Here is a 461,373-nt window from a genome sequence, read left to right as displayed (position 1 = left end):
GCTGTTTGGGCATACCCATGAAATTGGATGTGAAGTTCGGGCAAATGTTCTTTATTTGAATCCTGGAAGTATTAGCTTGCCTAGAGGGCCAATTCAATTGAAATCCTATGCGATTATCGAAAGTACTTCAGAACAATTCATTGTTCAATATTACGGTCGAAATCATCAAAAGTACAAAGAGTTACATTTTGTTTTTAACAAAAAATAATTTTGACTAGCTATTTCTAGAAAAATCGTGATAAAAGGCTACAGTGTATCTTATTTTTTATGTTTTTTAGATAATTTCCGAATGATTCTGACATTCTATTAACATTTATTCAGGTTTTTAGAAAGTGAAGGAAATAGGGTCAAATCTTAATTTTTTTTAAGAGTTATGAAAAAAGTTTGAATTTCAAGACATTTGCATCCGTTTTCTGTACAATGTTAATTGTGGCAAAGAAAATGAAATGGAGGCACTCCAATGATTGGAACTGCTATAAAAGAATTATTATTAGAAAAACAAGAAACCTTTTTGATACCAGCGGAAAATGTTGCAAACGTAATGTGTTTGAATCCGCTAAGTCACGCTTTATTAGTTTTATCTCAAGTAAAATATTCAAAAATCCCTGTTTTAGATAAAGGGGATCGTTTTGTGGGATTGATTAGTTTATCAGATGTAGTGGATAAAATGTTTGATATCACATCAGTCGATTTTGATAAATTACAAGATTTTACTGTGGCAGATGTCATGGAAGTCAATGTTCCTTTGATTGGCGAACAATGGGAACTTGAAGATATACTTCATTTGTTAGTTGATGCAGCATTTCTGCCTGTAGTAGATGACAATCAATGTTTTAAAGGAATCATCACACGCAAAGAATTGCTGAAGGCAATCAATCATATGGCTCATGAACTGGAACGAAAGAATATCATTTTACCAAAATCTGATGGTGAATCTATAGAAATGAAAGTGATTTGATTTTTTTAAATCAATTATTCACTTTTTCCTATTTTTTTGATAAGCTAGATACTTAAACGTGGCGAGTTTTTTGAAATGCTTTATTAAGCTGTATTATGAAGGGAGTTATTTTGATGGACGCATATGAAATTATTAATTATATTGGGAATGCTGAAAAAAAAACACCAGTAAAAGTTACTTTGAAAGGAAAACTCAAAGAAGTAACCTTTCCGGATGAAATTCAAGCATTTACTAATTGTAAAACAGGTACTTTGTTTGGTGAATGGAATGTAATCAAAGAATTTTTGGAAACAAATAAAGAAAATATCGTAGATCATGTGATTGAAAATGATACTCGTAATTCTGCGATTCCAATGCTAGACATCAAAGAGATCAATGCTCGTATCGAACCAGGGACAACTATCAGAGATCAGGTTGAAATCGGGGATAATGCTGTAATCATGATGGGCGCTGTTATAAATATCGGTGCTGTAATCGGTGAAGGAACTATGATCGATATGGGCGCGATTTTAGGTGGACGCGCAACAGTCGGGAAAAACTGTCATATTGGTGCGGGAACTGTTTTGGCAGGTGTGATCGAGCCGCCTAGTGCAGATCCTGTGGTCATTGAAGACAATGTTTTGATTGGTGCAAATGCAGTTGTTCTAGAAGGAATTAGAGTAGGTGAAGGAGCCGTTGTTGCAGCTGGAGCAATTGTTGTTGATGACGTTGCACCCTACACTGTAGTTGCAGGCGTACCAGCTAAAAAGATAAAAAATATTGATGAAAAAACTAAAAGCAAGACAAATATGATGGACGAGCTACGAAAATTGTAATGCTTCTATCACACATTCATTAAAAGCGCAAAAAAGATTAAAACTACACGTTAGTTTTAGTCTTTTTTGCGCTTTTAAACTTTCAAATCTGTGACGCTGGATCCGAAAAAAAGGTGAAATATCATGAATAAAGAAGAGGGGTTGTTTTTATTCCTACCGTTTATTCAGGCATAAACAAAAGTAGTTAAATTATTTATTTTGAAGTTGATTATCCAACACTAAAATAGCTTCTGATAAAAAGTGCGTAATCAATTGCAATTCTTTTTCCGAATATGTTCTTCCTAATTTTTTCATGGCAATATCTAATGGCTGGTAGGCTTGTTTTATTTCCTCTTTATCTTCATATGTTGGTACAATAATGACGCGCCTACGATCATGGGGATCTTTTTCCCGACGAGCGTAACCGATTTTTTCTAGACGATCAATCAAGGCGGTGATTGTTCCCGTAGATAAGCCTGTCTTGTCTGCTAATTCTCCAGCTGTAAGTGGTCCTAATTCGTTTAATAAATCGATTGAAATATAGTCATTCGAAGGAATGCCTAAAGAGTGAACGATAGTTTGTTGATGTAAGATAGAACGTGAGCCGAAGCCTCGTAATAAAGAGGTGAGCTTTTCTAGAGATGGGTTTGTATTTGAATCTTGATGTATTGACAAATTTTCTTCCTCGCTTTATGCTTAATATATCTCGTTTAACGAGATTCTTTTCCGCCGAAATATAAATTGATAAAACTATCATAACAAGCATACTCTTATCTGTAAAGTAAAGAAAGAATCGGGGGTAAAACGAATGAAATTATTGATCTTATATGGAACAAAATCTGGTGCGTCCAAAGAATGTGCTAAACTGTTAGGTGAAAAATTCAGTAATGCTACAATTATCGATATTAATCACGAAAAACCTAATTTAGATGGATTTACTCATATCATTGTGGGGGCAGGTGTTCGTAATGATAAAATGTATAAACCAATCAGAGATTTTTTAAAAAAGAATCAAACAGATCTATTAACTAAAATAATAGCTTGTTACTTGTGTAATTCAAAGCCAAAGACAACGGATGATGTGATTGCAGCAAGTATTCCAGAAGCAATCAGGGAGCATGCTCTTGAAATTATGTCATTTGGAGGCTATAAACCTTCGTGGGTTCCAGTAAGTGAGGAAAAAAAACTTAAAGGAATTGATTTGGATAAAATTGACATGTTTGCTCAAAACTATTTAAAGTCTGTATAAAAATCGTTGATTGTTTTTAATGAAGGATTGACAGAAAACTCTTTTTATTCAACAATAAGATATAGAGAAATAGAAAAGAGGCAGATCAACAATGATTCAAGGACAGTTAATTGAGATTCGTAGACAGTTGCACCAAATACCAGAAATCGGGTTAGAAGAAGAAAAAACACAAAAATACTTGCTAGAAATAATCCAATCAATAAAAAAAGATTTTATAGAATATAAGATATGGCGAACAGGAATTTTGGTTTTCGTTCATGGAAAAAATCCAAAAAAAACGATTGGCTGGCGTGCTGATATCGATGGTTTACCAATAACCGAAGAAATTAATTCTGATTTTCAGTCTATCCATAAAGGGTATATGCATGCATGTGGACATGATTTTCATATGACGATTGGGTTAGGATTATTGGCACAAATGACATTAGAACAGCCTGAAAATAATTATTTATTTCTCTTTCAACCAGCAGAAGAAAATGAAGCTGGTGGTATGTTGATGTATGAAGATGGAGCATTTGGTGCTTGGCTTCCTGATGAATTTTATGGACTGCATGTGAATCCGGAGTTACCAGTAGGAAAAATCACAACAAAAGTCGGTACTCTTTTCGCTGCAACGTGTGAAGTTCAGATTACTTTGGTAGGGAAAGGTGGGCATGCGGCGTTTCCTCATGCTTCAAATGATATGATCGTAGCTGGAATGAGTCTCATCCAACAAGCACAAACAATCGTTAGTCGAAATGTGAATCCAGTTGAAGGTGCGGTAGTCACATTTGGTACATTCAATGCTGGCACTGCAACAAATGTTATCGCAGGGGAAGCGACGATTTCAGGTACGATCCGAACTTTAACAGAAGAGATGAATCAATTGACTCAGATTAGAATCAAGGAAATTGGTGAGGGGATTGCAAAATCATTTAATTGCGAAGTAGACGTATTTTTGGATCAAAAAGGGTATCTTCCAGTGATCAATAATAAAAAAACAACTGAAAACTTTATGACGTTTATGGAACAAGAATCAGGTGTTTTATTTGAAAAAGCTGAAGTTGCGATGACAGGTGAAGATTTTGGTTTTTTGTTATCTAAAGTACCAGGGACAATGTTTTGGTTAGGTGTAGATAGTGCATATGGTCTGCATTCTGCTAAATTTGAACCCAAAGAAGAAGCGATCCCATTTGCTGTGGAACATATCAGCAACTTTTTGAAATCATTAGATAAATAACAAAACGATGGCTGTGGAACGAAAGGGATAACCCATTTTCGTTTCCTTGCCATCGTTTTGCTATTTTAGTGTAATCGGTGTATTTGGAATAGTAAAGTTTGCATCAGATAATTTTTTTACGTATTGAGCTAAAAATTCTTCTTTGATTGGCGCCTGTTTGCCATTCAATACATACATTGTTGTGCGAATGGCAAAATTTGCATTTCCCAGATCCACCATCCCAAAAATCGTTGGACCTGTTTGAATACTTTCTGAATACTTTTCCTTTAACTCCATATTGACTTGTTCAATGATTGCGATAATCTTATCATAGCCTTCGTCAGGTACGATCCGAACATCGATCAAAACTTGCATGTTAGAACGAGAGAGGTTACTTATTATAGTGATATTTCTGTTAGGAATAAAGTGAACAGTACCATCTAGAGCTTTCATCTGTATAGTTCTAAGACCTACAGCTGTGACAGTTCCTTCAATGTTTAAAGCAGATAACCGAATATAATCACCAACGTCCATTTGCTGTTCTAAAATGATAAAAAAACCGGTAATAATGTCATTCATGAACCCTTGTGCACCCAAACCAATTGCTACACCAGCAATCCCGGCACCAGCAAGGAGAGACCCGACAGGAACCCCCGCAACGGTCAATAAGGAATAGATGAAAAAGAAAAATAAGGTGTATTGAAAGGCATTATTGACTAATGTGTGAATTGTCTTTAGGCGACTTTCATTGAATGTTTGTTTTTTATTATAGTTCCTATATGCTTTGTCAATAAGTATTTTACCGATACGATTTAGGAGTATAAAAAAAAGAATAAGAAATAGAAGATAAATTGCTTTCTCAATCAAAATGGCAATTATTTTGTCCCAATTAATTCCATTCCAAAAACGTTCAAGAGCATTGACTTTCTTTTCAGCAGCAGTTTTTATATCAATTGCAGAATCCATTGTACTTTCAACTGTTTTACTGGATATTGATTGTCCAAGAATAAACAAGGATATCCCAACTTTCTTTTTTTATCTGTGATTACTTTATCATTATACTTGAATTTGAAAAAAGATGTCATTATTTAACAAAAAGCTTAACAAATTAATTGAAAATGTGTTACAATATTCTGAAAATAAGGAGTGATCGTATGACAATTGATTGGGATAATTTAGGTTTTGATTATATAAAAACACCATTTAGATACATTTCAAATTGGAAAGATGGTCAATGGGACGATGGCAAATTAACAGAAGATAATACACTGCATATCCACGAAGGATCAGCCGCATTGCATTATGGACAACAATGTTTTGAAGGGTTAAAAGCTTATCGCTGTAAGGACGGTTCGATCAATCTATTTAGAGTGGATGAGAATTCTAAACGAATGAATCGTAGCGCAAAACGATTGTTGATGGCAGAGGTACCAGAGGATAAATTTATTCATGCAGTAGAGGAAGTAGTAAAAGCTAATGAAGCATTTATTCCACCTTATGGCAGTGGTGGGACATTATATATTCGTCCACTTCTGATCGGTGTTGGAGAAGGAATTGGTGTACATTCAGCACCAGAGTTTATTTTTACTGTTTTTTGTATGCCTGTAGGCGCCTATTTCAAGGGTGGATTAACGCCGACGAACTTTGTGTTTTCTGATTATGATCGTGCAGCTCCTCAAGGAACGGGTGCAATCAAGGTTGGTGGGAATTATGCGGCTAGCTTATTGCCAGGGGAAGAAGCAAAAGAAAGAAGCTTTTCAGATTGTATTTACTTAGATCCTGCAACTCATACGAAAATCGAAGAAGTCGGTTCTGCTAATTTCTTTGGCATCACGAAAGATGATCGTTTTATCACCCCATTATCACCTTCAATATTACCAAGTATAACGAAGTATTCATTACTTTATTTAGCGGAACATAAACTTGGAATGGAAGCGGTAGAAGAGGATGTTTACATTGATTCTTTAGAGGAATTTAAAGAAGCTGGAGCTTGTGGAACAGCTGCTGTCATTTCGCCAATTGGCGGTATTCAAACATACGATGATTTCCATGTCTTTTATAGTGAAACAGAAGTTGGGCCCGTAACCCAAAAATTATATGACGAATTAACAGGCATTCAATTTGGAGACATTCCGGCTCCAGATGGTTGGATTAGAAATATAAAAATATAAAAATGCACAAAGGAGCCCGAAACAAAACTGATTTTTAGTTTTGTTTCGGGCTTTAAATCTGGATAAATGGTTATAAAAACAGCCTATTTGGAGCTAGATGTTTCTGTCTCAGCATTTTTTTGTAGTAAATATTTCTGACTATTAAAACTTAACTTAGTTACAGAAGATATAAGCTTTGAAAGCAATAGGAGAAAATGGAAGATGACGGACGGCTCTTGTTGTTGTTTTTATTTTGGATTAAATAAAAAATAATTTGTTTTTGCTAAATTTTAATCAAAAACTTAAGGAAATGCGTATTACTACTTTAAGATGACAGATTAAGAATAGGAGATTCATATGAAGAAATTATTTTTTGTGGTATTAATCTTAAATACCTTGTTATTACCAAGCATAGCAAGTGCTGTATCTTTGAAAGATATAAGAAAAATACAAACACTAAGTTTCGTCGAAGTAGAACAAACTACAGATTCAAAAGAAGAACAAGATGGAAAAAAATCAGAAGAGGCGATAGTTTCAGAGCATAACGTGAATGTCATTATCAAAAATCAAAAGACGGAAGAGTTTGTTAAGAATATTGGAGAGCAAGCTAGAGAAATTGCCCACCAACATGATCTATATACCTCAGTAATGATTGCTCAGGCAATCCTAGAATCAAAATCAGGTGACAGCCTTCTAGCGAATGCACCTTATCATAATTTATTTGGAATCAAAGGCGATTTTGAAGGTGCTACAGTCAGAATGAACACACAAGAAGATGACGGAAAAGGAAATATATTTGTAGTCAATTCTGAATTCTGTCAATATCCTTCCTATAGCGAGTCTCTTAAAGACTATGCCGAACTAATGAAAAATGGGATTGCTGGCAATTCTGATTTTTATAAAGGAACGTGGAAAAGCGAAACCAATAATTATATGGAAGTAACGTCATTTTTGACAGGGAAGTATGCGACAGATATTCAATATGCTGACAAGCTTAATCAGTTGATTGACTGTTATGATCTGACCATTTATGATGTTGATCCAGTAGAAAAAAATACTGTTGACACAATACAAGCTAAGAAAATTATTAGAATAGAGACGTTACAAATGTTGATAAATGAAAATTTGAAAGAAAGAACGCTACAGAAAAGAAAGAAAAAAATTGAGCAATTTACTAATGGACTTTACCCTTTTTTAGTTTTGATTTTGAAATGTTTGAGGAATTAAAAAAATTTTATTCGTTAAATAAGATACGACATTCTTTCCAGACAATCCAGTTATTTTCCATCTGATATTTTAAAGAGTATACTTAATCTGTATTTACTTTTTCAAAGAAAGGAATGAAAAAAATGTCTTTTGAAAAAACAAAAGTATTAGAGAATGGTTCAGTTATCCCGCGTTTAGGTTTAGGGGTATGGCAAGTAAAAGACGGAGCAGAGGCAGTTGATTCAGTGAAATGGGCATTACAAGCAGGTTACCGCTTGATTGATACTGCAGCAGCCTATAAAAATGAAGTCAGCGTGGGTGAAGGAATTCGTACGTCAGGTGTTCCGAGAGAAGAAATATTTGTTACAACCAAATTATGGAATGCTGACCAAGGCTATGAGTCAACTCTGAAAGCATTTGACGAGAGTTTAGTTAAACTTGGTTTGGATTATGTTGATTTATATTTGATTCATTGGCCGGTGGCTGGGAAATATAAAGATTCGTGGCGCGCTATGGAAGAAATTTATCAAAGCGGACGTGCTAAAGCGATCGGTGTCTCTAACTTCCATGAACACCATATTGAGGACTTACTAAAAGATGCTGAAGTTGTGCCGATGGTTGATCAAATTGAACTTCATCCTACCTTGACACAAGAACCTTTACGTAAATTTTTAGCTGAGAATAATATCGCAGTTGAAGCTTGGTCTCCATTAGGACAAGGTAAAATCTTAGAGAATCCGACTTTAGTGGAAATCGGAAAAAAATATAATAAAACAGCAGCACAAGTGATTATTCGATGGCATTTACAAAGTGATATTATCGTTATTCCAAAATCGGTTCATCAAGATCGAATCAAACAAAATTTTGATGTTTTTGATTTTGAGCTAACAAATGAAGATATTCATCGAATCAATGCGCTTAATACGAATGAACGCTTAGGTCCAGATCCAGATAATTTTGATTTTTAATCAGAAAAAAGGATGGTCTGAACGAGTTGTTACCATTTAAGGGCTGAGATAAAAGTAGAAATCACTTTTATCTCAGCCCTGTTTTTTTATAGTTGATTTACAAAGTAGTCGAATAACTTAAACTCATTTTTATCTACATCAAAGCGAAGTTCTGGATGCCACTGAACACCTAAAATTCTTTTATCAGTCTCTACTGACTCAATTGCTTCCACAATTCCATCAGATGATCTAGCCGTAATTTTTAAAGAAGGAGCTAGGGAATTAATAGCTTGATGATGATAAGAATTGACATGGTATTTTTCTCCAAAAAGTTGATGAAGAATGCTGTCTTTTTCCATTTGAATGCTGTGTGTAGCAAATTGTGGCTGGGTCGGCTCCTGACCATGTTTAACTGTCCAGTCAGAATACAACGAAAGATCTTGATATAATGTTCCATCTAAAGCAACATTCAACAGTTGCATACCACGGCATACTGCAAAGATAGGTTTCTTTTGCTTGATGGCTTCTTTGATTAATGCTAATTCAAAGACATCACGATTACGATTGGTTTCTTCAAGTTTCGGATGCGGTTCTTCTCCAAAAAAATCAGGAGAAATATCTTGTCCCCCTGCTAATAACAATTTGTCGATTTTAGAAATATATGCTGCAGCATTTTGTCCATCACTAATTGGTAAAACAATCGGTAATCCGCCTGATTTTTGAATAGCAGTTACAAATGCTTGTGGTGTATAACTTACATGGTTACCGTTGAAGACATCAACGGATTGGATAATTTGATTTCCAGCTATGCCGATAATCTTTGTCATTTGATCACGTCCTCGATTAATATGTAGAATAACAGTGTATCACTTTTTTATGAAATAAGGGGTAGAATTTGATTTTAGGTAGACATAAATCAAAAAGTAATAGGAAAAATAGTGAAAAAGAAACAGTTAGTCATCATTTGGGGCAAAGCCTAAATGATGATCAACTGTCTTTTTGGTACTAACGAGTACGAATCACTTCGATTTTATACCCATCAGGATCAGTAATGAAGTAATAAGATGGAGGTGTTCCTGGTAAGCCCTTCATGTCAGTAACATTGAAACCAGCATTTTTTTGTTCAGCATGTAATTTCTCGATTTCATCTGTACTAATAGCGATGTGACCATAACCATCTCCTAAGTTATAAGCATCATGATCGTAATTATACGTTAATTCTAGTTCATAATCATCACCAGGTAATGTTAGATACACTAAAGTAAATTTATGTTCTGGGAAATCGCGACGGCGGCTTTCTTCAAAATTGAATGCTTTTTGATAAAATTTCAACGACGCTTCTAAATCTTTGACACGAACACAAGTGTGAGCCATTTTCATATGAGTCATCTTCCTTTCAAAAGTAAATAGTACCGCAGATTACTTTAAGTAAACTGCTAGTATTTTCATATTAGCATAAACTTTAGTGGAATTGTGAGTGAAATGATACGATATTACTTGTTCATGAGAAATTTCTCATGTAAAATCAAGTTAAAAGAAAAGGAGTTGCTTTTATGAAAATACCATCATTCGGTGAAAAAATGGAAACGTTGGTCTATAAAAAAAGGCTAGGCGCATATATTATTGTATCAAGAAACGTGGGAAGCGAAATAGTGTTGATACAGGCACCAAATGGCGCCTATTTTTTGCCGGGTGGAGAAATCGAAGCGGGGGAGACCAAAGAAACTGCGATCAATCGAGAAATGATCGAAGAACTTGGGATCGAAGTGGTTATTGATGAGTATCTTGGGCAAGCAGATGAGTATTTTCATTCAAGACACCGGAGTACAGATTATTATAATCCTGGGTACTTTTTTGTTGCTAAAAGTTGGACTCAAGTCTGCGAACCTTTGGAAAAAACCAATACAATTTGTTGGGTAAAAGTGGATGAAGGCGTGACTTTACTAAAACGTGGAAGTCATAAATGGGCGGTGCGTAAATGGACAGCCAATCAATGAGAATTCGGAATAAGCAAAGAGAGCAAGTCACGTATGATTTGTTTTCTTTTTTTATTGAAAAACTAGGAAAGGCAATACTACATAAAAACAGTCTGCGGAATCACCGCAAACTGTTTAAAAAGCTCTATGACTACATATACTTCAATAAAACTTCAGCAACGCCGTCTTCATCATTACTGGTTGTTTGAATATCAGCTGCTTGTTTGACACTATCGGTCGCATTGCCCATAGCAACGCCAATACCAGCATATTCAATCATCGACAAATCATTTTCGTTGTCTCCAATAGCCATTGTCTCTGATTGAGAAATCCCTAGATGTTCGGCAAGTTTGGCTAAAGCATTTCCTTTACTTGCTTCTTTATTCAAAATCTCATAATAAAAATCGGTGCTCTTAACAGTTGTGTATTTATTAGTGAATGCTTCTGGAAGTTGATCAATAGCTTTATCCAAAATTTCAGGTTCATCGATCATCATCATTTTGATAATAGACATGTCAGGAGTCATTTCTTCAACTGTACGGTATTTAAGGGGCATATCTACTAAAGATGCTTCATGCACCGTGTATTTACCAATATCTCTATTAGCTGTGTAGATGGCTTTATCATCGATAGTATGCAGATGAGTTCCCACTTTGCGGGCCATGGATTCAATTTCTAAAAAGTCATCATGGCTTAATGTATAACGAGAAATGATCTCATTAGATTTTGTTGCCTGAACTAAGGAACCGTTATAGGTGATCACATAATCATTATCCCCATACAAATCTAGTTCTGCTAATTGTTCTTTCACACCTGGCAAAGGTCGTCCAGTACATAAAACGATATACATTCCATTTTCATTGGCTTTTTGTAGTGTCTCTTTCACTTTTGAACTAATCTTTCTGTTAGAATCAAGTAAGGTTCCATCAATATCGATTGCAACTAATTTGACTGTCATAACATCCTCCTGTAAAAATATTCTTTAATTTTTTCCTTCAACTAATGCACCGTTATGAATATAAGCAGCAAATTCACGATAGGTGTCATCAAATAAATCATAATGCTGCTGTCTTTTTGGGTCAACCATTTCTTTTGGAAAATAAAAACGTTCATCGATTTGTGTCTGTCCTGCAAGAGCCGCAACGAGGTGACTGATTTTAGATAGTTCGATTAAAGTCCCATCTTTTTGCATGATCTCGATTTGAGTACGATGACTATTTTTTTCTGGACGATAAAAATCGTAAGGCAGGTCATAGCTTGAATTGATGGCAGTATAGTATTTCGGATTATACCCTACTTTTTCAATCAACATTTGTAGATGACGAATAGTCACAGAATCCCGATTGCCAGAAAATGTTGCAGATTTAAGCGGTCTACGGATTAAAAAGCGATTAGCTAGATCGTTAAGAATCGGATCAGGCAACGATGTCCATTGGGTAAAATAAGTGTTCAATACTCCATCGTCCAACTTCAAGTATTCTTGTAATGAAAAATTTCCTTTAAAAAAAGGCACGAGAAGCTGAGAATGCAATAGGTAATCCTCAGGCTGTTGCTCATATAATTCTTTTGCACGATGAAGTAAATGGTCTAAAATAACTTCCATACCACGAGAAACAGGATGAAAATAAACTTGAACATACATTTGATAGCGACTTACAATGTAATCTTCTACTGCATGCATTCCATTCATGGCAAAAGCCAATCCATCTTTATATGGACGGATCACTCGTAAAATTCTCGTTAAATCAAAAGTCCCATACTCAGTTCCTGTAAAATAAGCGTCACGTAATAAATAGTCCATCCGATCAGCATCAATTTGACTGGAAATCATTTGAACAACTTGGGGATTAGGATACTCTTTAGTAATGACACTTGCAACTTTATTTGGAAAATCGGCTGAAATTCGATTCAGTATTTGAAAGACTTCAGTTTCTGGAGAAGTTATGATTTCTACTGTGATCTCTTCATGATTTGTGTTGAAAATATGTTCAAATGTATGAGAATAAGGTCCATGACCAACATCATGCAGTAAAGCAGCACAAAGTGTAACTAGACGTTCACTATCGTCCCAACCATCTTCCCCTAAGCGTTCAGCGGAATAATTACGCTGAAAGATATCACAAATCCGTCGGGTTATTTCATAAACACCTAACGAATGGGCGAAACGACTATGCTCGGCACCATGGAAGGTGAAAGAAGAAGTTCCAAGTTGCTTGATTCTACGTAATCTCTGCACTTCTGCTGAATTGATCAGGTCTAAAATGACTTGATGTTGCACATGGATATAATTGTGAACGGGGTCTCTAAAGACCTTTTCAATCGGTAAAATTTGATACTTGTAAGGGATTGACATTGATTCACTCCTTTTCATTAATGGCGCGCTGTTCCTTTTTTTAAACGAATGAATTTGTAAGAACAACGGCACTTGTTTTATTGTCTCTTTTGGTTCTTTGCTGTTTTTTGAGATAGTATGATATTCAAACAACATTAATTAAGTAATAGATTTCTTTGTTGCATTTTTTTCATTTGTTTCTCTATTTCAGTGGTGAACTTTTCGGAAGTCAATAGAGTAGGGACGATTTGATTATCAATCGTAATTTGACTGTTATCTAATAATACGCTAATTAATTGTTTTTTCACTTCCGCTATGGTTAATCTTTTTTGAAGGAGGTCTTCCAAATTCGCCATGACAGATGGATCGACAGGAGGATAACCATTTTTACCGAAATTTTCCTGCAAACTAGCCTCATAAAATCGACGAACCGTTTCACCACGTTTTTGTTGGTTTCCATTGACGCTTAAATAAATCATGATGGCTGTTCCATTCTTTACACGCCGTTGAGCTATTCCTGCAAATTTTTTGCCATGGATACTCAAGTCAAATGTACCAGGACAATAAGATTCACTAATTTCAAAAGCTTTAATATCATGTATTGAATCTTCGAATGCACATTTGATCCAATTCCACATATGAGTATAAGCCTCATCAATGCTCATTTTTCTATTGTCTTGATTAGGTAAAATCAAAGATACATTTAAAACACCAGTGTCTGCGATCACACCAAGGCCTCCAGCATTACGAATCACACTATTGTAACCATCTTGTCGTAATGAGATAAGACCACTGTTTAGATCAGTTACTCGAGTATCCTTCATACCAAGAATCATAGCTTGGTCAAGTTGCCAAAAGTGAATAATAGGCTGCTCATTAAGCCCGGAGAAGGTTGTCAATGTATCTGTCAAGGCAAAAGGAAGAAAATAGTCTTTTTCGGTCAAACAAGCCTGATCATACAAAAAAACGGTATCAGTTGTAAATAGTTCGGTTAAATTAGTCATCTTTGTCTTCATCCTGTTTTACGCGGGAAACGTAATCCTTTACTTCTTTATTCATTTGATTATATTCATTCGTAAAACGCATCGGTTTACTAATGATCCTCATCGGCATGGTGGCTAAAAATTTACTAAAATCATGTCGAGCTTCTTCTGACAAACGACCTGGCTTAGAGATTAGGCGTTCGTAGAGATAATAGTGAAATTGATTCATTGCATCAATATCGATACTCATTTGGTTATGACATTTTGTACATTTAATACTGGAAATGATCTCGTTCATATACTGAATACCATGGAGTGTTTCTTGTTGGCAATGCATGCAAAATAACATCGCTTCTTCATCGTGAAATAACATTTGTTTCCACCTCCACTTTCTATTATATACGATTTAATAGAAAAATCATGCTTATGTATGTATAAATAACGTGGAAAGTGGATAAATGTTTAAATTAAAGAAAAAATGAAGAGAAAATCTTGCTATCGGTCAAAGAAAATTATAATATGTTTACATATGATCCTTTAAAGAACAAATGTAAATGAGGTGAGAGGATGAAGTCAAAGACAATCGAGATTCAACAAGACAAAGCAATTGAAGAGCTAGAAGCTTTGAAAAAAATGTGGGAAATTCGTATTTTTGAAGAATTAATTCAAGAGCTTTTCGAAGCTGGAGAACTACATGGCACGATGCATCTTTGTATTGGACAAGAAGCAACAGCGGTCGGTGGTGCAGGAATTTTAAGAGAAAGTGACTGGATTGTTTCTACACATAGAAATCATGGACATTGTATTGCAAAAGGAACTGATATCAGAAGTATGTTTGCCGAAATATTAGGGAAGAAAACTGGGACGAATGAAGGCAAAGGCGGTAGTATGCATATTGCTGATTTGGATGTTGGTAATTTAGGATCAAATGGTATTGTGGGTGCAGGTTTTCCAATCGCTGCTGGTGCTGCTTTAAGTGCGCAGATGCAAGGAACGGATCAAGTTGTTTTATGCTATGCTGGAGATGGTGCTACAAATGAAGGAAGTTTTCATGAAGCACTAAATTTAGCTTCTATTTGGCAATTACCTGTTATTTACTTTATTGAAAATAATCAATATGGAATGAGTAGTTCCATTGAGCAGATGGTCAATATCGAGAAGCTTTCGGATCGTGGTAAAAGTTATGGAATTGAAGGAATAACGATTGACGGTAATGATTTAAGCCTAGTATCAGAAACGGTTTCAAAAGCAGTTTCCAAGGCAAGAAGAGGCGGAGGTCCAACGTTGATCGAAGCCTTGACGTATCGACATAAAGGACATTCAAAATCAGATAGGCTCATCTATCGTTCTAAAGATGAGTATCTTGACTGGAAAGAAAATAATGATCCTATTTTGCGTCTTGAAAGTCAATTGATTCAAGATAAGAAGGCAGATGAAGATCAAATTCGACGGTTAGAAATAACAATCAGAAGGGAACTGACTGATTTGGTGACATCTGTAAAACAAGACAGTGAGCCAACCGTTAAAGATCTATGGACGCATGTCTATGCGGAGGATGACATATGAGATCAATTACTTATTTAAAAGCAATCAATGAAGCATTGGATGAAGCGTTAGCTAATGATACATGTGTTTTTCTTTTAGGAGAAGATATCGGTGTTTACGGTGGTGGTTTTGGTGCGACGCAAGGACTCCAGGAAAAATATGGGAAACTACGTGTTCGTGATACACCAATATCAGAAAGTGCAATTGCTGGTGTTGCAGTAGGTTCAGCCATGACGGGGATGCGTCCAGTAATAGAATTACAATTTTCAGATTTTATTACTGTTGCAATGGATCAATTAGTCAACCAAGCGGCCAAAATCCATTATATGTACAGTGGTAAAGCAAATGTTCCTTTAGTCATGCGAACAGCAGCTGGATCAGGTACGGGAGCTGGAGCTCAGCATTCACAAAGTTTGGAAAATTGGACGGCACATATACCAGGATTGAAAGTCATTCAGCCGAGCGATGCATATGATGCAAAAGGATTACTCCATGCAGCTATCAACGATAACAATCCGGTCATGTTTTATGAGCATAAATTACTATATAAAACGATTGGAAGAGTTCCAGAAGAATCTTATAGCATACCGATTGGTGTAGCTGATATTAAACGAAGCGGTAAAGACATAACCATTATTGCCACTGGAATTATGGTCAGTAAAGCGTTGGAGGCGGCAGAAATCGTAGAGAAGTTTGGCGTTTCCATCGAAGTCATTGATCCAAGAACACTTGTCCCACTTGATCACAAAACAATTCTGACGTCTGTTAAAAAGACGCAACGGGTGATTATTATCACTGAAGCTGTTAAAAGTAGTGGGTTCAGTGCGGAACTTGCATCAATTATTGCAGAATCTAAATTGGTGATGAATTTAAAAGCACCCATTGTTCGTCTAGGTGGAGAATTTGTCCCGATGCCAGCACAAAAATTATTAGAAACATATGCAATACCTCAAGTAGAGTCAATCGTCGAAGCGATAAAACAAATTATGTCAGAGGTCGAGGTTTAGCTATGAGAATCAGTGAAGACCGTAGAAAAATGTTGAAAATTGTGACAATGTATTATGAAGAAGGATTAACGCAAGCTGTCATTGCAAAAAAAATGAGGATTTCTAGACCAGTAATCTCAAAAATTTTGCAACAAGCCAAAGAATCAGGGATTGTTTCAATTTCAATCAAAGATGAATCTGCTTATACAGTGGAACTAGGATTGCGTTTAGAAAAAAAATATCAACTTGACGATGTGATCATCATACCGACTAATGAACAAAAGCACGCACAAACAATAAAATTAGACGTTAGTCGAGCCGCTGCATTTTACTTTAAGGAGCATTTAAAATCCGAAATGAGCATTGGTTTATCTTGGGGAACGACGTTGGCTGATATGATCAATGAGGTACCGTATCAATCTTTTCCAACGATCAATGTTTGCCCTTTGGTCGGGGGTGTTTCAAGTGAGCATCTATATTTTGATACAAATCATTTAGTTTTTCGATTGGCCGAAAAACTAAATAGTCGTTGTCAATATTTTTATGCACCTGCATTAGCAGAGAATAGTGAATTAGCAAATGTTTTAAACCAATCGCAATTAGTTGGCCGAGCAATGACACAAGCTAAAAATGTTGATTTTGCGATTATTGGTGTAGGGAACCCAAACGAAAGTTCCACATGGAAACAGCTTGGGTATATAACCGAAAAAGAATTAAAAATCATAAAACAATCTGGTGTCAAAGGTGATGCAGTAGCGTCCTTATTTGACAAAAATGGTCAAACAGTGAACAATGAAATATGTGAGCGGATGTTAGGTATAAAAGTGGAAGATTTGGTGAATATACCAGAAGTAATGGTCATTGGCTGTGGTGAGGAAAAAGCTGAAAGTATCAAACCTTTATTACTTGGCAAATGTTGTACTATTTTAGTAGTTGATCAACTGATTGCGGAAGCTTTGGTTTGAGGGTTAGCAAGATGAAAATTTTGTGTTGCTTAGCTCTTTAGAAAAAAATAAAAATGGAATGTGACAAAAAGCGTCCAGTCAATTTTTTCTATTCTTCACCTGAGACTGGACAGGTCTATTCAACTTTTAAATCTATCTAGCTTCGCGGGCTAGTCTCTCTTAAAAAAGATAAAAATGGAATGTGACAAAAAGCGTCCCAATCAATTTTTTCTATTTTTCAGCCGAGACTGGACGAGCCCGCTACGCTTTTAAATTAAGGAGAGTGTTTTTAATGGATTTATCACAAGGAACACCAGTATCTATTCAATTGAAAACAGTAGTGGATCAAGCTGGTGAGAAGAAAAACTTTTATTTTGATTTGGAAGGTCAAATCGTAAAAATTGGCGATACGTTGTATATCCGCTATAAAGAAGAGCAAGAAGAAGGAGATGCTGTTCCTGTAACGATCAAAGTTGAACCAGATGGTAAAATTCAATTGATTCGTGCAGGCGGACTTAGAATGCGTCTTAAGTTTGCTTATCAAGAGCGTTTGGATACTAGTTACAAAACGCCATATGGTTTATTCCAAATTACCACATTTACGCGTAATTTACGCTTCAGTCTTAAGGATCAGCCGGTTGCTGGAAGTATTTTAATTGATTATGATTTGTATTCTCAAACAGAAAAAATCGGAGAATATCATTTAGAACTAGAATTTACTGCTTAATTATGCAATAATCAATTGATTTTTTCTTCATGTTTTTGTATGATAAGGAGTAGACTGTGAAAGGACGTGTACCGTTTGGAAATTAATGTATTTGACGGGTTGAATAAAGATGAATTATCCATGATCGAAGTTGCGCACGCAATTTTAGAACAACGTGAAGATGTGATGGACTTCTCTGATTTAGTAAACCAAATTCAAAATTATCTTGGAAAATCTGACAGCGAAATTCGTGACTCTTTAGCACAATTTTATACTGACTTAAATATTGATGGCAGTTTTATCTCTCTAGGAGATAACCGTTGGGGCTTGCGCTCATGGTATCCAATCGATTCTATCGACGAAGAAGTAACACATGGTTTGGAAGAAGATGAAGAAGATAAACCACGCCGTAGAAAACGTAAGAAAGTTAATGCCTTCATTATTGATGCTAACGATGAAGATGTGATCGACTACAATGATGATGATCCGGAAGATGCTGAATTAACGGATGATGATGACGATATTCTTTACGATGATGATGACGATGAAGAAGATGAAGAGATTAAAGCTTATAACTCAGATCTTCAAGAAATCGGAGCAGATTCTGATGATGAAGAAGAAGTGTTACCAGGGATTGAAGAAGACCTTACAATCATCGATGAAGACGATGTAGATGATGACTTTGATGATGAAGATGAGTATGCTGATCCTGAAGAAAAAGAATAAAGCATAAGTATGAATGAGTGTTCTCGTTTTGAGAACGCTCATGTTTTAACGAAATTAAATTAAAATGATTGACAAATGGTCTATATGTTTGTAAACTATCACTGTTAACAAAAAACAAATAGCGTTTTCATGTGACTAGATAATACTAGGCATGGAAGAATTTCAAAAAAATATGATATACTCATATTTTGACGGGATTGTTCTATGCTTTTTTTGTTGTCTTACAACAGGAAAACGAACAATCTACTTCTGCAGAAGAGGAATGTTTATGAAAATCAAAAAAGTACTTAATCAAAATGCTGTGCTCGTCGTTGACGCTGGGCAGGAAAAAGTAGCAGTTGGTAAAGGCGTAGGTTTTAACAAAAAGAAAAATGATTTGTTATTTCCACAACAAGTGGAACGAATGTTTGTAATGGAACCAGAAGGCTTGAAGAAGCTCCAAGTTTTATTATCACAAATTGATGAAAAATATTTTTTTGTTACAGAGGAAATTATTGCGCATGCAGAGATTGTACTTGGAGAAAAATTGAATGAACATATCAATATTGGGTTAAGTGATCATATTGCCTTTGCCGCAGAGAATATTCAAAACAATATCATTGTGAGAAACAAACTTTTGCATGAAATTGAGATTCTTTACAGTGAAGAGTTTTCGATAGCGCAATGGGCAGTCGATTATTTGACACAAACATTGGAGATACCTTTTAGTTATGACGAAGCGGGTTATATTGCAATCCATATTCATAGTGCTCGTAGTGGACGAACGGATAATAGTAAAAGTATTCGTGAAGTTACCATTGTTTCAGAAATTATTCATTTGATAGAGCAAGAATTAGGGATCAATATTCATGATGAAAAAATGAGTTTGAGTTATTCACGATTGGTCAATCACCTACGCTTATTTATTCACCGTTTCCAACAAAGTCAGTATGCTGTTTTAGATGATGAGATTTTAGATATTGTTCGTAAAAAGTATGCGGAAAGTTACGAAATATCGAAAAAAGTTCAAGTTTTGTTAATGAGGAATTTTCACTACCAAGTACCAAATGAAGAATTAGGTTATCTGGCTATTCATATCGAACGGCTTAAGATGATCAAATAAAAGACAAAGGAAGAGATAAAAATGAAAGCATATATGCAAAGAATGGGACGCTCATTGATGCTTCCTGTAGCCGTATTACCAGCTGCAGCGATTTTAATGGGTATTGGGTATTGGATTGATCCTAACGTAATGACTGGTTTAGGAGATCCGAATTTTCTATCTGTCTTTTTAGTTAAAGCAGGTGGTGCGATTATTGATAATTTACCAGTTTTATTTGCGGTCGGTTTAGCATTAGGAATGTCTAAAGATAAAGACGGTGCAGCGGCTCTTAGTGGTTTAGTTGCCTTCTTAGTAGTAACCACATTACTTTCAACTGCAACTGTTGGTGCAATGCAAGGTATTCCGATTGAAGAAGTAGATCCTTCTTTTGCTAAAATCGGTAATGCATTTATCGGGATTTTGTCAGGATTAATTGCAGCTGCAATGTATAATCGATTTAGTCAGGTAAAATTACCGATGGCATTATCTTTCTTTAGTGGTAAGCGACTGGTTCCAATTATGACTGCATTAGCGATGTTAGTCGCTTCTGGCGTATTATTTTTCATTTGGCCAGTTGTGTTCTCTGGATTAGTAAGTTTTGGTGAAGCTATTTCTAAATTAGGCGCTGTCGGTGCTGGACTTTATGGCTTCTTTAACCGTTTGCTGATTCCAACAGGGTTGCATCATGCGTTAAACTCAGTATTCTGGTTTGACGTAGCTGGGATCAATGATATCGGGAACTTCTTATCTGGTACTGGGGAAAAAGGAGTTACTGGTATGTATCAAGCTGGTTTCTTCCCAATGATGATGTTTGGTTTACCAGCAGGAGCTTATGCAATTTACCGTAATGCTCGTCCTGAAAAGAAAAAAGCGACTGCATCATTAATGATCGCAGCAGCATTTGCATCTTTCTTCACTGGTATTACTGAACCATTAGAATTCTCATTTATGTTCGTTGCATGGCCATTATATGTTTTACATGCTGTTTTGACAGGAATTTCACTATTTATTTCTGCACTTTTCCACTGGACAGCAGGTTTTGCTTTCAGTGCAGGATTAGTCGATTTTGTTTTAAGTTTACGCAACCCAATCGCAAATCAACCGTATATGTTACTTGTTCAAGGGTTAGTGATGGCAGTTCTTTACTTCTTCGTATTTGATTTTGCAATCAAAAAATTCAACTTGATGACTCCAGGTCGCGAAGAAGGTGAAGACGAAGTAACACCAGATATCGACACAACTGGTGATAATAAATTTGCGGTTTTAGCAAACAAAATTTATCAAGGTCTTGGTGGCGATGCTAATGTTACGTCAATCGATAACTGTACAACTCGTTTACGTTTAACTGTTAGTGACACTGGAAAAGTTGATCAAGCAAAAATAAAAGCAACTGGGGTTCCAGGCGTTAAAGTTATCGATGATACAAATATTCAAGTGATAGTAGGGACCGAAGTACAATTTGTAGCAGATGAAATGAATAAAATACGTAATGGTGCAGCACCTGTTACAAGTCAAACTGTAGTAGAGTCTGAAGTCGAAGTAGCACCAAAAGCGTCTGTAAAAGAAACTGAGTTGTACGCTGTTGCAAACGGTAAGGTTATTCCAATTTCAGATGTTCAAGATGATGTTTTTTCAGCAAAAATGATGGGTGACGGATTTGCAGTTATACCGAGTGATGGTGAAGTTTACACGCCAGTAGCAGGTAAAGTCACAAGTATTTTCCCAACAAAACACGCTTTAGGGATTCAGACAGAATCTGGCATTGAAGTATTGTTACACATGGGCTTGGATACTGTTGAGCTGCAAGGTGCTCCATTTACTTTAGATGTTGAAGAAGGTCAAATTTTGAAAAAAGGTGACAAAATTGCGACGATCGACCTAGCGGCTTTAGACGCAGCGGGTAAAAAATCTGATTTGATCGTTGTCTTTACAAACCAAGATGTCGTTGAAAATTATGATTTAGTTAAATCAAATCAATCAACTTCAGCTAATGATTCTATTGGTAAAGTAATTGTAAAATAGTAGATTAAAAGCTATCTAAGAGAAATTCTTAGGTAGTTTTTTTCTATAGTTGCTTTATTTTTTTTCTATGATATGGTTAGAATGTACTTGTATTAGGTTATCTAGCTGTAAAGGCCAACTCGTCAGAAAAAAGATAAAAATCGATTGCGAGCAAAACGCTAGTTTCTTTTTATCCTATTTTTCAGTTAAAGTGGTGTGAGTCTGTTCAGCTTTTAAATTTAGGAGGAGATTACCTTGCATGAATAAAGCTGGACACAAAGAAGTGCCAGTTGATGATCATACGGTTTCTTTGTGTCATATTGAGTTAATATGATGAATAGAAGGAGCAGAATCACATGATTATAATTAAAGGAAATAATCCAAGAAAAATTGATAAAATTTGGGAATTAGTAAAAAAAGAGCACACGGGGAAAAAAATCGCAATTATTGGCTATTCTGGAGGAATTCCCCATAATTTTATTCGAGCAAAGCAAATTCCTGCTTATGAAACAATGACCAAGCAAAGCACCATTGAGGATTTAACACGCTTTTTAAAAGAGACAAAAGATCGCTTTGAAGCAATCATCCTTTATATTGATTGCGAATCTCACTTGATAGAATCAATAAAAGAGACAACAAAATCTTATAAAGAAAAATTCATTTTAACAGTTTATGATGAAACAATATATGAGCAAGTGATTGATTGAGAAAAAGAGGTGGTAGTGGCATGAACGAACATACAGAACGATTAGTAGGACTTATCCAAAAGTTTCGAACTGAAGATATTTCATTGGAAGATGCAATAGAGCTTCGACGACTGTCAGCAGAATTTGCGAATGTATGCGGTGAAGCTGTTGAACATAAGATGGATCAGTTTTATGAAAAGTGAGTAATGTATGATTGTAATACTCGAGGATGAGACTGAAGTGTTTAACTCGAGGAATAAGAGGGCGTTGCTTCTGTTCCAACCGTTTATTCGGATTTCTTAAGACTAGGGTATAACTCGTTGAGTTATACCCTAGTCTCTTTTGTGTTTATCATTTTCCGCATACTTACAATTAGTAAGCAAATAAGTTGCACAACTGTTTAAAAGAGATATAATGGCATTATAAAGGTCAGTAATGGTCAATTATCAACTGATTGTCTACATGACTTTTAAACAAAATAGGAGGTTTGTAAATTATGGAAAAACAACATTATGACAGAAGTAAACCACATGTAAATATCGGCACAATTGGGCATGTCGATCACGGCAAAACAACATTGACTGCTGCAATCACAACAGTATTAGGAAAAAAAGGCCTAGCAAACCCGCAAGACTATGCTAGTATTGATGCAGCGCCAGAAGAACGTGAACGAGGTATTACAATCAATACATCACATGTGGAATATGAAACTGAGTCAAGACATTATGCACATATCGATGCACCAGGACATGCGGATTATGTGAAGAATATGATCACTGGTGCAGCTCAAATGGACGGTGCAATCTTAGTTGTATCAGCAACAGATGGACCGATGCCACAAACAAGAGAGCACATCTTATTATCGCGTCAAGTAGGGGTAAAATACTTGGTAGTATTTCTTAATAAAGTCGATTTAGTAGACGATGATGAATTAATCGACTTAGTAGAACTGGAAATTCGGGAGTTGTTAAACGAATATCATTTTCCAGGTGACGCTACACCCATTATCAAAGGTTCTGCATTGAAAGCTATAGAAGGGGACTCGGCTGCTGAAGAGGTCATTATGGAATTAATGGACACGGTGGATGAATATATTCCTACGCCAGAAAGAGATACGGACAAACCTTTATTGTTACCAATAGAAGATGTATTTTCAATTACTGGTCGAGGGACCGTTGCATCTGGTCGTATTGATCGAGGGAAAGTAAGCGTTGGAGACGAAATCGAAATTGTCGGTATTAAACCTGACACACAAAAAGCAGTAGTTACGGGTATTGAAATGTTTCGTAAAACATTAGATAAAGGTGAAGCAGGGGATAATGTCGGAATTCTTTTACGAGGGATCACTCGGGATGAAATAGAACGCGGACAAGTCATTGCAAAAACTGGATCGATCACTCCGCACACAAAATTTGTTGCTGAAGTTTATGTATTAACAAAGGAAGAAGGGGGGAGACACACACCATTTTTCACAAATTATCGCCCACAATTTTATTTCCGGACAACGGATGTAACAGGGATTATTGAATTGCCGAATGACGTTGAAATGGTTATGCCAGGAGATAATGTAACAATCGATGTTGAATTGATTCATCCAATTGCAGTTGAACAAGGAACAACTTTCTCCATTCGAGAAGGTGGACGGACTGTAGGTTCGGGTATTGTTACTGAAATAGAAAAATAACAAAAAAGAATTTCTGATACGATTGATCAGAGGTTCTTTTTTTTACATAAATTATTAGTGATTTATCTGTGCTATACTAGTTGGAAAAAGGGTGGGGGGAAAAATAGATGAGATGTAATGTTTTGAGGGTAGATGCATTTACACAAATCCCAGGTCAAGGAAATCCAGCAGGTGTTGTATTGGATGGAGATAAGTTTACTACAGAAGAAATGCAAAAAATTGCAAAAAAAGTTGGTTTTAATGAAACTGTTTTTGTTTGTAAAAGTGATGCTGCCGCTATCAAATTAAGGTATTTTACGCCTGGTCATGAAACACCACTTTGCGGACATGCAACGATTGGCGCAATATTTGCTTTGTTTAATGGAAAAGGTGATCGTCAGCTGCAGATTGAAACAGGTGCAGGTATTTTACCGATTATATATGATGATGAAATACAAAGAATCATAATGAAGCAAGCAGAACCAACGTTTATTGAGTTTTCAGGTGACAAGGTAGCCCTTTGTAAAAGTATAGGAATTCAACTAGAAGATCTACACCTTAAGTTGCCGATCCAATATGGGAACACAGGGTCGTGGACATTACTTATTCCAGTGAGGAATGAAGCAGTTTTGGATAAGATGAAGCCAAATTCGGAAACTTTTCCAGCTATTTTAAAGGAAATGCCAAAGTCTTCTGTTCATCCTTTTGCGATTGTTTCGAAACAAGATGGGATTTTTACAGCACGGCATTTTTCGTCTCCTTTTTCTGGAACAATGGAAGACTCAGTGACAGGAACCGCTTCAGGGGTAATGGGTGCTTATGCGTTAAATCATATTTATATAGAGAAAAAAAGTAAAGAAATCCGTGTTTCTCAAGGAAAACATGTAAAAAGAGAAGGAATTGTTTCAGTTCGTGCTATAAGAGATTGCCGAAAGTTACATCAGATCAGTATTTCAGGAACAGCCTGTCTTAATGATAAATTTGAACTAATAACAAAATAAAAGAGGATGCTACACACACTGATAAGTGCGTGTAGTATCCTCTTTTCTATACATGATGGAAGAAAATCTGTTGACTTATCGATGATATCTATTTATAAGAATCCGACGAACACCATGAACCTTCTTCTGTTTTTCGATCGGAGCATTATCTATGATCAATAATGCGATCATTACATACGCAATAAAGCTGTCTCGCGAGTATAACGTGTATCTAGAGACCCACTCTGTAGCATATTTTTCTTTATAATCACGTAGTCCTCGAAACGAATAAAAGCGTGATCCAAATTCATAAACGAGATAAGCAATTCGTTCTTGAATAAAACTTTTTCTGGATGTTCCAACATTAGATAGTGGGGCCATTCCTAAATTAAAGTATGTGAGTTCTTCATCATTCATATAGCTAAATAACGAGATAAACAAATAATCCATAACACCAGATGGGGCTTCTTTACTGTATCTCATTAAATCAATCGTGCCTTCTTCTTTGGTATAAGTGGGCATAATGTTAGCAAATGCTACAATTCGATTGTCTTGGTTTTTAGCAACCGCTATTTTTCCGCGTTGTAAATAGCTTTCAGAGAAGAACCCTAATGAGAAGCCTTTTTCCTTTCGGTTACCTAACCATTCGTCAGAGACTAATTTTAGTTCTTGTATCAACTCTGCTGAAAAAGGAGGTTGTAGCACTTCAAATTGATAATTTTCTTTTTTAAAACGATTCATAACCGCTCGTTCACTTTTCATCTTCTTCCCAGATAACGTAAAATTAGGTAAGTCCACATGGGCTTCTTCTCCCATTTTGATAAAATCATAACCAAATTCATGTAAAAACATCACGATTTCTTCAGATGCTTCATAGAAAACAGGAAGATAGCCAAAGCGATCAGCTTCGTTAATGAATTGTTCCATAGCTGCTGGAAAGTCTTCTTTTTTACCAGAAGGATCTCCCATGACGACACACTTATTATTAAGTGTTTTAAACTGTAATAACACAGTATCTTCATTATCTTGATTTGTATAAATGTACATATCTTTGTCTTTTAGAAAAATCAGCTGACTATCGGTATTTCCACCATACGTATTCAAAAGAGTAAGCGCACGATCATCGTCTAGTAAAGTACCGATTTTGTGACGGTTACCTTCTAGATATCGGATGAACAAATAACTAAACAACGTCACTAACAAAATTCCCATAAAGCCTGAAAACCAAATTTTTTCTGATGGAAAGAAAAAGAATGATATAAAGTGATGTTTATGATGCGGGAATGTGGGTAAATTATAAACACCGATCACAATGTATAAAATAGTTAATGCAAGAAAAATAATACCGTCAATAGTGACCATTTCCCAAGAATAGACCAATTGTTCTCTGAATAGTTCTCCTTTAGAAAAGATGACGATTATCAGTAGAAGAGTGAGAAATAAAATGATCCCCCAACTGAAATCTTTAATAAAAGTATAAATCAACGTTATTAGAATTAAAGCGATAGTTGGTAGATAAGCCCGTTTGACTCTGGCAGCAATCCCTCTTCCCATAATCAGCAATAAAAAACCCAATAAAATAGCAGGGAGTTGCGTGATAATATGAAATGAAAGTGGGTTTAATCGTGTTAACCACTCAAACTGACTGAATGCTTCTGGAATTGTAGCCGAAAGTACGATCATAATACCCGAAAAATACATGAGAAAAACAACGATTTTATGTGCTAATGCTGTCGTTAATTCTCTTGGAATTCCAGCATAGCGTTTATTTAAAACATGACTTAGATTTTTTATAAAGAAGATGGTTCCAATAATAAATGGTACTATATAATAAAATAAACGATAAAGTAAAATCCAAGCGACTGCAACTTCTCGATTAATCCCCAAAGCTGATAAGCCAAGGATCATCATAATATCGAAACTCCCAAGTTCACCTGGAATCATTGAGACGATCCCGATCACTGAAGCGGCTATAAAAAGAGGAATGATTTGAATAGGGTTCATGTTTATTCCCATTAAGATACCAATCAGTAAAAAGCTTCCTACAACACCAGTCCATTCTAAAAATGAAGTTAAAATAAGTCCAAACCGTGTTTGATTATTAATATCACCGATATATTCGTCTTTTCTGATCAAACTTGTGATTAAAACGACTGGGAAGTATAAACCTCCTCCGATAAGCCAAATCCAATACTGTTGAAGGTAATCATTTGTATGGCCAAACGTCACTAAGAAAAAAGCAATCAAACTATATATAGATAGACCTGACATAAGAAAAATCAGAATTTTCGAGAGTGCTTTAACCACCATTTTGCCATCTTTTTCTTTGCCATAAAATTCTGAGCGTAATCCGATACTGACTAAACCGCCGAATCCAGCAATATTATTGATCGTGTTGATCATCCAGCTGGTTTCTATAAGAAAAGATTTTTTTGGTTTTTGATCTAAAATCTTATTCAGAATCACGTCATATCCAATCATCGGAATGACAGCAATCAGACCGATCAGCAACATCAACCCAATTTTCCAAATAGCAATATCTTGAAAAATATCCCCAAGCTGTTTGAATGAGATTGTTTTGCCGATAGAGAGTAATTCACGTAAAACAATAATAACAATTGAAAAAATAAAAATAGTTTTAAAATAGCTCATACGATCTTTAACCCATTGAAGCAATTTTTTCATTTAATAGCACCTACTTTTCTTGTAAAAATTTTAAAATTTCTCGATTGAATGTTTTTGGATCTTTTTTTGCAAAAGAATGTCCTTGTTTCGGAATTAAAACAAATGAAGCGTTCGGAATATTTTTTGCCAAATAAATTGAATGAGAGCGTTTGATGATATCGTATTTACCAACAATCACTAAGGTCTTGGCTGTTAGTTTCCGTAAATCAGACCTAGAAACACCAATGTCGTGCGTCATTAAGCGAGTGAGAAGTAATTGTCGCTGCGCTTTTTTACTGAATAATGCAAAAAGTTTAAAAAAAATAGATTGAATGGATGTAATCAATCTTATCGGTAAATGGACTCCTTCAACCTCGGTATTGCCAGCGTTCAAAACTAAACGATGAACCATTTCAGGATGTTTTTTTGCAAAAACCATTGCCAAGTTCGCACCATCACTAAAGCCAACGATATTTGCTTGTGTAATGTGTTCTTGTTGCATAATTAAATAAATATCTTCTGCCATTTGATCAAAGGAGAGGATGTTACTATTATTTGTTGAACGAGCATGTCCTCGGCTGTCAATTGTAAAAACAGTAAAGTGGCGACTGAATTCAGGAACTTGTTTCTCAAAATATTTTCCACTTCCACCATTTCCATGAAGGAGAAACAGGGGAAAACCTGTACCTGATATTTCATAATAAATAAAACTATTATCAACAGCTATTAGTAATTTTTTTTGTTTTTCCATATCCATACCACCTGACTTCCTTAGTATATCTGTTTTTAATTAGATTTCAAACTAAAATGGTTAAATAGTATTTCAAATTTTTATTAAAGAATACTAAAGAATGACTCTTTTTTTAGATTTTTTTTAAATAATAAAGTATGATGAAATCTACTTATAAAAAGGTTGGATGATAAGATGGGCACATGGATGAAAATCGTAAAAAGATTGTTACTTTTGTTTTTACTATTACTGCTTATTGGTTTAGGTTATTTTGGTTTTAAGATTCGCCAAAACGTTCAGCAGGTGATGACCTACGAGGATGAAGTGGAACAAGCAGTGAAAGAGAATAATATTCCAGAGTACAAAAATTTAGTTTTAGCTATTATTTATACTGAATCAAAAGGTCGTACAGAGGACTTGATGCAAAGTAGTGAGAGTGCATATGGCGAGCGGCATATGATCGGAACAACCAAAGAAAGCATTGATAATGGAGTGGCCTTTCTAGCCCAATCGATCGATCAAGCCAATGAAGCAGGTTGTGATATTTGGACAGCTGTTCAAGCGTATAATTTTGGGTTAGATTATATTCAATTTGTGAAAGAACGCGGCGGGAAAAATTCGATTCGTCTAGCAGAAAAGTATTCAAAAGAAGTACTGTCACCATTGCTTGGAAATACGGAACAAAAAACATACCGTTATAATCGTCCGCAGGCATTGCTTTATAATGGAGGATTTTTATATAGTAATGGAGGAAACATGTTTTATGCTGATTTGGTAAGAATGAACGAACAGTTTATTAAGTGGTTAAAATAAAGTTAATATAAAAATACCGATCCTTAAGAATTATCGTATATGAATTAGTACGAATTCTTAAGGATTTTCTTGAAGTTCTTTCTATTAACAAGTAAACTAAGGAAGATGTATTTTTAACAATGAGAAAGTAGGGAATCAAATCCATGACAAATAAGTTTGATCTAAAACAAGGATTGACTCAATTAGAGGTAGAAGAACGAAAAAAACAGGGATTACAGAACGACTACGAAGAGAATGTCGCTAAATCCACAAAGGCCATTATCTATGATAACGTAATGACATTGTTTAACTTTTTAAACTTTGGAATCGCACTTTGTCTTCTTTTTGTTGGAGCCTACTCCAATTTAGCCTTTTTAGCCATTATATTAGTGAATATGGGAATGGGGATCTATCAAGAAATCCATGCTAGAAACTTAGTACAGAAATTATCGATTGTCGCTAAAGAAAGCGTTCATGTTATTCGTGACGGTAAAGAGGTAGAAATCGATACAAAAGAATTAGTAATAGATGATATCGTTTTGATCTCTGCGGGGGAACAAGTTCCGTCTGATATGGAAGTATTAGATGGAAAAGCAGAAGCTAATGAAGCATTGCTAACTGGTGAATCAGATTTGATCGAAAAAACGGAAGGTGACGTTTTATTATCTGGTAGTTTTCTAGCAAGTGGTCAAGTGTATGGAAAAGTGATTCATGTCGGGGCAGATAATTACGCGGTTAAGATCACAGCTGAAGCAAAAGTTCATAAACCAATTCAGTCTGAATTAGTTAATTCGATTCGTAAAGTATCGAAATTTACGAGCGTTGTGATTATTCCCTTGGGGATCATTTTGTTTGTAGAAAGTTTTATGATACGTGACTCTGGTATAGAAGCATCGGTAGTGGCATCGGCAGCGGCTTTACTTGGAATGTTGCCAAAAGGCTTGGTTCTCTTGATCAGTATTACGCTGACAACAGGGGTTGTAAAGTTAGCCAAAAAACGTATTCTGGTTCAAGATATGTATTCAATTGAAACATTAGCCCATGTCGATACACTTTGTTTAGATAAGACTGGAACAATCACTGAAGGTAAAATGAAAGTTCAAAAAGTTGAAGTGTTACATCCAAATTACCATGAAAATTTCTCGCAAATCATGGGTAGCTATTTAGCAGAAAGTACAGATAACAACATTACGATGCAAGCAATTCGTGATTATTTTGAACTTTCAAACCGTTTTGGTGCTATTAAGACGCTGTCATTTTCTTCCGAAAGAAAATGGGGAGCGATTGAATTTAAAGAGCTCGGGACAGTTTATCTTGGTGCGCCTGAAAAATTAGTTGCAGCTGAGCGTTTGCCAAAAGAAGTGATTGATGCACAAGAGAACGGATACCGTGTGTTAATGTTGGGAATTGCAGAAAATACGCCATTAGATGAAGAAAATATGCCCTATTTAGAACCATTAGCAGTGGTAGAAATCGATGACCCAATTCGTCAAAATGCTAATGAAACGTTAGCGTATTTACGTGAAGAAGGAATCGATTTAAAAGTTATTTCTGGTGATAACCCAGTCACGGTTTCTAATATTGCGCGTCGCGCCGGATTATTTGGCTATGAATCATATATTGATATGTCCACGATGGAAACAGAAGAAGACGTGCGTAGAGCAGTTCATGATTATACTGTTTTTGGTCGTGTAACTCCCCAACAAAAACGTACGATCGTTCGCGAATTAAAAGATAATGATCATGTTGTAGCGATGACAGGTGATGGCGTTAATGATGTTCTAGCTTTAAGAGAAGCAGATTGCAGCATTGCCATGGCAGAAGGTGATGGGGCAACGAGACAAATTTCTAATTTAGTGTTATTGGACTCTGATTTCACGACATTACCCGATGTCTTATTCGAAGGTCGACGTGTTGTGAATAATGTAACCAAAGTTGCGAGTGTTTTCTTTATAAAAACAATTTATTCGTTCATTTTATCGATGATCTGCGTGATTACGACAATTGCATTTCCTTTCATTCCGATTCAAATCACCTTGATCGATTTAGCAATTGAAGGATATCCGGCATTCTTCTTGTCATTTGAAAGCGATAAACGAAAAGTACAAGGAAAATTCTTACCAACAGCATTGAGAAATGCGTCTGTCAATGCAGTTTTAGTAGTGTTCAATATCGTGGCTGTTTACTTGATGGGACAAAATCAAGGGTTCGCTCAAATGGAAACAACGACATTGATGTATTATTTATTGATCGGTATTAGTTGTATGGCAGTCGTTCGTGCGTGTTTGCCGTTTAATCCATTAAGGATTTTCTTAGCTATTACAACTGTTGGTGGTATTTATGTTGCTGCAATGCTGTTCCATAGTATTTTAGAAGTAGGATTTTTAAATCACCAAACATTACCGATTTTTGCTGTGATGATGCTATTTAATATTGTGGTTCGAATCATGATCGGTCTTTTCCAAATGAAACGAGCTGGTAAAACGATCAAGGATCTTTAAAACGAGATGAAAAGTATAAAAATAAGGAGGGGGATCTATGAGTGGAGAATATCAAATGCGCAAAACGATTGGGAAATGTTTTCGCTCAGCTACAGATAATTTTAATGGTGTCATACGGATTTATGGCAGTCCATATATGTATCGTGTAATTAATGGCATCCCTGAAAAGGGGGCGATGTTGGAGGTCGTAGATTTTTCCAGCACAGAATTATTTGTATCTGTAAATAACTATTTATTCGAAAGTGATGTGAATTATATTGATAATCCTTAATAGTTTAATTTTTATTATTGTTCTTGTCTTGATTCTGATTCTTATCTCGAAAATGGTCATTATTGTCCAACAAGGTGAAGTAAAAATAGTTGAAAGTTTTGGTAAGTATGTTAAAACAATCGACCCTGGACTTCATTTCCTGATTCCAGTACTATACAAAGTAAGGGGACGCGTTTCTTTAAAACAAACACCTTTAGAAATTGAATCTCAAAGCGTCATTACACGTGATAATGTAATTGTTGAGGTGGATGAAGCAATCAAATATCATGTAACAGATGTTCGGGCGTTCGTTTATGATAATGAAGATTCAGTTACGTCTATGATTCAAGATTGCCAGTCAAATTTACGCGGCATCATAGGGAAGATGGACTTAAATGAAGTGCTTAATGGTACAGAAGAGATTAATGTAAGTTTATTTGAAAGTGTCAAAGACATCACGGCCGGCTACGGTTTATCTATCGACCGAATCAATATTGGCGAAATTTCTGTGTCAGATGAAATTGTAAATTCAATGAACAAACTGATCACGGCAAGTCGAGATAAAGAATCGACGATCACGATTTCAGAAGGTAGAAAACAATCGATCATCTTGGACTCAGAAGCAAATGCGTCACAAATGCAAATCGACGCTGAAGCTAGAGCGAAGCAAACAAAAATCGATGCAAACGCGAGAGCAGAACGAACAAAAATTGATGCGGATGCGGAAGCAGAACGTATTCGTATTACAACAGAAGCTGAGAGACAACGTATTTTATCGTTGAATCAAGCAATCAAAGAGAGTGACTTAAATGATCAAGCGTTAGCTTATTTAGGAATTGAAGCATTTAAGCAAGTTGTCAGAAGTGACACAAATACAGTGATCTTACCAAGTAACATGACTGAATTAGGAAATATCCCTGTCGTTAAGGAGTTGTGGACGGCACAAGATACTAAAATTCAAGAGACTCACAATGAACTGAGAAAGTAATCTCAGTCTTTATAGCTAATAGATGAAAAAACAGATGATAGTGGTCTGTTTTTTCTGTTTATCTATGATAAATAAAGTTACCATAATATTTTTATGTAAACTAATCCCATTAAAATACATTCGCTATGAAAATAAAAATGCAATTTACTTGAAAATTATGATTAGTATGATACAATGAAACATGTGTAATTGTGTCTTTTAAAAGTCGCGCTGAAGCTTTCAGTGCTTTTTTACTGACTATCGCATGAATTAGCTTTTAGCTATTTTTTGGAGGTGAGAACAGTGGCACAAAGAATTCCTCAAGAAGTTATCGAGGAAGTACGACAACGTACGAACATCGTTGATGTGGTTGGACAATATGTTCAATTAAAAAAATCCGGCAAGAATTATATGGGTTTATGTCCGTTTCATGAAGAACGTTCCCCTTCATTTTCAGTAGCAGAAGACAAACAAATTTTTCACTGTTTTGGCTGCGGAAAAGGCGGAACTGTTTTTAATTTTCTGCAAGAAATAGAAGGAATCAATTTTCCGGAATCCGTGAGAAGAGTGGCTGAATTAGAACAGATACCTGTCAATATCGATTGGGTTAATATGGAGTCTGACTCGACGGAAAATTTCCAAAATCGAAAATTAATTGAACTGCATAAAAAGGCAGCGGATCTATACCATCATGTTTTGATGAACACACAGATAGGTGAGCCAGCGTTGAATTATTTATTAGAGCGCGGATTGACCAAAGAACTGATCGAAACATTCAAAATAGGGTTCGCACCTCAAAAGCGTGATTTCTTGACTCAAGTATTTCAAAATGATGAAATTGCTGAAGAGTTATCAAAAGAGTCGGGATTGTTTATCCAAAGAGACAACGGTGAATTTTTGGATCGTTTTTATCAGCGTGTCATGTTTCCAATTAATGACGATCGTGGAAATATAATTGCTTTTTCAGGAAGATTACTTAAAACAGAAGATTTTTCGGGTGATGATATGCCTAAATATCTAAATAGTCCGGAAACTGTTTTGTTTAATAAAAGAGATACCTTATTTAACTTTGATAAAGCTCGTAAGGAAATCCGTAAAGAAGATACTGTATTTCTTTTTGAAGGATTTATGGATGTTATCGCAGCTTGGCAAGCGGGTATCACGAGTGGTGTTGCGTCGATGGGAACTAGTTTGACCAATGAGCAGATCCGTAAACTCGAACGTGTAGCGAAAGAACTAGTAGTTTGTTACGATGGTGACACAGCTGGAGTAGAAGCGACCAATCGTGCGATTTCTTTGTTAAGCGAGCACAGTCGTTTTCAATTAAGTATCGTCAGTATTCCAGAAAAATTGGATCCAGACGAGTACTTGAGAAAATATGGTGACGAGTCATTTCGTGAGTTAGCATTGCATGGTCGAGAGACAGTTTTTAGTTTTAAAATGCACTATCATCGTTTGACTAGAAATATGAATAACGAAAAAGAACAACTAGATTATGTGAACGATTTGTTACAAGAGTTGATATTAGTGCAGTCGCCATTAGAGCGAGATCGTTATTTAAATCAATTAGCACAAGAATTCCAATTATCTTTTCATTCTTTAGAAGAGCAACTAAAACAATTAGAAACACAACAACGCTCAACCAAAAGACGTGAACGCCAGCAACAAACAACGCCTGCACCTCAACTATATGAATTTGATGATATGCTTGAACCACCCGAAATGCCTGAAGAGATGTCCGCTCCTTTAGTGCAAAATAAGTTGCCTTTGACGCAAGTAGAAAAAGCAGAGCGTACATTGCTTTATCGTTTGATGAATGAACAAAGCGTCAGAAATCAAATGATTCAGCTATCAGAATTTAGTTTTGCTCATGACCAATATCAGGAACTTTATTTATTATTGGACAGTTATATGAGCATTCATTCTGACTTTTTACTTGCTGATTTTATTGATTATCTCAAAGAAGAAGCGGTTAAGAAGTTAGCGATTGATGTGTCTTTGCAAATAATTTCTGAAGAAAGTTCGGAGCGTGAAATTGCTGATGTCATAAAAGTGATTGAAAATTCTAGCTTAGAAGATCAAATTAAAGAAAAACAACTGCAGAAAAAAGAGGCAGAACGCCTTGGAAATAAGCAGTTAGTAGATGAACTAGCAATCGAAGTCGTAAACTTAGTAAAACAATTGCAAAAAAGTCGTACAGCGTCTTAATGATTCTTTTAGACAATGTAATTGACTATTATTTATATATTTAGCCGAATGGAAAAATGAAGGGGGCCTTCTTTCATGGAAAAAGAAACAGAAAAAAAATATGCAGCTGCATTGGCAGCCTTTATCAAAGAGAGCAAACCGAAAGGCAATGTTCTTTATGATGATCTAACAAACAAATTAGCAACGCCATTTACATTGAATGCCGACGAAATGGAGAAGTTGATCCAAAAAGTTGAAGATGCTGGAATCAGTGTTGTTGATGAAAATGGTGATCCAAGTGAACATAGTCTAAAAAAAGACGCTAAAGTTGCTGAAAAAGCCCAAATGGAAGATTTATCTGCCCCGACTGGTGTTAAAATCAATGATCCTGTCCGTATGTATTTAAAAGAGATCGGGCGTGTCCAATTATTAACGGCAGCAGAAGAAGTAGAATTAGCCTTAAAAATCGAAGAAGGGGATCAAGAAGCAAAACAACGTTTAGCAGAAGCTAACTTACGTTTAGTTGTTTCGATTGCAAAGCGTTATGTAGGACGTGGCATGCAATTTCTTGATCTGATCCAAGAAGGAAATATGGGTCTAATGAAAGCTGTTGAAAAATTTGATTATCGTAAAGGATTTAAATTTTCAACTTATGCGACATGGTGGATTCGTCAAGCGATCACTCGTGCGATTGCTGACCAAGCTAGAACGATTCGAATTCCTGTGCATATGGTGGAAACGATCAATAAATTGATTCGAATCCAACGTCAATTACTGCAAGATTTGGGTCGGGAACCAACACCTGAAGAAATCGGTGCAGAAATGGACTTACCAACTGAAAAAGTACGGGAAATCTTAAAAATTGCACAAGAGCCAGTTTCGTTGGAAACACCGATCGGTGAAGAAGATGATTCTCACCTTGGAGACTTCATTGAAGACCAAGATGCAACAAGTCCTGCTGAACATGCAGCATATGAGTTGTTGAAAGAACAATTAGAAGATGTACTTGACACATTAACTGACCGCGAAGAAAATGTGTTACGTTTACGCTTTGGTTTAGATGATGGGCGAACACGAACATTGGAAGAAGTGGGTAAAGTATTTGGTGTAACACGCGAACGGATTCGTCAAATCGAAGCGAAAGCACTACGTAAATTACGCCATCCTTCTCGTTCTAAACAATTGAAAGATTTTCTAGAATAAGAAGTTTTTTTCAAAAAATTTGAACAGCTCTTTTCGATTTCTTTCGGAAAGGGCTGTTTTTAACAATCGTAACAAAAAAGTTAGATAGTACATATTGGAAGAAACGCGATTTTATGGTAGATTAGATTTACGAATGTGTAGAATGTGAGGCGGAATGAATGACGAAAAAATGTCCGAATTGCGGAAATGAAATAGACAACCAAGAAGAAATCTGTCCAAAATGTGGTTATTCTTTTAAAGAAAATCAGTCAAAAGAAAAAAAGACAGACGATACTTCTAATTTTTTAAATAAAGAACAAAATGAAAATATCGAATGGTCAGAATTAAAGGATATGAGCATTGGTCATGTGATGACAATGTTTAATGAACAACAACCAGAAGAAAAAACACCAATTGAAACGAAAGAAGAAAAAGTATCGCCAACAGAAGAAAAAGAAAACACTGAAAAAGACACCATTTCACCAAATGACGAACCTTTGAATACTGCTGCTTTAAATCAATACATCAATGAACATAAAAATGATAAACCAATTGTTGATGCACCGATCGAATCAGAAAAGACAGATGAAGATGTTCAAAAGCTAGAAATTGACGAGCAACCACTAGCCTCTGGTGAAGAACTAGAATCAAATGATAAAGGACAAGATGAAGTGAATCCAAACGAATCCGATAAAAAAACAACTGAAACACCAGACAAAGAGTTAAATCAAGAAAATGAAACATTACCAAAAGAAGAAATCAAAAGATTCACTAAACCAGAAGAAGCAGTAACTGACACAAAACCGATCGGTCCAAAAGCATTGCCAAACAATACAGCAGAGATTCCATCAAAAAGTAAAAAACCTGAAGAAATAGAAATGGACGAAGCGCCGATTTTCTTTAAAGATGGAGAAGAAACTAAGACAGCTAAAAAACAATTTGAAACATCAAAAGATGAAGAGTCCAAACCAAAAGAAATAAAAAAAGAGGATTCAGGTCCTTCAACACACAAGAACTATAAAAAAATGTCAATCATTTTAGCGGCAGTTGTAGTACTTGCTGGAGGTTCATGGTTAGCCTATAGTCAGACACAAAAGAAGCCATCAACTGATGGTCAAGTGACACAAAAACAAGAAAAATTAGCTACCCAAACTGAAAAAGAATTAAATAGTTATTTTACAGATGATAAACAACTGTTTCTTAAACCAGAAATGGTTAGTGTTAGTCCAAAATCTATCAAAGAAAATTTAGATACTCTTAAAGAAGAGGCCAACTATAAAGATCTAGAATCTCTTTATAATAAAGTAGTTGAGAAGCAGACTGCGATTACCAAAGTAAATGAACTATTTGTGCAACCGATCATCGACGGAAACAAATTAAAAGATGTTGCAATCAAAGCTGATAAAAAAGTAGACCTTGCAAAGCGTGAAGGAACTGACGACTTTGATAAATTACTGAATCAGGCAACGGATCAAGCTGTGAATCAATATGATCAATTGCAAACTGCAAAAGCAGCCGTAGATGTTTTTTATAAAAACAATGAATTGACAGATGCTTTGACCAGAGAAAATTATACAGCCGCTAAGACAGAAGTCGATAAAGTCAAAAGCGAAACATTACGCAAACCATTAAATGAAGCCTTAGTAAAAGCTGATGCGTCATTAAAAGATACAGAGGCAGCGATTGCAGAGCAACAAGCAATTGCAGATCAAACTCCTGCTCAATCTAATGGGAGCACAGGTAGTCAGGGAAATGATACACAAGCGACTAATGGCGCACAACCTGACTCTAACACGTTTTCAGGACCGAATGCTCAAGGCATTTACACGGATCCTGTGTACTCAGTGAATCCTAATGATGTCAGTGATATGAGTAATCCTGCTTGGAGTTGGGCACCTGATGTCAAAGAAAAAGTAATTGCCACAAGTATTGAACGTGGGTATATCAAAGAAGGAGGCTATTCTTTACAACCAGCAAGAATTATAGACGGCGAAGGTTATTATAATTTATATGGAGCAGATAACCAATATCTAGTAACGATCAATGCTAAAACTGGTTGGTTCAAAGGAAATGCTTCAAGAAATGCAGGAAGATAAGACATTATTTTTCAGAAAATGAAGGTGGGTGTGGAACGAAAGTAAAAGTCACTTTTGTTTCACACCCTAAATAACGAATAAAGGTAGAGCGAATTTACTTTGCCTTTATTTTTTAATAAATACCAATGACGATTGGTTTCAGTACGAGGAGAATGGTATGGAAAATAAAGAATATGTAACGTTTAAAGAAGGGATAAATGCCTGCATCCCAACGATTTTGGGTTATTTAGGAATTGGTATCGCAGCGGGAGTAGTAGGAAAAAATGTTGGACTATCCATTATGGAGATCGCACTGATGTCGATTTTAATTTATGCCGGTGGAGCCCAGTTTATTATTTGTGGTATGCTAGCGATCCAGTCACCGATCTCAGCAATTATTTTTACAACTTTTTTAGTTAATTTGCGCCATTTTTTAATGAGTATGTCTGTGGCTTCTTATTTCAAGAAAGAACCGCTGATAACTAGTATTGGAATTGGTACTCTTTTAACTGATGAATCTTATGGCGTACTCATGACAGCATTAACAAACGACCGTCAAGTAAGTTCTGCTTGGACGCATGGTTTAAATATTACGGCTTATTTGGCGTGGATCATTTCAACTATCATAGGTGGATTATTAGGTACCTTTATCCCAGATCCTTACCTTTTAGGCTTAGATTTTGCTTTAGTAGCAATGTTTGCGGGATTGTTTATTTTACAAGTAGATGGACCCATCAAAAAGCATACGAAAGAAACATTGATTGTTTTAGGAACAGTTTGTCTATCGTTGTACGTATTTATGGGCTTTTTTTCACCAGAGATTTCTGTTCTATTCGCTACACTTTTAGGCTGTACAGTTGGGATGGTGAATCATCATGAGTAGTAATTATGTTTTGTTGACGATTTTAGGGTGTTCGATTGTTACCTGGATTCCACGGATTTTTCCCTTTTTGATTTCAAAACGGGTAGATTTTCCAGAATGGTTTCTTCGCTTTTTATCGTATATTCCTATTTGTATCTTGACGGCGCTCTTATTTCAGAGTATTTTAGAAGTTCAGGCAACAGGCTTTCCTAAAGTAAAAACGTTAGAAGCGTTAAGTTGTATTCCTACTTTACTTGTTGCTATTCGTACAAAAGATTTGATGAAAACAGTTGTAGTAGGAATCGTTACGATTGCATTATTACGTATTTTTTTAGGCTAAGTGCCAGAAGGAGAATAATATGAACGAATTATTAGCACAAATTTTTACAGCATTAGTAATCGATGAAAATGAAAGTCACTACTTTTTGCAAAAAAATGGGATTACATTGCGTTTATCTAAAGAAGAAGGTACACATGAGATCGGTGAAGCTGTAGAAGGCTTCGGTTATATGAATCAAAAACAAGAACCAGAGATGACGACGAACATACCTACGGCTCGGATAGGCCAATATGCATTCGGAACAGTGACAGGTACAAGACGTGATTTAGGCGCCTTTGTGGACATTGGTTTAAAAGATAAGGATGTTGTCGTTTCATTGGATGAACTGCCTGTAATGCGTGAATTATGGCCTAAAAAAGGGGATCAATTGATGATCGCTTTAAAAGTTGATAATAAAGAACGAATCTGGGGCGAATTAGCAGATGAGAAAATTTTCAAAGCGATGGCCAAACCTGGAACGGAAGAGTTGAAAAATGAAAATATCAGCGGCATCGTGTACCGCTTAAAAATGGTCGGTTCATTTGTTTTGACGGATGATTTTTATAGTGCCTTTATCCACCCTTCAGAACGTTATCAAGAACCTCGTTTAGGGGAAAGAGTGAATGGTCGTGTGATCGGTGTACGCCCGGATGGCACCCTTAATATTTCTTTAAAACCACGTGGTTATGAGGCTATCAGTGATGATGCAGCGATGATCTTAACTTTTTTGGAACGATCAGCAGATCATACTATCCCTTTTACAGATAAATCAAATCCTGAAGAAATCAAACAAACTTTCGGTATCAGCAAAGCACAATTCAAACGTGCAATCGGTAATTTATTGAAGCAAGGAAAAATTACTCAAGAAGCAGGATTGACTCATTTAAAAGAAGATCAATCAGAAAAATAGTAGTTTGTTTATTCTAATTGAGAATCACTTGCAAATACTCAAGAGATATTTTATACTTATTATAATGTAATACTAGAAATGACGATTCTAGATTATAATTATTATAATTAAGGGGCTGCATTAATGGATTCTACTGCTGCTTTAAAGAAGACAAAACAACAATTGCATGAATCTGGTTTCAAGCTGACGCCTCAACGAGAGGCAACAGTTTTGGTCCTACTTGAAAATGAGAAAGATCATTTATCTGCAGAAGATATTTACTTTTTAGTAAAGCAGAAGAGCCCGGAAATTGGTTTAGCAACGGTTTATCGAACATTAGAAATTTTAACTGACTTAAAAGTCGTAGATAAAGTAAGCTTCAATGACGGATTAGCGCGTTATGACTTACGTAAAGAAGGAGCAAAACATTTCCATCATCATCTTTTATGTTTAGAATGTGGAAATATCGAAGAAGTAGAAGATGATTTACTAGGTGAAGTAGAACAGGTGATCGAACAACGATATCATTTTATGGTGAAAGATCATCGCCTAACATTCCATGGTATCTGTCAAGCATGTCAACAAAAAAGGAAAAATCAACCAACTGAATAGCTTAGTTCTGAATAGTGAATGTCGAATAAAGCAAATTTTCATATTATCGTTTTTCGATTTTTACTTTTTAAATGATTGACAATTCTGACAGAATCTCTTACAATGACTTCAATAAACAATAAATGTTTTGATAAGAACTAGTAAGATAATACAGGCGTACAGAAAGTAGCCGGTTGTTGAGAGGCGCGCAAACCTAATGTATCTGAATTCCTCTTTGAACTTCACACCGAATCGAGTAGGCTGTGACGGTTATGTGCACCCGTTATTGTGCCAGGGTATAATTTTGTACCTGTCAAGTCAATGAGTGCAAGCTGATTGTAAACAAAGGTGGTAACACGGATCATTCGGTCTCGTCCTTTTCAGAAATGAAGAGGACGAGGCTTTTTTTATTTTAGTCGTATCAATTTTTTATTGTTTGATTATAGGAAAAATGAAGGGAAGTTATTGTATGAGTTTTAAATCATTAAGCAAACCGATCAATTTTGAACAAGTCAAATCTTTATCAAAATTAACACCTGAACAAGAGAAAGTAAAAGCTGTTCGTGATCAAGAATTAAAAGAAATCATCGAAGGGGAAAGTGAAAAAATTCTTTTAGTGATCGGTCCCTGTTCAGCACATAATGAAGATGCTGTAATGGAATATGTTACACGCTTAGCAAAGCTACAAGAAAAAGTCCAAGATAAAATTTTTATGGTTCCACGCGTTTATACCAATAAACCTAGGACAAATGGCGACGGCTATAAAGGATTATTACATCAACAAAATCCAGAAGGTGAAAGTAATTTAATCAAAGGAATTGCAGCCGTTCGCAGTTTACATAATCGTGTGATCAGTGAAACGGGATTAACAACAGCAGATGAAATGCTTTATCCTGAAAACTTAGAATTTGTTCAAGATCTAGTTAGTTATATTGCAGTTGGAGCGCGTTCTGTAGAGGACCAACAACATCGATTCGTTGCTAGTGGCATCAATCAACCCACAGGCATGAAAAATCCAACTAGCGGCAATTTAAAGGTATTATTTAACTCATTATATGCAGCACAACAAAAACAAGAATTTATTTTTAACGGACTTGAAGTTGAATCTAGCTCTAACCCCTTAGCGCATGTTGTATTAAGAGGTGGGTTAAACGAGTACGGAGAGAACAATCCTAACTATCACTACGAAGACTTATTGAAAGTAGTAAATCTGTATAAAGAGGGGGATTACAAAAATCCTTTTATCGTCATTGACACAAATCATGACAATTCTGGAAAACAACACAAAGAACAAATTAGGATCCTTAAAGAAACCTTGTTCAATCGCTCGTGGAATCATGATATGAAAAAATGGGTCCGTGGTTTTATGATTGAAAGTTTCCTTGAAGGTGGACGTCAAGAAGCCAATGGAAAAACATTTGGACAATCTATTACTGATCCATGTTTAGGATGGGATGAGACAGAGTCATTAGTGAACTATATTGCTGAACATGCTTGATTTCAATAAAAAAAAGAGGGCTTATGAGGCTAGGAAATAACTTTACGAGTTAAATTCTAGCTTTAAGGAATTCGAATAAACGGCGGGAGCAAAAACCATGCCTTCAGAAATAAGCGGGCGTTAAACGCTTGTGTCTCAATCTTGTGGGCGTATTTTAAAAATTTTGTCAAAAATCTTTTTTATTGATCAAGAAGGAGCTGGAAAAATGAATAGGAGTCATGTTGTTGCGTTACTTCAAATAAATTACCAAGCATTTAAAAAAGGTAAAGGGAAATGGTTTGATAAACGAGTAGTTTATACAGTTGCGCAATCATTCGCAAACAATGAACGCAGTTTCTCAGATATGGATTACCGTTGGATGGAAAAACAGCTTCAAAGTGAGCTGGGAATTTTTAATGTGTTAGTGCAACCAGTTAGAGGGATTTTATTAGGAATATTATTAGCAAATGGTAAATCGAAGGCATTAGATATTCATCTGTTGATCACTGATTATCAGCGATTGCGTGATGTGGGTTTCCAGGCGTCTTCCTACTCTTATTTTTCGGCTTACTTGCTTCAATATACTGAAACAGCTGAGAAAGAATTTATCATACGTAGAGGACAAAGTATTTTTGAAGAACTAAAGGCGCATCATTATTTTCTTACTGGTGCCGAGGATGGTATGGTTGCAATCGCTTTGGCTCAGCAAAAAAACTTAGAATCTTTGACGACTAAACAGGTTGGAGATTTGGTGGAAGAGTATTACCAAATCTTAAATGATCGTGGATTTCATAAGTCAAATCAACTTCAATTTGCTGCGGCGACCGCTGCTATGCTAACTGGCAAGTTCTCTATTGAATTGATCGACCAAATTGAATTTGTAATAGATGAGTTGAAAGGATTAGGGCTTCGATTTAGACCTGAATTTTATAATAGTATCGTCACACTTGCTTTTTTGAATACGTTAAAAAAAATAAATTTTCAAGCCTTAAGTGAGTACTTAGAGCTTCTTGAAGAAAAAACAAATTTACGTTTTTATAAGGACTTTCGTCATTATTTAGCTTTAGGTTTACTGATAAATGAAGAAATGAGCCTTTTGTCTAACAATAATTTGAATATATCCGCATTAACGATCACAATGATGATGGCACAAGAAGCTAGTGCAGTGGCTGCGGCTATTGCTGTCTCTGTAGCAGCTTCTAATTCCAGTTCATAAAAACGAATTTGGCTAGACAAATTTAGGTTTAACCTTTACAATAAGAAAGGCTTTCAAACAGATATTGTTCTTGAAAAGCAAAACGACACAAACAATTAAAATTGTAAAAAAATGTAAAACCAGAAGAAATGGTGAAATAGGTTTCTTTTATTTTCGGATGCAAAATCCTTTATCCCAATTTCTTTAAGATAGGAGGACAAAATATGTCCATGTTTTTAGATCAGGTAACGATCGATGTCAAAGCTGGTAAGGGTGGAGACGGAATGGTTGCCTTTCGTAGAGAAAAATACGTACCTGATGGCGGACCTGCCGGAGGTGATGGTGGTCAAGGCGGAGATGTTATTCTTGTTGTGGAAGAAGGATTACGTACCTTGATGGATTTTCGCTTTAATCGTCATTTTAAAGCACAGCCAGGTGAAAATGGCATGAGTAAAGGCATGCATGGCCGTGGCTCAGAAAATACCTTTGTAAAAGTTCCGCCAGGTACAACGGTTCGTGATGCTGAAACAGGTACGTTGATTGGTGATTTGATTGAAAATGGTCAGACACTGACTGTAGCAAAAGGCGGACGAGGTGGACGAGGGAATATTCGTTTTGCTTCTGCTAAAAATCCAGCACCTGAAATTGCTGAAAATGGTGAACCTGGTCAAGAAAGAAAAATCGAATTAGAATTGAAAGTTTTAGCTGACGTTGGTTTAGTTGGTTTTCCTTCAGTTGGAAAATCTACCTTACTTTCAGTTATTTCATCAGCTCGCCCTAAAATTGGTGCCTATCACTTTACAACATTAGTTCCTAACCTTGGAATGGTGTCAACAAGTGATGGACGTAGTTTTGCTGCGGCAGATTTGCCAGGGTTGATCGAAGGCGCATCTCAAGGTGTTGGACTTGGAACACAATTTTTACGCCATATTGAACGGACTAGGGTTATTTTACATGTAATCGATATGAGTGGGATGGAAGGACGCGATCCTTATGAAGATTATCTAGCTATCAATAAAGAGCTAGCATCTCACAACATGCGTTTGATGGAACGTCCACAAATTATTGTAGCAAATAAAATGGATATGCCAGAAGCAGAAGAAAATTTAAAAAAATTCAAAGAAAAAATCGAAAAAGAACGGACAGATGAGTATGCAGATCATCTACCGATTTTCCCGATTTCTGGTGTTTCACGTAAAGGAATCGAGCCTTTACTTAACGCAACAGCTGATTTGATCGATGTAACGCCAGAATTTCCATTATATGAGGAAGAAATCGTTGAAGATGTTGTTCGTTATGGTTTCCAACCAGAAGGACCAGAATTTACAATTGACCGTGATTCTGATGCAACGTGGATTTTATCTGGAGATTCGTTGGAGAAATTATTCCAAATGACCAACTTTGAACATGACGAAAGTGTTATGCGATTTGCACGTCAATTACGTGGTATGGGCATTGATGAAGCGTTACGAGCTCGTGGAGCGAAAGATGGAGATATTGTCCGAATCGGTGAGTATGAGTTTGAATTTGTAGAATAATAACGAAAAAAAAGCTGATGCTTGTGTATCGGCTCTTTTTTCGTTATTAAATTGAAGTATAGAGTATCTGAAACACTATATCGTTAAAACAGACATTTACAGAGTTAGAATTTTTTTTAAGCTTCGTTTATGTTTTCTTTTATATAATAAATTTAGTCAAAGGAAGAGGGAAATTACAACTTTATTAACAAAAATTTCACTTTAGGATGTGGTGATATCCATTGATCGATCCGGTACAGAGGTCACAGGCAAACAAATAGGAGGAACACCTTGTTTGTCAACCACCGAGATAATCGATTTTCATTGCTTTAATGACTAGTTTATTGATAGAATAAGAATATCAAAAAGAACGAGGTGGTCATATGTCTAAACGAGTTATTATTATGCATTTTGAAGTAGAAAGTCAAGCTTACCAAGCATTTTCAGAAATAAAGAAATTATATGCTGAAAAAAAAATCAAAGGAGAACAAATGGCTGTAGTAACCCATGTAAACGATGGTGTTCATCAGTTTAAAATCGATGATTTTCTAGATTTTACAGGCAATAATCATACATCAACGAATAGTATGATCGGAATGCTGATTGGTATTTTAGGTGGTCCATTAGGTATCTTATTAGGCTGGTTTGCAGGGAGTTTGTTCGGAGCTTCTCAAGATGCCAAAGAAATCCAAGGAGCCCAAACAGTTTTTGAACATGTGACAAAGCAAATCGGCGAAGGAGAAACGGGCTTGATCTTGATCGCTGAGGAAGATGACAATCGGCCTTTAAATCAATTGATCATGAACGAATTGGGTGGAGAAATCACTCGTCTAGATTTTGAAGACGTGGAAAAAGAAATTACAGATGCTAAAGCAGTAGAAAAAGAAACAAAAGATTCAGCTAAAAAATCATGGCACGATAAAAAACAGGATACAAACAAAATTGATGAAAATTAATCGTTGATCAGTGTTACAATAAAGAAGTGAGAAGACGTGACAAAGAATTTATGTCTACGCGTCTTCTTTTTTTATAAGGATGTGAAACAGATGCTGAAAATACTATTAGTTGAAGATGATGAAATCTTATCGGACAGTATTTTAGAAATTTTATCTGAAACAGGTGAAATCACTCAAGTTTATGATGGTGAAGAGGCTTTGTATGAGGGAGAACGGGGGATTTATGATCTGATCGTACTAGATTTGATGTTGCCATCACTATCGGGTGAGCAGGTCTTGACTGCTTTGAGGAAGAAAAATATTTATACCCCTGTTTTAATATTGACTGCTAAAGATGGGCTAGATGATAAAGTGAACGGCTTTAAAAACGGTGGCGATGATTATCTGACAAAGCCTTTTCACCGAGAAGAATTATTGCTGAGAGTTCAGGCACTTGCCCGTCGTGCATTAGGCATGAATGGTCAAAATAAGTTAGTTGTTAATGAACTAAGTTTGGATTTGGATAATCGTCAAGCATGTTTTAAGAACAACGAATTGACGCTTCAAGGGAAAGAATTTGATTTATTGCATTATCTAATGCAAAATCAGGGTCGCATCATTACAAAAGATCAATTGTTCGATCGAATTTGGGGATTTCAATCAGACACCACATTAACAGTTGTTGAAGTTTATATGAGCAACCTCAGGAAAAATTTAAAACCATTAGGAATTGACCGTTGGATCAAAACGTTACGTAATGTAGGCTATCTTTTTGAAGTACCAGAGGGCTTGGATCATGAATAAACAACTAAGCAAAAAACAAAGAATCAATTATTTTTTGATAAACTTACTTTCATTCGCAAGTATTTTCCTTATCTTAGGGCTGATCGTTTTTCAATTAGTGCAAACATCTATTTACCAAACAGTCGACCATGATTTAGAACGACTTGCTGATGATCAAAAGTTTCTACAACATCAACTGATCAAAAACGAACCATCAAAAGACAGTTCTTTTGAGTTAGGTAAATTTGATACACCGCCGCCTAACAATTTTCAACAACAGGTAATTCTTTGGTCAAAAAGCGGGGAAATACTCAATGAAGAAGAGTTAGGCTCTCGATTTTACGATTTCCAAAATTTAAACTTATCTACTGCAGATTTACGTAAAATCAGCAGTGTCCAAACCAAAGATAGTAATGGTCGTTCTTTGCAATTTCGCTCGATCACATTGCCAGTCGAAAATCAAAATCAGGTTGCTTATATTCAACTTTTGGTGAATACTGACCCTATAAAAGGAACTGTGGAACAATTTAAACAAATTCTGATCATCTGCATGATCATCTTTGGATTATTGTCCATTGCCCTAAGCTATTTTCTTTCCAAATGGTTTATGAAACCTATATTGATCTCTTGGAAAAAACAGCAAGAATTCGTTGAAAATGCCTCACATGAACTGAGAACACCTTTAACGATTATTCAAGCAAAATTAGAAAAATTATTCACAAAGCCAAATCATACGATTTTAGAAGAATCTGAAACAATTGCTTTATCACTAGATGAAGTACAACGCTTAAGCCAATTGACAAGTGATTTACTTCTATTAGCTCGTTCAGATTCCAATGCACTGACACTGGAAAAAGAGCCGGTAAAAATCAACCACTTTTTGAATACCATTTTATTGCCATATCAAGAATTAGCTTTAGCTGAAGAAAAAGCTTTTGTCATTGATTTAGGTGAAGAGCAGAAATTATTTTTCGATAAAAAAAGAATTCATCAGTTACTGATCATTTTGTTAGACAATGCACTTAAATATACTGAATCTGGTGAGAAAATCACTGTTTATTCAAGCGTAAAAAATAACGAATGGTCAATCAAAATCAGTGATACAGGCATTGGTATCGCCGAGGAGAAAAAAGCAGCAGTCTTTGAAAGATTCTATCGTGGAGAAGAATCACGAAATCGCAAAACAGGTGGCTATGGCATTGGACTATCTATTGCGAAGTGGATCGTGGACGAGCATCAAGGGAAAATTGAACTAACAGATACTACGCCAAAAGGAACTACTGTTATTTTACGTTTTCCTGTAAAATAAATATTATTTGCTAAAGCGGCAACTTTCTTCTAAAATAAAAGAGAAGTTTAAGGAAAGTTAGGTAGCTCATGGAATTACAATTTTTAGGTACAGGCGCTGGGGTTCCAGCAAAACATCGTAACGTAAGTAGTATCGCTCTAAAACTATTAGATGAAAGAAATGCAGTATGGTTATTTGATTGTGGTGAAGGGACACAGCTACAAATTCTAAAAAGCAATATCCGCCCAAGAAAAATCGAAAAAATTTTTATTACTCATTTGCATGGGGATCATATTTTTGGCTTGCCTGGTTTATTAAGCAGTCGTTCGTTCCAAGGCGGAAATGAAAAATTAGAAATTTATGGTCCAACTGGTATAGCAGAGTTCGTTCGAACCACATTAAAAGTGTCACAGACACGTCTTTCATATGAATTAACGTTTATTGAAATAAAAGAAGGTGTCGTATTTTCTGACAAACAATTCACTGTGACGTGCAAAAAATTAGATCATGGAATTGCTAGTTTTGGCTATCGCATCGTAGAAGCCGATCATGAAGGAGAATTGCAAGTCGACAAATTAGCTGCTTTAAACATCCCCTCGGGTCCAATCTATGGTCAAATCAAGCGTGGGGAATCCGTAACATTATCAGATGGACGAGTAATTGATGGGAAAGACTTTGTTGGTGAAAGAAAATCGGGTAGAATCGTAACGATTCTTGGCGATACCAGAAAAACACCAAATAGTGTCTCGCTAGCAGAAAATGCGGATATCTTAGTGCACGAGAGTACCTTCAATAAAGACGAAGAAAAAATGGCGAAAGCCTATTATCACTCTACAAGCCAACAAGCAGCACAAGTCGCGTTAGAAGCCCATGTGGAAAAACTAATATTGACGCACATCAGCGCGCGTTATTTAACTGGTGATATTATCCATTTAGAAAATGAAGCAAAAGAGATTTTTCCTAAAACAAGAATCGTGAAAGATATGGAAATAGTAGAGATTCCATTTAAAGCTGAGTAAGGGGGAATTAGGATGTACAAAGGACAAGATTTAACAGATAAGGTAGTCGTGGTAACAGGCGGTTCAGCTGGTTTAGGCGAACAAATTTGTTATGAAGCAGCAAAAAAAGGAGCAATCGTCGTTGTATGCGCCAGACGAATCAATTTGATTGGTAAAGTAAAAGAAACCTGTGAAGAACTAAGTGGTAAAACTGCATTTTCTTTCCAGCTAGATATTTCAGATCCAGAAAATGTAGAGAATGTTTTTGAAAAAATCAAAGCAGAAGTAGGTCCTATTGATGTTTTAGTCAACAATGCAGGTTTTGGAATTTTTGAAAACTTTGTAGATATTGATTTAGCAGTCGCTAGAAATATGTTTGAAGTGAATGTTTTAGGTTTGATGGTATTTACGCAAAAAGCAGCGCTTCAAATGGCTGAAAGAGGATCTGGTCATATCATCAATGTGGCTTCTATGGCTGGAAAAATGGCCACAGCAAAATCGACAGTTTATTCAGCTACGAAATTTGCCGTTTTAGGATTTTCAAATGCATTACGCCTAGAATTAAAGCCTTTAGGAATTTCTGTGACAACAGTTAATCCAGGTCCCATTCAAACAGAGTTTTTTGATAAAGCTGATCCATCAGGCGACTATTTAGCTTCTGTCGACTTGTTTGTATTAGAGCCAAATAAATTAGCCAAAGAAATCGTGAATGCTATGGGTACATGCAAACGAGAAATCAATCGTCCAAGATTGATGGAAGGTGCCTATCGTTTATACACATTATTTCCGCATATGGGGGATTTATTAGCTAGTGGTGTATTAAATAAAAAGTAACATATCAAATCAGCGTTTACTTACATGAGGGGGAAATCAAATATGAAAAATCAATGGCGTGTCGTTATCGGCCTTATTTTAGTTTTGATCGTTGTTATTTTTGCAGTGTTAAATAGTCAAACAGTACCAGTCAATTTCGGGTTTACGAAAATTACCGGTCCGCTGATCCTTATTATTCTAGGATCTGCGATTCTCGGCGCACTAATCGGCTTACTAACGTCGACAACTACATTGTTGAAACAGAAAAAACAAGTGAAAGAGTTACAGAGCGAAATTGAAGTATATAAAACAGATGCAGATAAATTAGCACAAGACGAAATTGAAAAAGTAAAAAGAACATACGAAAATCAGCTGGCTGAACTACAAGCGAAATATGATGCTGTAGCAGCTGCTGCGCCTATCACGCCAAGTGCTGATACGGAGTCTGTGGGCAGTCGTGTCGATCATTTTACTAAACCAAGAAGCGGCGAAGAAAAAATATAACACTAAAAAAGCAAAGGTAAAGCATAAACCGTTTATCTTTGCTTTTTAATTTGTTGATTTTTAGGATACTTTCTTTAGTTTTCTTGCGCTATTTGATATAATTATCTGGTTAGGAGTGACGTCGTGAAAAAAGCAAAATATACATGGCAATTACGAGAAAAGAGTGATTTGCCTGAAGAATTTTCAAATATACTAACCAATGAACAAATCAATCCCTTATTGGGCCAGATTTTATGGCATCGTGGTATTCAGTCAAAAGAAGCGCTAGAAACGTTTTTGCGCCCTACAATAGACAATCTTTATGATCCTTTTTTAATGCATGATATGGAAAAAACAGTAACAAGAATCCAAGATGCTGTAGCCCAAGGTGAAAAAATAGTGGTTTACGGGGATTATGATGCAGATGGTATTACAAGTACCACGGTTATGAAAGAAGCAATCGAGCTGATTGGCGGGGAAGTGGAGTACTTCTTGCCGAATCGATTCATTCACGGTTATGGACCTAATCTAGCTGTCTTTAAAGAACAAATTGAAAATGGTGTCCAATTAATTATTACTGTTGACAATGGAGTTGCAGGGAATGAAGCTATCAACTATGCCATGGAGCAAGGGATCGATGTCATCGTAACAGATCATCATGAATTGCCTCCAGAATTACCAAAGGCGTTTTCGATCATTCATCCGAAACATCCACAAGGTCATTATCCCTTTGGAGAATTAGCTGGAGTGGGAGTGGCTTTTAAAGTTGCAACTGCTTTATTAGGAGAATTGCCTGCTGAATTTCTTGATTTAGTAGCGATCGGTACAATTGCTGATTTAGTTTCACTAACAGATGAAAATCGAGTACTTGTCAAAATGGGACTGGAAATGATTCAAAATGGTGAAAGAATCGGCTTAGATAGTTTGATCCACTCAGCTGAACTAAAAAAAGAAGCCATTAGTGAGGAAAATATTGGTTTTACGATCGCACCACGATTGAATGCATTAGGTAGATTAGGTGATGCGACTCCAGGTGTGGAACTGATGACAACATTTGATGAAGAAGAAGCAGAGCGAATCGCAACGTATATCAATAGCCAAAATGATGAACGAAAAGAAATCGTGGCTAAGATCACTAAAGAAGCTTTTGAACTTATTGACCCCACTGATTCTATCCATATTGTTGCAAAGCAGGGGTGGCACGAAGGGGTTCTTGGGATCGTTGCTGGCAGAATCATGCAAGATACAGGGAAACCGACGATCGTGCTTACGATCGATGAAAACAACGAATCAGCTAAAGGTTCTGGCCGAAGCGTCTCAGCTTTGAATTTGTTTGATGCATTAAGTGAAATTCGTGAAGAATTTACACATTTTGGTGGTCATCATATGGCTGCTGGTATGACGTTGCCTGTGGTCAATATCGCTAAAGTAAAACAACATCTGATCCATTATCTAGAGACAAATCAAATCGATTTGTCTCAAGGACAAGAACTCTTGATAGATGAGTCATTAAAAGTTGAAGAAGCAACGATTTCATTTATTCAGCAATTAAAAATTCTTGCTCCTTTAGGTACAGATAATCCCGTACCTAATTTCTTATTTGAAGATGTCTCAGTCGAACAAAGCCGTCAAATCGGAGCAGATAAAAGTCATCTTAAATTCCAAATAAGCCAAGGCAGTACTAAATTAGATGCCATTGCCTTTCAAATGGGCAACCAAGTCGATGAATTCGGGCAGGGAACGACCAATATAGCAGGGCAATTGTCGATCAATGAGTGGAATGGAAATAAAAAACCGCAACTAATGGTCAGCGATTTTTCAGTTGATGGCGTTCAGTTATTCGATCTACGAGGGAAAAATGCTCGCCAAAAAGAAATACCTTCAGCAAATACGCTATATGTTTATTTTAATGTAGATAGCCAAAAATTGATCGATGATCAAACTAGTCAGCAACATTTGTTTACCAGTATTCCTGAAGCAGTAGCAACGATCGAAGCAACAAATAGCGAACAACTCGTTTTTGTTGACTGTCCAGACGATATCGATTTATTAAAACAAATCACACAAGTTGGAAAAATAGAGCGTGTCTATATGATGGGAATTTCTCAAGAAGAAGCCTATTTAAATGGAACTGGAACAAGAGAACAATATGCCCAACTATACAAATTTGTGAGACAACAGGAACAAGTAGATGTTCGCTATAAACTGAATGTTGTCGCTAAACATTTAAAAATACAAGAAAAGTTATTAATTTTTATGATTCAGGTGTTTTTTGATCTAGGATTTGTTACAATAGAAAACGGTGTTTTAAGAAAAGTTGAGAACCCTGAAAATCATCCTTTGACGGAAAGTACGGTCTATCAAACTCGCTTAAAAAGAATTAAAACAGAAGAGTTTTTGTTATACAGCGATCGTGAGACATTACAACAATGGCTGTGGAATGAGGAGGAAGTATAAAAAATGGATTTAAAAGATTATATTGCTAGTATTCCAGATTATCCAGAAAAAGGCGTTATATTTAGAGATATCTCACCATTGATGGCAAATGGGGAGGCGTATCGTGAAGCAACAAAACAAATCGTTGATTATGCAAAAGAAAAAAGAATCGACATGGTCGTAGGACCTGAAGCACGTGGCTTTATCGTAGGATGTCCTGTGGCATACGAGCTAGGTGTTGGTTTTGCTCCTGTCCGTAAAAAAGGCAAGTTGCCTCGTGAAACAATAGAAGTAACCTATGATTTAGAATATGGTTCGGATACATTAACGCTTCACAAAGATGCGATAATCCCTGGGCAACGAGTATTGATCTGTGATGATTTATTAGCAACTGGCGGCACAATCAAGGCGACTATCGAGCTGATTGAGTCTTTAGGCGGAATTGTTGTAGGTTGTGCATTTTTGATCGAATTGATGGACTTACACGGACGTGACAAAATTAACGGCTATGAAATCGTTACATTGATGGAATATTAAAAAAATGATCTTTACCTTGGATAAAATCCAGAGTAGAGATCATTTTTATTTTGTCCTATGGATATTTACGATAGATATAATGTTGCTGTTCATTTTTTTTTCTTGTATGGGTGTATCTTTTCTCATCCCATAACATGAACCATATAATGAATAGAGGGCTAACAATAAGTAAAGCGGACTGTAACCCTAATGTTCCTAAGAAAATACCAATAATCAATACAACAAATAATAACCCGCCACGACGAATTGCTTTCATTCTTAATCACCTCATAATTTTTATCGAACAAACGTTTGTATAATCATTATACGAATGTTTGTTCGGTTTGTAAAGAGATAAATACAAAAAAGGTACTTCTTTTTGACAAGTCAAAAAAAGAAGTACCTTAAAACCTTTAAATAAAGGATTTTGTATTATTCTAAGTATAAAGCAATATTGAAAAGAACATGAAGCCTGCTCCCAACATAACAAACAAATGCCAAACCACATGCATAAAACGAACACTTTTTAAGCTATAAAATGCAGCTCCTAATGTGTATGAAACACCTCCTGCAACTAATAACGCGATTCCCGTAGGTCCTAAAGAATGATATAATGGTTTTGCAGCAGTTATACAAAGCCAACCCATAATAATATAAATGATGGTCGATACATTTTTTACTGTTTCTTGTTTGTGGAGTGTTAAGGATTTATAGACGACACCACTGATTGCCATCACCCAGATAAGCACGAACAATAGCCAACCAAGCCAGCCTTTGATACTTAGTAAACAAAATGGCGTATAACTTCCAGCAATCAATAAAAAAATCGAACTATGATCAAAAACTTGGAAAACTTTCTTCGCTCTAGTAAAAATCAAACTGTGAAATAAAGTCGAAGCTAAAAATAAGAGCACCAGCGTTGAACCATAAATAGCATAGGAAACAACGTGGACCGCAGAACCAAGATGTGCACCTTTAACCAGTAAAATCACTAATCCTGCAATACTTAATCCAGCCCCGATCCCGTGAGTTACCGCATTAAGAACTTCATTTAAAATCATATATTTTTTTGAAAATTTTACTTTTTCCAAGAAATCAGCTTCCTTCATTTTAATTTGGTGAAAAATAATTCTTTGTCTGTTATAATATAAACAGACATTTAAGCCTCAAAAGTATTTTACCACGAATTGAGGTTGTTTTTAAAGAAAGAGTGATAAAATTATGACAAATGTTAAAATTGTGACGGATTCTTCTTGCACAATGCTGAAAAGTGTACGCGATGATTTAGCTATTCAAATGATGCCTTTATCTGTGATGATTGACGGTGTAGTGTACGCTGATGACGATCATTTAGAAGGCGAAAAGTTTATGGAATTGATGAGTACAGCAAAAGCATTGCCTAAGACCAGCCAACCGCCAATCGGCGAATTTGTTGAACTATATGACCGCTTAGGTGCTGATGGTAGCGAAGTGATTTCAATCCATATGACAAAAGGTTTGAGCGGGACAGTAGAAGCAGCAAGACAAGCTGGAAACCTAAGCTCTGCTAATGTTACGGTAATCGATAGTGATTTCACTGACCAAGGATTATCATTTCAGGTAATTCAAGCTGCAAAACTTGCTAAAAATGGAGCAAGTGTTCCAGAAATTTTAGCTGAAATCAATCACGTCAAAGAAAATACAAAATTATTCATTGGAATTTCTACATTAGATAATCTAGTTAAGGGCGGCCGAATCAGCCGGGCAACTGGATTATTGTCCAGTATTTTTAATATGAAAGTCGTCATGGATTTCGATCATACAGAACTGATACCAGTCGCTAAAGGTCGAGGCATGAAAACTTTCAATAAATGGTTTGATGAGCTAAAACATGAGTTGAGTACGTTATCCAATGTTCGACAAATCGGTATTTCTCATGCAGATGGGTTAGAATTAGCGAATGGATTTAAAGAAGGACTACAAGCATTGTTTCCTGATATGGATATTCCTGTATTACATACAAATCCTGTGATCGCAACACATACAGGTAAAGGTGCTTTTGCTATCATGTACTATACAGACTGAGTTTTGAGCAGATCAAACTGATCTGCTCTTTTTAATAATAGTTTTTGTGAATTTTACTGTACAAATGGACATAAACTAGAGATAATTTAGTTTAGTAAAATAAAATTTAGACACTGTGTATCAACGAATTAGTCTGTTCTCATGTGTTGCAAAAGAGGATAATAGCGCTCAAATTTATAAGTCTTCAGACCAGAACATTTTTCGTGACTTACAGCAAAGGAAGGAATACAATGAAACTATTTTTAAAAAACAATTGGCCTAATTTTGCGCTCTTTTTTATTACCATTATTGGCGTATTTTTATTATTGATCGTGGCTGTTCCTAAAGCTAAACCAATTTTAGGCACTGGCGCACTGCAAAAAGCTAAAAGTGAAACAAAAGAAGTCATTCACTATACGGCAATCGGCGATTCATTAACTGAAGGGATAGGTGATTCAACTAGTTCAGGCGGCTTTGTCCCATTAGTTGCGAAGGATTTGCAGGAACAGTACAATTTAAATGGTGTTCAAATAGATAATTTTGGTAAAAACGGCGACCGAAGCGATCAAATTCTCAAACGGATCAAAAAAAATAAAGAAATTCAAGAAGGCTTAGCTTCAGCTGATGTCATTACTTTAACAGTGGGCGGGAACGATTTAATGAAAGTAATCAAAGGGGATATTTTCCGTTTGACGAAAAAATCATTTGAAAAACCTTTAAAAAATTATCAAAAAGAAGTAGAAAAATTATTTGCCGAAATCCGTGAATACAATGCTGATGCGCCGATCTACGTATTAGGGATTTATAATCCATTTTATCTTTATTTCCCTGATATCACAGAAATGCAGGAGATAGTGGATACTTGGAATAATGGTACACAAGAAATTGTCAACACAGAAAAAAATGCCTATTTTATTCCAATCAATGACTTACTTTACAAAGGAAAAGGGGACGAGGTAGGAATCGTTAGCAGTGAAGATATAGCTTCTGGGACTACTTCTAGTGAAGAACAAGATATCAAAAATAATGCATTATACGAAGAAGATCACTTTCACCCCAATAATTTAGGCTATCAAATCATGGCAAGTGCAGTACGTAACGAAATGGTAAAAAAACAAGATAAATGGCTTGAAAAAGGAAGTGAGTGAGATAAATGAAAAATGAATCAGAAAAAAAAGAAGAAGTTAAAAAAGTGACCAAACGAAAAAAAAATGCGCCTGAAGTGAAAAAATCGATCAATCATTGGAAAGTTGCTTTTATTGTTTTGATTGCGCTGATCATCGGAAGTCTAGCGTTTGTCTTTGTAAGAGTTACTCAAATCCGTGAACCAAACTATAAACCTGTTCCAGAGCTAGTTGAAAAAGACGGAACACCTGTTATTGCAATTCAATCTAAGAAAAAACAAATAAATGCACTAATTGATTTTTATCTTAGTGATTTCCAAAAAGGATCAGACATTACCTATGAATTCTATTTAGAAAATGAAGCGATGTTGAATGGTACCTTTAAAGTTCTGGGTCATCCAATTCAGTTCTATCTTTATTTTGATCCATACGTAATGGATGATGGGAATGTGCAACTAAAAGCCAAAAGTTTATCTATTGGTACCTTAGGATTACCGATGAAAGAGATTTTGAAATTTGTCAAAAGAGATTATAAATTACCAAATTGGGTAGAAGTCAATCCAGATGACAGCACTATTTTACTTCGTTTAGATCAATTTAGAATGCAAAATGGCTTGTTTATTCGTGCTGAAAAAATAAATTTAGTTGACGATGACATCCGTATGAATATTTATTTGCCAAAAGATAGCAATGACAAGAAGGAGGAGTCAAATTGAGGGAAAAAGCGATTTTTGCCGGCGGCTGTTTTTGGTGCATGATCCAGCCATTTGACACACAGCCAGGTATCCACTCGGTAACGTCTGGTTACACAGGCGGACATGTTGTTGACCCAACGTACGAACAAGTGCTGAGTCATACGACAGGTCACACCGAAGCCGTTGAGATCGAATTTGATCCAGCAATCATGTCTTATGAGAAATTAGTTGAGATTTATTGGCATCAGACAGATCCAACTGATGCTTTAGGTCAGTTTGAAGATCGAGGGGATAACTATCGTCCAGTAATCTTTTATACAAGTGAGGAACAGAAAAAAATTGCAGAAAAAAGTCGACAAGCTTTACAAGAAAGTGGACGTTTCAGTGAGCCTGTCGTTACAAAAATAGAACCTGCAGCTGTTTTTTATCCTGCAGAAGATTATCACCAAGACTTTTATCAAAAAGAACCTAAGCGCTACGAAGAGGCACATTCAACGCGGTCAAATTTTATAGAAAAGAATTGGTGAAGGTATGAGAAGAAGTTTTTATCATTATTTAATGACATTGAGAGCACCTAAGAAAACTGAGGAAAGCCAATTTGCAAATGACGCTGCTAAAGATATTCAGTTTCCTAAACAGTCTGAAGATTACCATGAAGTATCATCTTACCTAGAAATGAATGCTGATTACTTAACAAATATGCACATTTTTGATGACTTATGGGAAAAATACCTAGAAAACAATAAATAAAAGAAACAGGAAAGGCAAAGAAAGCTTTTCCTTCTTTTTTTTTCATGGTAAACTGAAAAATATGCAATGATAATTTTACAGAAAGAGATGACAAGTATGAAAAACAAAAAACAAGTACCTTTTCATCAATATATTATTTCGATTCTTTGTGTTGCTTTTTTAGCAGGAGGTAGCGGTTATATTTATTTCGACTATCAATACAAAAAACAACTAGCTGATAACCCAGCTCAAAACAGTGAGCTAAAAGAGGTCGATAATTTATATAATGAAATCGTCAATAATTACGTAGGTAAAGTAGATGAACAAAAATTAGTTGACGGGGCACTAAAAGGGATGACAGAAGCTTTGGACGATCCGTATTCAAGTTACCTCAATGAACCAGAAGCAGATGAATTAGATCAGAGTCTTACAGGTAGTTTCGAAGGAATCGGTGCAACAATGACCATGATAGACGACCTTCCAACTGTCGCTCAAGCGCCAATCGAAGGCTCTCCAGCAGCGAAAGCAGGGATCAAGGCCAATGATGTCTTTTTAAAAGTAGATGATGAAGAAACGAAAGGCAAGACCCTTTCTGAAGTTGTCAGCAAAATACGTGGAAAAAAAGGGACAGAAGTCCGTTTGACAATCAAACGAGGCGAAGAAACCTTTGAATTAAAACTTATCCGAGATACGATTCCAATTGAGACTGTAAAAGGTGAGTTAGACAAAAAAGACCCTTCAATCGGTTCTATCAAGATCACTTCTTTTAGCGGAAACACATACGAAGAATTGCAAGAAACGATCAAAAAATTAAGAAAAGAAGGGGCGAAATCTTTTGTGATCGATTTGCGCCAAAATCCTGGGGGATTACTTGATCAAGTTGAGAAGATGGCTAGTATGTTCCTAGAAGATGGAAAAACAATCGTCAAATTTGAGGACAAAAATGGTAATACAAGTGAAGATATCGCCTCTAGTGATTTAGATGGAGGTTTTAAAGTAACAGAGCCGACAGTTGTTCTAGTCGACGAGGGCAGTGCCAGCGCCTCTGAAATATTTGCGGCAGCTCTAAAAGAATCTGGCAATAAAAAAATCATTGGAACAAAAACATTTGGTAAAGGAACCGTTCAAACTGTCAAAAACTTGAATGATAAAAGTGAAATAAAATTAACCGTGCTTAAATGGCTAACACCCGATGGCAAATGGATCCATGAAAAAGGATTAGAACCAACAATCAAAGCTGACTATCCAGACTTTGCGTATTTATCACCAATTTCAAGGGACAAAACGCTAAAAATAGGAGATTCTTCGCCTGTTGTAAAAAATGTCAATGCCTTATTAAAAGCGCTAGGCTATGAAGTCAACGCTGACAGTAGTGATTTTACAGAACAAACGCAAGCAGCAGTCAGTACCATACAAACAGAAAATGATCTTCCAGCCACAGGAGAAGTAGACAATGAAACAGCTACTCAGATCGAAGTAGAGATCGGCAAAAAAATAAAAGATAATGATCATGCATATGAAACAGGTATAAAAGAACTTCAAACAGAAAATAATAAAAAGTAGAAGTAGTTGGTGTGAAAAATAACCTTTTCACACCAATTTTACGTTTTACTAACAAGATATTCATTTTTCCTTTAAATTAGTCGCTTTTTCTAGTGTCTTTCCTTTATAATAGAATCAGTATGAAAAAGGGAGCGGAAATAGTGGAAAAACGAAAATCTTATATTGGCTATTTTATTTTTTTCATAAAAATACTCGTTCCTTCCTTAGTGTTGTTATTTATACTAAGAGGTTTTATTTTAATTCCAGTTCCTGTCGATGGGAATTCAATGGAAAAAACACTTAGTCAAGGTGACATGATTGTGATGGAAAAATTTTCATCAGTCAAGCGCTTTGACGTAGTCGTTTTCAAATTACCAAATGGAGAAATTTATATTAAACGAGTGATCGGACTACCCGGAGAAGCTATTCGGTATGAAGATGATCAGCTGTATATAAATGAAAAACCAATAGAAGAACCTTTTTTAGAAAAAAATATAAAAAAAGATCACGAGACAGCTCCTTACACAACTAATTTTAATTTAAGTGATCTGACTACGAAAGATATCTTACCCAAAGACAGTTATTTTGTGTTGGGTGATAATCGACGAATGTCAAAAGATAGCCGTTCGTTTGGGGCTGTTGAAAGTAAGTATATTTTAGGAAAAGCACAATTTGTTTACTACCCAATAACGCACATGAAATTCATACCAAGATAGGTGATAAAATGACAATACAATGGTTTCCTGGACACATGGCCAAAGCTAGAAGAGAAGTATCTGAAAAAATCAAATATGTCGACATTGTTTTTGAATTGGTCGATGCAAGACTGCCCCTTTCATCTAGAAATCCAATGATGGATCAAATAGTTCAGCAAAAGCCTCGCTTGATCCTACTCAATAAAGGGGATTTAGCTGATAAAGAACAAAATCAGAAATGGCAGCATTATTTTCAGGAAAAAGGCTATCATACATTAATCATTAATGCACAGCAGAATAAAGGCATTAATAAAATCGTTCCTGAAGCGAAAAAAGCATTAAAAGAAAAACTTGATCGTGAACGCTCAAAAGGAGTGAAACCACGGGCTATCCGAGCGATGTGCATTGGTATTCCAAACGTTGGGAAATCTACATTGATGAATCGTTTAGTCGGAAAAAAAATCGCGCAAACAGGTAATAAACCTGGGGTGACAAAAGGCCAACAGTGGCTGCGTTCTGGATCTGATTTAGAGCTGTTGGATACACCTGGAATCTTGTGGCCGAAATTTGAGGATCAGGAAATCGGGAAAAAATTAGCTTTGACTGGCGCAATAAAAGATCAACTTCTGCATTTAGATGATTTAGCGATTTATGGATTGACATTTTTTTCACGTTTTTATCCAGAACGTTTGGTTGAACGTTATAAATTAACGCAAGAAGAGACATTTTTGCCAGGTGCAGAACTTTTGATGTTAATCAGTCAAAAACGTGGATTTCGTGATGATTATGATCGGGCAAGCGAAATGATCATTCAGGAAATCCGTAGCAGTAGATTGGGACCCTATACTTTAGATCGTTGGGAAGAATTAGGAGCAACAAAAGATGAAAAGTGACTCAATTCAACAAATTAAAGCAGCTTTAAATACCATTGACAAAAGAGATGACAAAAGAATCCAGTTATGGCAAGCAGACGAACGTAGCGGTGTTCAGCAAGCGTTGGCAAAATGGGATAGAAGAATTCAGCGTCACGAAAAAGAGTTAGCGTTATTTGAAGAAATGCAGCAATTTGAAAATAATGCACGTATCAAAGGGCATCGTTTCATCGCAGGCATTGATGAAGTCGGGCGTGGTCCACTAGCTGGCCCAGTTGTTGCGGCGGCAGTCATTCTCCCTGACAATTTTCAACTTCTCGGAGTGAATGATTCTAAAAAATTATCAGCCAAAAAAAGAGATGCGCTTTATGACGAAATCCAAAATCAAGCCCTCTCGATCGGCGTTGGTATGGTAGATCACAACAAAATCGATGAAATCAATATTTATCAAGCATCAAAACTGGCGATGAGCATAGCACTGGAAGATCTTTGTTTTATGCCCGATTATTTATTGATTGATGCAATGAAGCTCGATGTTAAGATTCCTCAAGAAAGCATTATCAAAGGCGATGCACGCTCTATATCGATTGCGGCAGCAAGTATCATTGCCAAAGTGATTCGTGATCGTCTGATGGAAGACTACGCTAAAATGTATCCAGGATATGGATTTGAAAACAACGCTGGTTACGGTACAAAAGAGCATTTACTGGGGTTGAAACAACAAGGAATCTGTACAATTCATAGAAAAACGTTCGCTCCAATCAAAGATATGTTTTAATAAAAATAAAAAACACCTTTTTTTGCGAATACTTACTATAACAAGTATTAGTGAAAGAAGGTTTTTTTATGGCAGATAAACAACGAGATCTACTCTTTAAATTGACAGTTTGCAATGGGATCGGCAATTTAGGCATATTGAAAGTCTTAGATTTTTCAATGAAATACAATGACAGTACCGATTTTTCAAAAGAAGAAATAATCCAAATTGCTGGAATTACAACATACCAAAAATTATTTTCTCAGTCATGGGATCACTGGACATGCGAATCAGAAAAATTAAAAGAATACCAAGAGCAGCACACGTTTATTACAATTTTGGATCCTGTTTATCCTTACTACTTAAAACAAATTTATAATTGTCCCACATTGTTATTCTATAAAGGCAATATCAAGCTTTTAGAAAAAAATTGTCTGTCTTTCATCGGAGCAAGAGCTGCTTCTGTCTATGGCATAAATGTTGTCCGACAATTGATTCCAGAAATGATTCGTAATAACTTCACTATTGTCAGTGGATTAGCTAAAGGGATCGATAGTGTTAGTCACCAAGTTACTATGCAAAATAACGGGAATACCATTGGTGTCATTGGAACCGGGCTTGATATTTGTTACCCTAAGGAGACTGCTCATATCCAACGAATGATGATGGAAGAACAACTCGTCATCAGTGAATATCCTAACGGTGTTGGCCCCAGAAAATACCATTTTCCAATGAGAAATCGAATTATTGCCGGAATAAGTTTAGGAACGTGCGTAATTGAAGCACGAAAAAGGAGTGGCTCATTGATCACAGCTCAAGCTGCATTAGAATATGGACGTGACGTTTTTGCAGTACCTGGCAATGTATTCGATGCCCAGTCTGATGGTTGTCATGGCCTTATTCAAGAGGGGGCAAAATGCACAATTTGCCCCCAAGATATCCTAGAAGAAATTCAACTTTTTTCGATTTAACTGTATCAATCCTTGACAAACTTGTGATGAATAGATATGATGAAGTACGATTTGTGCGTTCTCTACATTTTGATACATATAATAGAAGAAACACAAAAACCGAAAGGAGCCTCACGTTGAATGGCGTATAAATATCTAGTTATTGTAGAATCACCTGCTAAAGCCAAAACGATTGAAAAATATTTAGGAAAAAATTATAAGGTTGTTGCCAGCGTTGGGCATATTCGAGATTTACCCAAAAGTAAAATGGGTGTTGATACTGAAAATAATTATGAACCACACTATATCTCAATTCGAGGTAAAGGTGATGTAATCAAAAGTTTAAAAGCTGCAGCTAAAAAAGCTGAAAAAGTTTATCTAGCAGCCGATCCGGACCGAGAGGGAGAGGCCATTGCTTGGCATTTGTCTTTCCTTCTTGGCTTAGATTTGAAAGATAAGAATCGCGTTGTGTTTAATGAAATCACCAAAGAAGCCGTAAAATCAGCTTTTAAAGAACCGCGTACGATCAATTTAGACTTAGTTGATGCACAACAAGCACGTCGTATTTTAGACCGTTTAGTAGGCTATTCATTGAGCCCTATTCTATGGCGTAAAGTAAAAAAAGGATTGAGTGCTGGTCGCGTTCAATCTGTTGCGCTAAAAATCATCATCGATCGTGAAAATGATATTCGCAAATTTATTCCTGAAGAATATTGGAGTATAGATGGTAACTTCCAAAAAGCAAAGAAAAAATTTAAAGCCAACTTCTGGGGGCTAGACGGCAAAAAGAAAAAATTACCAAATGCTGAAGCCGTAAAAGAAGTCACGACACGGATCAAAGGGAAAGAATACGATGTAACAAAAGTTGAGAAGAAAGAACGCAAGAGAAATCCAGCATTGCCTTTTACAACAAGTAGCCTGCAACAAGAAGCCGCTAGAAAATTAAATTTTAGAACGAGAAAAACCATGATGGTTGCACAACAACTTTATGAAGGTATTGCATTGGGGAAACAAGGAACTGTGGGCTTGATTACCTACATGCGTACTGACTCTACCAGAATAGCTGATTCAGCAAAAGCTGAAGTAGCTGAATATATTGAAAAAACGTATGGTAGTGAGTTCTCAGCACATGGCGGACGTAAAGTTAAAAATGCTCAAGGAGCCCAAGATGCTCACGAAGCGATCCGTCCTTCTAGTGTGATGCGTGCTCCAAACGAAATCAAACAGTATTTAGATAAAGACCAATTAAAACTTTATACCCTGATTTGGTCCCGTCTAGTTGCAAGTCAAATGACACCTGCTGTCTTGGATACAATGAAAGTAACTTTGGAACAAAATGGCGTGATTTTCATTGCGAATGGCGCGAAAGTGAAATTCAAAGGCTTTATGCAAGTATATGTCGAAGGTCGAGATGATGGAAAAGAAGATAAAGAAAATATCTTACCAGATTTAGCTGAAGGTGATAAAGTTAATGCGTTGGATATCGAACCAAAACAGCACTTCACTCAGCCACCAGCAAGATTTAGTGAAGCAACCTTGATTCGGGCTCTAGAAGAAAATGGCGTAGGACGTCCATCAACCTATGCGCCAACGTTAGAAACTATCCAAAGACGATATTATGTTAAACTAACCAATAAACGATTTGAACCAACTGAGTTGGGTGAAATTGTCAACTCATTGATCGTTGAATTCTTCCCACAAATTGTGGATGTTCATTTCACTGCTTCAATGGAAGGCGATTTGGATAAGATCGGTCTCGGTCAGGAAAAATGGGTAGAAGTTGTCGACCGTTTCTATCAACCATTTGAAAAAGAGCTGACAAATGCTGAAGAAAAAATCGAAAAAATCCAAATCAAAGATGAACCTGCGGGATTCGATTGTGATTTATGTGGTCATCCAATGGTAATCAAGTTAGGCCGTTACGGTAAGTTTTATGCTTGTAGTAATTTCCCCGAATGTCGCAATACCAAGGCAATCGTAAAAGAGATCGGTGTTACTTGTCCAGTCTGTAATGAAGGTCAAGTCATAGAGCGTAAATCTAAAAAGAATCGATTATTCTATGGTTGTAGCCGCTATCCAGATTGTGACTTTACATCTTGGGACAAACCAATCGGACGCCCATGTCCAAAATGTGGTCAATATCTTGTTGAGAAAAAAGTTAAAGGTGGAAAACAAGTCGTTTGTATTAATGGCGACTATGAAGAAAACGTTCAAAAATAAGAAATTTAAAGACCAGCGGGAAATCTCGTTGGTTTTTTGAAGAAAAGAGGAAATATATGACTACTTCTGTAACAGTTATAGGGGCAGGTTTAGCAGGTAGCGAGGCAGCTTGGCAAGTTGCACAAGCTGGCGTTCCAGTGACACTCTATGAAATGCGCCCTGTAAAAAATACACCAGCACATCAAACAGAAAATTTTGCTGAGTTAGTTTGTTCAAATTCATTAAGAGGAAACAATTTAACAAATGCTGTTGGTGTGTTAAAAGAAGAAATGCGTCGTTTAGATTCAATCATTATCCACAGCGCAGATAAAACTGCTGTACCAGCGGGAGGTGCTTTAGCTGTTGATCGTGATACATTTTCACAAGAAATCACAGATAAAATAAAAAATCATCCACTTATCACTGTAAAAAATGAAGAAATTACAGCAATCCCTGAAGGAATCGTGATTATCGCAACAGGACCACTAACTTCAGAATCATTGGCTGAACAAATCAAAGAGTTTAATGGCTCAGATGGTTTTTATTTCTATGATGCAGCAGCTCCCATCGTTGACAAAGCTACGATAGATATGGATAAAGTTTACTTGAAATCTCGCTACAACAAAGGCGAGGCGGCCTACTTAAATTGTCCAATGACTGAAGAAGAGTTCAACGCATTTTACGAAGCATTGATTTCAGCTGAAGTTGTTCCTTTAAAGACATTTGAAAAAGAGAAATTCTTTGAAGGATGTATGCCGATCGAGGTAATGGCTAAACGTGGTATCAAAACGATGTTATTTGGTCCTTTAAAACCGGTTGGATTGGAAGATCCTAAGACGGGTAAACGTCCTTATGCGGTAATCCAATTACGCCAAGATAACGCGGCAGCTTCGTTGTACAACTTGGTCGGTTTCCAAACACATCTAAAATGGGGAGAACAAAAGCGTGTCTTCCAGATGATCCCAGGATTAGAAAATGCTGAATTTGTCCGTTATGGTGTGATGCATCGCAATAGTTTTATGAACTCCCCAGAATTATTGAAACCAACATACCAATCACAAAAAAGAGAGAATCTTTTTTTTGCAGGTCAAATGACCGGCGTTGAAGGCTATGTAGAAAGCGCTGCTAGTGGTTTGCTCGCTGGAATGAATGCTGCACGTTTGGCAAAAGGGGAGGAAATGATTGTTTTCCCAAGAGAAACTGCTCTAGGAAGTATGGCTTACTATATTACGCATGCAGAAGGCAAACATTTTCAACCAATGAATGCTAATTTTGGTTTATTCCCTGAGCTACCAGAGAGAATTAGAGACAAAAAAGAACGCTATGAAGCAATCGCTGACAGAGCGCTTACGACATTAGCTGAAGTAACACAAGAGTTTGATCTTGTAGAACAAAATAATTAAAGTAGCCCGATTTAAAGGAAGAGAAAAACTATTTTTTTAGTTTTTCTCTTCCTCTTTTTTTTAAGGTTGGAATAATAGATTAAATTACGCTTATAATTTATGCGTATTTAAAGCTAAATATGAATAAATTGTTACCTAATTTGAAAATATTGATTAAATTCTGACAATTCATTTGTCTTTTCAAAATGGGTATGCTAAAGTTACTTTGTAATTTATTGGAGGAAGATCTATGCATGAGAAAAATTGGTCAGAGCTATTTTTAAACTATTTGATTGTTGAACGTGGCTATTCTATAAAAACCAAAATTGCTTATGAAGAAGATATGCATAATTTTTTTGATTTTTTAAAGGATTCAGGTGAAGCTAATTATTTAAGTGTTGACCATTTAGATATTCGTACCTACCTAAGTTTTCTCTATGATAAAGAATACAGTCGAAATTCTATTAGTAGAAAAATTGCTAGTTTACGATCGTTCTATCAATTCTTACTTAAAAATGAAGTAATCAAAGAAAATCCTTTTTCTTATGTCCACATGAAGAAAAAGCAGTTGAGACTTCCTCGTTTCTTTTATGAAAAGGAAATGGACGCTTTATTTGAAAGTGCTACAGGAACAAAACCTTTAGATTTCAGAAATCAAGCATTACTAGAAATCCTTTATGGCACCGGTATTCGGGTAAGTGAATGTACAAACCTAACAGTAGAGTCAATTGATTTTTCTACAAATGTATTATTGATTCATGGAAAAGGAAATAAAGATCGGTATGTACCTTTTGGTTCTTTTGCTTCAGATGCACTCAAAGAATATTTAGATAAAGGACGAGCTGTTTTAATGGAAAAATACCATCAAGAGCATACTTTTGTTTTTGTTAATCATCATGGTGAACAGCTTACTCCAACAGGCGTTGAGTATATTTTGAATCAACTTATCAAAAAAAGTACATTGAGTAGTGATATCCATCCTCATATGTTACGGCATACGTTTGCAACACATTTACTAAATAATGGTGCAGATATGCGTACTGTTCAGGAACTATTGGGTCACTCTGACTTATCCACCACACAGATTTACGCTCATGTAACAAAAGAAAGCTTGCAAAAAAATTATCGAACATTTCATCCTCGTGCATAACGTAGGAAATATTATCTAGCTTCACGGGCTAACTCTTCAGAAAAAATAGGATTATTGAAAAAAGCGCCACCCTCATATTTTCCTAGTTTTCTAACAGAGCTGAACAAGCCCGCTGTGCTTTTAAATCAGGAGGAATAACAATGGTTGAATCACAATTTCATTCAACAACAATCTGTGCTGTTGAAAAAGATGGGAAATTTGCAATGGCTGGTGACGGTCAAGTAACAATGGGAGAATCTGTTGTTATGAAAGGAACAGCTAAAAAAGTCCGTAGAATTTATAATGACGAAGTGGTTGTTGGTTTTGCAGGAAGTGTCGCAGATGCTTTTACACTGGAAGAAAAATTTGAAGGTAAACTAAATGAATACAATGGCAATCTAACGAGAGCGGCAGTTGAATTAGCACAAGAATGGCGAACGCAGCAATCTATGCAAAAACTAGAAGCTATGCTGATCGTGATGAATGATAAAGAAATGTTGCTAGTTTCTGGAACGGGTGAAGTAATCACTCCAGATGATGGTATTTTAGCAATTGGTTCAGGTGGTAACTTTGCCCTGTCTGCAGCTCGTGCGATGAAGCATTACGGAGACAAAGAAATGTCTGCTAAAGAAATCGCTAAAAATGCGTTGAGTATCGCTGCCGATATTTGTGTCTTTACAAATCACAATATTATTGTAGAAGAATTATAAATGGGGGATATGACCATGAACGAACTAAACAAAACACCAAGAGAAATCGTTAAAGAACTAGATGAATATATTATTGGACAAGAAACCGCAAAAAAATCTGTCGCAGTTGCCTTGAGAAATAGATACCGTCGTTTACAACTTGAAGAAAAAATGCAGCAAGATGTCACACCTAAAAATATGTTAATGATTGGTCCTACTGGAGTAGGGAAGACAGAGATTGCTAGACGTTTGGCAAAAATCGTCAATGCTCCTTTTATTAAAGTAGAAGCGACTAAATTTACAGAAGTAGGATATGTTGGTCGCGATGTAGAATCAATGGTTCGTGATTTAGTAGAACAATCGATTCAAATCGTTGAAAAAAAACAATATAGCCGCGTTTACTCCCAAGCCCTGAAAAAAGCCAATAACCGTCTAGTCAAAGTGCTTGTACCTGGCATTAAAAAAGAACAAAAACAAACATCCAATAATCAGTTTGAGCAAATGATGCAAATGTTCAATAGTGCCCAGCAGCCACAAGAAACACAAGAAGATGTCACCGAAGAAATCAAAATTAATCGTAAAACGATTCTGGAACAGCTAGAAAAAGGCCTTCTAGACAATCGTGAAGTAACGATCGAAATAGAAGAACCTAAAAAAACAATGCCTGCTATGAATAATGGCATGGAACAAATGGGTATCGATTTGAATGAAACATTAGGTGCATTATCACCTAAGAAAAAGGTTGAACGCACCGTTACAGTAAAAGAAGCTCAGGAGCTATTAGTAAAAGAAGAATCTGCCAAAATCGTTAAAGAGGCAGATATTCATAGCGAAGCTATTCGTTTAGCTGAAAGCAGTGGAATCATTTTTATTGATGAATTTGATAAAATTACCTCAAAGAGTCAGCAAAATTCAGGTGAAGTTTCACGTGAAGGTGTACAACGTGATATTTTACCTATCGTTGAAGGCTCACAAGTCAATACAAAATACGGTTCGATTCAAACGGATCACATCTTATTTATCGCATCAGGTGCCTTTCACTTGTCTAAACCAAGTGATTTGATTCCTGAATTACAAGGTCGTTTCCCAATTCGCGTTGAGCTAGATGATTTAACTGCAGAAGACTTCATAAGAATCTTAACTGAGCCAAATAATGCTTTGATCAAGCAATACATTGCTTTGATTGGTACGGAAAATGTTACGGTGATTTTTACAAAAGAAGCCATCGAAAGAATTGCGAATATTGCCTTTAACGTGAACAGAGATACGGATAATATCGGAGCCCGTCGCCTGCATACTATTTTAGAGCGTTTATTGGAAGATTTATTATTTGAAGCGCCTGATATGCAGATGGGTGAAATTACGATTACAGAAGCGTATGTGAATGAAAAACTAAATAGTATTGTACAAAATGAAGATTTAAGTCGCTATATTCTTTAGGATCATCTAGATGCAAGATCGATGTAATGCGGACTGTTCTTACCACGTATATCCAGCTTAAAGAGCTAGCCTTTTGGGAAAAAGATAAAAAATAAATGAGATAACAGTTGTCTTAGTAATTTTTTCTATTTCCCTTTCAAGGCTGAACGAGCTCTTTTAGTTTTTAAATTAGGAGGAGTAAAAATGACTACTTTATTAGAAAAAACCCGTCAAATCAATAAGCTTTTGCAACAAAAAAACACCTTTGATCAAAAAGCCGAATTGCCTTACGACAAGATGGCAGTGATTTTAGGTGACGTCTTAGATAGTAATGCTTATATTATCAGTAACGAAGGGGTTTTGTTAGGGTATAATGAAAAACTTGACGTTAATAATGCACGTGTAAAACATATGTTTGAAGAAAAGCGCTTTCCTCAAAGTTATACTGACGCTGCAGACAACTTGAATAAAACAGAAGCGAACATTTCAATCACTAGTGATTTGACTGCATTTCCTGTCGAACTACGTGAAAAATATCCCTTTGGTCTAACAACGATCGTGCCAATGTTTGGTGCTGGTGAACGTTTAGGAACGATTATTTTAGCAAGAGTTGAGCAATCATTTGATGATGAAGATTTGGTATTAGCGGAATACAGCGCCACTGTTGTTGGGATGCAGATACTTTATCAACAATCAAGAAATATCGAAGCTAATGTTCGTAGTGCAACTGCCGTACAAATGGCAATCAATACTTTGTCCTACAGCGAATTGAAAGCGGTCCAGGCAATTTTTAAAGCATTAGATGGTGAAGAAGGTAGATTAACGGCTTCAAGTATTGCCGATGAAATCGGGATTACCCGCTCAGTAATCGTAAATGCATTAAGAAAATTAGAATCTGCCGGTATCATTGAATCTAGATCCTTGGGAATGAAAGGGACGTATCTGAAAGTTTTGAACAAACAGTTTATTAAAGAATTGGAAAAAGATAACAAGTAGGGGGGAATAACGATGACTGTACAAATCGAAAATGAATTTCTGATTGCGACAATTGCTGAAGATGGCGCTGAACTTGTGAGCTTGAAATCAAAGGAAAATAATATTGAGTACATTTGGCAAGGAGACCCAGCATTTTGGGGACGACATGCTCCAGTGTTATTTCCGATTGTTGGTCGTTTAAAAGACGATCAATACACCTATGAAAATCAGACCTATCCAATGAGTCAACATGGATTTGCTAGAGATAGCCTTTTTGAAGTGATCGAACATGCTTCTGAACTAGTTTCGTTGTCACTAAAAAGTAATAAAGAGACAAAAAAAGTATATCCATTTGATTTTGAATTGATTCTTTCTTATGCATTAGAAGAAAATAATTTAGTCGTTCACTATCAAATTGAAAATACAGGTACAAGTGATATGTACTTTTCAATCGGTGGTCATCCTGCCTTTAATGTTCCATTAGAACCAGAATTGACATTTGATGATTATTATTTAAGTTTTTCACCAAAAAAATCGCGCACTCAGATCCCGTTAGTAGGTCCTTTGGCAGATTTTGAGCATAAAACACTAGGTCAAACCAATACTAGTCTTGCTATTCGCAGAGAATTATTCAAAGACGACGCAATTATTTTTGAAACGAAAGGTCTAAACGCTTTTATGATTGAAACGGATGAAGGACCTCATAGTATTAGTTTAAGTTATACGGATATGCCTTACGTTGGTATATGGTCTCCTTATCCACAAGAAGCACCATTCGTTTGCATCGAACCTTGGTGCGGCATTGCTGACGAAGTACATGCAACAGGAAATCTTGTTGATAAAAAAGGGATCAACAAATTAACAGCAGCAGATATTTTTAAAACACACTATACACTTACTACTAAATAAAAAACTAGGATCCGAAGCTTATGCTGCTTCGGATCCTAGTTTTTTTATTTTTCTTTTTTAGCACCTAAACCAAATGGTACACGACTTTCAGTACCATCTTTGATTCTTTTTATATTATCTTTGTGACGAATAAAAATAAAAACAGTCAAAGCTAAAGCAATTGTTGTTAATAACCAATCAAATTTAGGAAGAATAGCAGGGATAGAAAACGGTAAAATAACCGTTGAAAGCGTAATAAGTACAGCACTGATCATACTGGTCAAACTAACCATACTGGTAATGTATAATATAATAATAAAAATCAAGGCAGAATAAACAAAAAATTCTGGATTGTATGCCAATATCATCCCTGCACTTGTGGCAACAGCTTTTCCTCCTTTAAATTTGGCAAAGATCGGAAATGTATGACCCAAAACTGCGGCAACCCCAAAAACTAAAGGATTAACATTCAAAGAAAACAACAGAGGTAAACAAGTTGCTAATGTTCCTTTTAAAATATCCATTAATAAAACAACTATACCCGCTCTTTTTCCTAAAACTCTAAACGTATTCGTTGTTCCTGTATTACCGCTACCAAATTGCCGAAGGTCTTTTTTAAAAAATAATTTTCCAACCCAAACGCCAGAAGGGATGGAACCAAGTAGATAAGCTATAATTAATAGCACCAAGAATTTCATTAAGTAACCTCTTTCTGTTCAAACTAGCATTTATTCTATCATGAATAGAAACAGCTAACAATAATTATCTATTCGTTGTATAATGAAATTAAGAGAAAGAAGGAAGGATGAATAAAATGCCGATAGAAAACCCATCACAAGAACAAATAATTGATTACTTAAAACAAGCAAAACGAATCGCGGTCGTTGGACTAAGTGCCAAAGAAGACCGGACAAGCTATAAAATAGCTGAATTACTGCAAGAATACGGCTATGAAATCATTCCTGTAAATCCAACTTTAGTCGGCCAAGAAATTCTTGGTGAAAAAGTCTACGAGAAATTACAAGACATACCAGGACAAATCGACATCGTTGATATTTTCCGTAGAAGTGAATTTTTACCAGAAGTGGCAGATGAATTCTTAAAAACAAATGCAAAAGTTTTCTGGGCTCAACTAGGGTTAGAAAATCAGGAAGCTTACGATAAGTTGAAAAAGGCAGGAAGAAATGCTATTATAATGAATCGTTGCATTAAAATTGAATTAGCTAAAATGCCTAAATAGACGTAAAGTATCATAAGAAAAGAGTGGCCGTTTTGGAAAGCTCTTTTTTTTTGAGAGCTTTTAGAGTATTATTGTAATGATGTGGCCTTTGGCCCTATAATTCAAGTATAAGGAGTTTTTTCTTTGGCGAAAAAAGTAAACAATGAATACAATGACGCCTCCATCCAGGTTTTGGAAGGATTGGAAGCTGTACGAAAAAGACCAGGAATGTATATCGGCTCCACAGATAGCCGTGGATTACATCATTTAGTCTATGAAATCGTTGATAACGCAGTAGATGAAGCATTATCCGGTTACGGAAATGAAATCAACGTAACGATTCAAAAAGACAATAGTATCAAAATCACCGACTCCGGTCGTGGAATGCCAGTTGGTATGCACGCATCTGGAATCCCAACTGTAGAAGTGATCTTCACTGTTCTTCATGCCGGCGGTAAATTTGGACAAGGCGGTTATAAAACTTCGGGTGGACTTCATGGTGTGGGCGCCAGTGTAGTAAATGCTTTATCCAGTTGGTTAGAAGTACGTATTGTCCGTGATGGCGTTGAATATATGGAACGTTTTGAAAATGGTGGAAAACCTGTCGGAACCTTAAAAAAAGTTGGTAAAACGAATAAAAAAAATGGAACTTCAGTTATTTTCCTTCCAGATGATACTATCTTTTCAACAATACATTTTTCATACGATACACTAGCAGAACGTTTAAGAGAATCAGCATTTCTGTTAAAAGGCGTAAAAATCTCCCTAACTGATCTTAGAGGTGACGAACTAAAAGAAGAAGTTTTTCATTATGATGAAGGGATCAAAGAATTCGTAGCCTATCTTAATGAAGAAAAAGACACCTTGACGCCCGTCGTCTATTTTTCAGGCGAAAAAGATGGTATCGAAGTTGAGCTTTCGTACCAATATAATGATGGCTATTCAGAAAATGTCCTTTCTTTCGTAAACAACGTGCGGACAAAAGATGGTGGTACTCATGAAGTGGGTATGAAATCATCTATGACGAAAGCTTACAATGAATATGCAAGAAAAGTCGGTTTGCTAAAAGAAAAAGATAAAAACCTCGAAGGTAGTGACTTCCGTGAAGGGTTAGCGGCAGTATTATCAATCCGTGTTCCAGAAAACCTATTGCAATTTGAAGGTCAAACTAAAGAAAAATTAGGGACACCAATGGCACGTAATGCTGTGGACAATGTTGTCGGAGAGCAAATGGGCTTTTATTTACAAGAAAATAGTGAAATGAGCCAACAATTGATTCGTAAGGCAATCAAAGCGCGAGAAGCCAGAGAAGCTGCACGCAAAGCGCGAGAAGAAAGCCGAAATGGTAAAAAACGGAAAAAAGGCGAATCTCTCTTATCTGGTAAATTAACACCAGCGCAATCACGAAATCCTAAAAGAAATGAATTATACTTAGTCGAAGGAGATTCTGCTGGCGGTTCAGCTAAACAGGGTCGAGACAGAAAATTCCAAGCGATTTTACCTTTGCGGGGAAAAGTGTTAAATACGGAAAAAGCTAAAATGCAGGATATTTTGAAAAATGAAGAGATCAATACAATGATCTATACAATTGGCGCAGGCGTTGGGCCAGAATTTTCAATTGAAGACTGTAATTACGATAAAGTCATTATCATGACAGATGCGGATACCGATGGTGCCCATATTCAAGTCTTACTTTTAACATTCTTTTACCGCTATATGAAACCATTGATCGAAGCAGGCAAAATCTATATCGCGTTACCGCCTCTTTATAAAGTATCAAAAGGAATTGGCAAAAAAGCTGTAACAGAATATGCCTGGACAGATGAAGAATTATCCAGCGTGACTGAACAAGTCGGCAAAGGATATATGCTTCAACGATACAAAGGTTTAGGTGAAATGAATGCAGATCAGCTGTGGGAGACTACAATGGACCCTGAGACACGTACATTGATTAGAGTTAGAATAGATGATGCGGCTCAAGCAGAACGCCGTGTAACGACGCTTATGGGCGATAAAGTAGAGCCTAGAAGAAAATGGATCGAACGACATGTGCAATTTACCTTGGAAGAAGATGGCAGCATCTTAGATAGAAAAGATGGCGAAATAGAAATTTCCCCATCTATTTCAAATGAAGTATTAGATGAAGAAAAAAAAGAAGAAACTGAACGTAAAAATGCTGAAGCAGAAGCTGCCGAGATCAGTTTATTCGATTTAGAGTAGGGAGTGACAAATTTGGAAAAACGCCAGGATATTCAAGAATTAACGCTTGAAGAAGTAATGGGCGATCGTTTTGGAAGATATTCCAAATATATCATTCAAGAACGGGCCCTACCTGATATTCGTGATGGATTAAAACCTGTACAACGTAGAATTTTATTTTCCATGAATAAAGATGGAAATACCTTTGAAAAAAGTTTTAGAAAGTCTGCAAAATCTGTCGGAAATATCATGGGTAATTATCATCCTCATGGTGACAGTAGTATTTATGAAGCAATGGTTCGGTTGAGTCAAGACTGGAAACTTCGAGAAGTCTTGATTGAAATGCACGGGAATAACGGAAGTATGGACGGTGACCCGCCTGCTGCAATGCGTTATACAGAAGCTCGTTTATCTGAACTAAGTGGTGAATTATTAAAAGATATCGAAAAAGAAACAGTTGATTTTGTTTGGAACTTTGATGATACCGAAAAAGAACCTACTGTTTTACCAGCGAAATATCCTAATCTACTTGTGAACGGTTCTACAGGAATCTCAGCAGGTTATGCAACTGAAATTCCTACCCATAACTTAGCTGAAATCATTGATGGTACGATTTATTTGATTGATCATCCTAATGCGACATTAGACAAACTAATGGAATTTATTCCAGGACCAGATTTCCCGACAGGTGGTATTTTACAAGGAAAAGAAGAAATCAAGAAAGCCTACGAAACGGGTCGTGGAAAAGTGATTCTGCGCTCAAAAACCAGAATCGAACCTCTAAAAGGTGGAAAACAACAAATTGTAGTTACTGAAATTCCTTATGAAGTCAACAAAGCGACATTAGTGAAAAAAATGGATGAGGTCCGTTTGAATAAAAAAATCGACGGTATCGCTGAAGTTCGTGATGAAAGTGATCGTACTGGTTTACAGATTGCGATTGAATTGAAAAAAGATACAAATGCTGAAGGTATTTTGAACTATCTTTTCAAAAATACGGAATTACAAATCAATTACAACTTTAATATGGTAGCAATCGACAATATGACACCGCAGCAGGTTGGACTAAAACGGATTTTAGATAGCTATATTGCTCACCGTAAACAAGTCATCACCAACCGAAGTCAATTTGAATTGAATAAAGCCAAAAGACGTCAACATATCGTTGCTGGTTTGATCAAAGCTTTATCGATCTTAGATAAAGTGATCGAAACGATCCGCGGAAGTAAAGATAAAAAAGATGCTAAGATGAATTTAGTAAAAGCCTATGCATTTACTGAAGAACAAGCAGAAGCAATCGTTACATTACAATTATACCGATTAACAAATACGGATATCACACAACTTGAAAAAGAGGCAGAGGAGTTGAATCAACTTGTAACAGAGTTGACGAAAATTCTAAGTGACGAAAAAGAATTATTCAATGTGATGAAAAAAGAATTACGTGAAGTAAAAAAACAATATGGAAATCCACGCTTAACCCAGATCGAAGACGAAATCCAAGAAATCAAGATCGATACGAAGGTTTTAGTTGCCCAAGAAGACGTTATTGTAACGGTTACACATGAAGGCTATATCAAACGAAGCAGCCTACGCTCATACAGCGCATCCAAACCAGAAGAGGTAGGAATGAAAGAAGGAGACTTCTTGCTTTATACAGGGGAAGTTAATACCTTAGATCATATTTTACTGATTACAAATAAAGCAAATGTGATCTATCGTCCAATTCATGAACTTCCCGATTTAAGATGGAAAGAAATAGGAGAACATATTTCGCAAGCTATTTTAAATCTGTCAGTCGATGAATCGATCATTGCCGTTTATACCTACAAAGAACTTTCTCCAACGAAAACATTTGTTTTCATGACAAAAGAAGGTATGATCAAACAAAGTAAAATGACCGATTTTGAACCATGGAGAACGTATAAGAGTCGTCCAACAAATTGTATGAAACTAAAATCAGAAACTGATGAAATCGTTAATGTTTATTTAACAAATGAACAAAAGATCTTAGATGTATTTTTAGTTAGTCATAGAGGATTTGGTTTGCGCTATCCATTAGAAGAAGTACCAGTCGTTGGTGCTAAAGCTGCTGGTGTTAAAGCAATGAACTTGAAAGATCAAGACTATGTAGTAAATGGTTTGTTGGTCCAAGAAGATGGTGACACACCAATTGTATTGTTGACACAACGAGGAAGCATCAAACGAATGTTGGCTCAAGAATTGCCACAACTCGGACGTGCAAAACGTGGATTGATGGTTCTAAGAGAATTGAAAAAGAATCCTCATCGCGTAACATTTATGTCAGAAAGTAGTCCATTAGAATTATTAGTTACAACACAAAATGGACAACAATATACAATCGATTCTGAAAAATACCCAATCAATGATCGAACATCAAATGGTTCATTTATGCTTGATGAAAAACAAGATGGTGAGATTTTGGAAGTGCACGAAATGCATTCGGCAGAATTAGAAGCAAAAACGAATGAAGAGTCTAAATAATAGATTAGCTGTTCTATAGAATTAGAAAAAAAGAGTGACTGTACTAGTACAGTCACTCTTTTTTTTATAACAGATTTCTTACTTCACAATAAAGTATCAGATAACTTAGTTACATTAATCACAAACGTTAAACACTTATACAAAGCCATTTATTTGAATATTTATTTAAAATATGAAGAATTAGCTCATAATATAGTAAGTAAAGGCTTGCATAAAATTGATGATGTGTTATACTAATCACATAAAGCTGTTACAATAGATTTCAGCATACTAAGGAGGCCCACAATGGAGCAATGGACAGGCTTTAAAGGCGACAAATGGAAAACATCAGTAGACACACGTGACTTTATTCAAAGAAACTACACTGAATACACAGGTGACGATTCTTTCCTAGAGCCAATCGCGCCAAGCACAGACAAATTATGGACAAAATTACAGGAATTATTTGAAGTACAGCATGAAAAAAATGGTGTCTACGATATGGATACAAACATTCCTGCAACCGTAACTTCTCACGAACCAGGCTATTTGATCAAAGAAGAAGAAACAATCGTTGGTTTACAAACAGACGTACCATTAAAGCAAGCATTCATGCCATTTGGTGGTATCAACATGGCCAACAATTCTTTAACTTCAAATGGATACGAAGTTGACGCTGAAATGTCTAAAATATTCACAGAGTGGAGAAAAACACATAATCAAGGTGTTTTTGATGCATACACGCCAGAGATGAGATCAGCACGTAAAAACAAAATTATCACAGGTCTTCCAGATGCATATGGTCGTGGTCGTATTATCGGTGATTACCGTCGTATTGCCTTATATGGAATGGACTTCTTAATTGCTGAAAAGAAAAAAGATTTAAGCAACACTGGTAACAAAGTAATGACAGATGATGTTATTCGTTTAAGAGAAGAAATTTCAGAACAAATCAGAGCGATGGCTGACTTAAAAGAAATGGCTTCAACTTACGGATTCGATATCTCTAAACCAGCTGAAAATGCCAAAGAAGCAATTCAATGGCTATACTTTGGTTACTTAGGTGCTATCAAATCTCAAAACGGTGCAGCAATGTCTATCGGACGTATCTCTGCGTTCTTAGATATCTATATCCAACGTGATTTAGAAGCTGGACTTATCACTGAATTTGAAGCACAAGAAATGATCGATCATTTGATCATGAAATTACGTATGGTTAAATTTGCTCGTACGCCAGAATACAATCAATTATTCTCTGGTTACCCAATTTGGGCTACTTTATCAATCGCTGGTATGGGATTAGATGGACGTTCATTAGTGACTAAGAGTGATTTCCGTATCTTACACACATTAACAAATATGGGCCCATCTCCTGAGCCAAACTTAACTGTGTTATATTCTTCACATTTACCTGTTGGATTTAGAACATTTGCATCTAAAATTGCAAAACAAAGTTCATCTATCCAATTTGAAAATGATGATTTATTACGTGCTAACTGGGGATCAGATGACTGTGCGATCGCATGTTGTGTTTCTGCGACAGTTATGGGTAAAGATATGCAATTCTTCGGTGCTCGTGCTAACTTAGCAAAAGCTGTTCTTTATGCAATCAACGGTGGAGTAGACGAAAAAACAAAAATGCAAGTAGCACCTAAATTCCGTCCAATGACAGGCGATACTTTAGACTACAATGAATTTATCGATCGTTACAAAGACATCATGGACTGGTTAGCTGAATTGTATGTAAATACTTTAAACGTTATCCACTACATGCATGATAAATATTCTTATGAAGCTGCACAATTAGCCTTCATGGAAAGCAACTTACAACGTACGTTTGCGACTGGTATTGCAGGGATTTCACATGCTGCTGACTCAGTAATGGCAATCAAACATGGTAACGTACAAGTGATCCGTGACGAAGATGGTCTAGCAATTGACTATGTTCCTCAAAATGAATTCCCAACTTATGGTAACGACAATGAAGAAGCAGATGCAACAGCAAACTGGATTCTTGAGTACTTCATGACTCAAATCAGACGTCAACATACGTACCGTAATGCCAAACCAACAACTTCATTATTAACAATCACTTCAAATGTTGTTTACGGTAAAGCAACGGGGAATACACCAGATGGACGTCGCGCTGGTAAACCATTAGCACCTGGTGCTAACCCAAGTTATCAAGATGGCAAATTCTTAGGTGAGAAAAATGGTCTTTTAGCATCACTTAACTCAACAGCTAGATTAGAATATACAAGTGCGTTAGATGGGATTTCTAATACACAAACAATCAATCCTAACGGTTTAGGTAAAGATGATGATACAAGAATCGACAACTTACGTAACGTAATGGATGGCTACTTTGACAAAGGCGGGTACCACTTGAACGTTAACGTGTTCACAAATGAATTATTATTAGATGCACAAGCGCATCCAGAAAAATACCCTAACTTAACAATTCGTGTATCTGGATATGCTGTGAAATTCCGTGACTTAACGCCTGAACAACAAGCAGACGTTATCTCTAGAACTTCTCACGATAGACTATAATAAACAAACAACTGAAGGGTTGACTTCGTGTCAGCCCTTTTTTTAAGAAATGAGGAACAAGGAATGACAACTCCTGTTATGGGTAGAATTCACTCTACAGAAAATTTTGGGACCGTTGACGGACCCGGTGTTCGATTTATCGTTTTCACACAAGGCTGTCGTATGCGTTGTCAGTTTTGTCATAACCCGGATACTTGGAAAATTGGTTCTGGTGGACGTGAAGTGACAACAGACGAAGTTTTAGATGAAGCAATCAAATATCGCTCTTATTGGGGTGAAAAGGGTGGCATCACGGTAAGTGGTGGTGAACCATTACTTCAATTAGAATTCTTAACAGACTTATTTAAAAAAGCCAAAGAAAAAGGAATACATACGACCATTGATACTTGTGGCAAACCTTTCACAAGAGAAGAACCATTTTTTAGCCAGTTTCAAGAATTAATGAACTATACTGATTTATTGTTGTTTGATATCAAGCACATTGACAATGAACAACATAAATTACTTACTTCACTTGGAAATGAAAATATTTTAGAAATGGCTCAATATCTTTCTGAAATTGGGAAACCAGTTTGGATTCGCCACGTTTTAGTACCTGAACGCAGTGACTACGATGAATACTTAATTCGCTTAGATACATTTATTAAAACGCTGAAGAATGTCGATAAAGTGGAAGTATTACCGTATCATACGATGGGAAAATACAAATGGGATGAATTAGGATTAGAATACCCGCTTAACGGAATTGAACCACCTGAAGAGGATCGTGTAACGAATGCTAAAAAGTTACTTCATGTCAATGATTATCAAGGTTATGCCTCAAGATAGTTTATAAAAATAGAAAAGAGCAGCAATTATTGTTGTTTCTTTTCTATTTTTTGTTATTATTAATAATGAAGAAAAAAGAAGGAGTGAACTATTTTTATGTCAAAAATTCTTGTTTTTGGACACCAAAATCCTGATACGGATGCAATTGGAGCGGCAATCAGCTTCGCATACTTACAAAAAGAACTAGGGAAAGATACAGAACCAGTTGCCTTAGGAACACCCAGTGAAGAAACACAATACGCTTTAGATTATTTTAATGTAGATGCACCTAGAGTAGTAGAGAGTGCCGCAGGGGAAACAAATCAAGTCATGTTAGTCGATCACAATGAATTCCAACAAAGTATTTCTGATATTGCGGAGTTGACGATTCTTGCAGTCGTTGACCACCATCGTATCGCTAACTTTGAGACAGCTGATCCGTTATACTATCGTGCTGAACCAGTTGGTTGTACAAGTACGATAGTCTTCAAGATGTTTAAAGAGAATAACATCACTATTCCTAAGCAAATTGCTGGAATGATGGCCTCAGCAATCATTTCTGATACGTTGTTATTCAAATCACCAACATCCACACAAGAAGATATCGATGCTGCAAATGAATTAGCAACTATCGCAGAAATCGATTTGAATGGTTATGGTTTAGACATGTTAAAAGCGGGTACCAATTTAAGTGACAAATCTGCTGAAACGTTATTAGATTTAGATGCCAAAAGTTTCCCAATGGGCGATAAAAATGTTCGAATCGCTCAGGTCAATACAGTCGATCTAAATGAAGTTCTTGACCGTCAAGCTGAACTTGAAACAGCAATGAATAACGCGAACGCTACAAACAACTATGATTTATTTGTGTTGATCATCACAAATATTCTAGATAGCGATTCTGAGTTATTAGTAATCGGAGATTCCTTGGATAAAGTAGAGACAGCCTTTAATGTGAAGCTAGATAATAACCGAGCCTTCTTAAATGGCGTAGTTTCTCGAAAAAAACAAGTGGTTCCTCAATTAACTGAAGTATTTAGTTAATCGATCTTACAGTTGATTTAACAACTTAATAAACTACAGGTGGCGGTTAGCTTACTCCAGCTGTAGTTTTTATTTTTATTAAAGGGAAAGAAAGAGTGATTCTAGCATGGGAATGGGAAAAGTAACCTATTATTTTGCATCAAATGAAAATAAAGAAGAATTAAATAAAATCATCATAGATCCTTTGTTCAATAAAATAGTAGCTTACCTTTCAAATCGTAACGGACAAGAAGTGATCTTACGCCAAATAAAGGCAGCTATTCCAACAGATAGCAACCTAGAGTTATACTTAGATAAATTAATCAAACACAAGCTTCTTAAGCGGGAAAATCGACGATATACTTTAATTTTTCCTATCTATACGAATGAAAACTTGTTGAAACTGCCGGATTCAACAGAAAAAAGCTTTCGAAAAATCACAGAAGAACAAACAACGGCCAATGATTATTTCTTATTTGGAGAGTGGCTTTGGTCCTTATTTTTTGAAAAAGAAGAAGGAACCTATTTCTTTGGTGTTAGGAATTCTATAGAAAGCTTGTCATTCTTCTTAAAAAAAGAAGCAGGTAACGATTCGATGCGTTTCGTCTCAATTTATCCTGACAGCTTAATTCCGCTAGACCTAGCAAATTATTTCAATTTACTTTCAAATGGACAGGAATTACCTCAAAAATTTGACTCACTGCAGAATTTAATCGGGGATGTAGACATTCATTATTTTATTCCCCAAATTCAAAAAGTGATGCGATCTGTCAAACGGAATAATGACAGAGTGCGGAGGCAAACTATTTTCCAAGAGGCGTTGCTGGTTACAGGTGATTTGAAAAAAAATAAAGAAAATCAATTATACTTAGCGACTCCAACTATAGCAGGTAATGATTATTCTGATGAAATTCAGAATAGCTTAGAAGAACTTAAAAAGGATTTGATTTCTCTATGGAAAACCATCGAAAATGAGAATCAACGTATGTTCTATAAACAACAATTATACAGTTTTCTATTCAAAAATTATTTACCTAACAAATATCATTCTATCAGCTATTTCAAGTTACTATAATTATATTATGTAACCTTTAACCTTCAAATTTATCACCGCCTCATTATTAATGAAAATAACGAAGCGGTGTTGATCTTACTTATTTCTTTTCCGAACTTTTTTCGTCCAAAAGCCTCCTGAAATAAATTTAGGTTCATATGAAATGATAAAGGCTCGAGGTTCTTTTTCGTTGATCAGTTTGTACAGACTCCGTTCATTTTTGCGTGGAGAAAGAATTTCTAAAATCATTCGTTCACCTTCACGGCCAACACCAAAACTTTGAGTCACACCATATCCATGCTCTCTTAATATTTCTGGTAAATTTAATTGTTCTGTAGAGGAGGGGAGAATGACCGTTACCATAATATAGCCCAGTGCTAAATAATCTTCAATTTTGATTCCTACGCTGATCCCAACTGCATAACCAAGAGCATAAACAACTAAGTTTATCGGGTTATCTAATCGATTCAGCACCATACTAAGACCTAGTACATAAATCGTTATCTCGGCCATGCTAACTAAAGGAGCAATCAAGCGATAGCCTTTCATTGTCAGCATAAATCGAATCGTATTCAATGTGATATAAGAAAAATTGACCACAAAGATCGTCACAAGCATTTTAATATCCATTATTAATAACTCCTTTTTTTAAATTAGATACATCTGCACATTATAGTACAACATTATGAGAATTAAAATAGTGAAAAACAAATTATCTGCTTATAAGAATAATCAATCAAATATAACTATTCTACGACGTTATTCGTTGGATGAATCAATAGTTTTTGCTATAATCAATATACTACGTATTTTTAAGGGGAAATGAAATCAGATGAGAATTTTTATCATCATACTTTTTGGGTTGGTGTTATTAAATACAACAGCAGCGATCATTACAGTTTTTAGAAAGCCAAGAGGCATTTCAAGTGTTCTTGCTTGGATCATGACTTTGGTATTTTTACCGGGAATCGGTTTTATCATTTATCTTTTTTGTGGCAGAGGTATTGATGGGCAAAAGGTGTTTAATCTCACAGCTTATGATCAAGTAAAAATTACTGAAATTAAAAAAAAGGTTGACGAGGATAATCTAAAATCAGAAGGGAAATTAGATATCAATTTGCTAACTGATGCACGAGTATTGAATAAATATTTTAGAAATATGGATTCTTCGCCTTTAAGCAAACGAAACAGTCTGGAAATATATACAGATGGAATAGAGAAGTTTGAGGCTTTATTTGAAGATATTCGTCAAGCCAAGGAAACTGTTCATGTTGAGTATTATTCTTTTTTCAATGATCGTATTGGAAATAAGTTTTTAGATTTACTAGGAGAGAAAGTTAAAGAAGGGGTAGCCGTTCACTTGATTTATGATCCGTGGGGCTCTCCAGGAGCAAACAAAAAGTTCTTTGCGCATTTTTTGGCGCTAGGAGGAAAAGTCGCTCCTTTTATTACGTCAAAAAACATGATCAGTAAGACACGTTTGAATTATCATTTACATCGCAAAATAGTTGTGATTGACGGAAAAATAGGGTGGACAGGTGGATTTAACGTTGGAGATCAATATTTAGGAGAAAGTAAAAAATTCGGCTATTGGCGAGATACACATATCCGTTTAGTTGGAACATCTGTTTTCTCGTTGCAAGAAATTTTCATTATGGATTGGAATGCTTCTGTAGAACATGACTCCTATAAAATGGATTATCTAGAAAATTATTTCCAAATAGCTGAAGACAATGAGCTAGGAGATTTGGCTTTACAGGTTGTTTCTGACGGGCCTGATTCTGAAGAAGAAATCTTAAAAAGTGGCTTTATCAAAATGATTTTATCCGCTGAAAAATCGGTTTGGATTCAAACACCCTATTTAATTCCCGATGATAGCATGATCAATGCGTTATTGATTGCTGTTCGATCTGGTATTGATGTGCGTATTATGATTCCATGTATGCCGGATCATCCATTTATTTATCGTGCAACGCAATACTATGCAAATTATCTGCATATCAGAGGTGTCAAAATTTACATGTATCAAAATGGTTTCATCCATGCTAAAACGATGATCATTGATAATGAGATTTGTATGGTTGGGACAACCAATCAGGATATTAGAAGTTATGCGTTAAATTTTGAAGTAAGCACGTTTATCTATGATACGGCAATCGCATGGAAACTAACACAAATATTTGAGAACGATATGAATAACAGTATTTTATTAACAGACGAAATTATTCAGGATCAATCACATTGGTTACGATTCAAGCAAAATTTTTCTCGATTATTATCACCAATATTATAACGAAAAAAATGGACTAATTTAAATGAAAATCGAGCGAGGCGAGAGATTGCTACGTTCGATTTTTTTTATTTTAGTTTACATAATATACATTATACAAAGTAGATAAAGAAGCTACATTAAGTACTAAGCTGTAACTATCAATGTAGCTTCTTTATCTAACGTTGCTTGTTACGATTTCTTGTAGGCTTTAAAAAGTTTTACAATGTCATACCAACATACAGATACCATACCTAATAAGAGACAAATCACTAATTGATACGCTGACAATGGTGCTAAATCTAAAAATGCATTTATTGGAGAATAAATTAAAGCAAGTAAACTTATACTAGTCCCACCTAAAATTATCCAAGTTACTTTATCATGTCGTAATTTTAGAAATGTTTGGATACCTAATAGCTGATTTGAACTATTTACTTGAACAAGAAAAAGATTTGCTATGATGAGGACTGTCATCCCCATTGTTCTGGCAAGTTCATCGTTTGCTGGATTTTGCTGAAGTGTGAAATAATACGCTGAAAACGACGCAAAAAAGATAGCAACTCCTTGTAGAATGATTCGAATTAATAGTCTCCTTGATAATATAGTTGCAAATGGATCTCTCGGTGGACGTTTCATTATATCCGGTTCACTGGGCTGACGCTCTAAAACAACTGAACAAGTTGGATCGATCACGAGTTCAAGCAAAACGACATGTATAGGTAATAAGAATAATGCTTCTTGAGGAATTCCTAAAACAGGCCCTAAAAATGCTGTCAGTGCAATCGGAATGTGAATGACAAAAATATACCCAATCGCTTTTTTAATATTATCATATATTCTTCTTCCATCTCTTACTGTATTCACAATTGTTGAAAAATTATCATCTAATAAAATGATATCTGCAGCTTCTCTAGAAACTTCCGAACCACGTTTGCCCATGGCGATACCAATATCAGCATACTTAAGTGCTGGTGCATCATTTACACCGTCACCTGTCATAGCAACGACTTCCCCATTGTCTTTGAAAGCCTTGATGATTCGCATTTTATGCTCTGGTGTCACTCTTGAAAAAACATTTACAGACGCTACTTTTTTTGCTAGCATCTTATCGTCCATTTGGTCTAATTCAAAACCCGTTAAAAAGTTTTCGGCATTACGAATTCCAACTTTTTTTGCAATAGAAGTTGCTGTAATGCCGTTGTCTCCAGTAATCATAACCACGTTGATCCCCGCTTCTATACAGTCTTCTATATCTTGTTCAATCCCCCTTCTTGGTGGATCAGCTAGTCCAACCAGCCCAAGAAATTTTAGTGAACACTGTTCAATAGTTTCAGGAATTTCATTTGCTGTATTAACGATTTCTTCACCCACAGCAATGACTCTCAATCCTTCATTTGCAAAAATATCGATTTTAGTCTGAATCATTTTTTTCATTTCTGTCGATAAATCTGAGATACGCAAGACACTTTCTGGAGAACCTTTTACAGTAACTTCTATCTGATTATTTCGTTGCCAAACATGCCCCATCATCTTAAGTTCATCCGTAAATGGATACTCTGTAATAAGTGGGCTGTTGAATAGCGTATCTTTATTCCAACCTTGTTGTTCGTTGTATTCCAAAATAGCTATTTCCATAGGATCATATGGATCGATTTCACTTGCTAGGCCCATTACTTCATTTAAGCGATTTTCCTTATTAGAATCGTAAGCCCAAACGTTTGTTACCGTCATTTTATTTTCAGTAATCGTCCCCGTCTTATCAACGGCTAAAATAGATATCGCACCCATCGTTTCAACTGCTGGAAGTTTACGAACTAAAGATTGTTTCTTCGCCAATCGCCATGCACCCATAGATAAAAATACAGTCAAAACAACAGGAAATTCTTCTGGAATCATAGCCATAGCAATCGTTATACCTGATAAGATACTTTGTATGATGCGATTGCTCAATTCTAAGTTTGTACTACTAAAAAATGTACTCATAGCGACTATACAAAGTAAAAAAAAGGCAATAATCGCACATACTTTGACTAAAGTACCAATTTGCTTATCTAGTGGAGAACGTTCATTTTCCGCTGTAACAAGATGCTTTCCAATTTTACCATATTCAGTATTCGTTCCAGTAGTATTCACTAAAATAGTAGCACTCCCTGTAGTGATTAAAGTGCCTGTATAGACATAATCGTTGCGCCAATAATCTGCTGTTCGAGACTTTTTAGATTCAGCAATCGTTTTCCATACAGCTTCAGTTTCACCAGTTAAAGAAGATTCATTCACTCTAAGATCATTTGCTTTGATCACAAATCCATCCGCAGGTACTTTGTTTCCTTCTTCTATTAACATAAGATCCCCAGGGACAACTTCTTCACTCAAAATCTCAATCGTTTCATTGTTTCTAATTACTTTGATTTTTGGTGCGGAAAGATCTTTTAATGTATTTAGTGTTTGATCCGTTTTCCATTCTTGAATGACTTCGATAGCAATGATAACAACGACAAAAGTAAGCATCACTGCACCATCTATAGGATCACCTAGAAAAAAATAAATAAGGGCAGCCACGATAAGTAGCAAAAACATAGGTTCCAAAATAATCTTAAAGACTTTTGAATAAAATGGTTCTTGTTTTTTTTGCTCTAATTGATTTACTCCAAACTCATTTTGACGTTCCTCTACTTCTTGTTGCGTCAATCCATGCCAATTAATAAAATCCATAATAATCTCCTTTGCATTCTCATAAAAGAGAAGATTTACTCATAATACAGCGTAAAAACGGTTATTACGAGCAAAAAGAGAATTTATTAGCGAATTTTTAGTGTTTAGCGACCGCTCGAAAATAGTGTCCTATTCTCCTAAAAAACTAAATAAGGGTATCCCTAAAATACAGATAAGTATCGTTTAAAAGTAATTTAGTTTACCCGTTTTTTTATATTTCAGAAAGTCTGTAGCGCCCATGGTATCGTCAAATTCAGCTGGAGTAATCAAACTACCCCAAGCAACCGTTTCCTTGAAAAGACTCTTTTGAAAATCTGATGAATAGCCCGTGTTTTGAAAAGTCTTTTCAAAAACACGATTGCCAACGAAAAGTCTTGATTGAATTTTTGTGTCTTTTCGGTGATTTTCTTTGTTCAGGAATAACTTTAACAACTGGTGCACATTAGGTAAATATAGTTTAAATAGTTTTTTTATTTCTAGTGTCTAATGAAGTAGTCTTTGATCTCTTCCAACATGAAATTCTCAATCAATTCTACTGTATGAATAGAAGCGCCTTGTTTCAAAATATCTTTACATTTAATGAAAGACCAGTCAGGTAATGAGCCTCTATATCTAGAATCATTTGCATAGACTACCCTATCGAGACCGCTCCAGATAACAGCTGATGAACATAGTGGACAAGGTTCAAAAGTTGAATACAGCCAATAACCTGCTGGTAAAACATCTTTCTTTAAAAGTATGCAAGCTACTTTGATTGCATTGATCTCAGCATGAGCTGTTGGATCATTGGTTTCTTTAACGGTCGTTTTACCTATAGCGATAATGTCCATTTTTTCATTCACTACGGCAGCATAAATAGAGTGATCGGTCCATTGTTTTTGAATTAGTTCCGTCATGATTCTTCTACTGGGATGATGATTCATTTTGATCCTCATTTCAGGTGTAGATTTTTAAAAGACGTTTCATTTTATCTGTTTTGACATACTAATATCTGTTGCTACAAAACCAGTTTGCTCATATAAATGAATCGCACCTTTATTATGAGCAAACACATGTAAGTCAATCTGTGACACATGCATTTCCTTCGCTTTTTCATCTAAACAAGTCAAAGTTTGTTTACCATATCCTAGATTTCTAAACGCCTCAAATATGATAAAATCATAAATAAATAATTTTGAAGCATAAGGTGTTCTATTCAAATGAACCCATAAAAAGCCGATTTTCGTGTCCAGTGAATTTTCAATCGAATAAAGATAATCATTTTTAGTATCTTTACCTTCTGGAAGAAGCTCGTTAAAACTTTTCGTTGCTAAGCAGATTGCTTCTTCTTCATTCCAAGTTCCTGCCATGACTTTATCTTTAGCATAATCTTCAATTGCAAAAGAGAGATAATTTTCATAATCAGAAACATTCATTTCTTTTAATGCTATTTCCATCTATTTTCCCACCAATTCTTATTATTTACTCGAATCATATCATTTTTACTGCATAAAAAAAAGAGGCTAGGACATAACTCTACGAGTTATACCCTAGCCTTAATAAATCCGAATAAACGGTGGGAGCAGAAGCAACTCCTTCGGAAATAAACACTTCTGTCCCAACCTCCATAGATTATTGTTCGTTTTTCATTGCTGCTAAAGCCGCAGTATTAATAATATTCCAAGGTTTATCAAATGACGGTTGGAAGAAGAAGTCTGCATAAGCTAAATCTTCGATTGTCATTTTAGCTTTGATTGCTAATGAAATCGCATTGATATTAGCAGTTAAGTCAGCTTTTGACATTAATTGTGCACCCAAAATTTGAGTTGTTTCAGGATCATATACTAATTTAAACCAAGCTGTTTGCTTGTCAGGATTGAAATCCATTAAATAGTCTTCAACTACTAGGGCCGATTTAGTTTTCTTATTGAGTTTTTTAGCCATTTCTTCATTGATTCCTGTAGAAGCAAATTTATAGTCGAAAACAGCTAAACCTGAAGAACCTTGGATTCCTGGAAATGGTTTTACAGGTCCGTTTAAGTTTTTAACAGCAAATCGTCCTTGTTTTCTAGCATTTGTTGCCAAGGCAATATTAACGTCTGTTTCACCTGGATTGTATTTGATTAATGTTGCATCACCTACCGCAAAAACATCAGGCGCACTTGTTTGCATGTATTCGTCTGTTTTGATTAAACCATTGGGATGAAGAGCTAATGTCTCTTTCAACCAAGTAGTATTAGGACGAACACCAACTGCTACAACTACAAGGTCGGCATCATATTCAGCTTTGTCTGTGACAACTTTTTGAACATGGCCTTCTCCTTTATAACTTTGGACGGTTTCATTCGTTACTACGTTTATATTGTTTGCTTCCATTTCTTCTGTCAAAACGTCCGTAAATTCCTTATCTAAATAGACACCTAAAGGTCGATCTAAAATATCGATAACTGTTACTTTTTTACCCGCTTTAGCAAAAGATTCAGCTGCTTCAATTCCAATATATCCGCTGCCAATCACAACAACATTGTTTACATTTGGATCAACTGTTTTTGCTTTTAATTTGATAGCCCATTTTCTACCGCGCATCAAATAGACATTTTCTAATTCTTTACCAGGTACATTTAGCTCAAAGGGTACTGCTCCTGGGCTGATAATTAGTTTGTCGTACGCTTCAACACGTTCTTCTCCTGATACTAAATCTTTCACTACGACTTGATGATCTTCAGGTTTGATTTCAGTAATTTCTGTATTTGAAAAAACATTGACTCCTCTGCTTTCCATTTTTTCACCAGTCATATAGCGAACAGAATTAACGTCTTTTACTTTCCCTTCCAAATATAGTTGCATACCGCAAGATAGAAAAGAAATAAAATCACCTTTTTCGTACCATTGAATTTCTGCATCTGGATGTAAATTTAATAATTCCTCTACTGCTTCGTAGCCTCCATGCGATGAACCTAAAACAATAACTTTCATTCCTTATACCTCCAATATTATTTATTATATAATAAAGAGTATCATATAAATGTATGGAATAACAAGCGTTTAGACTTTTAATTCTCAATTGCTTATTTTAATTGAGAATTAAAACATTTTATAGTTACTTTATTTCCAACATAATGTAGTTCATCATTTATTAGTTTACATAATATATTTATGTTAAACTAATAAAGTATCCATTTAAAAAAAGCCAGTTATAGACTTTATACTGGTCTTTAACTGGCTTTTGTGGATTTATTTAAAAATAGTTACTTCTTTTTTTACTTCAACTGTAATCTTTCCATTTTTGATAACATAATTTCTCTCTGGAATATCAATTATTGCGTCTGCTTTTACTTTGGTATCAAGTAAGATCAAATCAGCTTTATTGCCAACCTGAATTCCATAATTTTCTATGTTCAACGCTTTAGCAGGATTATCTGTGATCATGGGTAAGACAGTTGGCAGATCATCCGCTCCACCTAAATGACCTACAGGGATTGCTAACATAGCGATTTGCATTAAATCACCATTTCCATATGGCGTAAATGCATTCCGAATGTTATTCGTTGCTAGACATACATTCACACCTGCATCACGAAGTTTTCTAATTGGCGTCACAGCTCTTCTTACATTATGATCATCGTTTCTAGCTCCCAAATGTAGATCAGTTGCGGGTAATGCCATTACACTAATTTGAGCTTCAGACATTAATGTTAAAATTTCACTTAATCGATCTGGCTCTAGTGCATGAAGAGCTGTTAAATGTCCCACAGATACTCTCCCATGATAGTTTTCTGCAATCGTTTTTTTACATAAATATTCGATTGAAATATCTGTTGCTTCATCGCTAAAATCTTGATGTAAATCAATGTATTTGTCATATTTTTTTGCGATTTCAAAGACTAAATCGATATGTTTATCTGCTGGAGCATCATTATAAGGAATACCGCCAACAACATCAGCGCCCATTTCCATGGCTTCGTACATCATTTTTTCTGTGCCGGGCGCTTTAAAAATCCCTTCTTGCGGAAACGCAACAATTTGCATATCAATCAAATCTTTATATTCTTCTTTTAATTTCATGATTGTTTTGAATCCTGAAAAACCTTGTGCTGGATCAAATTCTGCATGGGTCCTAACGGCCGTTACACCATGAGAAATAATCATTTCCAACGCTCTTTTTGCTCGGTTATAAATATCCTCTTCTGTGAATGTTGGTTTCAATTCGGCAGTAACACTGATTGCTTCTTGTAAAGTTCCTGATTTATTTGGTTTTCTGTCAGCGATCAACGCCTTATCTAGATGAATATGGCTTTCGACTAAACCAGGGATTAACACACGACCATTTGCTTCAATTACAGTTACCGCATTATCAGTTAAATTTTCTGAAATAGCTACAATTTTTCCATCTTTAATTCCCACATCTTGCAACGCTTCTCCATCACTTACTCTTGCTTGCTTAATTAAAATATCCATTTTATACACCCTTTCTATCTAATTTAAATAAAGAATCCAATCCCGATCAACAGGACAGAAGCAATACTGATCCATTTAACATTTCCTTTTACAACTTCTAATATTGGAATTTGGAATCCTGAAGATAAAGCTTGCATCGTGATATTCACGAAACTCATTTGACTACCTAAGCCGACCCCGACCGCAACTAAACCAAGTTCTATAGAAGAAAAACCTAAAGACACAGCCACAGGTAAAACAAGAGTCAAAACTGAACCGACATACGCGCCTGCTGGCACCCCAATTAGAATGCCTGTCAAAATCGCAACGGGAACCATGATCAGAGTCGGTGCAGCGCTTGCAATACCTGCAATAACCGCAAACGTTCCTGTTTGAGCAATGATATTAATAAATGCCAGAAAGATTCCCACTTGGAATAATCGAGTCAAAATGTATGTTGAGCCATCGACCATTGCTTCCACTGATTGATTTAACGTGAAATCTGAACAAATAAAAATCAACGCAAGTGTTAGAATCATATAAACTAACGGTGTTAATATTGGAAATCCAACAAGGTCATTCACCACAGGACCAAAAATTACAGCAAACAGCAAAAAGATTGCTGGTAAAGTCAACTTAAATAACGCTTTATTACTCATGTTTGCATATTCATCATCACTATTTTCTTTAAAACCGATATTTCGACGTTTAGTTCCCCAAAAAGCTAAAATTATTGCTAAAGCACAAAAAAATAACCAAATTGGACGCATATCCGAAACATATTCAGCAACACTAAAGTCCCCCAATTTAGAAACAATACTAGATTCTAACGATGCTGGCGATGTTGTAAATGAAACTGCTGCAGCAAGCGACATCGCTGCAATTAATTCAGGAACTACACCAACTGCTACAAATGCCAATGGTGCAATCACCATTGCGCTGCCGCCGCCGATGCCGGACATATAGGTAGCTGCCGCAAGCAAAATGACGATAAATGCTGAAACATACTCGACTTTACCTTTTGTACCACGTTTTGCAAGAGTCAATGCTGCTGAGTAGCCACCAGACTTAAAAACAGCCATTGCAATCGCTGAATTGATGATCGGTACAGTAATACCAAGCATCATTGGGATCGTTTCCAATAATTGTTGGTTTGCTTGTTCTAATCCTATTCCTCCAATAATCATTGCTAGAACACCACCAACAAAACCTGCGATGATCATATCCACTTTCATAAATAATAAGACCAATACTACAATCAATGGAATGATCACAATCACTGCTTTTATTCCCGTAGGCGCAGAAATTGCATCAATCTCTTGTGCAAAAGCTGGTATAAACGAAAAAAGAAAGAGTATTGAAAGGAGCAACCCACTCAAAAATTTTTTAGGTATTTTCATCATTTTTCCTCCAAATATAGTTAATTAAAGCATTTTTATTTTTTACATACGCGCTAGGTGATGCCAAATAACTGCTTACTTTTATCGTAACTACAAAAATGGCATCTAAAAAAGAATTAAATAACTTTATTGTTTGTGAATACTATAAATTTTTAGTCATTCCCTTTTTTATTCCATTATCGTTTCAATACGAAGTATCCTCCTTCCTTCTTTTTATAATACGTTTAATTTTAAAAAAAAGGAATAAGAATGCTTGAGTGAGTTGGCTGAGCAAACAAAATGTTAGCGTTATCATTTCAACGTACTCATAAAAAGTTAAAATAAAAAGAGATCTCTTTTTATTTTAACTAGACTATCATTACTATTTTTCTTCATCAAGTAATGTAGATAAATCATAAGGAGTATTCTGATAAACTGCATAATTTAACCAATTAGAAAATAACAAAGACGCTGCCATATGCCATCGTAATTGGGGCATACTATCAATGTTATCATTTGGGAAATAGTTTGTAGGTAGCTCCGTTAAAATCCCTTTTAGCTTGTCGCGTTCAAATTCTTGCTGCAAAGTTTCACGATCATACTCTAAATGCCCCATTGCATAAAATGCTCGATTATTTTTATTACCAACCAAAAAAATTCCTGCTTCTTTTGATTCTGCTAAAATCTCCAACTCATTTGTTTTGTCTATGTCACTTTTTTTGACTTCCGTATAGCGGGAATGAGGGGCTAAGAATACATCATCAAATCCTTTTAAGATACTCCAAGTCGGTTTCAATACGTTATGAGTATAAATTCCTGCTAATTTTTGATCTAATAGATGTTTATTGATTTTATAGTGGTGATAGAGTCCTGCCTGTGCCCCCCAGCAAATATGAAACGTCGAAAAAACATGTGAGGTACTCCATTTAAAAATTTTCTGCAGTTCTTTCCAATAATCAACTTCTTCAAAAGGAATTTGCTCAATTGGTGCGCCTGTGATGATCAATCCATCATAAAATTTTTCTTTGACATCTTTAAATTGATAATAAAAACGTTTTAAGTGCTCGCTAGATGTATTTTTTGCTTCGTGACTACTCATATGCAAGAATTCTACATTTATTTGTAAAGGGGTATTGCTTAGAAGTCTCAAAAGTTGAACTTCAGTCTCGTCTTTTTTCGGCATTAAATTTAGAATCAGAATTTCCAAAGGGCGAATGTCTTGATGCATGGCACGATCTTCGTCCATTACAAAAATTTTCTCTTTTTCAAGTACTTTGATAGCTGGTAACTCTTTTGGAACACGAATCGGCATGTGTATATCCTCCCTTTCATTTTGTCTAATTTCATTTTACGATAAAAAGGAGAAGAAAGATAGATTCATTCTGAGAAAACATTAGGTTAAAAAAAGAATCGTTCGCTAGTAGTATCATCATAAAAAACGAGCTTGGGACATAAGTACTAACGAAAAATCCAGATACCAGTCAAATTGATTGGCATCTGGATTGTTTTTTTGTACAAAAATAAGAACACCTTTGCTAAAATAAAAGTGACTAAACAAATAAGTCAGCGAGGTGTTCTTATGTTTAAAAATTATACCACAAATCAAGTCGTTCTTCCTCTAGATTTTAGTTTTCAGTTAGAAAAAAACGATATTGCGTTTGCCATTGATCAATTAGTTGAAAGTATTCCGGAGGAACGCTTTCTTCCTTTTCATCATCAAATGGGGCCTTCTTCTTATCATCCGAAAATGATGATGAAGATGATTTTATGTGCCTACACACAATCTGTATTTTCTGGTCGCAAGATTGAAGCCTTGACGAAAGACAGTATTCGCATGATGTGGCTTACTCAAAGTTATCAACCTAGTTATCGAACCATCAATCGTTTTCGAGTGAATCCTTTAGTGAATGCACTCCTTCGGGAGTGCTTCGTCCAGTTCCGTAGCCAATTAGTCAAGGAACAATTAATCGATGAAGAAGCCATTTTTATCGATGGTACAAAGATTGAAGCCAACGCCAATAAATACACCTTTGTTTGGAGAAAATCCATTGATAACTTTGATAAAAAGCTTACTGAAAAATCAAATTTTCTCTACGATGAATTGTTAAAGAATCAAATTATTCCTGAAATTGAGCGAGAGTCCTCAAAAGAATTATCTGTCACTGAATTAGGTAAGATTGAAGAAAATCTCGCGCATGTTGTCGAAAAGTTTACAGAAAAAATCGAACAAGCAGAGGATGGAATTACGCGCAAATCAATCCGTTCTAAACGAAAAATTCCTAAAAAATTAAGGACACTTTTCAAGGACTTTAAAGAGCGAAAACTCGCTTATCAAAAACATAGACAGATTTTAGGGCAACGAAACAGTTACTCTAGAACTGATCTAGATGCCACTTTTATGCGCATGAAAGACGATCATATGAAAAATGGTCAGTTGAAAGCAGGTTATAATCTTCAAATCGCCACGAACAGTCAGTATATTTTAGGCTATGATCTTTTCTCAAATCCAACAGATACACGAACATTGCGCCCTTTTTTAACCACTTTAAAAGAGCGTTTCTTTGATCTGCCAAACTATATTGTCGCAGATGCCGGCTATGGAGGAGAAGAAAACTATCAAGCGGTTTTAGAGGATCACGAGCGAACACCACTCATCACTTATGCCATGTACCATAAAGAACAGAAGAAAAAGTTTAAACAAAATCCGTTCCTTCCAGCAAACTGGTCGTATCAGGAATTAGATGATACGTTTCTTTGTCCAAACGGACGAAAAATGAATTTTCGAAACTATTCTATTCGTACAGATAAATATGGCTTTAAACGTTATTTAAAACGGTATGAATGTGAAGACTGCTCGAATTGTCCTCTTCGAAGCCAGTGTACAAAAGCGAAGAGTGACAAGAATCGTGAGATTCAAAAGAACATGAATTGGGAATACTTTAAAGCAAGAATTCAACAGCTGCTTTCAGAAGAAGAAACAGGTAAACTCTATCGTCAACGAAAAATTGACGTCGAACCAGCTTTCGGACATTTGAAGGCTTGTTTAGGGTTCACTCGGTTCTCTGTTCGAGGGAAACAACAGGCACACAATGAAATTGGATTCGCGTTAATCGCAGTAAATTTAAGGAAATATAGGCTAAGTAAGCTAGAAAACATGAAGGATTCTCCCAATAATCTAAAAAATAAAAGACTGAAAATCATTTTTTACGATTTTCGGTCTTTTATTTTAAGGTTTTTGGGACTTACGTCCCAAGCTCGTTTAACCCTTATAGAAAGTAAACGTGTTAATTCGAAGCTTTACTCATCTTCGTTTTTAGTTTTACGTTTGAAAGTGAAGAAAGCAAAAGCTCCTAGTAATAATGCCCCTACTCCCCCCCAATCACTAACAATTTCACCGTTGTTAGGAAGATTTTTTTGCGTGCTACTTATGTTTTTCAAGCCTGAACTTCCGTTATTGCCTAAGTTGCCACCAGTTCCATTGCCATTCCCACTGTTTCCGTTACCATTAGCTGGATCAGCTGGAAGTTTGAAATTAGCTGGTTCACTTTGATTGCCATCACTATCTTTTGCAATTGCTGAAACTAGTTCTTTTGGTTCGGCGAAACCAATCGGAATTTCAATAACGAAATGACCTGTTTCACTTGCAGTCCCAGCACCTAGAATTTCTCCTGCTGTATTTTGAAGTACGACATCATTTCCAGGTGTTGCAATTCCTTTAATTGTGTAACCAGTCATAGAGTTTCCAGTTGCGCTGTCGACTATTGGTGTTGCTACAAAGACTGTTGGATCGGCTGGTGTCATGAATGGAGTTGCTGCACTAACATCCCCAACATTGTTTTCAGCTGTTGCTGTCAAGTCTTCATTTTCGGTTGCTGAACCTTTTGGTAAAGCAATCGCGAATTCACCATCTAACGCAAATGGTGCTCTAACTAGAAACATACCATTTAAATCAGCAACGCCTGAACCGATTACTCTTCCAGCAGCATTGCGGATTTTGACTTTATTACCTGCTGTTGCTTTACCAGTTACGATGTAACCAGTTTTGGATGTGCCAGTTACATTGTCAATGACTGGCGCTTCAATATTTGATGAAGGATCCGCTGGGATTGTGAATAATGTTGGTAAACTTGAGTTAAGTGCGTCATCTATTGCTAACGCATTTAACTGTTGTAATTGATCCACTACTTGAGAATCTAACTCAATCGAAAATTTACCATTGCCATCAACATCTCCAACACCTATTTCAGTTCCACTAAGCGTTCTAAGTGATACTGAATCACCTGCTGTTGCTGTCCCTTTAACTGTGTAACCAGTTTGAGAATTACCGAGTACACTTGTTATGATTGGTGCAGCTACAAATACTGGGTCAGCTGGTGTAATAAAAGGCGTTGCTGAACTTTGATTGCCAGCACCGTCAGAATCGATTGCTCTCAATTGCTCTAGCTGACTAGCTGATCCTGATGGAATCACTACTGAGTAATTTCCACTGCCATCCACTTGAGTTGAACCAATCACTGTGCCGTTTAATTTTTTAATTGAAACTGTATCGCCTGCAACTGCAGTCCCAACTACTGTATAACCCGTAGCAGAAGTTCCTGTTACGCTAGTAACAACAGGAGCTGGAATCGTTACTGGATCTGCCGGTGTTGTAAAGACTGTTCCAGGACTTGTATTTCCGTCTGCATCTTTGGCTGTTGCAGTTAATTGTTCATTTGGTGTAGCTATACCAACTGGTATCGTAACTGTGTAATTTCCACTGCCGTCTGCTACGCCTGATCCAATCACTGTTCCACCAGTATTCTTGATTTCAACCGTACTTCCTGCTGGTGCTGTACCCGTTACAGTATAGCCAGTAGTTGAATTACCCGCTACATTGTCAACGGTTGGTGCTTGAACCATTACTGGATCGGCCGGTGTTGTAAATGATGTTGCTGAACTTTGATTATTATCTGCATCTACAGCTACAGCTGACAGTTGTTGAAGCGGTTGTGCTGACCCTACTGGAATTGCGATTGTGTAATTTCCACTTGGATCTGCTACGGCAGTTCCGATAATCGTGCCACCTGTATTTTTCACATCAACTCTGTTTCCTGCTGTTGCAGTTCCGTTTATGGTATAACCAGTTGTTGATGTACCAGTTACATTATCAACAGTTGGTGCTTGAACCACTACTGGATCTGCTGGTGTTGTGAATGGTGTCGCTGGACTTTGGTTACCGTCAACGTCTTTTGCTACTGCCGATAGTTGTTGATTTGGAGTAGCCGATCCAGTTGGAATCACAATAGTGTAGTTGCCACTTGGATCCGCCGTAGTTGTTCCAATCACTGTTCCACCTGTGTTTTTAATATCAACAGTATTGCCAGCCGTTGCTGTACCAGCCACAGTATAACCAGTTGCTCCAGTCCCTGTTACACTATTAACCGTTGGTGCTGTGACTACTACCGGATCAGCTGGTGTCGTAAATACCGTTGCTGGACTTTGGTTGCCGTCCGCGTCTTTTGCTACTGCCGATAATTGTTGGTTTGGTGTTGCTGATCCAATTGGAATCACAACGGTATAATTACCACTTGGATCTGCAATTGCAGTTCCGATAATTGTGCCACCTGTATTTTTGATTTCTACAGTATTGCCTGCTGTTGCTGTACCCGTTACGGTGTAGCCTGTTGCTGACGTACCAGCAACATTGGTCACTGTTGGTGCTGTAACAACTACTGGATCGGCCGGTGTTGTAAACGTTGTCCCAGGACTTGTATTACCATCTGCATCTTTAGCTGTTGCCGTTAATTGTTGGTTTGGCGCTGCTGATCCGGCTGGAATCGTAACAGTATAATTCCCACTGCCGTCAGCTACACCTGATCCAATCACTGTTCCACCAGTATTCTTGATTTCAACCGTACTTCCTGCTGGTGCTGTACCCGTTACGGTATAGCCAGTAGTTGAATTGCCCGCTACATTGTCAACAGTTGGTGCTTGAACCATTACTGGATCGGCCGGTGTTGTAAATGGTGTTGCTGGACTTTGGTTGCCGTCCGCGTCTTTTGCTACTGCCGATAATTGTTGGTTTGGTGTTGCTGATCCAATTGGAATCACAGCGGTATAGTTGCCACTTGGATCTGCAATTGCTGTTCCAAGAATCGTGCCACCTGTATTTTTGATTTCTACAGTATTGCCTGCTGTTGCTGTACCAGTTACGGTGTAGCCTGTTGCTGATGTTCCCATCACATTGGTCACTGTTGGTGCTGCGACCACTACTGGGTCAGCTGGCGTTGTAAATGGTGTTGCTGGACTTTGGTTACCATCCGCGTCTTTAGCTGTCGCAGTTAATTGTTGGTTTGGCGTTGCTGATCCGGCTGGAATCGCAACAGAATAGTTGCCACTTGGATCTGCAATTGCCGTTCCAATCACTGTGCCGCCTGTATTTTTAATGTCAACTGTACTTCCTGTTGGTGCTGTACCAGTTACGGTGTAACCAGTTGCTCCGGTTCCCGTTACGCTATCAACTGTTGGTGCTGTAACAACTACTGGATCGGCCGGTGTTGTAAATGAAGTTGCTGGACTTTGGTTGCCGTCCGCATCTTTTGCTACTGCCGATAATTGTTGGCTTGGTGTTGCTAACCCAACAGGAATCGTAATTGTGTAGTTGCCACTTGGATCTGCAACTGCAGTTCCAATTATTGTGCCACCTGTGTTTTTAATGTTCACAGTATTACCAGCTGTTGCAGTACCGGTTACGGTGTAACCAGTTGCTCCGGTTCCTGTTACGCTATCAACCGTTGGTGCTGTAACGACTACTGGATCGGCTGGTGTCGTAAATGAAGTTGCTGGACTCTGATTGCCATCGGTATCTTTGGCCACTGCAGATAGTTGTTCGTTTGGTGTAGCTGAACCAGCTGGAATTGTCACTGTATAGTTGCCACTTGGATCAACTACAGCTGTTCCAATCACTGTACCGCCTGTGTTTTTAATGTCTATAGTATTTCCTGCGGTCGCGGTACCAGTTACTGTATAACCCGTTGTCGATGTGCCCGCTACATTGTCAACTGTTGGTGCACCAATGACCACGGGATCAGCTGGTGTTGTAAACGGAGTAGGTGTACTTTCATTTATCCCAATTTTTGCCACTGCATTCAAAGATTCACTAGCAGTTGTCAATCCTTGTGGAATCACAATGGTAAAGTTACCACTACCATCGGCAATACCACTGCCAATTGTAGTCCCGCCAACATTACGAATATCTACGGTGTTTCCTGCTGATGTAGTACCAGTTACAACGTGTCCAGTTGCCGAAGTTCCAGTTGTGTTTGTTACGACTGGTGGTGCTACGACAATTGGATCTGCTGGTGTAGCAAATGATGTCGGTGTACTTTCATCTGATCCTGATTTAGCAATCGCAGTTAAGGATTCACTAGCTGTTGCCTGACCTTGTGGAATAGTAATACTAAAGTTTCCAGTTCCATCCACAATACCAGTACCAATGACCGTTCCACCAGCATTACGAATGTCGACTGTGTTTCCGGATGTTGCTGTACCGTTTACTGTATAACCCGTTGTTGAAGTTCCAGTAGTATTTGTAACAACTGGTGGTGCTACAACAATTGGATCAGCTGGTGTTGTAAATGGAGTTGGTGTGCTGTCGTTACCTCCATTAGAAGCAGTTGCTGTCAATGCTTCGTTCGCAGTTGCGGCTCCTTGTGGAATTGTAATTGAAAAATTTCCACCCGTCGCAATTCCTGATGCGATAGTCGTACCAGCTGCGTTTTTTATAGTGACCGTATCACCTGCAGTCGCTGTACCAGTTACTGTATAACCTGTTAGAGAAGTTCCAGTTGTGTTTGTAACTGCTGGTGGAGCTACTATTGCAGCAGTTTTAGCGTAATAAACATTAGAAACACCGTTAGCCGTATTAAGTATACTGACATCGATGGTATCCGTTTTCACAACAGTACCAACAAATTTAGCATCCAGATTTTGCGCTAAGGTTTCCGGGCTAACAATACTTGTTGGAATATTGATTGTTGTTGCGCCCAACACCGAAGCATCAGCCAATTGATTTACACCAGCACCACCTAATCCTACAAATGGCAAGGCAAGATTAATTGCTGTATTTACAGTTCCTTTGACTGGAAGTAAAGCAGTATTAATAAGCCCTGCAACTGCATTGCTACCAATACCACTTCCAGTTGCATTTAAAGCACTGACCGCTGCTTTTAAATCTTGTAAAAGAGAGGATATGTTCTGTGCTAAAACTAAACCTAATCCATCATCGATGTTAGCTTGGATATATTTTCCATCAGGAGAAAGCGTTGCATTAGAATTAAATTGTGCACTACCAAAATTTTCAAGATTATTTAAAGCATCGATTTTCTGATTAACTGTCGTTAAATTTAAAGTTACACCAGTTAAACTCCCAAATGAACCATCAACAATATCAGTTAGTAAAGTAGATAATTCATTAACTGCGTTTAATGTCCCAGTTAAGAAGGTCAAATCACTAACCGTTAAAGTAATATTTGTATTGATTTGTGCCGTACCGTTTGTAGAAACTCGCCCATTTAACTCATTTGGAATAGTTAATACCGCTTGTTTTGCTCCACTTGTGATAACTGAACCACCAACTAACTCACTCCCAGTTATTGAAAAATCAACATTCTTTGAGGAGCCGTCTGCCATCCAACGAGTCCCACTATTTGTTCCGCTATTGTTTGAGCTGCTAATGTTGGATAGTATTTCCGCGTCTAAAATTGCAGCAGACGCTGTAATTCCTCCCGGTAAATAAAAAGATAGTGGAACAGTCAACGGTGCTATAACTAAACTACTTGTTAAAACTAATGATAATGTACGGTACTTATTTTGTTTTTTCGACTTATTGGTACGTCTCTTTTTCTGTTTATCACTTTTCATGATTATCCTCCTTTTACTTTCAAACCAATACCACTTAACGAACAACTAAAAGCTTATTAAAATGAACAGACACCCTCCTTTCTCAAAATATCAAATTTGTACATATAAATAATATAACCTTCATGATATTTTTGGAAATAATATGAATTATAATTTAAAATTACTTAATTATAAATATAGTATCTTTTAACGAAAAATGTAATATAAAAATGGAGAACCCTTTATTTTAAAGGATTTGAAGATATGATATATTTACTAACTTATTTTATGAAACCGTTATTATAATCGTTGATATTTATTATTTAATTAATATTTATTATTTTTTAAAAAAATAATTAAATTTTCTTTAAAAATGAAAATAAGGCTAGGACATAACTCTACGAGTTATGTCCTAGCCTTAAGGAATCCCAATAAACGATGGGAGCATAAGCAACTCCTTCCGCAATAAGTTGAACGCTTCTGTCTCAACCTCTATTTTTTAGCATAAAGTACTCTCTTACTATACTCAAACTCTTTAGCTACTCATTTTCCTTTTTACACTTTTCTCAATTATCGGTTCGCTGACTTTTTTATTCCAGAAATCAATTAAAGGTCCAGTAAAAAATGCATTGATGACAGTCCCAATCCCAACTGGTCCTCCAAAAATAAATGCCAATATAACAAAAGAAATATCTTGTGTAACTCTCACTACACGATACTGAGCTTTAGTACGGTCAACAATAATAGGTGCAATCGCATCATATGGTGCATTTCCTAGTTTAGCTGACATATAAAATGACGCACCGAAAGTAAAAATTACGACACCTGAAATAAGTAACACAGTTTGAGATAATAGATTGATTTTAATTGTGAAAAAAGTAGTATATATCCACGTGTAAAAATCAATAAAAAAACCTGTAAGAACCATATTTATTACAGTTCCAATGCCGATATAATTCCTTCCAAAAATAAAAACTAATCCTAAAATCAAAATATTGATGATCAACTGATACACGCCTAACGAAAGACCTAATGCACTACCGATACCAATATTCGCTGCTGTGTAGGGATCTAATCCTACTTGCCCTACACGTAATGTTGCCGCACCAAAAGCTAGAATTGCTACACCGATCAACGCATACAAAGAACGGATCGCAACTTCTTTTATATTCCTATTTCCTGCCATTGTCTAACCCCTCAATCTTATCTACCTCTCAAGTATCTCAAAAAAATAGCAAAAAGAGCAACTATTAAGCTTAATTTGTCAAAAAAACAAGGCTAGAACATAACTCTACGAGTTATATCCTAGCCTTAAGGAATCCGAATAAACAATGGGATCAGATGCAACTCCCTCTTATTTCTTGGAGTTAAACACTTCTGTCCAATTTCATTTTTTTAATTCTTACTTTTTAGCAATATCCTTTAGTGCTGCTTGTGCTAACAAGTTCAAATAATTCCAAGGACGATCAAAATGTGGTTGGAAGAAGAAATCTGATAACGCAAGATCTTCCACAGTCATTTCATTTTGAACCGCTAAAGACAACGTGTTCGCTGATTGAGTAATATCATATTTAGACATCAATTGTCCACCAACGATGCGGTTTGTTCCTTTTTCGTAAACTAACTCCATCATAACATTTTCAGTTGTTGGCATAAATTCTGGGCGGTAGTTGTCTTCAAATTTAGTTGCTTCAACATCCAAACCGTTCAATTTTGCACTTTCTAAAGTAACCCCAGTTGAACCAATTTTCCAGCCAAATAAATACAAACCAGACGTTCCTTGTGTTCCACGATAAGCTAGTTTTTCTTCTGATAAATTGTAACCGACTAACATACCTTGACGAACTGCATTCGTTGCTAGAGGAATATAATTCGTCGTATTACTTGGGTTATAGTGTACAACTGCACTATCTCCAGCTGCAAAAATATCGGCGTTACTTGATCTCATATACTTATCGACCACAATAGCACCATTAGGTAACATATCTACCTTGTCTTTAAGAAGTGTGGTATTTGGCGTAAATCCAACACACATGATGACCATATCCGCTTCAAATTCTTGGCTAGGCGTAATTACTTTATTCACATGTCCACTTGCATCAGCTTTGAATTCTTGAACATTCTCACCTAGAGCCAATGTTACACCACGCTCAACAAGTTCTTTTTCTAAAACATCTGTAAATGGTTTATCCAAATATTTATTCAAAATGCGGTCTAAGCCATCGATTAAAGTCACTTCCTTACCAGACTCCACAAATGCTTCAACTAATTCAATACCAATATATCCGCCACCGACAACAACAACTTTTTTCGCATCTTTTGCACGGTCAATAATCACATTGGCTTGATTAAAGTTTTTACATAATAAAATATTTTCAGCCTCTATCCCTTTGATCGGCGGAATAATCGGCCATGAACCAGTTGTCATAACTAATTTATCATATGAAACTGTCTCTTCAACTCCTGTAATTAAATTTTTTGCAGTGACTGTTTTATGATCAACATCGATTGTTTCGACTTCATGTTCCATTTTAACGGTAGCACCTAGTGACGCTAGTTCTTCAGGACTTGAATAAAATAAGCTAGCCGCCTCTTTTACTACGCCCCCAACATATAATGCGATACCACAAGATAAAAATGATACATTATCATTTCTTTCATAGACAGTTACCTCCGCATTTGGGTGATTTGTTAAAATACTTTTGACTGCAGCTGTTCCTGCATGCGTACATCCTACGACTACGACTTTCATTTTGTAAATCCCTTCTTTCAAGTTAAATTTTTCACCAATAAACTCATTAAAAACCTATTGGTCTATTAAAAATATAACAAAGTAGAAAGTCATTTTCGAGTTCTTTGCTTGTGAATCATAAAGTTATTTTTTCACAAACTTCTGAGTTTTCAATTCAATTCCCATAAAACTAATAAATCTATTCGTTTTAAATGTTGTTTTTAAAGCAAAAAAAGCTGAGAAAATAAAATTTCTCAGCTTGTGAAATCTATAAACTATTCAATTACTGCCGCAATAATTTCTATCTCTACAAGAACATCTTTAGGCAAGCGAGCCACTTCTACGGCTGAGCGAGCAGGTAATTGATTTGTAAACGCTCTCGCATAAACGTCATTAAAAGCAATAAAATCGTCCATGTTCTTTAAAAAGCATGTCGTTTTGACAACATGATCAAAGTCACTTCCTACTTCTTCTAAAATAGCTGCAATATTTTTAAGAACTTGTTCTGTTTGTTCTTGAATCGTAGTACCAACGACTTCGCCTGTATCTGGACTTAATGGAACTTGTCCTGAAGCAAATAATAAGCCGTTCACAATATTCCCTTGCACGTATGGTCCAATTGCTTTAGGAGCTTTATCTGTGTGAATTGATTTCATTGTATACCTCTTTTCAGTCTTCTTTTGTATTTTGACAATCGGGACATAGACCATACAATTCCAATCTATGTTCATTGATTTCAAAACCAGTCAATTTACTTGCTGCCATCTCTACATCTTCCAAACCAGGATAATGAAAATCGACAATCTTACCGCAATTTTGACAAATGGCGTGATAGTGTTTTTTCGAACTAAAATCAAAACGACTAGATGCATCGCCGTAATTCATTTCCTGAACAAAACCAATATCAGTAAACAAACGTAAATTATTATAAACCGTCGCAACACTCATATTGGGAAAACGAGCTTCTAAAGAACGATAAATTTCGTCTGCTGTTGGATGGCTATGGTTCTCAATTAGATATTCTAAAATTGCATATCTTTGAGGAGTAATACGAATATTGGCTTCTTTTAATTCTTCAAGCGCATTCTTTACCAATATATTGTCCATTTGGTTCCCCTCCCAGTCTTCTTTCTTAAATGATACTATTTCTAATCTAACTTGACAAGAATAATCACATAAATCGTGCAGGAAATAGGACAATTATCATGATTTTCTATGAATCAAAAAATATTACATACTTTTTGCCTAGTTAAATGTAATAAAAAAGGAAAGTCGTAAATTTACGCTCTCCTTTTATGATCAGTTATACAGAAAAACTATACAATGCTGTTGAAAGATACCGTTCACCATTATCTGGAATAACAGTCAAGACTTTCTTCCCAACACCCAATTCTTTTGCTACTTGAATGGCAGCTTCAACTGCAGCTCCAGCAGATATTCCGACTAATAGCCCTTCTTTAATAGCTAATTGTCGAGCTGTTTCCATAGCATCTTCACTAGATACAGCGATGATTTTTTCATAGATCTCTGTGTTTAAAACCTTAGGAATAAAACCAGCCCCGATTCCTTGAATCTTATGAGGACTTGGTGATCCGCCTTCTAATACTGGTGACTCTGTTGGTTCAACTGCAACGATTGAAATGTTTGGATAAACTCGTTTTAATTCTTTTCCGACACCAGTTATAGTTCCGCCCGTTCCGACCCCAGAAACAAAAGCATCTAATCCGCCAGCACCAAAAACATCCTGGATTTCTTTTCCTGTTGTTTTTTCATGTGCTTCTGGATTTGCTGGATTATCAAACTGCATAGGCATGAAATACCCATCTTTTTCCGATAGTTCAGAGGCTTTAGCAATTGCCCCTTTCATTCCCTCAGCACCAGGTGTTAATAGAAGTTCAGCTCCGTATGCCTGCATTAATTTTCTACGTTCGATACTCATTGTATCTGGCATGACAATAACAACTTTGTACCCTTTAGCCGCACCAACCATCGCTAAACCAATCCCAGTATTTCCACTAGTAGGTTCAACAATTGTATCTCCAGCTTTGAGTAACCCATTTTTTTCAGCTTTTTCAACCATACTTAAGGCAATTCGATCTTTAATGCTTCCACCTGGATTAAAAAATTCAAGTTTCACAAAAACATCAGCAGCTCCATCTGGTACAATATGTCCTAGCCTAACAATAGGTGTTTTACCTATTAATTCGGTAACTGAATTAAAAATTTGAGTCATGATCCATTCCTCCATTCAATATTCGTATAAGCAATAAAGGTTCTTGTGTTTATAATAGCTTATATCTGTTTATCTGGCTATCATTTTGCTATTATTGATCCGTAGATAAATACTCTTTAAACAAATTTAACAAAAATATAGTATAGTAAATAGGAGCATAAAAATTAGTCAATAGGAGTTACTTTGATGAAAATTAAAAATATTAGTCCGCGGGGTTATTGTTATGGTGTTGTTGACGCAATGATCATCGCAAAAAATGCATCGCTTGATGAAAATTTGCCACGTCCAATCTATATTTTAGGAATGATCGTTCATAATAAACATGTAACAGATGCTTTTGAAAGTATTGGAATCCATACATTGGACGGTGATACTCGTGAAGACATATTATCCAAAATCGATCACGGAACTGTTATTTTCACAGCGCACGGAACTTCACCTAAAGTAAAAGAACTAGCGGTCGAAAAAGGATTGACTGTTATCGATGCTACTTGTCCTGATGTGATGATTACGCATGAATTGATTGATGAAAAAGTTGCTGAAGGTTACGAAATCATTTATATTGGAAAAAAAAATCATCCTGAATCTGAAAGCGCACTGGGTGTTTCTCCTGAGCACGTTCATTTAGTTGCTAATCTTACTGATATCGATAAGTTGCATCTGATCACTGAAAATATTTTCGTAACCAATCAAACAACGATGAGTCAATGGGATGTTCGTGATTTAATGGATTCAATCAAGGAAAAATATCCTCAAGTACTTATTCATAAAGACATTTGCAAAGCAACTCAAGTACGACAAGAGGCAGTTGTTGAACAAGCTCAAGGATGCGATTTGATGATTGTAGTTGGTGATCCTAAAAGCAATAATACTAATCGCTTAGCACAAGTGTCTATCGAACAAGCTGGAGTTTTAGCTCATAGAATTTCAGATGTTTCACAAATTGACGTAAAATGGCTAGCCGGTGTCGAACAAGTAGGCGTAACGGCTGGTGCTTCGACTCCAACCCCAATTGTGCGAGAAGTAATCGACTATTTAGAAAAGTTTGATATTAAAGACCCTGCAACCTATAAAAAAAGGTCATCCACAACCTCCGAAGCGATTCTACCTAGACCGAGAATGAAGGATTTGAGTAAAAATCGTATGCGACGTTTAGAAGAGCTGCGAGCTGGAAAACGATAAAATTAAAGCTGCCAATGAACGGTCATTTTACGTGACAGTTGATTGGCAGCTTTTCTTTATGCAATTTGTAATACTTGACCTACAGTTATCAACTCAGCAGTTATACCATTTGAAGCCATTAGTTGATCAACAGTGAGTCCGAATTTTTCAGAAATACCCCAAAGCGTATCTCCAGAAGCTACCGTATATGTTTGCCCAGCAATTGTGGCGCTACTTTGTCCGATAGCAGATTGATCCGTTACTGAACTTTCAGTGACTACAGTTGGCGCAGTATTTCCACTATCATAAGCAGTCAAGCCGTATGCTGAAATCAACCAGTTCAACTTGCTAGCATAATTGGGATCTGTTGCATAGCGTCCAGCTAAAGCCGCTGTTGCATCCGCATAGCTAGTCGTGTTACTTTTCCAAACGCCTGAGTAGTGGTAATCTCCGCTAGCCATTGTTGTTTTAAGTACGTTAGCATGATCTTGAAACGATTCTGCATACGATGGATAGCTTCTAAATGGTTCATTCAATGTTACCCATTCGCCATTTAAATATTCTGATGTAGGCATATAAACTGTTTGTCCGCCATAGCTTCCCTTTACACCAAATAAATTATAATTAGGAGCTGCTGCTAAACCTGAAGTACCATAACTACTTTCTAACAATGCTTGAGCGATCATAACTGATGCATAGAGATTATTAGCGTCAGCGACTGATGATGCAGAATAACCAATCGAATCAATAAATGCTTGTTGTGAGACTTCCCCTTGTGCTTCAACTTCTGTAGCTTTTACACTTAGAGGTAATAAATTCCCTGCGATTGGAAGAAATACTAATGAAGTTCCTATCACAGACGCAACTTTTCTTCGGTTCATTTTATATTCTTTTTTCTGGTGTCTACTACTTCTTGTTTTGATTTCGTTCATTCATTTGTTCCTCCTCAATAGAACATCATATTACCATTCTACTTGGTGATATTTTTATAAACAATTATTTACTCTTGAAATTTGAAGTTTTAAAGCGAGCGTAATCCGAGTGAAATTTTTGTTTTATTATTCACTTCTTTTTTTGTTTCATTCGGTTTACAAAGTGTCTATTATTCGAACACGTTTATTACTATAAATACCTTTGTTCTCTGTTTATTGTTTTTTTTGATAAATGAAAATTAAATTACATTTATTACACCTATATTACAAAAAAGTAGGTTTGAAAATTATGGAAAAACTTTCGTATAACTTAGCGCGAAGTAAAATTTAAGTAAAATAAAAAAATAGTAGGAAACTCACATGGTATGAGTTTCCTACTATTTTTTAACTAAATCATTTCTATGCTATAAACCATTATATTTTGAAACAACGTTATCCACCGTAAAACCAAATTCTTTTAAGACTAAATCGCCAGGTGCAGATGCACCAAAGTGATTGATGGTTACAGTCGTGCCAGCAGTTCCGACATAACGCTCCCAGCCAAATGGCGAAGCAGCTTCGATTGCTACTCTTTTTGTTACATCCCTAGGTAAAACAGACTCTTTATACGCTGCTGCTTGTTTTTCGAATAAGTCAAAACTAGGCATTGAAACAACAGAGACATCTTTACCTTGTTCGAATAGAGCTTTTTGAGTTTCAATCGCTAGATTCACTTCTGAACCAGTCGCAATTAATATTCCTTCGGGTTTTTCACCTTTTTGTTTCGAAATCACATACGCACCTTTTTGAACAAGTTCATCTGCGTTTTCTTTTGTTCCTTCAATTACTGGCAAGTTTTGACGGCTTAAGACTAAAACAGTCGGAGCATCTTTTGTTGTCATCGCAATTTTCCATGCGGCAACTGTTTCGTTACCATCAGCAGGACGGATCACTTGTACACCTGGCATACAACGGATGCTTGCTAATTGTTCAACAGGTTCATGTGTAGGTCCATCTTCGCCAACTGCTACAGAGTCATGTGTCAGTACATAGGTTACAGGAGTATTTTGGATTGCTGCCAGACGTAATGCAGGGCGCAAATAATCTGTAAATACAAAGAATGTTCCGCCATAAACACGGCTTCCTCCATGTAATTGAATCCCATTCAAGGCTGCAGCCATAGCGAATTCACGAACGCCAAACCAAATATTACGACCTTCATATTGACCAGGTTCAAAATCTTTTTCTACTGCAACCATAGTGTTATTAGAAGCTGATAAATCAGCAGAACCGCCCCAGAAACCTGGTACAGTTTTAGAGATTGCTTGAATCGTTTCTTTACTTGTAACACGACTAGCTGCACTTGAGCCTACTTCGTATGTTGGTAGTTCACTATCCCAATTTTCAGGTAGTTCATCTGCGAATGCTTGTTTAAACTGTTCAGCTAATTCAGGATGTTCTCTTGTATAATTTTTAAACATGTTATTCCATTTATCTTCGGCTTTTAGACCTTCATCTATCATTGTTTCTTTAAAGCGGGCAGTGACTTCTTCTGGTACTGTGAAATCTGGATATTCCCAACCATAGACCGCTTTAGCAGCAGTAATGCCATCTGCTCCGATTGGCGCACCATGTACAGAAGAAGTTCCTTCTTTGGGAGCGCCATAACCGATGACCGTTTTAACTTCGATCAATGTTGGTTTATCTGATTCAGCTTTAGCAGCTTCGATTGCCTTAGAAATGGCTTCTAAATCATTGCCATCTTTTACTAAGATATGCTGCCAACCATATGCTTCATAACGAGCACCAACATTTTCTGTGAACGCTTTTGAAGTTGGGCCATCCAAAGAGATGTCATTTGAATCATATAACACGATCAGTTTGCCTAATTTCATATGTCCAGCCATGGAACTTGCTTCTTGAGAAACGCCTTCCATCAAGTCACCATCACCGCATAATGCATAGGTATAATGATCAATCACTGGAAAACTATCTCGATTATAGGTTGCGGCAGTATGAGCCTCGGCCATCGCCATACCAACAGCCATCGCAATTCCTTGACCTAAAGGCCCTGTCGTTGCTTCAACACCATCTGTGTGATGCACTTCTGGATGCCCAGGCGTTTTACTATCCCATTGACGGAAGCTTTTTAGATCATCCATTGTTACACCGTAACCTGCTAAGTGAAGCAAGCTATAAAGCATTGCTGAACCGTGACCAGCAGAAAGAATGAAACGATCTCTATCTACCCAATTTGTTGACGTTTTTGGGTTTACTTTCAAATGCTTTGTCCAAAGCGTGTATGCCATGGGCGCTGCACCCATTGGCAATCCAGGATGTCCTGAGTTTGCTTTTTGAACTGCTTCGATACTTAAGGTACGAATTGTATTGACGCCTAACTGATCAGTGTTATCGAACAAAAAAATCATCTCCTATTTAGGTTTTTTTTACCTTTATTAACTACATTTTATCGTATTTCGTTTATGAAAGCAATTACTTTTAGTAAAAAAAACTAAAATTATTTTCTATCGTGTAATCCTTTTTCTTTTTGAATCTCTTTCAGTTTCTCTGGTGTCACATCATTTCCTTCAGGATCAACCACTTTCATTCCTTCGATATGGTGACGCATTCCACCGCGAAAAGCAGCTAGATACTCTTGACGAAGTACTTTTTGCTCTTCTTTTTCTTTCTCAGTCAATTCATTTTCTTTCGCTTTCTTAGCAAGTTCATTAATCCGACTCATTTTTTCTGATGATAACATCTATCTTTACCTCCTTATTTTAAGTGATAACACCTATAATTAAACAAGTTTGCTTTACATATCTATCTTATAAGATGAATACCAAAAATACAACTATATTCGCACTTAAAATACGAAACGAAGTCAGTTAATGTTAGAAAAATCAATTTCTGATCATGCTTCTTTTTGATCAAATTTTTTTAGATACTTGATCCTCTCAAAAAACACGAACGCTTGTTTGATTCCTACCTAAAACTATGGTACACTAAAAATATAAATCGAAAGAAGGTGCGGGTTGTGGTGAAACGTACAGACACAAGACAAATCGAAGTATTAAAATATATATATGAACAAGTTGAGCTAAAAGGCTATCCCCCTACTGTTAGAGAAATCGGAAAAGCAGTTGACCTCTCTTCAACATCGACTGTTCATGGACATCTAGCTCGTTTAGAAAAAAAAGGACTGATTTTACGTGATCCGACTAAGCCAAGAGCGATTGAATTGACTGCTGATGGCTTAGAAAGAATTGGTGTGAGGCCTACAGTCATTCCCATGCTTGGTGTCGTTACAGCGGGTGAACCTATCTTAGCTGTAGAAGAAGCATCTGATTTTTTCCCTCTGCCACCAGATCTAGTAGCAGAAGAAAATGCTTTGTTCATGCTGACTATCAGAGGTGAAAGTATGATCAATGCTGGTATTCTAGACGGTGATCAAGTTATTGTCCGTAAACAAAGCGCTGCATCAAATGGCGATATCGTTATTGCGATGACAGACGAAGATGAAGCGACATGTAAACGATTCTTTAAAGAGGCAGAACATATTCGTTTACAACCTGAAAATGATGCATTAGACCCAATTATCTTGAAAAACGTTAGTATTTTAGGTAAAGTTGTCGGATTATACCGCAATCATATTTAGATAAATAAAAAAACATACTGATGAGAGTATGTTTTTTTGTTCGTTCTTCGTTTAAATCAAACACGTTTATTAATCATCCACAACAACTTTGCGTTGGTATGTCTCAAACTGATAGGCATAGCTATTTTTTTCGTCTTGTTCTTCTGTGCTTAAATTGATCAGTGTCCAATCATCCCAATTCACAGAAGGAAATTTCGTATCACCTTCAAATGAATGATGGATAACTGTCCGATACAATACATCGCAAAAAGGTAAAAAATCTTCGTATACCGCTGAGCCACCTGCAATAAAGGTAATGCCTGAAAAAGTTTTGGCATAATCAAGAACCTCATCTACCGTATGGAATATAAGGACTCCCTCTGCATGAAATGCTTTGTCTCTAGTTAAGACAATCGTTTGACGATTTGGTAACGGTCGCCCCCCCATCCCCTCAAAGGTTTTTCGTCCCATAACGATGGTGTTGTCTTCAGTCATTTGTTTAAAAAATTTCAAATCATTTGGCAAATGCCAAGGTAATCGATTTTCTTTCCCGATCGTCCCTTGCTCATCTTGTGCCCATATGGCTGCTAACATTAAAGAGCTCCTTTCAAATTAAACGGCTATTGGCGCCTTGATTGCAGGATGCGGATCGTATCCCTCGATTACAATATCATCCATTTCAAAATCAAAAACTGATTTTTTATCTTGGTTCAATTTTAATGTAGGAAATGATCGACTCTCTCTTTCGAGTTGTTGATTCATTTGATCGATGTGATTTGTATATAAGTGAGCATCACCTAAAGTATGGACAAAATCTCCTACTTCTAAACCTGTTTCATGAGCAATCAAGTGAGTCAATAATGCATAGCTGGCAATATTGAATGGAACACCAAGGAAAACATCTCCACTACGCTGATACAACTGGCAACTTAATTTCCCATCATTTACATAAAATTGAAACATTGTGTGACAAGGCGGTAAAGCCATTGATGGAACATCTTCTGGATTCCAAGCAGATACGATCAGACGTCTGGAGTCTGGTGTTTTTTTGATCATTTCAATAACATTTTTAAGTTGATCGATAAACCCACCATCTTTTGTCTCCCAATGACGCCACTGAGCGCCATAAATATTTCCTAATTCGCCATACTTAGCTGCAAAACCATCATCCGATAAAATAGCATCGCAGAATTTTTGGTGCTCTTTTTCATAACTTTCTTTAAATGATTCATCACTAAGAACGCGACGTCCAAAATCCGTCATATCAGGCCCGTTGTAATCTTCGCTTTTGATGTAACGCTCAAAAGCCCATTCATCCCAGATATGATTATTGTGTTGAAGCAGATAGCGAATATTCGTATCACCATTTAAAAACCATAAAAGTTCGCTTTTAATCAAACCGAACGGTACTCGCTTCGTCGTTAATAAAGGGAAACCTTGTGACAAATCAAAACGCATTTGATGACCAAAAATACTTTTGGTACCTGTACCAGTACGATCTTCTTTGAAGTGACCTTCCTCTAAAATTTTACGACCCAATGATAAATATGCTTCTTCCATAGTTTCTGCCTCCTAATTTTCTGCAAATTCACTCAAATATTCCCAGCGTTCCATTTTTTCTTCAAGCTTTTGTTCTATTGTTAAAAGCTCAGTTTGAAGTTCTTGTAGCTTTGTAAAATCATCTCCTTGATGATTCATTTCTTCACTCAATTGTGCTGTCTGTTCTTCAAGTTGTGCTATATCCGTCTCGATCGTTTCCCACTCTTTTTGTTCCATGTAGGTCAATTTGGTTTTTTCTTTCTTTTCTATTTCTTTTGGTGATGTTATTTCAGCCTTGATTACTTTTTTGGACTGTACTTTATTCACTGCTAAATATTCACTCATTGAACCGAAATAAGTGGTGATTTGACCTGCACCTTGAAAAACAAGTAATTTATCCATTGTTTTATCAAGAAAATATCGGTCATGCGAAACAGCGATCACAGCCCCCTTAAATGTTTGGATATAATCTTCTAAAATCGTTAGCGTATCGATATCCAGATCATTTGTTGGCTCGTCCAATAATAACACATTTGGCTGACCAATCAATAATTTCAATAAATACAGGCGCCGTTTTTCGCCACCAGAAAGTTTGCCGATCACGGTCCCATGCATAAAGCGAGGAAATAAAAATCGTTCCAACAATTCAGCAACACCAATGCTTGTTCCATCTGTCCGCTTCACTTGTTCGGCTGCTTCTTGCAAATAAGAAATCATGCGTTGGTTTTGATCCATCGCTTCATTTTGTTGTGTGTAGTATGCTAAGTTGACTGTTTCACCAATTGAGTATATTCCGCTTTCCAAATCTAAACGGCCAGCAAGAATATTCAGCAATGTTGATTTTCCTGCACCATTTTTTCCGGTAATCCCAATACGGTCTTTTGCCTGAATAAGCAAATCAAAATCTTTTAGAATCGTTTTATGCTCGATTTGATAGTTTCCATCTTTGATTTCTAAGACTTTTTTCCCTAATCTTTGTGTGGCTACATCAATTTCCAATTGACCTTTTTGATTGACTTGATGAAGATTTTCTTTAAGATCATGGAAGCGATCCTGTCTAGCTTGTTGTTTTGTTCCCCGTGCTTTTACGCCAGCTCGCATCCACTCTAGTTCTTGCTTGTAGAGTTGTTTCCTTTTTTCTTCTTGCTCTACACCGACGCGTTCACGTTCCGCTTTAGCGATGATGTATGCTTCATAGTTCCCTTTATATTCATACAATTTTCCAAAAGATAGTTCAAAAATTCGATTCGTTACTCGATCTAAAAAATAACGATCATGGGTCACCATTAAAATAGCGCCGCGATAGCCGTTTAAAAAGCTTTCCAGCCAGCTGATTGCTTCGTAATCTAAATGGTTTGTTGGTTCATCCAGCAACAATAAATCTGGTGATTCAATCAATACTTGAGCTAAGCTAACACGTTTCTTTTGCCCTCCAGATAATTCACCAATTTTTTTATGCAAGGTTTCAATACCTAATTTTTGTAAAATGATTTTAGCATCAGTATCTGCCGTCCAGGCATCTTCTTTATTCATCCGCTCTTCTGCCTTGGCATATTGTTTTTGAGCGACTTCACTAAGTCCATCCTCTGCTAATGCAAGTAAGGCTAACTCATAATTTTTCACGGCTTGAATGATAGGCGTTTCTCCTTGAAAAACAGCTTCTACAACCGTTAATTCAGGATCAAACTCTTGATCTTGTGACAAATAGCCTATCTGATAGTCATTTGGTTGTTGGATCGCTGTAACATCTCCATCACCACTATCTTTTCCAGCTAAAATATTCAATAAACTCGTTTTTCCTGTTCCGTTTGTACCAATTAGTCCGATTCTGTCTTTATCGTGAATATGGAAAGAAATGTTATCAAATAACATTTTCTCGCCATATGTTTTGGTCAACTCGTTTACTTTTAACTCATTCATATGCTCACGCCCTTTTCATCCTGCTTATTGTAACAAAAAAAAGTAAAAAAAAGAAGCTAGTTTGACCTGTCCGCTTCTTTTTTTAATTCTCTTGTTAATTTCTTTAATGGAATAATATCAGAAACATCATTAATCGAATAGGATTCTAAAAGATTAACATTTTTTCGATATTCATTTGCTTCATAAGAAGTAATTATTTCAGACAGTTCATATTCATCAATGACTTTCCGCTCTTCTTGGTAGCCAATCAAAAGTTCCTTAACATAAACGGATTGAGAACGAATGATAAATGAATCAATGAATGTGCCATCTTCCAACCTATGGGCGAGTTGCAAACGTCCTTCGATAAAGAACTGAATGATCTCATCATCATAAACCCCTTTTAGGTTATCCAAACTTTTCAAAATAACTTCAGTATTTTGTAAAAAAACTTGTCGAACGTTTTCTAATTCTTCTTTTTTAAATTCTCGCCGATTTTCTTCCCCTTTTTTCCCAATCAACAGATTCGGGTGAACAAAAAACGCAATAATTTGGCGAACGAAAAGCAACCAAAAACCAATAATAGATAATAATTGTCTAGCGATAGAGCGTTCCATTCTAGAAATCAGACGTTCATATAGTCGGTACCCTTCGATCCCAATTTCTTTTTGACGGAAACTTTCTTCTAAACCATCACGTTCAATCGAAACGATCAATGCTCTTAATTCTTGAACTTCTTGTCGTTGATCAGACGGTAATTGTTCAGTATATAATTCTTTGACACGATCTTGATAGTTTTCAATCACCACGTTCATCTCAACTTGAGGATCGTTCTGATTGATCACTTTAAGTCGCTCAATAACATCCTGTAGTAAGGTAATTCCTTGCACATTATTACTTTCTACGTCGTCAGATTCTGTTAAAAATGGCAGTACAACGATCCCACCTACTAATGTGACCAAGATCACGCAGGCTGTAATAAACAACAATAACGATCGTTCTGGAAATTCTTGACCATTTAACGTTATAGGTAAAATAAAAATTGTCGCCAAACTGACAGTTCCTTTGACTCCCCCGAACGTCAGAATCAGCATTTCATTCATAGACTCCCAAACATGTTTGAAGCTATTTTTCACACTATAAATCAACAAAATAGCGAAAAAACGAGCTACAAATAATGTCACACTTAAAATTAAAATAACAAGCATCAAGAAGCTATTAGAGTATGTCTCGCTATTCCAAATCGGAGAAAAAACTTGTGATAATTCTATTCCTAAGAACAGAAAGACTAATGCGTTCAATGTGAATGTAATGGTTCCCCAAGTACTTTCTGAAACACTTGACAACTCTGCTTCAAATAATGAAATCTTTTTAAAACTTGCTGCTTGCATCACTCCTGCGATAACGGCCGCGATAATTCCTGAAACATTGAAAAGTTCAGCAACCATGTACGCCAAAAAAGGCAACAATAATTCTAGCAAGAGATAACCAGTTACATCTCTTGCTGAAGCTTTTTCCAAAATCATTACGACTTGACGCTTGATCATGACTAAAACAGCTCCTACGATAGCGCCTCCTATACTAGAAACGATCAACGTGATTCCGGCATCCGTTGCTGAAAAACTACCTGTCAATAATGCTGCAAGTGCAAATTGAAAAGCGGTAACACCAGAAGCATCGTTGATCAAGCCTTCACCTTCTAAAATATGCATCGCTTTAGGCGGTATTTGGATTTTTCCAGATAAAGAACCTACAGCTACTGCGTCTGTAGGTCCAAGAGCTGCACCTAATGCAAAGCAAGCGGCGATCGGCAAAGCAGGAATAACCATATGTAAAGCCCAGCCCACACTAACAAGTGTGATCAGCACGCCAATGAAAGCTAAAAACAAAATAACACTAAAATTTTTCATAGTTGCTGAAATATCGTTTCGTTCTCCTTCACGAAACAATAAAGGAGCAATGATCATCACTAAAAACATTTCCGGCTCAAAGGTAATTTCACGACCCATTTCCGTTAATCCAATGATAATCCCTACGATTATTTGAACAATTGGTAAAGGAATGATCGGAACGATGCGATTGAAGACATTGGAAAAGGTTATAGCAATAGCAAATACAATAATTAAATAAGCAAACTCCATCTCGTATCCCCCTTAATAATTATTGATTGAGTTGTTTTCCTAAACATCGTAATAACTTTTCTTTTTTATAGCTAATTTTTTTCTCTATCAATCCAAGCTCTTTTTCTTTGTCACATAGCTCTAATTGTGCTCGACGTGCTTCCAAACGAAGTAACTCAGACTTGATCAATTCAATTTTTTTATAATTTAAAAAATTTCTCTTTTTTATATGATGCTCCCACTCCGCTTTTTTTTCAGGTGGTAACTCCTTATATTTTTCGCGCAATTCAGCAATTCGTTGCTCTATCTCTTTGTTCACAACAATACTTCCTTTCAGAATTTCTCTGCACATTATAGCAAACTGTTAACGAAATACCTACTAAAATTTACTATTTTTCTCAAAAAACTTTTTGAATAAAATTTATAGCCTTTAAATTGTAATAAAAAGAGAAAATAATGGTCATTTCCCCTTTCCGATCGTATTTGCTATCTAGTTGTCCTCATCTACTAAAATACTGATTTCAGCTTCTTCATTCAATCGTTCAGAAAGAAATGCGAGTAACTCTTCTAATGGTATAGTGAATTTCATCATCGGGCCTCGTCGACCATTTTTAAAATAATTTAATCGAATTTCTTTTTTCTTGAGTAATAGAGCCATTTTTTCTATATCCTGATACATGACCCCGTTCTTGTCAAACGGGCTTAAAATAAGCCGATCATCTGAAAGTCCTTTTGAATCTAGTAAAAAACTTAAGACTAACAAGATTGAGAGCACGCCACGAATTCTTTGATCGATCGTTTGTTCACTCACAAGTGTAAGCAACAAAATAAGCAAACTAACGCCAATCACTAAAATATAAATAAATTTTCTTTTAACACTTTTAATCAGAACACTTTTTCTTACTAAACCCAAATAAATATACATGATCACAACAAAAAATGCGAGTAGCACTGTAAACAAATCTATACTCAAAATAAGCTCCTTTTATAACTGAAAGATAGTTACTCTTTTTTATTTAATTCTGTCAATTGCTGATTGATTTTTTTTATCTTATCTTTACAAGCTAATATATCACGAATCATCTGATCTCTCTTATCACCAAGTGGTAAACGATTCACTACTTGATAATATGCAGCGAGTAGTTGAACTTGTTTCATTTTTTCTTTTTGTAATCGTTCTTCAGTTAAATTCATCCACTCGCCCTCCTTTTTTCTTTAAGTATACCCTACTTTTAAAGGAAAATGACTATTGAATCGTTATTTTTTATTGATTATCAATTAAAAAAGTATGATTTGATTGTTATTGTAACATACTATTTTTCTAAATTGAACTATACGAGTGTCTAGCCGACAGTAGTTCTCTACTTGTTCAAGATAAACAACAGTACTTAAAAGAATAGCCTGCTAAAAAACAAAGATGAAACTAAACTGAAAACAGCTTCGCTTCATCTCTAAATTTATTGGGCTGAAATACAAATTCCAATGGCTTTTTCACCTAAATGTGTCCCAATAACAGGACCAAAATGACCTATTTCAATAATTGCATCTGGATATTGTTCTTGAAGTTTTGCTTTTTCTTCTTTTGCAACTATTAAATTGTTTGCATGGATCACATACAACTTAACGGGGCGATTGATTTCTTTGTCACGTTTGCCTATTATTTTTTCTGCACGGGCAAATGCTTTTTTCGTCGAACGAATCTTTTCGAATAAAATTATTTTACCTTCTTCAAATGTTAAAATCGGCTTGATTTTTAATAACCCAGCAATCAAAGCGGCACCGTTGGTTAAGCGTCCGCCACGCACAAGATTGTTTAAATCCTCTACGATCAAATACGCATATGTATTGTCGCGAATGATATCTAGTTTGGTAAATATCTCTTCTAAACTGGCATTTTCTTTAATTAAATCTAATGCAGCTTCTACCATATGTCCCATTGGTACACTTGTAATTTTAGAGTCATAAGGGTAAAGCGTAATATTTTCAATTGAATCTGTTAATGAAAATAATGTATTAACAAAGCCGGAAATACCAGATGAGAGATGAATACTAATGATCGTATCATATCCTTTAGCCGCAATTTCTTTATATAGTTCGATAACTTCACCTAACGCAGGTTGAGAAGTCGTCGGAAATTCATTACTATTATTCAACAAGCTATAATATTCATCCGCTTCAATATCGATTCCTTCGTTATATATTTTACCATCTAAAATAACAGGGATGGAAATAACAAATAAATTAGGTGCGTCTTTGATGCGCTCAGGTAAATAAGCTGTACTATCTGTCACAATAGCAATTTTCATTTTGTAACCTCGTTTCACTAATTTTACAGTATTATAAATATAGCATAAATCAGTCCATAATTAAATAAAATACTTATTGATCAAGAAAACTTTGAACAGCTGATTTATTCGTATCCAAATCAATTTGAAGAACACTTCCGGCGTAATCAACATCTAAGTTACTCCAAGATCCTTCAACAGGAATCGTTAAGCGCTCGATACCACTACCACCTTTTAAAAGTAGCGACGGGCCATTTTTTAGCATAAACGATGTGGGAACATCTGTGGACATATAGCCAACCAAACGACCTAAAGATTCAGGTGTACGAAGTAAGGCTAAAGGATTTTTTAATTGTCCCATAACAGCTGTCATCACTTGTTGTTGACGTCGAACGCGACCAAAGTCACCCTCATCGTCTTTTCTAAAACGAGAATACTGCAATAGTGTATGACCGTCCATTTTCTGCTTTCCTTTGGCAATGTCAACGCCATCTAAATTCAAATCTTTTTCAGCATCGATTTTAACTCCGTTAGGGAACATCGAGTCAATAATTTTTTCAAAAGATTGAAAATCTACTTTGGCATAGTATCTAGTCTGTATATTGAAATTTTCAGCTAATGTTTGACGAACTAAATCCGCTCCACCTAATGCATAGGCTGCATTGATCTTGTTCTCATCATAACCTGGAATATCAACAAATGTATCACGCATAAATGAGATCAGTTTAGGTTTTTTAGAAGGACCATCTAATTGCAAAACCATAATGGTATCTGCTCGACCAGAATCTTCTCCTCTAGTATCACTCCCTAAAATTAAAATGTTATTAGCGCCATTCGCACTTTTTACGCCATTAAACGTTTCTATTGCCTCTTTTGGCAAAGAATTATCATGTTCAGCGTATGATTTTCCTTTGAAAAAGAAACCCACTGCCAAAACAATCAGCACAACAAAAAACAAGGCGATTCTTTTAGGCCAACTAAACCGTCTTTTTCTTCTTGGCTTTTTAGGTTTCTTTTCTTTTTTTGAAAAACCTTTTGGCTTTTCTAATGAACCTGCTTGTTCAGAGTTTTGTTGTGGTTCATTTAGGGGTTCTTGTTCTTGATAATAGCTATTTCTAGGTTCTTCAGTATAATTTTTTTCTTTTCTTGGATTAAAACCATTTTTTTCTTCTACTGGTTTTGATTTATCATGTATATGTTTATAACGATCTACACGGCTCATCATTTCCACCTCACTTCAATTAACAACAGCTATAATCATACCCTATTTTACTATAAATTCCTATTAGATAGACAAAATTTAACAAAAAAGAAAAAGACCTTTTCAGATCTTTATACTCCGTTGATTGGATGAATCGCATAATTTCCAAATATTTTTACCGATCCACCCATTAACCGTATTTCTTCTATGGCGTTATCTAATAATTGTTGTGGCTTTTGAACATTGATATCGATTAAAAAGAAATATTCACCCAATGTTGTTTTCAATGGTCTTGATTCGATTTTACTTAAATCGATTTCTCGCCAACTAAAGGCTGATAATGCTTTATGTAAAGCTCCAGGCATGTTATTTGGCATTGTCAATGCGATCGTTAATTTTGTTTCAGTAGCATCAATTGGTAACTCGACTTTTTCAGACCCGATCACCCAAAAACGAGTCTGATTGATTGCTACGTCTTGGATATCTTTACCAACAATTTCAAGCTCATACTTCTCAGCAGAAAGTCTAGGTGCAATGGCTGCAATTTTTTGATCAGGATGGAGAGCGACAAAGTTTGCGGCATATGCCGTAGAAGGTGTTGCTTCAAGATCTGCCATTGGGAAAAAGGTACGTATAAATTCTTGCGATTGTGCTAAAGCTTGAGGATGAGATAATATTTTTGTTGTATCTTGCCATGATGCTTTGTTCTCTTTTGCTACCATCAATTGTTGATAGATCGGTAAAACGATTTCCGCTCCTACAGGAATCGTTGTTTGGTGAAATAGATAGTCTACGGTCGTGTTGACAGACCCTTCGATCGTATTTTCGATTGGGACAATCCCTAATTCAACTTCACCAAACTCAACGCCTTTAATACAAGCTGGAATCGAATGATATGAAATCAACTCTTCCTTAGGAAAAGCCGTTTTCGCTGCATTATGAGTAAAAGAAGCTTCTGGACCTAAAAATCCGACTTTCATTGGCTCACCTACTTATATATTCTCTAAAATTTCGTGAACGATTTCTTCTGGTGTTCGTTCATCCGTATCAACGACTAAGCTGGCACTTTCCTCATAAAAAGGAATTCTTGGTTCAAAAACTTGTCTGATTTCTTCTGGAGATTTCGATACAACTAAAGGTCTGATCGTTGTATAATCGTGTTTCAAACGTGGGATAAAAACTTCTGGTTTGGTTTGTAGATACACAACAGGCGCCATTTGTTTTAATAGTTCTCGATTCTCCGGTCTCATGACGATCCCACCGCCAGTTGATACTACTTGATTGTGATCTAGATAGCGTTTTAAGACATTCGTTTCTCTTTCTCTGAAGGCTTCTTCACCATATAAATCGAAATATTCTTGAATGGTCATACCAATTTCTTCAACGATTTTATCATCAAAATCAATGTGCTCCATATCCGTCTTTTCTGAAAGTAGTTTTCCAACAGTTGTTTTTCCAGCTCCCATAAAACCAATTAAAATAATCCCCTTCATCTTTGTTCCTCCGTTTATCAATATAATTTAGTTAAATCCTCAAAAAATCTTGGATAAGAAACAGAAATTGCTTCTGCTTTATATAATTCTACTGTGCCATTTTTTACTAATAAAGCAGCTATTTGCAGCATCATGCCAATACGATGATCACCATAACTAGTCACTTGTGCAGCATGTAGCGGTGTTTTCCCATGAATGATCAGACCGTCGTCAGTCGGTTCAATATTAGCGCCCATTTTAGTTAATTCAGTTGCAACTGCATCGATTCGATTCGTTTCTTTCACTTTTAACTCTTCAGCGTCACGAATGATCGTCATCCCCTCAGCTTGAGTTGCCAGCAATGCGATGATCGGTAGTTCATCGATCAATCTTGGAATGATTTCCCCACTGATTTCGATTCCTTTCAAATCGCTTGTTTCAACTGTTAAAGTTCCAGCTTTATTTGCGGTACTTCCAGTTTCTTGAATCGTTAAGTTTCCACCCATTTGTTGAATCACGTCGATGATCCCTGTGCGTGTCGGATTTAACCCAACGTTATTCAGTATAATCTTGCTATCTGGAATGATCAATCCTGCTGTAAGGAAAAATGCAGCTGAAGAAATATCTCCTGGTACGATGACTTCTTGCCCTAGCAATTTTTGAGGACCGCTGATACTGATTTCTTTTCCTGAAACGTTAATTTCTCCACCAAATTGACGAATCATATCTTCTGTGTGATCTCGTGTTTTTTCTTTTTCCAAAATAACTGATGTTCCGTGTGCTTGTAAAGCAGCAAAAAGGATCGCAGATTTTACTTGTGCACTCGCAACAGGCATTTGATAATGAATGGGCTGTAAAGTTTCTGTTCCTCTCACCGTTAAAGGTGGAAATTCAGTTCCATCATGACCTGTACACACAGCCCCCATTTGATTGATCGGCAACATTACTCGGTTCATTGGCCGTTTAGCAATCGAATGATCCCCAAATAATTCAGTGGTAAACGATGTTCCAGCTAAAATTCCCATGATCAATCGAATCGTTGTTCCTGAATTTCCAACATCGATTGCGTTTTTTGCATTTTTTAACCCTGAAAAACCAGTTCCATGAACCGTTATGACTTCACCATCGTCTTCGATTTCAACGCCTAAATCCTGAAATGCTTTTAAAGTACTTAAGCAATCGTCACCTCTTAAAAAGTTTTTAATCGTTGTTTTTCCATCTGCGATTGCACCAAACATAATACTTCTATGAGAAATCGATTTATCACTGGGAATATCAATCATTCCGTTTAAACCAATTTTATTGATCATTAAATCCAAAATATCCCTCCTAAAATTTAAAAGCCGAACGAATCACATGATCCTGCGGAAAATTAGGCAATTAGCTTTGAAACGTTCTATGTTTCAAAGTAAAAACCAGGCATAGACCTGCTATACCGATCATCCAAAACACAATATCGAACTCAACAAAAATCATTTTTCATAACACAAGTAATCCGTTTCTTTTTCAATAATCTCTTTCGCTTTTTCTGAATCTTCCTGCCGTTTAAAGCTTAATTGTAAAATACCATAGATATCTTCTCGCGTTTCAAGAATTTTCAAATTAATTAAGGATAACTGAGCTTTCGAAAGTAACGCTGTGACCTCGGCAATCACACCTGGAACATCTGGCACGTCCACAAATAAATCATGAAATGCCGGAATTGCTCCTTCTTTATGAACGGGCATTTGATTTCTCGTTTCTTTTGCTTCATAGAAAAATTGAAAAATAGCTTCTTTATTTCCATTTTCGATCCAAGTCGATACTTGTGCCATTTCAGATTGCCATGAACTCATCAGCTCTAATAATGCCTCTTTATTACTTAATAAAATATCTGTCCACATCTGTGGATCCGACGAAGCAATTCGCGTGATATCTCGAAAGCCGCCAGCAGCTAATTGTCTAGAACGCGGATGTTTTCCATTAAAAATTTTACTTTGATTGACCAAGCCTGCGGCAATAATATGTGGTAAATGACTGAGCATGCCTGTGATTTGATCATGCTCTTGTGCTGTAAGCACTACAAATTTTGCTCGAGTCCCTTGTAACAATTTTTGCAGTGCTTCGATTTGAGGTTGTTTTTCTATTTCTGAGGAAGCTAAAATATAATAAGCATTCTCGAATAAATTTTCATCAGCTGCTGTCACACCAGATTTATGTGATCCTGCCATTGGATGTCCACCAATAAATGTGTTTAAGCCGGCTTTTTTAGCTGCTTCAATAATTTCTACTTTTGTGCTGCCAACATCAGAAATGATAACTTCTTTTTTTAGAGGTAACTTTCCTAATACGTTTAATTGATTCAGCATACTTTTAACTGGCGTACATAGAAAAATGACATCCGCTAATACCGCCGCATCTTCTATGGAAGTTCCTCTTTGATCGATGATGTTTCGTTTTAAAGCAAATTCTTCCGAAGTTTTCTGATTATCTATTCCAATAATTGTTACAAGTGGCTGTTCTTTTTTTATACATAATGCTAATGAGCTGCCAATCAATCCTAGACCGACGATCAAAACCTTTTGATTCATTCCGTGTCACTCTCCATTTTTAGTTTTCGTTAAAACGTTTGAGTATAACGGCGATATGATTCAACTTCTTCTTTCATCTGTTCAAAAGCATCACTGCCAAATTTTTCCAGCATCGCTTTAGCAACTTCTGTTGCAACAACCGCTTCACAAACTACACTAGCAGCTGGAACCGCTGTACTGTCAGAGCGTTCTACACTTGCTTTATATGGTTCTTTTGTATCGATATTGACACTTTGCAATGGTTTATACAATGTTGGAATTGGCTTCATAACGCCTCTAACAACGATTGGCATTCCATTTGTCATACCGCCTTCAAAACCACCTAGATTGTTGGAAGTTCTGGTATAGCCAGTTGCTTTATCCCAAACAATTTCGTCCATGACTTGGCTACCTGGTTTAAAGCCCATTTCAAACCCGATCCCAAATTCAACCCCTTTAAATGCATTGATACTTGTAACGGCTTGGGCAATTTTTGCATCTAGTTTACGGTCCCATTGAACATAACTTCCTAGACCAGTTGGTACACCACCAACAACGACTTCTACAACACCGCCGATCGTGTCTCCATTTTTCTTAGTTTTATCAATTAAATCACGAATTTCTTGTTCGACTGATGGATCAAGTACACGCACATCTGAATTTTCTGAGCGTTCTTGAATTTCTTTAACCGTTAAGTTATCTGGAATTTCAGCTTTGATACCCCCTAATATTGCCACGTGTCCTGCAACTTCAATAGCCAATTCCTTTAGTAATTTTTTAGCAACGGCTCCAATTGCAACGCGCATTGTTGTTTCACGCGCTGATGAACGTTCTAATACATTTCTGAGATCATCATGCTGATATTTGATCCCTCCGACAAGGTCTGCATGACCCGGACGTGGTTTATTTACGCGTCTGATTTTTTTCTCTTTCTCAGAAACTTCTTCGATCGACATGACAGAAGTCCAATTTTTCCAATCTTTATTTTCAACGACAAGCGTCACTGGTGATCCTAATGTTTTGCCATGACGAATGCCAGACGTGATCCTTACTTGATCCTTTTCAATCAACATTCTGCCGCCGCGTCCGTATCCGCCTTGTCTTCTAGCTAACTCTAAATTAATATCTTCTGGAGATAATGGCATCCCCGCTGGTAAACCTTCTATAATTGCTGTTAATTCTGGTCCATGTGATTCTCCCGCTGTAATAAAACGCATATGATTTCCTCCTAATTTAAAAGCGTAGCAAACTAGCCCGTGCAGCTCGCTAATCTAAATAACTCTTCATTTCTTCAATCGGAATCCGAACGATTTTGGCTTCACCTATCGATTCCAATAAAATAATATTGATTTTTCCGCCCCGTGCTTTCTTATCATGTGTCAATGCCGCATATAGTTTCTCTTGATCCCAATAATTTGAGCAAGTAGGTAAGTGAAACTTTTGAATCATTTGATTCAATTGTTCTGTTGTACCAAGTGGAGTCAACTTTTTACTTTCGGCAACTCTTGTGATTTGGCTCATCCCGATTGCAACGCCCTCACCATGAGTTAAATTACCGTAGCCGGCTGTATTTTCTAATGCATGACCGATTGTATGCCCAAAGTTGAGCAGTAAACGAACTCCGTTATCCAGTTCGTCTTCTTCTACGACTTTCCGTTTGATTTTACAACAAGCTGCGATAATTTCTGTCGCATGGGCTTTTAAATCAAACTCATCAGTTAATGTATCTAATTTTAGCCATAAGTTTTCATCTGCAATAGCAGCAGATTTTATGATTTCAGCGATCCCTTCTTGAATTCGTCTTACTTCTAAAGTATCCAACGTATCAGGATCGATCAAAACACCATCAGGTTGAGCAAATGTACCTACTAAATTTTTCGCCTTTTTTGTATTAACGGCCGTTTTCCCACCAATACTACTATCTACTTGAGCCAATAATGTCGTTGGAACTTGTAAGAAATGAAGACCACGCATGTATGTCGAAGCAACAAATCCTGCTAAATCACCAACAACTCCGCCGCCCAGAGCGATAATACCATCGCTTCTAGTCATTCCTTCATCCGCCAAAAAATCATAAATTTCAGCGGCTACAGTCAAACTTTTACTTTGCTCTCCTGCATTGATCACAAAAGTTGCGGGCTCAAAGCCTGCTGTTTTCAAGCTTTTTTCGACTTGCTCACCGTACAAAGGTTGAACATTTGTATCTGTTATGATGACAATTTTTTGTGGCGACCATAATTCTTGAACCCAAGAACCGATATCTTTCAGCAAACCGTTTTCAATGGTCAAATCATATGAATGATTTGGTAAAGTTACAGTGAGTTTCACTTAATTCAACTCCTATTTTTTAGTAAAGAGAAAATAATAACCTTCTATTTGACACCCTTTTTAATCTAAATCATTAATTTCTTTCATCGCTTTTTCCATAATGTGGACTTCTTTCATCATGCGCATGTATGTTTTTTCATTTAAAGATTGAGGTCCATCAGACCAAGCGTTGATTGGATCCGGGTGAATCTCAACGATCAGACCATCCGCACCTGCTGCAACACCTGCACGTGCCATTGAAGGAACAAGATCCCAAATTCCTACGCCATGACTTGGGTCAACGATGATTGGAAAATGGCTTAATTTTTTAATTAATGGAACAGCACTTAAATCAAGTGTATTACGCGTTGCTGTTTCGTAGGTACGAATACCACGTTCAATGAACAACACATTGAAATTTCCTTGGGCAGCAATATATTCAGCTGCATTTAGCCACTCATCAATTGTACCAGAAATTCCTCGTTTTAAGCCAATTGGTTTACCTGTTTTTCCAACAGCTTGTAACAATTTAAAGTTCTGCATATTTCGAGCACCAATTTGTAAAATATCACTGTACTCTGCAATCATATCGATGTGCGCTTCATCCATGACTTCTGTGATAACTTTCATGTCAAATTCATCTGCTGCTTGGCGAATATATTTTAGACCTTCTTCTTCTAATCCCTGAAAAGCGTATGGTGATGTTCTTGGTTTAAAGGCTCCACCACGTAAAATAGTTGCGCCACCTGCTTTGGCAATTCTGGCACATTCTCGAATTTGGTCTAAACTTTCGATTGAACATGGTCCTGCCATCATCGTCATACTGCCATCACCGATTTTCACACCATCAACATTAACAATCGTATTTTCTGGATGAAACTCACGACTGGTTAGTTTGTAAGTCAAAGATATTCTGACTGCGTTTTCAACCCCATCGTAACTATTGAATGCTACATCTTGCATTTTTCTGGTGTCACCGACCAAGCCAATGATTGTTTGTTCTTTGCCTTCACTTAGATGAACTTCTAGTCCCTCTTTCTTTACTCGTTCGATCACTGTTTTGATTTGTGCTTTCGTTGCTTCTGTTTTCATAATGACGATCATTATTATTCTCTCCTTCAATCAATTCAAATTTAGTTGTTTTCAATAATTGGTTTTACGATTTCTATCGGCATTTCTTTTCCTGTCCATTTTTCAAACGCTGCAGCACCTTGATAAAGCAGCATTCCTAAACCATTATTGGTTTTAGCCCCACGTAAACGAGCTTGTTTTAGAAATTCTGTTTCTCTAGGTGTATAGATAACATCACAGACTACAAGATCTGGGCGAATGATGGAAAAGTCTTGAATCGGTGTTTTCTCTTCCAGTGGCTTCATTCCAACACCTGTTGCGTTTAATAGCAGTGCACTTTCTGCTACATCTTTCGCTAAACTATTTTCATCAGATAAATCATGTAAGCTAATCGTACAATCTGTATTCTCTGAAATGTAAGCTAGCTTTTCTTTGATTTTGTCATAGAAATCATCTTTTCGATTGTAAACCGTGATTTCTTTAACGCCATCTAGTGCTGCTTGAACAATAATGGCTGTAGCTGCCCCACCAGCTCCAATAATAGTGATTTTTTTACCAATAATGTCGACGTCGATATCTCGCAAGCTTCTCATAAAACCCGTACCGTCAGTGTTGTGTCCTGTTAATTTACCATGATCATTGGTAATGGTATTCACCGCACCGATCAAGCGCGCGGCTTTGCTTAATTCATCCATATAGTTGACCGCCAAAATTTTATTTGGCATCGATAAGTTTGCCCCCAGCATTTCCAAAGTCTTGATTGAATCAATTGCTTGCTCTAACCCATCTGTCCCCACTTCAAAAGCAAGATATACTGCATCGATCCCTAATGCTTGAAAAGCTGTATTGTGAATCATTGGTGAAATACTATGACGAATCGGTGTAGCGAATAATGCAGCTAATCTCGTATGTCCTGTGATCTTATTTTCCATCTTATTTCCTCCTCAAAAACGATTTTTCTCAAATAAAAAAGGTATTCACGTAAATTTTTAGAAAAATCTACAGTGAACACCTCACAAAAAATGGGTAATATAAAAGCCACTATAGATTTTCTCATCTACGCGGCTGAAAGTCATTTCAAAATCCCCTAGCCATCATAGATACAAACTTGCTAGTCTGCATCCACAATGTTCATGAATACAAACTCATCTAAAATAGCTAAAGTAATAATTATTCAGTTGTAATTGGTTATGCTTCATGATTGTCATATGAATCACTCCGTAACTGATTTATTTAAGAATTGTTCTTAGTATATACCTAGGCAAACCAAGTGTCAACCTATTTTATTTTCTATTCATTCATTTTTTGGGTTAGTTCAAATAAAAACTAGTGATTACATATGTTCATCACGTTTTTATTTTTTTACTTTTATGTTCTTTCAACAGATGCCTTACTGCCAAAATTGGATGATAAACTAACATTCTTGGTCCTGAATATCTCATTATTTGTTTCATTTGCTCTTTGTAATCCGGACGATAACAATGTACAGGACACTGCTTACAAGTAGGTTTTTCTTCCCCAAAACGGCAAACATCCAACCGAAGTTTTGAATAAGATCGCATTTTTTGTTTATCGATCTGAGGTTCATCATGTGTTTTGTAATAGAGTTCGATCATTGCAAGAATGGTTCGTTTTTCTTCTTGTATTTTTGGTCCATTATTTTTTTTCACCATTTTTATCGCTCACTATTCAATCATTGATTTTTAAAATGATTTTTCCTTTGTTTTGGTTGCTTCTCATATATTGATGGGCTTTTGCCACTTCTTCAAGCGGAAAAATTGTATCTACAACTGGTTTTAGCTCCTGTTTTTCAAATAGTATCTTCGTTTTATCTGAAAATTCCTTAGTCAGCTTTGCCTTATAAGCATCACTTCTTGGTGTGAGCAACGTTCCTTTGATGGTTATTCTTTTTTCTAGTAGATCCATTAAATTAACTTCTCTTATCAATGCGCCCCCTAAAATACCGATAAGAATCAGTCGACCATCGTAGGCAATACTCGCAATATTTTTCTCCCAATAGGATGCGCCGACAAAATCCAAAATAACATCCACGCCCTGGCCATTGCTTTCTTGTTGAATCTTCTCACTAAAATCTTCGTCATGATAGTTAATCAAAACATCTGCTCCTAACGAGCGACATAATTCCAATTTTTCAGGAGAGCCTGCTGTGACAAAGATTTTGGCCGATGTTAAGTGTTTCGCCAACTGAATTGCAGCAGTTCCCACACCACTAGCACCAGCATGAATCAAAACAGATTGATGAGAATTCAGTTCGCCTAGCCAAAATAGTGTTTGATAAGCTGTTAAAAAGACTTCTGGAATTGCCGCTCCTTCTTCAAATGTTAATTGATCAGATAAAAGCATTGCATTCCCAAGATTCATCACGGTGTACTCAGCGTATCCACCGCCATTCACAAGCCCCATCACGCGACTACCACAAGGGAATAAATTTGATTCACTTTCGATTACTATACCTGAAACTTCTACACCTAAAATAGTGTTTCCTCTTGGTAATTTTCCAGTCTCTATTGCCATTAAATCGGTACGGTTGATCGCTGCTGCTTCGACTTTGATCAATAACTGATCAGCATTTCTTTTTGGCCGTCGTGCTTCTTTTGTCAATTCTAACATTGATTGACTGTTCTTGGATCGTAACTCGATAGCTTTCATTTTTACACCTCACAATTTTAACAAAAAACCGCAGAATCTCCAAAAAGAAATCTACGGTCAAATCAATTAGTTATTAAAGTTCTTTACCATATACGTCATCAACCGTTTGTTTTGGATCGATTACGATATATAAGCTTTTTGTTTTTTCACTGACTTTAGTAGATTGATAGACATTGTCTAAACCTTCGTCAGTTTTATCTTTGTATGGGAAATAAACTAAATCTGGTGTTCCAGTTTTGTATAAAATTTCCATACGTTCAATATCTTCATATTTTAAAGCACGAGCGAACATTCCAAGTTCAAGTCCGCCAAGGTTGATATCATGTGTTTGAACGTGATCACCTTCTTGGAAGATTTCGATTTTAAAGCCTTCACATGGGTGGATTTCCATAAATTCGCTTCCATGAATACGACCAAAGCTTGTTGTGATTTGTTTGATCCATAAATCTCCGATAAAACGACGACCGATCGTCCAAGTTTCATCGTTTCTAAAATAAAATTTTAATCCTGTCATTTCTCTACTCATAATATAAGTCTCCTTATCTAAATAATTTCTACAAAGTTAAGTTTAGCATAACTTTCAAGTTAGGTCACACCATTCGCTTTCTCACTTAGAAAGAGCTAATTTGTCTAAAAAAACATCGGTTAAGATAACAGCTCTCTGATGGATACCTGTGGCAATGATTTGGCCATTGTCAAAAGCTTCAAAAGAAAAATTGATTTTTGTTTTTTCCTGTGACTCGACACTGACCTTCACAATAATTTCTGCTCCAACCATTGAAGGTTTTAAATGTCTCGCTTCAATCAATGTTCCTACACTCGTTTCTTCTGACGCTAATTCTTTGTGCAAATACTCTTTTGCAGCGTTCTCAACCATTGCAAGGACTGCAGGTGTGGCTAATACATCTAAATCCCCCGACCCGATTTCTTTTGCAGTGTCTTTTGACCCAACAACAAATTTTTTTGAGAATTCTTTCACGGCTATCACTCCTCATCGATCTTATCTTTTGCATATCCAATCAATCGTTCTTTGTTATTTACTATTTGACCTTTTACAACAGCGACCTCAAGTATCTCGATCATATCACCTAGCCATTTTCCAGGTTTTTTGTCGAAATAATCCAACAAATCATTCCCTGTAACAGCAAGCTGCTTTCTGTCATGGATCGGCAAAGATAAATATCGTTCTTTTACTTCTTCAAGTTTACTCTTTTGCCCATAATAAAACAACAGTTTTTCAACGGACAATGCTGTATCTAAGCCTAAATCAAACAAATCCTTGTCGTGTAGCTCTTCTGAGAGACGTTTATTCAAGCCATAAACAAGGTTTTGCACCTCTTGAATCATATGGTTCGACTGTTTCCACGATTTCAAAAAAACGCGAATCTCGGTTTCTTTTAATCCTAGTGTCTTAATTAGTAAAGCCCAAGCTTGACTTTCTGATTCGATTTGTCTATTTGGAAGATCTGAAAAATTAAATAGAGCTTCACCGAATTTGTTTAAACCAGGACAATACAGGTAACACTCAGTCTCGATGAACGGCAATAACGCAGCTCGCCTATTTTTTCCTAATAAAAGTTTCATAAATTCTACAGCAATTCGTTCGACGGATATTTTATCTAATAACCGATGAAACGCTTCAATGGCAGATAACGTATTTGCTTCAATCTTAAAATCTAATTGACTAGCAAAACGTAATCCCCTCATCATCCTCAAAGCATCTTCATGAAACCGTTCTTTAGGATTTCCAACAGCACGAATGATTTTTTGCTTCAAATCAGCTATGCCATCAAATAAATCTATGATTTCCCCATCAACATCCATTGCCAAAGCGTTGATCGTAAAATCGCGTCGCTTCAAATCTTCTTTTAAGGAACGAACAAAAGTCACCTTATCTGGACGTCTAAAATCTTGGTATGTTGATTCTGTTCTAAATGTCGTAATTTCATACTGTTCATCCCCAACTAAAACAAGAACTGTCCCATGATCAATTCCCACATCGATCGTTCGGTGGAAAATTTGTTTGATCTCCTCTGGGTATGCACTAGTTGCAATGTCAACGTCATGAATGGATTGATTCAATAACGCATCACGAACACTTCCGCCAACAAAATAAGCTTCAAATCCATGAGCTTGAATTTCTTTGAGTACGCTAGTAGCTCGCGTGAACTCATCAGGTATGATCTCTAATTTCATAATAGATTTTCCAACCCATAGACTAATTTGTTTAAGTGAACAACTTTTTCACAGCCTAAAGCAACACCTGTCATAAATGAACTACGATCGTAAGAATCATGTCTGATCGTTAGGCCCTCGCCAATACCACCGAATTGAACTTGCTGATGGGCAATCATCCCAGGTAAACGAACGCTATGAATTTTCATCCCTTCAAAATCTGCTCCGCGAGCTCCTTCGATCCATTCTTTTTCTTCAGGATGACCTTGTTTTTTCTTTGCACGAACGTCACTCATCATTTCTGCCGTTTTGATTGCCGTTCCACTTGGGGCATCTAATTTATTATCGTGATGTAGCTCAATAATTTCAACGTCTGGGAAATATTCTGCCGCTTTTTGCGCAAACTGCATCATTAAAACAGCACCCACAGCAAAATTAGGTGCAATCAACCCGCCGACTTCCAGTGTCTTTGAACGATCAGTCAACTCAGCTAATTGTTCCTCTGTTAATCCAGTTGTCCCTACAACCGGTGATATTTTATGTTCAATGGCAAAATGAGTATTTTCATAAGCGACAGCTGGAATCGTAAAATCAATCCAAACATCTGGCTGAACAGAAAGAACGTCTTCTTTTGTTTTAAAAATCGGTACATTGATTTCCGGATATTCTGCTAATTCATTAAGATTGTTTTTCTCTTCAAATGGATCCAGCACCCCTACAAGTTCAAAACCGACATGATCTAAGACCATTTTTGTTGCCGTTGCCCCCATTTTTCCTTTAAAACCTGCGACTAAAATTTTAATCATTTATTTGCCCATCCTTTCGTTCAAAACGATATTTATCCCGTTGATTGAATTTTTCCATATTTTTTTGAAATGCCTCCGTTAAATCTATATCTAATGAATTTGCCATGATCATCGTGACAAATAATACGTCCCCTAATTCTTCAGAAACCGTTTTTAATTTTTCATCTGACTTTTTAGGTTTTTCACCATAATAATGATTGATTTCTCGCGCGAGTTCTCCTACTTCTTCTGTTAATCGTGCCATTTGGCTTAATGGAGAAAAATAACCTGTTTTAAATTGCTGGATGTAAGTATCCACTTCCTCTTGCATAGAATGCAGAGATTGATTTTCATCTTTCATTTTTACCCCAACCTTTCTATTACACATCTTATCAAAAACTGCGCCATCTGAAAAGGTTCTACTTGTTGTTTTATAATGAGAATGATAAAGTGAGTACTGGATAAAAGTTCTTGGATATGAAGAAAAACAGTATCAGTCCAATATGTTTTAGGAGTGAAGAGAATGATTGAAGAAAAAAAATTTTATGTTAAAGACGTATTATTAATTTTAGCCGGCACCTGTCTTTATGCATTTGGATTAGTAACATTTAATATTGCAAATGACTTAGCAGAAGGTGGCGTAACTGGGATTACATTGATTTTACGTGCGCTTTTTGACATCGATCCAGCCTATTCAACCTTGATCATCAATATTCCACTGATTTTGATCGGCGGTAAAGTTTTAGGCAAGCATTCATTTTATTATACAATTTTAGGAACAGTTTCTTTATCAGTCTTCCTATGGTTATGGCAACGTTTCCCTATAGAGGTCAATCTAGACCACGACTTATTGATTGCCTCCTTGTTGGCCGGACTCGCTGCTGGTATTGGCAGCGGCTTGGTTTATCGTGTAGGCGGTACGACAGGTGGTACAGATGTGGTAGCTCGAATCTTAGAAAAAAATTATGGCATTAGTATGGGGCGTTCACTTTTACTCTTTGACATTTTTGTTTTGATTCTTTCATTAAGTTATATTGATGTCAAAAGAATGATGTATACGTTGATTGTTTCATTTGTGTTCAGTAAGGTCGTTGATTCTGTCTTAGACGGTGCATACGCTGCTAAAGGAATTTTAGTTATTTCTGATCACTCTGAGGACATCGGAGAAGTAATTATGGCGCTATTAGAGCGAGGTGTCACCTATTTAGACGGACAAGGTGGCTATTCTCAAGTAGAGAAAAAAGTCCTTTATGTTGTTGTCAGTCCTAGTGAAATTATGGAAATCAAGCGAATCGTTCATGAATTAGATGAAAAAGCATTCATTTCTGTTATAAATGTCCACGAAGCGATCGGCGAAGGATTTACCTACTTAAAACCTGCAAAAATGCGTTTTAAAAGAAAAAAACAACTTAATTAATACACGTGAAAAAGGTAAAATAGACCGTCTTCTACCTAATCTATTTTACCTTTTTTTATTTGTTTAAGCGATTCAATTCATCTGTTAATTCTAAAAATGCTCCATAATCATTATCTTCTAGTGCTAAATCAATTTGACTCCGTAACAGAGCTGCTTTTGCTTGCTTTTCTTCATGAGCAAAAAATGCGTTGATACTGTCGATGACATCTTCACTTACCTGCTCATTCCAGCGGGCATACGGATTATCTTCTAAAATTGATAAGTATTGGCTATTTTGCCAAGAGCCCTCAAATACACATTCCACATAAAGAGCTTCTTTCCAGTTCATACGAATTTCATGAAAAATCTGATCTGTATCTGTAAATTCTTTTCCTGATAAAAACAAACGGATTGGTTCATCGTCCATTTCTCTTGCCGTAACTTTTATTCCGCGAACTGTTTTATCCGCCTGCTCGATAAAATGAACATTATTCAAAATAGCTTCATGATTGATTAAATAATTCAAAATCCATAATACCTCTCTTTGACTAAACGAGATATTATTAACCAGCCAAATTAAAAATTCCTTTTTTTCTGCGACATTGACAAACATCGAATCACCTATCTTTCTTCAATATCATCTAATAGGGATTGTGCTTCAGTATCCCCTGGCTCGTGTTGAAGATAATGCTGTAATAATTCTTTCGCTTTTTCCATTTGTCCTTCTTCACGAAGAAAAACAGCATATTCTTTTAAAAATTCTGGTTCATGAGAAAGTTCTTGATACGCTTGTTCGAAATGCACTTTTGCTAAATCAAACTCTTCCAATTCATTATACGCATGAGCTAAATTCCATTCACCATAAGGATGTCCTTGCTCTTCCATTTGCTGTACAACTTCAATCACTTCATCAAAGCGATTTTCATTTAAATACAAATTGCTTAATGTAAGTCTTGTTTCATCTGTTTTTTCACCAAGCTCTAAGGCTTGTTTTAACAGAGATTCCGCTTTTTCAGTATCGTGTAATCGATAAGCATTCTCAGAAGCTAACTGATAAAGATCAACTTGGAAAGGATTTTCTTTGATTCCCTCCTCTAAAACTGTTCGCGCCTCATCCAATTGTTCTTCCTCTTGTAACGCCTCCCCTAATGATAAATACAACGATTGATAATGAGGATTCAACACTCTTAATTGCTGTAAAAGGGCAATTGCTTTTTGGTTTTCATGGAGCTGTAAGTACGTAAAGGCTAATTGGAATAAACGGTCATCTGTTTGCCCTTCTTCTAAGGCTTTTTCTAAAAATGGGATCGCATCTTCAAAGTCGCCTGACATGCTGCGACTGCTTCCTAATCGTTCGTTGAGTGAGATACTAGAGATTTCTGTCACTTGTGCTTCAAGAAGTTCTTGATACGCAGCTGCTGCTTCCTGAAATTGACCATTAGAGAAGTACAATTCCCCTAATGCAAACAAAATCAACGGTTCATCAGGCATTAATCGTTGGGCTTCTTTTAATTTTGACTCGCTCACTTCTGGAATACCGATGACTTGATATAAGTCCGCTGTTACAAGCAAGCTTTGAACATAGCTATCACTATCTTTCCCTACTTTTTCTAAATAAATAAACGCATCATCAATCAAATTATTTTCAATAGCAATTTCTGCTAGAGGGATATTAAGTCCATCTGCATCTGGAAAAATTGTCAATAAATGTTCAAAAACTAATTTTGCTTCTTCTAAAAACCCAAGTGACAATAATTCTTCGCCCAAATCAGCAAGTGTATCATCGTCATCTTTTCTAATTGCTTCTGCTAACATCAATTGTGCTTGAGCTAACTCTTCATTGTGTAATGCTTGGAGCATTTTTTCACTATACGTTGTCATTTTTTATCCTCTAATTTCTTTCAAAATAATTTTATATTGTTCTATTGTTGCCAGTAGGTCTTCTGTTGTGGGTTTTTGCAATTGATCAAGCACTCCAACTTCTTTTAATAAAGCAGCCTGCTCACCTCGTTCAACACATTTCAAAATACCTTCCACATACTCACTCACTAAAATTTGTTCAGGAAATTCAACTGGAAAACCTAATCGAATCAACCATATTATAAAATTTTTATAATGAAATGAAAACTGATTGACTTCTTGAGACCAAAGCAATTGCAATATACAGCCCAAAAAGCGTTTCATATAACCTGAGAGCAAATGACCATTCTGGGTTTCTAAAAAGCCCTGTTCAAACAATCGTCCGAATTGATCGATAGTTTCACCGTCGTTCTCATAATAGCGGATCATCTCATCTAACATGCCATTAAAAGACTGTTGATTCAACCGATTTGCATCACTGTAGTTTCTAAAAAGCATTCGCAAAAAATCATGGCTACAAACCAATCCACATCGAATAAATACAAGAAAATCGATTAATTTTCGATCCCCATGGTCTGTTGTTAGTGTACGATCATAGATGACTCTTCCTGCAAGAACTGGTCTTTGTAACACAGGATAGTTCTTTAATTCTATTTGGACTTCTGGAATTAGACTTTTACTTAATGATTGAATGGATAATGGCAAAAGCCAACAATCAGAATTCAGTACAGATGTTTCGTGTAAAAAGTTAGTTAATTGCACAACGCCTTCATTTCCTACACCCAAAAAAAGAAAGTCCTGCTGCTGATCAAAATTCGCTAAAAAGGCTAATACACTTTCCAATTCACTCATATTATTACAATGAGCATCATTCTTACAAATATACCAATCTAATTCTTGTTTGTCATCAAAAAACTGAATCAGTTTCTCCGAAAACAAATCATAATAGCGCTGATTAGTAATTAAAAAAAGATGTTTCGATTCAAATGAAGCTGATTTGATCTGGGAGGCAAAGGTCTCACCGTAAATAATGGTTGTCTGTAGCTGATTTTTCTTATAAACTAATTCCATCGACAACACTCCTCTTCTACATTTTACCATTAGTTGTGGTAAAACAGAAAGAGGGAGGATTTTTATTTTTGAAAAGCAAAGAACTTCAATCAATAATGCTTGTTCTTTTAATTCTCTTAAAGAACAGGCATTATTAATTCACTATTTTGTTCTAGATAGTCTAATTTACCTATGTAAAAAATTCTTAATTAGAGTTTATACTTAACTTGTTTCAAAGAACGACTAAGGTTTAGTGAAAAATAGCGCAGTTCATTAAACTTCAGTGTGTTTGAGAAACAGAGTGATTCAGTCTGATTTGAATAATTAGCATTTTCCATTGTTCATAGTTAAACGATTTTTTTCAAACATAACTAATTATTCTCTATCCTTTAAGCCAATCTGATCAGATTGGTTTTTATTCTGTCTTTTATTAGAATAAAAAGAAGAGCTTGGGACATAAGTCTTAAGACAAATAAAACAGAAGACCGAAAATCATAAAAATGTTTTTCAGTCTTTTATTTTTTAGATTATTGGGAGAATCCTTCATGTTTTCTAGCTTACTTAGCCTATATTTCCTTAAATTTACTGCGATTAACGCGAATCCAATTTCATTGTGTGCCTGTTGTTTCCCTCGAACAGAGAACCGAGTGAACCCTAAACAAGCCTTCAAATGTCCGAAAGCTGGTTCGACGTCAATTTTTCGTTGACGATAGAGTTTACCTGTTTCTTCTTCTGAAAGCAGCTGTTGAATTCTTGCTTTAAAGTATTCCCAATTCATGTTCTTTTGAATCTCACGATTCTTGTCACTCTTCGCTTTTGTACACTGGCTTCGAAGAGGACAATTCGAGCAGTCTTCACATTCATACCGTTTTAAATAACGTTTAAAGCCATATTTATCTGTACGAATAGAATAGTTTCGAAAATTCATTTTTCGTCCGTTTGGACAAAGAAACGTATCATCTAATTCCTGATACGACCAGTTTGCTGGAAGGAACGGATTTTGTTTAAACTTTTTCTTCTGTTCTTTATGGTACATGGCATAAGTGATGAGTGGTGTTCGCTCGTGATCCTCTAAAACCGCTTGATAGTTTTCTTCTCCTCCATAGCCGGCATCTGCGACAATATAGTTTGGCAGATCAAAGAAACGCTCTTTTAAAGTGGTTAAAAAAGGGCGCAATGTTCGTGTATCTGTTGGATTTGAGAAAAGATCATAGCCTAAAATATACTGACTGTTCGTGGCGATTTGAAGATTATAACCTGCTTTCAACTGACCATTTTTCATATGATCGTCTTTCATGCGCATAAAAGTGGCATCTAGATCAGTTCTAGAGTAACTGTTTCGTTGCCCTAAAATCTGTCTATGTTTTTGATAAGCGAGTTTTCGCTCTTTAAAGTCCTTGAAAAGTGTCCTTAATTTTTTAGGAATTTTTCGTTTAGAACGGATTGATTTGCGCGTAATTCCATCCTCTGCTTGTTCGATTTTTTCTGTAAACTTTTCGACAACATGCGCGAGATTTTCTTCAATCTTACCTAATTCAGTGACAGATAATTCTTTTGAGGACTCTCGCTCAATTTCAGGAATAATTTGATTCTTTAACAATTCATCGTAGAGAAAATTTGATTTTTCAGTAAGCTTTTTATCAAAGTTATCAATGGATTTTCTCCAAACAAAGGTGTATTTATTGGCGTTGGCTTCAATCTTTGTACCATCGATAAAAATGGCTTCTTCATCGATTAATTGTTCCTTGACTAATTGGCTACGGAACTGGACGAAGCACTCCCGAAGGAGTGCATTCACTAAAGGATTCACTCGAAAACGATTGATGGTTCGATAACTAGGTTGATAACTTTGAGTAAGCCACATCATGCGAATACTGTCTTTCGTCAAGGCTTCAATCTTGCGACCAGAAAATACAGATTGTGTGTAGGCACATAAAATCATCTTCATCATCATTTTCGGATGATAAGAAGAAGGCCCCATTTGATGATGAAAAGGAAGAAAGCGTTCCTCCGGAATACTTTCAACTAATTGATCAATGACAAACGCAATATCGTTTTTTTCTAACTGAAAACTAAAATCTAGAGGAAGAACGACTTGATTTGTGGTATAATTTTTAAACATAAGAACACCTCGCTGACTTATTTGTTTAGTCACTTTTATTTTAGCAAAGGTGTTCTTATTTTTGTACAAAAAAACAATCCAGATGCCAATCAATTTGACTGGTATCTGGATTTTTCGTTAGGACTTATGTCCCAAGCTCTTTATTCTGTCTTTTATTAGAATAAAAAGAAAGAACCCTTGAATAATCAAGGGTTCTAAGAACTGTCTTATTTAACAGCATCTTTCAACGCTTTACCTGGTTTGAACGCAGGTACTTTACTTGCAGCGATTTGAATTTCTTTACCAGTTTGTGGGTTACGTCCTTTGCGAGCCGCACGTTCGCGTACTTCAAAGTTACCAAAACCGATTAATTGAACTTTTTCACCTTTAGCAAGAGATTCTTGGATTGTTGAAAATACAGCATCCACTGCTGCAGTTGCGTCTTTTTTAGTTAAACCAGTTGAAGATGCAACGTTTTCGATTAATTCTGCTTTATTTGCCATGGATTATTTCACCTCCTCCACAAGGGATAGGATATCTAAAAGATATCTAATTTACGTTTATTTTTGAGTGGTCCAAAAATGACGTATAAATATTGAATTGGATCAATATTCTGTTATCACGATATCATAGGAAGCTTGTAATAGCAAGGTTTTTGATATGTTTTAACCAGTTTTTTTCAAAAATATCATTTTTTTTGATAACTCAACGAATTTATTTGTACATTTGAAAAAAGTGTGGTAAAATGCGCTACTTCCGCCTTCTTGGGATGATTTTGATCGGTGTTCCTTCAAAAGTAAAAGCTTTGCGAATTTGATTTTCTAAGAATCTTGCATAAGAAAAATGCATTAATTCCTCTTCATTTACAAAAATAACAAAGGTCGGTGGTTTAATAGCTACTTGCGTTCCATAGAATACCTTCAAACGTTTGCCTTTATCCGTCGGTGTTGGATTAATGGCGATGGCATCCATCACTACATCATTTAACAACGCAGAAGGAATACGAAGATTTTGATTCATGCTGACAAGTTCAATTAATTCCGGTAATTTATTTAAGCGTTGTTTTGTTAATGCCGAAACAAAGATAATCGGTGCATAATCAAGATAGCGAAACTCTTCTCTGATTTCTTCTTCAAAGTCACGCATCGTATTTGTTTCTTTTTCGACAGTATCCCATTTGTTGACAACAATGATGATACCGCGTCCTGCTTCATGGGCATATCCGGCAACCTTCTTATCTTGTTCACGAATACCCTCTTCAGCGTTTAAGACCATCAAAACAATGTCTGAGCGCTCAATCGCACGCATTGCACGCATAACACTGTATTTTTCTGTCGATTCATATACTTTTCCTCGTTTACGCATACCCGCTGTGTCAATCATCAAGAACTTTTGACCATCTTCTGATTCAAAATGTGTATCGATTGCATCACGAGTCGTGCCTTCAATTTCTGAGACGATCACACGATCTTCACCTAATATCGCATTGATCAATGATGATTTGCCCACATTAGGACGTCCAATCAAACTAAATTTGATCGTATCTTCATCTTCTTCTTCGATTTCAGTTGAGAAATGCTTAACAGCTTCATCGAGTACATCTCCAATACCTAAACCGTGACTTCCAGAAATAGGGAATGGATCGCCTAAACCTAGCGAATAAAATTCATAAATATCATTTCTCATTTCAGGATTATCAACTTTATTTACAGCTAAAATCACTGGTTTATTACTACGGTATAAAATTCTTGCTACTAATTCATCTGCATCTGTAACACCCTCTCTGCCGCTTGCGACAAAAATGATGACATCTGCTTCTTCAATAGCGATTTCAGCTTGATGCTTGATTTGATCCATAAACGGTTCATCACTTAAATCGATACCACCTGTATCAATAATGCTGAACTCACGTCCTAGCCACTCTCCTGTGGCATAAATACGGTCTCTTGTTACACCTGGTGTATCTTCTACAATAGAAATTCTCTCACCAGCTATACGGTTAAAAATCGTCGATTTCCCTACATTGGGGCGCCCGACAATTGCAATTGTTGGATTTGCCATTCAAATTACCTCCTTGACAAGTTTTCAATCTTTACTAGTTTACCTAAAGCTTGTCTAAGATGCAAGAAAAACTGATAAAATAAGCAAATTAAACCAATATCCTATCATTGATCTCTACATATTTAAGTAAATTATTCAAAAAAGCAGGTCAATCTCTTCATCAGTTCCGCAAATAATATCAAGCACAATACTCATCTGCAAATTTAAACATCGTTTATATCTACTGAAAATCAAATTAAATGATTTTTATCACTATTTTACTTACAAAAAAAGAACGAAGGTTTCCCTCCGTTCCGATTTTTTACTAAAACTATTCTGAATCAGAATCTTGTGCTTTTAAAGCATCACCTAAGATATCACCCATTGTGAAACCAGTGTTTTCTTCTGGCAACTCATATTCTTGGACATCTTTAGGTTCTTCTTGAGATTCGGGTTTGGCTTCTAAAGCTTTGATACTTAATGCAATACGGTGTTCTTCTGGATTAATTTCTAATACTTTCACTTTAATTGCTTCACCTTCTTGTAAAACTTCGTGAGGTGTTGCAATATGTTTGTGTGAAATTTGAGAAATGTGAACTAAGCCTTCAACACCTGGAAATACTTCAACAAATGCACCAAAGCTGGTTAAACGTTTGACCGTTCCATCAAGAACTGAACCAACTGCTGCTTTGTTTTCAATATCTTCCCAAGGTCCAGCTAATGTTTCTTTGATTGATAGAGAAACACGTTCTTCGTCTGGATTTATTGAAAGGATCTTCACTTTCACATCGTCACCGACTGTCAACACATCACTTGGTTTAGCAACATGTTGGTGGGCGATTTCAGAAACGTGAACTAATCCATCAATACCGCCTAAATCAATAAACGCACCAAAATCAGTTAAACGAGCAACTTTACCTTCAACGATATCGCCATCATGAAGAGTTGCTAAAATATCTTTTTTCTTAGAATTTTTCTCAGCAGCCACTACTGCTTTATGAGATAAAATCAAGCGATTTTCTGAAGGTTCGATCTCAATGATTTTGAAGGTCAAAGTTTGCCCTTTATATGCCGAAAAATCATCAACAAAATGGTCTTCTACCATTGATGCTGGTACAAATCCACGAACGCCAACATCAACCACTAAACCACCTTTAACCACATTGGTAACAGGTGCTTCGATGATTTTTCCTGCTTGGAAATCTTGCTCGATTTCTTCCCAAACTTTTTTAGCATCCAAACGACGTTTAGAAAGTAAATAGCTACCGTTTTCTTTATCCTTGCCGATTGACGTGATAACGACTAAATCTAAAGTGTCACCAACGTTCACTAATTCATTGATATCTTCTACTTGAGTTGTTGATAATTCTTTTGCTGGTACCACACCTTCAACGCCAGCGCCTTCAATACCAACAATTACTTGTTTGTCTTCAATAGCAAGAACTTCACCTTTAACGATGTCGCCAACACTCACTTCTTGAAAACTATTCATTGCATCTTCCATTGTTTCGTTGCTTATTTCCACTTTTTTCTCTTCTGTCATGAATACTTATCCTCCTATGCCACCAAAAAATTCGTAAAAACTGACCTACTCCTTTAATAGTACGGGATTTTGCTAAAAAAATAAAGCGATTTCTCTCATTTTCTTGTTTTTCTTGGATATTAGAAGAAATTTTCTTTCTTTAAGACAAAGAAAGTATAACTTTTCTCAGTCATACTTCTTTACAATTATTATGATAGGTTTCTTAACTTTTCGTTAGGATGATCTCTTCTATCGCTTTAACGACTGCTTCTATGTTCATGCCAGTCGTATCAATTTTCACTGCATCTTCTGCTTGTTTTAATGGAGACACTTCTCTCGTTGTATCAAGATAATCTCGGTGTTCGATTTCTTTTTTTAAGGTATCGAAGTCGGTTTCTATGCCTTTTTGTTGATTTTCTTTAAAACGTCTTTCAGCACGTTCTTCTACACTAGCAACTAAAAATATCTTGACTTGTGCATCAGGCAAGACCGCAGTCCCAATATCTCGTCCATCCATCACAACACCACCAGCACGACCGATTTTTTGCTGAAGCTCTACCATTTTTTCCCGAACAGCTCTATGTTTTGCAACAATCGAAACAGCATTTGTTACATCTGGCTGCCTGATTTCCTCTGTAACTTCTATTCCATCAACGAAAACAAGTTGTTCTTTCTCTGTTTGCTTGAATGAAATCGTATGGTCCAAAGATAATTTGACCAATTCTTTTTCGTTCTCAAAATCGATCTTCTTTTTGATTGCTAAATAAGTCAGTGCGCGATACATTGCACCTGTATCACAATAAATATAATTTAATTTTTTTGCTAAAATTTTAGCTACTGTGCTTTTTCCAGAAGATGCTGGTCCATCGATAGCAATACTTATCTTTTTCATAATGAACTCCTTTGTTTATCGCATAGTAAAAGAGTCTGGTACAAAACAAGATTGTTTTGTTTCAGACCCTCAAAAGTAAAGGTTGATTTATCTCTTTTGTTTACTCATTCAATTATTTAACGCGTAAAGACTGACCTGGTTGTAAAACAGAATCCAAACTTAAGCCGTTTAACTGCAATAGTTCTTCTGTTGTTATTCCATTTCTTGAAGCAACTTGATTTGGTCCTTCTCCATTCAACACTTCTGTATAAACAGCTGCTCCTTCTGCTTCACTTGTCGGTGTCGTTTCTTGCGGCACACTGCTTTCACCCGTTACGGCTTCTGAGGATGATGACGACTCTTGTGAAACGCTTGACGAAGTTGAACTGTCTTTTGTCGATGACTGAACAACTACAGATGATGACGGTTGACTCGCTTCTTTATTGTTAGGCTTATCTCTCATCACATAAAGATAGGTTCCAACAGGTAACGTAATGATCAATAATAATAGAATAACTAAAATTGTTAGAAAGACCGTATTGCCCTTTTTTTGTTGACGTTTTTCTGAGCGGGAGCCCCCAGCATTTTTATCTGTATCATAGATTGACTGCTCCCAAGGTTCACGTGCACCTGATGGTTTTTTATTATCTTTTTTACTCACGTATCGTTCCTCCTAAAATTCTCTCGTTTGCTATTATACCACAGCTTTTAAACAACTGCAGTTTAAAAAAAGATTATTTTGATTCTTTAAATAATCTTATTAAAATGTCCTCCCATTGTTCAGAGGTTTCGTTTTCTTCTGGTGATTGTACTATTTGACCTTTGTAATTGTCAAAGGATAAGCCACATCGATCACAACAATTTTCTTGTGTTATATCAGTCTTTTTTTCTGAAAAATACTGCTGAATGAATAGGCGGCGACAATTTTCTTCATTGATATAGCTTAACATAGTGTTCAACTGTTGTTGACGTTCTTTCTCTTTTCTTAATAATCTTTCTTCTAATTCTTCGATTGTATATTCATTTTCTAAATATCCTTGGAACCATTTTTGTTGAATTTCGTTTAACATCGTTAAAATCTGTTCTTGATTTTTTGATTGATATGAAACCAATTCATTTAAAAGACCTCGATCGAGTCTACTTTCAGACTGGAAATAATAATGAATGGATTCATCTCCTTTTCTATAAAGCAGGATTGCTACGCTAGCCTCACCATCACGACCAGCTCGTCCGATTTCTTGAACATAATTTTCTAAACTATCGGGACAATCATAATGAATGACGAAACGTACATCTGATTTATCGATCCCCATTCCAAAAGCATTTGTCGCACATAAAACATCTAATTCATTTGATACAAATTGCTGTTGTAGTAAGCTTCGTTCATTGGCTATCAAACCACCGTGATAAAATGCTGACTTCAAATGGGTCTCTTCCGTAATTAGTTGGTTGACTTTTTCAGCTGTTTTTCTGGTTGCACAGTAAATGATTCCTCTGTTTTTTAATTGTGTCAGGTAAGAAATCAAGGTGTCATTTTTTTCAGTAGTTTGATTGACAATCAACCCTATATTTGGTCGATTCACAGAAAAAATCACTTCTGAGATCACTTTGCGCTGGGAAAATACTTGTTTAATGATCTCTTTTTTTACGGCTGGAGTAGCTGTGGCAGTCAATGCTAAGGTCAATGGATAGCCACATTCTGCTTGGATCTTAGCTAATTTGGTATATTCGGGTCTAAAATCAACACCCCATTGGGAAACACAATGGGCTTCGTCTACTACAAATAATCCAATAGTTAAACTTGCTATTTTTTTTCGTACTTCTTTTTGGGTCAAGGTTTCAGGACTGATCAAAATGAATTTATAGTCATTCAGGTGATTTAGGACATATTGCTTTTCTGAAAAAGACAAGCTGCTGTTTAATGCGATAACACTCGTCTCTCCTTTTTTTTGAAGCTGAATCACTTGATCTTCCATTAATGACAATAATGGCGAAACGATAATTACTGTTCCTTTGACTAACTGTCCAAATAGTTGATAACACAAGGATTTTCCCGTTCCTGTAGGTAAAACAGCCAATGTGTCCTGCTTATTTAGCAACTGTTCGATGACTTCTTTTTGTCCTGGTTTGAATGTGCTAAACCCAAATTTATTTTGTAATACATGTTCTAAATTGATTGTCATTCGCTGGTTTCTCTTTCTGCTCTAATTTTTTGAATTTGATACAAACGAAATTCAAAATAGTCAAGTTCTGGATTGCTTTGTTTTGCTACACGATATTCCCAATCCTGATAGGGTTTTTTATAGTCTTTTAAATACTCACTAGTTGCGTTTGATATAAACTGTTCAAAGGGGAACTCTTCTGTTAAAGCGAATTCCATAAGATGATCTTTGATCGTACTTATTTTGACTCTTCTTTTCAGAGCCAATTCTTCAATTGATAGTTGCATTTTTAGATAAAGGACCGTTTCATTCATGCTTTTATTTTCATTTTGTTTAAATAAAGGAAGAATCAGTTGTCTCAAAAAACTACTCTCTGGCATTAGATAAATTGTAGCTAATAAATGATGGAGTTTTTCTTTTTTGAGAAGATATCCCTTTAATGTTTCTTTTTGATCTCCGATTAATTGAAAAGAAGTTTTCCCAATTTTTTGGTACCCAGAGAATTGTTGCGCAAAAAAACAAGCCTCTTCATTCGTTAATTGAGAAAAAATTTGAGTCCATTCTTTTTTTACGGTTTCGATCAACTGAGCTTTTGGCATCGATTTTATATACATTTTTACTTGTTTTTGAAACAATGGTGATTGCTCAAGTGGAACATACTGTTTGTTCGCGTAGGATAAATTTGAGACAACCTGCACCGTAAATTGTAATAACCGCCAAATTATTTCATCCGTTTTTCCAAAACGATAATTATTGATCCAAAAAAAATGATCCATATCATGTTCTATTGTTTGTTTGCCTGATTCTGTTATCTGTACCTCACCATCTAAAGTTTGAAGTAACAATTTTTCTTTAACTAAACTAGCCAGTAGATCATTAAATTGTTTTTCGGTTATTTCTGGAAATAAGTGAAAAAAAGGTAAATTGTCATACAAAAAACCATACAACAAAACTGAACTTGTACGTTTGCCTTTTAAAAGATGATACAAAGTTGAAGTCCGCACCTTGTATCCGTGCTGAAATAAAGCTAAAATAAAGGAAGGTTCCATATTTCCACCTCTTTCAATGATAGAATAGGATGTGCTCATATGTTATGTAAAATAATTCCTGAAAAATGTATTGCTTGCGGTTTATGTCAAGTCTATGCACCAGAAATTTTCGATTATAATGATGATGGGATCGTCATTTTGAAAAATGATCACCAAGCCCTTCATGAATTTGTTCCTGAATCTGAACGAAACAATGCTTTAACAGCGTACCGCAAATGTCCTGTTCGTGCAATAGAGATCACAGAAAAATAATACAAACTGAATTTTTTTCTCAATAATAAAAAGAGAAGAGGCTAGGACATAACTCTACGAGTTATACCCTAGCCTTAATAAATCCGAATAAACGGTGGGAGCAGAAGCAACTCCTTCGGAAATAAGTTGAAATTCACAAAAATTTGAAGAGCAATTTTCGTGAGTTTCCTCTTATTTCTCGGAGCTAAACACTTCTGTCCCAACCTCCTCTCCTTTTATTTTTATTTGATTGTTTTTAGCCAATCAATTAGTTGATCAGCAATCTCTTCTTGTTGTTTATCATTATTAATCTGAGCCGGCTTATCTCCTTTTTGTTCACCGTAGCTTCCGAACCCGGCATGATTTCCGCCTTTGATTTCATGAAAAACTGTTTGTTTAGGCAAGTATTTTTTTGATTGATCATAAGCTTGCCAATTTAAAACCCCATCTTCAGAACCCGTCAAAGATAGAACTGGACCTTTGAAATTCGCTAGACTGCCTTTTTCATCAGGATAACTTGCTAAAAAAAACACGCCTTTCAATCCATCATGGTTCTTATTTTCAACAGCAAATCGACTAGCCATAACGCCTCCTAATGAATGCCCACCAATGACATAATTAGTTAGATGATTCGATTGAATGATTTTCTCTGCTTTATTTTGCCCTAAAACGGCTAAATTCAAAGGTTGTTTTACCAAATACACTGAAAATCCAGCATCTGCTACTTTTTCAGCCCAAATACTATAACTAGTATTTTCAACCAATGCCCCTTGATAAAAAATAAGTGCTGGTTTTTCTTGATCTCCTTTAAAGAATAGTATGCCATTTTCGTCAGTTGCTTGTTGTGATGCCTCCAATGCAGCTGTAGTTGGCGTATAGGTTATTGTTTTTATGTAGAATAAACCTACTAAAATCAATGTTACAAGTACTCCGACAAACCAAAGCAGTCGTTTTTGCCACTTTTTCATTATTATCTCTCCATTCTTCACTTTCTTATTTTACCAGAAATTAAATAGTAATTAGACAATTTTGTCTTGATGATCAAAAAAATAAAAAGAGTGGGTCAGAAAAAACTCCTTCTGCCCCAACTTCTTTGTGTTTTTCACTATATATTTATTTACTTGATTGTTGTTTTTTTGTTCCCTAATTGATATTGTTTTCTAGAAAGCCATGGCAAAAGTTTTGCGTGTAGGACTAAGAAAACAGCACTCACAATCGCGCCTTTGATCAAATTGAATGGAATAATACCGATGGTAACATACTTTGCTAAAGACATTCCTAAAAATTGTCCTGCTGATACGCCGAATAATTTTAAATAAAGCGGCGTGATCACGAAGTAGTTTGCTACGCCCATAAAAACAGTTAAGGCAATTATTCCTGTAGAAATACCTAAAATCTTATTAGAAAGCTTGTCGCTTCCTCGTTTGAAAAAATAATACATCGGCAAGGTGAAGACTGTTGTTGCAAAGAAACTAGCCGCATCTCCTACTAAATTTTGTGGGGATGCCCCCGTCGTAAATAGATGCAATACAGATCGTATAAATGCTGTACTAATACCAGCTAACGGTCCGAATAAAAACATGCTGATCATGACTGGTATATCGCTAAAATCGATTTTCAAAAAACTGAAAGCAGGCATGATTGGAAATGCCACAAATTGTAAAACGACACCTATTGCTGCTAACATTGCTACACTTACCATTTTTTGTACCTTGTTGTTTCGCATATGAAATCCTCCTGTTAAGGACCCATCTTCAAACGAACTTTTCTAAATTGAATTTCCCAGCGATTACTCTTGTGTTACTGCAAGTTCTTTCTTAATCGAATGATAAAATTTTTTTTAGCTATATAATGCTGATTTAATAGCCATTTTACTATTAATCATTGTTCAGTCATTAGGTGAATTATATTGTTTCGTCGTGAAAGTGATTCACTTATCGTTAGTTTTAGTACGAAAGTAATTACTCTCACTTTGTTCGCCAATAACTGTCTTATTCTTCGATCAACTAAACTATTTCACAGCAAAAACTCTATTTTCCTGCAGGGAAAATAGAGTAGAGTTATCTTATCTGAAAAATGCCAATTCAAATAAGCCCTATCTTCTTTATCCAGACTTTACTGTCGGTATTGGAATTTCACCAATTCAGCCACCTCAAATGAAGTAGGTCGTGGACTATAACCACCGGTCGGGAATTTCACCCTGCCCCTGAAGACGAACCTTTATTTAATTTTTGTACACTTTCAGTATACAACTTTTATAGAAAAAAGCAATATTTTTGTTCAGTAAGTCACATATTAAATCTTCGTACGCGACTTTTAAAAAAATGAATCAAAACTAAGTATAGTCTTGACTCATCTACTTAAGAATATTTATTTAGATTGGTTCATTAAAACACTGATCTCTTTTTTATTTAAATTACGATATTCACCCGGGCGTAACCCTTTCAACGTTAAATCACCATATTTTTCTCTTTTAAGTTTTTGCACTGGATAACCTACAGCCTGAAGCATTTTTTTCACTTGGTGATTACGACCTTCGTGTATGGTTAATTCTACTATGCTCGTATTTGTTTTTAAATCGACAGAGATAATCTCAAAAGCGGCTGGCGCTGTCTTGTAGCCTTCGATTTTCATTCCTTTAGTCAGTGGAAGCAAATCATGTTTTTTTGCTAATCCTTTGACTTTTGCTACATAAACTTTATCAATTTCATGACTTGGGTGAGTCAATTTTTGAGAAAATTCCCCATCATTCGTCAGTAGTAATAAGCCTGATGTATCATAATCTAATCTACCAACAGGATAAATACGTTCTTTGATGTGGGAGAAAAAATCCGTTACGACTTTTCTTCCTTTATCATCTGAAACAGCTGAAATTACACCTTTAGGTTTATAGAAAAGATAGTATCCATATTCTTCCTTATAAATTGGGACGTCATCTACTTCAACTTTGTCATTTTTTCCTACTTGTGTTCCTAATTCTCTAATGATTTTTCCGTTTACTTTGACACGTCCATTGACGATATATTCTTCTGCTTTTCTGCGTGATGCGATTCCAGCGTGTGCGATTACTTTTTGAAGTCTTTCCATCTAGTTTTCTTCCTCCGATTCGTTTATGTCCGTTGTTGCTTCTTTATTCAATTCTTTGTAACGGTCGAAAAAGAGGTCTAATGGTAACTCTTCTGCGATTTCTTCTTCCATTTGATGGATATCCGGTAATTCTTCTAGAGATCTTAAACCAAAATAATCCATAAAATAAGCGGTCGTACCGTATAAAATAGCTCGACCAGGTCCGTCTACCCGTCCTTTTTCTTCGATCAATTGACGCGCAACTAATTTTTGCATTGAGCCTGCCGACTGGACTCCTCTGATTTCATCTACTTCTACTCTTGAAATTGGTTGCTTGTACGCAACAATCGATAAGGTCTCAAGGGCAGCTTGAGACAGAGAATTTGAGATAGGTGATTGTGCATATTTTTTTAGTAACGGCGCAAAGGCTTTCTTAGTGGACAATATAAAATGATTGCCTACCTCTAAAATATTTAAAGCTGCTTGTTTATCTGCTTCATAGCGTTCTTTTAAAGCGGTCAACGCTTCGTATGTTTTGGCGGTGGATAACTCTAGTAAATAAGATAATTCTTCTAATCCAATTCCTTCTTCACCGACTACAAATAGAATCGCTTCAATCTGACTAACTGTGGTCACGCTGTTTCCTCCGTACTTGATTCAATCTCTTCAGACGTATTATACAATAAAATCGTACTATAATTGTCTTCTTGTTCTACATGAACGACTCCTTTTTTCATTAATTCTAACAAAGCCATAAAAGTAGTCACAACTTCTTGTTTAGAATATGACGTGAAAAAAGATTCGAAATTTATCGGTGTATTCCGATCGATTTGAGACATTTTTTGAGTGATCATCATAATTTTTTCTTCAATCGATACATCGTCGCCCGTAACAGTCGTTTCGACTGGCTGACGGCTTTTCTTTTTCTCTAACATTGCATGAAAAGCAAGGAACAAATCAATCGTGTTCAATTGATTTGGTTGTAGTAAGGGATTCTCTTCTTTATACTCATCAATATCCATTGGTTCTTTGGTATAATAAAGACTTCTTTCCGATTCTTTTTCATGCAAAAGACCTGCTGCATATTTAAATTTTCGGTATTCTACTAATTGAGCAACCAAAGCATCTCGTGGATCTTCACCATCGAGAATCTCATCATCTTCAGTCATTTCTAATTCTTGTTTTGGTAAAAGCATCTTACTTTTGATTGCCATCAAGGTTGCCGCCATCACTAAATATTCCCCAGCAATTTCTAACTCTAATGTTTTCATTGTATGAATATAATTCATGTACTGCTCTGTTACTGCAGCGATTGGAATATCATAAATATCAATTTCCAATTTTTGAATCAAATGTAAGAGAAGATCGAGAGGTCCTTCGAATACATCCAATTTCACATTAATTTCCTGCAAAATCATCCAACTTTCTTTTTCAACTCTTTAGTTTACCATAAAACTCACGCATTGTGTTCTTTCCACTTAGATAAATATGTTGATGTTGCTAATGTCCCATAAATTTTTGTCTCAGGATACAATTGTGCCACTTCGTTTAACAAATCAAATCCTAATTTTTCGCCTCTGAAAGAAGGATTGATCGATATATCATGTAAAATCATTGCCTCAGATGTTTCGATCTCAATTCCCACAATTCCTTGAATATTTTGTTCACCTTCTGGCGTCCAAAAAAGCAAATGTAAATCAGCATCCGTTTCATACATGTCTATTTCTTTTAGCAGTGAGTGATACTTCGTTAATTTTTGATGGAAACTTAATAAACCCATCGCAATTTTTCGTTGCTCTTTTCGATAATAGTTTAACATGATCTCACCTTCTTTCTTTTACTACAATCAAGCTCTAGGAAAATGCTGTTTATAGACATCTGCCATTCTTTGTTTGGTAATATGGGTATAAATCTGTGTCGTAGAAATATCCGCATGTCCTAAAAGTTCTTGAACAATTCTCAAATCAGCACCATTTTCCAATAAATGGGTGGCAAAACTATGCCGTAACGTATGAGGGGTAATATTTTTGTTGATACCAGCCTCTTGAACGATTTTGTTTAAATTTTTCCAAACCCCTTGACGTGATAGAGGCTTACCATGATGGTTGACAAATAATCGTGTTTCATTTTGATTTTTTTTGATCAATGTAGGACGCGCTTCTTCTAGATACTTTTCGATCCATTGAATCGCATAATCACCTAAAGGAATAATCCGTTCTTTATCTCCTTTACCAATCGTTTGTAATAACCCCATCGACAAATGTAAATCACCTATCTTCAAATCAACTAATTCACTTACCCGTAAGCCCGTCGCATACATGACCTCTAAAATTGTTCGATTTCTTATGCCTAAAGGTTTTGTCGTATCAGGTGTTTCGATTAATTTAGTCACTTCTTCTACTGAAAGTGTATTTGGAAGTTTTTGTGCTTTTTTGGGCGAATCTATATGTTGCATAGGATCATGATCTGTGAATCCTTCTTGCCTTAAAAATTGATGAAAACCTCTTAAACTTGAAATCATTCGAATGATCGTTGCAGACGAATTGTGCTCATTATGCAAGGTTTGTAAATATTCCATAATTATGTAACGATCGATCAATTGCCATTGGTCTATTTTTTGTTCTTTTAAAAATAATAAATATTTATGTAGGTCTCTTTCATAGCTTTTCCTCGTATTAAGAGAAAGTCCTCGTTCTATTTGTAAGTAATGCAGATAGTCAATGATTTGTTCTTCCATCTATTTTACCTCATTTCTTTTTATTATCATATCAAAGAATTCTAGCCTATGTATAGTAAAATCAGCAAGAATAGATTTTAAATGGCGTTTTATTCTAAACTAATAGAATTTTTCTATTTTAAAAAATCGTCATCAGCCTATCAAAGCTGGATGACGATAGTCGTTAGTTTACATATTTTGTTAAAAAGCCTTCAACTTTTTCTTTATATGCTTTAGGATCGATTGAATAAGATTTGGCGTGTTCGGCACCTTTTACCACAAATTTTTCTTTTGGTGCATTCGTTGCATCGTAGACTTCATCTAACATTTCAAATGGTACAAATTTGTCTGCATCACCGTGAATAAACAACATTGGTACGTCGTTTTTCTTCAACTGGGCAATTGAACTTGCTTCCCCAAAGAAATAACCTGCACGAATTTTAGTGATCAAACTGGTTACTGGAATTAATGGAAATGCAGGTAAATTGAACATATCTTTTAATTGGTATGCAAGCTCATCATTCACCGTCGAATAGCCACAATCTTCGACGATCGCCTTCACATTTTCTGGCAGCTTTTCACCACTAGTCATCATAACTGTAGCGCCACCCATACTAATACCAAATAAAGTGATTTGAGCATTTTTACCATTTTCAGCAATCACTTTATCAATCCATTGCAAATAATCTTTTCGCTCTGGCCATCCAAAACCAATATAATCTCCTTCACTTTCCCCATGTCCTCTGGCATCAGGTACTAAAACATTATATCCCCAGTCATGATACATTTTAGCAAAATCAGCCATTGTTTCAGCACTGCCCATATATCCATGAGCCATAATAACATTTTTATCTGTTTTTTCCTTCGCAGGTAAATAGATTGCCTTTAGCTCCAATCCATCTTTTGAAGTCAAATCCCAATAAGTACGATTATTTTTGTCTTTAAACCATTTTTCTTCGGGTGTCTTTTCTTTTACATCTGTTCCTGGTGTATCGCCAGCTAGAAAATCTTTTTGTGAAGGAACAACTGCATAATTATAGAAGTACATTCCAGCTCCAGTTAATACAATAACGACCAACACTACTATAGCGATCAAAATTTTTACCACACGATTCATTCCATTACTCCCCATTTTAAAAGTATCACTCACGCTTAACTTCTGAAAAAAATGATACTAATTTTTTCAAATCCTTAGATAGTATAATGTTTTATTGGAATTTTCGCAATATTAATCACATATAATGTTAGTATTTTCGGTTTGATAATCAGAAAAAATCATTTGAAAATTGTCAATGATGTTACGTTCTTCCGAAAGTGAAAGTGCTTGTATTTCTTGCAGTGAAAAGTAACCTACATCATTTGTTTCAATACCTGTCTCTATCTTTTCACTTTGCGCCTCACATCGTATAAAGAACTTATAGACATATGTTAATGCTGGCGGAAAATCATGTTTTGACTTATCCAAGATAGCTATCACTCGCTGGGCTTTAACCACTAGACCCGCTTCTTCCAACGTTTCTTTTTCGGCCACTTCTTTTGGTGAGTACCCAATATCAGCCCACCCGCCAGGTAAAGCCCAGCGATTATCACTTTTTTCTTTTACCAACAATAATTTTCCTTCTTGATTAAAAACAACTGCTCGGATGTCTACTTTTGGTGTAGCGTATCCTTCATCTTTTTCAACAAGAATAGTCAATGTTTGGTCTACTAAATCGGGATAAAGAATGCTCATTAACTCTTTTGTTAGTTTAGAAAGCTCTTCATATCGCTCTTGATCAAAAATATCTTTCCCATATTTTTTCCCTGTTTGTGCAATCCCTTGAAGTTTGGTTAATAAAATGCTTAATTCTTTTTCCATTGCGTTTCACTCCTTACCTCTATATTTTATCAAAATGAGCAATCAGTTCACCTTATTTTGGAAGAATCATAACAAAAAAAGAGCTCATACGAAAGTTTTCTGTTCCTTTCATTTGAACTCAATTGTATTTTATTTACTATTTTCAATTAATTTAAAACTAGACCAAGGTTTCAAGAAATCTAATAAGAACAATTCGTCGTCAGCTATACGACCAACAACATTTACCCGTCCATCATTTTTCATTTCTTTTAATGCGATTTGCGTCTCACCTTTATATTGACCATAGCCAACATTGTCGATCACAACATCTCCTTTTGTCATGTCTTTAGTGTTATGTGCTTCAAAGGCTCTGTCTTTAAAGTGAATACGAGTCATCGTTGAGCGCAGCATATATTCTGATCGGTCTCCACGATAGCTGTGAAGACTTGTAAACAAGACTTCTCTTTCATCTTCTGTAATATCATCTGCAACATCCACTTTTACAGATGGATATTCCGCATTGAATGCTTCAGCCATTGCTTTTAATTCGGTTTCAGATGCATAAGCATTACCAACTAAGATATCATCAACCAAACCAGTTAAAAGGAGGTGTTTTACTTGAGTGGCGATTTCTAAATCACGATGGTCTTCTAATGAGCATAAGCCATCTTGAGTCGGCCATGGCCCAAATGTCGCATCATGGGAATTTACAAATGCCATTGTATTTAAATTATATTTTATGAATTTTTCAGAACAAAAAACAAAATGATCATAACCTAAACCAGAATAACGATGTGGATAAAAATTGTGCGAACCTAATAAGTTATCTGTATTTGGTGAATAACTCATGATATTATCTACATAACTTGTCCCGGTACTCATATTGATTTCGATTTTGATACCATATGGATTGCGAGTCATTTTTGCTTCTTCAGCACCTGTAAATCCAATATCTAAACGCACACCATATGCGCCCATCTCGTCAAAAAACGATAAGTCATCATAAGAAATTTCTAATTGTTCAAACAAGGCTGGATTAATGTCAACCATAACTTCCATTCCAAGACTATTGGCATAATCAACGACTTTTTTAAATGCGGCTAATACCTTTTCTTTCTCTTCTGTAATTTGAAGTAAACTTGTAAAAACACGTTTAAATCCGTATTTATGTGCTAAGTCTAGATAGGCTTTGTCCTTTTCAAAGGTTGAACGTTCTGGATAAATAGAAATACCTAATTTTCCCATTATTAATGCCTCCTATGATTTGTATTGATTATAATGTATCCATTTTCATTATAGCAGATTAAAAAAAAGTGGTCTACACCTTTTATAAATCTTAAAAATTTCTATTTTGACTAGCAGTTCTAGAAAGGATTTGTTATTATAAAGTATAACGATTTTTGAAAGGAAGACTTAACTTTATGAAAACAAAAAAATTCATTGCTGCAATAGCTCTTTTAACTTCAATAATATTATTTGCAGCATGTGGGCCTAAAAATGAGAAAAAATCAGCAGATTCTTCTGCAACATCTTCAACTGAGACGAAAACATCTGAATCTGTTGATGTAAATTCGGTTGAGTTACCTCAATTATCAGATGAAGTCAGCGAAGACGAAGATCTTGTTGAAATGGTCACGACAGAAGGAAATATTGAAATTAAATTGTTTCCTAAACAAGCACCAAAAACGGTAGAAAACTTTATGAAACACGCAAAAGATGGTTATTATGATAATGTTACTTTCCATCGTGTTATCAAGGATTTCATGATTCAAGGTGGCGATCCTAAAGGTGACGGCACTGGTGGTGAAAGTATTTGGGACAAACCTTTCGATGATGAAATTTCTAACCAATTATACAATCTTCGAGGCGCATTATCGATGGCAAATGCCGGGACAGATGAAAAAGGAAATGGCACTAACGGTAGTCAATTCTTTATTGTTCAAAACGATCAAGATGTTTCTGACGGCCTTTTAAAAGATGATTATCCAGAAAAAATCATCGAAGCTTATAAAAAAGGTGGAACACCTTTCTTAGACGGTAAGCATACTGTTTTTGGTCAAGTGACTAAAGGAATGGACGTTGTCGATAAAATCGCAGCAGCTGAAGTTGATGCGCAAGACAAACCGAAAAAAGAGATTAAAATCGAAAAAATCAATATATTGCAAGAAGCAAAATAATAAATAAAAAAGAATGGTGATCTACTGCCATTCTTTTTTTAATCGAATTGGAGATTAAATATGAATAAAATATTGATTACAGGTCCCGTTGGCAGTGGGAAAACAACATTTGCCAAACAACTATCTGCTCAAAAAAAAATTCCTTATTATGAATTAGATGACCTTATTTGGGACCGTCATCCTACAGGAGATAAACAACATCCTGTAGAAGAATCTGCTAAACAGTTACAGGCAATCTTAGCTAAAGAAACGTGGATCATTGAAGGAACCACGACAAGAGATTGGATCAAACCATCTATAGAGAGTGCAGAGATTATTCTTTTATTATTACCTCCCTATTATATCCGAGTATATCGTATTTTTAGTCGTTACATCAAACAAGTCACCAATCGAGAAAGCGCTCATTATAAACCTAGCATTCAGTTACTAAAAAAGATGTTTATCTGGAATCATCATTATGAAAACAAGAATATTTTTGAACTACAAAAGTTACTTTCCTTATCAAACAAAAAACTAATTATCTTGAAAAAAAGTAACGCTTATTCTGATTATGAAAACATTTGCTGAAAAATAAAGTGCGAAAAATTCTTTCCATATCCTCATATATCGACGCTTTACTATTCAATTTAGCAATAAAGTGTTACTGTTAATAAAAGAGGTGAAGACGAATGACGTTCAATCCACAAATCGAAACGCTTATACTTGAGGCTTCCAATCGTAAATCTCCTCATTTTGTAGCAAATGTAATCAATTTTCAGGAATTTGACCAAGAAGACGTAAAAGACACTGCACAAAAATTGATTGAAGATGGACAAATTCAAGCAACTATCCATTTTCATCACAATGATTTATGTACAATTGACTTTATACCTCAGGCTATTTGAACAAATTGATCACAAAAAGACTGCTCGAAAAGAATCTAAACTATTATTGAACAAAGGAAGACGTTTTTTAATATCTTCTCTTTTGTCCAACTTGCTTGTTTAGATTTTTTTACGATTGCAGTCTTTTTATTTATTCAGTTCCTCTAGTGCTTTTTCAGGAACATCCTCTTTAGAAACTTCTTCATAGGTTTCTACGTGAGCACCTTTGTTATAGATTTTTAAATAGCGATCCGTTATTAATTCGTGATCTGCTGTAAACGTTAGATTTTTTTTCTTACCGTCTTTGTCAAACGTTGGTTGCTTATAAGTCGTAATCCCGTAGCCATTAACGCTATCGGCCTTTTTTGTTTTAACATAGACTTCCCCTTTATCAACTAAAGGGTTTAATTGATCAATTGTGCCAGAAAGCTCATCTGATTGGTTTTGCGTATAAAGTTTAGCCCCAAAAAGAGCAGCTCCTGAAAGCACAGCTAGTACAACGATTGTTTTGATTATTTTCACGATTATTCCTCCAAATTTCATTTGATAAACTTATTTTATCAAGAAAACTACGAAAGAAAATCAGTCAAATATACGAAATCTACATAGGTCTTTTGACATAGGTAGTTATCGGTCTATTTATATAGGAACTAGCTAAATCAGGACTTTTAACCTATACAATTATTATAAAAGCTGTATCAAAAACATCTCAAATCAATTTTATGCAATTCTATCCTTATGTTATTTCACTATTTTTTTCAATAGTTGTAAATACTTTGATTAATTGCTCTTCTGTTTGGTTTACTATTCCAGAGATACTCAACGATGCCATTCCAGTCGCAACAATCCATGCTTTCATATGAAGATTTTCAAGTTGTTCTTTTGAGGCATCTAGATACATTTCATCCGCTTGGATGGATTTTTGAAAAAAATCAAATGATAGTTGCTTCAATTCTTGACCATATGAATGCTGATCTACATACAATGATATGTACATCTTGCTGTTGGATTTAGCTAAATTGATAAAATTTAAACCGAAATTTGAAAGACTATGTGAGATTTGCTTTTTAGAAAAGAATTCATTTTCTAACCGTTCATGTGTTGTTTTTAACAAGGTCAATTTCAACTCTTCCATGTTTTTAAATTCAAGGTAAATAGGCTGCGTTGAAATACCCATGTGCTCTGCAACATTTCGTGCTGTTATAAAAGAAAAGCCTTCTTCTGTTAATAAATCTCTCGCTGCTGCCAAAATATGTTGTTTTTTATAAACCTTTTTTCTAACCAAAATAACCCCTCCTTAATTTAAAAGCGTAACGGGCTCTTTCAGTCTCGACAGGAAAATAGGAAAAATCGACTGAGGGGCTCTTTCCCTCTTTCTATTTTTATCTTTTTCTCGAGAGACTAGCCCGTGAAGCTCGATGACGAAAAGCGTAACGGGCTCTTTCAGTCTCGACAGGAAAATAGGAAAAATCGACTGAGGGGCCCTTTCCCTCTTTCTATTTTTATCTTTTTCGCGAGAGACTAGCCCGTGAAGCTTGATAATGTATCACGTGATGATAGCTCGTAAAAACTATTTCATAATTTTCAATTTATAATTATTTACATTTTTATTATTTATTCTTTCATTTTACACTTTTTTATCCAATTGTTTTCTCAATAATTATCAATATATCTAAAAAATATGATAATTTGCTAGACTTTACCAAAATGTTATTGACCAATGAATGTTCTACAGGCTATAGTTAAATTATTGATAGATAACGGGGGTATTTTTATGGCTAAAAATAACAGCCAAACACTTTTTTTACATACTGACAAAAAAAATCAAAAAATAATTGATAAAAATAAAAATTATTATCTTCTCATTTTTTATTGCTTTATTTTGATTCTTATTGGTTTGCTTAGTGAACCTCTTACAGCACTTTGGGCGGGAATGTTTCGCATTTTAACCTCACCTAGCAACTTATTAACTGATTATATTGAACTTGGAACATTTGGTAGTGCTTTTGTAAATAGTGGATTACTCACATTGATCAGTGTTTTACTTGCTAAAAAAGAAAAAATTCCGATCAATGGTCCTATTATCGCAGCATTATTTACCGTATCAGGTTGTTCTTTTTTTGGAAAAAATTTGTATAATTCGATTCCAATCATTATTGGTGGACTTTGTTATGCAAGAATTGTAAAAAAACCTTTTTCTCAATTTATCGTTGTCAGCTTATTCGGTAGTGCTTTATCTCCAATTATTAGTTACCTCACTTTTGGTCTTTCGCTACCTTTGATGTTTTCTATTCCGTTAGGATGTTTAGTGGGTATTTTTATCGGCCTGATTTTACCGCCGTTAGCGTCTCATGTTCTTACCTTTCATCAAGGTTTTTCCTTGTATAACGTCGGTTTTACTTCTGGTTTGATTGCGATGTTATTTACAGGTATTTTAAGAATGTTTGGTTGGAAAATCGAAGGAAAAAATTTAGTTTCAACAGCTTATCATAGTAAACTGCTATTTTTTCTATTATTTTTATTTTTGGTCATGTTTTTTGTTGGATTTATAGTCAATCATTTTTCGCTAAAAGAGTTAAAAGATATCAGTAAAACTTCTGGGAAATTGATCACTGATTTTATTTCTATCGCTGGTGTTGGTGCTACGATGATGAATATGGCGCTCATGGGATTATTACTTGTCGGCTATACTCAAGTTAGTCACTCCACTCTTAATGGTCCGATCATTGGAGCGATTTTATCTGCTGTTGGTTTTAGTGCATTTGGTAATCATCTCTTTAATAGTTTACCCTTATTAGTCAGCGTCTTTTTGACTGCGCAGTTATCTTCGGTTTTTGAAGTGAATCAAACAACTGTCGTTCTTGCGGGAATTTTTGGTACAGGTTTAGCACCTATTGCAGGATATTATGGTATTACCTTTGGTTTGATTGCCGGATTTTTGCATATGTCGTTAGTCACAAATGTCAGCTATCTTCATGGCGGACTAAATCTTTATAATAATGGATTTTCTACTGGTTTTGTAGCGGCCGTCATGGTACCATTACTTGATAATATTTTACAGATCAGAAAGGTGAATCAACATGCTAGAAAGAGATAAGGCAAAGAGAATTGTAGATGAATTATTAACTTACTTTTTTTCAAATGATATTGTAGAAATCCAAATTGATGTTGACTTTACTCCGGAAGGTTTTTCTATCAAAATTCGAGGAAAAACAGCAAAAGAGCCAGAAAATGTCTTGCATTTATTAGAGTTGTTAAATACACCTAGAGATCTAAGTATTGAAAGTTACTATGATGAATTACTTGGGATCACCCACCATGAAGTGGAAGATTATCATCTTCTGGGTCTGATGATCGATGAAGCAGAAATTAGTTTTGATTCACCTATTTTTGAAATCAAAGTATTCAGAAAAAAATAATCATTCAATTAAAAGGATGAAGAGATACCTGTGAATTGACTGGTTACTCTTCATCTTTTTATTGTATTTCTTCTCAGCATTACTAAATGTGTACCATGTATAGGTTGTGCAAAAAAAAGCACCCCAAAATGGGATGCTTTACTTTGTGCTATTTACCATCTACGATATTCAAACGAACTTTTTTTGGTCCATCTACTCGTACACTGTAAACAATTGTACGAATTGCTTTCGCAACACGTCCTTGCTTGCCAATGATACGACCAATATCTTCCGGTGATACGGTCAAATTATACTCTAGAAAAACATCTGATTCTTCTATTTCTAATTTAACCAGCTCAGGCTGACTGACTAATGGGCGAACGATAGTTAAGACTAACTCTTTCACATCTGTCATCATCGGTCACCTTATTTCTTTTCAAGTTTAGCTTCGTGGTGTTTTTTCATAACGCCTTCTTTTGAAAGGATGTTACGAACAGTATCTGAAGGCTGAGCGCCTTTAGACAACCAGTCTAAAACTAAATCTTCTTTTAAAACTACTTCTGCAGGATCTTTTAAAGGATTGTAAGTTCCAACAGTTTCGATGAAACGTCCATCACGAGGAGAACGAGAATCTGCGACTACAATACGGTAAAAAGGACTCTTTTTAGAACCCATGCGTTTTAAACGAATTTTTACTGACATTTTATATATTACACCTCCATTAACTTAATCACAAATGTTAGTTTACCAGATTTAAAGCACACTGTAAAGAGTTTTTTCTTGACACCTTTAAAAAAGCTTTAAACCGCTGATTTCTGGTACTTTTAGTTCCAGATATGTTATAATTATTTCACCTTGGCAGGGGCAAATCAACAATTGCTTAACAAAGATAAGTTGTGAATAGAAAAGAATTTTTCTTTTTTTCATAGCTTATTTTTTTATTATTCAAGTATTGGTTCATAAACATAATAGTCAAATAGTGTTTTTTCCTCAAATCCTATTGCTCTATATAAATGACAAGCCACTTCGTTAGTTGATTCAACCTCTAAATAAATTTCTTTTGCTTGTTTTTCCAACAATTGTTGAATGAGTTGACAGAGTATTTTTCTGCCTAGGCCTTGGTTTCTTAAATCTGCTCTTATGACAAATCCATAAATCCCATATGAATCTTGTTCATTTTCTACCCTAATACTTGCAATTACTTGCTCATTTTTTCTTAAGACAAGTGTTTTTTTCAAATCGTCCGTGTCTAGCGGTACGATTTCTTCTTCTTCTTCTAATCCAGCAATTATGTTAGCTTCTTCTATATTTGCAGGTTCTAAAGTAATATCGTAAGACTTAGAAATAAATTTGTCTACTGCTAAAATCATTGCGTATTCTGAAAAACTGTATTTATATTTATTCATCCCTTTAAGATATTCATTTACAAAAGTATCGTTATGATCTGTAATCAAAAGCTTCTCTTTTATGTTTCGCTGTTGAGAAAATTCTAGCACTGCCTCATTCATTTTTGTATAGATCTCACTGTCGGGTTTTGCAATCATCGTTATTTCTAGCTCTTTCGGATCAAAATTACTTAACGCTGCATAGCCGACTAATTCATCTTCATACCAACAAAGTAAGTGATTAACTTTATCAGTAGTTATGTTGAAAAAGCTTAGATCTAGTTTGTATTCAATAGAATACAGCATTCGATTTTTTTCTTTCAAGTGTTTAATAGCCCTGATTTCTTCAGGTTCAAGATGCATCTTAACTGTCTTTTTTAAGGTCATTGGTTCTCCTTTTTGTCGTAAATTACGTTGATCATATAGAATGTTTATCGGAAATACAGTATGGAATTGGCTGCTTTTTCTCCAAAACAATCGTTGGTTCTTATCTTGCTTTTAAAAAAAAGTGGTTAATTAAATTCAAATAGCCTAAGCAACAATCGAAAATTATTTCGATTCAGACTATTTTTAATTTAGTTCTTCATATCGAAAACATATTGTTATGTGATCATTGATCATCCCAATAGACTCTAAAAAGGCGTAGATGATCGTACTGCCCACAAACTTAAACCCTCTTTTCTTCAAATCTTTCGCTATATTATCAGATAATTCATTTGTTGTAGGAATCTCTACTTGATTTTGATAAGCGTTTTTCAAAACACTTTGAGCATTGAATCCCCATAAATAATTGGAAAAAGAGACAAATTCATTCTGAATCTCAATAATTTTTTGAGCATTATGGATAGTTGCCTCGATTTTTCTACGATTACGGATGATTCCTGGATCATTCAAAAGTTCTTGAATCTTATTTTCATCGTAAAGAGCGACTTTTTTTATATCGAAATCGTCAAAAGCAGCATCAAAATCGTTTTCTTTGTTCAAAATAGTTTGCCAACTTAAGCCAGCTTGGTTGATATCCAATATCAATTTTCTAAACAGGCGCTGATCATCATAGACTGGAACTCCCCAAATCGTATCATGATAGTGTTTCATTTTTTCATTACCTTCTGCCCAAGAACATCGTTTTTTCATCGTTGCCCCTCCAAGGATTTCATTTTTTGAACCATTCATTCTTTTAATGTTTACCCCTAAATATATTGGAAGCATAAAAATTATCGACACGGTCAAAAATAAATCTGCTTTGAATTATCGTTCATCAAAAAAAGCAGCCCAAAATCTAATGACTGTGGCCTGCTTTTTTTTTCAACTCTATTTTTTCTTCTTTTTCTTTTTCTTGTTTTTCTTCACCATACGATTCATGGCCATTTTTCCGAGTTTACCTTTGATACCTCCACCAAGCATTTGATCCATACCTGGAATATCCATGTTGCCTTTAGACATTTGTTGCATCATTTTTTTAGATTCTTTGAATTGTTTGATCATTCGATTGACTTCAACGACATTATTTCCTGAACCGGCTGCAATTCTACGGCGGCGGCTTGGATTCAGCAAATCTGGATTTTCTCTTTCAGCTGGTGTCATTGAAAGCACCATTGCTTTTTTACGTGCTACATCTTTTGGATCCACTTTGACGTTTTCTAGACCAGGCATATTATTCATTCCTGGAATCATTTTTAACAAGTCTTCGATTGGTCCCATACCCATTACTTGGTCTAATTGCTCAATAAAATCATTAAAGTCAAAGCTATTTTCCTTCATTTTTACTGCAAGTTCTTCAGCTTTTTTCTCATCATAATCTTGTTGTGCTTTTTCAATCAGTGTCAGCATATCTCCCATACCTAAAATACGGCTGGACATACGATCCGGATGGAAAATTTCTAAATCAGTTAATTTTTCACCAGAACCGATAAATTTGATTGGTGCACCAGTGACAGAGCGAATAGATAGTGCGGCACCACCACGAGTATCACCATCAAGTTTTGTAATGACAACCCCTGTTATTCCTAATTGCTGATTGAAGCTTTCAGCAACATTTACTGCATCTTGACCTGTCATTGCATCTACTACAAGTAAAATATCGTCTGGTTGTGCTACTTCTTTGATTTGTTTTAACTCGTCCATCAATGTCTCATCAATATGCAGACGCCCTGCCGTATCAATTAAGACGTAATCATTTTTCTTCTCTTTAGCCAACGCCATCCCTTGACGCACGATTTCGACTGGACTAGTCTCTGTTCCCATATCAAAAACCGGTACATCTAATTGTTGGCCTAAAACTTTCAATTGATCAATCGCTGCTGGACGATACACATCGGCTGCAATCATCAAAGGACGTGCGTTTTCAGTCTTGATCAAATGATTAGCTAATTTACCACCAAAGGTTGTTTTACCAGCACCTTGTAATCCGACCATCATAATCACAGTCGGAATGCGTTCTGATTTGTTTAAGCCAACGGTCTCGGTACCTAATGTTGCCGTTAATTCTTCATCAACGATTTTAACGATTTGTTGCGCTGGCGATAAGCTTTCAAGAACTTCTACACCAACTGCACGGTCACGAACCCGTTTTGTAAAATCTTTGACAACTTGTAAATTTACGTCGGCTTCCAATAAAGCCAAACGAATCTCTCTCATCATTTCTTTTACGTCAGCTTCAGATACTTTTCCTTTACGACGTAATTTGCTCATTGCCTGTTGTAGGCGATCTGTTAAACTTTCAAAAGCCATAATCTCATTCCTCTACTTCTTGTATTTGTTCTATATACTTTAGAATTGTTGTATCTTTCGGATATGTTTCGCTCACGTAGCTTTTAAGTGTCTCTAGCAACTCTCCACGGACGACATAATCAGAAAATAGATGAAGTTTTTTTTCATATTCTTCTAGGATTTTCTCTGTCCGTTTGATATTATCATAAACTGCTTGGCGGCTGATTTCATATTCTTCCGCAATTTCACCTAATGAAAAATCATCGGCATAGTACATCTCCATATAATTCATTTGTTTTTCTGTCAACAAAGTGGAGTAAAATTCAAATAACGCATTCATTCGATTGGTTTTTTCAATTTCCATAGTTGTTACCCCTATCTTCAATCCCTTTTAGGTTACCGATTTCAGAGTGATTAGTCAATAGTTCTTAGTTGATTTTCAAGAATTTTTTCAAAAGATTTTATCAATTGATTAGAATAACTTTGTATATTAGCGTAAAATTCCTTTTTAGAAAAACACTCTTCCATCATTATTTGGTGATTATAGCTAGTAAAAAACTTTGCACTTAGATCATTTTGATTCGGAAAAACTTTTTTGCGGATGAGTACTTTAAAAAGAAACAAACAGTTTATTTCTTTTATTGTATAAAAGCTGCAATGGAACGTCTCATGCCAAGACCTTTGAGAATATATTTACTGACGAGTTAAGTTTTCTACTTTCTGACATCTTTTACTCCTTGGGATCAGTCACCGTTTGCCACTCATTTTCTGAAATCACATTAAGTCCTTTAGAGATAAAATATGCTGTCGCAACCCCTGGACCAGTGCGATGATTACCGGAAAATGTACCATCATAAATTCCTTTACTTCCGCAAGATGGACTATTTTCTTTTAGAATAATCGATGTGATATTTTGTTCAACTAATTTTTGATACGCTGTGATTGCGCCTTGTTTGAACATATCTGTCATATCTTCTCCTCTTTTAGTGAGGACTTTCGCATCATCGTTCCAAACATCAAATCCATCACCGCCCCTAATTTCAGCAGGTTCACGAGGGATCGGTAAGCCCCCTAAAACTTCTGGACAAACAAGCATTGCTTGCCCGTTTTCAACTAATTTTTTTAAAGCGGTGATTTCCTTTGCTTGACCATCATAGCGACAGCAAACACCACCCAGACATGCGCTGATTCCAATCATTTGCTTCCCTCATTTCAATCTTTATTATTATACCATTTCTTTTCCTTTGAAAGTAGTTTTAGAAACATTCCATAAAGTTTTTGATACCAAGAAATTTGTGATAAAATGACGTTGTGTTTATTTCGTATTTAAAGGAGCCGAATAGATGAAGAAAGTATTGGTTGTTGATGACGAACCGTCGATTGTTACGTTGTTGACATTTAACTTGGAAAAAGACGGCTATGAAGTAATATCTGCAGAGGATGGTGCTGTTGGGTATGAATTAGCCCTATCCAATCAATTTGATTTTATCATTTTAGATGTGATGCTACCAAATATGGATGGTCTAGAAATCACAAAGTCATTGCGCAGAGAAAAAATTGACACCCCCATTTTGATTTTAACTGCTAAAGACGATCAAGTTGATAAGATCATTGGGTTGGAAATTGGCGCAGATGATTACCTAACAAAGCCTTTCAGTCCTAGAGAAGTTCTAGCGAGAATGAAAGCCATATTCCGACGTTTAAAACCTGTTTCTTCTAAATCAGAAGAATTTAGTGAAGAGGCTAAAGCGCCTCTAGTATTAGGAGAAATCAGCGTTGATGAACAAAATTATGAGGTAAATGTTCGTGGCGAAAAAATCGAGCTTACGCCAAAAGAATTTGAGTTACTCGTCTACTTTATCAAGCGTAAAGACCGAGTGATTGATCGCGATACTTTACTTGATCGAATTTGGAACTATGATTTTGCAGGTCAAAGTCGTATCGTCGATGTCCATGTCAGTCATTTAAGAGACAAAATTGAAATTGATCCAAAGCGACCTGCCTATTTGGTTACAGTCAGAGGATTTGGCTACCGATTTCAGGAGCCTAAAAAATGAAAAAACGCCAACGCATTGAATATTGGTTAGTTGGAATCGTGATGATTGCTTTATTTTTAGGTAGTATTCTTTTAACAAACTATTTTTTTAAAAAAGAAATAATCGCACAGCAAGAAGACTATTTACAGAAAAAAGGAACCTTGATTCTTGACCAACTCTCTCCTAATTTATTTTTAACACAACATTTTTCAAATCAAGAAAGAAAACTTATCGAGCACTATTCAACAGATAAAAATGAACGATTGACATTAATGGATGCCGACGGAGCTATTTTTTATGACAGTGTGGATTCAGATTTGCAGGAGTCTAGGAAAAACCGGCCTGAGGTCAAGGCAATTCTTTCAGGTGCTGATTTTGGCGCTGCATTAAGAAAAAGTGCGACTTTAAAGGAAGAATTACTCTATTTAGCATTGCCCGTTGATAAAGATGGAGAACTGATCGGGATTATTCGCATCTCAGAACAAACCGAATTTTTTTCTAATAGTATACAATCGTTCAAACGCTATATTTTGCTTACTTTTGGCCTTCTATTTTTGATCATTACCGCGTTCATCTTTTTATTGCTTCATCAAAAAAATGAACCTTTAGTGACTGTTTTACCTGTCCTGAAAAAAATAGTGAAATATCCAGATGAAGCGCGTTCGATCATTCAAGATTCACCTGAATGGAACGAATTGTATCAAACGGTCAATCTTTTAAGCCAACAAATGAGTCAAACGTATTTAGCTTATACGTCCACTGATGAACAATTTCACGCCTTACTGGATGAGTTGATGATCGGTGTCTTTATTATTGATGTTGAGGGAAAATTACAATTGACCAATCCTAAAATGATTGAGATTTTGAGAATCGAAGAAAATGATACAGCAAAAGATTATTTTGAAGTCATTAAAGAACCTGCTCTGATTCATTTGATTCATCAAGTGATCACAGAGAAAAGCTCGGTACACCAAGAAATAAAGCTGACTGACTCGTTGAATGAAACAATTTTGGATATGTCTTTACGCTTTATAGAAGAAGATGGCAATAACTACCAAGTTTTGGGGATTGCTTATGATTTAACACGCGTTAGACAATTAGAGAAGATTCAAAAAGATTTTGTGAGTAATGTATCTCACGAATTAAAAACACCCGTCACTTCCTTATTGGGTTTTACTGAAACCTTATTGGATGGGGCAAAAGATGATCCTGAAACCTTATCACAATTTTTAGAAATCATGCAAAAAGATGCTTTACGTCTGCAGCAATTGATTCAGGAAATTTTACAGCTATCCCGTGATGGAAAAAATATATCCTATGATGATCAAGACATTGCCATACTTCCTTTTACAAATGAACTTTTGCGCTCATATCGTAAAACAATCAAAGAAAAGCATCTAACGATTGACATTCTTGGAGATGAGACAGTTACTTATACTACCAAGTATGAACTATTTTATCCAATCGTTAAAAATTTGATTGAAAATGCGATTCAGTACTCCCAAATTGACGGAACGATCAGAATTGATTTTGGTTTCGCTGAGACGTTCTTTTTCGTTGTGAAAGATTCAGGTATTGGTATTAGTTTAAAAGATCAAGAACGGGTATTTGAACGCTTTTATCGAGTAGATAAAGCAAGAAGCCGACATTCCGGTGGAACAGGTTTAGGTTTATCAATTGTGCATAATTATACTGAATTATTAGGTGGAGTGGTTACAATTGACAGTCACTTAGGTCTGGGTTCTACTTTTACAGTCGAGCTTCCGAAAAATTGAGTACATCAAAAAGAGGTGAACGCATTTCACGTTCAACCTCTTTTTGGTATTTTAGGGGAGAAAAATTTATTTTTTAATGATTGTCCCTGAAACATCTCGTTCAACTTTCATGCCAGTCATTGGTAAGTAGCCTAACTCTTTAACAACGCCTTCTTGAACATCATCTGTCAACATGAAATCTAAAAATGCTTTTACATCTTTATCAGGTTCACCATTGGTATACATGTGTTCATAAGACCAAATTTTCCAAGAATTATCTGCTACATTCTCTTCTGTTGGTTTTACATCATCAATACTTAAGGCAGCTGTCGATTCATCCATGTAAGAAAAAGCAAGGTAACTGATTGCACCTGGTGTTTGTGAAACAATTTGACGAACGGTCCCTGAGGAGTCTTGTTCTTGAGATTGAACAGCTTTTTCTCCATCCAGTCCCCATTTTTCAAAAGTTGCTCGCGTTCCACTCCCGTTTGGACGATTGATTACTGCAATTTCTTGATCTTTACCGCCTAACTCTTTCCAGTTTTTAGTTTTTCCAGTAAAGATATCGATCAACTCTTGTTTGCTAATGTTTTTAACACCAACTTCTTTATTGACCACAGGACCCATTCCGACAACAGCGACACGATGATCAACTAATTTTGAGGCATCTACACCAGATTTTTCTTCAGCAAATACATCAGAATTCCCAATTGTCACAGCGCCATCAGCGACTTGAGAAAGTCCTGTTCCGCTACCTCCGCCCTGAACTGAAATCGTATAATTAGCATGTTCAGAAACGAATTGATCTTTTGCTGCATCTACTAATGGTTGTAAAGCGGTTGAACCAACTGCTACGATTTTAACAGGTTGATTACTATTGCTTCCACTATCTTTAGATTTATTACTGCTCTCACTAGTCGCAGCTCCTTGATTGCCGCACCCTGCGATTAAAAGTCCTACACTTAAAACAATTGCTGATACTAAACGTTTTTTCATTTTTACACGTCCTTTTCAATTAGTTACAAGCTTAGTTTAACAGCGATGTGTTAATTCTGTTTCAACGTTGTGTAAATAATCGGTAAAGGAATGTAAAGGTTCTGTTGAGCTAAGAAAACAGTTAAACGATTGCTCGCTTAACTGTTCGTTTTGATATAATTTCCTATTCGTTTCATGGCTTCTTTTAATGTAGCTAAATCGGCTGCATAACTGATCCGAACATAGCCTTCCGCCTCTTTACCAAAAGCCACTCCTGGAATGATCGCGATTGCTTGTTGTTGTGCTAGATCTATACAAAATTTCATTGAATCTTGTTCATATCCAGCAGGAATTTTAGCAAAGATATAGAAAGCTCCATTAGGTCTAGCTACTTCAAAACCCAAAGAGGTCATTTGTTCGTAAACAAAATCTCGGCGCTCACGATATTCCTCTTTCATCACTGCAGCATCGTTCATACCCTCAACTAAAGCTCTAACTGCGGCTTTTTGAGAAATTGTAGAAGCTGCTGTGACTAAATACTGATGTACTTTTATAATTTCAGCTATCAAGTTCTCAGGACCAAAGATAAAACCGATCCGCCATCCAGTCATTGCATGCGACTTTGATAAACCATTGATCAAAATGGTTTGATCTGGAATAAATTCCGCAATTGATACATGCTGATCTTCATAGGTCAATTCGCTGTAGATTTCATCACTAATGACGAAAATCGAATAATTTTTCAGCACTTCTGCAATAGCTTTTACTTCCTCACGATTGTATGTTACACCAGTTGGATTACTTGGATAATTTAGAATAATCGCTTTGACTTGATCCCCATGTTCTAACATTGCTGCTTCAATCATTTCTGGAGTCAATACAAAATCATTCGATGTAGTGTCAATATAGATTGGTTCTGCTTGAGCCAACGTGATCACCGGTTCATATCCTGGATAAATGGGCGCTGGCATCAAAACTTTATCACCTGGTTCTAAAATAGATAACAAACTTGCTGAAATCGCTTCGGTCGCCCCTACTGTTACCAAAACTTCAGATGCAGGTTGATAACTAACACCATATTTTTCCTTCATAAAAAAAGTGGCTGCTTCACGAACATCTGTCAACCCAGCCATGCCGGAGTAATGTGAAAAATTATTGTCAATTGCATCACGTGCCGCAGTTTTTACATGCTCTGGGGTATTAAAGTCTGGCTCTCCCAATGTTAATTTTATGATTCCTTTAATGTTTGTTACTTGTTCGTCAAATTGGCGAATTGTTGAAACAGCAATTTTATATACTTGCTTGTTAAATTTTTTTGTTAAATCCATGAAACCATCCCCTCATACCTCAGTGATTCGACCATTAAATCAAAATTCTCTACCATTTAGAATTTAAATCAATCGAAACACTTGATTACTATTCATATTTTTATTAATGGAATTATCATAGCATAATTTAATGTAAAATGAAATTTGAATTTCAAAAATCTTTATTTTCTTTTCAAATTCACAGATTTAACTTGCGAAACGCTTGTTGTTTCTTTATAGTTAAAAGAAACGAAGGGAGAGAAACGATAATGAAAGGGATCAGAAACATTACACCATACATTCCAGGAGAACAGCCAAATTATCCTGCGATGATTAAATTGAATACCAATGAGAACCCTTATCCGCCGTCGCCAAATGTTGCTAAGGTACTGAAACAATTCGAGACGGAACAATTAAAACGATACAGTTCCATTGATAATCTCTCTTTAAAAAAAGCATTGGGTATTAAACATGGCTTATCTCCTGACCATTTTTTAATTGGAAACGGATCTGATGAAGTATTGGCCTTTTGTTTTCTCGCTTTTTTTAATAGTCAGGACCCAATTTTATTTCCAGACATCACTTATGGTTTTTATAAAGTTTGGGCGAATCTATTTAAAGTGCCATTTAAGGAATTACCACTAAACAATGATTTTGAAATAGCTTTAGAAGATTATAAACAGATAAACGGTGGCATAATCATTGCCAATCCGAATGCACCCACTGGTTTATTCAAACCTCTAGCAGAAATTGAAGCATTATTGGAGGAAAATAAGGACGTCATTGTAATCATTGACGAAGCTTACATAGATTTTGCAGATCAGTCTGCTGTCGTACTACTGGAAACGTATCCTAATTTAGTTGTTATTCGAACTTTGTCAAAATCAAGTTCTTTAGCTGGTTTACGAGTGGGTTATGCTATCGGCAATCCAAAGTATATTAAAGTTGTGGAAAGTATAAAATCATCTTTTAATCCTTATTCAGTTGATATAATAGCTGAAAAATTGGCTGTTGCTGCAGTTGAGGATGAAAAATATTATGCACAAATAATTAGAAACATTTGCAAAACGAGAGATTGGTTTGCAAAAAACATTGAAACATTTGGGTTTTCTTCTCTGATTTCACAAACAAATTTCGTGTTGCTCACTCATCCTAATTTGACCATTGAGACGCTTTATCATTATTTAGAAGCCAAAGATGTTTTTGTTCGTTATTTTCCTAAAATTGAACGATTAAACAACTATTTAAGGGTTTCGATAGGAACACAAGAAGAAATGGAAAAGGTTTTACAATTAATGAGCGATTTTGTTGAAATCAATGAACAATAATTAAAAACAACTCCAAGAAATCAGAATTAGTTCATCTGGTTTCTTGGAGTTGTTGCGTTATCATTTTGTACTGTTAAATGATTGTTCTTTGAGTTATTTCAAAAAAGTTGTTTCAATTCTTTTATAAAAAATTGACCAATCGCGCTGATTGTTTTGTTTTTTTGATAAAGGACACAAATTTTATTATCTGTACTTTCAGCTAAGGGAACTAAACAAATTTCTTTTTTAGTAAAACCCGTTACCACACCAGATCCAGATGCATAAGCATCTGTCTCTACCAACAAATTCATCAAAGTCCCTCGATCATTTGTATAAACTACTGTTTCTTGTTCCTGATTTTCAATCAAATCTTCTGAAAAGTATGCAAAATTGCTTCCTTCTTGGGTAAAACGCACTTGAGGAAAGCAACTTAATTGTTCTAGCTCAATTTCTTTTTGTTGTGCTAAGGGATGATCTTTTCCTAGAAAGATATGCGTTTTAAAGCTCCCGACAATCTCGTATGTTAAATTTGCTTGTTCTAAATAACGCTTGATTCCGGATTGATTTTGACTATTTAAATATATAATACCAAGTTCACTATGATAACTTTTTACATCTTCGATGACCTTAAATGTCGTTGTTTCGAACACACGAAAATTTTTATACTGATCTTTAAATTGCTGAATGACTTTTCCCATCACTTCACCTAGAAAATCATAATGTTGAGAAGAAATCGAAAAGCGTTCACTTTTCGTCACTTCTTGATAGCGATTTTCAATCATGTCCATTTGGGTTAAAATTTTTTCTGCATGTTCTAAAAAGGTCAATCCTTCTTCAGTCAATGATGCACCTTTATTAGTACGAATAAATAAGGTTACGCCAATCTCTTCTTCTAAGTCACGAATACCATTAGAAAGGCTTGGTTGCGTGATAAAAAGCTTTTTCGCAGCTTCACGAAAACTACCGTTATTTGCAACAGCTACGACATATTTCATCTGTTGAATATTCATAAATATCCTCCATTTTATTCAGAAAAATAAATTTTACGTCCATTCAACCCTTGAACTGGGCGGTTGTTAAACGGTAACATGCCTTCGTCAATTCGCTCAAAAAAATCTTGATCCATTTTTTGAATAGAATCAAACACAAACCAATGAACGGGTCCTTTTGTTGGAGGTGTCGTTAATGATCCTAAATAATGAAAATGTGATTTTTTTTCTGGTAAAAAAATCGACGGATCAAACCATTGTTGATGCGTCTCTGAGTTCCATTCAAGCGTTGTTTGCTTTTTTGAAAATTTATTATTATCTTTGGTAATCGTAAATAGACAGCCGACAACCAAGTTATCACCAGAATTATTCATGTGAACCAAATGAAATTCTAGTGGTGCATGTTCTCCATCAAAAGTATGCTCACTTGGTGTGTGGAAGTGAATATCTGTTAAATAATATTTTTCATCTTCAAATATCACGTAACTTTCAGTATTTGGTGGAACAAAATGAAATGTATTCTTAAATTCTTTTTCAGTAAATTCTTCTGTTTTATAACAAAAATCAATCGCTCTACTAGTAGATATACCATTGATTAAGTTTTTTGATAAATTAACCGGCGATTGATAGGGATACTTAGCTCCAGTTGAAAACCAATCACATAGCGTATGCCAATGTTCTGGTCCAAGTTCACCTTCATAACCCCATTCCACGTCCATATTTCGAATATTTTTCATCAAACCCCACCTTCTATTTTTATCGTCTGAATAACTGTATACCATTTAGTAACAACAGTCAATTTTCAAAAACTAATTTTCCCTTTTTTTATTCGCATTTTCAAATAGAACTAAAGAATCGAATAATCAAGAAAAAAGTATAACCTTTGAACACACGATCAAAAATTATACTTTTTATGAAACAAATTATTTATTTAACCAATTTTCTGGATCTTTTTTCCAATTTTTTAATAAAGCAACATCATTTTCTTCAATATAATTTGATTGCAATGCCGCATCGATCAAGGTTGAATAATTGGTTAATGTAATTAAATCCATCTTGTGTTCTGCAAATTTTTCTGTACCTTTAGGTAATTCATAGGTAAAGATTGCAGCAACACCTAACACATTTGCACCTTCACGCTTTGCTGCCTCAGCTGCTTCTAATACACTTCCGCCAGTAGAAATCAAATCTTCAATGACGACCATTTTTTGTCCTTTGAAAATTCTACCTTCAATTTGATTGCCTTTTCCATGTTCTTTGGCTTTACTACGGATATAAACCATCGGTAAATCTAAAATATCTGCTACCCAAGCTGCATGAGGAATTCCTGCTGTTGCAGTTCCAGCAATCACTTGTACATCGGGATATGTTTCTTTAATTTTTTTTGCAAGTCCTTTTGCAATTTCTTTACGAACAACTGGATAACTCATCGTGATTCGGTTATCACAATAAATCGGGCTCTTAATTCCACTTGCCCACGTAAAAGGCTCATTTGGACTTAAAAAAACAGCTTCGATTTCTAATAAATCTTTGGCAATCGTTTTGGCTAATTCTGTCATTATCTTTCTCCATTCCACTCATTTTTTATTGATTTGTACGCTTCATAAGGTATTTTCGCCTGCGTTATTGGTCGGCCAACTACAATATAGGTCGAACCAATCTTTCTTGCATCTTTTGGTGTCACAACACGTTGTTGATCTCCAACGTCACTACCTCTTGGACGAATCCCAGGAGTCAAACAGATAAAGCTTTCATTAGTCGCTTGGTGAATATCATTTGCTTCCAATGCCGAACAAACAACACCATCTAATCCGGCTTGTTTTGCACATTTTGCATAATGAATCACACTTTCTTTTAAAGAGACTTCAATCAATTGGTCTTGCTGCATTTCCTCTTCACTTGTTGATGTAAGTTGTGTTACAGCAATCAAAATCGGCTCTTTCGCTCCAGCTTTCGTTCCCTTTTTTAATCCAGCTTTAGCGGCTTTCATCATCTTAATACCACCAGCTGCATGAACATTCGTAATATCTACACCCAGTTTAGCTAAACCTGTCATTGATTGTTCTACTGTATTTGGAATATCATGTAATTTTAGGTCTAGAAAAACTGAATGTCCTAACATTTTTAACCAACGGATAATCTCAGGTCCTTCTTGGTAAAACAGTTCCATTCCAACTTTAACAAATAATGATTCTGCTTCAGGAAAATTGGCTAAAAAAAACTCAACTTCTTTTTTTGAAGGGAAATCTAATGCGATGATCGGTCGTTGACTCATAGATTTTTTTCCTCTCTCACTTCTTTAATTAATTGCTCTAATGATTCGATGCCAAGTTCTGCCATTCTTATCGGTAAAGCGTCGATTAGTTTCGGACAAATATAAGGATCAGTAAAATTAGCAGTTCCAACACCGACAGCACTTGCTCCAGCCATAAACATTTCTAAAACATCATCTACAGTTTGAACACCACCCATACCAATAATTGGAAGACTAGAAATTTGTGAGACTTGATTGATCAGGCGAATAGCAACGGGTTTGATTGCAGGACCTGATAATCCTCCTGTTTGATTAGCTAAAATTGGACGACGAGTTTTCAAATCAATTCGCATTCCTAAAAGTGTATTGATCATTGAAAATCCATCTGCTCCACCAGCTTCAATCGCTTGTGCAACTGGCACAATATCAGTCACATTCGGAGAAAGTTTTACATAAATTGGTACTTTAGCCACTTTTTTTACAGCTTGTGTTAATTGAAACGCAACATCTGGATCTGTTCCAAAAGCTATACCTCCATGTTTTACATTCGGACAGGAGATATTTAGCTCGATTGCACTAACATTTGGTGCATCACCGATTTTGCTACAAACTTCAACATAATCTTCTTCACAAGCGCCAGCCACATTTGCAATAATTGGTAAATCATAGGATTCCAAAGCTGGCAATTTGGTATTCATCACAACATCTAAACCAGGATTTTGCAAACCGATCGCATTTAGCATACCACTAGGCGTTTCTGCCACTCTTGGGGTTGCATTTCCAAAACGTGCTTGCGGTGTTGTTGCTTTGACCATAATCGATCCTAATTTGCTAAGATCGTAGTATTTAGCATATTCTTCTCCGAATCCAAAACAACCGCTCGCAGGAATGATAGGATTTTTTAATTTTAAACCTGGAATAGTTATAGCTAACGAATTTTTCGTCATAAAACCACCTCACTGGCTCTAAAAATCGGCCCTTCATCGCAAACTTTAACACTTTTTGTCCCAGTTTCATCATCTGGCACATGACATACGCAGGCATAGCAAGCCCCCATACCGCAAGCCATTCGTTGTTCTAATGAAAGAAAGACATTAGGATTATCAGAAAAAACTTGTGCAACCATTTTTAGCATTCCATTTGCACCACAGGCATAAACAGCATCCGGTTGCTCTTTTGTCAGTGCATCCAGCAAAAGATTCCCGACATTTCCTTCAACTCCAAAAGATCCGTCATCTGTTGCGAATCTTGTATCCCCTAGTGCGATAAATTCGTTTTCGAAATAAGCGACTTCTTTAGAGGCATAGCCTAAGAAATGAACGACTTCTATCTGTCTTTCAATCAATTGTTTTGATAATTCGTACATAGGCGGAATACCAATTCCACCGCCTATCACGAAAGCTTTTTGCCCAGCACTCAAACAATCGACATCAAAGCCATTTCCTAAAGGACCCATAACGTCTAACGTGTCTCCTTCAGTAAGTTCAGCTAACACTTTGGTGCCATCACCTTCTGTTCGATAGATGATCGTACACGTTTTTGCTTGTTTATCGATTTGATTGATACTGATAGGTCTTCTTAAGAGCATATCTTCACGCGGTACTTTTATATGGAGAAACTGTCCGGGCTTTTCCATTTTATTAACTAGTTCACCTGTTAATGTCATTTGGAAAATTCTGGGAGCTAGTTGTTGCTGAGAGGTGATGGTCATTATTTCCTGCTTCATTTATTCTACTCCTTTACAACGCTATTCGATTTTAGAAGACGACGCACGATACTTTTTCGCTTTGTCTCATCCTCTTCAAACTTAAATTGGCTCAGTTGAAAATGCTCGAGATTCTAAAACTTTCAGGATTGCTTCCGCCGTATCTAGCGAAGTAAATAGCGGAACACCATGCTCAACTGCTTCTCTTCGGATCAAAAATCCGTCTTGTTTCAAATCGGAACGATTTTTATCCATTGTATTGACAGCGACTTGTGCTTCACCGCTTCGAATCATATCAAGAACAGTTTCACTCCCTTGGTTTATTTTAAGAACTGATTTAACTAACAAGCCATTATCTGCTAAGAATTTTGCGGTTCCTTGAGTGGCGATCAAACTATAACCGATGTCATTAAAACGTTTCGCTAACGCTAATGCTTCTTCTTTCGTTTCATCCGCTATAGTAAACAACACCGCTCCAAAACTCGGCAAGTGCAATCCCGATGCTTCAAAAGCTTTATATAATGCTTTTTCTAAACTATAATCAGAACCCATTACTTCACCAGTGGATTTCATTTCAGGACCGAGATACGTATCTACTTTTTGAAGTTTAGTAAATGAGAAAACGGGTGCCTTGACATGTACTTGTTTGCCTTCTGGATATAATCCATCTTGATAGCCTAAGTCTGTTAGTTTTTCACCTAGAATTACTCTTGTCGCTACCTGAGCCATTGAAATTCCTGTAATTTTACTTAAAAATGGAACTGTTCGACTCGCTCTTGGATTGACTTCGATCACATATACTTTCTCGTCATGGAGAACAAATTGGATGTTCATCATACCGACACAATTTAATCCGATTGCCAGCTTTCTTGTGTAATCAGTGATCGTTTCCTGAATTTCTTTTGATAAGGTTTGTGGTGGATAAACAGCCATCGAATCTCCCGAATGAACACCAGCACGTTCAATATGTTCCATAATACCTGGGATCAAAACCGTCTGTCCATCGCAAATTGCGTCAACTTCACATTCTTTACCTAAGAGATAGCTATCCACTAATACTGGGTGTTCTGGAGAAGCTTTTACAGCATTTTGCATGTAATCCTCAAGATCTTTTTTATTTTCAACAATCTCCATCGCGCGACCGCCAAGTACATAACTCGGACGAACTAAAACTGGATAACCGATTTTATTTGCTATGACTACAGCTTCTTCAGCACTTGTTGCAGTATCGCCTGGAGGTTGAGGGATATCTAGTTCTCGTAACGCTTGTTCAAATAAGTCACGGTTTTCAGCTCGATCCAAATCTTCGATTGAAGTTCCCAGAATCTTGACACCTTGTTTTACTAATGGCTCCGCTAAATTGATTGCTGTTTGACCACCAAACTGAACGATAACGCCCATTGGCTGCTCTAATTCGATCACATTCATCACATCTTCTAGCGTTAGTGGTTCAAAATAAAGTTTATCTGAAATCGAAAAGTCTGTTGAGACTGTTTCTGGATTACTATTCATAATGATTGCTTCAAATCCTGCTGCTTGAATTGCTTTTACAGAGTGAACTGTTGCATAATCAAACTCTACCCCTTGCCCGATTCTGATTGGGCCTGAACCCAGCACTAATACAGAAGGTTTATCGGAGCGAAGACTTTCGTTTTCAATTTCATATGTGCTGTAAAAATAAGGTGTTTGAGATTCAAATTCTGCCGCACAAGTATCGACCATTTTGTACACTGGTAGAATTTGTTGTGCATGACGATAGTCAGTAACATCTTGTTCTTTTAGCTGCCACAATTCGGCAATTTTCCGATCTGTAAAACCATTTTGCTTTGCCTCTTTTAACGTTTCAACATCCTTAACATTTTTTTTCAATCTATCTTCTATCTCAACGATATGAAGTAGCTTGTCAAGAAAGAATAAATCTATTTTGGTAAGCATAGCCAAATCTTCGATCGTAAACCCTCGACGAATTGCTTCAGATAGATAAAACAAACGATCATCTTGTGCTTTTACAATTTTTTCAGTCAATCGTTCGTCACTGACTTCATGGATTTCTTTTAGTTCGTTATGATAAGCACCGATTTCAAGTGAACGAACAGCTTTTAACAATGACTCTTCAATGTTACGGCCAATCGCCATGACCTCACCTGTCGCTTTCATTTGCGTGCCTAAACGACGTTCCCCTTTTTCAAATTTATCAAATGGCCAACGAGGAATTTTTGCTACGACATAATCTAAAGCTGGTTCAAACTCTGCATAAGTTGTTTCTGTGACAGGATTTTTCATTTCATCTAACGTGAGACCTACAGCAATTTTTGCAGCTAACTTAGCGATTGGGTATCCAGTAGCTTTACTGGCTAATGCCGATGAACGGGAAACACGTGGATTCACTTCGATCACATAATAATTAAAACTATGCGGATCTAGAGCTAACTGAACGTTACAGCCACCTTCTATTTTTAATGCTCTGATAATTTTAAGAGATGCGTCACGAAGCATTTGATATTCATGATCTGACAATGTTTGGCTTGGTGCAAAAACGATTGAGTCACCAGTGTGAATCCCAACTGGATCGAAATTTTCCATGTTACAGACAACAATCGCATTATCAGCAGAATCACGCATTACTTCGTACTCGATTTCTTTAAATCCTGCAATACTTTTTTCAATCAAACACTGAGTTGCTGGGGACAATTTCAAACCATTTTCAGCGGTGTTTCGTAATTCCTCTTCGTTATCACACATCCCTCCGCCTGTACCGCCTAAGGTAAATGCAGGGCGTACGATGATTGGATAACCGATTAGATTGGCAAATTCGACCGCCTGTTCAACCGTATTGACGATTTCACTTTCTGGAATTGGTTGATCTAACTCTTCCATTAATTGTTTAAATAAATCACGATCTTCGGCTTGGTCAATGGCATTTAGTTTGGTGCCTAATAGTTCTACGTTTAATTCATCCAAAATACCTGAAGCTGCCAGTTCCATCGCCATGTTCAATCCTGTTTGACCGCCCAGTGTTGGCAATAATGCATCTGGACGTTCTTTTCTCAAAATCCGTGAAACGAATTCTAACGTGATTGGTTCAATATATACGTGATCTGCAATCTCTTTATCGGTCATAATCGTTGCTGGATTTGAATTGACCAAAACGACTTCGTAGCCTTCTTCTCTCAAAGCAAGACAAGCCTGAGTACCGGCATAATCAAATTCTGCCGCCTGACCAATAATAATTGGTCCTGAACCGATAACCATGATTTTTTTGATATCTGATCTTTTTGGCATTAGTCTTGCTCCTTCCAAGCATCCATTAGTTCCATAAATTCGTCGAATAAGTGAAGTCCATCGTGAGGTCCTGGCGCTGCATCTGGATGATATTGAACCGTAAATGCTGGATACTGACGATGTCTAACGCCTTCAACAGAACCATCATTTACCTCCACATGGGTGACCAGCAATTGCTCAGAATCAACCGTTGCCTCATCTACTGCATATCCGTGATTTTGTGAAGTAAAATCGATTCTTCCAGTCGCGATTTCTCTGACAGGATGATTTAATCCCCGATGACCAAATTTCATTTTGTAGGTATCCGCTCCATTTGCCAAAGCAAATAACTGATGACCTAGACAAATCCCAAAAATCGGTACTTTGCCTTGAATTGTTTGAATCATTTTAATCGCTTCCGGTACATCTTTAGGATCACCTGGTCCATTTGTCAGCATCACGCCATCGGGTGAAAGTTCTAAAATTGTTTCAGCCGTCGTATTATAAGGTAAAACAGTCAAGTTACAATGACGTTTTGATAGTTCACGTAATATGCTATGCTTTAAACCAAAATCAACTACTATTACATTTCGACCGATACCTGGACTTGGGTATGGCTTAGTTGTTGATACTTGAGCTACTTGATTCTTAGGTAAAACCGTTGCTTTCAACTGATCGAATTCATGAGTCAAATCATCATCTGCATCAATGAAAGCAGCTTTCAAGGTTCCGACTGAACGAAGTTTTCGCGTCAGTGCACGTGTATCGATTCCTGAAATCCCTGGAATTCCTTTTCTTTTTAAAAATTCATCTAACGTCATTTGTGCACGCCAATTCGAGGCAAGTCGAGCCTGTTCTTTAACTACTACTCCTTTACAAGTTGGAGTAATTGATTCATAATCATCGCGATTGACACCATAGTTGCCGACCATTGGGTAGGTAAATGTAATGATTTGACCATTGAAACTTTGATCAGTGATCGTTTCTTGATAGCCTGTCATACTTGTTGTAAATACGATTTCTCCAACAACATTGACATCTGCACCAAACGCTTTTCCTTCAAAAATGGTTCCGTCTTCTAGTATCAATAGTCGCTTCAAATTTATGCATCTCCCTTTAACCAAACTAATTGTCCATCAACAAAAGTCATTAAGGTTGTTCCTTTGACTTTCCAACCAACGAAAGGTGTATTCACTCCCAGTGATTCAAATTCATTGTCATCAATCGTTTCTTCCAACTCTAAATCGAAAACAGCTATATCTGCTGGTGCTCCAATAGTCAGTGTTCCAGCGGTCAGACCAAAAATTTCTGCTGGTTTCGTTGCCATCCAATCAATCACTTGTTCAAGTGTAAATTTGCCTGTTTCAACAAAATGTGTGTAGATCAATTGGAAGGCTGTCTCGCTGCCTACTATTCCAAATGGCGCTTTTAGAAAAGTTTGGTTTTTCTCTTCTAATCCATGAGGTGCATGATCAGTTGCAATACAGTCAATTGTGCCATCAAGCAGGCCTTCAATCAGCGCATCGCGATCAGTTGTTGCTCTAAGGGGCGGATTCATTTTCCAAAAACCGTTGTCTTCCGGAATATCTTCGTCAATTAAAATCAAATGATGGGGAGCCACTTCTGCCGTTACATGAATTCCAGCTTTTTTTGCATCACGAATCACACGGACACTTTCTTTTGTTGACACGTGACAGACATGATAATGGACTCTAGTCTCACCAGCCAAAACAACATCTCGAGCAATTTGTGATGCCTCTGTGGAGTTTAAAATCCCCGGTAATCCTAGTTTCTTAGAAATTTTCCCTTCATGCATGACTCCACCAAAAAGGAGTGATTCGTCTTCGGTATGGGCTACGATCGCCATGCCAATTGCTGCGGCTTCTTTCATTGCAAGATACATTGTTCCAGCAGTTTGTACTCCTACACCATCGTTTGTAAATGCGAAAGCACCAACTTCTTTTAGTGCTTTTTGATCCGTTAATGTTTCACTTCGCAGCTCTTCTGTGATTGGTGCGTATTGTAACACTTTTACCACAGCATTTTTTTCAATGATCTCATAAACTTCTTTTAATTTCTCTGCAGTATCAGGTACTGGATTTAAATTTGGCATCGCACAAACAGTTGTATATCCACCTCTAGCGGCTGATTTACTTCCCGTCTTGATTGTTTCTTTGTAGGTAAAACCAGGTTCTCTTAGATGAACATGGACATCGACTAATCCAGGTATGATCAATTGTCCTTTTGCATCGTAAACTTTTTCAAATGTGCTTTCTTCAAAACATTCACCAATTGCTCTGATTTTCCCATTTTCGATCCAAATTTCTGCTGGAATCAATTGATTGTCTTTTTTTATGATTTTTCCATTTTTGATAAGTGTTTTCATTTAGTTCACCTATGCCTTTCCTTGTAATACTGCTTCTAAAATTGACATTCTCATATAAACCCCATTGCTCATTTGTTGAATTATACGTGATTGGATTCCTTCTACAAGTGAATCCGCTAATTCCACATCTCGGTTAATAGGTGCTGGATGCATGATGATTGCTTGATTTGACAGTCGTTTAGCGCGCTCAACTGTTAAACCATAATCTCTATGATAATCCTCTTTTGAAAAAATTTCTGAACCGTCGTGGCGCTCGTGTTGTACTCTCAACATCATCATCACGTCCACTGTTTCAACCACTTCATCAAGGGGCATATAATGACCATATGCTTCAAATTGCTTGTCATACCATTCTTCTGGTCCAGAGAAATAAATTGTTGCTCCAAGTCGTTTTAGCATTTGCATATTGGATTTTGCTACTCGAGAATGAGTGATATCTCCAACGATTGCAACTTTTAATCCGCCAAAGTGACCAAATTCTTCATAAATCGTCATCAAATCTAGTAAGCACTGGCTAGGATGTTGCCCACTACCATCTCCACCATTGATAATGGCACATTGGATCGTTTTACTTTGGATCAATTCATCATAATAATTTTCTTCTCCGTGGCGAATAACTGCTACATCGACTCCGATTGCTGACATCGTCAACACTGTATCATAAAGGGTCTCACCTTTTTTGACCGAACTCATACTTTCTTCAAATTCAATCACTTCAATTCCAAGCTTTTTCTCTGCAACATCAAAGCTTTTATGGGTTCGAGTACTATTTTCAAAAAATAAGTTTGTCGCAAAGTATTGTTTTTTTTCAGGCTGCCAAACGGCCCCTTGTTTAAACTCTTGTGCGCGACGGATCAACCCCATAACTTCTTGATCACTTAAGGCTTCAACAGTCAAAAGATGTTTTAAACTGATACGTTCAGATGTGATGATCATGCATTCATTCCTCCTAAATTTAAAAGCGTAATAGGCTTCATCTCTGGCAAAAAAATGTGGAATTATAACTGAGATGTTTTTTTCCTAGATAAACTATTCTTCACTACGAGCCGTTTCAGGTAAAATTAGATTAAGAATAATTCCTAAAACTGTTGCTAATGCCATTGACGATAATTCAAAAGTATCTAGTTTAAAGACCAAGCCACCGATTCCAATGACTAAAATCACTGAGGCAATCAGCAAATTCTTCTTCTTGTCAAAGTTGATTTGATTATCGATCAAGATTTTTAATCCGCTAGCGGCAATTACACCGAAAAGAACAAAGCTGATTCCGGAAATAACTGGACCTGGAACACTTAAAATAATTGCACTTAATTTTCCTACAAACCCAAGACCGACTGCAAAGACTGCAGCACCTGCGATGACAAACACACTGTGTACTCGAGTAATGGCTAAAACACCAATATTTTCTCCGTAACTTGTGACAGGAGGTCCTCCGACTAAACCAGCTACAATCTGTGCTGCACCGTCACCCATCAATGTTTTTGATAAGCCTGGCTCTTGGAAAAAGTTCCGCTTAGTTAATTTATTTAAAACCATTAGATGTCCGATGTGCTCGGTCATTGTAACAAAGGCGATTGGTGCCATTGTTGTGATTGCATTTAAATATAGCTTTGGCTCATACTGCACAAAAGGAATTTCAAAGTTCGGCATAGCAAACCAAGCTGCTTGTTTGATTGGCTCTACATCCACAATACCGAATACTAATGCAACAAGATAGCCGCTTACGATTCCAAGTAAAATCGGAATCAACCCTAAGAATCCTTTGAAAAACATATTGTAGAAGATTGTTAATCCTAATGTAATCAGAGCAACTGCAATGAATTTAAAATCATAGTTTCCATCGTTGAACATCGCGTTATTTGCAGCATTTGAAGCCAAACCTAGTCCGATGACCATTACCACTGGTCCGACCACGATCGGCGGCAAAATTTTATCTAGCCAAGCCGAACCGATTTTACTAATAATAATTGAAACGATTAAGTAAACCAGTCCTGTTGTGATTGCTCCTTGAGCGATTGCCGGGTAGCCATCGCTTTTCATCAACATTTGCATGGCAGCTATAAAGGCGAAACTGCTTCCCAGATATGCTGGAATTTTTCCCTTTGTTACAAATAAATAGACGATCGTTCCAAGACCTGAACTGACCAATGCAATCCCTGGATCGATTCCAACTAATATCGGGACTAAAACTGTCGCGCCAAACATTGTGAATAGATGTTGTAAACTCAATCCAATCCAATGTATTGTCTTGGGTCTGTCGTGAATATCTAAAACTGCTTCATCATTACGAAATTCTTTTTCTGTCATATCAACCTATCCTATCTTTACTAGTATATTTGTCTATTCCTCTGTGCTTGCAATCAAAATCCGATCGACGCCGTCTTTTTCTTCTACTTCAACGATGATTTCTTCTGTCATTGAAGTCGGAATGTTTTTGCCAACATAATCTGCTCGAATTGGAAGTTCTCTATGTCCTCTATCTACTAAAACGGCTAATGAAATTTTTCGTGGTCGTCCCAAATCCATCACGGCATCCATTGCAGCTCTGATCGTCCGCCCTGTAAACAGAACGTCATCAATTAAAATGACTTCTTTTCCTTCTAATGAAACTGGAATATCAGAAGAATGAAGTTCTGGTTCTCCTAATGAACGATCTTTCATTGATTGACCGTCCATATCGTCACGATATAATGTGATATCCAACTCACCAACAGGAACTTCGATGGTTTCTAATTGTTTTAATCGTTCTGCAATTCTTTGAGCGATGTAAATCCCGCGGGTTTTGATCCCTACTAATACGATATCTTGAACGCCTTTGTTTCTTTCGATAATTTCATACGTAATTCTTGTCAGTGCTCGTTTCATTGTCACAGTATCAACGACTTCTTTTTCTTGCATTTTTTGCTCCTCCTAAAAATACGGATTTTTCGGTAACTAAGATGCCTTTGGAGCTTCCTGTTTCAGCATATCAGGCGGATATGCTTGCTCTTTTTCATGATTCACAGCAATTAACATCAAAAAAATCCTCCCACCCGTATTCGGATAGGAGGATTGAATTTATCTATGCAAAGATACTATTCATCTCACGCAGATTTTTTCTAAGCGCACCTAGATAGTATTCTGCATGTTTCCTTCTTAGCCTCACGGGACTACTATTAAAGGATTGCTTATTTAATTTTCTTTCTAAAACAGTGTACCTTTTCTTTAAAAATAAATCAATCATTATTTCTTAATTGGTCTAAAGTTTTTTCAAAAAGTTCTGGTAAAGGCGCTTCGAATACCATCATCTGGCCTGTTGTCGGATGTTTAAAACCTAACACTTCGGCGTGTAAAAATTGACCATTGCCTTTTAACGTTTTTCTTGGTCCGTATAAAGGATCACCAGCAACTGGATACCCGATATATTTCATGTGAACTCTAATTTGATGAGTACGTCCTGTTTCTAATTGTAGTTGTACTAAAGTAAACCCTTCAAATCGTTCTAAAACTTCAAAGTGTGTTACTGCAGGTTTTCCGCCTTCGATCACGGCTTGCATTTTGCGATCATTTTTTGAACGACCGATAGGTGCATTGATTTCACCTTTATCATGGGCTATTTCACCATGAACTAAAGCAATATACTTTCTAATTGACGTTTTATCTTTTAATTGTTCTGCTAATGCAATATGAGCTTTATCGTTTTTTGCGACCATCAACAAACCAGAAGTATCTTTGTCAATACGATGAACGATTCCTGGACGGATGATACCATTGATCGATGATAAGTCTTTTATGTGATATAACAACGCATTTACAAGTGTTCCATCTTGATGTCCTGCTGATGGATGAACGACCATGCCTTGAGGCTTATTGATGACTAATACATCGTCATCCTCATAAACAATTTCGATCGGAATATCTTCTGCCAAAACATCAAGTTCTACTGGTTCAGGTATATTGATACTAATCTCGTCATTTTCTTTTACTTTATAATTTGAACGAGTAATTTCACCATTGACCGTAATATTTTGGTCCTTTAGCCATTGCTGAATTTGCGAACGGGAATGATCTTTCAATAAGTCGCTTAAAACTTTATCAATTCGTCCTTTTTCTTGTTTTATTTTTACATTAATTTGGTCCATTTTTTCCATCCTTTGCTGCTTTTTCGTCTAAAATCAAATAAATAAAAATACATATCACGCCAATAACAAGCGCTGAGTCAGCAACATTGAATATAGGAAAGCGAATAAATTCTGTTTGAAACATATCAACAACGAAACCAAGACGTAAGCGATCAATAAAATTTCCGATAGCGCCAGCTAGCACTAAACTCAAACCGACTGCAAACCATTTGCTTCCATTAACGTTTTTAACTAAGATATATAACACTACGGCTACCACGATCACCGTAATAATATAAAAGAACCACATTTTTCCTTCCAAAAGACTCCATGCGGCACCTGTATTACGAAGGTACGTAAAAGACAAGAAGCCAGGAATAAATTCTTTCGTTTCACCTAATTGAATATTGGCAACGGTCAAATATTTGACCCACTGATCTAAACCGATCAACACTGCACTGATAATTAAATATATTGCTAACAACGGCTTTCATTCCTTCTCTAAATTATTATATAAATCCCTTGGACGAATGATACCAAGCAAACTACCATTGGGATCACCATCTTTTATTATCAGGATCGCTTCTAATTTGACTTGCGTCACAAACATTTTTTCAACTTGAAAGACCGTTGTCTCCTTGTCGACGAATTGGTAGTTATTGCCTTTAAAATTACGAACTAAAAGTTCAGAAGCCTTTCTTCCTTCTAATTGGATGTCGCCTTTGGAACTTTCTACTGCTAACCAAATCCCCAAGCCACGTACCGTGATCAAGCCTTTAAATACTCCATCATCATAAATTGGAAATTGTGAATAGCGCTTACGAGCAACGATCGATAAAATTTCTTTGATTGAAATATTTACATCGAATCCGGTGACCTTTTTTGAAAAACGAGGTAAAACTTTTTCAGGACTAATCAACGCTTTTTCAATTTCCAATATGCGGCGAACAGCCCACTCATTGGGTTCAGCTATCACAAAGTCAGATGAAATTTGTTCGTGGACAATCGCATTTCTTAATTGAGCCATTTGCAATAAATCATCTTGAAACAATGCTATTTGACTATCTTTTTTCCTGGATAAACGACGAACCATTTCACTAAAGCCCATATTGGTTGGACTATTTAATTGTTCACGAAACCATTTTTCAACACGATTAAAACTACTTAAAAACGCCTCAGCTCTCTCACCCATTACACTTTCTCCTTGATTATATATGCTTTATTTAACATTGAAAACACAAAAATAAAATAAATGACAAGTAAGAGTGAAATTCCTACTATATTTAAATGCAATACAGGAATCAAGAGCATTCCAACGAATAGTATAACATAAACCAAAATCAGTGTAGGATTCATCTTTATCTCTAAATTAATCAATTGTCCTTGATCCCTCACAGAAAAAGGGACACTTTTCAAAAAGAAAAACTTAGCTTGTATTGTGCAGACTGAGTCATCTATTTCCATGTTCTTCGTTTGATTTTGGGTTAAATAAATCCACTTTTCACCATTTTTTCTGACCTCGATCGGACTACCCATTCCATAAAATCCGGTATTTCTAGTACAACGAATATTCATGCTGATTCCTCCTCGAGCTTTAGTTTAAAGTATATAACAAAAACTTGCAGACTGGAAGAAAGAAGTTGATTTGAGTAAAAATAAATTTTTCTTTGAAAAAAACCTAATGAAAACTCTTGAATAAAAAAATATTGTTTTTAGTTCGTTCTAAACTTGATTTTCCTTTCTATTTTCTAAAAAATCTGTGTCCTGTTAATTGAAACCAGTGAATTCTTTTACTTTTTTGGCAGACAATCAATTTACCGACCTGAAAACTTTCGATATATGATCAGATAAAACAATGTTTTCCCGAACGATAACAGACGTTGTATGCATTTTTGTTAGGTTATTATTGATTAAAATGGCTATCATAAGACTTTCTTATCCCATAAATATCTTTTTTGTAAAAGTTTGACGGGTTCATTTTTTCACCTTATAATGATGCTAGACTTTAGAAAATAAAGGAGCGTGATTTGAATGGAAAAAGGGTTCGTCAAGTGGTTCGATAATAGAAAAGGTTACGGTTTTATTGGGTACAATGAAGATGAAGAAATCTTTGTTCATTTCACAGCGATTGAAGAAGATGGTTTTAAGTCATTGGAAGAAAATCAAGCCGTTGAATTTGAAGTAATGGAAGGTACACGCGGATTACAAGCCGCTCATGTGAAGAAAATATAAAGAAAACAGCATCCTGCCTGGCAGAATGCTGTTTTTTAATAATGTTTACTAATAGTCAACCCAGGGTCATCCATAATTTTTGCTTTAAATAACGGATGTTGCTTGAGGGACACTATAAATGCGGTTTTATTTTTCTTGGTCATAATAAACATTTGTGTCCCTTCTTTGAATTCAGATGTTTTTACTTCAATACACTTAGGACCAACACGAATTACTTCTATTTTTGATAATACTATTTTTTTGCGTCTCACTGGTAGTAGTGCATGAACAATCAAATACTTATCGTCAATCATAAAATAACGATTAAACCCTAATAATGCAAAGAAAAAGAAAATTCCTAACACAATATTACTAATCAAATATGGACGCGTATGTTCCAACGTCAAAATCAAACTTAAAAATAAAATGCCAAATGTACAGGACCAATAAATTATCGCTGTTGATAATTCTGGTTGCCAATGATAGACTTTTTTCTTCATGTAGCGACCCCTTAATAAAAATTCAGTATGTTATAATAATAACATACTTCAACTTTTAACAAAAAGAAAATAAGGAGATTTTTATGTTACGAATATATGTCGATGCTGCAACAAAAGGAAATCCTGGACCAAGTGCTGGCGGTATCGTTATTGTAGGGGATGCACTTCACGATCAAATTCATGTCCCGCTTGGGGAATGCTCCAATCACGAGGCTGAGTTTAAAGTTTTTATTTACGCTCTACAATTAATCATTGAAAAAAAACTAAACGGTCAAACTGTCCTGATTCATTCTGACAGTAAAATAGTTATCCAAACAATCGAAAAAAAACATGCCAAAAACCCTTTATTTCAATCTTATTTACAAAGCTTTTTACAACTAGAAAATCGTTTCCCTTTACTATTAGTAAAATGGCTGCCCGAAAGTAAAAATAAAGGCGCAGATACGTTAGCCAGACAAGCGTTACAAAAATTCCAGTAATAGTTACTTGTAAGTCTTTATTCCTGTTTTTGATCATTCATGGTTAGATCAGCTATTTTTCCGTTTGTCACTTGAAGAATAGATAATGGTGATACCTCTATTTGCATCCCTCTTTTTCCAGCTGAGACAATAATTGTGTCAAATTGATTAGCTTCTTCGGCAATAAACGTTGGAAATAATTTTTTCATTCCTATCGGAGAACATCCTCCTCTAATATAACCTGTCGTTTCTTCTAAGTCCTTCAAATGAAGCATATCAACTTTTTTATTGTCACTTGCTATCGCTAATTTTTTTAAATCCAATACTTTATTTCCTGGAATAACTGCAACGACAGGTCCGGTTTTATTTCCTACTGTCACTAAAGTTTTAAAAATCTTTCCTTCTTCGATCCCTATCTTTTCAGCAACATTATCTGCACTTAAATGATCTTCACTCCATTCAAATTCGTATTCTACATAAGTAATCTTGTGTTGTTCAATAATTCGCATTGCATTTGTTTTTTGTATCTTTTTTTTCTTAGCCAAGTCTATTCACCTCACAATTAAGTTTATCAGAGAAATCAATGGATGCAAGCAAAATAAGGCTAAGACATAACGCTACGAGTTATATCTTAACCTTAAGGAATCTAAATAAACGATTCTGTTCCAATCTAATTTTTTAAAGTGTTAATGTTTTGAGAATTTCACGTAATTCACTTACTGGTACTTGACCTGGTGCAGATGCCTTTTTAGCGGCACCAAATGTCATTGCTGAACCAAAGATTTCGCCACACATCCGGCTGACCATGCCTAATTGTCCCATTGACATGGTGACGATTGGTCGATCGGCATAAGTTGTTTTCATGTCATTTGTTGCTTCCAAAAGTGTTAATACATCATTTGAAGATTGCGGCATTACAGCAATTTTACAAATATCTGCATTTTTTTCTTGCATGCTACATAATCTTGAAACAATTTCTTCTTTATTAGGTGTTTTATCGAAATCGTGATTGCACATCACAATTTTGACCTCTTTTTCATGTGCTATTTTAATCGTTTGTTGGACAAGATCATCATCCATAAACAACTCAATATCTAGTAAATCAATTGCACCATTCTCAATAACTGCTTTATATAAGCCAAAATATTGTTCATCTGAAAATGCAATCTCTCCGCCTTCTTTTTTGGTGCGGAAGGTGAATAATAGAGGTTTATCTGACAAGATTTCTGCTATTTTTTTTGACATTTCTGCAGTCACCTGAAAATTTGCAACTTGTTCAAAAAAATCAACACGCCATTCAACCAAGTCACAATCGATCGTTAATAAATAGTTCGCTTCTTCTATTAATTCTACTTCATTTTTTCCTACTAGAGGAACAATAATTTTAGGACTCCCACTTCCGAGAGTCACATCTTTTACTGTCACTGTATTCATTTTTTGCCTCCTACTTATTTAACAGTATCAATTGTTTGACGATAGCGAATGAAAATAATAACGGCCAAGATAAAACCGATTCCTGCAATAATCGTATCGAATAACATGATACCACGTACATTAGTTTTTGCGATTTGTGCTGCTGCAACTGGAATAACAAACGAAGCTATACTACCAAATGTATAATAAATTCCTGTAATTGTTCCCTTACCTGCTGGGAACATTTCGCCCATAACAGTTAGTCCTAATTGTAACACGCCTCCTGCTGCAAAGAAACCGACTAAAGCTGCGCCAATCATACAAACAAGTGGTGTCGGGAACAACCACATTACAGCGATTGTCAAAAATGAAACAAAGGTATAGATAACAACTAGATAAACTGAACGAACTTTAGATGCCATAATTGCTGTAAATGCTACACATAATAATGACCCAATTGAATAATAAGAAACTAACACGCCTGCATCTGTTTGAGCCATACCAGCAACTTGTTCACCATATGTTCCAATAAATTGACTGATCAGATAAAACGTTGCTTGTGCGATAAAACCGTAAATGACAAATGCAACACCTTCGATTGCCATTTTGGGTTTTGATTTAAATTTAACTGCCGGTGCCTGCTCCACGATGTCTTCTGTTTCCTCAGCAAGTTTGGCATCCGCATCTGGAAATGGTTGTTTCCACAAGTAAATTGCATTGATACCAAGTAAAATTGCTGCGATCATAAATGACCAGCCAAACCATAAGTGATTAGAAACTAAAAATTTAATGATCAGTGGTAAAGCAAATTGACCAGCTTGGATAAATGCTTTCAATAAAACGGTTGCTGTTCCAGCTGTTTTCGGAAATGACTCCATTAAAGCAGGATACGTACCTGAATCAAGGAATGAATTTGAAATTCCTGCAACTACTGCAAAAAACATTGCCAACTCAACACTTGGGCTATATAAAATTCCGAAGAAGTAAGCTGCATAAGTCACCATTCCCAGATAAATAAATGGCTTACGTCCAAATTTATCAGATAAACGACCTGATATCATGATCGCAATCAAACGACCTATCCCTAACATCGAAATAACTTTAGCAATCCCCATCAAATCCGTATCCCATTGAGTCATCAAAGAATTTTGGTTTTGTGAAATAATGATAACGCCCATCCCATGGACAATATAGTTGATATATAGACCTATGGCGGTCGGTGTGTATTTGTTTTTCATCGTTTTCTCCTAACTGTTAGTCCTCAAATAGTAATTCTTTAATGTAATCTACAGGCATATCTTCCCCAGTGAAATGCTTGAATGCTTCAGCTCCTTGATAAAGCATCATGCCTAGACCATTAATGGTTTTCTTTGCACCGTGTTCACGAGCAAATTTTAATAATTTTGTTTCTTTTGGACTGTAGACAACATCAAAAACAACCAAATCTGGACGAATGACTTCTGGGTCATTGACCAAGCTTTCTTCCTGTAATGGTTTCATGCCGACACCAGTCGCGTCGATATAAATGCTGCTTTGGCTAATGGACTTTTTGAATGCCACTTGATTGGATAATTCAGTCAATGTCGCTGTACACTCTGTATTATCATTGATTTTTTTCACTGTTTCTTCAGCATTTTTATAGTGTTGATCGTTGATATTAAAAATACGTAATTCTCTGACACCATCTAAAGCAGCTTGAATTGCGATTGCTGTTCCCGCACCTCCTGCACCTGTCATTGTAACGATTTGATCTTTGACATTTACGCCTTCTTCCATAAGTGCACGCATCGCACCAGTGCCGTCTGTCACGTGACCAACTAAATGACCTTTTCCATCTTTATTGGTTACGGTGTTCACTGCACCAACTAATTTTGCAGCTGGTGAAAGCTCGTCTAAATAAGGAATGATTGCCTGTTTGTTTGGCATAGAGACATTCGACCCACGAATCCCTAAAGCACGAATTCCTTGAACCGCATCTTTCAATTCTTCATTTCCTACTTCAAAAGCCATATAGGCATAATCTAATCCTAATTTAGCAAATGCTTCGTTATGCATCGTTGGTGATAAGCTGTGACGGATCGGTGTTGCAATCAAACTAATCAATAATGTGTGTCCATCAATTCTTTCTGTCATAATAAATTCCCTCACTTTATTTAATTTGTGCTGCATGAAGACTTTTAGTTTGTTCAAACAACATTTTTTGTGTTCGAGTATTTTCTAAGACTTCGATTGTTTTTAAAATATCTCTTGCTTCTCTTGTCCCTTCCATGATTCGTCTAGCTACTTTACTATCTCCCATATTTAAAAGAACAGCGCCGTTACTTCTAGCGTAATTATCCAATTCACGAATCATCGGTGCTTCTGCACGCATTCCTAAACACACAAAACCTAAATCAAATGGTAATTCCATCATTTCTCCATTTTTTTCAACCAAGAAACTACTTTCTCTAACTTCAATCAACTTGGTTTCTACATGAACTTCCACACCGAATTTTTCGACAATTTCCTTCATCGCCAGCTTTGTGACCAAGTCTAAATCTTTCCCGATCTCACCTTGCATTTCCACGATGCTGACTTTTTTCGCTCCACGTTCAGCGTAATATTCTACAACATCAAGTCCAACTGCACCGCCGCCAATCACAACAATCTCTTTCCCTTCAAATTCTTGGAATTTCGTCATATCATCTAAAATATCAAAAATGGAAAAGATTTTTCTATTTGGATTGTCTAATTGTTCTTTTAAGCCATTAATTGGAGGTAATAAAGGTTTGGCTCCAGTTGCATTAACTATGATATCTGGTCCAATTGCTTCAATATCTGTCAAAGTTGCTGCATGATTCAAATGAATTGCTAGATTATCCAACTCTTTACAGCGATTGATTTCGTAAGTAATAAAATCATCGATTCTTTTTTTGTCTGGAAAACGAGCGATTTCATGTCCCAAGCCGCCAAGATACTCCTTTTGTTCAAAAAGTTCTACGTTGACGCCAACTTCAGCTGCTGTGGCTGCCGCTTCAAGTCCTGTTGTTCCACCACCGATTACAACCATTTTTGTCGGATGTAAAACAGGCTTCATTTTATATTCGTCTTCATAATGAAGATCTGGATTGACTGTACAGCGCATCGGGCGAGCTTTGGCGATTCGATGATCCGCGCAACCAATATTACAAGAAATACATTTTCTTAATAGCTCTTCTTGTCCATTGGCAACTTTATTGACCCAATTAGGTTCGGCAATCAAGCCTCGACCCATCGCTAACAAATCAGCATCCCCTGATTCTAGAATTTCTGTCGCACGCTTAGGACTGCGAATATTCCCTGAAGTAACCGTTATTTTATCTGGAAAACGATCTTTGACCGCTTTTGACATATACGCACGCCAACCATCTGCTAAGTTCATCTTATCGATCTGATATTGCAAACTATCATTCAGGGCAGCAGATACATTCAAAATATCTACTTCCTCTGCGAAATAACTTAAGATGTCAATTGTATCTTCTAACGTATTACCACCTTCTAATAATTCATCCGCACTAAATCTAAGAGAAATCGGGAAAAACGGTCCAACTGCTTTTCTAACTGCTTCAACTACTAATTTAGTAAAACGAGCACGATTTTCAGGACTTCCTCCAAATTTATCTGTTCGTTTATTGTATAACGGAGACAAAAATTGACTTAAAAGGTAAGAATGACCTGCGTGAATTTCTACACAATCAAATCCAGCTCTTTGCGCTCTTAATGCACCATCAGCATATCGATCAACAATTCCGTAAATTTCTTCTTCAGTCAGAGGACGAGGAATCGGGTTTCCTTTTTTTGATGGAATGGTAGAAGCTGAAACTGGTTGTTCACCATCTAAACGTAACCCGTATGCCGAAGCACCTGCATGATTGATTTGCACAGAAGTACAAGCACCGTATGCATGCATTTTTTCGTTAAAGTGCCATAATCCTGAAATATACTGATCATTATCCATTCTTAATTGACGAGCACCATTGGTTCCCATCGGATAATCGATACAAACATTTTCTAACGTGATCAAACCTGTTCCACCCTTAGCTCGTTGTTCATAATATGAAACATGTTGCATGCTGAATGTACCATCCATATTGGCGAAATTGGTTCCCATCGGTGGCATAACAACACGATTTTTTAGCGTCATACGTTTTACTGTTAATGGTTCAAATATTGCTTGATAATTATTCATAATTACCTCCTGTTTTTAAAAGTGAACTAAATCGGTCAATTTTGTGAAAAATTTAGGAAAATCGATTTGCATCGCTTTATACCGCATTTAATTTTTCTATGATTTTCTGAAAAACGGATCAATATACTTGAAAAACTATATTGTTACTTTTTTCACAATTTCTATGATTTTATTTTAATTCAGAAAACTGATAAATTCAAATGAATGTTTTTCATCGTTTTCATAAATATAATTTATATATCGAAACAGACTATTTCCACTTTTTTGATGCATGTTTCCTCATTTATTGATAAACTGTGCTTATGAATCAATGACTGATAAGGAGTTTTCACCTATGAATTTGCGACAACTAGAATTTTTTAGAATGCTTGCTGATACCCAACATATGACCCATGCTGCAAAATTATTAAATACAACGCAACCAAATTTAAGTCATTCTATGTCTGAATTAGAAAAAGAATTGGATGCGCAATTATTCGAAAAAAAAGGGCGAAATATTCAACTGACTAAATACGGAAAATTTTTCTATACTTATGTTTCCACCGCCTTAGAAGAATTAGCTAAAGGAGAACGTGCGTTAAAAGAGTTAGTTAGTCCAGAAAAAGGATTGATTGATTTTGGCTTTATTTATACTGCTGGTTCTTTTTTAGCACCAATGTTGATGAAAGAATTTTCAACTTATCCTGGTAACGAACAAATTCGCTTCAATTTATTCCAAGGGAATTCTTCTGATATGACCGATTTACTTTTGAAAGAGGAAGTTGATATTGCCATAACATCTAAGCTCAAGGAAGACGAACAGCTAAACTATGAAATTTTAACAGAACAAGAAATTGTTTTAGTGGTCCCCATTGACCATCCTTTAGCTGTGTATGATCGCGTTTCGTTGAAAGAAACGAGTAAATATCCTTTTGTTTACTTTAATGAACGAAGTGGCTTACGTCCTTATCTTGATAAGCTGATGGCTGCCGCTTCAATCACACCAACTATTGTTTGTGAGGTAGAAGAAGATCACACGATGTTGGGATTTGTTGCACATGATTACGGGATTGCTTTGATGCCAAAAATTCCATCAATTTCGGCTTATAAGGTTAAAACGATCGCCCTTGAAGATAACTTTTTACCTCGTTATATCTATTTAGCAACAAAAAAAGAGCATTTTCTTTCACCAGCTGCGTTGCGTTTTAAAGAATTTATTGTTCCATTTGCGCAAAACCTATTTTATCAATAGAAAAATACAGAGAAAATTCATCTATAGATGCGTTTCCTCTGTATTTCTCTATTTCATTATTATATATAGTTTTTTATCTTTTTCGTATATATCATAGTAGTAATCTGTTAATTTCAATTCACTAGGGTCCTTATCGAATTTAGAAACATCAAATTGCTGGATCATGATCTCCATTCCAGTGTAAGTTCTAAATAAAATTTGATTAGGAAAGAATATGGCAGAGTTCGGTGGCACCATTTCCTGCAGAATAGGATAATTTTGCTTTGTATTATTGAAAACAGACGAATCTTTAAAAAGCGTTGTTGCATAAACTTCTTTTGTGCCGGTGGTGACAAGATCTTTTAATGTCATTGCCAGCATTACACTTTGCCGTTCAAACGCTTCTTGCTGGTGGTAAAGAGATGAAGCATAAATAAACGGAAATGTGTATTATACTTGAAGGAACCAATTATTTTTGTATCTCAATAAAAAATACTTTTAAGTAGTTGCCTTCTTCAAAATGTTTATTTGTTTTAAAATCGCTAGGTAGTTGAAAGGTTTCTTTAATTTGATAACGTACTTTTTTTTCTTCCAACGCTTGAACGATCATTTTTTTATATTTTTCTATAGAAATATTAGCCGCATTTGTCGAAGCAATCAACAAACCTTCTTTTTTTAGAATGTCAACGGAATCCTTTACTAGATCTCCATAATTTTTAGCAACCGAAAAAACTTTTTTCTTATTTCGAGCAAAACTTGGCGGATCAAGAATGATCACATCATAATTCAATTGCTTTCGTACAGCATATTTGAAGTAATCAAAGACATCCATCACAACGATTTTTTGATCCTCCACAGCTAAATGATTCACTTCAAATTGCTCTGTTGTCTTCGGTAAACTGCGTTTCGCCAAATCAACACTCGTGGTCATGTCTGAACCGCCCATCGCACTTGCAACTGAAAATGCCCCAGTATAACTAAACATGTTCAATACCGTTTTCCCTGCAACTATTCCTTCGATTAAGCGGCCACGGACTTCTTTTTGATCCAAAAATATTCCAGTCATTAGCCCATCATTTAAATAGGTGGCATAAGTTACGCCATTTTCAAATACTAAAAGAGGTTCAGGTGCATCTTCTCCAAATAATTTTTGAGATTCAGGTAACGAATGGTTAGAAAAACGAATTTTTTCATATGCCCCTTTGATTTCTGGCATACTCGTTCTAAACGTTTGTAGGATTTCTTTCTTTTTTTTATACAACGTTTCGTTATACCAAGAAAATACGGCAAAATCATCATAACGATCAATAATCAAGCCCCCGAGACCATCACCTTCTCCGTTAAATAGACGATAAGCTGTTGTCAATCCATCTTGTTCGTATCTTACTCTATGATTTTTAGCCTTCAAAAATAAATTTTCTAAAAATAGCGAATCTACTTTTCCTTGCCAATTTACCAGCCATCCGATTCCTTTATTTTGTTCACCAAGATAACCTGTTGCGATAAAAGAGCCCTTACTATCAACAAAATTGACCCATTCAGCTAAAAATGATTTAGGGATATCGAGTAAATCTTCCTTTTGAATAAGCGGATATCTAGCTTTAAATTTTTTTTCTGATTTTTTTGTTACTATTATATTCATGAACTGTTACATCCTTTACCTCAATTTAATTTTATGACAAACAACCATACAGCTGTCTACTCCCTCATCATTTGTCAGTATATCAAAAAATAACTCTTCTGTCGTTAGCTATTCCTAATAGCTAACACGCTCATATCTTAAGAAAAGTAAAATTTTATTAACTTTTATACCGTTCGTTCCTAATTTAAATTGACATAAAATTGTAGAGAGAGTAAAATTGATAGAGTACATGAAAGTATTTGATACTTTTTCATTTGTTTTCTTTTAGATCTGACTTTAGAAAGGATACGTTTATTTTGAATATTATAAAAAAAATGCATATGCCTAAATTTTTAAACACTCGCTTAGGACTTTTCGGAGTTGTTGCAGTGCTGATATGGCTTAAAAACATTTTTGCTTACACCACTGATTTTAATTTAAGAATTGAGAATGCTTTTGAATATTTCATTCTCTTTATCAATCCAATTGCTTCCACTTTTTTCTTATTGGCGATTGCATTGTATGTTAGAAGAACGAAAGCTTCTTACATTACAATGATGGTGATTTATTTCTTAATGTCTTTACTGTTATTCTCTAATGTTGTTTATTACAGAGAATTCACTGATTTCATCACGGTCAATACCATGCTGGCGACTGGAAAAGTTGCAAGCGGTCTGGGTGAAAGTGCCCTAAGATTATTTAGACCTTATGACGTTTTGTATTGGCTTGACTTTATTATTGTGGCTATTTTATTGCTTACTAAAAAAATCAAAATGGATGAACGCCCAGTTCGAGCACGGGTTGCAGTTTCCATCAGCATGTTGTCGGCTTTATTTTTTGTAGCAAACTTGACTTTAGCTGAGACAGCTCGTCCCCAATTATTAGGACGTCAATTTTCTCGTGATTATATCATTAAATTTTTAGGTTTGAATGCCTTCACCGTTTACGATGGTATTACGACTTATCAAACAAATCAAGTCCGAGCAGAAGCTAGTGAAAATGACATGGATACTGTTTCTGATTATGTTAAAGATCATTATGCTGCACCAAATCCTGATACATTTGGCATGGCTAAAGGGAAAAATGTCATTTATATTCACTTGGAAAGTTTCCAGCAATTTTTAATTGATTACAAATTAAAAGACGAAAACGGCACTGAACATGTTGTTACGCCTTTTATCAATAGTTTATATCATAGCAACAGTACCTATAGTTTTGATAACTTTTTCCATCAAGTAGGACAAGGAAAAACAAGTGATGCTGAGACGATGTTTGAAAATTCATTGTTTGGTTTAGATCAAGGATCACTTTTCACCCATGTTGGTGGTAAAAATACCTTTGAAGCAGCGCCTGCTATTTTAGGCCAAGAAGAGGGCTATACAAGTGCTGTCTTCCACGGAAATGCTGGAAACTTCTGGAATCGTAATGAGACATACAAACATTTAGGTTATAACTACTTCTTCGATGCTAATTATTACGATGTCAATGAAGATAATTCATTCCAGTATGGCTTGCATGATAAACCATTTTTCCAACAATCTGCACAATACTTGGAACACTTACAACAACCATTTTATTCTAAATTTATTGCTGTTTCTAATCACTATCCATATTCTCAATTTACAAATGATGAAGCTGGATTTCCAATAGCGCAAACTTCTGACGAGACAATCAATGGTTATTTTGCAACTGCTAACTACCTTGATAAATCTGTTGAAGAGTTCTTTAATTATTTAAAAGCTACTGGATTGTATGATAACTCAGTGATCGTGCTTTATGGTGACCATTATGGTATTTCAACTTCTAGAAATCAAAACTTAGCTGAATTACTTGGAAAAACAAAATCGACATGGAATGACTTTGATAACTCAACAATGCAAAGAGTACCTTATATGATCCACATTCCAGGCCAAACAAATGGCGGAATCAATCATACTTATGGTGGTCAAATTGATGCTTTACCTACCCTTTTACACTTAATGGGCGTTGATACGAAGAACTACATTCAAATGGGACAAGATTTATTTTCTAAAGAAAATTCGCAGTTGGTTGCTTTTAGAAATGGAAATTATGTTTCACCAAAATACACTATGCTTGGCTCAAGTATCTATGAAACTGCAACAGGTCGTTTAATCGAAACACCAACTGAACAAGAGCTGCAAGAGGCTAAGGCATTAAAAGAAAAAGCCAACTTGCAATTGCAAATGTCGGATCAAACTACAAATGGTGACTTACTTCGTTTCTATACCAATAGTGGTTTAACTCCAGTAAACCCAGATGACTATAATTACAAAGATCAGTTAAAACAATTGGAGAAGATCGAAGAGGACAAAGGCAATAAATCTACAAGTGTTTATAGTAAAAATAATGATACGTCAACTGTTGATAAATACCACACTGAAACTTACCAAGATTATTTAAAATCTGGAAAATAACACATAATAATCATAAAAGCTTGAGCAAATTGCTCAAGCTTTTTTATATCTTATTCATAGTTTATTCATATTCTTCTTTTATACTAATACTAGTGAGGTGATCCTAATTGAATAATATTCGTTACGCTTTTGCTAGTGTTTCTTACCATAAAAAATTTTCCTTTGCCGTTGGTATCAGTTCTGCTTTTTTTCTATTTTTATTAACGAGCATTTTAAATCTTAGAGATATAGAAAATTCTTTCTATAATCAAGTGAATACTATTATCAATAATAATGAGTATCATATGAACTATCAAAAAATCATGCAACTATACTCCTCTTTATATATCGTTACCTTTTTTGTTTGGATCGTTTTAATTAGCACATTAATCTATCTTTCATTAAAAATGAAAAAACAAGATATGATGAAATGGCGTATTATGGGATTTTCAAATCGTTATGTCATCCAACAATCTATATTGGAAAGTATTATTCCACTTTTAATAGGAGTACTTATCACGGCAGTGTTTCTATTAATCTGTCAGCATACATATGAATATATTTTAATACAAATGAGACCGTTGCTTACAAATGCAATGGGTATTAAACGAGTAGCATTCTTCTCTCCCAACGTATTTGTAGAGAACACTCCAAATCAACTGATCAGTACACCTAGTGACACACATTTTTTAACTACAAGCATAAACAATCTACCTTTTGATACCATTTTAAAAGCTTTTATAAAAAATTGTCTTTTATTAGTAACTATTACAACCAGTATAACAATATTTTCAACTTATTTTCTTTCAAAAAAATCAAAAAAAGAACTTAGGATGTGAGTAAATGAATTTTTCTTTAGCAAAAAATTGGACAGAACAAAGCTTTAATGAATTGTTCCAGCAACAACACATGACAGTCATTTTAGAAGATCAGAGTAGTGTTCAAGCAGATTTCTACTTTCTTATTGATAAAACATTTGATATGAAGCAATCAATGGCCGTGGGCTTTATTTTATCTGAGAATATTTTTTTACCTTACCTGTCTATCAGAGATAACTTATTTGTAGGTTCTTCTATTAAAGAAAGAGAGAAAAAGAAATTTTTGAATAATTTATTCGACTATGTTGGTCTTACTACAAGTGTTTTAAATAAATCTGAAGAACAATTAAATACTTTTGAACAAATCAAACTTCAATTAGTCCAATTACTTCTCGTAGAAAAAGATATCATTATTATTGATGACATCTTCCAAGCACTTTCTATTGGTCAAAGACAAGAACTATTACCCCTTCTTCAAAAAATAGCAAAAGAAAAACAAAAAGCCATTCTCGTTTTGACCAACGATATCCAAATAGCTGAGAGTCCTTATATGGATAAGATCATCAAAACAGCTTAAAAAGAGCTTGGGACATAAGTACTAACGAAAAATCCAGATACCAGTCAAATTGATTGGCATCTGGATTGTTTTTTTGTACAAAAATAAGAACACCTTTGCTAAAATAAAAGTGACTAAACAAATAAGTCAGCGAGGTGTTCTTATGTTTAAAAATTATACCACAAATCAAGTCGTTCTTCCTCTAGATTTTAGTTTTCAGTTAGAAAAAAACGATATTGCGTTTGCCATTGATCAATTAGTTGAAAGTATTCCGGAGGAACGCTTTCTTCCTTTTCATCATCAAATGGGGCCTTCTTCTTATCATCCGAAAATGATGATGAAGATGATTTTATGTGCCTACACACAATCTGTATTTTCTGGTCGCAAGATTGAAGCCTTGACGAAAGACAGTATTCGCATGATGTGGCTTACTCAAAGTTATCAACCTAGTTATCGAACCATCAATCGTTTTCGAGTGAATCCTTTAGTGAATGCACTCCTTCGGGAGTGCTTCGTCCAGTTCCGTAGCCAATTAGTCAAGGAACAATTAATCGATGAAGAAGCCATTTTTATCGATGGTACAAAGATTGAAGCCAACGCCAATAAATACACCTTTGTTTGGAGAAAATCCATTGATAACTTTGATAAAAAGCTTACTGAAAAATCAAATTTTCTCTACGATGAATTGTTAAAGAATCAAATTATTCCTGAAATTGAGCGAGAGTCCTCAAAAGAATTATCTGTCACTGAATTAGGTAAGATTGAAGAAAATCTCGCGCATGTTGTCGAAAAGTTTACAGAAAAAATCGAACAAGCAGAGGATGGAATTACGCGCAAATCAATCCGTTCTAAACGAAAAATTCCTAAAAAATTAAGGACACTTTTCAAGGACTTTAAAGAGCGAAAACTCGCTTATCAAAAACATAGACAGATTTTAGGGCAACGAAACAGTTACTCTAGAACTGATCTAGATGCCACTTTTATGCGCATGAAAGACGATCATATGAAAAATGGTCAGTTGAAAGCAGGTTATAATCTTCAAATCGCCACGAACAGTCAGTATATTTTAGGCTATGATCTTTTCTCAAATCCAACAGATACACGAACATTGCGCCCTTTTTTAACCACTTTAAAAGAGCGTTTCTTTGATCTGCCAAACTATATTGTCGCAGATGCCGGCTATGGAGGAGAAGAAAACTATCAAGCGGTTTTAGAGGATCACGAGCGAACACCACTCATCACTTATGCCATGTACCATAAAGAACAGAAGAAAAAGTTTAAACAAAATCCGTTCCTTCCAGCAAACTGGTCGTATCAGGAATTAGATGATACGTTTCTTTGTCCAAACGGACGAAAAATGAATTTTCGAAACTATTCTATTCGTACAGATAAATATGGCTTTAAACGTTATTTAAAACGGTATGAATGTGAAGACTGCTCGAATTGTCCTCTTCGAAGCCAGTGTACAAAAGCGAAGAGTGACAAGAATCGTGAGATTCAAAAGAACATGAATTGGGAATACTTTAAAGCAAGAATTCAACAGCTGCTTTCAGAAGAAGAAACAGGTAAACTCTATCGTCAACGAAAAATTGACGTCGAACCAGCTTTCGGACATTTGAAGGCTTGTTTAGGGTTCACTCGGTTCTCTGTTCGAGGGAAACAACAGGCACACAATGAAATTGGATTCGCGTTAATCGCAGTAAATTTAAGGAAATATAGGCTAAGTAAGCTAGAAAACATGAAGGATTCTCCCAATAATCTAAAAAATAAAAGACTGAAAATCATTTTTTACGATTTTCGGTCTTTTATTTTAAGGTTTTTGGGACTTACGTCCCAAGCTCTTTTTTTATAAGTCATCTTGTATTTCGATATCAGGAAATGAAATGGTAAAGCTTGTTCCCTTACCTTCTTCACTTGTGACACTAATTTTTCCTTTGTGAAGTCTGACTAACTGCTCAACAATGGATAAACCTAAGCCAGATTCACCATATTTTGTATTTTTTCTGGATGGGTCAACTTTATAATAACGATCCCAAATATTTTGAACCTGCTCATCTGACATACCGATACCGGTATCAGTAATGGTTATGATCGTTTCTAAATATCCTTTTTGCAGATGGATAAGAATCTCACCATCTTGAGTAAATTGAATCGCATTTTGAATAATGTTCACCATTATCTGAACAAAACGATCATAATCAGCATAGACTTCGATTGCTTCTTCTGTTTCCAATATAAGCTTATCATTCGCAGAATCAGCTTTTCCTTCCAATTGAGTCAGAATATTTTTTAAGGTTTCAGTTGCGTTGAATTTTTTCACAACGATACTAATTTGGTTGGTTCGAATTTTTTCGTAGTCCAAATTTTCGTTCACTAATCGAATGAGACGAGAGGTTTCATTTTGCATCAATTTAATGGCATTCTCTCTTTGATCATCTGGGATCGCATTATATTGCAGTCCTTCTAGTAAGCCATTGATTGTAGTCAAAGGTGTTCTCATCTCATGAGAAGCATCGGCCATAAATTGACGTCTTCGATCCTCTTGCCGATCGATTTCTTCTCTGGATTCTTTCAGTGATTCGGCCATTTTATTAAAATCTTCTGCCAAATCATCGAATTCATCTTTATCATGACTCACAAGTTTGATATCAAAATTACCACTAGTGATCTCCTTTGTTGCTTTTCGCATACGATTGATTCGCTTCACTTGGAAACTGGCAAAGAAATAACTTAAAATCAACCCTACAATACTTGAGATAATAAACCCTTTGATCAAATTAGCAGTTATCGCATCCACACTATCAGAAACATTTTTAGCTGGCTGGGTAATGATCAATGCGCCTATGATGATATTTTCATTTTGGTCATTTGTTGTACTGACTGGCATCATCACATATGATGACATGCGTTTGTTTCCGTATATATCTTTGTTGATTGTTGTATATTCTTGCTGCCCTTGCATCAGAGCGCTCCAATTTTCTTTGATCACAGAATCATCTATCTTTTTTTCAGTCTTCAAAGGATATTGTACATGCATACTTTCATCATAAAAAACAAATTGAACATCTTGATTGCTTAAAAAACCTTCAAATAAACTAAACGATGTATTCCATAAATCCTGATCAGTCATTCCAGGAAATCTACTGATTGAATCTTTTGCTTTCCACGCTGATATAGCATATCCTCTAAGTTGCTCATAATTGTTATCTTGCATCGTTTTTTTCGTCAATTGCGTAAAAGAAGTCCCGACAATCAAAATAATAAGAATGATCACACCCCAAAAAGCCAGCAGTTGTTGATATAAATATTTCATCTAAGCTACTCCAGAATCGTCAAATTTATATCCTACGCCCCAAACTGTTTGAATGACTTGTGGTCCCACTTTTTCAATTTTTTGACGTAATTTTTTAATATGCGCATCTACCGTCCGTTCATCACCAAAATATTGATAATCCCAAACCATTTCAAGTAACTGTTCCCGAGAAAACACTTGTCTTGGTTTTTTGGCTAATGTATAAAGTAAATCGAATTCTTTTGGTGTTAAGCCATCGATCAATTTATTATCCAGATACGCTTCTCTTGTCTTTGTATTCATCTTAAAGTGATCTGTTTCCACATCAAATGTATCACTTAAACGATCCGTAGAGTCAGGCGCATGTTCACCGATCTCTGACCGACGATGTAATGCTTTGATCCGCGCGATCAACGTTAGAGGACTAAAGGGTTTTGTCACATAATCATCTGCTCCCATCTCTAAACCGATCACTTGATCGCTTTCGGAATCTCTTGCCGTCAGCATTATTATCGGAACGGTATTTGAAATTTTGCGAATTTCGCGACAGACTGACATTCCGTCCATCGTCGGCAAATTCAAATCTAATGTGATCATATCCCACTTTTCTGGATTTGCTAAAAATGTATCTAATCCTTCTTTACCATCATATTCAAACGTCGCTTCCCAGCCCTCATTTAAAAAAAACATTTGCATCATTTCTGATACAGATACACTATCTTCAATCATCAATACATTCATTTTCATTCGCCTCTTTCTCTTTAAATTTAACGTCATTTATATTATACTCTAAAAATAACCAAGCTCCAATAACTTCTCTCTTTCTTCAAAAAAGCTTTGTCTTTTGTTCAATTTTTGATAAGATTAGGTATGAAAGGACGTTGAAAATTCATGGAAAATATACAAGCAGTTGCTTTTTTTGATTTAGATGGAACCTTATTGAATCACAAGTCACAAATCACACCTGAGATAACAGAGGCTGTTAGCCGCTTGAAAGCAAACAATGTCTTACCCCTAATCGCAACTGGACGAACCGTTGTAGAAATCGATCATTTCATGAAGGACAGTGGCATCGATTCAGCTATTGTTATGAATGGTCAGTTTATTCAAGTTGATGGAAAAAAAGTTTATTCAGATGAATTCACTTATGAAGAGTGCTTAAATATGTTTGAACACGTGAAAAGTTTGGGTCATGAGCTTTCCTTTTACAATGATCGTCAAATTTGGTGTTCTGGGCATAATGAGATAGTAACTAAAGCATATGATTTTATTCATTCTGATGCTCCTGTGATCGATCGATCTACCTTGAAAGATAAAACAGTCAATATGATGTTGATTTTGTCAGAAGACGGTGACGAGCATTATTTGAAACATTTCCCAGAAATGACCTTTTATCGTAATGGGCCCTTTTCTATTGACACTGTCAGAAAAGGTGTTTCTAAAGGATCAGGTGTAAAAAAACTATTTCAAAAACTAGAGTTGCCATCTGTTCCCACATTTGCCTTTGGCGACGGAATGAATGACATTGCTTTATTTGAAGCATGCGACAACAAAATTGCTATGGGCAATGCACGAAATGAGTTAAAAGAACGATCCAGTTTTATTACTAAGAAAAATACTGAAGGCGGAATCGTCCATGCCTTAAAGCATTTTGATTTGATTTAAGAATACGATTAAAAAAAGGCTAGGATATACTCTATGAGTCATACCCTAGCCTTAAAGAATCTGAATAAACGGTTGGAGCAGAAGCAACTTATTTCTCGGAGTTAAACGCTTCTGTCCCAACCTCTTCTTTTTTATGTCTTTTTTGATGAACACAGATAACGGTTCCTGTCACTTGAATTAGTAAGAGAAAGAGTAAAAATACGCTTAGTCCTATATGTCCTTGATCGAAGGTTATTTTTAACAATACAAGTAAAATCAGACTGCTTACTGAATAAAGTGACCATTGTTTACCCATAATATCTAGACCCCTTTGGTTTGTTACCTATAAGGATAGGACTTTTGATTAGAAAATGCAAGGATCTTTTGGGTATCTGTGAAGTTTCCTATGTTTTTTTAGTGTTTCTTTATAATTTTAAGGATAATCTAAACAAATAGGCTTTAAATTTATCTATTTCGACTGGTAAAATGGTCTATCCATTTAAAATGGTTAAGAAAAGTGATACACTAATTTTAGTGTAACGTTTACAGTAAGGAGTTTTGGATCTATGAAAGAAAAGAAACCATCAACGATACAGCTTATTTTAGATACATGTTTAATGGCTGGTAAAATAATGACTGAAAGTGGGTCTGAGGTTTATCGCGTTGAAGATACAATGAACCGAATTGCTGAAAATGCTGGTCAAAAAGAAAGTGTTAGCTATGTCACAGCAACAGGTCTTTTCATGGGCTTTCGTTCCAGTAATTATACCCAATTAGAAAACGTAACAGAGCGAAGTATCAACTTAGAAAAAGTAGCGATCGTGAACAACCTCTCACGAAAATTTGCGAATAAAGAAATCACTTTAGAAGAATTGAATCTAAAACTTTCAAATATCGATCATGAAGCGCCAACTTATTCTGTTTCATTACAAATTTTTGCAGCAGGACTGGTCAGTTGTACACTTATGTATATATTTGGTGGAACTTGGCAAGATTTTTTAGCGACTTTTGTCATTGGCATGGTCGGCTTTGGCGTTTCTTTTTTTGCCAAGAATTTACTGAATATTAAGTTTTTGGATGATTTTCTAGCTGCTTTTACAATTGGTTTATTCGCTTATTTAGCTGTCAGATTTCACTTAGCTGTAAATATTGATAACATTATTATCGGTGCTGTTATGCCCCTTGTACCTGGTGTTGCGATCACAAATTCATTCAGAGATATTCTAGCAGGTCATTTATTAAGTGGAACGGCGCGTGCAACCGAAGCAATATTTGTTGCTGGTTCGATTGGCATTGGCATTGCGATCGTATTTAAATTATTTATGTAAGGGGAAATGATAGTGGAAGTGGTTATTCATTGTTTATTCAGCTATTTAAGCACAGTTACTTTTGGAATTGTTACAAATGTTCCTAGAAAAGTGTTAAACGCTTGCGGTATAACTGGAGCTGTTGGGTGGATGATTTATTGGTCTACTAAAAATATGGACTCAGGAGACATTTTTGCTAATTTTCTTGGTGCGATGGGTATTGGTTTGTTAAGTATCTATTTTTCGCGCAGAAAAAAAATGCCAATGACGATTTTTAATATTCCTAGTCTTGTACCTTTAGTCCCAGGTGGACCTGCCTATCAAGCAGTTAGAAATATTGTTTTAGGTGATTATATTGGAGGAGCACATTCAATTATTAAAGTAATCATGACCGCAGGAGCAATTGCAGCTGGTTTTATGGTAACTGGAATTGTTGAACGTCTGTTAAAAAAAATAGTAGACAAAAATAAATCAGTACTAAAAAAAGGTGTGAAACAAAAGTAACTTTCACTTTTGTTTCACACCTTTTTTAGTCAAGAGCGATTTCTTCTGCTTCTTCTTCAAAGAACAATAGTAAATCTTGCAAGGTCAATTTTTCTTTTTCTACTTGATTCAAATCTTTGATGATTTGACCTTTTTGTAACACGATCAGTCTATTCCCATAACGTAAAGCATCTTCCATGCGATGAGTGATCATCAAACATGTTAATTGCCCTTCTTTGATTCGTTGGTCTGTCAACTGCATCAATTGTTTAGACGTTTTAGGATCTAATGCTGCTGTATGTTCATCTAAAAGCAGTAACTCAGGTTTCGTCAAAGTTGCCATCAATAGACTTAATGCTTGTCTCTGTCCTCCGGAAAGATTGCCTGTCGGAGTATCTAGATGATTTTCTAGTCCATTACCAACTTCACTGCAGATTTTAGTAAATAAAGTACGTTCTTCATTTATTTTACGCAAACGAAATCCACGTCTTTTTCCTCGATACTTAGCTAAGAGTAAATTCTCAGCAACAGTCATTCTTGGCGCAGTTCCCATTTTTGGATCCTGGAAGACACGAGCTAAGTATTTGGCTCTTTTTTCTTCTGAGTAGGTTGTAATATTCTGATCATTGATGAACAACTCACCTTCACTTAAAGCTAAGGTTCCAGCAATGCTATTAAATAGCGTACTCTTACCTGCACCATTTCCGCCAAGTACCGTGACGAATTCACCTTGAGCAATTTTTAAATTCACGTGATTTAAAATCGTTTTTGTTTCGTTCAGTCCATTATCAATACGCTTTGTTGCATTTCTAAGTTCTAAAACTGTACTCATTTTTCACCCTCCTTTTGCGGTAAAAAGTGTAAATTCAATGCTTTTTTCAATTGTGGAATCATTAAACATAGGGCTAAAATCACAGCTGAAAAGATTTTTAAGTAGGTTGTGTCAAATCCTAATTTGATGACGAGTAAAATAAGTAGTTGGTATATTATACTTCCAACAACAATTGCGACTAAGCGCTCTGCAAAGGTCAATTCCCCAAACAGCACTTCACCTATGATGATCGACGCCAAACCGATAACGATTACGCCTGTTCCTTTGTTGACATCCGCATAACCATCGTTTTGGGCAATCAACGCACCAGATAATGCAATCACGCCATTAGATAACGTCAATCCTAATATTTTCATAGAATCTGTTTTAATTCCGATTGAACGTGCCATATGTTCATTATCGCCTGTTGCGATGTAGGCTTGTCCTAAATTCGTATTAAAGAAAAATAGTAATAAACTAATAATAATTGTTAAAAAAATTACACCTAAAAAAATGATATCGTAATAATTAGGTAAATTTAGTTGTAAAAAGAAATCTTGGATTTTTGGTTTGTTCAATAAAGATAAATTTGGTGTCTGCATCACGTAAAGAATAACAGAATTTAAACCTGACATGACCAATATTCCTGCCAATATTACTGGAATTTTTCCCTTAGTAAATAGTAACCCCGTCACAAGACCGGCACACATCCCTGCTAAAACACCAAGCAAGGTAGCAAAAATCGGATGAATCCCCGATGTAATAGCTGTTACACAAACTGCTCCACCAAGTGGAAATGATCCTTCCGTTGTCATATCCGGAAAATTTAAAATACGATATGTCATGAAGATCCCTAATCCTAATATTGCCCATAACATTCCTTGTCCAATTGCTGAAACTATCATTTGATCCTCTCCTTGTGGTTATTCTATAATGGTTGCATTTGATTTGATATTTTCAGGAATTGAAATTCCTAATTTTTCTGCTTGCTTTTGATTGATGATGATATCCCCTGTTTTAAATGTATAAATCGGTGTCGTTTCAGGTTTTGCTTTTCCAGATAAAACATCAGCTGCCATCTTTCCTGTTTGAACTCCTAATTCGAATTGATTGATCCCTACTGTAGCCAGTCCACCTTGTTCAACCATTGTATCTACTGAAGGAATAATCGGTGTTTTTGTTTTATTGGCTTCGCTTACGACTGTTTGCATTGCATTAGCGATTGTATTATCAGTCGGAATATAAATGAAATCCACTTCACTCGTCATCACTTGAACTGTTTGCGCTATTTCATTACTGGAAGGAACAGCAAATGTTTTTACTGCTAACCCTTTCTCTTCAGCAACCTTTTTTGCTTCTTCAACTTGATATTTAGAATTTTCCTCAGATGAGGCATAAAGAATTCCAACTTTTTTACTTTTCGGCAAAATTTCCATTGCTAAATCAAACTGAGCAGCAACTGGTGACTTATCACTTACACCAGTAATATTGCCTCCTGGTTTTTGATCATCGGCTACCAGACCGGCACTGACAGGATCAGTGATCGCCCCAAGAATGATTGGTATTTCAGAAGTTGTATTAGCAAGCGCTTGAGCTGCCGGCGTTGCAATCCCAATCAAAACATCTGACTTTTTTTCTTGTATCAATTGTTGGCTCATTGTGGCTAGTTTGCTTTGATCCGCCTGTCCGTTTTGAAAAACAATTTGCATATTTTCGCCATCTTTATAGCCGTTTTCTTTCAAACCAGTTTGAATTCCTTTATAAATTTGATCTAAGGCTGGATGACTGACAAATTGTAAGACACCAACTGTGGGAAGTTTTTGTTTTGCTGTTTCTTTCTTTCCTATAAAAAATGATCCAATCAAAAAAACAACAATCATTACTACCACAGCGGATAAACGATTTTTTCTCATATTTTTTCCTCTCTCTCTTATAATTTAACGATTTCAAACAAAAAACAACGACAAATCCTAAAAAGGAGCGGTCGTTGTTTTATCAACAAAAACCACATAGAACGATCCTCTATGCGGTCAAAAAATCATCTTTAATAAGCCGACATAGATACAAAATTTAGAATTTGTCTTCTAAAGTTGTATCTACGAGAGTATCATACATACAACTATCTACGCCAGTTTTGCCATGAATTATTCAATTCTTTGATTGGTTTTGATAGCCCGTTCATGTACTCACCCCTCTAGTTTTTCTGTTAAAATCAGTTTACACTATAAAGAATTTGTTCGTCAAGCCTAAAATTGATTTAAATAAAGAATATTTTGAACTCTATTTAGGTCTCACGATTTTTTAAGCGTCTACGATAACTCCAACTATCTTTATTTTCTCTAAATGGATAAAAATCTAAATTTGTAAACATTTTTTGTGAGGCTTTATTCCAATTAAATATTTCACTAACTGTAATAAAATCTCTGCCTAATTTTTTTGACTTATAGATGAAATATTTTGTAACGATTCTCCCAATATGACGATTACGAAATGCTTGGTCGATCACAATAGCGTAATCATCTTCTGCTAACCAGACATCACCGATTATTTGAGGTCGATCCCCTCCATTATATTCAATATAATAAAGTAGCCCATGCTCATTTTGCCATTCGTACATTTGTTGAATTTGCTCTTTGGTGTAGCTAATTTTTATTCCAACTATATTACGCATACTTTCTGGATCTTGATACCATTTTAAGGACTCTTTGCGAATCTTGTCAAAAGGAATCAAACGAATCTTTTCAGTTATCCGGACCTTTTTTGACGTATTACGATTGAAAGAGGACTCAGTTTTAGGCCAAGTCCTCTTTCTTACTAAATCTGTCGCCAAAGTCCGCCACTTAATTCTTGCCACGTCGTTCACTTCTAACGTATACACGCTTTACTCTAGGTTTCATCATAAAAAGTCCCAATAAACTGAATAGAATAAATTCTCTCATATCAAGCCCTTCTCTCTACTAAATTGATTTTATTGTGCAACTGAATCCGCTTCTGCAGAATTTTCTATCGATTGTTCTTCACTGCTTGCATTTTCAGCTGGTGGTTGAGTTGACTCTGTTGTATTAGGCGTTTGCGCTGGTGGCTGCTGAATACTCTCTCCTAAACTAGACAATGGTAATTGATTCAAAGATGGAATAAGCATCGTTTTTGCATCAAAACTTTCATCCACGATAACTCGATTTTTTTCTTTTCCATTTTCAAAGAAAATAATTGTTACGTCGTTCTGTTTGATTTCGTAATTTTTTTCTATTTCACCCACATTGTAAACCATTGGATAGATATAAATACTATGATTGAAATCATTCATTTGCTCAGAACTTTTTAATACATCAATGACATTTTCATATGTTCTTCCACTAGGTACTGAGAATAAAACCGTCATTGCTGTTTTTTCTTTGATCTCTTCATCAGCAGTTTTAGTATTTAAATAATTGGCTTTTTTTGCCAGTTTTTCTTGGCTTACTAAAGACTTAATTTCAGAAGCACGAATATTCGCTTGCACTTTCGGTACTACTATGAATAAGCTTATAATAAATAGCACGATCACGGCCAGCATGATTGCCGTAAGTTTTTTTTGTCTATTTAAATAAGCGACAAAATCATCTTTAACATCTACAAAATTCTTCTTCATTTCTTCTCTCCTCTGCTACTTGTACCTCTATTATACTAGTACTTGATTCCTTTGCCTAGTATAACAAATAATACCAGCGTTATTTTTAATAAAAAAGGAGGTTTTTCACTTAAAATTATATAATTATAAAAAAACAATAATAATAGAATCTGTTTTCATTGGTTGACAAACAGATCTCTCTAGCCTATACTTTTCAATATGATGAATACATTAAAATACGATGAAAAGAAGAGTACTGTTTTTAGAAAATTAATGAGAGAGTCTCGGTAGCTGAAAAGAGATAATTTGAGAAAACAGGAAGATGGCCTTTTAGTTTTTATTGGGAACGCCCATTACAGCGTTAAGGTATTGATTGCATCTGTACCTATTGAGAAAAATCTTGTGAGAGATTTTTGAATTAAAGGTGGTAACGCGTTCAATCGTCCTTTACTTTTGCAAAAAAGTATTGGACTTTTTTTATTTTCCAACAAGTCTGACAAAAATAGAGGAACCATTGAAAAGCGAATCAACAAAGCCTGTCAATTTATATCTCTAAATCAGGTTTGCTTATCTCCTCAATATGGTTTTTCATCAATACATGAAAGAAACCACTTGACGGAAAAAGATCAATGGAAGAAAATTAATTTTGTAAAAACAATTACTGAAAAAATTTGGCAAGACGCATACAACTAAAAAGGAGGCAACAACATGACAATTATTAAAGAGATTCCATTTCGATACGATCAAGTAGGTAGCTTTTTGCGACCTACGACATTAAAAACTGCAAGAGAAAATTTTTTAAATCAAACAATTTCTGCTCAAGAACTAAAAACAATTGAAGATCAAGCCATCATTGAATTAATCAACCTACAAGTTAAAAACGGCTTAAAAGCCGTTACAGATGGTGAGTTCCGCCGAAGTTGGTGGCATCTAGACTTTCTTTGGGGATTAAACGGGGTAACACAAACAACACCTGAACATGGCTATCAATTTAATGAAGTTGAAACAAGAGCAGCTTCTTATGAAATTTCAGATAAAGTCTCCTTCAATCCGAATCATCCTTTTTTTGAGGCATTTACTTTTTTAAAGCAGCATACACCTGAAGGAATTAGTGCAAAAGCTACAATTCCCTCTCCAACGTTACTTTTCAATCGTAAGAGTGATACATTTACTTATGAAAGTTACAAAGATGAGAATGCGTTTATCGATGATTTGGCAAAAGCGTATCATCAAACGATTCTGAAATTTTATGATTTAGGCTGTCGTTATCTCCAACTCGATGATACTTCTTGGGGGATGTATACTGGGTTTATTGAAAATGCTAAGACGGAAGACGAAATCAAGCATTGGCAACAGCAATGTGAGGCTGGTGTTTCCGTTGTGAACAAATTACTGAAGGATCTACCCGATGACTTGACAATTACAATGCATGTTTGCCGCGGCAATTATAAATCTGATTGGGCAATTGCAGGAGCTTATGACCATGTTGCGACGTACTTAGCACAATTGGCTATTGATGGCTACTTCTTAGAATATGATGATGACCGCTCAGGTGGATTTGAACCATTAGCACAAATTTACAAAAATGATCCCACAAAAAAAGTGGTCCTTGGTTTAGTCACTTCTAAGTTTCCAGAATTAGAATCAAAAGAAAATTTAACTAAGCGAATTAAGGAAGCGACAACGTATATTCCCTTAGAAAATCTTTGTCTTTCTCCTCAGTGCGGCTTTGCTTCTACAGAAGAAGGAAATTATTTAACTGAGGACGAACAATGGGCAAAAGTAAGATTAGTTGTTGATACAGCAAAACAAATTTGGCCAGATGCGTAACAAAAAACAAGAAGCTTTGGATAAAACCAGCTTCTTGTTTTTTGTTATCGATTCACTGAACGAGCCATTCGATTGATCGTATGACGCATTCCGCGAATGGCAACAGACATCTCATAAATATTTTCAACTGGGGCAAGTCCACCATATCCGGCATCACCAATATGCTGAATGTCGACCCCACAAATTTTATTGGTCAATGCAATTTGTCGAATTGTTTCTTTATTCGCGCTTTCTTGACTAGTTCCAATCGCAGACATTGTTAATAAATTATATTTTTTTGCAATAGCTACTGCCTCTTTCATATTTTCCTCTGCAAAACCTTGTACAGTTCCAACAGCTGGTAATAATAAAATATCCGCGCCAGCCTCTGCATATGCTTTTACGGCTTCCATAGAAACAACTGGCTCATCTGAGCCTGCGCTATGCATTTTTCCAGCAATGATCAATCCAGAAAAATTTTCTTTTGCTATTTTAACTGCTTTGGCAATTTCCAAATTAGTCACACCGGTCCCGGGATTTCCTGTCAAACAAATAAAATCAATGCCCATTTCTTCTGCTTTTTGAATCGTTTCTTTTGAGCTTATGCGGCCAGAACTGATGGTTAATTTATCACTAAACATAGCCGATGACTCATCAACTGGTTCTAAATTTACTCCGATTGGACGTCCAACCAGCTCTTTTAAAATAGGAATTGGATTTATTTTGTTTGACTCTGGGTTCTGCCAATAGCTCATGACCTCATCAAAAGACATACCTGGAATTCCTTGTACGATTGGATTGAAGCAATCAAAAACATTTAATAAAATTAAATCTGCTCCAAATGCAGCAGCAACTTCTGCATTACTAATATCTCCAGCTTGAGGCGATGCTATAACGACATTTTCTGACAAAATCGTCCGACCTTCGCTCGCTTTGATTGACTGTTTAAGCTCCTCCGCCGTCATTTTTGCGACTTCACTGTAACTAGCACTGATTAATCTTTTTACCATGATATTTCCTCCCTGTACTAAATCTAGTTATATTATACTAAATATTATAGGAAAGCGCAGTCATTTGTTAAATCGATTCATCAAATTCACATTCTTGAGCTTTTATTTCTCACTTCCTTTCTAAATAAAAAGAACTCCGTTATAATAGTATTATTATGTATATAGAATTGAGGGATGTTTATGTCATTTGATGGCGTATTTACTCATGCAATGGTCTCAGAATTATCCGAGACCCTCGCCACAGGCCGAATTTCAAAAATTCACCAGCCTTATGAAAATGAAATTATTTTAATTATTCGTACTAAGGGAAAAAATCATAAATTACTTCTATCAGCTCACCCAAGTTATGCAAGGATCCAACTGACCGAAATCGCTTATGCCAATCCTGGTACACCACCAAACTTTGTCATGATGCTGCGTAAATTTCTTGAAGGAGCTATTTTGGAAAGGATCCATCAAATCGATAATGATCGAGTGATTCATTTTACTTTCTCAAAAAGAGATGAACTAGGTGATTTACAAAATATCGTTCTAATCGTTGAATTGATGGGTAGACATAGTACAATTGTTTTGATAAATAAGGAAAACGGCAAGATATTAGATGCCATCAAACATATTGGAAGCTCTCAAAATAGTTATCGTTCACTACTCCCTGGTGTTGAATACATTGATCCTCCCAAACAAAATTTAGAAAATCCTTTCTTATCGACTAAAGAAAAAGTTTTTGACATTCTTTCAAAAACAAGCGAAATTAATGGAAAATACCTACAAAGTCAATTTCAAGGATTAGGGAAAGACACAGCAGATGAGCTAGCGTTTCTTTTAAATGGGCAACCAAACGAGAAAATGCCTGTTTGGAAAACCTTTTGGTCGATGATTGAACATGAAATTTCACCAACATTAACGATTAGGGAAAATAAAGAATTCTTTACGCCGCTTCCTTTTGCATCTCTGAAAGGAAAACAAGAAAATTTTGTAAATCTTAGTAAACTACTAGATGCATTTTATGGCGGTAAAGCTGAAAAAGACCGTGTAAAACAACAAGGCGGCGAATTGATTCATAAAATCGAAAATGAACTAAAACGAAATCAAAGTAAAGTTATAAAGCTTCAACAAACTTTGGCCGATACAGAACATGCTGAAAATTATCGACGTGACGGTGAACTTTTGACGACATTTATGACTCAAGTTCCAAAGGGCGCTGAATTCGTTGAATTACCTAATTATTACGAAGAAGATCATTTATTAAAAATAAAATTAAATCCAGCACTTACGCCAAATCAAAATGCTCAAAAATATTTTCAAAAATATCAAAAACTAAAAAATGCAGTCAAAGTAGTACATGGACAAATTGAACAAACTAACCAAGAAATCAGCTATTTGGAGTCTGTTTTATCTCAATTAGAAATCGCTGGTCCAATGGATATCGAGATGATTCGGGAAGAATTGATTGAACAAGGCTATGTAAAAAAACGTGGCACAAAGAAACAGAAACAACCAAAAAAAAGCAAACCAGAAGAATTTTATTCAAGTGATGGTACGCTAATTCTTGTTGGTCGTAATAATCTGCAAAATGATCAGCTTACTCTTAGAACAGCAAGAAAAACAGATATTTGGCTCCACGCAAAAGACATTCCTGGATCTCATGTAATTATCAAGGATACAGATCCATCTGATGAAACACTATCAGAAGCTGCAAATCTTGCCGCTTATTATTCTAAATATCGCTTGTCTGCTCAAGTACCCGTTGATTATGTCCAAGTAAAACATGTGCATAAACCAAATGGCGCTAAACCGGGATATGTTATTTATGAAAATCAAAAAACAATCTTTGTTACACCAGATGAACAAGTTATAGAAACATTAAAGAGTTTGGGACATAAGTCCTAACGAAAAATCCAGATACCAATCAACTTGATTGGCATCTGGATTATTTTTTTCTATAAAAATAAGAACACCTTTGCTAGAATAAAAGTAACTACACAAATAAACAAGCGAGGTGTTCTTATGTTTAAAAATTATACCACAAATCAAGTCATTCTTCCTCTAGATTTTAGTTTTCAGTTAGAAAAAAATGATATCGCATTTGTTATTGATCAATTAGTGGAAAGTATTCCCGAGGCACGTTTTCTTCCTTTTCACCATCAGATGGGTCCTTCTTCTTATCATCCCAAAATGATGATGAAGATGATTTTATGCGCCTACACACAATCTGTATTTTCTGGTCGCAAGATTGAAGCGTTGACGAAAGACAGTATTCGCATGATGTGGCTCACTCAAAGCTATCAACCTAGCTATCGAACAATCAATCGTTTCCGTGTGAATCCCTTAGTGAACACACTCCTTCGGGAGTGCTTCGTCCAATTCCGTAGTCAATTAGTCAAGGAACAATTAATCGATGAAGAAGCTATTTTTATCGATGGCACAAAGATTGAAGCCAACGCAAATAAATATACCTTTGTTTGGAGAAAATCCATTGATAACTTTGACAAAAAACTCACCGAAAAATCAACCTTTCTTTATGATGAACTATTGAAAAATACGATTATTCCTGAAATTGAGCGCGAGTCCGAAAAAGAATTATCTGTCACTGAATTAGGCAAGATTGAAGAAAATCTCGCGCATGTTGTCGAAAAGTTTACAGATAAAATCGAACAAGCAAAGGATGGAATTACGCGCAAATCAATTCGTTCTAAACGAAAAGTTCCAAAAAAATTAAGGAAACTTTTCAAAGACTTTAAAGAGCGAAAACTCGCTTATCAAAAACATAGACAGATTTTAGGACAACGAAACAGCTATTCTAGAACAGATCCAGATGCCACTTTTATGCGCATGAAAGACGATCATATGAAAAATGGTCAGTTGAAAGCAGGTTATAATCTTCAAATCGCCACGAACAGTCAGTATATTTTAGGCTATGATCTTTTCTCAAATCCAACAGATACACGAACATTGCGCCCTTTTTTAACCACTTTAAAAGAGCGTTTCTTTGATCTGCCAAACTATATTGTCGCAGATGCCGGCTATGGAGGAGAAGAAAACTATCAAGCGGTTTTAGAGGATCACGAGCGAACACCACTCATCACTTATGCCATGTACCATAAAGAACAGAAGAAAAAGTTTAAACAAAATCCGTTCCTTCCAGCAAACTGGTCGTATCAGGAATTAGATGATACGTTTCTTTGTCCAAACGGACGAAAAATGAATTTTCGAAACTATTCTATTCGTACAGATAAATATGGCTTTAAACGTTATTTAAAACGGTATGAATGTGAAGACTGCTCGAATTGTCCTCTTCGAAGCCAGTGTACAAAAGCGAAGAGTGACAAGAATCGTGAGATTCAAAAGAACATGAATTGGGAATACTTTAAAGCAAGAATTCAACAGCTGCTTTCAGAAGAAGAAACAGGTAAACTCTATCGTCAACGAAAAATTGACGTCGAACCAGCTTTCGGACATTTGAAGGCTTGTTTAGGGTTCACTCGGTTCTCTGTTCGAGGGAAACAACAGGCACACAATGAAATTGGGCTTGCGCTAATGGCTGTAAATTTGAGAAAATATAGGCTAAATAAGCTATCAAACAAGAATAATTCTCCCAAGAAACTAAAAAACAGAAGACTAAAAATCATTTTTATGATTTTCGGTCTTCTGTTTTATTTGTCTTAAGACTTATGTCCCAAGCTCTTTTTAATCACGCGAAACCATAGCTCGTTTCACCAATTTATTCGATACCTCAGAGATAATGTCGTTTGCTGAAATACCTTGTAGTACTGGTTTTTTAAGGGTCATATAAAAAATATACTCAGGGTTTTCAGTGGGTGTGATCGTAACGACAGAATGTAGATACTCCTGTTTTTGATAACTACCATTTTCAAAAAATTCTGCTGTACCCGTTTTTGCAGAAACATTTAGTCCGTCAATTGCATATTCTTTTCCCATTCCGTATTTAGGATCTACTGTAACATCCTGCATGTACGCCAACACTTTTCCAGCCGTCTCACTAGAAATTGGCGTTCCAACATTTTCTGGCTGGATAGTTGTTTCTTCTCCAGTTGGGGAAACCACTTTGCTGATAATATTCGGTTTCATCATTTTTCCGCCATTGGCAATAGCAGTATAGGCTTGAAGCATTTGTAAATGGGTAACAGAGATACCTTGTCCATAAGAGGTCATTGCGCGATCGACTGTTGTCTTATTTTGGATTTCTCCAGCTGCTTCACCAGATAATCCAAAATTTGTACTTTGACCAAAACCAAATTTTTTAAGGTATTCTTGCCATAAATCTGGCATACGTTCCTGAAGTGTCACCATACCAACATTACTTGACCACGCTAACCCTTGTCTAAACGTCATATTCCCTTCGCCGACACCATTATTCCAATCATTGATCGTTGCATCATCAACCTTAATACTACCTGAGGTGAATTGCTCACTTTCATTGAATTTATTTTCTTCGATTGCACTTGCGACCATCATACTTTTCATTGTTGAACCCGGTTCGTAAACATCTTCTAAAAGAATATTTCTCCAACTATTCTCAGCCTCCCCCAATCCGTTTTTGGTATCCAGTTCAAACGAAGGTCTTTGAGAAGTAGCTAATATGTTGCCGGTTTTTGCTTCCATCAATGTGGCTGTAATAAGCTCTGGCTGATACTTTTGCATCGTATTGTCCAATAACTCTTCTAGGTAAGATTGCAGATTACTATCTAATGTCGTATAAATATCACTTCCATCAACCTGCTTTGTTTCTTTTACACTACCTGGTTTTACATCACCTAAAGGAGAGTTTTTTTCAAAACTTCTAGAGCCATTTTTACCAGATAATTTATTGTTATAGGCTTCTTCAATCCCCATTACACCTTTTTCATTTCCCTTATCATCTTCTTGGGTGTAGCCAATAAAGTAAGACGCAAAATTTCCAGATTGATAGCTACGTTTTTTTTCTTCTCTAAAATAGATACCCGATATATTTTGCTGTTTTAATGCTTCTTCAATATTTCTTTTTGTTTCAAAATTTAGATTTCTGCCATTTGTTCCAAACTCAACTGTTGTAATGGCTTCTCCGTCTTCATTTACGCTAGGTTTTAATTGCTTTAGTGTCGTTGCTTTATCGATTTTCACATATTTTTCAAAAAGTTCTGCGATCGCTGGCCAATCTTTTTCTTGAACGTATAATTTTTTGCCTTCTAAATCAGTATAGTTTTCATCTAAAATCGCATATAACGAAAATGCACTAGAATCTTCCACTAAGACATTACCATCTTTGTCAAAAATTGAGCCGCGTTTTGCTTCAAGTGTCTCGTGTACTTGGTAAAGTTCTTTTGTTTTTTCATCTAAAGAAACACCTGCAACTTTACCTGTTACTACAATATATGAAAGTCGTATCACAAATAATAAAAATAGAGCAATCGTTAAAAATAATACGATCACGCCAACTCGCTTACGATTTTTTAAGGTTGAAAGATTACGATTTTTAATTAATTCTTTTATTTTTTTCATTTTTTTCTCCAAATCATTCATCAACTTTTTTCTATCCGTGAAATAAATAGGTACTTATTAACTATAATTTATAAGTAGAATAATTGTCATTTACGACGGCTTTCTTAATGAAAAATTAGGTTTTATTCTTTTTTAAAATTTAGGTTGCTATTTAGATAAATAGTCGAGATAGTGAATCTTTATTTACAGTATACTCACTAATTATATACATAAAAAATAGACATAACTCAGTAAAATGGCGTTATGTCTATTTTTTATTATTTTTTTCTTGCTACGTGTACTTTCAATTGCTTGCCTTTAATTGTTCGATCTTTCATTGCTTGAATGACGAGTTGCCCTTTTCCATTTAAAATATCAACATAGGTCACATTTTCTTGAATAGTAATGATTCCAATATCTTCTGCAGTAATTCCTTCAATATTTGAGAGAGTCCCTACAAAATCTAATGCTCGTAACTTCTTTTTTTTGCCGCCATTAAAATAAACTTTGGTAATTTCTTCATTTACGCGTTTCGCTTTTTGATGCTTTGGTTTTTGCTTTGTGGTTATTTTTTTTTCAAAAGCAGCTTTACTTCTTGTTACAAATTTAGTATTAGGCAAGGTGATTTTGGTCATTGTAAATGCACCAAATGATTCGATTTCTTTTTTCAAAGCCTCTTCTTTTGGTGTGACAAACGTTAATGCAAAGCCTTCTTTACCAGCACGACCGGTACGGCCAACACGATGGATATAACTTTCTTTTTCAAAAGGTACATCTAAGTTGATGACATGAGTGATATTTTCAATATCGATGCCTCGAGCCGCTACATCTGTTGCTATAAGGTAACGAAACTTGCCTTTTCTAAACGCATCCATTACTTCAAAACGGTCTTCCTGCATCATACCACCATGTAATTTTCCGACTGGATATCCTGCTTTGACCAAGAAATCATACGTGTCATTGACTTTCTCTTGTGTATTTCCAAAAATGATACATGTATCTGGATTTTCGACGATGGTCACGGCTTCTAATGCAGCTAATTTATTCTCATCTGTTGTCTCTAAAAAAGCATGTTGAATCTTTGGAGTCGTTTTTTCTGTAGCTTCAATTTTCACGACGATTGGTTCATTCAGATACGAACGACTCATTTGTTCGATCGTTTGTGGCATTGTTGCAGAAAATAGCATTGTATTTTTTGCTTCTGGCAAGGCTTGGATGATCTCTTTTACTTGATCTATAAACCCCATATTCAACATTTCATCTGCCTCATCAATCACTAAGCAATTGATTTTCTCAAGAGGTAAGGAGCCTTTTTTTATATGATCAAGCACACGACCGGGCGTTCCTACAACGATATGGCTCTTTTGCTTTAATTCCGATTTTTGTTTAACATAAGATGCTTTTCCATAAACTGCTGTAGCTTTTATTCGTTTATAACGACCGATATTGATCAAATCTTCTTGCACTTGCTGAGCTAATTCTCTAGTTGGTTCCAAAACAAGAACTTGAGGTTTGTTTTCGGTCCATTCTACTTTTTCACAAAGCGGGATACCAAAACTAGCTGTTTTACCGCTACCGGTCTGTGATTGAACTAAGACGTCTTTTCCATTCAAGACTGCCGGGATCACAGCTTGTTGAACTGGCGTTGGTGTTTCATAGCCCAAATCTGAAATTGCTCTTAGGAGTACCTCACTTATTGCATAGGTACTGAAATTTGTTTTGTCCATTGTTTCCCCATTCTTCTATGTTATTGATCAAATCATCCTACACATCATCTAATTTATTTCAGTGCGAACGTATTTTTAGGATTAATTATCTAAATCGTTTTAGCTTTTTAGACTCAGTTCCTTATTATCCCTGAAAAGTCATTGAACTGCAAGAGGCTAGATTATGTTTATAAAAAATGATTGATAGTTCCTAATGGATTATTATGCCCTTTACGATTAAAATGTATTATAGGTTGGGGAAACGATCCAACATCAGTCATTAAATAAGAACGGGGGAATACACATGGTAGATGCAGAATTAGCGTTCATGATTCCATGGGTCATAGGTTCACTCTTAGCGATCTTAGCAATCATAATTTTTATTAAACACTTAAGAAAAAAATAATCCAAGCATTTGTAAACTTCAAAAAAGCGTTGAACAAAAAAGTATTACTTCTTCCCAAGAAACCGATTCATATGTAGTGTGAGTAACTTATAGTGATTTCACGTTTGTTGCTCACCACATACTTGTTTCCTTATTTTAATATAAGACGTAAGACAAATGATAAACCGAACCAGCCAATCAAACTAATCCCGATAGCAATCATCCAACCTAGAATATTATGCTCCAAAGGCAATGGCATATTCATCCCGAAAAAACCGGTCACAATGGTTGGTATTGTTAATAAAATAGACAATACAGTCAAAATTTTCATTGTATCATTTAAATTATTATTTAAAATGTTATTGTAAGTTCCAGATAATTGCTGAAGCACTTGTGACGTCAATTGTGCCATCTCTACTAATTGTCTTGCTTCAATCAACGTATCTTCCCATTGTTCTTTTTCTACATCATTCAATGATTGAAAAATGACGTTGGTTTTTATTTGTTCTAACAGCACAGTATTTTGTTTTGTAGCAGAAATAAAATAAGCAACACCTGTTTCTACATCTGAGAGTGATAATAAATTCTTTTTAGTTGTTTTTTCTTTTAGCATATCATTGATTTGATTTCGTTCGCTATTCATCTCTTCGATGACAGGAAAAAATTTATCTGTAATCAAGAATAAACTCGAAAATAAAAATTTATAAACAGAACTATCCGCATTGTTTTGTAAATATTTTTCCATATAATCGATAATATAGTCATTTCCACTATTTGTTATTGTCAATAATTGCTTATTTTTAATCAAAAATGTCATTGGGATTGCTTCATAATGGTGGTTATCCTTTTTCTTTTGCGGAACATTATAAATTAGGATAAATGTTTTTAATTCATTGTTGTATTCGATACGGGCCCGTTCATTTTTATCCAAAGCATAAGATATAATCTCATTGTCGATACCATATTGTTTATATAATTCTGAGTCACTTGCAATTTGATCGGAATCAATATTGATCCAAACATTGTCTCCATTACCAAATTTCTTTTCTGTGATCATACAACCATCTCCTTTTTATTGTAAAAAATCGAACTATTTTTCCTTAAAATTTTTTTCAGCTTTGGCTAGGATCGTTTTTAGCTGTTTTTGTTCTTCATTCGTTAAACCCTTTCGAAATTTTTCATCTAGCTTTTCAAAAAGTAGATTAACTTGGTCAACTACTTGTTTTCCTTCATTCGTAAGAAAGATATTTTTTTGTCTTTCATTGTCTTTTGGGATTTCACGATAAACAAGTTGCCGCTTCTCTAACCCTTTTAAAATATTTGTAATCGTTGCTTGTTTTTTACCTAAATAATCTGCTACATCACGTTGTATCGTTCCTGGGTGAATAGAAATATAACTTAGGCTACGCGCTTGTATGCTATTTAGTTGTAATGTCTTTAATTTTGATACTACATAATTTTGTTGCAAAATACTTAGAATATAAACAGTTTCAGCTAAACTATCTCGATCAGAAATCATGATTATCACCTCTTGATAAATAGTTTAAATCAAAATAGTTCATTTTACAACTGTTTAATATATAGTTAAGAGGGTACACCGAAATCAAGCATCTATTTCGGTGTACCCTCTTAAACTATTCTATTTAGTTCTCTCTAATCAAATAATATCTTTATTCATTCCTCGCAGGAAATGAAGCTCCTTCTATAAAACTCGTGTAAATATGATCATCTTCAGTTTCTTCTCCAGCAATCAATTGGATGATTTTTTCAGCTGCTAGCATTCCCCAACGGTGTTTAGAATATGAAATTGTTGCTAATCGTGGTTGAACAAACGCACTTATATCAATATTATCAAAGCCGAGCAAGCGAATTTCGTGGCCAATTTCGTAAGGTGTTTCCTTGAAATATTTGTAAATACCAATGGCCATCTCATCATTTAACGCAAAAATATCAACAGGAAATGTTGGATTTTTCTCCATGATTTCCTTAGCTGCCCGATATCCAGAAGGTTCTGTAAAATCACCTGAGATAATCTCATAATCAATACCAAACCGCTCTAATTCTTTGATACTAGCACTTAATCGTTCTTGACCATCATAGCTTTTTTTAGGTCCAGAGACTAAAAACATTTTTTCTGTTTGGCTGGCAACAGCTTTTTCAATTGCTAATGTTGCACCGCCTTTATTATCTAGTAACACTTTACGTACATTTTCATGCGTGATCATACGATCTAAAATGACTAAGTAATGCCCTCGTCCTGCGTATTGTTCGATTTCTTTATTCTTAAACGTCCAGTCAAGAATGATTGCACCATCAATCATTCGCTCGGGAATAAACAAATGTGATTTATTCCCACTGCAAACGATCATTTCAAAGTTCTGTGCTTCCAGTCCTATTTTAATACCATCCAATAATTCACCATAAAAGCTGCCTCCATAATCAGCTAGATAAACACCGATTATATTGGTTTGCTGCCTTTTTAGAGTTCGAGCAGCCATGTTAGGAACATAGTCCAATTCCTCTGCAATCGCTTGGATTTTTGCTCGAGTTGCTTCAGTTACTTTTGGACTACCATTTAACGCATAAGAAACAGTTGAGATCGATACACCTGCTTTTTTTGCAATTTCTTTGATTCCTACCATGTACGCTCATCTCCTAACAATAAATATCTAGTTGATTTTCACTCTTGTCTAAGCAAGCATTGAGTTTTTCTAAAGAGACAATCAGTCCGCCTTGACGATACGGATTTTTTTCTCGTTTTACAGGTAGTTCTGTTCCATTTGCTACAACGGTTGCCTTTTGACTTTGTAAATGAAACACAACATTTACTTCTTTATTCGCTATTTGATAAATCATTGCCAATCCGTTTAACTCTTTTGGTAATACTGGATCAAAAATCACATTTTCACTATCTTCTCGTATCCCTAAAACGTTGCTTAATAGTTGATTCAGATAAATACCAGGTCCGCTAGAATAAATCCGCCAGCCGCCTTTGACACCAACACTATTTTCTTTTAGCTTACCAAAGTTTTCTTGCGCATCATATCTAGTTTTAAAGTCTCCATCAGAACTACTGAAGTACACATTCGCTTGGCGTATTTCGGCATTTTTGACATGTTCTTTTAGTTGAATTGGATTAATCACATTCAAAGCCCGCCACGTTTCCTCTGTTTCGCCAAGTTTGGCCATCGCTTCAGTGAAACGAATATGCGCATGAACATACTGCAACCCAATTTCACGGCCAAAATTGGCTGATTGTTCTGCACGCTTAAAGTTTGTGCTTACGCCACCTTTATAAGTAGCTGGCCGATTCATCAAGCGGACGCCATCAGGAAATTGCAAGTGCTCCTTGATAATCGCATAATGATGTTTGGCTTGTTCAGCGGTCAATAATTCAGCGATCATACTCCGGGTCATTGGCAACAAACGATATTGAATGCCTGTCTTTTTATCAGTTGGATGAATCATAAATTCAACATGATTTGTATCTTCCATATAAACAAACCCTGGAATTGTTTGATCAGATAAAATATACGTTTCAAAGTCTTTTTTTATGTTGATAGACAATTCCTCTAAATGTTCACCATATACAGCATCAACTTCTGATAATAAGTTAGCCAATTTTTTTACTACTTGATACGTCAGAGCAACTGTCCAGCTGCTTGCCATATATTTTTTCAACTTGTTATCATACGGTTGTAAAGTATCATCCCAATCACCATCGCTATAACAAGATAAATACGTTCCTTGTAAAAAGTTGTCTTCAATGAATTGAATTTCTTTCTTTACATGATCAAACAAGGTATAAGTTTCTGGGGTTTTCAAGAACGTTTTACGATCTGTGTAAGGAATCATTTCATCTAGAATTCCGAAATCTTTTGTTTTAGCTAAATAATCAGCGACTATTTTCATTGGCCAAACGATCACATCTCCGTGACTTTCATCCGCTTTTTGTTTTTCATATCGATCAAACATAAACCACTGGGGCCAATTTCCATCATCTTCAAATTGATTGGCATAAACGTTTTTTATGATTGAACGCACGACTTCTGGACGATTGACTGCAAAGAAAAATTCTGTTGGTCCTTGTGAAACGTCCCGTGTTCCCCATGCTGCTCCTCCATACTGTTCTAATCCATGAGGAGAAAGATAATGCACCAGCATGTTATGTGTATACCAACGCGACAAGACATTCATCGACTCAACATCTTCTGTTTCGTGTGTTAATTGGAAGTTATTTAATAAGCCATTAATAAAGTTCAGGAATTGATCATTTTCCTTCTTATATGTGGTCTCTATTTTTTTGAATGCTTCTCCAGTTAAGCTACCTTGAATATGCATCGAAAATTCTTGTTGTTCTTCAATCACAAAAGTCGTTAAAATTTCTGCGGATCCACCAGATAAAAACAACCCTTCATCGGTCAATTCGAACGATTTATCTAAGGAAAAATAATACGTTAAATCAGGATACTCTTCATGGATCACTGAATTAGTCGAAGCTTTTACAGTCACCAATTCATTTACTTTGGTCACGTTGTATGCAGGTTCATCTTCATCAGCGTTCATTATCAATTGATTGGTCACAGCAAACGTATAGCTCAACCCTTGTTGACTTGTAACTTTTGTACGAACTTCTTTGGTATCACATAGCGTATAGGTTCTCACTTTAATTATATCATTCTCTAATTTATAATACCATGTGGCCGAGTTTAATCCCATTACAAACGCAGATGGCATTGTCAATATTCGCCAATATTCGCCTTCTTTGATATAAATTCTTTGTCCAGATTGTTTTAAGAGGTTTAATGAATTTCGACTATTGCTCACTAATTTATTCATTGAAGTGTTTCCTAAAACGACTTGAGAATTAAATAGACCATACATATAAACGGTTGTGCTGAGTATTGGTCGCTCTACACTCAGTTCAGTGCCACTTAAAAGAATATGTCCGTGTGCTCTTTCCATAGCGACTTCTTTCTCTTTCAAAACCACATGATGGTAACTTTCTGTAAAGAAAGAAGCCACGTTTCCATCTATTATTTCAACTAAGTTTTGATGTGGGAATAATTCATTACGCTCTTTTTCCGTCAGTGTTTTACCTGTAATTGGTTTACCTAGTTTTTTTGAATTGGTTGTTCCTTGTTCCTCGATTACGCCAAATTTTAGTGTTTCATACCTTTTTTTGATATCTGCTAAAGAAATTAGTGGCTTTTCAATGACTTGTGCTTGGTTCTTTATTGGAGCGCCATAAAATACCAGCTTTGTTTGTTGTTCGGTTAGTTCATAGATTTCGGTTTGTAATGCAATATAAGCAAATTCATACTGATATACTTCATTTGATAAATACTCTTGCTTCAATGCTTTTGCTTGATTGGTTTCTTTATACTCACGACCGAAAAATTGATAACCATCCGTCGAAAAGCTCACCAACGGATTTAAACTTCCTTGCTCGATCACTGGAAAATGACCATCTTGCGGTTGGTTTTGCCTCGAAGAAATAGTAATTGTTCCATTCTCTTTTGTGACATGATGGTCTAAATATTGGGACATATAAGCCTCATTCGAGCGGACAGCACCTTTTGTTGCATTTCCAAGATCTTGTCCGTAAATGACTTCAACTTTTTGACCTGAACCTGATAAAGTTACTTGCCAAAACCAAATACCCGTTTCCGCTAGACGAAAATCTACTTGATAAGACACACCTAAAAACTGACCGATCCAAGTTGCTTGTTCGTTTCCAAATTGAAATTTACTCGCCGAATTCGACCCAACCATCGATGCGGTTTGAATACCGCTTTTTTCGTAAACTCTTAAATAAAGCTGATTACAACTACCATCTAATGCATTTCCATGTAGTTGATTGATCATGATATTTTCATGTAGTATTTCGTAAAGATCACCAGTTTCTAAAAACGAAACTATTGTCCCGCCATTTTTAATCGTTCGTTTGTGATACGTCATCTCACTCTTCCTATCTATTTCAATAATTTAAACGTTTTTGTTAAAGTATCTCTGCTGTTTGACCCAATCATGACATCAAACATGCCAGCATCACTAGCATAAGTTTGATCACCATGAACATAACGTAACAGTTCTTCACTAATTGTAAATTGAACGTTCTTTTTTTCATAAGGTTGTAACGTTACTTTTTCGAAGCCCTTTAATTCTTTCACTGGACGAACAACCTCCCCAACTTGATCCCGAATGTACAATTGAACCGTTTCTTGGCCTGTGATAGACGATTGATTTTCAACAGTAATAGAAACCCTAATTGTTTCTGTCGGAGTCATTTCATCTGAGCTTAATGTAAAATCAGTGTAGGCAAATTCACTATAACTTAAACCAAAACCAAAGGGATATTTAGCGAAATTCGATACATCCAAATATTTTGTTACGTATTTTTCGTCACCCGATTTGTAGGGTCTACCCGTATTATCATAATTATAATACACTGGCACTTGTCCAACTGTTTCTGGAAATGACATGCTTAAACGGGCAGTTGGATTGTATTCTCCATATAAAATATCTGCTAAAGCTGAACCTCCCTCGGTTCCAGGAAACCAAGCTTCAACGATTGCTTTCGCTGAATCAATTCCTTGTAGATCTAACGGACGACCATTGTACAGGGTCACAATGATATTAGGATTCACTTCTTGGACTGCTTTAAATAAGTCTAGTTGTGCTTGTGGTAAACGAATATCACTACGACTCGAAGCTTCCCCACTCATCCAATCTTGTTCTCCAAATGCTAAGACAACTTTGTCCGCTTCTTTGGCTAAAGTAACCGCCTCATTGATTGCCGCTTGACTTGGCTCGAAATAATCAAACACTTCTTTTCCAATCACATACTCTGCATCAAGTTGAGAAACTCCTTGCGCTAACGAAATCGCTTCTTCTTTTTTACCTTGCCAAGACCAAACCCCGATGACATCATCAGAGCTAGCTGCAGGACCTACTATAGCCACTTTTTCTTGTTTTGATAGTGGTAAAATAGTCTCATTTTTTAATAAGACAATTGATTTTCTTGCTACCTCTCTTGCAATGGCACGATGTTCTTTTGATAAAATAACTTCTTTTTCTAAGGTCACATCAGCTCCTCTATGAGGATTTTCGAATAAACCTAAATCGTTTTTCAATGTCAGAATTCGTAAAACAGCTTCATCTATGACTGCTTCATCTACTATTTTTTCTTCGACCAATTCTTGTAGACTTTCGATATAACAAGTCGTCATCATTTCAATATCAACACCGGCTTTAATGGCAAGTTCCGCCGCTTGTTTTTTGTCTTGTGCTACACCATGAGGAATCAACTCGATCACTGCGCCCCAATCAGAAATCACAACACCGTCAAAGCCAAACTCTTTTCTCAAGACTTCTCTAAATAACCATTTATTCCCTGTCGCCGGAACCCCATCTACCGTGTTAAAAGACGTCATTACTAGCTTTGCACCTGCATCAAGTGCCGCTTTATAACCAGGTAAATAACTATCTCTCAACTGTCTTTCAGACATGTTCACTGTGTTATAATCGCGTCCACCGATTGCTGCACCATAGGCTGCAAAATGTTTGACACAAGCAGCCACTGTGAAAAAGTCATTTTTCAAATCATCGCCTTGATACCCTTTAACAAATGCTTCCGCAAAACGACTGTTTAAAAAAGGATCTTCTCCTGTTGACTCCATCACACGACCCCAACGTGGATCACGAACTAAATCGACCATTGGTGAAAACGTCACATGTAAACCTGATACAGCAGCTTCTTTCGCGGAAACTTCTGCAACTTTTTTAGCTGCTTCAATATCCCATGAACTACCTAAACCAAGAGGAATTGGGAATATCGTACGAAAGCCATGAATGATATCGGCCATTAGAATCGTTGGTATGCCTAAGCGATTGTTTTCCATATACGCTTTTTGCACACGAATTGCTTCTTTTGCACCTGAAATTCCAAGTGTTGTTCCTGCATTATTGATATCTTCATGCGTCAAACCAAGATCCGTCATCGGTCCTGTTTTTTCCTCCGCCTTTTCAGAATAAAATTCTGCCGCTAACTGAAGTAATTGTCCTATTTTTTCTTCTAATGTCATTTGTTTCAGTAAATCGATCAATTGTTTTTGCTCCAAGTTTATTCACCTTTTCTTATATTTTTATTTGGGGAAGATTTTTATTTTTATTGTTTATTTTATTCCAGAGACATTAAACCCTTGTAAAATGTACTTTTGGAAAATGGAAAATACAATCAAAATCGGAATAACCATAAACGTCGCACCTGCCATTTGTAAGGCATAATTTGTCCCATGTTGTCCTTGTAATAGTTGTAAACCAACGGATAACGTATAGTATTTTTCATCATTGGCAATGATCAACGGCCATAAGAAAGAATTCCACCCACCGATGAAGGTCAATATTCCTTGAACAGCTAAGATGGGACGACTTAAAGGTAAGATGATTTTGAAAAAGATGAACCATTCACTGGCTCCATCTAATCTTGCGGCTTCTAGCATTTCATTTGAAATAGTGTTCATAAACTGCCTGAACAGAAAGATTCCGAATGCACCAGCAAGTCCAGGTAAGACAATTCCAATCAAAGTATTTGTCAAACCAACCGAGTTCAACAACAAATAAACGGGAATCATCGTGACTTGACCTGGAATCATCATTGTCGCTAACACCATTAGAAAAAGGCCATTTTTTCCTTTAAAATCAAATTTGGCAAAACCATAGCCTGCCATAGCATTCAATAATAAACCAATAAATGAACAGGCCGTTATAATCAACGTGTTTTTAAGATAAGTTCCAAAGTTAAGTTTGATAAAAAGTTCCTTAAAATTATCAAGTGTCGCATTTTTGGGAAATAGACTAGGAACAATTTGATTGATTTCCGCATTGGTTTTAAATGAAGAAAAAATCATCCAAAGAAATGGGAAAAAGGTCATAATACCCAGAACGCCTAAGAGGATACCGATAAAAAGCTTAAAACTCATTTGCGCATTTTTATGTGAATTCATATCGTTCTCTCCTTTTATCCTTCATTTTCTTTTTGTTTTGTTTGAATTTTCATTTGGATACTGGTCACAATGATGATCGCAATAAATAAAATTACAGATCCTGCTGCTGCATATCCAAATTTATTGTATTGGAAACCTCTTTGGTAAATAAACAGAGCAACGGATAACGTACTGTCTAGTGGTCCACCCTTAGTCATAACAAAGGGTTCATCAAAGAATTGGAACCAACCAATTAAAGTTGTTACGGTTACAAAGAAAATCGAAAATTTCAGCAATGGAACTGTGATTTTTAAAATTTGCTGCCATTTATTGGCACCATCGATTTCTGCTGCTTCATAATATTCTTTAGGTATCCCTTGAATCGCAGCTAAAAAGATTAACATATTCAATCCAATTGCTTTCCAAACAGCTATGATAATCAGTGAAATTTTCGATGTACTTGGATCTGTCAGCCACATAATTGGACCAACATGTAAATAAGATAAGAGATGATTTAATAAACCGATCGTTGGATTATATAAATACATCCAGACAACAGAAACCGCAACTGTATTCGTGATCGAAGGGCTATAAAAAACTAAGCGCATAAAAGAGAAAAATTTATTCTCTCCAAAATTGATCATAATAGCTAAAGCTAATGACGAAATAATCACCAGCGGTACGCCGATAATCACATAATAGGCGGTATTGAACATCGCTTGAGCAAACACTTTGTCGTTAAAGATCGTTAAATAATTATCAAAGCCAACAAAATTGATTCTTGAAAAATCAGCTAAACCAGCCAAGCTCATATCCGTAAAACTGATTGTTACCGCAATAAAAATCGGAATGATCGAAAAAACAAGTAATAATGCAACGGCTGGAGCAATAAAAAAATAAGGCGATTTTGATTTTTTCATGGTGCTTTTCCTCCTTGCTAAATCAATAAAAGGAACAAAAGATCTGTTTACATCTATGATTCACTCGCCAAATGAATAATCATCTATTCAATCTCTTGTTCCGATTACTCCTTGAGACTATTTAATCAAGTTTTCTGTTTGTTCATTTAATTCGTCCATTGCCTCTTGAAGATTTTTACCACTCACAACTACTTGTTCCCATTGCTTCATAAAGTTTTGAGAGATTTCATCCCATTGTTTCAATAATGGCATTGGTTGTGATTCATTTAGTTGCTTTCCAAAAACAGAAATCAATGGGTCGTTTTTAAATACATCTGAATTCCATGATTCTTTATTCGTTGGAAGTGAATTAGTACTTTCAAAGAATTTAGTTTGATTTTCAGGTTTTGAAAGATATTCGATCAATTTCATCGCATCCTCTTTTTTCTTAGAACTATCGAACACTGCTAAATTGGCTCCTCCTGTCACGGATAAATTATTCACAGGACCTTTCGGCAATTCAGCAACGCCCCATTTTCCATCAATGTCAGGAGCAGAATCTTTAATACTATTAATCATCCACGGACCACTAATAAACATTGGTACAACACCTTCACCACCGAAACTTTGGCCGATTTCTAACCCTAAATCTGTTTTAGGAGAAGAACCATCTTGGACTAACTTGTCTAAAAATTTTAATGCGTCGACCATTTCAGGTTGATTAAATAAAGGTTCATCCTCTTTGCCAAATAGTTTCGATCCATTTTGACGTGCAAACATAAAACCAAAAGTAGGTTCTTTTAGTTCAACTCCAAAACCATATTTATTATCACCACGAGCTGCTAATTTTTTCGCTGCATCCTCTAATTCATCCCATGTTTTAGGCGCATTTTTAAAGCCTACACTTTCTAATAAATCTTTTCTATAATACAATCCACGAGTTTCTGTATACCAAGGTACAGCATATGTTTGACCGCTAAACTGAGTTGTCGCTACAGAGCCATCGAAGAAATTATCTGACTGCATAACATCACTTTTTTTCACATCTTCTGTTATATCCATCAAGGCCCCAGCATCAACAAATTCACTCATATAAGTAGTTCCCATTTGAACAACATCCGGTCCTTCTTTAGAGGCGACTGCCGTTAGTAATTTATCTCTTGAAGTAGACCACGGAATACTTTGGATTTTGACTTTGATTCCTGATCCCTTCGTAAATTCATTTATAATTGGTTTGATTCCTTCATCACCATCACCCATGTACCAAAATGTCAGCTCATCTGAAGCGCTTTCTTTATTTTCTGAAGAACATGCTGCCATAACACCTACAGTTGCAAATAAAGTTGTTCCTAATAAGCAAAGCTTTTTCCATGATTTCATACTTCCACTCCTCAATAATATTTGGTGAAACGTTTCTACAAAAATGATTATATTCTTTATTTATAAGAAAAGCAAGCGTTTTCTTATAAATAAAACTAACATTCCAACCATAAATAACAGCTCTATTCAAAAACAAAATAAAAACGTTTCACTAACTCCTCTAAGTCAATACATTTTAATAAGATGAGAGCCATACTTATTAAATAAAAAAACAGAAAAAACCTCATTTTCGTCTTTGTCACTTCGTCGATGAGGTCTTTGATTATTCCACCATTAAACAATTATTGAAGGATAAATTCTTTAATATCCTTTACTGCCATTCTTCTATTTTCTCCTAAAAACAACTGATGTCTTCCTTTTTCATACATTCTCAAAGAAACGTTCGCATTACTGACTTTCGCCAAGTAATACGCACTCTTATAGTAAGTCGTTTCATCCTGTCTATTTTGTACAATAAGCATTTTTTTATTAGTTGTTCCAGAAGCTTCTTTTTTCAATTTACGCTTTGTTTTTTTAAGTAAAGATAAAAATTGAAGACACGAACGAATCGGTGTTGCTTGCGTTGAGCTAAAGTAATAATCTAATGTTTCTTGATTTTTATCGATAATTGACAGCACAATATCTTGCATAATGATGTTCGCATTATAAAGATAGATCGGTGTACTGCATAAAATAAGTTGATCCACTGACTCTCTATCTGATACTTGAATTGTTAATAAGCCACCCATTGAAAACCCAATACAGGTAATCTGCGTGTAATTTTGTTCAAGTTCATTTAATTTATTTTCAACATCATTTATCCATTGGCTAGCTGTGGCTTTTGAAAGGTTTTTTTTATTTCCATCGTGTCCAGTTAATCGAATCCAAAATGAATCAAGATTGTTTTGCTCCAGGTATTCGTGTAAATACATGATTTCTTCCTCATTACCACCAAATCCATGTATGATCAATATCGCTCGTTTTCCCATTATGACCTACTTTCTTATAGATAATTTTGCTTATTAAAGAAATAATCGTTTTATAAAAAAACAGACAATCAAAATTTTTCATTTATTACATTATTTTACCTTGATTGACTCTAAATAATCTTCATTTATTCACTAATTTTAATAAAAATTTAGCATCCGTTCATCACAAATGAAACAAAAAAAGTGAAATGCTGGAAATTACCCACATTTCACTTTTCATAAATTGAATTTATTCTATTTCTCGATCTATTTTGACTCACTCTATTGATAGATTCGTGTTGTTGTCTTAATTTTTCTATGCTTGCTGTGTCGGTAAAATGGTCATTTCAGTAATCCCAACAGTATCAGGTTGAGAAATTGCAAACAAAACAGTTTGTGCCACAGCGTCTGGTGTGATTGCAATTTGATAAAACTGTTCCATTCCGCTCTTGACTTCTGGAGTAGAAATAGTATCTAGTAATTCTGTCGCAATTGCTCCTGGATAAAGCGTTGTTGTGCGGATATTGGTTCCTTCCATTGCAGATTCCATCCTAAAACCGTCCATAATAGCACGCACTGCATGTTTAGTTCCAGTATAGACACTATTACCAGGGAAAACTTTCAATCCAGCAATTGAGCTCGTCGTAATCACATGACCTGATTTTTGCGCTGTGAATTCCGGTAAAACAGCTGCTAATGAATTAAGCACTCCTTTTATATTACTATCCACCATGTCATTCCACTCTTCTATTTTCAATTCACTCATATTGGAAGCTGGCATGATTCCAGCATTTGCAAATAGAACATCAACCTTGCCAAATTTTTCTTTAGCAACTTGAACAAGTGCTTTTACCTCTTTGAGATTACGAACATCTGTCACAGCATACGTACTATGGTCACCAAATTTTTTCACAAGTTCTTTCAAGCGCTCTTCTCTTCTCGCACCTAGAACGACTTTTGCGCCGTTTTCAATCAATAGCTGAGCAGTTGCTTCCCCTATTCCTGATGAGGCACCTGTAATAACTACGACTTTATCTTTTATATTATTCATACGTTTGACTCCTTTTTATTTATTTAACCACGTTATATCTCAACCACAAGGTATCTTCTTCAAAAATATCCACTGATTTCAATTTAAACCCAACTGGTACAATTTCAGGTAAATGATTTGCTCTTTCAAAGATCGTATTTGTATCAGTTCGTCCATCTGTCGCGGGTGTCATGATAATACTCACTTCATCGACCAACCCTTCTTGTAAAAATGACCAATTGATGTAGCCACCTCCTGAAACCATTAGTGTTTTGATTCCAAATAAAGCCAATAATTTTTCTGAAGCAAGTGTACAATCGATCAATTCTTTTCCTGCAAAAATATAAGAGATTTGTCGCTCTCTAAGATAAGTAACATACTCGTCACTGGCTTTATCTGTTAAAATTTCAATAATATGGGCTTCTGGACGATTTTCGTATTTCACAGTATTTTCAGTCCAACCAACTTTACCAGAAGGATCCGCTGAGACAATATACATTTCGGCTTTTGCTTGTGCAACATGATCTGTTCTAGAATAAGGTGTTTCTATTTCTTTTAACTCAGGTTTATGAAAATCAGTAAAATTCTGTTCCATCGTGATTCTACCGCATAACCATGCTTGACTATGGTAGCTGTCGTTGGTTTTTTCATAGGCTTCGCTACCAGTAATGGCGTATTTTGAACTCATATAATCACCACTGATTTTTCCGTTGATAGACGTCAGCATATGGCAAATGATTGTTGGTCTATTCATTACTTTAGTCCCCCTCTTAGCTTTTAGTTGTTGCTTTTTTTCTTACGATACTGAATAGAGTACCCAAAGATAGTAGGATCATAATGCTCCCTTCTGCAATAAAAATATCAGTATTCTCATTCAAAGAGAGGATATTTCCTAATATAGAAATTGAGATGGGCGCAAAAGCTGCACCAATATTAAAACCAATTAACAATAAAGAGGTACTTTTTTCTGAATTTCCTTTTGTATCTTGATTCACCTCATTAAATAAATACGGGATAAATGTGCGGAAGGAAAAACCACATATTAGCACAGCAAATGAGATTGACACTAAATTTTGAGAAAAGGCAATCATAAACATCGATATCCCTAGGGTAAAAAAAGAAATCGGTAACGTCCATTGCTTAGTTATTGTAACGATCGTTCCAAATAACATCCCTGCAGTCATGGCACCTAATCCTACTAAAGCCATTAAATTACTACCATCTGTTGCATTTCCGAATCCTTTTTCAAGCAACAAAGACGTGATTTTGACAGTAACTGACATATAAATGGTTACAACTAGAATCAATAAAGCGATATAGCCATATGTTGAAGAGTTGACTTTTTGATTCTCTGGCTCGTTCCTATTTTCCTGCTTTTCAATTGAAACATCTGGAACAAACCATGTAAACAAAAGAAAAATCGGTAACGCAAATAGATACGCTAAAAATGAACTTCGCCAATTCATTACCAATAATTGACCTACTGTAAATGTAATGATCATACCGCCAATTCCTTCAAATGCACTTTGAAAACCAATTACGGATGACAGTTCTTTTCCCTGATACAGCTTTCCTGCTAAAGAAAAAAGTAACGGGTTAAATAATCCAATTCCTATACCAAATACTATTCTACTGAAAAAAAGAAGCCAAAATGAAGGAATAAATGCAGGCATAATTCCCGCAATCAAAACAATTCCTATGCCGATCTGAACAGAATGTTTGTAGCCAAATTTTTTAGTAACCTTATAGCTAAAAGGAACAGTTAAAATAATAAATAAAGAAGGAATTGTAGTAATCAATTCAATCAAAGTAGGATCGATCGTAGGATAAGCCATCATGATCGCTGGAATGTTCGCAGCAATTGCTCCACCTGAAACGACAAGTAATGAAACAGATAATAATGAAAGTTTGGTTACTTTATTCACTGGGCTATCTCCTTTTAAGATACACAAAAGATATTTTTTTATTCACCAAAGATTTCTTTCGCTAGAGCAAAAGCTGACCATGCTTTTGGCCATCCTGTATAAAAAGCTAAATGAGTGATCAATTCCACCATTTCTTCTTTTGTTACACCATTTTGTTTTGCTATTTTCATATGTGCTTCTAATTGTGGTGCACCTTGAGTTAGTAAGCTTGAACATGTGATCATGCTACGATCACGTGGTGAAAGTTGTTCTTCTCTTGACCATACTTCACCAAATAACACATCATCATTTAGTTGTGCAAACTTTGGTGCAAATGCACCTAATTGATCTCTGCCAGCTGTTTGTTTTTTCATTAAGTAGGACTCCCATCTTTTATTCATTTTTATAATTGATTGTATAAGTCATCTGAAACAGGTTCTAACCATTCTGGCGTGCCCGCTGTAATTGCTATATGTTCAAACCAGCTATCTTTTGCTGCACCATGCCAATGTTTCACACCGTCATGGGTAACGATCACATCTCCAGCAGTTAAAAATTGCGCAGCTTTTCCTTCTTCTTGATACCAACCTTCACCGCCAGTTACTAATAACAGTTGAAACCCATCATGATGAATATGCCAATTATTGCGGCAACCAGGTTCAAAGGTGACATTGCCTACACCTACATTGATCTTGGGATCTGCAATTAAGTTTTTTAAGTAGCTTTGACCGATAAAATATTGCGCATAGGCCTCATTTTTTTCTCCCACAGGGAAAATCACACCATTTTTTACTTCTTCAAATTTTGCCATTCTTTATTCCTCCAATTTATTTATTTTTTGATTATTCATGTTTTAACCAGTTTTTGATTGTGATATCTGCTTTTTCAACTCTGGACCCACGAATAGGTAAGCCGATATGGATCATCGAATCAGGACATAATTTCTCTATATCATTTATACTATTGCCCATTCCACTACCTTCATGTGTGCAAAAGGGATAAATAGTATTTCCTGATAAATCATTTTCCTCTAGAAAAGTTGCAACCACCATTGGGAAAGTTCCCCACCAATTAGGGTACCCTAGATAAATCTTCTGATGGTTTGCTAAGTTAAGCGAAAGTGGTTGATATTCTGGTCGCTCGTTTGTTCCTTTTTCCTGTTCTGCTTGAATAACCGCTTCTTCGTAAGCTTCTGGATAAGCCATTTGTGGAAGAATTTCAAACATTTCAGCATTGAGTATTTTAGCAATTTTTTGTGCAATGATTTTTGTATTTCCTACCTGCAAATACTTTTTCTTTCCATCAATCAAATTTTCAAAAGGACGAGAAAAATAGACGATTGCCGTCATTTGATCACCTTCTTTTATCCTTTACTTATACAAAAACAGGCTGTATCATCTACTTACAAGTAAATGATACAGCCTGTTTCTCTATACGTCTAATGCCTATACTAACCAGCTACTATGCCTTAAAAGCATCGTTAAATCGTTGGATAAATTCTTTTACTGCAGGTGTTTGAATTCGATTTTTCTTCCAAACCAGAACACAATTTGTTTTAACTTCAGGAGCTAACGGGACAAATGTCAATCCTTCATGTTTACCATTGGTTGTTGCTCCTTCGATCGTTAAAGCCGAACCAACACGATTTTCTACTAACGAAAAAACATTGAAAATCAAATTAAAAGTGCCTACTACATTTAAATCATTCAACGGTTTTTCCAACCAACTTTCAAGCATTAACTGAACCTCTGAACGATTTGAGCTCAGTAGTGGAATCCCTTCTAAGTCATCAGGCTGAATAACTATTTTTTGCGCAAGAAAAGAATCATTAGATACTAATAATCCCCATTTTTCTTCCCTAGGTAAAATAATCTTTTCAAAGTTCAATGTAGCTATAGGTTCTAATAAAATGGCTAGATCCAAAATCCCCTTTTCCAATTTATCGCTAATATCATCGCTAGTCCCAGAGACAATATTGAAAGTAACTTGAGGATAATCACTCACCAATTCTTCTAACATCATCGCCATCGTATCTGAATTATCCGCTTCAACACAGCCTATTGAAAAATGTCCACTTAAAAAGCCTCTGCTTTGTTCTTTAAATTCACGTTCTGTTTGTTCAGTTAGGGTTAGAATTTCAGCTGCTCGTTCTTTTAGAAAATAGCCCTCTTCTGTTAAGGTCAATTGCCTATTTTCTCGTATAAAAAGCGGTGTGCCTAATTTCTCTTCAAATTCTTTGATTTGTCGGCTTAAAGTTGGTTGGGTAATGTGTAAAACTTTTGCAGCTTTTGAAAAATTCCTTTCTTCTGCAACGGTCCAAAAATAACGTAGTTCTCTTAATTCCATAAGGGTTCTCCTTTTTAAGTTCACATACTTATTTTACAATAAAGTAGAACGAATTTCTAAAAGAACCGTTTTATACTCTACAAGGTTTCCATATCGATCACAAAGCGATATTTGACATCACTATTTAACACTCGTTCATAAGCTTCGGACACTTGATCCACCGTGATCATTTCAATCTTAGGCAATACATTGTTTTCAGCTGCAAAGTTGATCATTTCTTGGGTCATTGGGATCCCACCAACATTAGAAGCTGTGATTGTTGCTTGATTTCTAAATAAACTTCCCACATGAAATGTTTGGGCTTCTGTAGCTAAACCAACATAGACCATCGCTCCATTGACCGTTAATAAACTTAAATACAAATCAACATCTAAACTTACTGCAACTGTATTTAAAATAAAATCAAACTGTCCTTTTAATTTTTTGAACGTTTCTGGGTCACTAATTAGATAATAATTGTCAGCCCCAAATTGTTGTGCTTCGTTCTTTTTACTTTCAGAATGGCCTAAAACTGTTACCTCAGCCCCTAATGCATGGGCAAATTGAACAGCAATATGTCCTAAACCACCCATTCCGATGATGGCAACTTTTTTACCAGGTCCAACATTTAAACGTTTCATTGGTGCATAAGTCGTGATTCCAGCGCATAAAAGCGGGCTTGCTTCAGCTAAATCAAGACTTTCAGGTACATGAATCACAAAGCGGTCTTTCACAACAATACTCTGACTATACCCGCCATACGTTAAGTTTCCATCATAATCTTTTGAGTTAAAAACAATGACCACACCTTGGGTACAAAATTGTTCTTCTCCTCTTAAGCAATAGGCACATTCGTCACAAGAATCGACAAAACAACCTACACCTACACGATCACCCACTTTAAATCCTGTCACCTGATCACCAATTGCTGAAACGATCCCTGTAATCTCATGACCTGGAACCATTGGATAAATACCAGAACCAAAATCATTGCCTACTTGATGAATATCTGAATGGCAAATACCACAATATTTAATATCGATTGCCACATCATCGGGTTTTAATACTCTTCTTTCAATTACCGCTCGTTCAAAAGAGGCATAGTTGCTATCCGTTGCTTGTAATACTTTCGTTTGACATTTTTCACACATAATAAAACTCCTTTTACTTTTTTAGATTTAGTTTGTTATCATTCGCTTTTGAAGCTCGTCTTTTGCTGCTTCTAGCAAATTGATTTGTTGTTGTAAGTCGTTTGTTTGTTCTTTTAGCAGTTCCTTTCTAGCTTTAACTGATTTTTCTGGCTGATCAGATAATACCACGTAGTCAATCAAGCGTTCGATAGAAACGTCGACCTCTCTCATTTGCTTGATAAAACGAATCCAATCAGCATCTACGTCAGAAAACTCGCGTAGTCCATAATGATTTCTCTTGACCTGAGGAATCAAACCGATTCGTTCAAAGTAACGAATGGTGTTGATCGGTGTATTCGTTTGCTTACTCATTTCTTTAATGTTCATATGCTGAACCTCCCTTAGTAAAAAGAGGGCTTTGCCCAGTCAGTATCAGTCTCACTTACACCTAGACTAGTTTTAGCGTATTTAGCTGGATCATGAATAATCGTCATGATCAGTCTAGCAACCGCTTCTCTTGTTACTTGAGCACCGATAAATGATTCTCCTTTTTGAGTCAATACATAATTTTCATTGCCTTTTTGATTATATAACCAAGTTAATCTTAAAATAACATAATCTAACGAAGATTGTTCTAGCAGTTTCGCTGCTTTCAAATGTTTCTGTATAGCTGTCGAACCAACCATACTCGTGTTCCATTCACCAAAGAGGCCTGTAACTTCATTATAAATACCTAAGACATTTGCACCAATTAGATAGTGAACATCAGATTCTTCCATTGCTTCAACGATTGATTGCGTCGCAACTGGAGAGCTCATATCATTTAAATACACAATATCCACCCCAATCAAAGCTTGTCTCAATTTAACTTTATCATTAAAGTCCCCTTCAATGATGACTTCCCTTGCTGGGTCATTCACAGAAATCCGACTAGAAAGATTGCGACCATACAAAACAAGGTCATTTTCTGTTTCAGCTAAAATCAAATCCGTGACCATTCTTGAAATTTGACCGGCTGCACCTAAAATTAGTATTTTCATGTTAAATCCTTCTTTCTCGTTTCGAATGAGCTCTTATTGATGACCAACAATGACATGAGGAATATAAGGTTCTTCTAAAAATTGCACTTCTTCATCCGTCAAAATCAAATCCAAAGCAGGAATGGCATTCGTCAAATGACTTTCTTTTGTAGCGCCTATGATCGGTGCCACAACGGGTCCTTTTTGAAGCAACCACGCTAGGGCAATTTGTACACGTTCCACCCCACGTTTTTCAGCAATTTCAGCTACTCTTTCAACGATGATACGGTCTTGATCAGCTGTTTTATCATATTTCGACATCGCTGTTTTATCTGTTTCAAAGCGCTTGGTTTGTGCGCTCCAATCACGTGTCAAACGACCTGAAGCTAATGGACTATAAGGTGTCACCGCAATTTTTTGATCTTCACATAAAGGAAGCATTTCTCTTTCTTCTTCACGGTATAACAAATTCAAATGATCTTGCATCGAAACGAATTTTGTCCAACCGTTTTTCTCAGCTACTGCTTGCGCTTTAGCAAACTGCCAAGCAAACATCGCAGAAGCACCGATATAACGAACTTTTCCAGATTTCACAACATCATGTAAAGCTTCCATCGTCTCTTCAATTGGCGTATTGTAATCCCAACGATGAATAATATATAAATCAACATAATCCATCCCTAAACGCTCTAAACTAGCATCAATTTGATGAAAAATTTCTTTTCTTGAAAGCCCACCACTATTTGGAACATCTTTTTTCATGGTAGTAAACAATTTAGTTGCAACCACGATTTCATCACGATTCGCATATTCATTCAGCGCTTTTCCAAGAATCCGTTCACTGGCTCCATAGGAATAGACATTGGCTGTATCAAAAAAATTAATCCCTAAATCTAACGCCTTCTTGATCACTTTTTTGCTTTCCTCTTCTTCTAAGACCCACTCGTGAAACCCACTGTTGGGATCACCAAAACCCATTGCGCCCAAACAAATTCTTGAAACTTCCATTCCTGTATTGCCAAATTTTACATAGTTCATTGTAATTCCTCCTCAATTTTATTTTTCGTTTTCTTCTAGTAATACTTCATTGATACAATTTAATGCGATTAATGTTCTTGGATAGCCAATAAATGGCAGTAAAATGGTGATCGTTTCGATCAATTGTTGCTTATCATTGCCAACACGCTGATTATTACGAATATGGCCTTTCAACTGAGCATCCGCACCACCCATTGAAGTCAACATCGTGAAAATCAGTAATTCGCGTTCTTTCGATGTTAATCCCTTTCTCGTAAAATAATCACCGAAACAATTATCTGCTAAAAATGTAGCAAAATGTTTTTGATTCTCTGGCATCGTTTTAAGCATCTGATCTACAGCATCTCCAGCAACTTCTCGTACAATTTCCAAGCCTTTTTCATAGCGATTTTCACTTGTAGTAGTTCTTTGTTTGTCCAAAGGAAGTGAAATACTTCTTTCAGTTAAAAACTGATTGGTAGCGTGCAAGAAATCGAATACTTTCCCTAAACCGACATAAGGCACAGCTTGATAGACAACTTCTTTTATCTCAATTGGTGAAACACCCACATTTAACGCAGCATTCATCATCGCTTTGTATTCATTGACACATTGCATTGCAATTAAAGAAGCTAGCGTTACTTTCATGCGTAACTTTACATCTAGATTTGAATATTGAAGGACTTCATCAAAAGTAAAGTTGTCAAAGATCTCAATAAATTCTGGATCCGTTTTGGCTAGGACTGACTCATGGTTTGGAAATAATTCATCATGGTTCTTCTGTGCAGTTTGGCTGATTGACATGTTATTCCTCCTTAATTTAAACGTAGTATCATTATGTTACTAAATAAATGACCATTTTTTCTTACTAACAATAATAGTCTAGCTCTTGAAGTCCACTCCAAGTCAAGCGTTTTTTCAAAAAAAATAAAAAAAACCTCCAAATCAGACTTCCTCTAAAAAAATATTTAGAAGAAAGACAAGATTTAGAAGCAATTCATTTTCTATTATCTATTCATATTAAAATCTCGTAAGGCCTTTTCAGCAGGTATCATATGCTCGTCGTAATTGGCTAGCTTAAACTCTAACCGTTCAATAGCTGTATTTAATTCCGCTGCTTTTTCTTTTAGTTCCGAAATTTGGTCAGCAATAATTTCTTTACGAGCGGGAACTGTCTCATTCCCCACTTGAAATAAGGTTAAATATTCCACTAGCGATTCAATCGATAGACCCGCATTTCTCATTTGTCTACTAAAGACAATCCAACGCAAATCTTCCTCGTCAAAATTACGAATCCCATTATCACTGCGTTTCACAGGTGGAATCAAACCAATCCGTTCATAATATCTAATAGTATCTGAAGAAACACCGCTTAATTCACTTACTTTTTTTATATTCATGCCTTACTCCTCCTTTACGCATTCCTTAACAAGTTACTTTCTTTTTCATTATAAAACAATTTTATCCTCTTTTACAAATTTTCTTATTGGCATTTTAACACCATTTGATAAAGTAACAGTTTCCATGATCTTATTCCTCCTAGTAAAATAATAGTGTAAATCTAATTCCATATCTCACGTTGCATATTTCTATATGATTTTAAGTTATCACTTAGAGTTCACTTAGAGGTCACTTCAAGTCAAGCATTTTAAGCCACTATATATTGAAAAATAACCCTCAAAGAAATAAAACTATTCATCTGTTACAATCTATAACAAAAAGAGGCTAGGATATAACTCTACGAGTTATATCCTAGCCATAAAAAATCCGAATAAACGCTTCTGTCTAAACCTCTTGATTTAACAAAAATATATTGCTTTATAAATAATCTTTAAATAACTTCAAATTATTCTTACAGACTAGTTTTCCTTATATGCTCTAACTGTATTTGAAATAGAAGCGATACTATACGGAAGTTCATCTTCGTAGTCACTATTTACATCTGTATCCAAAATATCGTTAAATAGCTCTTCATACTCAGCAATTGATAATACTGTTCGATTGTCTAGTTGCGCTCGATGAAGATTTGTGAGCAATTGATTTTGGTAACCGTCAACAAGTCTGCCACTAAAGAATTCTGCTACAGTACCGGATCCATAGCTAAATAACCCGATCTGCTCTCCTGCATTCAATTGACCATTTTCTAGCAATGAAATCAGCCCTAAATATAGAGATCCAGTATATAAATTACCAACTTGTCTACTATACATAATACTTGCTTCATATTTAGTTAAAATGCGTTCCTGTTCTTCTGGAGATTCCTCTTCCAAAGCAGCTAACAATGCCTTTTTCCCCATTTTTGTATAAGGAATATGGAAAGCTAAAGCCTGGAAATCACTGATTGATTTTTTGTATCTACTCCGGTATTCTTCCCATACTTTTTGAAATGCTTGGATGTAAGTTTCATTAGATAGTTGCCCGTCCACCATTGGATAGTCATGTCCCACTGGTCGCCAAAAATCATAGATATCTTGGGTTAATGCCACACTATCATCATTCAATTGTAAAATTCTTGGATCAGCCGAAACTAGCATCGCAACAGCCCCGGCACCTTGAGTTGGTTCACCACCAGAAGCGAGTCCATATTTAGCAATATCAGACGCTACGACTAATACTTTACTTTCAGGATGATTTTTAATATGAGCTACCGCGTACTGCAACGCAGCAGTACCAGCATAGCACGCTTCCTTCACTTCAAAAGCACGAGCAAATGATTGAATCCCCATTAATCGATGCAAAACTACCGCTGACGCTTTTGACTCATCGATTCCAGACTCAGTTCCCACGATCACCATATCGATTAGAGCTTTATCTTCATTTGTTAAAATATTTTTTGCAGCATTTGCAGCAAAGGTCACTATATCCTGTGTTTTTTTATTCACAGCCATTTTATCTTGACCAATACCAATATGAAATTTATTCGGATCTACCCCTCTTGCTAGCGCTAAATCCGTCATATCCACATAGTAAGGCGGAACAAAAAAACTAATTTTATCTATCCCAACATTCATCTTATGTCTCCTTTATCATTATTCTTCTCTGTACATAGTATAATTTATCATAACTTAAGTCAAAGTAGGTAGAAAAAAGAATCAATTAAAAATTGTTAAAGAATTTCAGAAGTTTTTCTATTATAGATTATAGAGTATTCTTTTTTCACAAACCATGGTATATTTCATATTGGAGGTGACGTCGTGGAAATCGTAATTATCGACGCTTTAAGAACGCCTATCGGCAAGTATAAAGGACAATTAAAGTCATTATCTGCAGTTGAATTAGGAACAGCTGTCACAAAAGAGTTACTTACAAGGAACGAAAAAGCCGCTGAACACATACAACAAGTCATTTTTGGAAATGTATTACAAGCGGGAAATGGACAAAATCCAGCAAGACAAATTGCAATCAACAGTGGACTAAGCTTTGAAGTACCCGCTTTTACTGTAAATGAAGTTTGTGGATCCGGCATGAAAGCAATACGTTTAGCCAAACAATCTATTCAATTGGGTGAAGCGGATGTTATTTTGGCCGGTGGAACAGAAAGTATGACAAAGGCTCCAGCTATCACATACAAACAAGAAGAAACCTATTCAAAACCTGCGCCAACTATGATGGTAGACGGTTTGACAGATGCATTCAGTGGCAAAGCGATGGGCTTAACTGCTGAAAATGTCGCTGAACAATTTAACGTGACAAGAGAAATGCAAGATACCTTTGCAGTCCAATCACAAATGAAAGCAGCCAAAGCACAAGCTACAGGAAAATTTGTGAAAGAAATAGTTCCCCTAACGATCAATAGTGCTATTTTTGCTCAAGATGAAGGTGTTCGTAAAGATACAACTTTAGAGAAACTAAGTACATTAAAAACGGTTTTCAAAGAAAATGGTACTGTCACAGCAGGCAATGCATCAACAATCAACGATGCTGCTTCAGCCATGATACTCACATCTAAATCGTTCGCTGAAAGACATGATATTCCTTATATTGCGATTGTGAAAGATATAACTGAAATTGGGATTGATCCAAGCATCATGGGAATTTCACCTATCAAGGCGATTCACTCCTTATTAAAACGCAACAATCTGAGTGTTGAAGACATTGATCTGTTTGAAATTAATGAAGCATTTGCGGCATCTTCTATCGTCGTTCAAAATGAATTGAAGATTCCTGATGAAAAACTCAATATTTGGGGTGGCGGCATTAGCTTAGGGCATCCAATTGGTGCTTCTGGGACTCGCATCGTAGCGACTTTAGCCCATCAATTAGAAGACACAAACAGTCGATACGGAGTCGCTTCCCTTTGCGTCGGTGGAGGTCTTGGACTTGCCTTACTTATTGAACGCCCACAAAAAAAAACAACAGATAAAAAGTTTTATCAACTATCAAAAGAGCAACGCTTGACATTTTTACAAGAAAAAGAGAACCTTTCTATAGAGAACAGACAAGCGTTAGAAAATATGTCTTTAGATGAAGATATAGCGAATCATTTAATTGAAAATCAAATTAGTGAAATGGCTTTACCTATGGGTATTGTTCCTGATATTTTTGTAAATAATAAACAGTACTATGTGCCGATGGCAACCGAGGAACCTTCTGTCATTGCAGCATGTAGTAATGGAGCTAAGATGATACGAAATTCTGGCAGCATTCAAAGTGTGTTATCAGAAGGACTTTTACGAGGTCAGATTGTTTTTATGAATGTTACAAACCCAGCGCTAATCGAAGAAAAAATCAATCGACTTTCAGAAAAGATTTTTGTTCAAGCAGAAAAAAGTTATCCCTCTATCGTAAAACGTGGCGGTGGATTGAGAAGAATCCAAGTCCGTCAATTCCCAGAGTACGATAGCTACTTATCTGTAGATTTACTTGTTGATACAAGAGATGCGATGGGGGCCAATATTCTCAATTCTATCTTAGAAGGTGTTGCTGATTTATTCCGTCAATGGTTTGATGATGAAATTCTATTTAGTATCTTAAGTAATTACGCAACAGAATCTTTAGTGAAGGCAACCTGTGAGGTTTCATTTACTAGCCTAAGTAAAACAGGTGATTTAGAGTCTGGAAGATTAGTTGCAGAAAAAATTGCTGCCGCCTCACAATTTGCTCAAATAGATCCTTATCGTGCTACTACACATAATAAAGGGATCATGAACGGAATTGAAGCTGTAGTTTTAGCGACTGGAAATGATACCCGCGCAGTCGCAGCAGCGGCTCATGCGTTTGCTGTCAAAGGATCTTATCGTGGATTAAGTCAGTGGTCACTTGTAGAAAATGGTCTGAAAGGCTCACTTGAAATCCCTTTAGCTCTTGGAACTGTTGGAGGCGCCATCAGTGTCTTACCTAAAGCGCAAGCAGCTTTAGCAATTTTAAACGTAGCCAATGCAAAAGAGTTAGCAGAAGTCATTGCTGCTGTTGGTTTAGCGCAAAATTTAGCTGCGTTACGTGCTTTAGTTACAGAAGGAATCCAGCAAGGCCATATGTCTATGCAAGCTCGCTCTTTAGCCATGTCAATAGGTGCAAAAGGATCAGAAATCGAAATCATCGCAGATAAACTAAAGAATGGTATTATGAATCAAGAACAGGCCGCAACATTTTTACTGGAGTTAAGACAATAATACATGTTAGTCAAATAATCTAATCGAATCACAGAGAGTATAGAAAAAACAAATAAGTTGCCTATTAAAATTAATCAGCTGCTTATAGGATTTATTTCTATGCTCTCTTTACAATTTTTAAAATAGTATTCCGATTTATTGTTCTTCAAGTTTCGCTTAGTACTTTAATTTTTTCCATTTTTATTTTAACCTGTTAAAATTATTTTAGAGGTGAGGATCATGATTTTATCTATAATCTTCTTTATTTTGGGTATTTTTTCATTATTTAAATACAGAGCAACTAGAGAAAAAACGTATTTGTATATCACTTTTTCTTACTTTGTTTTTTCACTTTTCATAGGCTTTATCTTACGTTCCCTATTTGGTTATTCATTTTAAAGCTGTAAAATACGACTTCTCTTGATTCCCCCGCTATTCATTTTATGCATAGCACAAATATTCTTGAGTCAAGTATCCAAAAATACAATTTTACTTCCAAAATATTGCCTTGTATAATTTGAATTGCTTAGTAAATCAATCTTTTTATACAATTGGAGGGAATCTATATGACTACAAAAATTACAGAAAAAATGTGCTTTAGTCCATCTTTTGACTATATTGATAACGGTATCGAACATGGCGTACTTAGCCCATTTGAAGCAAAAGAAATCATCTTAGAAAAAGGACAACAACTTGCTGAAGGTTTTAAACCATTGACGAATGATATTAAACTATTAAAAGATGTTCCAGTAAAATTACGCGACGGCGTCACGATTTACACGGATATCTATTTACCCGTGACGGAAGCCAAAGTTCCTGTTCTCATTGCTTGGAGTCCTTATGGAAAAAGCGCTGGAACAGCCCCTCGTTATAAAAATCTTTTCAATATGCTTGGTATGGGCAATCACTGGAACTCAGGCTTAACCAAATTTGAGGCTCCTGATCCCGATTATTGGTGTGCGCATGGCTATGCTGTTTGTAATCCTGACATGCGAGGTATCGCTCATAGTGAAGGCAACACAACGATGATTGGTTCTCAAGAAGCGCAGGATGGTTATGATTTAATCGAATGGTTAGCTTCTCAAGCTTGGTCCAATGGTAAAACAGCTCTTACAGGAACCTCTTATTTAGCCTTTTCACAGTGGTATATTGCGGCTGAAACACCTCCTCACTTAACGTGTATCAATCCTACTGAAGGACTTGCCGATGCTTACCGTGATCTTGCCTTTATTGGTGGCATCCCTGATGAAAATTTTATTGAACGCTTGCAAGTAAATCATGTCAGTGCAAAAAGTGCCAAACGGGAAGACTTACTAAAAGAAATGAGCGCCTATCCTTTGGCTGATACAGCAATTTGGCAAGACAAAGTTGCTGATCCAAGCAAAATTACAGTACCCGCCTTTGTTATCGCAAGCTACTCGAATACGCTACACACGATGGGGACCTTCCGTTCTTGGCGCACATTAGGTTCATCAGAAAAATGGCTTCGTATCCACGATCGCCAAGAATGGCCTTATTATTATGATGAAAAGAATACGGAAGAGTTACGCAGATTCTTTGATTACTATTTACTTGAAAAAGACAACGGTTGGACAAATACGCCAGCCGTTCGCTATTCTCTGATTGATTTTCAAGGAGGCAATCAAACAGACATAGCCTCTGAATCTTTCCCACCTTTAGCTAGTGAAAACAAACGTTATTACATGAATGGGCTATTCCGTACTTTACAAGAAAATCCTGAATCAAACGATTTCCCAGTAAAATATTCTTCAGAAAGTTTACCAGGGCGCACCTCCTTTCAAATGACCTTCGATAAGGACACAGATTTTGTTGGTTATCCAAAAGCGAAGCTCTTCATGGAAGTTGATGGTTATGAGGATATGGATGTTTTTGTTTGGATTCAAAAATTAGACAAATTCGGGAATGTTTTAAGTGAATTTGTCATTCCAAATCACGGCGCTGCACTCCAAGATTTTACCCAAGAAGGTGCCTCAGCTTTACGGTATAAAGGCGCTTGGGGACGTCTTCGAGCATCAATGCGTCATCTTGATAATAAGCTTACAACAGACGAAATCCCTGCGTATAGCTTTGACCGTGTTGAAAAACTATCACAAGGTGAAATTGTGGACCTTGATATCGTATTAAGTCCGCTCGGTCTATCATATAAAGCTGGTGAAACATTAAGAATGGTTGTAAGTAGCAAAGATGAACTCGGATCAGTGATGCCTGGCACACCAGGATGTACACCTGATAACAAAGGAACCCATATTCTCCATACTGGTGGCGAGTATGCTTCCTATCTGCAATTACCAACGATCAATAAACTATAAGAAAAACTTGTTAAATGAATGCGTGAACTTTATACTAAAGCTACTATTAACTATATTTAATTGAATGGAGCTACAATGAAATTAACGACCTTACATTATTTTGTTGCAGTTGCTACTGAGGGTAGTTTTACAAAAGCGTCTGAAAAATTGTATATTTCCCAACCAACTCTGAGTAGACGAATACAAGAATTAGAAACTGAATTAGGCGTAGAATTATTTATTCGCCATAATCATGGACTTACGCTATCAAGCGCTGGTGAACAGTTCTTGACAGAAGTTAGTGACGTTTTAAAACGTGTTGATCATTTAGCTCATCTGTTCGACCCGCAAATAAATTCTGATAAAACAACACAAATTTTAAAAATTGGATATTTACAGAATATCAATATGAGCAGAATGTATGAGCTATTTGAGCGTTTTAAAAGCAATCATCCTAATGTTCAATTTTTAATGAAGCAAGATACACCCATGAATTTAGCTGATGGGCTTTCTACTGATCAATATGATTTAGTCTTTAATTTATCAACTTATTTTCAAGCGAATCAAACTATTGAAAAAGCGGTATTCATGAAAAATCATTTACAAATTGCGGTCCCTTTTGATCATGTATTAAGTCATAAGCATGAGTTGGATTTTGCTGATTTAAGTCAAGAAACGTTCATCTTGCTTGAAAGACAACACTCCCCTGTTATTGTCGATTACGTGATTAGCCAAGGGATCAAAAATGGCTTTAATTTGAAAGTGGATTTTTATGTGAAAGATCTTGATGAGGGGCTTTCTATGGTTTCTCTTGGTAAAGGATTAGCCTTTTTATATTCGGGGATGGATGATGGAACATTAGAAGATCGATATCGTATTAAAATTATCGATTTAAAAGATGAGAGTAAAAAGCAAAATATTGTCGTTGCTTTTGATTCAAAGAACGAAAATTATCTCCTTCAAAAGTTATTTATGTTTGTACAGAATGATTTAATGGATTTTTAACTTAAACGATAAGAAAAATACTTTTTGATAAACTTAAACAAAGGACGTTAGTTATTTTTTTGTATTGTTCCTTGTTTAAGTTATTTTTTTCAAAAAAGTTTTGAATTCTGTTTTAAACTATGAATATTCAAACCTCATACATTTATCATTTGTAAATAGACAAAAATAAAACCCCTTGACAATCAAGGGGTTCATTGTTAAGGCTCTATACTTTTTGATGTTGGTGAACAATCACCGGCATCTTTTTTAATGCAAAATAATAGAAAAGACACCCTGATATCCTTTAGAATTAAGTCGTCTAAAACCAATCAAAAGGGGAAATCAAGATGTCCTATACAAATCTTATCAAAGAAACCTTAGATATTCTAGACTTAAACATTACTTTTAATGAAAATTCTTTAAAAAAAGAACGCATTAAAGGACGGATCTGCCAGGAGTTTTCTGGTACGTTGGACTATTTAGCGCACTCCTATCCTCATTGTGGTGCCCATGAAGACGGATCGATTATTCGTTGGAGCTTTACAACCTGTCTGATTTTACTGAATGATGTTTCTGAATACCAAACATACTTACGCTTGAAGAAACGTCGTTTCTTCTGCCATTCTTGTGATAGAACTTTTGTCGCTGAAACAAGTCTTATCGAAAAGTGTTGCTCGATCTCTAAGAAAGTTAAGCTTTCGATTGCCGAGCGTCTACGAAACACTTCGTCTATGACCGAAATTGCCCGTCAAAAGAAGGTCTCTGTTTCCTCTGTTTATCGCGTATTGAAACAGTTTTACGAACCCCTAAAAATCAATCGACTCATCTTGCCAGAAGTTCTTTGTTTTGATGAATTTAAATCAGTGAAACAAGTCGCTGCCTCTATGAGTTTCATTATGATGGATGGACAAACAACGCAATTACTCGATGTCGTTGAAAACCGCCAGTTGCCTTTTTTAGAACGCTATTTCTCACGATTTTCTTTATCTGTTCGTGAAGGTGTAAAATACATTGTTTGCGATATGTATGCGCCTTATTTTTCTTTAATTAAGAAACTATTTCCCAAGTCTCAGATTGTTCTTGATCGCTTTCATATTGTGCAACACATTGGGCGAACGTTCTTAAAACACCGCATTCAACGAATGAATACCTTTCTCCATCAAGGATCTGTAGAAGCAAAAAAATACCGTCACTTGAAGAAATACTGGAAACTACTTCAAAAGAATCAATCGAAGCTCCATTTTGAAAAACGCCAATGGCGTCCTTCCTTCCGTGCTTATTTAACAGAAACCGAACTCGTGGATCGATTACTTGCCTATGATGAAGAATTAAAAGCTGGCTATACCTGTTATCAGGATTTTCTCTATGCCATACAAACAAGAGATTACACACGGTTTCACGTGTTATTAGAACAAGATTATTCTAGGCTTCCAGCTTATTATCAAACAACAATTACTACCTTTAAAAAAGTTCAAACGGGCATTAAAAATGCGTTGGATTTGCCTTATTCCAACGGACCGTTAGAATGCTTGAATAACCATATCAAAGTATTAAAGAGAAATGCCTACGGCTTCCGTAACTTCTATAATTTTAAATTGAGAATTACTTTATGCTTTGGGTCTGTTCTTTTTCAACCAAATAGAAAAACCTAGAGGCATTTCCCTCTAGGCTTCATCATTGATTTAATTCTTTGGATTTTCTTCACCAACATTAGTTGACAAAGAGCCATTGTTAATTAATAACAAGTTTTTAACGACGGATTTCTTTAATACGAGCTGCTTTACCGTGTAATGCACGTAAGTAATAAAGTTTCGCACGACGAACTTTACCATAACGAACTACTTCGATTTGCGCAACGCGTGGTGTGTGTAATGGGAATGTACGTTCCACACCAACACCGTTAGAAATTTTACGTACTGTATAAGTTTCGCTGATACCAGCGCCGCGGCGTCCGATAACAACTCCTTCAAATAATTGGATACGTTCGCGTGTTCCTTCGACTACTTTCGCATGAACGCGAACAGTGTCTCCAGGACGAAATGCAGGGATATCCGTACGTAATTGATCTTGTGTTAATTCTTGAATTAATGGATTCATTCTTTTTTCTCCTCATTCCAAACATTCTTATGGACACTGCCACAGCGGAATATCGTAATAGTTGAGCGCTTTGCACTCACTGAAATAGTTTAACATAGGTATTCAATGCTGTAAAGGAATTTTCTTTAAAGATCCCTTATTTTCTATTCATTGACAGACTTTTCCTCTTCAATGATTTCAGCAAGGAATTTTTTCATTTCATCATCAAGTTCAAGTATCTCCAACATATCTGGACGTCTTAAATAGGTTCTACGTAAGGATTCTTTCAATTGCCATTCAGCAATCAATTTATGATTGCCATTCGTTAAGACTTCTGGGACATTCATTCCATTAAATTCGGCTGGACGTGTATATTGCGGATGTTCCAATAATCCTGTTGAATGAGAATCTGTTTGAGCAGACAATTTATTCCCTAAAACATCAGGAAGAAGACGGACCGTTGCATCGATCATGACCATTGCTCCTAATTCTCCGCCAGTCAAGACATAATCGCCTAAAGAAACTTCATCTGTCACAAAAGAACGAATACGCTCATCATAGCCCTCATAATGACCGCAAATAAAGACTAGATGCTCTTCTTCGGAAAATTCTTCCGCCATGCTTTGGTCAAATCGCTTTCCTGCCGGATCCAACAAAATCACACGTTTTTTAGTTTTCGGCGATGCTTCTTCAATCCTTCTTAAGTTATCATAAATCGGCTGAACTTTTAAGAGCATTCCTGCTCCACCACCATAAGGATAATCATCGACCGACTGGTGCTTATTATCCGAATGATCACGGAAATTAGAAACATTGATTTCTAGCAAATTTTTCTCCACAGCTTTTCCAATGATCGATTCTCCCATCGGGCCTTCAAACATTCTTGGAAAAAGCGTCAATACATCAATTCTCATCGTCGATCAAACCTTCTGGAATCTCTACACGAACGATCCCTTTTTCTAAATCAATCGACTGAACAACCGATTCAATATAAGGAATCAAGACATCTTTTTTCTTTGGTCTTTGAACAACCCAGACATCATTTGCACCTGGTGAAAGAATTTCTTTGATTTTACCAAGTTCTTCGTCATTTTCGTCGATGACAGTCAACCCGATTATTTCGTGATAATAAAATTCATCACCTGGTAAATCTTTTAACTCGTCTTTTGACACTCTTAAAATCCCATCTCGATATTTTTCAACATCATTGATTGAAAAATGATCTTCAAATGTGACAATATCAAAATTTTTATGTTTTCGATGTGTTTTGATCGTTACTTCGATTGGCGCTTTTTTTTCTTGAAATAATGTCAAAACTGATCCTTTTTTATAGCGTAGTTCTGGAAAATCCGTTTGAGAAATTATTCGTACTTCCCCTTTTAAGCCTTGAGTATTGACGATTTTTCCAACATTTAAATATTCAGTCACTTAAAACCCTCATTTCAAAATTTTAGTCTTTATCATTCTACCATTTCTGTAGACCGAATTCTATTATATATACGTAAAAGAAAGCCATTCAACGAAGAATCGCTTTCCTTTTTTGTTTTAACTATTTACACCTGTCAACGTTCCATAAATCAAGAATAGGTTCAATGCTGTCAATACAATCGCAATGATCCAAGCCAAAACTTTCACCCACATTGGATTAGCAAATCGACCCATAATTTTTTTATTGCTTGTGTACATGGTCAAAGGAATGATTGAAATTGGTAGCGCAATACTTAAAAATACTTGTGTATATAACAATAGATCTTCTACCGCTGATTCTCTACCACCATAAAGGATCACACAAATAATTACTGGTACAATGGCAATCAAACGTGTCACAACCCTACGCATCCACAGCGGCATTTTCAGGTGAATAAACCCTTCCATAACAATTTGACCTGAAAGTGTTCCGGTTATTGTAGAATTCTGCCCCGATGCAAGCAATGCTATTGCAAATAGAATACTTAAAACTGGACTTGCAATATTCCCAACGATATCAGGGTTTTTCAAAGCGTCAAACAAATCGACAAATTTGCCAAGATCACTGTTCGTTCCATAAAACAAAGCGCCACCTAAAATCAGCAACAGACAATTAACGATAAAAGCAACAGTCAATTGAATATTCGAATCCCAAATCGTAAAACGAATGGCTTTCGCTTTTTCTTCATCATCATTACGATCAAATTTTCTTGCTTGAGCAATTGATGAATGCAAGTATAAATTATGAGGCATGACCGTTGCTCCAACGATTCCTAATGCCAAAAACAACATTGATTTGTCAGTTGCAATTTTCGTATCTGGAATAAATCCGCGCAACACTTCACCGATCGCTGGATCTGCAAGGGCGACTTCATATGCAAAAACAAAAAAGATCACAGCGATCAAACAACCAACGATCGCTTCTATTTTTCTAAAACCAAGTTTCATTAATAGTAATAACAATAAAACATCGAATGTTGTAATCAATACACCAATCAATAACGGGAAGCCAAATAATAATTGTAGTGCTACTGCACCACCAATCACCTCTGCAATATCCGTGGCCATGATGGCAAGTTCAGTTATGATCCATAAAACAAATCCTGTCTTTTTACTGGTATGTTCTCGTGTCGCTTGAGCCAAATCTCTTCCAGTCACAATTCCTAATTTAGCGGCCATACTTTGAAGCAGCATAGCAATCAAACTGGATAATAAAATGACACTCAACAATGCGTATTTGTATTCTGCACCACCAGCAATCGATGTAATCCAATTCCCAGGGTCCATATAACCAACTGCCACTAATGCACCGGGGCCACTATATGCCATCAATGTTCGCAAAAAACTTCCATTTTTCGGTACATCAACCGTATTATTTATTTCTTCTAAGCTGGGGCCATTGGCATAGTTTAATAATTTTTCTGCTTCATTCTTCTTTTCTTTCATGTTACTCCTTCTTCCAACTATAAATCATCAGGTTTATATTATTATATTTTTAGGTGCGCCATAATCTTTAAGACAATTATAATCCTCTCATTCTACCTTGTAAATAGAAAATGCTCAGTTATTTATTTATTTTAGGGCTAAAGTATGATGTTTTATGCGATAAATCTTTGTATAATGTTCCTAACAAGTTCCTTCTTACAACTTTGTTCGTGAACTTGCATAAATAATAATGGTAAAATAATGATAAGACTTTTATACTAGAGATAGTTATTAACAAGGAGATGATAGATATGAGCATCGCACTTTCAAGGAAAATTATTAACGTTATTTCAATCGTAGGCATTATCGCAACAATTGCTGTGACGATTTATTTTGTACGATTAGGTGTTTTTAAAGATATTAATGCTTTGAGAGGATTAGTCGGTGACTCAGTGATCTTAGGACCCATTCTGTTTATGTTGATCCAGATCATTCAAGTCGTAATTCCAATCATTCCAGGTGGTATCAGTTGTGCTGCAGGCGTGCTAATATTTGGTCCTTTTGCAGGATTTATCTATAATTATGTTGGGATCGCACTTGGGTCTGTAATTATTTTCGTTTTGGGACGTCAATATGGAAAACCGTTTATCTTAAGTTTAGTCAGTGATAAGACGTACAATAAATATATCGGTTGGCTTGATAATGAGAAACGCTTTGAACGTCTCTTTGCATTAGCGATTTTTTTCCCAGTCGCACCAGATGATGCTCTTTGCTTAATGGCTGGCTTGACAAAAATGTCTCTAAAGAAATTTACATTGATTATTATTTTAGCTAAACCCGTTTCAATCTTCTTATATAGTTTAGCTTTGATTTATGGCGGTACATTTTTAAACGGTTTACTAGGCTTTTAGTGTCTAAAAATATATAATAGAACTTATAGTGGGATAGGATGCAACTGTATCCTGTCTTCTTTTACTTTAGTTTTATAGGAGTGGAGTAATAAATGCGCTATTTAAAGAGTAGTTTTAAAAATATGATTGATTTTTTTGCGGGTACATCGGCATATTTCCGCGATGTTTTATTGATGCATGGCTTTATGCTTTTTGTACTTCTCCCGCTTTTAGCAAATTCAACGCGTTTCATTTTAAGACAAGGGAAAATTGATTATTTATCTTATGATACCATTCCGATCATCTTCTCAAAACATCCTGGTGTTTTGATTGCGCTGATCCTTGTCCTCTTAGCGATCGTAGTTGCTGTCTTTTTTGAATTTACCTTTTTACTTTTGAGTATTTTTTTTATAAAGAAAAAGGAAGTAATTTCTTTAACAAATTTACTTAAAGGAACATTTCTTCAACTTAAAAAAATTCGGTTTAGTACGATTCTTTTTTTCCTGTTCTATTTTTTCTTTGTTTTGCCACTTAGTGGTTTAGGTTTTAATTCAGATCTATTGGCAAAAATAAAAGTTCCAGCTTTTATTATGGACTTTATTTTCGCTAATCGTGTGACAATCATTGCCTTAGTGATTTTAGTCTATTTAGTATTCTTCTATTTATCTATTCGTTTGATTTTTGCATTACCTGAAATGATTTTAAGAGATGTTCCTTTCCGCCAAGCTGTTAAAGAAAGCTGGCGTTCAACTAAAAATCATTTTTTTAGAATTCTAGGGCAGTTTATTGTCATTGGTGGGAGTATCCTCTTAGTTTTCGTTATCAGTTATACAGTGATCCTAAGTGCCCAAGCAATTATTGAAACAGCTATTCCTAGTTATGCTTTGGTCAGTGCTGTAATTGCCATGACACTTTTACAATTTATTTTACTTCTTAATATTGTTTTTTCTACAGTAGGCGTTTTTTATATCACGATCGATTATATGGATGATGAAGGCTTTTTACCCGGATTGCCACAATGGTTTTTTGATCAGCCCAAAAAACCAAGAAAAGAATGGACGGCCTTTAAAATTGGATTATTTGCTTTTATCGCAGTAATCTTCGGCATTGGTGTTGGTACTTATAATACAAATTATTTAAGTAATCCATCTGTCACAGAACCTCTAACGATTTCTCACCGAGGTGTTGATGCATCAAATGGCGTTCAAAATACGTTGCCCGCTTTAGAAAAAACTAGTTTAGAACATCCTACTTATGTAGAAATGGATATACAAGAGACCAAAGACAAGCAGTTTGTTGTGATGCATGATTTTAATTTAAAAAAATTGACTGGTGTAAATAAAAGACCCAATCAGCTTACATTGGATGAATTGACCCAATTGACAGCAAAAGAAAATGGTATGGAAGCTAAAGTATGCTCTTTTGATGAATACCTTGCAAAAGCACGCGAATTAAATCAAAAATTATTGATTGAAATCAAAACAACACCGCAAGATAGTCCCGATTTAGTTAAGCGATTTACGGAAAAATATCGAAAGGTTATTTTAACTGAAAAACATATTCTTCATACTTTGACTTTTGATACAGCGACTCAGTTAAAAGAACAAGAACCGAAATTTTATGTTGGGTATATTCTCCCGTTTAATATTGTTGGACCGCCTGTTATGAATGTAGATTTTTTTACCATGGAATATACAACCTTGAATCGGAATTTTATCAATGCTGCACACAATGACGGAAAGAAAGTTTATGCTTGGACTGTGAATGATGAAGATACTATGACACGCATGATGTTTTATGGTGTAGATGGTATTGTTACAGATGAACTAAAATTACTCAATGAGACGATCCGAACAGATTTAGATGAGCTCACCTATTCAGATAAACTATTTCATTTCGTTATTGGGATTGGTTAAAATAACAAAAAAGAGTGTCATAAACAATAAAACGTTTATACACTCTTTTTTTATTATTTTGTGTTCATTCTTGTTTTACCTTCTTGGCACATATACAAAAGCGGGCAAATATCGCATTTGGGATTTCGTGCTAAACAGTGATAACGACCAAAGAAGATCATTGTATGATGGGTTTTCACCCATAATTCTTTCGGAATTTTTCTCATTAACGTTTGTTCAACTTCCATAACACTAGCATCAAGTTTACAGATTCTTAATCGTTTTGACACTCGTTCAACATGGGTATCAACAGCAATCGCCGGTTCGCCGAATGCATCACCCAACACAACATTAGCTGTTTTACGTCCCACGCCAGGTAAAGAAACTAGTTCTTCACGAGTTTCAGGAACTTCCCCAGCAAACTGCTCCAGCAATTGAGCGGCACAGGCTTTAATATTTTTTGCTTTATTTCGATACAACCCAATCGTTTTGATTTTTTGAATGATATCTTCAATAGGAGCTACTGCAAGAGCCTCAGGCGTTGGATAAGCTGCAAATAGCGCTGGTGTTGCTTTATTCACAGAAACATCCGTTGCTTGCGCACTTAAAATAACAGCGATCAATAATTGAAATGGACTTTTATGTGTCAACTCACATGCCGCTTCTGGAAACATATCATACATTGTTTCTATTGCTTCCATCGTTTTTTCTTTAGAAAGCATCTATCTACCTCCTACTCACTATCTTCTGGGTTAAGCCAATTGTGTAAGGTAACTTTGGGAATTGGCTCATTTTGGACACTTTGTTGTTCGATTTCTTTTTGGATCAATGCTTGTTTTCGACGTTTTTGATCTTCTGCAACTTGCTCTTTAGTGGTAATATTTTTACGCTCCCAAGCCAGTAAGATTCGATCAATATACTTCAAACTATACGCCTGATTTAATACAGCTTCTCTTAATGCTAGTCGAATAAGCTCAGGTTGATAATGGTCCGTCTCTAACCATTGTCCAATCATTTCCAGTTCGATCGGAGACAGTTGACGTCCAAACTCTTTTTCAAATCCTTGATATAGCTGTTTGATTGTTTCTTCCGATGTCACTTCTTTTTGTTTTTCTGTCTGTACTTGTTGTAAACGGTCAATTTTTTCAAAGATTGCGAGTAAATCATACGTATCCATCATTTGACCTTGCTCATTTTGTTTTGTTTCAATAATTAAAAACCCTCGTGAAACGAGTTGATTCAATAATTTATAAATAACATCGATCGGTTTTCCCATGATTTGACTGATTTCAGCTAAATCTGGAAACAAATCACCTTTTGCTTGGGAACGGAACAACTGTAGCCAAAATAGAAATTCTTCGTCTGTTAAACCAATTTTCTGGTAATTCTCGATAACCAAATTGGACACAGTCGTTTCACCGGCTTTTAGGTATTCATTAATTGATAGCATAACTGTTCCCTCATTTCCGCTAAATAAAAAAATTACGCATTGATTTTGTATACATCATAATAAATCGATTTCATATAATCGATTAAATATTGCGGATTCACAGCTTCTCCTGTGGCATCTAAAATCAATTGATTTGGTTTTCTTGATGCCCCGTATTGATGGATGTGATCAGTCAGCCAATTTTTGATTACAGAATAATCATCACTAGCTAAAACAGTATCCACATCTATCTCTTTGCCCATAGCATGACGTAATTGAGCGGCATACATGTATCCCAGCGCATATGATGGGAAATAACCAAAGCTACCACCAGACCAGTGAACATCCTGTACGATTCCTTCTAAATCATTTTCTGGGCGTATGCCTAAATATTCTTCGTATTTATCATTCCAGATTTGTGGTAGATCCTCCACCGAAATATCCTCATTAAAAATCATTTTTTCAATTTCATAACGAATAATGATATGAAGTGGATAAGTTAAACTATCAGCTTCAATTCGCACCAAACTCGCTTTTGTTTCTTTTAATGAATCATAAAAAGTATCAAACTCAATATCGTCAAAGGTCCCTTCTGTGCATTCTTTAAAAAAGGGGAATTGTTTTTTCCAAAACTGTTTATTACTACCAATAATAATTTCATTAAATAACGATTGAGACTCATGGATTCCCATAGAAGCACCTGTTGAAAGCGGCGTATAATCATATTTTGGATCGATACTTTGTTCATAGATCCCATGACCTGCTTCATGAATAACACCAAAAGTTGCCATCGAAAAATTCGTTTCATCCCAACGTGTTGTGATCCGCGCATCATTGCGATTTAAATCCAACATAAACGGATGAACCGTATCATCTAAACGACCACGAGAAAAGTCATAGCCTAGTTGCTCTGCAACGCCTTTTACAAAGGTTTGTTGTTGCTCTTTCGTTACGTGCCTAGATAAAAAATCAGTACGTGGAACTGTACCTTTTTCAGCAATTTCCGCTCTGATTTCCATGATTCCTTTCTTTACTTGATCGAAAATCTGATCTAGTCTTTCAACAGTCAAGCCAGGTTCATATTGGTTTAATAAAACATCGTAATTTGTTGCTTCCTCTTTTTTCCAATAAGGGATAAACTCTTTTAAAAAATTGATGATTATTTGGATTTCATCTTTCATTTCAGAAAAATCTTTTGCTTTTCTAGCTTGTAACCAAGCAGTGTGAGCATTAGTTAAAGCTGTATTGTATGCTTGCATCCGTTCAACAGGAATACTATGATTTAGGTCATATTCTTCTTTGACTTTCTTATAGACAGCCATCCCCACTTCAGATAATTCGTCAGAATGAGTGTCATAATAAGCTAACGCTTCTTGGACTTTAGGTCCTACACTACGTTCAAAAGCCATTCCCGATAAATAACCGACCGCTTCACCGCGAAAAGCACTACTGGCTTCAGGCATTCCAGTTTGACTGTCCCATTCTAATAGTCCCAAAGCTGCATTCAACAACTCGATTTCTTTGATTTCTTGTAAAAATTCTGGTTCTTTCATATTGCTCCCCCTACTTTTCTCTTGGTTTTCTTGGTGGTCTTTCTCCCCAATATTGGAACAAATCTGTGCGTAAGGCACCATTATATAATTTTCTCTTCTTCGTAGCTCTTGCCCCATAATATTGCTCAAAGGTTAAATCGCTCGTTAAAATATACTTGCTCCAGGTTTTAAGTGGACGGAACACTTCGCCCATTTCTTTGTATAATTTGCGGACTGACTCTTCTTCACCCAAACGTTCACCATAAGGCGGATTCGCAACCATTACACCGTATTCTTTTTCTGTCGTAAAATCTTGTAACGCTAATTGTTTGAAGGTAATTGAATCACCCAAACCAATTTCTTCCGCATTTGCTTTAGCGATTTCAATCATTTTTCCATTGATATCTGAACCCATAATATCCAGTTTGATATCATAATCTGCCTTCTCATCTGCTTCTTTACGAACTTTTTCAAAAATAGCTGAATCAACCCAATCCCATGTTTCACAAACAAATTCACGATTAAATCCTGGTGCAATATTATGCCCGATCAACGCTGCTTCAATACAAATCGTCCCAGAACCACAAACTGGATCATAAAATGGACGGTCCTTGCGCCAATTCGTTAATGTCACTAAAGCTGCCGCCATATTTTCTTTTAAAGGCGCACCACCTTTTTCAATACGATAACCTCGTTTAAATAAGCTTGGACCTGTCGTATCAATCGTTACAGTCACATGATCTTTTAAAAGAGCAACTTCTAATTGGAAAAACGCTCCTGTCTCAGCTAAAGGTACGGTCGCAGGACGATGATAAACTTCTCTTAAACGATTGACGATCGCTTTTTTGGTGATCGATTGACAATCTGGTGTGCTATATAATTTGGATTTAATTGATTTTCCAGCAACAGGAAATTCTGCATCCATCGGCAAATAATCTTCCCAAGGTAATGCTTTAACTTTTTCAAATAGTTCATCAAAGCTAAATGCATCGAATTCACCAACAATAATCTTGACACGATCGGCTGTTCTCAACCATAAGTTAGCGGTAGCAATCGTCTCCATTGTCCCTTCAAACAAAGCCTTGCCATTTTCTACTTCACAAGGAATACCCAAATCTCGTAATTCTTTTCCTACTAATGCTTCTAAACCACTCGCTGCTGTTGCAACAAGTTTAAATGTTTTTTCTTTTGTCATAATATCTCCTCTTGCTTTTAATAGTCTTATATTTGATTTGTTTGACTATATAAAATACTCTAATGTATCTCTTACTTTAAAAAAAGCCTTCACAACAAAGTTGGAAGGTCATCCTGAATACTTGTAATTTTCTGTAAGCCATGTTCTGTATCGACTGCCTCTCAGGGAAAGACACTCGACGGTCATCATCTATCTGCAGAAATCAATCTGCCTCTTCTACTCGTTCATTTCCTTTAGAAGAGCGCCCCTACCATTGTTTGGGTTGCTCGCTCGAGGGGTTTACCGCGTTCCACCAATTCCGTTTCCAAAATTGCTTCGTCACTGTGGCACTTTCAAGGGTACTTTGACATAGCCTAAGCCTTAGTCATTTTTCCTGCCGTTACTCTAAAAAGTAAAAATAGCTATTTTTTCAAACGAGCTGCCTTTACCATTTCAAGTACCTTAGCTTATGTTTTCGCTAAGCACGAACACTACAGACATCTCAGTCTGTGCGAGCATGGACTTTCCTCAGCTTGAATAAATTCAAACCGCGATCACCCGAAAATTACAAAATCTTTCTTTAAATGAATTAAAATTGACGTGTTTCTGAGTTGTCTATTTCTCGGTCGTATGAACTGTGTAGATTGCTTTCGTATGGATTAGAGTGACTCATACCAGAAATAGGATTCGAAGCTGGTGTATCATCTAATTTTTTCCCGAATACTTCACGCTCTAGATTAGACAAACGTTTTAGAATATCAAAGTTTGTGACCGCCGCACTCTTAGGCATTTCTTGTGCACTACGAGTAGGCATAGCTTGTTGTACTTTAGAAGCTTGATCAAGTTTAGCTAATAGACGATTATTTTCTTCTTGTAAGGTTAAAAGTTCTTTGTTGTACGCTTCATAATCTTTGATTACGTTATCTAAAAATTCATCAACTTCAACCGGATCATAGCCACGCATTTTTGTTTTAAATTCTTTTTGTAAAATATCTTTTGGACTGTATACTAAATTTGCCATACTTACACCTCATTATTTTCTTTGATTAGGATAAAAGTTCATAGTTCAACAGCATTATTGTATAGGAAAATCGTCAGAAAATCAAACAGATTCTCACTATTCCATTGAGTTTTGTAAATCATCCATTGTGATTAAGCGTATTTCATACGGAAATTTCTCAGAAAAAAGTTCAGCATCCTTAAGGAAATACTCAGTTTTACCAGGGTATTCTTTATCATAAACCAACAAACTGGCACCAGAATGCTCTAATAAAAATCGCGTATGCATTTTTAATTGCGCTGGTGATTTATATGGCTGGTGACTCACTGAATCGACATAATCAGCTAATAGTTCAATTTTTTCTAAATTCCCTCGATTTTTTTCATTCCAATTACTACCAAATTCTTTAAACGGATAAATCAGACCTAATTTTAATTCTGGGTAATCATTTTTTAATTCAGCCACGACTTCTGCTGCCCAAATCTCCGTTCCAAGATTGCCAGAAACTAAAATCCACTCTAATCCAGTGTCTAAATACCCTATAATTTCCTTTTTTAATACTTTTTTAATAACTGTAATTTTAGGATCATTGTCTTGAAAAGCCCCGATTTCAAAGCTTTTATAACCAGTCACATAAAGAGTTTTTACGTTTTCCATAGACATTCCTTTTCTTTCATAAAGATTTTTTGTTATAATGTTGGCTAGGAGTGTGATAGAAATGGCTTTTCATTATCCTAATGGTACTCCCTATAATAATCATGAAGCACCCAAATCAAAAAAACAAGTAAAAAACCAAAAATCAATTCAATTTGGTAAACGAGGAATGGATTTTGAAGAAGAAATCAATAAAACCAATGCTTTTTATTTAGCTCGTACTATCGCAGTTATTCATAAAAAGCCTACTCCCGTTCAAATTGTCAAAGTGGATTACCCCAGTCGTAGTGCTGCCGTGATCAAAGAAGCTTACTTTAGACAAGCCTCTACCACTGATTATAATGGTGTCTACGAAGGATACTATCTGGACTTTGAAGCAAAGGAAACAAAAAACAAAACTTCGTTTCCCTTAAAAAACTTTCATCAACACCAGATCGATCATATCCAACAATGTATGGCACAAAAAGGAATTTGCTTTGTTCTATTGTGGTTCTCTTCATTGAATAAATGTTTCTTTTTTAGCGGAGAAGAATTAGTAGCGTGCTGGTTAGAACAAGAAAGCAGCGGAAAAAAATCGTTGCCTTTAACGCTTATTGAAAAAAAGGGAATAGAAATTCACGTTGGCATTGCACCTAGAATACCGTACTTAGATGCGGTCAAACAACATATTCAATCAAACAAAGGAGTTGCGATTAATGACAACTGATGGAATAGGATCACGTGCTGCGAGACACGGACAATCTCCTTCTTCTAACAGCACCGCAAACACATCGTCCAGCGGCGGCAAAAAGCCAAAGAAAAAGCGAATCCTTCTAAAAATATTTTTAGGATTGGTTCTGCTTGGAATAATAGGTCTTCTAGCTGGTTTAGGTCTGTTTTGGTCCTATGCCAAAGATGCGCCTAAATTAGAAGACGAAAAACTTAGTGCCACTGTTTCTTCAAAATTATACGACGCGAATAATGAGGTCTTTGAAGAATTAGGAGCTGAAAAACGTGAAATGATCAAACCAACCGATGTACCGCAGTCACTAAAAGATGCGGTCGTATCCGTTGAAGATAAACGTTTTTACAAACATAGCGGTGTTGATCCAATTCGAATATTGGGTTCCGCTTTTTCAAACTTTAAGACTGGTGGCTTGCAGGGTGGTAGTACACTGACACAACAATTGATCAAGCTATCTTACTTTTCGACAAAAGAAAAAGATCAAAATCTCAAGCGAAAAGCCCAAGAAGCTTGGCTTGCAATGCAACTAGAAAAAGAAAAATCAAAAGAAGAGATTTTAACGTATTACATTAATAAAGTGTATATGGCAAATGGTCTATACGGCATGGAGACCGCTGCTCAATCTTATTTTGGAAAACCCTTAGCTGAGCTATCACTTCCGCAAACAGCTCTACTAGCAGGAATGCCTCAAGCACCAAATGACTACGATCCGTATGTAAAACCTGATGTTGCTAAAGAACGTCGCGACGTCGTTTTATATACCATGAAAGAAAATAAAAAAATCACAGAAAAAGAGTACGAAGAGGCTAAAGCGACTCCAATCGATGATGGTTTACAACCTTTAAAACAATCAAATGAAAATCGTAAAATTGTTGACAACTACATCAGAGAAGTTATCGCTGAAGTAGAAAAGATGGGGAAAAATCCTTATACAGATGGCTTGGACATCCATACCAATCTTGACATGGATGCGCAAAAACGTTTGTATGATATTATCAACAGCGATACTTATGTAGAATATCCTGATCCAGATTTTCAGGTTGCTTCAACTGTGATCGATGTCAAAACGGGACAGGTCAAAGCGCAAATCGGAGGACGAAACATTCCAGACGATGTCCAATTGGGATCAAATTTAGCTATTGAAACAGATCGGGATGTCGGATCAACGATGAAACCGATCGCAGACTATGGTCCTGCCATCGAGAACTTGAATTATTCAACAGGTCGCATCATGATGGATCAACCCACGACCTATGAAGGAACCAACATTCCTGTTACAAATGCAGATATGCAATATTACGGGGCTCTAACTATGCGTAAAGCGATCATGTATTCTCGTAATACAACAGCTATAAGAACATTCGATGCTGTTGGAAGTGACAAATCTGCTGACTTCCTTAAAGATTTAGGGATTGAATTTAAAGATATTGTCGCTGCAAATGCAATATCTAGTAATACAAGTGAATTAGACGGCAATAAATATGGCGTGTCTTCTCTAAAATTAGCAGCTGCCTATGCATCATTTGCGAATATGGGTGTTTATAACAAACCTTATTACGTAAACAAAGTCGTCTATCAAGATGGCTCTGAAGATGTGACCGAAACAGAAAGTAAACGCGCAATGAAAGATTCAACTGCTTATATGATGACAGATATGCTTAAAGATGTTATTTCTGGCGGTACAGCCTTCAACGCAGGCGTTCCTGGGTTGATCCAAGCTGGAAAAACTGGAACAGCCAACTATACTGATGATGATCTTGCCAAAATAGGGGCCTCTGAGTCGTCTAGTATTGCCCCTGACAGCACGTTTGTTGGTTATACACCTCATTATGCTGTTTCTGTTTGGACGGGCTATAAACAGCGATTAACCCCTATTCCTTATGAATATTGGGGAACTGCTTCTGATGTCTACAGAGAAATGATGACGTATCTGTCTGAAGGCGTCTCAAATGACGACTGGGTCATGCCGGATACTGTTATACGCTCAGGGAATGAATTGTATGTAAAAGGTGCTTATGAAGAACAATTATTACCGTCGAATTCAGGCAATGAAAGTTCTTCATCATGGGAAAACCCAGTGAGTTCTGAAACAGGAACAACAAGCAGCTCTACTACTACCGTTCCTTCACAAACAGAGTCTTCCTCTACTCAATCGGTTGAACCACCAGCTACCTCTACTCAACAGACGGAGCCGCCAGAACCGACTGCTCCGACCGAGAGTAGTGAAGTCCCTAGCCAACCTTCAACACCACCGGTTCCAAATAGTGCAGCCAGAAGAAGAACATCTTTTGGCTGATATATAAAGAAAAAATAAGCGTAGAGACAACTTTTGAAGTTGTTCCTACGCTTTTATTTTTACTGATTATTTAAAGCAGCCTCAACAAATCCTTTGAATAAATGCTGCGGTCTATTTGGTCTAGAAATCAATTCTGGATGAAATTGAGCAGCTACAAAGAATTTATTCTCTGGTATCTCAACAATTTCAACTAAACGATTATCTGGGGAAACACCTGAAAAGACCAAGCCATTTTCTTCAAATAATTGACGGTATTTATTATTGAATTCATAACGATGACGATGGCGTTCTTGAACGACTTCTTGGCCTTCATAGGCAGCAGCTGTTACACTGCCTTTTTTAAGTTTACATGGATATAAGCCTAAACGTAGCGTTCCACCAAGGTTTTCTACATTTTCTTGATCTGCCATCAAATCAATAATATTGTTAAGAATACCTGGGTTGTTTTCAGCAGAGCCTGCATCTTCAAGTTTTACAACGTTGCGAGCAAATTCAACACAAGCCATTTGCATCCCTAAACAAATTCCTAAAAACGGTACGTCATTTTCACGAGCAAAACGGATTGCTTCGATCTTTCCTTCCACTCCGCGATCACCAAAGCCACCTGGTACCAAGATACCGTCAGCATCATTTAAGATAGCTGCAACATTATTCTCATTCAATGCCTGCGAGTCGACCCAATCAATTGTAATATCAGAATCAAACGCAAAACCAGCATGTTTCAAAGCTTCAACGACTGAAAGATATGCATCGGGAAGTTCTACATATTTCCCTACTAAAGCAATTTTAGTTGTTTTCTTCAAGCCTAATACTTTTTCTTCTAGCGCACGCCACTCAGTCATATCAGCAATTGGTGCATCTATTTTTAAATGATCACAGACAATTTGGTCCATGTTCTGCGCCTGCAAGGCTAATGGAATCGAATATAATGTTTCTACATCTCGTGATTCGATAACAGCTTCTGGAGCCACATCACAAAATTGAGCCAATTTATTTTTTGTTCCTTGAGAAACTGGTAATTCTGTACGGACAACTAAGATATTCGGTTGAATTCCTAAACTGCGTAGTTCTTTTACGCTATGTTGGGTTGGTTTAGTTTTCATTTCGCCAGCAGCTTTTAAGTAAGGAATCAAGGTTGTGTGGATATACATTACATTGTCGCTACCTACTTCAGCTTTCATTTGACGTAATGCTTCTAAAAATGGCAAAGATTCGATATCTCCAACGGTTCCGCCAACTTCAGTAATAATAATATCTGCATCTGTCATACTGGCTGCACGCATGATTTTATCTTTGATTTCATTCGTAATATGAGGAATAACTTGTACTGTAGCACCTAAATACTCGCCTTTGCGCTCTTTTCTCAACACTTCTGAATAAATTTTCCCTGTTGTGACGTTTGAATATTTATTTAAGTTGATATCAATAAAACGTTCATAGTGACCCAAATCCAAATCGGTTTCAGCACCATCATCTGTGACAAAAACTTCTCCATGTTGGTAAGGACTCATTGTGCCTGGATCCACATTGATGTATGGATCAAATTTTTGAATCGTTACTTTCAAGCCGCGATTTTTTAATAAACGTCCTAAAGATGCTGCAACAATTCCCTTCCCAATCGAAGAAACTACGCCGCCTGTAACAAAGATATATTTTGTCATAATATAAAAAACCCTTTCTCAAAATAGATTTTTAGAGATGAGTGAACAACAACTTGTTTTTTAATGATAAAAAACAAAAGCTCCCTATCCAAAAAGAATAGGGAGCTGGAATTCGTTGTAAACTTCTGACCTTCTCAAAGGTGCCCAAGTAGTATAATACAAGCAAATCTAATTGAGGTCAAGTTTTTCTGTTAGAAGATTTTTGATTTTTTAGTAACATTTTAGATCTTACTCATTTAATCTTTGATATACGCATTTTTATAAGTGCTCGTTGCACCAAAGTTGTGATATTCAATCCCTTCAACACCTGGACGGACTAATTGTCCTCTCGCTTGTTGATATAATGGAATTAACGCAACATCTTCTTCTATTAAAACTTTTTCAGCAGCGATCAACGTTTCCCAACGCTTTTCAGGATCATTGGCATACTTATTAGAAGCATCATCGATCAACTGATCATATTTTTCACTACGGTAACTTGTTTTGTTTTTTGTGCTAACTGAGCTTTCTAAAAATGTCATCGGGTCTTGGTAATCTGGTCCCCACATACTGACAGAAAGTTCATAGTCCCCTTTTTTCATTAGTTCGATCGAATTATTTAAAGGAACAGTTTTGACATTGACTTTTAAGCCTGGCAATGTTTTTTCTAATTGTCCTTGAATAAACTCTGCTACTTTCTTATCACCGTCACCATCTTTAGACAATAATTCAATCGTCACGTCACCGTTCAATTCTTTTTTGGCTTTGTCTAAATATTCATTTGCTAATTTTTCATCTGTTTTTACCAAATCGCCAGCTTCTTTTCTAAAATCTTCACCTGTTTCAGGATTCGCCACGAAATCTTTAGGGATGTAGCCGTAAATGTCTTTGGAACCATCTGCTAAAATATTTTCCACTAAACTTTTCTTATCTAATGCGTATGCAACTGCTTTACGAACATTTTCGTTTGCAAAAATCGACGGCTTATCATTTCTCTTTTGGTTCATTCGTAATGAGTAGACTTTTGAACGTTGTATGGCTTCATAATCTGGATTGTCTTTATTTTGTTTCGCAAAATCACCTGTAAGAATAGCTACATCCAGTTCACCCGATTCATAAAGATTGAAGACTGTATTTGTTTCTTTCAATACTTCAAAGTGGATTTTTTCAGATTTTACTTTCTCCGCATCATAATAATCTGGATTTTGGACTAGATCCCATGACATTGAGGATTGATCCCAATTTTCCATCAAAAATGGACCGTTAGAAACAATATTTTCGCTTGACGTTCCATAGTCTTTGCCTTTTTCTGTCACAAATTTTTCATTTTGTGGGAAAAATGGTGAAAATGCTAGTAACGACGTGAAATACGTTACTGGTTTTGCCATTTGGATTTCAAGTGTATAGTCATCTAAAGCTTTGACACCTAATTCATCAGCTGATTTTTCTTCATTCACGATTTCTGTCCCGTTTAGAATCGTGCCATCCATTAAGAAAAAGTAATTTGCTTGATTTTTAGGATCCGCCATTTTTTTCCAAGCAAAAACGAAATCATTTGCTGTTACTTTGTCTCCATTTGACCACCTTGCATCATCTCTTAATTTAATCGTATACGTTTTACCATCTTCTGAAATTTCTGGCATTTCTTTTGCAACAGCTGGAATAACATTGTCTTTTTCATCTAATTGATACAATCCTTCAAACACGTTAGATTGTGCATTTACACTAGGCTCATCTTGAGTGAAAATCGTGTCCATTGACCCCACTTCTGATGCTTCCATTAAATTCAGTACTTTTGATGATTTTTGATCTGCTGCATTCTTTTTTTCTGAGCTATCTGCTGACTTACCACTTCTACTTCCCCCGCAAGCTGCAAGTAACAGCATTGTCATGATCAATGTAACACTTTGTTTTAACCCTTTTTTCATACGTTCCACCTTTTCCTTCTTTTTTTATTTATTACACAAGCTCCTCCATTGAAACTAACGTTTGTTTCACATCTAAGTATGCATAAGGAAGACCTTGGTTTTCATATTCAAATTCCCCGCGTTGATTGTCTATCGGATCTGCTCGTAAAAAATGTTTTGGCGGATTAAACTCTCTTTGGATTTCACTATTTGCAGGCATTCTGAAAATATCAAGATTACCAAAGTAGTAATTCCACCGATCCAAATCACCATTTCTACGTGCACCCCCACCAAATGATAGATCAGCGAAAACCCATCCGTAAGGCGCTACATAAAATTGTGCCCAGTCATGGCACCCCGTATAATATTGTGATACATAGAGGCCTGACTGCCATTTTGCGGGAATGTTAGCCATCCGGCATAAAGTAATGAACAAAATAGCTTGAACACCACAATCGCCTTTTAAATTGACGGCAGCATATTCTGAAATGTTTTCAATTGTAAAATATTCTCGCATAAACGAATAATTGACTTGAGTCGTGATAAAATCATAGATTTTTCGCGCTTTCTTAATTGGATTCGTCTCACCTGATAAAATTTCATCAAGTAGCTGTTCTAAATAAGGTGTGAACCGAATGTGTGGCAACTCTTCACTTAATTCAAATTGTGGTTGGATCTCAGAAACTTTTTCTGGATCTAATGTTACATAATCAACTTGATTCGTGTAGCAGTATTCTACTGAGAACACTTGATTTTCTTTCAAAATCGTTTCAAAGTATACGGTTCGCTGTGCTTCGTTTTCTGGTGCAATAAACGTTGCTTCAGGTGAGGTTTTTAAAATTTGAATAGCTGATACTTGCTTACAATCTTTAGGTAAGGGTAAATACACTCTAACGGTTTCTCCTGGACGTTCATATTCTTTTTTTACTTGTATACTCGTTTTCAAATGAATCTTTACTTTGCGGCTCCCTTGCTCTTTCATCTTTTGAACATTCTGAGTCAACTCTTGTTTTCGTAAACGATCTACCTCGTTATCCTCTTTGACAATCAACCTTGCTTCATAATCTGCTTGTGTCTTGATCAAATTTAGTAAAAATCGACGTTGAAAATGAATCGTGCCATCAATATAAAGCCAATCAACTTTTCCCGTGTCTTTTAAGTTAGTCAATTCTTGTTCTTCATAGTCTTTAAATGTCTCTTTCATCATCTTGTTGGCCTCAATAAAGTCAAAAGGATACTCATTGATTCCGACAATCCGAATGATGTCTTGTTCGATTTCTAAACGTTTTCTCAATGCTTCTGGTATTTTTTTGGATAGTAGGTATTCAATTAACTTTTCGGCTCCTTTAAAATCACCATAATTCTTCAATTTGATGATATCTTCTGGTAATGGCACACTCATAAATTTTAAATCGTAATACATAGCACTCACCTTTCTTATTTATTCAAACCTAAGCCTGCTTTATCGGACAAAGAAATCAAACTAGTAGCTTCCATTCCTACACCACCAGGAATCGCGACCTCATTAAGTCCAAAGGTTGCATCCAAATCTGCTCGGGTAATATTTTTAGTTGCTGCGGCTAGATGCGCGGCAGCAGTTACACCAATATTAGTCTCTTCAACCATACAGCCGATCATACATTCAACGCCAGCCGCTTCACAAATACTATTGATTTTTAGTGCTTCATGGATGCCGCCACATTTCATTAATTTAATATTCACGAAGTCTACTGCTCGAGCTTTGATCAAACGTAAGGCATCTTTTGAATTAAAACAGCTTTCGTCTGACATAATTGGGATGGAAACGTTATTTGTGACAAATGCTAATCCTTCAATATCGTGATATGAAACAGGCTGCTCAACTAATTCAATATCATACTGTGCTAAATGATTGATCGTATTGACGGCTTCTTTATGTTTCCAGCCTTGGTTAGCATCTAAACGCAGATTGATTTGACTGCCGATTGCTTCTCTAATTGTTTGGATACGAGTAATATCCGAATTAAATCCTGTACCTACTTTGATTTTCAGAGTGTCAAATCCTTGTGAAACAGCCAGTTTTGCTTTTTCAGCCATTATTTCAGGACGATCGATACCAATCGTCATATCTGTTTTGACACACGAATCAAAACCACCCAAAAGCTTATAGACTGGTAACCCTGTCTTTTTTCCAAACAAATCATAACAAGCAATGTCGATTGCAGTCTTAGCTGACGGTGCATGAGCCGCAACAGAATTCATAATACTATGAATTTTTTCTATATCTAAAGGATCAACACCCAATAATTGCTTTTCAAATAACTGAATACATTCTGTTGTACCTTTTAACGTTTCACCTGTGATCAAAATACCAGGAGATCCTTCTCCATAACCAATTATCCCTTCGTCTGTTTCAATTTCAACAATTGCACTCATAGAATGCTCAATCGTTCCTAATGAAATCGTGATTGGTTCTTTTAATTCAACCGCTTTTGGTGCTACATTGATTTTTGTTATCTTCACAGTATTTCCTCCCGAATAGTATTCAATTTAAATCAATAAATATAATCAAAAAAGCAAATCTATCCAAAAGAAATAATAACTAATCTTTTTTTAATTTTGAATTAAATTTTACTAAAAATTTTGAATTATTTGTTACAATTTTAAGTTTACTCTATGTAAATGTCAATATAATAATGAGATTTATATTTGTTTTTTTTAATCAAAAACTAAGTACTTGTAATTTTGTAACGAATCCGAGATAATATGAATGAAAAAAGGACATTATACAAAGGACGGCTATGAATGGAATTTAGAAAAATCAAGATTTTAAGGAAAGAAAAAAGAATCACTTTAACCGAACTAGGTGAAAAAACAGGATACTCCGCTAGTTTCTTGTCGCAAATCGAACGTGGTACGAATCGTCCTTCGCTTGAAGCGTTGAGAAAAATTGCTGACGCATTAGACGTGACGGTTGCCTCACTCTTAGCTAATGAAGCACCCCAAGTGATACAAGATGATGAAACCTCAGAGAATGGGTATAAAGTCATTCGAAATTCTTCTGGTACAATTTATAATCCTTGGCAAACAAACTCTACTTATTATGATACATTGTTCAATTTACCAGTACATACAAACAATATGGTGATCTCAAAAATTTATATTGATGCCCAATCATCATCTAGTGGTAAAAAAATCGCTCATAATCTTTGCGAGATCAATTATGTGATAAAAGGTGAAGCAACAGTCGAACTAAAAGATGAGGTCCTCATCCTGCAAGAAGGGGATGCCATATTTTTAGAAGCCTTTACCCAACATAATATTATTAACGCAACTGAACATGAGTTGATGCTTTTTACGCTACAATTTTAAATTGGCCTCACATGCTATTGAGTTGTTCCACTAATCAAACACTTTTCATTGAAAAAGATTCTCATTTACAAAGTATTTAAAAAAAGGTATCATATGGAAAAGAATAAAGTCTGTAAGAGTTCCATTATTGCCCTTACGAAGAGATTCGTAGAAGCTCAGTGGACGACTAAAAATAAGGAGTAGATACAATGACTGAAACAAATCAAGAATGGTCTGCTGAAGAGATTGACGATATTAAAGAACAGATTTTAACAGCGCTGGAAACAGTAATAGACCCTGAACTTGGTATAGATATCGTCAATTTAGGCTTAATTTATGAGGTTGAATTCGCCCAAACTGGGGATACTGTCGTCAAAATGACCTTAACAACCATGGGCTGTCCGTTAGCTGATGTTCTGACCGAACAAATTCACGAGGCCTTAAAAGAAATTCCCGAAGTGAAAAATCCAGAAGTAAAATTAGTTTGGTACCCAGCTTGGACAACTGATAAAATGTCACGATATGCTCGGATTGCTTTGGGTATTCGTTAAGTTCTTTTAAAGAGTGCTCGGTAAGAGTCAGGTTTTTTAATCTGACTCTTATTTATGTTTCAGCAATAAAGTGTACGCCTAATAAGCGAATTTTTTTAAAATGCTTTTAGCATTAACATTACCTTCTTATTATATATGTATTTCCTCTTCAATTACTATGGATAATAATATATCTTTTTACACATGTTATATAACACCTCATTTAAGATTTAATTATACAACACTCAAAAATACATGTAAATAACTTATTGTAAAGTTGTAAATACTTATGCTGTTTTAAAACGAACATTAAATAGATGTTATTTTTTTTAATTTAATGTAGTCCCTATCATCATTTCTGGCACTATACTGACTGTTGCATTCGATTTTTCACTCGAAAAATAAAAAAGGGATGAGACAAAAGTAAAAATCACTTTAATCTCATCCTTTAAGTTTAAATAAACGTTTGAAGCAAAAACAAACCTTTCAGTTCTACACATTTTTGTGCCATTTTTTTACAAATAAGTTTTTTTATTTTTTACTTGCTTTTAATACAGCATTCAACATAAAGATTCCTGTAACAATCGTTGTTACTGCTTGCAATAATTTGATTTTGTCGATTCCTTTTGATTTGCCAGTCATAGTAACCCCTCCTGTTCTTTAGTCTATAATACAATGAGAACAATTACTTTGCCAATCACAAGCCTTACTGACTAATAATAAATACACCCATAATAATCAAAATTACAGCTAGCACTTTACGAATACTTAGCTTTTCTTTAAAAATAAAATAACTGATAATCACGGTCCAAACATACGTCAAAGATGTCATTGGAAACGCAATTGAATAATCTAAGAATTTCAATAATACGATATTGGTTACTGCACTTAAAATATATAGTAAAGAACCTAAATAAATCCAGCCACTCTTCAATACTAACTTGAAGGTCAACTGAGGTAAATCATTCATTCCTTTTTTCAAAGCTAATGCACCTGCACTGCCAGAAAAAGTCGTAATGATCAAAATCGTTACAATCGTTGCGTAATTTATCATATCTTTTCCTCGTTTCCTTCAATCCCTAAAAGAATCGATCCTGCAATAATGAAAGCTGTTCCTAATAATTTATACCATGTAACACTTTCGTTTAAAAACAATGCACCTAAAACGATGGACAGTGCAAAACCCAAGCTCATCATCGGTTGTAAAATAGACACTTCACCATAACGGAAGGCTGCCATCATAACAAACATGCCAGCTCCTGCTGCAAAAAAACCAATTGCATAAAGAATAATTGCATAATAACCAGTTCCATCCGCACCAAATTTCCATGCCAATTGTCCTAAACTACTCAACGCAGCCGCCATCAAAATCAATATAATTCCTAAATTCAACTTCTGTTGCTTATTTTTGGCATCCATATGATTTCCCCTCTCTTTAACAATAACGATGAACAAATGCAAAAACCGTATCAAAATAGTGTTCTGGTTCATAAATGAACGAGGATAGGTGAGGTGCTTTTTCAATGATCAAACTTTCTTTCACACCATTTGAAGCTTCCATATTTTGATAGAGCATTTGATGTGGAACAAACTTATCGCCTGTACCGTGGATAAACAATGTAGGTAAATGATTTTTAGTCAATTGGGCTACCGAAGATGCATCTTTAAGCAAGTAACCGACTTTCTTTTTAGCTAATAGATCAGCGATGGTCAATATAGGAAATGCAGGTAATTTGAATGCAGAACGCAACATTGCCCCAAACTCATCGTAAACAGATGAATACCCACAATCTACAACTAAGCCCTTAATATTTTGGGGTAATCGTTCACCACTTGTCATCATCACCGTTGCCGCTCCCATCGATCCGCCAAATAAGATAATTTCAGCAGCAGGTTCAATGTCGATCACTTCTTGGATCCATTTTAATAAATCTAGACGATCTAGCCAGCCCATACCAATAATATTGCCTGTACTTTTTCCATGTGCTCTCAAATCCGGTATCAAGATATTATACTGCTGTTCAGAAAACTTAGATGCTACAAAAGCCATATCCCGTTTGCCATAAGAACGATAACCATGAACACAAATGACCCACTTTTTACTTTCGGGATGTGGGATGATCAAGCGACTATAAAGATTCTCTCCATCTGTTTTTAACCAATGATCTTTAGCAAATCCTTCCTGCCAAAATTCATCCCCTTGTTGATTTTGTTCCTCTTCAATAAGATCATATTTAGACTTTCCTTTATTGAAATTATCTGGATTCATCATCTTATGACCAGTTTTATCATACCAATTATTATCTCTAAAAAGTGCTACATTCAAGAAAAAATTCGCTGCATAAAAAGAAACTGCAATAATCAAAATCACTAAAATAATTAAAATCAACACAATCCACTTCAAGTACGTCACCTCAATCCTAAATAATTTGTTCCTTCTTTCATTATACTCTTATTTAAGAAATAAAGTATGAGTGGACCCAAAATAAAGGGTGTAAAACAAAAGTAAGCGTACTTTTGTTTCACACCCTAAACGTAAATAAACGGTAGCTTATTCGGGATTAAATGCTTCTATCCCAGTTTTTTAATTCGTTTATCACTCACAGTCTAATGAAATCAAATCTGCATAAGTCTCTCGACGAATGACTAATTTATCTTGCCCATTTTCAACAAAAACGACAGCTGGTTTCAAATTACGATTATAATTATTCGCCATTGAATAGCCATATGCACCTGTACTTGTCATAGCAAATAAATCTTCTGGTTCCATTGGTGGTAACTCGATATTTTTAATCAAAATATCGCCAGATTCACAATATTTGCCGACGATCCTCATTTCTTCTGATGGTTCTGTACTGATTCTATTAGCTAAAAAGCCATCATATACTGCATCATACAGAGCTGGGCGAATATTATCCCCCATTCCACCATCTACTGAGATATAGTGACGTACATTGGGAATATTTTTTTGTGAACCAACACTATAAATCGTTGTTCCCGCTTCGGCGATAATACTGCGGCCAGGTTCGATCCAGATTTCTGGAAATGTGTAATTTAACAACTCACATTGGCCTTTGACCCCACTTACGATCGCTTTGACAAAAGCTTCTGGTTCTAACGGGTCGTCTGCTTCCGTATACTGCACACCAAAACCGCCGCCCATATTTAAAATATCGACAGTATAATCAAACGCTTTTTTCCATTCGTTTAAAATAAGCAACATCTTCTCAACTGCTGCTAAAAATCCTTCGGCAGAGAAAATTTGTGACCCGATATGACAATGCGCTCCTTTTAAAATCAAACGTTCATCTGCTAAGATTTTTTCTAATGCTTGTGTTGCTTGTCCACTGTTTACATCAAACCCAAATTTAGAATCTACTTGTCCTGTTAAAATATACTCATGCGTTTCTGCATCTACGCCTGGTGTAATCCGAAACATAACGTTTTGCTTTTTGTCTTTTTCTTTTAAAACAGCACTTAATAGATCGATTTCATAAAAATTATCGATAATAATCGTCCCTACACCTTGTTCTACGGCATATATCAATTCTTCTTTGGTCTTATTATTTCCGTGGAATTCTATATTTTCAGGAGACATACCAGCTTTGATTGCCGTATAGATTTCTCCAGCAGAAACCACATCACACCCTAATTCCTCTTCTTCTAAAAGTTTATACATCGCTAAACAACAGAATGCCTTACTTGCGTAAATCACCTTATTTTTTACTCCTAAAGAGTTGAATGTTTGTTTGAATCCTCTTGCACGCTCTCGAATATGTGCAACATCATAAACAAATAGTGGGGTTCCATATTTTTCAGCTAAACGAACCGTATCGCAACCACCGATCGTTAAATGATCTTGTTCGTTAAATTCTGCCGTTCCAAATAATAATGGCATCTCTTCACCTTCTTCAATTGATTTATTAAAAATAATAGCATAAAAATGAAAAACTTCCTATCTCTTTTTCATTTTTTTCACAAATAACGATTACATGTCTAGTAACTGATTGTATAGTTGTTCGCTTAAAACGTGCATCCCATCGCTTGCAGGTTGATTTGCAAACAGAATCACCAGATTTTGATTCGTTTGATCCCCATAAATAACTGTTTCATACCCGCCTAAGCTACCTTGTGAATATTTCAAATTATCAAAATAGATCATCCCAGCCTGATACCCTTCTTCCTTAACAGATGCTAGTTTGTCATATTCCGCTTGTTCAAAAAGCTGACCATTCGCTAAACTTTGAATAAATACCCAAAAATCCTCAGTGGACATATACATATTGCCTGCTCCTAATAAACTAGAAAATAATTTTTCACTCGCTGGAAATGGATCTGGCTGGTAATCTTTTTTCATATAAAAATATGGCGTTGGAATAGTTTCGTCTTTAGGTAGATTATCCCAAAAATAAGTATGACGTAACGATAGCTTATCGATCACTCTTTTTTGGACGACATCTTCATAAGGTTGACCTGTGAGTTTGGAGATAATGCCAGCTAATATTGTATAGTTACTATTCGTGTAATTAAATTCTTTATTTCCTATTATAGACAAGCTATTCAAAACATTATCCATCTGGCTTTCCTGACTTGTCAAAAGTTTTTCTGGTTCCTCTTCTAACATAACAATACCTGAATTGTGATCAAGCAGTTGTTTAATCGTGATGGTCTGACTTAAATCGATTTCTGGATAAAAAGTATCTAATGTAGTGTCTAATTTAAGTTTACCCTCTTTCACCAATTCTAAAATAATCGAACCTGTAATTATCTTTTGTAATGAAGCAATTGGAAATAATCCGTCTATTTTATTTAGGCGCTTATTTTGTGCGTCTGCATACCCATAACTTTGTTGATAAAAAATCTGGTCTTGCCTAACGAGCAAAGCTGTACCTTGAAAATGAGCATCTTTGATTATCTGATCGATATTTTGTTTGCCATCAGACTTCGAATTTATGTCTTTATGACTACTTTGTTGCTTTTGCGATAAATGTTCTTCAAAAAGCCCATTTTCTTTGTTAAAGTAACAGGTACTTAAAAAGATAAAAAACAAAAGGAGCACGCCTCCTGTAATAGACCATTTCCATCGCTTATTCATCTTGTTCACTTCTTTCTCGATCCACTTCCAATAAATTATAACATTTACTGAAAAAAAAGCAGACTACTAAGAAAAAAGAAATTGAAAATAGACAAAAACAAACTCTTTTAAGCACCGTTTTAGTCCATCTATTCTATTTTCATCACTTTTGTGCGATCGTCAATATAGCTGCAGAAATCCTATAAGATAAACACTAGATATGATCTACACCAATTTTAAAAAAAACGAATCGACTGAGATTCGCCGGCAACTTCACTACAAATTCTGCTCTTTTTTCAGCTTCTAAACACGCTTTAGATATTTCTAACGCTATTTCTAGCTTGTAGGAAATGGTTTGCTTATTTTAAGAATTGTTTTCTCTAAATATTTCCTTAGTCATGCTTTTTTTCTTTAGAACCAATTAAGAGGATACTCTCTCTACTCGTCAAATCGCCGATCGACAGATGAAACTTTTAAAAATCAAACGGGACAAATACGTTAACAAAAAATCGGGAAAATCAATTTCGATTTTCTTCTAGCAAATAATAACCAAGACAAAGTTGCCAAAATCGTCTTGGTTATTATTTGCTATTTAATTAATTGAAATGCTTGATCTTTCAATTCATATACTTCATCACATGCTTTTGCTACTTCTTGTTCATGCGTCACAATGATAATACATTTTTTTTGTTCATGTGCCACTTTTTGGAACAATTCAACAATATCTTTCGACGTTTTTTCATCTAAATTCCCTGTAGGTTCATCAGCTACGATCAGTTCATGATCACAACAAAGTGCTCTAACGATTGCTATGCGTTGTTGTTGACCGCCTGACAGCTGGTTCACATTCTTTTTAGCTAATGTTTCATCGATCCCTACCTTCGCTAAGTTTTCTAACGCATACGCTTGTTTATCCGCTTGCTTTGAGTTTGCTATCGCCATTGCGGTCAAAATATTATCTAAGGCTGACATATAAGGTAATAGATTATATGCTTGAAAAATGATTGACACCTCATTTTTGCGGTAATTTCTAAGACCGATTTTAGAGAGTGTATCACCATTATAAAGAATGTCACCTGTTTTAGGAATATCTAATCCTGCAATCAACGAAAGAAATGTCGTCTTACCAGAACCGCTCGCTCCTAAAATTGCATACATTTTTCCACGCTGAAATTCTAAATTTACATGCTTATAAAGAAATTCCTGTTCATTATTGTACCAATATCCTACTTCTTGTGTTTGCAACATCGTAATTCCTCTTTTCTATGTGGTCAAGATTTTTTTAGGCTGTAGTCTTAAAATTCCAATGGAAGATAGTACAATTGAAAAAAAGCTGATCAAGAGTCCTACTCCAGCTAGTGTAGCAATTTCTTTTGGTTGAACGGAGATATTTAATTCCTCGATGGCTTTAGCTGCTTCTTTTGAACTTGCACCGAGTCTGCTCATTCCTCCTGGTCCACCTTGTCCTTGTTGTCCGCCTATTCCATCTTTTTCTGTCGGTTGACCTTGATTATTTCCAGTTTGCTGAACGGTTTCTGTTTGCTGGTTGATCAACTGCTCACCGACGACATTTCCTACAATATTTCCACTAAAGGTCGCAATCACCAATGCAACAAACATACAAATAATGATTTCACTGAAAAATTGCAGAATAACTTTAAAACGAGATTCTCCAAGGGATAATAATACGCCAATTTCGTAGCGTCTTTCTCTGATTGTCATCATAACAATCAACGTTAATATAATCACTCCAGCTATTGCCACTAAAATCACAATATTTTTAGCAAAACTTGCCACGTTATTTAGAGGCTGTAGCATTTGTTGATATGCTTGATCGTTGGTTTGTAAACTGAAATTTTCTGTATCAATCAATTTTTCTGCTGCTTCAACAAATGTGTCCATTTGTTTCGGATCATTTAACGTGTAGGATGCTGAATCGATCGTATCTTTAGCGTCATCGCCTTTTAACGTATTTGCAAAGGTATAAGACGTATATAGCATATTGGCAGGATTTAGGAAATTAAACATCATTCCCATGCTATCACCGTTTTCAGTCGTTTTATAAATTCCTTTGATCGTTAAATCATATGTTTTTGTATCATCTTCAGGATCAGTCACTTTAAATGTATCACCCACTGCTAATTCATTTGCCTCAGCCAAGGTCTGCTCGATAACAACGTTATTTGTCTCTTTGTCAGATTCAGTGATTGCTTCTCCACTTATGATTTCAGCAGTCCCGTTAGAAAAATCACTCAACATAGACAAATTCATCACACCGCTTACTTGAAAATCACTTTGTTTCATATTAGACATTGGACCAGCACCCATTTGGCCACCTTCTTGAGGTTGACCATCTGTTTGTGTACCTCCTTGATCGTCACTCGCGGTTGAAGCTGTTGTACTTTGACTTTCTGATTCATTTGAAATCGGGGTAATACCGTCACCTGCTCCAGCAGATGATGATGATAGAAACGAATAAGTTTTCACATTATCTAAAGAAGCAATTTTTTGGGCATCCCCTAATGAAACGGGTGTCAAACTGAAACTAGCTGGATCTGGTTTTTCTGCTGTATCCCCTTCTTGATTGTTTTTCATCGCTGCTTCTCGATTCGCTGACAGTGTAACAGTTGCACCTACACTTTTTTTAGCATTCTCTGTTGCCGTAAGCGCGGCACTTTGAATTGTTAAACCTGCTAAAACAAAAATTAGAATCGCTGAAAAGACAGCACATAATAAAAATGTTCGTCCTTTTTTGTTCTTCATACTTAATAATGCGCGTTTGATAAAATTCATCTAATTCCTCCTTGTATAAAGTAAAAATAGTTGTTTCAGTCACCTTATACTTTCAACATTCAGTCTCATCTTCATTGCATTTCAAAGTAAAGTGCAGCCGGTTCCTCTAGTTTCGAATAAAAAAAATCAATTGTGGCATTTTAGGTCCATTTCATTTTGATTTTTTCTAACCAAATTAGATCTTGCAACTTGATACTATAAAACAAATGCTTGATCCTTGCCGTGTAGTTGTATAATATTTCCTGTGAACAATTATTACTTTATTCTACTTACCTTAAACTAAGCTTAAATCATAGTTTTCACTGCTTGATACCCATTAACCAGCATAATGCACCTTGCAAATCTATAGAAAAAGTGATTAAATGGTTGTGGTCATAGATTTAAATTAATTCATTTACATGCTATAATTATGCTTTGATATGATCATGATATTTTTGATTTTTGAAAGGAACGAACGTTATTTGGAAAAAAAGAAAATGACTCTATATGGGATGATTTTCTCTATTTGTTTCTTTTTGATCGTTTCCTTCTTTTTTTCTACTCATACTGTAGATTACGCAAACGAAACTGAAACGAGTGAAGAAATGAATGTTCCAACAAAAAAATCCACAAATTCAGCTAAAGATCTTGAGCCAAAAAAACAAGAAAGTCCCGAACAGAAGGTCTTTTACGATAAAATCGAACAAACAATGACTGAGACAGCAAAGTCTTTTAAAGGTGACGTTGGGATGACCTATGTGGATTTAAACACTGGAAAACAAATTTCGGTGAATGGGACAAAAGAATTCTATAGCGCCAGCACAATCAAGGTTCCTTTAGCTATGATGATTGCAGACAAAGTTCAAGCTGGTAGTTTAAAATGGGATGATCAACTTACATTTAACGAAAAAGAAGATTATGAAGAAGGCACTGGAATCATCATCAATAATATTGAGCCAACATACTCAGTCAGAACCTTGCAGGAATATAGCATCACTTATTCAGATAATATCGCAAAAAATATGTTGTATGGTACGTTGGGCGGAGATGTTGCGGCAAAGAAAGCTCTTTATGCCCATTTCTTACAGAAAGAAACAGAATGGGACGATGCAAAATTTACTTCTGAGGATGCTGCAAAAATTCTCACTATTTTATACGAAGAAAAAGCATCAAACCAAGAATATCAAACGATTTATGATTATATGAAACGGACCGTTTTCCATGAACGAATGGATACACCAACAACATCTGGAAAAGTTGCACATAAAATTGGCTCCTATGCTGGTTTCTTGCATGACATTGGCATCTTAGAAACTGAGCATCCTTTTATTTTGACCGTTTTTACAAATGGACAAACGGATGCAGGAATTTCATTTATTTCAATGATTACAGATCAATTATGGGCTATACAAAGTAGTGAATATCCAAAAAAATAGAGAAGAGTTGCCGTATTAAGGCTCTTTGTCAACTAATGTTGGTGAAGAAAATCCAAAGAATTAAATCAATTATTGTAAGGCCTAGAGGAAAATACCTCTAGGTTTTTCTATTTGGCTGAAAAAGAACGTTACCAAAGCATAAAGCAATTCTCAATTTAAAGTTATAAAAGTTACGAAACCCATACGCATTTCTCTTTAACACTTTGATATGGTTGTTCAAGCATTCCAATGGGCCATTGGAATAGGATAATTCTAGAGCATGCTTAATTTCATTTTGAACTTTCTTAAAGGTAGAAAAAACTGTTTGGTAATAGACGGGAAGTCCAGAACAATCTTGTTCTAATAGCGAGTGGAATCTTGTGTAGTCTCGTGTTTGTACCGCATAAAGAACGTTCTGATAACAGGTGTAACCAGATTTTAACTCCTCATCATATGCAAGGAGTCGATCAACGAGTTCTGTTTCTGTTAAATAGGTGCGGAAAGAAGGACGCCATTGGCGTTTTTCAAAATCGAGCTTCGATTGGTTCTTTTGAAGAAGTTTCCAGTACTTCTTCAAGTGTCGATATTTTTTTGCCTCTACAGTTCCTTTCTGGAGAAACAGATTCATTCGTTGAATGCGGTGTTTTAAAAAGGTTCGTCCAATGTGTTGGACAATGTGAAAGCGATCGAGAATAATCTGAGCCATAGGAAACAATTTTTTGACGAGAGAAAAATAAGGAGCGTACATATCACAAACGATATATTTTACACGTTCACGAACAGACAAAGAGAATCGTGAAAAATAACGTTGTAAAAAGGACAATTGACGGTTTTCAATGACATCAATTAACTGCTTTGTTTGACCATCCATCATGATAAAACTCATAGAAGCAGCGACCTGTTTAACCGATTTAAATTCATCAAAACAAAGGACTTCAGGCAAGGTCAGGCGATTGATTTTTTTCGGTTCATAAAATTGTTTCAAGACGCGATAGACAGAAGAAACAGAGACCTTCTTTTGACGCGCAATCTCACTCATAGACGTGACCTTTCTTAATCGATCGGCAATGGATAGCTTCACTTTCTTAGAAATCGAACACCCTTTTTGGATCAGACTTGTTTCAGCGACGAACGTTCTTTCACAGGAATAACAGAAGAAACGGCGTTTCTTCAAGCGTAAATACGTTTGATACTCAGACACATCGTTCATTAAAATAAGACAAGTCGTATAGCCCCAACGAATAATCTTTCCTTTTTCTTTCTCTCCACAATGAAGACAGGAGTGGGCTAAATAGTCTAATGTACCAGAAAATACCTGACAAATTCGTCCCTTAATGCGTTCTTTTTCTAAAGAATTTTCAGTAAAAGTAATGTTTAAGTCTAGAATATCTAAGGTATTTTTGATAAGATTGGTGTAAGACATCTTGATTTCCTCCTTTTAATTGGTTTTAGTCGACTTAATTCTAAAGGATATCGGGATGTCTTTTCTATTATTTTGCATTAAAAAAAGATGCCGGTGATTTCTCACCAACATCAGAAAGTATAGAGCCCGTATTAACGGTACTTCTTCTCTATTTTTATCCTTATCAGGTATGACTGCCTCTATTTTTAATCTTAATCAAACGAGTGATGTCACTGCGTTCATTTTCTTCTAATTTCATCTGGATATAATAAATCGTTTCTTCTAATTGCGGGATCGTCATATATTCTAACGCATTCACACGACGACGTGTCTTCTCAATTTCTGCAGCCATTAATTGACAGGTTTTTTCAACTTCTGCTAATTCCAATAATGTTGGCAAAATTGTTGAGATTTTATCAAAAGCACTGTCAAGTTCTGCATTTGAATTTAGATACCCATAATTTAGTGGTGCTTCGACTATTGTTTCATCATAATGGAAATTCATGATGGGCACAGTCACATTCATACTATTTTTTTCAATCACATCAAGGGTGACCTCATCTGCTGGAATAGCCACTAATTCTTCAATAAAGACTTCATTTAGGGTTGCATTTGCCAATACAAAATCAGCTAAAGCTATTGTTATTTCTTGTTCTACCTCGATCCGAAGCTGATTATTCTTTTTGACCAGTCTGATAAATCGACGCATTAGTTCATCCTGCTTGTCCTTTAATAATTTATGTCCCCGGGTTGCGGTTCCAAGCTGTTTTTTTAAACGAGAAAGTTCCATTCGAGTAGGATTCACGTTTAACCGTGCCATATTCGATCACGCTCCTTCGGTCAAATATTGATCCAGCAACTCATCTTTGATTCGTTTTAATTCAGTTCTTGGTAGCATCGATAACAGTTCCCAGCCTAAATCTACTGTTTCATTGATAGTACGATTCGTGTAAAACCCTTGATTGACATACTCTTTTTCAAAACGCTCCGCAAATTCCGCATAGATTTTATCTACTTCTGATAATGCGGATTCACCAAGTACCACAGCTAATTCTTTCGCTTGTTTTCCTTGGGCATATGCTGCGAATAATTGATTCATTGTTGGAGCATGGTCATTTCTTGTTTTTCCTTCACCGGTACCTTTATCTTTCAAACGAGACAATGAAGGTAATACATCGATTGGCGGCTGAATCCCGCTTTTATAAAGTTCTCTAGATAAAATGATTTGTCCTTCGGTAATATAACCTGTGAGATCAGGAATTGGATGGGTTTTGTCGTCTTCTGGCATTGTTAATATTGGAATCTGAGTTACAGAGCCTTTCAATCCACGAATCCGTCCAGCACGCTCATATAACGTCGCCAAATTAGTATACAAATAGCCGGGATAGCCGCGACGACCAGGTACTTCACGACGTGCTGCTGAGATTTCGCGTAAGGCTTCGCAGTAATTGGTCATATCTGTCATGATCACTAGGACATGCATGCCTTTTTCATAGGCTAAATATTCTGCTGCTGTCAGTGCCATTTTTGGTGTAGCAATTCGTTCGATCGCTGGATCATTGGCTAAATTCATAAACATCACAGAACGATCGATGGCTCCAGTTTGGCGGAAATCTTCCATGAAAAATTCAGCCTCTTCAAAAGTGATCCCAATTGCCGCAAACACGACCGCAAATTCGTCATCGCTATTTAAAACATTCGCCTGACGCGCGATTTGGGCGGCTAATTCTTTATGTGGCAAACCAGAGCCTGAAAATACTGGTAATTTTTGTCCACGAACCAACGTATTTAAATGATCGATTGTTGAAATACCAGTTTGAATAAACTCATCTGGATAATCTCTAGCAACAGGATTGATAACTTCTCCATTGATGTCGATCATTTTTTCTGACAAAATTTCAGGACCATTGTCTTTTGGTCGACCCAATCCATCAAAAATTCGTCCAACCATATCCTCTGACACACCTAATTCCAGCGGATGACCTAAAAAACGAACTTTTGAATCACGAAGATTGATACCGCTCGTTCCTTCAAAAATCTGAACCATCGCTTTGTCACCATCGATTTCAAGGACCTGACCACGACGAATTTCACCATTTTGCATACGAATTTCAATTAATTCTTCGTATTTCACACCTTCTACTTTTTCAACGATCATCAAAGGACCGACAACTTCATTAATCGTACGATACTCTTTAATCATAAGTCATCCCTCCATCTGCGATCACTTGCTTTAGCGTTTGTTTTATTTCATCAACTAATGCATCTAATTGTTCAATCTGATTTTCGGGTAAATATTTACTTCTAGCAATCAACTCTCTTACCTTTATGGTTCCAGCCATAATTTCAGATAAATAGGCCCCTAAATTTAGTGCAGCATGTCCTTCATTATAGAAAGTTAAAATCAATCGAAGCATCTTGTATTGTTTTTCTCTTGAAGTAAATGTATCAACATCATCAAACGCATTTTGCTGTAAATAATCTTCACGAATCGATTTAGCAACTTCTAAAGTCAAACGGTCTTTGTCAGATAACGAATCGATTCCAACTAAGCGAACAATTTCATCTAGTTGTGATTCTTCTTGTAAAATACGCATGCTTTCTTTTATCATTTCAGACCATTCAACTTGAAGGTATTGATCTAAATACTTTCCAACTTCTGAATCGTAAAGTGAATAACTGTGTAGCCAATTAATTGATGGAAAGTGACGTTTTTGCGCCAAAGTTGCTTCTAAGCCCCAGAATACTTTTACGACGCGTAATGTATTTTGAGTGACTGGTTCAGAAACATCCCCACCAGATGGTGAAACGGCACTAATCGCTGTAATACTTCCTTCACGCTGATCTTTACCTAATGCCACAACTTGTCCAGCCCGTTCATAATATTCCGCTAAACGGCTTCCCAAGTAGGCTGGATATCCTTCATCTCCTGGCATTTCTTCCAAACGTCCGCTCATTTCACGCAATGCTTCAGCCCAACGAGAAGTCGAGTCTGCCATAATTGCAATAGAATAGCCCATATCTCGAAAATATTCAGCAATCGTAATTCCTGTATAAATAGAAGCCTCACGAGCTGCCACAGGCATATTAGATGTATTTGCGATCAAAACAGTACGCTCCATCACAGATTCTCCCGTACTTGGATCGATCAACTCCGGAAATTCATTTAATACATCGGTCATTTCGTTCCCACGCTCACCACATCCTACATAAACCACCAAATCTACATCTGCCCATTTTGCGATTTGATGTTGCACGACTGTTTTACCTGCACCAAATGGACCAGGTACAGCTGCTGCTCCACCTTTCGTTACTGGAAAAAAAGTATCAATAACGCGTTGTCCGGTAAGCAAAGGAACACTTGGATTCAATTTTTCTATAATTGGACGACTACGTCGCACTGGCCATTTTTGCATCATTGTAAATTCTTTTTCCCCTGTCGTTGTTTCGATCATATAAATCGTTTCTTCAATCGTGAACTCACCAGATTTGACTTCTTTTACAACACCGCTGACTCCAAAAGGGACCATGATTTTATGCGCAATCATTTTTGTCTCTTGAACAAATCCAATGATATCTCCCGCTGAAACTTCTTCTCCTAAAGAGATGGATGGTTCAAATAACCATTTTTTTCTTCTATCTAAGGCAGGAATCTGAACACCTCTGCTTAAAAAGTTGCTTTTCGTTACTTCAGCAAATGTGTCTAAAGGGCGCTGAATCCCATCAAACATCTCTGAGATCAATCCTGGTGCCAATTCAACTGACAAAGCCTCTCCTGTTGTAACGACAGGCTCTAAAGGGCCGATCCCTGTTGTCTCTTCATATACTTGAATCGATGCGACATCTCCTCGCATCTCAATAATTTCTCCTATAACACCCAATTCCCCTACACGACAAATATCCTGAATACTTGCATCAGACATATTCTCCGCCATAACTAAAGGACCGGATACTTTAACAATTCTACCAGTTTGCAAAATCATTCCTCCTATTCAGAAAAGCTGAGCTAGCCTGCAAAGCTAGATCAATATAAAGCTGAGCAACCTCACCCAGTACTGTCAAACATAGAGCCGAACAAAACTATCCAACCTTCTACAATATATTCTGTCCAACCGCTCTTTCAACATTATCTTGAATTTCCTTCAAACCAATCCCTTTTGTTCCATTATGACTTGGTATCAGAATAATCGCTGGTGTAACGTCGCTTTTGTAACGATCAATCGTTTCTATAGACAATTCAGAGGCCTCTTCAGTAATAAAAATAACCCCAAAATTATGTTTTGCCATTGATTCAATCGTTTTTCTCACTTGATTCGACTCAACTGCATACACAACTTCAAAACCAAAAAGTTTAAATGGCATCACGGAATCTTTAGCGCCGATTACACCAATTTTATGCGCCATTTGTCATTCGCATCCTTTCTCTTACAACTTCAACTGGAAAATTGCTTCGTTTGCCAACTAAAATCAAACGTAAATTCTTCCATTCCACTTCTTTTGCATGTAAAAAAGCAAGCAATGGTAACGGTCCAAAAGCCATGATTTTTGCTTTATCATATAAGCTTGTCAAATAGTCATCTTTTACTTTTTCAAATGCGACTAAATCTAATTCTTTCGTTTCAGATGATACAATAGGCACTAAAAGTTTAGCGTACGCTGTACTAAGAATAAAATCCGTAAATTGCACAAGTGATTGTTCGGCATATGCTAAAAATCTTGCTTTAGAAATGCTCCCTGCGCTGGACAGTACAGTTGATAAAAAATTTTCCTGCTGCCCTTGTCTGATCCCTCTAGCCATTATAGAAATATTCGTTAGATCGATAAATGCCACGACTTCAGCCAAGATGTCTTTGTCACCTAGTGTCTCAGCTAATTGGCGTTGAAATCTCAAGAAATTCCGATCATAAATAATATCTATTGCTTGAAGTGTGGAGGCTTCTTGAAAATAATTCAATACTTCTAAAATCGCATTCATCAGTTCTTCTGGTAATTCTGTGGAAACACGGGTACGGATTGCACTTTTTACTGTTTCGATCGAATAACGTCCATCCTCGATAAATAAATAATCCAAATCTTTTCCTATCAATTCAGCTTTTGTTAGAACTTTTAAGTTATGAAAAGTCGCTCTAGAAGTATAGATTGTAATCACTTCTGGCTCTGGTGCCATTTCGTATAGCCATCCATATAACTTTCCGTTTTCTTTTGAATAAATAAAGTCAAATCTTTCTGCAAAATCTGATGTCAGGTATGTTTCATAGACTGTACTTTTTAAACTGTCTTTTACTTCTTCCATGCTGTTTGCGTTTAATAATCGTTCATAATGCGCATTAGTCAAAAGCTCTGTTTCTTTAAGGCGAACCAAAGGATTGATTTGATTATAAACAGTCTCTTTCATTATGATCCTCCTACTCTAATAACTATGAATGAAATCAATACATAGCTAGATAATATATAGCCTTAAAAACTTCTTAGACATACGTGTTATTGAAACAGCAATTCTGCTATTTTGAAACTTTCCTTTTTTCTTATTTCTTGAACCAGACTTATAAATAAGAAATTATATTCGATACCATCTTTTGCAACAATAAATCCACCAGTATTTGGAATAACAGTCGTTTCAACTTTCAATGTCAATTTGTCATTAGAATGTTCTACTAACCATTGTTCAGATAATTTTCCCTTTGAAAACGCACCTAATTTTAAATACGCTTCTCCTTCAACTGGTAAGTGCGAAATGATTTGTTCAGCAAATGTTTGAAACTCTGCTTCTGTCCAGTGATTCATTCGCTCAACTGATTCTAAAAAGAGTTTTTCTAAATAGTCTTGTTTTTTATTCAAGGTCGCTTGTTTGATTTCTAATTGTTGGCGATTTTCTTTTTGCTTGTACGATTTATTTAATTGGTCTTCATTTTTTTCAATACACTTACTTTCTTGCAAATACAGCAACTCTTCTCTCTCTTGATACTCACGGTCAATTCGATCCGTTTCAATTTTTTTGAACGTTGAAATTTCTATTCGACCTTTTTCTAGAATCTGTTCGACAATTTTTTCGATCGCATCCATCGTTTTCCTCCTATTACTTCACATTTAGTACAAGTAAGAATGAGATAACAAATCCAAGAATGGCATATGTTTCAACCATGGCAGCGTAAATGATCCCTTTCGTTGCATGCTCAGGCTTTTTTGCTAAAATTTGGATCCCAGCTGCAGCCACACGCCCTTGAGCGATTCCAGAAAATAATCCAGCAAACGCAATCGGTAATGATGCAACAAAATAATCCAGTCCTTGAACCATCGTCATATCATTAGCCAAATTGATAAAAATCAAAAAGGCGATAACAAATCCATATAATCCTTGCGTTCCTGGCAACAATTGTAAAATCAGTGCTTGACCAAATTTTTCAGGTTGCTCCGTTGTTAAGGCTGCTGCCGCTTCCCCTGTAAATCCAACTCCTTTGGCCGAACCAATTCCAGCTAAAATCGTTGCTATCGCCATTCCTAAAACTGCGAATAAAATTCCACCATTGTTATGAATCAAGTAATCTATCATACTTTTATTCCTCCATTATTCTTTTGCTTTTGAATTTTTTTCAATATTCATATACTTCTCTTCTGTTTTTAACGGCTTGAAGGCACGACCACCACCTGTATAAAATTTTCCAAAAAACTCTACATACTGTAGACGCGCTCCATGAACATAAGCACTTAACAAGCTTAAAAAAAGATTCAACGCATGCAACGCGATGATTAATATTATTCCAACTGTGAAACGAGCCATTGGAGGCATAAATTCTACCAACATATTAAACGCAGCCGCAATACTTCCACCTGAAATCCCAAGCGCCATCAGTCGCGTATAACTGACTAAATCACCAATATAGCCTGTTAAACCGTATAAGCCATAAAGTCCTTTAGCCAATCCTTTGACTTTTGATTTTGACTGGATAATCGGTACAGTAATGATTGATAATGCTGAAATGCTAGCGACAACCAGTCCAAGTATCACTAACTCATTACTAACGAAAATCAACATCCCTAAAACCACAATCAAAATACCTACAAGTAATCCTTGCCAAGCAAAACTTTCGCCTATACTATCCAAATAACGCTTTTGTTTCGTTAATACAATCCCATTGACTATCAATCCAGTCAGCAATTGAATAAAACCGAAAAGAACAGATAGAATCAAAATCGTATTCACATCTTCACTCGTTGATAAAATGGGAAACGGTAATGTTAAACCAAATAATACTTTTGGCAAAGCAGCACCAAAAAATGACCCATAAATAAATCCCCAAACAATCGTTGGAAATGATACTACTAGGAAAAAATCTGCAAAACGTTTCATTCCTCGTGGTAAAACTATGAACTTCAGTGAAAAAAAAGCACCCAACAACATCAATAGACCATACCCGATATCTGCCACCATCATACCGAAAAATACCATATAAAATGGCGTCATGATTGGTGTTGGATCAATCTCATCATAGTTTGGCAGACTATACATCTCAGTCAACATTTCAAACGGTGCGACCAAAGAATTATTTTTCAATTTAACTGGAATATCCGCCTGGATCTCATCATCGGTTGGTTCATCAAAAGACATATATACCTCATCCTGGGGTAGTACATCCAATAAAATTGACGATAACTCCTCTTTCTCATCAATGGGGATCCAGCCTTGTAAAATAAAAAAATACGAAGTATTCAATAAATGTTTTTTGGCTTCTTCTCTATGAAGATAAGCATAGGTCATCTCTTCTGCCAGATATAATTCTTCCAAACAATCACGATAAGAAGCTAATTTTTTTTTAACTTGTTTTTCTTCCTCAATAAGTGAAAGTCGTTCCTCTTTATTTTTTTGATAGGCCTCTTTCGGTAAATTATCGTATGGATAATCAAATCGATTAAAACTATATTTAGCCGTAATACGATCCAACTCTTTTGATTGACTCTTCAAATAAATCAAGCTGTAATAGAGATGATTTTGACTTTGATAAATTTCTTCTACATAAATAGATAAGGCTCTATCTATTTCCGAAAGAAAGTCTGTTTGATTAACTGAACTGATTGATCCCAATAGTATATTGGTATATTCTAGATCATGCTTTTTTGGAATAATATCTAAATACTGCCAACGAGCCAACCATTTTTCTTTTAACAACAACTCTTTTCTTGTTGTCTCAATAATCCTTAATTTACTTTTCAGTGACATTATTTCCTTGAGATACTCACTTATCTTTTGCTCATCAAACGCCTTTTCCAAAGAATATAATGTACGAATTTGCCTTTTAATTGGTTTCTTTTTCGATGATTTTTCTGAAAAACGATCAATAAATGTCAATCCATCCTGTATCTCTGTCAGCATTGACTGATAATGTTTTTTCTTTAGTTCGTCTCCTACTAATAATGTTGCGGCAAAATGGTTTTCTATATAAGAACTGTCCACATTTGAAAGAGAAAAATCTTTGACTTCGATCGCTTGCATTCCTTGAATTGCCTGAAGGATCTCTTCTTCTTTTTCGGCTGCAGCAATAATCGTCATCTTGTCCATTTTATTGACCGCCATAGATTTTTTTCACCCTTTCTATTACGTAATCAATCAGAGATTCGTGGTTTTTTTCATATTTTTCTTTGAACTCTTGATCTTGTTCTTTCGCTTCGCTTAGTAGAACATCTTTTTCTCTTTGAAGCTGTTCATTTTTTTGTGTTTCTAACTTTTGAAGTAAAACATTGACTTTGTCTTGACTGTCTTCTTGCTTCTTTTTGAATTCAATTGCTTTGTTTTTTTCATACGTGCTAATTTCTTTTTCTGCTATTTGTCTCATCTTTTTAATAGACGCTTCCGCTTCGCGAATTTTATCTAATGCTTCTAAAACCATTTTTTCACCCCTATCCTATAATGAACAACTCTTTATTCTTATTTATTGAACTTACTATTTCTTTACAATCTAAAAAGGAATAACTCGTGCTTTTAAATACTAAAAACACAACTTATTCCCTTAGTCTTTGTTTAGAACGTAAAAAAGGGCGTAAGTTCAAAAAATCGTTCTTCTCACCCCTTGAAGAACATGATCCTTGAAGCTTGCGCCCAACCATTTTTATTAATATACGCTTATCTTAGCAAAAAAAATTCGCAATTACAACTACTTTACAAGTACGCTTTATCTACACACTACAAAAAGAACGCTTCTAAGTCATAAGGAGAATGACTAATTCGTTCGACGATCGTCTCTTTCCAAACATCAGTAAACCAGTCATATTGGATTTGATTGATGATGCTTTTTTTCAATGCATCGTTCATTGTCTCACTATCGATCTCACCTTCATAAAAAGAGCCTAACATCGTGAACATTTTGGTATTATTATGTTGTTGAAAACGATAAATACGCCCTTTTTCTATGTAATAAAACCAGTGATTGATAATGACCGCAAATCGATTTTCTTTATCGTCAAGCAATGTCACAAACATTTTTTTAGTGATTTTTTCCATGTTATTTACTCCTTTGATTTCTCCAGTTAGTCTATCCTATCAACTTATTTGTAAAAAGACGATCGACTATTTCATTCCAAGTTGTTTCTATCGCTTTTCAATTGATTCACTATCGATCATATAAAATAATTTTTAACCAAACTTTGTGTTTGAAATTCAATACCATTTGGTATAATAGATACATAAGGATACTATATTGAACAACTGGAGGATAAAAATGACCCAAAAATTAATCAAAATAACCACAACATTCCACAATACATGGTTGATTGATCTGAAAAAAGATAGTTTTTCTAAAGAAAATAATATTTTATTCGGTGATACACTCAGACTTTCTATTTCTAAAAACGATTCCTATTATTTTTCAGAGTCAGTTCCTTTAACGTATGACAAAGAAATTTTGTCCAAAGAACAACCCACTGAAAGTGAAATTAATTTTTTTAATTATATGAAAAAGGTTGAAGAAAAGACGTTTTCAAAATCATTGGCAGCTAAGTATACGATAGATCAATATGTAATCTCTGAACAAATAGTGAGTATTTAAAAGAAAATCGTTTAAAATAAAAAAAATAACAGCCTCTGATTTACTTCATTCAACAGGAAAAGTAAATCAGAAGCCATTATTTTGCACTTTTTTTGTTACGCACTTTTTACTAATACATTTTAGTTTTTTTTTAGTTAAATTGTTTGTTTACAAAACGTTTTTGATAACTTGAATAAAAAGTTGGCTATACAATATATCTAGCCCCCACCAGTAATAACAAATACAGAAATGGCACCAGTTACTAGAGCAATTAATGATATCATTAGCACACCTCCATTCAACATTTTTAAACATTAACGTTCGTGAACAAATAATTTTCCTTAAGTAAAGAATAACAAACAGGCGAAGAAAAATAAAGCAATAAAATGAAAAAATGCGAAATTGGCATAAAAATAGAATGAATTAGCTAATTTTTTATTAAAAATAGGAATTTTATAATAATTTTATGCTATAATCGCATAAGAAGGGGGATAAAGGCTTGAATATTACAGAAACTCTACGTTTTTTTAGACTTAAATTAAAACTTACACAAAGAGAAATGATGTCAGAATATACAGATCCTTCCACCTATTCAAAAATTGAAAGTGGTAAGCGCTCTTTAAAAGTAAATGAGCTTGAGGAGATATTAGGTCAGACTTCCATTAATGCTGAAGAATTTTTTAGTTTTACAACATTCGATAAAGAGCAACAAGATTTTAGAGAATTTTTTTATTATTGCGGCGCTCATCTAGAGAATAAGAGTACAAAACAAAAGTTGCTCAACTATTTTTTTTCATTAAATAACAAAGAAGTAAAAACTTTAAGAGAATTATCAAATTATATAGCTATTAAAAACTACTTTCATGCACACTGGAAAGAAGTTGAGCCCATCACTTCAAAAGAAGTAAACGATATTTTTGAAGAATTATTAAAAAAAACCTTTTATCTCCAATATGACTATGTCATTACAGCAAATCTTAGTCGATTTTTTAATTCAAAACAAGCAGATTTATTGGTAGCCAGAATGTTTCCAATTAAATATGAAGAACAACGTGACTTTACTACTAAAAAATTTGCATACAACATACTTATCAACCTTATTTCACTAAAATTATATGCTAAAGATTATGATGGTGCTGAAAGGTACATCAAACTAGCGAAAAAGCAAGATAAACAAAGTGAAAATTATAGTTTTAAATTAAATTTGCAATATCTATCAAACCTTCTAAATTATATTCGTGAAGGTGAACCTGTTTATATGGAACGCGTTTACGACTTTATTCACCTATTAGAAAACACTGGTGATACCTTACAAGCTGCTCAAGTAAAGAAAGAAGTAAAAATACTTACTCACGAAAAGAATGGACAAAAACTGTTAAACAGCTATTCCGTGGGACTTCTCAAAGAGACATAAAACATAGAACCAAACATATCCCACCTCTTTCAAGGTGGGATAAAGAGTATTACTCAAATCGAGTACAATGAAAATACTATTAGGGTATATCCATTGTACTACATTATGTATTTCATTTCAACCCTTTGGTTAATTACTGTTTTTTATTTGTTTATTCACTGATAAGCTTAATCGAGTACCATCATTCTATATAAACTCCCCTGTTCAGTAGATTTTTTTATTTCTCCGCCTATCTAAATTATAGAAAAAACTTTTTTTTAAAAATAAAATTTTGCCTATAGGTATCAATCTAAAAAAGCAAACTAGATTAAAAAAGCCCTCTAGAATCGTGAGGGCTTTTTTTGAATCATATTATTTTATTGCTCAACGGCCAGTGCTTCTTCGCTCAGCTTTTTTACGTTTTCCACGTGCGTTACTTTTTTTAACCATATCTGCTGCAATGACGGATGACAACAGTCCATCACCGACTACTTTATTTGTAACAGATTTTGCAGCTTTATATTTAACTGCTGATTTTAATAAACTCATAAGATTCACCTCATACTAGTTTTTTTGTACCTTTTGATGATACAAGAAAATTGTGAAGTTTTTTTGATTTTATTTATAAATAAATACCCAACTTTTAGACTAAGTATAAATTGAATGATGATTAGAATTCTTTAATATGTTAGATAGGATGATTTTTAATGCGAACACTGTTTCAGGCTTGCTCTTGATTACTCTCATCAATGACTCCTCCGAACAAAAAGACCACTCGATACGTAATCTTCTATTACTTCTTAATTGTAATATAAACCTAAATTTACAATATCATCCATTCTAGTTTCAAGCGTTGTAAACTTAATTAATTTAACATTATCATTTCGAATCGCTTTTCTAACAATATCAATTTCGTCTTGCATTTCACTGTAATTTTCGGTATTTTCTATAGTAAAAATACCTTTTAGATTAATGGTTCGAATATTCGCTTCGTTCGTTCCAATCGATGCAGTCACACTTGCTTTAGAACTATGAGTGATGTTTTCCAGTATCAACGAATCATTCGAAACTAAAAAAAACAACGACTTATACCCTTCTCTATGAAAAATAATTGAAAATTTAACTGTAAAAGGAAACCCCTCCTTGTCATTCGTTACCACATTATAACTCAAAGCTTTTTCTAGGACTTTTTCATATTCCAAATAAAACGACTCCTTACTTTTACTAAGTTATATTTATTATACTTCAATTTTATGCGAACACACTATAAAAAGTCCCCGCCTAATCAATGATGTTGACCAGATTCATCTTCCTTGATTGCTAAACCTCTATCCATTCAGACTGAATAAGTACATTCACCAGACACATAAGAATCTTCGTCCGCTTCACTCAAAACTTGAGTAATTCAGTCATTTAAATCGTATTGACTGTGTGGATATCATGGCTTTTCCTCACCTTGTTTGATCTGTTTATCCGTTTTATAATAATTTCTTAGACTATCTTTGATGCGGTTAGACATTGGTGCACCCAATCCTCTATTTTCACTAAATTTGTATTACAATATTGTTATTCACTATTACAAATTTCGATGGATATATTTACTAAGTATTTGTTATTATCTATTTAAATAAAAAATTAAACGGAGGATATTAAAATGAAATTTCTTAAATTTATAATATTAATCTTATTTGTTGCTGGTGGTTTTTTTGCTTTCTATTATTCCCAAACATATGTTGGTTCCGTAGCCTACGCTAAAACGCCTTCTGGAGTTCCTGAAATGAAACCCACTATGGACATGGACGGTAAAACGATTAGTGGACTATACTCCTACAATTACAAATTAACTTTTATATCACCAGACGGCCACAAAGATGTACGTGACGTAGAAATCTCTAGCGAAAAACCGACTCCTTTACAACCAAACTCTTATGTTAAAGCAAAATTAAGTAAAAAAAGAGTAACTGAAGGTCCTACAAGTATTGACGAATCGTCAATTCCTAAAAAAACTTTGGATAAATTACAATCACTAAACGACTAGCTAACTAATCGTTATATGTTACTCCGTAAAATAAAATTAATTCACTCACTACTTAAATATAAAAAATAGACAGTAAAAGCGCTGTGCAAACTTCTGTACGTTAACGTTTCTACTGTCTGGCGGGATTAAAAAAACTATAATGACAAGCTCAAAGTAGTCTAAAAATATCTTTAAATATAGATAATTCTAAATAACTAATGTATCGTATAGATTGGTAGAACTGTTACTAAAAGTTACTTAACATCGATAATTTCTACTCGCTCTGCTAAAATTCATCCGTTCATTACAACTGCTTGGCACATATACGATAACTTTTGTTGGCTAATACCTTTAAATCACTTAAATAATAGTCTGTGACTTATAGTGAGCAACAGTGAAGGCTTCTCTAGTATCTTATTATCTGTTTGATCGGTAAATACTAATTGATCTTTAAATATCTTGCAAGTCAACCATATTTCACCACATCTGGAGAATAATAGCTTATTCCGCTTTTTCGGGAAAACCTATAAACTAAACATCTGTTCAATTCTGGATACATTCTTTCAACGCTTACCAAAGGAAAGTTGATGAATTAAACTGTTCAGTTGCAACAGTTAATATCTTATTCCACTTTTTATGAGTAACTAATCTAAATCTGCATCAATCTCTACATCAGCAAAAAATAGACAGTAGAAACGCTGTACAAACCTCTGTACATTAACGTTTCTACTGTCTGTCTCCATAAAAATTATGGAGACGGCGGGAGTCGAACCCGCGTCCAAACACATTGTCACTTAAACTTCTACGCTCATAGTCATACTATTTTGAGGCTTCGCTGAAATTCATGCCGCATAACAGGCCCGAACTCTCGCTAGTCTGATGATCTCTTCTAAATTTTACAGACGGAAAAATTTAGCGTATCCCACTTAATTTGAGACCCTTACTCGAGCACATGGGCGATGCCGAGAGGATCTTCACCCGCTGTTTTTACGCAGCTAAAGCGAAAGTATTGTTTTCGTTTTTAGCAGTTATATTTAACTGTAACGTTTTTACGTAGACGTAACCTACGAAACGCGATTCAAGCTCAACTATGCCTGTCGAATCCGTAACGTCCCCGTTAAGATTAAATAGCATAATATACGCTTTTAGTAGTATAACATATTTTTCTTGATTTTCAAAGGATCAGAAGCTGATTCTTCACCTTCTTATTGTCGTTGTATAACACTGCTTAGAATGGTCCATAATTAAAAAAATTAATGCCCTGTCCCATATGTATTCACTAAAATCGTACCAATTACAATAAAACCAATACCGATAATCGTTGGTGTATTGATTTGCTCTTTCCAATAAACAACTGAAAAAATCGTGATCAAAATAATGCCAACTGCTCCCCAAAGTGCATAAGCAACGTTTAAGGGCATATATTTTATTGCTTTAGATAAACTATAAAAACAAACAACATACGCAGCCAGACATTCCACAGAAGGTATTAATTTGCTAAATCCATCTGTTGCTTTTAATAGATTTGTCGCAATGACTTCACTTATTATAGCGATAAAAAGATATAAATAACCAATCATACTCTATCCCTCCTCCTATCCTTCCTCAATTATTATATCAAAACTTTCTCTAAATGGAACAGTTGATTTTTTCTATATAAACAAAAAAATCAGCAACAGATTTAATCATATAGAATCTATTGCTGATTTCCTATTCACTTTATTTATTGACACACACATTCAAGCTTCAGCATAATAATTAAGCATCCAATGTATACCAAATTTATCAACGAGCATGCCGTATTTTTTAGTCCAAAATGTTTCAGCTAATGGCATCGTGACTTTTCCACCTTCAGCTAAACGATTAAAGATTCGATCAATTTTAGCTTCATCATCTGTGCTAACTACCAAAGAAACATTATTGCCTTCAACAAAAGTTACCCCCATACCATCCGGCATATCTGAAAACATGACAGGTACGCCTTCAATCGTCATTGATGCATTAATGATCAAGTCTTTCCACGATTCTGGTGTTGGATGTTCAGGATCTTCAGGCGCATCTGCAAACGTCATGACACCTTCACTTTTCACATCAAATACTGTTTCATAAAAAGCAATGGCTTCAGCCGCTTGATTCTTAAAATTCAAATATACTTCTAACATACTCTTCTTCCTTTCTATCTATTTTCTATAATTATCTCATGCTAAAAGAAATTAGGCGAAAGGAAGGCTCATAGTTCATTAAAAATCAGTATTATTTATAAGTGCTTCAGCAAATTTTTCTAAGTACTCTTGATCTACTTCATCATAGCCATGTGTGATTGCGCTATCTAAGTCTAAAACACCAAGAAACTTTCCATCTTTGATCATTGGCACAACAATTTCAGATAATGCAGCTGAATCACAAGAGATATAATTTTTATGATTTTTGACATCTTTAACAATCAATGTTTCGCGTTTTTCAGCTGATTCCCCACACACGCCTTTTCCCATTTGGATTCGAGTACATGAAACTTTTCCTTGAAACGGACCTAATACTAATTCTTCTCCATCAAATAAATAATAACCAGCAAAAACAGTATCAGGCAAAGCATCAGCTAAAAGCGCAGAAGAATTGGCCAAGTTAGCAATTTTATCATGTTCTATTTCAGTGATTGCGGCTTGTTGTTGCACTAATAATTGATATGTAGCAATTTTTTCTTCTTTTGTTTTCCACATTTTCCGTTCACTCTCTTTTCCATAATCTAGATGATAGCACTATTCAATATTTTTATATTATATCATAGTCTTATATTTAATAAGTTCACTTCGTTTTAGTATGAATTCTTTATAGGATACTTTGTTTTCTACATGAAATTCATACTCTTCATAACTACTTCAAATAAATTCACACTTTTTTCAAGCTTTTTTATGTTTGATTTAATCTATTAAGGTTATAGTTTAATCACAGTAAACAACAAGTAATTTTGTGGATGAACGTGGTGTTAAAACTCTTTGAGGACTAACGGATGTTTATTCTCGACCCGATGAGGTGTAGGTTCGAATCCTACCGTCCACGTATGTGCAGTCTTTGCACTTAATATACATTTATCACTAAGATGAAAGGAAGGATGTTCTATGAAAAAAGTATTCGTTACAGGAGCAACATTATCGGCAATTACACTTGCGGCGTATTCATTTTTAAAACATACACCGAAACATCAGCATGACAATGGTAAACTATGATAAAAAAGTTATCCTGAACGGAGCCCATTCGTTCAGGATAACTTTTTTTATTTTACAGAGCCACTGGTCATTCCAGAGATAATATTTTTTTGGAAAATTAAATAGACAATTGAAATGGTGATGATTCCAATAACATATGAAGCAAATGAAGGGCCATAATCACTGAAATATTGTCCCTGATAATTATATTGGAATAACGGCAATGTCCACATGCTATCATCTTTGTTCAAAATTAGTAATGGCAATAAGAAATCATTCCAAATCCATAATGCATTAATGATCAACGCTGTAGCATGCATCGGTTTCATTAATGGAAAGGCTATTTTAAAATACATCCTAAACTTGCTGCACCCATCCATTTGAGCTGCTTCATCCAATTCTACAGGAATACCTGTTTTAATATAGCCAACGTATAAAAATAATGTTTGTGGAACTGCATAGGCTAAATATAAAATAATCAATCCGGGAATGTTTGATAGCCCTAATTTTGTGACCATCGTGGTGATTGGAATCATGATCACTTGAAAAGGAACAAAGATTCCCAAAATCAAAAATGAGTACATCAAAACAAAGGCTTTTTTCTTTGAAATATTTCTTGCAATTGAAAAAGCTGCCATCGGTACAATCAGTGTGATTAAAAGAATCGATAGAATCGATATGACGGCTGAATTGATAAAATAGCCACCAACCCCATCATCTAGCAAACGAGAAAAGTTTTCAGTTGTAAATGGATTAGGTATGCCAAAAAAATTTCCTGTAATTTGTGGTGTATCTTTAAAAGAGCTAACAATTGTTAAATATAGAGGAATCAAAATGACTAATACACCTATTGCTAAAAAAAGGTAATTTACATATGCAGTTTTCTTTTTCATGATTTTTCCTCCTATACTTCAAATCGTTTGGACAATCGAATTTGGATGATCGAAATACACGCGATGATAACGAACAGAATCACAGCTATTGCATTAGCATATCCATATTGATTATTTTTAAACGCATAATTATAGACTAATAGACCCAGTGTTGTTGTTTTGTCACTTGGTCCTCCTCCAGTTAATGCATATATCAAATCAAAAGCAGTTAGCCCACTTTTTAACGCCATAATAAAAACCATACTCAATGATGGTAAAAGATAAGGTAATTCTATGTGGCGAAAAATTTGACTTTTGGATGCGCCATCCATTCCTGCCGCTTCTAAAATTTCTTCAGGAATACTTTGTAATCCTGAAAGAAAGATAATAATCGGCATAGCTGCTCCTTGCCAAAGTGCAACAAAAAGCACGCCATAAAAAACCGTTTTCTCATCAGCAATCAAATTCACTTGTAACCAACTGATATCAAGTACTTCACCGATTTGAGGCAAACCATAGTTAAAAATTTGTTTAAAAATCAATCCTAACGTCACTGTGCTTAATACAGCTGGAAAAAAATATACCGTTCTAAAAAGACCTACTCTTTTTATTTTGGTATTCAGTAACCGAGCAATAAAAATACCAATAATAATCTCACCAACAATCAATCCGATCGTAAAAATCACTGTAAAAGAAATACTTTTAAAAAACTTTTCATCAGAAAAAATCAATTGATAATTTTTCAAACCAACCATCTCATAATTTGAAGTCAATCCAGTCCAATTTGTTAAACTATAGAAAAAGCCCTGTAGCATTGGAAAGTAGAAAAAAATCAATTGTAGAATAATTGGAACTGCAACAAAAAGATACGCCCATTTTTTATTTAAAAATTCTCTTACTCTCATTAGTGATCCCCTCTTTTTCCAACTATTTCATTGTGTCAAAAAAACTATTTAAATTCTTAGCTAACTGAGTTTTATTCCCACTATTAATATAATCAACGGTAGCATGCCAGAAGTCTTCTTCTGAATTCCAATCCTTTTGCAACCAAACAATCTGTTTATCTGTAAATACATACTGCGTAACACCTTCTGTTTCTGGAAATTTCCCTTTTGTTTCAACAGACTTGATTGCTGTTGGCGCACCATCTACATCATAATATTTTTGCATGGCTTCTTTTGTTGTTAAGTATTCAACAAATGCATTTGCCGCTTCTTTATTTTTAGATTTGTTACTGATCGATACAGCTAAATCAGCTGCTCCTACTGTCAGTTCTTCGCCTACTTTTTCTCCAGGAAACGCAAACATTCCAATTTCAAAGTCCGGCTGTTGATTTTGAATCGCTGGCAATGCCCAAATACCTTGAGGAAAAATAAGTGCTTTTTGATTGGCAAAAGTAGCGACTGCATCGTCATAAGTGGCACCATTGGCATTTTTTTGGGCTGTTCCTCTCATTAAGTTTAATCGTTCAACCACTTCTTTGAAATCTTTATTCCCCGTTTTGATTCCGCCTTTTGGACTGTGAACTAACGCTTTATTTGCTCCTATGAATCCATTGTCAACAGTTGCCCAAGCTAATTGATGATAACCATTTAAGCTCCATGAATCGGTCGTTGTCAAAGAAGCCGCAAAGGGAATTTCATTTTTATCTTGGATCATTTTGACTAACGTTTCAAACTCTGCCCAAGTTTTCGGAGGCTCTATCTTTAGTTTCTCAAAAGCAGTTTTATTATAGAAGAAACCCCAGGCATTACTCGTTAAAGGAACCGAATACTCTTTACCATCGATTGCGTAAGTTTCCGCTGCACCTTCTTTTAGATTGCTCATATAAGATGCCTTGGTTAAATCTTCAAAAACATCTGCCTTCGCCCATTCTTGAAAGTCAGCGTTTTGTGGATATGAATTCACGACATCTGGAACATCACCACTCGCAATTCTAGTTTTCAAAACTGTACCAGCATCTGGTACATTAGTGAATTTTATTTTAATTGTTGGATTTTCCTGTTCAAAGTCCTTAATGATTTCTTCCAACGTCGACTTCATTTCTTTTTTTTGAGAGAAAAATTCAATTTCTGTTTGACCTGTGTTACTTTCTTGTTTTTTTCCACATGCGGTTAAACTAATTGTTGCGATTGTCACAAAGACAATTTTCGTCCACTTTTTCATTTTATTCCCCTCAACTTTCGTTTTAATTAAGTACGCATTTTGAAATTAGAATTATTTATAGTTTTCTAAAATAATAGACAATACTTGAAAAATCTCCTTTACTATAAGGAATCGTTAGACCAACATTCATCAGTTCATCTCCACAAAATCGACGTCCAGTTTCTATCTCAAGATAGGTTGCTTCACTATCCAGACCTTTTAATTTTATGAAAGTGATTGGTGCCTCTGCTACTGCAAGTTTTCTGACATATGTTACGACAGATTCACTTTGATCTTTGGCAACATAACTAAATGCAATATCGTTATTATCGTTGGTAGAACAATCTAGTCGATAGAGTTTCCCTTTTTGAATGATCGGTCTGATTTTTTTATAAAACCTGATTTGTTCCTTGATTGCCTTCAATTCCGCTTCAGAAAGTTTCGTCAAATCCAGCTCATATCCCAGATTACCAGCCATTGCAACCGCTCCTCTTGTTTCAAGCGACACACTTCGTTCAACTTGATGGTTAGGCACTGCCGACACATGAGCACCCATCGTAATAGCAGGAAAAATCAAACTCGTTCCGAATTGAATATCTAAACGGCAAATTGCATCGGTGTTGTCACTTGTCCATGTTTGCGGCATAAAACACAACATTCCCAGATCATAGCGACCTCCTCCACCTGCACAACTTTCAAATAAAATTTCTGGAAATTTTTGCGTTAATTCAGCTAAAACATGATAAAGTCCCAACATATATCGATGTGCTACTTCTTTTCCCCCTTTTGCGTTTGAAAGAGAAGAGATATTCGTTATATTACGATTCATATCCCATTTAACATACTGAATAGTACTAGATGTAAATACCTTAGACATCGAGTGAATAATATAGTCACAAACAGCCTGTTGCGATAAGTCTAAAACTAATTGGTTCCGACTAAATGTATGTTCACGACCTGTTGCCTGTATACACCAATCTGGATGATCATGATAAAGTTCGCTATCTACAGAAATCATCTCTGGCTCGACCCACAAACCAAATTGCATGCCACGGTCATTGATTTTTTTTGCCAAACCGCTCAGACCTATCTCTAATTTGTCGTAATTCACTGTCCAATCGCCTAGAGAAGAATTATCATCCATTCTTTTTCCAAACCAGCCATCATCTAAAACAAATAACTCAATGCCAACTTTTTCAGCATGATCCGCTAATTTAAGCAATTTTTCTTCATTAAAATCAAAGTAAGTAGCTTCCCAATTATTTAACAAAATCGGTCGTTCTTTTTGTTTATATCTACCTCTTAAAATATACCGATCTACAAAATCATGAAGCTCACGGCTCATTTGGCCTAAACCATGGTCATGATAGGCTAGAAGTGCTTCCGGCGTTATAAAAGTCTCTCCTTTATTTAATTGCCAGCCAAATGTTTCGTGATTGATTCCGATAAATAATCGTGTATTTTGTAGTTGATCTACAAAAGCGCCCGCTTCAAAATCACCACTATAAATCAACTGTAAACTGATGATTTCTCCATAATTTTCATTTGCATTAGGCTCTGCCAACGCGATAAACGGCGTACTTCCATGACCAGATGCTCCTCTTCTAGAATTAACGATCGATAGTCCTTGCTGCAGTTTACTTCTTTGGACCATTTTTTCTCTTGCGTAACTACCTGTCAGCTTAATAAGGTCATAATTTGAACTTGGCAAATCGATCATGAAACTAAGTGCTTTATTTAAAAATAAATGTTGTTTCATTCCATTTACAAATTCTGCATGCGTCGCAATAACGTTAGAGTCATCAAAAATCGTAAAGAATAAATGGATATTCATCTCTAGAAATGAATCGACTAATTCAATTTCTAACGTCATGCATTCTTTTTCATTACTTCTACTTGAAGGTAAATTCGTCAGTTCTTTTTTCCCAGAATAAATTTTATGCCTATGATAACGTAAATCTGCTAACGCATCATGTTCATTCACTACTTCAAAAGCTGGAGTTCGAAAGTCTCCTAATCCTGTACAGCTATATACCAATCGTTGTGTATCCAGTGAAAAAGTACGATCATTTGAATAGGGACTCGGTGAAAAAGCTCGGTCCAAATATTCATATCGGTTTGATTCATGATATTCTTTGATTTTTTTTCCAAAATATTTTTGTACAAGACAACCTTCTTTTGTTATACCTAAAATCAAACTTATTTTATCTGAGTACACATGAAAAAAATTTTTTTGATTATCGAATTCTATATTCATTCTTTCACCTCTATCATTGATATCTCTTATTTTAATTTATGAAATCGTTTCCTAAAATAGCAAAATGTTGATATTTCATGGTAAAATGTTCTTAATTGATCAATTGAGGTGAATAAGCATGGATTTTGTTTTTTATGAATACGAAAAAAAACAGTTGGATATAAATATTGATTTTTGCGGTAGAGAAGCTTGCTTACCTAATTATTCCTTTGGTCCATCCATTAGAGAAAATTACGTGCTTCATTTTATTTTAGATGGTTCTGGCTGTCTACATATTGATGGAGATTCAATTGATTTAGCAGCTGGAGATTGTTTTGTTTTGCCTAAAGATCACATTACGTTTTACCAAGCGAATAAACAAACGCCATGGGAATATGTATGGATTGGAATTGGTGGAACGAAGGTCGAAGAATTTCTTCAACGCTCCTCATTATTAGATTTTTTCTATTTAAAGAATATTGCCCATAGTGCGTTCATTAAAGAATTTATTCTATTAGTAGATTTATCAGAAAACGTAGGCGATTCTAATATTGACTTATTGATGGATAGTCAAATATATAAGCTGCTTTACATACTTGCAGACGAATTTCCATCTACTAAACAAATTAAAAAATCGCAAAAAGAACTTTATTTTTTAGAAGCTATTAAATATATAGCCAACTATTTTAATCGTGCAATAACGGTTACCGATATTTGTTCGCAATTAAATTTAAGTAGAAGTTATCTATATGCAATTTTTAAAGCGCAAATCGGGTATTCCCCTCAACAATATTTACTACGATTCAGAATGAAAAAAGCGTCTGATTTATTAGTTAATACCTCTAATACAGTTACGATGATCGCATCTTCCGTTGGTTACAATGACCCTCTTAATTTTTCTAAGGCTTTCAAATCCTACTATGGCCAATCCGCAACAGAGTATAGAGTAAATCATACCGACCTCAAACAAGGTAGACGAGTCTTTTCTAAGAAAATAGACTAGGTATTACTGAAAAAACAATCTATAAGGAAATAAATAATAGGCTAGAACATAACTCGACGAGTTATATCCTAGCCTTAAGGAATCCGAATAAACGATTTTGTCCCAACTTCCTATTTATTTAAAAACCAAATGATATTCTCCTTCTTCAGCGCTATCTAAATATTGATACAAAATCAATTCAAGAATCGCCAACATTGAAATATGAGAAGTGATTTCCATTTTGTTTAAAAAGAGTTCATCTGTAAACACGTAAAAATTAATATCACTCATATTTTGTACGACGTTATTATCTGCACCCGTGATCGATACTAATAACGGATGTGTTGCATTTTTTAGATACTGCATCAATTGAATCCATTCTTCATCTTTTCCTTGATAGGTTAAAATAAATACCATATCCTCAGATTTTATCTGCTGTTGCACAACTGCTCGCATTGGCTGATCTTCAGGAAATACCACCAAAAATCCAGCTGCTACAAATAGATACTTTACATACTGCATCAGCTGTTTATTCATTCCTTTAGCAAATAAGTAGATAATTGGTTTTTTCTTTAAATACTCTCCTACTTTTATCAAACTGTTTTTATCGATCACACGAACAGATTCGTTGATATTTTTTAGATACTCTTCACGATAATCTTTTTGGGAAACAACAAAGGGACTGACTTTTTCTTCTTTTTTCTGATTTAAAAGAGTATATTTAACGACTGTTGTGAACTCACTATAACCAGAAAAACCAATTTTTCTAACAAATCGGAGAAATGTTGTGGTTGATACAAAACAATCATCGGCTACTTCACGGATGCTTTTATTTTTAATTTCATTTAAGTTTTTTACAACATAATCAAATAGTAGATGTTCATTTTTTGTTAGCTCCGAAACGTGAGGGTTTATCACTTCAAAAAAGTCCATTTTCTTCCCTCCTACTTATTTTTTGGAACACTTTGTGCAATACAATGAATATTTCCGCCACCTAATAAAATTTCACGTGCAGGAACCCCTATAATCTTGCGGTTTGGGTATAATTTTTCCAGTAATATTCCTGCTGCTTGATCATTCTTATCATTAAATAATGGATAAACAACCCCGCCGTTAGCCGTAAAATAACTAACATATGTTGCAGTCAGTCGATCTCCAGGAAAGCGCGGCAGCATTCCATTGACTGAGTCTACTCCCTGGCTTTCTTCGGTTGTGATATACATTGGTTCAGGCATCAGCATTTTATGAATAGTCAATTTTCTGCCTTTTGCATCGGTTTCATTTTTTAACTGTTCATAGGCTGCTTTTGAGATTTCATATTGAGGATCATCGGGGTCTTCTGTCCAAGTCAGGACGATTTCGCCCGGACGTACAATATTCAGCATATTATCGATATCTCCATTGGTTTCATCTAAAAAGAATCCTTGTTTTAGCCAAATAATTTTTTCTACATTACAGTATACTTTCAGGACTTCTTCAATTTCCTCTTTAGAAAGTTTACCATTTCTACCTTCTGAAAGTAAAACTTCTTCTGTTGTGTATAATGTTCCGTCGCCATCTAAATGAATAGAACATCCTTCTAAAATAAATTCTTTTAAAGAGTAGTAATCGATATGATTAAATTCGCACAATTTTTCAGCAATCAAGTCATCTTGATCCCAAGGGAAATACAAGCCGTCTAATAATCCGCCCCACGCATTAAAACGCCAGTCTACTCCACGAATTTCCCCCTTTTTGTTTGTTACATAAATAGGCCCATAATCCTTGATCCAAGCGTCATTATTACTCATCTCCATCACTCGAATAGACTCAGGCAATAAGTGACGAGCATTTTGATATTGATTTTTCGAAACCAACATCGTAACTGGTTCAAACATCGCGATGGCTTGGGCTACTTGTGCATAGGCAGTTTGCGCAGGTTTTCCTCCATTACGCCAATTATCAGCTCGTTCCGGCCAGATCATGTATGTTTCTTTGTGTAGGTCAAATTCTCCCGGTGCAAAAAAACCATCCTCTTTAGGATTACTCATTTTTAACTTCATATAGTCTGTACTCCTTTTACTTATTGGTCCGTTATCCACTATTTCTACATCTGCTTCGCTTCTTAGAATAGTGTTACTCCTTTTACCTATTGGTCTGTTATCCGCTATCTCTACATTCGCTTCGCTTCTTAGAATAGTGGTACTCCTTTTGCTTATTGGTCCGTTATCCACTATTCTACACCTGCTCCATTTCTTAGAATAGTGACGCTTCTTTAGCTTAAAATTTCCGTTATGTAAGCGATATATTTTTAATATATCAGAAAGAAAGAGTAGAAACTAGTTTTTGTCTCCACTCTTTCTATAAAACTAAGCAGTAATGATGGTACCTGTTTCTTCTTCTAATAAATTCTTGATATTTTCTATGGAGGTGATTACTGCTTTGCCGTTGCTATTTTCTTTAATAAACATTATTGCCGCCTGCACTTTTGGGAGCATACTGCCTGGTGCAAACTGGTTTTCTTCAATATATTTTTCCATCTCTGCAACCGTTACTTTGGTTAAATCCGCTTGACTTGGTCGATTGAAATTGATACTGACATGATCGACACCTGTCAATATCACTAGCCTATCCGCATGAATCAATTCAGCTATTTTTTCAGAAGCAAAATCTTTGTCTATCACGGCTTCCACACCCTGATAGGTGCCATTTTTTCTCACTACTGGAATACCTCCGCCACCGCCTGCAATCGTAACGATTCCATTTGCTACTAATTGTTCAATCACAGGATATTCGAGAATATCGATCGGACTTGGTGAAGGAACAACTTTCCGAAATCCTCGACCTGCATCTTCTACGTATGTTGCAAATGTTTCTCTTTTCTCTACTTCCATTTCTTCTTCACTTAAAAAGGGACCAACTGGTTTACTTGGTGCTTGAAAAGCTGGATCAGTTTCGCTGACAACCACTTGGGTTAAAAGTGTTGCTACGTTTTTAGAGATATTTCTTTTTTTCAATTCATCTACTAGCGCATTTTCAAGCCAATAGCCAATGCTGCCTTGTGTCATTGCAACGGCTGTATCGACAGGCATTGCTGGATTTTTCTTTGTAGCACCTAATTGCTGCTGTAATAATAGATTTCCAACTTGAGGGCCATTACCATGCGTGATGATCAGTTCATGACCTGCTTCAATGAAATCTGCTAAATAATATGCTGTGTACGCTAAAGCTTTTTGTTGTCCTTTAGCACTGGGATCCGTTGTTAAAATAGCATTTCCTCCCAATGCAACTACGATACGTTTTTTCATTTATTCCACCTCACTTTGGTACTTGTTGGGTAATGCAGTGAATATTTCCGCCACCTAAAAGAATTTCTCTTGCAGGTACACCAACAATTTTTCTATCAGGATATAATACTTGTAATAAATCGATTGCTTTTTCATCATTTGGATCATCAAATAGTGGTAAAATGACACCACCATTTGCCGTATAATAATTTGCATAACTTGCAGCTAAACGATCCCCTTTTTCTCTTGGTAAGGTTCCAGCTACTGCATCCACTCCAAAACTCTCTTCTTCAGTGATTAATATCGGATTGGGTACGTGTAATTTATGCACAACAAGCTTACGACCTTTAGCATCTGTTTCATTTTCTAAAATAGCTAAACATTCTTTTGAAATTTCATATTGTGGATCGTCTTTGTCATCCGTCCATGCCAAGACAACTTCTCCAGGCTTCACAAAATTAACAATATTATCGACATGGCCATTGGTTTCATCTAAATAAATTCCACGTTTTAGCCAAATGATTTTTTCCAATGATAAATATTCCTTTAATACTTGCTCGATTTGTTCTTTTGAAAGCTGGCTATTTCGACCTTCCGATAGTAAACATTCTTCTGTAGTGATCAAGGTTCCCTCACCATCCACATGGATCGAACCACCTTCCAAAACGAAATCATTTAAGCGATAACGATTCAGCCATTCTATTTCACAAATTTTCTGTGCGACCTGATCATCTTTATCCCAAGGAAAATACAGTCCATCAACTAATCCGCCCCATGAATTAAAAGTCCAGTCTACACCACGAATTTCACCTTCATCATTTTTGACAAAGGTTGGACCGCAATCTCGAACCCAAGCATCATCGTTTGCGATTTCAACAACTCGAACACTTTCTGGCAGCATATGGCGAGCATTATCATATTGTTTTGCAGATACACCTACTGTTACTGGTTCAAATTCGCTGATAGTAAGGGCTACATCTACAACTGTTTTTTGTGCTGGTTTGCCGCCATTGCGCCAATTATCTGGACGTTCTGGCCACAAAATATATACACCTTGATGTGCTTCAAATTCTCCTGGCATGCGGAATCCGTCTTTTTTAGGTGAACTATCAATTGTTTTCATGGTTTAAACTCCCTTTCTCTTGCTCTTTTTTTATCTGTTGCTCTTTTGCATACTCTTTATCTCCTAAGCGAATACAGATTTCACCAATAATCACCGCTGCCATCGTTCCAATCAAAATAGGAATTTTTTCAGCATATTCTGTTTTGGATAAAGGGACAATCGAAAAAAATAGAGTGATAACTAACAACGCTAGAGGAATATATGCGATCATTTTCAAAAAAAGTGGTCCTCCTAGCACTTTAAAAGGTCTCTCTTTATCTGGATCAATCTTGCGTAACTTCAAAAAAGCAGGAAACATCATAATATAAGAAACTAATAATGCCACCACATTTAATGCGAAAAATGCCCAGAAAATATTTTCATTTGGTATAAACGGTGCTGCAATCACTAACAGCGACGCTACAATACCATTTATGACTGAAGCTCCTATTGGCATTTTGTTTTTAGGATTTTCTTTTGCGAATAGGTTTGGCATATCATGATTTTTGGCAGCATAAAAGGCAACGTAATTCACACCTAAAGCCCATGAAATCAGATTTGCCGCTAAGGTATACATAAACAGTAAGCCAATGATGATAACAAATGGATTGATCCCACCAACTAATAAAATAAAGCTATCAATCAACCCACCTGAAGTTGATAATTGATCTGCTGGCACTGCTGCTCCCATCCCAAATGCAGCAAATAAATAGAAGAATGCAATCAAAATACCGCCGTAAATGATCGCTTGCGGAATTTGTTTTTTCGGATTTTCCATATCACTGGCTAAGGTTGTTACCACTTCAAATCCTAAAAAGTTAAACAAAATCACAGAAATAAAACTCAAACTATTTAAATCAAATGTCGGCAACAACGCTCTCCCAGAAAAATCATTCGCCATGCCCTTTGTCACAGCATGATAAATGCCTAACACGCCTAAACAAACCATAATGCCGACTTTCGCAAATGCAGCAATATTCAAAATCCATTTACTATCACTGACAGGATAACAACTGATCAATGTTACTCCCCAGATAAAAACTAATTGAACTATAACTAAAATTGGTGTCCCTAATGCTAATCCGAAAATTTGTGTCATGACTTCTGTGAAAAGCACCGCCAAGCTAGCCATCCAAATCGGAAAATTGATCCAATAAAACCAAGCAACACGCGCGCCCCATCGACGCCCAAAGGCCATCTTGACCCAATCATAGATACCCCCGTCACCTGTATAAGTAGTGCCTAATTCCGCTGAGATCAAGCCGTAAGGTAAGAAGAATAAAATTAATAAAATTCCCCACCAAAAAAATTGGGATGAACCAATAGCAGCAGCAGGAGCGGCAGATTCAACAACAAGTATGACAACTACTGCCATTAAAACTGCATCAAACAACCGAAATTTCTTTTTTTCTTTCATGTTTTTACGCACCTTTCATTAAAGAAACGGGAATAGAAGTAGAATCTTAACTATAGATCACTTCTATTCCATCCGTTCTAAAAAATCATTTAGCGACGACAGCATTTCTTAACATTAATTCAAATTGTGCATCATAAAACTCGCCGACTGCTTCACTCGCATAATTTAAATATGGATTTAAGAAATAAACCAACAATGCACGCATTGCCGTCAAACGATTTTCTGCTTCATCTAAAACGATTGAATAAGGTGCATCTAACACTTCATCGGTCACTTCTTCTCCTCTAGTGGCAGGTAGACAATGTAAAAATTTGACATGTGGCGCAGCCATATCGATCAAAGCTTGGTTCACTTGATATTTTGGATAGAATGTTGCCATTCGCTCTTCTTCAGATAACTCGGCCTCATACAATCCATACCAAACATCCGTATAAATAAAATCAGCATCTTTCATTGCCTCTTCTGCATTTTCTGTCATTTGCACACTACCGCCAGATAGCTTCGCATTTTTTTGACCGATAGCAAGTGTTTCCTCTTTGATTTGAAATCCTTTTGGTCCAAACTGAACAAAATCCATACCCATTTTCGTTGCCATAAACATTGTTGATACACATACCTGAGTCGCATCTCCAACAAAGACAATTTTGCAATCACTCAGCTTTTTACCTTCTGGTAGATGTTCTGTCATTGTAATAATGTCGCCTAATTCTTGTGTCGGATGGTTGTAGTCACTCATGCCATTGATAACTGGAATCGTTGTATCTTTGGCTAAATCGACAATTGTTTGATGACGTTCCACTCGTGCCATTAAAATATCTACTAAACGAGATAACACTCGAGCAGTATCACCTAAAGATTCATGTCCGCCTAATTGAATTTGACCTGGTGCTAAATATTGTGCATGACCGCCAAGTTGTGTCATCGCCGTTTCAAAAGATACTCTCGTGCGAGTTGATGATTGCTCAAAAATCATCCCTAACGTCTTATCTTTTAAAAGGGGTGGATAATAGCCATTTTTGATTGCTTCTTTTAATTTCAAAGCTAGCTGGATCATAAAATCGATTTCTGCTTTCGTAAAATCATTTGTATCGACAAAGTCTCTTTTTTTCATCATTGCTTCCACCATTCTCTTTTTGATTTGTGTTGTCGGATTCCTCGAGTTTTCCTATTGACGAGTTAAGCATACCGCTAAGTTTCTCATTTTTAAAGCGGTTTCTAAATACTTGATGAAGAGAACAGCAGCTTGTACTTTGTTCCATTTTGAGTAACAGGTTACTCTACCCAATTATTATTTTTTTAATGAATGGAAAAAAAGGCAAAAATGAGTAAATCAAACTCATTTTTACCTTTTAGTATTTTTCTTAAAAACAGCTCTAATTTGTTAAGTCTTCCCCATTTGTAGCAATAACTTTTTTATACCAGTCAAATGATTTTTTCTTCGAGCGTTTCAATGTCCCCTTTCCATCATTATCTCGATCGACATAGATGAAGCCATAGCGTTTTTTCATCTCTCCTGTTCCAGCTGAAACAAGATCGATACAGCCCCACGTTGTATAACCTAATAAATCTACACCATCAAGTTCAACCGCATCTTTCATTGCTTGGATGTGTGCGGCTAGATACTCAATCCGATAATCATCGATCACATTTCCATTTTCATCTGGCGTATCCACGGCACCTAAGCCGTTTTCAACAATAAATAGTGGTTTTTGATAACGATCATACAAGTCATTCATCGTGGTACGCAATCCAAGTGGATCGATTTGCCAGCCCCATTCACTTGCTTCTAAATACGGATTTTTCACTGAGGCAAAGATATTTCCAGCTGTTTGTTCATTGATTGCCGGATCTGTTGATTGGACCCGTGATGAATAATAAGAGAATGAAATAAAATCAACGGTATGTTCCTTTAATAAGTCTAAATCGCCCTCTTCGATTGGTAATTCAATCCCTGCACGTTCTAATTCTTTCAACGCATACGCTGGATATTCTCCACGAGATTGGACATCGATAAAGAAGAAATTCTCACGATCTGCTTGACGAGCTGCCCAAACATCTTCTGGTTTACAAGTGTACGCATAGTTTGTACCAGCCGCTAACATACAGCCTACTTGGTTTTCGGGATCGACTTCATGTGCGATTTTGGTCGCAATGGCACTCGCCAATAATTCATGATGTGCAGCTTGGTATTTCACTTGTTCTTTGTTTTCCCCTTCTTCAAAATAAAGCCCTGCGCCCATAAATGGTGCATGTAAAATCATGTTGATTTCGTTGAACGTCAACCAGTATTTTACTAAGCCTTTGTAACGATTAAAGATGACATTGCATAGATTTTCATAAAACCCGACTAATTCACGACTGCGCCATGCACCATATTTTTCGACGAGATGCATCGGACAATCAAAATGTGTGATCGTTACAAGAGGCTCTATCCCGTGTTTATGGCATTCTTTGAACAACTCTTCATAGAACTTCAATCCTTCTTCATTCGGCTCTGTTTCGTCTCCTAGAGGGAAAATACGACTCCAGGCAATCGATAGACGATAGGTTTTAAAGCCCATTTCGCCAAATAACGCAATGTCTTCTTTATAACGGTGATACATGTCGATTGCATTTTGCGCTGGGTAAAAATGTTCGTCATCAAATTCAAACATCTTTTTCTCTCCAGTGATCACTGGAAAACGATCTGGTCCCACTGGCGCTAGATCTACGTTCGCTAAGCCTCGGCCGCCTTCATTATAGCCCCCTTCACATTGATTGGCCGCTGTTGCGCCGCCCCATAAAAAGTCTTTTCTAAATCCCATATCAAAAACCTCCAACAATTTATTTGAATAAAAGCCTACTTAACGAATGACTTTCATTACTTGCTCACCTGGTTTAGCTAAAGTTTTGGTTAATGTAATAATGTCACCAAAATCAGCTGAATTTGTTACAACAACGGGTGTAATTATATTATAGCCTTTTTCAATAATTTTATCTAAGTCAAATTCAATTAATTTATCACCTATTTCAATATTTTGTCCTTTATCAACAAAGTATTCATAGCCTTCACCATTTAATTGAACCGTATCGATGCCAATGTGTATCAATAACTCCACACCAGAGTCACTGGTTAAACCGATTGCATGTTTAGAATCAAAAATTGCTGTTACAATTCCAGAAACTGGCGCATAAACTGAACCTTCAACTGGTTTAACTGCAAAGCCTTTACCTAAAATTTCCTCTGAAAACATTCCATCTTCCACAGCTGTCAAGGCTACTACTTCACCTTTTATTGGTGTAACGACCTCTGTGAGAGTATTTGCTTCAGAAATAGAGTTCTCTTCCTTATTATCGATTGTAGTCTTTGGTATTTCTACGACTGGATCTTTATATAAAATGTATGAGACTACAAAAGAAATCACAATACTGATTGCAGCTCCGATACAAGCCATATATAAATGTTTCAAGGTATCATCTCCAATATAACTTGGAAGTGTCAATAAACCGGGTGAACCACCAGTAAAGTTCTTCACTCGAGTGATTCCCATAAACAAACCACCGATTCCGCCACCAATCATCGCAGCATATAAGGGCGTTTTATATTTCAAGTTGACACCGTACAATGCAGGTTCAGTAATTCCAAACAAACCTGTTAGACCTGCTGAAGCAGCTACCTGTTTGATTGAAGAGTTTTTACTTTTCACACCAACGGCTAAAGAAGCAGCTCCTTGTCCAAGGTTTGATGCTAACATACCTGGATAGATCACACTATCATATCCTGTTGTCATACGATTGTTAATCCCAATAGGTACTAAGCCATAGTGAGTTCCTGTAGCTACAAACAACGGTGTCAACGCGCCAATAATCGTTGGAACCAACCACGGACTAAAGCTCTCCAATGCTTTGATTCCATTTGAAATACCATCACTAATCAAATACCCAATTGGTCCCACCACTACTAACGAAACAGTACCGACAATTGCAATTGTAATCAATGGTTTACTAAAAAATTTAATTGCTTTAGGTGACACTTTATCTGCAATTGGCTCGACATAAGACATAAACCAAACGGCTAAAATAATTGGAATAACGGAGGAGCCATACGTTACTGCAGAAATTGGCAGTCCAAATAGATGAATACTTCCATCTCCAGTTTCTTTGATTGCATTGACCATCCCTACAAAGTTTGGATGGAGTAAAATTCCACCAACCATCATGGCTAAATACATATTAGTTTTAAATTTCTGTGCAGATGACGCTGCTAACAAAATAGGTAAAAAGTAAAAAGCAGAATCTGCCATAAAATCAATGATAATATAAGTCTGACCTGTTTTGTCGATCGCGTTAAAGACAACTAGAAGAGACAGAACAGCTTTTAACATACCGGCCGCCGTAATCGCTGGTAAGATTGGTGTAAAAATACCTGTAATCGTGTCGATAACTTTTGAAGCCGTACCACGTTCATCCTTCCCATTAGATTCGACTTGTTCTTCATCTAATGCGGGCACTTCTTTTAAAATTTCTTTATAAACACTTCCAACATCACTACCAATAATGACCTGATATTGTCCACCTTTTGAAACAACCCCCATCACGCCTGCTGTATTTTTCAATACCTCTGTTTCTGCTGTTCCTTCATTTTTCAAATTAAAGCGTAATCTAGTAGCACAATGAGTCAAACCCGTGATATTTTGTTTTCCACCGATTTTTTCAATAATTGTTTGTGCTAATTCTTGATAATTCATCGTTCATCCCCCTAATTTAATTACAAATCGAAATAAAATACATAAAAAAATACCTAAGAAACCTCTTATTTCAAAGAGATTTTCCCTAGGTATAGCCTGCTCTTTCGCAGTAACAATCCTTAATTGTTGGTTATTCTTCTGATATGGATGGTGAGATAGATCATCTCGTCCTCTTGTAATTCACGACCAAATTCTTTTCCAATGTACTCGCGTATTTTCAGTGCACAAAGATATTCTTCTTGATATTTTTCTTTTAACATAAATAAGAAACCTTCATCTTTGTCTTTATCCAATTCTATTCCACTAAATAAACGTTGAACAAAAAATTTCAAATGCGTAATAAATCGTTCATAATTTAGCGTGTATTCATCCAAATCAGTTTTATAATGATATTTAACGATATTAATGATTTTTTGAATGACTTTTGTCATTTCTGAAACTTGGCTGACCTGAGATAAATCTAGTTCTGCATTAACGATATGTAATGCAATAAAACCAGCTTCATCTTCTGGAAGCACTATATCCAGACGATTGGAAATAATAGTCAATGCTTCTTTTCCAATCAAATATTCATGATTGTAAAAACGCTTGATTTCCCAAAGCAGTGCGTTTCTAACAGGTAGACCGCTACTTTGTCGTTCGATTGCATAATCGATATGATCAGTTAGCGTAAGATAGATATTTTCATTCAGCTTTTTTCCTAAAGAAACTTTGGCAAATCCAATAATTTCATTAGCAACCTGTAAATGCTCTAAACGAACATTTGCTAACAGCTGCGTAAGCTTATTTGTATTTAAATCGGCATTGCTTGTATATATTTTTTCAATAAGAGAATCCTCAATAACATCGCCGATATTTTTTTTAAAGCCAATACCTTTGCCCATCACAAGTACTTCGTGACCGTCAGCATCAAGTGACTTCACAATATTATTATTGATTACTTTTTTTACTTCCATAATATCTCCTCAATGAGATTAGATCAGCTAGCTAATTAAATGTTAATAAAAGAAATAAAGTATAGCCTGAAAATTCAGTAACAATCTTGATTTCTCTTGTTATTAAAACATGAAAATAAAGCGTTGTCAACCAAGGAAAAATACAATCATTCGCTTTATAAAAAAATTTCTACTTATAAAATATTATTATTACTTAACGTAAGTCGGTAATTAATAAGAGCGATTTAATTTTTCAGTATTACTAACTTCTATCAATACATATACTTATTTTTTAGTGTTTCTAATATTAATAGTTAAATTTTATTTCTAAGTAATTTGTTATCTTTCCATGATGCTCTTTTACGGCTGCATTGTCTGGATATTTTTTAAATAGCCATTTTTCATATTTTTAAGAGTATTCATTTTATCAATTACTAAATAATCTTGATAGATTTGAAACCCAGCAACACCTAAAACATCTAACGATAAGGATGCTCCCCCAACTCTCCGAAAAGAAGTGTTTTACTAAAAAAAGAGTGAATCGATAGAAAAAATGAAGCCATATTACTCTCTATACCAAGTAATTTAACTTCAATCTCAGTTAAATATCAACGAATAAGATACAAAAATACAAAATTACTTCAAAATGTTTAAACAAAAAAAGAGCATTAACATAAGAATATGTTAATGCTTGGCATATACCGGCGGCCGGGGTCGAACCGGCACGATCGTGAGATCACAGGATTTTGAGTCCAGCGCGTCTGCCAATTCCGCCACGCCGGCATAAAATAATTTTTGCAAGGCGGTAACCGGATTTGAACCGGTGATGAAGGTTTTGCAGACCTCTGCCTTACCACTTGGCTATACCGCCATATTACAATTTAAACATTCTCAAAAAGAGAAAACTGGGGTAGCTGGATTCGAACCAACGCATGACAGGATCAAAACCTGTTGCCTTACCGCTTGGCTATACCCCAATAATTAAAATTAAAAGCTAAGGGCGACTGATGGGAATCGAACCCACGCGTGGCGGAACCACAATCCGCTGTGTTAACCACTTCACCACAATCGCCATAAAACATATGATAAAAATTAAAGCTAAGGGCGACTGATGGGGATCGAACCCACGCATGGCGGAACCACAATCCGCTGTGTTAACCACTTCACCACAATCGCCATAAACTTGCTAACAGGGATAGTAGGAATCGAACCCACAATGACGGTTTTGGAGACCGTAGTTATACCGTTTAACTATATCCCTACTAAATAATGGAGGAAAGTGGATTCGAACCACTGAACCCTAAGGAACGGATTTACAGTCCGTCGCGTTTAGCCACTTCGCTATTCCTCCAAATGGCGCAAGACAGAATCGAACTGCCGACACACGGAGCTTCAATCCGTTGCTCTACCAACTGAGCTACTGCGCCAAAAACTATAAACGGTCTGGACGGGACTCGAACCCGCGACCTCCTGCGTGACAGGCAGGCATTCTAACCAGCTGAACTACCAAACCGTAATTTAATGGAGGTTGACGGGATCGAACCGCCGACCCCCTGCTTGTAAGGCAGGTGCTCTCCCAGCTGAGCTAAACCTCCAAAAAATATAAATGACCCGTACGGGAATCGAACCCGTGATACCGCCGTGAAAGGGCGGTGTCTTAACCGCTTGACCAACGGGCCAATAAAGACTTAATACGGAGAGTAAGGGATTCGAACCCTTGAGACAGCGATAACCGTCTACATGATTTCCAATCATGCTCCTTCGGCCACTCGGACAACTCTCCAAAGTTAAAAGAAGCAAGCATACTCATAAAGCTTATATTAAGAAACTCCGGCAGTAGGACTCGAACCTACGACATCATGATTAACAGTCATGCGCTACTACCAACTGAGCTATGCCGGAATAATCAGCGTGGCGACGTCCTACTCTCACAAAGGGAAACCCTTCACTACAATCGGCGCTAAGAAGCTTAACTTCTGTGTTCGGCATGGGAACAGGTGTATCCTTCTTGCTATCGCCACCACACTGGGTGTTGTTGCTATTCAATTGAGTGATTATTCACTCAAAACTGGATTGAAGTTGTAATCAAACTGTCCGATCTACTTTTTTATTTCGTTTCTTTGGTTAAGTCCTCGACCGATTAGTATTGGTCCGCTCCGTACATCACTGCACTTCCACTTCCAACCTATCTACCTGATCATCTCTCAGGGGTCTTACTTTCTTAAAGAAATGGGAAATCTCATCTTGAGGTGGGCTTCACACTTAGATGCTTTCAGCGTTTATCCCTTCCCTACATAGCTACCCAGCAATGCCCTTGGCAGAACAACTGGTACACCAGCGGTAAGTCCATCCCGGTCCTCTCGTACTAAGGACAGCTCCTCTCAAATTTCCAACGCCCGCGACGGATAGGGACCGAACTGTCTCACGACGTTCTGAACCCAGCTCGCGTGCCGCTTTAATGGGCGAACAGCCCAACCCTTGGGACCGACTACAGCCCCAGGATGCGACGAGCCGACATCGAGGTGCCAAACCTCCCCGTCGATGTGGACTCTTGGGGGAGATAAGCCTGTTATCCCCAGGGTAGCTTTTATCCGTTGAGCGATGGCCCTTCCATGCGGAACCACCGGATCACTAAGCCCGACTTTCGTCCCTGCTCGACTTGTAAGTCTCGCAGTCAAGCTCCCTTCTGCCTTTACACTCTGCGAATGATTTCCAACCATTCTGAGGGAACCTTTGGGCGCCTCCGTTACTCTTTAGGAGGCGACCGCCCCAGTCAAACTGCCCACCTGACACTGTCTCCCACCACGATAAGTGGTGCGGGTTAGAGGGTTCATAACACAAGGGTAGTATCCCACCAGCGCCTCCACCGAAACTAGCGTTCCGGATTCATCGGCTCCTACCTATCCTGTACATGTGGTACAAACACTCAATATCAAGCTACAGTAAAGCTCCATGGGGTCTTTCCGTCCTGTCGCGGGTAACCTGCATCTTCACAGGTACTAAAATTTCACCGAGTCTCTCGTTGAGACAGTGCCCAAATCGTTACGCCTTTCGTGCGGGTCGGAACTTACCCGACAAGGAATTTCGCTACCTTAGGACCGTTATAGTTACGGCCGCCGTTTACTGGGGCTTCAATTCTGAGCTTCGCCGAAGCTAACCCATCCTCTTAACCTTCCAGCACCGGGCAGGCGTCAGCCCCTATACTTCATCTTTCGATTTTGCAGAGACCTGTGTTTTTGATAAACAGTCGCTTGGGCCTATTCACTGCGGCTGACCGAAGTCAGCACCCCTTCTCCCGAAGTTACGGGGTCATTTTGCCGAGTTCCTTAACGAGAGTTCGCTCGCTCACCTTAGGATACTCTCCTCGACTACCTGTGTCGGTTTACGGTACGGGCAGTTGTTTTCTCACTAGAAGCTTTTCTTGACAGTGTGACATCAGGAACTTCGGTACTATTATTTCCCTCCCCATCACAGCTTGTCCGTATAGAGTAAAGCATTTGACTCTACTCAAGACTTACTGCTTGGACATGCACTTCCAGTCGCATGCATTCCTTAGCCTCCTGCGTCCCTCCATTGCTCAAACAAAAACAACTGGTACAGGAATATCAACCTGTTGTCCATCGCCTACGCCTATCGGCCTCGGCTTAGGTCCCGACTAACCCTGGGCGGACGAGCCTTCCCCAGGAAACCTTAGTCATACGGTGGACGGGATTCTCACCCGTCTTTCGCTACTCATACCGGCATTCTCACTTCTAAGCGCTCCAGCCGTCCTCACGATCGACCTTCAACGCCCTTAGAACGCTCTCCTACCATCACACCAGAGGTGTGATCCACAGCTTCGGTAATATGTTTAGCCCCGGTACATTTTCGGCGCAGGGTCACTCGACTAGTGAGCTATTACGCACTCTTTAAATGGTGGCTGCTTCTGAGCCAACATCCTAGTTGTCTGTGCAACCCCACATCCTTTTCCACTTAACATATATTTTGGGACCTTAGCTGGTGGTCTGGGCTGTTTCCCTTTCGACTACGGATCTTATCACTCGCAGTCTGACTGCCGAATATGAATGAATGGCATTCGGAGTTTATCTGAATTCGGTAACCCGAGATGGGCCCCTAGTCCAAACAGTGCTCTACCTCCATCATTCTTAACTTCGACGCTAGCCCTAAAGCTATTTCGGAGAGAACCAGCTATCTCCAAGTTCGTTTGGAATTTCTCCGCTACCCACAGCTCATCCCCGCACTTTTCAACGTACGTGGGTTCGGTCCTCCAGTGCGTTTTACCACACCTTCAACCTGGCCATGGGTAGATCACATGGTTTCGGGTCTACGACTACATACTCATTCGCCCTATTCAGACTCGCTTTCGCTGCGGCTCCGGCTCTTCACCTTAACCTCGCATGCAATCGTAACTCGCCGGTTCATTCTACAAAAGGCACGCCATCACCCATTAACGGGCTTTGACTTGTTGTAGGCACACGGTTTCAGGATCTATTTCACTCCCCTTCCGGGGTGCTTTTCACCTTTCCCTCACGGTACTGGTTCACTATCGGTCATTAGGGAGTATTTAGCCTTGCGGGATGGTCCCCGCGGATTCCGACGGAATTTCTCGTGTTCCGCCGTACTCAGGATCCTCCTAGGTGTTGCCAACATTTCGTCTACGGGGCTATTACCCACTTTGGCGAACCTTTCCAGGTTCTTCGACTATCTTGACAGACTACCACATCGGAGTCCTACAACCCCAACAAGCAAGCTTGTTGGTTTGGGCTTTTCCCGTTTCGCTCGCCGCTACTCAGGGAATCGAATTTTCTTTCTCTTCCTGCAGGTACTTAGATGTTTCAGTTCTCTGCGTCTACCTCTATCCAGCTATGTATTCACTGAATAGTAACATCCTATAAAAGATGCTGGGTTTCCCCATTCGGAAATCTCTGGATCATAGCTCACTTACAGCTCCCCAAAGCATATCGGTGTTAGTCCCGTCCTTCATCGGCTCCTAATGCCAAGGCATCCACCGTGCGCCCTTATTCACTTAACCTTACGATCTTACGATCGGTTTTGTTTGGCTCGTTTCTCTAGCGATAGAGGCGTGACCAATAAAATAAGCTTCGAACTATTTTAATTAAAAAACTCATTCAACGCGGTGTTCTCGGTTTGTTTTGATTACTTTTATACTTCAATATCCAGTTTTCAATGAACAATAATTTAGTAACCCATTGGTTACTAATGGAGCCTAGCGGGATCGAACCGCTGACCTCCTGCGTGCAAAGCAGGCGCTCTCCCATCTGAGCTAAGGCCCCGTGGTACATATTAATTTAAGAGTAAACCTCTCAAAACTGAACAAAGTGTCGACGAATGTATAAGTTTCCGTAATATTCCTTAGAAAGGAGGTGATCCAGCCGCACCTTCCGATACGGCTACCTTGTTACGACTTCACCCCAATCATCTATCCCACCTTAGGCGGCTGGCTCCACAAGGGTTACCTCACCGACTTCGGGTGTTACAAACTTTCGTGGTGTGACGGGCGGTGTGTACAAGGCCCGGGAACGTATTCACCGCGGCGTGCTGATCCGCGATTACTAGCGATTCCGGCTTCATGTAGGCGAGTTGCAGCCTACAATCCGAACTGAGAGAAGCTTTAAGAGATTTGCATGACCTCGCGGCCTAGCGACTCGTTGTACTTCCCATTGTAGCACGTGTGTAGCCCAGGTCATAAGGGGCATGATGATTTGACGTCATCCCCACCTTCCTCCGGTTTGTCACCGGCAGTCTCGCTAGAGTGCCCAACTGAATGATGGCAACTAACAATAAGGGTTGCGCTCGTTGCGGGACTTAACCCAACATCTCACGACACGAGCTGACGACAACCATGCACCACCTGTCACTTTGTCCCCGAAGGGAAAGCTCTATCTCTAGAGTGGTCAAAGGATGTCAAGACCTGGTAAGGTTCTTCGCGTTGCTTCGAATTAAACCACATGCTCCACCGCTTGTGCGGGCCCCCGTCAATTCCTTTGAGTTTCAACCTTGCGGTCGTACTCCCCAGGCGGAGTGCTTAATGCGTTAGCTGCAGCACTGAAGGGCGGAAACCCTCCAACACTTAGCACTCATCGTTTACGGCGTGGACTACCAGGGTATCTAATCCTGTTTGCTCCCCACGCTTTCGAGCCTCAGCGTCAGTTACAGACCAGAGAGTCGCCTTCGCCACTGGTGTTCCTCCATATATCTACGCATTTCACCGCTACACATGGAATTCCACTCTCCTCTTCTGCACTCAAGTCTCCCAGTTTCCAATGACCCTCCCCGGTTGAGCCGGGGGCTTTCACATCAGACTTAAGAAACCGCCTGCGCTCGCTTTACGCCCAATAAATCCGGACAACGCTTGCCACCTACGTATTACCGCGGCTGCTGGCACGTAGTTAGCCGTGGCTTTCTGGTTAGATACCGTCAAGGTAAGAGCAGTTACTCTCCTACTTGTTCTTCTCTAACAACAGAGTTTTACGATCCGAAAACCTTCTTCACTCACGCGGCGTTGCTCGGTCAGACTTTCGTCCATTGCCGAAGATTCCCTACTGCTGCCTCCCGTAGGAGTCTGGGCCGTGTCTCAGTCCCAGTGTGGCCGATCACCCTCTCAGGTCGGCTATGCATCATGGCCTTGGTGAGCCGTTACCTCACCAACTAGCTAATGCACCGCGGGTCCATCCATCAGTGACACCCGAAAGCGTCTTTCAAGTCAGCACCATGCGGTGTCGACTATTATGCGGTATTAGCACCTGTTTCCAAGTGTTATCCCCCTCTGATGGGTAGGTTACCCACGTGTTACTCACCCGTCCGCCACTCTTCTTTTCAAATGAGTGCAAGCACTCGGTAGAAAAGAAGCGTTCGACTTGCATGTATTAGGCACGCCGCCAGCGTTCGTCCTGAGCCAGGATCAAACTCTCATAATAAAAGTTGAACACAATCCGAAGATTGTTAAGCTCATTTGGTTGCTAGCATATTGCTTCGCTTTGTTAAAAATTGTTGTTTGTTTTTACCGTTGTAAAAACAACCTACACATTTGGTTCGTCTTACTTTGTTCAGTTTTCAAAGGTCTACTGTGTTACCTCGCAGCAACTTTTATATCATATCAAATCTTCGATTCGATGTCAACACTTTTTTAAAAAAGTTTCAAAGTTTTCTCTGCTTGATGTTATCGAATGTTTCGCGACAACTTCATTAGTTTATCAGGTCGTTTGTTATTTGTCAACAACTTTCTTCCTAATTTTTCAAGTTTCTTTGTTGTTATTAATTAACAACTTTGTTATTCTATCATGATTGTATTCTTTTCGTCAAGAGGAAAAAAACATTTTTTCTCTTTCACCCAATTAACAAACATTCATTAGAACATTTATAAATATAACAATACTTATCATAAAATGCAACTAGAAAATGCCTGTTTTTTGATTCTTTTTTTCTTAGCGAACAAATTACTTGAACTTCATTTGAGCATTCGCTTTTTCTCTACTATTATGTGTTCTAATGATTAGATTATTCGGTTAAAAGATTAAAAAGAGCAGGAACATTTTTTCCTACTCTTCTCCTTCACTTTTTTTAACTATTGGAATATAGATTCTAAATATTGTTCCTTGATGAACAACACTTTCTGCGTCTATCTTTCCCTTATAATTTTCTACTAGCTGTTTAGCAATTGATAATCCTAATCCATTTCCGCCCTTGTTACGAGCTCGTGCTTTATCTACTCTATAGAAACGATTGAATATTTTATCTAAATCATCTTCTGGAATTCCTTCACCAAAATCTTGAATAGCAATTTCAAATTCACTTAATGTTTTTGAAATTGAAATATGAACCTCTTTTCGAGTCGTCGAATATTTTACTGCATTATCCAAAATAATGATTAGAAGCTGTTCGAAGTGATTTCGGTAAATACCCAATGTCACTTCATGCAATAAGTCATCATCTAGAGTAATAACAAAATCCGGATATAGAATTTTAAAATTGTTAAACACTTGATAGACGACTTGTTTAGCATTTGAGGTATGATTCGAATACTGCACATCAACTTGTTCTGCTCGCGATAGATCTAACATTTCTTGGACTAAGCTTTTCATCCGAACAATTTCTTGCAAACTTGCTTCTAGGGATTCATCCAAAATCTCGGGATCTTCTTTTCCCCAGCGATTTAATAAGCTTAAATGCCCTTCTATAATCGCAACTGGTGTACGTAATTCATGGGAAACATCTTCTACAAATTGCTCTTGTTGCTCAATGTATCGTCTCATGCGATCTAACATTTCATTAAATATTTCTGCGAGGTCTGCTAACTCATCATTAGAATGTATATCCGGCATATGGATATCCGATTGCGGATCTTTTCTAATTGTATCCATAGTATCTCGTAAAACTTTCACAGGTTTTAGGAAGTAAGAAGATAAAATAAACCCTAGTATGCTGCTCAAGATCAATGAGATGATTTCTAATACAATCAGCGTCAGTAATAAACGGTTTCTAATATCATAAAAAGAAGACAACTCGTAAAAAGCCTGAATATAACCAATCTGCTCTCTGTTCTTTTTTGAATAAACTGGTTGAATAATTAAAAAACCTGTTTTGTTATCGATTGATTTAATTTCAGCATATTTTTTTTCTTTTTTTCCTAATTGACTTTGTAATTTCTGTGTTTCAAATACTAGAGTCCCTTTTTTATCGTATATTGATAGGAACAATGCTGGCTGTCCTAGCTCAGAAATCATCGTATCCATTTCCATCAGTGAGCCCTCTATAGAAATCCTTTTGTTATCCAAAGCATTTTCATCAACACTAGGTGTTTTCAATTTTTCATAGACATCTGATACACTCAAGTTTCCATCAGCATTCGCTAAACGATTCCCCACCTCAGCAACTGTTCTCTCTACATTTTCTCGTTCCTTCTCAACAATGAGGTTGACTGAGGATTTATAAGTGATCACGGCAAAAATAGTAAATACAACAAATATGAAGAAAGAACTTGCAGAAGCCCACTTGATTGTCAAAGAAGGCCCCTTCAGTTCTTTTTTTGCTGCTTTTTTCATTTTTAAATATTTCACGAGCGCATCACATAACCTGTTCCACGAACAGTTTGAATGTAGCTCTCCTCGCCTGGAACATCAATTTTGTTACGTAGATAACGAATATAAACATCGACAACATTCGTTTCGACTTCTGTTTCATAACCCCAAACTTTATTTAATAGTACATCACGAGCTAATACAACATTTACATTTTCCATTAAAGTTAATAGTAGTTCATATTCACGTTTCGTTAATTCAATCATTTCAGAATTACGGCGAACAACGCGATTTTCTTTTTCAATTGTTAAATCACGATAGGTGATAGTTGTTTGTTTTGCTACATTTTTATCACCTTCAATATCAATTCGGCGAAGTAACGCACGTAAGCGAGCTAATAACTCTTCTATAGCAAACGGTTTTACAATGTAGTCATCCGCACCATGATCTAATCCTGACACTCGGTCAATTACAGAATCTCTTGCTGTCATCATGATGATTGGTGTGTTCTTCACTTGACGTACACGTCGACAAACTTCAAGCCCATTCAATTCAGGCAACATCAAATCTAAAAGGATAGCATCCCAATCATTATTTAAAGCCGCTTCCAAACCAGTACGTCCGTTGTAGTGAACCTCTGTAGTATAGCCCTCGTGTTTCAGCTCCAGTTCTACAAAACGTGCTAAGTTTTTTTCATCTTCAATAATTAGAATATTACTCATTGGTTATTTGTCCTTTCTCTTTAAAAGCTATCTTAAAGCTTACCCATTATACCCACTTTTGCGTCAAAAAGCTAGCAACAACCTGTTTTTACTTCATAGCAGAGAGAAAACCATGAGAAATTTTTGAATCCCATGGCTTTCAAACGTACTATTCTTCATTATACCAACTATAGTGGTACGTACCTTCTTTATCAATTCGTTGATACGTATGAGCCCCAAAATAATCTCTTTGCGCTTGAATCAGATTTGCTGGCAAACGCTCTGAACGATAAGAGTCGTAATAAGCAATAGCTGAAGCGAAAGTTGGGACTGGAACACCCGCTTGAACTGCAATCGATACAACATCACGAACAGATTGTTGATATTTTTTTGTTATATCGATAAAGTAATCATCTAATAATAAGTTTTCAATTGCTGGATTTTTATCATATGCATCTGTGATCTTTTGTAAAAACTGAGCACGGATGATACAACCTGCACGCCAGATTTTGGCAATCTCACCGAAAGGCAAGTCCCACTCATAATCTTCTGATGCTACACGTAATTGAGCAAAGCCTTGAGCGTAACTCATAATTTTACTGAAATACAACGCTTCACGAATCTTTTCGATCAATTCTTTTTTATCCCCTTGATAACCAGGTGTTTCAGGCTTAGCTAAGACTTTACTTGCTTTTACACGTTCATCTTTATAAGCAGAAATAAAGCGAGCAAAAACTGATTCTGTGATCAACGGTAGTGGTACACCTAAATCTAAGGCGCTTTGGCTTGTCCATTTACCAGTGCCCTTGTTACCGGCAGCATCCATGATTACATCAACGATTGGCTTACCTGTCCCTTCGTCGTCAGTACGCGTTAAAATATCAGCTGTGATTTCTACAAGATAACTGTCTAGTTCACCTTGATTCCATTCTTTGAAAATCTCAGCCATCTCTTCAACAGAAACACCAAGAATATTTTTCATAAGATCATAGGATTCAGCAATTAATTGCATATCACCATACTCGATTCCATTGTGTACCATTTTAACATAGTGGCCTGCCCCATTAGGACCGATATATGTCACACATGCTTCGCCATCTTCAGCTTTAGCTGATATTTTTTCTAATATAGGAGCCACTAGTTCATAGGCTTCTTTTTGTCCGCCCGGCATGATTGAAGGCCCCTTTAATGCACCTTCTTCACCACCTGAAACACCAGTCCCGATAAAGTTGATTCCTGAATTAGCTAGTTCTTCATTTCTACGAATCGTATCTTTAAAGAATGTATTTCCGCCGTCGATTAAAATATCCCCTTTGTCTAAATGAGGTAATAATTCTTGGATCGTTGCATCGGTTGCAAATCCAGCTTGAACCATCAGCATAATGCGACGAGGTTTTTCAATAGAGTCTACGAACTCTTCAATTGTATAAGTCGCTTTGAAATTTTTATCTGGATGCTCTTCAACGACATCCGTTGTCTTTGAACCTGTCCGATTGAACAGGGCAACTGAATAGCCTCTACTTTCGATATTTAAGGCCAAATTTTTTCCCATTACGGCCATTCCGACTACGCCAAATTGTTGTTTTGTCATCATGTATCCTCCCACTATCTTTGAAAAGAAATTCATTAGAATTTTCTTATAATCTACATCATTATAACGTAGAATGCTTGATATGAAAACAAAATAGTTCGAATAATTTGATTTATTCTTGTTTATCCTTGAGAATTTCGACAATTGTCCATCAAATCCATTAACTCCAAACAAAATAAATCCCCTAGGCTCCATGGTTAGCCTAGGGGATTTTAACATTTTCAAAAAAATGTTTTTTATGCTTCTTTAGAGATTACGTCTTTTCCATCGTAATGACCACATGCTGGACATACGTGATGGCTTTTTCTCATTTCACCACAGTTTGAACATGCATTCAAACCTTTAATAGTTAATTTGTAATGAGTACGGCGTTTGCCCTTTTTAGCTTTTGAAGTTCTTCTAGCTGGTACTGCCATTGGTGTTCCACCTCCTTGTAAAGATGTGTGCATAAAATGCACGGGTATATTCCAATCTTACTACTTATCGTCTTCATCAGATGTTTCGCTGAATAATTCGGATAATTTAGCAAGACGAGGATCCATTGTTTGTTGTGCTTCTTCTTGTCTTTTCTGCACGTAGTCTTCTTCTGAAAGGACTTCCCAGTCATTGCCTTTTGGCATATCATGACTTGTTTGCTCTTCATCTGATAAAACTTGAATCGGAATTGACAAAAGAATGTTATCTTCGACTGACTCATCTAAATCGATTGTTGGTTTTTCCAACAAAATGATTTCTTCATCTGCCAAACGTTCATCTCTTTGTTGATATTGTTCCAGAGTCATAAATACCTCATCGACATTAATCAAAAGCTTGAGAGGAACGGGTGTTAAAGAACGTGAAGAGGGAACTGTTACAATAACATCGATTTGATAGTGAAGCAAGTATTCTTCTTTTCCTACTGTTAGTAGCCCGGTTGCTTTGACAGGACTAACATCTAAAATCAGATTATCTCTTTTCATCAGTGACTCTTTTAAATTTAGTGTCTCTGAAAATTCACAGGGTTTGTCTTTGTATTTGTTTAGTTCTAATAAAGACCATTTCATATTCTCACCTCATAACGCAACAAAAGCAATTATACAGGGGGATGAAAGCTTTGTCAATGAAATTTTCTTGACAGTGTTTTCTTCTTTCGCTTTTTTCTAATTCTTACTATTCTATTCTTGAATTTTAATGGTAAAATAAAGAAAAGGAGGAGTTAGTATGAATGCTTTTGAATTTAAAGACGTTTCATTTATTCGGGATAAAAAGACACTTTTAAATAACGTAAATTGGTCTGTTAAAAAGTCTGAAAACTGGGCTATTATTGGATTGAATGGTGCGGGTAAAACACTGCTCTTACAACTGATTTGCGGATATTTATGGCCGTCAAAAGGACGATTAGAAGTTTTAGATCAGGTATTTGGTCACGCATCTATTCCTGAACTTCAGCGACGAATCGGTTGGGTCAGTACAGCCTTACAGTATCGTATGAAGAATCGTGAAACAGCTGAAAAAATTGTTCTTTCAGGTAAATTTGCTAGTATAGGGATCTACCAACATTACACTGAGCATGAATTGGAACAGGCAAAAGCTATTTTAAAAGGTGCTGGTGGAGAATCTCTAATTGGAAAAAAATATGAAGTTTTGTCTCAAGGAGAACGTCAATTGGTTTTGATTTCAAGAGCTCTAATGGCCGATCCTGAATTATTGATTTTAGATGAACCTTGTAATGGCTTGGATTTATTCGCTAGAGAAAAACTTTTATACCAAATCCAGAACATCGCTGAGCAAAAAAACAGCCCTACGCTGCTTTACGTTACGCATCACACCGAAGAAATCCTACCGTGCTTCAAGCATCTAATGCTATTGAAAGACGGAGAAATTTTTGCCAAAGGAACGCAATCAGAACTATTCACTGAAGATAAATTAGAAGATTTTTATGCTGAACCCATTCAAATCATCCCCTTAAAAGAAGATCGTTTTGCAGTCTACCCTAAATAACAGAATCTAATGAGGCTAGGACATAAATCTAGATTTATGTCCTAGTCTCAATTTATATTATGCATCTTCAGTGCTGACCTCTTCATCTTCTGTTTGTTTAAACGTTTCGATTGCTGCTAAGAATTTTTCTCCGTACTTGTCCAATTTATTTTGTCCCACACCTTTTACTTGCAGTAACTGAATTGAATTTTTAGGTAGTTTTTCACACATTTCTTTCAATGTACTATCGGAAAAAATCAAATAGGGCGGTACACCTGCTTCTTGTGCTAAATCCATTCGTAACTCTCTCAAGTTTTCGAAAAGACCATCATTTACAACTACTTTGCGAACACGTTGATCTTCTTTTCTAAAAACCTTCTGTTGACCTAACAGAACTTGAACCCCAGTAGACGAAACAGATAGTAACGGATACTGCCCGTCTGATGGATTTAGGTATCTTTCGGCGGTTAGATAATCAATCAGTTGATTGACTTCTTTTTGAGTTCGATCTCTCATCAATCCATAAGTAGGTAAACGATTAAAATGCCATTGATCTATTTTTTTATCTCTTGAGCCTGTCAATACTTTCCCTACTAAACCCTTACCAAATTTTTCACCCATTCTTTTCACACATGATAAAATCTTTTGAACATCAACGGTGATATCTACTAATTCTCGTTGATCCAAACAATTGGAACAACGGCCACAATCAGAACCTTTCTCTCCAAAGTATCGTAAAATAAATTTTTGTAAACACATTTGCGCATTTGCATATTGAGACATTTCTCTTAATTTCATATATTCTTTTTGTTTATAATCAATCGTCATTTCTGATTGATCGATAAAAAACTGTTGAATTTGAAGATCTTGCGGCGCATAAAGTAACACGGCATCACTTGGAAGTCCATCACGCCCCGCACGTCCTGCTTCTTGATAGTAAGACTCTATATTTCCTGGAATTTGGGCATGAATCACAAACCGAACATTGCTTTTATTGATTCCCATGCCAAAAGCATTTGTCGCAACCATCACTTGCAATTTATCAAATAAAAACTCTTCTTGATTATGACTCCGTTCTTTCTCGTTCATTCCACCATGATACATCCCAGCAGTGATCTTTTTACTTTGAAGTAAGTGGTAGATCCGTTCAACTTCTTTTCGAGTACTTGCATATACAATGCCAGATTGTCCTTGATTCAATTTTAAATATTCCAAAAGAAAAACATCTCGATTTTGATCTTTCACAACTTGAAATGCTAAGTTCTCTCGAGCAAAACCAGTCTGTACCTGATTATCATTTGGAATATGTAATTGCTTAAGAATATCTTCGGCGACCTGAGGCGTTGCAGTAGCCGTCAGGGCAATAACAGCTGGCTGCTGCTGGAATTGTTCAATGATTTCAGCTAAACGCAAATAACTCGGGCGAAAATCATGCCCCCATTGCGAAATACAGTGGGCCTCATCGACTGCCAATAAATCAATGGGAACATGTAATAATAGTTGTTGAAAATCAAATGATTCTAATCGTTCAGGTGCGACATATAGAAGCTTCACTTCGCGATTAACCGCCATTTGAACTCGTTTGTTCATTTCTTGTTGAGAAATCGTACTATTGATGAATGTAGCAGGAATCCCCATCATATTTAGCGCATCGACTTGATCTTTCATCAATGAAATCAATGGTGAAATCACTAAAGTTAAATTTTCCAACATAAGCGCCGGTAGCTGATAACAAATTGATTTCCCACCACCTGTTGGCATGATACCTAAAACATTTTCTTTATGTAAAACATGATTGATGATTTCTTCTTGTCCATGACGAAATTCGTCGTATCCAAATTTTTCTTTTAATACACCCTTGATGTCAATCATGAAATTCTCTCCGTTCTTTGTGTCTGGTTGTTATTTTAGCATGCACTATAAGGCAATTCAAGGGAGGATTCGTCTGCCTGTGAAACAATTCAGCTAACGTGAAACAACAAGGCCTTTATCACAAAAATCAAAAATCCTTGTTTATCAGTGTTTATACTGTAATATACGTAGTTTTTAAGATTATTCATTAAAAGTTATCCACAAAAATAGGACAAAACTTAATAAGTTTTGTCCTATCTACCCTACCTTAATTCTAAATGTTTCGTTTATTCAGCTACTTTTTTCTTTTTACTTGCTTTTTCACGTTCGTTTTTATTAAGAATTTGTTTTCTTAAACGAATGCTTTCTGGTGTCACTTCACAATATTCATCCTCATTCAAGAATTCTAAAGATTCTTCCAATGTAAGAATTTTTGCTTTTTTGATAACGGATGTTTGGTCTTTGTTAGCAGAACGAACGTTAGTCATTTGTTTTGCTCTTGTGATGTTTACAGTTAAGTCATTATCACGGTTATTTTCACCAATGATCATACCTTCATAAACATCAGTTGTAGGCTCTACAAAGACTGTTCCGCGTTCTTCAATACTCATAATACTATAAGTAGTTGCTTTACCCGTGTCGATCGAAACAAGCGCACCTTGATGACGTCCGCCAATTGTACCTTGAATCATTGGTAGATATTGGTCAAATGTGTGGTGCATGATACCGTATCCGCGAGTCATTGATAAAAATTCAGTTGTATACCCGATCAAACCACGAGCTGGTGCTAAGAAAATCAAACGAATTTGACCATTACCAGTGTGGATCATATCTTGCATTTCACCTTTACGTAGACTCAATGATTCAATAACACTACCCATATATTCTTCAGGTGTATCGATTTGAACACGTTCAAACGGTTCACATTTTACGCCTTCAATTTCACGCTCGATAACTTCTGGACGAGAAACTTGTAATTCGTATCCTTCACGACGCATATTTTCAATCAAGATTGATAAATGCAATTCGCCACGACCAGATACAGTCCAAGAATCTGGTCCAATCGGTTCTACAAGTAATGATACATCTGTTTGTAATTCTGCCATTAAACGTTCTTCAATTTTACGAGAAGTTACGTATTTACCTTCACGACCGGCAAATGGAGAGTTATTTACTAAAAATGTCATTTGTAATGTTGGTTCATCAATGTGCAGAATCGGTAATGCTTCTTGGTGGGCTACGTCAGCAACAGTCTCACCAACAAAGATATCTTCCATACCAGAAACGGCAATTAAATCGCCTGCTTTTGCTTCATTGATTTCAACACGTTGTAATCCAAAGAAACCAAAGATTTTAGTAACTCGGAAGTTTTTCACGCTGCCATCTAATTTCATTAAGGCAACTTGATCGCCAACTTTCATTGTTCCACGGAACACACGACCGATACCAATACGTCCAACATAATCATTATAGTCTAATAATGATACTTGGAATTGTAATGGTTCATCCGAATTATCGACTGGTGCTGGTACGTGTTCAATGATTTGATCAAAAATTGGTGCCATTGTTGGTTCTTGGTCTTCTGGATTATCAGAATTGCTTGACGTTCCGTTCAAAGCTGATGCATAAATAACTGGGAAATCCAATTGATCATCATCTGCACCTAATTCAATAAATAATTCTAATACTTCATCTACAACGTGTTCAGGACGCGCTGATGGTTTGTCAATTTTATTTACAACAACGATTGGTGTTACTTTTTGTTCCAATGCTTTTTTCAACACGAAACGAGTTTGAGGCATCGTACCTTCATAAGCATCAACGACTAAAACCACACCGTCTACCATTTTCATGATACGCTCTACTTCACCACCGAAGTCAGCATGTCCAGGGGTATCCAGAATGTTGATACGAGTTCCATTGTAATCAACTGCTGTATTTTTAGCTAAGATCGTGATTCCACGTTCGCTTTCAATAGCATTTGAGTCCATCGCACGTTCTTGTAATTGTGTATGTCCATCTAAAGTTTGTGATTGTTTCAATAATTCATCTACTAATGTTGTTTTACCGTGATCGACGTGGGCTATGATTGCCACGTTTCTAATATCTTCTCTGTATTTCAATGTAATTGCTCCTTATCCTTTTGCCTTACGTCACTTGTTCATATAAATCCGACTGTTTATTATACCAAATTTTTTTCATGAAATATAGTCTAAAGCTTTCAAAAGTTATGAAAACTTCATATTTTATTGCCTTTTTTTGAAAAATACCACATTTATTGGAAAAAAGCAACGTTTTCTGATCAACTATCGTTGACTTTCTGCTTGGATTTCTGGAATTGGATTCCTATTCGTGAATAAAATTCTCTTGAATTTCATTGTATGCTACAGGTGTTGCCGCTAAAAAGTATTCTCGTTTGTCAAAGGCTAGTGGTTTTCCTTCTATATTAGAGTACTTAAATCCAAATTCATTTAGTAAAACCAACCCAGCTGCATAATCCCAAGGACTCAAATTAGAGATATATCCGATATGATTGCCTTTGAGCATGGCAATCAACTCCACTCCCGCACATCCACTGACTCGAATTCCCATGCTTCTATTACCGATTTCTCCAGCTGAATAAATATTTTTTTTGTACATGTATGCATTCATTCCAATTAAACCCTCTGATAAAGGCAGATCTTTTGGTGGTGTCATTTTTCGATCATTCAGAAAAACACCACTATTTTTTCCACCCCAGTATAATTCGTCTTTCATCACATCATAAATAAAACCAAGTTGTCCAATACCTTCTTCATATACAGCAATCATAATACAAAAATTTTCTTGTTCCATCACAAAATTCATCGTGCCATCGATTGGATCAATGATCCAAACTCGACCATCGAAAGAATCAATCGTATCAAAGCCTTTTTCCTCAGCCAAAATTCGATCTTGAGGATACCGTTCATTGATTTTTTTAATAAAAAACAATTGCGTTTCTTCATCGATATTTGTGACTAAGTCCTTTCTACCAGACTTTTGTGAGACAGAAAGCTTATTGGTTAAACTCATGCGAATATAACCTGCTGCTTCTTTCAACCATTCTTTTATTTCAATGATCATTTTTTCTGAAGTCAATTTAATCAGCTCCTAGTTTCAATCTACCCGAGTCTTGCTTTTTAGCTTGTTGGAGTGTTCGATAGAGCGAATAGCCAGATGCTTTTTGAAACTCATTTCCTAAACGCTTTTCTTCCCCGATACTTTTAACGACGGTTTTAAATTCTTTATACGTATTCAAAAAATCTTGGGTATCGATTCCTGTTTCATTTGCTTGTTCTACTGCTGACCATAGATTGGTAACGATCACCATTTCATCTGTTGTCCAGTCTAAATCTAAAGGATACTGATAATCTTTCATGTTTTCACCTCATTTTCTAGTTTATCATAAGGTCATAATATTTTTCTATCTTCCTTCATTTTTTTTGACTTATTTTGCCAGTTTGTCAAAATCGGTAAAAATAAAACACCTTTTTCTACCTCCACTTTTTGAGATGAATAAATTCCAGTATTCCCTGAGCACATATAACTAATTAAACAGATCATAAAGAAAAATAATGCTGCCTCACCACCAAATAGCTCAATTCCCATAATAAAACAAGCAATTGGCGTATTCGTTGCGCCAGAAAAAACACCTATAAAACCTAACCCAGCCAAAAAAGGGACAGATAAGTGTAAAATCAATGCTAAAGTACTTCCAAGTGTTGCACCGATTTCAAATAAAGGCGTCACTTCCCCACCTTGGTAACCTGCTCCTAATGACAATGCTGTAAAAAAAAGTTTTCCAAGAAAGTCAAACCAATGATTTGCTCCATCAAAAGCATCTTGCAATAAGGGTAAACTTAGCCCAAGATAACGCTGCGTTTGCAAAATAAAAACTGCTGCTACTACGACTATGCCTCCAATAAAATTTCGTAAAACAACATTATTGAACCAACGTGCATATATTTTTTTGATCCATGTGATCGAGCAACTAAATAACCATCCAACTAAACCAAAACAAATACCAGCAACTATCATTTTGATAAACAATAGTAGTGACCAATCCGGTATCTGCCCCATGCTGTAATGTGTATGCGTTATACCAAAAGATTCAGTAACAAAATTTGCAAAAAAAGCAGCAAAAAAACTTGGAAAAAGTCCGTCTGACCGTAAACGACCAATCATCAAAACTTCTAACCCGAAAATCGTCCCGGCTAAAGGTGTTCCAAAAACAGAGCTGAATCCCGCACTGATACCACTAATGATTACAATTTCTCTTTCAAGCTTATCTAATCGAAAAAGACGCCCAATCGCATTTGCCACTGTTCCACCCATCTGAACCGCTGTTCCTTCACGACCTACTGAACCACCAAACAAATGAGTGGTTATCGTACCAAATAAAGTCAATGGAATGAGGCGCAACGGGATATCTTCTTGTTCCCCATTTGCTTGATCAATCACAAGATTGTTGCCTCGAACGGCATTGCCTCCAAATTTCTTATAAAGAAATGCAAAAACTGCCCCACTGATCGGTAGTAGCAATAAAAGCCAAGGTTTATCAAGCCTAATTTGAGTCACAGTATCCAAACTTTTTAGAAAAAAAGCAGACAACATTCCCATCATTAGTCCAATTATTGAAGCGATCGTCAGCCATTTAATCATATAAATACTGATTTTTATTGGCATCTTCAATTCACTTTCCACTCGATCACTCCTTTTAAATGTATTATGTATTCTATTCATACTAGTCAATTATAACAATTTTTGCTTAAAGAAACGAGGAAAAAAATCATTTGAGTTAAACGCACTAAAGCACTTGCAAAAGCTCAATATTGTGCTACTATAAATAGGAAATTTTCAATATCTTCCTATTATTTATTTCATTATATTCAGTTGATATTGTTGAAGAATTCTGTAGAAAAAATCTTGCAATAGATTATTTTCTTAAAATGAAAGGATGTTTTCCTTGAAAGAATTAACAAATGGTAATCCCGCAAAACTGATTTTTTTCTTTACAATCCCATTGTTGATTGGCAACATCTTCCAACAGTTTTACAATATGGCTGATATGATCATTGTCGGAAAAACATTAGGAAAAGATGCTTTAGCTGCCGTTGGTTCAACAGGCAGTATCACTTTTTTAATTATTGGTTTTGCCCAAGGCTTGACTGCTGGCCTATCTATATTGACATCCCAGCGTTTTGGCGGACATGATTATCGTGGTGTAAAAAAAAGCTTCGCAACTGGTATCGTAATAAGTGGTATCGTTACGATTGTTTTAACTATTTTAAGTTTAATTTTTGTTCGTCCGATGCTTCTAATCATGCAAACACCTCCCGAAATTATTGACGATGCCCAGATCTTTATTTCAATCATTTTCATGGGAATCTTTGCTGCAATGTCGTTTAACCTATTATCTAATGTGATTCGTGCATTGGGGGATAGTCGAACACCACTTTTATTTTTGATCATTGCAAGTATCATCAATGTGGTATTGGATTTGATTTTGATCCTTAATTTTCATATGGGTGTTGCTGGAGCTGGTATTGCAACGGTTACGGCTCAAGTCGTTTCTAGTCTCTTGTGCATAGTCTATATTCGTTTGAGGATCCCTAATCTTCAATTACGGAAAAAGGACTTTTCTATTGATAAAAGTGAGTATAGAGCTCATTTAAATATCGCTTTACCAATGGCCTTTCAATCATCGATCATTGCGATCGGTGCAATCATATTGCAAGCTGCTCTAAACAGTTTAGGAACGGACGTTGTAGCTGCTCAAGCTGCTTCAGGTAAAATTGAGCAATTTGCAACACAACCAATGATGTCATTTGGTATTGCAATGGCAACCTTCACTGCCCAAAATTATGGAGCCAAAAAGTACAAACGAATTTTGCAAGGTGTTACTCAGTGTCTTGCAATGAGTATTGGTTTTAGTCTTTTAGCTGGCGGAATCGTAATTTTCTTTGGGCAAAACTTGATGACTCTTTTTGTCAGCCCAAATGAAATAGATGTTCTTAATCTTTCTCAGATTTACTTTAATGTCAATGGTAGTATGTACTGGTTATTAGCAATTTTGTTCATTATACGTTATACACTTCAAGGACTTGGGCAAAGTGTGATTCCTACTTTAGCCGGAATCATGGAACTTGTCATGCGCTCATTTGCAGCAATTATTCTGACCGCTTCGATAGGTTTTGTCGGTGCAGCGTTGGCATCTCCACTTGCTTGGGCTGGTTCTGTGGTAGTGCTGCTTGCGTCTTATTTCAAAGCAATCAAGCGTTTGAAACGTTTAGAATTTGAACAACTAACTGAAACAGAGTGATTTTCACCATCTCTAAACTACAAAAAAAACGATCGATTCTCAAAAAGAAAATCGATCGTTTTTAAGTTATATAGATTGTTTTCCTGGGAAATATTGACGCCACTTGGCTTTCACCGAATTTGTCATCGGTTCAGAAGCTTCCTTGACTGCACAATATTTATCTACCATCGTAACAATATAGCTTTCTTTATACTTCGGTGGTGCAATCGTTGCACCCCACATATGCTTAATGATAATATCACGTTCTAAATCCGAAAGTTCTGTCAATTTCTCTGCGTTTTTCACCGCAATTCTTGGGTGTACATAAGCATGAGAACCTTCATCGAATTTTGTTGTACGCCAATCGTAATAGAACAAGTCATGCAATAATCCAGCACGAGCCGTCGCTTTAGCATCACCATTCCATTTTTTAGCTAGTTTATAACTATAGTAGGAAACGCTGATTGAATGATCTAAACGGGTCGAGTGAACATGCTGCGTGTAATTTCCTAAACGTTGTACTTCTTCCGTTGCCAACAAATCTTCCACATAAGACATATATTCTTGATCTTCACGCCATTTTTCAGTCATTAATTCTGGTTCCACCTTTTTAGAGACTTAAAAGTTTCTGTTTTTTTAACTTAATGAAAGTATAGCACCTTGATTTTCTAAATACTAGGATTTTTGAATTACGTAACTAAACTTTAATATTTACTTTATAAATAGGCTGTTTTCCCTTTATCTGTCTGTTCTCTTAATTTTTCTTGTGCTTCTGTCGCCCAAGGATGAATAACTACTGGTTTAGAATTTAATAGATAATCCAGATAAATCAGTGCGGCTTCTTCTAAAGATGTATCTAAAGCCGTTAATAATTCACTTAGATATGGCGGTTCACCTGGTCGATCCCATTTGATTTTATCTGCCAAAAAGACAATCAGATCTAACCGAGAATATTCTTTTTTTAATGTAGTATGACACTCTATAGCAGACAGAATCGACTCATCATTGATTCCAAACAATTCTTTTGCCATATATTTCGAGAGTTTTTGATGAATGATCATCGGCAGTTTTCGTTCCGAATGGAGCACGTCAATGTCTAAAGATTCAGCGAGATCAATTCTTTTTTCATTTGGAATAACTGCACTAATATCATGGAGTAATCCTGCAATTTCAGCCGCTCGTTGGTCTTCGTCAAAGCGCTCAGCTAATCGTTTAGCTTCTACAGCAACTGCATACGAGTGCCGCGCTACTGACTGATATTCTTCTCCAAGATATAGACGAACATCATTATATCTATCTTCTGTGAGTTGAGGCATAATAAATGGAACTTGATTCATGCTATTTTCCTCCTTCGTTTTGATGTTTCGCAAATTCGGCTTTAATTTCTATAAAGGATTGAAATAATTGTAAAAATTGAAATAACTGCGCACGATTTTCGAATTCTTCTCTTGTTTTTGGTAATTCTTTTTTTCGGTACTCTTCATAAACTAGAGAAATTCTATCTAAAATGTCTTGTCCATCGTTATTTTCTGCAAATGTCTCAGCAGTATATTGTAATAACTCTCGAATATTTCCTACTTGTTCAGGTTCAACGGTGATATTTTCTAGAATCTGAAGCATATCTTTTAAGCGATTGCTTTGTAGTCTGCGCATTGTGAAGTATTCAATATAATAATGATTTGAGGACATCAACTGATTTTCTGCATGATTTTTCGCCCAGTTTTCGCCCGTTCGAATAAAGGCTTTTAAATCGTTGCATTTTTCAAATAAATTTCTTTCTTTACCATGCTGATTCAAATAGGCCGCCATATTGTTCAATATCTTACGAAACATTGTTTCAATGACTTCTTGGTCTTCCTTCAAGCGTTTTTCTGTGTCTGGCATGTACAAATTCATGATCAAAGCAAATCCAACGCCAATTGTCATTAATAAAAACTCATTACTGATGATCGACCAAGATAAGTCTTGTTCAACCAAATATTGCGTCACTAAAACTGAGCTTACGACAATACCATCTGAAAGGTTAAAGTAAACGGCCGCTGGAATAAATACCAGTAAATAAACACCAAATGCTACTGCATTGAATCCTAAAAGAGAAAAGCATCCATAAGCAACGACTGTCGCTAGTGCTAAAGAAAGTAGTCGATAAAATCCTGTCACTAAAGACGTTTTCTTCGTATTTGTGACACTCAAAACAGAAATGATCCCAGCCGATGCTGGGTATAACAAGCCTAAATTCCCTGCAACGATCATCGCTAAAGTTGCACTCACTGCGGTTTTAACTGTTCGTAATCCAATTTTCATTTGACTGCTCCTCAAAAAAATAATTAATCTTTAGTATTAATACTAGTAATTTTACCTCTTTTTCGGTTATCATAAAATAGAAAAGTGATTAAATGTTGATTATAGGAGAGAAAGCTAATGGAAATCGGCCGTTTTCGCTTAGGCATGCGTACTCTAAAAACAGCCTTAGCTGTTATGCTATGTATCATTTTATTTAAAGTGTCCGACCGAGGAGCGCCATTAATAGCCGCTTTATCTGCAGTATTTTCGTTAAGGCAAGATTTAACCACTAGTCTTACTTTTGGAAAATCACGGGTTCTCGGTAACACTTTAGGCGGTGGTCTAGCTATCGTTTATTTTCTTGTGAAAGATCTTTTTTCTAGTGATTTTTTGGTTGAATTATTTTTACTTCCATTTTTAGTAATAGTTGTGATCGTTGTTTCGGACGGTATAAATAATAATTCTGGTATTATTTCAGCAATTGCAACATTGTTATTGATTTCCTTGAGTATCCCACAAGGCGAATCCTTTCAATTTGCTTTTTCACGTGTAATTGATACATTTATTGGTACATTTATAGGGATTGGATTGAATTTCTTTTTCAAACCAAAATCGATTGAAGAAGAACATGAAATTGACGAAGATTTAGCTGAACTCGCGAAAAAAGAACAAGAATTGGAAGAACTTAGAAAAAAAATACAAGACAGAATTACGTTAGAAAAACAAAATAATGAACCCAAATAAGCAAAAAAAAGCTGCCAAAATCTTGCTAGATTTTGGCAGCCCTTTTTTTATTCTTTATCGCTTGAATCATCTTCTCCGTAGAAATTCACATTGCTGTTCGTTCCTTTCTTAGAAAAGTTTTCAATTAATTCTTTAACATCTAACCCTGTTGTTTCTTTCAGTGTTTCTTGTGTTCCAGCTAATAAATTCGTTGCGTAATTGGTAATACGATTAGCGCCCGCATTTTCTCCGCCACCGCCAGTATCAACAACCGAAATTTTATCGATATTGCTTAGTGGTTGAGCAGCTTCTTTCATTAATTGCGGCAACATTTCCATCACCATGCTTAAGACAGCAGCTTCGCCATATTCCTTGAATGCATCTGCAATTTTTTGTTTTGCTTCGGCTTCGGCAGCACCGCGAGCTAGAATAGATTCAGCTTCTGCTTGACCTGCTAATCGCGTCTGATTTGCTTCAGCTTCCGCTAAAGATTCTACGCGGAAACGTTCTGCTTCAGCTTCTGCAACTTCACGAGCTTTTTGCGCCAAAGCTTCTTGCTCTTTCGCGTAACGGTCGGCATCCGCTTTCTTCTTCACTTCTGAATCGTATTGTTTCTCACGACGAACGATTTCTTTTTCTTCTAACTCGATTTGTTTCTGACGCTCAATGACTTTTACTTCCATCTCTTGCGCAATTACTTCTTGTTGTGCTTTGGCTGTTTCCAAATTGTAGGCTTGGTCAGCTTTTGCTTTTGCAATATCTTGTGCTTCTTTATAGGTTGCTAATTTTAATTCTTTTTCTTTTGATGCTTCAGCGATTTCTGTTTGACGTTGTAATTCTGCTTGTTGTGATTCTTTTTCTGCTTCAGCTTTTTTGATACGTGTTTCTTTCCATGCTTCAGCCTCTGCAATATCCGCATCACGTTTGACTTGTGCAATTCTTGGTTTACCTAGAGAATCTAAGTAACCATTTTTGTCGCGAACTTCTTTGATTGTGAAAGACACGATGATCAAACCCATTTTTGCTAAATCCACACTGGCAACTTCTTGGACACTCTGACTAAATTTATCACGGTTTTGATAGATTTCTTCGACGGTCATCGAACCAAGGATCGAACGTAAATGTCCTTCTAAGACTTCACGCGCTTCATTTTCAAGTTCTTCACGTGTTTTACCTAGAAATTGTTCTGCTGCTGTGGCGATTTCTTCAACAGAAGAACCGATTTTGATGATCGATGTGCCGTCACACATCACTGGAACCCCTTGTTCTGTGTAAACTTCTGGAGTCGATACATCCAACTTACTTGATAGCAAGCTGATTCGGTTTGACCGTTGGAACACTGGCAACACAAATGCGCCTCCGCCACGTACGATTTTTATTTTATTACCACTCTCATCCGCATGTACATTTTTATTGCCTAAATAACTCCCACTAATAATCAATGCTTCATCCGGCTTTGCTGTTTGATATTTTGAAATGAAAACAATCAACAACATCAGTAAAATAAAAACAACTAAAGCAATTGGTCCTAAAATCCCTAATTCCATTTTCTTCTACTCCTCCTATTTTATAGTTGTAAACTTCCTTCATATGGAACTACATAGCAAACGCGCTCCCTGATTTCAATAATGAGCACCTGCGCGCCTCGTTCGATCGGTTGTTCTTGTGGAGCATAGAAAGCAGCTGGTCGACTGATTGAGCCGGTGACACTTTTCAATTGGATCTCGCCCATTCCTCCAACTGGAATCGGAGTTACAACTATTGCCATATTTCCTTCCATATCTTTTTCAGAAATTGAAATAGTCGATTCGGCGTTCTTTATTGGCATCAATACATAAAAATTCAAGAAAAATACCAAAATTGATGAAATCGCTCCACTTATCAGAAACAACATTAGATGATCCAAAGCAAGCAACCGCTCTCCTAAATAACCAAACAATGAAGTAAACGCTAGCCACGGAATAACCAGCATCGGATCGATCGGTCCGTCAAAATCAAAAATATCTCCAAAAATCACCAATAATACAGCAATTCCTGCACAAACAAGCAAGGTATAAAGATAAATTGTTTCAATTGGAATTCCTTGTATCACTTTCTCACTCCTTTCTCCTTTTGGTTCGACCTTCAACTCTTAGCGCTTTAGCACTTAGAATTGGTTGCAAGCAAATCGCTAGTGTAGAGTCCACTGTCTCTAAGACTTGTCATCACTAGAATAGAGACGCTTCATTCCCACTATGACGCCCACGCTTTTTTCGTCGCTCTATTTGAGCCACTTCTCCCATTCTCCTCCGACGTTCTCATGAAGATACTTATATTTTACCAATACTTTATATAAAATGACAGTAAATCTTTTAAAATCATACGAGATTTGTAATAGTTTTCACAAAAGAAATGAAACGAATAATCTTTAATTAAAAGATTATCCGCTTCATTTTTTGATCTATTTTATTCGTTTGATTTCAAGGCTTCGATCATATCAACTTTTTTCAATTTCTTATGCATAAAGAACATGACCAGAAAAGTAAAGATCAGGGTAATTAATGCAGAATAAAGGTAGCTGATCCAATGAATCGTTGGTGAGAACATCAGCATATCGACTTCAACGGTTGTCAATACATAACTGTGAACAAATTTTCCAAAGAAACAGCCAAAGAAGATCCCGATCAGCGTTAAAATAATATTCTCACGGTATACATACATCGTGACTTCTTTATCGTAAAAACCTAACACTTTAATCGTTGAAAGTTCTCTGATTCGTTCTGAAATATTGATATTCGTCAAATTATATAAAACGATAAATGCCAATAAACCAGAAACAGTTATCAAGACCCAAACCACAATATTCAAACTTTGGATTGTATCATCTAGTGCGTCACTCGAAATCGACAAAAAAGATACATTTAAAACGTTCTGATTCTCCATCAGTTCTTTTCCAATATCTGCTTCAAGTTTCTCACTAGGTGCTTTATCAAAAAGTAAAAATTCAGTATTATAGTTAGGTGACTTTTTAACTATTTTTTCGTAATAGTTTGGAGACATGTAGGCAAAATGACCTGTATAATTTTCAGCGATTGCACTAATTTTAAATTTGTATTCATGATTATCACTATCGCTTAAAACAAGTGTGTCACCAGGTTTATAGTGAAAAAGTTTCGCTAATTTTTCATTGATGATCACACCATCATCGGTCAATTGGTACTTTTCACCCGATTGTCGATCATTGAATAATATGAATTCATCGATTTCTTTTGGTTTTTCAGGTACATAGATTGAAACATCTTGTTTCGCATTTGATTCTTTCGTTGTTTTTAAAGATTCAACATATAACGGCATCGTCTCTTTTAATCCATCGACTTTGTCTAACATTTCTTGATACTTTTCAGATTCTTTTTCACTTTGGTCTTCTTTAAATGTCACGACTGCCTGATAATGCCAGATTTTATTAAATTGGACGTCCACGATATCTGAAATAGAATCTTTTAAGCCAAATCCTGTGATGATCAAAGCCATACAGCCCGCTATACCCAAAACGGTCATCAACATTCGCTGTTTGTAACGGAATAAATTTCGGGCAGTGACTTTTTGAATAAAGCTTAATCGATTCCAAATCGGCTTGATCCGTTCCAGCCAGATCCTTTGTCCTGCCTTAGGCGCTTTTGGACGTAATAGGCTTGCTGGTGTACTGAATAAATCGATTCGTAAAACAACCATCGCTGCTCCTGCTGTACACAAAACGGCAATAAGTATCCCAATTAAACTGTAACTTAAATACCACGGTGTCACAAAATCAGGAATATTGTACAGTTGTCCATATGCATTAAAAATGATTGTTGGGAATAAATAATATCCGACGAACAACCCTAATACAGCACCACACAGGCTTGCGATTGCAGCATAGACTAAAAATTTAAATGCGATCTCGCCATTTCGGTAACCTAATGCTTTTAGGCTACCTACTTCCATTCGTTTTTCGTCAACCATCCTTGTCATTGTTGTCAGACTAACTAATGCTGCAATCAAGAAAAAGAAAAGCGGAAAGACGGTGGATAGTGAAGTAATGCGATCAGCATTGTCTTCATATTCAGAATAGCCCGGATTATCATCTCTTGTAAAATAATAATAATCAGCCGCTTTTAAATCTGCGAGTTCTTTTTGCTTATTTTCTAATTGTTTTTTTGCATCATTTAGTTTCGTTGTGGTCTCGGCTTTTTTCTTTTGAAACTCTGCCGATCCTTGATCGTAGGCTTGTTGTCCCTCATCAATTTTTGCTTGAGCTTCGTTTAATTTTGCTTGACCGTCAATTTTAGACTGTTCCAACTGGGCTTGTCCAGCAGCAAGTTGTTCTCTTCCAGAAGCTAATTGTGTTTCAGCTTGAGTGAGTTGTGCTTGGGCTACTGCAAGTTGTTGTTGCCCCTCTGTATATTGCATAATTGACTGATTGATCGTAGCGATTGTTTGATCAATTGTTTGCAGACCTTGAGCTACTTGGGCTTGTTGCGCTGATAGGTTTGCTAAAGCCCCATTGATCGTCTCCATAACAACTGGGATAGTTGCTCTTTCAGGTTGCGCGATTAATTGATTGATAGCAGCGGTAATTTCTGTTGGTGCTCCTAATGCTTGGACTGCTGACTGTAACTGAGGTGCAGCACTTGCAACACTTTCTGCTAATAAATCATCTGACACACGATCTATAATAGCCACAGATGCAGCTAAGCTCTGATACCCATCAGCTAACTGATTCAATGATTCAATTGAAGCAGTTAATTCATTACGCTGTTGCTGCAAACCAGGCAAAGCATTTTGACCTTGTGCAACCTGAGCTTGGGCATTTGCTAATTCATTTTTCTTCGTTTCAAGCAAATTTTTCTGTGTTGCAAGTTCATTTTCACCATTGATGATTGTTGCCTGATTTGCTGCAAGTTCGTTTTCTGCAGCGGTGATTTGTTCCGTATAAGACTTTTGGGCCTGCGCTAGTTCTTGCTTGCCTGAGGTTAATTCCTGCTCGCTAGTTTGCAATTTGCTTTCAGCATCTTTCAATGCATTTTCGCCATCAGTAATCTCTTTTTGCGCTTTTTCAAATGACGCCTTTGATTCTTCACGAATTTCTGTCACACGTTGTTCCGGACGTTTTTCCATCGCTTTTTTGACTGTTGTGACAGCTTTTTCTCGTTTGTTTTTATATTCTTTGGAGTAACTGTTTAGATGATTTAGACCTTTGAACGAGACAAGAATTTCTGTATACGTTGATAGATCCATATCTTCTTTAGGTACGACTGCAAAAAAATCTAATGATCCTTTTCCAATCGTCGTATTTCCTCTAGATGTATTTTCTATATATTCAGGAGATTGAACAAATCCGACAATTTTAAACTTTTCTTTTTTTAATGATTTGTCTTTGTTATCTTCTTTTGAAAGTGCTAAGGTTTCACCTAATTTATACTGTCCTCGCATTTTGGCAAGATCGTCTAATACAATTTCTCCAGTTTTTTCGGGCATACGTCCTTCGACCACACGATAATCGATCAGCGGCTGCTTTTCATTTGAATCATAGCTTACAAATTTAACCGCTACATTGCGTTCACTCACGGCAACATCTTTTGTATATCTAGGAAAAACAGTCTCAACTTCTTTGGCCTTTTTAGCTTCTTCAACATCTTTATCTGTTAAACCAAGTGTGGAAACGATTCGAGCATCTGGTAGTTTTTGATGTTGATAATAGTTTGATGCTGTTTGAGTCATGTCAGGTCCTGTAGCTTTTAATCCCACAAAAACCATGACACCAAGAAATATAATACCCATGATTGATAAAAATCGAGTTTTTGATTGTTTGATTTCTCGAAAACTTGTTTTAAGTAACGCTGTTTTTTTCAACACAGCCACCTACCATTCTATCTCAGATACAGGTTTTGGTTCATCGTTGATCGTCACATTTCGAACCTTTGCATCATTGATGCGGATTACGCGGTCAGCCATTGGTGCGATTGCTGAATTATGGGTGATAATGATTACTGTTGTTCCAGTATTTCGAGCTGTTTCTTGTAAAATCGTTAATATTTGTTTACCCGTTTCATAATCTAGCGCTCCTGTCGGCTCATCACACAATAGTAATTTAGGGCGCTTAGCGATTGCTCTTGCAATTGTCACACGTTGTTGTTCTCCTCCTGATAATTGTGCAGGAAAATTATCCATCCTTGCACCTAAACCGACAGATTTCAGTACTTCCTCAGGATTCAATGCATCTGAAACAATTTGAGATGCAAGTTCAACGTTTTCTTTTGTCGTTAAATTCGGAACTAAATTGTAAAATTGAAACACAAAACCAACATCATTTCTGCGGTATGTAGTCAATTGTTTTTCATTAAATTTTGCGATATCGGTTCCATCGATTACGATTTGTCCTTCATCACAAGAATCCATTCCACCTAAAATATTTAACACCGTTGATTTTCCAGCGCCACTGGGACCTAAAATAACCGCAACTTCCCCTTTTTCTACTGAAAAAGTGATTCCGTCATTGGCTGCAATTGTCGTACCTCCCATGTGGTATCTTTTATATTCATTTATTACATCGATATAAGCCATTCAATTCAATCCCCTCTAAATAGAATTTTATCATAAGAATACAAACAAGTCCTCCCACAAGTCAAATGCTTTTTGATTTTTCAATTTTTTTTCGTATAATAGAGGAATGAGATTAATTCGGAATTAACGGTGAGTCAGAAACTTTTTTAATACTAAGCTTTCTTTCTCAATCTCTGAGAGTAGTTAGGAGAAAAATAATGGCAAGAAAAAAACAAAAACCACCTTTTAATCCAGCAATCATGCTTGTGGCGGTTTTAATTATTTTGATTTTAGGTGTATTTGGGGTTCAAGTCCCAGATAACATCCAGGAAATGTTCGGTATTCATACTCAGGAACAAACAAAACCCAGTACCTCCAAACCAGTAAGTTCTACAAATCCTGGTCCTAAAGAACTTGGTTCTGCAACTTTTTCAACCGCTGAACTAACCGATCGTAAAAAAGGCTGGATTGATTATCATGCATTAGATTCGTTAGGACGTGCGACTGGTGCTGATGCTTTGTTAAAACCTGCAATGGTCAATACAGGAACATCAGCTAATAAAGATATTCGTCCCCCAGGATTTGTTTCAGGTTTAGATCCAACGAATCATTCAAGAGGCCATTTGATTGGACGTCAGCTTGGTGGCACTGGTGATGATGCAAGAAATCTTACGACACTTTATCAAACACCTGTAAACACACCTTTCATGACTAAATATGAAAATCAGATTCGTCAAGCTTTAGACAATGGCGAGACTATCCGTTACCGTGTCACACCTGTTTATGAAGGAACAGAGTTATTATGTAAGCAAATCGACTTAGAAGCAAAAGGTTTAAATAAAAATACAGCGGTTGATTTTCGTGTTACGATCCTTAATGAACGATAATTTGTTTAAATTTAAAAAAAGAGACTACACAATCTCACTGCTCTTTAATTCAAGATCAAACAAATCCACTCATCTTTAAAATTAGGAGGTGCCTAATGAACTTTAAAAAAATCAAAAGACAATTGACTGAAACTGATCCACAAATTTTCTTGGCTAAAGTTTTACAAAATCAACAAGATGAAACAAGTACGATTATTTTCAGTCAAACTATTGAAAAACAATTTGAGCAAAACGTCCAGTACTTATCTTCTGATGAAACGGTCTCTTTGGATGATCTTTCAAATTGGAAAGAACACAATTTTTTAGTCGTGGCTCAAACTATTGATGGCGATTATATTGCTGGTACTACAAAACAGACTTTTGTGATTCCTATGTCACTTTATAAATCAGATATTGAATCCTATGGTTTATTTTTATCAGATTTTTTTATTGCGTATGAAAATGGAAGCATCCATTCCTCTATTTTACCTAAAACTGAATAATCTAAAAAATCCATCCTATAACTGTCTATGTTATGGGATGGATTTTTTAAATAGTACGATTTATAAGTCTCACTTTTTTATTTTAATCCTTTAAACCCAATATCATTACGATAAAACGTACCTTTTGTGTCTACTTTTTTCAAGACTCTATAAACGGCTGCTTGTGCTTCAGCTAATGATTTGCCACTTGCTTGGACAAGATAGATACGTCCACCATCAGAGACTAATTGTTCCCCTTGTTGCTTTACTCCGGCATAATAGATTTGTTCAGTTAACAAATCAGAAAAATCTGGAAGCTGACTTCCTTTCTCATAAACATTTGGATAACCCTCTGCTGCAACAACTACGCCTAAACTATAACCATCTTGCTTCCAGCGAATAGTTGGTTGATTACCTTTTAATAGGTCATCAATAATTTGAGCGAAATCACTTTCTAACCGTTGAAGTACGACTTGTGTTTCTGGATCACCAAAACGAGCGTTAAATTCGATTACTTTTGGTCCATCCGCTGTTGCAATCAATCCAGTGTACAAAATACCTGTAAAAGCCCTACCTTCTGTCATCATCCCTTGAACTGTAGGTTTTACAATTGTTTCAAGAGCTTCTTTGACCAATTCATCAGAAATTTGCGGAACAGGGCTATAGGCTCCCATACCACCTGTATTTGGTCCAAGGTCATTATCATAGGCGCATTTATGATCTTGCGCAATCACCATCGGATAAACTTCTTCATTACGAACGAATGCCAGTAAAGAAAATTCTTCACCGACAAGAAATTCTTCAACCACAACTTTGGTTCCACTTACCCCAAACTTATGGTCCTCAAGCAACTCTTTCAATGCATCAATTGCCTCTTTTACGGTCTTTGCTACGACTACTCCTTTACCAGCAGCTACACCATCAGCTTTAATAACGATCGGCGCTCCCTTTTCAATAACATAAGCTCGGGCTGTAGCAAAATCAGAGAAGGTTTGGTGATCTGCTGTGGGTATTTCATATTTCTTCATGATTTTTTTTGCAAAGTCTTTAGAACCTTCAATAACTGCAGCATTTCTGAGCGGTCCAAAAGCAAACAAGCCAGCATCAGCGAAATCATCTATAATTCCATTTAACAATGGGATTTCAGGACCAATAAAAGTCCAATCGATACCATTTTCCTTGGCAAATTTAATTAAGTTAGGATGATCATCCTCTGCAATATCTACCAAACGAATGCCATCTTTTTTCATCCCTGGATTCCCTTTGGCACAAAAAACAGTTTTTACTTTAGGGCTCTGAATCAGTTTTTGCGCAATCGCATGCTCTCTTCCGCCGCTTCCAATGACTAAAATCGTTAATCCCATTAAATTCTCCTTTTAATGTCTAAAATGTCTGATATCAGTAAATACCATAGCGATTCCATATTCGTCTGCCATTTCGATCGACTCTTGGTCTTTAATGCTGCCACCAGGTTGAATAATCGCCTTGATACCCTGTTTTCCAGCATATTCTACACTATCACCCATTGGAAAGAAGGCATCACTGGCTAAAACTGCTTCATTATCACGTTTTCCGGCTTGTTCAATTGCGATTTGAACTGAGCCGATACGATTCATTTGCCCTGCACCAATACCTAATGTTTGATGGCTATTCGCTACAACAATGGCATTACTTTTTACGTGCTTGACCGTCTTCCAAGCAAATTCTAGTGCATTCAATTCATCAAGCGTTGGTTGTCTTTTAGTGACAACTTGCCAATTTTCGGTTTTTTCTTTACTATTATCTTGATTTTGAATTAATAATCCGCCTAAAATCGACACTTTTTCGTCCTCTATCGCCTGGTCTTTCTTAGAAAAGTCGAGTGTCATTAGGCGAAGATTTTTTTTACTACTTAAAATAGTGAAGGCTTCTTCTGAAAAACTAGGTGCAATGATAATTTCAAGAAATAATTGGTGCATTTTTTCGGCAATTTGCCTGTCGACTTCACGGTTTAACACAATGATTCCACCGAAAATCGAGACTGGATCTGCTTCATAAGCATATTGATATGCTTCATTGATCGTCTCACCAACGCCAACTCCACAAGGATTCATATGTTTGACTGCAACAACAGCTGGTTGATCAAATTCTCTAGAAATTCGAATCGCCGCATCTGCATCTTTGATATTATTATATGATAGTTCTTTGCCGTGAAGTTGGTCAGCACTAGCGATTGAAAAAGAAATTGGTAAGGCATTTTGATAAAAAGCTGCTTTTTGATGGCTATTTTCTCCGTAGCGTAATTCTTGTTTTAACTCATATGTCAATGTTACTATTTCAGACTCTTTTTCTCCTACTGCATTTGTCAGATATTCTGCAATCAACGCATCATATGCGGCGGTGTGTCGAAAAACTTTAGCTGCTAATTTTTTTCTTGTTGCTAGCGTTGTTGCTCCTTTTTGTGAAACCTCTATCAACACTTGTTCATAATCTTTAGGATCAACCACAACCGTAACAAATTGATGATTTTTTGCAGCACTCCTTAACATACTTGGCCCACCGATATCAATATTTTCTATTGCTTCGTCCTCTGTTACATCCTCCTTCATGATCGTTTCTTTAAAGGGATAGAGATTGACACAAACAAAATCGATTGGTTGAATGTCGTACGCTTCCATGGCCTCCATATGACTCGCTAAATCACGTCGCCCCAGCAATCCACCATGAATCTTAGGATGTAATGTTTTCACCCGACCATCCATCATCTCTGGAAAATGGGTTACTTCTTCGATAGAAATCGTCGGGATTCCTTCTTTTTCAAGGGCTTTTTTCGTTCCACCTGTCGAAATAATTTCTACCCCTTGTTCTACTAATCCTTTCGCAAATGCGACTACACCTGTTTTATCTGAAACACTTATTAAGGCTCTTTTTTTTGTCATGATCGACCCTCTCCTTGCTGATTTTTTATAAGTTTCGCTAAAACAGTTGGAAACAGTTTATGCTCTACATTATGAATTTTTTTCTCCAATGAATCAAGTGTATCAAGCATGTCTATCACTACTTTTTCTTGTGCAATGATTGGTCCAGTATCAACACCGTCATCCACATAATGAATCGTTACACCTGTTTCAGGTACATTTGCGTAAAAAGCATCTTTGATACCATGTAGACCAGGAAAATCAGGTAACAATGATGGATGGATATTGATCATACGCTTGGAAAAGACTTCTAGTAAGGTCGGTCCGATGATCCTCATATATCCTGCTAAAACAATCAAATCGATTTGCTCTTCTTCAAGCAAATGAAGAATTTCTGCTTCATACATTGCTTTTGATTCAAAATCGTTTGGTGAAAAGGAAATAACTGGAATCGACATTGATCGTGCACGCTTGATCACATAGGCATCTTTTTTATCACAAAATAATAACGTAAGCTGCGCCTCTATTGCTCCGATTGCTACAGCTTCAGCTATGGCTTGGAAGTTACTGCCGTTTCCTGAGGCAAATATGGCTAATTTCATTCTCACACCTCGTTAAAAACAACAGCTTGCTCATCTTTTTCAGTGATATTTCCAATAATATAGCTCGTTTCGTTGAGCTCATTTAAAATGGTTCGAACATTCTCTATTTTTTTTGGTGAAACAGCCAAAACCATCCCAATGCCCATATTGAAAATCTCATACATTTCCATTTTTGGAATTTGTCCATATTTCTCAAGCGTTGTAAAAATCGGCAATATCGGCCAAGTCCCAAGGGTTATTTCTGCTGCTAAATGCTCTGGAAGAATTCTAGGAATATTTTCTACAAAACCGCCACCTGTTATATGTGCAATGCCGTTCACTAATTCCTGTTTTATTAGTGGTAATATCGTCTTTACATAAATTTTGGTTGGGGTCAAAAGTTCATCGCCTAATTGTTTTTCATTTAAATCTGACATAATTCTTTTTCCAGTAAAATGATGCGTCTCAAAAAATATCTTTCGTACGAGAGAATAGCCGTTTGAATGGAGGCCACTTGATGGTAACCCAAGAAGAATATCTCCTTCTTGGATTTTTTGCCCTGTAACTAGCTGACTTTTTTCCGCAATTCCTACAGCAAAACCTGCTAAATCGTAATCATTATCGCTATACATTCCTGGCATTTCTGCTGTCTCACCGCCAATCAGAGCAGCTCCTGCTTGAAGACAACCTTCAGCCACACCAGCGACCACTTTTTCCAATTGATCTGGCTTATTTTTCCCCGTCGCAATATAGTCAAGGAAATAAAGCGGTTCTGCACCTTGAGCAACGATATCATTCACACACATAGCGACACAATCAATCCCGATTGTCTCGTGTTTGTTTTCTTGAATTGCAATCATTAACTTTGTTCCGACTCCATCTGTCCCCGATATCAATACAGGTTCCTTCACTTCCACCTTGCTTAAATCGAAACATCCGCCGAAACCACCAAGTGTATCGATCACACCAATTCGTTCCGTTCGTTTAACATGTTTTTTGATTCTTTCTACTACTTCATACCCGGCTTCAACGTCAACACCCGCTTTGGTATAAGCATTTCTCATTATGATTTCCTCCTAAAGATTCATTAACGATAGTTGCTATTTTTTCAATTTGTTGATACGAAACTGATTTTATCCTTTAATGACGCTTGGTATTTCTCTTCATAATCATATAACGGCGTTGGATAATCCCCATTAAAATAGGCCATGCAAAGTCCAGAATAAGGAGCATCATAGTTTAATCCAATTGCATCGATCAAACCTCGCTCACTTAAAAATCCTAATGAATCTGCTTTGATCAGTTGCTCGATTTCAGAGATTGAATGATTAGCAGCAATCAATTCTTTTCTTGTTTGAATATCAATCCCATAAAAACAAGGGAATTTTAACGGAGGCGATGCAATACGTACGTGGACTTCTTTAGCACCCGCATCTTTAAGTAGCTGGACGATTCGACGACTCGTTGTTCCTCTTACGATCGAGTCATCCACCATGATCACACGTTTCCCCTCTACTACACCTCTTACAGCAGAGAGCTTCATTCGAACGCCTTGTTCTCTCAATTCTTGAGTGGGTTGAATAAAGGTTCTTGCGATGTACTGATTTTTTACTAATCCCATTTCATAAGGAATGCCGCTTGCTTCTGCATATCCACTAGCAGCTGAAAGAGAAGAATTGGGTACACCGACGACCATATCTGCTTCAATCGGCGCTTCTTTTGCCAATTGTTTCCCCATATTTTTTCGAGCAGTATGCACATTCACCCCAGCAATATTTGAATCTGGTCTGGCAAAATAAATGTATTCCATCGAACAAATCGCATATTGTGTATCTTTCGTATACTGTTCTACTTTAAAGCCAGTCTCATCAATAATAATGACTTCGCCCGGTCCTACATCACGTACAAATACAGCCCCAACAACTTCCAGTGCGCACGTTTCACTCGCAATCACATATGCCCCATTTTTCATCTGACCAATAGATAGTGGGCGAAAAGCGTTAGGATCAAGAGCCGCGATCATTGCTGTTTCCGTGATCAAAAGATAGGCAAAACCACCTTTGACTGTCTGTAAACTTTCCTTTAATTGCTCGACAAACGTTGCTTTTTTACTACGGCGGATCAGATGCATCAAAATTTCGGTATCTGAGTTAGAATGAAATATTGCGCCATCTTGCTCTAGTTCTTTTCGTAAGCTTTTAGCATTCGTCAGATTCCCATTATGGGCCAATCCACAAGCACCATCATAAAACTTAAATAGAAACGGCTGAATATTGTCCACACTACCATTTCCAGCAGTGGCATAACGCACATGACCAATCGCAGCATTTCCACGCAAAGAAGTTAAAGATCGGTCCTCTTTAAATACTTCAGAAAGTAACCCCAATTCCCGATATCCATTTAATTTTCCTTCGTTATTTGAGACGATTCCTGCACCTTCTTGGCCTCGATGCTGCAGACTATGAAGTCCAAAATAAGTCACACGAGCAGCATCCGGATGTCCCCAAATACCAAAAACACCACATTCTTCATTTAAACTTTTCACTTCATAAGACATGGAATCGCTTCCTCCCACAGCTTTTTGGCTGTTTGCGTCATTACCTCGATTTTTTGATCATACGTTTGAATGCTGATCAATCCACTATCTGTTACTTTTCCAACAAACTCAGCGTTTCCATCCATCATGTCTTCAAACTTTGTTTGATTTTCTGATTTGATTGAAACAACAAATCTTGACTGGGTTTCAGAAAAAAGCCATGAAACTGGCATAGCTAATTCAACCTCTAGACCAAACTTTTTTTTAAATACAGACTCCGCTAAAGCAATACCTAAACCCCCTTCAGAACAATCATGGGCGCTTTTCACTACTCCTGCTTGGATTGCTTTTAATATTAATTGCTGGATGTTTTTTTCAACCGTTAAATCAAAATCCATTAATTTTCCTTCGATAATGCCCAAGGTCATTTTTTGTAATTCACTGCCATTAAAATCGGCGTTTGTTTTTCCTACTACGTAAATCAAATCATCTACTGCTTTAAATTCTTGCGTAGTAATATCTTTTAAGTCCTCTATTAGACCAACCATACCAATCACTGGTGTTGGATAAATCGCCTGACCATTCGTTTCATTGTACAAAGAAACGTTTCCTGAAATCACAGGCGTTTCTAAAACTTCACAAGCTTTGGCAATTCCATCTGCTGACGTCCAAAGCTCCCAAAACCCTTCAGGTTTATCTGGTGATCCATAATTTAAACAATCCGTGATTGCTAATGGTTGCCCGCCACTTGCAATAATATTTCTTGCGGCTTCTGCTACTGCAATTTGACCGCCGATTTCTGGGTTTAAAAACAGATAACGTCCATTACAGTCAGTCGTCATCGCTAGCGCTTTTTTAGTGCCACGAATACGTAAAACGGCTGCATCACTTCCTGGTAAAACAACTGTATTGGTTCGAACTTGAGCATCGTATCTTTCATAAATCATTTTTTTAGAAGCAATTGTTGGCTGTTGTAGTAATTGTAATAATGTCTCTGTTCCATTCACAATTTTAGGATCAAAATTCCCTAATGATTCAAACTTTTTGATTCTTTTTGGCTCTTGGCGTTCTTTCGTATAAACAGGCGCATCCTCAGCTAAAGCGTCAACAGGTAAGTTTGCCACTTCCACCCCATGATGATTTAAGCGATACAACCCATCATCCGTTACTTTGCCAATCGTCACTGCCTCTAATTCGTATTTTTGAAAAAGCTCAATCACCTCATCCTCATGTCCTTTTTCGACACAAATCAACATCCGCTCCTGAGACTCCGACAACATCATTTCATAAGGTGTCATTCCAGTTTCACGTTGCGGTACATCATCTAAATCTAAAATCAAACCAGATCCCGCTTTAGAAGCCATTTCTGCGCTTGACGACACTAAACCTGCCGCGCCCATATCTTGAATTCCTACTAAAATATCTGAATGCTTTAAAATCAGCTCTAAACACGCTTCAAGTAATAATTTCTCCATAAAAGGATCGCCCACTTGTACGGCTGAACGCTGTTGTTCTTGCCCTTCAACAAACTCTTCAGAAGCAAATGTTGCACCATGAATCCCATCGCGTCCTGTTTTCGCACCGACATACATGATTGCATTACCTACCCCTTTCGCTTGACCTTTTTGAATATCTTTATGATCGATCAACCCTACACACATTGCATTTACTAGCGGATTTCCTTCATAACATGGATCAAACGCCACTTCTCCGCCTACAGTGGGAATGCCAATACAATTGCCATACCCACTAATACCAGCAACGACCTCTTCTAAAAGATATTTAGTTCGCTCATTCGTTAATTCACCAAAACGCAATGAATCCAAAATTGCAATTGGTCTGGCCCCCATACTAAAAATATCTCTGATGATTCCACCAACACCGGTCGCCGCCCCTTCATATGGCTCAACAGCTGATGGATGATTATGACTTTCTGCTTTAAACACAACAGCCTGGCCATCGCCGATATCTACGATCCCGGCACCTTCACCTGGTCCCTGTAAAACTTGAGGTCCTTTTGTCGGAAATTTTTTTAATACAGATTTTGAATTTTTATAAGAACAGTGTTCACTCCACATTACAGAAAAAAGTCCTGTTTCCGTATAATTTGGCATACGTTCTAAGATATCCTCTTCAATCATTCGATATTCTTCATCCGTTAAGCCCCATTCAGAATAGATACGTTGATGTTTAATCTCTTGTGCTGAAGGTTCGTTCATTTTCATCATGCATTTGTCCTGACCTCTCCATAGTTTTTAACGATGGATTTGAAAAAACGTAATCCATCTTCTGAGCCTAGTAAACTTTCTACAGCACGTTCTGGATGCGGCATCATACCTAGAACATTTCCTTTTTCATTGATGATTCCTGCTATATTTTCTAAACTGCCATTTGGATTTTTATCCGCATAGGTAAAGACAATTTGATGATTTTCTTTTAGCTTCTTTAGCGTTGATTCATCACAGTAATAATTGCCTTCCCCATGCGCTACAGGTAATTGGATCACTTCATCTTTCTGATATTCTGAAGTAAATGCTGTCTGATTGTTTACAACTGTTAAATCAACCGTTTTACACACAAAATGCAGGGATTCATTTTTAAGCAAAACACCAGGTAAAAGACCTGCTTCTGTCAATATTTGGAACCCATTACATGTACCAAAAACAGGCTTACCTTCATCTGCCAAACGAATCACTTCACTTATAATTTTAGAAAAACGAGCAATTGCACCGCACCTTAGATAATCACCATACGAAAATCCTCCAGGAATCAAAACACCATCAAATCCAGCTAAACTTTCTGCATCATGGCGCACGTACTCAGCTTCCTCACCCAATATCTCTTTGACTGCCCATAATAGGTCCATATCGCAATTTGAGCCTGGAAAAACAATCACTGCAAATTTCATTTCAAGCTTCCTCCTCGATTTCATATCGATACGTTTCCATATTAACGTTAGCTAATAATTTGTCACAAATCTCTTCAATCACCATTTCGATTGGCCGCTCTGATCCTTTGACCTTGATTTCAAAATATTTTCCAATCCGGACATCATCGATTTCTCCATAGCCAAGACGATGAACGGCACCTTTGACTACTTCACCTTGCGGATCTAAAACGGAATCTTTGTACGTAACATATACTTTTACATCATACATATTAATCAATTCTCCTTCATTTTTAGTAGAATGTATTCTCCAAACGATCCAAAACTTCTTGGTAGACAGGTACAATCTCACCAATATTTTTGCGGTAAACATCTTTATCTAAATGAGCATTTGTTTTTTCATCCCATAAGCGGCACGTATCTGGTGTGATTTCGTCAGCTAGTAAAATAGAGCCATCTTTTCTACGCCCAAATTCTATTTTGAAATCAATCAAACGAATACCAATTTCTTTAAACAATGTAATCAATGCTTGATTTATAATGTGTCCCTCTCTTTTTATAGTCGCGATCTCTTGTTCTGTTGCGATTTTTAAAATTTTGACATGATCATCATTAATAATTGGATCATTAAGAGAATCATCCTTGTAATAAAATTCCAAAACGGGAAATTCAAGAGGCTGTCCTTCTAAAACAGCCAATCGCTTCGCAAAACTGCCTGCTGAACTATTTCTAATGACAACTTCTAAAGGAATAATTTCGAGCTTTTCTACCAATTGTTCGTTCTTTGATATTTTTTTGATAAAATGAGTTTGGATATTTTTTTGTTTAAATTGTTCAAAAATAAAGGCTGTTATCTGATTATTTAAAATTGCTTTACCTGTTGTAATATCTTTCCGAGCGCCATTCAAGGCAGTTACTTGATCTAAATATTCTACTCTCAACACATTGGGATCATCTGTTTCAAACAATTTTTTAGCTTTTCCTTCGTATAGCAAACCACTATTTGTCATTATCTCGAACGCTCCTTTTTACGTACGTTTTTTAAATATAATTAATATTTGTTCGTCTATTTACTGTTTACAGTTTAACAACATGATAAATAAGAGTCAATTAATTATTAACAATAAATACAAAAATAGTATTGAATGTTCGTTTTTATCCATTTTCCATGTAAATATTAAGAAAATATTGTAAGCATTTACAAAAATCAAGAAAAGTGGTATGCTAATCAAAACCACATCTTTAGAAAAATTACTTTTCTTTTTTTGATCAGTGACGATTTTTAGGAGGGAACAACAGGATGATTAGCGATTATGACAGTTTAGCCCAGGATTTTTTGGCAGGATTAATCCCTGAGGAAAGAACAAAATTGTATAATGATTTACTCGCATTAGAAGAAGTCCACAAATTGAATCAACACAGTTCTTACTACACGTTTAAAAATTTAAAACGAGCGGTTCATCGGCACTCTGAAAGACGCAAACGAACATTTCGTTATAAAAATAGTTGTAACAATGAATTAGTTATAAATCAACTACATGAGCAACACTTTTTCAAAAACAAATACTGTATACATGTTTATTTTAATTCACAAGAATGTAGTTATCTTTTTATTGATCATTTACTTTCTATGTTGGGTGCTCCAGTAGCCTCACCCATACGTACTTTCCAAGAAATTACGATTTAAATACATTAATTTTCGACTAAAACTTACAAAGTTTTAGTCTTTTTATTATTAAAGAAAGGAATGGCTCTATCCATGGAAAAATTGAAAGTAAAAGTGACTGTTGATCGACCACTAGGCTATCAAGATTCTTTCGGTAACATCTATCCAGTCAATTACGGATATATTGCTGGAGTGATCGGAGGCGACGAGGAGGAACAAGACGCATATATTTTAGCCGTTCCATCAGTAAAAATAAGTACATTTATTGGTATTGTAGTAGCCGTTATCCATAGAAAAGATGACAATGAGACAAAATGGATCGTGATTCCCGAAAAATCATCGATTTCCGAGAACGAAATCAGTCATCAAACACAGTTCATCGAACAATATTTTGATCATTATATAGAAATGCTTTAATAAAAAAATAAGGCTAGAACATAACTCGTAGAGTTATGTTCTAGCCTTAAGTTATCTGAATAAACGGTAGAATCAACCTCATTTTAATAGATCAAACTAAACCTACACGTTCAAAAATAATGTCAACATTTTTCAAATGATAATTATAATCAAACGCATCATTTAATTCTTCTTTAGATAAAATCGAAGTTATTTTTTCGTCTGCGTCAAGTAATGGTCTAAACGCAGTTTGATGATCCCAAGCGTATGCCGTTTTGGGCTGTACTAAATCATAAGCCGCTTCTCTTGCCATGCCGTGATCAATCAATTTCAGCAACACACGTTGACTGTAAATCAGACCGTATGTTGCATCCATATTTCGTTTCATATTTTCAGGAAATACTGTTAAATTTTTAACTATAGTAGAAAAACGATTCAACATATAATCCAGTAAAATTGTTGTATCTGGAATAATAATTCGTTCTGCTGAAGAATGAGAAATATCACGTTCATGCCATAAAGTCACATTTTCATAAGCCGTCACCATATGCCCACGAATGACACGAGCAAGTCCTGTCATATTTTCAGAACCGATCGGGTTTCGTTTATGCGGCATTGCGGAAGAGCCTTTTTGACCTTTTGCAAAAAACTCTTCAACTTCACGTGTCTCTGATTTTTGTAACCCACGAATTTCAGTCGCGAATTTTTCAATACTCGTTGCAATCAAAGCCATCGCTGATAGATATTCTGCATGCAAATCACGAGGTAAAACTTGAGTAGAAATTTCTTGCGCTCGAATCCCTAGATGTTTACAAACATATTCTTCAACAAAAGGAGAAATATTCGCAAATGTTCCAACCGCTCCACTGATTTTTCCTGCCTCTACGCCTTTTGCGGCATGTTCAAAACGCTCAACATTTCGTTTCATCTCGGAATACCACAAAGCCAGCTTCAATCCAAATGTCGTTGGTTCAGCATGAACACCGTGCGTTCGTCCCATCATGACTGTATGTTTATGCTCCTTCGCTTTTTCACCAATTATTGTCGTAAATTTTTTTAAATCCTCCCGCAAAATATCATTGGCTTGTTTTAGTAAATAACCGTAGGCTGTATCGACCACATCCGTACTTGTCAAGCCGTAGTGTACCCACTTGCGCTCTTCTCCTAATGTTTCGGATACTGCACGTGTAAACGCCACTACATCATGTCTTGTTTCAGCTTCGATTTCTAAAATACGCTCAACGTCAAAAGAGGCGTTGTTACGGATTTTTTGTACATCTTCTTTTGGAATATCTCCTAATTCAGCCCAAGCTTCATCGGCTAAAATCTCTACTTCTAACCAAGCACTGTATCGATTCTCATCTGTCCAAATAGCACCCATTTCAGGTCGTGTATAACGATCAATCATTCGTTTATTAACTCCTTTTTAATCCCAAATATTGGTTTGATAAATATCTTCTAGTGTCTCAAACACATCTTCTGTTAAAATAGTGATATGCCCCATTTTTCGATCTTTTTTCGCTTCTGCTTTACCGTAATAATGAAAATGCCAATTAGGTTTTTCTGAAATAACATCCATTGTCTCATAGATCTCATTTCCTAATATATTGATCATTACAGCTTCTGATAAAAGATCAACTTCAGGCAATGGCCAACCGCAAATACCACGAATGTGGGCATCAAATTGACTCATTGAACACGCTTCGATCGAGTAGTGGCCCGAATTATGCGGTCTTGGCGCCAATTCATTCACATAAATACCACCATCATTTGTCAAGAACATCTCCACAGCTAAAGTTCCTGCAAGATCCACTGCTTCTGCTATAACACGAGCAATACGTTGCGCTTCTTCTACTACTTCTTCAGATACTCTAGCTGGTGCAATCGTTTCATGTAAAATATTATTTCGATGGATATTTTCGACCACAGGAAAAACTGTGAACTTTCCTTGACCATTTCCACTTACTAATACTGAGATTTCTTTTTCGTAGGGAATCCAAGCTTCTAGTACGCAAGTCCCTTCTCTAAGAATATTCATTGATGGTGCTAAATCTGATGTACTATACAACACAAATTGCCCTTTACCATCGTAGCCGCCACGCGTTGTTTTTAAAACACAAGGATAACCAATTCCATCGATGGCATCTTGGATATCTGTTGGACTTACGATTGTTGCAAATGGGGCAATAACAATATTATTTGCTTCTAAAAAAGATTTTTCCAATAAACGATCTTGCGTAATTGCTAAGAGATCTGTTCCTTGAGGAATACTTACTAAATCTTCAACTTGCATCAATGCTCCGACATCGACATTTTCAAATTCATATGTTAATACTTGAGAACGTTTTGCCAGTTCTTCTAACGCTTCTATGTCATCATAATCAGCTAATAAATGCCAATCAGCGACTTGAGCAGCTGGACAATCAACTGTTGGATCTAACACACCCACACGAAAACCCATTTCTCGTGCACTAAGTGCCATCATTCTACCTAATTGTCCGCCACCAATAATACCGATCATTTGTCCCGGTAATAAAGGTCTATTCAAGTTCATCACTACTTTCCATCACAGTTTCTTCAAGAAATTGACGCTTCGATTCTAATTTCCCTGCTAACTCTACATCATACATGGAAAGCATCTGAACTGCAAGTAGTCCGGCGTTCTTTGCACCAGATTCTCCAATTGCAGTTGTCGCAACGGGAACTCCACCGGGCATTTGAACGATGGATAATAATGAATCTAATCCATTCAATGCCCTTGATTGAATCGGAACACCAATTACTGGTAACGTTGTTTTTGCTGCAATCATGCCTGGTAAATGGGCTGCTCCGCCTGCACCTGCGATAATGACTTTAATGCCACGATTTCGCGCTTTTTCAGAAAATTTAAACATATAGTCAGGTGTACGGTGTGCGGATATCACTTTTTTTTCATAAGAAATATTGAATTCTTCTAAACTATCACAAGCATGTTTCATTGTAGACCAATCAGATGTACTTCCCATAACAACAGAAACCACGACAGACATAACATTCCTCTTTTCTTCCTTATTCTCTTTTATTTTATCAATGGAAATCTTGAGTGTCAAAATAAAATCGAATATTATAGATATTTTTAATATTAATGTTCGCATTAAACGAGGATAAAAAGAAAAACCGAAAAATCATCCGGTTTTTCTATCTCTTACACTCTAAATTTTCTCTTCACTTTTAAGACCATTAAACAATAAATTTAAAATAATCGCTGTCAAACTGCTCATAACAATACCATTTCCGGTAAACATTCTCAGTGTTTCCGGCATTTGTTGAAACAACGTCGGAAGCATATTAAATCCTAATCCAAAACCAATTGAAATCGCAATAATCAATAAATTTTTATCATTATTGTAATCAACTTTTGACAACATACGCATACCTTGTACCGCGACCATCCCAAACATCACTAGCATTCCGCCGCCTAACACAGGTTCTGGAATGATTTGAGCAACCGCCCCAACTTTCGGTAATAAGCCTAATGCAATCAAGAAAACAGCAGAATAATAAATCGGTTTTCTTGTTTTGATGCCTGAAAGCTGGACCAACCCAACATTTTGAGAAAAACCAGTATAAGGGAATGTATTGAAAATACCACCTAAAATAACTGCTAAACCTTCTGCACGATAGCCTTTCTTCAATTCCTCTTCACCGATGCGCTTACCTGTAATATCACCCAGAGCAAAATAAACACCTGTCGATTCAACCATACTAACAATCGAAATAATGATCATCAATACAATTGAAGAAACATCAAAGGTTGGCGTACCAAAGTAAAAAGGCTGCGGAAAATGAAACCACGTCGCCTCACCAACTGGCGCTAAATTTACTTGTCCTAAAATAGCTGCAAGAATAGTGCCGCCGACTAAACCAACTAACACAGCAATCGATTTGATGAATCCTCTACCCCATATTTGAATAATAATGATAAGTCCAATCGTTACAAATGCCAAAAGTAAATTCGTGCCATCACCAAAGTTCGGATCACTTGCTAGTCCCCCACCCATCTTTTCAACTGCAACTGGTATCAGCGTTAAGCCGATCACAGTAATAACCGTTCCAGTGACTAGTGGAGGAAATAATTTTTTGATTTTGGAAAATATTCCCGAGATCAGTACAACAAAAATCCCTGAAGCAATGATCGAGCCATAAATCGCACCGACACCTTTATCACTACCAATCATAATCAATGGTGCAACTGCTTGAATCGCACAACCAAGAACCACAGGTAAGCCAATTCCAAAAAATTTATTTACAGTCAACTGCAGTAAAGTTGCAATTCCACACATAAAAATATCGATCGAAATCAAATACGTCATTTGTTCTGAATTAAAATTCAAACCCGTTCCGATCAGCAATGGTACAGCAACTGCTCCAGCATACATCGCCAATAAATGTTGTAGACCCAAGACTGCTGCCTTACCGTTTTCAGTCTCTGATCGATCGATCTGTTTGGTTTGCTTTCTTTCACTTTCCAAGTTATGCATCCCCCTCAAGAAACTCGACTTCTCCATTTTTCAAAGAAGCAATACGGGCTAATGATACAACACGCATCCCCATTTCTTCTAATAATTCTCGTCCATCTTGGAAAGACTTTTCAATAACAATACCGATTCCATCAACTTCAGCACCTGCTTGTTGGCATAATTCAACTAATCCTTTTGCTGCTTGGCCATTTGCTAAAAAATCATCAATGATCAATACTTTATCTTCGTTAGATAAAAATTTTCTTGAAATGGAGATTTGACTTGTGACTTGTTTAGTAAAAGAATAAACAGAAGTTGTCAGTAATTCTTCATCCATAGTCAAACTTTTTGCTTTACGTGCAAAAATCATCGGTACATCTAATTTTTTAGCTGCAAAAAGAGCCGGCGCAATCCCTGAAGCTTCGATTGTAACGACCTTTGTGATACCAGCTTTTACAAATACTTCAGCAAAACGATTGCCGATAGCCTCCATTAAATCAGGAGCCACTTGATGGGTAACAAAACTATCTACTTTTAAAACCCCTTCACCCAAAACATGCCCATCCTCTTTGATTCGTTGCACTAATTCTTCCATTTCATCTGACTCCTTCACCGTTTTTTCTATGTGACATTTTCTATAAAAACAAAAAAACCTTTTCTGCATAAGCAAAAAAGGGTCTAAGACGCTTCTTCACTTATAGACCAACATTTACGGTGTTGGGTAGAAACGATCATCCTTATTATGATCATATATAAGCTTTTAGTTATTAGTATACAATAGTATAGAATTCTGAAAATTTCAATAAAAAAAGATTTTTTTCATTGAAATTTTACAGAGTCTCTCATTAATTCTAAAAATCAGCTCGCTCTATCAGTATTGATCGCAACGAATTTATTTTTTGATAAAAGCAGGATTTCCGCCAGTGGGTAACGCAGTATTTTTAGGCACTAATTTTATTTCGATTGCTTCTAAACGTTTTGATAGACCTTGTGTCCCAGCCGATTGACCGTTTTTAGTCCACGCTTGCCAACCATAAGTTTGAGAATGAACACGATAATGGATATCATAATTAGTTGCTACCCCACCGTTTAGTTGAATTTGGATTGCTTCTAATCTTTTTTTCATGCCCGTTGTCCCACTTAATCCATCGTTTGATTTCCAATCTTGCCAACCAATACTTTGGATATGTGTCTTATACTGGATATTCCCATTAACAGAAGGATCAAGTTTAATTTGAATACCTTCTAAGCGTTTTGATTTTCCGACAGATCCACTTGTTTGACCAGACTCAACGTAATCCCCCCAGCCGAAAGATTCCAGATGAGTTCTATAACTTAGAGCTTTCAAATTAGTATCATTGTCATTTTTTTTAATGACTCTCACAGCAAAACTTGGGTTAAAGTAAGCAGTTGAATTGATTTTTACTACTTCTTTTTCATTTGGTGCATGGATATATTGCCCATTACCGATCGCAATCGCTACATGGTATGTATTTCCTTTAGCACCCCAAAAGTACAAATCACCAGGTTCCGCTTGTGCAACACTGATTTGTTCCCCAGCTTTTTCTTGAGGTATGGTATAATCACCAATATTTTTTCCTGTTACCTGTAAATAGACATAACGTGTTAATCCTGAGCAATCAAATACATTAGGTCCTTTGCCGCCCCACGCATAGGGTTTGCCTAAATGTCTCTTCGCTTCAGTGACCACTTGGTTTTTCTGAGTAGTTGAAGATGGCATCATACTTCTAGCTGCTGGTTCTTCTTGAATATTTTCTAAAGAAAAATCAGGCATTTCTTGAATTTGCTGAATTTGTTCCGCGGTAAATCCTGATTCAAGCGCTGCTTGGTAATCTTCCTCATTCATTGTTTCTGTCGCTTCAGTTGCTAAAGATGCTCCACTTGCAGCAAATAACAATAGCGCCGCACCCATCACATAACAATATTTTTTCATATTTTCCCCACTCCTAAAATCATTTTCCTTAATCATAACATAAAACAAATTAATTTTCGGTTAGTAAAACTATTTTTTTATTTATACTATTTTCGAAATGTCGTTTTCAAGACAAATTGTAACCAGTTATAACAAGATCAAAAGAATCAACGAGCCCTAGACACTAATACAATAGTTTAGTCTTGACTCATTGATTCTCAATTGTTACATTACAAATTTAATTTTTTCTACTTAAGCATCATTTTCTTTTTCTAGATTTCTATATTTGTTCATTTTTTGACTAAAAAGCTCACCATTACTTGGCGGTGTAAACGTGATTGCATTGGCACCAGCGTCAATCGTTTCTGTGATTGATTCATCCGTCGGTCCACCAGTCGCAATAATTGGTAATTCCGGATACTTCTCTCTGAAAAATTTAACAGTCTTAGCTGTATCCTTTCCCGCACTGATATTGATCATCGTAACACCTGCCGCTATTTTTTCATCGATTGGCGTGTGAATTGAGGTGACCGTACTAACTACAGGAATATCAACAACTTCACAAACCATTTCAACTGTTTCGACAGGGGTCGGTCCATTTAGAACAACGCCGATCGAACCTTGTGCTTCAGCAAAAAGACTCATATAAGCAGAACGCTGTCCTTGTGTCAATCCACCTCCAACACCTGAAAAAACAGGAATATCGGCTGCTTCAATGATACTTTTAGTAATTGCCGGGTGCGGCGTGAATGGATAAACTGCAATCACTGCATTTGCATCTGTATTTCTAATAATTGCGATATCTGTCGTAAAAATAATTGATTTTATTTTTTTACCAAAAATTCGAATTCCGCTAGCCTGGGCAATCACTTTTGGAACTTGAACGATATCTTGTTTTAAAGGTGTCACAATCTCTGGTACAAACTTTTCATTCATTCCATCCACTCCTTTTTCCTCCATTTGATTAATGATCATATTGATCGAGATCATAACTCTCAATTACATGAATGACTTTGTCTGCATAAGTTGGATCTGTTGCATAACCTGCAGCTTGTAAAGCACGTGCAGCTTCTTTGTAATCTTTTGCCAAAAGAACATTTTCATACAAACGTGGATCCCATGTTACACCATTAACAAATAAACGTGTGTGATCGTCCATGGATTCTTCCCACGTATCATATACCCTGAAGTCCCCTTGAATAACGATCCATTCTTCATTGATATATTCACGAGTCTCAAGGTTGATCTTATTTTGTTCTCCGTATGCTTTGATCCCAAACAAATTATTGTACTTTGACGCAAGCGTGCTTTGTCCCCAATTCGATTCTAAAATCCCTTGACCAATGATGATACTGGGTAAAACGCCATAAGAATCTTGTAGCTCTTTTGCATGCGGACTTATTCTGTCAATAAATTGCTCTTTTGAGACTTCTTCTTTTTGTTGAATAGACTTTTCTTCTTTTTTTGAACTGTCTGATAATACATTGATTGAAAAGATAAACGCTAGACCAACGATCAACAAACCGGCAAAAAGTGCTGGTAAATTCGATTTTCTATTTTTTTTCTTCTTATACCTTGGACTTTTCATACATTCCCTACTTTGTTTTGTATTCATCCCTACACTAATTTTTCAGTTTAGGACAATCGCTGACTGATTATATCAGTTTTTTTCCTGACAATCAATCAACAGCTGTTGTAGTCGTGGTTGTCGATGTTTTCGTTTGTATCTCAGATGAAGTTGATGGAACAATTGTACTTGTCGTTTTTGTCTCATCGCTGCTCGTTTTTGTTTTCTCTTTTGGTGTAGTATGACCGAAAAGAACAAAAATAACAGCACCTAATACTATGATAACGGATATAATTCCTAAAATTTGTTTCACAATAATACTCCTTACTTATTCACCAACGTAAGTACCCATCAAGTTTTCATTTACCCAATCGAGTAATTCAACTTTTGACCCTTTCAACTGTGCTTGTAATGTTGCTGGTAATCGAAAAGTTACAATATCGTCAAATCCCCATTCACCATATGAAACTGTTACTTTCAACTCAATAAAAGCTTGTTCTTTTTCTTCATTACTTGCTTTTGACGGTATCAACTCGGCAAGTCCTACTCCAGACTGCAACCATTTTTTAGCAATCAACGTTTTTAAACGTTTGTATTCTGAAACGGCAATATTTCTTTTTTCAGGAAATAAAATCGTTTGGCGTAGTATTTTTTGTGTCAACATCCATTCATAATCAGAAAATAAGTTTTTTACTTTTTGCATTTCTTCTCTTGTTAAATTAATTCTACCTTTTTTCCAATTTTCCCAATTTTCTTTCGTCGTTTGAAGATACTCTGTGTAAAAGTGTTCTTCTGTTTCAAATTGCTCTATAATTGCATCGATAAGAATATCTATATACATTTGGTGCATGATATTCGCCTCCTTTATTTATTTTACTGAAAATAGCAAAAAAATGCATTACTTTGAATCATTTATTTCCATATTTTTAAGAAACATTTCATTCTCTCACCTAAATAATAAGACAATTCAGTAGTTCTGTCCAAAATAAGCCACGATTTTGAGCTTCTCATGTATAATAGTATTATAAAAAGTAAATTAGGGGGATCATTCATGAACAATTACAACTGGGGCATCATTGGACTTGGGGATATCGCAACTAGTTTCGCTGAAAGTTTTCAGCAAAAAAACAGCAAAATCACAGCGGTTGCCTCTAGAACATTAGCTAAAGCTGAACTATTTGCTAAAAAATATGATATCGCCAGAGCTTACGGCTCTTTTGAAGAGTTATTAGCAGACGAAGCGATTGATATCATCTACATTGCAGTCCCAAATCGTCAACATATCGATCATATTTTAAAAGCCTTAGTCGCAGGTAAACATGTCCTTTGCGAAAAAGCGATTACGATGAATAGCGAAGAATTGGCTGAAGCAATGAAAGTAGCAGAAGAAAAAGGCTTAGTGTTAGCTGAAGCGATGACTATTTTCAACATGCCTTTATATCAAGAACTAAGAAGCCAAATTGATTCTAAACGATTTGGAAAATTAAAAATGATCCAAGCACCTTTTGGTAGTTATAAAGAACCTGATCCGACAAACCGTTTTTTTAATCCTGATTTAGCTGGCGGAGCTCTCTTAGACATCGGTACTTATGCTGTCTCTTTTGCTCGTTGGTTTCTTACATCTCAACCTAAAGTTATTTCTTCTGTTATGCAGCCATTTTCAACTGGTGTAGACGAACAATCGGCCACTATTTTACAAAATGAAGCAGAAATGGCTACTGTGTCATTAAGTTTCCAAGCAAAAATGCCTAAACAAGGTATTGTCGCTTTTGAAGATGCTTATATTGTGATCAACGAGTATCCACGGGCAGATGAAGCAAAAATCTTTTTTAATGATGGTACTGTAGAGACGATCATTTCAGGTGATAGCAGTCAGGCTTTGAATTATGAAATCGAAAATATGGTCAAAATGATCGAAGGAAAAAAATCGAATCGTTCGCTCTTTTTAACAAAGGACGTTATCGACCTTCTGGATCAAATGCAACAACACTGGACCAACTAAAAAATACCCGCTTTTGCGGGTATTTTTTTGACTGATTTACTTATTACATTTCATTCGGTGCATGTAGACCCAACAAACGTAGATCTTCTTTAATAATAGTCGCCATCCCATAAACTAACGCTAAACGTGATTCTTTTTGCTCATCTTCAGTCAAGATTTTGACATGTGCATAATATTTATTAAATGCTTGAGCAACTTGAATCGCATGTTTTGCAATAACTGAAGGTTCATATTTTTCAGCTGCTTGCATAACAACTTCGGGGAATTTTTGCAATAGTTTAACGACTTCCCAGCTCTCTTTATCATCTAGTGCATAGTCTTTGGTCTCATCGATAGTGAAATCAGCTTTTCTTAAAATGCTCATTGCACGAGCATGCGTGTATTGGACATAGGGTCCCGTTTCTCCTTCAAAGCGGACAACTTCTTCTAAAACAAAGTCAAAATTATTCAAACGATCATTTTTTAGGTCGTGAAAAATAACAGAACCGATTCCAACCTGTCTAGCCACTTCTTCACGATTAGGTAAATCAGGATTTTTCTCCATAATTTGCTTATTCGCTAATTCAACTGCTTCATTCAATACTTCTTCTAGTAAAACAATTTTTCCTTTACGCGTCGATAATTTTTTACCACCTTGTGTGATCAAACCAAATGGTACATGTTGCATGTCTTTAGACCAATCAAAGCCAAGCTCTTTTAAAACAGCCTTTAATTGCTTGAAGTGATTACTTTGCTCATTTCCGACAACATAGATTGATTTTGCAAAGTCATAAGTACGTTTGCGGTAAACAGCTGCGGCTAAATCACGTGTGATGTACAGTGTTGCACCATCTGATTTTTTAATCAACGCAGGATTTAGGTCATAGGCTGACAAATCGACAATTTCAGCCCCTTGGTTTTCTTGCAACAGATGTTTTTCTTCTAACATCGTGACAATTTCAGCCATTTTATCGTTGTAGAATGCTTCTCCATTATATGAATCAAAAGAAACTTCCAACATAGAATATATTTTATCAAATTCTTTTAATGACTCTGTACGGAACCATTGCCACAATTCAGTGGCTACTGGGTCACCTTCTTCTAGTTTTTTAAACCAAGCACGCGCTTCTTCATCTAGTTCGGGTTGTGTTTCAGCCTCTTCATGAAACTGTACATATAGACGTAATAATTCGGTGATCGGTGCTGTTTTAACGGATTCTTCTGATCCCCATTTTTTGTATGCCACAATCAGTTTACCAAATTGTGTCCCCCAATCGCCTAAATGGTTGATACGAACAGGTGAATAACCAATTTTTTCAAGGATAAACGCAATCGAATTTCCGATTACTGTGGAGCGCAGATGTCCCATTGAAATTGGTTTGGCAATATTAGGGGAAGACATGTCAATCGGTACATTGCCTTCACCAATCGAACTGTCACCATAATGCCCTTTTTGTTTGGCAATCTGACCAATCACTGTCTGACTGACCATCTTTTTATTCATGAAAAAGTTCAAATAAGGGCCAATTACTTCGATTTTTTCAAAATCAGTGCCTGTGATTTTTTCTGCTAATTCAGCAGCGATTTGTTGAGGTGCTTTGCGGTAAACTTTTGCCAATGAAAATGCTGGAAAAGCGACATCTCCATGGTCGACAGATTTTGGATTTTCCAATAATTGTGTGACTGTTTCTAAGGAAAGGTCCTCTTTTACTACGTCATAAATGGCTTTCGCTACGATTTCTTTGTTATTCATGGATATCCTCCTATATGATTGATTTTCTATTGTTTGATAGAGATTGATCAACAATTAATTATCACTTTTGTTCAAAAATTCTTCTTTTTGAGCAATCGACAACATCATTTTGTCTGTGTGTGATTTAGATGATTGATGGTTTCTGGTATGGCAACGTGTCTTTCTGATACCTTGGATCGTGCATCATAAAATCACTTCGTCTTTTTAGTCGCCAAGTATTGTTCACAATCTACTTTGACTAAGTCAGTCGTAGTGGTTCACAACAAAAAGTCCCTAGTGTTAAAAACACCAGAGACGAGATTTTCCCGCGGTACCACTCTAATTGTCCGTTCATTTGACGGACCCACTTAATCTAGTAACGGTAGACTGCCGTCTGCATAAGCAGATTCTCGAAAGTGCGTTTCCTTCATTTAACTATTTTCGGCTTTCACCTTCCCGAAATCGCTTAGACAATTTTTAATGAAGTACTCTCTTTTTCAATGAATCATTATTAAACTGGGTTCATTATAGCAAATATTTTTCTCTATGCCTAGTCTTGTCAGTTGATTTTTAAGTTTAAATGTTCATAAAGGACAAACTAGGATCTGCATTTAAGTGATAATCTGCATAATGTCCTTTATCGGCTTCTATGAATGCTGCTGCACCTATCATTGCCGCATTATCCCCACATAATCTAAGTGGTGGAACAATGAAGGTTACGCCTTGAAGTTCACTAGCTACTTCTTTACTAAAACGATCACGTAATCCTTTATTCGCTGCAACGCCGCCTGCCATCACTAATTGCTTGACTGGGTATTCTTTACAGGCTCGAATTGTTTTAGCAGCCAGTACATCGATAACGCTTGCTTGAAAACTCGCAGCCAAATCTTTAACTATCAATTTTTCGCCACGTTGTTCAGCATTATGAACCGTATTGATAAATGAACTTTTCAACCCACTAAAACTAAAATCATAATTGTCCTCTTTGATCATTGCCCGAGGAAAATGATACGTATCTTGCCCAAGATGAGCCAACTCGTCAATCTCTTTACCACTCGGATAAGTTAAACCTAACACTCTACCTACTTTATCGTATGCTTCACCAGCAGCATCATCTCTTGTTTCACCAATTATTTCAAATGAACCCGTTTCTTTCATGTATACTAATTCTGTATGACCACCGCTGACTAATAAAGCCATCAACGGAAACTGCAATGGTTCCACAAACCGAGCGGCATAAATATGTCCAGCCATGTGATTGACTGGAATCAATGGCAAATCATGTGCCCACGCAAATGCCTTAGCCGCAGAGATACCAATCAACAAAGCACCCACCAAACCAGGTCCATATGTAACAGCTACACCACTCAAATCCTTTGGTTTTACGTCTGCTGCTGCTAAAGCGTCATCAATACATAAAGTAATTTCTTCTACATGATGACGACTAGCAACTTCTGGCACAACACCACCAAAACGTTGATGACTTTTTACCTGAGAAGCCACGATATTCGATAAAATTTCGGCACCATCTTCAATAACTGCAACGCTTGTTTCATCACAACTACTTTCAATAGCTAATAGTAATTTTCTTTCTTTATTAAAAAAAGTCATTGATTCACTTCCTTAACTTTTAAACACATAACGATTCCGTCTTCTTTAGGGTGACTATAATAGCCCTTTCGATAATTAATCGTTTTAAAGCCATTTTTTTCATATAATTTTTTTGCGCTTGTATTAGATGCTCGAACCTCCAAAAAGACCTGACAAATTTCTTGCTTAACAAATTTTTGAATCAGTTGATTTATCAGTTTGTCACCATATCCTTTATGTTGAAATTCTTTATGAATCACGACATGGGTAATTTCAGCTTCATCTAAAACAAAATGATAGCTAACAAAACCGATCCAGCTACCTTCTTTAATCAATACAAGGTATTCGCTCGTCTTTTGAGCTAAGTCAACGCAAAATTGTTCCGTCGACCAAGGTGAGCCGTTGGTATATGAGCCTTCACTTATCGACCAAAGATTTTCGGCAAGTTTTTGTGTTGGTAATTGTTTTTTTGAATAATACATCGCTTCACTTTTCATTTAAATATAGAATCATTTCTAAGGCATCTTCTTTATTCTCTGTATAATAGTTCGGTTTGATTGTATTTGAGACAAAGTCAAGTTGTCGATAAACGCGCTGAGCATTTTTATTGCTAATCCTGACTTCTAGAGAAACTTTTTCACACTCATTGGCTCTTGCAAAGTCAAGGACTTCTCTAATCAAAAAACGACCGATTCCGTTTCCTTGGTTTTGAGTCAAAACTGCAACGTTCGTAATATGAGCATCTTTTCCAAAAATACGACAGCCTATAAAACCTATCGTTTTTCCTTCTTTTTGAATGAGTAAGTACAGGTGCGGATCTGAAGATTGGAGCTCAACTAAAAAAGCTGTTTTAGTCCAAGGTAATTCTCCAGCGTACACTTCTCTTTCGATTGAAAGTAAATCTTTGATGTCGTCAAGATTAATGCCACGAACAAAATACTCTTGATTGGCTATTTCTACAGTTTTCTCGTCATATGGACGATTTTTAAAAAAAATACCTAAAATATTATGAAAAAGATTAAATTTTTTCAACATAATTTTCTACCTCAGATGTATGTTCTTTTAGCCAATTCTCCTCAGCTTCTACTCGTTTTAAATAGTTGGGTAAAAATTGATGGCTATCAATTTCAGGTTCAGCTAATCTACCAAGCTCTGCTAAAACTGCACCATTTGGAATTTGCCATTCAGAAATTGTACAGATTTTTGCATGAGGTACTACTGATTCGATTTGCGAACGGAATTTTTCAACATCTTCCCCGACAAAGTATAGCTGGTCAACTGTTTTTAATTGTTCTAGCCATTCTTTCATCGCAATGTGTCGATCAGCGATCCTCATTGTCAAAATACCATCGACATATTCATAAGCTCCAGTGTATACATTATTTCTTCTAGCATCAAAAACTGGAACGATCGTCCCTTTTACCATAACACAATTTGCGGCTAATGTTTTTAAGCTAGAGATGCCTACTAATTCTTTTTTCAATGTATATGCTAATGTTTTTGCTGTTGTTACACCTATTCGCAACCCTGTATATGATCCTGGCCCTTGAGCCACAACAATGCGGTCAAAATCATTTGGTGTTAATCCAACCTCTTTCACGAGTTGGGTAATCGCTGGCATCAAAGTTAAGCTATGGTTTCTTTTAACTGTGATTGTGTATTGTCCTATTATCTTCTTCTCTTCACAAACAGCAACTGTCAATGTCTGATTCGAAGTATCAATTGCTAAAATTCGCACAAAAAAGTTCCTTTCTTTCATCTAGTTGGTTAATTGTAGCATATTTTTATTCGTTCGTAAAAAAACGAGTGGTTAAAAGGAAAGAAGGACAAAAACGCCCGTCACGCTTTGTCCTAGTTTTGTTATTACTTGATATTTGCCTCTAAATAATCGATCAATGGTTTACTGATATTTGTTGCCGTATCATTTTTTCTAGAATCTTCCACCATGATCATAGCTGAAAAATGATTATTACTTCGATCCATCGCTAATAGAAAACTATTTTCTTTCCCAACCGTATCTTGTTTGTCTTTGATTTCAGCTGTTCCTGTTTTTGCTGCTAAAGAGAACTCTGGATTATACATATTGTGGACATAACCGGTCTCATCTTCTACACTGCCCAGTAAATCAGTTACGATCGTATTTGCTGCGTTTGAACTGATGACATTTTCTTTTGTTTTTGTTTCTTTATTCAACTCTATTTTTGGATAAACCAGTTTCCCTTCATTTTGAAACACTGTATACATTGTTGCTTGCTGGATTGGTGTAACCAACAACTGTCCTTGCCCGTAACCTGTATCAGCTAACAAAATCTCTGAATTGAATTTGTCTTCATTAGAAATTTGTGCAGGATTCATTGGAATTGATAAATCTAATTTCTCACCAAAGATAAATTTGTCTAATCCTTTTCTAAATGTGTCTTCTCCCATCCGCAATGTTTGCTGCGCAAAATAAATATTGTCAGAATTCACTAGAGCGGTTCTTAGATTTACAGGGCTAGCTTCTTTCACACGAGTGACAAAATAATCACCCCATGAAGCATCTTTTTGCCATTTTAAGCCATTGATCGCAATTTCTTCATCAGGCTTCAAGGTGCCAGCATCTAAGCCAATCGCACCAGTAATTGTTTTAAATGTCGAACCCGGAGCATAACCTGTCGCAAATCTAGCTGTAAATGGTAAATTTTCATTATTTGCATAGCCATCATAATCGGCTTGGGAAATTCCATTTGCCATCTTATTTGGATCAAACGATGGAGAACTAGCAGCTGCTAATAAGTCACCTTGTTGTGGATTCATAATAACTGCACTACCCGGGCGATTATTAAAAATATCATAAGCTTGTGATTGCACATTTTTATCAATCGTCAATTGTATTTTTTCGCCGTCTTTTTTGTCCGTTTTTTGCAAGATACTTTTCTCATTGCCATTTTCATCCGTAATGGTGATGTTACCGCCATCTTGTCCGCGCAATTGCTTGTCATAAGCTTGTTCCAATCCGACTTTTCCAATTACACCAGTACTACTCAACGTTGGATCTTTTTCGATATCTTCTGCTGTGATCTTACCGACGTATCCGACCAATTGAGCAGCTGATTCTTTTAATGGGTAATAACGAACAATTGTATCTTGAGAAGCGGCTCCTTTTGGCAAGGTTGTTATTGGATCAAAAGAAATTGCCAAAGGAACAAACGCATCTGGCTTGACCCAATCTTGTTTGAGCATTTGCTCGATGTCCTCGACAGAAATTTTGAATTGATCACTGAACGCTTTGATATTCTCTGTTTTTTCCTGACCTTCCCCAAGTTTGCATGGTACGATCCCAACTTGATCAAAAGCCTGATTAACGGCTAACCCCTCTCCATTGCGATCAACTATTTCTCCTCTTGTTGCAGTATCAATACCAATTGAGATTTTATCTTGACCAGCCATTTCTGGAAAAATCAGATTAGGTGCCCAATTGATTTTATAACGTTCTCCTTCTTTTTTGATCGTCGTTTTATAGGATAGGTCTTTTAAATTTCCTAAAGGTGTCGTCATCTCTAATTTATAGGTAAACGTATACTGTCCCTCTTTATCTTGTGCTACGTTGATCTCTTTACTTTTAATTCCTTCCGCTTGGATACCTGAAAAAACTGTTTGGTATTTTTCTACGACTCTATCGTTGTCATAGCCGCTTTCTTTTACAGAAGTTTCATTTAATAGCTCAGGAAATTTCTCAAATTCTTGTTTTGAAAGATGGTCTAAAAACGTCTCAGCAGATTTTTCTGCTTTACTTAGTTCTTGTGCCTTTTGCCATGAGCTATAGGCAAAATAGCCTCCCACTACGGCCGCAGCTAAAACGACTCCGCTAACAGCTAAAATCACTGTTTTATTTGATTTTTTTTTGCTTCTTTTCTCCATTTTTTCAATCCCCCAAGTCCATGATTCTATTTCTTCTTATTTATTATACCTCATCTAGCAAAGTCTACGGAAGAAAAATGAGACTTTTTCAACTATTTAGGTCATTTAACTTGGTTCATTTTCTATTTTGCCATTAGCTTCTAATGGTATTTATATTGCGCTTACTTGTGGTATACTATTTTTACTTAGTACTTTTTACATAGCTTTATGGGCTAGTCCTTTGCTTTTAGATCTCATCAATTCTTAATTGCTACAGCTTTAAGAGGTGAAGATATCAGGAAATGAGCAGGATGAGTCCATTACGCTTTTAAATTTAGGAGGACATTCGAATGGGAATTATTAAAGCAGCAGCAAGTGCTATCGGCGGCGGATTGGCTGATCAATGGATCGAAGTTATTGAGCCTGATAATATGGGCGACACAACGGTTATGACGAAAGGCGTTTTTGTTCGAAAAAATGATAAACGAGGATCAAATCGCAAAGGAACCGAAGATGTTTTGACAGATGGCTCGGTTATTCACGTCTATCCAAATATGATGATGATTCTAGTCGATGGTGGAAAAATAATCGATTATACTGCAGAAGAAGGCTATTACACAGTTAAAAATGATTTAGCCCCTTCTGCGTTTAACGGATCATTAAAAGATGCCGTCTCGGAAACGTTTGATCGTTTTAAGTTTGGTGGTGTGACACCACAAAAACAACAAGTTTTTTATATCAACTTACAAGAAGTCAAAGGAATCAAGTTTGGTACATCGTCACCAATCAATTATTTCGATAATTTTTATAATGCTGAACTATTTTTACGAGCGCATGGGAACTATTCGATTAAAATTACTGATCCTTTATTATTTTTCTCAAATGCAATCCCAAGAAATAAATCACAAGTAGACATCAATGATATCAACGAACAATACTTAGCTGAATTTTTAGCGGCACTCCAATCTGCTATCAATAAAATGTCAGCAGACGGTGAACGAATTTCTTATGTTCCATCTAAAAGCCTAGAATTAAGTAAATATATGGGGCAAGTACTAGATGACGAATGGCGCGAACTTCGTGGGATGGAGATTGTTTCTGTTGCAGTTGCTAGTATTTCTTATACCGATGATTCAACTAAATTGATCAACATGCGTAACCAAGGTGCTATGCTTAGTGATGCTGGAGTTCGTGAAGGCTATGTGCAAGGCGCGATGGCTCGTGGTATGGAAGCGGCTGGAAATAATGAAGGTGGCGCAATGAACGGGTTTATGGGTGTTGGTATGGGAATGAATACAAGTGGTAATTATTTTGCTCAAGCCTCTCAAACCAATCAACAACAAATGCAAGAAAAACAAAATCAACAAAATGCACAAGGATCTACAGATACTTGGACGTGTCCACAATGTGGAACCGAGAACAATGGTAAATTCTGCTCAAATTGCGGTACGCCTAAACCAACCAATGAGCAACCAAAATTGGAAATGAAATGTAGCGAATGTAGTGAAATCGTTGATTTGGCTAATGGCATTCCAAAGTTCTGTCCACATTGTGGCAAACCATTTCAAGGGATTCCATTATAAACCAAGGAAATTGGGCTGGGCGACCGTGTCTTGCCCTTTTTCTTTCTAATTTAAAGGAATAAAACAATCTAAGCATCACCAATGACTCTTTTAATTTATTATCCAAAGAAAGGAATAATCATGACGGATACGTTTACACACAAATGCCCAAACTGCGGGGGTCCTTTATTATTTGATCCCAAAGATCAAAAGTTTCATTGTGAATACTGTTTAAGCGTTTACACGGAAGCTGAAGTCACCGCTTATGAAGCTTCACAACGAGACGCACATTTAGAAAAAAACACTGATCAGACTTATGAATCAGATTTAACTTTTACTGCTGATTCACAGGTAGATGAAATGACTGTTGAAGAAAAATCAGCTTTTAAAGAAGCTAGTGGAACAGATACTATGGATGAAGATACCTTGGAAGGTGCCATGGAATTATTCGATTGTCCAAGTTGTGGTGCTCAAATCGTCACGGAAGCAACGACTGCGGCCACCTACTGTTATTATTGTCATAATCCTGTTGTCTTATCTGGACGTTTGAGTGGAAAGTTCCTTCCAGAAAAAGTTTTACCTTTTGCTATCGAAAAAGAAGAAGCGGTGGAAAAGTTTTTAGCTTGGGCAAAAAAGAAATGGTTTATTCCTAAAGACTTTTTCAACAAAGAACAAATTGATAAAATGACAGGCGTTTATTTTCCATACTGGGTTGTAGATGCCCAAATCGACGGTCAGATGAGTGGTTTGGGAACAACTATCCGTATTTGGCGTATCGGTGACATTGAATATACTGAAACAAAGCAATTTGATGTGCAAAGGCAAGGCAAAATTTCTTTTAAAGAATTGATCAAGAATGCTCTTTCTAAAAATGTCCAACAAAAAATGGTTGAAGCAGTCCAGCCTTTTTTATTAGATAAAGCTGTTTCATTTAAAAGTCAATATTTAGCAGGATTTCAAGCAGAAAAACGAGATATTGAATACGAAGCAATCCAACAATCTATTCAAAATGAACTAAAAGAGTATTCTGAATCCATACTAAGAGATACAGCTTCTGGCTATACCACCTTGACAAAACTACGCACAGATATTTCTTTAGACAACGAAAAAAATCACTATATGCTTTTACCGATTTGGGTCGTTACTTATCGTAGCAATGATCAGTCAAAAAAAGTTTATTACTATGCTATGAACGGACAAACAGGAAAAGTCAGTGGTATTTTACCGATCAGTTACAAACGATTAGGACTGTTTACATTTGGCATTTTTGCTGCAATCTTAGCTATTTTTCTGATCGGAGGTTGGTTTATATGAGAAAGGTTTTTCCTGCACTATTTATTCTCATTTTTTTAGTATTCGGTTTTTCTTCCACTGTTCAAGCTGCAGAAGATCCAATTGATGATCAGGCTGCTCTTTTTACAGCAGAACAGATCGTTCAGCTAAAAGAAGCAATTGCACCAATCGAAGCTAAAACCAAAGCCCGCGTTTTTATCGTGACAAATACTGATAACGAAATGGATTCAAAAAGATTCGCGGATTATTATATGCTTGAGCGTATTGGAAAAAATCAAAATGGCATCACGTTTTATATTGATATGAGCCAGAGTAAATTTATTATTTCCACTTCTGGTAATATGATTGATTATTTAACCGATAAGCGAATAGACCAAACCTTAGATGCTATTGAACCAAGTATGAAAAGCGGCAACTATTTTGAGGCAGCTCAAAGTTTTCTAGATAAGACCAGTTATTACTTCGATCAAGGCGTGCTTGGTGGTCATTATCGCGTCGATACTGAAACAGGTAAAGTCACTCGTTATAAAACTTTGACCAAAACAGAAATCATGATTGCTTTTGTAGCAGCAATCGTTTTAAGTAGTATTTTCTTTGCTATCAATATTTCAAAATACCAACTAAAATTTGGGACTTACAAATACCCATTTAAAGAAAAATCTAGTCTTGATTTAACATTACGCAATGATGTTCTGGTTAATTCATTTGTTACTACTCGCCGTATTCCTAGAAATAATTCTAGCGGTGGTGGTGGTGGCGGTGGAAGCAGCACAAATTCAACTGGTGGCGGAACATTTGGCGGCGGCGGTCGTAGTTTTTAATAGATCGTTAAAGATCCTCATTCAAATGAGAAGTAACTCGTCTCATTTGAATGAGGATCTTTTTGCAACAATGTACGTATCCTATATTTGCTGACAATTTTTAGCATTTAATCCTTCAAAAATCATCATTATTTGCCTTTCGATTGAAAAAAGTATTTTTATTTTAGTCAACTATTTAGTAATAATATAACACTGATGATAATAAAAAAATTCTCATTTACTCCATTAAAACTATATAAATTTTTAATAAAAAAATAGAAATAACTGTATTTTTTTCATTTCTAAAAATAATTTAATTACTCGCTAAAGTAATCTTGTTATTTAGCAAAATACAAGGTAGTATAGAGTTAAATAGCCCTATAAATAAAATAAATTAAATCGACCTATATTATATTGGGAATTTTTATAAACATTATTTTTGAAAAGTGAGGATTTATTAATGAAAAAATATTAAGTTTTGACCTATTAATAGTGTGTAGCATAACATTGGTTGCGTGTGGCGGCAGCAATAAATCGAGCAAATCTGAATCTACTTCAAATTCTCAAAAAAAATCAGAAAGAGCATACTTTAAAAACAATACGTTAAAAATCGATGTGGGTACACTTACTATAATTTCGACTGAAGTTTTGCCTGCAAATGAAAATTTATTGAGAGAAAAACCACAGTTGGCCATTACTTACGAAGTAACAAATGATAGTAATGAGTCAATTTCTGCCGCCACTGTTTGGATCGCCTGTATGGGACTCTCTCAAGAAGATGCACGCACAACTAATAAATTAACGATCGGTATGACGCCCCAAGATGAAAAGTTTGCTGAGTTCAAAGAACATAAATTAGATGATATCAAACCTGGTGACACAATGAAAGCACTCATCTCTTATGATTTAGATGATACTAAGACACCCGTACTTTTAAAAGTAAATCAAGGGATGGCTGGAAAAGTACTCGGAGAAAAAACGATCAACTTAAATTGATTTGACACAACATAACGAAAGGAGATGCAGTCCCATTTTGCTGGACTGCATCCCTTATTGTGATATTTACGGTTATTTTAGACCGATTCATGTTGATAGGCTATTTCTTTGCACAGTAAATACTATTTTCATTCATCTAAAGCGATGTCCGCTTTAATTATCCAAAAAACCGTTTTTTTAACGAAAGAAACATCTACCTCTTTCGTTAAAAATTACGATCTAAATCAACTTATTAACTACTTCAACTTCATAGTGCATTGTTTCAAAAACCACAATCACCGCTTCTTTATATTTAAGTTTCTTTTTCGCATCTTCTACACTTTCTCGTATCTCATGCAATTTCCAGTCACCTTCTATAGTAAAGGTCCCTTTCAAATTTAATGTTTCTATTCGATCAGAATACTCTATAAAACAAGAGACACTGCCTCTTGGTGTTCTTTTCATATTTTTAACTGAATTTGAGTGCTTGTCAAAATAAAAGAATAGTGTTGCGTACCCCGTTCTCTCTAATATTTTAGTCAACGTTACATTTACAGGGAAGTTATTGTCATCAATTGTCGAAACGACGCAAGAAGATACCTCACGCAATATTTTTTCTGTCTTATCCAATTTTCTACCTCTTTATTTGTATTTTTGTATAGTCGTGATCACACCAAAATGATTTTTATAAAATAGAAGAAAATTAAAAAAATCACCACCTACGCGACGATTTAAAATCAATCTATTTTGACATCTGCATAGTTCATTTTTAACATGTAAGACAGAACGATGAAACTATATAAAACGATTGACACAAACCTGATAAAACGCTCGATTCAATAGAGTTATAAAGTATAATAATTGCTATTCTTACAGATTTAAGATAAAAAAAAAGACCTTACAGTCAGTTAATGAATCATTTTATTCAGACACATGGCGGCACCTACTTAGTGCTGCTTCCTTCCAGATCTGACACGCTTCGTAAGCCCACCATTGTCCTAGCCTTTCGGCAAGATTTAGTATACCGCATTTTTTGACGCTTGGCTAGTCTTTCTGTTGATTTTTTAAAAGTTTCTTTTTTTCCCTTAAATTTCTAAAGAAATTTGTGAGTAAATCACCACATTTTTGTGTCAAAATTCCAGCTTCTACATACGCCACATGGTTAAAACGTTCATCTTCTAATAAATTCATTAAAGTTCCAGCCGTTCCGCCTTTTGGATCCTTGGCCCCGTAGTATACTTCATTGACTCTAGACAGAATCATTGCTCCACTACACATTGGACAAGGTTCTAACGTAACAAATAATTGCGCACGCTCTAAGCGCCAATTTTCAATTGCTTCGCAGGCTTGTTTGATTGCGTACATTTCTGCGTGGGCCGTAGCATCTTGGCTTTCTTCTCTAAGATTATGTCCACGTCCTATGATTTGTCCATCTAATACGACCACAGCCCCAATCGGCACTTCTTTGATCGCTTCTGCTTTCTTCGCTTCTTTGATTGCTTCTAACATAAACATTTCTTTTTCTTCCAGTGTTAGAGAACTTATTTTTTCATTCAAACGATTTCCACCTCTCGCCCTTTATACTTTTGTCTTATTCATGGTACAATAAATCAGTGAGGTGTGTCTATGACTATTGAAGAATTAGTTAAATTGTATCCTGCTGGGAAAATCCAACAAACAAAAGCTACGAGTGAAGCTCTTTCACTACCAATTGATGGTAATTATTTTATCCTTGACAAGGAAGCGTTACAAGAAACAGAAATCCGTTTATTGGAAACAATCTTTCCTGAAATAGAATATTTTGTCGATCAAAAAAAACATCGCTGGTTTAGGTATCTTTTCGCACAAACAACCATGGATATTGAGGGAACTTTTCGTATTCTACAGTTTCAACTCAAAAAGCCAAAAGCCTTTTTACAATCAGAATGGGAAAATAGTATAACAGAAATCTTTCCAAATTTAGATGATTTCTTTTTTATCAGTGAAAATGATGGCGCTTTAATTGAAAAATATGAAAAAAATCACTATAGCTTAGAAGAACTTCAAAGTATCTTTTTAACGTTGGATGCTGACTTCGATTCATCCACAACCGTCTTTGTCGGTAATTTTTTTCCTGTAAACGACCATTTCCCGGCATTATTTAAAGAAGAACAGCAAATTTTTAAAGCAGAAGCAGAAAATATTCGCGGGAAAGCCACCTTCTCCTTATCTGATGTTGCTTTGCATTATTTTACCAACGAGGCGATGAAAGAAAGTATAATCGTTCAGACATTTGTAAAAAACCTTGTTTTGACAAGCGAAATTCAGGAGATCATCCTTGCTCTTTGGTCTAATCAAGGAAATATCAGTTCAGCTGCGAAAGCTTTGTACATGCATCGTAATACACTCCATTATCGTTTAGAAAGATTTTACGAACAAACGGGTCTATCTTTAAAAAAAATGGATGACCTTGTCTTTTGCTATTTATTGATTACAAAATAAAACATACTAGGACTAGAGGGTATATACCCTCTAATCTTAGTATGTTTTTTACATCATTTCTTCAACAAAACTAACTAAACGATCTTTTATGTTTTCAGTATTGTCTTTTAAAGATTCTCCGTATGCAGAGATTTTTTTTCTACCATCTTTGACTTTACCTAAAATATTCATCATAGAATCAAGTTCATCATCTGATAAATCATCTACAATCCCTAGTAATTTTTCGTTGCCGCCAAATTTATCATTCACAAATTTTTTCGCTTTAAAACGATTCGATACATGGTAAACTTTTTTGACGATTTTCTCAGATGCAATCACTGCAACTGACACACCTGCTACTGCAGCAAGACTTAAACCAATACTGATTTTTGTTGATGTTTTCATTCTTTTCAGCTCCTTCTTACTATCTATTCTTATGATAACATATTCTTAAAAATTGAGGTAATAAAACAGAATATCAACTATTTTTAGTTCCGACGGTTATTCCCGCCAAATAAGATGATGAGACGAAGTAATTGTAAAAATGTAGCTAAAGCTGCGGCGACATAGGTCAGCGCTGCGGCAAATAGAACTTTTCTTGCCATCGGTACTTCTTCCTCTGTTAAAATATTACCATCTGACAAGATTTTTAACGCTCTACGTGATGCATTAAATTCCACTGGTAAAGTAACCAATTGAAAAATTAAAGCCAATGAAAAAGCGAGTATACCAATATTGATCAATGTTTGATTCCAACTAAACAGTATACCAACTAAAATAATTGGAAATGACAACGCAGAACCGAAATTAGCTACTGGAACGATCGCTGCACGAATTTTAAGCGGACTATATCCTGTATGGTCCTGCACTGCATGTCCGCATTCATGTGCCGCTACACCAATAGCCGCAACAGAAGTTGACTGGGCAGTTGCTTCAGACAAACTTAGCATCTTATTGCCAGAATTATAGTTATCCGTCAAGTCGCCAGCAATTTGTTGAACACCTACATCATTGATTTGTTCTTTCTGCAAAATAAATTGCGCTGCTTTTGTCCCTGTTACATTATTTCGACTTTGAATTTTATCATATTTTTTAAACGTACTATTTACATAAGCTGATGCAGCCATCGATATTAATAATCCTACAATGACTAAGATGTATGTCGGATCAAATATTGCATAAAAAGGCATCATTTTTTATTCCTCCTATTCTTTTCTTTATTGTAGCATGAGTTTCTTAAAAAAGTATAACTATACCTTGATGAATTTATGAACTCTTAAATTGAAATTCTAACAATACTGTCACATTATTTTAAGACCTTTCAATGGTACCATTCCTAAAAAAAAGGCATACTACATTTAAGAGGTGATCACATTGAAAAAAAATTTACTTTTAATCGTGCCATTCGTATTTTTAACCGCAGGAGTTTGGTTTGGTTATAACTATTACTTTGGCGGTCAGGATTATTATACTCGTGTAGGAGAACCAGTTGAAATAAAGTCTGGTAAGTTTTCAAACGGTGAAAAATACACGGAATATGATTATACGCATACTGCATTTAATAAAAAAGGTGAAAAGACAGTCCAAAAGACATTCGAAATTAGAGATAAACCATTACGAATCAATGCCTACTTAAAGTTAAAAGTTAATCCGAGAAAAGGTGTTCTCAGCTGGGAAGAAGTTCCCGAAAAAACTGTTCCAAAAAAAGCTTTTGCAAAATTAACGAAATAATAGTAAACGAGGCTAGGACATAACTCTACGAGTTATATTCTAGCCTTAAGAAGTCCGAATAAACGGCGGGAGCAAAAACAGCTCCTTCAGAAATAAATGCTTCTGTTCCAACCTCATTTACAATTGATTGCTTATCTTTTCGATATTTTTCAAAACAATCGATACTGTTCCATCTGGATTATTAACAAATTCGATCAAATCGCCATTTCGATAAACCTCAAGTGGAACAATCAATTCAATCCCATTGCTCATTTTTAATTTTTGTTTCCCAAATTTTTTCTCTGAAATTTCTCTAGCTTCACGAACTGGCGGTGTCTTATCAACAAATTTTGATTCATTGACTTCATCTTGATACGCCATTCGTGCCGAAATATTTTCTTTAAAAACCAATTCGGCAACTTGATCATTATCAATTGTTCCAGTTTCCTCAATACTTTCATATACTGCTTCTTTTACAGATGCAATCAATTCAAATTCATCTTCATTAAACTTTTTACCGATTCGTTTTACAGCTTTTTTGATTTCTTTCATATTTTCTTCTATAGAAGGTGCTGGCTGTGATTCAATTACTTTCTCAGAAAAATACCACACTTTATCTCCTGAAAACTCATACCGCTTTTCTAACAATTCATAAGCCAAAGTATCCAGATTAACCGTCATTCCTTCATCAGGCTTTTGTGATTTTGAAGGTAAAATAGCTCGGTTGATAATCAATTTATTGTAAACTGCTTCATCTTCATAATCCACATAATGCGTGTAGCTTTCTTTGTAATTTAATTTGATCATCGCTAAATGCATCACCGTATCCAATTCATATAAGATGAAAAGAACATCCGCACTTGGCGCATCTTCACTACCTGAATAAACATCATACCAATGTTGAGCCAAATCCTGACTTTTTTGGATAAAATCATTCGGAATCCCCCGCATTTTATCTACAAAAGAGCTTTCTTGTGCTAAAATACCCGTTTTTGTCTGAGCCGTCGAAAGTTTTGTTATTTTGCTCGTTAGATAAACACGAATGTATTCCGTAGTTAAATCCAACTCCTTCGCTGAAAATACTGGAGTTCCAGTTTCGCGATCAATAATGTGTAAAATTGCACTTTTTAAATAAATGTCCATCTGTCATTCTCCCCTTTATTTAGCCTTATTTAGTCTACCTGAAACAACAAAAAAAGCCAACTACTTTATGAGAAAAGCGAAATAAATCATTTAGTTTTGAAGAAACAAAAAAGTAAAGCAATAATTTCTTGCCTTACTTCTTTGTAAAAACTATTTTTTCTTTTAAAATCCTTATTGATTTTCTTCTACAAACAATTTTCCAGTCGCTTCGTCCACCGGATCAAGTTTATTGAAAATTCCCTTCGTTCTGAAAATATACGTTAATATAAAGGGTACGATCACTGCAATCACCATTGCTCCGAAAAATGCTAGATAATACTGAGGAACGATAGACAAGATACCAGGTAACCCACCTACACCAATACTGATTGCTTTAACATCGAATAACGTTGCGAATAGCCCAGCACAAGCTGAACCGATCATTCCAGCTACGAATGGATAAACATACTTCAAATTAATCCCAAACATTGCTGGTTCTGTAACGCCAAGATAACAAGAAATCATTGCTGGAATTGACACTTGTTCCTCATCTTTATTGCCTCTGTGCATGAAGACAACAGCTAAAACGGCAGATCCTTGCGCAATATTAGACAACGCGATCATCGGCCACAGGTTGGTTGAATGGAAATCAGCAATCAACTGTAAATCAATTGCATTTGTCATATGATGCAACCCAGTTATAACTAAAGGTGCATACATAAAACCAAATACAGCTCCAAATAGCCAATTAAGTGACGATGTCAATCCAGCATTTACGATATCTGAAATCCAGCTTCCGATTGCCCAACCAATTGGTCCTAAAATCACGTGAGCCGCTATCACAGTTGGTACTAAAGCAAATAACGGAACAAAAATCATCGAAACTGCTTGTGGTATGACTTTTCTGAAAAATATTTCTAAATAGGCAAGTAAAAAACCTGCTAACATGGCTGGAATAACTTGAGCTTGATACCCAATCATATTTACTTGAGCGAAACCAAAATCCCAAAAAGGAATATCAGCTGTGGCTGTACTCGCAACGGAATAAGCATTTAATAATTGCGGTGATACTAATGTAATCCCTAAAACAATCCCTAGAATTTGTGTTGTACCCATTTTCTTCGTAATACTCCATGTGATTCCTACTGGTAAGAATTGGAAAATTGCTTCACCAATTAGCCATAAAAATGAGTTCACACCACTCCAAAATTGCGATACTTCAACAATTTTCTGTCCATCTAAAAAGCCAAACGGGATTCCTTCTAATACATTTCGAAATCCTAAAATCAATCCACCAATAACTAAAGCTGGAATCAGCGGTGTGAAAATTTCTGCTAAAACAGAAATAGCGCGTTGAACTGGATTAAGATTTTGTTTTGCTGCTGCTTTTCCTTGTTCTTTGGAAACGCCTTCAAGTCCTGAAATAGCTGAAAATTCATTATAAAATTGCGGTACCTCATTACCAATAATAACTTGAAATTGTCCAGCATTTGTAAAAGTCCCTTTAACAGCTGCTATTTTTTCAATTGCTTGTGTATCAGCTTTACTTGGATCATTTAAAACAAACCGCATTCGTGTCGCACAATGTGAAACAGCTGCTATGTTCTCTTTTCCCCCTACATCTTCTAACAGTTTTTTTGCATCCTCTTGAAACTTACCCATTTTCTTTGCTCCTCTCTTTAACTTGTATATACAATTTAGCTGTATTTGTATAATACTTTATTATTTGATTTTTTACAAGCGTTTTCTTTTCAAATAAGAAGTTTTTTGATTCCAATTCATATCGAATGAATGATCTATCTAAAGAACAAAAAAATACTGGAAATTATTTTGTAAAATAGTCACATGGGGTGCTCGAATAAAAAGAAAACATATTGTACTATCTATTTTTTTAAAATGAGAAAAAAATAGAAAAATGAACTTGCTACTAAAATATGAATATCTTGGCCAGCAGTTCAAATTTCAACTTTAGATTTTATTGTATTACTTTTTGTTGGTGGTACTCTATTGACTTTCATTATATTTTCACGCAGTGGGAATTAAACTTTTTCGGTACTTTACTTAAAGCTGCTCTGCGATTTGCAAGACTGATTGAACCACTCTTAATTCGAGCTTAAATTGGAATGTTTACATATACATACTGAATGTCAAAGAAAAACCCCTTAAGTCATTAACCTATATTAGATGAGTTAATAATTATACAATTGACTTCTCACTATTATCAAGAAGCCAAAAACAACAAACTAAATTTAAATAGCCAGTGAGAACCCTATTATTAGATAAAAAAAAGAAACACAAAGCATCTAACTTTTTATGTTTATTTTTTTAATCACATTTTTTTATTTATCATTTTTTATTTATCAAAAAATCCCACCCTCAAAAGAAGGTGGGAAAAGGAGTTTTACTCTAAAAGAGTAAAATGAAAAAATAAAAAGGGTTGTTGTTGGTATGAATTTATAATACTATTTTTTTAAAATAATATCAACTAATAACTCTTCAAGATTCTTAAATGATTTAAAAAAGATCAAAACGTTCTCTTTTTATCAAAAAAAAATTTCAACTTATTTTATAAAATGCGATTTCATTTGTATAAAATGTATTCTTCTATATTCTATTAATTAATAAAAAATCCCATCTTCGACTAGAAGATGGGAAAAGGAGTTTTACTCTAAAAGAGTAAAATGAAAAAATAAAAAGGGTTGTTGTTGGTATAACTGTATATTACTAGGCTTTAAATAATTTTGCAAACAATATACTCTTAAAAAAATATATTTATTAATTAGTTTTTATTATTATTATCAAATTGGAGTGATTTTAATTTTTTAAATAAAAAAACGATCCAGTAATTACTGAATCGTTTTGAAAATCTTTAATTAGTTTTTAACGATGTTAGTTGCTTGGGGTCCACGTTGACCTTCTTCAATATCAAAAGATACGCTTTGACCTTCGTCTAAAGATTTAAATCCGTCACCTTGGATTGCTGAAAAGTGAGCGAATAAATCTGTTCCGTTATCTTGAGTAATGAATCCAAAACCTTTATCTGCATTAAACCATTTCACTGTACCTGTATTCATAAATGTGTTCCTCCTAGTGCTTTTAGCACGATTAATTTTTGCAATACCTTTGTGATAAAAAAAGAGGAATTAAGACACCCTTACGAATGAAATGACCTATTAATTTAAATTACAATTATACTACATTTCCTATTATACGATTACATTAAATGAAAGTAAACAATTTTATTCAATTATGAGAGAACCCTAATTTAATTCAGTCTAGTATATTTTGATCAAACTAAAATCCCACCTCGTTTGAGATGGGATAAGGATAGTTATTTGTTAAGGTATTGATTTTTCAGACTTTTTCATTCTACTACATAATGCACGTACATGCAATCATCTATTCTCTCTTTGTCTGCGTAGCGAACATAAAACAGGTGTGAAAAAGGTAGGATTCACATTTATTTTACACTCTTAATACGAATAAACTGTCAAAGCATAAGCATCCTTTTCTTATTTCCAAAGATAAATGCTATTGATGTTTCTTAACAAAAAGAGTCAACCCTCGATTATTTCTTTGGTTCGTCCTCATCCATTTTCAAAACAGCCATGAAGGCTTCTTGAGGTACTTCAACAGAACCAACTTGTTTCATTCGCTTTTTACCATCTTTTTGTTTTTCTAACAACTTACGTTTACGTGAGATGTCCCCACCATAACATTTGGCCAAGACATTTTTGCGTAGTGCTTTGATTGTAGAACGTGCCGTGATTTTTTGACCAATTGCAGCTTGAATCGGTACCTCAAATTGTTGTCTAGGAATTAGTTTCTTCAATTTCTCAACAATTACTTTTCCACGTTCAAAAGCAAAATCTTTATGGACGATAAAGCTTAGTGCATCGACTTTTTCTGAGTTCAACAAAATATCCATCTTAGAGAGATTGCTCTTACGGTAACCAATCATTTCATAATCTAATGAAGCATACCCTTTTGTACCTGATTTTAAGCGATCAAAGAAATCGTATACGATCTCTGACAATGGCATATCATAAATAACGTTTACTCGGTATTCATCCAAGTAATCCATCGTGACAAATTCCCCACGTTTACGTTGAGAAATTTCCATAACAGCCCCAACATATTCATTTGGCACCATGATCGTCGCTTTAACGTATGGCTCTTCAACAAAGTCAACAGTACTTTGGTCTGGAAATTCTGCTGGATTATCGACCACGATTTTCGTGCCATCCGTCTTTGTTACATGATAAATTACAGACGGAGCCGTTGTAATCAAGTCAAGATTAAATTCTCGTTCCAACCGTTCTTGAATAACATCCATATGCAGCAAGCCTAAAAATCCGCAACGGTATCCGAAGCCTAATGCTTGAGAAGATTCTGCTTCAAATTGCAGGGCTGCATCATTTAATTGTAATTTTTCCAATGCTTCACGTAATTCAACATAACGTGAATTATCAATTGGATATAGCCCACAGTAAACCATTGGATTCATTTTACGATATCCTGCTAATGCTTCTTTGGCAGGATTATTGGCTAAAGTAACAGTATCCCCTACTTGCGTATCACGAACTGTTTTGATTGCTGCAGTAATATAGCCCACATCACCGACCATTAGGAAATCACGACTGATTGGTTTTGGTGAGAAAATACCGACTTCAGTTACCTCAAATGTTTTATTATTATTCATCATCATGATCTTATCACCCGGTTTAACGACACCATCCATGATTCGGACATTTAATATGACCCCACGATAACTGTCGTAAACTGAATCGAAAATCAAGGCTTTTAACGGTGCGTCAAGATCACCCGTTGGCGCTGGAACTAAATCAACAATTTGTTCTAAAATATCTTCGATGCCAATTCCTGCTTTTGCACTTGCCAAGACAGCATCACTGGCATCGATCCCGATCACATCTTCGATTTCTGTGCGAACACGTTCTGGATCTGCTGCTGGTAAATCGATTTTATTGATAACTGGAATAATTTCCAAATCATTATCTAACGCTAAATAAACATTCGCTAACGTCTGTGCCTCGATTCCTTGAGCCGCATCAACAACTAAAATAGCTCCTTCACAGGCTGCTAAACTTCTTGATACTTCATACGTGAAATCCACATGTCCTGGCGTGTCGATCAAATGAAAGATATAATCTTCGCCATTTTTTGCTGTATACGTTAATTCTACTGCATTCAGCTTGATCGTAATTCCTCGTTCACGTTCTAAATCCATAGCATCCAGTAATTGATCTTGCATTTCACGGTCTGAAACTGTCTCGGTTTTTTGTAGAATTCGATCAGCAAGTGTCGATTTTCCATGGTCAATATGAGCAATAATGGAAAAGTTACGAATTTTTTCTTGTCTTTGCTTCATTTCATTTATATTCATTAATAGTCCTCATTTCTTTTATGAAAAGCTGAATAAGCTTGTGATTTCGTTAAATCAAATCGTACTGGCTCATCGCTCAGATCATTTTCAATCAGCACTTTCCATTATAGCAAGATTTCTACCAGAATTAAAGAACTTTCCCATGTTTCCTTATATAGAAGCATTAATTATCGGTCTCTTATAAAACAACATCCTCTTTTCTATTCAACTTCCTTTTGAACCTATGCTCTTCTATTTATTTGTTTACGCTTACTGGAATCTTGACTACGCATTATTTTATAATAAAAAAACATTTTTATCATTTCTTAGTAAGTAATACTCTATTTATTACTATTTTTTTGATATACTGAAGATAGAAAAATAATTGGAGATGGAAAAATGGACCAAAAAGAGTTCAAAGATAGTTTAGAATTAAAAGCCGTGGATGAGAAATATGTTGATCAGTTCAACGAATTATTAAGTTACGTCTTCCAGTTTACGGAAGCAGATTTAGAGGAAAGCGGTTATGAAAGTAAAAAAGAATTGATCAAATCAAAGCAACCGATTTTAGAACAATCTAAAGTTTTTGGCTGGTTTCATGAAGACCAGTTGATTTCTCAAATTGCGATTTATCCTTGCGAAGTCAATATTCACGGAACGCTTTTTAAAATGGGGGGCATCACAGGAGTTGGAACTTATCCTGAATATGCCAATCATGGGTTGATGCAAGATTTGATTCATCTTGCTCTTAAAAACATGCGCGAAGATCAACAATGGATTTCATATCTTTATCCCTATAGTATCCCATACTATAGAAGAAAAGGCTGGGAAATCATGTCAGACAAGTTATCTTTTAAAATCCGCGATACTCAGTTGCCTAAGCAAGTTACAGTCCCTGGTATGGTGGAACGTGTGAGTGTAGATCATGAAGATGTTTTCACGGTTTATGCAAAATTTGCTCGTCAAAATCATGGTGCTTTGATTCGTAGTGAATTTAACTGGGAAGAATATTGGCGCTTTGAAAATGAAGATGAACGAACAGCTGCTATTTATTACGGAGCAAACCAAGAACCTCTTGGCGTATTATTTTATTGGGTGGCTGAAGATGTCTTCCATATTAAAGAAATGTTTTATATTAATCAAGAAGCACGAAATGCATTATGGAATTTTATTTCAGCACATTTTTCAATGATCGATTGGGCTGAAGGTGATATTTATAAAAATGAACCTCTCGCTTTTTTATTGGATGATAGCCAAATCAAAGAGACGATTGAACCTTATTACATGGCTAGAATCGTGGATGTAAAAGAAATGTTGCTGGCTTATCCTTATACCAGCACCGCTAAACCCTTTCATTTTGTGGTGAGTGATCCTGTTGCAGAATGGAACAATGGTGTATTTAGTTTGTTGTGGGATGAAGATGATCAGGTTTCTGTAACAGATGAGCCATTAGGACAACCCGTTCATATCGATATTCAGACCTTAACGTGTTTATTAATGAATTATCGCCGACCGACTTATTTACATCGAATCGAACGGATAGAAACAGATAAAGAAACGTTGAATTCATTAGAACGAATTTTACCTGATCAAGAAGCTTACTTTAGTGATTATTTTTAAAAGCTACAAAAGTAATTATAGCAAAGGATGATTTTATGGATGATTTTCTCGTTATTCCAACTCTATTAGGTAAATCAACAGGCACTCAATTATCTTTTGCCGAAATAGAGTCAAAAATGGCCTCAAATCATACACTGCCAGAATCAGCAAAAACGTATAGCGCTTGGTGGACGAAAAAAGAACATTCCTTTTCTTTTGCTTGGTCTGCTTATGGTTATCAAGTTGAAAAAGTAGATTTGGTCAATCAAATCGTCTTTTTTTCTAAAAAATTAAAATGACAAAACAAATCGTAGAGGTGAAAAAATGAATATTTATTTTGCAGGACCAATGTTTGCAAAAGCAGATTTACGTTACAATGAATACTTAGTGAAGAAAATTCGAGAATTGGATCATTCAATCGACGTTTATTTACCTCAAGAAAATGGTGCAATCAATGATAAAACTGCATATGCTGATAGTAAAATGATTGCACTGGCGGATACTGAAAAGGTACTTGAGAGTGACTTGTTGGTAGCTGTTTTAGATGGTATTACTATTGACGCTGGTGTAGCTTCTGAAATTGGTGTAGCATATGCTAAACAGATTCCCATGATTGCACTATATACAGATACTCGTCAACAAGGAGCCGATAATCAAAAAAAATTAGCTGCATTGGGTGAAACTGCTGAGAATCAATTTCATTATTTAAACTTATATACAGTTGGTTTAGTGAAATTGAATGGATCGATAGTCAGCGATGAGGACGATTTTTTAGCATTAATCAAAAAACATCTAAACAAGTAATTTAGTTGTTCATAAAATATGAATATTGGAGGTTTTTATATGAAGTTAGAATTTGAAGATAAACAAGAAAAAAATGCCTTTTATTTTTTACTTGTTTTTGGTGTCATTACATTGATCGTCAATATTGTGAAAACTTTTATGGTCCAACCAACAGAGCAATATGTATTATTGTCATTTGAAATGATTGCAGGGATTGCCGTCATTTTTGTACCATTTATTTTCACAAAATTCACTGGATTGATTTTCCCTAAAATGGTACGCCTTTATTATTGGTTTTTCATTTGGATCGCGGTTTTTCTTGGTACTGGTTTACGCTTGATCATTGTTGTATCGTTTTGGGATAAAATTCTTCATGCTGTTAGTCCAATTTTATTAGTGGCTGTTGGATATGCAATTATTGGCTATTGTTTACGAGAGTCAGACTTTTCTAAAATTAGCCCTTGGTTATTTATCATTATGGGGTTTGCATTCGCTGGATTATGTGGCGTTTTCTGGGAGTTTTGGGAATTTCTTTGTGACTCTCTTGGTAATATGAATCTGCAGCGTTATATGACCGAAGCAGGACAACCTTATGTTGGACGAGCTGCTTTAATGGATACGATGGGTGATTTATTAACGAATACGATCGGGGCATTGATATTAACGGTTTACAGCTTTACACAAAGACGTAACCCTGATTATTTTAAAGCCTATGCGTTTAGAAAAGTAACTAAATAAACAAAGAAGAGCTTGGGACATAAGTCTTAAGACAAATAAAACAGAAGACCGAAAATCATAAAAATGTTTTTCAGTCTTTTATTTTTTAGATTATTGGGAGAATCCTTCATGTTTTCTAGCTTACTTAGCCTATATTTCCTTAAATTTACTGCGATTAACGCGAATCCAATTTCATTGTGTGCCTGTTGTTTCCCTCGAACAGAGAACCGAGTGAACCCTAAACAAGCCTTCAAATGTCCGAAAGCTGGTTCGACGTCAATTTTTCGTTGACGATAGAGTTTACCTGTTTCTTCTTCTGAAAGCAGCTGTTGAATTCTTGCTTTAAAGTATTCCCAATTCATGTTCTTTTGAATCTCACGATTCTTGTCACTCTTCGCTTTTGTACACTGGCTTCGAAGAGGACAATTCGAGCAGTCTTCACATTCATACCGTTTTAAATAACGTTTAAAGCCATATTTATCTGTACGAATAGAATAGTTTCGAAAATTCATTTTTCGTCCGTTTGGACAAAGAAACGTATCATCTAATTCCTGATACGACCAGTTTGCTGGAAGGAACGGATTTTGTTTAAACTTTTTCTTCTGTTCTTTATGGTACATGGCATAAGTGATGAGTGGTGTTCGCTCGTGATCCTCTAAAACCGCTTGATAGTTTTCTTCTCCTCCATAGCCGGCATCTGCGACAATATAGTTTGGCAGATCAAAGAAACGCTCTTTTAAAGTGGTTAAAAAAGGGCGCAATGTTCGTGTATCTGTTGGATTTGAGAAAAGATCATAGCCTAAAATATACTGACTGTTCGTGGCGATTTGAAGATTATAACCTGCTTTCAACTGACCATTTTTCATATGATCGTCTTTCATGCGCATAAAAGTGGCATCTAGATCAGTTCTAGAGTAACTGTTTCGTTGCCCTAAAATCTGTCTATGTTTTTGATAAGCGAGTTTTCGCTCTTTAAAGTCCTTGAAAAGTGTCCTTAATTTTTTAGGAATTTTTCGTTTAGAACGGATTGATTTGCGCGTAATTCCATCCTCTGCTTGTTCGATTTTTTCTGTAAACTTTTCGACAACATGCGCGAGATTTTCTTCAATCTTACCTAATTCAGTGACAGATAATTCTTTTGAGGACTCTCGCTCAATTTCAGGAATAATTTGATTCTTTAACAATTCATCGTAGAGAAAATTTGATTTTTCAGTAAGCTTTTTATCAAAGTTATCAATGGATTTTCTCCAAACAAAGGTGTATTTATTGGCGTTGGCTTCAATCTTTGTACCATCGATAAAAATGGCTTCTTCATCGATTAATTGTTCCTTGACTAATTGGCTACGGAACTGGACGAAGCACTCCCGAAGGAGTGCATTCACTAAAGGATTCACTCGAAAACGATTGATGGTTCGATAACTAGGTTGATAACTTTGAGTAAGCCACATCATGCGAATACTGTCTTTCGTCAAGGCTTCAATCTTGCGACCAGAAAATACAGATTGTGTGTAGGCACATAAAATCATCTTCATCATCATTTTCGGATGATAAGAAGAAGGCCCCATTTGATGATGAAAAGGAAGAAAGCGTTCCTCCGGAATACTTTCAACTAATTGATCAATGACAAACGCAATATCGTTTTTTTCTAACTGAAAACTAAAATCTAGAGGAAGAACGACTTGATTTGTGGTATAATTTTTAAACATAAGAACACCTCGCTGACTTATTTGTTTAGTCACTTTTATTTTAGCAAAGGTGTTCTTATTTTTGTACAAAAAAACAATCCAGATGCCAATCAATTTGACTGGTATCTGGATTTTTCGTTAGTACTTATGTCCCAAGCTCTTAAAAAATCCAACTAAACGGTGAGAGTAGAAGCAAATCCCTCTTATTTCTCGGTATCAAACGCTTCTGTCCCATCCTATTTTTAACTTTATTTCCTGCTACTTTTTAACTCTCTTTGATCTATTCCACTTCTAACTCAACTGAGATATTTCCTCTTGTTGCTTTTGAATATGGACATACTTCATGTGCAGCTTTTACTAATTCTTCTGCTGTTTCACGATCAACATCATCAATTTTCACAGATAAGACAACACCCACTTGAAAACCAGATTGTTCATCACTGAATAGTGATACAGTCGCTTTTACAGTGCTTTTTGATGTGATTTTTTTATTTGCCATCACAAGTTCTAACGCACTATTGAAACAAGAGCTATAAGCTGCCGCAAATAGTTGTTCCGGATTCGTTTTATTTTCTTGATGTGGACCAGGAGATGTCACTTGATAACTAAATGATTTATCGGGTGAAAAAACTTCTCCCTCTCTTCCGCCTGTATTGATAATGGTCGTTGAATAGATTTTTTTCATAATTAATTCCTCCCTTTCAAATTGTCATAGCTATATCGTACAATTAAATTGTACACAATATTAATTCGAATGTACACTAGTTTGCTTTAAGAAATTTTATAAGAAAAAAGACCTCAAAATGGCGATTTTTGAAGTCTCGTTTCTACATCATCTAATAATCAATTTCATTAATTTTTTGACTCAAAGTATTGATCTGTTCCATCAAAGAGAAATAGTTTTTTTCATTAAAATCAAGTTGCGTCAAACACCCTTCTACTTGATCATAAATCTTCTTCTCTAGCTGAATCGCTTTTTCAGAAAGTGAAATAATCACGATTCGTTCATCTTCTGGCAATCTATTTCGATTGATATATCCATTTTTTTCCATTCTTTTCAGCATGGGTGTCAATGTTCCTGTATCAAGTGCCAGTTTTTCTCCAATGTCGGAAATTCGCTGATCTGAGTGTTCCCATAAAACAAGTAACACCAAATATTGAGGATAGGTTAAATGAAATGGCTTTAAAGCCTTCGCATACATTCTATTAAATTGTTTTGAGGCTGTCTGTAAAGAAAAACATAATTGTTCTTCTAATCGTCTAATTTTCTTATCCACTTAATCCCTCTTTTTAATTGCTAGTATAGTGTAGTTAGATTTTACACAATATAGTTTTTAAAATCAATATTTTTTTATTAAAAAGAGTATGATTAAACGACGACATAGAAGCAGCCCGTTTAAAGATAAGCAGAAATTCACAAAAATTTTAAACGTCATTTTTGTGAATTTCTGCTTATTTTTTCGGGGATAAACGCTTCTGTTCCAGCCCCTTATTCTTCTATCGGTTCATTTTCAAACACCAATTGTTCGTTCAATAAACTGATTGTTACTTTTGTTTTCGGCATTATGCGCCCTGAAACGATTTCTTTCGCTAATGGTGTCTCCACTTCTTTTGTAATAAACCTTTTCAATGGACGAGCACCATAAGCTGGGTCATAACCACTTTCAGCAATCCATGTTTTCGCCTCATCCGAAATCACTAATTCAATTTCTTGCTGTTCCAAACGTTTTGCTAATTGAGCTGTCATTTTTCCGATGATACCTTTCACATTAGCTAAGCTTAGCGGCGTAAATAGGATCGTATCGTCAATTCTATTTAAGAACTCTGGTTTGAAATTCCCTTGTAAAATTGTCATGACTTGTTCTTCTACATTTTCTGGAATCGTTCCTTCTGGTGTTACACCTTCAAGCAATAGTTGGGAACCAATATTACTGGTCATGATCATCACAGTGTTTTTAAAATCCACGACTCGCCCTTTAGAATCAGTTAATCGGCCATCATCCAAAACTTGCAATAAAATATTAAATACATCGGGATGTGCTTTTTCAATTTCATCTAGTAAAACAATCGTATATGGATTACGTCGAACGGCTTCGGTCAATTGACCACCCTCTTCGTAACCAACGTAGCCTGGAGGCGCACCAACTAACCGAGAGACACTATGTTTTTCCATATATTCACTCATATCGATCCGTACCATATGGTCTTCTGAATCGAATAAATCCTCAGCCAACGCTTTTGCTAATTCTGTCTTACCAACACCTGTTGGTCCTAAAAATAGGAAAGAACCTAAGGGACGGTTTGGATCTTGCAGACCTGCTCGAGAACGAATGACCGCATCACTAACTGCATCAACGGCTTCTTCTTGACCAATGACCCGTTTATGAAGAGTTTCATTCAATTTCATTAGTTTTTCTCGTTCCCCTTCAACCAGTTTGGTTACAGGAATCCCTGTCAAACGGCCGACAACTTGGGCAATTTCATTTTCAGTTACGGCTTCTTGTACCATTCGTACATTGTCTTTGTCATTTTTTGCTTCAAGTTCTTTCAATTCTTCCTCTAATTGTGGAATCGTACCATGACGAAGTACGGCAGCTCTTTCTAGATCGTAATTATTTTCTGCATCTTCCAGTTCATGTTTCGCCTTATCGATTTCTCCACGCTTATTGCTGACCGCATTGACTTCTTCTTTTTCTGTTTCCCATTGCATCTTCATTGCGTTGGCTTCTTCACGAAGGTCTGCTAATTCTTCTTGCAATGCATTCAAACGTTTCTTACTAGCATCATCTGACTCTTTTTTTAATGCGGCTTCTTCAATTTCTAATTGCATCAAACGTCGTGTCACTTGATCAAGTTCAGTCGGCATGGAATTCATTTCCACTCGAATTGTTGCACTAGCTTCATCCACTAAATCAATTGCCTTATCTGGCAAGAAACGATCTGTGATATAACGATCAGATAAAGTTGCTGCAGCGACCAATGCATTATCATGTATATTAACACTATGGTGAATTTCAAAACGTTCTTTTAACCCACGTAAGATACTGATCGTATCTTCTACTGTTGGTTCTTTAACTAAAACTTTTTGGAAACGGCGCTCTAAGGCTTTGTCTTTTTCCATATATTGACGATATTCGTCTAATGTTGTTGCACCAATCAAATGCAGTTCGCCACGAGCCAACATTGGTTTTAATAAGTTTCCAGCATCCATACTTCCTTCTGTTTTTCCTGCACCAACAATATTGTGTATTTCATCGATGAATAAAATAATTCGTCCTTCACTTTTCTTTACTTCTTTTAAAACTGCTTTTAATCTTTCTTCAAATTCACCACGGAATTTTGCTCCTGCAATCAATGCACCCATATCTAATGAAAAAATGGTTTTATCTTTTAGATTTTCTGGTACATCTTTACGAACGATACGTTGTGCTAATCCTTCAATAATGGCTGTTTTACCAACACCTGGTTCACCAATCAAAACAGGATTATTTTTTGTTTTACGTGAAAGAATTCGAATCACATCACGGATTTCTTCATCACGACCGATAATGGGATCTTGATTGCCACTTTTTACTTGCTGTACTAAATCTACCCCATATTTTTCTAATGCTTTGTATTGTTCTTCTTGATTTTTAGAAGTCACACGATCTCCCCCTCTCATGTCTTCAATATTTTTACGTAGTTCTTTTTCTGTGATACCCTGACTCGTTAAATATTTCGTTAATCGATAATTTTTTAATTTCATCAACGCTAAAATCACGATTTCAGTTGCTAAAAACTCATCTTGAAATGATTCTCTAAGTTTGTCCGCTTCACCTAATAAGTTAAACAGATTTTGACTCATACTTTGACCATATTGGATGTTGCTGCCTTGGATGCTTGGATATTCATCAATTGCTTGATCGATTTCACGTTCAAAAGCTTCTACGTCAACTCCAGCGTCTGTATAAAAGTTACGTCCAAAATGATTTGGCTGCAAAAAAATCTTCCATAGATGTGCAATATCGATTTCTTGATGATGACGAGTAACTGCGACCTGTTGCGCCTCTGCGATTGCTTCTTGTAATGTCGTTGTCATTTTTTCGATGTTCATAGAATTACCTCCTAAATTTAAAAGCTGTGTAGATCCAATCAGTTCCGACTGGAAAACAGAAAACTGTAGCATTTTTATTCACGTTGTATTTTTATCTTTTTTCTGAGGAACTAGCCTACAGAGCTAAATATTGTGAAAGAATTACGGCTTCATTTGATTTTGATTTTGATTTTGATTTAAAAACAGCTCGTAAATCTCACTTATATAAATAGTATCGTTAATTTATCAAAAAAACAGTACGTCTTTTGTACTATTTTTTTAAGGTCTAAAGTTTGATCATTATTGACCTTATAAATTTATTATACTCCTTTGGTCAGTAAAGGTCAATAAATAAACGCATTTTTTTGACGAAATTTCTCATCTAATTTTATGATAACGCAATGAGCTATTTAAGCAAAAGATAAGCTGTTAGATAGACAAAAAAGATTGAGCGCCACTTTTAGTGAGACTCAATCTTTTAATTGATTTTATAGTAATTCTCCAAATCGTTTTACATAGAATTTTTTTACGATCATTACCAAGAATAAATATAAAAATACTGTCAATCCTAACCAAGCAAAATAGTTTAGAGGTAGTTCAGCCAAACCTAAGCTTTGACCAAAACTTGTAAATGGTAAAACTGTACCAACTGCGATCCCTAACGATGTGATGGTCGTCAAAATAAAGGATGCTCGACTTTGTAAAAATGGAATTTTAGGCGTCCGCAACGTATGAATCACCAAAGTTTGTGACCAAAGTGATTCTATAAACCAGCCTGCGTGAAAAATCGCAATGAAAGCAGCTTGTTGTTCCGGTCCCAGATCATGATAATTTCCGCCTACCAATTGAGGACAAATAACAAAGTACATTAATAAATAGGTGGTAATATCAAAGACTGAACTAGTCGGTCCTAACCACTTCATAAACGAACCTATTTTTGAAGCATCCCATTTCTTGGGCTGTTCCAAATACTCATCGTCTACATGATCCCACGGTATCGACATACATGAAATATCATAAATCAAATTCAAAAAGAGTAATTGCAGTGGTAACATTGGCAAAAACGGTAAAAAGATACTCGCAACAACAACTGAAAACATATTACCAAAATTAGAACTTGCCGTCATTTTGACATACTTCATGACATTTCCAAAAGTCGTTCTACCAGCTAATAATCCACGCTCCAACACCATTAAGTCTTTTTCTAATAAAATAACATCGGCAGATTCTTTTGCGATATCGACTGCTGTATCAACAGAAATACCAACATCGGCTTCTTTCATTGCTGGTGCATCATTGATTCCGTCTCCCATAAACCCAACAGTATGCCCAGCCTCTCTTAAAACTTGAACGATGCGCGTTTTTTGTTGAGGAGTCAGCTTCACGAAAATATTGTATTTTTCTGCAATGATCTTCAGTTCAAAATCATTCATTCGCGCGATTTCATTTCCTGTGATCAATTCTTCATTCGCTAATCCTACTTGTTTGCAAACTGATTTTGTCACTAAAGCATTATCTCCTGTCAATACTTTGACATCCACACCATGATTTTTTAATGCTTCTAACGCCGCTTTGGTTGTCTCTTTTGGTGGATCAAGAAACGCAAGATACCCAATCAAAACCATTTCATTTTCATCTGAAACAGAAAACTCATCAATTGTAGCCGGATTTGTTTTTTGAGATACAGCTAATACACGTAAACCATCTTCGTTTAATTCTTCAACGGTTTTCAAAATTTCTTTTTTAAGGTTTTCCGTTAAGAGGGTAACTGTTCCTTGATAGTCGACATACTTGGAAATTTCCAACATCTCTTCTACCGCACCTTTTGTGATCATTTGCGTTTTACCAGATTCGTCTTCAATCACAACACTCATGCGACGTCGCTTAAAATCAAAAGGAATTTCATCTACTTTTGTGTACTTAGAAGGATCAATCGACAATTCCGATTTGGCTGCATCAATAATCGCTACATCCATTAAATTTTTCAAGCCCGTTTGATAATAACTATTGAAAAAGGCATGGCGCAATACTCGGCTATCTTCTTTGCCATCGCAGTCTAAATGATACTCTAGGATAATTTTGTCTTGCGTCAATGTTCCTGTCTTATCTGTACATAAAATATCGATTGCACCAAAATTTTGAATTGCATTTAAATTTTTGATGATCGTTCCTTTTTTGGCCATGCTTGAAGCACCTTTGACAAGATTTGTCGTTACGATCATCGGAAGCATTTCAGGTGTCAAACCGACAGCGACAGATAAACCGAAAAGAAATGCTTCAAACCAGTCACCTTTCGTCAAACCATTGATCAAAAATACTGCTGGCGCCATTACCAACATAAATCGAATCAACAACCAAGACGTTTTGCTGATGCCGACATCAAAATTTGTTTGAGGATTTTTATCAGATACATCTTGGGCTACTTTTCCAAAAAGTGTATCATCTCCCACAGAAATAACGATTCCTTCTGCACTACCGCTGATTACATTACTACCCATGAACACAATATTTTCGTATTCAGTTTCTGCACTATTCGTATTCAATTTGTAGTCAGCTCTTTTTTCAACTGGGTAACTTTCACCTGTCATGGCAGATTGAGAAACAAACAAATCTTTTGTTTTAGTTAAACGAATATCAGCTGGAATCATATCACCTGCAGATAATTTTATAATATCTCCACAAACCACTTCTTCGATTGGAAGTTCAAGTTGTTTTTTTCTACGAACAACAGTTGCTGTTATTTGCACCATGTTATTTAATTTTTCTGCTGCTTGATTTGATTTGACTGATTGAAATAACGTCATGGTACCACTGATCAAAACCATTGCTATAATGATCATTACACCGACAAGGTCACGATCAGCAGGTGGGGCAATGACATAATCTGTTACAAACGAGATAATAGCTAAAGCAATCAAAACAATCGTAAATGGTGTAAAATAAGCTTTTATTATTTCAACGAATAACGGTGTTTTTTTACCGTAAGTGATGGTATTTTCGCCAAATGTCTCTCTTGATAATATTGCTTGCTGATTCGTCAATCCTACTTTTGAAGATTTAAAAAATGTCAATATATTTTCTACCGAGTTTCGTGCAAAATACTCATATGATTGGTTATTTTTTCTATTTAATACTACTTTTTTATCCATATAATTCTCCTTCTTTCCAAAACGCTTATCGAAGAAATTTCAAGTGTTTGATACGAGAATTCGTCATCTGAAATTTCATGATTTTTATCTATTTTAGGAATCGGACTGATGGAAAAAGAGAATCTGTTACAGGAGAATCTTGCTTGTTTGCCTTAGAAACAAATAGACAATAATAAACATATTTTCTTCAACAGATTTCTTTTTGCATAAGTCCTTGAACATCTGACTACTGTCATCCATTTGTTTCCATCTCCTTTAGCATTATATTTTTGATGATTTCAACCTTTCGTCGGTCATTTTGGGTATAAATTATTTTCTCAAATCTTTTTAAGACCACTTGTCCCTCCGAATATGCATAGCCAATGCTTTGATACCCTAAATGAGTATAAAATCCCCAAGCTTGTTTACGGCCGGTTAAAAATACTGATTGAAAATTCATAAGATCCGCGATTTTTTCTGCAAATTCAAGTAATTGTTTTCCGATACCAAATCCTTGATACTGATCATCTATCGCCACTTGTTTAATTTGCGCTATTGCCTTGCTGCTTTTAAAAAGAAGTAAGGTTCCTACAACTTTTCCATCAATCAATGCAGCCATATGGATATCCTGCTCTTCATTTACAGGTAATTCTTTGATCCATTCTTTCCCCGCGCTCGTTTTGAGGAACTTATTTCTTAATAAAATTCCTTTCCAATATTCTTCACTGTTCCAATCGATAATTTTGACAGTCACTGTTTTACCATGATAATTCCTCCGTTCTTTTAATTGCTCATTTGATTAATTTCTATGACTTCTGATAGTTGGGATAATTCGGAAATAATTGTATTCACTGCGAGCGTCCCATTTCTTGCAGCTTCGATTTCTAAAAATAGCCTTACTTTTTTACCAGCCAAATCAGTACAAGAAAATTTTGTAAAGGTTAGGCAATAGTTATCCAATAACTGAATAATTTCTGTTCTAAGCATTACTTCACTTGTATTACTAGTAATCACTGATAGGTAATGAATCGAATCGGCTTGTTCTTCTTGTCTTTGAACAGTTAAGTCATCCATTTTGAACGATAGGTTTCTTAATAAAATATTGACTAACATTAAAACAATAGAACAGATCACCCCTTCGATCACAAATCCTGCGCCAATCAAACTTCCGACTGCTGCGGAACACCATAAAGTTGCTGCAGTATTGATCCCAGTCACACTAAATCCTTCTCGTAAAATCACACCCCCAGCAAGAAAACCTATACCACTTACGACTTGAGCCGCAATTCGCGTCGGACTGCTGTCATCTTGAATTAAACCGGATAATGAAACGAATTGACTTGAGCCAAACGTTACTAACGTCATTGTTCTCATTCCAGCTAGTTTTTTTCGCCACTGTCTTTCTACGCCAATGATCATTCCAGCAAATATACTAGCGATAATATTGATTAAAAATTCATTGGTTTGCTCCTTCCCTAGATTTGTTTATCGGTGATTGGTTTTTCGCGGACATATTACTTTTTAGCAAGTACCGTTCATCCTCTACTCTGCTTTTCCAACAGTCGTAGTGATTTAAAGCAAAAAACCTTCCGCCAAAAACTCAGCGGAAGGTCATAAATAAGCGCACAAAAAAAAGCCTGTATGATCTAGTCGTTGAGTTTTGGCACTATACAACGTAAAAAGCAGAGCTTTTAGCTACCTTATGAAAAGCCTTGTAATCGACAATCCCTGTTCTACCCATTGGCATCTCTCGATGTTTTTGGGCAGTAGCCTGTGTTTGTATAGGAGCCTCACCTAACAAATCTATTTAATTAACTTACAGATGAAACTATACCACCGTTTTAAAACAAATGTCAATAGCATTTTATTCATTTTTCTAACAAAAATAAAATAACCAATGTTACAAACGTGCAGCTGCACTATTTATCAACATTGATTATTTTTTAAATTTATTATTTTTTTTCGACATTCACGACTGAATTTCCAGCGACTTGAGGTGGAATCGACATCGTCATCGCAGGTAAGCCAGCTAAAGTAAATTGAATAGTATCCCCAGCTTTAAACTCACTTTCTGTGAGGCCATCAGCCAATTGTTCCTTTGGTACATTTAAAATAACGCCATCATTTTTCATCATATTAATTATTTTTTCTGGGTCTTCAACCACTTCGACGTCTTTTAAAACGAATCGAATCGATTTGTCCACCGTTTCATTTTTCGTAGCATCTTCAACTAAAACTGCGGTAAATATTGATTGCGTTTCGTCTTTGTCTTTAGTATTCAGCGTTTCATCAATCACTTGATCTTTTTGGCTGCTCATTGCTGTTTCTTCACTTCCTTTTGACAAATCTTTTTTATTTTGTGCGCAAGCTCCTAAAGAAATCAGCGTAAATACAGTTAAAACTGCTATTGCGATTTTTTTCATGTTACGTCCTCCAAAAATTGATACTTTATTATAAGCGATAGAATCTACAATCGTCCATCCTCATCATGTATACTTAATAAAAATAAAAAAAATGAAAGGCTAGGACATAGCTCTACGAGTTAGGTCCTAGCCTTAAAAAATCTGAATAAACGGTGGGAACAGAAGTAAAAACTTCGGAAATAAGAGTTAAACACTTCTGTTCCAACCTCACTAAAAACCTGGAGAGAGGATAATCAGTAATATTCCTCTATCCATTTCTTCGATCGTTTCCAGACATTGTAATTTCTTGTGCTAAATATCGAATACGTTCCATGATTCGACGCGCTTTTAAAGGTTCTTGCTCACCTCGTTGAGTCACGGATAAATGTTTTTCTAGGTCTTTTAAATCAAGATTTGATGAAAAGAAGGTCACTAATTGCTCTTGCATTCGATATTGTAAAATAACACTTAACACATCATCGCGAATCCATGAAGTCATCGATTCTGCACCAAGATCATCGATCATCAAAACGGGTGATTTCTTGACAGCATCAAGTTTTGGACCAACCATATCTTTCCCAATTGCTTGTTTCATTTCAACTGTAAATGTTGGAAAATGAACGATTGTTGTAATAAAACCACGTTCAGCTAAGCTATTAGCAATCGCACCTAATAGGAACGATTTTCCAACTCCAAAGGTTCCTTGAAGATAAAGTCCTTTGTGAAATTCTTTTGGATTCGACGTGTATTCATTTAAAAATTTCATCGTCTCTGCCATCGCCTGTGCTCGACCTTGAGATGCTGTATCAAATCTATTTAAGCTGGCTTCTCGTACATCTTTTGGCATATCCATAGCACGAACTCGTTTACGAATTTCATCTTCTTTTTGTTTAGCGATAAGCGCTTCTGTCGGTACATAGGTGACATCAATGTAATGAAAATTCAAGGTTAGTTGAGGCTCATATCCAGGCGCAATCATTGTTGGATCATTCAGTTGGTATTTGCGTTTTTCTTGTACAAATTCGTAAAGCTTTGAGTAGCTCTTTTGAATATCTTCATCTGTTAATCGCTCACGATGTTCTTCAATAAACTGTTGAACATCCGTATCCTTCAAGACCACTTCTACCAATTCGTTGTAACGTTCACTCATATCTCTGCTTTGGATGATTTTTGACATTTCTTTTCCTACGTCTTCCATTAATTTCCGCCTCCTTTACTCAAGAAATCTTGAATTTCTTTGTCTAATCGCGCTTGCTCTTCTTTAGATAATTTCTGCTCTTCTACTGGATTATCCACCCAATCCGGTAACGTTTCTTGACGGATTGGTCGATTATTTTGTCCGTATCGTTGTCTCGTTTGTTTTTGCTCTTTACCCTTTTTAGCTAGTTCCCGGACATGTTCGATGGCTTTCTCTGGCGAAAAAATACCACTTTGTGCCCATTCATTAGCAATTCGATTCACGTAATCGGCCTTTAGTGTAGGTTGTTTTTGTATATTATAAACGTAGTTGATCAAAACATTGATCACACTGTTTGGCAGACCAGATTTACTTACTAAATATTTGACCAACGAACGTTCTTGCGGCGTTGTATAGCCACCACGCTCATTTTTTAATGCTTCTAAGTAATTCAAAGGAAAATTTTTCTCACTATCCATGATCATCTGAATATCTTGGGTTGAAAAACCAATCATTTTTAACGAATTGTAGCGATACGTCTGCTGATCCTCTGCGGATAAATCCACTGAATCATTTTTTTGAAACTCACTTGGTTTTTGTTTTTTATCAGGATCAAATGTTCTATACACAGCCCGTTCAAAATCCTTTACATCGATCTTACTTGTGTAATAATCAAATGATTTAGAACAGAAATCGATCATATCCAATTCTGTTATACCAAATAAATTATGGAAAATAAATACTTCTTCCTTAAAGCCTACTTGATTATCTGGTAATTTGATTCCGAGTTTTTCTATTCCTTGGATAAAATAGGACCAATCGAAACTATCATTGATGGCACTTGGCTTTTGAGCAGGTCTAGGCTCTTTGAATGCTTGTTCCATTCGGTTTAACTGCTTACTTTGTGAAATGATTTGTTCCTCTTTAAATAAATAAACCTCTTTAAAGCTGGCTGAAATCTCTTCAAAACCAGTCAAATTGACAAATTTGGGTTTAAATCGTTCAAACAATTTTTCTAACTTTCTTTGTCCTACACTGTTCATTAATGTCAATGACAATACTTCATCTTTAAAAAAACGTTCAGCTGTTTCAGGATGATTCAATCGGTATAAATACTGTGTTCCTAGTTCAGGATCGTCTTTGCTAAAGGTCCCTAATAACCCAATACCTTCTAATTTCTTTCTAGCGGCTTGAATTTGCTTGATACTCATATCCATCATCGTGATTAATTCAGCATGAAAAAGAGACTCACTTACCCCGATCTCTTCTACTTCTGATAAAAGGGTCAAGTATAAACTAAAAGCTTCTGCACCAATCATTGGCTGATATAAAAGCGTCAATATCTCTTGTTCTTGATTAGATAAAGGATAAGATAGTGCTACTTGAAAAATACTTTTAGGATGGACTTCTTTCCAATTGTCTTTCAAGGAAAGACCTCCTTATTCTTTCGTTGTATCTGAATTTGAAGATTTGGCTTTGTCTACGATTCCTTGTAGTTCTTTCAAGAACACACTCATATCTTTAAATTGACGGTAGACACTGGCAAATCGAATATAGGCGATTTCATCCAAATTAACTAAATCTTCCATTACATACTCTCCGACCAAAGTTGTCGAAATTTCATTTTCACCTAAACTACGCACACGGTTTTCGACATTATCGACTATTTGCTCCATTTGTTCCATAGCAACCGGACGTTTTTCAGCCGAACGGATCAGTCCGCGTAAAATTTTTTCTCTATTAAATTCTTCCCTATCACCATTTTTCTTGATGACTAATAATGGTGCTGCTTCAATGCGTTCGAATGTTGTAAAACGGTAATTGCAGTTCTCACATTCTCTACGACGACGAATGGCGCGACCATCATCCGCTTGACGACTATCGATTACACGGGAATTATTATGATGACATCTTGGACAACGCATAGTTTTCACCTCATTTTATCTTATACTATCTACAATTTAGTTTGATTTTTATTTAACTATCTGTATTATAACATGAAATGAGTGAGAAACCATCCATCTGCAATGACTTCATAAAGAATTTTATTATCATTTCATTTGGGAAAATAGCCTAATAAAAATAAAAGAAGACATGAGACACGCTTATATCTCAGTCCATCGTATCATCGCTTTTTAACGCGTCGTCCAACCTGTTTTTAAGAATTGTTACTAAGGAATAAAAGCGGATCCCTAATAACAAAATAGAATAAATAACCTACCAGGACAAAAGAGACTTCAACTTCTATCCCAAGTTTATGTTGCTAGAACAAACAATCGCATTCCCTGTTTGAGATTAAGATGCTCAAACAATTTGAGATGAATCAGAATAAATAATATCTTGAAATTTCGTCCAAAAATGTTCTGAAAGACTTTGAACTTGAATTTTTCAAATAACTGACCTGACTTTATTATCACTGATAGGACGGACAATTTATTCTAACGAATTTTCAGTTATTTTAATTTTTGTATATAGATTGATTTTGTCCACTTATTGATGTGTAAAAAAAGAAACCACGAAAAAACAATGTTTTATACGTAGTTTCACATTAATGACTTTATTAGCGTTAGATTATTGTAAAAAATATAAAGACTAAAATTCTGATATTTTACTTAAATTTATTTTCTAATACCCATTTTCCCACTAATTTCTCTGTTTCTTCGATACTGTTTTGATTATCGAATAAGATATCTGCCTTTTGTCTTTTCTTCTCGATAGGCAACTGGCTCGTTATTCGTTGTTGGGCTTCTCTTTCTGTTAAGTTATCTCGTTTCATCAAACGAGTCAATTGCATTGTTTTTGGAATGTAGACGACTGCTACCTTATCGACAAATTTCTCATAGCCTCCTTCATACAATAAAGGAATATCAACTATAACTAATGGTGCTTTACTTTTTTTATCAGCAATCTCAGCTAAAATCCTCTCTTTCAAAAAAGGAGAGAGTGTGCTATTCAATTTTTTTCTTTTTTCCTCATCAGAAAAAATGATTTCACCTAATTTTTTTCGGTCTAATGAACCATCTGAATTTAGTATTTCCGAACCAAAAAGAGAAACTACTTCCCCTAATGCCGGCATTCCTATTTCAACAATTTCTCTAGCAATTACATCAGCATCGACAACAGGGAATCCCAGACGTTTAAACACAGAAACAACTGTACTTTTTCCTGTAGCAATGCCACCGGTTAGACCTAATACCATTCCCATCAATCAATTCCTCACTTTCAAGGTTTGACACTTCGGACAAAAATGAGTGCCGCGCTGTGCAACTTTTATTTTTTTGATCGGCGTGCCACATCTTGGACATGGCGTACCTGTTTGACCATAAACATTAAGTGAAACCTGAAATGTCCCAGCTTCTCCCAACGCATTTAAATAACTTCTAATCGTAGTCCCACCAGCCTCAACTGCTCGAGCAAGAACATCAATGATCGCATAATATAATCGCTCAATTTCTTTTGGTTTTAGAGTATTCGCTGGCTGTTCAGGATGGATTTTTGCTTCCCACAAGGCTTCATCCACATAAATATTACCCAAGCCTGTGACTAAACGCTGATCCAATAATAACGGTTTGATGGCTTTATGGTGCTTTTTCAAGCCTTTACGAAATTCTAACAATTTAAATTCAGAGGGGAGCGGTTCAGGACCTAATGCTAAAATTCCTTTGTAATTTTCTCCTTGATTTTTAGGCACCAAAACCATGCGCCCAAATTTTCGAACATCAAGATAGCGTAATTCAGTTCCGTCAGTGAACCTAAAGATTACATGAGTGTGCTTGGTCCGCTCATCTTCTGGTCCATTTGTTTCATATTTTCCTTCCATACGTAAATGTGAAATCAGATCATAATTTGTTAATTTGAAAATCAAGAACTTGCCTCGTCGTGTCATTCTTTCAATTCTTTGACCAATTAACTGTTGAGCAAATAGTTCGGATTCTGATGATTCGATAATTCTTGGCCATAAAATTACAACTTCTTTGATCGTCTTTCCAACAACTAATTTTTCTAACCCTTTTCTGACCGTTTCAACTTCTGGCAACTCTGGCAATTTTTCTCTCTCCTTAGAAGAAAAAGACCGAAACGAACACATCAAAGTTTTCAAAACTTTTTCGTTTGGTCAGTCTTTTTCATGTTATTTTAGTTCACTACTTCGCTTCGTACCAAGTTTTGCCCCAACTACTGTCAGTCAACAGTGGCACATGTAAAGCAACAGCATTTTCCATTACTTCTTTCACTAATTCATCTAGTTTTTCCAGCTCAGATTGAGGCGCTTCAAAAACAAGTTCATCATGCACTTGCAATAACATCGTTGCTTGCATGTTTTCTTCTTCCAAACGTTTCTGCATATTGATCATCGCAATTTTCAAAATATCAGCAGCACTTCCTTGGATCGGCGTATTGATCGCAGTTCGTTCTGCAAACGAGCGTAAATTAAAATTGCGCGAATTGATGTCTGGTAAATAACGTCTGCGGTTATATAAGGTTTCAACATATCCTTTATCTTTGGCATCCCGGACGATATCTTCCATATATTTCTTAACACCTGGGTATTTTTCAAAGTAGGTATCAATATATTCTTGTGCTTGTTTTCTCGTAATGCCTAAATTTTGTGACAATCCGTAATCACTGATTCCATAAACGATCCCAAAGTTTACCGCTTTGGCTTGACGACGCATATTTGGCGTCACGTCTTCTGGTTTTTCAATGCCAAATACACGCATCGCTGTACTTGAATGGATATCTTGACCTTCTATAAACGCTTCTTTTAAATGTTGATCATCTGAAATATGAGCTAGCACTCGTAATTCAATTTGAGAATAATCGGATGAAAAAATCAACCAATCTTTTTCTCTAGGAACAAACGCCTCACGAATTTTCCGTCCTTCTTCTAAACGGATCGGAATATTTTGTAAGTTTGGATCAACAGAGCTTAAACGGCCTGTCTGTGTTAAAGTCTGAACGTAGCGAGTGTGGATTTTATCGTCTGGTTGAATTACTTTTAATAGTCCTTCCACATAGGTTGATTGAATTTTAGCGATTTGACGATAAACGAGAATATCTTCCACAATCGGTGCTTGTTCTTTCAATTGTTCTAGTACATCAACAGCTGTTGAGTAGCCAGTCTTTGTTTTTTTTATAACAGGTAGCTCCATTTTTTCAAATAAAATCACACCTAGTTGCTTCGGTGAATTTAAGTTGAACTCTTCTCCGGCTTCTGCATAAATTTTTTGTTCGATTTCCTGTAGTCGATTCGAAAATTCGATACGCATTTCTTTCAATCGATTTGCATCTACACGAATTCCAGTAATTTCCATATCGCCTAAGATTTTTGAAAGTGGTAACTCCATTTTATAGAATAAATCAGCTTGATTTTTTTCAACTAATTCTGCATCTAATTTTTCTGAAAGAAAATGAATAGCATTGACTTTTCGTGCAAGATGGCTGAAGAATGCTTCATCATCTTCTGGCAAGCCTTTTTTTGCCCCTTTTCCATAAACGGATTCATCAGAGTGAATATCCGTATAGCCATAATGTTGTGCTACGCCTTCAATATCAGCATTATTATCATTTGTATCTAATAAATAAGCCGCTAGTAATACATCAAATGCAATACCTTGAGGTTTCCCTACATAACGGTTAAGTGAGACATAAGTCCGTTTGGCATCATAGACTGTTTTCTTGTACTTTTCGGAAAGTAACCAATCAATAAAAGGCTGGCTTTCAAATAGTTCTAGACTATTCGTTGCGTATACCTTATTTTTATTTCCCCATGCCACTCCTACAATCGGCGAAGTATGGTAATTGTCTTCCAGCATTTCAACATACAAAGCCATGTCTTCCGTAAACATTTCTTCGGTGAATGTATCCACAACATCAAAGTGAACATCTGTTAGTTCAACTGTCTCTTCTTCAACATTTAGTTTACTTAACATTTGTTTGAATTCCATTTCCTTGTAGAATGGAATTAATTTTTCTAAGTCTTTTCCTTCATATTTCAGTTCATCAATCGTTATCTCTACTGGAGAATCCACATTGATTGTCGCTAAACGTTTAGACATAAAGGCTTGTTCTTTGTCATTTATCAGGTTTTCTTTCATTTTACTTTGTTTTAAGCTATCGATGTTTTCATATACACCTTCTACTGAACCAAATTCTTTCAATAATTTAATAGCAGTCTTTTCACCGATTTTCGTTACACCAGGAATATTATCTGAAGTATCTCCTGCCAAACCTTTCATATCAATGATTTGATTAGGTGTTAATCCATCATATTTTTCAGCTACATGCTCTGGTGTGTAGGATTCTAAATCACTAACACCTTTGATCGTAATATCAACTTTTACTGATTCAGTTGCTAGTTGTGTCAAATCTCGATCTCCTGATAAGACAACGACATCAAATTCGTCTTTGGGAACCTTTGTCGCTAGTGTGCCAATAATATCATCTGCTTCATAATTGTCTAGCTCATAATATTTTACACCTAAACCAGTCAGCAATTCACGAATGTAAGGCATTTGTTCTTTAAATTCTCCTGGCGTTTTTGAGCGCCCGGCTTTATATTCTGGATAAAATTCAGTTCTAAAGGTTGTTTTTCCCGCATCAAACGCGACTAAAACATGCGTTGGTTTTTCTTTTGTCATAACGTTTTCAAACATATTGTTAAACGCATAAACGGCATTGGTATGTAACCCATTTTTATTTTTAAAACGTTCTAGGGAATTATGCAAAGCAAAAAACGCTCGAAATGCTACGCTGTTTCCATCAACTAATAGTAACTTATTTTTTGTCATCTTTTTTCTCCTCATCTTCAGCAAACTGGTTTCATTACCATTCTAACAAAAATCTGTCAACTTTGCAGTAGGAAGGAACTAAAGTTCGTAAAGCTTATTTGAAAAAAAAGAAGACCCGCTCTGCACACTCAGAGCGGGTCAATTAGGAGTTCACACAAATGAAATTGTTTTCTTGTAACTATTGTCTTTTTTATATGTCCTTATAGTACAAGTTATTTGTGAATAATTTATGAACGAATCGTTTATAAAGTGTAATTTTTTAGAGAACACTACTTAATTTTTTTCAAAAAATTATAAACTCAAGATTTCACAGGTTCACAAAAATACACAAAATAAAATCGTCTAGAATGAAAGTAGTCTTTCATTTTTTTCACAGTCAGTAAAGACTACTCTAGACTCTTTCAAAACTTAGTTCTTTATCTTAAAAAACTTGGTGTGATCTGGGAGAAATAAAGGAGATATTCTTTATAAATTTTTTAATCATACAACTAAGGTAGAATATTCCCAGCTACACGATAAATTTCGTACCATTCTTCTCTACTTAATACAATATCCGCGGCTTTAGCGATCTCTTCGATTCGTTTTTTATTCATTGTTCCTGCTATGACTTGCATTTTTGCAGGATGTCTTAAAATCCACGCAGTAGCAAGACCTGTTGAGGTGCAATTATGGCGTTCAGCAATTTGATCTAATGTTGTATTCAATTCTGAAAATTTTTCATTACCAATAAAAACACCCTCAAAAAAGCCATATTGATAAGGAGACCAGGCCTGTATCGTCATTTGATTCAAGCGAGAATAATCTAAAATACTACCATCTCTATCAACACTTGCTTCATCAGTCATATTCACGTGAATTCCTTGATCAATCATACCAGTATGCTTGATCCCAAATTGCAACTGATTTGCTAAAAGAGGTTGATTCACTGTTTTTTTCAATAGTTCGATTTGCATTGGTTTTTGATTACTAACTCCGAAATATTTCACTTTACCTTGTGATTCTAGCTGGTCAAAAGCCGCTGCTACTTCTTCAGGCTCAACAAGTGTATCTGGTCTGTGTAGTAATAATGCATCCACATAATCTACACCTAGACGCTTCAAACTGCCTTCAACTGAAGCAATAATGTGTTCCTTTGAAAAATCAAACATCCCTTTACGAATCCCACATTTTGTCTGGATAATAATATCTTCTCTTTTAATTGATGTTTCTTTCAATGCTTTTCCAAAAATTGTTTCACATTCACCGCCACCATAAATGTCAGCATGATCAAAAAAATCTATGCCATGATCATAGGCTGTTTCAATAATTTCTGCGGGCTTTTCAGCGCCATTCATTCTCATACAGCCAAGAATAACTGATGCTGCTTGTAAATCACTTGTCCCAAATTGTATTTTTTTCACAAAAAAACCTCCTAAAATTGTATTCACAGATATAGTTTAACACATTTAGATGAAAGGGCTTCAATTTGAGACTTTTTTTAATAATTTTTCTATTTGAAAAAATATATTTTCGGATATTTCAGGTTCAATAATCAAGATATGATTATTACATTCATGATTTAATGCCTGATAGACCACAGTCGTCAAAATAATGTCTGCATATGCAATAGAATTACTTGTTCTAGCGTAAATCACAACTAGATTAAATTTGTTATTAAAAAAATTAGCAATTCTTTGTCCTATCTCTATTTCTTTTTCAAGTGGTAAGTCAGTCATTAAACAAACAAATAATCTTTTCTCATTATAAACTGGTGGAATAAGCGAACTTAAAATCATAAAATAACGATACCTTAATGCGTCATTTGGTATTCTTTTATATATTGCATGTTCTTTAATTAGTTCAAACAAACCCTCATCAAGTTTCCTCATAAAATTGGGATACTTCGCTTGCAACGATTTTACTGATTGATTTTTTTCAAACAAAAATCCTGATATTAGTTCGTAGTATAAATGAAAACCCAAAAAAGCTACCACACTTGTCTTTGAATGGCTAAATTTTTTATCCCAAAATACTCGCCTGAATTTATTCGTGACAATTAATGTATTTAGAAAACAAGTCGTCTTCTTTAAATAGTGTTCTTCAATTATGTATGCCTGCATACTTGTTCCAAAATAAGGTAAAAAACTAGCCTGGATAATTAAGTAAAGATAAGCTAATTCTTCAAAATCCCAATCTAAATCGATCACTTCTTTTCTTATTACTTTTACAAATTTGAAAAAAATAGAACTATTCTCGATATACTGCTTCCACTCTTCCTTGATCAAGATCTTTTTCCCTTTTTGGTAACGCCATATCGTAATTTGAATGATACGAAAAATGGTTTCCTTTTGCAGATCGTTGATTTGCATTTGAAAAAAAAGAACTAACTGATCGGTCAATTGTTGGTTTTTGTCTTTTTTAAATAGTAAAAATTTATTGTCTGTCCCTTGGTAAGCAAACCAGTAAAAATGTAAGATCAAGGCTCTGATCTGCTCCTCTTCTCCCATAAGTTGATAGGTTCCTCTTTTTAAATAAATATTAAATTTTTTTAACCACTCATTGATCTTTTTCACTCGTCTTCTCATACTTGACTCACTGATCAATAAGTGTTTTGCTAGTTGCTTAGCTTGAATATCCTCCTCTTCAATAATTGCTTTTAAAAAAGTAACTTCTGGTAAATCATTTAAATACTGAACTAAAAATAACTCTAAATAGATATCTTTATCTCTTTTTATGTAGAAATATTTTTTTGCTTGACTACAAATAGTCAAATGATCCGCAAGCTGATAACGTTTGAATAACTGATTGAGCTTTTTCATAGACCTTACGATAGTCTTGGCATTGATGTTTAATTCACGAGATAGTTTCTCTAATGAATTATTATTTTCAGTTGATTTTAATAAGTTAAAAAGTCCCAGTAATTTTCTTGATTCAAAATCAAGAATCTCTTTATAATCCATTTCAACCCCCTATGTATAAAGTAAATAGTCATTACATTGATCGAATTCAAAAAAAGTAATGAATATGCATATAAATATACGCAAGATTCATTACTTTTCATTTTTAATTAATTATGAACACGTAAAGTCATGGCATTTGCAGCCACAATTACAGTACTCAAAGACATCAAAATTGCGCCAATAGCCGGATTCAAGAGAATGCCCCATGGAGCTAAAACACCTGCTGCAAGTGGAATTGCGATGATATTATAACCCGCTCCCCACCATAGATTTTGAATCATTTTATGTCGTGTTTGCTTTGCCAAATCTAAAAATCTAATAATATCTTTCGGATCACTATCAGTCAGCACCACGTCAGCTGAATCAATAGCGACATCCGTTCCAGCACCTATTGCAACCCCGATCGTTGCTCTAACCAAGCTTGGAGCATCATTGATCCCATCACCGACCATCATGACTTTTTTTCCTTCACTAACATACGCTTGAATAATTTTTTCTTTATCTTCTGGCAATAGTGCGCCATGAAATTCATTGATCCCTAAATAATTGGCAACTGATTCGGCCGCTACTTTATTATCACCTGTCAACATTATAGGAATGAGTCCTTGCGCTTTTAAATCAGAAATGAATTGTTTTGCTTCAGGTTTTACTACATCTCCTAACGCAATCATAGCTATTAATTGATCATCGATAATTAAGTAACTTAACGTATTTCCTTGCTTTTGGTAACGCTGTTTCAATGAACGATCAAAAGAGATAGTCAACCGATCTACTTCTTTTTCATTAACAATTTTACTTATTTGTCCATTCACCGTACCGATGAGTCCTATGCCAGAGATATTTTGGAGATTTTCAACTTTATAAGGAGAAATAGCTTCTTCTTTTAGATAATTCATGATACCGATCGCTAAGGGATGATTAGCATCGTTTTCTAAAGCACCGATTACTTTTAAAGTTTCTTTTTGTGTGATTTTGTTCGTGATCATTTCAATTCCTGTTACTGTGAATTTGCCTTCTGTTAAGGTACCTGTCTTGTCTAACATGATATATTGCATATCGTTTGCTTGTTCCAATGCATTTCGATTTTTTAATAATAAGCCGTGCTTTGCTGCAATTGAAGTAGAACGTGCCACTACTAAAGGTATCGCTAAACCTAAAGCATGAGGGCAGGCAATAATAAAGACTGTTACCATACGTTCAAACGCAATACTTAAATCGTGATCTATGATCAGCCAGACAATAAATGCTGATAGACCTGCTCCAAGTGCAATATAGAATAACCATTTAGCAACTCGGTCAGAAAGAGATTCTAACTTTGATTTTTCAGTCTGTGCTTTTTTAACCATATCCATTACTTTTGAAAGATAACCTGTCTTACCAGTACCAGTTACACTTATTTCAATGGTTCCACTTCCGTTGACAGAACCCCCAATTACTTTATCTTTTTCATTTTTTGTGACTGCTTTTGATTCACCTGTGACCATTGATTCATCAACGGAAGTGTTCCCTTTAATGATTATGCCGTCAGCAGGTATTTTATCCCCTGATCGAACAACCAAGTGATCATTTTGTTTAACTTCTTGTAGTGGCACTTCTTCTTCACTGCCATCCTTATTCAATCGCTTAACTTTATCTGGTAAAAGTTCCGCCATTTTCTGCAAAGCATCACTAGCATTTGAAATAGCATTCATCTCAATCCAATGTCCTAATAACATGATAACAATCAGAGTGGCCAGTTCCCAGAAAAAATCCATTACGTGATTTTGTGGGTTCAATTGATTCATGATAAAGGCATAAACACTATAAAAATAAGAGACTGAAATCCCCATTGCGATTAACGTCATCATTGCTGGACTTTTTTGTTTCAATTCTGATTTTGCCCCCTTTAAAAAGGGTTCTCCACCGTATAAAAATAAAATTGACGCTAAAATCAGGACTAGCCAATCAGAGCCTTTAAACGTAAACTGAAATGGCAAATCAACCCCCATCATCGGTGAAATAAATAGAATCGGGACCGCAAGAATCAGTGAAAACCAAAATTTTTGCTTAAAATTACTCATATGCATACTGTGGTCCATACCAGACCTCTGCTCTTGATCATTTATAGAATTGTTCATCTCTTCCATTCTATGAGAATGTTGTTTAACATGATTTTTTTCATTGCTACTCATTTTAAAAACCTTCTTTTTCTAGTTAAGATTTGTTTATGCCGTACTCTTATTTTTTCAAGCATAGCACAAGATATCTTTTACGAAAAATAAAGTCTCTTAATTAATAAAAATAAGATTTTTTTGCGTATTATAATTTTAGAAGACCTTTTAATGCCAAGTATAACTCTTTAAAATCCAAAGCATATAATCTCTTTTCTCCTTTATTCTATTGTATTTTCTATAATAAGTATCCTTGACAAATCTATATACACTTTTCTTTGATTCCTGTTTTATTTCTACATACATTTGCTTGATTGCGTTACGGTTTGTTTTGTATTTTTTGCGATTTCCCCCAGTAAATCCATAAAATATATCGATGCCTTCAGATTCTTTCGTCATCGGTGAATGGTGGACTAATTCGTTTTGTGTTTTCTTTAATTTTTTTAGTAGTTCCTCTGTTACTTCTTTATCAAAATTTCGCTTTACGATCACCTTACAAAGTCGCGTGTATTCGATCTTCGCAACATGATTATAAACATGGCTTGCGTAATCTAATCCTTTATACAAGACGTTTGCGCTAAAAGTCATATTTACTAGTAATTTGTACTGCTGCACACAGTTTTCCTCCATTTTTTGTTTGTGTTCTTGGTGCGGAATTTCTCTGTTCAATCTTTCTAAAAATTGGTAAAGAAGACGATTTTTTTGCTCCTCAATTCTAGCTATTTTTTTCATTTATACTTATCCTCCTTTAAAATGAATATTTTTCGGCAAATTTTTTCATAAAGTTTAAAACGAACTATTTTATAGTTGTTTCATATTTTTTCAAATATTAAAGATGAAAATACCAACGAAATAAACTATATCATTCTAACGCACAAAAAAATTTATATAAGAAAACAACAAATTGAATATTTTTCGGTATAAAAAGAATACCATTTTATAAAGGGAATTACAAGAACAAAATGAAAAAAAAACTATACACCTCTTCTTGAAATAATGATATAGTAGAAGAGAAGGCTTTTATCCAGAAAAAAAATTATTAGTTCGTTTTAGCTATAAGGAGGTATTATTTTGGAAATTGACTTAAAAGAAGCTGGAAATAGAATCAAAGAAATTAGAAAGAAACATAAATATTCAATGGCTCTTTTTTCAAATTTAATTGGAAATTCTAGCGCCAGTACCGTAAATAATTGGGAAAAAGGAAATAATCTACCCAAATCAGACAGACTAGAAAAAATAGCAATTCTTGGTAACACAACTACTGATTGGATTCGCTATGGAGACTTTACGGAGTATGTAAAAAAATTATTAGCTGAGGCCAATTTACGCAAAGAATTAGACCTCGATCAGCTTGAACAATTGCTTGTTGCATTGAAAAAACAAAAAATTACTTACGGGCAAGATTTGGAGATTCTAACCAAAGCAAATGAATTTTTTCCGTATTTATTTGACACTCGTTATCAATTAAATCTTTCAGAACAACATGCACCACTTATTGCCGAAGATTTTGTTACTTACAAGATTGAACAAAATGATCGTTATAGAAAAGATTTTCTACCTATGATCGAAGAATTATTGTATGATTCCAGTGAAAAAGAAATAAATGCCTCTGTATTATTCCTGGTACTCGATCTATTAAAACGTACTAAAACAAGTAAAAATCATCTTTCTATTCCTAAAATTCTTACTATTTTGTCTGAAGTTCTCACTAATGATATAGCGTATAAAAATAATTCGACATCAAAAGTAATAGATTATTCAGATATCACTAACACTCGCGATAAAAGTAATCCCCTTTCAAAAAAAATAGTCACTAAAAAATACACACAAACCAAAAATGATCTCCTTTATCTACTTGATGAATTTTATTTTGAAAAGCGAAAAAAATAACCTGTTTTTATTTACTATTACATCTATACTTTCTTATTAATGGTAAGTTTCATATATTACAATTAGATGATACGCTGATTGCCATATTTTAAATTTCACTCTTTTTACTTTTTCTTGCTGATTAGACCTGATTATTCTTCAAAAATTATGGTATACTTTAATTTGTCTTATTAAGGAATTATAAAGGCTTTTTTGAAAAGTCATACACATAAAAAATGATTAATATAAAGCGAGGAACGCCAATTGAAGAAAAAATTACTGGTTACACTTTCATTTATGTTATTAGTAAACATTGCGCCAATAAGTGTATTAGCTGATGATATCGATCAAAAAATCGAAAATCAAACAAAGAAAATCGAAGATATCGTAAAAAATGAAAAAGATGCCAAAGATTATTTAGCAACTTTAGAAACTGAGATCAAAACGATTGAAACAGAGTATCAAACTGTCCTCTCTGAAAAACAAAAACACGAAAAAGAAATGAATAAATTAAATACAGAAATTTCAAATTTACAAACAAAAATCAAAAAAAGAGATGAGCAATTACGAGCTCAAGCTAGAACAACTCAAACAAACCATGAACAAGAATCAATTTTGACTGTTTTATTGAGTGCTGAATCGGTTTCTGATGCCATCTCAAAAGCATTAGCTGTTAATACCTTAGTTACTGCGAATAATGATATCTTAGCTGCTCAAAAAGAAGATAAAAAAGAACTTGATACATTAAAAGTCTCTCTAACTAAAACATTGGATACTTTAGAGAAAAAAACAGAAGAACTTGAAGAAAAAGAATCTGCTTTAGCCGAAGCAAAACTTGAACAGAACGTAAAAATAAATGAGATTTCAGCAAGTCTCGCTAGCGAAACTGCTGAAAAAGATAAGTTCATCAAACAAAAAGAAGAAGCTCAAAAAATAAAAGAAGCTCAGTTAAAAGCAATCGCTGAAGAAAAGAAAAAAGAAGCTGCAGCCAAATCCGCAGCTGAAAAACAAGCGAAAGAGCAAGCAAAAGCAAAACAAGCAGCTCCTTCTCAAACTGCTGAAGTAGAAGAACCAGCAAATGTAACTAATACTAATACTAGTAATAACGATCTTGCTGAAAACGCCCAACAAGCTCCTACTCCTCCATCCTCTTCTGGTGGTTGGTCTGCTCCAGTATCCAACTTGACTATTACTAGTGGGTTTGGCGGTCGTGAAGATCCTACTGGAATCTCAGGCAGCTTCCATGACGGAATCGATTTTGGTGGCGCAAGTGGTACACCGATCATGGCTGCTCGAGCAGGTGAAATCGTTAGTGCTAATTATAGCGGTATGGCTGGAAATCACGTTGTGATCAAGCATGATAATGGCTACTATTCATATTATCTTCACATGAGTAGTTTAAGTGTTGCTGCAGGTCAAAGTGTCAGCGCTGGACAAATGTTAGGTGGCATGGGAACTACTGGTAATTCTACTGGTGTTCATTTACATTTTAGTATTTCAACAGGATTATGGAGCGGATTTGTAAATCCAGCACCATTCCTTGGTTTATAACAATCGATCAACGATAAGAAATCATGGCTACTTTGATTTCTTATCGTTTTTTTATTTATCACTACTTCTTATCTATTCATTTACCCTCTATTGATAAACATGATATAATGAAGTTAGATAAAAGAAAGGTGCTGATTAAAATGATCAATAACTATTCAAATATCTTAGTTGCCGTTGATGGATCAAAAAATGCTGAGTTGGCCCTAACACATGGTGTTGCTATCGCAAAAGAAAAAGGTGCTACCTTGTATTTATTATCTGTTGTTGACGAGAATGCGATCAGCCATAGTTCTTATGCCTATTCAAAAGTGCTTGCTGAAGAAAAAGAAGCAATTGAAAAAGAACTATTAAAAAATATTTATTATGCTACTGAGCAAGGGTTAGATGATGTGATACCGATTGTTGAAATTGGTAATCCAAAAGAGATGATCTCTTCCATTATTCCTAATAATCAAGCAATCGATTTGATTGTTATAGGTGCTACTGGTAAAGGTATGATCCAATCCAATCAGCTTGGTACTACTACGACTTATGTTGTACAGAATGCACCTTGTAGTGTTTTCGTTGTAAAATCATAAAACTGTTAAAATACTAAAAGCGCACAGTCAACTTTTATTCAGCTGACTGTACGCTTTTTTCGATGTTAGTCCTTTAACTTTCCAATTAGAATAAATCGATGTTGATTGTTATAGAGGAAACCTTTGGTCAATAATTCTTCTTTTAACTCAAATAATTGATTAGAATGAGTTTCTACAGCAAATTCTGGATATTCCCATGGAATTCTTTTTACATAATAAATCAGACCTTCCATATCATAAAAATGCTGATATGGAAAATATTCTTTAGCAAACAGACACTCAAAATTTTCTTTTAGCAATACTTTTTGTGCTGATTCTAGTGTCCACTCTGCGTTTTTTGCTTGGGCATTGACACACAATTTTTTTGAGAGAATATGCCCGTTTTGATCACCAACTTGTTGTGTAATAAACAATCCACCTGGCTTCAACACCCTTCGCACTTCTTTGAGATCATATGATTCATGATTATTTAGAACAATATCAAAAGAATTGTTTTGAAAATTCAATTGATCTGTTTCATCAACATAAACGATAGTCACACCTTTTGGTTGAAGTTTCTTTTTTAACAGTTGATAATTTGGCAGCCAGCCTTCCGTTACAGAAGTCTTTTGATATGGATGATTGAATGACTGCAGCAATTCTCCGCCACCCGTGCCCATATCAAGTAAAACCATCTCTCTAGACAAATTTTCACGAACGAGATCAGAATAACTCCAAGGCAAAACTTCATGAGCCCAACGGCCGTTCATATATGAAAAATCCCAACCTTCAAATCCTAATTGCTCTATTGTTTTCCAATATTTTATTAATTCCAGTTCTTTCATAACGATCCTTCCTTACATGTTTTTTTATTGTAAGTTAGATACAGCTATGCTCTGTTCTGATAGAAATGATTCACTCAATACAGCCTCTATCAGCGCTATAACTGTATCAAGTAGTTACTTCGTCGCATCACTTTGCTATCCATTTCCCTTCAGCTCCTGATTTTATTTTAATCCGATGTAAATACATCATGTGATTCATCTTACGTATAACACAACACATTTCTAATTCAAAATCAGAATATACAGCTATTATCTATTATTCTTTTATCGTTGGCTCAATAAAATAATCTTCAATAATAGTTCCTTGATCAAAATGAAGAATTCGCTGGCAAGTTCGGCTGAGAAACTCTTTGTCATGAGTGATTACTACTACCAAAATATTTTTTTGATGTAGCCAATGTATAGTATTACTGACTTCTTCCATGTGGATCAAATCTAATCCACTTGTCGGTTCGTCAAAAATAATAATTTTTTTTCCTGATAATAAGGCACTCGCAATTGCCACACGCTGCTTTTCACCACCTGATAAGGTTTGCGGGTGGCGTAATAAAAGTGGCTCCAAATTCAGCATAGCAACGATTTTATCAAACTGATTGGTGTTTTTTGCATTCAAACTTATTTCTTTTTCGACTGTTTCAAAAAATAATTGCAAGTTCACATCCTGCATCACCACAAAACTTTCTTTGATCAACTCTTTTGGACGCATAATTTTTTGGTTGAGCTTAATGAATCCTTTTTTTGGTTTAATTAATCCTGATAAAAGTTTTGAGAACGTTGATTTTCCTGCTCCGTTATGCCCAATGATCCCGGTGATGTAAGAATTTGTTACTGTTAAGGATGGAATTTCCAATCCTTTTGGTTGTTTGCGATAATGAAACTCCAGTCCATCAAAGGTTAAACAAATATTTTCTTTTGCTTTAACAGGTTTGGAAGTCTTTTTAATAGCCGTTTGCTCGAGGGCCCGCAATCCCATAGACTGAATATCTGAAGATGATTTTTCTATCATTTCTTGTTTCGTATAATCATTGACTATTTCGCCCTTATTCATGACCAAGTAGCGATCAGCGAGATCTGTCAAATAATACAAACGATGTTCAGACACTATGATCGTCATCCCTTGATTTTTTAATACTTGTAAGTAGGCTTTTAACTGTTCTATCGTTGCTTCATCCAAGTTACTTGAAGGCTCATCTAATAAAAACAAACGATGATTCAACATACTGGCAGAAGCAAACGCGATCAATTGTTTTTGTCCACCAGATAAATGAAACATACTTCGGTCTAAAAAGGCTTCCAAAGAGAACATACTTGTTATTTCATTGATTCGTTCAATCATTTCTCCTCTTGTCACGCCATAGTTTTCCATCGCAAATGCCAATTCAGAATAGACATCACTAGTAAAAAACTGTGTCTTAGGATTTTGAAACACAACCCCAATAGCACGAACATACTCGTTAAATTCTTTTGTTAGCAGTTCTTGCCACAAAATAGAACCCGTACCTGTCAACTCCCCCATGTATAATTCTGGGATCAAGCCATTTAAAATTCTTAACAATGTTGATTTTCCGCAACCACTTTTACCACATAAAACAATAAATTCACCTGCATTGACCTGTAAATCTACCTGTTGGATGATCTTTTCTTGGTCTTCATAGGTAAAAGTAACGTCATGTAAATCAATCATCACGTCAACCTCCCAACGATTCCACAAAGAATCAGACTGCCGATCAATATATAATCTTGAACATTAAAACGAATCTCATAAACACTTGTATGAGCTTTTGGATTAGCTAATCCACGAACTAAAGCTGCTGAAGATAAATCAAGAGATGTGTTTTCTGCCGACATCAAAATCGGAACAATGATATACTCCATCGTTTGAAGCGGATGTATGAATAAATCAACGGTAGAAATAGCAATCCCACGATACTTCATCGCGTTACGAATACTTCTAAAATCTTGAAGCAGTATAGGAAAAAATCGAAATAACACAGTTAATGGTATGATCAAACCAAACGGTACGTGACATTTTTTTAAAGCCGCGATCCATTCACTGATTTTCGTCCTATTCATGGCAAAAGCCGCCGCCATGATCGTTGGTAACATTCGACGATTTCCGACAAATAAAAAATCGAAGAATGCTACGATCGAATGATCAATAAAAGGAAACATCAAATGATCACCTAAGACAAGCAACCAAAAGATGCCATAGAAAATCGTTCCTTTTTTTAAACTGCCGTTTAAAATAAATAGTATATACATTAGCGTTACAAATAAAATTTCTGCCTGAAATGGTATAGGAAACATCAACAACAAACTGGCAAATAAAATCGTACAAAGTTTACTTCTCGGATCAAACGTCACGTATACTTTTTCCATAATTTTTTCCTTTAGCTTTATCAAAATGTTTCTCATAAATTTTTTGTCCGATCATTATGCCTAAAATACTACAGATAATAACAGCTGCGACACAAAAATAAAAGGTTGTTGTTGTGATCGGAGCAAATACTTTATCGATATACACAGCATCTTTTCCACGTGCTATCAATGAATCAATATAAGCATTTTTCATGAACCACAATGGCAATACTGGACCCATCAAACCAAAACTAAAAACAGTATAACTAACTGTTGTTCTTACTTTTTCATTTAAATTTGTACGATAATGAATCAAATCAGCAGCTAGCGCACAAAGAATATTTGGCAAAAAAGATAACGGAAAATGACCGGAGATTAAAAAGAATAGTCCCATGACACTCCCCATGATCGTGATTGCACCAAAACGTGGAATTCGTTTTATCACCAATAGATAGATGATTCCTGCAAAAAGAGCTGTAGCACTAGGAATCAGAACCGAATTAAAGGCTGGAATCGTAAAACGTAAAATAACCATAGCAATCGTTACGACTAAAAAATATATGGCTGTATAAATACCAATTGAAATAAAATCCTGAATTTTTAACTTTTTCATTCTTGTAACTACCCTTCTGACTATAATTGTAAATTTTATACTTTATTAATACTATAGCTGTCAGCATCATTTAATGCAATTTATTTCTGATTGATATGAGTAAATATGCTGATAATTTGCTGCATTTTTTCTGATAGTAAAAAATCATTTACGTGGAAATCTATTTATTTATCCTTTATTCATTAACTCCCTTTTTTCCGTGTTCAGTTAGTATATCATAAGATAATGATCCTCATATTTTTTATCTTATTTTTCATTTAGCAAACGAACAGAAGAGATCAAGACAAAAAATTACTTTTGCCTTGATCTCTTCCTATTATACTCAATTATTATTCTAATGCGTTGTTCCTGTATTCTCTTCGATATCTACTTCAGTTGTCACCGCGGCTTCAATTGCATAGCTCAGCGAATCAGCAATCGTTTGAATGGGCATTGAAGCTGTTCCTACTGGACGATCGATTACCTGTGTTGGTTCAAACGGTACATGGATAAAACCCCCTTTCACATCAGAAAATTCTTTATCGATCATATACAATAAACGATACATAATATCGTTGCAGACAAATGTACCCGCTGTATAAGAGATGTAAGCCGGTAAACCATGTTTCTGTACATTTTTCATCATCGCTTTGATTGGCAACGTTGTAAAATAAGCTGTTTCCCCATCTTCTTCCAGTTTTGTTCCAATTGGTTGGTTTCCTTTATTATCAGGAATTCTTGCTTCCCCCAAATTGATTGCTACTCGCTCAAATGAAATCGCACTGCGTCCACCTGCTTGTCCTACACAAATCACGATATCCGGATTATGCTCTCTGATCGCAGCTTCTACTACTTCACCGCTTTCTTTAAAAACGGTTGGTATTTCTAATTTGATTATTTCGGCTCCTGCCACCTCATTTGGAATCATTTTAACTGCTTCATATGCTGGATTAATAGAATCTCCACCAAATGGATCAAAACCTGTGACTAAAACTTTCATTGTAAATCTCCTCTCTGATATAAACGAGCGACAACATGCCGCTCCATTTCATTTACTGTATGTCAAACAAAAAAAATCATTGTCTCATTCAGCTTAAAAAAAGATAGACTCGTAAACTAAATGAATAACTATTTAAATAAAATCATGTATACAACTTGGAATACGAACATAAAAATCGCTATAAACCATTGATTTTTAATGACACCGTATTTATCTTTCATCTCTAACATTGCGACTGGAACGATATTAAAATTCGCAGCCATTGGTGTTAACAATGTACCACAATAACCACAAGTTAAAGCCAACATACCAATCAACGCTGGATTTGCACCGTAAGCTAAGACAAAAGGCGCTCCGATCCCCACTGTCATTACAGTAATCGCTGCAAAAGCATTCCCCATAATAATCGTAAATAACATCATCCCAAATGCATAGATAATAATACCGACGGCGACATTTCCTTGTGGTACGATCGTTCCAACTGCAGAAGAAATTACTGTTCCAACACCTGCACTAGTAAACACCGCACCTAGTGATGCTAAAAGCATCGGCAACATACTTAATGGTCCAACCGTTCCAAGCATATCCGCTGCATCATCTAAAAATGTAGTTGGTTTGTTATTTTTAGAATAAAACATCAAGATCAAAATTGCCACCAAAACACCTGCACCCACACCGACTAGTGCGCCAAGTTTTGTAAATAAGGCAAATATAATAGCAAATACACCAATACTTAATGCTGGAATAAAAATTTTCATGCCCAGCTTATCTGACATTTGTTGCATATACTCTTTAGAAGGTAATTTACTTTTCCCTTTACTAACTTTTTTCAAAATCGCTGGTATAGTCATAGAAAAAATCAAGATTCCGCTAACCATCGATGGAATAAAACGGCCACCGGCAATCACGATTCCTAATGCACACCAAAAATAACCAGTTCCGTAACGATGTGGATTACTTTTGTCGAATAAATTCTTAATACCCGTATAAATTAAAATCAATCCCATTAAGATGTATAAAACTTCTAATAATTTCTCACCAAGTAATACTTCTGAATTCATAAAATAGTTCATCATTGGTCTCCTTTCTTCTCGATATCACCGTAATATTTTTTCATCAAGCGACGATCTTTCGTATAAAAATAAATACTAGCTGTCACTATTGCTACCAACGCGACAGGAATTTCAACAGCAGCTAATTCAACTAATGTTACTTCATAACCTAACTCTTTCAAAGTCGATTGAACTAACAAACCACCTGATCCGCCGATGAACAATACTTGTCCAAAGAACCAACAGATATTTTCCATTGCCGAAGCCATTCCTTTTAGCTCTTCTTCATATTCTTTATTTAATTCTAAGTTTTTGGATTCAACAGCACCTATCGACATCGGTAGGATAATAGGACGAACAAATCCAGCAACACCACCAAAACTAACATTAAATGCAGCAAAAATCATCCGGAAAACACCGTAAATATCAATGATCATACCAGCTGAAACTTTTTTGAATCGTCGAATCAATGAAGCTGCCGATTCCTTTAGACCATTTCTTTCTAGAGTTCCTGTAGCCAACATAATAATAATAAAAATTGCCATACCTCGATTACTTACAAAACTTGTGCCCAGTATATCTAGCATTCCTTCTAACCCAATTCCTCCGACTAGTGCCGTCACGACTAAGGCGATCATTACAATCAAAATCGAGTCCAATTTCATTGCGAAACCAACAATGACAATCAGGACACCTAATAAACTCAGGATATTTTCCACGGTTCACACTTCTTTCTTTTATTTATTGATCATACTTTGAAGAACGTCATTTCATCAAGACAACCTATTCAATTCATGTGGGTTGCAAGTAGAGCAATCTATTATTGTCTATAAACGCGTTGCTATTATAGATTTTCTTGACTTAAGTTTACACGACTTTCAAAACTATGACCCTTTTTATTATACACAAATTTTGTTTTATTTATTATTTTTTTCACTAATATCTATGTTTAAAATAGAAAATTTTAGTCCTTGATGTCTTAATCGTCTAAATTTCTATGGTCCATAGTAATGATTGCTCTATGTTAACCCCTAAGTCACCTCTCGTTGTTGACAATTTTTCTCATTTTAACAAAAAAAAGGCAAAAAACAATTTCACTTTTTGATCTACTAATCAACGAAGACCGTCGGTTTAGAATTTCAGAAATTAGCAATCATCTAGATTTAGCCACTCGAAGTACCCAAAGATACGTGACTGATTTGTTTGATATTATCCATAATTATAATGAACTTTATGGTGACACGATCGAACTGCTCTTAACTAAAAATAATGGAGTAAAACTCAAAGTAACCAATGGTATGATACCTTTTTGGAGTTTTATCAGATATATTACGATAAATGATGAGATCTTTGAGCTCTCTCGATCAATTATTTTTGGTAAATTCAAAAATCCTATACTATTTGCGAGCAAGAAAAATCTAAGTCATGCTCTCTGGTAAATAATTAAGTTCTTCGGCAAATACCACTAAAAAAAGATTACTTCCTTGGACGATCACCAACAATAGGTAGAGAAATCTTTTTATAATCGATGTTTTTCTCATAATATACTCCATTTCTCGCTATACTCCGCCTATATAGCATTCTTGAATATGGTTAGGTTGCGCGGAATTCTCTCATTATTGAAAAAAAATCAAACATCTCCATTTGTACTTAGTCTGAGCCTAAGTTATTTCCAAACATGTAGGTCAATTCCTCATTACGAAGTTTGGATTTTCAAAATAAAAATAGGTTTATGAACATATTTCAATAAAACTACTTTCATCTATAGTTTAACTTCGCAGCTTTTTTTCGTGTTTATATTTTTTGGCGTTTTTTACGCCAGTAATGAATTTACCAGATTCTTATATAAACGGCTCTTCGTAGCTTTTCTGCATTGAAGTTTTTATTTTTACCTAGTGATTTTACATTTATGTATTTTAATTTAAATAAAAGTATTTTTGAGCTGAGTTGGATGAACCTTTGATTTTTATTAAGTGGTATCATATATTTTGATGGGTTTATACACGAAACTAGAACTTGTTTTCATTCATAAATTTTTTCAGATTTTTTGTAATCGTTTTAGACTGAAAAAGAATTCACAAAAAAACTGCCAAATACTCATTAAAAATGGAGGTATTTGACAGTTTAAACTTATTGATTTTTAACTAGAGTAATCACTTGTGTCGCGATTTTCTCCAAAAAAGCTTGATCATGTTCTACTATTAGCATCGATGGTTTTAAGGTCAAAATTAATTTTTCTAATTGTTCCTGATTAAAAACATCTAAATAGTTTAATGGCTCATCCCAAATATACAATTCTGCTGGCTGTGCTAAAGATTTCGCTAGCTCCACTTTTTTGCGCTGCCCCATACTCATTTGTTCAATACGATTTTGGAAGACTTCTCTTTCCATCCCTAATTTATGCAAATTGTTGAGAAATTCTTGGTAATCAAGCCCTTGTTTTTCTGAAAATTCTAATAATGTTCCTTGATTATCTTCGTAGTTTTGACGAACATAGCTAATTTTTAATTTGTCAGGTAAAATTGTTTCACCTTTACTTGTACCATTGAATCGACCTAATAGAAATTGGATGATTGATGACTTCCCAGAGCCATTTGCTCCAGTTAAGGCAATCCGTTGTCCTTGGTTCAAATCAAAAGAAATTTCTTGAAACAAATCGTGTTCCTGATAACTCAAAACTAAATTTTCAACTGTCAGTAATCGTTTATGATGACCTGGCTGATAACTCATCGTCAACGGATCAATATACTCAATATCTTTTAAGAGATTTGCTTTTTCTGATAATTGAGCGTCCATGTGATGTTCTATTGTTTTCGCACGTTTCATTGTGCGGGCAGCTCGTGCTCCTATGGCACCTGTGTCATAAATCGCACCACTGCCTTTTTCGGATGCTTTGCCATATTTATCTTGTTCTTTAGAACGAGACCACTCAGCTTTTTCAGCGGCTGTTTTTTTCAAACGACTAACTTCTTTTTTTAGTTTTTCATTTTGAGCAATTTCAAACTCATCTTTGATTTTCTTTTGTTCTTCATAGACAGAAAAGTTTCCTTGATAAAGTTCCAACTGACTTTTTTCAATAGACAATACATGATCAACTACTTCGTCTACAAATTGACGATCATGACTGACAACGATAAAACCTTGCCGTTTCTTTTTTAAATAATCTGCTACTTGTTTTCGTCCGACAATATCCAAGTGATTGGTTGGTTCGTCAATCAACGGAAAATGATACTCGTCAATAAACAACAATGCCAGTAAAACTTTCGTCTGTTCACCGCCAGAAAGTGTTTTAAATTCACGCCATAAAATCTCTGGATCAACTTGAAGCAAATTCAGCTCCCGCTCTATCTCCCATTGGTCAAAATCGCTGATTTCTTGTAGGACATAATACGTTAATTGTTGCTTGTTTTTAATCGGCTGTGGGAAATATAGAAATTCCATTTGATGAATAATTTGACCACTATAGACCAGCTGATCTTGCAAAATTTTAAGCAGTGTCGTTTTGCCGCGACCATTTCTACCAATCAAACCTAATTTCCATTGTGTATCAATAGTTAAATTAGCTTGATCAAATAATAAAGTACCTTGGGTATCGTACCCAAACGTTATGTTTTTTAGTTCAATTTTTGACATAGTCTCACCCCATTATGAAAAGTTGAAGGAAATTTTACTGTTCCTCCAGCGCTTTTCAGAATCGGCAATTCATTGATGAGTACACAAAAAGACCCGTACATTGAATTATTAAGGCCAATTCTGAAAATCTGCACACTGCTCCCTTGATATTTCAAGTTACAGTCTGAATGCAGCTTCAACAAATTGACTTAATTTTTCAACGCACGGATCCCTCACTTCGATTTTAATTGCGTTTACTATATCATGCTCTTTTTAGTTTTGTCAACAAACATTTCTCGTAAGTGCTATGAAGACTAGTAAATTAACTGAAGTAGCGTATAATATGCTTCATACTAGAAAGCTGATTTATTCACTTATCGTTTGGAGGAACCTACTTGAAAAAAATAATCTGTGTCCATGCTCATTGTTCTAATATTCATTATTTGACAGAATTATTTCAAAAGGAAAAAACACTTGTGCTAGAGCATTATGTTATGACCGATTTTCTGGATCAAATCACAACTGACAATTTAACTAATTTCATTGAAAAAAAGATTGAAGAAAACGTTGTCGGCGTAATCATCACCTGTACAATGTATTCAAATTTAATCAAACAAAAATTGATCCTCAATAAACCGATTCTACGTGTTGAAGATCCATTGATTGCGCATATTTTAACTAATCCTCACAAAAAATGCTTGATTTTTTCCAACCCAAAAACAGTGAAGCAAACAATTCAAAAGATCGAAATTGCTTATCTCGAAAAAAACTTAGCCCTTGATTATGAGGTTCACATTGTGCCAGATGCTTTTGACTTGATTTTAACAAATCAAAAGATGGCTTATCAAAAAGCACTTCTCAATTATTTATACTTGAATAACGACGGGTTTTCAGGTGATATTTATCTTATGCAACTTTCAATGGCGATTATTTCTAAAGAACAACTTACTGAATTTGGCTTTCCAATATTTACAATTCTTGATTCTTTAGATGCTATTGTAAAACAAGAGTTGTTGACACGTTGATTTTAGTTGAACAAAAATTTTCATCTTTATCCGTTGATTGTTGCTATTTTTGAGAAAAAACTTTCAATTTTTCTGATCTCCCACTTTCCAGCTTGTTTTTCCTTTATACTATAGTCAATCAACTCGTTAACACTATTTGTAATTTACAGCAAAGGAGAGTATACAATGAAAATTGAACACATTGGTTTATGGGTCAAAGATTTGGAAAATATGCGCAGCTTTTATGAAACTTATTTCGATGCACAAGCTTCTGAACTTTACCACAATACAAAAACAAGTTTCTATTCTTATTTTTTAACTTTTTCTGATGGTGCCAGACTTGAGATCATGCAGCGAAACGATGTTATTAAGCAAAATATTGGAAATGAAATGCTAGGTTTTGCTCATTTAGCAATCTCTTTGGGAAGTAAAGAAAATGTCGATAACCTCACGAATATTTTAGTTATGGAAGGTTTTGAACTACTAAGCCCGACCCGTACAACAGGTGATGGTTATTATGAATCTGTGATTGCTGATCCAGAGGGAAATCGTTTAGAATTAACTATTTAAAATAAGAAGCGATGGAGGAAATAAAATGGACGTAAAAGCGATTGTCTTGGATATTGACGGAACACTTTTAAATGATGAAAAAAAAATGACTACTCAAACAAAAGAAGCCTTGATCACAGCTCAAAAAAATGGAGTTAAAGTCATTCTAGCATCTGGCAGACCGACTTCTGGGATGCTAAAATATGTTGAGGAACTTCAAATGGATCAGCACAATGGATTGATCGTTTCTTATAACGGTGCACATGTTCTTGATGTGCGCACACAAAAAGAATTATTCAGTCAACCTCTTACAATTGAAAACAGCAAGAGTATTTTAGAACATCTCAAACACTTCGACGTCATGCCCATGATAGCAAAAGATGATTATATGTACGTCAATAATGTATTTGACGGTATGCTGGATTTAGATTTCTCTGATGGATTATTCAATATTATTGAATACGAATCACGTGGGGGAAATTTCCAATTATGTGAAAAAGAAGATTTAGCTGCTTTCGTTGATTTTCCACTTCATAAAATTCTTGTCGCAGCTCAACCTGAATATTTACAAGCCAACTGGCAGAAAATTTATGCGCCTTTTGAGCAGTCCGTTAGTGGTGTGTTCTCGGCACCAATGTACTTTGAATTTACTGATCAAGGAATCGATAAAGCGAATGCTTTGGAGCAAACCCTAAAACCTTTAGGGATCCATCAAGAACATATTATTTCATTTGGCGATGGTCATAATGATTTATCTTTGATCAATTATGCTGGAATGGGCATTGCGATGGGAAATGCTGTAGAAGAGTTAAAAAATGCTGCAGATAAAATCACTTTATCTAACAACGATGATGGAATTGCCAAAGCATTAGTCGAATTATTATAAAAGAAATAGAGTCAGGATATTAAAGATCCGACTCTATTTCTTTTTATTCCACACATAATACGTGATAATCAGGTATAATTCGTTTATATGAAACTGATCGAAAGGTGTTTTCTGTGATGAACTTTATGCTCAAATTAAAAAACTTAGATAAACTTACAACTAGTGAGGAAGCACTCGTTACTTATATTCTTGATTTTCCGGAAAAGGTTATTCGTTTTTCTCCAAAAGAACTAGCAGACCATTCTTATGTGTCGATGTCAACGATTTACCGTTTGATCAATAAATTGGATCTTGAGGGGTTAAATGATCTTAAATTCGCCTTGGTCAGTTATTTAAATGAACAGACAACTGAACAAATCATCGACATTGATTATCCTATTTCAGCTGAAGATAATCATTATGCCATGACGAAGAAGTTAAAAATGGTTTATGATCAAACGGTTCAATCAACCATCGATGCAAATAATTTTGATGCAATGGCTTTTAATGGTGACTTGCTTAAAGAGGCTGAATTTATAGATATTTACGCCGCATCTGCCAATATTTATTTTGCCCAAAACTTCCAGTTTCAAATGCAGGAAATCGGTAAACAAGTTCAGGTGCCAATCGATGATTATATGCAAAATCTCTCTGCAGCAAATAGCACGCCAAGTCATTTATCAATAGTTGTTTCTTATGGTGGCCGCAGTACTAGTGTCAAAAAAATTCTAGAAATTTTAAGAAAAAATAGGGGTAAAATCTTGTTGATCACTTCAAAAAACAGCCCTTTGCTAAATGAAAAAGTTGATGGTGTTTTTCTTTTCTCTTCGATGGAAAATCATTATAATAAAATCTCGTCCTTTTCAACTCGGATGTCGTTGATGTATATTTTTGACAGTTTATATTTAAGCTTTTTTAACCAAGATTATGAGAGAAATTTAGCTTATAAATTGAATAATTATCAAAAAATGAATCCCAACTTGATTTGACTCATTCGATCATAAAAAGACTGTTCATCATTGAATAACACTGAACAGTCTTGTTGATGTCTTATTCTTTTAATAATCCTAAATCACTTTTCATCTTTAACACACGATAAACCGATTGATTCAGCGCTTCTTCTGAATAGCTTCCTTGCTCGATCCCTTGTACAATATAGGGAATCTGGTCTTGATATGAGGAAGACAAAATCAGATCATTCCCTGCTTTTAAAGCAGCAAGTCCTGCCTCTTCTTGAGATATAAAATCAGCTAATCCTGCCATATCCATATCATCCGTCATGATCACGCCTTTAAAGCCCAACTCGTTTCGTAGCAAATCATGAACAGGTTGAGAAATAGAAGCTGGCATCGTCTCATCGATACTGGTCACAATATTATGAGAAACCATGATACTATCTGCACCAGCTGCAATTCCAGCTTTAAACGGTAAAAAATCATTGCTACGTAATGTCTCGATGTCTCTTGTATCATACACAATTTCGACATGTGAATCACGATTATCGCCATAACCTGGAAAATGTTTCAAGGTTGAAGCGATCTTTTGTTTCTTTAATTCCTCTACACTTATCTTGACATATTCACTCGTTTTTTCAGCATCTACGCCCAATGTTCGATCATAGATAAACGCTTCTGGGTCAGTCGCAACGTCCGCATCTGGAAATAAGCCGCCTTGAATGCCATATGAGCGAAGTACTTCTGATTTTTTTTGAATATCAGAACGTATGCCCGATAATCCGGCTTCCTGATAAACAACCATTGGTGAATTAAACATCTCTGGTACTAATCCATTGCCACTATTCAAACGAGAAACAGTTCCCCCTTCTTCATCTGATGCTATAAAAAGTGGGATCTCGCTAACCTCTTGATAGGAAACGATTTTTTCTCTCAAATTAGCAGTGGTCATTCCTTCAACATCTCTTCCAAATAAAAGATAACCACCTAAATGATAATTCTGAATACTTTCTTGTTGCGCTTCGATGGGTACTCGAGCTAAGAACAGTTGACCCACTTTTTCCTCTAAGCTCATTGTAGCCATTAAATCTTGAATTTTCTTTTCTTGGTTCTCTAAAGAACTTTTTTGACTATTTTGTGTCGTCTCAGTTTTTTCCGCCCTATTTGAACTTGAACTTTTCGTTTCTTCCGTTGTTTTCGTTTGTGTAACATTATTATTTTTATTCACAAACCACATAATGCTGAAACTAATCCCAAAAATAAATAGTAAGATAGTCACAGCCTTCAGTATCATCGTCTTATTATTGATTGTACTTCCTCCTTGCTTTACTTAGCCAATCTTATTCAGTGTAATTATATTATAATTAGGTTTTATCACATCAGTCAATTTTTTCACCTGATTACATCCTATATTTTTGACAAAAGATCATGCACATGAGATGCTCTAAACATAATAAATACAAAAAGAGAGAAGGTTTGATTTTTATGTCAACAATGGTTTTTGTGAATTTCCCAGTGACTGATGTAGTACGCTCTACAGAATTTTATGAAAAGTTGGGTTTTAAGAAGAACGTAGATTTTTCTACTGAAGAAACAAGTTCGATGGTTTGGGATGATAATTTTTGGATCATGTTATTAAATCATGAGTTTTATAGTAAATTTATTAAAGATAAAAAAATTGCAGATGTGAAAACGACGAGTGGTGCTTTGATTGCATTTAGTATGGAAAGTGCTGATGCTGTAAAAAAATTCGCTGAGACAGCAAAAGCAAATGGTGGCGATTTTTATAAAATTGATATGGGTATTCCTGAAGATGTAATGTTTGGACTTGAAGTGCAAGATCCGGATGGAAATACTTTGGAACCAAATTGGATGCAGATGTAGAAAATAAAGAAACTTGAGATTCGGTTGTTAGGATTGAGTATAGATACTCATATCTTTCTACATTCTCGCTTTACATTTTGATTTATAGTAATGCAAAACACATGATTTTTGACTATCATGTGTTTTTGTTTATTTTGTTTAATGAAATCGACAAGAGGCAACTTCAATGTATTTTTCTGTGTATCTATAAATCAATCTATGTTCTGGGAAGATATCTTAAACTGTAGTTGAATCCTTATTGAATAACTTAGGAGGTATCACCGTGGAAATCACTTTCTCAACAGTTTTCTCAAATTATTGCTGGTTAATAGGATTATTAAGAATAGTCTTAAGAATTCTAGTAAACTTACACAAGACTAGCCACGTTAATTATTATGGCAAAGAGCTTGACAGTTTCAAACATTATCCCCTTCACACTGTTTATTTGAAGGCAATTTAATTATAACAATATATATTAATTACTTCAAGAAAATTATCTATTCGGCTGAAGAATCGTAACAATCTCTTCTTTATATTCTTCCTTATCATCTGATTTTGTAAGTGAGTTATATACCTGCCATAAAATAATAGTATCACCATCCCAATACATATCATGACTTATTGTATACCCACCATAATTCACTACCAAATGATTTCCCTTTATTTCATAGGTCCAAGTTATCCAGCTTTCTTCCCCATCAATACGTTCTTTCATAAGAAATCCATCAAACATTAACGTACTATTTTGACGATTCCCCTTGATCGTTGAGGTCCATGAAGAATATTTCGTTAAATCTGTATCGACAGCTGGTTTAAGTTTTTTGATTGTTTCTTCTTTATATGGAAAAATTTCTTCATTGTGTGGTTCTAAAATAAGACGTTTGTCCTCGGCACGTTTCGGTTCTAATACTAAGTTACTACCACTTTTCTCTACTTGATAAGAATGAATTTCTTCTATCGGATCATCATTTTCATTAAACGTGTCATATACAATATCTAATTGATTATCTTTGAAGCTGTATTTGTGTGTAAAGGGTGAAAAATAGTGTTCTATTATTCGCACCTTATCATGGCTAAAACTGTAATAGTTCTCTTCATTTTGAACTTTCCAATATTTCGTTGATTGTAAAGTATTCGCTGGCACTTCTTTTGTTCTCTCAGTTGAAGCTGAAGTACTTAGTTTGTTGTTTTCTTTAGCTTTTGACCACATGTTAGTGCCAAAAAGAATAAAACAGGCGATCACCACAATAGATAAAATGATTTCTCCCCATTTGTGTCGAAAGTTGCGTGCCCTATTTTTTCTTTGGCCAGCTCCTATTTCTAATGCAGTAAGTGCTTCTTCTGGCACTTCGATTTGTTTCATTGCTTTTTGTAAAATCTTTTTCTCGTTATCAGACATAATAATCCTCCCCTAAAGATTTTTTCAGTGCGTCACGTCCTCGTTTTAAATTAGTTTTAACGGTTCCTTCAGGCATTGTTAAGAGCTCACTGATTTCCTTGACTGAGAAATCTTGGTAATAAAATAACTGTAAAATCAAACGGTATTTATCTTCTAAGGTTGTGACAGCTTTTAACACATCAATAGCTTGATTTTTGTTTTTTGATAAATCTGCTGATTCTTCAAATTCTGGATTGTTTTGCAGCCTGCGTATTTGGATTTTTTGATTGATTAGTTTACTGGCTAGCCTTGCCATAATCGTACAAAACCAAGTTAAAAAATAGCTAGGTTCTTTCAATGTATGGATCCATTTCATCGATTGGATCGATGCTTCTTGCATAATATCCAATGCATCTTCTTTGTTGCCTATATAGATGTAGGCCATTTTGTAAATGTACTCATGATTTTTACGTAAAACTTTCCCTAACGCGTTTATGTCTCCGTTGATTGCTTTTTTTATCAATGAAAGCTCTGAATAGCTAAACTTCCCCATTTCCTCACCTCTTCACCCTAATAGTGTAAAAAAATCCCCGATAGGTTTCATCAAAATAAAAAAGCTAAAACATTGTATGTTCTAGCTTAGATCACTTAACTATCTCCCCATTTAAATCATACTAGTCAACACTATTGTCATGCTGACTCATTCGTGACATATTTGTAGGAATAAATAAAGTAGGATTGATTTTAAGTAGTAACAATAAGACAACTGCAGTTACGATTGCTGTAGCTAAGCCACTTGCCCCATTCATCACAAGTGAGAATAACCAAGGATTCATGCCCCAAAGCGCAAAGCTTCCCCAAAATACAACGCCCGCAATAAAATGCCAAAAATAACGCATAAGCGTACCAAAAAAAGAAGCATAAATAATAATCCGACTACTCTTCCTATAGTCTTTAGCTCTGATCGTTTGTTGCAGCTTACCACTATAAATTCCTGCAAATCCAGCAAAACCAAAAGCCAAAATATACTCAATGATCACTTGAACAGGCATTAAATAATAGACTTGCGCCGTTGGAAAATGCAACAAACCCCAGATAAACGCAGAAAAGAATCCTGCTTTGGCTCCTCTTCGTAACGCATAAAGAGTGATTGGAATCATGCCCAGTGATATTGAAAAGCTACTCCCGATATTCGTTGGAACAAATGACAAAACCATTGCGATTGCAGCAACGATCGTGCCTTCGATCCAAACACGTAATTCTGATGTTCTTTGCATAAAAAAAACTCCTCCTTGTAGAACGACCAATTCACAAAGGAGGAGTAAAAGTATCTATTTACTCCATCACAATTCCTACGCTCGTACTAACGAACAGGTTCAAGGGTTTAGAGTTATTACTCATTCTCAGCCATGGCTCCCCTTTGTGATGGGTTCTATTTAATTTTTTGAGGTTATCCTCTTTAAAGATAACAAAAATAGAGTATCATGAATACAAAAAAAAGTAAAGTAAGCTCAGTTTACCAATATCTATATTTTACATTTATTATTTTTATGAAATTTTTTTGAGAATAAGGGTCCTAATTACCTTTTTTTTTAAATAAATGGTACATTAGTAGTAATTAATCTCTTAGTGCTAGATAGGGTAGGAGGATTACAATATGGAAAATGATATTTTTGACTTACTAGAAGAACCTAATAAAGTGATGTTAAATTTACTTGAAATTATTTCTGAGAGCCACAACTGGTACAGCGTTAGTGAGTTGAGCATACGATTAAGTGTAGTAGAACGAACGGTTCAACGATATATCCATCAATTGGAGGATGCTGTTGCTCAATATAATGAAGTGAAAGATAATTATATTCAAATAAACTATGAAAAATATAATGGCATACAACTTGAAACGCAGTCAGGAAGTAACTACATGGAATTCAAGACATATCTTTTAAGTAACGATGAAACAATGCAAGTGCTGAAAAAGATCCTCTTTGAAGAATTTTATTCCGTAAAGAAATATGCTATGACGTATTTTGTTAGCGAAAACTCAGTTCGTAAAAGTTTAAAGAAAATCAAACAATTTCTAAGTTTATATGACCTATCATTATCCCGCAGCACTTTTAAACTAGAAGGTGAAGAAAAGAAAATCAGAATTATTACGTATATAATTGGCTGGGTAACATTTAAAGGGGTCACTTGGCCATTTGATGCGATTGATCAACTAAAAGTTTATAATACAGTTGATCGTTTTTCAAACATATACAAAATAAATTTTTCCAATGTCCATCGAAAACAAATGGCTTATATGCTTGCAGTGAATTTAATTCGTTTTAGAAAAAATCACATCATTAAATTAGAACCCGATTGGAAAAATTATGTTAATATTCAAGGCTTATTACAAACATTACCTTTATTAGCAGATGTAGCAGATGAATACCATATTCATGTAGAATCTGAGATTTATTTTTATGTATTACTGTTGCAAATGAAGATTAAAGTTTTTGAGTCTGATGATTTAAGACATCGAATATTTTCTTATCATGAGAAATGCCAGTCCGATATTTTCAATGCTACAAAATTATTTGTCGATCGTTTTCATGAACGACTCATAGCGATTCCTGAGGAGTTAAAGGATCGTTTTTTTCTAACAAGTTTTTGTGCTCATCTTTATTGCAAAGTATTTAATCAGCTTCATGTTGATATTGATGGCCATCAAATTTCAAAAGAGAGCGATTACGATTACCCAACTTTAAAAGAAAATTTAAGTTATTTTATTCAACAATTATACAAAGAAAGTGGTCATGTTTTATTTTTGGAAAAAGAATTTCTCATACAAAAATATTTGTTACTGTTCTCCTCAATTTCGCCACTTAATTATTATGAACCAGCGATTAGAATATTTTTAGATAGTGACTTACCATTTTTTGTTAAGCAAAATATTATGACAAAAATAAATGATCGATTTAAATATGATTTCAATATTCAATTTCAAAAAGATCAAGTACTTCACCAATCGGATATTATCCTTACAAATATTCCGAATACAACTATGGAAGAACAACGTTTTACGTATAAAGTACACTTGTTTGATTTCCCAATTAAATTAAGAGACTTTATCGAAATTGAACGGAAACTCAGATTAGTTGCACTGTCGAAAACCCAACCTTCTTCCTAGTTTATAACAAATTGAGATTGAGACAGCAGTGTTTAACTCCAAGAAAAAATAGCGCTTCTAAAGAAAAAAATGAGTCAAAACAGTCATTCATTTAGTAGAATGAATAGCTGTTTTGACCCATTTTATTTTCTATTACTCGTTGATTGCTAGAATTTGTGCCAAGTATCCTTTTACAATTTGCTCAGATTCTTCTTCGTTGTATTCTTTATAATAATTGATTTCATGTAAAATTCGTTTCACTTCATATATTGCTTTTTTCTCTTCGAACCAAAGTTTCATACTTCGTCTTTTACTCGTTTCTTCGTTTTCTTTTATATATTCTACTTCCACATCCAGTATTTCTATAATTTTTGCAATGCGAGCAATCACTTCAAATTCTTTATTTTCATTATATAGCATGGTTTTGATACTCCTTTCAATTTGGCGCATTTTAATTTTTGTTCATTGCATATTTCAATCTGGTTATTCCAAATAATAAAAAACTAATCCCAATCCAAAAGATAAGTGTCAAGGCTGAGATTGTAGGATTAAATAAAAAAAGAAAGCCGATAATTATCCCTAAGCTATTTACTACGAATAAGGAGTTTCGATAAACAGTGTTTAACTCTTTTGCCTCAACTATTCTAAAGCAACGTATGCTAAAAAAAAGAATCAACCAAGTAGCAAAGGCAAATGGTAGTACAAACATTCCCAGTGTCAAATGAGAAAAAAAGAAGGTACCAATTAAAAGATCAATGATTCCGATCAACGCAATCAAATTGGAATAATAACCACTCCATTGTTTCATATTTTTATCTGAATAAAGTTCAAATATTCCTTTTAGAATGAGGACGATTGAAAAGAATATAACGAGTAGTCTTAAAACGGTTACTGGGTTTTCAAAAGTAAATATGGCTAGTCCAATAAAGCTCATTCCAAGAATAAAAGAACCAATCTTACCGTATTTGATCCAAGCCATATGTCTGTCCTTTCTTTTTTATACATTGATAACGGCTATACTAACTTCATATTCTTAGTATAGAGGATAATGAGCTTGTTATTCTTTCACATCCTGTCGCATGATACGAAATAAAAAAAAAGAATAGTAAAACAAAACTTATTAGGTTTTGCTTTGCCATTCTTTTTTATCTTTTAGACTTATAATAGTTCTCTTCTTAATTCCTCATCTGTCTGATTAGAGAGGTACTTAGGCGCAATATCAAAAACTGTATAAGCACCAAATTGTTTTTCCTTAGACAAACGAACACACGCTCTAGCATAAGCTACCAGTACACTTGCGGTGAATTCAGGATTACTTTCAAGTTGTAAATTATACTCAATCACTTGTTTCGTCTTTTCATTCGTTCGCCCAGTATGCAAAACTGTTCCCCCATGCGGCATGGTCTTGTGATCACGATCTAGCTCATCTTTTGAAATAAAATGAACCTCAGTATCATAATCAGCAAAATAGTTAGGCATCGAAACAATTTCCTCATAGATCTTTTCTTCAACTGCGCCTGTTTCAAGTACAACAAAACATTCTCTACTATGTTTATCTCGAGTTGTCAAATTTAGTTGTTCACCCGATTTCAATTTTTCGATGACTTCACTATTTGGAATCGTATATTGAACAGCATCTGCTACGCCTTTTATTCGTCTTAATGCATCAGAATGTCCTTGGCTAACGCCTTTTCCCCAAAAAGTACTCGTCTGTCCAACCGGCAAAATACTTTGTGCGTATAAGCGATTCAAACTGAATAACCCTGGGTCCCAACCAGTTGAGATAATTGAGGTTGTTTGATTTTCTTTAGCCACTTGATCTATTTTTGCAAAATGTTCAGGTATTTTAGCATGTGTATCAAAACTATCAACAGTATTAAATAACTGCGTCCATTCAGGGGTTTGGATCGGTAAATCAGTTGCTGATCCCCCACACAATATACAGACATCGATCTCAGCTTTTTTATCTTTGAGTTGGTCCATAGTAAACGCTTGACCTCCTTGTGTTTGGACTGTTTCAGGAGCTCTTCTTGTAAAGATGCCGACTAATTCCATATCTTTATTTTGTTTTATAGATAGTTCAACGCCACGTCCCAGGTTCCCGTACCCGATAATCGCTATTTTTATCATACTTACATTCCTCCACTTCTATATGTCAAATTATATCAAAAGTGAAAGTCATTTGACAATCCGAAGTTGAATACGTTCCATTCCTATAGGGAATTACTCTAAATTCAATTGTGTTTTTAATTGTTTTATAACTTTTTCTTTTTCTTCTTCTGGAATGCTTTGATAAGAAATACCTTCTTCACCAGTATACCCATCTCCTGTAAAACCTTCCCCTTGCATTTGGTAACTTTCGATGTTGTCTAGGGCTTTTTGATAATTTTTCATCAATAACATCATTTGATCCAATGTCATATCTGTTTGTCCATTGTCACCAATGACATCCAATAACTCTTGGTAACGAAAAACACTCTTCATTGACATCAATTCTTTCGTCAACTGAATCGTTACTTCCCGCTGTCTCTTTTGTCTGCCATAATCACCTAAGGGATCTTCATAGCGCATTCTTGCATACTGTAATGTTTCCCAGCCACCCAAATGTTGTTCTCCTTGTGGATAATGAATTCCTTCTGCGTCAAACTCAAAATCATTATTCACTGTGACACCACCAACAGCATCACTCAATGCAGCTAAACCATCCATGTTGATAACGAAATAATGATTGATCGGGATATCTAAATAATGCTCGACCGTATCGATCATCATTTCATCACCGCCAAATGAATGCGCATGATTGATTTTATCATACACACCCTCTTTTCCAACAATCTCTACATATGCGTCTCTGGGGATGCTTGTAATTGTCGTCTTTTTTAATTGATCATTGACGGTCACAACCATAATCGTATTGGCCCGAAAATCCGTTTTACGCTTTGAATCATTTGCGATACCTAGTAGTAAAAAACTAACAGGTTCACTATTTCCGAGTTTTACAGGTTTGGTTTCTCGGTTCAGTGGTTGGTATATTTTATCGGCTGTTTTTTGAACATTTTTAAATACGGAAGCTCCATAGGCAGAAGCTCCAGCAACGATAAGTAACACGAATGTCAGAACACCTAAAATCGTTCTTTGTATAAATCTTTTTTTAGCATCTGATGTCGAAAATTCTCTGTTGATATAAAACTTATAAAGACAAATATAGGAAAGATTCACCCATGCAAAGCTTAATGAAAAACCTGCAATCACATCGCTTGGATAATGAACTCTTAAATAAATTCGACTTAATCCAATCAAAAGCACATAAACGATCAAGGCAATCTTTATCTTTTTGTATTGCTTTGGATAAATCGTTTGTGCAATTAAAATAATTGAACATGCCAAACACATAGCTAAAAGCGAATGACCACTAGGAAAACTATAAGAGGTTCTTTCTGCTAATTGATTCACATTAGGTCTTGGTCGAGCCACCAGATGTTTAAATATAAATCCAAATGCACTCACCACGAAAACATTGCTGATCATCCAAAACGCCAGTAATGTTTTCTTTTTTCGCCAAAGAGTAAACGCTACAATCAAGCTTACAATAAAAATTGGCCCGATTGTCGCAGTTTTAGCGAATAAATTTACAATGTTTGTCATTGTCTCATTTGGTTTCCAATTAAATTGATAGATTGCCGCATCTAATTGATTAAACCATGGAACATTCTGAACAACTAAAAAGGTCAATGCTGAAAATAGTAAGATACTCAAAATAGCAGGGGTAATTTTTTTTTCTTTCAACGTATACATGTCATAAATCCCTTCATTCTTATATTAAATAACATTGTTAGCTCAAAGTCAGTATTTACAACGCTAATAAAAAACGCTGTAACTCACTTGCCTTGCAAATAAAAGCATGAGTCCAGCGTTTTTTTCGTCAAACTACACTCTTGAAAACACAAGCAGATAATAAGACGTTACACAATTAGTAAATCAATTCTATATTTACCAAAAGAAAAAAGCCAAACATTTTTTTCCTAAGACGTTTGACTTTCAATCAATCTCATCGTCTGAGTTTTAGCACTATACAACGTAAAGAAAATTCTTAGCTATTTTATGAAAAGCCTTAATTCGACAATTCCTGTTTTACACATTGGCGTCTTTCGACGTTTCTGCGCAATAGCTTATGTTTGTATAGGAGCCTCACCTAACAAGGTTATTTATCTATTTAATTTACTAAATAATACCGTTAGAAAGAATTTTTTTCAAGTTATTTTTAGCGTCTTTATTTTTTCTTAATTTAAATCCAAAGGAATCTAGAAAATGTCATTCTATTGTATAAAAAGAAACGACATCAAAATAGATTTGATCGTCGCTTCTTTTTAACTATATTTTACTCATCTACCTCTTCAAACTGTGAGTTATAAAGTGATGCGTAGTAGCCATCTTGAGCAAGTAATTCTTCATGTGTTCCTTGTTCTTTAATATCACCGTCTTGCATGTAAAGAATTTTATCTGCATCTTTGATCGTTGATAAACGATGCGCGATAACGAATGATGTACGACCAGCCATTAAGTTATTCATCGCACCTTGAATCAGTCCTTCTGTTCTTGTATCAACAGAGGATGTTGCTTCATCAAGTATCAAGATCGGTTTGTCAGCTAAAATTGCACGAGCAATGGTCAAGAGTTGTTTTTGACCTTGAGAAATATTTGAAGATTCTTCATTCAACTCCATGTCATAGCCGCCAGGCAATGTTTGGATGAAGTGATGAACGTGTGCAGCTTTGGCCGCTTCATAAACTTCTTCATCTGTTGCATCTAAACGACCATAACGTAGGTTTTCCATAATGGTTCCTTTAAATAGCCAAGTATCTTGTAATACCATCCCAATATTTTTACGCAAATCTGCACGGTTAAAGTCTTTGATATTGTGTCCATCGATTTTGATTGCACCAGAAGTCACGTCGTAAAAACGCATCAATAATTTAACCATTGTTGTTTTACCAGCTCCAGTTGGTCCAACGATTGCAACTGTTTGGCCTGGATCGACATGTGAACTAAAATCATTGATGATGATTTTATCAGGTGTGTAACCAAAACGAACATGTTCAAAGTCAACCATTCCTTTTGCTTTATCGATTTTGACTGGATTTGGAACAGTTTGATCCTCTTCATCTTCTTCAAGAAATTCAAAAACACGTTCTGCTGCTGCAGCCATTGATTGAAGCAAGTTAGATACTTGAGCTAATTGAGCAATAGGTTGTGTTAGGTTTCGAACATATTGAATAAACGCTTGGATGTCCCCAACTGTGATCGTGCCGTTATACGCTAAGATCCCACCAAGAATCGCTACCGCAACATAACCAAGGTTACCTACAAAGTTCATGATCGGTTGCATCAAACCAGATAGAAATTGAGATTTCCAAGCTGATTTGAATAAGACATCATTTTGTTTTTTAAACTCATTAAGAGAGTTTTCTTCATCATTGAATAGACGCACGATGTTATAGCCACCGATTGTTTCTTCGACCTTACCATTGATTACACCAAGATATTCTTGTTGTGTTTTAAAGTATTTCTGTGAATTTTTTACAACGATCATAATTAAGAGCATTGAAATTGGTACAATCAAAATCGCAATACCTGTCATTTTCACAGAAATGGAAAGCATCATTATAATGACTCCAATAATAGTGAAAACGGAGGTGATCAGTTGTGTGATCGATTGGTTTAGTGATTGACCCAATGTATCCACATCATTTGTGATACGGGATAAGACTTCACCTGTTGTACGGCTCTCAAAGTAATTCATTGGCATGCGGTTGATCTTCTCAGAGATTTCTTTACGCATTCGATAGGTGATTTTTTGTGAAATCGTCGACATGATCCAGCCTTGCAGAATTCCAAAAGCTGATGCGACTAGGTAAAGCCCTAGCATAAATAGTAAGATCCCACCTATTTTACTAAAGTCGATGCCGCCAGTTCCTTGATACTTTTTGATTAATCCATTGAATAATTCTGTGATCGCTTGTGATAAGATTTTTGGACCCCAAATATTAAAGACGGTTGAAGCAATTGCAAAAATCATTACAAAGAAAACAGGAATTTTATATGCACCAATATAAGAGACTAATTTTTTTAATGTTCCTTTAAAATCTTTGGCTTTTTCCACTGGAGCAATTTGTCCAGGACCGCCGCCGCGACCGCCACGTGGGCGATTTTGTTGTTGTTCTGCCATTATATTTGCTCCCCCCTACTCAGCTTCTTCTATGCCTAATTCAGCATTGCTCAATTGTGATTGGGCAATTTCTTGATAGACAGTTGATGACTTCATTAATTCTTCGTGTGTTCCGTGATCGACGATACGACCTTCGTCCAATACGATAATGTTATCCGCATGAAGAATCGTAGAAATTTTTTGCGCGACAATGATTTGTGTGGCCCCTTTGATATTTTCAGATAATGCTTTTCGTAAGGCTACATCCGTTTTATTATCAAGTGCTGAAAATGAATCATCAAAGATCAATATATTAGGATCTTTCGCCAAGGCACGAGCAATCGATAAACGTTGTTTTTGTCCACCAGAAACGTTCGTTCCACCTTGAGAAATTTCTCGGCTATAGCCTTTTTCATTTGAGTCAATAAATTCTTCTGCTTGCGCAATTTTAGCAGCTTTCTCCATTTGTTCATCTGTTATATCAGCATCACCAAATTTAATATTTGATGCAATATCACCTGAGAATAAGATTCCTTTTTGCGGTACAAAACCGATAATATCGTGCAATTTGTGCAAGCTGATATCACGAATGTCTATTCCATCAATCGTGATTCGTCCACCTGTTACGTCAAACAAGCGAGGAATCAAATTAACGATTGTTGATTTACCTGAACCCGTCGAACCGATCAAGGCTGTTGTTTGACCTGGTTTTGCTGTGAAGTTAATGTGATGTAACACGTCTTTATCAGCATCACCATAACGGAATTCTACTGCTTCAAATTTCACTTCACCTTTAAATTCATGATCATCTTTAGGATTTTTCGGATCTTTGATTGTTGGTTCTGTTTCAAGAACTTCTTCCACACGGCCAGCTGCAACATTGGCACGAGGTAGAATAATTGATACCATTGACAACATCATAAATGCCATAACGATTTGCATTGTATAGGTAATAAAGGCCATCATATCCCCAACTTGAAGTTGACCGTTGTTTATATTGTGTCCACCGACCCAAACGATCAAAACAGAAATACCATTCATCAATAACATCATGATCGGCATCATGATCGACATCGCCCGGTTAACAAATAATTGAGTTTTCATCAAATTAGTATTGGCCACATCAAAACGTTTTTCTTCAAATTTTTCGCGTGAAAAAGCACGAATAACAGGTAAACCAGTAATAATTTCACGAGAAACTAAATTCACTCTATCGACTAAATTTTGTAAGGCTTTAAACTTAGGCATCGTTGTTAGAAGTAAGCTTATTACTAAAATTAAAACAGCACCCACAGCTACACCGACGATCCAGCCCATTCCCGTTCCAGTTCGGTAGACATTGTAGATCCCACCAATACCTAAGATCGGCGCATATAATACGATACGCATGATCATGACGATTCCCATTTGCATTTGTTGAATGTCATTGGTATTTCGCGTAATCAATGAAGCTGGAGAGAATTTATCCATTTCCGTATTTGAAAATTGCAGCGTACGTTCATATTGACCCACACGCAAGTTTCGTCCAACAGATGCAGCAACTAATGCAGCGATCAAGCCCACAATGACTGCTGCTACAGCGGAAAGGAAAGTTAAAAGAACCATTTCTGTTCCCGTTTTAATCATATAGTCCGTTTGAATTTTTTGTGTATTCATGTCCAGTGCTTTATATTCGGCTAGTGTTAATTGAATTCCTACCGTTTTCATAGAATCCGCGCCTAAATCACCTAAACTTTTTTTCGTTTCTTTACGAGCTTCTTCGACTTTTGCAGGTAAAGCATCTGTCTTTGCCTTGATTGAATCAGCTAAGTTTTTGGCTTCAGTCCCTTTGGCTTGGGCTTGAGCCGCTAGGTCTTGTGCTTCAGTCCCTTTTTCAGTTGCAGTCGCGATATCTGTGGCAGAAGCGGCAGCGGCACCTGCAGCTTGGGCTTGTTCCCCTATGCTTGTTGCCTCTTCACCAAGTTGCTTGGCCTTAGTGGCGTCTTCTCCAATTGTTTTATAATCTTCTATAATCGCTTTTGCTTCACTAGCGTTCGATGAATCTTTTGATTGGGAAGATGCGAGCATCATCATTGGTAAGTTAAAAATGTCTGCTAATTTTGCTTCTGTCATCCCATCTTGAAGATTTAATTTATAGACTTCAACTTCTTTGCCATCAATTTTTTCAGTTGTTAGTTTATAGTTTTCTTCAATTGTTTTTTTCTCATCATCTGTCATGAACATTTCGATTCCCTGAAGAGATGTTTTCCTGATTTTTTCAGGTGTGGAGTACTCAAGCCCTCCTTGTTGAATACCGACATCGACGATTCCCGATGTTAATCTTGGTAAGCTTAAATCACTACTTGCCTGCACAACTAAAAGCACAAGAACCGCGATGACCGCATACCAGTATTTGCCAAGATATTTAAAGATCTTCACTATTGGTCACCTTCCTCTTTCCGGGAAATTTGTTGGGAGTAATCTACGAATTTCGCAGTCAGCTCGATGAACTGTGCCGTATCTTTTTCTCCCATGAGTTTAAAAATTTGAACGATCTTATCGCGCATTTCTTTTTTTTGAAGTTTAGCGGCTTTTTTGCCGCAATCCGTTAGCGTAACATTAATACGACGACGATCATCTGGGTCCATCTTACGTTCGATTTGACCCTTTTTTTCTAAACTACCTAGAACAACTGCAATACGAGCACTGGATAGGTTCAATGATTCAGCTAGATGCTTTGGACTAGTTGGTTCACCGTAACGTTCAAGAAATTTGATAACGATACTTTCACCTTGGTTACTCTTTTCAAGTCTGCTAAATGCACTATGTCGATTTTGAACCATTAGACGCATAAGTTCTTGTTCGGCCTTTTCTGCGTATGACATATGACTCCTCCTTTTTTTAAAATAATTACTTTCTACCACTAATAGCTAATAGTATTAGTAACTAATGCTGTTTGATATTAACGCAAATAGCTTTTATTGTCAATAGGATTTGAGCAAAAAGAATAATGAATACGGTTTTATTTAAAAAAATTAAAATTGTGTTCTATCGTTCATTTTTAATTGGCATATATTTTTGACAAAAAAAATCTAGCAACGTCATTATTCAACGTGACCAGATTTTTTAGTTTCCTTGATTACCGAAACGAATTAAAGTAAGTGGTAGTAAAGTAATAGCTAATCTATTCCTTTTGCTTTCAACACAGCTATTGCGAATTATTTGTGGCATAATGAAGAACCTCAAACCAAGTTCAACTTATTGAGAAAAGCCTAGTTATTTTCAATCGCTGAATGATTAATTAAACGATTAATATGGACACCTAAATAGACGAGTTCATTTTCTGGTATCTGTGTTGAGTAGGTTTGATCAATATAGTTCTTGACCTTCGTTGCACTATCCATGGCACCAGGATAGAG

The 461,373-nt window shown here is 35.9% G+C and carries 417 protein-coding genes, 14 tRNA genes, 3 rRNA genes, 3 other RNA genes, 1 pseudogene, 5 riboswitches and 3 other annotated features (2 of these 446 only partly in view); of the genes and pseudogenes, 135 read left to right on the top strand and 303 right to left on the bottom strand.

Annotation, left to right across the window (positions count from 1 at the left end):
• The 3 genes from AC4BC4_RS08350 to dapD all read left to right on the top strand — a co-directional run.
• Positions 1-208, top strand: partial view of a metallophosphoesterase gene (locus tag AC4BC4_RS08350; protein WP_490475352.1) — the 3' end only. It extends 308 nt beyond the left edge of the window; the window shows 208 of its 516 coding nt (coding positions 309-516); its start codon lies beyond the left edge, outside the window; the stop codon is at positions 206-208.
• Between the two features lie 252 nt (positions 209-460).
• Positions 461-958 carry a cyclic-di-AMP-binding protein CbpB gene (gene cbpB / locus AC4BC4_RS08345; protein ID WP_438755914.1) on the top strand — a complete coding sequence of 166 codons (498 nt, stop codon included), beginning with the start codon at positions 461-463 and terminating at the stop codon, positions 956-958.
• A gap of 113 nt (positions 959-1,071) precedes the next feature.
• On the top strand, positions 1,072-1,773 hold the full coding sequence (gene dapD / locus AC4BC4_RS08340) for a 2,3,4,5-tetrahydropyridine-2,6-dicarboxylate N-acetyltransferase (RefSeq protein ID WP_490475351.1): 702 nt from the start codon (positions 1,072-1,074) through the stop codon (positions 1,771-1,773).
• Between the two features lie 189 nt (positions 1,774-1,962).
• Here the strand turns inward: dapD and AC4BC4_RS08335 are convergent, their stop codons facing one another.
• Positions 1,963-2,427 (bottom strand): MarR family winged helix-turn-helix transcriptional regulator, encoded by a 465-nt coding sequence (locus tag AC4BC4_RS08335; RefSeq protein ID WP_490475350.1) that lies wholly within the window; start codon positions 2,425-2,427, stop codon positions 1,963-1,965.
• Positions 2,428-2,560: 133 nt separating this feature from the next.
• On the opposite strand from AC4BC4_RS08335, the gene AC4BC4_RS08330 reads away from it, so the two are divergent.
• Positions 2,561-3,001, top strand: coding sequence for a flavodoxin domain-containing protein (locus tag AC4BC4_RS08330; protein WP_490475349.1), 441 nt, complete (start codon positions 2,561-2,563; stop codon positions 2,999-3,001).
• 91 nt (positions 3,002-3,092) lie between these two features.
• The gene (locus AC4BC4_RS08325; RefSeq protein WP_490475348.1) at positions 3,093-4,220 is read left to right on the top strand and encodes an N-acetyldiaminopimelate deacetylase; all 1,128 of its coding nucleotides are present in this window, start codon (positions 3,093-3,095) and stop codon (positions 4,218-4,220) included.
• Between the two features lie 60 nt (positions 4,221-4,280).
• Here AC4BC4_RS08325 and AC4BC4_RS08320 read toward each other — a convergent pair whose 3' ends face one another.
• Positions 4,281-5,213 (bottom strand): mechanosensitive ion channel family protein, encoded by a 933-nt coding sequence (locus AC4BC4_RS08320; protein ID WP_490475347.1) that lies wholly within the window; start codon positions 5,211-5,213, stop codon positions 4,281-4,283.
• Positions 5,214-5,353: 140 nt separating this feature from the next.
• Between AC4BC4_RS08320 and AC4BC4_RS08315 the strand changes: the two genes are divergently transcribed.
• The 3 genes from AC4BC4_RS08315 (at position 5,354) to AC4BC4_RS08305 (ending at position 8,523) form a co-directional block, all read left to right on the top strand.
• Positions 5,354-6,370, top strand: a complete 1,017-nt coding sequence (locus AC4BC4_RS08315) for a branched-chain amino acid aminotransferase (RefSeq protein ID WP_490475346.1) — start codon at positions 5,354-5,356, stop codon at positions 6,368-6,370.
• A 336-nt stretch (positions 6,371-6,706) separates the two neighbouring features.
• Positions 6,707-7,576 (top strand): glucosaminidase domain-containing protein, encoded by an 870-nt coding sequence (locus tag AC4BC4_RS08310; RefSeq protein WP_490475345.1) that lies wholly within the window; start codon positions 6,707-6,709, stop codon positions 7,574-7,576.
• A 122-nt stretch (positions 7,577-7,698) separates the two neighbouring features.
• The gene (locus AC4BC4_RS08305; RefSeq protein ID WP_490475344.1) at positions 7,699-8,523 is read left to right on the top strand and encodes an aldo/keto reductase; all 825 of its coding nucleotides are present in this window, start codon (positions 7,699-7,701) and stop codon (positions 8,521-8,523) included.
• 86 nt (positions 8,524-8,609) lie between these two features.
• On the opposite strand, the gene AC4BC4_RS08300 is transcribed toward AC4BC4_RS08305, so the two are convergent.
• Positions 8,610-9,329, bottom strand: coding sequence for a gamma-glutamyl-gamma-aminobutyrate hydrolase family protein (locus tag AC4BC4_RS08300; RefSeq protein ID WP_490475343.1), 720 nt, complete (start codon positions 9,327-9,329; stop codon positions 8,610-8,612).
• Positions 9,330-9,507: 178 nt separating this feature from the next.
• Positions 9,508-9,882 (bottom strand): lactoylglutathione lyase, encoded by a 375-nt coding sequence (gene gloA, locus AC4BC4_RS08295; RefSeq protein WP_438755924.1) that lies wholly within the window; start codon positions 9,880-9,882, stop codon positions 9,508-9,510.
• 173 nt (positions 9,883-10,055) lie between these two features.
• Between gloA and AC4BC4_RS08290 the strand changes: the two genes are divergently transcribed.
• Complete coding sequence (locus AC4BC4_RS08290) at positions 10,056-10,499, top strand: NUDIX hydrolase (RefSeq protein WP_490475342.1); 444 nt, start codon at positions 10,056-10,058, stop codon at positions 10,497-10,499.
• 130 nt (positions 10,500-10,629) lie between these two features.
• Here the strand turns inward: AC4BC4_RS08290 and yidA are convergent, their stop codons facing one another.
• From yidA to AC4BC4_RS08270, 4 genes are all read right to left on the bottom strand, one after another.
• Positions 10,630-11,436 carry a sugar-phosphatase gene (gene yidA, locus AC4BC4_RS08285; RefSeq protein ID WP_438755926.1) on the bottom strand — a complete coding sequence of 269 codons (807 nt, stop codon included), beginning with the start codon at positions 11,434-11,436 and terminating at the stop codon, positions 10,630-10,632.
• 24 nt (positions 11,437-11,460) lie between these two features.
• The gene (locus AC4BC4_RS08280) at positions 11,461-12,831 is read right to left on the bottom strand and encodes an HD domain-containing protein (protein WP_438755928.1); all 1,371 of its coding nucleotides are present in this window, start codon (positions 12,829-12,831) and stop codon (positions 11,461-11,463) included.
• Positions 12,832-12,965: 134 nt separating this feature from the next.
• Positions 12,966-13,814: a lipoate--protein ligase family protein gene (locus AC4BC4_RS08275; RefSeq protein WP_490475341.1), complete on the bottom strand. Its 849-nt coding sequence runs from the start codon at positions 13,812-13,814 to the stop codon at positions 12,966-12,968.
• Positions 13,807-14,166 (bottom strand): hypothetical protein, encoded by a 360-nt coding sequence (locus tag AC4BC4_RS08270; RefSeq protein ID WP_438755930.1) that lies wholly within the window; start codon positions 14,164-14,166, stop codon positions 13,807-13,809. The genes AC4BC4_RS08275 and AC4BC4_RS08270 overlap by 8 nt, the downstream gene beginning before the upstream one ends.
• A 194-nt stretch (positions 14,167-14,360) precedes the next feature.
• Here AC4BC4_RS08270 and AC4BC4_RS08265 point away from each other — a divergent pair, with 194 nt between their 5' ends.
• The 11 genes from AC4BC4_RS08265 to AC4BC4_RS08215 all read left to right on the top strand — a co-directional run bounded on the left by AC4BC4_RS08265 (position 14,361) and on the right by AC4BC4_RS08215 (position 25,132).
• Positions 14,361-15,359: a thiamine pyrophosphate-dependent dehydrogenase E1 component subunit alpha gene (locus AC4BC4_RS08265; protein WP_490475340.1), complete on the top strand. Its 999-nt coding sequence runs from the start codon at positions 14,361-14,363 to the stop codon at positions 15,357-15,359.
• The gene (locus AC4BC4_RS08260) at positions 15,356-16,345 is read left to right on the top strand and encodes an alpha-ketoacid dehydrogenase subunit beta (protein WP_490475339.1); all 990 of its coding nucleotides are present in this window, start codon (positions 15,356-15,358) and stop codon (positions 16,343-16,345) included. Before AC4BC4_RS08265 ends, AC4BC4_RS08260 begins: the two co-directional genes overlap by 4 nt.
• A gap of 2 nt (positions 16,346-16,347) precedes the next feature.
• The gene (locus tag AC4BC4_RS08255; RefSeq protein WP_490475338.1) at positions 16,348-17,289 is read left to right on the top strand and encodes a sugar-binding transcriptional regulator; all 942 of its coding nucleotides are present in this window, start codon (positions 16,348-16,350) and stop codon (positions 17,287-17,289) included.
• A 271-nt stretch (positions 17,290-17,560) separates the two neighbouring features.
• Positions 17,561-17,995, top strand: coding sequence for a YwiB family protein (locus AC4BC4_RS08250; RefSeq protein ID WP_438755934.1), 435 nt, complete (start codon positions 17,561-17,563; stop codon positions 17,993-17,995).
• Positions 17,996-18,070: 75 nt separating this feature from the next.
• A complete protein-coding gene (gene rpoE / locus AC4BC4_RS08245; RefSeq protein ID WP_438755935.1) occupies positions 18,071-18,700 on the top strand; it encodes a DNA-directed RNA polymerase subunit delta in 630 nt (209 codons plus the stop codon).
• Positions 18,701-18,968: 268 nt separating this feature from the next.
• Positions 18,969-19,802, top strand: coding sequence for a PRD domain-containing protein (locus AC4BC4_RS08240; RefSeq protein ID WP_490475337.1), 834 nt, complete (start codon positions 18,969-18,971; stop codon positions 19,800-19,802).
• Positions 19,803-19,823: 21 nt separating this feature from the next.
• On the top strand, positions 19,824-21,803 hold the full coding sequence (gene nagE / locus AC4BC4_RS08235; protein WP_490475336.1) for an N-acetylglucosamine-specific PTS transporter subunit IIBC: 1,980 nt from the start codon (positions 19,824-19,826) through the stop codon (positions 21,801-21,803).
• Between the two features lie 335 nt (positions 21,804-22,138).
• Positions 22,139-22,489, top strand: coding sequence for a hypothetical protein (locus AC4BC4_RS08230; RefSeq protein WP_490475335.1), 351 nt, complete (start codon positions 22,139-22,141; stop codon positions 22,487-22,489).
• Positions 22,490-22,509: 20 nt separating this feature from the next.
• Positions 22,510-22,671: a hypothetical protein gene (locus tag AC4BC4_RS08225; protein ID WP_490475334.1), complete on the top strand. Its 162-nt coding sequence runs from the start codon at positions 22,510-22,512 to the stop codon at positions 22,669-22,671.
• A gap of 293 nt (positions 22,672-22,964) precedes the next feature.
• Complete coding sequence (tuf, locus tag AC4BC4_RS08220) at positions 22,965-24,152, top strand: elongation factor Tu (RefSeq protein WP_490475333.1); 1,188 nt, start codon at positions 22,965-22,967, stop codon at positions 24,150-24,152.
• A gap of 107 nt (positions 24,153-24,259) precedes the next feature.
• Positions 24,260-25,132, top strand: coding sequence for a PhzF family phenazine biosynthesis protein (locus tag AC4BC4_RS08215; protein WP_490475332.1), 873 nt, complete (start codon positions 24,260-24,262; stop codon positions 25,130-25,132).
• 75 nt (positions 25,133-25,207) lie between these two features.
• Here the strand turns inward: AC4BC4_RS08215 and mprF are convergent, their stop codons facing one another.
• Positions 25,208-27,796 (bottom strand): bifunctional lysylphosphatidylglycerol flippase/synthetase MprF, encoded by a 2,589-nt coding sequence (gene mprF, locus AC4BC4_RS08210; protein ID WP_490475331.1) that lies wholly within the window; start codon positions 27,794-27,796, stop codon positions 25,208-25,210.
• A gap of 10 nt (positions 27,797-27,806) precedes the next feature.
• Positions 27,807-28,526: an alpha/beta fold hydrolase gene (locus AC4BC4_RS08205; RefSeq protein ID WP_438755945.1), complete on the bottom strand. Its 720-nt coding sequence runs from the start codon at positions 28,524-28,526 to the stop codon at positions 27,807-27,809.
• 174 nt (positions 28,527-28,700) lie between these two features.
• Between AC4BC4_RS08205 and AC4BC4_RS08200 the strand changes: the two genes are divergently transcribed.
• From AC4BC4_RS08200 to AC4BC4_RS08095, 22 genes are all read left to right on the top strand, one after another.
• Positions 28,701-29,318: a lysozyme family protein gene (locus tag AC4BC4_RS08200; protein ID WP_490475330.1), complete on the top strand. Its 618-nt coding sequence runs from the start codon at positions 28,701-28,703 to the stop codon at positions 29,316-29,318.
• A gap of 143 nt (positions 29,319-29,461) precedes the next feature.
• Positions 29,462-31,798, top strand: coding sequence for a cation-translocating P-type ATPase (locus AC4BC4_RS08195; protein ID WP_490475329.1), 2,337 nt, complete (start codon positions 29,462-29,464; stop codon positions 31,796-31,798).
• A 37-nt stretch (positions 31,799-31,835) separates the two neighbouring features.
• Positions 31,836-32,069, top strand: coding sequence for a hypothetical protein (locus tag AC4BC4_RS08190; RefSeq protein ID WP_438755948.1), 234 nt, complete (start codon positions 31,836-31,838; stop codon positions 32,067-32,069).
• A gap of 52 nt (positions 32,070-32,121) precedes the next feature.
• Positions 32,122-33,036: an SPFH domain-containing protein gene (locus AC4BC4_RS08185; RefSeq protein ID WP_438758790.1), complete on the top strand. Its 915-nt coding sequence runs from the start codon at positions 32,122-32,124 to the stop codon at positions 33,034-33,036.
• Between the two features lie 282 nt (positions 33,037-33,318).
• Positions 33,319-35,223: a DNA primase gene (gene dnaG / locus AC4BC4_RS08180; RefSeq protein ID WP_490475328.1), complete on the top strand. Its 1,905-nt coding sequence runs from the start codon at positions 33,319-33,321 to the stop codon at positions 35,221-35,223.
• Between the two features lie 75 nt (positions 35,224-35,298).
• Entirely contained in the window at positions 35,299-36,405 is a 1,107-nt protein-coding gene (gene rpoD, locus AC4BC4_RS08175; RefSeq protein WP_025868903.1) for an RNA polymerase sigma factor RpoD, read from the top strand.
• A gap of 158 nt (positions 36,406-36,563) precedes the next feature.
• Positions 36,564-38,480, top strand: coding sequence for a cell division site-positioning protein MapZ family protein (locus tag AC4BC4_RS08170; protein ID WP_490475327.1), 1,917 nt, complete (start codon positions 36,564-36,566; stop codon positions 38,478-38,480).
• A 157-nt stretch (positions 38,481-38,637) separates the two neighbouring features.
• On the top strand, positions 38,638-39,342 hold the full coding sequence (locus AC4BC4_RS08165; protein ID WP_490475326.1) for an AzlC family ABC transporter permease: 705 nt from the start codon (positions 38,638-38,640) through the stop codon (positions 39,340-39,342).
• Positions 39,335-39,661, top strand: coding sequence for an AzlD domain-containing protein (locus AC4BC4_RS08160; RefSeq protein ID WP_490475325.1), 327 nt, complete (start codon positions 39,335-39,337; stop codon positions 39,659-39,661). Before AC4BC4_RS08165 ends, AC4BC4_RS08160 begins: the two co-directional genes overlap by 8 nt.
• A gap of 19 nt (positions 39,662-39,680) precedes the next feature.
• Positions 39,681-40,550 (top strand): CvfB family protein, encoded by an 870-nt coding sequence (locus AC4BC4_RS08155; protein ID WP_490475324.1) that lies wholly within the window; start codon positions 39,681-39,683, stop codon positions 40,548-40,550.
• 123 nt (positions 40,551-40,673) lie between these two features.
• Positions 40,674-41,141 carry a ferric iron uptake transcriptional regulator gene (fur, locus tag AC4BC4_RS08150; protein ID WP_490475323.1) on the top strand — a complete coding sequence of 156 codons (468 nt, stop codon included), beginning with the start codon at positions 40,674-40,676 and terminating at the stop codon, positions 41,139-41,141.
• A 118-nt stretch (positions 41,142-41,259) separates the two neighbouring features.
• Positions 41,260-41,502, top strand: a binding site (T-box leader).
• 87 nt (positions 41,503-41,589) lie between these two features.
• Positions 41,590-42,618, top strand: coding sequence for a 3-deoxy-7-phosphoheptulonate synthase (locus AC4BC4_RS08145; RefSeq protein ID WP_490475322.1), 1,029 nt, complete (start codon positions 41,590-41,592; stop codon positions 42,616-42,618).
• A 205-nt stretch (positions 42,619-42,823) separates the two neighbouring features.
• A complete protein-coding gene (locus AC4BC4_RS08140; RefSeq protein ID WP_490475321.1) occupies positions 42,824-43,813 on the top strand; it encodes a DUF4003 family protein in 990 nt (329 codons plus the stop codon).
• A gap of 203 nt (positions 43,814-44,016) precedes the next feature.
• The gene (gene obgE, locus AC4BC4_RS08135) at positions 44,017-45,330 is read left to right on the top strand and encodes a GTPase ObgE (protein ID WP_438755957.1); all 1,314 of its coding nucleotides are present in this window, start codon (positions 44,017-44,019) and stop codon (positions 45,328-45,330) included.
• A 362-nt stretch (positions 45,331-45,692) separates the two neighbouring features.
• On the top strand, positions 45,693-46,265 hold the full coding sequence (locus AC4BC4_RS08130; protein WP_438755961.1) for a DUF1269 domain-containing protein: 573 nt from the start codon (positions 45,693-45,695) through the stop codon (positions 46,263-46,265).
• Between the two features lie 90 nt (positions 46,266-46,355).
• Complete coding sequence (locus tag AC4BC4_RS08125) at positions 46,356-47,048, top strand: response regulator transcription factor (RefSeq protein WP_490475320.1); 693 nt, start codon at positions 46,356-46,358, stop codon at positions 47,046-47,048.
• Positions 47,041-48,336 (top strand): sensor histidine kinase, encoded by a 1,296-nt coding sequence (locus AC4BC4_RS08120; RefSeq protein ID WP_490475319.1) that lies wholly within the window; start codon positions 47,041-47,043, stop codon positions 48,334-48,336. The genes AC4BC4_RS08125 and AC4BC4_RS08120 overlap by 8 nt, the downstream gene beginning before the upstream one ends.
• A 68-nt stretch (positions 48,337-48,404) precedes the next feature.
• On the top strand, positions 48,405-49,334 hold the full coding sequence (gene rnz / locus AC4BC4_RS08115; protein ID WP_490475318.1) for a ribonuclease Z: 930 nt from the start codon (positions 48,405-48,407) through the stop codon (positions 49,332-49,334).
• A gap of 12 nt (positions 49,335-49,346) precedes the next feature.
• Entirely contained in the window at positions 49,347-50,147 is an 801-nt protein-coding gene (locus AC4BC4_RS08110) for an SDR family NAD(P)-dependent oxidoreductase (protein ID WP_490475317.1), read from the top strand.
• A 42-nt stretch (positions 50,148-50,189) separates the two neighbouring features.
• Complete coding sequence (locus AC4BC4_RS08105) at positions 50,190-50,630, top strand: LapA family protein (RefSeq protein WP_438755966.1); 441 nt, start codon at positions 50,190-50,192, stop codon at positions 50,628-50,630.
• Positions 50,631-50,753: 123 nt separating this feature from the next.
• Positions 50,754-53,066: a single-stranded-DNA-specific exonuclease RecJ gene (gene recJ / locus AC4BC4_RS08100; protein ID WP_490475316.1), complete on the top strand. Its 2,313-nt coding sequence runs from the start codon at positions 50,754-50,756 to the stop codon at positions 53,064-53,066.
• A gap of 3 nt (positions 53,067-53,069) precedes the next feature.
• On the top strand, positions 53,070-53,582 hold the full coding sequence (locus AC4BC4_RS08095) for an adenine phosphoribosyltransferase (protein ID WP_438755968.1): 513 nt from the start codon (positions 53,070-53,072) through the stop codon (positions 53,580-53,582).
• 55 nt (positions 53,583-53,637) lie between these two features.
• Here AC4BC4_RS08095 and AC4BC4_RS08090 read toward each other — a convergent pair whose 3' ends face one another.
• Positions 53,638-53,838, bottom strand: a complete 201-nt coding sequence (locus AC4BC4_RS08090) for a hypothetical protein (RefSeq protein ID WP_490475315.1) — start codon at positions 53,836-53,838, stop codon at positions 53,638-53,640.
• A gap of 160 nt (positions 53,839-53,998) precedes the next feature.
• Complete coding sequence (gene trhA / locus AC4BC4_RS08085) at positions 53,999-54,652, bottom strand: PAQR family membrane homeostasis protein TrhA (protein ID WP_438755970.1); 654 nt, start codon at positions 54,650-54,652, stop codon at positions 53,999-54,001.
• Positions 54,653-54,782: 130 nt separating this feature from the next.
• Here trhA and AC4BC4_RS08080 point away from each other — a divergent pair, with 130 nt between their 5' ends.
• The 17 genes from AC4BC4_RS08080 to AC4BC4_RS08000 all read left to right on the top strand — a co-directional run bounded on the left by AC4BC4_RS08080 (position 54,783) and on the right by AC4BC4_RS08000 (position 71,670).
• Entirely contained in the window at positions 54,783-55,625 is an 843-nt protein-coding gene (locus AC4BC4_RS08080; protein WP_438755971.1) for a DegV family protein, read from the top strand.
• Between the two features lie 230 nt (positions 55,626-55,855).
• Positions 55,856-56,752 carry an SGNH/GDSL hydrolase family protein gene (locus AC4BC4_RS08075; protein ID WP_490475314.1) on the top strand — a complete coding sequence of 299 codons (897 nt, stop codon included), beginning with the start codon at positions 55,856-55,858 and terminating at the stop codon, positions 56,750-56,752.
• A 5-nt stretch (positions 56,753-56,757) separates the two neighbouring features.
• Complete coding sequence (locus AC4BC4_RS08070) at positions 56,758-57,444, top strand: YpmS family protein (RefSeq protein WP_490475313.1); 687 nt, start codon at positions 56,758-56,760, stop codon at positions 57,442-57,444.
• Entirely contained in the window at positions 57,441-57,950 is a 510-nt protein-coding gene (gene msrA, locus AC4BC4_RS08065; protein WP_490475312.1) for a peptide-methionine (S)-S-oxide reductase MsrA, read from the top strand. Before AC4BC4_RS08070 ends, msrA begins: the two co-directional genes overlap by 4 nt.
• Before the next feature lie 4 nt (positions 57,951-57,954).
• Positions 57,955-58,173 (top strand): YozE family protein, encoded by a 219-nt coding sequence (locus AC4BC4_RS08060; protein ID WP_490475311.1) that lies wholly within the window; start codon positions 57,955-57,957, stop codon positions 58,171-58,173.
• A 96-nt stretch (positions 58,174-58,269) separates the two neighbouring features.
• A complete protein-coding gene (locus tag AC4BC4_RS08055) occupies positions 58,270-59,715 on the top strand; it encodes a S41 family peptidase (protein WP_490475310.1) in 1,446 nt (481 codons plus the stop codon).
• A 140-nt stretch (positions 59,716-59,855) separates the two neighbouring features.
• A complete protein-coding gene (gene lepB, locus AC4BC4_RS08050) occupies positions 59,856-60,410 on the top strand; it encodes a signal peptidase I (protein WP_438755977.1) in 555 nt (184 codons plus the stop codon).
• Positions 60,411-60,418: 8 nt separating this feature from the next.
• On the top strand, positions 60,419-61,282 hold the full coding sequence (ylqF, locus tag AC4BC4_RS08045) for a ribosome biogenesis GTPase YlqF (RefSeq protein WP_490475309.1): 864 nt from the start codon (positions 60,419-60,421) through the stop codon (positions 61,280-61,282).
• Positions 61,272-62,039 (top strand): ribonuclease HII, encoded by a 768-nt coding sequence (rnhB, locus tag AC4BC4_RS08040; protein WP_490475308.1) that lies wholly within the window; start codon positions 61,272-61,274, stop codon positions 62,037-62,039. Before ylqF ends, rnhB begins: the two co-directional genes overlap by 11 nt.
• Positions 62,040-62,107: 68 nt before the next feature.
• Positions 62,108-62,989 (top strand): DNA-processing protein DprA, encoded by an 882-nt coding sequence (dprA, locus tag AC4BC4_RS08035; RefSeq protein ID WP_490475307.1) that lies wholly within the window; start codon positions 62,108-62,110, stop codon positions 62,987-62,989.
• 120 nt (positions 62,990-63,109) lie between these two features.
• A complete protein-coding gene (gene topA / locus AC4BC4_RS08030) occupies positions 63,110-65,188 on the top strand; it encodes a type I DNA topoisomerase (RefSeq protein WP_438755982.1) in 2,079 nt (692 codons plus the stop codon).
• A gap of 56 nt (positions 65,189-65,244) precedes the next feature.
• On the top strand, positions 65,245-66,570 hold the full coding sequence (trmFO, locus tag AC4BC4_RS08025) for an FADH(2)-oxidizing methylenetetrahydrofolate--tRNA-(uracil(54)-C(5))-methyltransferase TrmFO (RefSeq protein ID WP_490475306.1): 1,326 nt from the start codon (positions 65,245-65,247) through the stop codon (positions 66,568-66,570).
• A 229-nt stretch (positions 66,571-66,799) separates the two neighbouring features.
• A complete protein-coding gene (xerC, locus tag AC4BC4_RS08020) occupies positions 66,800-67,699 on the top strand; it encodes a tyrosine recombinase XerC (protein ID WP_438755984.1) in 900 nt (299 codons plus the stop codon).
• 140 nt (positions 67,700-67,839) lie between these two features.
• Positions 67,840-68,388: an HslVU peptidase proteolytic subunit gene (gene hslV, locus AC4BC4_RS08015; protein WP_438755985.1), complete on the top strand. Its 549-nt coding sequence runs from the start codon at positions 67,840-67,842 to the stop codon at positions 68,386-68,388.
• Positions 68,389-68,403: 15 nt separating this feature from the next.
• Positions 68,404-69,807, top strand: a complete 1,404-nt coding sequence (gene hslU, locus AC4BC4_RS08010; RefSeq protein ID WP_490475305.1) for an ATP-dependent protease ATPase subunit HslU — start codon at positions 68,404-68,406, stop codon at positions 69,805-69,807.
• A gap of 183 nt (positions 69,808-69,990) precedes the next feature.
• Positions 69,991-70,782 carry a GTP-sensing pleiotropic transcriptional regulator CodY gene (gene codY, locus AC4BC4_RS08005; protein WP_438755987.1) on the top strand — a complete coding sequence of 264 codons (792 nt, stop codon included), beginning with the start codon at positions 69,991-69,993 and terminating at the stop codon, positions 70,780-70,782.
• Between the two features lie 12 nt (positions 70,783-70,794).
• Positions 70,795-71,670, top strand: a complete 876-nt coding sequence (locus AC4BC4_RS08000; protein WP_490475304.1) for an aldose 1-epimerase family protein — start codon at positions 70,795-70,797, stop codon at positions 71,668-71,670.
• A gap of 44 nt (positions 71,671-71,714) precedes the next feature.
• Here the strand turns inward: AC4BC4_RS08000 and plsY are convergent, their stop codons facing one another.
• A complete protein-coding gene (gene plsY / locus AC4BC4_RS07995) occupies positions 71,715-72,347 on the bottom strand; it encodes a glycerol-3-phosphate 1-O-acyltransferase PlsY (protein ID WP_490475303.1) in 633 nt (210 codons plus the stop codon).
• 116 nt (positions 72,348-72,463) lie between these two features.
• Here plsY and AC4BC4_RS07990 point away from each other — a divergent pair, with 116 nt between their 5' ends.
• The 7 genes from AC4BC4_RS07990 (at position 72,464) to AC4BC4_RS07960 (ending at position 83,009) form a co-directional block, all read left to right on the top strand.
• Entirely contained in the window at positions 72,464-72,889 is a 426-nt protein-coding gene (locus tag AC4BC4_RS07990; RefSeq protein WP_438755990.1) for a CoA-binding protein, read from the top strand.
• A gap of 123 nt (positions 72,890-73,012) precedes the next feature.
• Positions 73,013-75,088 (top strand): DNA topoisomerase IV subunit B, encoded by a 2,076-nt coding sequence (gene parE / locus AC4BC4_RS07985; protein ID WP_490475302.1) that lies wholly within the window; start codon positions 73,013-73,015, stop codon positions 75,086-75,088.
• 12 nt (positions 75,089-75,100) lie between these two features.
• Positions 75,101-77,572 carry a DNA topoisomerase IV subunit A gene (gene parC, locus AC4BC4_RS07980; protein WP_438755992.1) on the top strand — a complete coding sequence of 824 codons (2,472 nt, stop codon included), beginning with the start codon at positions 75,101-75,103 and terminating at the stop codon, positions 77,570-77,572.
• A 285-nt stretch (positions 77,573-77,857) separates the two neighbouring features.
• Complete coding sequence (gene pflB / locus AC4BC4_RS07975; RefSeq protein WP_438755993.1) at positions 77,858-80,104, top strand: formate C-acetyltransferase; 2,247 nt, start codon at positions 77,858-77,860, stop codon at positions 80,102-80,104.
• Positions 80,105-80,167: 63 nt separating this feature from the next.
• Complete coding sequence (pflA, locus tag AC4BC4_RS07970) at positions 80,168-80,932, top strand: pyruvate formate-lyase-activating protein (RefSeq protein ID WP_490475301.1); 765 nt, start codon at positions 80,168-80,170, stop codon at positions 80,930-80,932.
• 96 nt (positions 80,933-81,028) lie between these two features.
• Positions 81,029-81,955, top strand: coding sequence for a manganese-dependent inorganic pyrophosphatase (locus AC4BC4_RS07965; protein WP_490475300.1), 927 nt, complete (start codon positions 81,029-81,031; stop codon positions 81,953-81,955).
• 106 nt (positions 81,956-82,061) lie between these two features.
• On the top strand, positions 82,062-83,009 hold the full coding sequence (locus AC4BC4_RS07960; protein WP_490475299.1) for a DUF1803 domain-containing protein: 948 nt from the start codon (positions 82,062-82,064) through the stop codon (positions 83,007-83,009).
• A 75-nt stretch (positions 83,010-83,084) separates the two neighbouring features.
• On the opposite strand, the gene AC4BC4_RS07955 is transcribed toward AC4BC4_RS07960, so the two are convergent.
• Positions 83,085-83,618 carry a DUF2179 domain-containing protein gene (locus tag AC4BC4_RS07955; protein WP_490475298.1) on the bottom strand — a complete coding sequence of 178 codons (534 nt, stop codon included), beginning with the start codon at positions 83,616-83,618 and terminating at the stop codon, positions 83,085-83,087.
• Positions 83,619-83,820: 202 nt separating this feature from the next.
• Between AC4BC4_RS07955 and cls the strand changes: the two genes are divergently transcribed.
• Complete coding sequence (gene cls / locus AC4BC4_RS07950; protein ID WP_490475297.1) at positions 83,821-85,281, top strand: cardiolipin synthase; 1,461 nt, start codon at positions 83,821-83,823, stop codon at positions 85,279-85,281.
• Between the two features lie 168 nt (positions 85,282-85,449).
• Here cls and AC4BC4_RS07945 read toward each other — a convergent pair whose 3' ends face one another.
• The 7 genes from AC4BC4_RS07945 to metA form a co-directional block, all read right to left on the bottom strand.
• Positions 85,450-87,972 (bottom strand): cation-translocating P-type ATPase, encoded by a 2,523-nt coding sequence (locus AC4BC4_RS07945; protein ID WP_490475296.1) that lies wholly within the window; start codon positions 87,970-87,972, stop codon positions 85,450-85,452.
• A 476-nt stretch (positions 87,973-88,448) separates the two neighbouring features.
• Positions 88,449-88,895: a nucleoside deaminase gene (locus AC4BC4_RS07940; RefSeq protein WP_490475295.1), complete on the bottom strand. Its 447-nt coding sequence runs from the start codon at positions 88,893-88,895 to the stop codon at positions 88,449-88,451.
• A gap of 39 nt (positions 88,896-88,934) precedes the next feature.
• On the bottom strand, positions 88,935-89,408 hold the full coding sequence (locus AC4BC4_RS07935; protein WP_490475294.1) for a GNAT family N-acetyltransferase: 474 nt from the start codon (positions 89,406-89,408) through the stop codon (positions 88,935-88,937).
• A 175-nt stretch (positions 89,409-89,583) separates the two neighbouring features.
• Positions 89,584-90,927, bottom strand: coding sequence for an FAD-dependent oxidoreductase (locus AC4BC4_RS07930; RefSeq protein ID WP_490475293.1), 1,344 nt, complete (start codon positions 90,925-90,927; stop codon positions 89,584-89,586).
• 258 nt (positions 90,928-91,185) lie between these two features.
• Positions 91,186-92,409, bottom strand: coding sequence for an amidohydrolase family protein (locus AC4BC4_RS07925; protein ID WP_490475292.1), 1,224 nt, complete (start codon positions 92,407-92,409; stop codon positions 91,186-91,188).
• Positions 92,410-92,432: 23 nt separating this feature from the next.
• Positions 92,433-93,788, bottom strand: a complete 1,356-nt coding sequence (locus AC4BC4_RS07920; RefSeq protein ID WP_490475291.1) for a citrate transporter — start codon at positions 93,786-93,788, stop codon at positions 92,433-92,435.
• Between the two features lie 361 nt (positions 93,789-94,149).
• On the bottom strand, positions 94,150-95,079 hold the full coding sequence (gene metA, locus AC4BC4_RS07915; protein ID WP_490475290.1) for a homoserine O-acetyltransferase MetA: 930 nt from the start codon (positions 95,077-95,079) through the stop codon (positions 94,150-94,152).
• A gap of 267 nt (positions 95,080-95,346) precedes the next feature.
• Between metA and AC4BC4_RS07910 the strand changes: the two are divergent.
• Positions 95,347-96,900, top strand: a pseudogene (locus AC4BC4_RS07910) (IS1182 family transposase); the annotation flags it as partial.
• A 164-nt stretch (positions 96,901-97,064) separates the two neighbouring features.
• On the opposite strand, the gene AC4BC4_RS07905 reads toward AC4BC4_RS07910, so the two are convergent.
• The 6 genes from AC4BC4_RS07905 to cysK all read right to left on the bottom strand — a co-directional run bounded on the left by AC4BC4_RS07905 (position 97,065) and on the right by cysK (position 107,611).
• A complete protein-coding gene (locus AC4BC4_RS07905) occupies positions 97,065-102,668 on the bottom strand; it encodes an Ig-like domain-containing protein (protein WP_490477329.1) in 5,604 nt (1,867 codons plus the stop codon).
• A 514-nt stretch (positions 102,669-103,182) separates the two neighbouring features.
• Entirely contained in the window at positions 103,183-103,833 is a 651-nt protein-coding gene (locus tag AC4BC4_RS07900; RefSeq protein ID WP_490477328.1) for a YczE/YyaS/YitT family protein, read from the bottom strand.
• A 216-nt stretch (positions 103,834-104,049) separates the two neighbouring features.
• The gene (locus tag AC4BC4_RS07895; protein WP_490477327.1) at positions 104,050-105,399 is read right to left on the bottom strand and encodes an NADH oxidase; all 1,350 of its coding nucleotides are present in this window, start codon (positions 105,397-105,399) and stop codon (positions 104,050-104,052) included.
• Positions 105,400-105,653: 254 nt separating this feature from the next.
• Entirely contained in the window at positions 105,654-106,034 is a 381-nt protein-coding gene (locus AC4BC4_RS07890; RefSeq protein ID WP_438756007.1) for a RidA family protein, read from the bottom strand.
• A gap of 13 nt (positions 106,035-106,047) precedes the next feature.
• On the bottom strand, positions 106,048-106,485 hold the full coding sequence (perR, locus tag AC4BC4_RS07885; protein ID WP_438756008.1) for a peroxide-responsive transcriptional repressor PerR: 438 nt from the start codon (positions 106,483-106,485) through the stop codon (positions 106,048-106,050).
• A gap of 196 nt (positions 106,486-106,681) precedes the next feature.
• On the bottom strand, positions 106,682-107,611 hold the full coding sequence (gene cysK / locus AC4BC4_RS07880) for a cysteine synthase A (protein ID WP_490477326.1): 930 nt from the start codon (positions 107,609-107,611) through the stop codon (positions 106,682-106,684).
• A gap of 186 nt (positions 107,612-107,797) precedes the next feature.
• Here cysK and AC4BC4_RS07875 point away from each other — a divergent pair, with 186 nt between their 5' ends.
• Positions 107,798-108,793: a 4-hydroxy-3-methylbut-2-enyl diphosphate reductase gene (locus tag AC4BC4_RS07875; protein WP_490477325.1), complete on the top strand. Its 996-nt coding sequence runs from the start codon at positions 107,798-107,800 to the stop codon at positions 108,791-108,793.
• A gap of 56 nt (positions 108,794-108,849) precedes the next feature.
• Here AC4BC4_RS07875 and AC4BC4_RS07870 read toward each other — a convergent pair whose 3' ends face one another.
• The 3 genes from AC4BC4_RS07870 to AC4BC4_RS07860 all read right to left on the bottom strand — a co-directional run bounded on the left by AC4BC4_RS07870 (position 108,850) and on the right by AC4BC4_RS07860 (position 112,444).
• Positions 108,850-109,704 carry a glucosaminidase domain-containing protein gene (locus AC4BC4_RS07870; protein WP_490477324.1) on the bottom strand — a complete coding sequence of 285 codons (855 nt, stop codon included), beginning with the start codon at positions 109,702-109,704 and terminating at the stop codon, positions 108,850-108,852.
• 404 nt (positions 109,705-110,108) lie between these two features.
• On the bottom strand, positions 110,109-112,103 hold the full coding sequence (gene tkt, locus AC4BC4_RS07865; protein ID WP_490477323.1) for a transketolase: 1,995 nt from the start codon (positions 112,101-112,103) through the stop codon (positions 110,109-110,111).
• Between the two features lie 98 nt (positions 112,104-112,201).
• On the bottom strand, positions 112,202-112,444 hold the full coding sequence (locus AC4BC4_RS07860) for a DUF896 family protein (protein WP_438756014.1): 243 nt from the start codon (positions 112,442-112,444) through the stop codon (positions 112,202-112,204).
• Between the two features lie 267 nt (positions 112,445-112,711).
• Between AC4BC4_RS07860 and lexA the strand changes: the two genes are divergently transcribed.
• Positions 112,712-113,341: a transcriptional repressor LexA gene (gene lexA / locus AC4BC4_RS07855; protein ID WP_438756015.1), complete on the top strand. Its 630-nt coding sequence runs from the start codon at positions 112,712-112,714 to the stop codon at positions 113,339-113,341.
• A gap of 69 nt (positions 113,342-113,410) precedes the next feature.
• Here the strand turns inward: lexA and AC4BC4_RS07850 are convergent, their stop codons facing one another.
• From AC4BC4_RS07850 to AC4BC4_RS07735, 24 genes are all read right to left on the bottom strand, one after another.
• Complete coding sequence (locus tag AC4BC4_RS07850) at positions 113,411-113,914, bottom strand: dihydrofolate reductase (RefSeq protein WP_490477322.1); 504 nt, start codon at positions 113,912-113,914, stop codon at positions 113,411-113,413.
• An 18-nt stretch (positions 113,915-113,932) separates the two neighbouring features.
• The gene (locus tag AC4BC4_RS07845; protein ID WP_438756017.1) at positions 113,933-114,880 is read right to left on the bottom strand and encodes a thymidylate synthase; all 948 of its coding nucleotides are present in this window, start codon (positions 114,878-114,880) and stop codon (positions 113,933-113,935) included.
• 12 nt (positions 114,881-114,892) lie between these two features.
• Positions 114,893-116,779 carry an ABC-F family ATP-binding cassette domain-containing protein gene (locus AC4BC4_RS07840; RefSeq protein WP_490477321.1) on the bottom strand — a complete coding sequence of 629 codons (1,887 nt, stop codon included), beginning with the start codon at positions 116,777-116,779 and terminating at the stop codon, positions 114,893-114,895.
• Between the two features lie 56 nt (positions 116,780-116,835).
• Positions 116,836-118,899 carry a cation:proton antiporter gene (locus AC4BC4_RS07835; protein ID WP_490477320.1) on the bottom strand — a complete coding sequence of 688 codons (2,064 nt, stop codon included), beginning with the start codon at positions 118,897-118,899 and terminating at the stop codon, positions 116,836-116,838.
• A gap of 19 nt (positions 118,900-118,918) precedes the next feature.
• Positions 118,919-119,197, bottom strand: a complete 279-nt coding sequence (locus AC4BC4_RS07830) for a hypothetical protein (RefSeq protein WP_438756020.1) — start codon at positions 119,195-119,197, stop codon at positions 118,919-118,921.
• Between the two features lie 171 nt (positions 119,198-119,368).
• Positions 119,369-119,851 carry a hypothetical protein gene (locus tag AC4BC4_RS07825; protein WP_490477319.1) on the bottom strand — a complete coding sequence of 161 codons (483 nt, stop codon included), beginning with the start codon at positions 119,849-119,851 and terminating at the stop codon, positions 119,369-119,371.
• Positions 119,852-119,880: 29 nt separating this feature from the next.
• Positions 119,881-120,072, bottom strand: a complete 192-nt coding sequence (locus tag AC4BC4_RS07820) for a hypothetical protein (protein ID WP_069644689.1) — start codon at positions 120,070-120,072, stop codon at positions 119,881-119,883.
• A 263-nt stretch (positions 120,073-120,335) separates the two neighbouring features.
• Complete coding sequence (locus tag AC4BC4_RS07815; protein WP_490477318.1) at positions 120,336-121,184, bottom strand: DegV family protein; 849 nt, start codon at positions 121,182-121,184, stop codon at positions 120,336-120,338.
• A 73-nt stretch (positions 121,185-121,257) separates the two neighbouring features.
• Entirely contained in the window at positions 121,258-122,385 is a 1,128-nt protein-coding gene (locus AC4BC4_RS07810) for an LCP family protein (RefSeq protein WP_490477317.1), read from the bottom strand.
• Positions 122,386-122,495: 110 nt separating this feature from the next.
• Positions 122,496-123,344, bottom strand: coding sequence for a prephenate dehydratase (gene pheA, locus AC4BC4_RS07805; protein WP_438756024.1), 849 nt, complete (start codon positions 123,342-123,344; stop codon positions 122,496-122,498).
• 12 nt (positions 123,345-123,356) lie between these two features.
• Positions 123,357-123,857, bottom strand: coding sequence for a shikimate kinase (locus AC4BC4_RS07800; protein ID WP_438756025.1), 501 nt, complete (start codon positions 123,855-123,857; stop codon positions 123,357-123,359).
• A gap of 17 nt (positions 123,858-123,874) precedes the next feature.
• Positions 123,875-125,146 carry a 3-phosphoshikimate 1-carboxyvinyltransferase gene (aroA, locus tag AC4BC4_RS07795; protein ID WP_490477364.1) on the bottom strand — a complete coding sequence of 424 codons (1,272 nt, stop codon included), beginning with the start codon at positions 125,144-125,146 and terminating at the stop codon, positions 123,875-123,877.
• 162 nt (positions 125,147-125,308) lie between these two features.
• Entirely contained in the window at positions 125,309-126,406 is a 1,098-nt protein-coding gene (locus AC4BC4_RS07790; RefSeq protein ID WP_490477316.1) for a prephenate dehydrogenase, read from the bottom strand.
• A 29-nt stretch (positions 126,407-126,435) separates the two neighbouring features.
• Positions 126,436-127,602: a chorismate synthase gene (gene aroC / locus AC4BC4_RS07785; RefSeq protein ID WP_490477315.1), complete on the bottom strand. Its 1,167-nt coding sequence runs from the start codon at positions 127,600-127,602 to the stop codon at positions 126,436-126,438.
• A 49-nt stretch (positions 127,603-127,651) separates the two neighbouring features.
• Positions 127,652-128,713, bottom strand: a complete 1,062-nt coding sequence (aroB, locus tag AC4BC4_RS07780) for a 3-dehydroquinate synthase (RefSeq protein ID WP_490477314.1) — start codon at positions 128,711-128,713, stop codon at positions 127,652-127,654.
• A 60-nt stretch (positions 128,714-128,773) separates the two neighbouring features.
• Positions 128,774-129,796 carry a 3-deoxy-7-phosphoheptulonate synthase gene (aroF, locus tag AC4BC4_RS07775; protein WP_490477313.1) on the bottom strand — a complete coding sequence of 341 codons (1,023 nt, stop codon included), beginning with the start codon at positions 129,794-129,796 and terminating at the stop codon, positions 128,774-128,776.
• A gap of 29 nt (positions 129,797-129,825) precedes the next feature.
• Positions 129,826-130,695 (bottom strand): shikimate dehydrogenase, encoded by an 870-nt coding sequence (aroE, locus tag AC4BC4_RS07770; RefSeq protein WP_490477312.1) that lies wholly within the window; start codon positions 130,693-130,695, stop codon positions 129,826-129,828.
• Positions 130,696-131,109: 414 nt separating this feature from the next.
• Entirely contained in the window at positions 131,110-131,436 is a 327-nt protein-coding gene (locus tag AC4BC4_RS07765) for a nitrous oxide-stimulated promoter family protein (protein ID WP_490477311.1), read from the bottom strand.
• Between the two features lie 16 nt (positions 131,437-131,452).
• Positions 131,453-132,433 (bottom strand): NAD(P)H-quinone oxidoreductase, encoded by a 981-nt coding sequence (locus AC4BC4_RS07760; protein ID WP_490477310.1) that lies wholly within the window; start codon positions 132,431-132,433, stop codon positions 131,453-131,455.
• Between the two features lie 73 nt (positions 132,434-132,506).
• On the bottom strand, positions 132,507-132,959 hold the full coding sequence (locus tag AC4BC4_RS07755; protein WP_438756036.1) for a hypothetical protein: 453 nt from the start codon (positions 132,957-132,959) through the stop codon (positions 132,507-132,509).
• 81 nt (positions 132,960-133,040) lie between these two features.
• Positions 133,041-133,412, bottom strand: a complete 372-nt coding sequence (locus tag AC4BC4_RS07750; RefSeq protein ID WP_490477309.1) for a thioesterase family protein — start codon at positions 133,410-133,412, stop codon at positions 133,041-133,043.
• Positions 133,413-133,417: 5 nt separating this feature from the next.
• A complete protein-coding gene (locus tag AC4BC4_RS07745) occupies positions 133,418-134,629 on the bottom strand; it encodes a CCA tRNA nucleotidyltransferase (RefSeq protein WP_490477308.1) in 1,212 nt (403 codons plus the stop codon).
• Entirely contained in the window at positions 134,626-135,414 is a 789-nt protein-coding gene (dapB, locus tag AC4BC4_RS07740; protein ID WP_490477307.1) for a 4-hydroxy-tetrahydrodipicolinate reductase, read from the bottom strand. Before dapB ends, AC4BC4_RS07745 begins: the two co-directional genes overlap by 4 nt.
• Positions 135,407-135,754, bottom strand: coding sequence for a nucleotide pyrophosphohydrolase (locus tag AC4BC4_RS07735; protein ID WP_490477363.1), 348 nt, complete (start codon positions 135,752-135,754; stop codon positions 135,407-135,409). Before AC4BC4_RS07735 ends, dapB begins: the two co-directional genes overlap by 8 nt.
• A gap of 165 nt (positions 135,755-135,919) precedes the next feature.
• Between AC4BC4_RS07735 and AC4BC4_RS07730 the strand changes: the two genes are divergently transcribed.
• Entirely contained in the window at positions 135,920-136,810 is an 891-nt protein-coding gene (locus AC4BC4_RS07730) for a YitT family protein (protein ID WP_490477362.1), read from the top strand.
• A 55-nt stretch (positions 136,811-136,865) separates the two neighbouring features.
• Here AC4BC4_RS07730 and AC4BC4_RS07725 read toward each other — a convergent pair whose 3' ends face one another.
• From AC4BC4_RS07725 to AC4BC4_RS07675, 11 genes are all read right to left on the bottom strand, one after another.
• Positions 136,866-137,402, bottom strand: a complete 537-nt coding sequence (locus AC4BC4_RS07725; RefSeq protein WP_438756041.1) for a ReoY family proteolytic degradation factor — start codon at positions 137,400-137,402, stop codon at positions 136,866-136,868.
• An 8-nt stretch (positions 137,403-137,410) separates the two neighbouring features.
• Positions 137,411-138,670 (bottom strand): tetratricopeptide repeat protein, encoded by a 1,260-nt coding sequence (locus AC4BC4_RS07720; RefSeq protein ID WP_490477306.1) that lies wholly within the window; start codon positions 138,668-138,670, stop codon positions 137,411-137,413.
• A 3-nt stretch (positions 138,671-138,673) separates the two neighbouring features.
• Positions 138,674-139,720, bottom strand: a complete 1,047-nt coding sequence (locus AC4BC4_RS07715) for a hypothetical protein (RefSeq protein WP_490477305.1) — start codon at positions 139,718-139,720, stop codon at positions 138,674-138,676.
• A 442-nt stretch (positions 139,721-140,162) separates the two neighbouring features.
• Positions 140,163-141,821 carry an IS1182 family transposase gene (locus AC4BC4_RS07710; RefSeq protein ID WP_490477345.1) on the bottom strand — a complete coding sequence of 553 codons (1,659 nt, stop codon included), beginning with the start codon at positions 141,819-141,821 and terminating at the stop codon, positions 140,163-140,165.
• 206 nt (positions 141,822-142,027) lie between these two features.
• Positions 142,028-142,303, bottom strand: coding sequence for an HU family DNA-binding protein (locus tag AC4BC4_RS07705; protein WP_010761417.1), 276 nt, complete (start codon positions 142,301-142,303; stop codon positions 142,028-142,030).
• A 247-nt stretch (positions 142,304-142,550) separates the two neighbouring features.
• Positions 142,551-143,861 carry a ribosome biogenesis GTPase Der gene (gene der, locus AC4BC4_RS07700; protein WP_490477304.1) on the bottom strand — a complete coding sequence of 437 codons (1,311 nt, stop codon included), beginning with the start codon at positions 143,859-143,861 and terminating at the stop codon, positions 142,551-142,553.
• 310 nt (positions 143,862-144,171) lie between these two features.
• Complete coding sequence (rpsA, locus tag AC4BC4_RS07695; RefSeq protein WP_490477303.1) at positions 144,172-145,383, bottom strand: 30S ribosomal protein S1; 1,212 nt, start codon at positions 145,381-145,383, stop codon at positions 144,172-144,174.
• A gap of 202 nt (positions 145,384-145,585) precedes the next feature.
• Positions 145,586-146,254, bottom strand: coding sequence for a (d)CMP kinase (gene cmk, locus AC4BC4_RS07690; protein ID WP_438756047.1), 669 nt, complete (start codon positions 146,252-146,254; stop codon positions 145,586-145,588).
• A gap of 112 nt (positions 146,255-146,366) precedes the next feature.
• Positions 146,367-146,894: an SAG1386/EF1546 family surface-associated protein gene (locus AC4BC4_RS07685; RefSeq protein ID WP_438756048.1), complete on the bottom strand. Its 528-nt coding sequence runs from the start codon at positions 146,892-146,894 to the stop codon at positions 146,367-146,369.
• 73 nt (positions 146,895-146,967) lie between these two features.
• Entirely contained in the window at positions 146,968-148,416 is a 1,449-nt protein-coding gene (locus AC4BC4_RS07680) for a RecQ family ATP-dependent DNA helicase (RefSeq protein WP_490477302.1), read from the bottom strand.
• Complete coding sequence (locus AC4BC4_RS07675; protein ID WP_490477301.1) at positions 148,413-149,444, bottom strand: YpbB family protein; 1,032 nt, start codon at positions 149,442-149,444, stop codon at positions 148,413-148,415. Before AC4BC4_RS07675 ends, AC4BC4_RS07680 begins: the two co-directional genes overlap by 4 nt.
• Positions 149,445-149,483: 39 nt before the next feature.
• Between AC4BC4_RS07675 and AC4BC4_RS07670 the strand changes: the two genes are divergently transcribed.
• Entirely contained in the window at positions 149,484-149,696 is a 213-nt protein-coding gene (locus tag AC4BC4_RS07670) for a ferredoxin (protein WP_490477300.1), read from the top strand.
• Positions 149,697-149,917: 221 nt separating this feature from the next.
• Here AC4BC4_RS07670 and AC4BC4_RS07665 read toward each other — a convergent pair whose 3' ends face one another.
• From AC4BC4_RS07665 to AC4BC4_RS07620, 10 genes are all read right to left on the bottom strand, one after another.
• Entirely contained in the window at positions 149,918-150,643 is a 726-nt protein-coding gene (locus tag AC4BC4_RS07665) for an alpha/beta hydrolase (protein ID WP_490477299.1), read from the bottom strand.
• Positions 150,644-150,792: 149 nt separating this feature from the next.
• On the bottom strand, positions 150,793-151,401 hold the full coding sequence (locus tag AC4BC4_RS07660; RefSeq protein WP_438756055.1) for an ECF transporter S component: 609 nt from the start codon (positions 151,399-151,401) through the stop codon (positions 150,793-150,795).
• A gap of 367 nt (positions 151,402-151,768) precedes the next feature.
• Positions 151,769-151,893: riboswitch (FMN riboswitch) on the bottom strand.
• 152 nt (positions 151,894-152,045) lie between these two features.
• Positions 152,046-152,762 carry a pseudouridine synthase gene (locus tag AC4BC4_RS07655; protein ID WP_010761429.1) on the bottom strand — a complete coding sequence of 239 codons (717 nt, stop codon included), beginning with the start codon at positions 152,760-152,762 and terminating at the stop codon, positions 152,046-152,048.
• On the bottom strand, positions 152,763-153,377 hold the full coding sequence (gene scpB, locus AC4BC4_RS07650; RefSeq protein ID WP_438756057.1) for an SMC-Scp complex subunit ScpB: 615 nt from the start codon (positions 153,375-153,377) through the stop codon (positions 152,763-152,765). It lies immediately after the preceding gene.
• Complete coding sequence (locus tag AC4BC4_RS07645; RefSeq protein WP_490477298.1) at positions 153,374-154,153, bottom strand: segregation/condensation protein A; 780 nt, start codon at positions 154,151-154,153, stop codon at positions 153,374-153,376. The genes scpB and AC4BC4_RS07645 overlap by 4 nt, the downstream gene beginning before the upstream one ends.
• A 44-nt stretch (positions 154,154-154,197) precedes the next feature.
• Positions 154,198-154,560: a GNAT family N-acetyltransferase gene (locus tag AC4BC4_RS07640; protein ID WP_438756058.1), complete on the bottom strand. Its 363-nt coding sequence runs from the start codon at positions 154,558-154,560 to the stop codon at positions 154,198-154,200.
• 27 nt (positions 154,561-154,587) lie between these two features.
• Complete coding sequence (xerD, locus tag AC4BC4_RS07635; protein ID WP_490477297.1) at positions 154,588-155,478, bottom strand: site-specific tyrosine recombinase XerD; 891 nt, start codon at positions 155,476-155,478, stop codon at positions 154,588-154,590.
• 163 nt (positions 155,479-155,641) lie between these two features.
• Complete coding sequence (locus AC4BC4_RS07630; RefSeq protein WP_438756060.1) at positions 155,642-156,574, bottom strand: alpha/beta hydrolase; 933 nt, start codon at positions 156,572-156,574, stop codon at positions 155,642-155,644.
• Between the two features lie 111 nt (positions 156,575-156,685).
• Positions 156,686-157,315 (bottom strand): NUDIX hydrolase N-terminal domain-containing protein, encoded by a 630-nt coding sequence (locus AC4BC4_RS07625; protein WP_438756061.1) that lies wholly within the window; start codon positions 157,313-157,315, stop codon positions 156,686-156,688.
• A 129-nt stretch (positions 157,316-157,444) separates the two neighbouring features.
• The gene (locus AC4BC4_RS07620) at positions 157,445-158,539 is read right to left on the bottom strand and encodes a DUF871 domain-containing protein (protein ID WP_438756062.1); all 1,095 of its coding nucleotides are present in this window, start codon (positions 158,537-158,539) and stop codon (positions 157,445-157,447) included.
• A gap of 176 nt (positions 158,540-158,715) precedes the next feature.
• Between AC4BC4_RS07620 and AC4BC4_RS07615 the strand changes: the two genes are divergently transcribed.
• The 3 genes from AC4BC4_RS07615 (at position 158,716) to AC4BC4_RS07605 (ending at position 160,355) form a co-directional block, all read left to right on the top strand.
• Positions 158,716-159,471 carry a peptidylprolyl isomerase gene (locus AC4BC4_RS07615; protein ID WP_490477296.1) on the top strand — a complete coding sequence of 252 codons (756 nt, stop codon included), beginning with the start codon at positions 158,716-158,718 and terminating at the stop codon, positions 159,469-159,471.
• Positions 159,472-159,531: 60 nt separating this feature from the next.
• Positions 159,532-160,038, top strand: a complete 507-nt coding sequence (locus AC4BC4_RS07610) for an AAA family ATPase (RefSeq protein WP_438756064.1) — start codon at positions 159,532-159,534, stop codon at positions 160,036-160,038.
• 101 nt (positions 160,039-160,139) lie between these two features.
• Positions 160,140-160,355 (top strand): hypothetical protein, encoded by a 216-nt coding sequence (locus tag AC4BC4_RS07605; RefSeq protein ID WP_438756065.1) that lies wholly within the window; start codon positions 160,140-160,142, stop codon positions 160,353-160,355.
• 126 nt (positions 160,356-160,481) lie between these two features.
• On the opposite strand, the gene AC4BC4_RS07600 is transcribed toward AC4BC4_RS07605, so the two are convergent.
• Both AC4BC4_RS07600 and AC4BC4_RS07595 read right to left on the bottom strand, forming a co-directional pair.
• On the bottom strand, positions 160,482-160,856 hold the full coding sequence (locus AC4BC4_RS07600) for a YxeA family protein (RefSeq protein WP_438756066.1): 375 nt from the start codon (positions 160,854-160,856) through the stop codon (positions 160,482-160,484).
• Positions 160,857-161,070: 214 nt separating this feature from the next.
• A complete protein-coding gene (locus AC4BC4_RS07595; protein WP_438756067.1) occupies positions 161,071-161,619 on the bottom strand; it encodes a TetR/AcrR family transcriptional regulator in 549 nt (182 codons plus the stop codon).
• 489 nt (positions 161,620-162,108) lie between these two features.
• Between AC4BC4_RS07595 and AC4BC4_RS07590 the strand changes: the two genes are divergently transcribed.
• Positions 162,109-163,431, top strand: a complete 1,323-nt coding sequence (locus AC4BC4_RS07590; protein WP_490477295.1) for a DUF1576 domain-containing protein — start codon at positions 162,109-162,111, stop codon at positions 163,429-163,431.
• Entirely contained in the window at positions 163,415-163,753 is a 339-nt protein-coding gene (locus tag AC4BC4_RS07585) for a hypothetical protein (RefSeq protein WP_490477294.1), read from the top strand. Before AC4BC4_RS07590 ends, AC4BC4_RS07585 begins: the two co-directional genes overlap by 17 nt.
• Positions 163,754-163,901: 148 nt before the next feature.
• Here the strand turns inward: AC4BC4_RS07585 and AC4BC4_RS07580 are convergent, their stop codons facing one another.
• From AC4BC4_RS07580 to AC4BC4_RS07550, 7 genes are all read right to left on the bottom strand, one after another.
• Positions 163,902-164,147, bottom strand: a complete 246-nt coding sequence (locus AC4BC4_RS07580; RefSeq protein WP_010761444.1) for a KH domain-containing protein — start codon at positions 164,145-164,147, stop codon at positions 163,902-163,904.
• A gap of 11 nt (positions 164,148-164,158) precedes the next feature.
• Entirely contained in the window at positions 164,159-164,434 is a 276-nt protein-coding gene (gene rpsP, locus AC4BC4_RS07575; RefSeq protein ID WP_010761445.1) for a 30S ribosomal protein S16, read from the bottom strand.
• Between the two features lie 239 nt (positions 164,435-164,673).
• Positions 164,674-165,504 (bottom strand): GNAT family N-acetyltransferase, encoded by an 831-nt coding sequence (locus AC4BC4_RS07570; RefSeq protein ID WP_490477293.1) that lies wholly within the window; start codon positions 165,502-165,504, stop codon positions 164,674-164,676.
• A 183-nt stretch (positions 165,505-165,687) separates the two neighbouring features.
• Positions 165,688-166,251, bottom strand: a complete 564-nt coding sequence (locus AC4BC4_RS07565) for a DNA-3-methyladenine glycosylase I (protein WP_490477292.1) — start codon at positions 166,249-166,251, stop codon at positions 165,688-165,690.
• Between the two features lie 177 nt (positions 166,252-166,428).
• Positions 166,429-167,847, bottom strand: a complete 1,419-nt coding sequence (gene ffh, locus AC4BC4_RS07560; protein ID WP_438756073.1) for a signal recognition particle protein — start codon at positions 167,845-167,847, stop codon at positions 166,429-166,431.
• Positions 167,848-167,851: 4 nt separating this feature from the next.
• Complete coding sequence (locus AC4BC4_RS07555; protein WP_438756074.1) at positions 167,852-168,190, bottom strand: putative DNA-binding protein; 339 nt, start codon at positions 168,188-168,190, stop codon at positions 167,852-167,854.
• Between the two features lie 366 nt (positions 168,191-168,556).
• The gene (locus AC4BC4_RS07550) at positions 168,557-169,024 is read right to left on the bottom strand and encodes a 2-thiouracil desulfurase family protein (RefSeq protein WP_438756075.1); all 468 of its coding nucleotides are present in this window, start codon (positions 169,022-169,024) and stop codon (positions 168,557-168,559) included.
• 145 nt (positions 169,025-169,169) lie between these two features.
• Here AC4BC4_RS07550 and AC4BC4_RS07545 point away from each other — a divergent pair, with 145 nt between their 5' ends.
• Together AC4BC4_RS07545 and AC4BC4_RS07540 are read left to right on the top strand one after the other, a co-directional pair.
• Positions 169,170-169,883: a response regulator transcription factor gene (locus AC4BC4_RS07545; protein WP_490477291.1), complete on the top strand. Its 714-nt coding sequence runs from the start codon at positions 169,170-169,172 to the stop codon at positions 169,881-169,883.
• On the top strand, positions 169,880-171,637 hold the full coding sequence (locus tag AC4BC4_RS07540) for a sensor histidine kinase (RefSeq protein WP_490477290.1): 1,758 nt from the start codon (positions 169,880-169,882) through the stop codon (positions 171,635-171,637). Before AC4BC4_RS07545 ends, AC4BC4_RS07540 begins: the two co-directional genes overlap by 4 nt.
• 66 nt (positions 171,638-171,703) lie before the next feature.
• Here AC4BC4_RS07540 and AC4BC4_RS07535 read toward each other — a convergent pair whose 3' ends face one another.
• Together AC4BC4_RS07535 and AC4BC4_RS07530 are read right to left on the bottom strand one after the other, a co-directional pair.
• Complete coding sequence (locus AC4BC4_RS07535; RefSeq protein WP_490477289.1) at positions 171,704-172,612, bottom strand: phosphate ABC transporter substrate-binding protein PstS family protein; 909 nt, start codon at positions 172,610-172,612, stop codon at positions 171,704-171,706.
• Positions 172,613-172,749: 137 nt separating this feature from the next.
• Positions 172,750-173,919: a pyridoxal phosphate-dependent aminotransferase gene (locus tag AC4BC4_RS07530; RefSeq protein WP_490477288.1), complete on the bottom strand. Its 1,170-nt coding sequence runs from the start codon at positions 173,917-173,919 to the stop codon at positions 172,750-172,752.
• Positions 173,920-174,167: 248 nt separating this feature from the next.
• Between AC4BC4_RS07530 and hisC the strand changes: the two genes are divergently transcribed.
• A complete protein-coding gene (hisC, locus tag AC4BC4_RS07525) occupies positions 174,168-175,226 on the top strand; it encodes a histidinol-phosphate transaminase (protein WP_490477287.1) in 1,059 nt (352 codons plus the stop codon).
• A 98-nt stretch (positions 175,227-175,324) separates the two neighbouring features.
• On the opposite strand, the gene AC4BC4_RS07520 is transcribed toward hisC, so the two are convergent.
• From AC4BC4_RS07520 to AC4BC4_RS07445, 16 genes are all read right to left on the bottom strand, one after another.
• Complete coding sequence (locus AC4BC4_RS07520; RefSeq protein ID WP_490477286.1) at positions 175,325-176,215, bottom strand: LysR family transcriptional regulator; 891 nt, start codon at positions 176,213-176,215, stop codon at positions 175,325-175,327.
• A 14-nt stretch (positions 176,216-176,229) separates the two neighbouring features.
• Positions 176,230-176,931 (bottom strand): carbonic anhydrase, encoded by a 702-nt coding sequence (locus AC4BC4_RS07515; protein WP_438756082.1) that lies wholly within the window; start codon positions 176,929-176,931, stop codon positions 176,230-176,232.
• Between the two features lie 186 nt (positions 176,932-177,117).
• Positions 177,118-177,753: an orotate phosphoribosyltransferase gene (gene pyrE, locus AC4BC4_RS07510; RefSeq protein WP_490477285.1), complete on the bottom strand. Its 636-nt coding sequence runs from the start codon at positions 177,751-177,753 to the stop codon at positions 177,118-177,120.
• Complete coding sequence (pyrF, locus tag AC4BC4_RS07505) at positions 177,753-178,469, bottom strand: orotidine-5'-phosphate decarboxylase (protein WP_490477284.1); 717 nt, start codon at positions 178,467-178,469, stop codon at positions 177,753-177,755. Before pyrF ends, pyrE begins: the two co-directional genes overlap by 1 nt.
• Positions 178,466-179,395: a dihydroorotate dehydrogenase gene (locus AC4BC4_RS07500; RefSeq protein ID WP_490477283.1), complete on the bottom strand. Its 930-nt coding sequence runs from the start codon at positions 179,393-179,395 to the stop codon at positions 178,466-178,468. Before AC4BC4_RS07500 ends, pyrF begins: the two co-directional genes overlap by 4 nt.
• Positions 179,392-180,174, bottom strand: a complete 783-nt coding sequence (locus AC4BC4_RS07495) for a dihydroorotate dehydrogenase electron transfer subunit (protein WP_490477282.1) — start codon at positions 180,172-180,174, stop codon at positions 179,392-179,394. Before AC4BC4_RS07495 ends, AC4BC4_RS07500 begins: the two co-directional genes overlap by 4 nt.
• A gap of 81 nt (positions 180,175-180,255) precedes the next feature.
• A complete protein-coding gene (carB, locus tag AC4BC4_RS07490; RefSeq protein ID WP_490477281.1) occupies positions 180,256-183,435 on the bottom strand; it encodes a carbamoyl-phosphate synthase large subunit in 3,180 nt (1,059 codons plus the stop codon).
• A complete protein-coding gene (locus tag AC4BC4_RS07485; RefSeq protein WP_490477280.1) occupies positions 183,435-184,514 on the bottom strand; it encodes a carbamoyl phosphate synthase small subunit in 1,080 nt (359 codons plus the stop codon). The genes carB and AC4BC4_RS07485 overlap by 1 nt, the downstream gene beginning before the upstream one ends.
• A gap of 2 nt (positions 184,515-184,516) precedes the next feature.
• Positions 184,517-185,800, bottom strand: coding sequence for a dihydroorotase (pyrC, locus tag AC4BC4_RS07480; protein WP_490477279.1), 1,284 nt, complete (start codon positions 185,798-185,800; stop codon positions 184,517-184,519).
• Between the two features lie 9 nt (positions 185,801-185,809).
• On the bottom strand, positions 185,810-186,736 hold the full coding sequence (locus tag AC4BC4_RS07475) for an aspartate carbamoyltransferase catalytic subunit (RefSeq protein WP_438756090.1): 927 nt from the start codon (positions 186,734-186,736) through the stop codon (positions 185,810-185,812).
• A gap of 93 nt (positions 186,737-186,829) precedes the next feature.
• Entirely contained in the window at positions 186,830-188,107 is a 1,278-nt protein-coding gene (locus AC4BC4_RS07470; RefSeq protein ID WP_490477278.1) for a solute carrier family 23 protein, read from the bottom strand.
• Positions 188,108-188,140: 33 nt separating this feature from the next.
• A complete protein-coding gene (pyrR, locus tag AC4BC4_RS07465) occupies positions 188,141-188,698 on the bottom strand; it encodes a bifunctional pyr operon transcriptional regulator/uracil phosphoribosyltransferase PyrR (protein ID WP_490477277.1) in 558 nt (185 codons plus the stop codon).
• A 317-nt stretch (positions 188,699-189,015) separates the two neighbouring features.
• Positions 189,016-189,921 carry an RluA family pseudouridine synthase gene (locus AC4BC4_RS07460; protein WP_438756093.1) on the bottom strand — a complete coding sequence of 302 codons (906 nt, stop codon included), beginning with the start codon at positions 189,919-189,921 and terminating at the stop codon, positions 189,016-189,018.
• Positions 189,908-190,384 (bottom strand): signal peptidase II, encoded by a 477-nt coding sequence (gene lspA, locus AC4BC4_RS07455; RefSeq protein WP_438756094.1) that lies wholly within the window; start codon positions 190,382-190,384, stop codon positions 189,908-189,910. The genes AC4BC4_RS07460 and lspA overlap by 14 nt, the downstream gene beginning before the upstream one ends.
• Positions 190,385-190,390: 6 nt before the next feature.
• Positions 190,391-191,092 carry a CBS domain-containing protein gene (locus AC4BC4_RS07450; RefSeq protein ID WP_490477276.1) on the bottom strand — a complete coding sequence of 234 codons (702 nt, stop codon included), beginning with the start codon at positions 191,090-191,092 and terminating at the stop codon, positions 190,391-190,393.
• On the bottom strand, positions 191,092-191,475 hold the full coding sequence (locus AC4BC4_RS07445) for a hypothetical protein (protein ID WP_490477275.1): 384 nt from the start codon (positions 191,473-191,475) through the stop codon (positions 191,092-191,094). The genes AC4BC4_RS07450 and AC4BC4_RS07445 overlap by 1 nt, the downstream gene beginning before the upstream one ends.
• 456 nt (positions 191,476-191,931) lie before the next feature.
• On the opposite strand from AC4BC4_RS07445, the gene AC4BC4_RS07440 reads away from it, so the two are divergent.
• Positions 191,932-192,132, top strand: coding sequence for a cold-shock protein (locus tag AC4BC4_RS07440; protein ID WP_025869040.1), 201 nt, complete (start codon positions 191,932-191,934; stop codon positions 192,130-192,132).
• A gap of 35 nt (positions 192,133-192,167) precedes the next feature.
• Here AC4BC4_RS07440 and AC4BC4_RS07435 read toward each other — a convergent pair whose 3' ends face one another.
• Entirely contained in the window at positions 192,168-192,611 is a 444-nt protein-coding gene (locus AC4BC4_RS07435) for an EbsA family protein (protein ID WP_490477274.1), read from the bottom strand.
• An 83-nt stretch (positions 192,612-192,694) separates the two neighbouring features.
• Here AC4BC4_RS07435 and AC4BC4_RS07430 point away from each other — a divergent pair, with 83 nt between their 5' ends.
• Positions 192,695-193,090 carry a ribonuclease HI family protein gene (locus AC4BC4_RS07430; RefSeq protein WP_490477273.1) on the top strand — a complete coding sequence of 132 codons (396 nt, stop codon included), beginning with the start codon at positions 192,695-192,697 and terminating at the stop codon, positions 193,088-193,090.
• A 17-nt stretch (positions 193,091-193,107) separates the two neighbouring features.
• Here AC4BC4_RS07430 and ybaK read toward each other — a convergent pair whose 3' ends face one another.
• The 5 genes from ybaK to AC4BC4_RS07405 all read right to left on the bottom strand — a co-directional run bounded on the left by ybaK (position 193,108) and on the right by AC4BC4_RS07405 (position 198,689).
• On the bottom strand, positions 193,108-193,578 hold the full coding sequence (gene ybaK, locus AC4BC4_RS07425; protein ID WP_490477361.1) for a Cys-tRNA(Pro) deacylase: 471 nt from the start codon (positions 193,576-193,578) through the stop codon (positions 193,108-193,110).
• A 169-nt stretch (positions 193,579-193,747) separates the two neighbouring features.
• Entirely contained in the window at positions 193,748-194,503 is a 756-nt protein-coding gene (gene aroD / locus AC4BC4_RS07420) for a type I 3-dehydroquinate dehydratase (protein WP_490477272.1), read from the bottom strand.
• A gap of 14 nt (positions 194,504-194,517) precedes the next feature.
• Positions 194,518-195,720, bottom strand: coding sequence for an MFS transporter (locus AC4BC4_RS07415; RefSeq protein WP_490477271.1), 1,203 nt, complete (start codon positions 195,718-195,720; stop codon positions 194,518-194,520).
• Positions 195,721-195,736: 16 nt separating this feature from the next.
• Positions 195,737-196,615, bottom strand: coding sequence for a shikimate dehydrogenase (locus AC4BC4_RS07410; protein ID WP_490477270.1), 879 nt, complete (start codon positions 196,613-196,615; stop codon positions 195,737-195,739).
• A gap of 16 nt (positions 196,616-196,631) precedes the next feature.
• Positions 196,632-198,689: an oxidoreductase gene (locus tag AC4BC4_RS07405; RefSeq protein WP_490477269.1), complete on the bottom strand. Its 2,058-nt coding sequence runs from the start codon at positions 198,687-198,689 to the stop codon at positions 196,632-196,634.
• 334 nt (positions 198,690-199,023) lie between these two features.
• Here AC4BC4_RS07405 and AC4BC4_RS07400 point away from each other — a divergent pair, with 334 nt between their 5' ends.
• Positions 199,024-199,920 (top strand): LysR family transcriptional regulator, encoded by an 897-nt coding sequence (locus AC4BC4_RS07400; protein WP_438756105.1) that lies wholly within the window; start codon positions 199,024-199,026, stop codon positions 199,918-199,920.
• 48 nt (positions 199,921-199,968) lie between these two features.
• On the opposite strand, the gene AC4BC4_RS07395 is transcribed toward AC4BC4_RS07400, so the two are convergent.
• Together AC4BC4_RS07395 and AC4BC4_RS07390 are read right to left on the bottom strand one after the other, a co-directional pair.
• Positions 199,969-200,280 carry a hypothetical protein gene (locus AC4BC4_RS07395; protein WP_490477268.1) on the bottom strand — a complete coding sequence of 104 codons (312 nt, stop codon included), beginning with the start codon at positions 200,278-200,280 and terminating at the stop codon, positions 199,969-199,971.
• An 88-nt stretch (positions 200,281-200,368) separates the two neighbouring features.
• Positions 200,369-201,541 carry a class I SAM-dependent rRNA methyltransferase gene (locus AC4BC4_RS07390; RefSeq protein ID WP_490477267.1) on the bottom strand — a complete coding sequence of 391 codons (1,173 nt, stop codon included), beginning with the start codon at positions 201,539-201,541 and terminating at the stop codon, positions 200,369-200,371.
• A gap of 314 nt (positions 201,542-201,855) precedes the next feature.
• Here AC4BC4_RS07390 and AC4BC4_RS07385 point away from each other — a divergent pair, with 314 nt between their 5' ends.
• From AC4BC4_RS07385 to AC4BC4_RS07370, 4 genes are all read left to right on the top strand, one after another.
• Positions 201,856-203,955: an LTA synthase family protein gene (locus AC4BC4_RS07385; RefSeq protein ID WP_438758796.1), complete on the top strand. Its 2,100-nt coding sequence runs from the start codon at positions 201,856-201,858 to the stop codon at positions 203,953-203,955.
• Between the two features lie 107 nt (positions 203,956-204,062).
• A complete protein-coding gene (locus tag AC4BC4_RS07380) occupies positions 204,063-204,773 on the top strand; it encodes a hypothetical protein (protein WP_490477266.1) in 711 nt (236 codons plus the stop codon).
• Between the two features lie 4 nt (positions 204,774-204,777).
• On the top strand, positions 204,778-205,329 hold the full coding sequence (locus tag AC4BC4_RS07375; protein ID WP_438756109.1) for a hypothetical protein: 552 nt from the start codon (positions 204,778-204,780) through the stop codon (positions 205,327-205,329).
• A gap of 142 nt (positions 205,330-205,471) precedes the next feature.
• Entirely contained in the window at positions 205,472-207,160 is a 1,689-nt protein-coding gene (locus tag AC4BC4_RS07370; protein ID WP_490477360.1) for an IS1182 family transposase, read from the top strand.
• On the opposite strand, the gene AC4BC4_RS07365 is transcribed toward AC4BC4_RS07370, so the two are convergent.
• Together AC4BC4_RS07365 and AC4BC4_RS07360 are read right to left on the bottom strand one after the other, a co-directional pair.
• On the bottom strand, positions 207,155-208,621 hold the full coding sequence (locus tag AC4BC4_RS07365) for an ATP-binding protein (RefSeq protein ID WP_490477265.1): 1,467 nt from the start codon (positions 208,619-208,621) through the stop codon (positions 207,155-207,157). The two genes, AC4BC4_RS07370 and AC4BC4_RS07365, sit on opposite strands and share 6 nt — an antisense overlap.
• Entirely contained in the window at positions 208,622-209,341 is a 720-nt protein-coding gene (locus AC4BC4_RS07360) for a winged helix-turn-helix domain-containing protein (protein ID WP_438758797.1), read from the bottom strand. It abuts the gene before it with no gap.
• A gap of 150 nt (positions 209,342-209,491) precedes the next feature.
• Between AC4BC4_RS07360 and AC4BC4_RS07355 the strand changes: the two genes are divergently transcribed.
• Positions 209,492-210,265: a Cof-type HAD-IIB family hydrolase gene (locus tag AC4BC4_RS07355; protein WP_490477264.1), complete on the top strand. Its 774-nt coding sequence runs from the start codon at positions 209,492-209,494 to the stop codon at positions 210,263-210,265.
• A gap of 88 nt (positions 210,266-210,353) precedes the next feature.
• Here AC4BC4_RS07355 and AC4BC4_RS07350 read toward each other — a convergent pair whose 3' ends face one another.
• The gene (locus AC4BC4_RS07350) at positions 210,354-210,560 is read right to left on the bottom strand and encodes a hypothetical protein (protein WP_438756112.1); all 207 of its coding nucleotides are present in this window, start codon (positions 210,558-210,560) and stop codon (positions 210,354-210,356) included.
• A gap of 250 nt (positions 210,561-210,810) precedes the next feature.
• Between AC4BC4_RS07350 and AC4BC4_RS07345 the strand changes: the two genes are divergently transcribed.
• Positions 210,811-211,572 (top strand): threonine/serine exporter family protein, encoded by a 762-nt coding sequence (locus AC4BC4_RS07345; RefSeq protein WP_438756113.1) that lies wholly within the window; start codon positions 210,811-210,813, stop codon positions 211,570-211,572.
• Between the two features lie 12 nt (positions 211,573-211,584).
• The gene (locus AC4BC4_RS07340) at positions 211,585-212,055 is read left to right on the top strand and encodes a threonine/serine exporter family protein (RefSeq protein WP_438756114.1); all 471 of its coding nucleotides are present in this window, start codon (positions 211,585-211,587) and stop codon (positions 212,053-212,055) included.
• Between the two features lie 25 nt (positions 212,056-212,080).
• Here AC4BC4_RS07340 and AC4BC4_RS07335 read toward each other — a convergent pair whose 3' ends face one another.
• The 5 genes from AC4BC4_RS07335 to AC4BC4_RS07315 all read right to left on the bottom strand — a co-directional run bounded on the left by AC4BC4_RS07335 (position 212,081) and on the right by AC4BC4_RS07315 (position 216,476).
• On the bottom strand, positions 212,081-212,866 hold the full coding sequence (locus AC4BC4_RS07335) for an ABC transporter ATP-binding protein (RefSeq protein ID WP_438756115.1): 786 nt from the start codon (positions 212,864-212,866) through the stop codon (positions 212,081-212,083).
• Positions 212,863-213,750, bottom strand: a complete 888-nt coding sequence (locus AC4BC4_RS07330; RefSeq protein WP_438756116.1) for an ABC transporter permease — start codon at positions 213,748-213,750, stop codon at positions 212,863-212,865. Before AC4BC4_RS07330 ends, AC4BC4_RS07335 begins: the two co-directional genes overlap by 4 nt.
• A gap of 18 nt (positions 213,751-213,768) precedes the next feature.
• Positions 213,769-214,758: a tryptophan ABC transporter substrate-binding protein gene (trpX, locus tag AC4BC4_RS07325; RefSeq protein WP_490477263.1), complete on the bottom strand. Its 990-nt coding sequence runs from the start codon at positions 214,756-214,758 to the stop codon at positions 213,769-213,771.
• 371 nt (positions 214,759-215,129) lie between these two features.
• Positions 215,130-215,723: a GNAT family N-acetyltransferase gene (locus AC4BC4_RS07320; RefSeq protein ID WP_490477262.1), complete on the bottom strand. Its 594-nt coding sequence runs from the start codon at positions 215,721-215,723 to the stop codon at positions 215,130-215,132.
• A gap of 90 nt (positions 215,724-215,813) precedes the next feature.
• Entirely contained in the window at positions 215,814-216,476 is a 663-nt protein-coding gene (locus AC4BC4_RS07315; RefSeq protein ID WP_490477261.1) for a hypothetical protein, read from the bottom strand.
• Positions 216,477-217,163: 687 nt separating this feature from the next.
• Between AC4BC4_RS07315 and AC4BC4_RS07310 the strand changes: the two genes are divergently transcribed.
• Positions 217,164-218,285, top strand: a complete 1,122-nt coding sequence (locus AC4BC4_RS07310) for a 5-methyltetrahydropteroyltriglutamate--homocysteine S-methyltransferase (protein ID WP_438756120.1) — start codon at positions 217,164-217,166, stop codon at positions 218,283-218,285.
• A 44-nt stretch (positions 218,286-218,329) separates the two neighbouring features.
• On the opposite strand, the gene AC4BC4_RS07305 is transcribed toward AC4BC4_RS07310, so the two are convergent.
• Positions 218,330-219,274: a DUF7916 family protein gene (locus tag AC4BC4_RS07305; protein ID WP_490477260.1), complete on the bottom strand. Its 945-nt coding sequence runs from the start codon at positions 219,272-219,274 to the stop codon at positions 218,330-218,332.
• 180 nt (positions 219,275-219,454) lie between these two features.
• On the opposite strand from AC4BC4_RS07305, the gene efbA reads away from it, so the two are divergent.
• On the top strand, positions 219,455-221,164 hold the full coding sequence (gene efbA, locus AC4BC4_RS07300; RefSeq protein WP_490477259.1) for a fibronectin-binding protein EfbA: 1,710 nt from the start codon (positions 219,455-219,457) through the stop codon (positions 221,162-221,164).
• 117 nt (positions 221,165-221,281) lie between these two features.
• A complete protein-coding gene (locus AC4BC4_RS07295; protein ID WP_490477359.1) occupies positions 221,282-222,940 on the top strand; it encodes an IS1182 family transposase in 1,659 nt (552 codons plus the stop codon).
• 21 nt (positions 222,941-222,961) lie between these two features.
• Here AC4BC4_RS07295 and AC4BC4_RS07290 read toward each other — a convergent pair whose 3' ends face one another.
• From AC4BC4_RS07290 to AC4BC4_RS07170, 25 genes are all read right to left on the bottom strand, one after another.
• Complete coding sequence (locus tag AC4BC4_RS07290) at positions 222,962-224,773, bottom strand: penicillin-binding transpeptidase domain-containing protein (RefSeq protein ID WP_490477258.1); 1,812 nt, start codon at positions 224,771-224,773, stop codon at positions 222,962-222,964.
• A gap of 257 nt (positions 224,774-225,030) precedes the next feature.
• Positions 225,031-226,479, bottom strand: coding sequence for a DEAD/DEAH box helicase (locus AC4BC4_RS07285; protein WP_490477257.1), 1,449 nt, complete (start codon positions 226,477-226,479; stop codon positions 225,031-225,033).
• 515 nt (positions 226,480-226,994) lie between these two features.
• Positions 226,995-227,900 carry a magnesium transporter CorA family protein gene (locus AC4BC4_RS07280; RefSeq protein ID WP_438756125.1) on the bottom strand — a complete coding sequence of 302 codons (906 nt, stop codon included), beginning with the start codon at positions 227,898-227,900 and terminating at the stop codon, positions 226,995-226,997.
• A 33-nt stretch (positions 227,901-227,933) separates the two neighbouring features.
• Complete coding sequence (locus AC4BC4_RS07275; protein ID WP_490477256.1) at positions 227,934-228,362, bottom strand: MarR family winged helix-turn-helix transcriptional regulator; 429 nt, start codon at positions 228,360-228,362, stop codon at positions 227,934-227,936.
• 151 nt (positions 228,363-228,513) lie between these two features.
• Complete coding sequence (locus AC4BC4_RS07270; RefSeq protein ID WP_490477255.1) at positions 228,514-229,485, bottom strand: LacI family DNA-binding transcriptional regulator; 972 nt, start codon at positions 229,483-229,485, stop codon at positions 228,514-228,516.
• Between the two features lie 13 nt (positions 229,486-229,498).
• A complete protein-coding gene (locus AC4BC4_RS07265) occupies positions 229,499-232,804 on the bottom strand; it encodes a GH36-type glycosyl hydrolase domain-containing protein (protein ID WP_490477254.1) in 3,306 nt (1,101 codons plus the stop codon).
• 14 nt (positions 232,805-232,818) lie between these two features.
• Positions 232,819-234,966, bottom strand: coding sequence for a beta-glucosidase BglX (gene bglX, locus AC4BC4_RS07260; RefSeq protein ID WP_490477253.1), 2,148 nt, complete (start codon positions 234,964-234,966; stop codon positions 232,819-232,821).
• Between the two features lie 54 nt (positions 234,967-235,020).
• Positions 235,021-235,851, bottom strand: a complete 831-nt coding sequence (locus tag AC4BC4_RS07255) for a carbohydrate ABC transporter permease (protein WP_438756131.1) — start codon at positions 235,849-235,851, stop codon at positions 235,021-235,023.
• A gap of 14 nt (positions 235,852-235,865) precedes the next feature.
• On the bottom strand, positions 235,866-236,750 hold the full coding sequence (locus tag AC4BC4_RS07250; protein ID WP_438756132.1) for a carbohydrate ABC transporter permease: 885 nt from the start codon (positions 236,748-236,750) through the stop codon (positions 235,866-235,868).
• Between the two features lie 117 nt (positions 236,751-236,867).
• Positions 236,868-238,109: a sugar ABC transporter substrate-binding protein gene (locus tag AC4BC4_RS07245; protein ID WP_490477252.1), complete on the bottom strand. Its 1,242-nt coding sequence runs from the start codon at positions 238,107-238,109 to the stop codon at positions 236,868-236,870.
• 281 nt (positions 238,110-238,390) lie between these two features.
• Positions 238,391-239,077 carry an alpha/beta hydrolase gene (locus tag AC4BC4_RS07240; protein WP_438756134.1) on the bottom strand — a complete coding sequence of 229 codons (687 nt, stop codon included), beginning with the start codon at positions 239,075-239,077 and terminating at the stop codon, positions 238,391-238,393.
• A gap of 295 nt (positions 239,078-239,372) precedes the next feature.
• Positions 239,373-240,107, bottom strand: a complete 735-nt coding sequence (locus AC4BC4_RS07235) for an SDR family oxidoreductase (RefSeq protein ID WP_490477251.1) — start codon at positions 240,105-240,107, stop codon at positions 239,373-239,375.
• Positions 240,108-240,126: 19 nt separating this feature from the next.
• Positions 240,127-240,840 carry a dihydrofolate reductase family protein gene (locus tag AC4BC4_RS07230; RefSeq protein WP_490477250.1) on the bottom strand — a complete coding sequence of 238 codons (714 nt, stop codon included), beginning with the start codon at positions 240,838-240,840 and terminating at the stop codon, positions 240,127-240,129.
• A gap of 16 nt (positions 240,841-240,856) precedes the next feature.
• Complete coding sequence (locus AC4BC4_RS07225; protein WP_490477249.1) at positions 240,857-242,011, bottom strand: MFS transporter; 1,155 nt, start codon at positions 242,009-242,011, stop codon at positions 240,857-240,859.
• Positions 242,012-242,049: 38 nt separating this feature from the next.
• Positions 242,050-242,364: a carboxymuconolactone decarboxylase family protein gene (locus tag AC4BC4_RS07220; RefSeq protein ID WP_438756138.1), complete on the bottom strand. Its 315-nt coding sequence runs from the start codon at positions 242,362-242,364 to the stop codon at positions 242,050-242,052.
• Positions 242,365-242,393: 29 nt separating this feature from the next.
• Complete coding sequence (locus AC4BC4_RS07215) at positions 242,394-242,801, bottom strand: cupin domain-containing protein (RefSeq protein ID WP_490477248.1); 408 nt, start codon at positions 242,799-242,801, stop codon at positions 242,394-242,396.
• Between the two features lie 31 nt (positions 242,802-242,832).
• Positions 242,833-243,339 carry a flavodoxin gene (locus AC4BC4_RS07210; protein WP_490477247.1) on the bottom strand — a complete coding sequence of 169 codons (507 nt, stop codon included), beginning with the start codon at positions 243,337-243,339 and terminating at the stop codon, positions 242,833-242,835.
• A gap of 112 nt (positions 243,340-243,451) precedes the next feature.
• The gene (locus AC4BC4_RS07205) at positions 243,452-244,336 is read right to left on the bottom strand and encodes a LysR family transcriptional regulator (protein WP_490477246.1); all 885 of its coding nucleotides are present in this window, start codon (positions 244,334-244,336) and stop codon (positions 243,452-243,454) included.
• 77 nt (positions 244,337-244,413) lie between these two features.
• The gene (locus AC4BC4_RS07200) at positions 244,414-245,466 is read right to left on the bottom strand and encodes an NAD(P)-dependent alcohol dehydrogenase (protein ID WP_490477245.1); all 1,053 of its coding nucleotides are present in this window, start codon (positions 245,464-245,466) and stop codon (positions 244,414-244,416) included.
• A 27-nt stretch (positions 245,467-245,493) separates the two neighbouring features.
• Positions 245,494-245,832 (bottom strand): MerR family transcriptional regulator, encoded by a 339-nt coding sequence (locus AC4BC4_RS07195; protein WP_490477244.1) that lies wholly within the window; start codon positions 245,830-245,832, stop codon positions 245,494-245,496.
• Positions 245,833-245,846: 14 nt separating this feature from the next.
• On the bottom strand, positions 245,847-246,485 hold the full coding sequence (locus tag AC4BC4_RS07190) for an NAD(P)H-binding protein (protein WP_490477243.1): 639 nt from the start codon (positions 246,483-246,485) through the stop codon (positions 245,847-245,849).
• A gap of 33 nt (positions 246,486-246,518) precedes the next feature.
• Complete coding sequence (locus AC4BC4_RS07185) at positions 246,519-247,502, bottom strand: aldo/keto reductase (protein ID WP_490477242.1); 984 nt, start codon at positions 247,500-247,502, stop codon at positions 246,519-246,521.
• A gap of 18 nt (positions 247,503-247,520) precedes the next feature.
• A complete protein-coding gene (locus AC4BC4_RS07180; protein WP_490477241.1) occupies positions 247,521-248,285 on the bottom strand; it encodes a carboxymuconolactone decarboxylase family protein in 765 nt (254 codons plus the stop codon).
• Positions 248,286-248,488: 203 nt separating this feature from the next.
• Complete coding sequence (locus AC4BC4_RS07175) at positions 248,489-248,881, bottom strand: MerR family transcriptional regulator (RefSeq protein ID WP_438756149.1); 393 nt, start codon at positions 248,879-248,881, stop codon at positions 248,489-248,491.
• Between the two features lie 459 nt (positions 248,882-249,340).
• A complete protein-coding gene (locus AC4BC4_RS07170) occupies positions 249,341-250,492 on the bottom strand; it encodes a hydroxymethylglutaryl-CoA synthase (protein WP_490477240.1) in 1,152 nt (383 codons plus the stop codon).
• A 183-nt stretch (positions 250,493-250,675) separates the two neighbouring features.
• On the opposite strand from AC4BC4_RS07170, the gene AC4BC4_RS07165 reads away from it, so the two are divergent.
• From AC4BC4_RS07165 to AC4BC4_RS07150, 4 genes are all read left to right on the top strand, one after another.
• On the top strand, positions 250,676-253,093 hold the full coding sequence (locus tag AC4BC4_RS07165) for a hydroxymethylglutaryl-CoA reductase, degradative (RefSeq protein ID WP_490477239.1): 2,418 nt from the start codon (positions 250,676-250,678) through the stop codon (positions 253,091-253,093).
• 545 nt (positions 253,094-253,638) lie between these two features.
• The gene (locus tag AC4BC4_RS07160; protein WP_490477238.1) at positions 253,639-255,402 is read left to right on the top strand and encodes a CocE/NonD family hydrolase; all 1,764 of its coding nucleotides are present in this window, start codon (positions 253,639-253,641) and stop codon (positions 255,400-255,402) included.
• A 75-nt stretch (positions 255,403-255,477) separates the two neighbouring features.
• Positions 255,478-256,386 carry a LysR family transcriptional regulator gene (locus AC4BC4_RS07155; protein WP_490477237.1) on the top strand — a complete coding sequence of 303 codons (909 nt, stop codon included), beginning with the start codon at positions 255,478-255,480 and terminating at the stop codon, positions 256,384-256,386.
• Positions 256,387-256,712: 326 nt separating this feature from the next.
• On the top strand, positions 256,713-258,017 hold the full coding sequence (locus tag AC4BC4_RS07150) for an ISL3 family transposase (RefSeq protein ID WP_490477236.1): 1,305 nt from the start codon (positions 256,713-256,715) through the stop codon (positions 258,015-258,017).
• 97 nt (positions 258,018-258,114) lie between these two features.
• Here the strand turns inward: AC4BC4_RS07150 and rplS are convergent, their stop codons facing one another.
• The 4 genes from rplS to AC4BC4_RS07130 form a co-directional block, all read right to left on the bottom strand.
• Positions 258,115-258,462 carry a 50S ribosomal protein L19 gene (rplS, locus tag AC4BC4_RS07145; RefSeq protein ID WP_069644564.1) on the bottom strand — a complete coding sequence of 116 codons (348 nt, stop codon included), beginning with the start codon at positions 258,460-258,462 and terminating at the stop codon, positions 258,115-258,117.
• A 143-nt stretch (positions 258,463-258,605) separates the two neighbouring features.
• Complete coding sequence (trmD, locus tag AC4BC4_RS07140; RefSeq protein WP_490477235.1) at positions 258,606-259,355, bottom strand: tRNA (guanosine(37)-N1)-methyltransferase TrmD; 750 nt, start codon at positions 259,353-259,355, stop codon at positions 258,606-258,608.
• Positions 259,345-259,869 carry a ribosome maturation factor RimM gene (gene rimM, locus AC4BC4_RS07135; RefSeq protein ID WP_490477234.1) on the bottom strand — a complete coding sequence of 175 codons (525 nt, stop codon included), beginning with the start codon at positions 259,867-259,869 and terminating at the stop codon, positions 259,345-259,347. Before rimM ends, trmD begins: the two co-directional genes overlap by 11 nt.
• A gap of 117 nt (positions 259,870-259,986) precedes the next feature.
• Positions 259,987-261,354, bottom strand: coding sequence for an Nramp family divalent metal transporter (locus AC4BC4_RS07130; protein WP_438756158.1), 1,368 nt, complete (start codon positions 261,352-261,354; stop codon positions 259,987-259,989).
• A 290-nt stretch (positions 261,355-261,644) separates the two neighbouring features.
• Here AC4BC4_RS07130 and AC4BC4_RS07125 point away from each other — a divergent pair, with 290 nt between their 5' ends.
• Entirely contained in the window at positions 261,645-262,244 is a 600-nt protein-coding gene (locus AC4BC4_RS07125; protein WP_438756159.1) for a TVP38/TMEM64 family protein, read from the top strand.
• A gap of 92 nt (positions 262,245-262,336) precedes the next feature.
• Complete coding sequence (locus tag AC4BC4_RS07120; RefSeq protein ID WP_490477233.1) at positions 262,337-264,139, top strand: glycerophosphoryl diester phosphodiesterase membrane domain-containing protein; 1,803 nt, start codon at positions 262,337-262,339, stop codon at positions 264,137-264,139.
• 53 nt (positions 264,140-264,192) lie between these two features.
• Here AC4BC4_RS07120 and nth read toward each other — a convergent pair whose 3' ends face one another.
• The 7 genes from nth to AC4BC4_RS07085 form a co-directional block, all read right to left on the bottom strand.
• Positions 264,193-264,840, bottom strand: a complete 648-nt coding sequence (gene nth, locus AC4BC4_RS07115) for an endonuclease III (RefSeq protein ID WP_490477232.1) — start codon at positions 264,838-264,840, stop codon at positions 264,193-264,195.
• A gap of 11 nt (positions 264,841-264,851) precedes the next feature.
• Positions 264,852-265,568 carry a DnaD domain protein gene (locus tag AC4BC4_RS07110; protein ID WP_438756163.1) on the bottom strand — a complete coding sequence of 239 codons (717 nt, stop codon included), beginning with the start codon at positions 265,566-265,568 and terminating at the stop codon, positions 264,852-264,854.
• Positions 265,569-265,600: 32 nt separating this feature from the next.
• On the bottom strand, positions 265,601-267,100 hold the full coding sequence (locus tag AC4BC4_RS07105; protein ID WP_438756164.1) for a carboxypeptidase M32: 1,500 nt from the start codon (positions 267,098-267,100) through the stop codon (positions 265,601-265,603).
• Between the two features lie 10 nt (positions 267,101-267,110).
• Positions 267,111-268,274: a THUMP domain-containing class I SAM-dependent RNA methyltransferase gene (locus AC4BC4_RS07100; protein ID WP_438756165.1), complete on the bottom strand. Its 1,164-nt coding sequence runs from the start codon at positions 268,272-268,274 to the stop codon at positions 267,111-267,113.
• A gap of 129 nt (positions 268,275-268,403) precedes the next feature.
• An RNA gene (gene rnpB / locus AC4BC4_RS07095) (RNase P RNA component class B) lies at positions 268,404-268,819 on the bottom strand.
• 23 nt (positions 268,820-268,842) lie between these two features.
• Positions 268,843-269,274, bottom strand: a complete 432-nt coding sequence (gene gpsB / locus AC4BC4_RS07090; RefSeq protein WP_490477231.1) for a cell division regulator GpsB — start codon at positions 269,272-269,274, stop codon at positions 268,843-268,845.
• A gap of 96 nt (positions 269,275-269,370) precedes the next feature.
• Entirely contained in the window at positions 269,371-269,910 is a 540-nt protein-coding gene (locus AC4BC4_RS07085) for an SLOG family protein (protein WP_438756167.1), read from the bottom strand.
• A gap of 61 nt (positions 269,911-269,971) precedes the next feature.
• Here AC4BC4_RS07085 and recU point away from each other — a divergent pair, with 61 nt between their 5' ends.
• Together recU and AC4BC4_RS07075 are read left to right on the top strand one after the other, a co-directional pair.
• The gene (recU, locus tag AC4BC4_RS07080; protein WP_438756168.1) at positions 269,972-270,613 is read left to right on the top strand and encodes a Holliday junction resolvase RecU; all 642 of its coding nucleotides are present in this window, start codon (positions 269,972-269,974) and stop codon (positions 270,611-270,613) included.
• Positions 270,603-272,927, top strand: coding sequence for a PBP1A family penicillin-binding protein (locus AC4BC4_RS07075; RefSeq protein WP_490477230.1), 2,325 nt, complete (start codon positions 270,603-270,605; stop codon positions 272,925-272,927). The genes recU and AC4BC4_RS07075 overlap by 11 nt, the downstream gene beginning before the upstream one ends.
• Positions 272,928-272,986: 59 nt before the next feature.
• On the opposite strand, the gene pyrG is transcribed toward AC4BC4_RS07075, so the two are convergent.
• The 4 genes from pyrG to AC4BC4_RS07055 all read right to left on the bottom strand — a co-directional run bounded on the left by pyrG (position 272,987) and on the right by AC4BC4_RS07055 (position 278,976).
• A complete protein-coding gene (gene pyrG, locus AC4BC4_RS07070; RefSeq protein WP_438756170.1) occupies positions 272,987-274,588 on the bottom strand; it encodes a CTP synthase in 1,602 nt (533 codons plus the stop codon).
• Positions 274,589-274,824: 236 nt separating this feature from the next.
• Positions 274,825-276,495: a peptide ABC transporter substrate-binding protein gene (locus AC4BC4_RS07065; RefSeq protein ID WP_490477229.1), complete on the bottom strand. Its 1,671-nt coding sequence runs from the start codon at positions 276,493-276,495 to the stop codon at positions 274,825-274,827.
• 31 nt (positions 276,496-276,526) lie between these two features.
• Positions 276,527-277,897, bottom strand: a complete 1,371-nt coding sequence (locus tag AC4BC4_RS07060) for a transglutaminase-like domain-containing protein (RefSeq protein WP_490477228.1) — start codon at positions 277,895-277,897, stop codon at positions 276,527-276,529.
• Positions 277,898-277,911: 14 nt separating this feature from the next.
• Complete coding sequence (locus tag AC4BC4_RS07055; protein ID WP_490477227.1) at positions 277,912-278,976, bottom strand: dipeptide epimerase; 1,065 nt, start codon at positions 278,974-278,976, stop codon at positions 277,912-277,914.
• Positions 278,977-279,258: 282 nt separating this feature from the next.
• Between AC4BC4_RS07055 and AC4BC4_RS07050 the strand changes: the two genes are divergently transcribed.
• Entirely contained in the window at positions 279,259-279,825 is a 567-nt protein-coding gene (locus AC4BC4_RS07050) for a helix-turn-helix domain-containing protein (protein WP_490477226.1), read from the top strand.
• A 188-nt stretch (positions 279,826-280,013) separates the two neighbouring features.
• Positions 280,014-280,355 (top strand): metal-sulfur cluster assembly factor, encoded by a 342-nt coding sequence (locus AC4BC4_RS07045; RefSeq protein ID WP_438756176.1) that lies wholly within the window; start codon positions 280,014-280,016, stop codon positions 280,353-280,355.
• Positions 280,356-281,040: 685 nt separating this feature from the next.
• On the opposite strand, the gene AC4BC4_RS07040 is transcribed toward AC4BC4_RS07045, so the two are convergent.
• The 7 genes from AC4BC4_RS07040 to AC4BC4_RS07010 all read right to left on the bottom strand — a co-directional run bounded on the left by AC4BC4_RS07040 (position 281,041) and on the right by AC4BC4_RS07010 (position 288,201).
• Positions 281,041-281,388 carry an EamA family transporter gene (locus tag AC4BC4_RS07040; protein WP_490477225.1) on the bottom strand — a complete coding sequence of 116 codons (348 nt, stop codon included), beginning with the start codon at positions 281,386-281,388 and terminating at the stop codon, positions 281,041-281,043.
• Positions 281,385-281,753 (bottom strand): EamA family transporter, encoded by a 369-nt coding sequence (locus AC4BC4_RS07035; protein WP_438756178.1) that lies wholly within the window; start codon positions 281,751-281,753, stop codon positions 281,385-281,387. The genes AC4BC4_RS07040 and AC4BC4_RS07035 overlap by 4 nt, the downstream gene beginning before the upstream one ends.
• Positions 281,754-281,769: 16 nt before the next feature.
• Positions 281,770-282,738: an alpha/beta hydrolase gene (locus AC4BC4_RS07030; RefSeq protein WP_490477224.1), complete on the bottom strand. Its 969-nt coding sequence runs from the start codon at positions 282,736-282,738 to the stop codon at positions 281,770-281,772.
• Between the two features lie 192 nt (positions 282,739-282,930).
• Entirely contained in the window at positions 282,931-284,232 is a 1,302-nt protein-coding gene (lysA, locus tag AC4BC4_RS07025; protein ID WP_490477223.1) for a diaminopimelate decarboxylase, read from the bottom strand.
• Positions 284,233-284,322: 90 nt separating this feature from the next.
• The gene (locus tag AC4BC4_RS07020; RefSeq protein ID WP_490477222.1) at positions 284,323-285,429 is read right to left on the bottom strand and encodes a serine hydrolase domain-containing protein; all 1,107 of its coding nucleotides are present in this window, start codon (positions 285,427-285,429) and stop codon (positions 284,323-284,325) included.
• 567 nt (positions 285,430-285,996) lie between these two features.
• Complete coding sequence (locus tag AC4BC4_RS07015) at positions 285,997-286,656, bottom strand: ABC transporter ATP-binding protein (RefSeq protein WP_490477221.1); 660 nt, start codon at positions 286,654-286,656, stop codon at positions 285,997-285,999.
• A 15-nt stretch (positions 286,657-286,671) separates the two neighbouring features.
• The gene (locus AC4BC4_RS07010) at positions 286,672-288,201 is read right to left on the bottom strand and encodes an ABC transporter permease (RefSeq protein WP_490477220.1); all 1,530 of its coding nucleotides are present in this window, start codon (positions 288,199-288,201) and stop codon (positions 286,672-286,674) included.
• A 476-nt stretch (positions 288,202-288,677) separates the two neighbouring features.
• Here AC4BC4_RS07010 and AC4BC4_RS07005 point away from each other — a divergent pair, with 476 nt between their 5' ends.
• Positions 288,678-289,616 carry a serine hydrolase gene (locus AC4BC4_RS07005; protein WP_490477358.1) on the top strand — a complete coding sequence of 313 codons (939 nt, stop codon included), beginning with the start codon at positions 288,678-288,680 and terminating at the stop codon, positions 289,614-289,616.
• Positions 289,617-289,713: 97 nt separating this feature from the next.
• On the opposite strand, the gene AC4BC4_RS07000 is transcribed toward AC4BC4_RS07005, so the two are convergent.
• From AC4BC4_RS07000 to AC4BC4_RS06950, 11 genes are all read right to left on the bottom strand, one after another.
• Positions 289,714-291,018 carry an ISL3 family transposase gene (locus AC4BC4_RS07000; protein WP_438755906.1) on the bottom strand — a complete coding sequence of 435 codons (1,305 nt, stop codon included), beginning with the start codon at positions 291,016-291,018 and terminating at the stop codon, positions 289,714-289,716.
• A 163-nt stretch (positions 291,019-291,181) separates the two neighbouring features.
• Complete coding sequence (locus tag AC4BC4_RS06995) at positions 291,182-291,817, bottom strand: V-type ATP synthase subunit D (protein WP_490477219.1); 636 nt, start codon at positions 291,815-291,817, stop codon at positions 291,182-291,184.
• Positions 291,818-291,823: 6 nt separating this feature from the next.
• Positions 291,824-293,200 (bottom strand): V-type ATP synthase subunit B, encoded by a 1,377-nt coding sequence (locus tag AC4BC4_RS06990; protein ID WP_438756186.1) that lies wholly within the window; start codon positions 293,198-293,200, stop codon positions 291,824-291,826.
• Positions 293,193-294,974, bottom strand: coding sequence for a V-type ATP synthase subunit A (locus tag AC4BC4_RS06985; RefSeq protein WP_438756187.1), 1,782 nt, complete (start codon positions 294,972-294,974; stop codon positions 293,193-293,195). Before AC4BC4_RS06985 ends, AC4BC4_RS06990 begins: the two co-directional genes overlap by 8 nt.
• Before the next feature lie 115 nt (positions 294,975-295,089).
• Positions 295,090-295,401 carry a V-type ATP synthase subunit F gene (locus AC4BC4_RS06980; protein WP_438756188.1) on the bottom strand — a complete coding sequence of 104 codons (312 nt, stop codon included), beginning with the start codon at positions 295,399-295,401 and terminating at the stop codon, positions 295,090-295,092.
• Positions 295,391-296,392, bottom strand: coding sequence for a V-type ATPase subunit (locus AC4BC4_RS06975; RefSeq protein ID WP_490477218.1), 1,002 nt, complete (start codon positions 296,390-296,392; stop codon positions 295,391-295,393). The genes AC4BC4_RS06980 and AC4BC4_RS06975 overlap by 11 nt, the downstream gene beginning before the upstream one ends.
• Before the next feature lie 86 nt (positions 296,393-296,478).
• Complete coding sequence (locus AC4BC4_RS06970; RefSeq protein WP_490477217.1) at positions 296,479-297,060, bottom strand: hypothetical protein; 582 nt, start codon at positions 297,058-297,060, stop codon at positions 296,479-296,481.
• A gap of 13 nt (positions 297,061-297,073) precedes the next feature.
• Positions 297,074-297,547 (bottom strand): V-type ATP synthase subunit K, encoded by a 474-nt coding sequence (locus AC4BC4_RS06965; RefSeq protein ID WP_438756191.1) that lies wholly within the window; start codon positions 297,545-297,547, stop codon positions 297,074-297,076.
• A gap of 15 nt (positions 297,548-297,562) precedes the next feature.
• A complete protein-coding gene (locus AC4BC4_RS06960; protein ID WP_490477216.1) occupies positions 297,563-299,566 on the bottom strand; it encodes a V-type ATP synthase subunit I in 2,004 nt (667 codons plus the stop codon).
• Positions 299,553-299,879, bottom strand: coding sequence for a hypothetical protein (locus AC4BC4_RS06955; protein WP_438756193.1), 327 nt, complete (start codon positions 299,877-299,879; stop codon positions 299,553-299,555). Before AC4BC4_RS06955 ends, AC4BC4_RS06960 begins: the two co-directional genes overlap by 14 nt.
• Positions 299,880-300,046: 167 nt before the next feature.
• Positions 300,047-300,094, bottom strand: a sequence feature (sodium ion sensor (DUF1646 type); this cis-regulatory element may regulate processes involved in with the transportation of sodium ions).
• 78 nt (positions 300,095-300,172) lie between these two features.
• Positions 300,173-300,490, bottom strand: a complete 318-nt coding sequence (locus tag AC4BC4_RS06950; RefSeq protein WP_438756194.1) for a hypothetical protein — start codon at positions 300,488-300,490, stop codon at positions 300,173-300,175.
• A 217-nt stretch (positions 300,491-300,707) separates the two neighbouring features.
• Here AC4BC4_RS06950 and AC4BC4_RS06945 point away from each other — a divergent pair, with 217 nt between their 5' ends.
• Both AC4BC4_RS06945 and AC4BC4_RS06940 read left to right on the top strand, forming a co-directional pair.
• Positions 300,708-301,034 carry a hypothetical protein gene (locus AC4BC4_RS06945; RefSeq protein ID WP_438756195.1) on the top strand — a complete coding sequence of 109 codons (327 nt, stop codon included), beginning with the start codon at positions 300,708-300,710 and terminating at the stop codon, positions 301,032-301,034.
• A gap of 478 nt (positions 301,035-301,512) precedes the next feature.
• Positions 301,513-302,427, top strand: coding sequence for a helix-turn-helix domain-containing protein (locus AC4BC4_RS06940; RefSeq protein ID WP_490477215.1), 915 nt, complete (start codon positions 301,513-301,515; stop codon positions 302,425-302,427).
• Between the two features lie 363 nt (positions 302,428-302,790).
• Here the strand turns inward: AC4BC4_RS06940 and AC4BC4_RS06935 are convergent, their stop codons facing one another.
• The gene (locus tag AC4BC4_RS06935) at positions 302,791-302,955 is read right to left on the bottom strand and encodes a hypothetical protein (RefSeq protein WP_490477214.1); all 165 of its coding nucleotides are present in this window, start codon (positions 302,953-302,955) and stop codon (positions 302,791-302,793) included.
• A 251-nt stretch (positions 302,956-303,206) separates the two neighbouring features.
• Entirely contained in the window at positions 303,207-303,608 is a 402-nt protein-coding gene (locus AC4BC4_RS06930; protein ID WP_490477213.1) for a hypothetical protein, read from the bottom strand.
• Positions 303,609-304,060: 452 nt separating this feature from the next.
• Here AC4BC4_RS06930 and AC4BC4_RS06925 point away from each other — a divergent pair, with 452 nt between their 5' ends.
• Complete coding sequence (locus AC4BC4_RS06925) at positions 304,061-304,444, top strand: DUF1093 domain-containing protein (RefSeq protein ID WP_490477212.1); 384 nt, start codon at positions 304,061-304,063, stop codon at positions 304,442-304,444.
• A 727-nt stretch (positions 304,445-305,171) separates the two neighbouring features.
• On the opposite strand, the gene ssrA is transcribed toward AC4BC4_RS06925, so the two are convergent.
• The 8 genes from ssrA to AC4BC4_RS06885 all read right to left on the bottom strand — a co-directional run bounded on the left by ssrA (position 305,172) and on the right by AC4BC4_RS06885 (position 312,900).
• Positions 305,172-305,539, bottom strand: a transfer-messenger RNA (tmRNA) gene (gene ssrA / locus AC4BC4_RS06920).
• Between the two features lie 137 nt (positions 305,540-305,676).
• On the bottom strand, positions 305,677-306,003 hold the full coding sequence (locus AC4BC4_RS06915; RefSeq protein ID WP_490477211.1) for a DMT family transporter: 327 nt from the start codon (positions 306,001-306,003) through the stop codon (positions 305,677-305,679).
• A gap of 159 nt (positions 306,004-306,162) precedes the next feature.
• Positions 306,163-306,585 carry a VOC family protein gene (locus AC4BC4_RS06910; RefSeq protein WP_490477210.1) on the bottom strand — a complete coding sequence of 141 codons (423 nt, stop codon included), beginning with the start codon at positions 306,583-306,585 and terminating at the stop codon, positions 306,163-306,165.
• Positions 306,586-306,663: 78 nt separating this feature from the next.
• Positions 306,664-307,140: a GAF domain-containing protein gene (locus AC4BC4_RS06905; RefSeq protein WP_490477209.1), complete on the bottom strand. Its 477-nt coding sequence runs from the start codon at positions 307,138-307,140 to the stop codon at positions 306,664-306,666.
• Between the two features lie 554 nt (positions 307,141-307,694).
• A complete protein-coding gene (locus tag AC4BC4_RS06900; RefSeq protein WP_438756203.1) occupies positions 307,695-308,519 on the bottom strand; it encodes a carbohydrate ABC transporter permease in 825 nt (274 codons plus the stop codon).
• A gap of 11 nt (positions 308,520-308,530) precedes the next feature.
• Positions 308,531-309,403 carry a carbohydrate ABC transporter permease gene (locus AC4BC4_RS06895; RefSeq protein ID WP_438756204.1) on the bottom strand — a complete coding sequence of 291 codons (873 nt, stop codon included), beginning with the start codon at positions 309,401-309,403 and terminating at the stop codon, positions 308,531-308,533.
• 22 nt (positions 309,404-309,425) lie between these two features.
• Complete coding sequence (locus AC4BC4_RS06890; RefSeq protein WP_490477208.1) at positions 309,426-310,664, bottom strand: ABC transporter substrate-binding protein; 1,239 nt, start codon at positions 310,662-310,664, stop codon at positions 309,426-309,428.
• Between the two features lie 55 nt (positions 310,665-310,719).
• Positions 310,720-312,900, bottom strand: a complete 2,181-nt coding sequence (locus AC4BC4_RS06885) for an alpha-galactosidase (protein WP_490477207.1) — start codon at positions 312,898-312,900, stop codon at positions 310,720-310,722.
• A 118-nt stretch (positions 312,901-313,018) separates the two neighbouring features.
• Between AC4BC4_RS06885 and AC4BC4_RS06880 the strand changes: the two genes are divergently transcribed.
• Positions 313,019-313,882 (top strand): AraC family transcriptional regulator, encoded by an 864-nt coding sequence (locus AC4BC4_RS06880; protein ID WP_490477206.1) that lies wholly within the window; start codon positions 313,019-313,021, stop codon positions 313,880-313,882.
• Between the two features lie 114 nt (positions 313,883-313,996).
• On the opposite strand, the gene AC4BC4_RS06875 is transcribed toward AC4BC4_RS06880, so the two are convergent.
• The 31 genes from AC4BC4_RS06875 to AC4BC4_RS06725 all read right to left on the bottom strand — a co-directional run bounded on the left by AC4BC4_RS06875 (position 313,997) and on the right by AC4BC4_RS06725 (position 337,681).
• Positions 313,997-314,794, bottom strand: coding sequence for a MurR/RpiR family transcriptional regulator (locus AC4BC4_RS06875; protein WP_490477205.1), 798 nt, complete (start codon positions 314,792-314,794; stop codon positions 313,997-313,999).
• Between the two features lie 11 nt (positions 314,795-314,805).
• A complete protein-coding gene (gene aguA / locus AC4BC4_RS06870; protein WP_490477204.1) occupies positions 314,806-315,903 on the bottom strand; it encodes an agmatine deiminase in 1,098 nt (365 codons plus the stop codon).
• Between the two features lie 306 nt (positions 315,904-316,209).
• Complete coding sequence (arcC, locus tag AC4BC4_RS06865; protein ID WP_490477203.1) at positions 316,210-317,148, bottom strand: carbamate kinase; 939 nt, start codon at positions 317,146-317,148, stop codon at positions 316,210-316,212.
• A gap of 10 nt (positions 317,149-317,158) precedes the next feature.
• Positions 317,159-318,250 (bottom strand): agmatine deiminase, encoded by a 1,092-nt coding sequence (gene aguA, locus AC4BC4_RS06860; RefSeq protein ID WP_490477202.1) that lies wholly within the window; start codon positions 318,248-318,250, stop codon positions 317,159-317,161.
• Positions 318,237-319,646 carry an APC family permease gene (locus AC4BC4_RS06855; protein WP_490477201.1) on the bottom strand — a complete coding sequence of 470 codons (1,410 nt, stop codon included), beginning with the start codon at positions 319,644-319,646 and terminating at the stop codon, positions 318,237-318,239. Before AC4BC4_RS06855 ends, aguA (AC4BC4_RS06860) begins: the two co-directional genes overlap by 14 nt.
• Positions 319,647-319,731: 85 nt before the next feature.
• On the bottom strand, positions 319,732-320,757 hold the full coding sequence (gene ptcA / locus AC4BC4_RS06850; protein WP_490477200.1) for a putrescine carbamoyltransferase: 1,026 nt from the start codon (positions 320,755-320,757) through the stop codon (positions 319,732-319,734).
• Positions 320,758-321,019: 262 nt separating this feature from the next.
• Complete coding sequence (locus AC4BC4_RS06845; protein ID WP_438756214.1) at positions 321,020-322,450, bottom strand: 6-phospho-beta-glucosidase; 1,431 nt, start codon at positions 322,448-322,450, stop codon at positions 321,020-321,022.
• 39 nt (positions 322,451-322,489) lie between these two features.
• Positions 322,490-324,373: a beta-glucoside-specific PTS transporter subunit IIABC gene (locus AC4BC4_RS06840; RefSeq protein WP_490477199.1), complete on the bottom strand. Its 1,884-nt coding sequence runs from the start codon at positions 324,371-324,373 to the stop codon at positions 322,490-322,492.
• Between the two features lie 119 nt (positions 324,374-324,492).
• Positions 324,493-325,329 (bottom strand): BglG family transcription antiterminator LicT, encoded by an 837-nt coding sequence (gene licT, locus AC4BC4_RS06835; RefSeq protein WP_490477198.1) that lies wholly within the window; start codon positions 325,327-325,329, stop codon positions 324,493-324,495.
• Between the two features lie 678 nt (positions 325,330-326,007).
• A tRNA-Leu gene (locus AC4BC4_RS06830) sits at positions 326,008-326,091 on the bottom strand.
• A 17-nt stretch (positions 326,092-326,108) separates the two neighbouring features.
• Positions 326,109-326,179: transfer RNA gene (locus AC4BC4_RS06825), tRNA-Cys, on the bottom strand.
• A 34-nt stretch (positions 326,180-326,213) separates the two neighbouring features.
• Positions 326,214-326,285 (bottom strand) — tRNA-Gln (locus tag AC4BC4_RS06820).
• Between the two features lie 22 nt (positions 326,286-326,307).
• Positions 326,308-326,380: transfer RNA gene (locus AC4BC4_RS06815), tRNA-His, on the bottom strand.
• 31 nt (positions 326,381-326,411) lie between these two features.
• Positions 326,412-326,484, bottom strand: a tRNA-His gene (locus AC4BC4_RS06810).
• Positions 326,485-326,498: 14 nt separating this feature from the next.
• Positions 326,499-326,569 (bottom strand) — tRNA-Trp (locus AC4BC4_RS06805).
• 9 nt (positions 326,570-326,578) lie between these two features.
• Positions 326,579-326,659: transfer RNA gene (locus tag AC4BC4_RS06800), tRNA-Tyr, on the bottom strand.
• Positions 326,660-326,662: 3 nt separating this feature from the next.
• Positions 326,663-326,735 (bottom strand) — tRNA-Phe (locus AC4BC4_RS06795).
• 12 nt (positions 326,736-326,747) lie between these two features.
• Positions 326,748-326,821: transfer RNA gene (locus tag AC4BC4_RS06790), tRNA-Asp, on the bottom strand.
• 9 nt (positions 326,822-326,830) lie between these two features.
• Positions 326,831-326,903, bottom strand: a tRNA-Val gene (locus tag AC4BC4_RS06785).
• A gap of 12 nt (positions 326,904-326,915) precedes the next feature.
• Positions 326,916-326,987, bottom strand: a tRNA-Glu gene (locus AC4BC4_RS06780).
• Positions 326,988-327,002: 15 nt separating this feature from the next.
• Positions 327,003-327,091: transfer RNA gene (locus AC4BC4_RS06775), tRNA-Ser, on the bottom strand.
• A 45-nt stretch (positions 327,092-327,136) separates the two neighbouring features.
• Positions 327,137-327,210 (bottom strand) — tRNA-Asn (locus tag AC4BC4_RS06770).
• A gap of 7 nt (positions 327,211-327,217) precedes the next feature.
• Positions 327,218-327,333 (bottom strand): 5S ribosomal RNA (gene rrf, locus AC4BC4_RS06765).
• 95 nt (positions 327,334-327,428) lie between these two features.
• A 23S ribosomal RNA gene (locus AC4BC4_RS06760) occupies positions 327,429-330,340 on the bottom strand.
• Between the two features lie 189 nt (positions 330,341-330,529).
• Positions 330,530-330,602: transfer RNA gene (locus AC4BC4_RS06755), tRNA-Ala, on the bottom strand.
• A gap of 83 nt (positions 330,603-330,685) precedes the next feature.
• Positions 330,686-332,246, bottom strand: a 16S ribosomal RNA gene (locus tag AC4BC4_RS06750).
• The 16S, 23S and 5S rRNA genes sit together here with 14 tRNA genes alongside, the layout of an rRNA operon.
• A 621-nt stretch (positions 332,247-332,867) precedes the next feature.
• Positions 332,868-334,370 (bottom strand): HAMP domain-containing sensor histidine kinase, encoded by a 1,503-nt coding sequence (locus AC4BC4_RS06745; RefSeq protein WP_490477197.1) that lies wholly within the window; start codon positions 334,368-334,370, stop codon positions 332,868-332,870.
• Between the two features lie 11 nt (positions 334,371-334,381).
• Positions 334,382-335,068: a response regulator transcription factor gene (locus tag AC4BC4_RS06740; RefSeq protein ID WP_010765234.1), complete on the bottom strand. Its 687-nt coding sequence runs from the start codon at positions 335,066-335,068 to the stop codon at positions 334,382-334,384.
• Positions 335,069-335,216: 148 nt separating this feature from the next.
• Positions 335,217-336,638, bottom strand: a complete 1,422-nt coding sequence (gene gnd, locus AC4BC4_RS06735; protein ID WP_490477196.1) for an NADP-dependent phosphogluconate dehydrogenase — start codon at positions 336,636-336,638, stop codon at positions 335,217-335,219.
• 236 nt (positions 336,639-336,874) lie between these two features.
• Positions 336,875-337,054, bottom strand: a complete 180-nt coding sequence (gene rpmF / locus AC4BC4_RS06730) for a 50S ribosomal protein L32 (RefSeq protein WP_010763436.1) — start codon at positions 337,052-337,054, stop codon at positions 336,875-336,877.
• 60 nt (positions 337,055-337,114) lie between these two features.
• Positions 337,115-337,681 carry a YceD family protein gene (locus AC4BC4_RS06725; protein ID WP_438756219.1) on the bottom strand — a complete coding sequence of 189 codons (567 nt, stop codon included), beginning with the start codon at positions 337,679-337,681 and terminating at the stop codon, positions 337,115-337,117.
• Positions 337,682-337,838: 157 nt separating this feature from the next.
• Between AC4BC4_RS06725 and AC4BC4_RS06720 the strand changes: the two genes are divergently transcribed.
• Positions 337,839-338,618: an ABC transporter ATP-binding protein gene (locus tag AC4BC4_RS06720; RefSeq protein WP_438756220.1), complete on the top strand. Its 780-nt coding sequence runs from the start codon at positions 337,839-337,841 to the stop codon at positions 338,616-338,618.
• Positions 338,619-338,675: 57 nt separating this feature from the next.
• On the opposite strand, the gene recQ is transcribed toward AC4BC4_RS06720, so the two are convergent.
• The 5 genes from recQ to AC4BC4_RS06695 form a co-directional block, all read right to left on the bottom strand.
• Entirely contained in the window at positions 338,676-340,469 is a 1,794-nt protein-coding gene (gene recQ / locus AC4BC4_RS06715) for a DNA helicase RecQ (protein WP_490477195.1), read from the bottom strand.
• A gap of 266 nt (positions 340,470-340,735) precedes the next feature.
• Positions 340,736-342,571: a translational GTPase TypA gene (gene typA / locus AC4BC4_RS06710; protein ID WP_438756222.1), complete on the bottom strand. Its 1,836-nt coding sequence runs from the start codon at positions 342,569-342,571 to the stop codon at positions 340,736-340,738.
• A gap of 223 nt (positions 342,572-342,794) precedes the next feature.
• Entirely contained in the window at positions 342,795-343,553 is a 759-nt protein-coding gene (locus AC4BC4_RS06705) for an inositol monophosphatase family protein (protein ID WP_490477357.1), read from the bottom strand.
• Positions 343,554-343,569: 16 nt separating this feature from the next.
• On the bottom strand, positions 343,570-343,848 hold the full coding sequence (locus AC4BC4_RS06700; protein ID WP_438756223.1) for a UPF0223 family protein: 279 nt from the start codon (positions 343,846-343,848) through the stop codon (positions 343,570-343,572).
• 32 nt (positions 343,849-343,880) lie between these two features.
• The gene (locus tag AC4BC4_RS06695) at positions 343,881-345,173 is read right to left on the bottom strand and encodes a voltage-gated chloride channel family protein (RefSeq protein ID WP_490477194.1); all 1,293 of its coding nucleotides are present in this window, start codon (positions 345,171-345,173) and stop codon (positions 343,881-343,883) included.
• Positions 345,174-345,435: 262 nt separating this feature from the next.
• Here AC4BC4_RS06695 and AC4BC4_RS06690 point away from each other — a divergent pair, with 262 nt between their 5' ends.
• On the top strand, positions 345,436-346,791 hold the full coding sequence (locus AC4BC4_RS06690; RefSeq protein WP_490477193.1) for an MATE family efflux transporter: 1,356 nt from the start codon (positions 345,436-345,438) through the stop codon (positions 346,789-346,791).
• Between the two features lie 66 nt (positions 346,792-346,857).
• On the opposite strand, the gene AC4BC4_RS06685 is transcribed toward AC4BC4_RS06690, so the two are convergent.
• The 3 genes from AC4BC4_RS06685 to AC4BC4_RS06675 all read right to left on the bottom strand — a co-directional run bounded on the left by AC4BC4_RS06685 (position 346,858) and on the right by AC4BC4_RS06675 (position 349,074).
• Positions 346,858-347,361: an HD domain-containing protein gene (locus tag AC4BC4_RS06685; protein ID WP_438756226.1), complete on the bottom strand. Its 504-nt coding sequence runs from the start codon at positions 347,359-347,361 to the stop codon at positions 346,858-346,860.
• A 125-nt stretch (positions 347,362-347,486) separates the two neighbouring features.
• Complete coding sequence (gene yqeK / locus AC4BC4_RS06680; RefSeq protein WP_490477192.1) at positions 347,487-348,107, bottom strand: bis(5'-nucleosyl)-tetraphosphatase (symmetrical) YqeK; 621 nt, start codon at positions 348,105-348,107, stop codon at positions 347,487-347,489.
• A gap of 1 nt (position 348,108) precedes the next feature.
• On the bottom strand, positions 348,109-349,074 hold the full coding sequence (locus tag AC4BC4_RS06675; protein ID WP_438756228.1) for an aromatic acid exporter family protein: 966 nt from the start codon (positions 349,072-349,074) through the stop codon (positions 348,109-348,111).
• A 117-nt stretch (positions 349,075-349,191) separates the two neighbouring features.
• On the opposite strand from AC4BC4_RS06675, the gene AC4BC4_RS06670 reads away from it, so the two are divergent.
• Positions 349,192-349,797: an FUSC family protein gene (locus tag AC4BC4_RS06670; protein ID WP_490477191.1), complete on the top strand. Its 606-nt coding sequence runs from the start codon at positions 349,192-349,194 to the stop codon at positions 349,795-349,797.
• Positions 349,798-349,844: 47 nt separating this feature from the next.
• Here AC4BC4_RS06670 and floT read toward each other — a convergent pair whose 3' ends face one another.
• The 4 genes from floT to AC4BC4_RS06650 all read right to left on the bottom strand — a co-directional run bounded on the left by floT (position 349,845) and on the right by AC4BC4_RS06650 (position 356,358).
• Positions 349,845-351,323: a flotillin lipid rafts scaffold protein FloT gene (gene floT, locus AC4BC4_RS06665; protein ID WP_438756230.1), complete on the bottom strand. Its 1,479-nt coding sequence runs from the start codon at positions 351,321-351,323 to the stop codon at positions 349,845-349,847.
• A 20-nt stretch (positions 351,324-351,343) separates the two neighbouring features.
• A complete protein-coding gene (locus AC4BC4_RS06660) occupies positions 351,344-351,868 on the bottom strand; it encodes an NfeD family membrane protein (RefSeq protein ID WP_490477190.1) in 525 nt (174 codons plus the stop codon).
• A 353-nt stretch (positions 351,869-352,221) separates the two neighbouring features.
• Positions 352,222-355,650, bottom strand: coding sequence for an FtsX-like permease family protein (locus tag AC4BC4_RS06655; RefSeq protein WP_490477189.1), 3,429 nt, complete (start codon positions 355,648-355,650; stop codon positions 352,222-352,224).
• 6 nt (positions 355,651-355,656) lie between these two features.
• The gene (locus tag AC4BC4_RS06650; protein WP_490477188.1) at positions 355,657-356,358 is read right to left on the bottom strand and encodes an ABC transporter ATP-binding protein; all 702 of its coding nucleotides are present in this window, start codon (positions 356,356-356,358) and stop codon (positions 355,657-355,659) included.
• Between the two features lie 197 nt (positions 356,359-356,555).
• On the opposite strand from AC4BC4_RS06650, the gene AC4BC4_RS06645 reads away from it, so the two are divergent.
• Together AC4BC4_RS06645 and AC4BC4_RS06640 are read left to right on the top strand one after the other, a co-directional pair.
• Positions 356,556-357,224, top strand: coding sequence for a DNA/RNA non-specific endonuclease (locus AC4BC4_RS06645; RefSeq protein ID WP_490477187.1), 669 nt, complete (start codon positions 356,556-356,558; stop codon positions 357,222-357,224).
• 95 nt (positions 357,225-357,319) lie between these two features.
• Complete coding sequence (locus AC4BC4_RS06640) at positions 357,320-357,706, top strand: hypothetical protein (protein ID WP_490477186.1); 387 nt, start codon at positions 357,320-357,322, stop codon at positions 357,704-357,706.
• 77 nt (positions 357,707-357,783) lie between these two features.
• Here the strand turns inward: AC4BC4_RS06640 and purD are convergent, their stop codons facing one another.
• From purD to purC, 9 genes are read right to left on the bottom strand one after another with little or no spacing between them, the layout of a single operon-like run.
• A complete protein-coding gene (gene purD, locus AC4BC4_RS06635) occupies positions 357,784-359,049 on the bottom strand; it encodes a phosphoribosylamine--glycine ligase (RefSeq protein ID WP_490477185.1) in 1,266 nt (421 codons plus the stop codon).
• Between the two features lie 12 nt (positions 359,050-359,061).
• Entirely contained in the window at positions 359,062-360,603 is a 1,542-nt protein-coding gene (purH, locus tag AC4BC4_RS06630; RefSeq protein ID WP_490477184.1) for a bifunctional phosphoribosylaminoimidazolecarboxamide formyltransferase/IMP cyclohydrolase, read from the bottom strand.
• Entirely contained in the window at positions 360,600-361,184 is a 585-nt protein-coding gene (gene purN / locus AC4BC4_RS06625; RefSeq protein WP_438756239.1) for a phosphoribosylglycinamide formyltransferase, read from the bottom strand. The genes purH and purN overlap by 4 nt, the downstream gene beginning before the upstream one ends.
• A gap of 2 nt (positions 361,185-361,186) precedes the next feature.
• Complete coding sequence (gene purM, locus AC4BC4_RS06620; protein ID WP_490477183.1) at positions 361,187-362,227, bottom strand: phosphoribosylformylglycinamidine cyclo-ligase; 1,041 nt, start codon at positions 362,225-362,227, stop codon at positions 361,187-361,189.
• 44 nt (positions 362,228-362,271) lie between these two features.
• Entirely contained in the window at positions 362,272-363,720 is a 1,449-nt protein-coding gene (gene purF / locus AC4BC4_RS06615) for an amidophosphoribosyltransferase (RefSeq protein ID WP_490477182.1), read from the bottom strand.
• Positions 363,705-365,927, bottom strand: a complete 2,223-nt coding sequence (gene purL, locus AC4BC4_RS06610; RefSeq protein WP_490477181.1) for a phosphoribosylformylglycinamidine synthase subunit PurL — start codon at positions 365,925-365,927, stop codon at positions 363,705-363,707. Before purL ends, purF begins: the two co-directional genes overlap by 16 nt.
• Positions 365,924-366,607, bottom strand: a complete 684-nt coding sequence (gene purQ / locus AC4BC4_RS06605; protein WP_438756246.1) for a phosphoribosylformylglycinamidine synthase subunit PurQ — start codon at positions 366,605-366,607, stop codon at positions 365,924-365,926. Before purQ ends, purL begins: the two co-directional genes overlap by 4 nt.
• 1 nt (position 366,608) lies before the next feature.
• The gene (gene purS / locus AC4BC4_RS06600) at positions 366,609-366,857 is read right to left on the bottom strand and encodes a phosphoribosylformylglycinamidine synthase subunit PurS (protein WP_438756248.1); all 249 of its coding nucleotides are present in this window, start codon (positions 366,855-366,857) and stop codon (positions 366,609-366,611) included.
• A 22-nt stretch (positions 366,858-366,879) separates the two neighbouring features.
• Positions 366,880-367,596 carry a phosphoribosylaminoimidazolesuccinocarboxamide synthase gene (gene purC, locus AC4BC4_RS06595; RefSeq protein ID WP_490477180.1) on the bottom strand — a complete coding sequence of 239 codons (717 nt, stop codon included), beginning with the start codon at positions 367,594-367,596 and terminating at the stop codon, positions 366,880-366,882.
• A gap of 290 nt (positions 367,597-367,886) precedes the next feature.
• Here purC and AC4BC4_RS06590 point away from each other — a divergent pair, with 290 nt between their 5' ends.
• On the top strand, positions 367,887-368,273 hold the full coding sequence (locus AC4BC4_RS06590; protein WP_438756251.1) for a hypothetical protein: 387 nt from the start codon (positions 367,887-367,889) through the stop codon (positions 368,271-368,273).
• 72 nt (positions 368,274-368,345) lie between these two features.
• A complete protein-coding gene (locus AC4BC4_RS06585) occupies positions 368,346-368,669 on the top strand; it encodes an inorganic diphosphatase (RefSeq protein WP_490477179.1) in 324 nt (107 codons plus the stop codon).
• 91 nt (positions 368,670-368,760) lie between these two features.
• Here AC4BC4_RS06585 and purB read toward each other — a convergent pair whose 3' ends face one another.
• From purB to AC4BC4_RS06535, 10 genes are all read right to left on the bottom strand, one after another.
• Positions 368,761-370,056 carry an adenylosuccinate lyase gene (purB, locus tag AC4BC4_RS06580; protein WP_490477178.1) on the bottom strand — a complete coding sequence of 432 codons (1,296 nt, stop codon included), beginning with the start codon at positions 370,054-370,056 and terminating at the stop codon, positions 368,761-368,763.
• Between the two features lie 18 nt (positions 370,057-370,074).
• On the bottom strand, positions 370,075-371,205 hold the full coding sequence (gene purK / locus AC4BC4_RS06575; protein WP_438756255.1) for a 5-(carboxyamino)imidazole ribonucleotide synthase: 1,131 nt from the start codon (positions 371,203-371,205) through the stop codon (positions 370,075-370,077).
• A complete protein-coding gene (gene purE / locus AC4BC4_RS06570) occupies positions 371,189-371,677 on the bottom strand; it encodes a 5-(carboxyamino)imidazole ribonucleotide mutase (RefSeq protein ID WP_490477177.1) in 489 nt (162 codons plus the stop codon). Before purE ends, purK begins: the two co-directional genes overlap by 17 nt.
• 162 nt (positions 371,678-371,839) lie before the next feature.
• On the bottom strand, positions 371,840-373,159 hold the full coding sequence (locus AC4BC4_RS06565; protein ID WP_490477176.1) for a nucleobase:cation symporter-2 family protein: 1,320 nt from the start codon (positions 373,157-373,159) through the stop codon (positions 371,840-371,842).
• A 1-nt stretch (position 373,160) separates the two neighbouring features.
• Positions 373,161-373,742 carry a xanthine phosphoribosyltransferase gene (locus AC4BC4_RS06560; protein WP_490477175.1) on the bottom strand — a complete coding sequence of 194 codons (582 nt, stop codon included), beginning with the start codon at positions 373,740-373,742 and terminating at the stop codon, positions 373,161-373,163.
• A gap of 83 nt (positions 373,743-373,825) precedes the next feature.
• Positions 373,826-373,923: riboswitch (purine riboswitch) on the bottom strand.
• A 116-nt stretch (positions 373,924-374,039) separates the two neighbouring features.
• Entirely contained in the window at positions 374,040-375,101 is a 1,062-nt protein-coding gene (locus tag AC4BC4_RS06555; RefSeq protein WP_438756263.1) for an NlpC/P60 family protein, read from the bottom strand.
• Between the two features lie 231 nt (positions 375,102-375,332).
• Entirely contained in the window at positions 375,333-376,016 is a 684-nt protein-coding gene (locus tag AC4BC4_RS06550) for a hydrolase (RefSeq protein ID WP_490477174.1), read from the bottom strand.
• Between the two features lie 28 nt (positions 376,017-376,044).
• Positions 376,045-376,668 carry a glycoside hydrolase family 73 protein gene (locus tag AC4BC4_RS06545; RefSeq protein WP_490477173.1) on the bottom strand — a complete coding sequence of 208 codons (624 nt, stop codon included), beginning with the start codon at positions 376,666-376,668 and terminating at the stop codon, positions 376,045-376,047.
• A 91-nt stretch (positions 376,669-376,759) separates the two neighbouring features.
• A complete protein-coding gene (locus AC4BC4_RS06540; protein WP_438756269.1) occupies positions 376,760-376,960 on the bottom strand; it encodes a hypothetical protein in 201 nt (66 codons plus the stop codon).
• Between the two features lie 15 nt (positions 376,961-376,975).
• Entirely contained in the window at positions 376,976-377,497 is a 522-nt protein-coding gene (locus AC4BC4_RS06535; RefSeq protein WP_490477172.1) for a hypothetical protein, read from the bottom strand.
• A gap of 201 nt (positions 377,498-377,698) precedes the next feature.
• Here AC4BC4_RS06535 and AC4BC4_RS06530 point away from each other — a divergent pair, with 201 nt between their 5' ends.
• Entirely contained in the window at positions 377,699-378,649 is a 951-nt protein-coding gene (locus AC4BC4_RS06530) for a Gfo/Idh/MocA family protein (RefSeq protein ID WP_490477171.1), read from the top strand.
• A gap of 43 nt (positions 378,650-378,692) precedes the next feature.
• On the opposite strand, the gene argS is transcribed toward AC4BC4_RS06530, so the two are convergent.
• From argS to pbp4, 6 genes are all read right to left on the bottom strand, one after another.
• On the bottom strand, positions 378,693-380,381 hold the full coding sequence (gene argS / locus AC4BC4_RS06525) for an arginine--tRNA ligase (RefSeq protein ID WP_490477170.1): 1,689 nt from the start codon (positions 380,379-380,381) through the stop codon (positions 378,693-378,695).
• A gap of 287 nt (positions 380,382-380,668) precedes the next feature.
• Positions 380,669-380,870, bottom strand: a binding site (T-box leader).
• Positions 380,871-380,936: 66 nt separating this feature from the next.
• A complete protein-coding gene (tsaD, locus tag AC4BC4_RS06520) occupies positions 380,937-381,971 on the bottom strand; it encodes a tRNA (adenosine(37)-N6)-threonylcarbamoyltransferase complex transferase subunit TsaD (protein WP_490477169.1) in 1,035 nt (344 codons plus the stop codon).
• The gene (gene rimI, locus AC4BC4_RS06515) at positions 381,968-382,447 is read right to left on the bottom strand and encodes a ribosomal protein S18-alanine N-acetyltransferase (RefSeq protein WP_490477168.1); all 480 of its coding nucleotides are present in this window, start codon (positions 382,445-382,447) and stop codon (positions 381,968-381,970) included. Before rimI (AC4BC4_RS06515) ends, tsaD begins: the two co-directional genes overlap by 4 nt.
• The gene (rimI, locus tag AC4BC4_RS06510; protein ID WP_490477167.1) at positions 382,437-382,985 is read right to left on the bottom strand and encodes a ribosomal protein S18-alanine N-acetyltransferase; all 549 of its coding nucleotides are present in this window, start codon (positions 382,983-382,985) and stop codon (positions 382,437-382,439) included. Before rimI (AC4BC4_RS06510) ends, rimI (AC4BC4_RS06515) begins: the two co-directional genes overlap by 11 nt.
• The gene (tsaB, locus tag AC4BC4_RS06505; protein WP_490477166.1) at positions 382,969-383,688 is read right to left on the bottom strand and encodes a tRNA (adenosine(37)-N6)-threonylcarbamoyltransferase complex dimerization subunit type 1 TsaB; all 720 of its coding nucleotides are present in this window, start codon (positions 383,686-383,688) and stop codon (positions 382,969-382,971) included. Before tsaB ends, rimI (AC4BC4_RS06510) begins: the two co-directional genes overlap by 17 nt.
• Before the next feature lie 125 nt (positions 383,689-383,813).
• Positions 383,814-385,850: a penicillin-binding protein PBP4(5) gene (pbp4, locus tag AC4BC4_RS06500; protein ID WP_490477165.1), complete on the bottom strand. Its 2,037-nt coding sequence runs from the start codon at positions 385,848-385,850 to the stop codon at positions 383,814-383,816.
• 329 nt (positions 385,851-386,179) lie between these two features.
• Here pbp4 and AC4BC4_RS06495 point away from each other — a divergent pair, with 329 nt between their 5' ends.
• From AC4BC4_RS06495 to AC4BC4_RS06480, 4 genes are all read left to right on the top strand, one after another.
• Positions 386,180-387,412 (top strand): SPFH domain-containing protein, encoded by a 1,233-nt coding sequence (locus AC4BC4_RS06495; protein ID WP_490477164.1) that lies wholly within the window; start codon positions 386,180-386,182, stop codon positions 387,410-387,412.
• A 120-nt stretch (positions 387,413-387,532) separates the two neighbouring features.
• Positions 387,533-388,705: a TFIIB-type zinc ribbon-containing protein gene (locus AC4BC4_RS06490; protein ID WP_490477163.1), complete on the top strand. Its 1,173-nt coding sequence runs from the start codon at positions 387,533-387,535 to the stop codon at positions 388,703-388,705.
• Complete coding sequence (locus AC4BC4_RS06485; RefSeq protein WP_490477162.1) at positions 388,702-389,505, top strand: TPM domain-containing protein; 804 nt, start codon at positions 388,702-388,704, stop codon at positions 389,503-389,505. Before AC4BC4_RS06490 ends, AC4BC4_RS06485 begins: the two co-directional genes overlap by 4 nt.
• Positions 389,506-389,976: 471 nt before the next feature.
• Positions 389,977-390,480, top strand: coding sequence for a DUF5067 domain-containing protein (locus AC4BC4_RS06480; RefSeq protein ID WP_490477161.1), 504 nt, complete (start codon positions 389,977-389,979; stop codon positions 390,478-390,480).
• 219 nt (positions 390,481-390,699) lie between these two features.
• Here the strand turns inward: AC4BC4_RS06480 and AC4BC4_RS06475 are convergent, their stop codons facing one another.
• The 3 genes from AC4BC4_RS06475 to tadA form a co-directional block, all read right to left on the bottom strand.
• The gene (locus AC4BC4_RS06475) at positions 390,700-391,089 is read right to left on the bottom strand and encodes a pyridoxamine 5'-phosphate oxidase family protein (RefSeq protein ID WP_490477160.1); all 390 of its coding nucleotides are present in this window, start codon (positions 391,087-391,089) and stop codon (positions 390,700-390,702) included.
• Positions 391,090-391,378: 289 nt separating this feature from the next.
• Positions 391,379-391,463, bottom strand: an RNA gene (gene ffs, locus AC4BC4_RS06470) — signal recognition particle sRNA small type.
• Between the two features lie 40 nt (positions 391,464-391,503).
• Entirely contained in the window at positions 391,504-391,974 is a 471-nt protein-coding gene (gene tadA / locus AC4BC4_RS06465) for a tRNA adenosine(34) deaminase TadA (protein ID WP_490477356.1), read from the bottom strand.
• Between the two features lie 111 nt (positions 391,975-392,085).
• On the opposite strand from tadA, the gene AC4BC4_RS06460 reads away from it, so the two are divergent.
• Complete coding sequence (locus AC4BC4_RS06460) at positions 392,086-392,940, top strand: helix-turn-helix domain-containing protein (protein WP_490477159.1); 855 nt, start codon at positions 392,086-392,088, stop codon at positions 392,938-392,940.
• 48 nt (positions 392,941-392,988) lie between these two features.
• Here the strand turns inward: AC4BC4_RS06460 and AC4BC4_RS06455 are convergent, their stop codons facing one another.
• Positions 392,989-393,324, bottom strand: a complete 336-nt coding sequence (locus tag AC4BC4_RS06455; protein WP_438756288.1) for a hypothetical protein — start codon at positions 393,322-393,324, stop codon at positions 392,989-392,991.
• A gap of 83 nt (positions 393,325-393,407) precedes the next feature.
• Positions 393,408-394,112, bottom strand: coding sequence for a zinc metallopeptidase (locus tag AC4BC4_RS06450; protein ID WP_438756290.1), 705 nt, complete (start codon positions 394,110-394,112; stop codon positions 393,408-393,410).
• A 181-nt stretch (positions 394,113-394,293) separates the two neighbouring features.
• Here AC4BC4_RS06450 and AC4BC4_RS06445 point away from each other — a divergent pair, with 181 nt between their 5' ends.
• Complete coding sequence (locus tag AC4BC4_RS06445; RefSeq protein WP_490477158.1) at positions 394,294-394,650, top strand: YxeA family protein; 357 nt, start codon at positions 394,294-394,296, stop codon at positions 394,648-394,650.
• 117 nt (positions 394,651-394,767) lie between these two features.
• Here AC4BC4_RS06445 and AC4BC4_RS06440 read toward each other — a convergent pair whose 3' ends face one another.
• The 4 genes from AC4BC4_RS06440 to lepA all read right to left on the bottom strand — a co-directional run bounded on the left by AC4BC4_RS06440 (position 394,768) and on the right by lepA (position 401,155).
• On the bottom strand, positions 394,768-395,772 hold the full coding sequence (locus tag AC4BC4_RS06440) for a nucleoid-associated protein (protein ID WP_490477157.1): 1,005 nt from the start codon (positions 395,770-395,772) through the stop codon (positions 394,768-394,770).
• A 171-nt stretch (positions 395,773-395,943) separates the two neighbouring features.
• Positions 395,944-397,413, bottom strand: a complete 1,470-nt coding sequence (gene treP, locus AC4BC4_RS06435) for a PTS system trehalose-specific EIIBC component (protein WP_490477156.1) — start codon at positions 397,411-397,413, stop codon at positions 395,944-395,946.
• A gap of 1,211 nt (positions 397,414-398,624) precedes the next feature.
• Positions 398,625-398,825, bottom strand: a complete 201-nt coding sequence (locus tag AC4BC4_RS06430) for a cold-shock protein (RefSeq protein WP_010772775.1) — start codon at positions 398,823-398,825, stop codon at positions 398,625-398,627.
• A gap of 494 nt (positions 398,826-399,319) precedes the next feature.
• The gene (lepA, locus tag AC4BC4_RS06425) at positions 399,320-401,155 is read right to left on the bottom strand and encodes a translation elongation factor 4 (RefSeq protein ID WP_490477155.1); all 1,836 of its coding nucleotides are present in this window, start codon (positions 401,153-401,155) and stop codon (positions 399,320-399,322) included.
• Positions 401,156-401,533: 378 nt separating this feature from the next.
• Here lepA and AC4BC4_RS06420 point away from each other — a divergent pair, with 378 nt between their 5' ends.
• From AC4BC4_RS06420 to AC4BC4_RS06405, 4 genes are read left to right on the top strand one after another with little or no spacing between them, the layout of a single operon-like run.
• A complete protein-coding gene (locus tag AC4BC4_RS06420; RefSeq protein ID WP_490477154.1) occupies positions 401,534-402,754 on the top strand; it encodes a GNAT family N-acetyltransferase in 1,221 nt (406 codons plus the stop codon).
• Between the two features lie 35 nt (positions 402,755-402,789).
• Positions 402,790-403,032: a DUF7662 domain-containing protein gene (locus tag AC4BC4_RS06415; RefSeq protein WP_438756296.1), complete on the top strand. Its 243-nt coding sequence runs from the start codon at positions 402,790-402,792 to the stop codon at positions 403,030-403,032.
• 25 nt (positions 403,033-403,057) lie between these two features.
• Entirely contained in the window at positions 403,058-403,537 is a 480-nt protein-coding gene (locus tag AC4BC4_RS06410; RefSeq protein WP_490477153.1) for a nucleoside 2-deoxyribosyltransferase, read from the top strand.
• 39 nt (positions 403,538-403,576) lie between these two features.
• Positions 403,577-404,254, top strand: a complete 678-nt coding sequence (locus AC4BC4_RS06405; protein WP_438756298.1) for a DUF2238 domain-containing protein — start codon at positions 403,577-403,579, stop codon at positions 404,252-404,254.
• 26 nt (positions 404,255-404,280) lie between these two features.
• Here the strand turns inward: AC4BC4_RS06405 and AC4BC4_RS06400 are convergent, their stop codons facing one another.
• The 18 genes from AC4BC4_RS06400 to AC4BC4_RS06315 form a co-directional block, all read right to left on the bottom strand.
• Positions 404,281-405,939: an IS1182 family transposase gene (locus tag AC4BC4_RS06400; protein ID WP_490477345.1), complete on the bottom strand. Its 1,659-nt coding sequence runs from the start codon at positions 405,937-405,939 to the stop codon at positions 404,281-404,283.
• A gap of 259 nt (positions 405,940-406,198) precedes the next feature.
• The gene (locus AC4BC4_RS06395; protein ID WP_438756299.1) at positions 406,199-406,603 is read right to left on the bottom strand and encodes an organic hydroperoxide resistance protein; all 405 of its coding nucleotides are present in this window, start codon (positions 406,601-406,603) and stop codon (positions 406,199-406,201) included.
• A gap of 151 nt (positions 406,604-406,754) precedes the next feature.
• Complete coding sequence (locus AC4BC4_RS06390) at positions 406,755-407,195, bottom strand: MarR family winged helix-turn-helix transcriptional regulator (RefSeq protein WP_438756300.1); 441 nt, start codon at positions 407,193-407,195, stop codon at positions 406,755-406,757.
• A gap of 212 nt (positions 407,196-407,407) precedes the next feature.
• Positions 407,408-410,011 carry an ATP-dependent chaperone ClpB gene (gene clpB, locus AC4BC4_RS06385; RefSeq protein WP_438756301.1) on the bottom strand — a complete coding sequence of 868 codons (2,604 nt, stop codon included), beginning with the start codon at positions 410,009-410,011 and terminating at the stop codon, positions 407,408-407,410.
• A 467-nt stretch (positions 410,012-410,478) separates the two neighbouring features.
• Positions 410,479-413,139 (bottom strand): magnesium-translocating P-type ATPase, encoded by a 2,661-nt coding sequence (gene mgtA / locus AC4BC4_RS06380; RefSeq protein WP_490477152.1) that lies wholly within the window; start codon positions 413,137-413,139, stop codon positions 410,479-410,481.
• A gap of 232 nt (positions 413,140-413,371) precedes the next feature.
• A complete protein-coding gene (locus tag AC4BC4_RS06375; RefSeq protein WP_490477151.1) occupies positions 413,372-413,872 on the bottom strand; it encodes a GNAT family N-acetyltransferase in 501 nt (166 codons plus the stop codon).
• Positions 413,873-413,901: 29 nt separating this feature from the next.
• Complete coding sequence (locus AC4BC4_RS06370) at positions 413,902-414,549, bottom strand: MgtC/SapB family protein (protein WP_490477355.1); 648 nt, start codon at positions 414,547-414,549, stop codon at positions 413,902-413,904.
• Between the two features lie 207 nt (positions 414,550-414,756).
• Positions 414,757-414,927, bottom strand: a riboswitch (M-box (ykoK) riboswitch).
• Positions 414,928-415,070: 143 nt separating this feature from the next.
• Positions 415,071-415,541 carry a hypothetical protein gene (locus AC4BC4_RS06365; RefSeq protein WP_490477150.1) on the bottom strand — a complete coding sequence of 157 codons (471 nt, stop codon included), beginning with the start codon at positions 415,539-415,541 and terminating at the stop codon, positions 415,071-415,073.
• Between the two features lie 247 nt (positions 415,542-415,788).
• On the bottom strand, positions 415,789-416,718 hold the full coding sequence (dnaI, locus tag AC4BC4_RS06360) for a primosomal protein DnaI (RefSeq protein ID WP_438756305.1): 930 nt from the start codon (positions 416,716-416,718) through the stop codon (positions 415,789-415,791).
• Complete coding sequence (locus AC4BC4_RS06355) at positions 416,718-418,124, bottom strand: replication initiation and membrane attachment family protein (RefSeq protein WP_490477149.1); 1,407 nt, start codon at positions 418,122-418,124, stop codon at positions 416,718-416,720. The genes dnaI and AC4BC4_RS06355 overlap by 1 nt, the downstream gene beginning before the upstream one ends.
• 12 nt (positions 418,125-418,136) lie before the next feature.
• Positions 418,137-418,622, bottom strand: a complete 486-nt coding sequence (gene nrdR, locus AC4BC4_RS06350; RefSeq protein WP_438756307.1) for a transcriptional regulator NrdR — start codon at positions 418,620-418,622, stop codon at positions 418,137-418,139.
• Positions 418,623-419,305: 683 nt separating this feature from the next.
• Positions 419,306-419,902, bottom strand: coding sequence for a dephospho-CoA kinase (gene coaE, locus AC4BC4_RS06345; protein ID WP_438756308.1), 597 nt, complete (start codon positions 419,900-419,902; stop codon positions 419,306-419,308).
• Positions 419,903-419,905: 3 nt separating this feature from the next.
• Positions 419,906-420,742: a DNA-formamidopyrimidine glycosylase gene (gene mutM / locus AC4BC4_RS06340; RefSeq protein ID WP_490477148.1), complete on the bottom strand. Its 837-nt coding sequence runs from the start codon at positions 420,740-420,742 to the stop codon at positions 419,906-419,908.
• A gap of 97 nt (positions 420,743-420,839) precedes the next feature.
• Positions 420,840-423,485, bottom strand: a complete 2,646-nt coding sequence (gene polA, locus AC4BC4_RS06335; RefSeq protein ID WP_490477147.1) for a DNA polymerase I — start codon at positions 423,483-423,485, stop codon at positions 420,840-420,842.
• Positions 423,486-423,973: 488 nt separating this feature from the next.
• Complete coding sequence (locus AC4BC4_RS06330; RefSeq protein WP_490477146.1) at positions 423,974-424,885, bottom strand: aldo/keto reductase; 912 nt, start codon at positions 424,883-424,885, stop codon at positions 423,974-423,976.
• A 60-nt stretch (positions 424,886-424,945) separates the two neighbouring features.
• Positions 424,946-426,424 carry a helix-turn-helix domain-containing protein gene (locus tag AC4BC4_RS06325; RefSeq protein ID WP_490477145.1) on the bottom strand — a complete coding sequence of 493 codons (1,479 nt, stop codon included), beginning with the start codon at positions 426,422-426,424 and terminating at the stop codon, positions 424,946-424,948.
• Between the two features lie 107 nt (positions 426,425-426,531).
• The gene (locus tag AC4BC4_RS06320) at positions 426,532-428,595 is read right to left on the bottom strand and encodes a heavy metal translocating P-type ATPase (protein WP_490477144.1); all 2,064 of its coding nucleotides are present in this window, start codon (positions 428,593-428,595) and stop codon (positions 426,532-426,534) included.
• Between the two features lie 147 nt (positions 428,596-428,742).
• Positions 428,743-429,306, bottom strand: a complete 564-nt coding sequence (locus tag AC4BC4_RS06315; protein ID WP_490477143.1) for a hypothetical protein — start codon at positions 429,304-429,306, stop codon at positions 428,743-428,745.
• 339 nt (positions 429,307-429,645) lie between these two features.
• On the opposite strand from AC4BC4_RS06315, the gene AC4BC4_RS06310 reads away from it, so the two are divergent.
• From AC4BC4_RS06310 to AC4BC4_RS06300, 3 genes are all read left to right on the top strand, one after another.
• Positions 429,646-430,464: a helix-turn-helix domain-containing protein gene (locus AC4BC4_RS06310; RefSeq protein WP_490477142.1), complete on the top strand. Its 819-nt coding sequence runs from the start codon at positions 429,646-429,648 to the stop codon at positions 430,462-430,464.
• Between the two features lie 243 nt (positions 430,465-430,707).
• Positions 430,708-431,994, top strand: coding sequence for a murein hydrolase activator EnvC family protein (locus AC4BC4_RS06305; protein ID WP_490477141.1), 1,287 nt, complete (start codon positions 430,708-430,710; stop codon positions 431,992-431,994).
• 107 nt (positions 431,995-432,101) lie between these two features.
• On the top strand, positions 432,102-432,572 hold the full coding sequence (locus AC4BC4_RS06300) for a universal stress protein (protein WP_490477140.1): 471 nt from the start codon (positions 432,102-432,104) through the stop codon (positions 432,570-432,572).
• Positions 432,573-432,637: 65 nt separating this feature from the next.
• Here AC4BC4_RS06300 and AC4BC4_RS06295 read toward each other — a convergent pair whose 3' ends face one another.
• From AC4BC4_RS06295 to AC4BC4_RS06255, 9 genes are all read right to left on the bottom strand, one after another.
• Entirely contained in the window at positions 432,638-433,396 is a 759-nt protein-coding gene (locus AC4BC4_RS06295; protein ID WP_490477139.1) for a methyltransferase domain-containing protein, read from the bottom strand.
• A 256-nt stretch (positions 433,397-433,652) separates the two neighbouring features.
• Positions 433,653-435,080: an ABC transporter ATP-binding protein gene (locus tag AC4BC4_RS06290; RefSeq protein WP_490477138.1), complete on the bottom strand. Its 1,428-nt coding sequence runs from the start codon at positions 435,078-435,080 to the stop codon at positions 433,653-433,655.
• Positions 435,080-435,775, bottom strand: coding sequence for an energy-coupling factor transporter transmembrane component T (locus AC4BC4_RS06285; protein WP_490477137.1), 696 nt, complete (start codon positions 435,773-435,775; stop codon positions 435,080-435,082). The genes AC4BC4_RS06290 and AC4BC4_RS06285 overlap by 1 nt, the downstream gene beginning before the upstream one ends.
• Positions 435,750-436,367 carry an MptD family putative ECF transporter S component gene (locus AC4BC4_RS06280; RefSeq protein WP_490477136.1) on the bottom strand — a complete coding sequence of 206 codons (618 nt, stop codon included), beginning with the start codon at positions 436,365-436,367 and terminating at the stop codon, positions 435,750-435,752. Before AC4BC4_RS06280 ends, AC4BC4_RS06285 begins: the two co-directional genes overlap by 26 nt.
• 334 nt (positions 436,368-436,701) lie before the next feature.
• Positions 436,702-437,346 carry a pyroglutamyl-peptidase I gene (pcp, locus tag AC4BC4_RS06275; RefSeq protein ID WP_490477135.1) on the bottom strand — a complete coding sequence of 215 codons (645 nt, stop codon included), beginning with the start codon at positions 437,344-437,346 and terminating at the stop codon, positions 436,702-436,704.
• Between the two features lie 128 nt (positions 437,347-437,474).
• A complete protein-coding gene (locus AC4BC4_RS06270) occupies positions 437,475-438,419 on the bottom strand; it encodes a DUF979 domain-containing protein (protein WP_438756324.1) in 945 nt (314 codons plus the stop codon).
• A complete protein-coding gene (locus AC4BC4_RS06265; RefSeq protein ID WP_438756325.1) occupies positions 438,419-439,117 on the bottom strand; it encodes a DUF969 domain-containing protein in 699 nt (232 codons plus the stop codon). Before AC4BC4_RS06265 ends, AC4BC4_RS06270 begins: the two co-directional genes overlap by 1 nt.
• Positions 439,118-439,816: 699 nt before the next feature.
• Positions 439,817-439,951, bottom strand: coding sequence for a hypothetical protein (locus AC4BC4_RS06260; protein ID WP_438756326.1), 135 nt, complete (start codon positions 439,949-439,951; stop codon positions 439,817-439,819).
• Between the two features lie 577 nt (positions 439,952-440,528).
• Complete coding sequence (locus AC4BC4_RS06255) at positions 440,529-442,031, bottom strand: Lsa family ABC-F type ribosomal protection protein (protein WP_490477134.1); 1,503 nt, start codon at positions 442,029-442,031, stop codon at positions 440,529-440,531.
• Positions 442,032-442,405: 374 nt separating this feature from the next.
• Between AC4BC4_RS06255 and AC4BC4_RS06250 the strand changes: the two genes are divergently transcribed.
• From AC4BC4_RS06250 to AC4BC4_RS06235, 4 genes are all read left to right on the top strand, one after another.
• Entirely contained in the window at positions 442,406-443,035 is a 630-nt protein-coding gene (locus AC4BC4_RS06250) for a hypothetical protein (RefSeq protein ID WP_490477133.1), read from the top strand.
• 165 nt (positions 443,036-443,200) lie between these two features.
• Entirely contained in the window at positions 443,201-443,584 is a 384-nt protein-coding gene (locus AC4BC4_RS06245) for a VOC family protein (protein ID WP_438756330.1), read from the top strand.
• Between the two features lie 25 nt (positions 443,585-443,609).
• Positions 443,610-444,449: a Cof-type HAD-IIB family hydrolase gene (locus AC4BC4_RS06240; protein WP_490477132.1), complete on the top strand. Its 840-nt coding sequence runs from the start codon at positions 443,610-443,612 to the stop codon at positions 444,447-444,449.
• Positions 444,450-444,565: 116 nt separating this feature from the next.
• Complete coding sequence (locus tag AC4BC4_RS06235) at positions 444,566-445,417, top strand: MurR/RpiR family transcriptional regulator (RefSeq protein ID WP_490477131.1); 852 nt, start codon at positions 444,566-444,568, stop codon at positions 445,415-445,417.
• Between the two features lie 61 nt (positions 445,418-445,478).
• Here AC4BC4_RS06235 and AC4BC4_RS06230 read toward each other — a convergent pair whose 3' ends face one another.
• Positions 445,479-446,618, bottom strand: a complete 1,140-nt coding sequence (locus AC4BC4_RS06230) for a glycoside hydrolase family 3 protein (RefSeq protein ID WP_490477354.1) — start codon at positions 446,616-446,618, stop codon at positions 445,479-445,481.
• A 248-nt stretch (positions 446,619-446,866) separates the two neighbouring features.
• Here AC4BC4_RS06230 and AC4BC4_RS06225 point away from each other — a divergent pair, with 248 nt between their 5' ends.
• Positions 446,867-447,265 (top strand): VOC family protein, encoded by a 399-nt coding sequence (locus tag AC4BC4_RS06225; RefSeq protein WP_438756334.1) that lies wholly within the window; start codon positions 446,867-446,869, stop codon positions 447,263-447,265.
• Between the two features lie 472 nt (positions 447,266-447,737).
• On the opposite strand, the gene AC4BC4_RS06220 is transcribed toward AC4BC4_RS06225, so the two are convergent.
• The 3 genes from AC4BC4_RS06220 to thiT all read right to left on the bottom strand — a co-directional run bounded on the left by AC4BC4_RS06220 (position 447,738) and on the right by thiT (position 449,899).
• A complete protein-coding gene (locus tag AC4BC4_RS06220; RefSeq protein ID WP_490477130.1) occupies positions 447,738-448,643 on the bottom strand; it encodes a hypothetical protein in 906 nt (301 codons plus the stop codon).
• Entirely contained in the window at positions 448,636-449,175 is a 540-nt protein-coding gene (locus AC4BC4_RS06215) for a sigma-70 family RNA polymerase sigma factor (RefSeq protein ID WP_438756343.1), read from the bottom strand. The genes AC4BC4_RS06220 and AC4BC4_RS06215 overlap by 8 nt, the downstream gene beginning before the upstream one ends.
• Before the next feature lie 121 nt (positions 449,176-449,296).
• Positions 449,297-449,899 (bottom strand): energy-coupled thiamine transporter ThiT, encoded by a 603-nt coding sequence (gene thiT / locus AC4BC4_RS06210; RefSeq protein ID WP_490477129.1) that lies wholly within the window; start codon positions 449,897-449,899, stop codon positions 449,297-449,299.
• Between the two features lie 55 nt (positions 449,900-449,954).
• Positions 449,955-450,052, bottom strand: a riboswitch (TPP riboswitch).
• A 227-nt stretch (positions 450,053-450,279) separates the two neighbouring features.
• On the opposite strand from thiT, the gene AC4BC4_RS06205 reads away from it, so the two are divergent.
• The gene (locus tag AC4BC4_RS06205) at positions 450,280-451,791 is read left to right on the top strand and encodes an AcpB/EbpR/MafR family transcriptional regulator (RefSeq protein WP_490477128.1); all 1,512 of its coding nucleotides are present in this window, start codon (positions 450,280-450,282) and stop codon (positions 451,789-451,791) included.
• Positions 451,792-451,923: 132 nt separating this feature from the next.
• On the opposite strand, the gene AC4BC4_RS06200 is transcribed toward AC4BC4_RS06205, so the two are convergent.
• From AC4BC4_RS06200 to AC4BC4_RS06165, 8 genes are all read right to left on the bottom strand, one after another.
• Complete coding sequence (locus tag AC4BC4_RS06200; protein ID WP_438756349.1) at positions 451,924-452,190, bottom strand: hypothetical protein; 267 nt, start codon at positions 452,188-452,190, stop codon at positions 451,924-451,926.
• 31 nt (positions 452,191-452,221) lie between these two features.
• Positions 452,222-452,749, bottom strand: a complete 528-nt coding sequence (locus tag AC4BC4_RS06195) for an HdeD family acid-resistance protein (protein WP_438756352.1) — start codon at positions 452,747-452,749, stop codon at positions 452,222-452,224.
• A gap of 179 nt (positions 452,750-452,928) precedes the next feature.
• A complete protein-coding gene (locus tag AC4BC4_RS06190) occupies positions 452,929-453,900 on the bottom strand; it encodes a diaminopimelate dehydrogenase (protein WP_438756353.1) in 972 nt (323 codons plus the stop codon).
• 93 nt (positions 453,901-453,993) lie between these two features.
• Complete coding sequence (locus AC4BC4_RS06185; protein WP_490477127.1) at positions 453,994-455,565, bottom strand: phosphatase PAP2/LCP family protein; 1,572 nt, start codon at positions 455,563-455,565, stop codon at positions 453,994-453,996.
• A gap of 245 nt (positions 455,566-455,810) precedes the next feature.
• A riboswitch (M-box (ykoK) riboswitch) is annotated at positions 455,811-455,977 on the bottom strand.
• A 171-nt stretch (positions 455,978-456,148) separates the two neighbouring features.
• Complete coding sequence (locus AC4BC4_RS06180; protein WP_438756356.1) at positions 456,149-457,996, bottom strand: ABC transporter ATP-binding protein; 1,848 nt, start codon at positions 457,994-457,996, stop codon at positions 456,149-456,151.
• Between the two features lie 15 nt (positions 457,997-458,011).
• Entirely contained in the window at positions 458,012-460,393 is a 2,382-nt protein-coding gene (locus tag AC4BC4_RS06175; RefSeq protein WP_490477126.1) for an ABC transporter ATP-binding protein, read from the bottom strand.
• Positions 460,393-460,839, bottom strand: coding sequence for a MarR family winged helix-turn-helix transcriptional regulator (locus AC4BC4_RS06170; RefSeq protein WP_490477125.1), 447 nt, complete (start codon positions 460,837-460,839; stop codon positions 460,393-460,395). The genes AC4BC4_RS06175 and AC4BC4_RS06170 overlap by 1 nt, the downstream gene beginning before the upstream one ends.
• A 387-nt stretch (positions 460,840-461,226) precedes the next feature.
• Positions 461,227-461,373, bottom strand: partial view of a PRD domain-containing protein gene (locus tag AC4BC4_RS06165; RefSeq protein WP_490477124.1) — the 3' end only. 705 nt of this gene lie beyond the right edge of the window; only the last 147 of its 852 coding nucleotides appear in the window; its start codon lies off the right edge, out of view; its stop codon occupies positions 461,227-461,229.

Source organism: Enterococcus sp. AMC1086, from assembly GCF_058216575.1.
The sequence above is the reverse complement of the archived record's forward strand: the minus strand, read 5'-3'. Positions and strand labels throughout refer to the sequence as shown.

Excerpts from the sequence above, each read along its gene's own strand:
- cbpB (WP_438755914.1), top strand. The coding sequence starts at position 461 with ATGATTGGAACTGCTATAAAAGAATTATTATTAGAAAAACAAGAAACC.
- dapD (WP_490475351.1), top strand. The coding sequence starts at position 1,072 with ATGGACGCATATGAAATTATTAATTATATTGGGAATGCTGAAAAAAAA.
- AC4BC4_RS08330 (WP_490475349.1), top strand. The coding sequence starts at position 2,561 with ATGAAATTATTGATCTTATATGGAACAAAATCTGGTGCGTCCAAAGAA.
- AC4BC4_RS08325 (WP_490475348.1), top strand. The coding sequence starts at position 3,093 with ATGATTCAAGGACAGTTAATTGAGATTCGTAGACAGTTGCACCAAATA.
- AC4BC4_RS08315 (WP_490475346.1), top strand. The coding sequence starts at position 5,354 with ATGACAATTGATTGGGATAATTTAGGTTTTGATTATATAAAAACACCA.
- AC4BC4_RS08310 (WP_490475345.1), top strand. The coding sequence starts at position 6,707 with ATGAAGAAATTATTTTTTGTGGTATTAATCTTAAATACCTTGTTATTA.
- AC4BC4_RS08305 (WP_490475344.1), top strand. The coding sequence starts at position 7,699 with ATGTCTTTTGAAAAAACAAAAGTATTAGAGAATGGTTCAGTTATCCCG.
- AC4BC4_RS08300 (WP_490475343.1), bottom strand. The coding sequence starts at position 9,329 with ATGACAAAGATTATCGGCATAGCTGGAAATCAAATTATCCAATCCGTT.
- gloA (WP_438755924.1), bottom strand. The coding sequence starts at position 9,882 with ATGAAAATGGCTCACACTTGTGTTCGTGTCAAAGATTTAGAAGCGTCG.
- AC4BC4_RS08290 (WP_490475342.1), top strand. The coding sequence starts at position 10,056 with ATGAAAATACCATCATTCGGTGAAAAAATGGAAACGTTGGTCTATAAA.
- yidA (WP_438755926.1), bottom strand. The coding sequence starts at position 11,436 with ATGACAGTCAAATTAGTTGCAATCGATATTGATGGAACCTTACTTGAT.
- AC4BC4_RS08280 (WP_438755928.1), bottom strand. The coding sequence starts at position 12,831 with ATGTCAATCCCTTACAAGTATCAAATTTTACCGATTGAAAAGGTCTTT.
- AC4BC4_RS08275 (WP_490475341.1), bottom strand. The coding sequence starts at position 13,814 with ATGACTAATTTAACCGAACTATTTACAACTGATACCGTTTTTTTGTAT.
- AC4BC4_RS08270 (WP_438755930.1), bottom strand. The coding sequence starts at position 14,166 with ATGTTATTTCACGATGAAGAAGCGATGTTATTTTGCATGCATTGCCAA.
- AC4BC4_RS08265 (WP_490475340.1), top strand. The coding sequence starts at position 14,361 with ATGAAGTCAAAGACAATCGAGATTCAACAAGACAAAGCAATTGAAGAG.
- AC4BC4_RS08260 (WP_490475339.1), top strand. The coding sequence starts at position 15,356 with ATGAGATCAATTACTTATTTAAAAGCAATCAATGAAGCATTGGATGAA.
- AC4BC4_RS08255 (WP_490475338.1), top strand. The coding sequence starts at position 16,348 with ATGAGAATCAGTGAAGACCGTAGAAAAATGTTGAAAATTGTGACAATG.
- AC4BC4_RS08250 (WP_438755934.1), top strand. The coding sequence starts at position 17,561 with ATGGATTTATCACAAGGAACACCAGTATCTATTCAATTGAAAACAGTA.
- AC4BC4_RS08240 (WP_490475337.1), top strand. The coding sequence starts at position 18,969 with ATGAAAATCAAAAAAGTACTTAATCAAAATGCTGTGCTCGTCGTTGAC.
- nagE (WP_490475336.1), top strand. The coding sequence starts at position 19,824 with ATGAAAGCATATATGCAAAGAATGGGACGCTCATTGATGCTTCCTGTA.
- AC4BC4_RS08230 (WP_490475335.1), top strand. The coding sequence starts at position 22,139 with ATGATTATAATTAAAGGAAATAATCCAAGAAAAATTGATAAAATTTGG.
- AC4BC4_RS08225 (WP_490475334.1), top strand. The coding sequence starts at position 22,510 with ATGAACGAACATACAGAACGATTAGTAGGACTTATCCAAAAGTTTCGA.
- tuf (WP_490475333.1), top strand. The coding sequence starts at position 22,965 with ATGGAAAAACAACATTATGACAGAAGTAAACCACATGTAAATATCGGC.
- AC4BC4_RS08215 (WP_490475332.1), top strand. The coding sequence starts at position 24,260 with ATGAGATGTAATGTTTTGAGGGTAGATGCATTTACACAAATCCCAGGT.
- mprF (WP_490475331.1), bottom strand. The coding sequence starts at position 27,796 with ATGAAAAAATTGCTTCAATGGGTTAAAGATCGTATGAGCTATTTTAAA.
- AC4BC4_RS08205 (WP_438755945.1), bottom strand. The coding sequence starts at position 28,526 with ATGGAAAAACAAAAAAAATTACTAATAGCTGTTGATAATAGTTTTATT.
- AC4BC4_RS08200 (WP_490475330.1), top strand. The coding sequence starts at position 28,701 with ATGGGCACATGGATGAAAATCGTAAAAAGATTGTTACTTTTGTTTTTA.
- AC4BC4_RS08195 (WP_490475329.1), top strand. The coding sequence starts at position 29,462 with ATGACAAATAAGTTTGATCTAAAACAAGGATTGACTCAATTAGAGGTA.
- AC4BC4_RS08190 (WP_438755948.1), top strand. The coding sequence starts at position 31,836 with ATGAGTGGAGAATATCAAATGCGCAAAACGATTGGGAAATGTTTTCGC.
- AC4BC4_RS08185 (WP_438758790.1), top strand. The coding sequence starts at position 32,122 with ATGGTCATTATTGTCCAACAAGGTGAAGTAAAAATAGTTGAAAGTTTT.
- rpoD (WP_025868903.1), top strand. The coding sequence starts at position 35,299 with ATGGAAAAAGAAACAGAAAAAAAATATGCAGCTGCATTGGCAGCCTTT.
- AC4BC4_RS08170 (WP_490475327.1), top strand. The coding sequence starts at position 36,564 with ATGACGAAAAAATGTCCGAATTGCGGAAATGAAATAGACAACCAAGAA.
- AC4BC4_RS08165 (WP_490475326.1), top strand. The coding sequence starts at position 38,638 with ATGGAAAATAAAGAATATGTAACGTTTAAAGAAGGGATAAATGCCTGC.
- AC4BC4_RS08160 (WP_490475325.1), top strand. The coding sequence starts at position 39,335 with ATGAGTAGTAATTATGTTTTGTTGACGATTTTAGGGTGTTCGATTGTT.
- AC4BC4_RS08155 (WP_490475324.1), top strand. The coding sequence starts at position 39,681 with ATGAACGAATTATTAGCACAAATTTTTACAGCATTAGTAATCGATGAA.
- fur (WP_490475323.1), top strand. The coding sequence starts at position 40,674 with ATGGATTCTACTGCTGCTTTAAAGAAGACAAAACAACAATTGCATGAA.
- AC4BC4_RS08145 (WP_490475322.1), top strand. The coding sequence starts at position 41,590 with ATGAGTTTTAAATCATTAAGCAAACCGATCAATTTTGAACAAGTCAAA.
- AC4BC4_RS08140 (WP_490475321.1), top strand. The coding sequence starts at position 42,824 with ATGAATAGGAGTCATGTTGTTGCGTTACTTCAAATAAATTACCAAGCA.
- obgE (WP_438755957.1), top strand. The coding sequence starts at position 44,017 with ATGTCCATGTTTTTAGATCAGGTAACGATCGATGTCAAAGCTGGTAAG.
- AC4BC4_RS08130 (WP_438755961.1), top strand. The coding sequence starts at position 45,693 with ATGTCTAAACGAGTTATTATTATGCATTTTGAAGTAGAAAGTCAAGCT.
- AC4BC4_RS08125 (WP_490475320.1), top strand. The coding sequence starts at position 46,356 with ATGCTGAAAATACTATTAGTTGAAGATGATGAAATCTTATCGGACAGT.
- AC4BC4_RS08120 (WP_490475319.1), top strand. The coding sequence starts at position 47,041 with ATGAATAAACAACTAAGCAAAAAACAAAGAATCAATTATTTTTTGATA.
- rnz (WP_490475318.1), top strand. The coding sequence starts at position 48,405 with ATGGAATTACAATTTTTAGGTACAGGCGCTGGGGTTCCAGCAAAACAT.
- AC4BC4_RS08110 (WP_490475317.1), top strand. The coding sequence starts at position 49,347 with ATGTACAAAGGACAAGATTTAACAGATAAGGTAGTCGTGGTAACAGGC.
- AC4BC4_RS08105 (WP_438755966.1), top strand. The coding sequence starts at position 50,190 with ATGAAAAATCAATGGCGTGTCGTTATCGGCCTTATTTTAGTTTTGATC.
- AC4BC4_RS08095 (WP_438755968.1), top strand. The coding sequence starts at position 53,070 with ATGGATTTAAAAGATTATATTGCTAGTATTCCAGATTATCCAGAAAAA.
- AC4BC4_RS08090 (WP_490475315.1), bottom strand. The coding sequence starts at position 53,838 with ATGAAAGCAATTCGTCGTGGCGGGTTATTATTTGTTGTATTGATTATT.
- AC4BC4_RS08080 (WP_438755971.1), top strand. The coding sequence starts at position 54,783 with ATGACAAATGTTAAAATTGTGACGGATTCTTCTTGCACAATGCTGAAA.
- AC4BC4_RS08075 (WP_490475314.1), top strand. The coding sequence starts at position 55,856 with ATGAAACTATTTTTAAAAAACAATTGGCCTAATTTTGCGCTCTTTTTT.
- AC4BC4_RS08070 (WP_490475313.1), top strand. The coding sequence starts at position 56,758 with ATGAAAAATGAATCAGAAAAAAAAGAAGAAGTTAAAAAAGTGACCAAA.
- AC4BC4_RS08060 (WP_490475311.1), top strand. The coding sequence starts at position 57,955 with ATGAGAAGAAGTTTTTATCATTATTTAATGACATTGAGAGCACCTAAG.
- AC4BC4_RS08055 (WP_490475310.1), top strand. The coding sequence starts at position 58,270 with ATGAAAAACAAAAAACAAGTACCTTTTCATCAATATATTATTTCGATT.
- ylqF (WP_490475309.1), top strand. The coding sequence starts at position 60,419 with ATGACAATACAATGGTTTCCTGGACACATGGCCAAAGCTAGAAGAGAA.
- rnhB (WP_490475308.1), top strand. The coding sequence starts at position 61,272 with ATGAAAAGTGACTCAATTCAACAAATTAAAGCAGCTTTAAATACCATT.
- dprA (WP_490475307.1), top strand. The coding sequence starts at position 62,108 with ATGGCAGATAAACAACGAGATCTACTCTTTAAATTGACAGTTTGCAAT.
- topA (WP_438755982.1), top strand. The coding sequence starts at position 63,110 with ATGGCGTATAAATATCTAGTTATTGTAGAATCACCTGCTAAAGCCAAA.
- trmFO (WP_490475306.1), top strand. The coding sequence starts at position 65,245 with ATGACTACTTCTGTAACAGTTATAGGGGCAGGTTTAGCAGGTAGCGAG.
- xerC (WP_438755984.1), top strand. The coding sequence starts at position 66,800 with ATGCATGAGAAAAATTGGTCAGAGCTATTTTTAAACTATTTGATTGTT.
- hslV (WP_438755985.1), top strand. The coding sequence starts at position 67,840 with ATGGTTGAATCACAATTTCATTCAACAACAATCTGTGCTGTTGAAAAA.
- hslU (WP_490475305.1), top strand. The coding sequence starts at position 68,404 with ATGAACGAACTAAACAAAACACCAAGAGAAATCGTTAAAGAACTAGAT.
- codY (WP_438755987.1), top strand. The coding sequence starts at position 69,991 with ATGACTACTTTATTAGAAAAAACCCGTCAAATCAATAAGCTTTTGCAA.
- AC4BC4_RS08000 (WP_490475304.1), top strand. The coding sequence starts at position 70,795 with ATGACTGTACAAATCGAAAATGAATTTCTGATTGCGACAATTGCTGAA.
- plsY (WP_490475303.1), bottom strand. The coding sequence starts at position 72,347 with ATGAAATTCTTGGTGCTATTAATTATAGCTTATCTACTTGGTTCCATC.
- AC4BC4_RS07990 (WP_438755990.1), top strand. The coding sequence starts at position 72,464 with ATGCCGATAGAAAACCCATCACAAGAACAAATAATTGATTACTTAAAA.
- pflB (WP_438755993.1), top strand. The coding sequence starts at position 77,858 with ATGGAGCAATGGACAGGCTTTAAAGGCGACAAATGGAAAACATCAGTA.
- pflA (WP_490475301.1), top strand. The coding sequence starts at position 80,168 with ATGACAACTCCTGTTATGGGTAGAATTCACTCTACAGAAAATTTTGGG.
- AC4BC4_RS07965 (WP_490475300.1), top strand. The coding sequence starts at position 81,029 with ATGTCAAAAATTCTTGTTTTTGGACACCAAAATCCTGATACGGATGCA.
- AC4BC4_RS07960 (WP_490475299.1), top strand. The coding sequence starts at position 82,062 with ATGGGAATGGGAAAAGTAACCTATTATTTTGCATCAAATGAAAATAAA.
- AC4BC4_RS07955 (WP_490475298.1), bottom strand. The coding sequence starts at position 83,618 with ATGGATATTAAAATGCTTGTGACGATCTTTGTGGTCAATTTTTCTTAT.
- cls (WP_490475297.1), top strand. The coding sequence starts at position 83,821 with ATGAGAATTTTTATCATCATACTTTTTGGGTTGGTGTTATTAAATACA.
- AC4BC4_RS07945 (WP_490475296.1), bottom strand. The coding sequence starts at position 87,972 with ATGGATTTTATTAATTGGCATGGATTGACGCAACAAGAAGTAGAGGAA.
- AC4BC4_RS07940 (WP_490475295.1), bottom strand. The coding sequence starts at position 88,895 with ATGAATCATCATCCCAGTAGAAGAATCATGACGGAACTAATTCAAAAA.
- AC4BC4_RS07935 (WP_490475294.1), bottom strand. The coding sequence starts at position 89,408 with ATGGAAATAGCATTAAAAGAAATGAATGTTTCTGATTATGAAAATTAT.
- AC4BC4_RS07930 (WP_490475293.1), bottom strand. The coding sequence starts at position 90,927 with ATGAAAGTTATTGTTTTAGGTTCATCGCATGGAGGCTACGAAGCAGTA.
- AC4BC4_RS07925 (WP_490475292.1), bottom strand. The coding sequence starts at position 92,409 with ATGGATATTTTAATTAAGCAAGCAAGAGTAAGTGATGGAGAAGCGTTG.
- AC4BC4_RS07920 (WP_490475291.1), bottom strand. The coding sequence starts at position 93,788 with ATGAAAATACCTAAAAAATTTTTGAGTGGGTTGCTCCTTTCAATACTC.
- metA (WP_490475290.1), bottom strand. The coding sequence starts at position 95,079 with ATGCCGATTCGTGTTCCAAAAGAGTTACCAGCTATCAAAGTACTTGAA.
- AC4BC4_RS07905 (WP_490477329.1), bottom strand. The coding sequence starts at position 102,668 with ATGAAAAGTGATAAACAGAAAAAGAGACGTACCAATAAGTCGAAAAAA.
- AC4BC4_RS07900 (WP_490477328.1), bottom strand. The coding sequence starts at position 103,833 with ATGGCAGGAAATAGGAATATAAAAGAAGTTGCGATCCGTTCTTTGTAT.
- AC4BC4_RS07895 (WP_490477327.1), bottom strand. The coding sequence starts at position 105,399 with ATGAAAGTCGTAGTCGTAGGATGTACGCATGCAGGAACAGCTGCAGTC.
- AC4BC4_RS07890 (WP_438756007.1), bottom strand. The coding sequence starts at position 106,034 with ATGAAATCAATTCACACAGATAAAGCTCCTAAAGCAATTGGACCATAC.
- perR (WP_438756008.1), bottom strand. The coding sequence starts at position 106,485 with ATGGACAATATATTGGTAAAGAATGCGCTTGAAGAATTAAAAGAAGCC.
- cysK (WP_490477326.1), bottom strand. The coding sequence starts at position 107,611 with ATGACTCAAATTTTTAATTCAGTTACCGAATTAATAGGTAAAACACCT.
- AC4BC4_RS07875 (WP_490477325.1), top strand. The coding sequence starts at position 107,798 with ATGAAAATTAAAAATATTAGTCCGCGGGGTTATTGTTATGGTGTTGTT.
- AC4BC4_RS07870 (WP_490477324.1), bottom strand. The coding sequence starts at position 109,704 with ATGAACGAAATCAAAACAAGAAGTAGTAGACACCAGAAAAAAGAATAT.
- AC4BC4_RS07860 (WP_438756014.1), bottom strand. The coding sequence starts at position 112,444 with ATGTTATCATCAGAAAAAATGAGTCGGATTAATGAACTTGCTAAGAAA.
- AC4BC4_RS07850 (WP_490477322.1), bottom strand. The coding sequence starts at position 113,914 with ATGTTAGCAGCCATATGGGCACAAGATGAGCAAGGGACGATCGGGAAA.
- AC4BC4_RS07845 (WP_438756017.1), bottom strand. The coding sequence starts at position 114,880 with ATGGAAGAAGCATATTTATCATTGGGTCGTAAAATTTTAGAGGAAGGT.
- AC4BC4_RS07840 (WP_490477321.1), bottom strand. The coding sequence starts at position 116,779 with ATGAATGAGTTAAAAGTAAACGAGTTGACCAAAACATATGGCGAGAAA.
- AC4BC4_RS07835 (WP_490477320.1), bottom strand. The coding sequence starts at position 118,899 with ATGGAGTTTGCTTATTTAATTATTGTATTTGCTATTGCTATAACCTTT.
- AC4BC4_RS07820 (WP_069644689.1), bottom strand. The coding sequence starts at position 120,072 with ATGAATTTAACTGAAGAACGATTACAAAAAGAAAAAATGAAACAAGTT.
- AC4BC4_RS07815 (WP_490477318.1), bottom strand. The coding sequence starts at position 121,184 with ATGAAAATTGCTATTGTGACAGATAGTACAGCTTATTTACCTGAGCGC.
- AC4BC4_RS07810 (WP_490477317.1), bottom strand. The coding sequence starts at position 122,385 with ATGAGCCGTGTAGATCGTTATAAACATATACATGATAAATCAAAACCA.
- pheA (WP_438756024.1), bottom strand. The coding sequence starts at position 123,344 with ATGAAAGTCGGATTTTTAGGTCCAGAAGCTTCTTTTACTCATAATGCA.
- AC4BC4_RS07800 (WP_438756025.1), bottom strand. The coding sequence starts at position 123,857 with ATGAAGGGGATTATTTTAATTGGTTTTATGGGAGCTGGAAAAACAACT.
- aroA (WP_490477364.1), bottom strand. The coding sequence starts at position 125,146 with ATGATCAATAAAATTGGTTTAAACGGAATGATTGATATTCCCAGTGAT.
- AC4BC4_RS07790 (WP_490477316.1), bottom strand. The coding sequence starts at position 126,406 with ATGAATCAAAAGGTTTTGATCGTCGGTCTAGGATTGATTGGCAGCTCA.
- aroC (WP_490477315.1), bottom strand. The coding sequence starts at position 127,602 with ATGCGTTTTATTACAGCGGGAGAATCACATGGACCAGAATTAACAGCA.
- aroF (WP_490477313.1), bottom strand. The coding sequence starts at position 129,796 with ATGATCGTCATTATGAAAACAGAAGCAACGAAAGCACAAATCAAAACA.
- aroE (WP_490477312.1), bottom strand. The coding sequence starts at position 130,695 with ATGGAAAATAAGATCACAGGACATACGAGATTAGCTGCATTATTCGCT.
- AC4BC4_RS07765 (WP_490477311.1), bottom strand. The coding sequence starts at position 131,436 with ATGGTGAAAAAAAATAATGGACCAAAAATACAAGAAGAAAAACGAACC.
- AC4BC4_RS07760 (WP_490477310.1), bottom strand. The coding sequence starts at position 132,433 with ATGAAAGCTATCGAGTTACGATCCAAGAACAGTCAATCAATGTTAGAA.
- AC4BC4_RS07755 (WP_438756036.1), bottom strand. The coding sequence starts at position 132,959 with ATGAGTAGAGAAATGACAGGATTAAAATTTTATTTTAGAAACGATGAA.
- AC4BC4_RS07745 (WP_490477308.1), bottom strand. The coding sequence starts at position 134,629 with ATGAAATTAGAGATCATACCTGATGAGTTCACGCGAGCTACTAGCGTA.
- dapB (WP_490477307.1), bottom strand. The coding sequence starts at position 135,414 with ATGATTAAAATTTTAGTCGCAGGTTTTAAAGGAAAAATGGGGGCAACG.
- AC4BC4_RS07735 (WP_490477363.1), bottom strand. The coding sequence starts at position 135,754 with ATGAAAGATGAAAATCAATCTCTGCATTCTATGCAAGAGGAAGTGGAT.
- AC4BC4_RS07725 (WP_438756041.1), bottom strand. The coding sequence starts at position 137,402 with ATGTTTGTCAATGTCGCAGAAAAAAAGGAATTTTTAATTTGGCTGGTT.
- AC4BC4_RS07720 (WP_490477306.1), bottom strand. The coding sequence starts at position 138,670 with ATGACAACGTATAGTGAAAAAATGCTCCAAGCATTACACAATGAAGAG.
- AC4BC4_RS07715 (WP_490477305.1), bottom strand. The coding sequence starts at position 139,720 with ATGGAATTAGTTTATAAGAAAAATCAGCTACAGACAACCATTATTTAC.
- AC4BC4_RS07710 (WP_490477345.1), bottom strand. The coding sequence starts at position 141,821 with ATGTTTAAAAATTATACCACAAATCAAGTCGTTCTTCCTCTAGATTTT.
- AC4BC4_RS07705 (WP_010761417.1), bottom strand. The coding sequence starts at position 142,303 with ATGGCAAATAAAGCAGAATTAATCGAAAACGTTGCATCTTCAACTGGT.
- der (WP_490477304.1), bottom strand. The coding sequence starts at position 143,861 with ATGGCAAATCCAACAATTGCAATTGTCGGGCGCCCCAATGTAGGGAAA.
- rpsA (WP_490477303.1), bottom strand. The coding sequence starts at position 145,383 with ATGACAGAAGAGAAAAAAGTGGAAATAAGCAACGAAACAATGGAAGAT.
- cmk (WP_438756047.1), bottom strand. The coding sequence starts at position 146,254 with ATGAAAAAGATAAGTATTGCTATCGATGGACCAGCATCTTCTGGAAAA.
- AC4BC4_RS07680 (WP_490477302.1), bottom strand. The coding sequence starts at position 148,416 with ATGACAATCAATTTAGAACATGTATTACAAAATAAATTTGGGTTTAGC.
- AC4BC4_RS07675 (WP_490477301.1), bottom strand. The coding sequence starts at position 149,444 with ATGGAACCTTCCTTTATTTTAGCTTTATTTCAGCACGGATACAAGGTG.
- AC4BC4_RS07670 (WP_490477300.1), top strand. The coding sequence starts at position 149,484 with ATGTTATGTAAAATAATTCCTGAAAAATGTATTGCTTGCGGTTTATGT.
- AC4BC4_RS07665 (WP_490477299.1), bottom strand. The coding sequence starts at position 150,643 with ATGAAAAAGTGGCAAAAACGACTGCTTTGGTTTGTCGGAGTACTTGTA.
- AC4BC4_RS07660 (WP_438756055.1), bottom strand. The coding sequence starts at position 151,401 with ATGCGAAACAACAAGGTACAAAAAATGGTAAGTGTAGCAATGTTAGCA.
- AC4BC4_RS07655 (WP_010761429.1), bottom strand. The coding sequence starts at position 152,762 with ATGGAAAGACTTCAAAAAGTAATCGCACACGCTGGAATCGCATCACGC.
- AC4BC4_RS07640 (WP_438756058.1), bottom strand. The coding sequence starts at position 154,560 with ATGTTAAACTATTATCGAAAAGAGCAACGAAAAATTGCGATGGGTTTA.
- xerD (WP_490477297.1), bottom strand. The coding sequence starts at position 155,478 with ATGGAAGAACAAATCATTGACTATCTGCATTACTTACAAATAGAACGA.
- AC4BC4_RS07630 (WP_438756060.1), bottom strand. The coding sequence starts at position 156,574 with ATGAATCGTGTGGTAAAAATTTTGATCGCTATAGTAGTGTTGGTCGTT.
- AC4BC4_RS07625 (WP_438756061.1), bottom strand. The coding sequence starts at position 157,315 with ATGGAAAAAGAATTAAGCATTTTATTAACCAAACTTCAAGGGATTGCA.
- AC4BC4_RS07620 (WP_438756062.1), bottom strand. The coding sequence starts at position 158,539 with ATGGGAAAATTAGGTATTTCTATTTATCCAGAACGTTCAACCTTTGAA.
- AC4BC4_RS07615 (WP_490477296.1), top strand. The coding sequence starts at position 158,716 with ATGAAAACAAAAAAATTCATTGCTGCAATAGCTCTTTTAACTTCAATA.
- AC4BC4_RS07610 (WP_438756064.1), top strand. The coding sequence starts at position 159,532 with ATGAATAAAATATTGATTACAGGTCCCGTTGGCAGTGGGAAAACAACA.
- AC4BC4_RS07605 (WP_438756065.1), top strand. The coding sequence starts at position 160,140 with ATGACGTTCAATCCACAAATCGAAACGCTTATACTTGAGGCTTCCAAT.
- AC4BC4_RS07590 (WP_490477295.1), top strand. The coding sequence starts at position 162,109 with ATGGCTAAAAATAACAGCCAAACACTTTTTTTACATACTGACAAAAAA.
- AC4BC4_RS07585 (WP_490477294.1), top strand. The coding sequence starts at position 163,415 with ATGCTAGAAAGAGATAAGGCAAAGAGAATTGTAGATGAATTATTAACT.
- AC4BC4_RS07580 (WP_010761444.1), bottom strand. The coding sequence starts at position 164,147 with ATGACAGATGTGAAAGAGTTAGTCTTAACTATCGTTCGCCCATTAGTC.
- rpsP (WP_010761445.1), bottom strand. The coding sequence starts at position 164,434 with ATGTCAGTAAAAATTCGTTTAAAACGCATGGGTTCTAAAAAGAGTCCT.
- AC4BC4_RS07570 (WP_490477293.1), bottom strand. The coding sequence starts at position 165,504 with ATGACCTTAAAAAAGACAGTTAAGATGCATCTTGAACCTGAAGAAATC.
- AC4BC4_RS07565 (WP_490477292.1), bottom strand. The coding sequence starts at position 166,251 with ATGAAAAAACGATGTTCTTGGGCAGAAGGTAATGAAAAAATGAAACAC.
- ffh (WP_438756073.1), bottom strand. The coding sequence starts at position 167,847 with ATGGCTTTTGAAAGTTTAACAGATCGCCTACAACAGGCAATGAGCAAA.
- AC4BC4_RS07555 (WP_438756074.1), bottom strand. The coding sequence starts at position 168,190 with ATGGAAATTGAAAAAACCAATCGAATGAATGCGTTATTTGAATTTTAC.
- AC4BC4_RS07550 (WP_438756075.1), bottom strand. The coding sequence starts at position 169,024 with ATGATTGGAATCAGCGCATGTCTGGGTGGTGTTTGCTGTCGCTATGAT.
- AC4BC4_RS07545 (WP_490477291.1), top strand. The coding sequence starts at position 169,170 with ATGAAGAAAGTATTGGTTGTTGATGACGAACCGTCGATTGTTACGTTG.
- AC4BC4_RS07540 (WP_490477290.1), top strand. The coding sequence starts at position 169,880 with ATGAAAAAACGCCAACGCATTGAATATTGGTTAGTTGGAATCGTGATG.
- AC4BC4_RS07535 (WP_490477289.1), bottom strand. The coding sequence starts at position 172,612 with ATGAAAAAACGTTTAGTATCAGCAATTGTTTTAAGTGTAGGACTTTTA.
- AC4BC4_RS07530 (WP_490477288.1), bottom strand. The coding sequence starts at position 173,919 with ATGGATTTAACAAAAAAATTTAACAAGCAAGTATATAAAATTGCTGTT.
- hisC (WP_490477287.1), top strand. The coding sequence starts at position 174,168 with ATGAAAGGGATCAGAAACATTACACCATACATTCCAGGAGAACAGCCA.
- AC4BC4_RS07520 (WP_490477286.1), bottom strand. The coding sequence starts at position 176,215 with ATGAATATTCAACAGATGAAATATGTCGTAGCTGTTGCAAATAACGGT.
- AC4BC4_RS07515 (WP_438756082.1), bottom strand. The coding sequence starts at position 176,931 with ATGAAAAATATTCGAAATATGGACGTGGAATGGGGTTATGAAGGTGAA.
- pyrE (WP_490477285.1), bottom strand. The coding sequence starts at position 177,753 with ATGACAGAATTAGCCAAAACGATTGCCAAAGATTTATTAGAAATCGAA.
- pyrF (WP_490477284.1), bottom strand. The coding sequence starts at position 178,469 with ATGAGTCAACGACCGATCATCGCATTAGATTTCCCTTCAAAAAAAGAA.
- AC4BC4_RS07500 (WP_490477283.1), bottom strand. The coding sequence starts at position 179,395 with ATGACGAAAAATTCGTTAGCTATAACTATTCCAGGTTTAAAATTAAAA.
- AC4BC4_RS07495 (WP_490477282.1), bottom strand. The coding sequence starts at position 180,174 with ATGAAGCAGGAAATAATGACCATCACCTCTCAGCAACAACTAGCTCCC.
- carB (WP_490477281.1), bottom strand. The coding sequence starts at position 183,435 with ATGCCAAAAAGATCAGATATCAAAAAAATCATGGTTATCGGTTCAGGA.
- pyrC (WP_490477279.1), bottom strand. The coding sequence starts at position 185,800 with ATGAAAACACTTATCAAAAATGGAAAAATCATAAAAAAAGACAATCAA.
- AC4BC4_RS07475 (WP_438756090.1), bottom strand. The coding sequence starts at position 186,736 with ATGATCATCACATCTGAACGTATCAGTTTAAAACATCTTTTGACTGTT.
- AC4BC4_RS07470 (WP_490477278.1), bottom strand. The coding sequence starts at position 188,107 with ATGACAGAAAAAGAATTTCGTAATGATGAAGCAGTTTTAGATATTCAC.
- pyrR (WP_490477277.1), bottom strand. The coding sequence starts at position 188,698 with ATGCAAGAAAAAGAAGTCGTTGATACTGTGACAATGAAACGAGCACTG.
- AC4BC4_RS07460 (WP_438756093.1), bottom strand. The coding sequence starts at position 189,921 with ATGGACCAAATTAATGTAAAAATAAAACAAGAAAAAGGACGAATTGAT.
- AC4BC4_RS07450 (WP_490477276.1), bottom strand. The coding sequence starts at position 191,092 with ATGGGTGAGAGAGCTGAGGCGTTTTTAAGTAGTTTTAATCGTGTTGAA.
- AC4BC4_RS07445 (WP_490477275.1), bottom strand. The coding sequence starts at position 191,475 with ATGAATATTCGTTGTACTAGAAATACCGGATTTTATGGAATGGGTAGT.
- AC4BC4_RS07440 (WP_025869040.1), top strand. The coding sequence starts at position 191,932 with ATGGAAAAAGGGTTCGTCAAGTGGTTCGATAATAGAAAAGGTTACGGT.
- AC4BC4_RS07435 (WP_490477274.1), bottom strand. The coding sequence starts at position 192,611 with ATGAAGAAAAAAGTCTATCATTGGCAACCAGAATTATCAACAGCGATA.
- AC4BC4_RS07430 (WP_490477273.1), top strand. The coding sequence starts at position 192,695 with ATGTTACGAATATATGTCGATGCTGCAACAAAAGGAAATCCTGGACCA.
- ybaK (WP_490477361.1), bottom strand. The coding sequence starts at position 193,578 with ATGCGAATTATTGAACAACACAAGATTACTTATGTAGAATACGAATTT.
- aroD (WP_490477272.1), bottom strand. The coding sequence starts at position 194,503 with ATGAATACAGTGACAGTAAAAGATGTGACTCTCGGAAGTGGGAGTCCT.
- AC4BC4_RS07415 (WP_490477271.1), bottom strand. The coding sequence starts at position 195,720 with ATGAAAAACAAATACACACCGACCGCCATAGGTCTATATATCAACTAT.
- AC4BC4_RS07410 (WP_490477270.1), bottom strand. The coding sequence starts at position 196,615 with ATGACAGAAAGAATTGATGGACACACATTATTGATTAGTTTGATTGCA.
- AC4BC4_RS07405 (WP_490477269.1), bottom strand. The coding sequence starts at position 198,689 with ATGAATAATTATCAAGCAATATTTGAACCATTAACAGTAAAACGTATG.
- AC4BC4_RS07400 (WP_438756105.1), top strand. The coding sequence starts at position 199,024 with ATGAATTTGCGACAACTAGAATTTTTTAGAATGCTTGCTGATACCCAA.
- AC4BC4_RS07395 (WP_490477268.1), bottom strand. The coding sequence starts at position 200,280 with ATGCTGGCAATGACATTAAAAGATCTTGTCACCACCGGCACAAAAGAA.
- AC4BC4_RS07390 (WP_490477267.1), bottom strand. The coding sequence starts at position 201,541 with ATGAATATAATAGTAACAAAAAAATCAGAAAAAAAATTTAAAGCTAGA.
- AC4BC4_RS07385 (WP_438758796.1), top strand. The coding sequence starts at position 201,856 with ATGCATATGCCTAAATTTTTAAACACTCGCTTAGGACTTTTCGGAGTT.
- AC4BC4_RS07375 (WP_438756109.1), top strand. The coding sequence starts at position 204,778 with ATGAATTTTTCTTTAGCAAAAAATTGGACAGAACAAAGCTTTAATGAA.
- AC4BC4_RS07370 (WP_490477360.1), top strand. The coding sequence starts at position 205,472 with ATGTTTAAAAATTATACCACAAATCAAGTCGTTCTTCCTCTAGATTTT.
- AC4BC4_RS07365 (WP_490477265.1), bottom strand. The coding sequence starts at position 208,621 with ATGAAATATTTATATCAACAACTGCTGGCTTTTTGGGGTGTGATCATT.
- AC4BC4_RS07360 (WP_438758797.1), bottom strand. The coding sequence starts at position 209,341 with ATGAATGTATTGATGATTGAAGATAGTGTATCTGTATCAGAAATGATG.
- AC4BC4_RS07355 (WP_490477264.1), top strand. The coding sequence starts at position 209,492 with ATGGAAAATATACAAGCAGTTGCTTTTTTTGATTTAGATGGAACCTTA.
- AC4BC4_RS07350 (WP_438756112.1), bottom strand. The coding sequence starts at position 210,560 with ATGGGTAAACAATGGTCACTTTATTCAGTAAGCAGTCTGATTTTACTT.
- AC4BC4_RS07345 (WP_438756113.1), top strand. The coding sequence starts at position 210,811 with ATGAAAGAAAAGAAACCATCAACGATACAGCTTATTTTAGATACATGT.
- AC4BC4_RS07335 (WP_438756115.1), bottom strand. The coding sequence starts at position 212,866 with ATGAGTACAGTTTTAGAACTTAGAAATGCAACAAAGCGTATTGATAAT.
- AC4BC4_RS07330 (WP_438756116.1), bottom strand. The coding sequence starts at position 213,750 with ATGATAGTTTCAGCAATTGGACAAGGAATGTTATGGGCAATATTAGGA.
- trpX (WP_490477263.1), bottom strand. The coding sequence starts at position 214,758 with ATGAGAAAAAATCGTTTATCCGCTGTGGTAGTAATGATTGTTGTTTTT.
- AC4BC4_RS07315 (WP_490477261.1), bottom strand. The coding sequence starts at position 216,476 with ATGAAGAAGAATTTTGTAGATGTTAAAGATGATTTTGTCGCTTATTTA.
- AC4BC4_RS07310 (WP_438756120.1), top strand. The coding sequence starts at position 217,164 with ATGACAATTATTAAAGAGATTCCATTTCGATACGATCAAGTAGGTAGC.
- AC4BC4_RS07305 (WP_490477260.1), bottom strand. The coding sequence starts at position 219,274 with ATGGTAAAAAGATTAATCAGTGCTAGTTACAGTGAAGTCGCAAAAATG.
- efbA (WP_490477259.1), top strand. The coding sequence starts at position 219,455 with ATGTCATTTGATGGCGTATTTACTCATGCAATGGTCTCAGAATTATCC.
- AC4BC4_RS07295 (WP_490477359.1), top strand. The coding sequence starts at position 221,282 with ATGTTTAAAAATTATACCACAAATCAAGTCATTCTTCCTCTAGATTTT.
- AC4BC4_RS07290 (WP_490477258.1), bottom strand. The coding sequence starts at position 224,773 with ATGAAAAAAATAAAAGAATTAATTAAAAATCGTAATCTTTCAACCTTA.
- AC4BC4_RS07285 (WP_490477257.1), bottom strand. The coding sequence starts at position 226,479 with ATGGACAAAACAAATTTCAGTACCTATGCAATAAGTGAGGTACTCCTA.
- AC4BC4_RS07280 (WP_438756125.1), bottom strand. The coding sequence starts at position 227,900 with ATGATCACAGAAAAGAAATTTGGTAATGGAGACAATGTTTGGATCAAT.
- AC4BC4_RS07275 (WP_490477256.1), bottom strand. The coding sequence starts at position 228,362 with ATGATTTCTGATCGAGATAGTTTAGCTGAAACTGTTTATATTCTAAGT.
- AC4BC4_RS07270 (WP_490477255.1), bottom strand. The coding sequence starts at position 229,485 with ATGGTAGGAATCAAAGAAATTGCAAAAAAAGCAGGTGTATCGATCTCA.
- AC4BC4_RS07265 (WP_490477254.1), bottom strand. The coding sequence starts at position 232,804 with ATGACGTATCACAAACGAACGATTAAAAATGGCGGGACAATAGTTTCG.
- AC4BC4_RS07255 (WP_438756131.1), bottom strand. The coding sequence starts at position 235,851 with ATGAATTCACATAAAAATGCGCAAATGAGTTTTAAGCTTTTTATCGGT.
- AC4BC4_RS07250 (WP_438756132.1), bottom strand. The coding sequence starts at position 236,750 with ATGAAAAAATCAAAATCGCCTTATTTTTTTATTGCTCCAGCCGTTGCA.
- AC4BC4_RS07245 (WP_490477252.1), bottom strand. The coding sequence starts at position 238,109 with ATGAAATCATGGAAAAAGCTTTGCTTATTAGGAACAACTTTATTTGCA.
- AC4BC4_RS07240 (WP_438756134.1), bottom strand. The coding sequence starts at position 239,077 with ATGGGAAAACGAGCGATATTGATCATACATGGATTTGGTGGTAATGAG.
- AC4BC4_RS07235 (WP_490477251.1), bottom strand. The coding sequence starts at position 240,107 with ATGAATAATATAAAAGATAAAGTCGTAGTTATTACAGGTGCCTCATCA.
- AC4BC4_RS07230 (WP_490477250.1), bottom strand. The coding sequence starts at position 240,840 with ATGAATAGACCAACAATCATTTGCCATATGCTGACGTCTATCAACGGA.
- AC4BC4_RS07220 (WP_438756138.1), bottom strand. The coding sequence starts at position 242,364 with ATGAAAAAACAAACAGCTGGCAGAGATCAATTAGGTGCATTTGCACCA.
- AC4BC4_RS07215 (WP_490477248.1), bottom strand. The coding sequence starts at position 242,801 with ATGGCAAAATTTGAAGAAGTAAAAAATGGTGTGATTTTCCCTGTGGGA.
- AC4BC4_RS07210 (WP_490477247.1), bottom strand. The coding sequence starts at position 243,339 with ATGACGGCAATCGTCTATTTTTCTCGTCCTTTTGAAAATTTGATTGAT.
- AC4BC4_RS07205 (WP_490477246.1), bottom strand. The coding sequence starts at position 244,336 with ATGGAATTAAGAGAACTACGTTATTTTTGGACCGTTGCAGAAGAAAGG.
- AC4BC4_RS07200 (WP_490477245.1), bottom strand. The coding sequence starts at position 245,466 with ATGTGTGAAAAATGTCAAACGAAAGTATTACAAGCAACGGATAGCAAC.
- AC4BC4_RS07195 (WP_490477244.1), bottom strand. The coding sequence starts at position 245,832 with ATGAACATTAAAGAAATGAGTAAGCAAACGAATACACCGATCAACACC.
- AC4BC4_RS07190 (WP_490477243.1), bottom strand. The coding sequence starts at position 246,485 with ATGAAAATACTAATTTTAGGTGCAGCCGGTCAAATTTCAAGAATGGTC.
- AC4BC4_RS07185 (WP_490477242.1), bottom strand. The coding sequence starts at position 247,502 with ATGAACTATGTAAAATTTGGCAATACAGGAATGGAAGTTTCAAGAATT.
- AC4BC4_RS07180 (WP_490477241.1), bottom strand. The coding sequence starts at position 248,285 with ATGTCAATCAGCCAAACTGCACAGAAGAACCATGATGAATTATTTCCA.
- AC4BC4_RS07175 (WP_438756149.1), bottom strand. The coding sequence starts at position 248,881 with ATGAATATAAAAAAAGTAAGTGAATTAAGCGGTGTTTCTTCAGATACT.
- AC4BC4_RS07170 (WP_490477240.1), bottom strand. The coding sequence starts at position 250,492 with ATGAATGTTGGGATAGATAAAATTAGTTTTTTTGTTCCGCCTTACTAT.
- AC4BC4_RS07160 (WP_490477238.1), top strand. The coding sequence starts at position 253,639 with ATGACTACAAAAATTACAGAAAAAATGTGCTTTAGTCCATCTTTTGAC.
- AC4BC4_RS07155 (WP_490477237.1), top strand. The coding sequence starts at position 255,478 with ATGAAATTAACGACCTTACATTATTTTGTTGCAGTTGCTACTGAGGGT.
- AC4BC4_RS07150 (WP_490477236.1), top strand. The coding sequence starts at position 256,713 with ATGTCCTATACAAATCTTATCAAAGAAACCTTAGATATTCTAGACTTA.
- rplS (WP_069644564.1), bottom strand. The coding sequence starts at position 258,462 with ATGAATCCATTAATTCAAGAATTAACACAAGATCAATTACGTACGGAT.
- trmD (WP_490477235.1), bottom strand. The coding sequence starts at position 259,355 with ATGAGAATTGATGTATTGACGCTTTTTCCAAGAATGTTTGAAGGCCCG.
- AC4BC4_RS07130 (WP_438756158.1), bottom strand. The coding sequence starts at position 261,354 with ATGAAAGAAAAGAAGAATGAAGCAGAAAAATTATTAAACTATGCCAAT.
- AC4BC4_RS07125 (WP_438756159.1), top strand. The coding sequence starts at position 261,645 with ATGAGCATCGCACTTTCAAGGAAAATTATTAACGTTATTTCAATCGTA.
- AC4BC4_RS07120 (WP_490477233.1), top strand. The coding sequence starts at position 262,337 with ATGCGCTATTTAAAGAGTAGTTTTAAAAATATGATTGATTTTTTTGCG.
- nth (WP_490477232.1), bottom strand. The coding sequence starts at position 264,840 with ATGCTTTCTAAAGAAAAAACGATGGAAGCAATAGAAACAATGTATGAT.
- AC4BC4_RS07110 (WP_438756163.1), bottom strand. The coding sequence starts at position 265,568 with ATGCTATCAATTAATGAATACCTAAAAGCCGGTGAAACGACTGTGTCC.
- AC4BC4_RS07105 (WP_438756164.1), bottom strand. The coding sequence starts at position 267,100 with ATGAAAGAACCAGAATTTTTACAAGAAATCAAAGAAATCGAGTTGTTG.
- AC4BC4_RS07100 (WP_438756165.1), bottom strand. The coding sequence starts at position 268,274 with ATGACAAAAGAAAAAACATTTAAACTTGTTGCAACAGCAGCGAGTGGT.
- gpsB (WP_490477231.1), bottom strand. The coding sequence starts at position 269,274 with ATGGCAAATTTAGTATACAGTCCAAAAGATATTTTACAAAAAGAATTT.
- AC4BC4_RS07085 (WP_438756167.1), bottom strand. The coding sequence starts at position 269,910 with ATGGAAAACGTAAAAACTCTTTATGTGACTGGTTATAAAAGCTTTGAA.
- recU (WP_438756168.1), top strand. The coding sequence starts at position 269,972 with ATGGCTTTTCATTATCCTAATGGTACTCCCTATAATAATCATGAAGCA.
- AC4BC4_RS07075 (WP_490477230.1), top strand. The coding sequence starts at position 270,603 with ATGACAACTGATGGAATAGGATCACGTGCTGCGAGACACGGACAATCT.
- pyrG (WP_438756170.1), bottom strand. The coding sequence starts at position 274,588 with ATGACAAAATATATCTTTGTTACAGGCGGCGTAGTTTCTTCGATTGGG.
- AC4BC4_RS07065 (WP_490477229.1), bottom strand. The coding sequence starts at position 276,495 with ATGAAAAAAGGGTTAAAACAAAGTGTTACATTGATCATGACAATGCTG.
- AC4BC4_RS07060 (WP_490477228.1), bottom strand. The coding sequence starts at position 277,897 with ATGTATTACGATTTAAAATTTATGAGTGTGCCATTACCAGAAGATATC.
- AC4BC4_RS07050 (WP_490477226.1), top strand. The coding sequence starts at position 279,259 with ATGGAATTTAGAAAAATCAAGATTTTAAGGAAAGAAAAAAGAATCACT.
- AC4BC4_RS07045 (WP_438756176.1), top strand. The coding sequence starts at position 280,014 with ATGACTGAAACAAATCAAGAATGGTCTGCTGAAGAGATTGACGATATT.
- AC4BC4_RS07040 (WP_490477225.1), bottom strand. The coding sequence starts at position 281,388 with ATGATAAATTACGCAACGATTGTAACGATTTTGATCATTACGACTTTT.
- AC4BC4_RS07035 (WP_438756178.1), bottom strand. The coding sequence starts at position 281,753 with ATGGATGCCAAAAATAAGCAACAGAAGTTGAATTTAGGAATTATATTG.
- lysA (WP_490477223.1), bottom strand. The coding sequence starts at position 284,232 with ATGCCATTATTATTTGGAACGGCAGAATTTAACGAACAAGATCATTTA.
- AC4BC4_RS07020 (WP_490477222.1), bottom strand. The coding sequence starts at position 285,429 with ATGAATAAGCGATGGAAATGGTCTATTACAGGAGGCGTGCTCCTTTTG.
- AC4BC4_RS07015 (WP_490477221.1), bottom strand. The coding sequence starts at position 286,656 with ATGTTGCAAACACAAGAAGTAGGATATTGGTACAATAATGAACAGGAA.
- AC4BC4_RS07010 (WP_490477220.1), bottom strand. The coding sequence starts at position 288,201 with ATGAATTTTATCAAACGCGCATTATTAAGTATGAAGAACAAAAAAGGA.
- AC4BC4_RS07005 (WP_490477358.1), top strand. The coding sequence starts at position 288,678 with ATGACTCTATATGGGATGATTTTCTCTATTTGTTTCTTTTTGATCGTT.
- AC4BC4_RS07000 (WP_438755906.1), bottom strand. The coding sequence starts at position 291,018 with ATGTCTTACACCAATCTTATCAAAAATACCTTAGATATTCTAGACTTA.
- AC4BC4_RS06995 (WP_490477219.1), bottom strand. The coding sequence starts at position 291,817 with ATGGCACGGTTAAACGTGAATCCTACTCGAATGGAACTTTCTCGTTTA.
- AC4BC4_RS06990 (WP_438756186.1), bottom strand. The coding sequence starts at position 293,200 with ATGATTAAAGAGTATCGTACGATTAATGAAGTTGTCGGTCCTTTGATG.
- AC4BC4_RS06980 (WP_438756188.1), bottom strand. The coding sequence starts at position 295,401 with ATGGCGCATAAAATTGGTGTAATCGGCGCTAAAGATTCCGTGATGCCA.
- AC4BC4_RS06975 (WP_490477218.1), bottom strand. The coding sequence starts at position 296,392 with ATGAAAGAGACTGTTTATAATCAAATCAATCCTTTGGTTCGCCTTAAA.
- AC4BC4_RS06970 (WP_490477217.1), bottom strand. The coding sequence starts at position 297,060 with ATGGATGCGATCGAAAAAATTGTCGAACAGATTCTAGAAAAAGGTCGA.
- AC4BC4_RS06965 (WP_438756191.1), bottom strand. The coding sequence starts at position 297,547 with ATGATAGATTACTTGATTCATAACAATGGTGGAATTTTATTCGCAGTT.
- AC4BC4_RS06960 (WP_490477216.1), bottom strand. The coding sequence starts at position 299,566 with ATGGCGGTCAATAAAATGGACAAGATGACGATTATTGCTGCAGCCGAA.
- AC4BC4_RS06955 (WP_438756193.1), bottom strand. The coding sequence starts at position 299,879 with ATGGTTTTAGAAGCATTAGATAAAATTCGCGAAGCGGAAGCGTCTATT.
- AC4BC4_RS06950 (WP_438756194.1), bottom strand. The coding sequence starts at position 300,490 with ATGGAAAAAATCACTAAAAAAATGTTTGTGACATTGCTTGACGATAAA.
- AC4BC4_RS06945 (WP_438756195.1), top strand. The coding sequence starts at position 300,708 with ATGACCCAAAAATTAATCAAAATAACCACAACATTCCACAATACATGG.
- AC4BC4_RS06935 (WP_490477214.1), bottom strand. The coding sequence starts at position 302,955 with ATGAGTTTATTAAAATCAGCAGTTAAATATAAAGCTGCAAAATCTGTT.
- AC4BC4_RS06925 (WP_490477212.1), top strand. The coding sequence starts at position 304,061 with ATGAAATTTCTTAAATTTATAATATTAATCTTATTTGTTGCTGGTGGT.
- AC4BC4_RS06915 (WP_490477211.1), bottom strand. The coding sequence starts at position 306,003 with ATGATTGGTTATTTATATCTTTTTATCGCTATAATAAGTGAAGTCATT.
- AC4BC4_RS06910 (WP_490477210.1), bottom strand. The coding sequence starts at position 306,585 with ATGTTAGAAGTATATTTGAATTTTAAGAATCAAGCGGCTGAAGCCATT.
- AC4BC4_RS06905 (WP_490477209.1), bottom strand. The coding sequence starts at position 307,140 with ATGTGGAAAACAAAAGAAGAAAAAATTGCTACATATCAATTATTAGTG.
- AC4BC4_RS06900 (WP_438756203.1), bottom strand. The coding sequence starts at position 308,519 with ATGAAAAAGAAAACTGCATATGTAAATTACCTTTTTTTAGCAATAGGT.
- AC4BC4_RS06895 (WP_438756204.1), bottom strand. The coding sequence starts at position 309,403 with ATGAGAGTAAGAGAATTTTTAAATAAAAAATGGGCGTATCTTTTTGTT.
- AC4BC4_RS06890 (WP_490477208.1), bottom strand. The coding sequence starts at position 310,664 with ATGAAAAAGTGGACGAAAATTGTCTTTGTGACAATCGCAACAATTAGT.
- AC4BC4_RS06885 (WP_490477207.1), bottom strand. The coding sequence starts at position 312,900 with ATGAATATAGAATTCGATAATCAAAAAAATTTTTTTCATGTGTACTCA.
- AC4BC4_RS06880 (WP_490477206.1), top strand. The coding sequence starts at position 313,019 with ATGGATTTTGTTTTTTATGAATACGAAAAAAAACAGTTGGATATAAAT.
- AC4BC4_RS06875 (WP_490477205.1), bottom strand. The coding sequence starts at position 314,794 with ATGGACTTTTTTGAAGTGATAAACCCTCACGTTTCGGAGCTAACAAAA.
- aguA (WP_490477204.1), bottom strand. The coding sequence starts at position 315,903 with ATGAAGTTAAAAATGAGTAATCCTAAAGAGGATGGTTTTTTTGCACCG.
- arcC (WP_490477203.1), bottom strand. The coding sequence starts at position 317,148 with ATGAAAAAACGTATCGTAGTTGCATTGGGAGGAAATGCTATTTTAACA.
- aguA (WP_490477202.1), bottom strand. The coding sequence starts at position 318,250 with ATGAAAACAATTGATAGTTCACCTAAAAAAGACGGATTCCGCATGCCA.
- AC4BC4_RS06855 (WP_490477201.1), bottom strand. The coding sequence starts at position 319,646 with ATGAAAGAAAAAAAGAAATTTCGGTTGTTTGATGCAGTTTTAATGGCA.
- ptcA (WP_490477200.1), bottom strand. The coding sequence starts at position 320,757 with ATGAAAAAAAGAGACTTTGTCGATACAAATGATTTTACGAAAGCAGAA.
- AC4BC4_RS06845 (WP_438756214.1), bottom strand. The coding sequence starts at position 322,450 with ATGGGATTTAGAAAAGACTTTTTATGGGGCGGCGCAACAGCGGCCAAT.
- AC4BC4_RS06840 (WP_490477199.1), bottom strand. The coding sequence starts at position 324,373 with ATGAATTATCAAGAATTAGCACAAACAATTATTGAAAAAATCGGTGGA.
- licT (WP_490477198.1), bottom strand. The coding sequence starts at position 325,329 with ATGGAAGTAAAAAAAGTAATCAATAATAATATTGTGAAGTCACTTGAT.
- AC4BC4_RS06745 (WP_490477197.1), bottom strand. The coding sequence starts at position 334,370 with ATGAAAAAAGCAGCAAAAAAAGAACTGAAGGGGCCTTCTTTGACAATC.
- AC4BC4_RS06740 (WP_010765234.1), bottom strand. The coding sequence starts at position 335,068 with ATGAGTAATATTCTAATTATTGAAGATGAAAAAAACTTAGCACGTTTT.
- gnd (WP_490477196.1), bottom strand. The coding sequence starts at position 336,638 with ATGACAAAACAACAATTTGGCGTAGTCGGAATGGCCGTAATGGGAAAA.
- rpmF (WP_010763436.1), bottom strand. The coding sequence starts at position 337,054 with ATGGCAGTACCAGCTAGAAGAACTTCAAAAGCTAAAAAGGGCAAACGC.
- AC4BC4_RS06725 (WP_438756219.1), bottom strand. The coding sequence starts at position 337,681 with ATGAAATGGTCTTTATTAGAACTAAACAAATACAAAGACAAACCCTGT.
- AC4BC4_RS06720 (WP_438756220.1), top strand. The coding sequence starts at position 337,839 with ATGAATGCTTTTGAATTTAAAGACGTTTCATTTATTCGGGATAAAAAG.
- recQ (WP_490477195.1), bottom strand. The coding sequence starts at position 340,469 with ATGATTGACATCAAGGGTGTATTAAAAGAAAAATTTGGATACGACGAA.
- AC4BC4_RS06705 (WP_490477357.1), bottom strand. The coding sequence starts at position 343,553 with ATGATCATTGAAATAAAAGAATGGTTGAAAGAAGCAGCAGGTTATATT.
- AC4BC4_RS06700 (WP_438756223.1), bottom strand. The coding sequence starts at position 343,848 with ATGAAAGATTATCAGTATCCTTTAGATTTAGACTGGACAACAGATGAA.
- AC4BC4_RS06685 (WP_438756226.1), bottom strand. The coding sequence starts at position 347,361 with ATGACTGAAAAATGGCGTGAAGATCAAGAATATATGTCTTATGTGGAA.
- yqeK (WP_490477192.1), bottom strand. The coding sequence starts at position 348,107 with ATGAATCAAGTTCCATTTATTATGCCTCAACTCACAGAAGATAGATAT.
- AC4BC4_RS06675 (WP_438756228.1), bottom strand. The coding sequence starts at position 349,074 with ATGAAAATTGGATTACGAACAGTTAAAACCGCAGTGAGTGCAACTTTA.
- AC4BC4_RS06670 (WP_490477191.1), top strand. The coding sequence starts at position 349,192 with ATGGAAATCGGCCGTTTTCGCTTAGGCATGCGTACTCTAAAAACAGCC.
- floT (WP_438756230.1), bottom strand. The coding sequence starts at position 351,323 with ATGGAATTAGGGATTTTAGGACCAATTGCTTTAGTTGTTTTTATTTTA.
- AC4BC4_RS06650 (WP_490477188.1), bottom strand. The coding sequence starts at position 356,358 with ATGGCTTATATCGATGTAATAAATGAATATAAAAGATACCACATGGGA.
- AC4BC4_RS06645 (WP_490477187.1), top strand. The coding sequence starts at position 356,556 with ATGGCAAGAAAAAAACAAAAACCACCTTTTAATCCAGCAATCATGCTT.
- AC4BC4_RS06640 (WP_490477186.1), top strand. The coding sequence starts at position 357,320 with ATGAACTTTAAAAAAATCAAAAGACAATTGACTGAAACTGATCCACAA.
- purD (WP_490477185.1), bottom strand. The coding sequence starts at position 359,049 with ATGGGATTAACGATTTTAGTCATTGGAAGCGGCGGAAGAGAGCATGCG.
- purH (WP_490477184.1), bottom strand. The coding sequence starts at position 360,603 with ATGACAAAAAAAAGAGCCTTAATAAGTGTTTCAGATAAAACAGGTGTA.
- purN (WP_438756239.1), bottom strand. The coding sequence starts at position 361,184 with ATGAAATTAGCCATATTTGCCTCAGGAAACGGCAGTAACTTCCAAGCC.
- purM (WP_490477183.1), bottom strand. The coding sequence starts at position 362,227 with ATGAGAAATGCTTATACCAAAGCGGGTGTTGACGTTGAAGCCGGGTAT.
- purF (WP_490477182.1), bottom strand. The coding sequence starts at position 363,720 with ATGTCTTATGAAGTGAAAAGTTTAAATGAAGAATGTGGTGTTTTTGGT.
- purL (WP_490477181.1), bottom strand. The coding sequence starts at position 365,927 with ATGATGAAAATGAACGAACCTTCAGCACAAGAGATTAAACATCAACGT.
- purQ (WP_438756246.1), bottom strand. The coding sequence starts at position 366,607 with ATGAAATTTGCAGTGATTGTTTTTCCAGGCTCAAATTGCGATATGGAC.
- purS (WP_438756248.1), bottom strand. The coding sequence starts at position 366,857 with ATGTATGATGTAAAAGTATATGTTACGTACAAAGATTCCGTTTTAGAT.
- purC (WP_490477180.1), bottom strand. The coding sequence starts at position 367,596 with ATGACAAATAGTGGTTTGCTATACGAAGGAAAAGCTAAAAAATTGTTT.
- AC4BC4_RS06590 (WP_438756251.1), top strand. The coding sequence starts at position 367,887 with ATGATTAGCGATTATGACAGTTTAGCCCAGGATTTTTTGGCAGGATTA.
- AC4BC4_RS06585 (WP_490477179.1), top strand. The coding sequence starts at position 368,346 with ATGGAAAAATTGAAAGTAAAAGTGACTGTTGATCGACCACTAGGCTAT.
- purB (WP_490477178.1), bottom strand. The coding sequence starts at position 370,056 with ATGATTGATCGTTATACACGACCTGAAATGGGTGCTATTTGGACAGAT.
- purE (WP_490477177.1), bottom strand. The coding sequence starts at position 371,677 with ATGTCTGTCGTGGTTTCTGTTGTTATGGGAAGTACATCTGATTGGTCT.
- AC4BC4_RS06560 (WP_490477175.1), bottom strand. The coding sequence starts at position 373,742 with ATGGAAGAATTAGTGCAACGAATCAAAGAGGATGGGCATGTTTTGGGT.
- AC4BC4_RS06555 (WP_438756263.1), bottom strand. The coding sequence starts at position 375,101 with ATGAAAAAATATTGTTATGTGATGGGTGCGGCGCTATTGTTATTTGCT.
- AC4BC4_RS06550 (WP_490477174.1), bottom strand. The coding sequence starts at position 376,016 with ATGAATGAAAAGTTTGTACCAGAGATTGTGACACCTTTAAAACAAGAT.
- AC4BC4_RS06545 (WP_490477173.1), bottom strand. The coding sequence starts at position 376,668 with ATGAAAAGTCCAAGGTATAAGAAGAAAAAAAATAGAAAATCGAATTTA.
- AC4BC4_RS06535 (WP_490477172.1), bottom strand. The coding sequence starts at position 377,497 with ATGCACCAAATGTATATAGATATTCTTATCGATGCAATTATAGAGCAA.
- AC4BC4_RS06530 (WP_490477171.1), top strand. The coding sequence starts at position 377,699 with ATGAACAATTACAACTGGGGCATCATTGGACTTGGGGATATCGCAACT.
- argS (WP_490477170.1), bottom strand. The coding sequence starts at position 380,381 with ATGAATAACAAAGAAATCGTAGCGAAAGCCATTTATGACGTAGTAAAA.
- tsaD (WP_490477169.1), bottom strand. The coding sequence starts at position 381,971 with ATGACTTTTTTTAATAAAGAAAGAAAATTACTATTAGCTATTGAAAGT.
- rimI (WP_490477168.1), bottom strand. The coding sequence starts at position 382,447 with ATGAAAAGTGAAGCGATGTATTATTCAAAAAAACAATTACCAACACAA.
- rimI (WP_490477167.1), bottom strand. The coding sequence starts at position 382,985 with ATGTTGAAAAAATTTAATCTTTTTCATAATATTTTAGGTATTTTTTTT.
- pbp4 (WP_490477165.1), bottom strand. The coding sequence starts at position 385,850 with ATGGAGAAAAGAAGCAAAAAAAAATCAAATAAAACAGTGATTTTAGCT.
- AC4BC4_RS06495 (WP_490477164.1), top strand. The coding sequence starts at position 386,180 with ATGGGAATTATTAAAGCAGCAGCAAGTGCTATCGGCGGCGGATTGGCT.
- AC4BC4_RS06490 (WP_490477163.1), top strand. The coding sequence starts at position 387,533 with ATGACGGATACGTTTACACACAAATGCCCAAACTGCGGGGGTCCTTTA.
- AC4BC4_RS06485 (WP_490477162.1), top strand. The coding sequence starts at position 388,702 with ATGAGAAAGGTTTTTCCTGCACTATTTATTCTCATTTTTTTAGTATTC.
- tadA (WP_490477356.1), bottom strand. The coding sequence starts at position 391,974 with ATGTTTATGTTAGAAGCAATCAAAGAAGCGAAGAAAGCAGAAGCGATC.
- AC4BC4_RS06460 (WP_490477159.1), top strand. The coding sequence starts at position 392,086 with ATGACTATTGAAGAATTAGTTAAATTGTATCCTGCTGGGAAAATCCAA.
- AC4BC4_RS06455 (WP_438756288.1), bottom strand. The coding sequence starts at position 393,324 with ATGAAAACATCAACAAAAATCAGTATTGGTTTAAGTCTTGCTGCAGTA.
- AC4BC4_RS06450 (WP_438756290.1), bottom strand. The coding sequence starts at position 394,112 with ATGATGCCTTTTTATGCAATATTTGATCCGACATACATCTTAGTCATT.
- AC4BC4_RS06440 (WP_490477157.1), bottom strand. The coding sequence starts at position 395,772 with ATGGACATTTATTTAAAAAGTGCAATTTTACACATTATTGATCGCGAA.
- treP (WP_490477156.1), bottom strand. The coding sequence starts at position 397,413 with ATGGGTAAGTTTCAAGAGGATGCAAAAAAACTGTTAGAAGATGTAGGG.
- AC4BC4_RS06430 (WP_010772775.1), bottom strand. The coding sequence starts at position 398,825 with ATGAATACAGGTACAGTGAAATGGTTTAATGCAGATAAAGGTTTTGGA.
- lepA (WP_490477155.1), bottom strand. The coding sequence starts at position 401,155 with ATGAATATAAATGAAATGAAGCAAAGACAAGAAAAAATTCGTAACTTT.
- AC4BC4_RS06420 (WP_490477154.1), top strand. The coding sequence starts at position 401,534 with ATGGACCAAAAAGAGTTCAAAGATAGTTTAGAATTAAAAGCCGTGGAT.
- AC4BC4_RS06415 (WP_438756296.1), top strand. The coding sequence starts at position 402,790 with ATGGATGATTTTCTCGTTATTCCAACTCTATTAGGTAAATCAACAGGC.
- AC4BC4_RS06410 (WP_490477153.1), top strand. The coding sequence starts at position 403,058 with ATGAATATTTATTTTGCAGGACCAATGTTTGCAAAAGCAGATTTACGT.
- AC4BC4_RS06405 (WP_438756298.1), top strand. The coding sequence starts at position 403,577 with ATGAAGTTAGAATTTGAAGATAAACAAGAAAAAAATGCCTTTTATTTT.
- AC4BC4_RS06400 (WP_490477345.1), bottom strand. The coding sequence starts at position 405,939 with ATGTTTAAAAATTATACCACAAATCAAGTCGTTCTTCCTCTAGATTTT.
- AC4BC4_RS06395 (WP_438756299.1), bottom strand. The coding sequence starts at position 406,603 with ATGAAAAAAATCTATTCAACGACCATTATCAATACAGGCGGAAGAGAG.
- clpB (WP_438756301.1), bottom strand. The coding sequence starts at position 410,011 with ATGAACATCGAAAAAATGACAACGACATTACAAGAAGCAATCGCAGAG.
- mgtA (WP_490477152.1), bottom strand. The coding sequence starts at position 413,139 with ATGGATAAAAAAGTAGTATTAAATAGAAAAAATAACCAATCATATGAG.
- AC4BC4_RS06365 (WP_490477150.1), bottom strand. The coding sequence starts at position 415,541 with ATGAAAAAAATCGCAATAGCAGTTTTAACTGTATTTACGCTGATTTCT.
- dnaI (WP_438756305.1), bottom strand. The coding sequence starts at position 416,718 with ATGGAAGACGTAGGAAAAGAAATGTCAAAAATCATCCAAAGCAGAGAT.
- nrdR (WP_438756307.1), bottom strand. The coding sequence starts at position 418,622 with ATGCGTTGTCCAAGATGTCATCATAATAATTCCCGTGTAATCGATAGT.
- coaE (WP_438756308.1), bottom strand. The coding sequence starts at position 419,902 with ATGGGAATGGTATTAGGTCTAACCGGTGGCATTGCTACAGGAAAAAGT.
- polA (WP_490477147.1), bottom strand. The coding sequence starts at position 423,485 with ATGACAAAAAATAAGTTACTATTAGTTGATGGAAACAGCGTAGCATTT.
- AC4BC4_RS06325 (WP_490477145.1), bottom strand. The coding sequence starts at position 426,424 with ATGGATTATAAAGAGATTCTTGATTTTGAATCAAGAAAATTACTGGGA.
- AC4BC4_RS06320 (WP_490477144.1), bottom strand. The coding sequence starts at position 428,595 with ATGAGTAGCAATGAAAAAAATCATGTTAAACAACATTCTCATAGAATG.
- AC4BC4_RS06315 (WP_490477143.1), bottom strand. The coding sequence starts at position 429,306 with ATGAAAAAAATAGCTAGAATTGAGGAGCAAAAAAATCGTCTTCTTTAC.
- AC4BC4_RS06300 (WP_490477140.1), top strand. The coding sequence starts at position 432,102 with ATGAAGTTAGATAAAAGAAAGGTGCTGATTAAAATGATCAATAACTAT.
- AC4BC4_RS06295 (WP_490477139.1), bottom strand. The coding sequence starts at position 433,396 with ATGAAAGAACTGGAATTAATAAAATATTGGAAAACAATAGAGCAATTA.
- AC4BC4_RS06290 (WP_490477138.1), bottom strand. The coding sequence starts at position 435,080 with ATGATTGATTTACATGACGTTACTTTTACCTATGAAGACCAAGAAAAG.
- AC4BC4_RS06285 (WP_490477137.1), bottom strand. The coding sequence starts at position 435,775 with ATGGAAAAAGTATACGTGACGTTTGATCCGAGAAGTAAACTTTGTACG.
- AC4BC4_RS06280 (WP_490477136.1), bottom strand. The coding sequence starts at position 436,367 with ATGAAAAAGTTAAAAATTCAGGATTTTATTTCAATTGGTATTTATACA.
- pcp (WP_490477135.1), bottom strand. The coding sequence starts at position 437,346 with ATGAAAGTTTTAGTCACAGGTTTTGATCCATTTGGTGGAGATTCTATT.
- AC4BC4_RS06270 (WP_438756324.1), bottom strand. The coding sequence starts at position 438,419 with ATGAACTATTTTATGAATTCAGAAGTATTACTTGGTGAGAAATTATTA.
- AC4BC4_RS06260 (WP_438756326.1), bottom strand. The coding sequence starts at position 439,951 with ATGGAGTATATTATGAGAAAAACATCGATTATAAAAAGATTTCTCTAC.
- AC4BC4_RS06255 (WP_490477134.1), bottom strand. The coding sequence starts at position 442,031 with ATGTCAAAAATTGAACTAAAAAACATAACGTTTGGGTACGATACCCAA.
- AC4BC4_RS06245 (WP_438756330.1), top strand. The coding sequence starts at position 443,201 with ATGAAAATTGAACACATTGGTTTATGGGTCAAAGATTTGGAAAATATG.
- AC4BC4_RS06240 (WP_490477132.1), top strand. The coding sequence starts at position 443,610 with ATGGACGTAAAAGCGATTGTCTTGGATATTGACGGAACACTTTTAAAT.
- AC4BC4_RS06235 (WP_490477131.1), top strand. The coding sequence starts at position 444,566 with ATGAACTTTATGCTCAAATTAAAAAACTTAGATAAACTTACAACTAGT.
- AC4BC4_RS06230 (WP_490477354.1), bottom strand. The coding sequence starts at position 446,618 with ATGTGGTTTGTGAATAAAAATAATAATGTTACACAAACGAAAACAACG.
- AC4BC4_RS06225 (WP_438756334.1), top strand. The coding sequence starts at position 446,867 with ATGTCAACAATGGTTTTTGTGAATTTCCCAGTGACTGATGTAGTACGC.
- AC4BC4_RS06220 (WP_490477130.1), bottom strand. The coding sequence starts at position 448,643 with ATGTCTGATAACGAGAAAAAGATTTTACAAAAAGCAATGAAACAAATC.
- AC4BC4_RS06215 (WP_438756343.1), bottom strand. The coding sequence starts at position 449,175 with ATGGGGAAGTTTAGCTATTCAGAGCTTTCATTGATAAAAAAAGCAATC.
- thiT (WP_490477129.1), bottom strand. The coding sequence starts at position 449,899 with ATGCAAAGAACATCAGAATTACGTGTTTGGATCGAAGGCACGATCGTT.
- AC4BC4_RS06205 (WP_490477128.1), top strand. The coding sequence starts at position 450,280 with ATGGAAAATGATATTTTTGACTTACTAGAAGAACCTAATAAAGTGATG.
- AC4BC4_RS06200 (WP_438756349.1), bottom strand. The coding sequence starts at position 452,190 with ATGCTATATAATGAAAATAAAGAATTTGAAGTGATTGCTCGCATTGCA.
- AC4BC4_RS06195 (WP_438756352.1), bottom strand. The coding sequence starts at position 452,749 with ATGGCTTGGATCAAATACGGTAAGATTGGTTCTTTTATTCTTGGAATG.
- AC4BC4_RS06190 (WP_438756353.1), bottom strand. The coding sequence starts at position 453,900 with ATGATAAAAATAGCGATTATCGGGTACGGGAACCTGGGACGTGGCGTT.
- AC4BC4_RS06185 (WP_490477127.1), bottom strand. The coding sequence starts at position 455,565 with ATGTATACGTTGAAAGAAAAAAAAATTACCCCTGCTATTTTGAGTATC.
- AC4BC4_RS06180 (WP_438756356.1), bottom strand. The coding sequence starts at position 457,996 with ATGGCAGAACAACAACAAAATCGCCCACGTGGCGGTCGCGGCGGCGGT.
- AC4BC4_RS06170 (WP_490477125.1), bottom strand. The coding sequence starts at position 460,839 with ATGTCATACGCAGAAAAGGCCGAACAAGAACTTATGCGTCTAATGGTT.